Consider the following 459359-nt stretch of genomic DNA (forward strand, 5'->3'; position numbering starts at 1 on the left):
CGTGAGGCCTTATCGCACAATTTGTTTTACGAAACGGAAATTATCGAACCTCAATTGACCGACAGGTCCCGCTCCGGCACATTCCGCCCGCACCCTATAACCGACCGGGACGTCAACGTGGAACAAGCCCAGGCCGAATCGATCGCCATCGCCGCCCTCGGCTTCATCGCCGGCGATGAAAAACTCCTGCCGCGCTTTCTGTCGATGACCGGCATCGAGGCCGCGCAGGTCCGCGACGCCGCGCGGGAGCCGGGCTTCATGGCGGGCGTCCTCCAGTTCATCCTGGCCCACGAGCCGACCCTGCTGGCGTTTTCGCAGCAAAGCGGCATCGCCCCGCAGGATGTCGCGCGCGCCCGCGCAGCCCTGCCCCTTGGCGACGACGGCTACGAAGGCTCCGCCTGACAGGCTGCTTGGGAGCCTCACAGAAGGAAGCGCATCAGCGGCCGCCCCGCCTTGCGCTCCGCGACGACCTCGAAACCGGCCTTTGCGAAAACGCGGGCCGAGCCGACGAACAGCCCGATCGAGCGGGAGCTCTTCGATTCGGTCATCGGACAGGCCTCGATCAGCCGCGCGCCGTTCTCGCGCGCGAAGGTCTTTCCGGCCTCCACCAGCCTGTGCGTCATGCCGTTTCCGCGCGCATTGGCCCGCACGAAGAAGCATGAGACCGCCCAGACCGCCGGATCGTCCGCCGGCGCATCCTCCAGCGGTGCCGTCACGCGGCCCTTGTTGTTCCACTCGGGCACGTCCGCGCGCGGGCCGATCTGCATCCAGCCATCGGCGCGTCGATCGTTGAAAATCAGCAGTCCCGGCGGCGGCCCGGCTTCCACGCGGGCGCGCATATGGTCCTTGTTGCGTTGCCTGTCGTTTTCCCGGCGCAAGGCCGGCGGCAGGCGAAAATGCGTACACCAGCAGCCATAGCAGGCTCCTTGTTTGCCGAACAGATCCTCGAATTCCGGCCAGCGCTCTGGCGTAAGCGGAAGCACGGTCCCATACACTCCTGACACCTTCGTATTGTGCCGCCAAGCGGCTTGATCTATGATGAATGTTCTATTTATGTTCTCATGAAGGATCATGGCTGTCAACGCCTCCGCCCACGGCATCTGCCGGGACTGCCTTGCCCCTGCGGCGGGCACGGGAAAGCGTTGCCATAGCTGCGGCAGCCCCCGCGTCCTGCGCCATCCGGAGCTTGAGGCGCTGCCGCTCGCCCATATCGATTGCGACGCCTTTTACGCCGCCGTCGAAAAGCGCGACAACCCGGACCTGCGCGACAAGCCGGTGATCATCGGCGGCGGCAAGCGCGGGGTCGTCTCCACCGCCTGCTACATCGCCCGCATTCACGGCGTACGCTCCGCCATGCCGATGTTCAAGGCGCTGGAGGCCTGCCCCGAGGCCATCGTCGTCAAGCCGGACATGGAAAAATATGTCAGGGTCGGGCGCCAGGTCCGCGCCATGATGGAGGCGCTCACGCCCATGGTCGAGCCGATCTCGATCGACGAGGCCTTTCTCGACCTGGCCGGCACGCAGAAGCTGCACGGCGCCCCGCCTGCCCATGTGCTGGCGGCATTTGCAAGGCGCATCGAAGAGGAGATCGGCATCACCGTCTCCGTCGGCCTTTCCTACTGCAAGTTCCTCGCCAAGGTCGCCTCGGACCTGAACAAGCCGCGCGGCTTTTCCGTCATCGGCCGGGCCGAGGCGCTGGACTTTCTGGCGGGTCAGCCGGTCACCACCATCTGGGGCGTGGGCAAGGCCTTCGCCGCCACGCTGGAGCGCGACGGCGTGCGCATGATCGGGCAACTGCAGAGGATGGAAAAGAACGATCTCATGCGCCGCTACGGCACGATAGGCAGCCGCCTCTATCATCTTTCGCGCGGCGAGGACGAGCGCACGGTCAAGCCGCGCGGCGAGGCGAAAAGCGTCTCTTCCGAAACCACCTTCAACCACGACATATCGGCCGCATCCGACCTCGTCCCCGTGCTGCGCGCCCTGTCGGAGCGGGTTTCGGCACGGCTCAAGAAGGCCGACATCGCCGGCCGGACGGTGGTGCTGAAACTGAAGACCGCCGACTTCCGCATCCGTACGAGAAACCGTCAGCTCGCCGACCCGACGCGGCTTGCCGACCGCATCTTCCACACCGGCCTCGACATGCTGATGCGCGAGCTCGACGGCACGCGCTTCCGCCTGCTGGGCGTCGGGGTGAGCGACCTGACCGATGCCGCCAAGGCGGACCCGCCGGACCTCGTGGACACGCTGTCCCACAAGCGCGCGCTGGCCGAAGGCGCCATCGACAGCCTGCGCGAGAAATTCGGCAGGGAAGCGGTGGAGACGGGCTACACGTTCGGCCGTCGCCGCGCGGGGCAGCCGCAGCGCGAGGAGTGATGTCTGGTGCGCCGGCTTGCGGGACGAGCGCCAAGGCCCTTTCTACCGGTTTGCGGCCATGACGTTCACACGCCTTGCCCGGAAGAGGTCTGAACGGTAACCAGGATGCAGCTTGCGGGACCGCCGCGCCGTTCCCCCTCGCCGTCTCGCGCGATCCACCTGTCCCCCACCGTGGGGACGAAGAGCGGCGTGCGCCTTCACGGCCTGCACTTCAGAGCCGGCGGCGTTGGAGCACGTCATTCCGTTCCCGCGCTTCCGCCGAAGCCGGGGCCTGTCAAAGAACGCACCCCCATGCCAGGGGTTGGGAAGACGGGCGGCCAAAGCATCGCGCGTCTAACAATAATATGCGACCCTCGGGCCGCCCGTCCGGCCGCTGTCCTGCATGACCGGTCAAAGGAGGTTCCCATTGCCCTTTTGGGGCGCCCAGGCTCGTCACTGAGACGCCTGGACCGAACCTCCCGCGGCTTCTCCGCGCCCTGCGTCCTTCGACACGCTCAGGACACAGGACTCCGGCCTGCTGCAGGCCCTCACATGCCTCCGGGTACCGAACCCGGAGGGGGAGGCTGCCGCCGCCCTCCCTGATCCCCGGTCCGGACCCGGTTCCCGTGAGGGCGATGGACACAGGATAAGGGAGGCCGGGCAAGTGGGGATAGACAAGCCGGATATTTTATCGGGAGAATCTCAATATCCAGCGATAACAGTGGGTTGAATGGACATTCTAAAGTCGATGGGTGCGGATCTATCCACGGGCCGGGATGAAGCTGCAGTTGCGAAGGGCGCGGCGGCAAACCGCCAGGAAACGGCCCTATACCAGCTCGACATCCACCACGCCCGGCACCGCGCGCATTGCCGCGGCGATCTGCGGGGAGACGCGGTAGCGGTCGGGCAGGCCGACCTCGATCTCGCCCTGGCCACCTTCCTTGATGACCACGAAGCTCACTTCGGCGTCGCCTTTCTGGGTGAGCCGCGAGGCAACGGTATCGAGGGGCCTGGGGTCGCGCAGATAGACGCGCAGCGCCTTCTGCATGCGGCTCGCCTCGTCCTCCAGCGACTGCACGCCCTGGATACGCAGGCTGACGCCCTCCGGGCGGTCTTCCGCCGAGACCATGATAACGACGGATTTTCCCGGCTCCAGCAGGTCGCGATACTGATGCAGCGTTTCGGAGAACATCACCGCCTCGAACTGGCCGGTGGCGTCGGAGAACTGAACGATGCCCATCTTGTTGCCGGTGCGCGTCTTGCGCTCCTGCTTGGCGGTCACCGTTCCGGCCAGCCGCCCGGCCGAAGCGCCCTTCTTCACCGCCGCCTGGAACTCGGCCCAGTTCTGCACCCGCATCTTGTCCAGCGTGGCGGCGTAGTCGTCGAGCGGGTGCGCCGACAGGTAGCAGCCGACCACCTGGAATTCCCGGTGCAGCTTTTCCGACGGCAGCCACGGGGCGACGGACGGCAGGTGCAGCTTTTGCGGCTCCAGCGCGGCCGAGCCGAATATGTCGCCCTGCCCCATCGCCGCGTCCTCCGAGGTGCGCGCCGCCAGCCCCATCAGCCGGTCGATGCCGGCGAACAGCGCCGCCCGGTCGTGGCCGAAACAGTCGAAGGCGCCGGCCTGGATCAGGCATTCCAGCACGCGCTTGCCGACGATCTTGGGATCGACGCGCGCGCAGAAATCCTCAAGGCTCTCGAAGGGTTTGTCCTCGCGCATGCGGACGATGTGCTCCACCGCCGCGTCGCCCACGCCCTTGATGGCCGCAAGCGCGTAGAAGATCTTGTTCTCGCCGACCTCGAACGGCCGGTAGGAGGTCATCACCGAGGGCAGCACGACCTCGATGCCGAGCCGCATGGCGTCGCGCCGGAAGTCGTTCAGCTTGTCGGTGTTGGCCATGTCGTAGGTCATGGACGCGGCCAGGAACTCGACCGGATAATGCGCCTTCAGATAGGCGGTCTGGTAGGAGACGATGGCATAGGCGGCGGCGTGCGACTTGTTGAAGCCGTAATCGGCGAACTTCGCCAGAAGGTCGAAGATGAAGTCGGCCTGCTGCTTGGAAACGCCCCGCTCCGTCGCGCCCTCGACGAAGATGCCGCGCTGCTTTTCCATCTCGGCGCGGATCTTCTTGCCCATGGCGCGGCGCAGAAGATCGGCCTGTCCGAGCGTGTAGCCGGCCAGCTCCTGCGCGATCTGCATCACCTGCTCCTGGTAGACGATGACGCCCTGCGTCTCCTTAACCAGGTGATCAATCTTCGGATGGATGGAGGCGATCTCCTCCTCGCCGTGCTTGCGGGCGTTGTAGGTGGGGATGTTCTCCATCGGGCCGGGACGGTAGAGCGCCACCAGCGCGATGATGTCCTCGATGCGGTCGGGCTTCATGCCGATCAGCGCCTTGCGCATGCCCGCGCTTTCCACCTGGAACACGCCGACCGTCTCGCCGCGCGAGAGCATTTCGTATGTCTTGCGGTCGTCGAGCGGGATTTTCGACAGGTCGATCTCGATGCCGCGGCGGGCGATCAGCTTCACCGCCCTTTCAAGGACGGTCAGCGTCTTCAGACCCAGAAAGTCGAACTTGACGAGACCCGCGTCCTCGACCTTCTTCATGTTGAACTGGGTCACCGGCATGTCCGAGCGCGGGTCCCGGTACATCGGTACGAGTTCGGACAAGGGCCGGTCGCCGATCACGATGCCGGCGGCGTGGGTGGAGGCGTGGCGGTAGAGCCCCTCCAGCTTCTGGGCGATCTCCAGGAGCGTGCCGACGATGGGCTCCTTGTCCACCTCCTCCTGAAAACGCGGCTCGTCCTCGATGGCCTTGTTGAGCGGGGTGGGATTGGCCGGGTTCGACGGCACCATCTTGCACAGCCGGTCGACCTGGCCGTAGGGCATCTGTAATACGCGACCGACGTCGCGGAGCACGGCGCGGGCCTGCAGCGTGCCGAAGGTGATGATCTGCGCCACCTGCTCGCGGCCGTATTTCTCCTGCACGTAGCGGATGACCTCGTCGCGCCGGTCCTGGCAGAAATCGATGTCGAAATCGGGCATCGACACGCGGTCGGGATTGAGGAAGCGCTCGAAAAGAAGCGAAAAGCGCAAGGGATCGACATCGGTGATGGTCAGCGCGTAGGCGACCAGAGAGCCCGCGCCGGAGCCGCGCCCCGGCCCGACCGGGATATCATGCGCCTTGGCCCATTTGATGAAGTCGGCAACGATGAGAAAGTAGCCGGGAAACTTCATGCGCTCGATGATCTCGAGCTCGTATTCCAGCCGCTCCGAATAGGTTTCCGGCGCGTAGCCCTCGGCCAGTCCCTGCGTTTTCAGCCGGTTCTCCAGGCCCTCGCGCGCCTGCCGCCGCAACTCGTCGGCCTCCGCCTTGAGCGCGGTTTCCTCGTCGGCCGCCTCGCCGCCGGTAAAGCGCGGCAGGATGGGGTCGCGATTCTTCGGATAATAGGCGCAGCGCTGGGCGATCTCGACCGTGTTGTCGACGGCCTCGGGAAGATCGGCGAAGAGCTCGACCATCTCCTTCTGGCTTTTCAGGTAGTTGTCGGGCGTCAGCCGGCGCCGGTCGTCCATGGCGATCACGGCGCCCTCGGCAATGGCGATCAGCGCATCATGAGCGTCGAAATCCTCCCGCGCCGGAAAGAAGGCCTCGTTGGTGGCGACGAGCGGCAGGTCGTGGGCATAGGCGAGCTTCACGGTCGCCGCTTCCAGCGCCCGGTCGTAGCCGCCCAGCCTTTCCAGCTCGACGTAGAGCCGGTCCTCGAAGGTCTCCATCAGGAAGCGAAGGCGGCTTTTGGCCACTTCCGTGCGCTCTTCCCTCAGCGCCGCGCCTATGGGGCCGCGCGGCCCGCCGGTGAGGCAGATCAGGCCCTCGCGATGAGCCTCCAGCCATTCCTTCGTGACATGCACGGCCGCGCCCGGCTCGTTTTCGAGATAGGCGCGGCTTACCAGCCGGACGAGGTTGCGATAGCCCGTTTCGCTCGCCGCCAGGAGCACCAGCGGGTCATAGTGCTCGGCCTGCCGGTTGCGGCTCACCCGGCGCGCTTCCGACAGAGCGTCCTCGAAGGCGACGTCCAGCTGGCAGCCGATGATCGGCTGAACGCCGTCCTTGGCCGCCTTCTGCGCGAACTCCAGCGCACCGAACAGATTATTGGTGTCGGTGACGGCGATGGCCGGCGCTTCATCCCGGACCGCATGGCCGACGACCTTGCCGAGGGGCAGCGCGCCCTCCAGCAGCGAGAAGGCCGAATGGACCCGCAGATGCACGAAAGGCCGCTCCGGCCGCGAGGCCAGCCATTCGGCCTGTTTTCTGGCGGCATCTGCCGCCGCCATGATCGGATCGCGCGTTCGCCTGTCGCTGGCCATGAATTGTTGCCGGTCGCCTCGATGGACTCAGGAAGGCTTCCATTCTCGACAATCTGCGGCCACGGGTAAAGGCCGCCGTGGCGTTGCGCACGACAATCGTCCCTCGGGCGCTGAAAGCACCTCGTCCTGGAGCAGCCTGTCCACCGCTGCCGCCAAGTCCGACGGACGCTCCACGATCTCGTCCGCTCCGGCGTCGGCAAGTTCCTTGCGGTCTCCGAACCCCCAGAGCACGCCGAGGGACATGATGCCGTTGGCCCTGGCGCCGGCGATGTCGTGCGAACGGTCGCCGATCGTGACGGTTCGCACCGGGTCGAGGGGCTCGGCCTGCAATATGTGCGCGATCAGGTCCGGCTTGTCTGCATTCGTCCCGTCATGGGCCGAGCCGTGCACCGTGTGAAAGAACCGGGCAAGGCCGAAATGCTCGACGATGTGGACCGAATAGGTCTCCAGCTTAGACAAACTCCATGATGACCGCGTCCACGGCCAAGCTGTCGCCGGGCTTGGCATTGAGCTTTGCGACCGTGCAGTCCCGGTCGGCCCGCAGCACGTTTTCCATCTTCATCGCCTCGACGACGGCCAGCGTCTCGCCGGCCTTGACCTCCTGTCCCTCCTCGACCGCGATCGACACGACGAGGCCCGGCATCGGGCAAAGCAGCAGTTTCGACGTATCCGGCGCGCGCCGCACGGGCATCAGCCGGTCGAGCTCGGCGATGCGCGGCAGATAGACCCGCGCCTGCGCGCTCATGCCCCGCCAGGAGAGCTTGACCCCGTTGAGGACCGGACGCACCTGGACCGCCACCTGGCGCGATCCCACCTTGCCCTTCCACACGGCATCGCCCGGCCGCCACTCCGAGACCAGCGTCAGCGCATCGCCGTCGATGGTCACGTCCAGCTCGGTCGGGATGGAAACCATGCCCTCCACGATGGTAGCCGGCACATAGTCGTCGCCCAGCCGCACCACCCAGTCGCGCTTGATGTCGCCGCTGTGCGGGGCAAGGCGGCCGGGCAGCCGGTCGAGCCGGTCGCGGCGCAACAGCTCCACCGCCAGCGCCACGGCCGAAAGCACCTGCCTGCCCTCCGCGTCCGGCGCCGGCAGCGAAAAGCCGTCGGGAAACTCCTCGGCGATGAAGCCCGTCGACAGCCTGCCTTCCTGCCAGCGTTCGTGCCGCATCAGCGCGGTCAGGAAAGGGATATTGTGCTCGATGCCGTCGATCACGAAACAGTCGAGCGCTTCGGCCATGGCCTCCACCGCCCCTGCCCGGTCCGGCGCCCAGGTGCAAAGCTTGGCGATCATCGGGTCGTAGAACATGGAGATTTCCGAGCCCTCGGCCACGCCCGTGTCGTTGCGCACGACAAAGCCGTTCCTGCGCCCTTCTTCCGGCGGGCGGTAGCGTGTCAGCCGGCCGATGGAGGGCAGGAAATTGCGCACCGGGTCCTCGGCATAGATACGGCTTTCGATGGCCCAGCCTTCGAGCTTTATGTCGCTCTGCCTGAGCGCCAGCTTCTCGCCGGCGGCGACGCGGATCATCTGTTCGACCAGATCGATGCCGGTCACGAGCTCGCTCACCGGATGCTCGACCTGCAGCCGCGTGTTCATCTCGAGGAAGAAGAAATTGCGGTGCCGGTCGACGATGAATTCCACCGTGCCGGCGCTCTGGTAGTCCACCGCCCGCGCCAGCGCCAGCGCCTGCTCGCCCATCGCCGCGCGCGTGGCCTCGTCGATGAAGGGCGAAGGCGCTTCCTCGACGATCTTCTGGTTGCGGCGCTGGATCGAGCATTCGCGCTCGCCCAGATGGACGCCGTTGCCGTGTCCATCCACCAGGATCTGGATCTCGATGTGCCGCGGCTCCTCGATGAATTTCTCGATGAAGATGCGGTCGTCGCCGAAGGAGGATGCGGCTTCCGATTTCGACCGGTCGAAGCCTTCGCGCGCTTGCGCCTCGTTCCAGGCGACGCGCATGCCCTTGCCGCCGCCGCCCGCCGATGCCTTGATCATGACGGGAAAGCCGATCTCGCCGGCGATCTTCACCGCGTGGTCGGCGTCGTCTATCAGCCCCATGAAGCCGGGCACCGTGGAGACATTTGCCTCGGCAGCGATCTTCTTGGAGGTGATCTTGTCGCCCATGGCGCGGATCGCCTTCGGCTTCGGCCCGATGAAGACGATGCCTTCCGCCTCCAGCCTTTCGCAGAAGGCGGCGTTCTCCGACAGGAAGCCGTAGCCCGGATGGACCGCTTCGGCGCCCGTCTCCTTGCAGGCGGCGATGATCCTGTCGGCCGAAAGATAGGACTGGCTCGCCGCCGCCGGCCCGATCAGCACCGCCTCGTCGGCCATCTCGACATGCACCGCGTCGCCGTCGGCCTCGGAATAGACCGCCACCGTGGAAATTCCCATCTTCCGCGCCGTCTTCATGACCCGGCAAGCGATCTCGCCGCGATTGGCGATGAGAATTTTCCTGAACATGGACGGCATTTCCCCGGAGAGCTTTTCATCTGCTTTTATGGGTTCCGCGCGATCGGCTCAAGGGAAGCCTGATGATACTTTCTGCTGTAGATGCGCGCCGGCCGCTTGCGGCGCGGCGAGTTTCCTGAAATTTTCTCCTCGAACGTCAGACAATCCGGAGAACGCCCCATGAAGACACGCGCCGCCGTCGCCACCGCCGCCGGAAAGCCGCTCGAGATCATGGAGGTCGATCTGGAAGGGCCCCGCGCGGGGGAGGTCCTGGTGGAGATAAAGGCCACCGGCATCTGCCATACGGACGAGTTCACCCTTTCCGGCGCCGATCCCGAGGGCCTTTTCCCGGCCATCCTCGGCCATGAGGGCGCCGGAATCGTGGTCGATGTCGGCGCCGGCGTGACCAGCGTCAAGAAGGGCGACCACGTCATCCCGCTCTATACGCCCGAATGCCGCGCCTGCCCCTCGTGCCTGTCGCAGAAAACCAATCTGTGCACCGCCATCCGCGCCACCCAGGGCCAGGGCCTGATGCCCGACGGCACGTCGCGCTTTTCCATCGGCGGCGAAAAGCTGCACCATTACATGGGCTGTTCCACCTTCGCCAATTTCACGGTGCTGCCCGAGATCGCGGTGGCCAAGGTCAATCCGGACGCCCCCTTCGACAAGATCTGCTACATCGGCTGCGGCGTGACGACCGGCATCGGCGCCGTCATCAACACGGCCAAGGTGGAGATCGGCGCGACGGCGGCCGTGTTCGGCCTCGGCGGCATCGGCCTCAACGTCATCCAGGGCCTGCGGCTGGCGGGCGCCGACATGATCATCGGCGTCGACATCAACAACGACAAGAAGGCGTGGGGCGAAAAGTTCGGGATGACGCATTTCGTCAACCCGAAGGAATGCGACGACGTCGTGGCCGAGATCGTCAACATGACCAAGCGCGGGGCCGACCAGATCGGCGGCGCGGACTACACCTTCGACTGCACGGGCAATGTCAAGGTCATGCGCCAGGCGCTGGAATGCGCCCATCGCGGCTGGGGCGAATCGATCGTCATCGGCGTCGCCGGCGCCGGCCAGGAGATCGCCACCCGCCCCTTCCAGCTCGTCACCGGGCGCGTGTGGAAAGGCACGGCCTTCGGCGGCGCGCGCGGCCGCACCGACGTGCCGAAGATCGTCGACTGGTACATGGCCGGCAAGATCGACATCGACCCGATGATCACCCACACCTTGAAGCTCGACGAGATCAACAAGGGCTTCGACCTGATGCATGCGGGCGAATCGATCCGCTCCGTGGTGGTCTATTGACCGACGAGCCGACCATCTATGTCGATGCCGACGCCTGCCCCGTGAAGGCGGAAGTGCTCAAGGTCGCCGAACGTCTCCAAGTCCCCGTGGTCTTCGTCTCGAACGGCGGGCTGCGGCCTTCGCGCGACCCGATGGTCCGCCATGTCGTGGTGCCGGGCACCGCGGATGCGGCGGACGACTGGATCGCCGAGCACGGGCAAGCCGGCGACATCGGCATCACCGCCGACATTCCGCTCGCCTCCCGCCTGGTGGAGAAGGGCCTGCACGTGCTGGGCCCGACCGGCCGCCCATTCACCCCGGAAACCATCGGCATGGCCGTTGCCATGCGCAATCTGAAGCAGGATCTGCGCGAATCGGGCGAGATCAAGGGCTACAATCCCGGCTTCACCGGCGCCGACCGCTCGGCCTTCCTGCAGGCGCTGGACCGCACCCTGCGCCGGGCGCTGCGGGAAAAGCGGGGGTGAACAACGTCCCCGGACGTGCTATATGGGATACACATATCCCAATCGGACAGTTGACGAAGATGAGCAAGCAGACGGCGATCCGCCTTTCCGACGAAACCTATGCGCGGCTGCAAGCCCTGGCCAAGCGCACCGGCCGCACCGCATCCTACTATATCCGCGAGGCCATCGAGGAACGGCTCGAGGATCTGGAGGACATCTATCTTGCGGAGCGCGTTTTAGAGCGCCGTGAACGCGGCGAGAGCAGGACCTATACGCTCGAGGAGATGGAGCGTGAACTTGGCCTGGACGATTGAGATCGACGATGCGGCTTTCAAGCAGTTGGCAAAAATGGGGAGGCAGGATGCCAAACGTGTCCGAAACTACCTACGCAACCGTATAGAACCACTGGATAATCCCCGCCAGTTGGGCAAAGCCCTGGAGGGATCGAAACGCGGCCATCTGTGGCGCTACCGGGTCGGCGATTATCGCATCATCTGTGATATCCAGGATCACAAGGTCGTTGTCCTGGTCCTCGAAATCGGCCATCGGCGCGAAATCTATCGGTGAACCGGATGCCCATGAAAACAATCTCCACCACGAAATCCCATGGCGGCATCCAGGGCGTCTATTCCCATCATTCGACCGCCTGCGACTGCGAGATGACCTTCGCCGTCTTCGTTCCTCCCCAAGCCACGCAGGGCCCCTGCCCGGTCCTGTGGTACCTGTCCGGCCTCACCTGCACCCATGCCAATGTCATGGAAAAAGGCGAATACCGGAGGATGGCGGCCGAATTGGGCATCGTGATCGTGTGCCCCGACACCAGCCCGCGCGGCAAGGCTATTCCCGACGAGCCCGACAACTGGCAGTTCGGCAAGGGCGCCGGCTTCTATCTGGACGCCACCGAGGAGCCGTTCGACAAGAATTACCGGATGTATTCCTACATCGTGGACGAGCTGCCGGCCCTGATCGCCCAAAACTTTCCTGCGGATATGGAGCGGCAGGGCATATTCGGCCATTCGATGGGCGGGCACGGCGCGCTTACCATCGCGCTGAGGAACCCGCAGCGCTTCGCAAGCTGCTCGGCCTTCGCCCCCATCGTCCAGCCATCCACCGCGGACTGGTCCGTCCCCGCCTATGAAAGATATCTGGGCGAGGACCGCGATTCCTGGCGGCCGTACGACGCCTGTGCGCTGGTGGAGGACGGCGCGCGCTTTTCCGGCTTCCTGATCGACCAGGGCAAGAGCGACCCGTTTCTCGACAACGGCCTGCGCCCATGGCTGTTCGAGGAGATCTGCCGCAAGACCGGCGTTCCGCTGTCGCTCAACATGCACGAGGGCTATGATCACTCGTATTTTTTCATATCGAGTTTCATGGAAGTCCATCTCAACTGGCACGCCGAGCGGATGATGGCAAAGCAATAGCCGGAATCATCACATCGGAAACTCCAGATAAGCGACTGGTTCAAAAAAAGAAATCCTTGACGCAATTGCTTCTCTCATCGAAATACTTGTGCTTCCTGTCTCTATCCCCCATGCTTTAGGCCTCTCACCGCGCCACGCGGCAACCAAATCTTGCATGGAGGAATGACCGGGTGCACGACACCGCACATATCTATTCCGACGTACCGGACCGCGACACGATGGGGGGCAGGCTCTCGCGTGCTCGCGACGCGGCGGGCATGACCGTCGCGGAACTCGCACGGCGCCTCGGCGTCAAGACGTCGACCATCCAGGCATGGGAGAGCGACCGGTCGCAGCCGCGCGCCAACCGGCTGACCATGCTGGCCGGCGTCCTCAACGTCTCGCTGTCATGGCTGTTGCACGGCATCGGCGCCTCGCCCGCCGACGAAAGCCGCTCGGAACTGGTCCAGGCTGTCTCGGCCAATCTCATCCGCCTGCGCCGGCTTCACGACGAGACCGGCCGCATGATCGCCCAGATCGAACAGGATCTTGCGCGCGCCGCCGGCGCGGAAGGCTGAAGCTGCGACAATGCCGCTACGGCGCGGGGCGGGCCGGGAAACTTTGCTGCCGCTGGACATGGGCTTCGACGAAGGCCAGCATCCGCTCCAGCGCCTCCCGCCCGGCGGCGATATCCAGGTTGAACTGATATTCATGCGGCAGTGACGGGCTGTAGTCCTCGGGAAAGAAGAGGGCTTGCACCTCGACGCCCCGTTCTTCGAGCGCTCGCGCCAGGGCCATCGCCTGGGGCGCAAGCGGATCGCCATTGCCGCTGGAGATGAAGGCGGGCGGAAACGCGCCGGTGACGTGCTCGGTCACCGAAGCCAGCAAGAAACGCTCGTCGGCCATGAAATTCCTGGTTCCCGAATAGGCCCACAGCACCGTCCTGACGAGCCAGCCGAACTTGCCGTCGACATTGGCCTGTTCGATGTCATAGGCACCCGAGAACAATACGGTGCCGGCAAGCCGCTCCGGCTCCAGCTCCGGCGCGATGCCGATCCGCCGGGCATAAGACGGGTCCGTCGCGATGATGGCGACCTGCGCGGCGATCTGCGCCCCGGCCGAGTCCCCGGCCAGCACAATCCTGTCTGGATCGATGTTGAGGTCCGCCGCGTTCCGCACGAGATGACCGAGCGCCGCATTCACCTGCTCGACGGGGGTGGGATAGGTGACGCCGAAACCATGCGAATATTCAAGACCGACGGTCGTATAGCCGCGGCCGGCCAGAACCTTCAGATAGTTGGCGACACCGGCCTTGCTGCCCGCGATCCAGCCACCGCCATGCACCCAGACGATAGCCGGCAGCGGGCCGCGCGCGCCCTTGGGATGATAAAGGTCGAACGTCTCGTCCGCCCCGTCTCCATAGGCAAGGTCCTGCCGCGCGACCACGTTCCCGGGAACGTGCTTCTCAAGGGCGGCTTCGGAGGCACGATCGCCACTGGCGAATATCTGCTGGATGATCGCGACCGACGGCCAGGGCGAGAGCCGGAAGGCCAGCACAGTCGTCACGACAAGCACGGCGGCAACGGCCACGAACCAGAGAAGGATGCGTTTGATCATCGCCCGCCACTCGTTCCGATCACGGCGCGGCGCACTTGCAACGCCGCAGCTTGCCTCACGCCGTCACCATACGGCGCGGCCTCATGCCGTAGCGTGGATCCCCGATTCGCGAAAGGCGGGGATAGGCCCATCGTTGCCCTGGCGGGCAGGCGCGGCGGGATTGCCGGCCGGCGGCCGTCGAAGACAGGTGACAATCGTCCGTGCCTGCGCTAGGTTCCGGGAGTCGAGGGCCGCAGCCCTGCCTGTCTGTGGGAGAGAGCCACACCGGTTCGCCGGTGCAGCCGCCGAAGGGGAAATCGCCCGAAATCTCTCAGGCAAATAGAACCGTAGACAGGTTACGACACTCTGGAAAGTCGGGGCAAGATTGTTAAAGGCGCAATATTGCCCCGCGCCGAAGGTGTAAGTGCTGCCGACAGGGTTCCGGCGGCGCGAGTCTCTCAGGCTTCCGACAGAGGGGCACGAACAACATGCCGCGCAATCGGCATGCGTGCAACTTTGGGGAAAACATGGGCGACGACAAGACACTGAAACACCTGCCGCTTGAGGCCATGCACGAGGAAGCGGGCGCACGCTTCGGCGCGTTCGCCGGCTGGCGCATGCCGCTGACCTATCCCGCCGGCGTCATGAAGGAACATCTTCATACGAGGCAGCAGGCCGGCCTCTTCGACATTTCGCACATGCAGCTCTTCGCCGTCGAAGGCGACGGCGCGGCCGCGTTCCTTTCCCGCGCCTGCCCGCTGGACGCGGCGGCGCTGGGCGAAGGCAAGTCGAAATACACCCTGCTTCTGGGCGAGAATGCCGGCATCATCGACGACCTCATCGTCACGAGGCTCGGCCCTTCCCGCTTCGTCATCGTGGCCAATGCCGGCAATGCCGCCAGGGACGAGGCGCATTTGCGCAAGGTGGCCGAGGGGTTCGAGGTGAGGCTGGAGGCGCTCGACCGCGTGCTCCTGGCGCTCCAGGGGCCGGCCGCCGAGGACGTGCTGGTCAATGCCGGGCTCGACCTCAGCGACCTCACCTTCCTGACGGCGGTGGAGCCGCGCGAGGGCTGGTTCGCCGCCCGTTCGGGCTATACCGGCGAAGACGGCTTCGAGATCGCCCTGCCGCCCGACGCGGCCCCGCGCCTTGTGGAGGAGATATTGGCCGACGAGCGCGCGAAATGGATCGGGCTTGCCGCCCGGGACAGCCTGCGGCTGGAGGCGGGCCTGTGCCTGCACGGCCAGGACCTGAGCGAGGAGACCGACCCGGCCAGCGCCGCCCTGCTCTGGGCCATCCCGAAGAACGTCCGCGAGGACGGCGGCTTCATCGGCGCGGAGGCGCTGGCCCGCATTCGCGCCGACGGCATAAAGGAAAAGCGCGTCGGCCTGAAGCCCGAGGGCCGCCAGCCCGTGCGCTCCGGCGCCACGATCGTGGACGGGGACGGCCGCGCCATCGGCCGCGTGACCTCCGGCGGCTTCGGCCCCTCGGTGGAGCACCCGGTGGCCATGGGCTATGTCGAAAAAGCCCATGCCGATGCCGGTACGCGCCTTTACGCCGAAGTGCGCGGCAGCCGCATCGCCATGGATGTCCATCCCCTTCCCTTCACGCCGCACAATTACCGCAAAGGATAATGCGATGAGCAAAACCTATTTCACACAGGACCATGAATGGCTCCGCGTCGAGGGCGGCGTGGCGACGGTCGGCATCACCGACTATGCGCAGGAGCAACTGGGCGACCTCGTCTTTGTCGAGCTTCCGGAAGCAGGAAAATCCCTCGCCAAGGGCGACACCGCCGTCGTGGTGGAATCCGTCAAGGCAGCATCCGACGTCTATGCCCCGGTGGAGGGAGAGGTGACCGAGGTCAATTCGGAACTCGAATCCGATCCTTCCCTGGTCAATTCCGCGCCCCAGGGCGACGGCTGGCTGTGGAAGATGAAGCTGGCCGACGAAAGCCAGCTCGAAGGACTGCTGGACGAGAAGGCCTACAAGGAAACCATCGCGTAGCCATGCCCAGCGGCGCAAAACAGCAATACCAGGAACACCCGATGCCCGATAAGACCGCCTCTTTCGCCGCCCGCCACATCGGCCCGCGCGGGGACGAAACCAAAACCATGCTGGCAGCGCTCGGCGTTCCCTCGCTGGAAACGCTGATCACGCAGGCCGTGCCGAAATCCATCCGCCTCGACCGCCCGCTCGATCTGCCGCCCGCCGCCGGCGAGGCGGAGGCGCTCGACGAGCTCTCCGCCGTCATGCGCCAGAACCATGGGCTCAAGAGCTTCATCGGGGCGGGCTACCATGGCGTTCATGTGCCGCCGGTGATCCAGCGCAACCTGTTCGAAAATCCCGCCTGGTACACGGCCTACACGCCCTATCAGTCGGAGATCAGCCAGGGCCGGCTGGAGATGCTGTTCCATTTCCAGACGCTGGTGACGGAGCTGACCGGCCTGCCGGTGGCCTCCGCCTCGCTGCTGGACGAGGGCTCGGCGGTGGCGGAAGCGGTGGGCATCGCCTGGCGCCACCATCGCGGCAAGCGCGCCAAACTGGCGATCGCCGGCCCACTGCACCCGCAGAGCCTTGATGTCGTGCGCACGCGCGCGACGCCGCTGGGCATCGACATCGACGGCGATGAGATCGACGAGCAGACCTTCGCGCTGATCGTTCCCTGGGCCGATACCTACGGCGTCTACGGGAACCACGATGCGATCATCGCAAAGGCGCGCGACAGCGGCGCGATCATCATCTTCGTGGCCGACCCGCTGGGCCTCGTCCTGTCGAAGACGCCGGCCGACCTCGGCGCGGACATCGCCGTCGGCTCCATGCAGCGCTTCGGCGTGCCGATGGGCTTCGGCGGCCCGCACGCAGCCTATTGCGCGGTCGCCGACAAGCTGACCCGGCTGATGCCCGGCCGCCTCGTCGGCCAGTCGACCGACGCCCACGGCCGCCCCGGCTACCGCCTAGCGCTGCAGACGCGCGAACAGCATATCCGCCGCGACAAGGCCACCTCCAACATCTGCACCGCGCAGGCGCTGCTCGCCAACATGGCGGCGGCCTATGCCGTCTGGCACGGGCCGGAAGGGCTGAAGGCCATTGCCGGGCGCATCCACGATCTCGCCGCGCGCTTCCATGCCGGCCTGAAGGCGGCGGGGCTGGCGCTCGCCGGCGATACGATCTTCGACACGGTGACCGTCAGCGTGCCCGGCAAGGCGAAGGAGATCGCCGCCGCGGCCGAGAAAGACGGGCGCCTGCTGCGCGTCATCGACGAGGACCGCCTCGGCGTCACCTTCGACGAGACCTCGGCGGAGGCCGACCTTGAAGCGCTCGCCGCCCTGTTCGGCGCTTCCGCTCCGGCGAAGGCCAAGCCACTTGCCCCGGCGGCCCCGCGCGGCGCCGGTTTCCTCACCCAGCCCGATTTCCACGCCCACCGCTCGGAAACCGAAATGATGCGCTTCCTGCGCCGGCTGGCCGACAAGGACCTGGCGCTCGACCGCGCGATGATCCCGCTCGGCTCCTGCACCATGAAGCTCAACGCGGCGGCCGAGATGATGCCGGTGAGCTGGAACGATGTCGGCGGCCTTCACCCCTTCACGCCCGAACGCCACACACAAGGCTATGCCCGCATGATCGGCGATCTCGACCGCTGGCTGTCGGAGATCACCGGCTTCGACCGCACCTCGCTGCAGCCCAACGCCGGCAGCCAGGGCGAATATGCGGGCCTGCTGGCCATCCGCCGCTATCATGAAAGCCGTGGAGAGGCCGGGCGCGACGTCTGCCTCATCCCCTCTTCCGCCCATGGCACCAATCCGGCTTCGGCCTCCATGGCCGGCATGCGCGTCGTCGTCGTCCGCTGCACGGACAATGGCGACATCGATGTCGAGGATCTCAAGGCCAAGGCCGGCGAGCATGCGGAAAGCCTCGCCGCGCTGATGCTCACCTACCCGTCGACCCACGGCGTGTTCGAGGAGGGCGTGCGCGACATGTGCGCGCTGATCCACGAGCATGGCGGCCAGGTCTATTTCGACGGCGCCAACCTCAATGCCATGGTCGGCCTTTCCCGCCCCGGCGACCTGGGCGCCGATGTCTGCCACATGAATCTGCACAAGACGTTCTGCATCCCCCATGGCGGCGGCGGGCCGGGCGTCGGCCCGATCGGCGTCAAGGCGCATCTCGTCCCCTTCCTGCCGGGCCATGTGGAACTGGGAACGGACCATGCGGTGGCCGCCGCCCCCTTCGGCAGCGCCTCGATCCTGCCCATCACATGGATGTATATCCGCATGATGGGCGCGGACGGCCTCAAGCGGGCGACGGAAACGGCCATCCTCAACGCCAATTACATCGCCCACCGGCTCAAGGCGCATTATCCCGTGCTCTACAAGGGCCGCAACGACCGCGTGGCGCATGAATGCATCCTCGACACGAGGGTGTGGAAGGACCGCGCGGGCATCACCGTGGAGGATATCGCCAAGCGGCTCATCGACTACGGCTTCCACGCCCCCACCATGTCCTGGCCGGTGGCCGGAACGCTGATGGTGGAGCCGACCGAATCGGAGCCGAAAAGCGAGCTCGACCGCTTCTGCGACGCGATGATCTCCATCGCCGAGGAAGCGGCGAGAGTGGAGAAAGGCGACTGGCCGAAGGAGGACAACCCCCTGGTCAATGCGCCGCATACGGCGAGCGAGCTGATGGCCGACGAATGGGCGCATCCCTATACCCGCGCCGAGGCCGCCTTTCCCTCCGGTTCCATGGAAGCCGCGTCGAAATACTGGCCGCCCGTCTCCCGCGTCGACAATGTCGCTGGCGACCGCAACCTCGTCTGCGCCTGCCCGCCGATGGAGGCGCTGGCGAGCTGACGTCTCCCGCGTCAGGAGAAATGGCAGGAACCTTCGCAGCCGGCCGGCCGCGCCCTATGCAAACCCCGGCCGGCCGTGAGACGCTCTATCCGTGAGCTTTCAGGAGGTTGTCCATGGCCCATGACGAATTGCTTGCCGCACGCATGCGCGACGCGCTGGAGGGTCTGGCGGGAATCTCGGAAAAGCGCATGATGGGCGGCGTCTGCTTCCTGCTCGACGGCAATATGCTGTGCGGGGCAGACCGCCCGAAGACGGGCGCAGGCCGGTTCATGTTCCGCGTCGGCAAGGACAATCAGGCCGACGCCCTCGCCCGCCCGGGCGCGCGGCCCATGGAGATGGGCGGGCGGCGCATGAACGGCTTCGTTTTCGTCGAGGCGGAGGCCTGCGACGACGCGGCGATGAAAGGGTGGATTTCGCTGGCGCTCGGTTTCGTCGGCGGCCTGCCGCCGAAATGAAGCGGGATGGGCGGCATCATGAAAGCGGATGAGTTCTCGCAATTCCCAACGCGAACGCTGGATTTCCTGACAGATCTGAGCGCCAACAACGACCGCGACCGGTTCGCGCAAAACGACGCCTTCTGCCGGCTGAAGCCACTTTTCGATTGGCTGACCGCTCCTTCGCGTTGAAGGCGGCGGCGTCTTCCCCTATGACACGATCCGCGTGGAATTCGACATTCCCGCCGACGCAGCTTGAATCCGCCACGATCGCGGCTTTGCACGGACGCTGAACACAACCGGAACAGCCTTCGCTTTGCCTTGGAAACCATGGCAAAGTGCACTGGTGATTCGCGGCGATGGAACCAGAAAGCGACATGGACGACAACAACGACCTCTTTGCCGGCCTGACAACGAACCCTGAGCGCGCGCGCCAGCCCGAGCCCGCAGCAGCCACCGAGCCCGCGCAGCGCGGCGCGCCGGCCCGCCCGGCGCCGAAGCCTTCCGCACTGCCGAAGGACAGCGGCGAAGGCTACAGCGCGGCCGATATCGAGGTTCTCGAAGGGCTGGAGCCGGTGCGCCGCCGGCCGGGCATGTATATCGGCGGCACCGACGACAAGGCGCTGCATCACCTTTTCGCCGAGGTCATCGACAACGCGATGGACGAAGCGGTGGCCGGCCATGCCTCCTTCATCGAGGTCGAGCTCGGCGCGGACGGCTTCCTCACCGTCAACGACAACGGCCGCGGCATTCCCGTCGACCCGCATCCCAAATTCAAGGACAAATCCGCCCTCGAGGTCATCATGACCACGCTGCACTCGGGCGGAAAGTTCGACTCCAAGGTCTATGAGACGTCGGGCGGGCTGCACGGCGTCGGCGTTTCGGTGGTCAACGCGCTTTCCGAAATGCTCGAGGTCGAGGTTGCCCGCAACAAGCAGCTCTACCGGCAGGTCTTCTCGCGCGGCCTGCCCCAGAGCCGGCTGGAAAGCCTCGGCGACGTCCATAACCGCCGGGGTACGAAGGTGCGTTTCAAGCCCGACGAGCAGATTTTCGGCAAGGGCGCCAGGTTCGATCCGGCCCGGCTCTGCCGCATGGCCCGCTCCAAGGCCTATCTCTTCGGCGGCGTCGAGATCCGCTGGTCCTGCGACCCGGCCCTGATCGGGGAAAAGGACCAGACGCCGGAAAAGGCCGTCTTCCATTTTCCCGGCGGACTGAAGGACTTCCTGGCCGCATCGCTCGACGGGGAGTTCCAGGTCACCAAGGAAGTGTTCGCCGGACGCAGCGAAAAGCGCGGCGGCCACGGCGCGGTGGAATGGGCCGTCACCTGGTATGGCGGCGACGCCATGCTCAACTCCTATTGCAACACGGTGCCCACGCCCGAAGGCGGCACCCATGAGCAGGGTTTCCGCAACGCGCTGCTCAAGGGCTTGCGCGCCTATGCCGACCTCACCAGCAACAAGCGGGCCGCCATCATCACCTCCGAGGACGTGATGATCTCCGCCGCCGGCATGCTGTCCGTGTTCGTGCGCGAGCCCGAATTCGTGGGCCAGACCAAGGACAAGCTCGCCACCGCCGCCGCCATGCGCATCGTCGAGAACGCCATCCGCGACCCCTTCGACCACTGGCTGGCCGACAATCCGCAGGAAGCCTCGAAACTGCTCGAATGGGTCGTGGCGCGCGCCGACGAGCGCCTGCGCCGCCGGCAGGAGCGCGAGGTGACCCGCAAGAGCGCGGTGCGCAAGCTGCGCCTGCCCGGCAAGCTGGCCGACTGCACCATGGGCGCCGCCGCCGGCGCCGAGATCTTCATCGTCGAGGGCGATTCGGCCGGTGGCTCCGCCAAGCAGGCGCGCAACCGCGCCAGCCAGGCCGTGCTGCCGCTGCGCGGCAAGATCCTCAACGTGGCAAGCGCCGGCACGGGCAAACTCGCCGCCAACCAGCAGATTTCCGATCTCGTCCAGGCGCTGGGCTGCGGCACGCGGTCCAAATACCGCGAGGACGATCTGCGCTACGACCGCATCATCATCATGACCGATGCCGACGTCGACGGCGCCCATATCGCCTCGCTGCTCATCACCTTCTTCTATCAGGAGATGCCGCAGCTCATCGCCGGCGGGCATTTGTACCTTGCCGTGCCGCCGCTCTACCGCCTCACCCAGGGCGGCAAGACCATGTATGCGCGCGACGACGCCCACAAGGACGAATTGCTGGCGACGGAGTTCACCGGACGCGGCAAGGTCGATATCGGCCGCTTCAAGGGCCTCGGCGAAATGCTGCCCAAGCAGCTCAAGGAAACGACCATGGACCCGGACAAGCGCCTGCTCCTGCGCGTCGATGTCGTCGAGAGCGAGGACGACACCCGCTCCGCCGTCGACGCGCTGATGGGCACCAAGCCGGAAGCCCGCTTCAAGTTCATTCAGGAACGGGCTGAATTCGTGGATGAATTGGACATCTGAGGTGGCGCGAAGCAGTCGCGCCCGCGCCAATAGATCGTAGTTGTAAAACCTACAGCATCGGCCTGAAAATCGGAATCGATTTTCGGAAAGCACGATGCGTAGATTCAAAGTGTTAGAGCGTCCTTTGTGCGTCCGAATGGACGCACGGCGCTCTAAGCAGCCGCCAGCGCCAACGCCTGCTGCCGTGCGTTCTGGCGCAGCGCGTCGAGGTGGATTTTCTTGAGCAGTGCGGCCAGCGGCGCATCCTGCTCGCTGGGTCCCGCTCCGCCTTCCGTGGCGCCCAGCACCTTCAGCATCAGCCAGGAAACTTCCTGCGCGCCGGCGATGCGCTTGCCATTGGCCACCTCGCGCCACACAAGCAGCGCCTGAAGCAGCGGCGGATGATAGTTGCGCTTCAGCCCGGCCTTGGTGAACAGCGCGGCAAGCGCACCGTCGCGCCCGCCCGCCAGGAGCGCCGTTATCCGCTCTTCGCCCTGCCCCGACAGGACGCCAAGCGCGGCGGCGAAGAAATCGATCTTGCCCTGCGCCACAACGCGGACGAGGAAGCCGGGGGTAAGGTCGCCGCGCAGCCGCAGATGTTCCACCAGCGCCGGCAATTCGTCCTGACCGATGCTGTCGATCAGCGCGATGGAGGCCTTGATGCAGGCATCCCGCGCGATCTTTTCGGCGCGCTCGCCCCCCATCAGCGCACGCACCAGGGGCGCGGCCGACAAGGCTTCGCCGACCTGCGTCAAAAGCATGTGCCGGCAGTCCGCCGGGAGCCGCCCGTCGGGCATGAGCGCGGCGCGCAGCCCGGCCTCCCGTCCGTGCCGTTCCAGCATGCGCCGAAACGACAAAGCCGCGATCCGGGCGCCGGGATTTCCGGCCAGACGAATGCAGGCGGCGAGCGAGCCCACCTCGGCGATGGCCGCAGCAACGGCGAACGAGACCTGCGGCCGCGACGCCACGAGGCATTGTATGGCCGAGTTGCCCATCGCGACCCGGTCCACCAGATCGCTGTCGCTCATCAGCGGCGAGCGCGCGATGATCGGGGCGGCGACGTCCGGCTGGTCGGCCGCCAGCGCGGCGATGACCTGCGGCGGCGCGCGGTGGCTGAGGGAGAGCGTTTCGGACAGCGCCGCCCGGACCTTCGCCGACGCATCGTCCAGGAGCAGCGTCAGCGCCGCTTCCGTGGCAAGCCTGTCGTCGAAGGACATGTCCTTCTGGATATAGGCGCGCGCAAGCGCCGATGCCGCCGCTGCCCGTTCCGCCACTTTCGCGGTCTCGACCCACTTCAGGAAGTGTTGAACTACGATCACTGTGCACTGACCCCCGCCTGTTCCAGAAGGCTAGCAACAATTCCTATACGAAACGTTTACCATAATACCCTTCCATCCGCAGCTTGCGGGCGACCCCGCGCCCGCCTATCAATTCCTCCAGGCTTAACGAGGAGGAACGGATGGCGGGTTTGTATCTCGAAGACTTCGAGCCTGGGACGGTCATCCGCCATCAGCTCACCAAATCGGTCACCGAGAGCGACAATATGCTGTTCTCGGTCATGACGCTGAACCCGCAGCCTCTGCACATCGACTTCGATTTCGCCGCCAAGTCCGAATGGGGCAAGCCGCTGGTCAACTCGCTCTTCACGCTGGGCCTGATGATCGGCATATCCGTTCACGACACGACGCTGGGCACGACGATCGGCAATCTCGGTATGACCGAAACCCAGTTCCCCCACCCGGTCTTCCACGGCGACACGATCCGCGTGGAAACCGAGGTGAAGGGCGTGCGCGCGTCGAAGTCGAAGCCCGATCGCGGCATCGTGGAGATGGAGCACCGCGCGTTCAACCAGGACGGCGTGCTGGTGGCGCGCTGCCTGCGCCAGGCGATGATCCTGAAACGCCCCCTCTGAAAGACTGTCTGAGGCCCCTCATGCGCTCGCTGCTTTTCGTCCCCGGCGATTCGGAAAGGAAGATGGAAAAGGCGCTCGCCTCCGGCGCCGACGTCCTGATTCTGGATCTGGAGGATTCAGTCGCCCCCTCGCGCAAGGAGGAGGCCCGGCGGCTGACGCGTGATTTCCTTCGCGCGCGGAACCCGGCCGGCGGCCCCGGCCTTTATGTCCGCATCAACGCGCTGGACACGGGGCTGGCCGAGGCCGATCTTGCCGCCATAATGCCGGGCCGGCCGGCCGGCATCATGCTGCCGAAGTCCGAAAGCGGCGAGGATGTCGCGCGCCTGGCGGTGAAGCTGCGGGTGAGCGAGGCCGAAAACGACATAAGGGACGGCGCGACGGCGATCCTGCCCATCATCACCGAGACGGCGCGGGCGGTGCTTGCCGCCGCCACCTATCGCGGCGCGACTTCCCGCCTTTCCGGCCTTACCTGGGGCGCCGAGGACCTTTCCGCCGATCTCGGCGCACGGCTCACGCGCGGCGCCGACAGCCGCTATACGGAGGTTTTCCGGCTGGCCCGGTCCCTGACCCTTCTGGCCGCCAACGCGGCCGGCGTCGCGGCGATCGACACCGTCTTTCCCGATTTCCGCAACGAGGAAGCCTTCCGCGCCGACTGTCTGGAAGCCGAGCGCGACGGCTTCACCGGCCGCATGGCGATCCATCCGGCCCAGGTCCCGATCATCAACGAGACCTTCACCCCCGCACCGGAGGCCGTCGCCCAGTCACAGCGGATCGTTGCGGCCTTTGCCGGCTCCGACGAAACGGGCGTGATCGCCATCGACGGCCAGATGATCGACCGGCCTCATGTCCGCCGGGCCGAGCGCATCCTGGCCCGCGCCCGCCTCGCCGGCATGATTTGACGCGCCGGTTTTTTGTCCCTCAAACGCCGGGCGTTCGGCGGGCGAAACGTCCACTGGACCTTTCGCTATTCCACCTCACCATCCGCACCCTTGGCCTGCGGCGCAAGAGCGCCGGCCGGCCTTGCCATTGTCGCTAAGCAAAATGGAGCACCGCCAAAGCCGCTTCAAAGCAGCAGACCTTTGTTTCACCCCGTTTCCTAGGCATCACCCCAGCGGGGCCGGCGCATGGCGAACGTCTCCGTCACCGCCGCATAGTCCATATAGCCGAGCCGCGACAGCGTCTGCGCGCGGGTGATGTCGAACAGCCCGTCCTTCAGCATCGCGTCGTCTATATGGACGCCGACCACCTGCCCCATCACGACGATGACGCCGGCCGGGTTTCCTTCAAGATCGTCGGGCTCCAGCACCTGCACCACCTTGCATTCCAGCACCGCCGCCGCCTCGGCCACCCGCGGACAGGACACCTGCCTGCACGGCGCCTCGGTCAGCCCGGCCAGTTCGAACTCGTTCACGCCGCGCGGCGCGTCGATGGCGGTTTCGTTCATCCTTTCCGCCAGTGCCCGCCCGACGAGATTGGCGCAGAACTCGCCGCTTTGCCTGGCGATGGTCGCGCTGTCCTTCGCGCCTTCCGATGAGAACCACACCAGATGGGGATCGCTCGAAATCGCGTTGAAGAACGAATAGGGCGCCAGATTGACCGCACCGTCCTCGCGGCGCGTCGATATCCACCCGATCGGCCGGGGCGCCACGATGGCCTTGAACGGATCGTGCGGCAGGCCGTGCCCTTCGCGCGGATCGTAGAACATGATCACCCCTCCCCGGCATCATAAGGCCCGGCATAGTCGCTCGTCAGCGCCAAGACGTCCGGCCGGGGCCTGTCGGGCGTGCCGCCCTTGTGCCGGCCGATATGAACGAAGCCGATCACCTTCTCGTCCGGCGCGAGCCCAAGGATGCGCCGGCCCTCCTCGACGTCGGAGTACCAGTTCGTGATCAGGTTCGAGCCGAAGCCCAGCGCGTCGGCTGCCAGGATGAGGTTCATCGCCGCCATTCCGCCGGACAGGAACATCTCCCATTGGGGGATCTTGGCGCTTTCCCTGGGGACGGACACCACGCCGACCACCAATGGCGCCCGCGAAAACCGCGTCAGCTCCTGCTCCCGGCGCGCCTCGGACAACGGTCCCTCGCGCTCCTCGGCAAGGGCGGCCAGCTTTTCGCCGACGCTCCGCCGCGCATCGCCGCGGTAAAGGATGAAGCGCCACGGCGCCAGCATGCCGTGGTCGGGCACCCGCGTCGCCGCCCGCAGCATCGTCTCGATTTCCTCACGGGTGGGTTCGGGCCCCTCCAGCTCGGGAATGGGCGCCGAACGGCGGGCAAGCAGAAAGTCGATCACGTTCTGGTTCAAAACAAGCTCCTGTCGGGGGGAACGGCTGGCGCGGGGGCTGGCTGGTTCTTATGCGATGACGATGGACGATGAGGCCTTGAAATTGCCACCGCTCTGGGCTTCAAAGCAAGCCATGAGGGTGAAGCTTCTTCCGATTGCCGCTGTCCTGGCGCCGCTGTTTGTGGCGATGTGCATCCCATCCGTCAACGCCCAGCAGGGCAACAGCGAGCCGCTGGACGTGAAGGTGCCGGGATTGAGCGAATATGCTGCCCCGCAGCAAAGCGGTCCGCTGGCCCTCGGAGACGCCGGAAAGGTGACGCTTTCGGCCAGGCTCACGGAGGAATCGGACGAGATTCCCCGCGGCCTTGTCTGGCGCGTCTTCACGCCGGAGCCCGGCCCCGACGGCACGCTGCCCCTGGTCGCCAGTTCGGAGGGCGGCACGAGCGTCTTCGCCCTTTCGCCCGGCAGCTATCTCGTCCATGCCGCCTATGGCCGGGCCGGCGCGACCAAACGAATCACTGTCGGCCGGGACACCAAGCAGGAAAGCCTGGTGCTCGACGCCGGGGGGCTCAAGCTGGACGCGGTCCTGTCCGGCGGCATTCGCATACCGCCGAAGCGCCTGCGATTCTCGATCTACGAGGAACACCCGGACGCAACCGGCGAACGTCCGCTCATCGTGCCGGACGTGCGGGCGGGCTCCGTGGTGCGGCTCAATGCCGGAACCTATCACGTCGTCTCGACCTATGGCTCGGTCAACGCCGTCATCCGCTCCGATATCCGGGTGGAAGCCGGCGAACTCACCGAAGCCACCGTCGAGCACCGCGCCGCCCAGCTCACCATGAAGCTGGTGCGCGAGCCCGGCGGCGAAGCCATCGCCGACACCGCCTGGTCGATCTTCACCGAAACCGGCGAGATCGTCCGGGAAACGGTCGGCGCCTACGCCTCCATGGTGCTGGCGGAAGGCCAGTACACGGTCGTCGCCAAGAACCGCGACCGCATCTACCAGCGCGACTTCATCGTCGCCCCTGGCCGCAATCGCGATGTGGAGCTCCTTCCCGACGATCTCGTCGAGGCGCCGCAGGACTTCGTGGAATAAGGCCCACGGAAAACCGGCTTCCACTTTTCCTGGAATTGCTGTTAGAGCGGTTCAGGTTGTATCTGAATCGGAGGGGATTCCGATTTCGGACGTTTTGTGATTCAAGATGCTGGCTGGAGTGGAGGCCAGCATCGGATGACGCGACCTCTTTCGAATGATTTGCGTGAACGTGTTGTCAGGGCGGTCGAGGCCGGCGAGAGCTGCCGGTCGGTGGCGGCTCGTTTCGGCGTTGCCGTCTCGTCGGCGGTGAAGTGGTCTCAGCGCTACCGTGCGAGCGGGTCTGTGGCGCCGGGCAAGATGGGCGGGCACCGCAAGCGCGTGTTGGAGCCGCACCGTGCCTTCATCGCCGAGCGGATCAGCCAGACGCCGCATCTGTCGCTGCACAAGCTGAAGGAAGAGCTGGCGGCGCGCGGCGTGAAGGTGTCGCACGATACGGTGTGGCGCTTCCTGCGCCGCGAGGGGCTTCGGTTTAAAAAAAACACTGTTCGCCCTTGAGCAGGCCCGTGCCGATATTGCCCGCCGGCGGCAACGCTGGCGTTCTTGGCAGTCCGGTCTCGATCCGACACGGCTGGTGTTCATCGACGAGACCTGGATCAAGACCAACATGGCGCCGCTGCGGGGCTGGGGGCCGAGAGGCAAGCGCCTGCGCGGCTTTGCCCCGCACGGCCACTGGCGCACGCTGACCTTCCTCGGCGCTTTGCGCCACGACCGGCTGACGGCGCCTTGCGTCTTCGACGGACCGATCAACGGCCCGTGCTTCCGCGCCTATGTCGAGCAGCAGCTCGTGCCGGTGCTCAAACCGGGCGACATCGTCGTCATGGACATGTGTGGACGCCCCCGTTGGTGCAAGAAGAATCTTTTCGAAGAGCGCGGAGCGTGGTCAGGTGCTGACATGTGTCCGGCCTCTGATGCGGCGTTCTACATGCCGCGGGCCCGTATGGGAGTTCGCGGAGCGGGTCCAATTCAATCTCGCGTGCTCAAGGCACGTATCCATGATCTGGTTTTCCCGATCCCGTCTCGTTGACCGTTGCGCCATACTCTCCGTTCGACCTTCTCACACCATGGCAGCCCGCTCGAGGAGCGGTATAGAGCGGACTATCCTGCTATGGCCGGCGTTCGATAGGTTCCGCCTCTGGCCATCAATGCCCACACGATGCGCGCCGTCTTGTTGGCCAAGGCGACGATGACCAGCATGGGTGGCTTGCGCTCAAGCATCCGCGAAAGCCACGGATCCCCGGTCGATCCCTTCCGCATGGCCCAGCGCACGGCGGCGCTGGCCCCAATGATCAGCAGCCGTCGCAGGGTTCGCTCGCCCATTCGAGACGTCTCGCCGAGCTTCTGCTTGCCGCCCGAAGAACGTTGCAGCGGCGTTAGTCCGAGCCATGCCGCGAAGTCCCGGCCTCTCTTGAAGGTCTGAGCGGACGGGGCCAACGCGGCAAGCGCCGTCGCGGTGACCGGTCCTATACCGGGAATGGTCATCAAGCGCCTGGCTTCCGCATCCTCTCTGGCGCGCCGAGCGACCTCTCGGTCGAGCTCGGCCACTCTCGTATCCAGCGCCCGCAACTGCTCAACGAGTAGAGACAGGATCGGGCGGGCGGCTTCGGGGATGGCGGAACCCTTATCCTCAATCGTCGCGATGAGCTTGGCCACGTGGAAGAGGCCTTGCGCAGCCACAAGTCCAAATTCCGCAAGATGGCCGCGTATTGCATTGATCGTCTGGGTCCGCTGGCGAACGACAAGATCGCGGACGCGGAACACCATTGCCGCAGCCTGCTGCTCTTCGCTCTTCACCGCCACGAACCGCATGGTCGGCCGTTGCGCAGCTTCACAGATTGCTTCGGCGTCAGCCGCATCGTTCTTCTGACGCTTCACAAATGGCTTGACGTATCCCGGAGCGATCAGCCGGACTTCGTGCCCGAGCTTCGCGATCTCCCGCGCCCAGTAATGGCTGCCGGCGCACGCTTCCATGGCAACCGTGCAGGCCGGCTGATCGACAAGAAAGCGAAGTACCTGATCGCGGCGAAGCTTCTTCCGGAACAGCACAGCTCCCGACCCATCTGCGCCGTGCGCCTGGAACACGTTCTTCGCCAGGTCCAATCCGATTGTGTTAACTTCCAACATGGACGCCTCCGTTCAAGTGATGATCAACGACACCACTTTGGCACAGCGATGCCGTGAGGGGGCGTCCACCCCATCAATCTCGGCTCGCACAAGTCGGCCGCCGTCCGGCAGATGATCAAAGCCGCCGGCGCAAGGCTCTGGTATCTGCCCCCATACTCGCCCGACCTCAATCCGATCGAGCAGGCCTTCGCCAAGATCAAGCACTGGATGCGCACGGCCCAAAAGCGAACCATCGAGGAGACATGGCGGCACATCGGCGGCCTCGTCTCCTCAATCCAGCCCAGCGAATGCAGCAACTACTTCCTCAATGCAGGATATGCTTCCGTCAAAACCTGAAAGGCTCTAGGCGTGGACGAGGATGTTCACCAGCCGGCCGAACGGGTCGCGGACGAAGAAGCGCCGCACGCCCCAGGGCTCCTCGGCCGGCCCGTAAGCGATGGCGATTCCGGCCTCCCGCACGCGCCTGAGCGCCTCGTCCAGATCGTCGACTTCGACCGAAAGGTCGGGAACGGCGGTGCCCGAGCCGCCTTCGGAGGCGACGCTGACCTGCACCGACATCGCCTCGTCATTGCCGTAGGTCACGATCCAGCCGTGATCCATCTTCACGTTCAGGCCGAGCAACTCGCCGTAGAAGCGCCGGGCGGCGGCGACATCCGCCACCGCGATATTGGCCACGATCCGCTTTACCTTCATCAATCTCCTCCTTCCTTTCAGCCGCGCCGAAGATCTGGCGGCGTCGCCTCCCTGGAAAGGCTGGAAATGGCGTCCTCCAGGGACATGGACGTCTGATCCCTCGAACCCAGCCGGCGGATGTTGACCGTGCCTTCCTCGGCCTCGCGCTTGCCGCAGACGAGGATGACCGGGACCTTGGCATGGCTATGCTCGCGGACCTTGTAGTTGATCTTTTCGTTGCGCAGGTCGGTCTGGGCGGACAGGCCCGCCCGCTTCAGCCTCTCGGCGACGCCGGCGGCGTAGTCGTCGGCCTCCGACGTGATGGTGGCCACCACCACCTGCACCGGCGCGAACCATAGCGGGAAATGCCCGGCAAAGTTCTCGATGAGAATTCCCAGAAAGCGCTCCATCGAGCCGCAGATGGCGCGATGGATCATCACCGGCTGCTTCTTCTCCGAATCCTTGTCGATGTAGAAGGCGCCGAAGCGCTCCGGCAGGTTGAAGTCGATCTGCGTCGTGCCGCACTGCCATTCGCGGCCGATGGCATCGCGCAGCACATAGTCGAATTTCGGCCCGTAGAAGGCGCCGTCGCCGGGATTGATCGCCGTCCTGATCCGGTTGTCTGACCGCTGGATCTGCTCCAGAACGCCCGCCATGATCTCTTCGGCATGATCCCACAGCGCGTCGGAGCCGACACGTTTTTCCGGCCGCGTGGAGAAGAACACCGTGATCTCCTCGAAGCCGAAATCGGCATAGGTGGACAGGATCAGATCGTTGATCTTCAGGCACTCCGCCGCCAGCTGGTCTTCCGTGCAGAAGATGTGCGCGTCGTCCTGCGTGAAGCCGCGCACGCGCATCAGCCCGTGCAGCGCGCCCGAGGGCTCGTAGCGATGCACATTGCCGAACTCGGCCAGCCGGATCGGCAGGTCGCGATAGGATTTCAGCCCGTGCTTGAAAATCTGCACATGCCCGGGACAATTCATCGGCTTCAGCGCGAAGACGCGCTTGTCCTCGGCGTCCTCGTCGGCGCACTGCACGGAGAACATGTTCTCCTTGTACCAGCCCCAGTGGCCGGAGGTTTGCCAGAGCGAGGAGTCGAGCACCTGCGGCGCATTCACCTCTTCATACTCACCTTCAAGACGCCGACGCATATAGCTGACAAGATTCTGGAAAAGCCGCCAGCCCTTGGAGTGCCAGAACACGACGCCCGGCCCTTCCTCCTGGAAGTGGAACAGGTCCATCTCGCGGCCCAGCCGGCGATGGTCGCGCTTCTCGGCCTCCTCCAGCATGTGCAGATAGGCGTCGAGCTGCTCCTGGCTGGCCCAGGCCGTGCCATAGATGCGCGTCAGCATCGGATTGCTGGAATCGCCGCGCCAATAGGCGCCGGCGACCTTCATCAGCTTGAACGCCTTCCCCACCAGCCCGGTCGAGGGCATATGCGGACCCCGGCAAAGGTCGAACCATTCGCCCTGGGAGTAGATCTTGACGTCCTGGTCTTCCGGAATGGCGTCGATGAGCTCGACCTTGTAGCTCTCACCCTTGTCGGCGAAGACCTTCTTGGCCTTCTCGCGCGGCCACACTTCCTTGGTGAAAGGCCGGTTGCGCGCGATTATCTCCGCCATCTTCTTCTCGATGACCGGGAAATCCTCGGGCGTGAAGGGCTCCTCGCGCGCGAAGTCGTAATAGAAGCCGTTCTCGATCACCGGTCCGATGGTGACTTGCGTGTCCGGCCACAATTCCTGCACGGCCTCGGCCAGCACATGGGCGCAATCGTGGCGGATGAGCTCCAGCGCGCGCGGATCCTCCCGCGTGACGATTTCGACGGCGCCGGACCTGCCGAAGGGATCGGAAAGGTCGCGCAGCTCGCCGTCCAGCGTATAGGCCACCGCCTTCTTGGCGAGCGACTTCGAAATGGAGGCGGCAAGCTCCGCGCCGCTCATGCCGGCATCGACGTCGCGCTTGTTGCCATCGGGAAATATCAGGGAAACGGCTTCCGCCATGGTGGTTCTCCTTATCCAGTCCCGCCAACGAGCGCGGGTGGTGACGCGTGAAACGAATTGCACGCGGCATGTAGCCTCATCGGGCGAAAGGGTAAAGGCCCCGCCGGACGACGAATGCGAATGATGAACGACTGCGGTGAGAGAAGGCGCGGCCGACAAGACGCCGCCGCAAACAGGCACCGTTCACCAATGCCGCCACGGCGCCCACCAGCGCGTTCGCGGCGGCAGGGTTTCCGGCACGGGGTCCAGCCCATGGGTGCCGCCGGGCCCGCAGCGGGCAACCCGGAAGAGCGCCATCCAGCCCCCGGCCCACAGGCCATGGCGGGCGATCGCCTCATAGGCGAATTCCGAACATGTGGGCAGGTGGCGGCAACTGTTGCCGATGAAGCCTGAAAGGGTGAGCTGATAGAGCCGCACCAGGCCGGCGCCAGCCAGCCTGCCGGGCGTCTTCGGCCACGCGCCCTGCCAGTTCCGCGAATAGGGTCTTGTCATCTTCGTTCCGGCAAGACCGTCAAGCCGCCTGCCCGGCCTTGTTCTTCTCGATCTGCTCGATGCAGTCGACGACCGCGTCGAAGGTCAGCATGGTCGAGGCGTGGCGCGCCTTGTAGTCGCGCACCGGCTCCAGATATTTCAGATCGGAAAAGCGCCCTTCCGGCACCGGCCCGTTTTCCTTCAGCATCCTGCGCATGGATTCGCGCACGGCCTTGAGCTCGGCGGCATCCGCGCCCACCACGTTCGCCGCCATGATGGCGGAAGAAGCCTGTCCCAGCGCGCAGGCGCGCACCTCATGCGCGAAATCGGTCACGATGCCCTCGTCCATCTTCAGGTCGACCGTTACCGTGGAGCCGCAGAGCTTGGAATGCGCGGTCGCCGTGGCGTCCGGCCGATCGAGCCGGCCCAGCCGGCCGATATTGCCCGCAAAGCCAAGAATTTTCGCGTTATAGACGTCGTCAATCATGAATTTCCCGGCTGCGGCGCATTCTTGGCAAGCCATGTCGCGCACGCATCTTTCATTTCGCCATGCGACGTTTATATAATAATGGTATCCGGTAGAGGGCAAGAACAGGCACCAACATTGTCCGCCGGATACCGCATGCCGCTTTCGGGACGGACTGTCCGCAGTTCATGAAGACCCGCAAAAGGCAGTGATCCGTTTAACTCGTCGCTGCATAGACAGCGACTACGGGAGACGCCTTCCATGGACGCAGTCATCAAGAGCTTTCCGCCCCGCACCGAAGAGGAAAAGGCGGCCACCACCGCCCCCATAGAGAAGCCGGCAGCCAAGCGCCCGAGCCAGAAGGAGGCGGAGGCCGCCGTCCGCACATTGCTGCGCTGGACCGGCGACGATGTCGAGCGCGAGGGCCTGATCGAAACCCCGGCCCGCGTGGCCAAGGCCTTCCGCGAGATGTTTTCGGGCTACGACCAGGATCCGGTCGCAGAGCTCGGACGCACCTTCGAGGAGGTGGCCGGCTACGACGATCTCGTGCTGGTCAAGGACATCTCCTTCCATTCCCATTGCGAGCACCACATGGTGCCGATCATCGGCAAGGTCCATGTCGGCTATCTGCCCGACGGCAAGGTTGTCGGCCTGTCCAAGATCGCCCGCGTGGTGGATATCTTCGCCCGCCGCCTGCAGACCCAGGAAGCCATGACGGCGCAGATCGCCAACGTGATCCAGGATGTGCTGAAGCCGCGCGGCGTGGCCGTCATGGTCGAGGCCGAGCACATGTGCATGGCCATGCGCGGCATCCGCAAGCAGGGCTCGACGACGCTCACCTCCACCTTCACCGGCGCCTTCAAGACCGAACCGGCCGAGCAGGTGCGCTTCATCACCCTGGTGCGGGACAGCCGTACCGCATGAGCGCCCGCGATTTTTCCCCCGCACCCACGGACAAGAAGACCCTGGAGGAAGGCGTCGCCTTCACCCCGCGCTTCGACGACCGCGGGCTGCTGACGGCGGTCGTCACCGATGCGTCGGACGGGCGCCTGCTCATGGTCGCCCATATGAACGCGGAGGCCCTGTCGAAGACGCTGGAAACGGGCATTGCGCATTATTGGTCCCGTTCCCGCCGCACGCTCTGGAAAAAGGGCGAGACCTCCGGCAATCTTCAGCATGTCGTGGCGGTGGAAACCGACTGCGACCAGGACGCGGTGCATCTGCAGGTGCGGGTGTCGGGCGACAATGCCACCTGCCATACCGGCCGCCGCTCCTGCTTCTACCGGCGCGTGGAAGCCGGCGGCGGCGAGCTCCGCCTGATCGACGGGGGCTGATTTGCGCCTGACCCGTGCTTCCGGAAAAGCTTTTGCCGGTCCCCATGCAACTGGCAAAGCCGCTGCCACGTTCACACTTCATATACTATACTGCACGAGTATGGGGGACGGACGAGGAGACACGGATGCTCGATTGGGCGTCGCTACGCGCTAAGCCGGAAAACCGGGAGAAGGTCACGCTTCCGCCGGATGCTCCATTGCTTTCCCCGAAACCTGAAAGATCGAGCGGCATCGCGCTGGCGCTCGGCGGCGGCGCGGCGCGCGGCTGGGCCCATATCGGCGTGCTGCGCGCTCTCGACGAGGCGGGCGTGCCCGTCGACATGATCGCCGGCACGTCCATCGGCGCACTGGTCGGCGGCTGCTACCTGGCCGGCAAGCTGGACGAACTGGAGGAATTCGCCCGCTCCCTCACCCGCAGGCGCATCTTCGGCCTTCTCGACCTCAATTTCGGCGGCAGCGGCCTGTTCGGAGGCATGAAGCTGGACAGCCGCATGCAGGAGCATCTCGAGAACGTCACCTTCGACGATCTGTCGAAGCCGTTCGTGTGCGTTGCGGCCGAAATCCGCACCGGCCACGAAATATGGCTGTCGAGCGGATCGCTCATCACCGCGATGCGCGCGTCCTACGCGCTGCCCGGCGTCTTCGAGCCCGTGGTCTGCAACCGCCGCGTCCTCATCGACGGGGCGCTGGTCAACCCGGTCCCGGTCTCCGTTTGCCGCGCCCATGAGCAGGCGCTCGTCGTCGCCGTCAATCTTCACTATGATCTTTTCGGGCGTGCCGCGGTGATCAAGCATTCCGCCGACCTGCCCGATAAGGAGAAGAATCCCGTCGACGGCACCCGGACGCCGCTGGTGGTCGACAGGGGGCCACGCCACCGCAACGCGCGGCTGGGCATCACCGGCGTCATGGTCGAAGCCTTCAACATCATCCAGGACCGCATATCGCGCGCGCGCATGGCAGGCGACCCGCCCGACATCTCGCTGCAGCCCAAGCTGGGCCATATCGGCCTGACCGAGTTCTACCGCGCCGACGAGGCGATCAAGCTCGGCTATGATTCGGCCAAGGCGCAGCTTCCCGAGATCGACCGGCTTCTGACGGTCCTGGGTTAATCCTTCGCCGCGTCCGAGATGCGGAATTGGACTGAGCGGGTGCCGTTCCAGTAATTGGCCGAAAGGGAGCCGGCCAGGTGGATGGAAGCGCCGCGATGGTCGAACAGGAACCTGCCGAGATCGGTTTCGGCCGCGCGAAAGGCGATGGCCTGGAGCCTGCCGCCCGACTGGGAGCGGAGCTCGGCCCGCACATGGCCGTTGCCGACCACCCTGGCATCCGCCAGCCGGTGCCTCGGCAGCACCAGCATGGGAGCCGGATGACCGGCGCCGAAGGGCCCCGCCGCCTCCAGCCGGTCGAGCAGGTCGAAATTCGCGCCCTCGGCCGATAGCGCCGCATCGATCTTCAGGCTTTCCGCATCCCGCAGGCTGGCGACCACGCTTGCCGCCCTTTCCTCGAAAAAGGCACGCAGCCGCCCCAGCTTTTCCCGCTCGACGGTAATTCCCGCCGCCATGGCATGGCCGCCGCCCTTCACGAGCAGGCCCTCGCCCACGGCATCGCGGACCAATCTGCCAAGGTCGAAACCGGGAATCGACCGGCCGGAACCCATGCCGATCCCGCTGCCGTTGAAGGCGATGGCGAAGGTGGGCCGGCGCGCATGGTCCTTGAGCCGCGATGCGATCAGCCCGACGATCCCCGGATGCCAGTCCCGCGAGGCCGTCACCAGCACGGCCGGCCCACCGCCGGCGAGTTCGGCATCGGCTTCGGCGCGCGCCTCCGCCAGCATGGCGGCCTCCATTTCCTGGCGCTCCCGGTTGAGCCGGTCGAGCGTCGCCGCGATCTCCTCGGCCTCGCCCGCCTCCGTGCAGGCAAGAAGATTGCTGCCGAGCGCGGCATTGCCGATGCGCCCGCCGGCATTGATGCGCGGGCCGATCAGGAAGCCGAGATGATAGGGATTGAGCGGCTCGCCGATGCGCGATATCCGTGCCAGCGCCGAAAGGCCGGGCGAGTTCATCTGGCGCGCCGCCAGCATGCCCTTGACGACGAAGGCGCGGTTGACGCCGATCAGCGGCACGACATCGCATACCGTTGCCAACGCAACGAGATCGAGCATGCCGAGAAGATCGAAAGGCGCGGTGGCCGGCATCTTCTCGCGCAGCAGCCGGCTCGTGCGCACCAGCGTCAGGAACACGACGCCGGCGGCGCACAGATGCCCCTGCCCCGAAAGGTCGTCCTCGCGGTTGGGATTGACCACCGCCACGCCCTCCGGCAGCGCGCCGCCCACCTGGTGATGGTCGAGAACCACCACGTCCGCGCCCGCCGCGCGGCCCGCCGCGATCGCTTCCGCGCTGTTCGTCCCGCAATCGACGGTGACGATCAGCGAGGCCCTGCCGGCCAGCTCCCGCATCGCATCCGGATTGGGTCCGTAGCCTTCGAAAATGCGGTCGGGAATATAGATTTCGCTGGCGACGCCGTAATGGGCGAGGAAGCGCTTCAACATGGCAGAGGAGACCGCCCCGTCAACGTCGTAATCGCCGAAGATGGCGACGCGCTCGCCGCTCGCCGCCGCCGCGGCGATCCGTTCCGATGCCGGTCCCATGTCGGTCAGGGTCATCGGGTCGGGCAGGAGATCGCGAATGGCGGGCAGCAGGAAGCGCTGCGCATCGTCGGGCGCGACGCCGCGCCCGGCCAGAACGCGGCATACGATGTCCGGCAGGCCGTGGCTCTGCGCCATGGCAAGGGCCATGTTCTCGCCGCGCGCATCCAGCCGGTGCACCCAGCCGATGCCGCGCGCGGACTGCCGCACGTCGAGGAAATACCGCTTGTCGCCCGTCACATCATGCATGCAGGCGGGTTTGGTCGTTATTTGCAGTCAACGCAAGCCCGATGGTCAGAACTTGTCGAGATCCTGATGCCGCGCCTTGATCTCGCGCACCGTGCCGGACGACGAACGCATGACGATCGTATGGGTCTGGATCGAATCGCGTCCGAACTTCACGCCTGAGAGCAGGTTTCCGTCGGTCACGCCGGTGGCGGCGAACAGCACGTCGCCCTTGGCCATCTCGTCCATGCGGTAGACCTTGGCGGGATCGGAAATGCCCATCTTGGCCGCGCGCGCGACCTTCTCCTCCGTGTTGAGCTGCAGGCGGCCCTGCATCTGGCCGCCAATGCACCGCAGCGCGGCCGCCGCCAGCACGCCCTCGGGCGCGCCGCCGATGCCGAGATAGATATCGATGCCGGTCTCGTCCGGGTCGGTGGTGTGGATCACGCCCGCCACGTCGCCGTCGCCGATCAGCCGGATGGCGGCTCCCGTCGCACGCACCTCCTCGATCAGGCGCGCATGGCGCGGCCGGTCTAGAATGCAGGCGGTGATCTCGGAAACGGGAACGCCCTTGGCCTTGGCCAGGTTCTCGATGTTTTCCACCGCCGGGGCATCCAGGTCGACGATGCCTTCGGGATAGCCCGGCCCGACGGCGATCTTCTCCATATAGACGTCCGGCGCGTAAAGCAGGCTGCCGCGCTCGGCAATCGCGATGACCGCCAGCGAATTGGGCAGGTTCTTGGCGCAGATCGTGGTGCCTTCCAGCGGGTCGAGCGCGATGTCCACCTCCGGCCCCTCGCCCGCGCCCACTTCCTCGCCGATATAGAGCATCGGCGCCTCGTCGCGCTCACCCTCGCCGATCACCACCGTGCCCTTGATGGGCAGCCGGTTGAGCTCGGAGCGCATGGCATCGACGGCGACCTGGTCCGCCGCCTTCTCGTCGCCGCGGCCCCGAAGCCGCGCCGCCGCCACGGCGGCCCTTTCGGTCACGCGCACCAGTTCGAGGGTCAGGATGCGGTCGAGGCCGGCTTGCGGGTTTTTCGGCATGAAGGTCATTCCTGTTCTCCAGATCGGGCCGCTTCTCCCGAAGGGCCGGGTGCGCGCCGCGCACGGATTTCGAAGGTCCTTGTGGCAAACGGACGAATGCGCCGCAAGAGCCCTGCCCCTCCACCTACCAACATGAATCGATTGAATAATTGTGACAGCGCGACCGATTGCGCTACAGCATCGGCCCGAAAACCGGAATCGATTTCCGGAAAACATGACGCGTCGATCCAATGTGCTGGAGCGTCCTTGGGCAGCGTTCATTCGGAGGCACGGCGCTCCAGGGACGGTGCGGTACCGTGCGGGTTCAACCCCGCATCGCCTTCTCGAGCACCTCGAACATGCGTTGATCGCCGGATTGGGCAGCGTTGAAGCGCATGTAGCTGTTGGCCGTCCTCGAAAGGCTGAACGCATTGCCTGGCGCAAGCACGACATTGGCCGCCAGGGCGCGGCGGGCGATTTCGGCCGCATCGATGCCCTCGGGCAGCCTGCACCAGACGAACATGCCCGCCTGCGGCTCGATCCACGGCGCGATCCCGATCGCCGCCAGCCGGCCGATCACATCGCTCATCGCGCGCGACAGTCGCAGCCGCAGCGCTTCCATGTGCTTGCGGTAGCTGCCGTCACTGAGCAGCGCCAGCACCAGCTCCGCCGAAAGCCGCCCGCCGCCGAAAGACGTGGCGATCTTCAGGTCGATGAGGCCCTCGACCCAATCGCGCGGCGCGGCAATGAAGCCGCAGCGCACCGAGGCGGAAAGCGTCTTGGAAAAGCTTCCGATATGGACGACCCGGTCGAGGCCGTCGAACGCCGCCAGGCGCGGCGCGGGCGTATGCTCGAAATCGGCGAAGATGTCGTCCTCGACGATTGTCAGCCCCGACTGGTCGGCAAGCTTCAGCAGGCGATGGGCGACGACGGGGGAAAGGGTGGCGCCCGTGGGATTTTGCAGCGCCGCATTGGTGATGTAGAGACGCGGCCGGTGTTCGCTCAGCGCCCGCGCGAACAGGTCGATGTCCGGCCCCGACGGCGTATAGGGAACGCCGACGATGTTCGCCCGGTGCGCGCGCAGCAGCGCATGGAAATTGAAGTAGCAGGGGTCGTCGACCAGAACCGTGTCTCCGGGCTCGAGCAGGAACCGGCAGAGAAGGTCGATGGCCTGCGTGCCCGATTCGGTCAGGACGATCTGGTCGGGCGAGGCCTCGATGCCATGCTCGCCCATGCGCCGCGCCAGAAGCCGGCGCAGTGGGGCGAGCCCCAGCGGCGTGGCGTAATCCGTCAGCGCCGCATCGTCGGCGCGCGCCAGCGCCCGCAGCGCGCGGCGCATGGCTGCCTCCGGCATCCATGAGGCCGGCAGCCAGCCACAGCCCGGTTTCAACACTTCATCGCAGGCATCCAGAGACTGGCGCGACACCCAAAGCGGATCGATCTCCCGGTCGAGCCTGGGGCCGACATCGGCCAGCGACAACGGCGCCAGCGGGCTGGAAACATAAAAGCCGGAGCCCGGCCGCGACCGGATCGCGCCCTCCGCCACCAGTCTTTCATAGGCTTCGACGACGGTCGATGTGGAAACCTGCATGGTTCTGGCAAAGGACCGGATGGACGGCAGCTTGGCGCCCGGCGTCAGGCTGCGCGCCGCGATGCGCCGGCGGATTCTCGCCATGACCGCGCCGACCAGCGTTGCCTCGTTCCCGTCGATGCCGGTGCGATCGTCCATCTGTAATGCTTCAGTATCCATAACAGTTTTGACGAACTGTACTGGATTGTATCTGGCAACGCCATCCGCCGCAGCCGATAACGGCCGAAAACGACACGGGATTCACGAATTGGACAAGACGGCGAGCGGCTGGATCAACGGGTTCCTGGGCATATTGATATTCAGCGGGTCGCTGCCGGCCACGCGGGTGGCCGTGATGGAGTTCGATCCCGTCTTCCTGACGGCCGCGCGCGCGACCATCGCCGGACTGCTGGGTCTCGCGCTCCTGACAGCGTTCCGCGAGAAGCGCCCGGAGCGCGGCGACCTGCTGTCGCTGGCCATCGTTGCGCTCGGCGTCGTGGTGGGCTTTCCGCTGCTTACGGCGCTGGCGCTCGAACATATCACCTCGGCTCATTCCATCGTCTTCATCGGCCTGCTGCCGCTTGCGACGGCGATTTTCGGCGTGCTGCGCGGCGGCGAGCGTCCTCGGCCGGCCTTCTGGCTGTTCTCGTGCCTTGGCAGCGCACTCGTTGCCAGCTTCGCGGCGACGCAGGGCCTTTCCGTCTCGCCCATCGGAGACCTCCTGATGCTGGCCGCGATCATCGTATGCGGGCTGGGCTACGCGGAAGGCGCGAAACTGTCGCGCAAGCTCGGCGGCTGGCAGGTGATTTCCTGGGCGCTCGTCCTGTCCCTGCCGATCATGCTGGCGCTGACCTTCATCACCCTGCCGCTATCGCTGAGGGGCATCGGCGACGCCGCCTGGGCGGGGTTCGCCTATGTCTCCACCTTCAGCATGCTGATCGGCTTCGTGTTCTGGTATCGCGGGCTGGCGCAGGGCGGCATCGCCGCCGTCGGGCAGCTGCAGCTCCTTCAGCCCTTCTTCGGCCTGGCGCTGGCCGCCGGCCTGCTGCGCGAGCAGGTGAGCGCGGGCATGCTCGTGGTGACGATTGCCGTCGTGCTGTGCGTGGCGGGGGCCAAGAAGTTCGCGAGATAGCGGGCGCCCCTACGCCGCCCGCTCGATGCGGATCACCTGCGCCTTGTCCACCAGATGCCCGTCCTTGACGATGCCGTCGACGGCCTTGCGAACGGCCGCCTCGGTCGTCTCGTGGGTGACGAGGATCACGGTCTTGTGGGCGTCTTCGGTGGCGTCGCCGTGCTGGACGATGGACTCCAGCGAGATGTCGTTGTCGGCCATGCGCTTGGCGATTGCGGCGAAAACGCCGGCGCGGTCGTGCACCGTCAGGCGGATGAAGTAACCGCCCTCGTGGGAGCGCATGCGGGCGCGCCTATAGGGCAGAAGCTGCTTGGCCGGCCAGCCGAAGACCGGCCCGTGCTGGAAGCCGGGGCGGCTCTTGGCGATGTCGGCCACGTCGCCGATGACTGCCGAAGCGGTCGCGTTGCCGCCGGCGCCGGGACCGGTCAGAAGCAACTCGCCCAGATAGTCGGTCTCGACAGCCACCGCATTGGTGACGCCGTGCACCTGCGCGATCACCGAGCCTATCGGCACCATGGTCGGATGCACCCGCTGCTCGATGCCGCTCTCCGTCTTCTGCGCCACGCCCAGCAGCTTGATGCGGTAGCCGAGTTCGGCGGCGGCGCGGATATCGGCCTGGGTGATGTTGGAGATGCCTTCGAGATAGATGTCGTCGGCCGAGATGCGGCAACCGAAAGCCAGGCTGGTGAGGATCGAAAGCTTGTGCGCGGTGTCATGGCCTTCGATGTCGAAGGTGGGATCGGCTTCCGCGTAGCCCAAAAGCTGCGCGTCCTTCAGGCAGTCCTCGAAGCTGATGCCCTCGGCCTCCATGCGGGTGAGGATATAGTTGCAGGTGCCGTTCATGATGCCGAAGACGCGGGTGACGCTGTTGCCGGCCATGGCCTCGCGCATCGTCTTGATGATCGGGATGCCGCCGGCCACCGCCGCCTCATAGTTGAGGAGCACGCCCTTCTTCTCGGCGATCGTGGCGAGATGGACGCCATGCCGGGAAAGCAGCGCCTTGTTGGCGGTCACCACATGGCGGCCGGTCTCGAGCGCCGCCTTGACCGAAGAAAGCGCCGGGCCGTCCTCCCCGCCGATCAGCTCGACGAAGACGTCGATGCCGTCGGCCCTGGCCAGGGCCACCGGGTCGTCGAACCATTGCGCATTGCCCAGATCGATGCCGCGGTCGCGGTTGCGCTCGCGCGCGGAAACGCCGACGACCGCGATCTCGCGCCCGCATTGCCGCGTGAGCTCGGCCGCCTTGTCCTGCAACATGCGCACCATGCTGGCGCCCACGGTGCCCAATCCGGCAATTCCTATGCGCAAGGCTTCGGCCATAACGGGATAACCCCTCCGATCATTCCTGAAAGTGACTGTTGAAATTCTAGCTTCGTCCTGATGCACGATGTCCGAAAAGTCTGCAACTTTCCGGCATCGTGCTATCTGCGCGCGCTCAGCGGCACGACGTTGTCGGCGTTCTGCCCGGCGGATGCAAGAAAACGCTTGATGCTGCGCGCGGCCTGGCGGATGCGATGCTCGTTTTCCACAAGCGCGATGCGCACATAATCGTCGCCATGCTCGCCGAAGCCGATGCCGGGCGCCACCGCCACGTCCGCCCGCTCGACCAGGAGCTTGGAGAATTCCAGCGATCCCATGGCCTTGAACGGATCGGGGATCGGCGCCCAGGCGAACATGGTCGCCGGCGGCGGCGGCACATGCCAGCCGGCCCTGCCGAAGGCGTCCACCAGCACGTCGCGGCGGCGGCGATAGACCGAGCGCACCTCCTCGATCTCGGCGCCGTCGGAGTTGAGCCCCGCCGTTGCGGCGACCTGGATCGGCGTGAACGCGCCGTAGTCGAGATAGGATTTCACCCGCGACAGCGCGGAGATGAGCCTCTCATTGCCGACGGCGAAGCCCATGCGCCAGCCGGGCATGGAAAAGGTCTTCGACATGGAGGTGAACTCGACCGTCACGTCCATCGCGCCCGGCACCTGGAGCACGGAAGGCGGCGGCGCGCCGTCGAAATAGATCTCCGCATAGGCAAGATCGGAAAGGATGATGACGTCGTGCTTGCGCGCGAAGGCCACGACGTCCTTGTAGAAATCGAGCGTCGCCACACAGGCTGTCGGGTTCGACGGGTAATTGAGGATCAGCGCCAGCGGCTTGGGGATCGAATGGCGAACCGCCCGCTCCAGCGCCGGGATGAAGCCGTCGTCGGGCTCGGCCTGGATGGAGCGGATGACGCCGCCCGACATGATGAAGCCGAAGGCGTGGATCGGATAGGTGGGGTTGGGGCACAGCACCACGTCGCCCGGCGCGGTGATCGCCTGCGCCATATTGGCGAAGCCCTCCTTCGAGCCCAGCGTGGCCACCACCTGGCTCTCGGGATCGAGCTTCACGCCGAAGCGCCGCGCGTAATAGGCGGCCTGGGCGCGGCGCAGGCCGGGGATGCCCCTGGACGAGGAATAGCGGTGCGTGCGCGGGTCGCGCACGACCTCGCACAGCTTGTCGACGATGGATTGCGGCGTCGGAAGGTCGGGATTGCCCATGCCGAGATCGATGATGTCGGCGCCGCGCGACCGGGCGCTGGCCTTGAGCCGGTTCACCTGCTCGAAGACGTAGGGCGGCAGCCTGCGGACCTTGTGAAACTCTTCCATAGCCGTGTTCCGTTGTGAGAGATCGCCGCTCTATATACCCGTTCGCGATACCGGTCGATAGAAGAAGGCGGCGAACGATCTGCCCTATTCCGTCGCCTCGATCGCGCCCAGCGCCTCATCGCCGTGCCGGAGGGCGAGCCGCCGCAGCCTCTCGCGCTCGGAAGCAGCCTGCCCGGCAGAAGCAGCGGCACCCTGGCGCGCCCGCGCCGCCGCCAGGTCGCCTGTGAGCGCGGCCCGGTCTTCGTCGCTGAGTTGCGCGGAGGCCGGCTCCGACCGCACATTGAGATTGGGATAGCCGTCGGGCTGACGCGGCTGGGCTATGGCGGGCGGCCGAACCGCCGCGGCCGATTGCGGGGCGATCTCCTCGAGCGCCGTGGTCGAACAGGATGCGAGCGCGAGCGCGAACCCGGCGCCGGAGGCGGCACGAACGGCGATCATGCAATAATTCCGGCGCGAATTCGCGATTTTCATATTGTTTTCCTGATCGACGCTTTAGGCTTTTATAGGAAAGGAAGGAGAGACTCTTTCCCTCGCATGATGTCAATATAGCGCAATCGGGAGGCAGCGCGACCTATGGTCGACAAGAAGAGCGGCAATCGCCGCACCGACGGCCCGCCGGATGTCGAACCCTATCTGGTGAAGAACCCGGAGCAGTTCGCGCGCAATATGGCAAGAGCGTTGGAGGAAGCCGGCAAGGCCGCCGCCCAATGGACCCGCGCCCGCGAAAGCGGCGAAGCGGAGGATCCCGCCGCCGAACCGGCGACCGACATGATCCGCACCTTCTCCAAGCTCACCGAATACTGGCTTTCCGACCCCGGCCGCGCGCTGGAAGCGCAGACCCGGCTCTTCGGCGCCTATATGGGCATCTGGGCCAATGCCATCCGCAAGCTGAGCGGCGAGGAAGCCGTTTCGAGCGAGATCGAGCCTGAAAAGGGCGACAAGCGCTTCGAAGACCCCGATTGGGCGCGCCACGCCTTTTTCGACTTCCTGAAGCAGGCCTATCTGGTGACCACCCGCTGGGCCGCCGATCTTGTGGACAATGCGGAAGGGCTCGACGAGCAGTCGCGCCACAAGGCCCGCTTCTACGTGCGGCAGATCACCGACGCCCTGTCGCCCAGCAATTTCCTCATGACCAATCCGCAGCTCCTGCGCGAGACCATGGAGACCGATGGCGAAAACCTGGTGCGCGGCATGCGCATGCTGGCCGAGGACATCGCCGCCGGCAAGGGACAGCTGCGCCTGCGCCAGGCCGACTATTCGAAATTCGAGGTGGGCCGCAACCTGGCCACCACCCCCGGCAAGGTGGTCGCCAGGAGCGAGCTGGCCGAGATCATCCAATATGCGCCCGCAACGGAACAGGTCCTGCGCCGGCCGCTGCTGATCGTGCCGCCCTGGATCAACAAGTTCTACATTCTCGACCTCAACGAGAAGCGCTCCTTCATCCGCTGGGCCATCGAGCAGGGCCACACGGTCTTCGTCATCTCCTGGGTCAACCCCGACGAAAGGCATGGCGACAAGGATTGGGACGATTATACCGGCGAAGGCATCGAGCTTGCCCTCGACACGATCGCCGAGCGCACCGGCGAGCGCCAGGTCAACGCAATCGGCTATTGCGTCGGCGGCACGCTGCTGGCCGCAGCGCTGGCCCTGATGGCGCAGGAGAACGACGACCGCATCGCCACCGCCACCTTCTTCACGACGCAGGTGGATTTCACCCATGCCGGCGATCTCAAGGTCTTCGTCGACGAGGAGCAGGTCAAGGCGGTCGACGAGGCGATGAAGCAGAAGGGCTATCTTGAAGGCAGCCGCATGGCGACCGCCTTCAACATGCTGCGCGCCCGCGATCTGATCTGGCCCTATGTCGTCAACAACTACCTGCGCGGCCGCGACCCCCTGCCCTTCGACCTGCTCTACTGGAACGCCGATTCGACGCGCATGCCGGCCGCCAACCATTCCTACTATCTGCGCAACTGCTACCTGGACAACAATCTGGCGCAGGGCCGGGCCAAGCTGCGCGGAAAGCGCATCCGCCTCCAGGACATCAAGATCCCGATCTACAACCTTGCCACCATCGAGGACCATATCGCGCCGGCCAGATCCGTCTATGCCGGGTCCAGCCTGTTCGGAGGACCGGTCGAATTCACCCTCGCCGGCTCCGGCCATATCGCCGGCGTGGTGAACCCGCCGGAGCTGAACAAGTACCAGTACTGGACCGGGAAGGTGGGGCCACCGTCGCTGGAAGCGTGGCTTGAAAAGGCGACCCCGAAGCCCGGCTCCTGGTGGCCTCACTGGCAGGCGTGGATCGAAAAGCAGAACGACGAGCGCGTTGCCGCCCGCAGGTTCGACGTCACGGAAAACTTCCTGGGCGAGGCCCCCGGCGACTATGTGCGCGTGCGCATCTAGCGCCCGGTCATGGCCGTTCATCAAGACGGATGGTTTCTGAGGGTAACTGTTTTTTACCGGTTGCGTGTTGCAGCCGGCGCACATTTTGGCTACCAGTCTTGCCAGCGTTCACGTTGCTTCGGGGACTGCCAGCCGTTCTGTGCATCTTGAAATTGCGCAGAATCCGGCCGGCAAAAACAGGCAAACGGGCGCTGCCGAGGGGCGGAAAGCCGCGCCAAGGTGCACTGGCATTGCGACGATTGCGGATATTTCCCGCAGAACCGGCTGCCGAGAAGGACTGCTTTTGGCTTTTGACACCGTTGTTGGAACCCGAAAACGCCGGGCTGAAACGCTGGTGAGCGCGCGCGCCGTGGGAGCGGCTCTTGCCGCCATCATGCTCGCGTCCTGCTCCGTTTCGTCCGACCCGGTGGCACAGCTCGGCCTTGCCCCTGCCGAATATCAGACGGCGGCGGACGACACGAACGCAGGCGGCACGGCGCTTTTCCAATCAAGCCCTGCAGGACAGGAAGCCGCCGCACGGCCCGCGCCGGACGCGGGATCACAGGCTGAGCCCGAGGGCGGCGGCCAGGCGCGGACCGCCGCAGCCGCCGAGGCGCCCGCACCGGTGGAGACGGCGCAGGCCGAAGCCGCTCCGCAGCAGACAGCGGCCGAAGAGCAGACCGAAACCGCCGCAGCCGAAGAGCCGGCCAAGCCGGAAGCAGGACAAGCGGAGCAAGCGGCGGCGATAGACGCGAGCGCGCAGGAACAGGTCCAAACGGCCGCGGCCGATGCCTCGGGCGATTCGCTCGAAGAAAAGCGCGGTTTCCTTTCCGCCTTCTTCTCCCCGCGCCAACCGGCCGACGCCGGACGGCCGACGCCGCTGATCGAGGAGAAGGCCGCCGCAGCCGCCGAGGAAAAGCAGAAACCCGCCGAAACCAAGCCGCTCATCACGCTCGCATCGGCAAGCGGCAACTCGTCTCCCCTGCTCGCGGTCGCCGGCGCGGACGCTCTGCCGGGCGTGCGCCAGGGCGACAATCTTTTCGAAATCAAGCGCAAGTCCAGCATCGACGACGACAGCGATCTGGATCTGTACGAGCAAGAAGGCAGCTACCAGGTTGCCTCCGCCGCCGGCCTCGCGCGGCTTGCGCCGAACGGCCTCCTGACCCAGCGCGACAGCGTCGATGTCGGCTGCCTAAAGCCGGCGCTGCTGCGCACCGTCAAGACCATCGAGCGGCACTTCGGCAGGAAGGCGGTCGTCACCTCCGGCTATCGCAGCCCCAGCCACAACAAGCGCGTTCGCGGCGCCCGCAACTCGCTGCACATGTACTGCGCGGCGGTCGATATACAGGTACCGGGCGTATCCAAATGGGACCTGGCGAAATTCGCCCGCTCCATGCCGGGACGCGGCGGCGTCGGCACCTATTGCCATACCGCATCCGTGCATGTCGACATCGGCCCCGAGCGCGACTGGAACTGGCGCTGCCGCCGCAAACGCTGACTATCCAACGCATCCAAAAAAACTCTCACGCGCAAAGAAGACGGGTTGCCGGAACGATCGAAGCTATCTATAACCCGCCTCGTCTTGAGCGCGCCCATCGTCTAGCGGTCTAGGACGCCGCCCTTTCACGGCGGAAACACGGGTTCGAGTCCCGTTGGGCGTACCATTTCGTTTGTCAATTTTTCAATCTGTTATCTTTTTTTGCGTAACTGTTCATCGACCGAAGTCGACATACGCTCGCCTCATACTGCACGCGTATCCGCCAGCCCGCCGCGGCAGGTTTACCCCATGCTCTGCTTACCGTCCTGTGCGAAGGACTGCACCGTGCGGACCGCTCCGTCGAGGGCAACGCCATCCGCATCGGCAAGGGCAGCCTCACGCAAACGTCTGATCCAATCGGCGGCGTCGCTGCGCCCGGCGAGCATGGGCAGGCAGCCGAGCACCCGGTCGAATTTCGAATGTCCCCGCGCGTGTGTGTCGGAATACCCCTTGATAAGCCGCCGGCACTTCAGCACCTCGACGCCGAGATCGTAGTCCTCAGCCATCTTGCGCAGCGCCAGATCGAGCCACCGTTCGCGATGCTCCGTCTCCACCCTGTGGCGGAGCAGGCTGCGCCGGAAGCGCCGCAGACCGCCGATGACCCAGAGCATGCTGAAGCCGATGATTCCGTCGGTGCGGATACGGCGGCCGCGATCGACGAAGCGGTTGAGCCGCGTCATCAGTTTCGGCCGCGCCTCAATGCCTGCGCCGAGGCGCGCGGGAAGCAGGCCGACCACCTCCTGCATGCGCGGATGGAAATACTCGGTCGTCAGGAGCGTCTGATCGCCGCCCAGATGCACATCCCGGCGAACCCGCTCTGCCCGCGCGGAGCGGGTTTTCAAGTCGGCGACGCGAATGATGTCGTCATAGACCATCGCGTTGGCGAGGTATTTCGCGGCCTCAAGGGTAAAAGCGAACGCCTTGTCCTGCCTGTCGGCTGCAGCGATTTCCTCCAGCTTGTCCAGATATTCCGCAGCATAGCGGTGATCCAGGAAGTCGACCACCTTGCGCAGGCCCGCCTCGGCCATCTCCTGTACGGGCGACGGCAGAGCCGCCACCCGGAGAGTGAGTGCCTTCCACTCCTGGAGGAGCCTCGCGGGACCTGCCGCAAGAGCCCGCGCGCCGGCGGTCCTTTCCGCCGGCCCAGCCTCTTCTTGCGCACCGGAAGCCCGCTGGAAGGCGCGCGCAAAGGCCGCGAGACTTGCCTGCGCGCCGCGGCCGCCAGCGCGGATCGTCTCCTCGAACGCGGTGCGTTCAAATGGCAATTCGCCCGAGCCGGCAAGCGCGCCTAAGAGGCTGGCTGAAATCACGGTTCCAGCCTCCTGCGCGATCGCCTCCATGTCGAAATGGATGAATCGGCGCGAGGCCTCCCCCGCCTTTTGCAGCACCGTCTGGCCGTCGGCACGCCCGTCGCCGGGCACGATCTTCTCCGACACGGCGAGCGTGCGGTGGCTGGAGGCGATGAGAGCGGTGCGCTCGGGCGTGACGAAGCCGCGCAGGATGGCCCTGCCCGCTTCCGCAAGCTCCGCTGCGATGACGATGTCCACGTCGCCAGGCGCCGGGCTCAGTGCGAAGACGGGCTGTGCCTCGGGCCGGTCCGGGTCCTTCGGCAGCATCTCCACATAATAGATGGTAGCGCCGGTGCGCTGCGCCACGCCCGCAACCGAGGTCGACTGCACGTGCCAGTCCGCGCGCTGGGCAAGCTCGGTGATCCAGTTGGTGAGCACGCCGCCGCCCTGCCCGCCAACGGCAAGGATTGCGAGCTTTATAATTCTGTGCGTCGAATCCGCGCCTTCCGGCAGTCCGAGCTTCACACCGCATTCTCCGCGAAGACCAGCCGTCGGCGCTCGCGCCGCGCCTGCAACCAGGCGATGACGCGCTGACTGAGGTTGAAGCGGAAGCGCTCCCAGCGGGTGGGGTTGTTGACCACATCGGCCTGATAGAATGAGGGGCAAAGCACCGCCGCATCCGCCACCTCGCCGCAATTGCCGCAGCCGACGCAATTCTCGTCGATGGCTGCCACCGGATCGTCGCGGAGTGGGTCGTCGAGATGCTTGATCGTAAGCGACGGGCAGCCCGAAAGCCGCATGCAGGCGTGATCACCCGTGCAGACGTCCTCGTCCACGCCGAACTTCGTCTTGACCACGCGTTTGCCGTCGGTGAGCGCCTTCTTGAGCAGGGGCTTCTCGCGACGCTGCCGGTTGAGCATGCATTCCGACGAGGCGACGATGACCTTCGGCCCCTTCTCCTGCGTCGTCAGCGCCTCCTTCAGCGTGTCGCGCATCTTACCGACATCATAGGTGCGGTCGATATGGCGCACCCACTTCACGCCCATGCCTTTGACGGCATCCGTGATGGGATGCTTGGTCGCCTTCGTGGGATTGCTGGCGCGAGAGGAAAGGATGTCCTGCCCGCCGGTTGCGGCCGAATAGTAGTTGTCGACCACGACGATCACGCCGTCATTCTTATTGAAGACGGCGTTGCCGATCGAGGAGGTCAGGCCATTGTGCCAGAAGCCGCCATCGCCGACGAAGGAGATCGAACGCCGCTTGGCGTCCGGTGAATTGAAGGCCGACGCCGAGGCCGGCCCCAGCCCGTAGCCCATCGTGGTGGCGCCGAGTTCGAAGGGCGGCATGATGGAGAACAGGTGGCAGCCGATATCGGAGGCGATGTGGTGCTTTCCGAGATCCTGCTCCACCAGCTTGGTCGCCGCGAAGATCGGCCGTTCCGGGCAGCCGATGCAGAAGCCCGGCGGGCGCATCGGCACCGCCTTGACGAGGTCATCGAAAATGGGCGGAGCCGGCACATTGGGCGCGCGCACTTCCGGCGCCAGCATCTCTCCTGCATGCTGACGCAGGAAACTGCCGATGCCGGACAGCATGACGTCGCCCGTATACTCGCCTGCCATGGGGAGCATCCCCTTGCCCACCAGCCGCACCGTCGCGTCGGCCTTGTAGAGCATCGAACCTAGCGCCTGCTCGATATAATCGGGCTGACCCTCTTCCACGACGAGCACCGCGTCCTTGGTGGCGCAGAACTCCAGGAGATCGTCCTCCACCAGCGGATAGGTGACGTTGAGGACATGCAGCGGCACGTCGGTCTCGCCATAGACGTCGGCAAGACCCAGCCGCTGCAGGGCGCGGATAACGCCATTATACATGCCGCCCTGCATGATGATGCCCACACGGCCGGAACCGCCGAAGGTCTCGTTCAACTGGTGGCGCTTGATATAATCGATGGCCGCCGGCAGCCGCTTGCTGATCTTCTCCTTCTCATGAAGGAAGGAGGCGGGTGGCAGCACGATGCGCTGCGTGTCGCGCCGGGGGTTTTCCAGCGCGTCGGCGACGGTCATGGGCGGCCGGCGGTTATCCTTGGCGGTGAAGGCGCCGTGCACGTGGCAGCAGCGGATGCGCACCTGCAGCATCACCGGCGTGTTCGACGCCTCCGACAGCTCGAAGCCGTGCTCAACGGCCGAAACGATGGAAGGCAGGTTGGGGCGCGGGTCGAGCAGCCAGACCTGGCTCTTCATGGCGAAGGCGTGGCTGCGCTCCTGCATGATGGAGGAACCCTCGCCGTAATCCTCGCCCACGATAATGAGCGCGCCGCCCGTCACCCCGCCCGAGGCCAGATTGGCGAGCGCATCCGAGGCCACATTCGTGCCGACAGTGGACTTGAAGGTAGCAGCTCCCCTTATCGGATAGTGCACGGAGGCCGCCAGCATGGCGGTGGCGGTGGCTTCCGAAGCGCTCGCCTCGAAATGCACGCCGAGTTCGCCGAGGATCTCCTGCGCGTCGGAAAGCACATCCATGAGATGGCTGATGGGCGCCCCCTGATAGCCGCCCACATAGCCCACCCCGCACTGAAGCAGCGCCTTGGTGATGGCGAGAATGCCTTCGCCCGCGAACTCTTCCCCCGCACCGAGCCTGAGCTTCTGGACCTCCTTCGCGAATGATCGTTCGGCCATGGGATTCTCCTCAGAAGTCGTGCTTGCGGATATTGATGAGGATCTTCTGCAGCGTGGACACGAAGGCACTCCGCTCATCGGCACCGATGCCGGCAAACATGCGCTCGTAGCTGCTGCGCATCGTCGGCCACAGTTTCTCGAACGTGGCCCGACCCGACACGGTGATGCTGACCCGGGTGGAGCGGCTGTCGACCGGGTCCGGGACGCGGCGTACGAGCCCTTCAGCCTCGAGCGAATCGAGGGCGCGGCTAAGAGTCGACACATCCACCACGGCATAGACGGCCAGTTGGCCGATCGTCAGGCTGTCGATGACGGAAAGGACGGCAAGCGTGCGCATCTTGGGCGTCGTAAGACCCATTTTGGCGAGGTCATCGCGAAGGGACGCGTTGTAGCGCCCCATAATGCGATTCATGAGATAGGGCGCGAAATGCTGCAGGCCGATCTCCCCCAGGGTCGGACCTTCTTGCTTCTCGCTCAAGACGGGCTGATCGTTCATCCAAGCTCCTTTGCAAGCATGTAGCCCGATCCGCCGCCAAGGCCAGGACCGGGATGGGTCGAGGCTCCGATGTGGTAGAGACCCTTGACAGGCGTGCGATGATTGACGGAGCCGGGAAACGGTCGCCAAAGGAAGAACTGGTCGATGGTGCAGGCGCCGCCATAGGGATCGCCGCCCACCAGGTTGGCGTTGATCGCTTCCAGATCGGCGGGCGAATAGGCGCGCCGGCCGAGGATCGTTTCGGAAAAGCCGCCGATGTGCTTGGCGAGGATCGCCTCGATCCGGTCGGCGAAGGCTTCACGGGTCCTTTCGTCCCACAGGCCGGTGCCGGCTATCGTGCCGGCCGCATCGCCTTTGATCTCCCGCGGCGCGTCCGGCACCTGGATCCACAGGATCGCGTTGCCGGGCGGGCATCGGGAAGGATCGAGCGCAGCCGGCTGGCCCACGCAGAGCGTCGGCGTTTCAGGCAGAAGGCCGCGTGTCGCCTCGTTATGCGACTTGGAGACGGCGTCGATGCCGTCGGTCAGATGAATGAGGGCAACCTGCTCCAGCCCCTCCGCCTTCCACTGCGGCGGCCGGTCGAGCGCGTAGTGGAGCTGAAAATTGCCGCGCCCGTGGCGGTACCTTCGAGCCGCCTCGCGCTCGGCCGGCGGCGCTTCTTCGGACAGAAGCGGCCCGTAGAGCTGCCCCGGCGCCACGGAGGCGATGACGGATTTCGCGGCTCGGACAACCTCGCCGCCTTGAAGGTGGACGCCCGTGGCGCGGCCGCTTTCCACCAGGATGCGCTCCACATGTGCGCCTGTGCGCACCGTGCCGCCGCGCTCCTCGATGAGGACGCGGAAGGCGGAGGCCGCCCTGCCCGCGCCTCCCTTGGCGATCGGTGCGCCGGCCGCCTCGAGCGCGAAGGCTACAACCTTGCCCATCTGGGCGGAATAGGCGTCCTCGGGCGAAAGGCCGCAATGCAGCGTCCACGGCGCATAGAGCGCCTGGAGCGTGGGTGAGGAATAGGCGCTTTCCAACCAGGCACGCGCCGGCTTCAGTGCCTCGCCCAGATAGGCGGCGAGGCTGCGCGGCCCCCTTTGCCACGCCTCCTTCGCGAGAAGCTTGGCCGTTCCGCCGCTCCACAACCCTTCGCCCAGAAGGCCGAAGAGCAGCGATGCGTTGGCTTCGATGCCGCCGATATCGGCCGCATGGGCTTCACCGTCGCCGGGCGCGAGCCTGTTGAAGGCGGCGACATTGGCGGCGCGGTCCGTAGTCAGCACCGCGCTCGACCCGTCTGGCCGCAAGACCGCGGTCGGATGCGGCGTGTTGCAGAATTCGAGCCCGTGGCGGGCGAGATCCTCGCCCAAGTCCACATGGGCCGGGCCGGTGAGGAAGAGCACGAAGGTGGCCGCCATCACATCATGGGTGAAGCCGGGCGCCGTCACTTCGTCGCTGAAGAGACAGCCGCCCAGATGCGCCGCGCGATCGAGGAGGACTACCTTGCCGCCCTGCCCCGCGAGCATGGCGGCGGCCACCAACCCGTTGATGCCGCCGCCGATGATGACGTGGTCGGCCTGCACCTGGACCTCTAAGTCCTTGGCACGAGTGCCAGCGCGCGCACCGGGCTTCCCGTGCCTTTGGCGATCTTGAGCGGCGCGGCGATCAGAATCGCGCCCTTGGGCGGCAGCTTGTCGAGGCTGCAGAGGCTCGCAAGTCCGTACTTGTTGGCCTTGTGCAACAGATTGTGCGCCGGGAAAGGCGGCTCCATGCCGCCGGCCGAGCCCGCATCGGTGCCGATGCACTGCGTGCCCCAGCCGATGGCGCCGCGCTCCAGGATGTATTCGATGCAATCGACCGTCGGCCCCGGCGAATGGGGACCGTTTTCGTCCATGTTCAGGAAGTCTGATTCCGAGCCATTGCGCCGGTCCCAGTCGGTGCGCATCAGCACCCATTCGCCCTCGCTGATCGCCCCGTATTTTGCCTCCCAGGCGCGTACGCCTTCCGCCGTGAGCAGAAAATCCGGGTTCTTGGCACTCTCGGCCGAGCAGTCGATTACATTCACCGGCGCCACGAAATTCTGCACGGGAATCGAGTCGGTATAGCCATCGGCATAGTCCTTGCCGGTGATCCAGTGGTGCGGCGCGTCGAAATGGGTGCCTGAATGCTCACCGATCTTGAGCCAGTTCCAGGCCCAGAACGGCCCGTTGTCGTCATATTCGGAAATGGTGTGGATCTCGATCTTCGGCGTGTCCACGGCCAGTTCCGGCGGCAGCTTGAGGAGCGGGGTGTCCGGCCCCAGCGGTGCGGACAGGTCGACGACCTCCACTCGGCCGTTCAGTAGCAATTCGGTCAGTTTCCCCAGTGCGGCAGCTGCTGACATGACGGTTACCTCCTCCTCTTGTTCGTTCGCCCCATGCCTGGAAGCGTCACGCACATACAGTTAAAGACTAGACGTATTTATTTGCATATGCAAACATACTTTCCGTGGGGTGAGAGAATGAACACCTTCGATGCCGTCATCATCGGCGCCGGGCACAATGGCCTGGCCTGCGCAGCGCATCTGGCGAAGCGTGGGTGGAGCGTAGGCGTGTTCGAGCAGTCGGAGCTGCCCGGCGGTGCCGTCAAGACGCTGGAGCTGACGCTGCCCGGCTACCGGCACGACTTTGCCGCCATGAACCTCAGCCTTTTCGCCGGGTCCGCATTTAATAAGGCTTACGGCGCCGATCTGCAGCGCCACGGGCTCGAATTCGCGCCAGTGTCCGACTGTTTCGCGTCCGCCTTCCCGGACGGCAAATGGGTCGGCGTTTCCACCGATCTTGCCGCCACCCAAGCGCGCATCCGCGCCTTCTCGAGCCGTGACGCCGAAACCTGGGGCGAGCTTGTGGCCGGCTTCCCGGATCGTGCCGCCGCACTTTTCGGGCTGCTCGGCAGTCCAATGAAAAAGCGTGCACTTGCAAGCATCGCCTTCTCCACGTTACGCGGCCAGGGCTTTGCCGGCACACGCGACCTGATGCGGTTTCTCATCTCCACGCCCCGCGCCTGGCTCGACGAGACCTTCGAGAGCGATGCCGTTAAGGCGATGCTCGGCGCCTGGGGCATGCACCTCGACTTCGCGCCGGACATCGCCGGCGGGGCGCTTTTCCCGTATCTCGAGGGCATGGCCAGCCAGAGTTTTGGGATGGTGCTCGGCAAGGGCGGCGCGGACACCATGATCAACGCGCTCACCTCGATGATCGAGGCTGGAGGTGGCAAGGTCGAATGCGGCGCTCGCGTGGAGCGTGTCGAGACGGCAAGCCGAACGGCGACCGGTGTGACCCTTGCCGACGGCCGCAGGATCGAGGCACGCCGCGCCGTGGTCGGCTGTATCGCGCCGCGCGCGTTGGAAGACCTGCTGCCGGGCGGCTCGGGCGATGCCCGCTTCGACAGGCAGATGAAGAGCTTCCGCCACGCGCCGGGCACGATGATGATCCACCTGGCGCTGGACGATCTTCCGGCCTGGCCCGACCCGGCATTGCGCCGCTTCGCCTATGTCCACCTAGCCCCCAGCCTCGACATGATGGCGCTCGCCTATGCGCAGGCGCAGGCGGGGCTTTTGCCGGCCGAGCCGGTGATCGTGGTTGGCCAGCCGACGGCGGTCGACCCGAGCCGCGCGCCGGAAGGCAAGCACGTGCTGTGGCTGCAGGTGCGCATGGTGCCGGCGGAAATCGCCGGCGACGCGGCAGGCCTGATTGCACAACGCGACTGGCCGGCGGTGGCCGATGCCTATGCGGACCGCGTGATCGGGATTGTCGAGCGCTACGCGCCAGGCCTTTCCGGCCACATCCTCGCCCGCCGCGTTGTCTCCCCGCTCGATCTCGAGCGCGAGGACCCGAACCTGGTGGGCGGCGACCAGATCTGCGGCAGCCATCACCTTTCCCAGCATTTCCTCTTCAGGCCCGCGGCGGGTGCGGCCGACTGGAGCACGCCGGTCGCGAACTTCCACCTTGCCGGAGCCGCCACCTGGCCGGGTGCCGGCGTTGGGGCCGGCTCCGGCTATATGCTCGCTCGAAAGCTTGCGGGCGGATGATCATCGAGACAACAATAAGGGGAACGGAAACATGCTCTCTCATCGAACCGACCGACGCACATTGTTGAAATTCGCAGGCGCCGGCGCCGCGGCACTTTCGCTGCCGCGCATCGCTCTTGCGCAGGACCAGAACGAGCTGGTCATCGCCTATAACGTCAACCTCCCCTCCTGGGACCCGACCGTCGGCCCCTCGGCGGTGAACCCGACGATCCAGGGCTTTTACCAATCCGTCTTCGACATGTTCATTCACCAGAACCCGGACCTGAGCTTTGCGCCGGGGCTGATTACCGAGTGGGGCTGGAACGAGGACCGCAGCAAGATCTTCCTCGTCGTGCGCGAGGGCGTGACCTGGCACGACGGCAGTCCATTTTCGGCGGAGGACGTCGCCTGGTCGCTGGAGCGCGCCGGCAAGGCGGAGACCGGCAATCCTATCCAGTTCGTCTGGGCCAAGATCGGCAATTTCACGGTGGACGGCAACCGCGTCGAGGCGGACGTGATCGAATTCGAGCCGACGCTCTTCAAGTGGATGTCGTTCCTGACCGGCTATGTGCTGCCCAAGGCCTATTACGAGAAGGTGGGCGCGGAGGGTTTCGAGCAGGCGCCTATCGGCACCGGCCCCTATATGGTGGAGCGCTACGAGCGCAACGCCTTCGTGCGCCTCAAGGCCAACCCGGACTACTGGAACGGCAAGCCGGAATTCGAGAACGTCACCATCAAGTTCGTCACCGACGCGGCAAGCCGCGTGGCGGAGCTGGAATCCGGCAACTCGGATGTGACGCTCGAGATCCCGTATGAAGAATATGACCGCCTGCTCGCCAAGGGTTTTGCCGGCACGGCAAAGCCGATCTCCGACATCGCCATGATCTTTCTGAACGATGTCGAGCCGATGCTGGACCGCAATGTGCGGCTTGCGGCCAACCATGCCATCGACAAGCAGTTGCTCATCGACCGACTTCTCAGCGGATACGGCGTGCCACTCGACACGCTGGAGACGCCGGAATATGTTGCATACGATCCGGAGATAAAGGTGGCCTACGATCCGGAGCTGGCGAAGAAGCTTCTGGCGGATTCCGGTCATTCGCCTGAAAACCCGGTGCGCTTCAAGATCCAGACGACCCGCGGCTTCAAGCCCAAAGATTACGAGATGATCCAGGCTATCGTGGGTATGTGGCGCCGCGTCGGGATCGAGGCGGAGATCGAGGTCTACGAGATCGCCCAGCATTTCGAATTGCGCGCAGCCGACAAGCTGGCGCCCGCCGCCTTCTACAATTGGGGCAACGCCGTGGGCGATCCGACAACCTCGACAGGCTTTGCCATGTTCGGCCCGAGCCCACATTCAGTGTGGGACGGGCAGGAGCTGATAGACAAGATCATCCCGCTCTGGGGCGAGGCCGACGAGGAAAAGCGCATCCAGGGCTGGAAGGGCGTCTCGCGCTACGTCGCCGAGGAAGGGCTGGTGATCCCGCTTATCCAGTATGTGCAGCCGATCGTCTCGCGCGACGGCCTGAAAGTCACGGCCCACGCCTCGGGCGCCCTGCTGCCGCACCTGATCAGCCGGGGATGACGATGCCATTGGCCCGCCGCGTGGCGGGCCGTTTCCCATGCTGATCGCCCGCATCGCCGCATTGCGCCTGCTCACCACGCTGATCACCCTCATCGGCGTGGCCGTCATCGTTTTCGTTGTCGTCCGGGTCGTGCCCGGAAACCCCATCGCCATGATGTTGCCGCCGGGAGCGAGCGAGGCGGACATAGAGCGCCTGCGCGCGCTCTATGGGCTCGACAAATCTATCCCCCAGCAATTCGTCATCTGGTTCGGCAACGTTCTCCAGGGCGATTTCGGCACCTCCATCTCCACGCGCCAGCCTGTCTTGAGGCTGGTTCTGGAGCGCCTGCCCGCGACGCTGGAATTAAGCCTGCTGGCGCTCTTCATGGCGGTCCTCATCGGCGGCTCGCTCGCCATCCTTGGCACGCGGCTGCGCGGGCGGCGGGCCGAAGCCGGCGTCGACGTTGCCAACGGAGTCGGCCTTTCCGTGCCGGACTTCCTGTGGGGGCTGCTCCTGATCCTTCTGTTCGGCGTGCTGTGGCCCGTGTTCCAGATTTCCGGCCGCGTCTCGCCGAGGCTCGACATTCCTTTCTCGACGCAATTCTACCTGATCGAGAGCCTGCTCACCCTGCGCTTCGACATCACCGCGAACCTGATGAACCACATGTTCATGCCGGCGCTGGCACTTGCATTGCCGCTCGCTGCCATCATATCCCAGCTCCTGAAGCAATCGCTGAAGGAGACGCTCGACCTCGACTACACGGTGCTTGCCCGCACCAAGGGCTATGGCGAGACGCGGGTGATCCTTTCCGAGGCGCTGCGCAACGCCGTGCTGCCTACACTGACCCTCATCGGCGTGCAGTTCACCTTCCTGATGGGCGGGACGGTGATCATCGAGCGGCTCTTTTCCTACGAAGGTCTCGGCAACATGGCCATCGATGCGGTGATCAACCGCGACCTGCCGCTCATCCAGGGCATCGTCATCCTCTTCGCCCTCATCTTCACCATCGTCAATCTGATGGTCGACATGAGCTATGCCCTGCTCAACCCGAGGCTGCGCCATGCTTGACGGACGAGGCGCAATTCGCAGGCGGGCCGGCGCGCGGCTGTGGCTTGCCGGGATATGGCTCGCGGTTGTGGCATTCTCGGCCATCTTCGCGCCGCTCATCAGCCCGCACGATCCGCTTGCGCAGGATCTTCTTCTCGGCCGTCTGCCGCCCTTTTGGATGGCAGGCTCGGAACCGGAATTCCCGCTCGGCACGGACAGTCTCGGCCGCGACGTGCTCTCGCGCATGATCCATGGCACGCGCGTGGCGGTGATCGTGGCGTTGGCGGCCGGTGTCGTCACGTGCCTGATCGGCTCGTTCCTCGGTCTCGTCGCCGGCTTCTACCGCGGCTGGCCCGACAGGATCATCAGCCGGCTGGTCGACATCTGGATGGCCTTTCCGCCGGTGCTCTTCGCCATCCTGCTGATCGCCGTTCTCGGCACCGGTGTCTTCTCCGTCGTAATCGCCATCATCGTGATCGACTGGACGCGCTTTTGCCGCGTGGTGCGGGCGGAGGCCATGAACCAGTCGAAGATGGACTATGTCCAGAGCGCCCAAGTTGCAGGCTTCACCCGCATGCGCACACTCGCGGCGGAGATCCTGCCCAACGTCCTTCCCACCATCGTGGCGCTGCTCACGTTGGAAATGGGGATCGCCGTCATCGTCGAGGCGATCCTGTCCTTCGTGAACCTCTCCGTCTCCACCGACGCCCCCACCTGGGGCGGCATGATCGCGGAGGGAAGGCTTTCGGTCCACCAGGCCTGGTGGGTACTGGTCTTCCCGCTTGCCGCCCTCTTTCTCACCGTGCTCTCCTTCGCCCAGCTCGGCGAAGCCCTGCGCGACCGTTTCGACCCGGTGCTCCGATGAGCGCGTTCCTTAAGATCTGCAACCTCTCCGCCAGGCTGCGCGGCACGGACGAACGCCTGCTGCGCGCGGTCTCGATCGACGTGCCGACTGGCACGGTGCGCGGCCTCGTAGGCGAGAGCGGGGCCGGCAAGAGCATGATCGGCAAGGCTGTGCTCGGCGTGCTGCCGCGCGCGGTGGAGGTGATCGAGGGCGAAATCCTGCTTGACGGCGAGGACCTTCTCGCCATGCCGCCCGCCCGGCGCAGACAGGTGATCGGCGCCAGGACCGCGCTCATCCCGCAGGACCCGCTCACCGCCCTCAACCCCTCGCGCCGCATCGGGTCGCAGATCACCGACCGGCTGATCGACATACTGGGCTGGCCGAAGGAGCGCGCCCGCGGCCGCGCGTTGGAGGCTCTCCAGGAAGTGCATATCGGCGAGCCGGAGCGTGTGCTGCGGCTCTACCCGCACGAGCTCTCCGGCGGCATGCGGCAGCGGGTCCTCATCGCCGCGGCCTTCGCCGCCGAGCCGAAGCTGATCGTCGCCGACGAGCCCACCACGGCGCTCGACGTGACCGTGCAGAAGCAGGTCCTCCAGCTCATCTCCGAGCTTCAGGCGCGCCACAGCACCGCCCTGCTCTTCGTCACCCACGATCTCGGCGTGGTGGCCAAGATCTGCGACAGCCTCTCCGTGCTCTATGCCGGCAAGGTGGTGGAAGACACCACGGTTGAGGCCTTCTTCGCCGGCCCCTCCCACCCGTATAGCGCCGCGCTTCTGGCGGCCACGCCGCGCCACACCGACCCTGCCTCATCGCTCAAGCCCGTGCCGCGCGAAGTGATCGAGACCGCGCGCGCCGAGATCGCGGCGGCAGACGCCGCCTGGAGGATGCATGGCTGAGGCGCTCTTCAGCATCCGCGACCTGCGCGTCGAAGTCGCCGACATGACGCGCAAGCCGCTCCTCGGCGCCGCCCCGCCGCTGGAGATCCTCAAGGGGATCAGCCTCGACATCGCCCGCGGCACCGTGCTCGGCATCGTCGGTGGCTCGGGCTCGGGCAAGACGACGCTCGGCCGCACGCTGGTGCGGCTGATGGAGCCGACCGGCGGCACGATCGTGTTCGACAGCCGCGACATCACCCACATCTCGGAAGCGCGGATGCGGCCCCTGCGCCCGCGCATCCAGATGATCTTCCAGGACCCCATGTCCTCGCTCAACCCGCGCCTCACCATCGGCCGCATCATCGCCGCCCCGCTGGGCGCGCGAACGGGCGACCCGCGCGTGGCCGAGGCGCTCGACCATGTCGGGCTGCCGCCGGAGATGGCGCGGCGCTACCCGCACGAGCTTTCCGGCGGCCAGCGTCAGCGCGTCGGCATCGCCCGCGCCATCGCCAGGCGGCCGGACTTCATCCTCGCCGACGAGATCGTGTCCGGCCTCGACGTCTCGTCCCAGGCCCAGATCCTGAACCTGCTCGGCCAGCTGGTCGAGGAACTGGGTCTCACGCTTGCCTTCATCAGCCACGACCTCTCCGTCATCCGCAGGCTGTGCAGCCGCGTCATGGTGATGCAGGGGGGCGTGATCGTGGAGGACGGGCCGACGGCCAACCTCTTCGAGGCCCCAAGTCATCCCTATACGCGCGAGCTCCTCGATTCCATTCCCGTGCCCGACCCCTCGGTGCGCTGGTGAGAGGCACCCGCGGAAAGAAAAGAAGGTGGAAATTTCATGCTTGAAGGATTTTCGTTGATTGCCGCCCATTCTCGTGATCATTTGAGCACGGCGGCAATAAAACCGGCGGAAGCCCGCGTCCAGCAGACGAGGGCGGCCGCCAGACGCGAGGGAACACCGCCTGCGGGACGACAGAACGTCCGCGGATGAAGCAAAAGGAGGACTGGCATGAAACTTGGTTTTTCGATCGCTGCGATCGCCACGGCGGTCGCCCTGTCCATGACGGTGCCGGCATCGGCCCAGGAGAAGATCGTCGTCGGCGCCTATCCGGCCAACCCGCCCTGGGAGTACAAGACCGAGACCGGCGCTTTCGAGGGATTCGAGGTCGAGGTGGCGCGGGAAGTCGCCGAGCGGCTCGGAAGGGAGGTGGAGTTCCAGGACATGGGCTTTCAGGCGCTGTTCGCCGCCACCAGCTCCGGCCGCATCGACTTCGCCATCTCCTCGATCTCGATCACCAATGATCGGCTGCAGAACCAGTCCTTCACCCAGCCCTATTACGACAGTGACGGCACTGTGGTGGGGCGCGAGGATTCCACCGTCGACTCGCTCGACGATCTCGAAGGCAAGGTAATCGGCGTCGTGGCGGGCACCACCGGCGAGAAGTGGGCCAACGAGAACAAGGACGAGCTCGGTATCGCCGAAATTCGCAGCTACAACGCTCAGCAGGACCTGCTTCTGGATGTGCAGAACGGCCGCGTGGAAGGCGGCGCAGGCGAGATCGCCGGCTTCCAGTACGCCATGACGCAGATGCCGGGCCTGAAGATCCTGGTGCGCATCCCCACCGGCGAGCGCTTCGCCATGATGGCAGGCAAGAACCATCCGCTCATCGAGGAGGCGAACGAGGCCATCTCCGCCATGAAGGAGGACGGCACGCTCGCCGCCATTCACGAGAAGTGGTTCGGCGTCGCGCCCGAGCCGGGAACCAGTACCGTCGAGGCAATGCCGCTTCCAAAGGCCGAATAGCCCGGCGATCTCTCAGGATGCCGCCGTTGCGGCATCCTGAGCGCAAACCCGCACCGGCCGTGCATCGGCCGGTGCACCTTGATTGCATCTGCCGGATCGCGCGATGGACCTGATCAGCACCTTCTTCAACTGGGACGTTCTCGTCCGCTCCTTCCCGATGCTGATGCGGGGCATCGGCAACACCATCATGCTCGGGGTCGCCAGCACCATACTCGGCGGCGCGGGCGGTCTCATCGTCTGCCTGATGCGCCTTTACGGTCCCAAGCCCGCACGCATCTTCGCCATCGGCTATATTGACCTCTTCAGGGCGCTTCCCATCCTGGTGCTCCTGATCCTCATCTACTACGCCCTGCCCTTCGTCGGCATACGGTTTTCCTCCTTCACCTCAGCCACGCTCGCCCTGTCGCTCGTCTTTTCCGCCTTCACCGCAGAGGTCTGCCGCGCCGGCATCGAGAGTATCCCGCGCGGGCAGTTCGAGGCGGCCCAGGCGCTCGGCCTCAACTTCTGGATCACCATGCGCAAGGTGATCCTGCCGCAGGCCCTGCGCGTGGTCATACCGCCGCTCACCAGCAATTGCGTAACCATCTACAAGGACACGGCGCTGGCATCGGTGGTGGCCATGCCGGACCTTCTGAAGCAGGCGACGGACGCCCAGGCGCTTATGGCCAATCCCACCCCGCTCATCGGTGCGGCGGCGATCTATCTGGCCTTCCTGTGGCCGCTGGTGCGGCTGGTGAACCATCTGGAGGAGCGCGGCAGGCGGCAAATGGAAGCGCGCTAGACCTGTCCCAGGCCCGCGAGCGATAGGGGCACCGCGGGCGAAGGCCAATATTCAGAAAGCGGCCGGTCGGCGACAATCGCTGCGGCCCCAACATATGGAGGAACGTTCATGCTGAAGTCACTTGCAATCCTGCTGATGGCCGGCGCCGTCATTTCGGCGGCGCCGGGTCCCGCATCCGCCCAGGAGATAAAGGTGGGGCTGTCGCTGCCGGAGGACATCGTCGGCTTCGACTTCGTCAACGGTATGTACGAGACGTTCAAACAGGAGGTGGAAGCCAACTCCGATATGACCGTCGACCTCGTCTATGCCGGCGCGCTTGGCGCACCCAACGAGCGTCTCAACCAGATGCGGCGAGGGGTCATACAGATGACGGATGCCGCCGACGGCAACTACGCGACCATCTACAGCGACATCCAGGTTCTCAACATGCCCTATCTCTTCCCCACCGAAGAGAGCGCCTGGGCGCTGTTCGACGGGCCGCTGGGAGACAGGCTGGCGCAGGACATCCGCGCCAAGACCGGCATCCGCGTGCTCGGCTGGTGGGAGTCGGGCGGCTTCAAGCATTTCAGCGCCAACAAGCCGATCAGCACGCCCGAGGACATGGCCGGCCTGAAGATGCGCGTCCTGGGGCCGCTCGCCACCATCCCGGTCGAGGCGCTGGGCGCATCGGCAGCACCGATCGCATTCGGCGAGCTCTATACGTCGCTGCGCACCGGTGTTGTCGACGGACAGGACAACTCCGTCGCCACCTTCAACCTCGTCAAGCTCTATGAGGTGCAGTCGCACCTCGCGCTGACGGGGCATACCTACGCCTTCGGCCCGCTCGGCATCAACGATGCCTTCTTCTCCGGCCTGCCGGAGGACAAGCAGCAGATCATCTTCGACGCGGCCGCAAAGGCGATCGAGTTCAACCGCGAGAAATCGCGCGAGATCGAGAGCGGCGCCATCGCTTTTGCCAAGGAGAACGGTGTCGAGGTGATCGAGCTCGACCAGGAGGCCCGCGACGCCTTCCGCGCCGTCATGCAGCCGCCGGCAATCGAGTGGCTCAGGCAGAACGTGGATACCCCGAGCCTCATCGACGAGGCCATCGCCGCGGTAGAAGCCAATCGGTAGAATGATGCGGTTGATCCTTCTCATTGAGAAAGCGCTGCGGCTCGCCGCAGCGCTTTGCCTGCTCACGCTCACGGTTCTGGTCGTCGCCCAGGTGGTCCTGCGCTACGGTTTCGGCGGCGTTCCCTTCTTCACCGAGGAAGTGGCGCGCTACGCGATGATCTGGATGGCGCTGCTGGCGGCCGCCGTGGCCGTGCGCGAGGCGAGCCACATCCGCATCGATTTCGTTCCCGACGCCCTGCGCGCCGTTTCGCCCCGTGCGCGGCTCGTACTTGATGCCGTGCTCGACGTGATCTCGCTCACAGTCTTTCTCGTCCTCCTCTGGTATGGCATCGACATGACCATGTTCGCCGCCGGGCAAACCAGCGAAGGGCTGCGCATCTCGCTCTCCTACCCCTACGCGGCGGTGCCGGTTTCCTTCTTCTTTGCCACCCTCTTTGCGCTGCTGCGCCTTGGCAAAAAAACGGGTGCGCTATGAGCGCTTCCCTGACCCTTCTGAGCACAAGCTTCATCGGCCTGATCGTCGCCGGCTTGCCGATTGCCTGGGCGATGATCGCCGCCGTACTTTTGTGGATGGTCTATACGGGAAGCTGGAGCTTCCTGCCGATCGTCGCCGAACGGCTCTACCAGGGCATGGATTCCTTCGTGCTGATGGCGGTGCCGCTTTTCATCCTAGCCGGTGAACTGGTGAACGAGGGACGGATCACCGACCGGCTGATCGCCTTTGCCAACGCATTATTCGGCTGGATGCGCGGCGGGCTGGCCCAGGTCAATATCGGCGCGTCGATCCTTTTTTCCGGCATCACCGGCGTCGCGTTGGGTGACATCGCCTCCCTCGGCCGGGTCTTTATCCCCGGCATGGTCAAGCAGGGCTACAGTTCGGCCTATGCGGCGGCCGTCACCGCATCCTCCTCCATCATCGGGCCGATGGTGCCCCCTTCCCTCGTCGCCGTCATCTACGGCTCCATGACCAATGTCTCCATCGGCGCGCTGATGGCCGCCACGCTGGTGCCCGGCCTTCTCATCGGCCTCGTCCAGATGATCCTCGTCGCGGTGCAAGCGCGCATCCACGGCTTCCCGGCCGTCGAGATGGACCGCTCCCCTCGAGCGCTGGCGAAAGTCACCGGTCACGCGCTGGTACCGCTTATGATCCCCGTCATCATCCTCGCCGGCATGCTTGGCGGGCTCATGACGCCCACCGAGGCCGGCGGCGTGGCAGCCGCCTATGCCCTCCTCGTCTCTGTCTTCCTCTTCCGTTCCATCCGCTTTGACGCCCTCGCCGGCGTCTTCAACCGCTCGGCCATCTTTTCCGGGCAGTTGCTCATCATCGTCGGCTGCGGCACGGCGTTTTCTTGGGTGATGGGGATGGAGAACGTGCCGAGAATGGTTGGGGCAGCCGTGTCGGGCTGGGAACTCGGCTATTTCGGCACCATGCTGGTTTTCAACGTGATCCTGCTTGCGCTTGGCATGTTCATCGATCCGACGACCGTGATCATCCTCTTCGGGCCGCTACTTTCGGCCGCCGCCGCGCATGCCGGCATCGATCCGCTCCATTTCGGCGTGGTGGCGATCCTCAACCTCAACATCGGCCTGCTGACGCCGCCGCTCGGCGTCTGCCTTTTCGCTGCCGAGCGCATCGCCAATTGCGGCTTCGTGCCGTTGCTGCGGGCGGCCGCACCCTTCATCCTCGTCAACATCATCGCACTGATGATCGTCGTGGCGGTTCCCGAATTAAGCTTGATATTGCCGAGGCTCCTCGGCTTCTAGAAACGGACAGGAACATGAGTAAAAATCGCGACCGGGCCGACGGCTCCGCATATTTCCTCTACCACTCGATCGGCATGTATCCGGGCAAGGCCGAGGCGATGGCCGAGGCCTTCGCCGACTTCTCCCGGAGCTGGGGGGCGCTCGACGACGGACAGTGGGTGCGCGCGCTCGGCCTGCGGCAGGACTTTGTCGAGCTCTGGAGCCGTCTCATCGGCGCGCCGAAGGGGACGCTGACGACAGCGGAGAATGTCACCACGGCGCTCTACAGCCTGATCGGCGCGCTGCCCGAGGAGCATCTCAAGGGCAAGCGCCTGCTGGTGGCGGCGGACTGCTTTCCAAGCCTGCACTTCCTGCTTGCGGGCCTTGCGCCACGGCTGGGCTTTACGCTCGACACCGTGCCGCTGCGCGACGGTGAAAGCTGGGTGCGCGACGAGGATTTCATCGACCGGTGGGACGAAGGCGTCGGGGTCGCGCTCGTGACCTTCGTCACCTCGACCGCCTCGCATCGTCCGGACCTTGCCGTGCTGGTCGAGCATGGGCGGCGCATGGGAAGCCTCATCGGCGTGGACATCACCCAGGGCGTGGGGCTCCTGCCCTTCCACGTCGACCAGCCGGCCGTCGATTTCACCGTCTCCACCACGCTCAAATGGCTGTGTGGCACGCCGGGTGCCGGCATCCTCCACGTCGCCGACCCGCTGCTGAAAACTTGCCGGCCGGAACTGCGCGGCTGGTTCAGTCAGGAAAACATCTTTTCCTGGGATCTGGGCGCCTTCGCCTACGCTTCCGACGCGCGCCGCTTCGACCACGGCACACCGTCGGTGCTGGCCTGTGCAGGTTCCGTGCCGGCGCTGAAGTGGCATGCCGTGCAGGACCACGCCGCCATGCTCGCCCACAACCGGGCGCTCACTGCAATGATCATCGAGGAGGCCGATCGCTTGGGCCTGGCGCTCGCGAGCCCTGCGGAGGAGGAGCGTCGCGGCGGCAGCCTCATGCTGCGCCTGCCGGAAGGCTCCGAGCCAGCGGCAATCGTGGACGGCTTGCGCGAACGGGCTGTCTTCGCCGACTGCCGCGGCCGCATCCTGCGCCTTTCCCCCGGCACGGTCACCACGGAAGATGGCGTCTCCCGCCTCTTTGCCGCCCTGTACGGGATACTGGAGTGAAGCCATGAACCTTTCGGACAGCTACGCCCACAGCGTCACAGCACTTCTGGAAGTGCCGGCCGGGACGGCCTTCGACTTCATGTGCGATCCGATGGCGCTAGGGCGCTGGTCCCTCGGCTGCTGGGACACGCGTCCGACGGGAAGCGACGGCATCTATCAAGGCCGCTCCCTCTTCGACGGCGGCGAGGGCACCTTCCGCATCGCCGCCGATGCGCAACGCATGCTCGTCGACTATCTGCTGGGACCGCCCGACCGCATGGTGCCGCGCATTTCCGCCCGCATCGTCGCAGCCGAGACCTGCGACCTCAAGTCCGGCCAATGCTACCTCACCTTAACGGCTTGGCGGACAAGCGGCATGGACGAGGCGCGCTGGCACAGGCTATGCGCTTCTCACGAGGCGGAAATCCTGCTCATCAAGGCGCAATGCGAGAGCGCTGCGAATGCGCGGCCGGAGAGCTGAGATGAATGGCGCGACACCTGCCGAGATCAGGCACGCAGCGCGCCACGGCCGGCTCGCCGGACCCACGGCGGGGCTCGCGCTCGGCTGCCAGCAGGCCAACATCGCGATCGTGCCGCAGGCGGCGGCGGATGACTTCCTCGCCTATGTGCGTGCCAACCCCGCGGCGTGCCCCCTGCTGGCGGTCGGCGCGCCGGGCGACCCCCGCCTCTCCGCGCTGGGCGCCGGCATCGACATACGCACGGACCTGCCGCGCTACCGCATCTTTCGCGACGGAGAGGCCGTGGAAGACGTAGCCGAAATAAGCGCCCTTTGGCGCGATGATCTCGTCACCTTCGCGCTCGGTTGCTCGTTGGGCTTTGAGGTGGCCCTGGCTGGCACCGGAATCCATCTTCGCTGCCACGCGCCAGGCGCGAACTGTTCGGCCTTCGACAGCGCGATGGAGACCGTCGCCGCCGGCCCCTTTTGCGGCCCGCTGGTCGTTACCATGCGTGCGGTGCCTGAGGATCAGGTGGATCGCGTCCGCGAACTCACGGCCGCACACCCCGAGACGCACGGCGCCCCGGTGCACGTGGGCGACCCTGCCGCAATCGGCGTCGATCTCGGCCGGCCGATCGACGGCATCGGGCTTACCGACATCCGGCCCGGCGAGGTGCCTGTCTTCTGGGCCTGCGGCGTGACGCCCCAAAGGGCACTGGAACGCACGAAGCTGTCGCTCGCGATCAGCCATGCGCCTGGACATATGCTGGTGACGGACCTGCCGCTCGGGCCGCCGCCCTACGGACGATCCGCCTAGATAGCCTCGGCCTGGCAGAGCTCGCGCAGAAGCATCTGCGTGCCGGTGATGTCGGCGACCATGTGCTCGCGCGCGGCCGCGCCGTCGCGCCGGCGCAGCGCGTCGACGATGGCGTGGTGGTGATTGGCGAAGGGCTCGTGCAGGCCCGTGCCCAGCCGCGGCGCGATGTGGGAGGAGAGCATGCGCATATAAGGGCCGTAGCGCAGCCACAGGGAATCGATGAGCTGCACCAGCACCTCAGAGCGGGAGGCGCGATAGATGGCGAAGTGGAAGTCGCGGTTCTTCAGGAGCATGTCGTAGACATTGCCGCCGGCGCTGGTGGCCTCGTGCTCGGCCATGAAGGCCTCCACAGCGGGGATCTCTTCGGGCCGGATCGTGCCGGCGGCGATCTCCGTTGCCAGCCCCTCCAGCGCCACGCGGGCACGGCAGATGTCGTCGAGGCGCTCCACCGAGACCTTGGGTACGCAGGCCGAACCGTTGGAGGCGATCTCCAGCGCGTTCTCCGCGGCCAGCCGCCGCAGCGCCTCGCGCACCGGCATGTGGCTGGTCTGAAATGATTTGGCCAAGGCCGAAATGGTGAGTACCTGGCCTGGATCGAAGCGGCCGGTGATCAGCGCGTTGCGCAGCTGGAAATAGACACCGTCGCCGATGGTGACGCGCGAGGAGACAGGGCCAAGTGGTTCGTCAAGCATTCTCCTCGCTTCCCATTTTCCGTTCGCCCTCATGCTACGTGACTGGTTAGAGGACACGGCCCGCCAGCGCCAGCCCCGCCTCTCCTTATAGCGAATTAAAGAATCTGCTGAGCCTGTCCATAGCTTCTTCGAGACGTTCGTAGCTCTGCGAGCCGAAGCAGATGCGCAGGTGGTGCTCGCCGAGCCCTCCATAGAAGCTTCCCGCCTCCACCACAACGTCGACCTTTTCCAGAATGGCGTCGGCGGCAGCTTGTGCCGTCAGCCCCGTGCGGCTGATGTCGGGGAAGGCGTAGATCGTGCCCTCCGGACGCGGGCAGACCACACCTGGCATTTGGTTCAGGCGGCTCACCACCAGGTCGCGCTTGCGGCAGTCGTCGTCGACCATCTCGTCGAGCACGGAGGCCGGTCCGGTGACCGCCGCGAGCGCCCCATATTGGATGAAGGTGTTGACGTGGGTGACCTCCGTCGTGGTGATCTTCATGAGCGCAGGCATCATCGACTTGTCGGCCGCCAGATAGCCGAGCCGCCACCCGTCCATCGCATAGGCCTTGGTGAAGGCGAACATGGTGACGGTGCGCTCCTTCATGCCCGGAAGCGAGGCGATGCTGGTGTGCCGGCCGTCGTCGAAGACGATCTGCTCGTAGACCTCGTCGGAGACGACTGCCAGATCGTGCTCGATGGCAAGATCGGCGAGCGCCTGAAGCTCCTCGCGCGAATAGACGCGGCCCGTCGGGTTTGACGGGTTCACGAGCACGATCATTCGCGTGCGCGGGGTGATCAGCGGCTCGATCAGATCCTTGCGGATGGCGAAGCCCGCCGCCTTGTCGAGCGGCGCCAGAACCGGCTTGGCTCCCGCCATCTCCACCTTTCCGAGATGCTGGGGATAGTAGGGCTCGAGCAGGACGGCCTCCTCCCCCTCGTCGAGCAGCGCCATGAAAGCGGCGAAGGAGGCCTGGGTGAGACCATTGGTGACCATGATCTCCGATGCCGAAACCTCGATGCGGTTATAGTCCCGCACCTTGGCGGCGAGCGCCTCGCGAAGCGGCAGGATGCCCTGCAGGTCGCTGTAGTGTACGTGGCCGCCCCGCAGCGCGTCGATCGCCGCCTGCTTGATGTGCTCCGGCGTATCGTGCACGGGCTGGCCCAACTCGAGATGGATGATGTCGCGGCCCTCCTTCGCCATGCCTGCCGCCTTGGCGAACATGCCGTAGCTCTTCTTGGAGGTCTGGGTGATTCTTCGCGCGAATTTCGGCATGGGTACGTCCATCTCATCCGTTCATTGCACCGGCAGCCGCCGGGAGGAGTGGCGGCGGCCGCAACCGCCGCCTTGCCGCCCTTCACTCGCTGACGGCGGCGATCGCTTCGGAAACCCTGGCGTTGTCCCACTTGTCCAGGGTGACAAGTTCGCCGTCCTTCACGCCCCAGATGAGATAGGGGCCGGTGACATCGCCGTTCTCGTCGAACTCGATGGGGCCGGTGGCGCCGACATAGCGGATGGGCTTTCCTTCCGCGATGAGCTCCTTAGCCTTCTTGAAGCCCTCGGCCCCCGGATAGACGGGCTCGCCGTCGCCGCCCGTGATTTTGCGGATATTGTCGCGGATTGCGGTGCCGTCCGCCTCGCCCGCCTGTTCCATGGCAAGCAGGGCGACGGCCGCGGCATCGTACATGGTGTGGAGACCGGGGCCGTTCGGCGCGCTGCCGAAGGCGGCTTCCCAAGCCTTGTTGAAGGCATCGACGGATTCGCCTTCCACCTGGGCATTGTCGATGCCCAAGGCTTCGGTCAGGTACTCGGCGCCCACCGCGTCTACGAACTCGTCGGCGCGCAATGCATTCGAGAAGACAAACTTCTGTGGACCGCCGAAGGAGATCCATTCGCGCGTCACCGTCGCCCCGTCGGCGGGGAAGGCTACGAGGAAGAGTGCCTCGGGCTCGCCCTGGAACGCGGCGTTCACCTCGGCACGATAGGAGGCCTGCTCCTGATTATAGGCGGTCATGCTGGTGACCGTGCCTCCCAGCTTCTCAATATCCCTTTTGAAGCTTCTGGCGAGGCTCACGCCGTAATCGGAGTTCACGTAGACGACGGCGATCTTCTTATAGCCGCGCTCGGCGGCGATGTTTGCAAGCACCGCCGCCTGTGGCCGGTCAGTGGGCAGGGTGCGGAACCAGTAGCCGTCAGTGCCGCCCTCGGCGGCGAGCGCTGTAAAAGACGGAGCGCTGGAGCAGCAGGATATCTGGGTGACCTTGGCCGGCACCGTGACGGAAGTGAGTATGGGCATGGAGACGCCCGACTGGATGGCGCCGAGCAGGACCGGCACTTCCTCGATCTCCACCAGCGTCTTGGCCGCGTCGACGCCGACATTGGGCGAGCCCTGATCGTCGCGCAGGATGTAGCGCACGGTGCAGTCGTTGACGCCGCCCGCCTCGTTGATGTGGTCGACGGCGAGCTTGCCGGCGTCGCCGATGGCCGAGCCGATCGCCGCCATGGACCCCGTGATCGACAGCACCGAGCCGACCGTGATCTCGCAGGACTGGGCGCTGGCCGTTGCGGCCGAGCCGATGAAGAGACCAACGCCGACGGCGCCGGACAGAAGCAGGTGTCTCATGGAATTTCCCCTTTCAAGGTTGAGGTGTTCGTCGCCTTTGCGGCTGTTCTTCTTGTTGTCCGCCAGTCGTCCAGAATGCCGCGCACGAGAAAGGCCGAGGGCGCGGCGCGGGCGATCGGACGGAAGGGTATCGAGGCAGGCTCGGAAACGGGAACCGGCAGCGCATCGGGCGGGGCTCCGGTGACGGCATCGGCAAGCACGTCGCCGAACATCGTCGTCATGGCGATGCCGCGGCCGTTGCAGCCGGTAGCGCCGAAGAAGCCGTCGCCGAAGCGAACGATGCGCGGCAGGAAATCGGGCGTGACCGCGGCCGTGCCCCGCCAGACATGGGTGACGCGCGGGACATCGGACAGGCCGAGTTCCCTTGCAAGCCGGCGCACGATGCGCGCTCCCATGCGCCGTTCGGCGGCCAGGGGCACGATGGCCATCCCGCCCGAGATCAGCCGGTTGTCGGCGTCGAGCCTGAAGGTGAAGATATTGGCGCGCGTGTCGGAAACCGGCTCGCGATGCGGCGAAAAGCGGTTGGCGGCCTCCTTCGTCAGCGGCTCGGTGGCGATCTGGTAGACGTTGAGCGGAATGACCTGCCACGCCAGCCGTGCCGCCACGCCCGCTTCTTCCGCATTGGTGCACAAGAGCACCTTCCCGGCGCGCACGGCGCCTTGTGTCGTCGCCAGGTGCCAGCCGTCTCCGTCGGCCGGCCGCACATCCGTCACGGTCGCATCCTCGACGATGCGCGCACCGGCGGCAGCCGCGGCGCGAGCGAGCGCCCGGGCATAGGCGAGCGGATTGATGACGCCGCCCGACCGGTCGGCCAAAGCGCCGTGGTAGATGTCCATGCCCGTGCGGCGGGCAGTCTCGGCCGCATCGATCCACTCGACGGGCCGCCCGAGCGCCCGCCATGCCTCGACCCGTTTCCGCAGCATGTCTGCCGCGGCGGCCGAATGGGCCGGCTGCAGCCATCCGTTCTGTTCTGCTTGCCAGCCGAGTCCTGCCGCCCGAGCGAACGCGAAGACGCGGTCGGCGCCCTGGCCTACGAGCTCAAGCAAGCGTTCGCCCGTTTCCTTCCCAAGCCGCGCGACGACAGCCGCTGGATCTGCCTTGGAGAAGTTGGGCACAACGAAACCCGCGTTGCGGCCGCTTGCACCCCAGCCGACGGCATGTGCTTCCAGAAGCAGCACCTCCACGCCGCGCTGCGCCAGGGCAAGGGCACTGCTGAGCCCCGCGAAGCCGCCGCCGATGACGGCAACCTCCGCCGTGGCGCCGGGATCCAGACGTCCGAAGGCCGGGGCCGGGCCGGTCACGGCATGCCAGAGTGTGTCGGGCGCGCGCTCCATCCCTACCTCGTGTGCCTGGAGACGGCTTCCGTCTCGCCGATCAGCCCGCGGGGGCGGAAGAGAAGCGTAAGCACGATCAGGAGACCGATCAGGATCACTTGGATCGCGCCGCCTTGGGACTGGTAGGTGACCGGCAGGAGGCGGCTGATCGCCAACCCGCTCATGGCCCAGAGCGCCCACACGCCGACCGCGCCGACGATCGCGCCGCGATTGTTGCCGCTGCCGCCGACGATCAGCATCGCCCAGATCTGGAAGGTGAGGATCGGCAGGAAGTCGAGCGGGCTCACATAGCCGATGAAGCCGACATAGAGGCCGCCGGCGAGCCCCATCAGCGTGCAGCCCAGCACGAAGACCTGCAGGCGGATGGCGGCCGGGTTCTTGCCGAGCGAGCGGGCGGCGGTCTCGTCTTCGCGCACGGCCTTGAGCACCCGCCCCCAGGGCGAGCGGACGGCAACCTCGAGCGCCACATAGACGATCGCCGCCATGGCCACCACGACAAGGAGATAGAAGAGGTTGTAGGCGCCCGGAGAGCCGAAGAAGGAAAAGAGCGGCCGCGGCAGGCCGGCGAGCCCCTGCGCGCCGCCCGTCAGCGCCTCGAAATTGAGCGCCACGAGCTGGATCGAGATGGCAATGCCGAAGGTGGCGATGGCCAGATATTCCTCGCGCAGCCGCAAGGTGGCGAGGCCGACGATGAATGCCGCGAGCGCCGAAAGCGCCATGCCGCCGGCGACCCCCAGCGGAAACGGCAGGCCGAAGCCGCCGATGAGATGAGCCCGGTCGGGGCCCACCAGCACCGCCGTGCCGTAGGCGCCGATGGCGAAGAAGCCCACCACGCCGGCATTGAAGAGACCCGTATAGCCCCATTGCAGGTTGAGCCCCATGGTCACGATGGAATAGGTGAGCGCGACGATGAGGAAGAAGACGAGATAGGCCGCGAACCCGCTCATTTGACGCCTCCCACGGTACCGGCGAAGATGCCGGTGGGACGCAGGTAGAGCACGGCCAGCAGGATGATGAAGGGCACCGCCATCTTGTAGCCCGCCGGAACCACCAGCACGGCGAAGGATTCGGCAAGGCCGATGACGAGCCCGCCAAGGACCGCGCCGAAGACATTGCCCACGCCCCCCAGGATGACGGCGGCAAAGAGCGGCAGGAGGAGATGAAAGCCGATCTCCGGGCGCAGCTGCACGGAAAGCCCGTAGAGCACGCCCGAGACGGCGGCGAGCGAAGCACCGATGACCCAGGTCCAGCGCACCACGGCGCGCGTGTCGAGGCCGTTGACGCGCGCAAGCTCCGGGTTTTCCGCAAGCGCTCGCATGGAAAGCCCCAGCCGCGTGTTCTGAAGGAAGAAGTGGAGCCCCACCACGATTACCACCGTGAGCGCCAGTGTGAAAATCTGGTCGGGCAGAATGCGCATGCCGGGTGCCACCGGAATGGCGATCTGAAGCGTGCGCGAATAGTACTGGGCGGCCCCGCCGAAGATGAGCAGCACCACCATGCGCACGAGCAGCGAGACGCCGAAGGAGCTGAAGACCAGCGTGAGATGGCTGGTGTTGCGGCGCAGCGGGCGGTAGACGAGCCAGTCGATCGCAAGCGCCAGTGCAGCGGTGAGCGCTGCCGCGACGATAGTGGCGAAAATCAGGGGCAAGCCGAAGGAAAAGGGTGCGATCGGCCCCATGAAAGGACCCGTGAGCGTCACGACAGCGAGCGCCATATAGGCGCCCCAGGTGACGAGCTCGGCATGGGCGAAATTCGCAAAACGCAGGATGCCCATCGTCAGCGTCAGACCGATGGCGCCCAGCGCGATGATGGAGCCTGTAAGAATCCCGTCGGCAAGAGCCTGCAGCATCAGCGTTTGCGCCCCCCGGCGCCCAGATAGATGGAGGTGACCTCCGGATTATCGGCAAGGCCCGCTGACGGACCGTCGATGCGGTTGCACCCGTCCGCCAGCACATAGGTGCGGTGCGAGATGGCAAGTGCCGCCTTGACGTTCTGCTCCACCATCAGGATCGCCACGCCCGACTCCACCAGCCCCTTCAAGCGCTGGAAAACTTCCACGACCATGAGCGGCGAGAGACCGGCCGAAGGTTCGTCGAGCATGATCAGCCGCGGATCGGTCAGCAGTGCGCGGGCGACCGCCAGCATCTGCCGCTGGCCGCCCGAAAGCACCCGTGCCTTCTTGTGGCGATAGTCCTTGAGCGCCGGAAACGTCTCGTAGCCGCGCTCGATGCGGCGCCGCGCTTCGCTCTTGGGAAGGACGGAGGCGCCGACCAGCAGGTTCTCGTTGATGGTGAGCGTGGTGAAGACGTTCGCCGTCTGCGGCACATAGGCGATCGATGCCTGTGCGAGCTTGTGCGTCGCGAGCCGGGTAATGTCGCGGCCGTCCAGAAGCACACGGCCGGAAGAGACCGGCACGATGCCCGCGACGGCCTTGACGAGCGTCGACTTGCCGGCGCCGTTGGGGCCGATGATGGTCACCATCTCCGTCTCGGCCACCTCGAGCGAGATGCCGTGCACGATGGGCAGGTCCGGCCGGTAGCCGGCCACCACCTTCTCGACCTGAAGCAGCGGAGTGCTCATGCGACGGCCCCGCCGAGATAGGCTTCGATCACCTGCGGTGCGGCGACAACGCTGTCAGGCGGGCCCTCCGCGATAACCTTTCCTGTCGCCATCACCACGATCGCGTCGCACAGCGACATGATGAAATCCATGTTGTGCTCGATGATGAGAAAGGTCAGCCCGCGCCGGTTCAACTCGACGATGCGCTCGACGATCGTGTCCAAAAGCGCGGGATTGACGCCCGCCCCCGGCTCGTCGAGGAGCAGGATTCTGGGGTCAGCCATCAATGCGCGGGCAAGCTCCACCAGCTTCTGCTGCCCGCCGGAAATGGCGCCGGCCAATTGACGCTCAACTGGAGAAAGCCCGCAGAAATTTATGATGGAGCGTGCTCTTTCCAGGATCTCCCTCTCTTGGCGCGCTACCAGGCCGGGACGCAGCCACGTATTCCAGAAGCGCTCGCCATGCTGTCCCTGCGGCACCAGCATCACGTTCTCCAGAACGGTCATGCCGGGAAAAGGGCGTGGGATCTGGAAGGTGCGCGCAAGGCCACGCGAGAAGACCTTGTAGGGCGGCAGCCCGTCGATGCGGGCGCCGTCGAGTCGCACCTTGCCGCCATCGACAGAGAGCTCGCCTGCGATGGCGTTGAAGAGCGTGGTCTTGCCGGCGCCGTTGGGGCCGATGAGCCCGGTGATCCGCCCGGCCTCGGCGACGAAGCTCACGCCGTCGACGGCGCGGTTGGCTCCGAAGCACTTGGAGACGTTACTTACCTCCAGCCTTCCCATCGTGCCCGTGCGCACTCCCCCGCCGGGCAAGGAGCCTGCGCCCATCGCTGTTCCCCCTGCTTTCTTGACCGGCAACGGTATGCGTGATCATATGATCACGTCAAGATATTTTGAGGTTAAAGTTTATGGCTCGACAGGAACGGTGGACGATCAAGTCCGGCTCGAAGTTTGAGGAGATGGCGGGCTATTCGCGCGCCGTGGTCGACGGCGAATGGATCTTCGTGTCGGGTACGGCCGGCTACAATTTCGAGGACGGTACGATCTCGGACGATGCGGCCGAGCAGGCGCGCCAGGCGCTGCGCACCATTGCGCAAGCGTTGGAGAAGGCCGGCGCCGCGCTTTCGGACATCGTGCGCGTGCGCGTCTTCCTCTCTGACCGCGCCGACGTCGTGGGGGTCTCGCGCGTGCTGGGCGAGACATTCTCCGACCCGCGCCCCACCAACACGACGATCATCTGCGGCTTTGCCGAGGAAGCGATGAAGGTGGAGATCGAGATTACGGCCTTGAAGCGCGGTTGAGGCACGTAGGACTTCGTGCGCACCGGAGGGCTACTATGGTTACTCGCCAAGCCGGCGAAATTCGCTGATCGACCACGATGGGGCGTGCTGCCGGATTTGCGGTCCTACCTAAATCATTGCATTCCATCATATTCCATGAGCAACCTTTGCGTTTTCTCAGGACTCTCGAAGAGAATATGTCGCGTACCACCAGAATAACTTCGGGCCGCTAAGGAACCGAGATCACGTTGCAGATCAGTTTACTCTGGCAAATTGTGAACTTCTCGAAAACTCCGCGACCCTGTGCAGATGCCGACGTAATCCGCTGGTTCAAACGCGGGCAGGTTTTGAGCCTCAAGCCGCAGCCTAGTGGACTTTCCGCTCACCCGGAACGGTTAGGCGATTTCCGAATTTTCTCATGTAGATCAACGGCACGGTGGTTAGACAACGGCTCGCCTAAGCCAGTGTCTTCCCTTGCTGCGCCGATTTCCGTTGGGCGTACCATTTTTGCCTGCTCGGATGTTTTCAAGATTCTGCCAGCGCTTCCGACCTCTTAGTCGCCATCTCACGGCAGCAAAACAGCGTCCGAGTGAACGCGATGCTCGTTTGGCAGCCATTTCCTCCGCCGGTTTCTCGCCGAGGTGCTTGCAGGCCTCTGCGATGAAATCCACCGGGTGCTCGTCGCGGACAGCGGGACAAGCCTTGGCGAGGCTACAGGGCGAGATGCCGACCAGATATTGGAGCCGAAGCCAAAGCCAGAGGAGCAGCGTACGGGTTTCCCGACCGCAGGAGGATATCCTCGGATGGGTGCGCCGCCTCATCATCAGGGCCCCGACCGACTGCCGGCGCCGCCCTCACCAGAATGCCGATGAACGAGCCGCTTCTGTGTGAAAGGAGCTTCGTGCTTCCGTGCCGGGAAACATGGGCTCAGGTTACGGCAAGGTCGACATCGTTGAAGCGTGTCATTTCTCTCTTGTCCGACACCTATGGGGTCTGCCGGTCTCCGGTTCCTGCTTTTGCGATCGCGGGAAAGACGGCAGCAGCGTTGACGGTCCGGATCCGCCGCCTGCTTTCCGGCGCAAGATGCCCGAGATCATGGTCTGCATCTGGCGCGCCCATGGGAAACGGCCAGTCGCTGCCGAGCAAGAGATGGTCGGTGCCGATGGTCCGGACGAGAAGATCGAGCACGGCCGGCTCGTGAACGATCGTATCGAAATAGAACCAGCGGCCGGCATCCTTCGCCGATATTCCAACCGGCCCGAGGCCGGGGCGCGACGTGTCGATGCCCCGCTGCCAGCGCCCGAGCAGGGCCGCCGTCGCCCCGCCACCATGGGAGAGGATGATCTTCAGGTTGGGAAACAGCGACGGCAGGTCGCCGAAGATCATCTGGGCGGCGGCGCGCGTGGTCTCCATCGGATTGCCGAGGAGGTTGGAGAGATAAAACTCCGAAAGCCGCGGATCCTTCGATTCGGAGGGATGAAGCAGTGCCGGCAGCCCGCGGTCGGAAAGAAGCTGCCACAGCGGATGATAGGCTGGGTCTGCGTAGCTCCGCGCGCCGAGATCCGTGCCGACGATGACGCCGGCCCATGCGCCTTCGAGGCTGCCGGCGATCTCGATCGCAAGCTCCGGCAGGTCGGTCGGCAGGTAAGCCATGGCCAGCAGGCGCTCGTGCGGAGCGACCGCGCGCAACAGGCCCTCGTTCATCTGCTGCACATAGGCGCGGCGCTCGGCCGCCGGCAGATCAGGCCGGAAGAGCGGCGGCGGGATCGCCACGATTGCACCGTCCAGCCGGTCGCTGTCGAGGCGCGCGAGCAGCGCCCGGGGGCGCCCCATCGATTCGAGCGACAGCTTGAAGCCGTGAACCTCGACGGTCTTGTCGCCGAGATTCATGCCATAGGAGCGGTCCCGCGCGAGTTCGACGATCCCGTCAGGCAGGAGATGTGCGTGGACGTCCCAGCCGCCCATTATATCAGGTCGCATCCTTCGGATCCGTGTACCATGGCGGCTGTACCGGGTAATGCGGCCCGTCATAGATCTCCAGGAAGACCGTCGTTTCGTCGGCAATGGTAGGACCGTGCACGCTGCCGACCGGGTTGCAATAGAAGGAGCCTGCCACCAGGGTGGTGCCCGTCGGGATGTAGCGGTACTTGCCCGACAGACAGTACATGAACTGGTTTGAGGCGTGGGCGTGGGCGTTGGGTATGCCGACCCCCTTGTCGAACTTGATGAGGGCGATGGAGGCGCCGGTCTCCTCGTTGCGCCACAGCATCTTCTGGTAGAGCCCCTTGAGTGATTTCGGCTCCCAGGGCAGATCGCCCGTATGGGTGAGGATTTCGTTGAATGCGGCCTCGAAGCCTTCCGGAGTTGCGTCGCCGGGCTCCGGCTTCGATTCGCTCGGATCGCCCTCATAGGTCCAGCGGACCGCCTTGAACTCGATCAGCCGGGACAGATAGGTGCGGTCGGAGCGGTTGGTCAGCTTGTGGATTGCCCGCTTCTGATCGATGTAGACCGTGTGCCCGACCGGTTCATGCGTGGCGATCGTATCGCCGAAGATGGTCTCTATCTCGTTGTCGCCGCCGCCGAGGGAGACCACGTAGTAGGGATGGTAGTGGATGTGGAAGCCGAGTTCCTCTCCCGGTTCCAGCTTCACTTCCCAGACACGGGTCAGGTCGTTGTCCTCGACAATGCGGTGACCGACCGGGCCGAGCTTGATCCCGCGCTGGCGCGCGAGGTCGAATCCGTAGTCGTTATCCATTGCTGTTGCCTCCACATGCGTCGGACCAGATTATGCTGCGGCTCCGTTGAATGGCCAGCATGCTCCGGTCTGCTGTTTTCAGAACCGTTTCCAAAGCCGGTGCTCAAGTCCTGCCGTCAGAGGGAGAATGCAGGTCCGCTGCCGTCAGCTTGTTGCGCAACTCGCCCAGCAGCGGGCTGCGGCAGACGACCTCGTCCCCCTCCTTGAGAAAGAGCTGCGGCGTGCGCGCATTGCCGACGCCGGCGGGCGTCCCCGTCAGAAGCACGTCGCCGGCGCGCAGCGTCATGCCGAAGGACAGCTCGGCGATCAGCGTGGCTATGGGAAAGGCCATGAGCTTCGTCGACGCGCTCTGCACGACCGTTCCGTTCAGCACGCATTCGATATCGATGGCGGACGGATCGACCCCATCGGCAAGCGTCACATAGGGGCCGAACGGCATGGTGCCGTCGATGCTTTTCCCCTTCAGCCACTGCCCCCCATGGGCCCGCTGCAGGTCGCGCTGCGAGATGTCGTTCGCCAGGCAATAGCCGAACACGTGGTCGAGCGCGTCCGCCTCGGCGATGCTGCGGCCCTCCTTGCCGATGATGATCGCCACCTCCACCTCGTAGTCCCATTTGGCTGAGATAGCGGGATCGTAGGCGATCGGGTCGAATGGCCCGATCATCGTGTCCGGCCCCTTGGTGAAGAAGGTCGGATGCTCCGGACGATCGACCTCCTGGCCATCGCGCCGTCCCTTTCCCTCCTCGAAATGGTCCCAATAGTTCCACCCGGCACAGAGGATATCGCGCCTGGTGTCGGTGCGCGGGGCGCGAAGCAGCGCCTCCTCGTAGCCGATCCGTTGCAGGTCGGCGCGCGCGGCAAGCGCGCGAAGCGCCGGCCTGCCCGCTGCGATGGCATCCTGGATCTGGACCAGGTCCTCGGGCAGGAGCCGAAGGCTCCCGTCGTCGACAAATGCCAGGCGGCCGCTGCCGCCGAATTTTATTGCGGCCAGTTTCAGCATGCCGGTCATGCCTCCGGGAGGACCGCGATGGCGCTGATTTCGATCAGGTATTCGGGAAACACCATCTTGCTCACCTCGACCATGGTCGAGGCCGGCAGCGGTGACTTGAAGTACTCCCGCCGGACCGCGTGGATCTTGTCGAAATCCTCGATGTTGCGGACGTAAACGTCGACGCGGCAGACGTCGTCGAGCGTACCGCCGGCGTGTTCGACCGCGGCCTTGATATTCTCGCAGACCTGACGCGTCTGCTCAGACACGTCGCCGATCCCGGCGATGGTGCCGTCGGGGCGCCGGGCCGTCATGCCCGAGATGAACACCAGCTTGCCCTTGGCCTCGATGGTGGTGGCCTGCGAGAAGTGGCCGTTGGGCGTGCGCAGGTTCGACGTGCTGATCTCCTGTTTGGGCATTTCTTCCTCTTTCTATGCGAGCGGAACAGTGGTGAGCTGGACGTCGAGCGACCTGGCGAGGTCCGACAGCATCGCTGCCACGCCTTCATCGACGGAAACCTGGTCTTCCGCCTCCTGTCTTTTGCACCACTCCGGCTCTCCGGGAGTGTAGAGGCGCGTGACGCCAGGCGCGCGGGCGCCGCAGCGGATTCGCTGCGCGGCCGCCTGCACGCGCCGCCCGGCCTCGCCCGCATCGGTGAAATGACCGATGTCGATGGCCATCAGAAGATGCGAGCAATCGTAGGGAACGGACATGTCTCCATAGAGCGGTTTCACGTCGGGACCGAAGGCACCGCCCGACAGCACGCCGCACAGAAGGTCGATCATCAGGGCGAGGCCGAACCCTTTGGGGCCGGCCGTCGGCAGCAGCATGCCCTCGATGGCTTCCAGGGGATCGGTGGTCGGCGAACCGTCGGCCTTGACCGCCCAGCTCTCGGGGATGGCGGCGCCGTTCTTCGCCGCCATGCGGATCTTGCCCATCGCCGCCTCGCTGGTCGCCATGTCGAGGACAAAGGGTATGGCATCGGCGGTGGGAAAGGCGATCGACAGCGGATTGTTGCCCACAATGCGCTCGGCCCCTCCAGGGGCGGGCATCAGCGGGCGGGTGTTGCACAGGGCGATGCCGACGCAGCCGGCCGCGGCCGCGGCTTCGGTAAAACGGCGTGCGGCGCCGAAATGAAAGGCATGGCGGACGGCGACGATGCCGGCACCATAGGCACGCGCCTTGGCAACCGCCTTCTGCATTGCGTTGTCGGCCGTCAGCACGCCGAAGGCGTTGCGGCCGTCGAGGACCATGGTAACGCCCCGATCGGAAATCACGGCCGGCTCGCGCTCGGTCGAAACGGAACCGGCCTTGAGCCGATGCACATACATGTCCGTCAGCATCACGCCGTGCGAGGCAAGCCCCAGCCGGTCCGCCTCGACAAGGCTTTCGGCCACCGTGTCGGCGGCGTCGGCGCCGAGGCCGGCCCCGACGAATATGCCGGCAATGTCGGCACGCAGGCCGTCCACGTTCAATAACAAGGCCATTCCGGGCCCTCCACGCAGTCTCAGTCGATCCGAGGGGTAGCGGAGTTTGTTACGACAATCAATATGATTATCGAAAATCATTTGACTAATCGAACATTGTGCGTTTTTCTGCCAAGCACACCCTGGTTGGTGTTGGATGGGGAATCTGGGCATGGTCCCAGAAGCGAAGGAGACAATAATGAGCATGCTGAAGGGAACGCGCCTGGCACTCGCTCTCGGCCTGAGCACGCTAGCTGCGGCGCCGATGGCCGCCGAGGCGGCGGATGAATTGAAACCGGTCGTCTTCTCACTCGATTTCATCCCGCTCGGTCGCCATGCGCCCTGGTATGCGGCGGTCGAGGAGGGTTTCTTCGCCGAGGAAGGGCTCGACGTCACCATCATCCCCTCGCAGGGCACGGCACAGGTGATGCAGGCGATCGCCAGCGGCACGGCGCAGTTCGGCTTTGTCGATCTGCCCGGCGTGGTCCTGGCGCAGGCGGGCGGCACCGATATCGAGATGATCTCGGTCAACTACCAGAAATCGCCCTACGCCATCTTCTCGCTCGCCAATGGCGGCGATGTCCAGGACATCGCGCAGATCGAAGGCCTGTCGCTGGGCAGCGGCGCCGGCAGCATAACGCCGAAGGTCATAGGCGGCTTCATGAGCCAGAACGGGCTGTCCGCCTCGTCGCTTGAAATCGTCAACGTCGCGCCGCCGGCCCGTGCCAGCGCGCTGCTCTCCGGCCAGGTTCCGGCGATCGAGTTCTTCGTCATGGCCAAGCCGGGACTGGAGAAAGCGGCAAAGGAGGCAGGCACCGAGCTGCGCACCTTCCTGCTTGCCGACAACGGGCTCGAGCTCTACTCGAACGGCATCGGCGCGCTCGGCTCCTATCTCGACGAAAACCCGGACGTTGCTGAAGGCTTCGTGCGGGCTGCGATGCGCGGCTGGAAGTTCACGCTTGATAATCCGGAGAAGGCGGCTGACCACATCGTCAAGAATGTCGACGGGCTCGACCACGACGTGGTCCTCGCCGAGATCGAGGTCGTGCGCAATCTCGCCGTCACCGACGATGTGAAGGAACATGGGCTCGGCTGGTTCAGCCCGGAAAAGATGAAGACCGGTGTCGAATTCGTCATCGACAATGTCGGCGTCGACGGCACGGCGCCCGAGGCTGGTTCAATCTATCGAAGCGAGTTCCTGCCCGAACCCGCGATCCTGCCGTAAGCGGGGGCAAGGTGACCCAGATGGCAATTTCCAAGGAGCGGGCCCGGTGCGGGCCTGTTTCCAATGTCGAGCCCTTCGGCGATTTCAAGAACATTGAAAAGCGCTTCGATCTCGGCGGCGGCGAGTATCTGACCGCCATCGAGCAACTGTCGCTGAAGCTCGAAAAGGGGCAGTTGATCAGCCTCCTGGGGCCAAGCGGATGCGGCAAGACGACGTTCCTGCGCATCGTCGCCGGCCTTGAACGGGCGAGCGCTGGCGAGGTTCGGATTGAAGGGCGGGCGATCTCCGGACCGCATCCCGATTTCGCCTTCGTCTTCCAGCAGCCGAACCTGATGCCTTGGCGCACCGTTCTGGAAAACATCCTTTTCCCGCTCGAAATCCGCCGCCAAAGAACGCAGGCAGGCATCGAGAGGGCGAAGGAACTGCTCGATCTCGTCGGCCTCGACGGCTTCGAGAGCCGCTATCCGTCGGAGCTTTCCGGCGGCATGCAGCAGCGTGTGGCGTTGTGCCGGGCGCTGGTCCACGATGCCAGGCTCCTGCTGATGGACGAGCCGTTCGGCGCGCTCGACGAACTGAAGCGGATGGAGATGCATGACCTGCTCCTGTCCATCCGCGCGCGAACCAATGTCAGCGTCCTTTTCGTGACGCACTCCATTTCAGAGGCGGTCTATCTGTCTGATGTCGTGGCCGTTTTCTCGCGGCGGCCGGCGACGATCAGCAAGCTGATCCCGATCGATCTGCCTTATCCTCGGCAGCACGAGATGCGCTACGAAGCCCAGTTCACCGAACACGAACGCGAGGCGAGCAGGTTGCTGGGGATCGTGCGATGACGAGCAATATCTACTACCGGTCGATCTTCCCGCTGGTCGGGATCCTCGTCATCCTTATCGCCTGGCAGATCTATACGGACGTCTTCAACGTCAGCAGGGTCGTGCTGCCGAGCCCCACCGACATCTTCTTCGCGACGACCGAGAATTTCAGTCAGCTCGCCAGACACGCCTGGCCGACCTTCCTCGAATGCGTGCTCGGTTTCGCGCTCGCCGTCGGCATCGGCATCCCGATCGCCGTCGCCCTGTCCAGTTCGGTCATCCTCAACCTGACGCTCTATCCGATCCTGATCGCCATGCAGTCGGTGCCGAAAGTGGCCGTGGCGCCGATCATCCTCGTCTGGTTCGGGCTCGGCATGGAATCCAAGCTCGCTATCGCCTTCCTGGTGGCGTTCTTCCCGATCGTCGTCGACACGGCGACCGGACTGAACGCGACGCCGACCGGACTGCTGGAACTTGCGAAGTCGTTGCGCGCCACGCGCTGGCAGATCTTCAGCAAGGTGCAACTGCCGGCCGCGCTGCCGTTCGTTTTCGCCGGCGCCAAGGTGGCCGTCACGCTGACGGTGATCGGCGCCGTCATCGGCGAGTTCGTCGGCTCGAACGAGGGACTGGGCAACCTGCTTTTGACCGCCAACTCGCAGCTCAACGGGCCGCTGGCCTGGGCGGCGCTGGTCTGGCTCAGCGTGCTCGGCATGGTGCTGTTCGGCGCGGTCGCCCTTGCCGAACGCTTCTTCATGCCGTGGGCCAAAACGGCAAGCCATTGAGCCCGTTGCGCGCTCGCGCGCTGGAAGATCGGGAAGACGCCGGACGGCGGCGTCTCCCGCCCTATTTGAAGCCGCCGAACTGCTTCAGCTTTTCGGTGGTCCGCTCGATATGTTCGGTGTTGAGGCGAACCGCCCCGTCGACGTCGCGTTCGAGCGCAGCCGTCATCAACGCCTTGTGTTCGGCCTCGTGGTCGCGCGAGTCGCCCTTGGTCGAGATCGACAGGGCGACATAGCGTTCGGCGAGGTCGAACAGGCGCTCGCGGATGTCGAGCAGCATTGGCGATCTGCAGCCGGCGACGAGGGCGCGGTGGAACTCGCGGTGATAGGCCAGCCAGTTGGCGTTGCGCTCGGGCGGCGCATCGTTCGGCTCGCGCGAGACGCTGGCAAGGAAATGCATGGCGCTCACCAGGTTCGCCTCCCACTCCACGCCGCCGATCTCGATCGACTTGCGCAGCGCGATTGCCTCGATCTCGATGCGTGTCGCCGTCAGGTCGTCGAGCTGCTCGCGCGAGACTTCCGCGACGCGGAATCCCTTGTTTTCCTCGAGCACGACCAGGCCTTCGGCCTCGAGCCGCATCAAGGCCTCGCGCACCGGACTTCCGCCGACGTCATAACGCTGGCGCAGCGTTTCCGTCCGCAGCCTCTCTCCGGGCCTCAGACGCCCCGTCACGATGTCTTCGCGCAGCCGCATGAACACCGTTCTGTTTCGCGTGATCTGTATATTCATCGTGTTTTCCAACGAAGTGCGTCTGTCTTCATGGGGCATGCCCGGCGCAAATCATGGGCATCTCCCTTCAGGTTCTTTGTCACATGCCAAGCCTATATGCCAGAGCCAGCGAGAATAATCCATATAATCGGTATAAATCGTTATATTCGAAAATCTATTGACATATCGATAGAATGCACCGAGGGTTCTGAAAAAGGCATCTTGAACGGAGGATGATGCGATGACGAAGGGGAATATTCGACGGCTCCTGGCCACTACGCTGCTGACGGCGGTCGTCGCCGGGCCGCTCCATGCGGCCGAAACGAAGGCGGTTTTCGGTTTCTCGGGCTGGTCAGTCGGCTACCTGCCGACGGCGGTCGCGCTCGACCGGCTGAAGGACATGGGCTATGAGATCGAGGCCGTCGAACTCGGCGGCAACAGCAACCAGCTGCAGGCGGCCGCTACGGGCGCCATCGACATTTCGGCCATCGCCCAGATTCTCGATGCCATGGATCAGGGGCTCGACAGCAAGTTCTTCCTGGCCGGCAATTCCAACGAGTTCCTGCTTGTCGCCCGCACGGGAATCAGCACCTGCGAGGATCTGGACGGCAAGAGCCTCGGCATCCACTCCGTCGGCTCCTTCGTCGGCCAGCTCGCGCTTCAGCACCTGGCGGCGAACTGCCCCGATGCCGAGCCCAAGATCACCGTGATCGAGGGCTCGGAGAACCGTCTGGCGGCGCTGATCGCCGGGCAGCTCGATTCGAGCGTCGTCGATCTGCAGGACTGGACGCTCCTCAACGAGAAGCTGCCCGGTCAATTCCAGGTCACGCAGGACTTCACCAGCACCATGCCGATCATGCGCGCCGCATTTGCCGCAAAGACGGAATTCCTGTCCTCGCATCCCGAACTTGTGCGCGACTGGATCGAGGTCCATCTCGACGTGTACAACGAGCTCTACGAGAACCCGCAGCTGCTCATCGACAAGGGCGAGGCTCTTCTGGACGAAATCGACCCCGAGGTGCTGCCCAAGCTGGTGCAGGCCTTTGTCGATGCCCGAATCTGGCCGGTCGACGGGGGGCTGTCCGCGGCGTCGGTCCAGAAGACGATCGACTTCTTCAACAATGACGGCGAGCCGTTCGAAACGATCTCCAAGCCTGCCGACGTGGTTGACAGAAGCGTTCTCGATCAGGTGCTCGCGGACCGATGATCCAACGCGGACCTGAAATGCAGGCCGGCGCCCCGCAGCGCCGGCTTGCCGGTAACCTGACAGAGACCTTCTGGGGGCGGGCGGCGCTGCGCCTCGTCGCGCTGGTGCTGTTTGTCGGCGCTTGGCAGCTTGCCGGCGACGACAGCATCGACCTGCTCTTCCCCACCGCCACGCGCACCCTCGACGCCTTCGTTGAGCTCGTCAGGGACGGCCGGCTGCCGCTTGGCCTGCTGATCACCGGCCAGGCGCTGGCCGTCGGCTTCGCCATCATCGTCAGCATCGGCGTGCCGACCGGGGTCCTGGTCGCCCGCTTTCCGCTGGCCGACCGCGTGGTCACGCCCTACTTCACCTTTCTGGTCGCCATCCCGATCATCGCCCTCGTCCCGGTGGTTCAGGCCCTTCTCGGGCTGACCTTCGCCGCCCGCGTCACCGTGATCGTCCTGTTCGGCATTTCCTACGTTGTCATCAACAGCGCCATCGCCGTGCGCCGCGTGCGGACCGACCTGACGGAGATGGCGAGAAGCTTTGGCGCCGGACGCCTCGCGATGATGACCGAGGTCGTCCTGCCGGCCGCGCTTCCCGGCATCATGACCGGCGTGCGCCTCGCCCTCGGCCAGGCCCTGATCGGCATGGTGGTGGCGGAGCTCACCATCGTCGGCGCCGGGGTCGGCAGCCTGATCGCCGAGTTGCAGGGCCGCTTCAAGGTCGCTGGCGTGCTCGCGGTCGCCATGACCATCGTGCTGGTCGGCCTTTGTCTTCTGAGCCTTGTGGAAATGATGGAGCGCCGCGTGAACCGTTGGAGTGTCCAAAAATGACCGATTCCGCCGCACCCGCCATCGAGGTGCAGGACGTTTGCAAGTTTTACTTGTCGGCTGACGGCCGCAAAACCCTGGCGCTGGATCGCGTCAACCTGACGGTGAAACGGGGCGAGTTCGTCTCCATCATCGGGCCGAGCGGTTGCGGCAAGACCACCCTGCTGAAAATGGTGGCGGGCATTCTCGGCTGGGACGAGGGGCGCATCAGCGTGCTCGGCGCTCCCGTGACCGGCCCCGGCGCCGAACGCGCGACTGTCTTCCAGTCCTTCGCCCTGCTGCCTTGGATGACGGTGCTCGACAACGCCGCCTTCGGCCTAAAGATGCGCGGCGAGGCCAAGGTCGCGCGGCGCCGGACGGCGCAGACCCTGCTCGACAAGGTCGGGCTGGGCGACTTTGCCAGCGCCTATCCGGGAGAACTGTCGGGCGGCATGCAGCAGCGCGTCGGGCTTGCGCGCGCGCTTGCGGTTTCGCCCGACATACTGTTGATGGACGAGCCCTTCTCGGCAATCGACGCGCAGACGCGGCTGATCCTGCAAACGGAGCTGTTGAACATCTGGTCCGGCAGCGACCTTTCCGTCCTCTTCATCACGCACGCGATGGATGAGGCGGTGTTCCTGTCCGACCGCGTCGTCATCATGGGCGCCCGGCCCGGCCATGTGACCGATATCATCGAGATCGATCTGCCGCGGCCGCGCACGGAGGAAACGCGCAAGGAGCCGCGTTTCGTCGAGCTCACCGCCATGGTCTGGGACCGGCTGCGCGGAATGATCGCGGACGAACACACCGGCGAGGCCGCATGACGACCTGGATGCGGCGAATCCTCAAGGCGCTCAATATCCCGCTGCTCGTCTCGCTGGCGGTGTTCGCGTGCATCTGGGAGATCGTGGGACGAACGGCGGACATCCTCACCCTGCCGCCGCTCAGCGCCGTTCTCACGGCCTTCGCGCGTCTGTGGACGAACGGCGTGCTGACCGCGCCGCTGCTCGACAGCACCATCGCGCTCATGACCGGCCTCGGCATCTCGCTCGCCGCAGGCAGCATCGTTGGCATAGGCATTGGCCTGTCGCGGGTGGCGGAGGTCGCGTTGGGTCCCTTCGTAAAGGCCGGGCTGTCGGCACCGATGATTGCCTTCGTGCCTGTGTTCATGATGGTATTCGGGATCGGCCCGGAAACGCGCATCGCCACAGTGATCGCCTTCTCGGTGTTCGTGGTCGCCACCAACGCGACGACGGCGGTGCGATCGGCCGATCCGATCACGATCGAGATGGCGCATTCCTTCGGAGCCAGCCGCTGGCGTCAATTGATCGAGATCCAGTTGCCAGCCGGCGCCCCTTATTTCCTTGCCGGCCTGCGCCTGGGCGTCGCCCGCGGCATCAAGGGCCTGATCAACGGCGAGGTGCTTATCGCCATCATGGGCATGGGCGGGCTGGTGAAAAAATACGGGACGGTCTTTTCGATGGATCAGCTTTACGCCGTGATCCTGCTGATCGTCCTCTACGCAGCCGTGGCCGTCGGCAGCGTGACGCTGCTCGGACGGCTGCTTTTGACGGAGCATCGAAAATGAGAAAACCCGATATCGCAGTGTTCGTCGGCAGCCTCAGCGCCCGGTCTATCAACCAGCGCCTCAGCCTCGCCTTGCAGGCTGCGGGCGACGATCTCTTCACCTTCACGCCCGTCGCGATCGACGCGCTGCCGCTCTACAACCGCGATCTTGACGGCGACCTGCCGTCCACCGTCGTCGAACTCAAGCGCAAGGTGCTGGCGGCCGACGGCCTTCTTTTCGTGTCGCCCGAATACAACCGGTCGATTCCCTCGGCTCTCAAGAATGCGCTCGACTGGGGATCCAGACCGTATGGTGCGAGCGCTTGGCAAGGCAAGGCAGCGGCCGTAGCCGGCGGGTCGTCCGGCGCGCTGGGCACAGCTATCGGCCAGTCGCATCTGCGCATGATCCTGACCCATCTCGACGTGCTGACGCTGCCCCAGCCCGAGCTCTACGTGAAGGTAACCGACGAGCTGATCACGGAGTGGGGCGAGGTACTGTCGGAGGATTTTGAGAAGCTGTTGTGCCGGTTCATGGAACGGTTCGCCAGATTGGTGCAAGCTAGGGTCAGGACCTATTAATGTTACTTGATTGGCGGACGATGGACACGGAAATGCAAGGAGAGATGCGCCGGGCGGGCTCATGCCCGTCCAAGCGGCTCGACGCGGCAGTTCAAAGTCCATTCGTCCGTCCCTTTGGGATATGGCCAATTTGCCTGGAGAGAGCGTTGCAAGCCTTTGAAAACCGGATGGTTTCCTGCAGGCTTGCGCCTCCTCTCCAGGCAAATTGACTCATACCAATCAAGCAACACTAATAGGTCCTGACCCTAACCGTTGCGGCCGTTTCCAGGATCGTCGACGTCGAAGTCGTAGCGGTCCGGCAGGCTCAATCCCGCCTCGACATGATGTGTGACCGCGCGCAGGGATATGCCGTCGCGGTAGAGCCAGGGATCGCCGGTGTCGCGCTGCCAGTCCTCCATCAGGCTGCGCATTTCGGCAAGAAGCCGCGCGTGGGAGGGGTCGGTCGCGAGGTTTTCGACTTCCTCCGGGTCGCTCTCGAGGTCGTAAAGCTCCTCGGGCGGCCGTTCGATGTAGGCCTTCAGCGGCCGCCGCCCGATCATGACCGGCTCGCGGTTGCGCATCCCCTCCCAGGACAGCGAGCCGTAGAGATCGCCGGAGAAGGGAAAGTCGAGCTTCCAGGCGACGTTGCGGTGATATTTGTATCGCGGCGTGCGGATGAAGCGCGTCGGATAGTAGTTCGTGATCTCGTGAAATGTGTGGGAGCCGAAGACGAGTTGCCGGTCGGGCAGCAGCTCCGTCTCCTCCAGGATCGGCAGAAGCGACCTGCCCCTGCGCGGCCCGGACACGCCACGGTGTCCGGCCCAGTCGAGAAAGCTCGGCAGGATATCGGTGAAGGAGACGAGGTTGGGACTGGCGATGCCGGCCTTTCTCCCCGGCGCGCGGACGATCAGCGGCAGATGGATGCCGGCGTCATAAAGCGTAGTCTTCGAATTGAGGAAGGGCGCGCCGTTGTCGCTCAGGAAACAGACGAGCGTTTCGTCCCCAAGTCCCGCCTTCGCGAGTTCCTGGAGGACCAGGCCGACCCCTTGGTCGAGCCGGTCCACGGATTCGTAGTAGGAGGCAAGCTCCGCGCGCACTTCCGGGATATCCGGCAGGAACGAGGGCACGGCGACGTCCCGCGGCGCGAAACGGCGGCGCTCCACGCGCGGGTCGAACTCCTGATCGTTACCGAAGCCGCCGCGCGTCCAATCGCGATGGGGATCGGTGAAGCCGATCGTCAGGAAGAACGGGCGCGTATCGTCTGCCGCTCGATCGAAGAAGGCCTTTGCGCGGTCGGCCACCCAGGCGACGTCGCGGGTGGCGCTCTCCTCCCGGCTCTCCCATGGATAGACGGCATCCGGGCCGACATGCACCTTGCCGATGATGCCCGTGCGGTAGCCGGCGGCGCCAAGCAGCGTGGGCGCCGTCTCGACATGTGCAAAGGTGATGAAGTGATGATGGTCGTGATTAAGGCCGTATTGCCCGTTCTCATGGGTATGGAGCCCCGAATAGACGACCGAGCGGCTGGCGCTGCAGGAGGCGGTGGAGGTGAAGGCCATGTCGAAGCGCGTGCCGCTTGCCGCCAGCGCGTCGATATTGGGGGTGCGGATGGCCGTCTCGCCGTAGCAGCCCGTCATCCGCCCCAGATCGTCGGCGATGAGAAGCAGAATGTTGCGGGCCATGCTCATCCCTCCCCGGCTTCGAGGGCGATGGGCAGGCTCGTGCGCGGGAACTCCGCGATCACCCTCCCCGCCACGGCCACGCCTGCTTTCAGCGCGGGCACGAGCGCGAGGCCCCGCGCGACCGCTTCCAGATATCCCGCATTGAAGGCATCGCCCGCGCCGACGGTATCGAAAACTGTCAGCGGGCGCGCGGACGCCGACACGGCAGTGCCGCCGGAAAGGGCGAGCGCGCCGTTCTTCCCGCATTTGATCACCAGCCGCCGGCCGGCGGCGAGCTCCGCATCGAAGAAGGCGCACGCCGCATCGAGATCGCCCGCCCGGGCAAGGCCGAGCGCTTCCTTGTCGTTCATCAGAACATGATCGGCCAGGGCGATCCATTCCAACGCCTGCTCGCGCACATCTTCTGCCCAGTCTGTGCCTGGCCAGCCTGGGTCGATGGCAACTTCTGCACCGGCTTCCTTGAGGACGGACAGAAGCTCCATGTGGTCCTTGAGCAGCCCCGGCATGGCGAAGGCGCCGCTGACGAGGACCAGCGCCCCCTCCACCGACCAGTCTTCAAGCTGCGAAAGGAAAAACCCGAGATCGAGCAGGTCCAGATGGCCGTCGGTCGAAAGAAACGTCCGTTCCGCGTCGGGATGAAGCAGGCCGACAGTGACGCTTGTCGGCGCTTCGATCACAGCTACACGATCAAGTGTGCCCTGGAAACGGGCCGCGAGCATCCGTCCGGCGGCATCGGCACCAGCCGCCGAGACCAAGCCGCCTCGCGCGCCCAGACGCTGCAGCACCAGGGCGGTATTCGCTGCCGAGCCGCCGATGCGCAGGTCCGACCGCGGCAGAAACGTCTCGGTGCCGCGTTCCGGCCAGTCATCGAGAGGTCCGCACACGAGGTCCAGATTGGCGTTGCCGATGATGCAGATCGGGCGGTGGCTCATGCGGCGATCCGACGTTCAAGCGGGTGGCCCTCGGCATCGAAGAGGAGCGCCCGCTCGGCATCCGGCGTGACATAGGCCGTCTCGCCCGAGGAGAAGGCGTGGCTGCCGACCGCCCGCGCGTTGATGAGGCCCGCCTCTTCGGTGGCGACATGGACGAAGGTGTCGCTGCCCAATTGCTCGACCAGCACCACCTGCCCGCGCCATTGCCCGTCCTGGCGCGACAGGCGCACATGCTCGGGCCGGATGCCGTAGCAATGGGCGCCGTGACTAGCGGCGACGGGCCCTTCGACGAAATTCATGCGCGGCGAGCCGATGAAGCCGGCGACGAAGCGGCTCGCCGGCCGCTCGTAGAGGTCGAGCGGCGTGCCGACCTGTTCCACGCGGCCGGCATTGAGCACGACGATGCGATCGGCCAGCGTCATCGCCTCCACCTGGTCGTGCGTGACATAGATCACCGTGGTGCCGGAAAGCCGCTTGTGCAGGCGGGCGATTTCGATGCGGGTGTCGACGCGCAGGGCGGCATCGAGGTTGGACAAGGGCTCGTCGAAGAGAAAGACCTTCGGGTTGCGCGTGATCGCGCGGCCGATCGCAACGCGCTGGCGCTGCCCGCCGGAAAGCTGTTTCGGCTTGCGGTCGAGATAGGCCTCGATCTGCAGCATGGCCGCAGCATCGTTTACGCGCCGGCGGACCTCATCCTTGCCGAGCCGCGCCTGCTCCAGCCCGAAGGCCATGTTTTCGTAGACGCTCATATGCGGATAGAGCGCATAGGACTGGAAGACCATGGAGATGCCGCGCTTGGCCGGCAGGACGGCGTTGACCCGCTCGCCGTCGATGAAAAGATCGCCGCTGGTGATGTCCTCCAGCCCGGCGATCAGCCGGAGCAGCGTGGACTTGCCGCAGCCCGACGGCCCGACGAAGACGACGAACTCGCCCTTTTCCAGAGTGAGGTCGACGTCGCGCAGCACCTTCACGCTGCCGAACGCCTTGCAGATGGATTTCAGTTCGACCGAGGCCATGGCTTCACCCTTTCACGGCGCCGGCAGTGAGGCCGGACACGATCTTGCGTTGGAAGACGAGGACGAGGATCACCAGCGGCAGGGTGACGATCACCGAAGCGGCCATGATGTTGCCCCAGGGGATCTCGAACTCGCTCACGCCCGAGATCATCGCAATCGCCACCGGCACGGTGCGCTGGCTGTCGGTGGAAAGAAAGGTGAGCGCGAACAGGAACTCGTTCCACGCATGGATGAAGGCGAGCAGCCCCGTCGTCACCATTGCCGGCCACATGAGCGGCAGGAAGATGCGGCGGATGATGGTCACCGGCGAAGCACCGTCCATCACCGCCGCCTCCTCGATTTCCACCGGCAGCTTGCGCATGAAGGTGGTCAGCACCCAGACGGTGAAGGGCAGCGTGAAGATCATGTAGGAGAACACCAGCGACCACAGCGAGTTGAAGAGGCCGAGCGTGCGGATCACCTCGAACAGGCCGGACAGCACCGCAATCTGCGGGAACATGGAGACCGACAGGATGGTGAGAAGCAGAAGCCCCCTGCCGCGGAAGCGGATGCGGCTGAAGGCATAGGCCGCCGTGACCGCCAGCGAGAGAGAGATGATCACGACCACGGTCGCCACGAAAACGGAGTTCAGGATCTGCTTGCCGAAGACGCCGTCGGAGATCATGCGCCAGTAGTTGTCGAGCGACAGGCTGTAGGGAAGGTAGTTGACCTCGAAGATCGCCTGGCCCGATTCCAGCGAGGTGAGGATGGCATAGTAGAAGGGGAAGACCGCCTGGAAGACGATCACGGCGACCAGCGCGTAAAAGGCTGTGCGTTTCAACAGATATGGCACGGCCATCATCATTCCTCCCGTTCCACGTTCATCCGCGTCGCCCATATGAAGGAGATGGTGAGCATGGCGATGATCAGGAAAAGCAGCGTCGAGGCCGCCGACCCGTAGGCGAACTGGTCGAAATCGAACAGGTTCTCGCGCGCGAAGATCGACATGGTGCGCGTGGCGTCGTTGTTGGGGGTGAGCACATAGATGATGTCGAACACCCGCAGCGCGTCGAGCGCGCGGAAGACGACGGCGACAAGCACGGCCGGCAGGACGAGCGGCCAGGTGACGCGCCAGAACACGCGGACGGGACTGATGCCGTCGAGCTTGGCCGCCTCATAAATGTCAGCCGGGATCATCTGCAGCCCTGCCAGGATCAGGAGCGCCATGAAGGGCGTGGTCTTCCAGACGTCGACGATGAGGACGGCGAGCATCGCCGTCTGGTCCGAGGCGGTCCAGGCGACGGGCTCGGCGATCACGTGAAGTCGCATGAGCATGTCGTTCAGGATGCCGAACTGGTCGTGCATCATCCAGGCCCACATCTTGGCCGAGACGATGGTGGGGATCGCCCAGGGAATGAGGACGGCGGCGCGCACGAGGGCACGTCCCCTGAAGTTCGTATTCAAGACCAGCGCGACGACGAGGCCGAAGGCGGTCTCGAAGGTCACCGAGAGGAAGGTGAAGCGCAACGTGTTCCACACCGCGCGCCACCAGCGCTCGTCGACCAGCAGGCCGAAATACTCCCCCTCCCCTTCGCCGTAGTCGACATATTCCAGATAGTTGCGGAAGCCCACCCATTGCGCCTCGTCGATCAAGTCGATCGAGGCGTCGGTGAAGCTGAAATAGAACGTGCGGATCAGGGGATAGGCGGCAACCGCCGCGAGCACCGCCAGCATCGGCGACAGGAACAACCATGCCGAGGCGATGCGTTGCCGGGAAAGCGCCGAGGGATCGGTCCGGCGCACCCGGACCTCCCCCTTCTCGCCATGCGCAGGGCGAGCGCCGCCCCTGTCGCTCGCTACCGGAACGGCGCCCACGTCCATCACCAGGCGGAGCCGCGCAGGCGCTTCAGCTTGGCCTCAAGCTTGCGCAGGTTCTCTTCGGCCGTGCCGTCGCCCGATAGCGTGTCGTGCACCGCAGTCCAAAACTCCGAGGATACCTCATTGTATTTGCGCTTGGTCGCAGCCGAGGGGCGCGGCAGGGCGTTGTCCACCACCGGCTTCCAAAGCGGGATGAACTCCTGCTTCTCGGCCACGTCCGGATCGTCATAGACAGCGGTCAGCGTCGGCGGGCGCGAGGTCTCGATGGCGCGCTCCTTCTGGTTCTCGTAATTGTTGAGGAAGCGCACCAATTCGATCGCCTCCTCCTGGTGCTTGGAATATTTGGCCACCCCCAGGTGCCAGCCGCCCAGCGTGGCGGCGGATCTCTCGCCTTCGGCCCCCACCGGCAGCGTGGTGACGGCGAACTTGCCCTTCACCGGCGAATCCTCGCCCGCCGCCAGCGCATAGGCATAGTTCCAGTTGCGCATGAAGACGGCATTGCCGGACTGGAAGACGCCACGCGAATCCTCCTCCTGGTAGTTGAGCACGCCTTCGGGCGCGATGGTGCCCACCCAGGAGGCCGCGAGATCAAGCGCCTCTGCCGCCTTCTCGTTGTTGATGCCGATGGAACCGTCGGTCTCCACGATGCGGCCGCCGCCGAAGCTGGCGATCCACTCCTGCGCGTTGCAGGTGAGCCCCTCATAGGGCGCGCCCTGGAAGACGAAGCCCCACATGGCCTCGTTGCCTTCCGCGCGCTCGGCTTCCATAATGCGCTTTGCCGTCTCCGTCATGTCCTGCCAGGTCGTCGGCACCGGCTCGCCGTATTTCTCCAGAAGGTCCTTGCGGTAATAGAGCGCCGGCGCGCCGAGGAACATGGGCAGCGCCACCAGCTTGCCGTCGACGGTCTGCGATTCCACCGCCGCCGGCACGAAGTCGCCGATGATGTCCTTTGTGTGCTCCGTCAGGTCGACGAAGTGCTCGGCGATCTGCGGCGCGCCGATGACGTCAATGCGGTAGACATCGATGTCGCTGCTCTGCGCGGCAAGCCAAAGCTTGTACTGGCCGAACTGGTCGGTGGTCGATTCCGGCATGGAGACGATGTTGACGGTGTGGCCCGTCTTCTCCTCGAACCGGTCGAGTTCCTTGCGCAGGACCTCGTTGTCCTTGCCGATCGCCCCATGGACGATGTTGAGCTCCACCGCCTGTGCCGACAGCGCGAGCATGGATGACCCGGCAAGGGCCATCAACAGCGTGCGTAACGAATTCATGTGATCTCTCCCATTCAGTTCCAGCCTCTGTTCTTCTCCGTTCCCCCGGTTCTCTCCCTCATGCGGCGGCTTCCCGCCGGCAGAAGATGGGCGAGGCCCAGGCCATTTGCCCGCCCTGCTGGCGCAGACGGACATAGAGGTTTTCGCCGTGTTCGATACGGCCAAGCGCGACAACGCCGCCCCATTGCCATTCTTGCGGTCGGGGCAGGCTGTGGAAGCGGTAGGCGGGGCTGTCGATGGGGCCGAGATTGCCGCTCACGGCCCCTTCGAAAAGGCGGCGCGCGGGAAGCATGACCGGCTTGCCGCACAACTCGGCGCGAACGGTGCTCGCCTCATCGAGCCTGAGACGCAGTGCGAGTCCCTGGGTAGCGGCGGTGACGTTGTTGGGGTTGGCGTCGGCGGTGACGGCGAAGCGAACGGTCTTTCCGTCGAAAGAAAGTTCAGGCAGCGGATGGCCGGCCTCCTCGCCCTCCAGCGGCGAGACGATCTCGGCCCCGCGAAAGCGCGGCTCGACCGCCAGGATCTCGCCACCCTGGAGGCTCAATTCCCCTTCCCATAGATGCGACCTGCCGCGCGCACCCCAGCCGAGTTCAACGTATAGAACAGTCTCCAGCCAGCCATCCGCCCGAACGGCAACCGGCGCGGGCGAAAGCTGCGGCGTGATGCGCTGGAAAAGGGCACTGTTGCGAATGACGTCGATGCAATCGATGAAGCCGCCCGCCACCGCCTCGATCGACAGCACCGCATGCTCCTGTGGTGCAAGCACACCGCCCTGAACCGTATCGCCGACGGCGGTGAGCAGGTGAACATTGTCGCCGGTCAGCGCATTGGTGCGCCGTGACTGCATGGCCTGCCAGATGTCCTCGCGGCTGTTCGAGCGGGCGTAAAGGCCCATGCGCCCATGGCCGTAGGAGCCGGGATAACCGCTGTGGTGGTCGGTGTTGCCGACGACGCCGAAGACATGGCCGGCGGCAAGCCCCGCCCGCATGGTCGAGGCGCCGTCGACCGGTCCCATGGAATGCAGGTAGCTGCGCTCGCTCTCGGAAGTCTCGGCGCAGCCATGCATCGAGTTCATTTCCACAAAGGGCGAGAGAGCGGTATCGAAGGTCGCCCAGTTGATCCCGCGCGCGCCCTGGCGGTAGCCGATGTGGTGCGGAAAGGCGAAGGCGCGCCTGCCCATTGCCGCATGCAGTTTCCGGCGCAACTCGCCCGGGCTTTCGGCCAGCACGATGTCGGCCGCTTCCAGATCGGCATAGACCGTGGTGAGATCGCCATGGGCGCAGGAATGGATCTCATAGCCGGGAAAGACCGTGAACCGGCCTTCCTCATTGTAGCGCGCAAGCGTCGCGAAATGGCGCGGCCAGCTTTCTCTGAGCCGGGCGAAGCCTTTCACGTGGAAATCGACAATATGCGCGACTTCGGGCTCGTCCACAGGCATGTCGGGCCAGTCGGCGTGTCCGGTGACGGACACGAAGTCGAGTTGCAGGCGCGCACGTGCCAACGCGTTGTCGAGGCTGCCATGGCCGTAGGAGAGCGCACAATGGTTGTGGATGTCGCCGTAAAGCGGCCGCAGGCCGAGCGACGCCGCCAGCGGCGTGAGATGATCCGGCAGGCGCGGCGCACTCATTCCCCCACCTCCAGCCCATGCGGATCGACCGGCGCACCGCCCTCGCGCAGGGATTTCTGCGCGGCCAGCACCATGCGCAGGGATTCGATCCCCTCGGCCACACCCACCGGCGGCCTCTCGCCGTCGTGAAAGCGGCGGATGGTGCGCACCAGCTCAAGATCGGCGCCGAAATGGGTCGAAGAGCGGTCGGGATCCCGGAAGGAGACGGTTTCGTGCTTGCGGCCGTAGTCGGACACGAGGTCGATAGCGCCGGAATGCCGCTCCATGCGCAGCCGCCCGCTGGAGCCGACCACCTCCAGCGTCTCCTGGTCCTCCGCCCACGGTCCGAAGATGGTGAAGAACAGGCAGGCGGAGATGCCGTTCTCATAGCGCACGGTGACGATGGCATGGTCGTCGATGTCGGATCCGGGCAGATAGACGCAGTTGTCGTTGCGGTCTTCCACACGCGCGGCGCGCGTCCAGCTCGGGTTGGCGGCGCCCCCAACGCCCTCGAATTGGTCGACAAGCGTCTGGTGACGGCGGTAAGGACAGGCGCGATCGCATTCGCTGCATCGTGCCGGCGCGTCCGGATCCGGCGCGAAAATGCCGCTGCGGCCGCCGATGGCCGATACCGACGCCACGCGGCTTTGCGCGATCCAGTTCAGCACGTCGAAATGGTGCGAGCACTTGTCGTTGAGCGCCCCACCCGAGCGCGCGCTGTCGCGATGCCAGAGCTGGAGGTAGCGCGTGTAGGGAATGACCGAGCGCAGAAGCAGCATGTGCGGATCGCCGATCGTACCGTTGCGTGCAAGTCGGACCGATTCGATCCATGGCCGCTCATAGCGGCGGGTGAAACCCATCATCACCGGCTTGCCGCCGGCTTCCTCCGCCCTGCCGATGGCCAGGGCGTCGTCAAGCGTCACCGAGATCGGCTTGTCGAGATACACGCGCTTGCCGGCGGCGATCGCCTTTTCCACGGGCCCGCGATGGGCGTTGGTGTGGGTGGTGACGATGACGAGATCGACCGAACCGGCGCTTGCCGCCTCGTCCAGTTCGTCGAAAACCGCAACCTCATGGGCAATGCCAAGGCGCGCGTAGATTCCGTTGAGATGATCTGCCGCGAAGCGAGCCCGATCCGTCAGCAGGTCATGAACGCCAACAATGCGCAAGCCGGTCTCGGCCGCCAGCTCCGCCATGCGCGTGCCGACAAAGTAGACGCCGCGCTCACCCGCGCCGATGATGGAAACACCCACTGTTGCCTGCGGGCCACCGAAATCCATGACACACCGCCCTCCCCTGAAGACAAGGAGGCTAAGTGAGTATAATCCGTGATACAACCACGATTGAACTCAATCACCGGGAGGAAGAATACTCCCGTGGGACGCATGGGAGATATGGAAGTAGTGGCTTTCCGGCGGTCGCTCGCGCATGGCGATGCGGTCGCTCAAAATGGTCTCGAAGACCGCAAACTTCTCGTGATTGCTGTTGCCGACCACGTCGAACCGCTTGAGGTGCTCGGAAGGAAAATCGATTGTCCCGAGCAGCACGACGCTCAGATCATCTATCACACCCAGCTCGCTCAGCGCACGCTCCAGCATGAAGCCCTCGGTTACGCCCCACACCACGAGCGCCGTAAAGGGAAGGTTTCCGTCCTCATCGAGGTGTCGGGCAAGTGCGTCGCGTATGTCGGCGATCTGATAGCTTCCCGGAAGCTTGTCGAGTTCAATGAGCCAGCGGCCGCCGGACGCGCCGTGGGATTCGCAAAGGACGAGATATTCGCGCCGGGCCATGGCGATCTGCCTTGCGCGGTGGGCCGAGGTAAGGAAAGCGATACGGTCGTGCCCCTTGTCGTTGAGGGTGCGATAGGCCATGGCGAGCGCCTCTCGCCAGTTGGTGCCGATGGAATCGGCGTCGATCCCGGTGGCCGAGACGCCATCGATGACGACGCTCTCGACATGCTTGCGCAGGGCCGCCAGAAATTCGATGGACAGCACCTCGAAATGGATCTGCAGGAGACAGGTCTTGAAGCGCCCCATCTTGCTGAGCACCGACAGCGCCTGCTCCTCCGTCGAGTAACCGATCTGCAGGATGCTGATCCCCTTGCGCTTGAGGCGCACCTCCACCTCCTGCAGGAGATTGCGCGCCAGGCGGCTATCCGAAATCCGGTAGAGCACGAGAAGATCGCCTTCCCACGATTGGGAGTCCGATTCCGCTTCCGGGTCGCAGACGACGATGCCGGCGCCGGGCCTCGCCTTGAGACGACCGGCGGCAAGATGGGGCTTCAGGGCGCGCTCCACCATGCGTTGGGCTGTCGAGAAACGGCGCATCATTTCGCGCACAGTCGGAAGGTGCTCACCCGGCTCTGCTTGGCTGATCCGCTCGTCAAGCCACCTGGTGAGCGTGTCGAGCCGCTCTCGCGTGTCATTGCGCATAGAGGGTCTATTAAACCCTAATTGAACTCATTGCCAGTGCCATCCCCCCACATATCCGGAACGCAAGCCGTTCAATATCCTCGAAAGGCGGGAGCACGTTTTTCGTGAACGGTGAAAACGCCTTTGTGGAATCCAACCGATTGCCGCAGCCGTGAATAGGCCGCTTACAGCTCGGCGCGCCTCATTCACCTGGCGAATCTCAGCGTTATCTTTTAACCTCCCCCTGCGGCCGTATTCCCGGGCGCCATGCAGCCACCCAGACGGTCCGCGCGGCAGCGTCTTGAAGAGGCTCGAGCTGTTCAGACGCAAAGGGAGCGGAGCGCCTCCGGCTTGACGAGTTCCACGGTGCGCACGCCTTGCAGGCGGATGTAGCCCTTCTCGCGGAACTTTGAGAAAACGCGAGAGACGGTCTCGATCGTCAGGCCGAGATAATCGCCGATATCGGTCCTCGACATGACGAGCTCGACCTGCGGCAGGCAGTCCTGGCGCTCGAACATGTCGAGCAGGAAGGCGGCGACGCGTTCGGCGGCGTTCTGGCGCCCGGTCACCAGCAGATGCTCCTGCGCGCGGATCAACAGGAACCGGCAGCTCAGCCTTCAACTGTTTTTCAGTCGAGCATAGCTGGCCCATCTGAGCGCTTCTCGACTGAAATCAACTCAGTTGCGCCATGAACCTGTTGAACCGGAGCGAAAAGCAACGACCCCTTGGCAGAATGCGCTGAAGCGCCATAGCTCCTCATGAATCGGAATGCTCAGTCCACGCCGATCTCAATGGCAAGGATTCTGGATCCGGTCATCGGCAAGATGCCGCCAGCCGATTCCCCGCCGATGCCCCTTGCCGTTTCGGAACTCTCCCGGCGCTTGCCGAGTTTGCTCACAGACAGAGATGAGGAGAGAAATCCCATGGCGTTTGCTCTATCGAGCCCGGCCTTCGGCAATAGGGAGAGAATTCCTGATAAGTACACCCGCCAGGGCGAAAACATCTCGCCTCCGCTCGTCTGGGAGGACGCGCCGCCGGAGGCGAAGAGCTTCGTTCTGGTCGTGGAGGATCCCGATGCCCCTTCGGGCACCTTCCGCCACTGGGGCGTCTACGACATCGCCGCCGAGCGCGACCGCTTGCCGGAGGGTACGACGGCCGGTGCCAAGACAGAGAGCCTCGGCCACGGGGTGAACGATTTCGGCAATCCGCACTACGATGGGCCGCAGCCGCCCAAGGGTCACGGCGTCCATCACTATCATTTCCGCCTCTTCGCCCTCGATGTCGAGACGCTGCATTGCGACGGCAAGGCCAAGGTCGATGACATGCTCGAGCAGGCGAAGCCGCACATCATTGCCGAGGCGGAGCTCGTCGGCACCTACGAGAACAAGTAGTCCGATGCCGGCACTCACCGGAAAGCCCGGAAGCTGCTGGGTCGCGACTGCCGAAGCGACGGACTATCCGCCGCTCGAAGGCTCGATCCATGCCGAGACCGTGGTCGTCGGCGCCGGCATCGTCGGGCTCACCGTCGCCCTGCGTCTCGCGGAGGCTGGGCGTTCGGTCATCGTTCTGGAAGGCTTGCGGGTCGGGCAACAGGTGACCGGGCGGTCGAGCGCCAAGATCACCACGCAGCACCGGCTGATCTACCGCCGGCTGATCGACACCCTTGGAACCGAGCAGGCACGCGCCTATGCGGATGCCAACAAGGCGGGAGTGGACCGGATCGGGAGCTGGATCAGGGAGTACGATATCGCCTGCGACCTGGAGCGGAAGCCCGCCTACACCTATACGCAGGATCCCGGCTTGAAGTCCGCCATCGAGGCGGAGGCCGAGGCCGCCCGCACCCTGGGCCTTTCCGCCGAGGTCGTGGACCGGGCGCCGCTCCCCTTCGACAATGCGGGCGCGCTCGTCTTTCCCGACCAGGCGCAGTTCAACCCCGCCATGTACCTGACCGCGCTCGCCCGCGCAGTGGCGGATCGCGGCGGGCGCATCTTCGAAGAAAGCCGCGCGCGGTTCATCGGCGAAGCAAGCCGGTGGCGCGTCGTCACCGATGGCGGGACGGTGCATGCGGAGAATGTGGTGGTGGCCACCAACATGACCGTGAAAAGCCCGGTCGGCATGGCGAACCGCACGCAGCCGCGCAGCCACACCGTGATGGCCTTCCGCATCGACGATTCGGCACCGATCGACGGCATGTTCATCACCGTGGAGGAGGAGCAGTCGCGCTCCCTGCGCACCGGGCGGGACGCGGAAGGCCCGCTGCTTCTTGCCCTCGGGCCGCGCTTCAACACGGGGCAGGAAGGCGACGTCGCCAGCCGTTTCGCGGAGCTCGAGGACTGGGCGCGCGGGAACCTGCCGGTGGGCGAGACGGTCTGGCGCTGGTGCAACGAGGACTACGACACCGCCGACCGGGTGCCCTATGCCGGCGAACCGGACCCGGAGAAGGCACCTGGCTTCCACATCGCCACCGGTTTCAACGCCTGGGGCATCAGCAACGGCGCCGCCGTCGGTATGATGATCGCTGACGCGATCATGGAGCGCCCGACGCCCTGGAAGGCGCTCTACGATCCCACGCGGCCCTACCCCGAGGATTTCCACAAGAGCGGCGAAAGCCAGTCGGTGGTGGAGAGCGTGGACGACATCGCCCCCGGCCATGGCGGCGTGCTCGTGAAAGACAAGAAGCACATCGCCGCCTGGCGGGACGAAGCGGGCAAGTTGCACACCATGTCCGCCCACTGCACGCACAAGGGCTGCCCCCTCACCTGGAACAATGCCGACCGGACATGGGATTGCCCCTGCCACGGCTCGATCTTCGCCGCCGACGGCACGGTGCTCCACGGCCCGGCGCGGGTCCCGCTGCCGCCGGAGCGCTTGTAGCGCCCCGCGCAGCCGGGCCGAGCCTTTATGGAACAAGGCGCGACCGCAGGGGTTGGTGCGTAGGAAGGGTTTCCGACGTACCAAGGGCGATCCATGGAAGCGTTCTGGTTCTGGCTGCTGTTCGTTTTGATCGTACTCGCGGTGCTTGCCTGGCCGGACTGGGTCTATACGCGCGAGCGGTGGGTCTACTCGCGCGGCGGCAGGTGGCCCTACGTGCCGACCGCCACGGCGGTGCTCGTCGCCTTTTTGATCCTGCTGCTGTTCTGGTTCGGCATCATCGCCATTTCCTGGCCATGGTACGCCGCGTGACCTGGGAGATCGCGGAACCGACAACACGAGGGAGCGAGCGATGAACCCGCAGACATTCCGCCAGTGGCTCACCGAGAAGGGCTGCACCTTTGAGGAGACGAAGCGCGAACGCGGAGAAGGCGTGGCGAGCGTCGTCATACGCTGCCAGGGACGCCGCAGCGAGATGCCCTACGCCGCCTCCAAGATGGACCTACAGGAAGAGGAGGTGCGGCGGATCCTGCGCGAGCTCGACCTGCCGTTCGAGGAACTGCCCGGCCCGCAGAGCCGCGTCTGAACGGGCCGGACGAAACACCCGCCCGAGACAGAGGAGAGACCAGCCATGCACGTCACCGATTTTCGTCAGATGTATCTGACCGAGTTGCAGGAAACCCGATCGCTTGAGGAAATGCTGTCCGACGCCCTGCCGCGGATCGCCGACAAGGCCGCCGACGCCGAGCTGAAGAACGGCCTTGAGGAGCACGCGTCGCAGACACGCTCTCAACTGGAACGGGTCAGGCGCATGCTGGAGCGGCACGGGGTGGCCCCGCGCGAGCACAAGGATCAATCCATGGCGGCGATGGTCGAGGAGGCCGAGAAGTGGGCCGGCATGATCGACGAACCGAACCTGCGCGACGCCGGGCTGATCGCGTCGGCCCAGCGCATCGAGCACTACGAGATCGCGATCTACGGCACGCTCGCCGCCTGGGCCAAGCAGCTCGGCCTGAACGAGGATCTCGACGAGCTCCTGTCGATCCTTGACGAGGAGAAGGCGGAAGACGAGCGGCTCACCACGCTCGCCAAGCGCCAGATCAATCCGCATGCCGTCCAATAGATGTTTGGTCCCGGCATTTTCTGGAGCGGATCGAGGGTGAGCAAGACTGCGCACAACATCGCTTTTTCGATGCACCGGCCAACAGCCCTTTCAGGCGTAGTTGCGCCATCCGCCTTGGCCGTGATCGAGAAGGCCGATGCGAAGGGCAGCAGAAGGACTGCCTCGGATGAATAGCGGCAATCGGCGGAGAAAGGGGCTCGCTCCAGGGCGGCCCCCTTAACGCAAGCGCAAAGGGAGGAACAAATGCCGAAAGCAAGAATGAACCGGGCGCTCCGTCTGGCGGGCATCATGGCCGCGCTCGGTGTTGCGACACCGGCTCTGGGTCAGGACCAAAGGCCGCCATTCGGCGGCCCTGAGGAAGTAGACTTTGCCGAAGAGCTTTGGCAGGCGCTGGAGCAGAGGGGAATTGTCGGCGAGGAAGCCATCCAGACGCATCCCTATGCCGGAACCTCAATGCACGGTCCGGTGATCCAGTACATCTCGGGGACGGTCAGCGTAGGCGGCCGGACCGGTACCTTTATCCTCAAGCGCAACTATCGCGGGGAAGATCTCTCGGTGGAGGAGACCTTCAAGAATCCGCTGCGCAATTTTGATTCCATGGGAGTGATGTTCCGCCGCGAGGAGGGATATGCGCCCGAAAGCCGCGACTGGTTCTGGGTGAAGTACATGCCGGACGGGATGGTGGCCAATACACCCGACGGCGCCAAGATGGCAGGCAAGGTCGGCGCCTGCATCGGTTGCCATCAGCCGGCGGAAGGCGCCGACTTCGTCTTCAGCCACGACCGCTTCGCCCGGTAGGGCCAAAGCCCGCCAGGACGAGCCGGGTCGCAAGCCGTTCCCGTCCGGCCCCGTACGCCCGCACTGTCGCAGGCGTTTGCGTCGCGCCATTGCCAAATCACCGGCGTTGGGCGAAGTTCCGGCGATGTGGCTCCTGAAACTGACGCTGGCGCTCGCGGGACTATACGCGCTCGTCGCCGCTGTCGCCTATATCCTTCAGACCTGGCTGATCTTTCCGGCCGGCCTTGCCGCTTTCGGACCCGAACTGCCTGACGAAGCGCGCCGTGTCGAACTGGCAACGAAGGACGGCGCGCAGATCGTCCTGGTGCGCCTGCCGGCGGAGCGTCCGGCAGCCGGACGACGGCCGGTCCTGCTGGGCTTCGGCGGCAATGCCTGGAACGCCGACGCGCTTGTCCTGATGCTGCGCCGGATATTTCCCGAGCACGAGGTCGCCGCGCTGCACTACCGCGGATATGGGCCGAGCGGCGGGCGCCCCTCGGCGGCCGCCTTGTTCGACGATGCCCGGCGTGCGTATGATCACCTGGCCGGCGAGGCCGAAGCCGACGTCGTCGCAATCGGCCTCAGCCTCGGCGCTGCGGTTGCAGTGGATCTGGCAGCCGCCCGGCCTTTGCAGGGCATCGTCATGGTGACCCCATTCGATTCGCTCAAGAACCTTGCCGCTCACCACTATCCGTGGCTGCCAGTGCGCCTCTTGCTGCGGCATCGCATGGAGACGGCACGAACCTTGCGCGATCTCGACGTGCCGGTGGCGGTGATCACGGCGGAAAACGACAGCATCGTTCCCGCGGCACGCTCGGCGCCCGTTCGCCGGGCGGCCGGCGACCTGCGCGAGAACATCACGATCGCCTCCGGACACAACGACCTTTATGACCATCCCGACTTTGCCGCGGCGCTTCGCAGCTCCGTGGCGGCGGTCAGCGTCGATTAATGTCTATCAGGCTCATTTCCTCGATCGAACGAGCATCAGGCAGTTCCTGGAGCCGCCTTGCATCGACCAATGAGCGGGAGCTGGCTACCGGGCAAAGGACAGCAGGTGCGACGTGCGCTTGCTGAAGCCCAGCTTGCTGTAGAACGGCACGACCTGCTCGGGGCAGTACAGCTCGAAGCTGCGAACGTTGGCAAGCGCCTCGTGGCCTATGATGCGGCTGACGATCGCCTGGCCCACGCCACGCCCCCGAAACCCCTCGTGAACGATCACGTCGAATATCAGCGCCTTGAACGTGAAGTCGGTCAAAACCCTGGCAAAACCGACCAGCCTCCCATCCTCGGCGCAGCATCCAACGGCAAGGTCGGAATGCTCGATCATGCGCATGACGTCGTCGAATTGCCGGCCCTGGGTCCACCATTCCTTGCGGTAGATTTCGTACAGTTCCTGCTGCCGGAAACCCTTGAACGTATCGATCCAATCATATTGCATTGAATTCTTCCGGCTCTGTTTTTCCAACTGGCCCGCCTCTCCCGTCGACGCCGATTGCGTCCCAACCTTCCCCGTACAATGACGACGGGAGAATCCGCCCGCCTCCGCCCCCCAATCGGGCAATGTTAAAGCATGGCCGCGCGCCATGGAAAGCCGCTTGCGCCGTGCGATTGCGCAAGATCGGCTTCGCGGATGCGCCTCTGGCACGGTCAGCGCGGGCCACTGGCCGTTTGACGCCCGCGAGGCGGCGGCGGTAAGAACCGGGTCCAACTTGTTCGAGGACATCATGGCCGGCCTGGCGGCAGCACCTCTTTCCATGCTCGGCCATGCGGCGCGACACGCTCCCTGGCTGCTGATCGGCGGGCTGATCCTCGGTATCGCCTCGCCGGAGCTCGCCCGGCTGCTCAAACCGTGGATCGCCGAGATGATCGCGGCGATGCTGTTTCTGGCGGCGTTCCGCGTCGGCCCCCGCCAATTGGTGGGCGCGGGGCGCGACCTGCGGCATTCGCTGAGCGCCGTGCTGACGCTTCAACTGGCCCTGCCCGTCATCGTCGCGGTCGTTCTCAACGCGATGGGCATCGACGGGGCGCTCGCCATGGCGCTGCTGCTGATGACGGCGGCGGCACCGATTTCCGGCAGCCCCAATCTCGCGATCATCATGGGCGGCGATCCCGCGCCCTCGCTCAGGCTTTTGAGCGTGGCGACGGCGATCCTGCCGCTGACGGTCATTCCCGTCTTCTGGCTGAGTCCGGCGCTGGGCTCGCCCGGCGAGATATTGGCCGCCGCCGGAAAGCTACTCGCCGTCATAGCCGCCTCCGTCGCCGCCGCGGTCGTCTTGCGCCGCCTGGTCATGCCCGATCCGCGTGTCGAGCAGATCAAGGCGATCGACGGACTGTCCGCGATCGTCATGGCGGCGGTGGTCGTCGGGCTCATGTCGGCGGTGGGCGATGCGGTTTTTGAGAGGCCCGCTCTTCTCGTCTTCAACCTGGCCGTGGCCTTTGCCGCCAATCTGGCGCTGCAGGTCGCCGCCTTGCTGACAAGCGGGCGCTTCCTGAGCGCCGAGGGCAGCGTTTCCGTGGCGATTGCCGCCGGCAACCGGAACATTGCGCTTTTCCTCACGGCGCTGCCGGCCGCGATAACCGATCCGCTGCTCCTGTTCATCGGCTGCTATCAGATACCGATGTATCTGACGCCGATGATGCTGGGACGGCTCTACCGCCGGCGCATCGCCCACGGCCGGCAGCCGACCGAAGCGGGAGCGGCCGAGTGAAGTTTCCCACTCCCCTGATCGAGGCCCGGCTCATCCGGCGCTACAAGCGGTTCCTTGCCGATGTGGAGATGGCGGACGGATCGATGATCACCGCCGCCGTTCCCAATACCGGCTCCATGCTCGGCCTCACCGCGCCGGGCTCGCGCGTGTTCTTGTCGCAGTCGGCCAATCCGAAGCGCAAATACGCCCACACGCTGGAGGTGGTGGAGGCCGACGGCACGCTTGTCGGCGTCAACACGGGACTGCCCAACAGGCTGGCCGCAGAAGCCATCCGCGCCGGCATCGTCGACGATCTTGGAGAGTACCCCACCCTGCGCCCCGAGCAGCGTTACGGCGAACGCTCCCGCATCGACTTCCTGCTCGAGCACCCCGCCCGCCCGCCGGCCTATGTGGAGGTCAAGAACGTCCACTTCATGCGCGAGCGCGGACTTGCCGAATTCCCCGACACGGTGACCGCCCGCGGCGCGCGGCACCTCGACGAACTGGCGTCGATGCGCCGGAACGGGGCGCGTGCGATCATGATTTATGTCGTGCAGCGCGGCGACTGCGACCGCTTCCGCCTGTGCAGCGATCTCGACCCGCAATATTGCACCGCATATGCGCGGGCGCACGCTGCCGGGGTTGAAGCTTTCGTGCTACGATGCCAAATCAATGAGCTTGAGATCGCGCCCGAGCGCTTGATTGAAATGGACATGTTACGCTGATGGTCACCTATCTCGACGCCGACACCGCGCCTTTGCGCAATACGGGCCAGATCAGGCTTTACGGGGAAGATGGGTTCGCCGGCATGCGCAAGGCATCGCAGCTCACCGCGCGCTGCCTGGACGAACTCGTCTCCATCGTGCAGCCCGGCGTGACCACCGCGACCATCGACCGGTTCGTCTTCGAGTTCGGCATGGACCACGGGGCCCTGCCGGCGACGCTGAACTATCGCGGCTACACCAAATCCTCCTGCACGTCGATAAACCACGTCGTGTGCCACGGCATACCGGACCAGAAGCCGCTGAGGGAAGGCGACATCGTCAATATCGACGTGACCTATATCCTCGACGGCTGGCACGGCGATTCCAGCCGCATGTACCCGGTCGGCAAGATCAAGCGCGCCGCCGAGCGCCTGCTGGAAGTCACCCATGAATGCCTGATGCGCGGCATCGACGCGGTGAAGCCCGGTACGCGCACCGGCGCCATCGGCGCGGCGATCCAGACCTATGCCGAGGCGGAGCGCTGCTCGGTCGTGCGCGATTTCTGCGGCCATGGGTTGGGGCTTCTCTTCCACGACGCACCCAATATCCTGCACTATGGCAGCCCCAATGAGGGGGTGGAGATGAAACCGGGCATGATCTTCACCATCGAGCCGATGATCAATCTGGGCCGGCCCCATGTGAAGGTTCTTTCCGACGGCTGGACCGCGGTCACCCGCGACCGTTCCCTGTCGGCCCAATACGAGCACAGCGTCGGCGTCACCGAAAACGGCTGCGAAGTGTTCACTCTCTCCCCCGGCGGGCTGGACCGTCCGGGGCTCGCCGCCTAAGATGCCGGCGTGACCCTGAGGCGGGAGTGGCAATGAGCGGCGGCGACGAGCGATTGTTTTTCAGCGAAGGCGCGCCTTCCGCGCCGGAGATCGACCTTGCGAAGGTCGAGGCCGCCCCCTCCTCCAGCAGGAAGCATTTCGAAGGCCACCGCGACCGGCTGCGGCAGCGCTTCGAGGAAGCCGGCGCCGATGCGCTCGCCGATTACGAGCTTCTGGAAATGCTGCTGTTCCGCTCCATTCCCCGCGCCGACACCAAGGCGCCGGCGAAGGCCCTGCTCGAGCGCTTCGGCTCCATCGGCGAGGTGCTGGGCGCGCCGGCCAGCCGCCTGCGCGAGGTCAAGGGCATCGGCCATGCCGCGGCGCTCGATATCAGGCTCGCCGCCGCCCTCACCCAGCGCATGCTGAAGAACGAGCTGCGCGGCAAGCAGGTGCTTTCCTCCTGGTCGAAGGTCCTCGAATATTGCCGGGCGACCATGGCCTTCGAGGACCGCGAACAGCTCCGCATTCTCTTTCTCGACAAGAAGAACGCGCTCATCCGCGACGAGCGCCAGCAGACGGGCACGGTCGACCACACGCCCGTCTATCCGCGCGAGGTGGTGAGGCGCGCGCTGGAACTATCGGCAACCGCCATCATCCTGGTCCACAACCACCCGTCCGGCGATCCGACGCCCTCGCGGGCGGATATCGAGATGACCAAGACGCTCATCGAGACGGCAAAGCCGCTGGGCATCGCGATCCACGACCACATCATCATCGGCAAGGACGGCCACGCCTCCCTGAAGGGGATGCAGCTTATCTGAGACGCGCGGCCTACTCGGCCGCGATGATCCGGGCGGCGTCGATGATCCCCTTGATCTCGGCGCGGCATGAGCCGCAATTGGTGCCGGCGGAAGTGGCCTTCCCGACAGCCTCGACGGAACCGCAGCCGGCGCGGATGGCGGCGGCGATGTCGTTGACCCCGACGCCGAAGCAGGAGCACACGATTGCGCCGGGATCCGGCCGGTCCGCCCCCGCCCTGCCCGCGATCACGCGGAAGCGGCTGCGCGGATCGTCATGGCAGGCGGCGAGCTGTTCCACCGCAAATCCGCGCGAGACGGCCACCGGCTCGCGCGATAGATGGAGCGCGCCCACCAGTCGCGCCCCGTCGAAGGCGGCCAGCCGGTGATCGCCCCTGCGCGCATCGTGATAGGCAATCGTTTCGACCGCGCTGTCTTCGGACAGTCCCAGGACACGGCGGAAGAAGGCGTCGGGCGCTTCGATCTTCGCGGCGAACGCCATCTCCGTGCGCCAGCCCTCCTTTGCCCGCGCCATCGCCCAATAATCGGCGTCCCGCATGTCGGGCCTGCGCGCGCTAACAGCAAATCCGTAGAGGGCAGCGGCGAAACGGCTGATCCTGACGGCGACGTTCTTCAGCGCCGGCTGGCCGGAAAACGGGTCGGTGACCGGGGCCGCTACGGCGCCGATGCGGCCGCTGGCGGCATACCGGTCGGTCCAGTGCATCGGCACGAAGACGGAACCGCGCCGCTGTCGGTCGGTCAAAAGTGCGCGGACGACGACCGATCCGTGAGGACTTTCAATCCGGACAAGCTCCGCCTCGGCGATGCCGAGGCGGGCGGCGTCCGCGGGGTGAAGCTCGCCATAGGGTTCGGCCATGTGGGCGGAAAGGCGGGCGCTCTTGCCCGTGCGGGTGAGCGTGTGCCAGTGATCGCGGACACGGCCGGTGTTGAGCGTCCAGGGATAGTCCTTGCCTGTGACGTCTCGCGGCTGTGGATGCACCGGGACGAAGCGCGCCTTACGGTCGGCGTGGAAAAAGCCGCCTTCACTGAAGAACCGCGTCCGGCGGCGGTCTTCGCCGGCCCGCTGCGGCCACTGGAAAGGCGCCATCCCGTCATATTCGCTCTGCGATATGCCCGAATAGGCGCCGATGTCGAAATCGCGCGCGCCCGCATTCTCCAATGCCGAAAGAGCGGCATGCTCGCGGAAGATCTCGGCCGCATTGCGAAAGCCGAACGCCCTGGCAAAACCCATGCGCTTGCCGACTTCCGCCAATTGCCACCAATCGGGCCTGGCCTCGCCGGGCAACGGCAGGAAAGCGCGCTGACGCGAAATGCGGCGCTCCGAATTGGTCACCGTGCCGTCCTTCTCGCCCCAGGCCGCCGAAGGCAGCTTCACATGGGCATGGGCCAGTGTATCGGTATCGGCCACGACATCGGAAACCACCACCAGCGGGCAGGCCTTCAGCGCCGCCGCCACGGCATCGGCATCCGGCATGCTGTCGACGGGATTGGTCGCCATGATCCAGATCGCCCTGATGCGCCCCTCCGCCACGGCCTGGAACATCTCCACTGCCTTGAGGCCCGGCTTGTCGGCGATGCGCGGCGCGTTCCAGAAGCGCTGGACGAGATCGCGGTGCGAAGCGTTCTCGATGTCCATATGGGCGGCGAGCATGTTGGCAAGCCCGCCCACCTCGCGGCCGCCCATGGCGTTGGGCTGTCCGGTGACCGAGAAAGGGCCCATGCCCGGCCGTCCGATCCGGCCCGTCGCCAAATGGCAATTGATGATGGCGTTGACCTTAACTGTGCCGGAGACGGCCTGGTTGACCCCCTGGCTGTAGACCGTCACCACACGCTCGGTAGCCGCAAAGAGCTGGAAGAACGCCTCGACCTCGCCGACGACGAGCCCGGATTCGCTTGCGACGCGGTCGGGGCTGAATTCGGACGCCGCTTCCAGAGCCGTGTTGAATCCCTGCGTGTACTTTTCGATATAGGTCTTTGAAACGATGCCGTTTTCCCAGATGTGCCGGAGCAGGCCGGCGAACAAAGCGGTATCGCCGTCCGGTGCGATCGCGAGATGCTGGTCGGCGATATCGGCCGTCATCGTGCGGCGCGGATCGATTAGCACGACCTTCATCGAAGGCCGCTTCTCCTTGGCGGCCGCGAGGCGCTGGTAGAGAACTGGGTGGCACCAAGCGAGATTGGAGCCGGTGATGACGACGAGGTCGGCCTGCTCCAGGTCCTCATAGGTTCCCGGCACCGTGTCCGAACCGAAGGCGCGGCGGTGACCGGCAACGGAAGACGCCATGCACAGCCGCGAATTGGTGTCGATATTGGCCGCACCGACGAAACCCTTCATCAGCTTGTTTGCGACGTAGTAGTCTTCGGTGAGGATTTGCCCGGAGACGTAGAAGGCGACCGAACCGGGACCGTACGCGGCGATGGTCTCGCGAAAGCCCCGCGCCACATGGTCCAGCGCCGCGTCCCAGCTTGCCCGCTTTCCGTCGATCTCGGGATAGAGCAGCCGGTCATCCAGGCTCATCGTCTCCCCCAGCGCCGACCCCTTGGAGCAGAGCCGGCCGAAATTGGCCGGATGCTCCGGATCGCCGGCGACTTCCAGCGAGCCGTCGGGCTGGGGCTTGGCGAGCACGCCGCAGCCAACGCCGCAGTAGGGACACGTTGTGCGAACCGGCTCAGGCATGGGAGATACTCTTCCCCGCATGGACCACCGTCATCCCGGCCGACCGCAGGAAGAGCCGGGACCCATTGAGAGACATGGCCGGGTTCCGCAGGAAGCGCGGGAGGTGCCAATATGCGCTGGGATGAGGACCGGGCCGTGCTCTACGACGCTCTTCCAATAGGTCCCGGATAGCCCTTCGGGCTTCCGGGATGACGGTGCTGGTTGCATGTTCTCGCAAAGCTTTCACGCCGCCTTTTCCGCCGCGGGGGTCAGGGCGAGCAGAACCTGGCTGCCGTCGATCCGCACCGGGAATGCGGCAGTCGCGCCCTCGTCGGCGCCTTGTGCCTGGCCGGTTTCGAGCGAGATCACCCAATTGTGCAGCGGGCAGGTCACGCAGCCGTCGTGGACGATGCCCTGGCTCAGCGGGCCGTTGCGATGGGGGCATTTGTCTTCCAGCGCGAAGATGCGGTCGTCAGCGGTGCGGAAGATGGCGATGGTCATGTCGCCGTTCTTCACGCAGCGCGCGCCCCGGCGCGGAATGTCGTCCACGGTGCCCACGGCCACCCAGTTTCCTGCTATCGCGCTCATTCAGCGGCCTCCAGCGAAAGCGTCGCCATCGGCTTGAACTCGTGCTTGTCCTTGCCGGAGACGCGCTCCGACCACGGGTCCACCTGGGCGAATTTCTGCGAAAAGACGAAGCGGTCGTAGTAGCTCTTGCGCTTTTCGGCGTCGTCCATGATCTGCCGGCGCACTTCGTCATAGCCGATGCGCCTGGCCCATTTGTAGATTCGCTCCAGATAGCGCCCCTGCTCGCGATACATCTGCACCAGCGCCACGATATGCTCCAGCGCCTCGTCCTCGGTCTTCACATGGCCCAGCACCTCGGTGCCCTTGATGTCGAGTCCGGCCGCGCCCGCGAAGTGGATCTCGAAGCCCGAATCCACGCAGATGATGCCGACATCCTTGCAGGTGGCCTCCGCGCAATTGCGCGGGCAGCCCGACACCGCCATCTTGACCTTGGCCGGTGTCCACGAGCCCCACATGAACTTCTCGATGCGGATACCCAGCCCCGTGGAATCCTGCGTGCCGAAGCGGCACCAGTCGGAGCCGACGCAGGTCTTCACCGTTCTGAGGCCCTTGGCATAGGCATGGCCCGAGACGAAACCGGCCTCGCCAAGATCGGCCCAGACGGCAGGCAGGTCCTCCTTCCGGATGCCCAGCATGTCGATGCGCTGGCCGCCGGTGACCTTCACCGTCGGAATGCCGAACTTGTCGACCACATCGGCGATGGCCCGCAGCTCCTTCGAACTCGTCACGCCGCCCCACATGCGCGGCACGACGGAATAGGTGCCGTCCTTCTGGATATTGGCGTGGACGCGCTCATTGATGAAGCGCGACTGATAGTCGTCGGCGTATTCGTCCGGCCAGTCGGCCACGAGATAGTAGTTGAGCGCCGGCCGGCACTTGGCGCAGCCGCAGGAGGTCTTCCATTCCAGTTCCTGCATGACGGCGGGGATGGTCTTGAGACCCTTCGCCTTGATGAGCCGGCGCACATCGTCATGGCCGAGATCCGTGCAGCCGCACATGGGCGTGACGGCGGCCGGATTGTAGGCATCGCCCAGCGTCAGCGACAGCAACTGCTCGACGAGCCCGGTGCAGGTGCCGCAGGAGGCGGACGCCTTGGTGTGGGCCCGCACGCCGTCGAGCGTGGTCAGGCCGTTGGCCGCGATCGCGCCGGTGATCTTGCCCTTGCACACGCCGTTGCAGCCGCAGATTTCCGCATCATCCGGCAAGGCTGCAACGGCCGCCATAGGGTCCAGCTGACCCCCTCCCTGATAGGCCTGACCGAAGATGAGCGTCTCGCGCATCTCCGAAATGTCCGTCTGTTTCTTTTTCAGGTCGTTGAACCAAGCACCATCCGCCGTTTCACCGTAGAGCACGGTGCCGACGATGCGGTTGTCCTTCAGCACGAGGCGCTTGTAGACGCCCGCGGCAGCGTCGCGCAGCACGATCTCCTCGCGGTCGTCGCCCTCGGCGAAATCGCCCAGCGAATAGAGATCGATACCGGTGACCTTCAGCTTGGTCGGCGTATCCATGTGCTCGAAACGCGCGGTCTCGTCGCCGCTGAGGCGGCTCGCCGCCACCTCGGCCATCTTGTAGAGCGGCGCCACGAGCCCGTAGACCTGACCGTCGACCTCGGCGCACTCGCCCAGCGAGAAGATATCGGCATCGCTGGTGCGCATGCCGGCATCGACCACGATGCCGCGATTGACCGTCAGCCCCGCATCGCTGGCAAGCTGCGCGTTGGGGCGGATGCCCACGGCCATGACGACAAGCGAGGCCGGGATCACCGTGCCGTCAGCCAGCTCGACGCCCTCCACTTTGCCGTCCCCGAGGATCGCCTTCGTGTTGGCCTTGCACATCACATTGATGCCGCGCTCTTCCAGCGCGCGCTGGAGGAGGTAACCGGCCGCCGGGTCGAGCTGGCGCTCCATCAGCGTCGGCATGATGTGCAGCACGGTGACCGCCATCCCGCGCTCGCTCAGCCCCGCCGCGGCCTCCAGCCCCAGGAGACCGCCGCCGATGACCACCGCCTTGTCGCGCGACTGGGCGGCCAGCAGCATGGCGTTGACGTCGTCGAGATCGCGATAGGTCAGAACGCCGGGCATGTCGTGGCCGGGAACGGGAATGATAAACGGGTTGGAGCCCGTCGCGATCACCAGCTTGTCATAGGACGCGATCTCGCCCTTGTCGGAGGTGACGGTCTTCGCCGCCCGGTCGATCCCGGTGATCTTGTGGCCCTTGTAGAGCGTGATGCCGTTGTCGATGTACCAGCCGTCGCCGTGGATGACGATCTCCTCGAACGATTTCTCGCCCGAAAGAACCGGCGAAAGCATGATCCGGTCGTAGTTCACGCGCGGTTCGGCGTTGAAGATGGTGACGTCGTAGCGGCCCGGCGCGGCCTCGAACAGGCGTTCGAGCATGCGGCCGGGCGCCATGCCGTTTCCGATGATAACGAGTTTTTCCTTCATGGGTCTCACTCCGCTGCCGCCAGGCGGGCGTCTTTTTGCCGCGCGATGCGGTGGGCCCGCTTGGTCTTGATGGATTCGAGCTGCTCTTCGCTCGGGTCCGCCCCGCCCTCATAGGCTTCCAGAAACTCCAGAAGCTCCTCGCGATAGGCGTAGTAGTCCGGATGGGCGAGAAGCTCGGCGCGCGAACGCGGGCGCGGCAGGTCCACTTCCATGATATTGCCGATCCTGGCATTGGGCCCGTTCGACATCATCACCACCCGGTCGGCCAGAAGGATCGCCTCGTCCACGTCGTGGGTCACGCAGACGGCGGTGACCTGGGTGCGCTTCCACACCTCCATGAGCACATCCTGCAATTCCCAGCGCGTAAGGCTGTCGAGCATGCCGAATGGCTCGTCGAGCAGCAGCAGCTTGGGCGACAGCGCGAAGGCGCGCGCGATGCCGACACGCTGCTTCATGCCGTTGGAAAGATCCTGCGCGAGTTGGTGCATGGAGGCGCCCAGACCGACACGCGTCAGGTAGTATTCGATCACGTCGCGCTTTTCGGCCTTGCTGGCGTCGGGGTACACCTTGTCGACGCCGAGCTCGACATTCTGGTACGCCGTAAGCCATGGCATGAGCGAAGGCGACTGGAACACCACCGCGCGCTCCGGCCCGGCGCCCACGACCTCCGTGCCATCGAGAATGATGCCGCCTTCGGAAATATTGTTAAGTCCGGCCGCCATGGTCAGGACCGTCGACTTACCGCAGCCCGAATGGCCGATGAGGGTGATGAACTCCCCTTTCCTCACCTTGAGATCGAAGCCGTCGACGACCGTCAGGGGACCCTTGGGGGTCGGATAGACCTTCTTCAACTGGCTGAACTCGAGATAGCGCTCCTTCACCGGGCTTTGCGCGGCGCGGCGATAGGCGGCGGGCAGGCGCTCGCGCTGGGTGATGGGCACGATATCCGGCAAAACGATATCGCGCTCCGCATCCGCGCCGCGCTCCGCGCCGATATCCATCAGATACTGCGTGACCTCGGCCCGCAGCTTGATGAAGGCGGGATCCGAATTCATCTCGGCCCGGTCGCGCGGGCGCGCCAGGTCGACCTTGAATTCGGGCCCGAAATGCGCGTCCGGTCCGGGCGTCAGCGGCACGATGCGGTCGGCCAGGAGGATGGCCTCGTCCACGTCATTGGTGACGAGGATGATCGTCTTTTTCTCCTTCTGCGAGATCGCCGCGAACTCGTCCTGGAGCTTCGCGCGCGTCAGGGCGTCGAGCGCGGAGAGCGGCTCGTCCATCAGCAGCACTTCCGGCCGCATGGCAAGCGCGCGGGCGACCGCCACGCGCTGGCGCATGCCGCCCGAAAGCTCCGCCGGCTTGCGGTCGCGGGCATGCGACAGCCCCACCATCTCGATATAGGTGTCGACAACGGCGCTGCGCTCCGCCCGCTTCTTCTTCTTGAACACCGTGTCGACGGCCAGCGCCACATTGCCCTCGACCGAAAGCCATGGCATCAGCGAATAGGACTGGAACACGACCCCGCGCTCGGGCCCCGGCCCGTCCACCTCCCTGCCCTTGAAGATGACGCCGCCCTGGTCCGGTTTGACGAGCCCGGCAAGGGCGGAAATCAGCGTCGTCTTCCCCGAGCCCGAGAAGCCGACGATGGCGATGAACTCGCCCTCCTCCACTTTCAGATTGATGTCGGTGAGGACGCGGTTGCGCTTGGCGCCCTCGCCGAAATGCTTGGTCAGTCCGGATATTTCAAGAAATGCCACATCCGCCTCCTACCGGTTGGCCGAGAAGGTGAACGCGCGCTGCAGCGCATACATCAGCCGGTCGAGCATGAAACCGATGATGCCGATGGTCAGCACGGCAACCATGATCTTGGCGAGCGACTGCGAGGAGCCGTTCTGGAACTCGTCCCATACGAACTTTCCGAGGCCAGGGTTCTGCGCCAGCATTTCCGCCGCGATCAGCACCATCCAGCCGACGCCGAGCGATAGGCGCAGGCCGGTGAAGATCAGCGGCAGGGCCGAGGGCAGCACCAGCTTGGTGATGGTCTTGGCGGTTGGGAGTTGCAACACGCGGCCGACATTCATCAGGTCCTTGTCGACCGAGGCCACGCCCAGCGCCGTGTTGATCAGCGTCGGCCACAGAGAGCATAGCGTGACCGTGACGGCCGAGATCAGCAGCGATTTCGGCAGCCAGTCGACCGTATCCACGTAGAGCGCCGAAACGATCATTGTCACGATCGGCAGCCAGGCGAGCGGCGACACCGGCTTGAAGATCTGGATCAGCGGGTTGATCGCCCCGTTCACCGTCTTTGAAAGACCCGAGGCGATGCCCAGCGGAACGGCGACAAGCGTGGCGATCAGGAAGCCGAAGCCGACAGTGACCAGCGATGTGGCGATCTGGTCGAGATAGGTCGGGCGGCCGGTGTAGTCGCGCCATTTGACCCGGTCCGCCCGGCCGTCCGCGACGAGCTGATCGTTGCGGGCCTTCTGGCGCTCGTGGAACTCCACCGCCTTCTGGCGCTCGGCCTTGTGGTCCTCCCACAGATTGACCGCTTGGTCCCACACCGCGACGGGGCCGGGTATGGCACCGAGTGAAGTCTGCACCTGTGGCGCCAGAACGGCCCAGGCGGCGATGAAAAGGCCGATGCCGATCAGCGGAATGACCAGCACGCGCTTGAGCTCTCCGGCCTGTTCACGCGGGTTGTCGCCGGCCGCGATCTTGAGGATCGGCGTCAGCCAGGAGAGTCCCAGCGCGTCGAGCCAGCCGGCCGCCTTGTTGATCCGCGTGAACAGGCGCTCCTTCCTGGCTTCGCGCTCGGCGCTTCTCGTGTCGATTGCGTGGCTGGTGTCGGTCATCTCGCGTCCTTGTGCGTTGGTTGGTCGGGCGGGAGGCTAGCCCCCCACGACCTCGGTGCCCTCCACCGTCTGGCCGGACTTCAGGCCGATCGGCAGGGAATCGATGTAGGCGTTGGGTTTCCGGCCGTCATAGGCGACGCCGTCGATGATGTCGGCGGCGGGCGTCGGCGCGCGGTAGCCGTCGGAATCCCAGGGAAAGTCGGCCTCGTCCACATGGCCTTCCTCGACCAGCATGCGCGCCGCTTCCAGATAGAGGTCCGGGCGGTAGACGGACTTCGCCACCTCGTCGTACCAGTTATCCGGCTTGGCTTCCGGAATCTGGCCCCAGCGGCGCATCTGTGTGAGGTACCAGACGGCGTCCGAGTAGAAGGGGTAGGTCGCGAAATAACGGTAGAACACGTTGAAATCGGGCACCGCGCGCTTGTCGCCCTTCTCGTATTCGAAAGTCCCTGTCATCGAATTGGCGATCACTTCGGCGTCGGCGCCCACATATTCGGGCTTGGAGAGGATCTCGACCGCCTCCATCCGGTTGGCGTTGTCGTTCTCGTCAAGCCACTTGGCCGCGCGGATCAGCGCCTTGGTAATGGCAAGCGTGGTGTTGGGGTTTTCCTCGACGAACTCCGCGGTCAGGCCGAACACTTTTTCGGGATTGTTTTTCCAGATCTCGTAGTCGGTGATGACGGGAACGCCTATGCCCTTGAAGACGGCCTGCTGGTTCCACGGTTCGCCCACGCAATAGCCATGGATCGTGCCGGCCTCCAGCGTCGCCGGCATTTGCGGCGGCGGCGTCACCGAAAGCAGCGCCTCGGCCTTGATCTGGCCCGATGCGTCGGTCGGCGAATAAAAGCCCGGATGAATGCCGCCGGAGGCCAGCCAGTAGCGCAGCTCGTAATTGTGTGTGGAAACGGGGAAGACCATTCCCATGTTGAAGGATCTGCCTTCCGCCCTGAACCGGTCGACCACCGGCTTCAGCGCATCCGCCTTGATGGGATGCACGGGCTTTCCGCCCTCGACCGGGATATGCTCCTTCATCATCTCCCAGACCTCGGTCGACACGGTGATGCCGTTGCCGTTGAGGTCCATGGAAAACGGCGTGACGATATGCGCTTCCGTGCCGAAGCCGATCGTCGCGGCCAGCGGCTGGCCCGCCAGCATGTGCGCGCCGTCGAGTTCGCCGGTGATCACCCGGTCGAGCAACACCTTCCAGTTGGCCTGGGGCTCGAGCGTGACATAGAGCCCTTCATCCTCGAAATAATGAAGCTCCTTGGCGACCGCTAGCGGCGCCATGTCGGTCAGCTTGATGAAACCGAAGGTCAGCTCGTCCTTCTCGACGTCGAGCATGTCGGCCTGAACGGACGATACGGCCATCCCCAGCAACGCGGTGGCGCCGATCGTCTTTCGCATCCTGGCCGAGGCCTTGAAAATTCCTGTCATCGCGGTCTCCCTGGAGGCTGCGCCGCTTGGGATCGGCGGTCCTCTCGGTTGATGTTGAGCCATGAAAAAAGGCTGCCGAAGATTTGCCGCGCCCCGCATGGAAGCGCACAAACCCGTCCGGCAGCCTTGCCTGTGCGCCCTTCATTGGACGCATCTTGTTGGTGTCCCCTCTGGACCCGCAGAATACTATGCAGAAACCGTGCCAGTTTTTTCCAAGAAGAAGTTTTGCCTAATTATCAATATGTTGAGTTTTTGGGCGGGAAAGCGCGGCGCAGCGGCGGCGATGAGCGCCTGACCAAACGGGCATCGCAATGCATAAATATTGTGCGATGCACTATAGAGGGCAAAACTTGTGCAGCGGCCGAACGGTTCGGCGCCTTACCCTTCCTGTGCGACGGCTTCCGCCTGGGCGCCGATATAGGCATCGAGCGTGGCCGGGTCGAAAACGGCCCCATCGAAAAAGCCGTCCGGCCCCAGCACGAGCTTGCCCGCAGTCGCCCCCACCGGCGTCGGCACGCTCAGCGCGCCCTCCACCTTCATGCTCGCCGAGGGCATGGCAACGCCCAGAGGCGCTAACGCTCGGCGATAGATGTCCGGGCGGTAGGAGGTTCTGGCCTTCTCGGCATTGTCGGCGCCGTGCGGCACCTGCCCCCAGCGCACCATCTGGGAGTAGAACCACAAGGCGTGGCTTTGCCAGGGAAAGGTCGCAGCCTTTCCGGCCGGCAAGAAGAAATCGGCTATTTCCGCAATGCCGCCGCCCGTCTCTATCCGTCCTTCCAGGGCCCGCAGGAGGAGCCCGGAAGGTTTATTGAGATAGGCTTCGCCGGCGAGGAGCCCGGCGAGGTCTTCCCGGTTCTCCGGCAACGCGCACCATTGGCCGGCGCGATGGAGCGCGCGGATGAGCGCCGCCAGCCGGTCTTCGTGCGTCTCGGCCCAGTCGAGCCGCACGCCGAGCACCTTTTCCGGGCTGTTCTTCCAGATGGCCGCCTTGACGGTGACGATACGGCCGTGTCCGCCCGCGACGGCCACACTGTTCCACGGCTCGCCGACGCAGAACCCGTCGATCCGCCCGGCAGCCAGGGCATCGGCCATCAGGGGTGGCGGCACGACCGTGATATCGACATCGCGTTCGGGAACGATGCCGCACGCGGCAAGCCAGTAACGGAGCTCGAAATTGTGCCCGGAGTGCGGATGGACGACGCCGAAGCATAGCCGCTCTTCGCCCCGCCCTGCCCGCTGCGCGACGACGTCGCGCAAGGCCGCGCCCGCAGAGGCCGGATCGTCAATACCGCGCGCGCCCGCTTCCGCCATCGCCGCCCACAGCGCGTTGCCGACCGTCACCGCGTTGCCGCCCAGCCCCAGGGACATGGGCGCGACGAGCGACAGCCGCACGGGCGTCAGGCCGAGATTGGCGGCAACGGGCATGGGAGCCAGCATATGTGCCACGTCGAAATGCCCGACCGCGACGCGATCACGGATATTGGCCCAGGAGGTCTCACGCATCAGCGCGAGTTCTATGCCCTCCTCCGCGGCAAAGCCCCTCTCCCGCGCCGCAACCAGGATGGCGCTGTCGAGCAGCGGCAGAAAGCCGGCAGTAATGTGGTGGACGGCGCTCATGGCAGGCCTCCTCCGTCGAGCAGGCCCGAAGCCACCACGAGGCTTTGGGCGATTTCGGATATCTTGCGGTTCTGGTTCATCGCCGTGCGGCGCAAAAGCGCATAGGCCTCTTCCTCCGAAAGGCCCCGCGAACGCATCAGGATGCCCTTGGCCTTGTCGATGATCTTGCGGGATTCCAGCGCGCTGCGGGCCTCGTCGAGTTCGCGGGACATGCGCGAGAAAGCGTTGAACCGGCTGATCGCCATGTCGAGGATGGGCTTCACCCGCTCCTGGCGCAAACCGTCCACCACATAGGCGGAAACGCCGGCCTCCACGGCCGCCTCGATCGACGCCTGGTCGGAGCGGTCGACGAACATGGCGATCGGCCGTTTGACCGCCCGCGACAGGTTGAACATGTTCTCCAGCATGTCGCGGTTGGGATTTTCAAGATCGATGACGATGACGTCCGGTTCGACCTCGGCGATGCGCCGGGCAATGGCGTTGACATCATGGACAATCGTGACGCGCTCATGCCCCGCCTCACGCAGGCCGGCCTCTATGATGGAGGCGCGCGGGCGGTTTTCGTCGATGACCAGGATGGAGAGCGAGCGCGAGGACATGCCCTTATTTTGCGCATGCACAATGATTGTGCAATGCGAAAAACGCGGCTGGCGGGAAACTGTGGCGGATCGCGCTCAGTTAAACTGGGCGCGGCTGTCGCAGCCGGGACTTGCCTCCGCCCGCTCGACCGCGGTGTGGCTCGACGATTCGCCCAGCTCCTGCAGCAGACGCAGGCGCGCGCGGTTGAGCCGGCTTTTGATCGTACCCACGGCGCATCCGCATATTTCAGCCGCTTCCTCGTAGCTTGCGCCCAGCACGCCGATCAGCATCATCACTTCGCGCTGGTTTTCGGGCAGGCGTTGTATTGCGTTGTGGATCTCGAGCCCGCGCGCGGACCACTCCTGCGTGGCACCGATGGACGGATTGCCCGATACGCAGTCGGCCGAACCCGGCGCTTCCCGCTTGGCGACCTTGATACGGGTGTAGAACGTGTTGCGCATGATGGTGAAGAGCCATGATTTCATGCTCGTTCCCGGCTGGAACTGGTGAAGGTTGGCCAGCCCTTTGGTCAGCGTCTCCTGCACCAGATCATCGGCGTCGGTCACATCACGATAGAACGTGCGGGCAAAAGCCCGCAACGCGGGTATCAACTCCACGATTTCGGCTTTTGTTGTGGTTCGCACGCTATGATTTGAATGGCGGGGTGGTGCCATTTCGCGGTCCCTTGCTTGCAATGCGACATGTGCCGGATTTACAGGCTTAATGCGCGATGGCTTCGCCCGGTTCCACACGGGGAAGCCGCGCCTTCATTTAGCCGCTTCATCTTCTTCCGGTCTTCGCGCATCGGGGCCGGCGCCGGGCCGCTGCACCGACCGCGCATTCCGCCGCCGCCTCTGCTGTCGGACCTGCACCTATAGCGAAACGCGCCGCAGCCTGAGCGCGTTGGCGATCACGCTCACCGACGACAGGCTCATCGCCGCCGCCGCGATCATCGGCGAAAGCAGCATGCCGAAGACGGGATAGAGGATGCCGGCGGCGATCGGCACGCCGAGCCCGTTATAGACAAAGGCGAAGAACAGGTTCTGCTTGATGTTGCCGATGGTGGCCAGCGCCAGCTTGCGCGCCCGCACGATGCCGTTCAGGTCGCCCTTCACCAGGGTGAGGCCGGCGCTTTCCAATGCGACATCGGCGCCCGTGCCCATGGCGATGCCAACCTCGGCAGCCGCCAGCGCCGGCGCATCGTTGACCCCGTCCCCGGCCATGGCGACGCGCGCTCCCTGCGCCCGCAGATCGTCGACGATCTGCTTCTTGTCCTCGGGCAGGACGTCGGTGCGCACCTCGTCAATGCCCAGCTTGGCCGCCACCGCCCTTGCCGTGCGCGCATTGTCGCCGGTCGCCATGATGATCCTGAGCCCCAGATCGTGCAGCGCACGGACGGCCTCGGCGGCCGTCTCCTTGATCGGGTCGGCGACGGCGATGAGGCCACCCGCCTTGCCGTCTACGGCGACGTACATGGCGGTCTTGCCTTCGGCCTGGAGCGCTTCGGCCCGTGCCATCAGCCGGGAAACGTCGATGCCAAGATCCGCCATCATGCTACGATTGCCGAGCGCCACGCGCTTGCCCGAAATCCGGCCCGAAACGCCCTTGCCGGTAACCGCCTCGAAATCCTGGCTCGGGGAGGTCTTCAGCCCCTCGGCTTGCGCGCCGGCGACGATGGCCTCGGCCAGCGGATGTTCGGAGCCGCGTTCAAGGCTCGCCGCCAGTTGCAGGAGATCCTGCCGATCCACGCCTTCCACCGTCACCACGTCCGACAGTTCCGGCCTGCCCTCGGTCAAGGTTCCGGTCTTGTCCACGATCAGCGTGTCGACGCGCGAGAAGCGCTCCAGCGCCTCTGCGTCCCGGATGAGAACTCCGGCCTGCGCGCCCCTGCCCGTCGCCGTCATGACCGACATCGGCGTCGCCAGCCCCAGTGCGCACGGGCAGGCGATGATGAGCACCGAGACCGCCGCCACGATGGCATGGATCATGGCCGGCTGCGGCCCCACCAGCGCCCATATGACGAACGCAATGACGGCAACCAGCACGACCGCCGGGACGAAATAGGCGGCAACCCGGTCGGCCATGCCCTGGATCGGCGCGCGCGAGCGCTGGGCGGAGGCCACCATCTCCACGATGCGCGAAAGCATGGTATCGGCGCCCACCTTCTCGGCACGCACGATCAGCGAGCCGTTCTTGTTGAGCGTGCCGCCGGTGACATTGTCGCCAGCCTGCTTTTCCACCGGAATGGGCTCGCCGCTGATCATGGACTCGTCGAGCGAGGACCGTCCCTCTTCGACGATGCCGTCGACCGGCACGCTTTCGCCGGGCCGCACGCGGATGCGGTCGCCGACGACGAGTTCTTCGACCGGCACGTCCTGCTCACTGCCGTCGTCCGATATGCGTCGGGCGGTCTTGGGCGACAGATCGAGCAGCGCGCGGATGGCCGAGCCCGTGCGCTCGCGCGCCTTGAGCTCCAGAACCTGGCCGAGGAACACCAGCGTGACAATGACGGAGGCCGCTTCGAAATAGACCGGGACCGTGCCGCCATGCGTGCGGAAGGAAGGCGGGAATACCTGCGGGAAGAGCGTGGCCACGACGCTGTAGCCATAGGCCGCCCCGACACCGATCGCGATCAGCGTCCACATGTTGGGGCTGCGGTTGACGATGGACTGCCAGCCGCGCTTGAAGAACGGCCTGGCCGCCCACAGCACCACCGGCGTGGCAAGCACGAGCTCGGCCCACGCCGCAACCTGATCTCCCAGCCACTGGCGGACAGGCAGGCCCACCATCGGCCCCATGGCGATGACGAGCAGCGGCAGGGAAAGCGCGGCGCTGACCCAGAAGCGGCGGGTGAAGTCGACCAGTTCGGGGTTCGGCCCCTCCTCGCCCGTGGGCACGCCCATCGGCTCCAGCGCCATGCCGCATTTGGGGCAGTCGCCCGGCTTGTCGCTCACCACTTCGGGATGCATGGGACAGGTGTATTTGGTGCCTTCCGGCATCGGTTCGCGCGCTGCTCTCTCGCCCAGATAGCTTGCCGGGTCGGCCTTGAACTTTTCCAGGCAACGCGCCGAGCAGAAGTAGAATCCCTCGCCTTCATGGCGGCAAAAATGCCTGGCGGCGGCGCGGTCGACGCTCATGCCGCAGACCGGATCCTTCGCTTTAAGATATGCCTCGGGCTCGCTGACGAACCGGTCGCGGCAGGACTGGCAGCAGAAATGGAAGAGGCGGCCGCCATGCTCGTGCGACGGCTTTGCGCCATCCGGATCGACCGTCATGCCGCAGACGGGATCGCGCGTCATGTGGCTTTCCCCCTCGGTGCTCTCATGCCCATGCGTTTGGCAACAATGCGCGTGCGCCATCCGGCTTCTCCTTGCAAAAGGCGGCTCGATCCGCCCGGCAGCAAGGAGATAGGGGTTCCAGTAGCTGGAAGGTCAAGAGGTCAATCCGTCTCCGTGCCGAAATCGTCCCGCGTTTCGGCGAGGAGTCTTGAAAAGCTCATCGTCACATGGGCACGCCGCACGTGGCCGACAGCGGAAAGGTCGCCGCTTTCGATGGCCAGCGCCACGTCGCGCATCTCGCGCCTGAACGATTCCACCTCCAGGCGCAGCATGTCGCGGTAATGGCCGAGCCGCGATGCCGTCTTCAACCATATACGCGTCGTCTGGAAGTAGAGCCGCTCGGAGATGTCGCGCAGCGGCTCGTTCGCCGTGAGACGCAGCACGAGCTGGAAGAAATCCATGTTCAAGCGGGCAAATTCGCGCGCGTCGAGCCTGGCGGAAAGCTCGGCGCACCGTGCCTCCATCTCCGCCAACTCGTTGAGCATCGCGTGGTCCGGGGGGACCGGCATTAATTTACCGATCAGTTCGGCCAGTTCGATGCGCAGCCGGTAGACCTGCGACAGCCCCTCGATGTCGATATCGGTGACGATGGTGCCGACGCCATGCACCGACCGCAGCAGGCCTTCGTCCTCCAGCCGCGCCAGAACGCGGCGGATGGGCGTGCGGCTGGTGTGGAACTCCTCCGCCAGATCCTCCTCGCGCAGCCGTCTTCCCGGCGGATAATCGAGAAGGCAGATGCGCTTGCGCAGCGTCCCGTAGATGCGCTCGTAGCGGGCGCGGGCGTCGCTGGCGGGGATATCGTTCATCGAACCAGCTGGTCCGACAGCCGGTCGAGCATGCCGAGGCACGCTTCAAGCTGCTCGAGGGAAATGAACTCGTCCGGCTTGTGCGCCTGCTCGATGGAGCCCGGACCGCAGATGACGGCGGATATGCCGGCGGTCTGGAACAGACCCGCCTCCGTGCCGAACGCGACGACTTCCGCTTCGCTGAGTCCGGTCAACTCGGACACGATGCGCCGTGCCTCCGACTGGGCGGCAGGCTCAAGCCCCTCCACCTCGCCGATGACATGGGTGACGATGTCGGCATCGGCATGGACGGCCTGCATCGCCGGGCGCAGAACCTCGTCCACATAGGCCTTGATATTGTTCTTGACGAAAGCGGCGTCGGCATCGGCCACCGGCCGCATTTCCCATTCCACGCTAGCATGGCTGGCGATCACGTTGCGGGCCGACCCGCCGTCGAAGCGGCCGACCTGCAGCGTCGTCCAGGGCGGGCTGAAGCGGTTGGACTTCGGCGCCCGCTCCTTCAGTTCCTCGGACAGCGCCATCAGGCGCGAGATGTAGCGCACGGCATATTCGATCGCGTTGACGCCGCGGTCGGGATCGGAGGCGTGCCCCGCGCGACCGCGAAATTCCGTCGTGTATTCGTAGCAGCCCTTGTGCCCCTCGATGATGCGCATCAGGGTCGGCTCGCCGATAATGGCGGCGGACGGGCGCAGATCCATCCGCTCCAGTTCGCTCACCAGCGTGCGCGCTCCAAGGCACCCCACCTCCTCGTCATAAGTGAAGGCAAAATGCAGCGGGCGCTTCAGGTCGAGCGCCGTGAAATCCGGCGCCTTGGCGAGGCAGCAGGCGATGAAGCCCTTCATGTCGCAGGTTCCGCGGCCATAAAGCCGGCCGTCGGCCTCGCGCAGCACGAAAGGGTCGCTGGACCAGTTCTGGCCCACCACCGGCACCACGTCCGAATGGCCCGAAAGAACGATGCCGCCGTCGCCCTCGGGCCCCAGCGTGGCGAAGAGATTGGCCTTGGTGCCGCTCTCGTCGCGCATGATGGAGATGCGCGCACCCACTTCCGACATCAGCGCGGAGGCATAGGCGATCAGCTCGAGATTGCTGTCGGCCGATATGGTCGGGAAGCCGACCAGCTCGGCCAGGATGTCGCGGGCGCGCGCAAGCGTGGCCATGTCAGTCCTTCACGATCAGTTCGCGAGGCCGGCGGCAGAGGGCCTCGGCCGGCCCTTCGTCCTTAATGAGGATGCTTTCGGTGATTTCCAGGCCCCAATCGGCCATCCACAGACCCGGCATGAAGTGGAAGGTCATGCCCGCCTCCAGCACGGTCTCGTCCTCGCGGCGCAGCGAGATCGTGCGCTCGCCCCAGTCGGGCGGATAGGAAATGCCGATGGCATAGCCGCAGCGCCCGTCGCGCTTGATGCCGGCCCGCTCCAGCGCGCCGTAGAGCGCATCGGCCACCTGCCCCGCACGGTTGCCCGCTTTCGCGATCTCGAGTCCGGCTTCGATGCCTTCCACCAGCGCCTTTTCCGCATCCAGCATGTATTGCGGCGGCTTGCCGAGGAACACGGTGCGGCAGAGCGGCGCGTGGTAGCGGCGGTAGCAGCCGGCGATTTCGAAGAACGTCGCCGAACCCTGCTCGAAACGCCGGCTGTCCCAGGTCAGGTGCGGCGCGGCGGCATCCGAGCCCGTCGGCAGCAGCGGCACGATGGCCGGGTACTCGCCCCAATCGTCGTCGACGCCGCGAATGGCGTCGCCGTAGATCTCGGCCACCAGATCGTTTTTCTTCAGCCCCGGCTCGATGCGTTCGACGATGCCGTCAATCATCTTCTCGGAAATGCGCGCCGCGCGGCGCATGAAGCTGATTTCCTCGTCAGACTTGACCGCCCGCTGCCAGTTCACGAGCGCGGTGGCGTCCACGAACTTGGCGTCCGGGAGTTCCTCCTTCAGAACCAGATAGGCCTTGGCGGAGAAGTAATAGTTCTCCAGTTCCACGCCGACGCGCTGATTGCCATAACCATAGGCGCGGATGATCTCGGCCAGGTGCTGCATGGGATGCAGCGTGGTGGCCTGTATGTAGTGATCGGGATAGCGCAGCACGCGCTCGTCGTCCATGTAGACCGTGCGCACGGCGCCGTTGCCGTCCATTGCCCGACCCCACCAGATCGGGTCCTGATCCTTGAAGACGAGCACGCCCTGGTGAACGTAGAAGGACCAGCCGTCATAGCCCGTCAGCCAGGCCATGTTGGACGGATCTTCGACGAACAGGATATCGATTCCTTTCGCCTCCATGGCCTGGCGGGTTTTGTCGAGGCGCTGGGCGTATTCCAGAGCGGAAAAGGGCAATGCGGCTGCTGGCATCTAGGATCTCCAAAAGGCCGGCGAGACGTCATTCCGCCGGGTACCGCCGCAGTTGTATACAAGTTACGCTGTATTGCCCATAACGAAAGCGTCATGCCCTGTCGTAAAAGCGATTGCGTCGACATCCCAATCGACCCTATCCTTAGATGTGTACAAATCAGCATCGCCTGAAACTGTCATAGGAATGAAGGAACCTGGCGCGTGACGCTTGCCCTTGCCGACATCATAGCCGCGCGGCGCGCCATTGCCGGCATCGCCAGCCTGAACACGCCGCTGATTCCCTCGCCCCATCTGAGCGAGAAGATGGGCATCGGCATCCATCTGAAGCTGGAAATCGGCCAGGCCACCGGTGCGTTCAAGCTGCGCGGCGCCGCCAATGCCGCGGAGAGCCTGCCGGAGGATGCGCCGGGCGTGACCTGCTGCTCGACCGGCAATCACGGCCGCGCCGTCGCCTATGCCGCGCGCGCCCGGGGGCTGCGCGCCGTCATCTGCATGTCCGAACTCGTGCCCAGGGCCAAGGTGCGCGGGATCGAGGCGCTGGGTGCGGAGGCGCGCATCGTCGGCCGCAGCCAGGACGAGGCGCAGGTCGAGGCGACGCGCCTCGTCGAGGAGGAAGGATTTGCCCAAATCCCGCCCTTCGACGCCCTGCCCGTCATAGCCGGCCAAGGCACCATCGGCATTGAACTGATCGAGCAGTGCCCCGAGTTGGCGACCGTTCTCATCCCGCTATCGGGCGGTGGCTTGGCCGGCGGCGTCGCCTTCGCGCTGAAGAACATCAAGCCGACCATCCGCGTCATCGGCGTCAGCATGGAAAGGGGCGCCGCCATGCACGCAGCGCTGGCGGCGGGCCGGCCGGTGCCGGTCGAGGAAATGCCCAGTCTTGCCGATTCGCTCGGCGGCGGCATCGGCATCGCCAATGCCCATACTTTCGCCCTGTGCCGGGACTATCTGGACGAGATCGTGCTGGTTTCCGAAAGCGACATCTACCGCGCGATGCAGATGCATTATTTCGAGGACCGGATCGTCTGCGAAGGCGCAAGCGCCGTCGGGGCGGCGGCGCTTCTGAGCGGCAAGGTCCGTGGCCTCGACGGGCCGGCGGCGACGCTGATCACCGGCCGCAATGTCGACATGTCCGTATTCACCGACATCATCAACGGCCGCGACGTGGCGCTCGGCGACACGACACTTGAAGGACAAGCCTATGCCGCGTGATATCTTCATCCTCACCGAGGCGGAGCTGCGCAAGACCGTCGGGCTAGATGTCCAGGCGGTCGATGTGGTGGAAAAAGCCTTCGCGGCGCTCGGCACCGGCAAGGTGGTCATGCCGCCGATCCTGTCCATGGCCATTCCCGATGCCCATGGCGAGGTCGACGTCAAGACAGCCTATATTCCGGGTTTCGAGGGCTTCGCCATCAAGGTCAGCCCCGGCTTCTTCGACAATCCGAAGCTCGGCCTGCCAAGCCTCAACGGGCTGATGATCCTGTTTTCCGCCAGGACAGGGCTGGTGGAAGCGCTGCTGCTCGACAATGGCTACCTCACCGATATACGCACCGCCGCAGCCGGCGCCGTCGCCGCCAGGCACCTGGCTCCGCAGAAGGTGGAAACCGCCGGCGTTTTCGGCACCGGCGTGCAGGCGCGCCTGCAGATGGAGGCGGCGCATCTCGCGCGGCCCTTCCGCAAGGCGCTGGTCTGGGGCCGCGATCGGGCGAAGGCGCAAGTCTGCGCCCGCGATATCGCCGAAAGGCTGGGGATAGATGTGGTCGCCGAAACGGACCCGGAAAAAGTGGTCGCCGAAAGCCAGCTCGTCGTCACCACCACTCCGGCCGAGGAACCGATCTTCAAGGCCGACTGGCTGCATCCGGGCCTTCACATCACCGCCATGGGCTCCGACCAGGAAGGCAAGAACGAGATCGATCCGGCCGCGCTTGCCAAGGCCGATATCTTCGCCTGCGACCGCGTCAGCCAGTGTGAAAAGTTGGGCGAGCTGCGCTCGGCGATCGCCGCCGGCCTTTGGAACAGGCAAGCCCCGCCGGAATTGGGCGAAATCGTCAACGGCGTGAAGAAGGGGCGCGAAAGCGACGACCAGGTGAGCATCTGCGACCTGACAGGCACCGGCGCGCAGGATACGGCCATCGCAACCTACGCGCTGGAGATGGCGCGCAGGGTGGGCACGGGCAGCGTTATCCAAAGCTGATAGATCCGGCCCACGCCACGGCGTCGACCGCGGCGGCCGATTGTGCCAGTTTGCTTATACCCTTGGCATGATCCCGAACAGACGGACCCGCGAATGCTGAAACTCGACGACCGCGACCTCAAGATCCTGGCCATCCTGCAGAAGGAAGGCCGCATATCCAAGGCCGCGCTCGCCGAACGGGTGAACCTGACGCCGGCTCCCTGCTGGGAACGCCTCCAACGGCTGGAAAAGGCAGGCGTGATTACCGGCTACCGGGCGGAAGTGGCGCTGAACAAGCTGGCCCCGCATATCATGGTCTTCATGGCGGCGGAGCTGGAAGGCCACCGGGCCGAGAACTTCCAGCTCTTCGAGCGCGCCGTCCGCGATATCGACGAGATCATGGGGTGCTGGGCGGTGGGCGGCGGGTTCGACTACATCCTCCAGATCGTCGCCCGCGACATCGACACCTATCAGCGCCTCGTCGACCATCTGCTGGAGGCGCATCTGGGGCTGGTGCGCTATTTCACCTATATCGTCACCAAGCCGGTGAAGCGGCCAGGCGCACTACCGCTGGACATGCTTCTGTCGGAGCCGGAATAGCGTCCAAATAAACGTCTGCGCACACGGGTCTTTTCCAAGTTTCTTTCGGCGCCTCCTCCCGATTTCTGCCGAAAATTTGCCGGCGCCCGCGCCATTCTTCACCGCAGTAGCCCTCTGACTGCGATGGAGAATGCACCATGTCAGCTTTTGCAGCCCTTCAGAAAACCTCCCTTGCAGCGCTCAACGATCCGCGGCTCTTCCGCGAATACGCCTATGTCGACGGCCATTGGGTCGCCGGGGACCACGATCTGCAGATCGACGTGACCAATCCGGCCGATGGCGCGCGGCTTGGTTCCGTTCCGATGCTCAGCGCCGCGCAGGCCGAAGCCGCGATCGAGGCGGCGCGCGGGGCCTTTCCGGCATGGGCCGCCCTTGCCCCGCAGAAGCGGACCGAAATCCTCAAACGCTGGCACGGCCTGATCATGGACGCGCGCGAGGACCTCGCCCACCTCATGGTGCTGGAGCAGGGCAAACCGCTTTCGGAAGCGCGCGGCGAGATAGACTATGCCGCGTCCTTCGTCGAGTTCTACGCCGAGGAAGCCAAGCGCGTGAACGTGGAAGGCATAACCTCCCATCTGCCCGACGCCGACATGCAGGTGAGCCGCGAGCCCGCCGGCGTCGCCGGTCTCGTCACGCCGTGGAACTTCCCCTCCGCCATGCTCACCCGCAAGGCGGCGGCAGCGCTCGCCGCCGGCTGCACGGTGGTCGCCCATCCCTCCTCGGAGACGCCGTTCTCTGCGCTGGCGCTGGCCGAACTGGCCGAGCGTGCCGGCTTCCCCGCCGGCGTGTTCAACATCCTGACGGGCAAGGCCACGGAAGTGGTCGGCGCCATGACGGCCTCCCGCCATGTCCGCGTCCTGTCCTTCACCGGATCCACCGAAATCGGCCGGCTGCTCTATGGACAGTCGGCGCCGACGGTGAAGAAGCTTGTGATGGAACTGGGCGGACATGCGCCTTTCATCGTCTTTGCCGATTGCGACCTGGAGCGTGCGGTGGAAAGCGCGATGACGGCGAAATTCGCGACTTCCGGCCAGGATTGCCTCGCCGCCAACCGGCTGTATGTCGAGCGGCCCGTCTATGACGCCTTCGTGGCGGCGTTCGCGCGCAAGGTGCGTGCGTTAAAGGTCGGCAACGGGCTGACCGATCCCGATATTGGCGCGCTCATCCATGGCCGCGCCGTGGCCAAGCAGGAAGAGCATGTCGCCGACGCACTGGAAAAGGGTGCCCATCTCGTCACCGGAGGCAAGCGCCACAAGGCGGGCGAGAACTTCTTTGAGCCGACCGTGCTGGCCGACGTGCCGGCGGATGCGCTGATCTTCCACGAGGAAACCTTCGGTCCCGTCGCCGCCATCGCCGCCTTCGACAGCGAGGACGAGGTCGTCGCTCGCGCCAACGACACCGAAACGGGGCTGGTGGCCTACCTTCACACCCAGGACCCCTCGCGCATCGCCCGCGTCTCGCGGGCGCTCGAATTCGGCATGGTGGCCGTCAACCGCACCAAGATCACCGGCGCCCCGGTCCCCTTCGGCGGCGTGAAGCAGGCCGGGCTCGGGCGCGAAGGCTCGCGCCACGGGCTGGAGGCCTACACCAATATCAAATATGTCTGCCGCGACATCGCGCGGGACTGAAATCGACCGGAGCATGCGGGATGGCCAAACGCCATCCCGATCTTGCCGCTGATACAAGGAGAACAAAAATGCTTTTGAAAAACGACCAGCTGGATCAGTGGGACCGGGACAATTTCTTCCACCCCTCGACCCATCTCGCCCAGCATGCGCGCGGCGAGAGCGCCAGCCGCATCGTCACCGGCGGTTCCGGCGTCTATATCGAGGACCGCGACGGCAACCGCCTGCTCGACGCCTTTGCCGGCCTTTACTGCGTCAATGTCGGCTACGGCCGCAGCGAGATCGCCGATGCCATCGCAAGTCAGGCCAAGGAACTGGCCTATTACCATGCCTATGTGGGCCATGGCACGGAAGCCTCGATCACCCTTGCCAAGATGATCCTCGACCGGGCGCCGAAGAACATGTCGAAGGTCTATTTCGGCCTTGGCGGATCGGATGCCAACGAGACCAATGTCAAGCTGATCTGGTATTACAACAACATCCTGGGCCGGCCGGAGAAGAAGAAGATCATCTCGCGCTGGCGCGGCTATCACGGGTCGGGCCTTGTGACCGGATCGCTGACGGGGCTCGAGCTCTTCCACAAGAAGTTCGACCTGCCGCTGGCGCAGATCCTGCACACGGAAGCGCCCTATTACTACCGCCGTCCCAAGGACGACATGAGCGAGGAAGAGTTCTCCGACCATTGCGCGGCCGAGCTCGAGGCGCTGATCGAGCGCGAAGGTGCCGACACCATCGCCGCCTTCATCGGCGAGCCGGTGCTTGGCACCGGCGGCATCGTGCCGCCGCCCGCCGGCTACTGGGCGGCCATCCAGAACGTGCTGAGGAAGCACGACATCCTGCTGGTCGCCGACGAGGTCGTCACCGGCTTCGGCCGCCTCGGCTCCATGTTCGGTTCGCTGCACTACGACATCGAGCCCGACCTGATCACCATCGCCAAGGGCCTGACTTCGGCCTATGCGCCACTGTCCGGCTCCATCGTCGGCAAGAAGATGTGGGAGATTCTGGAAAAAGGCACCGACGAGAACGGTCCCATCGGCCATGGCTGGACCTATTCGGCCCATCCGATCGGTGCCGCCGCCGGCATCGCCAATCTGAAGCTGGTGGACAGCATGGGCCTCGTCGAGAACGCCGGCGAGACCGGCAGCTATTTCGTTAACGCCATGCGTGACGCCATTGGCGGCCATGCCAATGTCGGCGATGTGCGCGGCGAAGGCATGCTGTGCGCCATTGAGTTCGTCGAGGACAAGGAAAAGCGCAAGTTCTTCGACGCTTCGCGGAAGATCGGCCCCCAGATGGCGGCCGCCACGCTCGAGAACGGCGTCATCGGCCGGGCCATGCCGCAGGGCGACATCCTCGGCTTCGCTCCGCCGCTCTGCCTGACGCGCGAGGAAGCCGACAAGGTGGTGGACGCGACGGCCAAGGCCGTGAAGAAAGTGCTGGCATAAAGGACAGCGCCGGGGAAGGCTTGTCCTTCCCCGGCAAGCGGGGGTAGGACACAGGCATGAACAAACCCGTCCTGCACAATTATTTCCGCTCCTCGACATCGTACCGCGTGCGCATCGCGCTGGAGATGAAGGGCATCGACTACGACTACGAGGCGCTTCACCTGCGCCATGGCGAGCATCGCGGACAGGCCTACCTGTCGATCAACCCGCAGGGCCTCGTTCCGGCGCTCGTGTGGACCGACGGGACGATGGTGGCGCAGTCGCTGGCGATCATGGAATTTCTGGAAGAAATGGTGCCGGACCCCGGCCTGCTGCCGCCCGACCCGGCCGGCCGCGCCCGCGTGCGCATGCTGTCCCAGATGATCGGCTGCGACATCCACCCGCTCAACAATCTGCGTGTGCTGGGCGCACTGCGCGAGCGCTTCGGCGCCGACGACGCGGCGGTTGGCGACTGGTTCCGCCATTGGGTGGCCGAGACGTTCCGGCCGATGGAGGCGATGCTGGCGGGCAGCCCCCAGACCGGCACCTTCTGCCATGGCGAGAGGCCGGGAATGGCCGATATCTGTCTCGTTGCGCAGGTCACCAACAACAAGCGCTTCGACGTCGACATGGCGCCCTACCCGACGATGCGCCGCATCCACGAGGCCTGCATGGCGCTGGAGCCTTTCGGCAAAGCCGCCCCGCCGAACCAGCCCGACGCCGAGTGATCAGGCCATCGGCTTTATCCCACGGCGGCCGTTGAAAGGTCCGGCTCGGCGTCGTCGACGAAAGGCACGTCGTCCAGCACGATATGGCCGACTGTTTCGCCTTCCTCGAACGAAAGACGCGCCTTGAACTTGCGTGCCAGCCGCCGCATCGCATCGTTCTGCGGGTGGGTGGTGACGCGAAGCTGCGTGTAGCCCAGCGCGCGGGCGTGGGCGATCAGCCGTTTGAACAGGAGGCTGCCGATCCCGCAATGCTGCAGTTTCTTCTCGACGCTGAAGGCGATCTCGCCGGTTGGCGGGTCGAGTTCGGGGCGCTCGTGGAGCTCTGCCGCGCCCAGGACGCGCATTCCCTCCACATAGCCGACGACCGTCGCGCCTTCACGGAAGCACCGCTCGGCGTAGCGCTCCAGGAACGCGTCGCTGGCCGCGCCATTGAACCGGTCGCGCCGGCTTTCAGGGTCGAGCCGCATCAAATGGTCGCGGAAAAGCGGAAGTTCTGAAGGCCGCAGCCGGCGGACAATGCCTGAGGCCTGAATATTGGGTGACGCCAGCCGGGACATAAGCCGCACTCCACACGGGTTTTCCTCCCCGAGCCGTTCGACTCACCGCCTATATTGTGCAGCGCAACATGGTTTGCAAGAAGCCCTGCGATCACTTTTCGCCGGTTTCGCCGGACGCCGACGAGGCCCTCCCAGCTCATCCACAGGGCAGGACCATGATAAGTTGAGGGTCCATATCATATTTAAGCCATTAGGAACTGGAATTATTCTAAACTATACGCCATATTGGATGTGACCTGCATTGAAAGGGATTCCATGCGCCTCACCCGTCAGACCAATTACGCCATACGCATACTGATGTATTGCGCCGCCAATGACGGGCGCCTGAGCCGCATCCCGGATATCGCGCAGGCCTACTCGCTGTCGGACCTCTTCCTGTTCAAGATCCTGCAGCCGCTGGTGGAGCACGGCCTCGTCCAGACGGTGCGGGGCCGCAACGGCGGCGTCCGCCTGGCAAAGCCGGCCGAAGACATCACCCTGTTCGACGTGGTGCGCGTGACGGAAGAGAATTTCGCCATGGCCGAGTGCTTCGAAAACGACAGCGCCGACTGCCCGCTGATCGACGGATGCGGGCTCAACGAGGCGCTGCGCAAGGCGCTGAACGCGTTCTTCGAGGTGCTGGGATCCTATACGATCCAGGATCTGGTCGACGCCCGCCCGAATATGCGCGGCCTGCTCGGCATCGACCTGCCGGAAGCGACTGCGACCGCCAGCTAGGTTCAGCCCGAAGCGACAGCCTGCGGCAGCACGAAGGGGATGGTGGCGGGCGGCAGCGCCCCCACGTCGAGCGGGCACTCGAACACGTCCGACAAGAGCCGGCTCTCCATGATCCGCGCCGGCGTCCCGGCGGCGGCGATCTTTCCCCTGCGCATGACGATCATCTGATCGGCATAGGCGGCGGAAAGGTTGAGATCGTGCAGCACCGCGACGACCCCGCCCCCGCGCGCGGCGAATTCCCGGGCGATCTTCATCACGATGAGCTGGTGCTTGATGTCGAGGCTGGAGACGGGCTCGTCGAGCAGCAAATAGCGTGGCCTGCCCTCCAGCACCGGCGCCCATACCTGGCAAAGAACCCGCGCAAGCTGCACCCGTTGCTGCTCGCCGCCCGACAACTCCTGGTAAAGCCGGCCGGAAAAGCCGCTCAGGTCCACCTTGTCGAGCGCGCGCGCCGGCAGATCTTCCTGCGCTCCCAGGAGTGCTCCCGACCGTCCGCCGGTCATGCCAAGCCGCACCACCTCGCCCACCGTGAACGGGAACGACATGGTGGTGGACTGCGGCAGAACCGCGCGCCAGAGCGCGGCCTGCGCGGGTCTCATGGAAGCAAGGTCGTCGCCATTGATGGTGATCTGCCCGTCATAGGCAAGATCGCCCGACAGGGCCTTCACCAGTGTCGACTTGCCCGATCCGTTCGGTCCGACGATCGCCGTCAGCTGTCCCGGAAGAGCCTGGATATCCACGGTCCGGAGGATGGGCTTGCGGTTGATGGCCACGCTGACCTGTCTTGCTTCGATCATATCCTATGCCTCAAAGGTCCAGCAGCCCGCGCCGCCGCAGCAGCACCCACAGGAAGAAGGGCGCGCCGAAGATCGCCGTGACGATGCCGATGGGCAGCTCCGCCGGCGCGACGATGGTCCGGCTCACCGCATCCGCCAGAAGCAGAAGACTGGCGCCGAGCAGCGCCGATGCCGGCAAAAGATACCGATGGTCCGGCCCAATGATGAGCCGCAGCAGATGCGGCACGACGATGCCGACAAAACCGATGCCGCCTGAGACGGCGACGGCAGCGCCAGTGGCGGCGGCGACCGCGACGATGGCCACGTTCTTGACCGCCTGGACGGAGATGCCGAGATGCCGGGCCGATGCCTCGCCGAGCGCCAGCGCGTTAAGCCCGCGCGACAGGAACGGTGTGGCGGCAACCGCGACGATTATGATCGGTCCGGCGGCGGCGATCTTGCTCCATGTCGACCCGCCGAGCGACCCCAGACCCCAGAATGTGAGGTCCCGCAGCTGGCGATCATCGGCATGATAGACGAGGACGCCGGATATTGCCCCGGCAAGCGCGCCCAGCGCGATGCCAGCCAGCAGCATCGTGGCAATCGAGGTCTGCCCCCGCCGCGTGGCGATGCGGTAAAGGGCAAGCGTGCTTGCCAGCCCGCCGACAAATGCGGCCATCGGCAGGGCATAGATGCCGAACAGGGCCGCGACCGGGGCCAGAACGGTGCCGCCGAGCACGATGAAGGTGATGGCGCCGAGCCCTGCCCCGGCGGAGACGCCGACAATGCCGGGGTCGGCAAGCGGATTGCGGAAGAGCCCCTGCATCAAGGCACCCGAAACCGCGAGCGCCGCGCCCACCAGCGCTCCCAGCACGATCCGAGGCGCCCTGATTTCCAGGACGATGAGACGGTCCCGTGCCGAAAGGGCATTTGGTTCCGACAGGCCCGCAAGCGCCTTCAGGACGCCCACGACAGAAGCGTCGGATGCCCCGGTCGCCACGCTTACGGCGGCGACCGCCACGAGCAGGACCGAAAGGGCCAGGATCGCCAGCCGCGCCCGCGCCGACCGGTCGCCCTCGCGCGCGGCGACAGGGTCGGGCAGGATCATCGCCAGCGCCGACATCGGTCAGTTGGCCGCCAGCGAACCATAGAGCGCGGTGGCCAGTTCACGAACGGCGCCTGCGGTGCGCGGGCCGAAACCAAGGAGATAAGCCCCGTCCATGCGCACGATCGCCTTGTCGCGGGCAGCTTTCGTCGGCGCGATCGCCGGATGCGCGAACAGTTCCCGATCGGCTATGCCGTGATCACCGCCGCGGTCCATCATCAGGATGACCTCGGGATCAGCTTCCGCGACGGCCTCTTCCGACAATTGCTTATAGCCGGAGAAGGAGGCTATCGCGTTCTGCCCGCCGGCCATTTTTATGATGCCGTCGGCGGCAGTGCCGGTGCCCGAGGCCATGATGCGGCCGCCCTGCAGGCTGAGGATGAACAGCACGCGCTTGCGGTCCTCGATGGCCGCCGTCAGCGACTGCGCCGCCGCAAGCTCCCGCTCCACCTCGGCGGCAAGGGCGGCTGCCTTTTCTTGAACGTTCAGCGCGGCGCCGACGATCGCGATCTTTTCCCTGATGCCGTCGGCGTCGAAACGCTCCGGCACCAGCACGATCGGCACGCTGCTTTTTTGCAGAACCTCGACCGTCTCGGCCGGGCCGCTGCCTTCAAGCGCCAGGATGGCATCCGGATTGACCGACAGCACGCCCTCCGGCGAGAGCGCGCGCATGTAGCCTACATCCGGCAGCGCCTGCGCCTCCGGCGGATAGGTGCTCGTGGAATCGCGGGCGACCAGCCGGTCTTCCTCGCCGAGCGCATAGGCGATCTCGGTCAGCGAGCCGCCGATGGAGACCACGCGCGCCGTCTCATCGAAAACCTTCGCTCCGCTTCCGGCCGCTGCCTGGCCGGACAGGCCGGCGACCAGCCCTGCCAGCAGGAAGCCCGCGAATCGGTTGAGATGGGTGTGAAACATTCGCATATCCCTCACGCCGCCGTCGCGCGCGGCACGCGCGGCAGATGCTCGATCAGGAACCGCCAGTCCTCGCGCTCGCCCTCGCCCTCGTGGCGCTTGCCGAAGAACTGGATGATGAGACTGCCCTTGGCGTCATAGGCTTCGAGCGAGGTGACATGCCCGTCCTTCGTCGGCTTGCGCACCGCCCAGAGCTCCGCCACGTGATCGGTGCGAAGATGCAGATGGAAGGTCGGGTCCATCACGTTGAGCCATGGGCCCATCGGCTTGACGTTCATCACCGGCCCCGAGTGGATCTGTATGCAGCCGCGGCTTCCCACGAAGCACATGATCGGTATTTCCTGCGCCACCGCATGGCTCATCATTGCGCCGAGCGCGCTGCCGTCGAGCCGCCAGGCGAAGTCGTCGCCGATCATGTGGACCGCCTGATAGCGCGAAAGCTTGAGCGTGCGCAGAATGGACACGAACTGATGCACATCCTTCATGTCCGCCCAGCGCTGGCGCAGCGTGTCGAACAACTCGGCATCGCCCTCGGCCGCCGTCTCCACCGGTTTTGGCGCGGGAGGGCTGGTGACGACCTGCTGGCTCTGGTCGCCCACTGCCAGCGTCTCGACGAGCTGCTGATAGGCATAAAGGTTCGAATCGCCCCGCAGATGCACCTTGTGCACGGCATCGCCCGCCGCGTCGAAGAACTGGAGGCTGTAGCGCTTGTCCGCGCCACTTCCCTTTTCGACGGCGAAACCGTGCGCCCAATGGCTGGGGAATATGCGCAGGTCAATATCGCTCCCCAGCACGATCGCATGCTGCCGTGATGCCGTCACCTTTTCATAGACGCCAATCTTTTCGTGGACCGCGCTTTCATTGCGCGTGAGCGCCATCACGGGGCCGAGCGCTTCGAGCCCCTTGAGCAGACGTTCGACGTCGGGCGCAATGCGCGTGACGCCATGGCCGCAATGGGCCGCGACAAGCTCGGCTTCCGAGACTGAAAGCTTCTGCGCCAGATCGCGCTCCCGCATTTTCGGAAACTCGGCGCGCGCGCGCCGGATCGCCTCCGGTTCAACAGTCTGCTGGCTCATGAATATCCCCGAGCATGTGTTACTTGTTCAAAATGAGCTTGCCCTGACGGGTGATCTTGAGCCGATAGAACGCGCCGCCGTGCTCGATCGCGATCTCGCGCCGCCCGCAAAACAGATCCGCGCTCGAAAGGGTGCGGTCGCTGAACGGATAGGTATGGCCAGAGCCTTCCGTCGCGGGCAGAATCCTGCGGTTGTCGGTCGTCATGTTGCCGCGCAAAATCTGGTTCATCGCTCAAATTCTCCTTCTTTCGAACGCGCCGTCCTCGTCGAAGGACAGCTTCACAGAAGCCTCAAAAAGTGCCAACAGCATTTGTTGACATAAATGATCATGTTTTATAGACACTGCATTAGCGGAGTAATCGAGTCAAGATTAATTGCTCCGGCAAATTGCACCTTTCGCCGCCGGCCGAGGCCGGGAGGAAGTTGAACAAATTTGGTCAAAAGGAGCATGCGGCAAGCCGCGTGCTCCCTATTGGCCGTCAGGCCAGCAATTCCCATCCCGGGAAGAGCCAGCGACCGACAACATAAGGGATGTGTCAGATGACGGGGCTGCTGGCTCGTAACAGGTTGATTGCGCTCGGTGGGGCGGGCGCGCTTTCATTTCTTCTTCTGCCGACGGCATCGGCGCAGCAGGCGGCCGACAACACCGTCGGCGTCACTGCGCTGCAACGGCTGATCGTCGGCGCCGGCGTCGATAAGGTGGCGATCGATACGCCGCAATCGGTTACCGTGGTGGATCAGGAGGATCTCGATCGGGAACAGCCCGCAACGGTGGGCGAAGCGCTGGAACAGGTTCCCGGCGTCAACGTTTCGGGCTCCGACAGGCTGCTTGGCCAGAGCATCAATATACGCGGTATAGGCGGACCGGAGACCGGCGGCGAGGAAGGCCGGATCATCATCAACATCGATGGCGCCACCAAATATTTCGAGCAGTACCGCATGGGCGGCCTTTTCACCGATCCCGAACTCTTCAAGCGGGTGGAAGTTCTCCGCGGCCCCGCCTCCTCGACGCTTTACGGTCCGGGCGCGCTGGGCGGCGTCGTCAATTTCACCACCAAGGACGCGTCCGATTTCCTGGACGAAGGTGAGACCGCCGCCCTCAAGCTGAAGTCGACCTATGATTCGAACACCGATGGCTGGCTCGGTTCCGCCATCCTGGCATGGCGGCCCGTCGACAATTTCGAGTTCCTGGCGGCCGGCAATTACCGAAAGGCCGACGCCTATGAGGCCGGCAGCGGGGCGGTCATCCCAGGCTCCGAGATCGACGCGCCTTCAGGCCTCGTCAAGGGCACATGGCGCTTCGGCGAGATGAGCGAGCAGACATTGCGCGCGTCATACATGCATTGGACCACAAGCGCCGACGACCAGTACTACAACCAGACGGGAATCGACGATCCGGCCACTGGCGGCTTCGGCACGGTCGACCGCGAAGTGACGGACAAGACCGCCATCATCTCCTACGAAAACGCCGCCAGCGACAATCCCTGGATAGACCTGCGGATCAACGCGTCCTTCTCCGACATCGTCAACGACCAGACCAACGCCACTGTCCCGTCGCTCAATCGCGTCTTCGGTTACCGGACATACGAGTTCGAGGCCGAAAACACGTTCGACTACACCGGCGACAGGTTTGAGAACTACCTGACTTTCGGCTCCCAGACCGCCTATCAGGAGCGCACCACGCTTCGTTCGACCGCCGGCACGCACCCCCAGGGCACGGATTTCCAGACCGGCGTCTTCGTCCAGAACGAGTTCATCTGGGACGAGCGCCTGACATTGATCGGCGGGCTGAGGTTCGACTACCAGAAACTGGAGCCGACGGATATCGCCGGCGCCGAGGCGAAGGAGCACACGGCCTTCTCGCCGAAGATCGCCGCCCATTACAGGTTCAACGAAACCTTCGCGGTCTTCGGCTCGATCGCGCATACCGAGCGCCTGCCGACCATCGACGAGGTCTTCGACAGCGGCGCGCTGGGGCTCGATCTCGACAAGGAGAAGTCGAACAATTTCGAGGGCGGTTTCGCCGTCTCGCTCTACAATCTGGCCCAGCCGTCCGACGCGCTCGAATTCAAGGCGACCGGCTTCTACAACCGGATCGAGGACCTGATCCTCGATCACGGCCGCTCGGCCTTCCCCCGCTACAGCAACACGGGGCGGGCGCGCATCTACGGCGTGGAGCTGGAGGCCGCTTATGAATCGGACCATTTGTTCGCCAGCGCCGCCTACACCTACACGATCGGCGACGACCTGACCGCAGGCGTCCCGCTCGGAACGGTGGCTCCGCACGAATTCTCGGCAACGCTCGGCGGCAGGCTGCCGCAGTACGACGTCTCCTTCGGCTGGACCGGCCGCTTCGTCGCCGAACAGGATCGCGTGCGCGGCGGCAGGTTCGACCGGCAGCCGACCGAGGCGTTCCATGTGCATGACCTGTTCGTGGACTGGAAGCCGGACGAGGGAAGATTCCGCAATCTGGAGGCGAGCTTCCGCGTCGACAACGTCTTCAACGAAGACTATCGGGAATATCTTTCCGGCACGCCGGCCAAGGGCAGGACTTTCAAGATCACCCTGGCCAAGAAGTTCGGCGTTTGATCCATCTGCCGGAAGGCACAACACAACCGCGCGTCCCAGAGTTTGGGACGCGCAACAGCAAGACAGGACACGAACAACTATGAGACCATTTCCCGTTCTGGCCCTATCCAGCCTGTTGACAATCGCCGCCGGCCCCGCCGCCGCGCAGGGCAATGAAACCGCTGACCGGACAATCCGCATAGAGCTCAATGGCCTGGAGCCTTCCCAGCAGGGCTGCCGCTTCACCTTCGTCGCCGAAAACGGTCTCGAGGTTGCCATAGAGCGCGCAGCCTATGAGGTGGCGCTGTTCGGCAAGGACGGGCTCGTCCAGCGCCTGACGGTGCTCGATTTCAAGGACCTGCCAGCCGGCAAGACCAAGGTTCGCCAGTTCGATCTGCCCGAGGTGGACTGTGCCGATATCGGCCGCGTCCTCATCAATGATGCGGCAGCCTGCGAAGGCGGCGAAGGCCTCGGCGAGAAAAGCTGCATCGCCAGCCTCAAGACCAAATCGCGCGGCGAAGTAGGCTTCGGCCTCTAGGGAGAGCGCGACACGAGGGCCTGGCGAGTACGGACGAACGACACGCCAAGGCTCTGCCGCCAGCAATTTTACAACTGCCAGCCCGAGGAAGCATGGAATGACCGCTGAACTTGTCGACGCAATCGCCTCTTTTGTGAAACTGGGCGGGCCGGTGGTGGCCATCCTGATCGTGCTGTCGGTCTTCGCCCTGGCACTGATCCTGCTGAAATTCGCCCAGTTCTGGCGTGAAAGGGTGGGTCGGCACCGGAGGGCGGAGCGTGCGCTGCACGCCTGGTTCCACGACGGCTATGGCGATGCACGGGCCATCGCGGAGACCGACCGTTCGCCGGTCGGAACGGCGCTTGCCACCGCCATGCGCCTGGCGGCCATGCGCCAGGCCTCCCGGCAAGCCATTGAGGACGACGTTTCGCGGCTTTCGCTGACGCGGCTGCACGATCTCCAGCGCGGCTTCCGCGCCCTTGACGCGATCGCGCAGATCGCCCCGCTGCTGGGCCTGTTCGGCACCGTGATCGGCATGATCGACGCGTTCCGGCAGTTGCAGACCGCCGGCAGTGCGGTCGACCCGTCGCTGCTGGCCGGCGGCATCTGGGTGGCGCTGCTGACGACGGCGACGGGCCTTGCCGTGGCGATGCCGGTGCAACTGATCCTCACCTGGTTCGAGACGCAGCTGGAGAACGAGCGCGTCGCCATCGAGACGATGACAGGCGCGGTGTTGTCGCACCGGCCGCCGGAGGCGGCGGCTGAGCAGGCGGCTCCGGCGGGAGCGGTCCATGCGCATTGAACTTGCCGGCGTCAGGAAACGCCCGCTGTCGCTGACCCCGCTCATCGACGTCATCTTCCTGTTGCTCCTGTTCTTCATGCTGTCCTCGACCTTTACCCGTTTCGCGGAGGTGGAGATCTCCGGCGGCCGGGCAGGCAACGGGGCGTCGGCGCAAAGGCCGGACATCCTGATCGGCATCGATGGTGAAGCCTGGCGCGTGAATGGTCTTTCCCTCGACGCCGACGCCGCCATCGAGGAACTGACCCGGCTGTCGGAAAACGGTGCCGCCAAGGCCGTCCTTCTGGTGCGCGACGGCATGAACTCCCAGACGCTGGTCGGCGCCGTGGAGCGCATCGGCCGCGAAACCCGGCTCGACCTGACCGTTGCAAGGTGACCGCTATGCTGCGTCTTTCCCGCCCCCTGCCCGCCCGGCGCCGCGAAACCACCATCGCGCTGATCAATGTCGTCTTCCTGATGCTGATCTTCTTCCTGATCGCCGGGACGCTCACGCCGCCGCTCGACAAGGATGTAGACCTGATCGAAACGGCGACTGCCGACCCTTCAGATCCGCCCAACGCCCTCTTCGTGACGCAGGACGGGGAATTGCGTTCGCAGGGTCGGGCCACCGATGTCGCGGCGTTCGTCTCGACGCTGAGCGCGCAAACCGGCGAGGAGGAACCGCTCAGTGTCAAGCTGGCCGCCGACCGGGAACTGCCGGCGACCCGGCTGATCGAGATCGTCGGTGAATTGCGGCAGGCCGGCGTCACCAAGGTCAGCATCGTGACCGAACGGGCCACGCAATGAGGCGCGGCGCGTCCTGGAAATGGACGGCGGCCCTGGTGCTCTCGGGCATATTGCATGCCGGCGCGGTCGCCTATGTGCTGCCCTCGGCCGATGAAGCGAAGATTGCCGGCGGCTCAGCCTCCGAGATCGCCGTCGAGGGAACCGCCTTTGCCGACATGACGGCGGCCGGTGCGCCGGCGGAGACCGTCGAGCCCGAAGCGCAGCCGGACACGACGGTGATGCCTGTGGAGCCGGCTGCGACCGCCGTCGAGCCGGTCGAGCAAAGCGTGGTCCAGACGGCCGAGGTCACACCCGAACCGGTGCTGACGCCCGAAGTCGAGCAGGCCCAACCCGTTACCCAGGAAGTGCAGCCTGTCGAGCAGATGCCGGAGACCGCGGATGCCGCGCCAGTCGAAGGTGTCGAGCCGGAGCCGGCCCAAGAGACGGTCGCCGCGCTTGCCAACGTGCCGAGGCCGACGCCCCGCCCCGACTATACGCCGCCGCCCAAGCCGGTCAGGCAGGCCGCCGCGCCGGCGAGGAAGGCCGCCAGCCCCTCGCCCGCCAAGAAGGCCGCCGGCGCCGGCGGCAATGACGAGAGGAACGCCAGGCGCGGCTCTGCCGGCCAAGCCCGCAGCGGCGCCAGCGGCGGCGAGCAGACAGCCCGCGCCACCCGGCAGGGCAATGCCGCGGTCTCCAACTATCCGGGCAAGGTGGTGAGCAAGCTGCGCCGCGCCTTGCGTTATCCCCGACAGGCCAAACGCGATGGCTTGCGCGGCGAGGTGCACGTCGCCTTTACGATCAGCAGCGGCGGCGGCGTGACCGGTATCCGGATCGTGCGCAGTTCCGGCTCGCCCGTCCTCGACCAGGCCGCTGTCGAAACCGTACGCCGCGCCGCCCCTTTTCCCGCCATACCCAGCGCCGCCGGCCGCACCAACTGGCCTTTCACGGTGCCGTTGGCTTTCGTTCGCTAGAGCGCCGTGCGTCTTTCAAGACGCACAAAGGACGCTCTAAACCATTGAATCTACGCATCGTGCTTCCCGAAAATCGATTCCGATTTTCGGGCCGATGCTGTACTGTAGACTGTGTTGGAAGGCGCAGCGTGTCCATACGTTCATCAGAGGGAGCTGGGATGGCGAACTCTGTCCCCCATCCCTTCATTCAGACCGAAGCCGATGGCGCATTTGCCCCGATTGACTGCCTTGCGTCCTACGACGCAGCCAGCAGGCTAGCGTTGCCGCCGGCGGCCGTGGTGTCCACGCAGACCGCGCGCTCATGAACATAGGCGGCAGGATAGACGAGCTCGGTGACGAGCGGCACTATCGGGCCGTCGCGGGCGGCCAGGGCTCTGCGCAACGCAGACAGCCACCCAGCCTCCCCGCTCGCCGCCACGACGTCGACGGAAAGGCCGGTCAACGCCGTTTCGGGGCATGATCCGGCCAGCGCGGCCAGCGGGAATTCCGGCTTCAAAAGCAGCTTCAGCAGGTCAGGCGCGTCGGGGTGGACGGCGAGGACGGCATTGCCGGCCGCCAAAGCCTGGACGACCTGGGCGGCGAGCGCTTCCTCCCCGGAGCCGAGGCACAGCACCCGGCCGCGCGGCGCGAGTTGCAGGGCGTTGGCTTCGCCTGTCGGGCCCGGCAGGTCGACCGGCCCGTGATCGAGCGCGGCTGCTGCGGCCAGAATGTCGGCATGCCGCCCCCGAAGGGCGCGCCGCAGCATGGCGATGCGGTCGGCCCGGCGCGGCCAGTCCGTTTTGGCCGGATCAGGCATGGCGCGGCGCAGAGCGCCCGCATCAAGCTCTTCGCCGGCCGGGCGCGGGCCGGATCCAGTGCCGTTCCTGCGGAAGCGGCGCAGATAAAGCGGCCCGCCTGCCTTCGGACCGGTTCCCGAAAGCCCTTCCCCGCCGAAGGGCTGCGAGCCGACGACCGCGCCGATCTGGTTGCGGTTCACGTAGATGTTGCCGGCATGAACTTGATCGACGATCTCCTGCACGCGCGCGTCGATGCGCGTATGAAGCCCGAAGGTCAGGCCATAGCCCCTTGCGTTTATGGTCGAAATCACTTTCTCTAGGTTCTCCGCCTCGAAGGTTGCCACATGCAGGATGGGGCCGAAGATTTCGCGCTCCATCTCCTCGATGCCGCTCACCTTGAACGCTGCCGGCGCCACGAAGCGCCCATTGTCCGGCGCGTCGAGCTTGGCGATGAGCCGTCCCTCGTCGGCCATCTTATGGCTGTAGCCATCGATGGTCTGCCGCGCCTCGTCGTCGATCACCGGGCCGACATCGGTGGCAATGTCCCACGGATCGCCGATGTGGAGCGCCTTCATGGCGCCCTCCAGCATGGTCACCAGCCGCTTTTCCACGTCCTTCTGCACATAAAGCACCCGCAGCGCCGAGCAGCGCTGGCCAGCGCTCTGGAACGCCGAGGCGACGATATCGCGCACGGCCTGCTCGGGCAGAGCGGTGGAATCGACGATCATGGCGTTGAGCCCGCCGGTCTCGGCGATCAGCATGGCATCGGGCGATGCCGTCTCGGCAAGCTGCCGTTCGATCAGGCGCGCGACGTCGGTGGAGCCAGTGAAGCAGACGCCGGCAATGCGGCTGTCGGCGGTCATCGGAGCGCCGACCGAAGGGCCGTCGCCCGGCAGGAATTGCAGCACGCTGCGCGGGATGCCCGCGTCATGCATCAGCGCCACCGCGCGCGCCGCGATGAGCGGCGTCTGCTCGGCCGGCTTGGCGGCGACGGCATTGCCGGTGACAAGCGCGGCCGCGATCTGGCCGGTGAAGATGGCGAGCGGAAAATTCCACGGCGAAATGCACACAATCACGCCGCGCGCGCCGGTCTCGCGCTCCGCCGCCACCGCCTCATTGGCGTAATAGCGCAGGAAGTCGACCGCCTCGCGCACTTCGGCCACGCCGTCGGCCAGCGATTTGCCCGCCTCCCGCGTGGCGAGCGCGAAGAACTCCGCCGCGTTCTCCTCGTAGAGATCAGCGATCCGGCGCAAAATGTCGGCGCGCTCGGCAACCGGGCGCGCAGCCCAGGCAGGCTGGGCCTCGGCGGCGATGCCGATGGCCTCGCTCACCTGTTCCGGCGTCGCCTCCACGACGCTGCCCACCACCTCGTCGAGTCTTGCGGGATTGAGCAGTCGGCGCGGGACGGCGCCGCCCCTGGCGCGCGTTGACGGTCCTGCCGTCCATTGATGCGGAGGCGCGAAGACGGCGCGCCCGGCCTCGATGCGGTCCAGTGTCGTCGGGTCGGTGAGATCCCAGCCGCTGGAGTTGCGGCGGCCGGGGCCGAAAATTGCCGCCGGCATGGGGATCGCGGGGTTGGAGGCTCGATTGTTGGCCGCCACGGCCGCGAAGGGATCGCGCGCGATCTCCTCGGCGCTCACCTCCTCGTCCACGATCTGGTGGACGAAGGAGGAATTGGCGCCGTTTTCCAGAAGCCTGCGCACCAGATAAGCCAGCAGATCCCGATGCGCGCCCACCGGCGCATAGATGCGGCACCGCGTGCCCTGGCGCTTGCGCACCACCTCGTGCAGCGCTTCGCCCATGCCGTGGAGCCGCTGGAACTCGAAGGCCTGCTTGTCTTCGGCCATGGAAAGGATGGCGGCGACCGTATGGGCGTTGTGCGTGGCGAATTGGGGGTAGATGCGGTCCGTCATCGACAGGAGCTTGCGCGCGCAGGCGATGTAGGAGACGTCCGTGTTCACCTTGCGCGTGAAGACGGGATAGCCGTCAAGGCCCATCACCTGGGCGCGCTTGATCTCGGTGTCCCAATAGGCGCCTTTGACCAGCCGCACCATGATCCTTCGGCCGAGCTTCCCGGCCAGCGCATGCAGCCAATCGATGACGAAGGGCGCGCGCTGCCCATAGGCCTGCACGACGACGCCGAACCCATCCCAGCCTTCCAGCGACGGATCGGCCAGAACCTGTTCGATCACGTCGAGCGAAACGTCCAGCCGGTCGGCTTCCTCGGCATCGATATTGAGTCCCATGCGCGCCGCCCTGGCCGCTTGCGCCAGTTCCAGAAGCCGCGCCGTCATCAGCGGCATCATCTGCGCCTTGTGCGTCGCCTCGTAGCGCGGATGCAGCGCCGAAAGCTTGACCGATATGCCCGGATTGACACGGATGTCGCCGCTCTTGGCTTCGGCCTGGAGCGCTGCGATCGCGTCCGCATACGCCTTGTGATAACGCTGCGCATCCGCCTCGGTGCGCGCGGCCTCGCCCAGCATGTCATAGGAATAGGTGTAGCCTTTCGCGGTCATCGAGCGGCCGCGCTTGATCGCCTCGGAGATGGTGCGCCCGAGCACGAACTGCTCGCCCATCTCGCGCATGGCAGCGGCCACCGCGGTGCGGATCACCGGCTCGCCCAGCCGCCGCACCATGCCGCGCAGCAGCGATTCCACGCCGTCGCCGCTTTCGTCCAGCACCCGACCCGTGAGCATCAGCGCCCAGGTGGAGGCATTGACGAAAATGGAGGCCGATTCGCCGGAATGGGCAGACCAGTCATGCGGGGCGATCTTGTCGCGGATCAGATCGTCGACCGTCTCGGCATCCGGCACGCGCAGCAGCGCCTCGGCAAGGCACATCAGCGCCACGCCCTCACTGGTCGAAAGGCCGTACTCGGAAAGGAAGGCCTCCATCAGATGGAGGTCGGAATCCGACCTTACCGCCCGCACCAGCTGCGCCGCCTCGGCCGATATCGCCGCCCGCCGCGCCTCCGAGAGACCGGCCATGGCCACCAGCGCGGACACGGCCTGTTCCTCATCGGCCAAATAGTGCTCACGGATCGCCCGGCGGATGGCATCCAGATCTGGCAACGGCATCGTGGCGCACTCCTCATGTCTACGACCAGCTTAGCATCGCAATCGCCGTTCCTGAAAAGACCGGACGCAGCCGATGGAACCCTGGCCTCGATGCCATCCGGCTTCTCTAGCATGCCGCAAAACGCGCACACGGACTGAATCATTGCTATATGCAGAGCATTCAGACTAAAATTGCTCTTCAAACAGATCAAATGAGATTGTTGTTCCATGTCTGCAGGACAACTGGACCGCATCGACAGGAATATCGTCGACGCCCTTTCCCGCAACGCGCGCCTTTCGCTCAGCGCGCTCGCCCAGGAGGTCGGCCTTTCCAAGACGCCGGTCCAGGCCCGGCTCCGGCGCCTGGAAGAGCAAGGATATATCCGCGGCTATGCCGCGCTCGTGGACCGCGAGCGCATGGGCGAAGGGCACATCGCCTTCGTCCAGGTGACGCTCTCCGACACCCGGTCATCGGCTCTGGAAGCTTTCAACAAGGCAGCGCTCGCCGTGCCCGAAATCGAGCAGTGCCACATGATAGCGGCCAGCTTCGATTACCTCCTCAAGATCCGCACCCGCGATATCAAGGCGTATCGCCGGGTGCTGGGCGAGCGCATCTCCGCCCTGCCCCACGTCTCGCACACCTCGACCTTTGTCGCCATGGAGACGGTGAAGGACCGTTAGGCGTTTGAACGCCGGTTCCGATTTTCGGACCGATGCCGCTGCAAGATTTGCCAGACCGCCCGAACGTGCTATGCGCCCATGGCTTTGTCACGGAGAGGAATGCGCATGGTCAACCATGGGGTGGCGTCGATCGGCGAATGCATGCTGGAGCTTTCCGGCGGCAGCGTGGGCGGCAATTGGAAGCTGGGCTATGCCGGCGACACCTTCAACACGCTCTGGGCCCTGCGCGCGCTGACCCCCGCCGAGATGCCGGCCGACTATGTCAGCGCCTTCGGCGACGATCCGTTCTCGCAACAGCAGATCGCCTTCTTCCGCGAACATGGCATCGGCACGGCGGCAAGCCCGGTGATTGCCGGCGCCCGGCCCGGACTATACGCCATCACATTGACCGGCGCCGAACGCTCCTTCACCTATTGGCGCTCCGATTCCGCCGCGAGAAGGCTGGCGGACGATGCCGACGCATTGGCGAAAAGCCTTGAAAACCGGCAGCTTATATATTTTTCCGGAATCACTCTGGCAATTCTGTCGGAGGCCGGGCGCAACACGCTTCTGAACGCCCTGAAACAGGCCAGGGCCGGCGGCAGCCTCGTCGCCTTCGATCCCAACTATCGGCCACGCCTATGGCCGTCTCCCGATGCCGCCCGCGGCGCGATCGCAAAGGCGCTCGAAGTGACCGACATCGCGCTGCCGACATTCCCGGATGAGGCAGAGCTTTTCGGCGAAGCGACGCCCGCCGACACGGCGCGGCGCTTGGCAGAAGCCGGCGTCGGCGAGATCGCCGTCAAGGACGGGCAGCGGCCGACGGTCCTCCTGCTCGACGGCAGGCCGGTCGAAATTCCGGTCGAACCGGTGCCGGCGCCGGTTGACACGACCGGCGCCGGCGATTCCTTCAATGGCGGCTATCTGGCTGCCCGCCTGGCCGGAGATGCGCCTGACGAGGCGGCACGCCGGGCACACCGCGTTGCGGCGGCCTGCATCAAGGTGCACGGCGCGCTGGCGCCCTTCGAGGTGCTGCAAGCCGCCTTCAGATAGCAGCCCTAAAGGCCCAACCCGCCGATGCAGACATATTTGGTGTCGAGATAGTCTTCGATGCCCTGGTGCCCGCCTTCCCTGCCGAGCCCGGATTCCTTCACGCCGCCGAACGGTGCCTCCACGGCAGTGATGACGCCTTCATTGACGCCGACCAACCCGTATCTCAGACCTTCCATCACCCGGAATGCGCGGCCGAGATCGGACGTGTAGAAATAGCAGGCCAGGCCGAAGACCGTATCGTTGGCCAGCGCCACGCCGTCCTCCTCCTTCTCGAAACGGAAGATGGGCGCGACCGGGCCGAAGATTTCTTCCTGCATGAAGCGCATCTGCGGCGTCGCTTCGGTGATGATGGTGGGCTCGAAAAAGGTGCCGCCGAGCGCATGCCGGCTGCCGCCGGCGACGACCTTGCCGCCTTTGGAGGTGGCATCGGCGATGAATTCCTCGACCTTCTCCACGGCATCGGCATCGATCAGCGGCCCCTGCTGGGTGCCGTCGTCGAGGCCGGAGCCGACCTTCAGCCGCTTCGTCTCCTCGACCATCTTCTCCACGAAGCGGTCGTAGATGCCCGCCTGCACGAAAAACCGGTTCGTGCACACGCAGGTCTGCCCGGAATTGCGGTACTTGGCGGCGATGGCGCCCTGCACGGCCCGATCAAGGTCGGCGTCGTCGAAAACGACGAAGGGAGCATTGCCCCCGAGCTCCATCGACACCTTCTTCACCGTATCGGCCGACTTCTTCAACAACAGCTTGCCGATCTCCGTGGAACCGGTGAACGTGATCTTGCGCACCAGCGGGTTGGAGCAAAGCTCGTCGCCGATTTGCGAGGCAGAGCCGGTCACGATGTTGACGACGCCCCTGGGAATGCCGGCTTCCTCGCACAGAACGCCCCATGCAAGGCCCGAATAGGGTGTCTGCGAGGCCGGCTTGGCGACTGCCGTGCAGCCGGCCGCGATCGCCGGGCCGAGCTTGCGCGCCAGCATGGAGGAGGGAAAGTTCCACGGGGTGATCGCGCCGATGACGCCGACGGGCTCTTTCGTCACCATGATACGCCGGTCCGCCCATGGCGAAGGTACCGTGTCGCCATAGATGCGGCGCCCTTCTTCGGCATACCACAGCACGTAGGAAGCCGACATGCCGACCTCGCCCTTGGCCTCTGCGAATGGCTTGCCCTGTTCCATGACCAGGAGTTCGGCGAGAGCATCCTGATTGTCCATGATCACGTCGTGAAGCTTGCGCAGCATCCGCGCGCGCTCGGCGGCGGAGGTTTTCCTGAAACTGCCGAATGCTTCCTGCGCGGCCTCGATGGCGCGCCGCGTCTCCGCTCCGCCGGCCTTCGGTACGCCGCCGATGCGCTGGCCGTTGGCCGGATTGACGACATCGATCGTCTCGCCCGAATCGGCACCGACCCAGGCGCCGCCGATATAGTTCGCCTCCTTCAGGAAATGGCTCGTCTTCTGCAGCATGGATACCTCCTCGGCGGCTCTGCGCACCGCTTCCGCTAAATCGACTACCGGTCAAGGCAAAGTGGGGCATAACAGGGCCGGCAGCAAGCATAGTCCTCGCACCAGTCCGTCTCAAACCTAGTGCCAGCCGCGATCGGGGCAAGGCCGATCCAGGGCCTATCCGAACACCCATTGCGCGACGGAAAGCCAGAAGGCGGTGGTCAGCACCGCCAGTGCCGTTCCGATGGTCATCGTGTTGGAGGCAAGCGCCTGGCCGGTGCCGAACTGCGAGGCGATCAGATAGGGGTTGACGCCGGTGGGCAGCGAGGCCGCGGCCACCACGACCTTGGCGCTCATCGGCGGAAGACCGATGAGCTTGGCGAGAAGCAGCGCGGCCGCGGGCATCAGAAACAGCTTGAGGGCGGCCACCGCGATGGCCGGCCGCACATTGCCTGAAATTCCGTAGCGCCGAAGCCCGAGCCCCATGGCGAACAACGCGACGGGACCGGCGACATTGGCAAGCGAATCGACGAGCCGCGACATCAGCGACGGCATTTCCAGGCCGATGAAACGCCACAGGAGCCCGCAGACAATGCCGACGATGAGCGGATTGGTGAACATCTTGCGGACGAAATCCACCAGCAGCGCGCGGGGGGCCACTTTCGGCCCAGCCGCCGGCCCGACAAGCCCGAACAGGAGAATCGACATGCCGATCATGATGGGCAGGTGGATCGACACGATCAGAGACAGCGTCTCGAAACCGCGCTCGCCATAGACGCCGAGCATGAACGGAATGCCCAGCAGGACCAGGTTCGAGAACCCGGCGGCAAGCCCGCCCACCACGCCGGCCTGACTCTCGCGCTTGAAGACATGCACGACCATGAGCTGCGAGACCGCCCAGGTGGCGGCGATCGCGGGGAAATATGCCGCCCAGAGTCCCCACGGCAGGCCATCGCCGAAATCGGCATTGGCCATGGTCCGGAACAGAAGCAGCGGAACGGCCACCGATACGGCAAAGGCCGTGAGCGCCTCGCCCGTTGCTTCGTTCAGGAAGCCGCGCCACCCGCTGGCATAGCCAAGCGCGACAAGACCGAATACGAAGGCAATGGTTTCGACAAGGGGAGACATCTCCCACTGCCATAAGCTGAGTCCAGGCTGTGGTAAAGCTGGGGCAAGAGCGGCGGGTTTCCCTCAAACGCGCATCGATCCTATATGTAGGGCTGCTTTTCAGACACAGGACTACCGAATGCTACGTTGGCTGCCTCTTCTTCTCGCTCTCCTCATAGTGCCGGCCCAGGCCACCGAAGCGGGATGGGCGCTGCTTCGCAATGGCGGCCAGGTCGTCCTGCTCAACCATGCGGACGCGCCTGGAACCGGCGATCCGGCCGCGTTCGAGATCGGCAATTGCGCCACCCAGCGCAATCTTTCGGCGCGCGGACGGCAGCAGGCAAAGCGCATCGGCGCGCTGTTCTTCGCCCGTGCGGCACCCGTCGACCAGGTGCTGACAAGCCGCTACTGCCGGGCGCGCGACACGGCCGAACTCGCCTTCGGCGACACCGTGGTTGAGGAATTCGAACCGCTGGACCAGCTTCCGGCCGAACCGGAAGCCGCGGCGGCGCAGGTCGACGCCATGCTGGAGCGGATACTGGAGTACACGGGCTCCGGGAATCTCGTCATGGTGACGCACCCTTCCAACATCGAGGCGCTGACCGGGGTACGCCCGCGCGACGGCGAGGCCGTGATCCTGGCACGCGGCGAGGACAGCGTCAGCGCGGCAGCGCGCATCGCCTTCAACTGAGGGCAACGGCCGGTTGCCGCCCATCGGCCCTTTTCCTGCCGCAAAAAACCGATTACAGAGCCGCTCATCCGCAAGCTGAAACGAATCTCCCCACACTGAGGGACCTGCCGTGACCACGACATTCGACAAAGTAGCCGACATTATCTCCGAGACCAGCGAGATCGACCGCGAAAAGATCACGCCGGAAAGCCACACGATCGACGATCTGGGTATCGACAGCCTCGACTTTCTGGACATCGTTTTCGCCATCGACAAGGAATTCGGCATCAAGGTGCCCCTGGAAAAATGGACCCAGGAGGTCAACGACGGAAAGGTTTCCACCGAGGAATATTTCGTCATGAAGAACCTTTGCTCGAAGATCGACGACCTGGTCGCCGCGAAGGCCGCCTGATCGCCGCCTGACGTCCCGTGGGGCCGCGCTGCGCAACCGCCAGAAAATGAGGCCGACATGAAACCGAACGACGTCGTCATCACCGGCATCGGCATCGTGTCCTCGCTCGGCCTTGGCGTTGACGAGCACTGGCGCGCGCTGGCCGACCCGAGACCGGTCCTCGATGGCGAGCGCTTCGCGCCCTATGTCGTCCATCCCCTGCCCGAGATCGACTGGAGCACACAGATCCCCAAGCGCGGCGATCAGCGGCAGATGGAGACCTGGCAGCGGCTGGGCACCTACACGGCCGGCCTCGCGCTGGCCGATGCGGGCATGAAGGAAGACGAGGCGCTGTGCGCCTCGATGGACATGGTGGTGGCCGCCGGCGGCGGCGAGCGCGACATCGACGTCGACCAGGGCATCCTCGATGCCTCGCTGACCCGCAACGACCATGACGTGCTGCTCAACGAGAAACTGACGACGGAATTGCGCCCGACCCTCTTCCTGGCGCAGCTTTCCAATCTGCTGGCCGGCAACATCTCCATCGTTCACAAGGTCACCGGCTCCTCACGCACCTTCATGGGCGAGGAAGGCGCCGGCGTCTCCGCTGTCGAAACCGCCGCCGCCCGCATCCGCTCCGGCCAGTCGAGCCACCTTCTGGTGGGCGCCGCCTTCCAGACCGAGCATCCCGACATGCTGCTCGCCTATGAGTTGGCCGGCTTCCTGCAGCGCGGCGACTGGTCGCCGGTGTGGGCGCGGCGCGAACAGGACGGCGGCGGCGTGATCACCGGTTCCGGCGCGGCCTTCCTGGTCCTTGAATCGCGCGAGCACGCGCAAAAGCGCGGCAGGCAGGCTTACGCCGCGATCGGACCCGTCGTATCGGGCCGCGCGCCGCGCGAGGACGCCGCGCTGGAGACAGCGCTGCGCGCCATGGCCGAAACGCTCGGCGGCGCGCCGACGCTGGCCCTCTCCGGCGCATCCGGGGCGCACAAGGTCACCGCCCTCGAACGGCGCGTGTTGGAGGGACAGGAAGATATGGCCGTGCGCGGCTTCTCTTCCCTGACCGGTCACCTGAAGGAGGCCCAGTTCCCGTTCGCCGTGGCGCTGGCGGCGATGGCCATCCAAAAGCAGGCGGCCTATCCCGCTTTCGACCCCGACCGCGAGCGATCGACCGACGCCGCGCCTTCCGCCATACTGGCCACCGCCATCGGCTATAATTGCTTCGAAGGCATGGGCCTCGTGGTCAAGGCCTGACAGAAAGGGCGCGCCCCATGAAGACAACCGACAAGTTTGGCAGGCCCCTCGTCGCAGTGACCGGCATGGGCGTGGTCACATCGCTCGGCCAGGGCAAGAAGGACAATTGGGAGGCGCTGACCAGCGGCCGCTCCGGCATCCACGCCATTACCCGTTTTCCGGTTGACCACCTGGCGACGAAAATCTCCGGCATGGTCGACTTTCTCGAAGAGAGCGACAAGGGGGCAAGCCGCCTCACCTACGCGCTGGCGGATCTCGCCGCGAGCGAGGCGCTGGCCGAGTCCGAATTGCCGGCTACCGATTTCGCGGGCCCGCTGTTCCTGGCCGCGCCGCCCGTGGAGATCGACTGGCATCACCGGCTGAGCCTTTACGCCCGTTCCGACAAGGGCGGCAACTGGCGCAGCCTGATCGAGGCGGCGCGCAAGCTGCGCGACAGCGAACTTTTCGACGAAACGCAATTCGCCACCATTGCCGATCGGCTGGCCGACAAATACGGCACGCGCGGCCTGCCCATCACGCTGTCCACCGCGTGCGCCTCCGGCGCCACCGCCATCCAGCTCGGCACCGAGGCCATCCGCCGGGGCGAGTGCGACCGGGCATTGGCCATCGGAGCGGACGGTTCGGCGACGGCCGAAGCGCTCATCCGCTTCTCGTTGCTTTCGGCGCTCACCACCCAGAACGACCCGCCGGAGAAGGCCTCGAAACCTTTTTCCAAGGATCGCAGCGGCTTCGTGCTCGCCGAAGGTTCGGGTGCGCTGGTGCTGGAATCCCTAGAAAGCGCTCTGGCGCGCGGGGCCGAGGTGCTGGGCATCATGCGCGGCTGCGGAGAGAAGGCGGACGACTTCCACCGCACCCGCTCGAAGCCCGACGGCTCGCCCGCCATTGCCGCCGTGCGCGCCGCCCTCGACGATGCCGGCATGAGCACCGAGGAGATCGAGTATATCAACGCCCACGGCACGTCGACCCAGGAAAACGAGAAGATGGAGCATCTCTCGCTCTCGACCGTTTTCGGCGAGCGCATCGGCTCGATCCCGATTTCGTCCAACAAATCCATGATCGGCCACACGCTGTCGGCCGCCGGCGCGATCGAGGCCGTGTTTTCCTTCATGACCATGCGCGAAGGCGTGATCCCGCCCACCATCAATTACGAGGTCCCGGACCCGGCGATCGAGCTCGACGTGGTGCCCAATGTCAAGCGCGCGGCCGATGTCGCGGCCGTCCTGTCGAACTCGTTCGGCTTCGGCGGCCAGAATGCCTGCCTTGTCATGGCGCGTGAAGCCGGATAAGCCGGCAGCCTTTCGCCCGCAGTCTTCCAGGGGAACGGACATTTCATGCGCGCACTGCAACTCGTCGCCGATCGCAAGCTCGAACTGAGCGAGGTCCCGCCCCCGCCCCCGCCGGGCCAGGGCGAGGTGACGGTCAATATCCGCGCCGTCGCGCTCAATCATATCGACGTGTGGGGCTGGCGCGGAATGGCCTTCGCCAAGCGCAAGCTGCCGCTGACCGTGGGCGCCGAGGCCTCGGGCGTGGTCGACGCCGTAGGGGCTGGCGTGAGCGGCCTCCTGCCCGGCCAACTGGTCTCGATCTACGGCGCGCGCACCTGCGGGCTTTGCCGCCCCTGTCGCGAAGGCCGCGACAATCTTTGCGAACATGTGGGCGGCGTGCACGGCTTCCATCTCGACGGCTTCGCCCAGGAGAAGATCAACCTGCCGGCGCGCCTGCTGGTCCCCGCCCCGCCCGGCGTCGACGAGATCGGCGCGGCGGTGGCGCCCGTGACCTTCGGCACGGTCGAACACATGCTCTTCGACAATGCGAGGCTCGAGCCCGGCGAGACGATCCTGGTCCACGCCGGCGGCTCCGGCATCGGATCGGCGGCGATCCAGCTCGCCAAGCGCATGGGCTGCACCGTCATCACCACCGTGGGCTCCGACGCCAAGATCGACAGGGCGAAGGCGCTGGGCGCCGACCACGTCATCAACTACCGCGAAGACCGCTTCGAAGGCGCTGTGCGCAAGATCACCCGGAAGCGTGGCGTCGATGTGGTGTTCGAGCATGTGGGCGCCGACACCTGGGCGGGATCGATGCTCTGCCTGAAGCGCGGCGGCCGGCTTGTCACCTGCGGCTCCACCTCCGGCGTGTCGACCAGCATGAACCTTATGCAGCTCTTCCAGCAGCAGTTGAAGCTGTTCGGCTCCTTCGGCTGCCGCATGGAGAACATGGCCGACGCGATGCAGAAGATGGCGGCCGGCCTCGTTGCCCCCGTCATCGACACCGAAGTCGGCATCAGTGAGATCGACAAGGCGCTCGCGCGCATGGAAGGGCGCGACGTCTTCGGCAAGATCATCCTGCGCCTCGAATAGAATGAAACCGTTTCCGGTCAAGCTCGGCCGCATGCTCAAGACGGCTGAACACTGGGCGAGCGCCCGGCTCATGCTGGCCGTTCTGGCACTGCTGCGCCGGTTGCCTCCGGACAAGGCGCTGGATTTTGCGGAGAGTGCGGCCCGCAGGGTCGGCCCCAAACTCGGGCGTCATCGCGTGGCGATGGATAATCTGCGCCAGGCCTATCCCGACAGAAGACCCGAGGAACTGGAAGCGATCGCCTCGGATATGTGGGCCAACATGGCGCGCCTGGCGGTCGAATACGTTTTTCTCGACAAGCTGTTCGACTACGACCCGGACACCGCCGAGCCCGGACGCGTCGAGGTCAAAGGCCGCGAGATCTTCGAGCGCGTGCGCGATGAGGCCGGGCCGCACATCTTCTTCACCGGCCATCTCGGCAATTTCGAGTTTCTGCCGATCGCCGCCTCGACATTCGGCCTGCGCGTCACGTCACTCTTCCGCGCGCCCAACAATCCCTATGTCGCCGACTATATCCACAGGACCCGCAGTTCATCGATGGGCAGCCTGCTCGCCTCGCGCTCCGGCGCCGCACTGCATCTGGCCAGGGTGTTGGAGGACGGCGGCAATATCGGCGTGCTGGTCGACCAGAAGTTCATGCGCGGCGTCATGACCCGCTTTTTCGGCCGCCCCTGCCAGACGAGTCCGCTGGTGCCGAAACTTGCCCGGCAATATGAGTGCGACGTCTATCCGGCCCGCTGCATCCGCCTGCCCGGCGGCCGCTTCCGGCTGGAGGTCGAAGACAAGATCACGCCGCCGCGCGACGATAAGGGCGCCGTCGACGTCGATCGCATGGCCCAGCAGCTCAACGATATCGTCGAGCGCTGGGTGCGCGAGGATCCCGGCCAGTGGATGTGGTTCCACAAGCGCTGGGACATACGTTGATGCGTTCGGGATGACTTCGGCACCCCCGCTCTGCCGCTACAGCCGTCAATCGACCACCACGACCCGCGTATTGCCCGGCCCCACCTGCTTGACCAGCGAATAAAGCCGCGCCGCGTTGGAGGTGTGTAGCCGCACGCAGCCGTGCGAAGCGGGGCTTCCGAGCCTGCTGACCGCGTTGGTCCCGTGGATCGCGTAGCCGCGGTGATAGAAGATCGAATACGGCATCGGCGACATGTCGTATTTGCGCGAATGCCACATGCGATGCATGCGCTTCGGCCGCCACTGGCCGCGCGGTGTGACATAGCCGCGCCGTGCCGTCGACACCTTCCAGCGGTGGATCACCCGGCCGCGATGCACCACCGTCATCGTCTGGCTGGAAACGTCCACCTTCGCCACAAGCGTGGCGGCAACGCTTGTCCCGCCGAATCCAAGCATGATCGCGGCCGCGACCACGGCTCCTCCGATAAGATTCCGCATATCAACCCCCTGCGCCCTTGTTGCGCAGGCCAGTATAGTCAAGCCCGGCAACGCAAGAATTAAGCACCAAAAGAAAATTTTGTGCAATAATCGGCCTCTCCCTGCCCGATGCTGGAGCAAGGAAAAGTCTCTGGTGCGATCGGTTGAGCTCTCTGGCCCCTTGTCAGCACCGGGGGCAACCGGCCCAATTCGGCCATGATCGAGAATCTCTACCGAGCCATAGAAGACCGCACCGAAGAACTCGTTGCGCTGACTTCCGACCTCATCCGCTTTCCCACGGTCAATCCGCCGGGCGAAGCCTACACGCCATGTGCCGAATTCATCGCGCGCCGCCTTTCGGCCGGGGGGTTCCAGACGCTGTTCATGCGCGGCGAAGGCACGCCCGGCGACAGCGACCGCTATCCGCGGACCAATGTCGTCGCCCGCAAGGAAGGAAGGGGGCCGGGTCCGACCGTTCATTTCAACTCGCATATCGACGTGGTGGAAGCCGGCGAAGGCTGGACGATGGACCCCTATGCGGGGCTGGTTCGCGACGGCAAGGTCTATGGGCGCGGCGCCTGTGACATGAAGGGCGGGCTGGCCGCCTCGATCATCGCGGCCGAAGCCTATATCGCCGTCAATCCGGGTTTCTCCGGCGCTATAGAGATTTCGGGCACGGTGGACGAGGAATCCGGCGGCTATGGCGGCGTAGCCTATCTGGCCTCCAAGGGCCTGTTCTCAAAGCCGCGCGTTGACCACGTCATCATTCCCGAGCCGCTGAACAAGGACCGCATCTGCCTCGGTCACCGCGGCGTCTGGTGGGCCGAGATCGAAACCCACGGCTCCATCGCCCATGGCGCCATGCCCTTCCTGGGCGATTCGGCGATCCGCCATATGGGGGCCGTGCTGCACGCCTTCGAGAAAGAGCTTTATCCGGCCCTCGACCGTAAGCAGACCCAGATGCCCGTGGTGCCGGAAGGCGCTCGCCGCTCGACCATGAACATCAACTCCGTCCATGGCGGCCAGACGGAGGACTTCTTCCCCGGCCTGCCCTCGCCCAATGTCGCCGATTCCTGCCGCCTCGTAGTCGACCGTCGCTTCCTGATCGAGGAGGACATCGCCGAGGTGAAGGGCGAGATCGTCGCCATCCTCGAAGGGCTGAAGAAGAAGCGCCCGCGCTTCGACTACGCCATCCGCGACCTGATGGAAGTGCTGCCGACCATGACCGATCGCGATGCGCCCGTGCCGGAAGCGCTGGCCGGGGCCATCCGCCAGGTGTTCGGCCGCGAGCCGGATTATGTGATTTCACCCGGTACCTATGATCAAAAGCACGTCGCCCGCCTTGGCCATCTGCACGATTGCGTGGCCTATGGACCCGGCATCCTCGACCTTGCCCACCGCCCGGACGAATGGGTGGGCATCGATGACATGGTGGAATCGGCCAAGGTCATGGCCATCGGCATCGGCGCCTTGTTGAACGGGGCGGCCAGGCCGGCCACATAAGCCGATTTACTCGGCAGCCAATTCGCGCTTTCATGCGCGAGGGCATTCTGCGGCCAGGTGGAATCACCTGGCGTCCGCATAAATGCGGGAAAACAAGAAGATGGAGCGTCCTTTATGCGTCCGCATGGACGCACGGCGCTCCAGAGCCGGCCGCAACCGGGCGGCTCGCAATTTGGGAGATGGGAACGATGAACAAACTGGCTGCATTCCTCGGCGCGACCGCCATCGTCGCCGCGACGAGCAGCGCGGCCTATGCCGCGCGCACGGACCTCGTCCTGGGCGTCGTCCTGGAGCCGCCGCATCTCGATCCCACGGCCGGCGCCGCCGCAGCCATCGACGAGATCGTTTACGCCAATGTCTTCGAGGGCCTGACACGCATCGGCCCGAACGGCGAGGTGCAGCCGGCGCTGGCGGAAAGCTGGGAAATCTCCGACGACGGCAGGACATACACATTCAAGCTGCGCGAAGGCGCGACCTTCCACGACGGCACCAGCTTCGAGGCCGAGGATGTGAAATTCACCCTGGAGCGGGCCATGGCGGACGATTCGACCAATGCGCAGAAGGTCCTGTTCTCGGCCATCGAAAGCGTGGAGGCGGTCGGCCCAGTGACCCTCAAGGTGACACTCGAGCATCCGCAGGGCTCATTCCTCTACAATATGGGCTGGGGCGATGCCGTCGTGGTGGCGCCGGAAACGGCGGACGGCAACAAGGAAAACCCCGTCGGCACCGGCCCCTTCAAATTCGAGAACTGGGCCAAGGGTTCCTCAGTCACCATCGTGAAGAACCCCGACTATTGGGGCGAGCCGGTGGCGCTCGACAAGGCGGAATTCCGCTTCATTCCCGACGCGGCGGCCGCCATTCCGGCCCTCCTGTCGGGCGATGTGCATGCTTTTCCCATGTTTCCGCCCGATGCCGTCACACAGGTCCAGGGCGACCCCCGTTTCGAGGTCGTGATCGGCGCCACCGAAGGCGAAACGATCCTTGCCACCAACAATGGCAAGGAGCCCTTCAGCAATCTGAAGGTGCGCCAGGCCATCGCCCACGCGCTCGACCGCGACGAAATCATCATGGGCGCCTCGAACGGCTTCGGCGTCCCGATCGGCTCCCATTTCTCGCCGGCCAACGAGGCCTATGTCGACCTCACCGGCACCTACCCTTACGATGTCGAAAAGGCAAAAGCCCTGCTTTCAGAGGCCGGTTATCCAGATGGCTTTTCCGGGACGCTCAAGCTTCCGCCACCGGCTTATGCGCGCCAGGGCGGCGAAGTCGTGGCCTCGCAACTGCGGGAAATCGGCATCGATCTGGAGATCGTTCCCGTCGAATGGGCGCAATGGCTGGAACAGGTCTTCACCAACAAGGACTACGACCTGACGATCGTCTCCCATACCGAGCCCAACGACATCAACATCTACGCCCGCGACGACTACTACTTCAACTACGACAACGATGTGTTCGACGCGGTGATCGAGGAGCTCGACCGCGTCTCCGATCCGGAAAAGCGCAACGAGCTATACGCCAAGGCCCAGCGGATAATTGCCGAGGATGCGGTGAACGGCTTCCTCTTCCAGCTTCCGAAAACCGGCGTATGGGATGCCAAGCTGGAAGGCATGTGGGAAAACATGCCGATCCAGGCGAACGACCTGACCGGGGTGCGCTGGGCGGAATGAGCATAACGGGCACGGGTTTGGAGCCGCGCAGGCTGCATAGCAAGACATGATCCCATACCTTGCCAAGCGGCTCCTCACCGGGCTCCTGACGCTGCTTGCTGCTTCCATCATCGTCTTTTCGGTGCTGGAAGTGCTGCCGGGCGATCCGGCGCGCATCATGCTGGGCATGAATGCCAGTCCAGAGGCGCTGGCGGCGCTGCGCACGGAAATGGGCATCGACCAGCCCGTCCTGGCCCGCTACCTTGATTGGGTAGCCGGGCTGGCAACCGGCGATTTCGGGCGGTCCTACACCTATTCGACGCCCGTCATCGACCTGATCGCCGAGCGCGTCGCCGTCTCGCTGCCGCTGGCGCTGCTGGCGCTTGCGCTGTCGACGCTGATCGCCCTGCCGGTGGGCGTCTACGCGGCCTCGCGCCGGGGCACGCTCTCCGACACGCTGACGATGGGGCTGGCGCAGGTGGGCGTGGCCATCCCCAACTTCTGGTTCGCGATGCTGCTCGTCTATGTCTTCGCGGTCGGTTTGCGGCTGGTGCCCGCCGGCGGTTTTCCGGGCTGGGACCAGGGCATCCTGCAAGGGCTGGCGGCCCTCCTGCTGCCCGCCGTGTCTCTGGCGCTGCCGCAGGCTGCCATTCTCGCCCGCGTCACCCGTTCGGCAATGCTGGAGGTGCTGGGCGAAGACTATATCCGCACCGCCCGCGCCAAGGGCCTGCCGCGGCGGGCGGTTCTGTGGCGGCATGCGCTGCGGAACGCGCTCATCCCGGTGCTGACCATACTGGGCCTGCAGTTCGCTTTCCTGCTTGCCGGCACGATCATCATCGAGAACGTGTTCTACCTGCCGGGGCTGGGCCGCCTCGTCTTTCAGGCCATCAGCCAGCGCGATCTCATCGTCGTGGAAGGCGTGGTCATGCTGCTGGTCGCAACCGTCATTGCGGTGAACATGCTGGTCGACGTGTGCTACGCCATCGCCGATCCAAGACTGAGGACGGCGCGATGAGCCTTGATCCCGTTTTCATCGCGGGGCCTGAACGCCACATTCTGCGCCAGGCGCTCTCCAATCGCTCGTTCCTCATCGGCCTTGCCATCGTCGCGCTTGTGGCGGCCATGGCCATCGTCTCCTTCGCATGGACGCCCCAAGACATCACGCGCCTTCAGGTTTCCGACCGCATGCAGGGCCTGTCGCTGGCCCACCCGTTCGGCACCGACCATCTCGGCCGCGACATCCTCTCCATGATCATGATCGGGGCGCGCAATTCCATCGCCGTGGCCATCCTTGCCGTCGGCATCGGCATCGGCCTCGGCGTGCCGCTGGGCTGCTGGGCCGCCGCGCGCGGCGGCTGGCTGGACGAGGCGGTGATGCGCGTCAACGACCTCGTCTTCGCATTTCCCGCCCTTCTGTCGGCTGTGATGATCACCGCGATCTTCGGCCCCAGCGCGATCAATGCGATCATCGCCATCGGCATCTTCAACGTGCCGGTCTTTGCCCGCGTGGCCCGGGCCGGCGCGCTGGCCATCTGGCCGCGCGAATATGTCCTTGCCGCCCGCGCATCCGGCAAGGGCCGCTTCCTGATCACCGTCGAACACATACTGCCGAACATCGCCAGCGTGCTTCTGGTGCAGGGCACGATCCAGTTCGCCCTGGGCATATTGGCCGAGGCGGGCCTGTCCTATCTCGGCCTCGGCACACAGCCGCCCATGCCTTCCTGGGGCCGCATGCTGTTCGACGCCCAGACCCGCATGGTCGTGGCCCCTCACCTGGCGCTCTTCCCCGGCCTTGCCATCGTCGTCACCGTGCTCGGGCTCAACCTGCTCGGCGACGGCCTCCGCGACGTGCTCGACCCCCGCGTGAGGCGCCAGCGATGAGCCTGCTCGAGATCGAGAACCTGTCGCTGGACATAGGCGGCACGCCCATCCTGAAGGATATCAGCCTGTCCATCGGGCGGGGTGAGGTCATGGGTCTGGTGGGGGAATCGGGTTCCGGCAAGTCGATGACGGCGCTTGCCGTCATGGGGCTTCTGCCACACGCCGCCCGTGCCAGGGGTAGCATCATGTTCGACGGAATAGACCTTGTGGCCGCGCCCGAGGCGGCCATGTGCCGGCTGCGCGGCGACGATCTGGGCATGGTGTTCCAGGAGCCTATGACGGCGCTCAACCCGGTCAAGACCATAGGCGAGCAGGTGGCGGAGGGCATTCGCTGGCATACCGGCGCCAACAGGGCCGACGCCGAGACGCGCGCCCGCGCCATGCTCCATCGCGTCGGCCTGCCCGAAGCGCAATTTCCGCTGACCCGCTATCCGCACGAGCTTTCCGGCGGCCAGCGCCAGCGCGTGGTGATCGCCATCGCCTGCGCGCTGAAGCCCAAGCTGCTGATCGCCGATGAACCCACCACCGCGCTTGACGTCGTGTTGCAGGCGCAGATCCTCGAGCTCTTGAAGAGCCTGGTGGCCGAAGGCGGGATGAGCCTGCTTCTCATCTCCCACGATCTTGCCGTGGTGGCGGATATGGCAGAGCGCATCACCATCATGCGCCATGGCGAAGTGATGGAGGCCGGCAACACCAGACAGACGCTGTCGCAGCGTGCCCACCCCTATACGAGGCAGCTTGCCGAAGCCTCCACCCATGTTCCCCATCGCCCGCAATCACCCGGCCAATCCAAGCCCGCGCCGTTGCTACAAGTAAAGGAGGTCGTGCGCGATTATCCGGTGCGTGCGCGTCGGCTTTTCACGCGCCCCGCGCCCTTCCGCGCGGTCGACCATGTCTCGTTCGAACTGCCCGCCGGGCGTTCGATGGCGCTGGTCGGGCGGTCGGGCTGCGGAAAATCGACCCTCGCCCGCATGATCCTGGCGCTGGATCGCCCGACGGCGGGCTCCATTCGTTTTCAGGGCGAAGCGCTGGAGGACAAGAGCGAGGATGCGCTCAGGCCGCACCGCCGCAACATGCAGGTGGTGTTCCAGGACCCCTACGGCTCCTTCAACCCGCGCCACAAGGTGGAACGGCTGGTCGCCGAGCCCCTGCACCTTTTGGACCGCAGGCCGTCGCCGGCGGAGCGCCGCGAGAGCGTGGCCGAGGCCCTGTCGCAGGTTGGGCTTTCGCCTGCCGACATGGAGAAATACCCGCATGAGTTCTCGGGCGGCCAGCGCCAGCGCATCTCCATCGCCCGCGCCATCATCACAAGGCCAAAGCTGATCGTGGCCGACGAGCCTGTCTCCGCCCTCGACGTTTCCATACGCGCCCAGGTGCTCGACCTCTTCGCCGACCTCAACGCCAGGCTCGGCGTCGCCTATCTCTTCATCACCCACGACCTGACCGTGGCGCGCGCCATTACCGACGAGGTGATGGTGATGCATGCCGGCAGGATCGTCGAGCGCGGGCCGACGGCGCGTGTGCTCCATCACCCCGAGACCGAGCCCGCGCGCGCCCTCATCGATGCCGCCCCCGACCTCGAGCGCGCCCTGCAGAGGCAAGGCGCCGCCTGAGGCGCAAGGGCGCTGCGCTAAAGCATTTGCAGGCAGATGGAATCATCCGACGTCCGCATAAATGCGGAAAAACAAGAAGATGGAGTGTCCTTTATGCGTCCGAACGAGCGCATGGCGCTCTAGATTCCGTCTTCCTCGATGTCCAAGAGCACGGCAACGCGGCTGCGGACCCGCCCGATATGCGGCTTCAGCGCCTCGTCGTGTCGGCAGATGGCCATGATCGTGCGGCCGAGAGCCACCTTTTCGGGCCGGGGCTTTTCCTGAAAATGCGCCGCCGCGCCGGCCGCGCCCGCCTCGCCGAGGGCGCGCAAGGAGACGTAGATTTCCAGGAAATCCGCCTCGTTGAGACCGAAGGCGCGCCGGGCAACCCGTTGCAGCACCGTCGCGACCTTCTTGTCCGGCGCGCCGTCCGACAGGACCAGCCGCAGGAGCAGCAACACTTCCGCGGCATCTGCCGCCGGGTCAGCAGCAGGTGCGGAGGGAACCTCGTGGTCCGGTTCTTTTGCGGAAACCATGCCGTTCCCTCCCAACTCCGGTACTGGCACAAGCGAAATCGCCTTGCACCTGCCGCCGGTCTGTGATGCAAGTCCGCTTCTTGCCTTTGCAGGTTAATATTGCCAAATGTTTGACATATTCGGCGAAACGCTCGTTCTCCTTGCTTTCGCCGCCTTTTTTGCCGGCTTCATCGACGCGATTGCAGGCGGCGGCGGTCTGGTGACCATCCCCGCCCTGCTTCTGGCCGGCTTCAGCCCCATCGAAGCACTCGGCACCAACAAGCTGCAGGGCCTTTTCGGCTCCGGCTCTTCGGTGATCGCCTACGCCGCCAAGGGCCATGTCGACCTCAGGGCCCAATTGCCGTGGGCGCTGCTTTCGTTCCTCGCCTCCATCGGCGGGGCGGCGCTCGCGACCATCCTGCCCGGCGCGGTTCTTGAAACGATACTGCCGCTGCTTCTGATCGGCATCGCCGTCTATTTCGCGCTGAAGCCCGATATGGACGATCTCGACCGGATACGCCGCATTTCACCCGCCCTGTTCGGCTTCACGGTCGTGCCTCTGATCGGCTTTTACGACGGCGCGTTCGGGCCGGGAACCGGCTCCTTTTTCATGATCGCCTTCGTCGCCTTTGCCGGCTTCGGCGTCTTGAAGGCGACCGCACACACCAAGCTTTTGAACTTCTCGTCGAATGTCGGCGGCTTTCTCGCCTTCGCGCTGGCGGGAGCAGTGGTCTGGAAGGCCGGGCTGGTGATGGGCGCGGCGCAATTCGCCGGCGCGCGGCTCGGCGCCTCGCTTGCCATGAAGAACGGCGCAAAGCTCATCAAGCCACTGCTGGTGATCACCTGCATCGCGCTCGCCATCAAGCTCCTGACCGAGGACGGGAACCCGATCGGCGCCTATATTGGCCTATAACCGTCCGGTCGGTCTAGGAATCCACGCAGGCACAACTTTGTCGCGAGGATCCCATGACACTCAATGCACCGACCAAGCTCGTATTCCTGATCTCCCTTCTGATCGCCATCATCGCGCTCGTCGGCGCCTTCGGCTTCCTGGCGATGATTCCGATCTCGGCGGTCTGGATCATGACAGTCGCCTATGCGCTGCTGGCCCTGGCCTGCGTCTTGAGGGGAATCTAGCCCACGCGAATACGCCAAAGGCTTCTGAGCTCAAACGAAGTGCGCTATCCTGCCCCGCATGGAACGCACTCCCGCCTTGAGCGAGCCGGCGCCGCCTTCGACCGGCGACTGCCATTTTCTGCGCCGCCGGCCGCCACCGGCACTGGCTGGCGACGTCGTCGACATCTGCGACTATCGCGAGACCCGCCGGGCGCATTTCAGACAGCGCGAGGCAGCATCCCTGGTCGTTCCGCTGATCGTCAGCTTCGGCGATCCCTTCGTCATCGGCCTCGGCCGAACGGCGGAGACGCATGAGCGGTATGGCACCTTTGCCGCCGGGCTTTTCGCGGGCCCCGTCTATATCGACAGCTTCGGCGCATCGGCATGTGTCCAGGTGAATTTTACCCCAAGGGGCGCACGGCGCTTTTTCGGGATGCCCTTGAGCGAGTTGACCGCCCGCATGATCCCGCTCGACACGCTTTTGGGTGCCGACGCCGAACGCCTGCGCGAAAGGCTGGCGCTCGAAAGAGCGCCCGTGCGCAGGCTGGACATCGTCGCCCGGTTCGTCGCCGGCCGGCTTGCCGCCGCTCCCCCGCCCTGCGCTGCCGTCGGGCGGGCTATGGCCATGGTGGAATTCAGCCGTGGAAGGCTGCCTGTCGGCAGGATCGCGGCAGAAATCGGCTGGAGCCGCAAGCATCTCAACGAGCGCTTCAAGGCCGAGATTGGCCTTGGCCCGAAAGCGGTGGCCCGCATTGTCCGGCTGGACGCTACCATGCACGCCATCGACGAGGCGCCGGTCCGCTGGGCGGAGATCGCCGACCAGGGCGGCTATTCGGATCAGGCACATTTCATTCGTGAATGCCGGACGCTGACTGGCATCTCCCCGGCCGCCCTCCAGCATGTGGGCGCCCTCGGCTGAACGCCGGACACGCGCAGGTAACATTTCTTCAAGACCGCAGGGGCGCGGCAGGCCTATCTTCCCACAATCGACATCGGGAGAAACCTCATGAATGAAAGCACCGGCCGAGCCCCTTGCATCTATCCGACATTCCGCTACCGCAACGCCTCCGCCATGATCGAGTGGCTGGAAAGGGCACTGGGTTTGACGGTCCGGGAAAAGCATATGGACGGGACCCGCGTGGCCCATGCGGAGATGGCGTTGGGCTCCTCCATCATCATGCTGGGCGATGCGGCCGACGACGCCTTCGGCGCGATGGTCGGCACATCGGGAGCGACCGGCGGAAAATCGACCTATATCGCCGTCGAAGACGCCGCCGCGGCTTACGAGAAGGCCAAGGATGCGGGGGCGGAAATGCTCCAGAACCTGGTGGAGCGGACCTATGGCAGCACCGAATTCATCTGCCGCGACCCCGAAGGCAATGTGTGGTGCGTCGGCACCTATTGGCCCCAGGCCGGCGAGGCATCCTGATCGGCTCCTATCGGGCGAGCGCGAAAAGGCCGGTGCAATCCAGATGCTGTTCCAGCGCATCGGCGATCCCGTCGAGGGCCGTCTCCAGGCGCTCACGATAACCGGCGCTGGCCGCCTGGACGCCATAACCGGCAAGGAAGGCGCGGCGATAGGCATCGGCGGTAAAGATGCCATGCAGATAGGTGCCCCAGACGCGCCCGTCCGCTGACGTCGCACCCTCCGGCCGCCCCTCGACCAGCGCCACGGGTCGGGCGCAGTCGGGCCCGCTCGTCCGCCCCATATGTATCTCATAGGCGGAAATGGGCAGTTCGCCGGCCACGGAAAGGGCCATGACGCCCCGGACCTGCTTTTCGGCGGCCATCACGGTATCGACATCGAGGAGGCCCAGGCCCTTTTCCTCGCCGCCGGCCCCGTCGTGGCCCTCGGGATCGCGCACCAGCCGGCCCAGCATCTGGAAGCCGCCGCACAGGCCGATCACCGACCCGCCGCGCCCGTGATGACGCAGGATATCCTCGTCCCAGCCCTGGGCGCGCAGGAAGCCCATATCGGCGACCGTCGACTTGGTGCCCGGCAGCACGATCAGATCCGCATCGCGCGGCAGCGCGCGTCCCGGCGGCACGAACACCACCTCTACCCCGGGCTCGGAGCCGAGCGGGTCGAGATCGTCGAAATTGGCGATGCGCGACAGCATCGGAACCGCGATCCGCAGCCGGACATCCGTACCCGCCGCCGCGCGCCGGTCGAGCGCGACCGCATCCTCTGGCGGCAGATGCGCCACCTGCGGAAGCCAGGGTACGACGCCGAACGAGCGCCAGCCGGTGAAGCGGGTGATGGCTGACAGCCCGGCGTCGAACAATGAAACATCGCCGCGGAACTTGTTGATGATGAAACCCTCGATCGCCGCGCGGTCGCCTTCCGGCAGGATCAAATGGGTTCCGGCCAGCGCCGCGATCACGCCGCCCCGGTCTATGTCTCCCACCAGGATGACGGGCACGCCGGCCCTGGTGGCAAAGCCCATATTGGCGATATCGCGGTCGCGCAGATTGATTTCGGCCGGCGACCCGGCGCCTTCGACGATGACGAGGTCGGCCCCCTCGCCCAGCTTGCGCCAGGAATCCATCACCGCCGCCAATAGTTGCTCCTTCAGCGCGCCATAGGCCGAGGCCTTCGCCTCGCCGAAGACGCGGCCCTGCACGACGACCTGAGCGCCGAGATCGCTTTGCGGCTTGAGCAGGACGGGGTTCATGTGAACGGTTGGCCTGACGCCGCAGGCCAGCGCCTGGAGCCACTGCGCCCGCCCGATTTCCCCTTCCATATTTGCCCCGGGAATCCCGGCAATCGCCGCGTTGTTCGACATGTTCTGCGGCTTGAAGGGACGCACCGTCAGCCCGCGATTGCGCGCCGCGCGGCAAAGGCCGGCCACCAACACGGATTTGCCGACGTCCGAGCCCGTTCCCTGCAGCATGATGGCACGCGCCATGGAATCTCCTTCTGCACACCGACTGTGTACGCCTTCGGATTGCGCGCCCGACCCAATGCACTAGACTGCCGGATAAGAAAAGATGCCGGCAACCCGCATTTTGGAGTCAGGTGGAATCACCCGACCTACGCATAAATGCGGAAAAGAAGGAAGAGCGTCCCTATGCGTCCAAATGGACGCACAGCGCTCCGGGAGGACGAGATGGATGCCAAAGTCGAGAGCGGCAGCGAAGCTTTTTCGCTGAACGCCGATCAGCGCGCAATCCAGGAAATGAGCCAGGCCTTTGCGGCGGACCGCGTCGCCCCCCACGCCCTGGAATGGGACGAGAGGCGGCATTTTCCCGCCGATGTCATCCGCGAGACCGGCCCGCTCGGCTTCGGCGGCATCTATGTGCGCGACGATGTCGGCGGCTCGGCGCTTGGCCGGCTGGACGCCGTGCTGATCTTCGAGGCGCTCGCGGCCGCCTGCCCCGGCTTTTCCTCCTTCATCTCCATCCACAACATGGCGGCCTGGATGATCGACGTCTTCGGCAATGAGGAACAGCGCCAGCGCTTCCTGCCGAAGCTCACCGCCATGGATTGGCTGGCCAGCTATTGCCTGACGGAACCGGGTGCCGGTTCCGACGCGGCGGCGCTCAAAACCAGGGCCGTCAAGTCGGGCGATCACTATGTGATCAACGGCTCGAAACAATTCATCTCGGGCGCCGGCGTCAGCGACATCTATGTGACCATGGTGCGCACCGGCGAGGACGGGCCGAAAGGCGTCTCCACCCTTGTCATACCGAAAGACGCTCCCGGCCTTTCCTTCGGGCCCGCGGAAAAGAAGATGGGCTGGCACATGCAGCCCACGCGGCAGGTCGTTTTCGAGGATTGCCGGGTCCCGGCAGAAAACCTTCTCTCCGACGAGGGACAGGGTTTCCGGATCGCCATGGCCGGGCTCGACGGCGGCCGGCTCAACATCGCCGCCTGCTCGCTCGGCGGCGCGCAATCGGCCATCGACAAGGCGGTCGCCTATACGGGAGAGCGGGAGGCCTTCGGCCAGAAGATCAACCGCTTCCAGGGGCTGCAGTTCAAGCTCGCCGACATGGAGACCAACCTCAACGCATCGCGCATGTTGCTCTATACGGCGGCCGCAAGGCTGGACGCCAAGGCGCCCGATGCCTCGAAATGGTCGGCCATGGCCAAACGCTTCGTCACCGACACCTGTTTCGACATTGCCAACGACGCGCTGCAACTCCACGGCGGCTACGGCTATCTGCACGAATACGGCCTGGAAAAGCTGGTGCGCGACCTGCGTGTCCACCAGATCCTGGAAGGCACCAACGAGATCATGCGCGTCATCGTCGCGCGGCAGTTGCTGGGGCGATAGGATATAGCGGAATGGGGCAACAAGGTAGCAAGGCAGTAGGAGAATTGCCGGCCCGATGCTTCATTGCCCTACTCCCTTACTGCCCAAATCCACCGGAGGAACCTCAAATGGCCACCATCGCATTCATCGGCCTCGGCAATATGGGAAATCCCATGGCGGCCAATCTGGTCAAGGCCGGCCACGCGGTCACCGGCTACGATCTTGTCGCCGACAATCTGAGAAAGGCCGAAAGCAGCGGCGTTTCCGTTGCCGGCAGCGCCCATGAGGCCATTGCCGGCACGGAGATCGTCGTCACCATGCTGCCGGCTGGAGCGCATGTGATCTCGGTCTATGAAGACCTCGCGCCGCGCGCGCCGAAGGGAACGCTCTTTATCGATTCGTCCACCATCGACGTGGCATCCGCCCGCCGCGCCCACGAGATCGCCGCGGCGAACGGTCACCTTTCGGTCGACGCCCCCGTCTCGGGCGGCGTCGGCGGCGCGGAAGCCGGCACGCTGACCTTCATGGCGGGCGGCGGCGAGGAAGCCTTCGCAAGGGCCCGGCCGGTGCTCGACGCCATGGCCGGCAAGATCGTGCATTGCGGCGACGCCGGGGCCGGCCAGGCCGCCAAGATCTGCAACAATATGATCCTCGGCATTTCGATGATCGGGGTGTGCGAGGCCTTCGTGCTCGCAGAGAAGCTCGGCCTGTCGCACCAGGCGCTGTTCGACGTCGCGTCGACGTCGTCCGGGCAGTGCTGGTCGCTCACCACCTATTGCCCGGTTCCCGGCCCCGTGCCCGCCTCGCCCGCCAATCGCGACTACAAGCCCGGCTTTGCCGCCGGCCTGATGCTCAAGGATTTGCGCCTGGCACAGGAGGCCGCGGGCAGCACGGGTGCCGCCACGCCGCTCGGCGCCGAGGCCGCTCAGCTCTACGCCCTCTTCGAAGCCATGGGCAATGGAGGCGCGGATTTCTCGGGCATCATCAACTTCCTGCGCGGGAAAGCTGCACCGTCGCCGTAATGCACGAGCATGGCGCGAAACCTTACCCAATCGTAAAACTGCAGAAAAAACAGCAAATTAAGATTTGCGAAAGCACTTGCTAACCTCCCGGTAACGATGTCCGGCTAAAACGGTCTTCGAGGCGGACATCAAGGCCTCCAAGTGCTCCGGAAAAGGTCTCGCGTACCGGAGACAAGGGCCTGCCAGCGTATCGTATCAGGCAAGGTTTCCGCTTACGTGTATGCGTAACGCCGCGTCTCTCCCCGCCCGGAGAGCGCGGCTTTCGCATATCGGTGGCCCCACATGCCGTCGTCAGGCCGGAAGGAATGCCTCGTCCACCGGCGGCCGCAGCCCGTTGGCCAGCCTGTTGGTCTCGTTGGCCATGCCGACGACGGCCATCACCTCCATGAGCTGGGCATCGCTCATGCCCTTGGCGCGCGCCGAGGCGGTGTGGGAATAGGTACAATAGGTGCATCCGTTGGTGGCCGACACGGCGACATAGATCATCTCCTTCACCAGGGGATCGAGCGCGCCGGGGGCCATCACCTCTCTGACGCTTTGCCAGGTCCGCTTGAGCAGCGCCGGATCGTGCGCCAGCACCTTCCAGAAATTGTTCACCCAATCCGTCCCGCGCGTCTGCATGATGTCGTCATACACCGCGCGTACTTCGTCATTCGCCACTTCATATTCCACCAGCGGCACCACGGGCCCATCCATCGTCGCCTCCTCGATTGCGCGGCGGGAGGCAAGGCTCCCCGGCCGCTATTGCTGGGTCACGTCTTACGCAAGTCGATCTCCGCCTTGTCCAGCGCCCTGACGATACGATCGCAGGCCATGTCGATGGTCTCCCTCGTCCAGATCAGCGGCGGCGACAGGATCATGGTATTGCCGACGGCGCGCATCATCATGCCTTCCGCGATCGCGTGGTCGCGCACGGCCACGGCCGCCGCGCCGCCGCCGTCGAAGCGCTTCCGCGTGTCCTTGTGGCTGACGATCTCGATGGCGCCCATCAGGCCGAAGCTGCGCGTCTCGCCCACGATGCCATGGCCGGCCAGGCGCTCTTCCAGCGCCTCGGCGAAATAGGGGCCGGTATCCTCGCGCACGCGCTCGATCAGGCCTTCGCGCTCGATGATCTCGAGGTTCCTCAGCGCCACGGCGCAGGCCACCGGATGCCCCGAATAGGTGTAGCCGTGATAGAACTCGCCGCCCTTTTCCACCAGCGTGGCGGCGATGCGGTCGCCCACCAGAAGCGCCGAGAGCGGCTGATAGCCGGATGTGAGCGCCTTGGCCGTGGTGATCGTATCGGGCTCCAGCCCCAGCCTCTGGGCGGCAAACCATTCTCCGGTGCGGCCGTAGCCGGTGATCACCTCGTCGAGCATCAGGAGCACATCGTGCTTCTTGCAGATGCGGTCTATCTCCGGCCAATAGCTTTCCGGCGGGACCTTCACGCCGCCCGCCCCCATAGCCGGTTCGCCGATAAAGGCGGCGACGTTCTCTGGGCCGGCCTCCAAGATGGCGTCCTCGACCGCCCTTGCCGCGCGCAGCCCGAAATCATGGTCGCTCTCGCCCTTCTCCTTCAGCTCGAAAGCATAGGGCGGCATGACATGAGCGATATTGGGCACCGCGCCGTGGAGCTGGCCGTGCATGGCCTCCATGCCGCCGAGCGAGGTGCCGGCGATGGTCGAGCCGTGATAGGCCCATTTGCGCGATATGATGCGGTTCTTCTGCGGCTTCCCCTCCAGCGCCCAATAGTGCCGCACCAGCCGCAGCGCCGTATCGTTGGCCTCCGACCCCGACGAGCCGTAAAATACCTGGTTGACGTTCTTCGGCGCGATCTCCGCCAGCTTTTGCGCAAGCAGCACCGGCGAAGGCGTGGAGCAGCGAAAGAAGGAGTTGTAGTAGGGCAACTCCTTCATCTGTGCATAGGCGACGTCGGCAAGCTCGTCGCGGCCATAGCCGATATTCACGCACCAAAGGCCGGCCATGCCGTCGAGGATCTCGTTGCCTTCGGTATCGTAGACGAAGGGGCCTTGGGCGTGGGTGATGATGCGCGCGCCCGCATCACGCAGATCCTTATGATCGGTGAAAGGATGCAGATGGTGCGCGGCATCGATATCCTGAAGCTGCTTCAGGGAAAAATTCTGATACGTCATAGGATTGGCGTCTCCGTTTGAATCGTTCCGGCAAGGGCCGGGCGGCGTTTTAAACGGAACGCGGCGGCGAGTATCCGATGCGGGCGCACAGGCGCAGAAGCTCCGCATGCCGCGTGCGCGGCGACGGCTTTGCGGCTGGCGCGATGTGCCCGAGCTTTTCCATGCGGCCAATGTAGCGGGTGCCGGCACCGGCAATCAAGCCGAACCGGCATCTGCCTCAAAAGGCCTTTTCGCGTCGCGCGATGTCGCATCTGTTGCCCTTTCCGTCGCCGCTCCCGTGTTCTGCGACCGAGGACGGGTCCATCATTCCGCTGTTCCAGGAGGATGAGGCGCTTGATGACCGAATTCAGCACGCCGAACGAAACCGCGCCGGAGCCGGGCCGCACCCGCCGCGGCGGGCGCACGGGAAAGCGGAATGGCGCTTCCGGCTTCTCCCAGCCGGCTTTCCAGCAGATCAGATCGCCCTTCCCCTGCACCCCGATCGTTTCCGATGATGAGCTGGAATCCATTCACCTCGCCTCGCTGCGCGTGCTTTCGGAGATCGGCCTGGAGGTGCTCCACGATGAAGCGCGTGCGATCATGAAGGAGCACGGCGCGGACGTGCGGCCGGACACCCATCGCGTCCATTTCGACGCCGAGCTGATCACCGAGCTGATCGCCCATTGCCCGTCCGAATACACGCTCCACGCCCGCAACCCCGCCCACAACCTGCACATGGGCGGCAGCAGCATGATCTTTTCGCAGATCGGCTCGGCGCCCAATTGCTCCGACACGGACCGGGGCCGCCGGCCCGGGAACCAGGCGGACTTCCGGAATTTCATCAAGCTCGCCCAAATGCATAACATCATCCACTGCATCGGCGGCTATCCGGTCGAGCCGATCGACGTGCATCCTTCGGTCCGCCATCTGGAGTGCCTGCGCGATATCGTGACGCTGACGGACAAGGTCTTTCACGTCTATTCGCTGGGCAAGGAGCGCAACCAGGACGGCATCGAGATCGCGCGCATTGCGCGCGGCCTCAGCCGCGAGCAGTTGCAGGACCAGCCTTCCTGCATGACCGTCATCAACACCAATTCGCCGCTCAAGCTGGATGTTCCGATGATGGAAGGCATCATCCAGATGTCCTCCATGGGGCAGGCCGTCATCATCACACCCTTCACCCTGGCCGGCGCCATGGCCCCCGTCACCATCGCCGGCGCGGTCGTGCAGCAGAACGCCGAGGCGCTGGCGGGGCTTGCCTTCAGCCAGATGGTCAGGAAAGGCGCGCCCGCCGCCTATGGCGGCTTCACCTCCAATGTCGACATGCGCTCCGGTGCCCCGGCCTTCGGCACGCCGGAATACATGAAGGCGCAATTATTGGGCGGCCAGCTCGCCCGCCGCTACGACATACCCTATCGCAGCTCCAATGCCTGCGCGGCAAACACGGTGGACGCCCAGGCCGCCTATGAAAGCGTGTTCTCGCTGTGGGGCTGCGTCCAGTCCGGAACGAACTTCGTCAAGCATGCCGCCGGCTGGCTGGAGGGCGGGCTGTGCTGCTCCTACGAAAAGATGATGCTCGACATCGACCTGTTGCAGATGGTGGCCGAGTTCCTCACCCCGCTCGACCTTTCGCCGGACGCGCTGGCGGTCGATGCGATCCGCGACGTCGGCCCCGGCGGCCACTTCTTCGGCTCGCCGCACACCCAGGCCCGCTACAAGACCGCCTTCTACGCCCCCATCATCTCCGATTGGCGCAATTACGAAAGCTGGGCGCAGGCCGGCGCGCCGACAGCCATCGAGCACGCCAACCGGCTGTGGAAAGAGCGCCTCGCCATCTATGAGGAGCCGCCCATGGACCCGGCGATCCGCGAGGAACTTGGCGATTTCGTCGCCCGGCGCATCCGCGAAGGCGGCGCGCCGACGGATTTTTGAGATGATGCGGCACGGTCGACCCCCACTCCGATCCGCTTCGCGGACCACCTCTCCCCCGCTCGACGGGGGAGAGGAAGAGCCGGCCGCAACCTCAGGCACCCTTCCTCTCCCCCCAGCGGGGGGAGAGGTGGCCCGCAGGGACGGAGTGGGGGAAGACGCCGCTGACACGCGAAGCCGCCGGAAAGCGGGCGTCACCAAACGCGCTCGTCAGCTCCGCCAGACCGATAATGAAGCGGAAGCCCTGCTCTGGCTGGAGTTGAAGCGGCGCAGGTTGGGCGGTTTCAAATTTACGCGCCAGTTCCCCATCGGCCCCTTCTTCGCTGACTTCGCTTGCCGGGAACGATGGCTCGTCGTCGAGGTCGACGGCAGTCAACATATCGAAAGTGCACATGACCGCAGGCGCGATGAGTTCATGCGTTCCCACGGCTACTCCGTGCTGCGCTTTGGGAATGTCGACGTTCTGCAGCAGCGAAGCACGGTCTGCGAAACAATCCTTGCAGCCCTGGAGGGCCGCATTGCCGAGGACGTCAGCGCTCCCGACCTGCGCTTTATACACGCCCCAACATCAATTTCAGGTACGGACATAAGCAAATGAATTCTCACGCAAAAGCGGTTGTCATCGGTGGCGGCGTCGTTGGCTGCTCGGTCCTCTACCACCTCGCCCGCGCCGGTTGGCGGGACGTCATGCTCATCGAGCGCTCGGAGCTCACCTCCGGTTCGTCCTGGCACGCCGCCGGCGGTTTCCATACGCTGAATGGCGATCCGAACGTCGCCAGGCTGCAGGCCTACACCGTGCAGCTCTACAAGGAGATCGAGGAGCTTTCCGGGCAATCCTGCGGCCTGCATCTGACCGGCGGCGTGATGCTGGCCGACAGCCCGGAGCGCATGGATTTCCTGCGGCTGGCCCATGCCAAGGGCCGCTATCTCGGCATGGAGACGGAGCTGATCACGCCATCGGAAGCCAAGGCGATGTTCCCGCTGATGGACGAAACGCATTTCGTCGGCGCCATGTGGGATCCGGTGGAAGGGCATCTCGACCCCTCGGGCACAACCCACGCCTATGCCAGGGCCGCGCGCAAGCTCGGCGCCGAGATCGTGCTTCGGAACCGCGTGACCGAGCTTACCCAGGAGCCGGACGGCACATGGAACGTCGTCACCGAGCAGGGCACGGTAAAGGCCGAGAATGTGGTCAATTGTGGCGGCCTATGGGCGCGCGAGGTGGGACGCATGGTCGGGCTGGAACTGCCGCTTCTGGCCATGGAGCACATGTATCTGCTCACCGAGCCCATGCCGGAGGTGGAAGAATTCAACCGCTCCACCGGCCGCGAGATGATCGGCGTCATCGATTTCAAGGGCGAAATCTATACGCGGCAGGAGCGCAACGGCATCCTGCTCGGCACCTATGAGAAGGCGGCGAAACCCTGGTCGCCGCGCCAGACGCCTTGGGATTTCGGCCACGAGCTTCTGGAGCCCGACATCGATCGCATCGCGCCATCGCTGGAAGTCGGCTTCCGCCATTTCCCGGCGCTGCAGAATGCTGGCATCAAGCAGATTATCAACGGCCCCTTCACCTTCGCCCCCGACGGCAACCCGCTGGTCGGGCCCGTGCAGGGGCTGACCAATTTCTGGTGCGCCTGCGCCGTTATGGCCGGGTTCAGCCAGGGCGGCGGCGTCGGGCTGGCGCTTGCCAACTGGATGGTCGACGGCGATCCCGGCTTCGACGTCTGGGGCATGGATGTCGCCCGCTTCGGCGAGTGGGCAACCCTGCGCTACACCAACGCCAAAGTGCGCGAGAACTATTCCCGCCGCTTCTCCATCCGCTTCCCCAACGAGGAACTGCCCGCCGCCCGTCCCGCGCAGACGACGCCCCTCTACGACATCATGACCCGCGACAACAATGCGGTGATGGGCGATTCCTGGGGGCTGGAAACGGCGCTCTGGTTCGCGCCCAAGGGCACGGCGCCGAAGGATATCGTCTCCTTCCACCGCTCCAACGACTTCGAGCATGTGGGAGAAGAGGTGCGCGCCGTGCGCGAGCGCGTCGGTGTCACGGAGATCGCCAATTTCGCCAAATACGAGGTCACCGGCCCCGGCGCGGAAGACTTCCTCAACCGGCTGATGACCAACAGCATGCCGAAGACGGGCCGCATCGTGCTTTCGCCCATGCTCAACGAGTTCGGCAAGCTCATCGGCGATTTCACCATCGCCAAGGCGCAAGAAGGGCGGTTCATGATCTGGGGCTCGTCGGCGGCGCAGGTCTATCACATGCGCTGGTTTGAAAAGCACCTGCCGGAGGACGGCTCGGTCCGCATCCACCGTTTCGACCAGACGCTGGTGGGTCTTTCCATTGCCGGACCGCAATCGCGCGCAGTACTGGAAAAGCTCGCCGACATCGACGTATCGAAAGATGCCTTCCGTTTCATGGAATTTCGGGAGATGGCGGTGGCCGGGTGCCCCTGCATGGTCAACCGGCTGACCTATACCGGCGATCTGGGCTACGAGATCTGGATGCCGCCCGCCTATCAGCGCCGGGTCTATCTGGCGATCAAGGAGGCAGGCGCGCCGTTCGGCATCGTCGATTTCGGCATGCGCGCCCTGCTGTGCATGCGGCTGGAAAAGAACTTTCCGACATGGTTCCGCGAGCTGCGCCCGATCTACGGCCCCTGCGAAGGGGGCATGGACCGGTTCGTCAAGCTCGAGAAGAACGATTTCGTCGGACGGGAGGCTGCCGCCAGGGAGCAGGCCGACGGCCCGAAGCTTCGGCGGGTCTCGTTCATTGTCGAGGCCGCGGACGCCGACGTGATGGGCGACGAGCCTGTATGGGCCCGCGTGAACGGGCGCGAATTCGGCACCGTCGCAAAATCCCATGGCTTCGGCGCACAGCGCTTCGGCGCGGATGGTGGTGAGATCAAGGGCCGCGCCGTGCCGGCCGGATCGGGCGATGCGTCCTCAATCAGGGGCACCGAGGATGGCGATTGGCGCGTGGTCGGCTGGGTCACTTCGGGCGGATATGCGCATTATGTGCGCAAATCCATGGCGCAGGGCTACGTGCCGGCCGAACTCGCGTCGGACCAAAGCGAAGGCCTGTTCGAAATCGAAATCCTCGGCCACCGCCGCCCGGCCCGCATCAATATCGATCCCCCCTTCGATCCGGCGGGCGAGCGGATGCGAGGGTGACGTAGGGCAGATCAATCCGCCAGCGCCAGCACGCGCCGCAGGACGCGTATATCGTTGGGCGCGGTATATCTCGAGGTGATGTAGGGCAGACCCTTGCGCCGGGCCGTCCAGCCGACGGCGACAAGCTCTGCCGCATAGGGCTCGAAACGCTGAATGAGGGCCCAGCTCCGGCAATCGACGGCGCACAGATCCGCCCTGCCCTCCGCCACCGCCCGCGCCGAAGCCCGATGCGAACCCGTCGCGACGGTCTCGGCGAACAGGTCGGCATCGCTGCCGATGTCCTGCAAGAGCGCGAAATAGCCCGACATCGAAACCGGCTCGTTGTAGGCCAACCGCAGGCCTTGCATCCGGTCCAGCGGCAATACGGCACCCCCATCCGGGGGAGCGGCGACGCTGGTGCCCTCGCCCCGCCGCATCAGGACGGCGCTGGAATAGCAGGCGCCGGCGCCGCCCTCGCAGGACGAATAGTCGGGTTGGCCCACCAGTTGCACATGCTCATGCAGGCCCGCATTCATCGGGCCCCAGCAGGTCTGCGCCAAAAGCAGATGCGGGTGATGCCACAATGCCTGCAGGTCCAGTCCGTCGGGCGGCAGGTCCGCCGGATCGGCGGCGATGACGGTCCCGGCCTCGTCGCGGATGCCGCCCGGCACCGGCGGCAGAGCGGCATTGTTGCGGGCAAGCCGCTCCGGAGCCTCGACACCGCAAGACCGCAGCGCCTTGGCGAGCTGGCTCCACAGCGCATCCGTGTCGGCCCGGATTTCGGGCCAGTCATACATCGGCAGCGCGGCGACCTGGCTCATGGCCGAATGTGTACGCAAACGGGCGCAAGGTTCAAGCTTTTAGAAAGCCCCTTTTCACGGACTGTCTTAATCGTCCGTAGGCTTGGCAGGGACCGGCATCACGCCGCTCCGTGCCTTGGCGCCCGCCACCCGTGGACGGAAGGCGCGCGGCTGGTGCGGCTCGCGGCGCAGGACCGGATGAGGCACCGGCTCCTTGCCCTTGAAGGCAAAATCCCTGAAGAGCGCCAGGTAGTTCGGATAGGCGTAGCCGCCGTTCAGCCGAAGCCATTCCTCGCGCTTCTGCCGGTAGTGCTCGGGCAGCCGGTACCAGGGGACGGTCGGCATCTTATGGTGAACGAGGTGCAGGTTGTTGTTCAGGAACAGGAAGGACAGCGGCGAGCGCTCGACGATGATCGTCCGCCCGTCCGGCCGCTCGGACCATTGATGCTCGGCAAAGGTCCTGATCGAGATCAGCGATTGGCCGAGCCATGCGGGCACCAGCACATAGAGCCACAGGGGCATTGAGAAGGCATAGCCAACGACCGGCAGCACGACGGCAAGCCCCGCACCATGCAGGAGCCAAGCACCGCGCACCGCGCGATCGCCCTGGCGGATCAGGCGCAATTCGGAGGCGATGAAGCCGAAATTCATGATTGCCGGACCGAGGATGAAGCGCCCGAGCATAGTGTTGTTGATGTCGAGCAGCCGGCGCGCCCATGCCGGCATGGCCTGATATTCCCACAGGGCCCGGTAATAGCTTTCCGGATCTTCGAACGGGTCGGTCAGCCTTTCGTCCGCATGATGGCGCAGATGGAGCGCCTTGAAGCGGCGGTAGGGATAGACGAGGCCGATGGGCAGGAAGACGAGCGCCTCGTTCACCCGGGCATTCCGCGTGGGATGGCCGTGCAGACACTCGTGCATCAGCGAGGACTGCAGCGCGACGGTGAGTGTCAGGATCACCAGCGCCGCGACGGGCCAATCGGGCCACAGGAAAACGCCCGCGCCGCCCCAGGCGGCGTAGCACGCCAGAATCAAGGCAAATGTCGGCCATTCAATCGCCGGACGACCGTCCCGGCTCTTGCTCTCGAGTCTCATTCATTTCCCTGGTTGGCGCCACCCTGCATCGAATCGCCGGGCGCAGCCTTCACTTGACTGACAGGAAGATGTCAGCAGCCGCGCGGCGCTTCAACGAGAGAATGCGCATAATCCGTTGCGGATGCGCAGCAAACAGCGCATGTGTTTACTAAAGTGACGAAGAATTCTTAAAAAGCATCATTCGAGGAAAAGCTCATGGACCGCATGATCGACAAGCGCGACCTTTCCGGCACGTTTCGCGAGCGCATGAAACTCTTGATGCAGCGCACCGGGCTCAACCAGTCGGCCTTTGCCGGCGCCGTCGGCATCGACCGGTCGGCCCTGTCGCAGCTTCTCTCGGGAGGCTCGACCCGCCTGCCCCGCGCCGAGACGCTGCTGAATATCGCCGCCGAGCATCAGGTCTCGCTCGATTGGCTGCTTGGCCTCAGCCAGGATGAAGGCATCACCGGGGAACTGCGGCAGAGCCTGGAGATCGCCGAGGCGGAAGCAGGCTTCGGCAGCACCATGCTGGCCAAGTGGCATGCCGAGGCGGCGGGCACCAAGATCCGCTACGTGCCCTCCGGCATCCCCGACCTGCTGCGCACCGAGGCGGTGATCGATTTCGAGGCCGACGCAGCCCATATCAGCCGCGACGCCCAGCGCGAGGAAGCCCGATACCGCGTGGACTACAACCGCCGCCCCGAGACCGACATGGAGGTCTGCATGCCGCGCCAGACGCTGGAGCTGTTCGCCCTCGGCAAAGGCCGGTGGGACGGGCTGCCGGCGGCGGTGCGCGCGGCGCAGCTTGCCCATATGGCCGAGCTAGTCGAGGACCTCTACCCCACCTTCCGGCTGTTTCTTTTCGACTGGCGGCAGCGCTTTTCCGCGCCCTACACGGTTTTCGGTCCCTATCGGGCGGCGGTCTACATGGGCGGCATGTATCTGGTGCTGAACGCCCGGCAGACCGTGACGACGCTGGCCCGCCATTTCGACGGCCTCATCCGTGCCGCCGAAATCAATGCGCACGAGAGCGCCGGCTTCATCCGAGGGCTGAGGGTGGAATAGCGGGCTAGAATGTGAGCTTTCAGGAAAAGTGGAAGCCGGTTTCCCGTCCGCAATCGCGAGATCCAATAGTTGGATCAGGGGAGCGCCACGCACATTGACGCCATATAAAGATTTCTTTATATGTTTATCTTGATCTCGGATCGACAATTCCAGAGAAGGCAGCATTTCATGCAGAACCCAATCGATGCGCTGATTGCGGAAAAGGGCGTGCTTCTCGCCGACGGCGCGACCGGCACCAACCTCTTCGCCATGGGGCTGCAGTCCGGCGAGGCGCCGGAGCTTTGGAACGAGGAAGCACCGGAAAAGATCGAGGCACTGCATCAGGGCTTCATCGACGCGGGCGCCGATATCATCCTGACCAATTCCTTTGGCGGAACCCGCCACAGGCTCAAGCTGCACGACGCCCAGGACCGCGTCTTCGAGCTCAACAAGAAGGCTGCCGAGATCGCCTGCCGCGTGGCCGCCAAGGCCGGCCGCCGCGTCGTCGTCGCCGGTTCCGTCGGCCCCACCGGCGAACTGCTGGTGCCGTTGGGCGCGCTCACCTACGAGGCCGCCGTCGAGGCCTTCGTGGAACAGATCGAGGGCCTCAAGGCCGGCGGCGCGCAAGTCGCGTGGATCGAGACCATGTCGGCGCCCGACGAAATCAAGGCCGCGGCCGAAGCCGCCATCAAGGTGGGCCTGCCCTATACCTATACCGGCTCGTTCGACACCGCCGGCCGCACCATGATGGGGCTTGCCCCCAAGAACATCCACGATGTCGGCGAAACGATGCCGCAGAAGCCGGTCGCCGTGGGCGCCAATTGCGGCGTCGGCGCGCCCGACATCCTTGCCGCCCTGCTGGACATGTCCGAAGCCCGCCCCGAGGCCACCATCGTCGTCAAGGGCAATTGTGGCATCCCGGAGTTTCGCGGCACCGAGATTCATTATTCGGGGACGCCCGAGCTCATGAGCGAGTATGTGCGGCTTGCCGTCGACGGCGGCGCAAGGATCATCGGCGGCTGCTGCGGCACCTCGTTCGAGCACCTGGCCGCCATGCGCAGGGCGCTCGATGAGCACCGGAAGAACGGCAGGCCCGACATCGCCGCCATCGAAGCCCGCGTCGGCCCGATGCGCAACAAGGGCGCGGCCCAGAGCGGCGCCGACAGCGCGCCCGGCGGCCGCCGCGAAAGGCGCCGTGCACGGGGCTAGATCGTGTTGCCATTTCCCAGAATGGCTGGATGACCTAGGTCGAGATCGGATTGCGGCTGTCGGCGAGGATGCGTCCGCCGATCCCGACGAAACAGACGCCGGCCACCCGCTCGATCCAGTGCCGCGCATGGCCGAAGGAGCGGATCACCGGCGCCGAAGACATGCACAGGCTGACAAAGGAATACCACACAAGCGCGCTTGCCATGACCAGCCCGACCATGAGCGCCATCAGCACGCCGGGCGTGTCGGCCGTCACGGCGGTGGCGAAAACGCTGGCGAACAGGACGATCGCCTTGGGATTGGTCAGCGTGACGGCGAAGCCGAAGAGAAACGCGTTGGCACTCGACTTGTGATCGTCGACGGGGACGCCGATCTGCTCCGGCCGGGCAAGGATCAGGCGAATGCCGAGATAAATCAGGTATAGCCCGCCCGCGATGCGGATCGCCCAGGCAAGCCACTGGTACTGGACCAGGATCGCGGAGAGCCCGAGCAGGCTGAGCGCAGCATAAAGGCCGAGCCCCAGCGACACGCCGGCCGTCGTCAACAGCCCTGCAACCGTTCCCCGGCTCATCGAAGACCGGACCACGGCCACGAAATCGGGACCGGGCAGGATCAGGGCCGGTATGAAAACGGCGAAGACACTGATCAACAGGACGGTCGGTTCCATGCGCACGCTCCTCCGGCAGGCCGTTGTCGGTGGAAGTAGACCACTGTGCGAGCCGCCTTGCAACGGCAAGGCGCGCAAGAACAAGTGCGCGCCCCGGACGCGGTAAGGTCGCACCATCAGGTGAAAGCGTCGGGCATTGCCTCCTTGCGCTTTGCCACGAAGTCCTTCAGCGCCTCGTCGATGCCTTCGTCGAGCGGCGGCGGCTGATAGGCCTCCAGCCAGCTTCGCGCCAGTTGATTGGCACGCTGGTTCGCCGTCTTTTCACCTTCCGCCGACCATTGTTCATAGGAATTGTTGTCGGCAATCGATGAACGGTAGAAGGCCGTCTGGAAGTTCGCCTGCGTATGCGCGCAGCCGAGATAATGGCTGCCCGGGCCCACTTCGCGGATGGCGTCCATCGCCTGGCCGTTCTCCGAAAGATCCAGCGGCTCGCACAGGCGCTGCTGCATGCCGAGCTGGTCGATGTCCATCATGAATTTCTCGTAGGACGACACCAGCCCGCCCTCCAGCCAGCCGGCCGCATGCAGCACGAAATTCGTTCCCGCCAGCACCGTCGAATTGAGCGTGTTGGCGCTTTCATAGGCCGCCTGCGCATCGGCAACCTTGGAAGCCGTCAGCGAGCCGCCCGTACGGAACGGCAGGCCGAGCCGCCGCGCGAGCTGTGCCGCCCCGTAGGAGACGAGCGAAGGTTCCGGCGTTCCGAAGGTGGGCGCGCCCGACTGCATGGAAATGGACGAAGCGAAGGTGCCGAAGAGCACCGGCGCACCGGGCCGCACAAGCTGGGTGAAGGCGGCGCCCGCCAGCACTTCGGCCAGCACCTGCGTGAGCGTGCCGGCCACCGTCACCGGGCTCATGGCCCCTGCCAGGATGAAAGGCGTGATGATGCAGGCCTGGTTGGCCCTCGCATACACCTTGGCCGCGCCCAGCATCGTCTCGTCGAAGACCATGGGCGAGTTGGCGTTGATGAGATTGATGACGACGGTGTTGTTGTCGACGAATTCCTCGCCGAAGAGGATCCTCGCCATCGCCACCGTGTCCTCGGCACGGTCCGGCGCCGTCACCGACCCCATGAAGGGTTTGTCGGACAGGCGCATATGGGCATAAACCATGTCCAGATGGCGCTTGTTGACGGGCACGTCCACTGGCTCGCAAACGGTGCCGCCCGAATGGTGGATCGACGGCGCCATATAGGCCAGCTTCACGAAATTGCGGAAGTCCTCGATCGTGGCATAGCGGCGGGTGCCATCCAGGTCGCGCACGAAAGGCGGGCCGTATACGGGCGCGAAAACCGTGGCATTGCCGCCGATCTCGACCGAACGCTCCGGGTTGCGGGCGTGCTGCGTGAAGACGGGGGGCGCAGTCTTCAGAAGCTCTCGGCACAGGCCCTTGGGGAAATGCACCCGCTCGCCCTGAACGTCGGCGCCTGCAGCCTTCCAGAGCGCCAACGCCTCGGCGTCGTCGCGGAACTCAATGCCGATCTCCTCGAGCACCGTATCGGCGTTGGCCTCGATAAGCGCCAGGCCTTCCTCGTCCAGGATCCCGTAGGGCGACAGGCTGCGGCGGATATAGGCGAGCTGGGTTCCCGGCCCGCCGCCCGTGCGCGCCGCGCGCCGCGCGGCGGCGCCGCCGCGCTCCCCTCGCCCGCCCCTGCCGCGGCGCCCTTCGGCTGCGACGTCGGGGGTGGCTGAAAACTCGTCCGGCGAATTCTGGTTCATGACGCTGGCCTTCAATGTCCGCTGCCCGCGCAGTCGGCACGGGGATTCTCCATGACATCGTATTCAGCCAGGCAGCGGTGAACGGTCAGCGAGCGTCGAAGCGTGTCGCAGAAAGAGCGATGGCGGCGGGCTATTTCCGATCGCCCGTCGTCCAACCGCTGCCGCTGGCCCAACTGGCATCGTTTGAAACGGCCTGGCTTGTGCGCGGGTCGAGGCCGCGCTTGAGCAGTTGCACCTCCAGTTGAAGCCGCTCCAGCTCGAGCTGATACAGCCTGTCGCAATTCAGCCGCCTGGGCTTCTCGCCGAGGGGCATCACGATGCGGCCATAGGCGGACAAGGGGCGGGAATCACCGTTGAGCCCGCCGCCGATCACGCCCGTATCCAGATAGGCGCCCGCGCCTCCCATGGCCGAGCGGCAGGTCGTTCCGTCGGCGGCCCTCACCTCGTCGAAGCCATGTGGCGACGATATCCCCGGCAGTGTCATGCCGGCATGGTTCTGGTTGACGATGTATTGATCCTGAGCAATGGCGGCCGAATGCATCATGCCTGACGATGCCAACACGGCGGCTATTGCAAGCGTCGTCCTAGAAATCGACCACATATCTGTGCCTTGATCCTGGTTGCCTGATTGGGAAACGGAACGCTTTCGGTACAAATGCGCACGCGCCGCGATCCGGCCCCCTCGAAGGGCAGGACCACCAGAACGGGCCGGGAACTGTCGCTGCCCAGCATCATCGTCGACGGTGTCACGCGAGCCCTCACCGGACGGAAGTTTTCGTCATAGACCTTCACCTCCACCAGAATGCGCTGGCGATAGGGATTGTACGGGCGAACCCGGATGGCGAATTCGTCGGTGAAGCTGGAGACCTCGCCGCGCATCGGCGTCATCGATTGGGCGGCCGCCGCGACCGGCAGACCGAGCGCGAACACGGCAACCGCCGCGAACCATACGGAGGGGCTCATGGCTGGTCCTACTCGCAGGTCACGGTCACTTCGGCGGTATAGGAACCGGCCGGGAATATGCCGGCCGGCTTGGTGGCGGCCAAGTCGACCTCGACATTGGTGATGCCGAGGCCGAGCGGCGATGTCACCGAACCGACGACATCGAGCAACGAAGTGACGCCGCTGGCGCTGTAGGAGGAGGAGAAGGTGACATTGGCATCGCCGTCGGCAGGCGCGGAGGTGAAAGACGCCGGCGCGCTGGTCGAAAGCGAATAGCCAAGCCCCGTCGTGACGACGGTAGCCGTTCCCGACAATCCTCCGCCGTTCTGCGAGCTGAGTTCCGTGAAGTCCGCGCTTGCCACGAGCGTGCCAGGTGTGCCGATGGTGATGAGACAGGTGGCAAGGATGGTGCCATTGAAGATCACGGTGCCATTGACGGCGTTGGCGGCCGGAATACCGATCGTGCTGAATGCAACGGCGAAAGGGAGAAGCTTTTTCATAGGCAACAATCCAGGCTACGCCCCGGTAGGTGCCCCCGCTCGCAGTGTACCCAAGGTTGTTGCATGGAACATGTTAACTTGACCTTAAATTGCAAATGCCATTTCCAATATCGGACGCCGTTTGCTCCCGGCGCTTCGTCGCAACGCCCCCGTCAGCCGCGCTTCCCGCCGGCTCCAGTCGCTTTCCTTTTGCATCTCGTCGCAATTCGGCTATGGAAGCCGGCCACGAGCGGCTTATGTAGAGTTGCCATCAGCGCCCCGCATCACCGGCAGGAGACGGACATGTCCGACGACGAAATCATCCTTTCGGACCTTTCTGACGAAGAACTCGTGCAGCAGATGCACGACGACCTTTATGACGGTCTGAAAGAAGAGATCGAGGAAGGCACGCGGATTCTTCTGGAGCGCGGCTGGACACCCTACGACCTGCTCACCAAGGCCCTGGTGGAAGGCATGCGCATCGTCGGCGAGGATTTCCGCGACGGCATCCTGTTCGTGCCGGAGGTGCTGTTGTCTGCCAACGCCATGAAAGCGGGAATGACCATCCTGCGCCCTCTTCTGGTGGAAACCGGCGCGCCCAAGCAGGGCAAGATGGTCATCGGCACCGTCAAGGGCGATATCCACGACATCGGCAAGAACCTCGTCGGCATGATGATGGAGGGCGCCGGTTTCGACGTGATCGACCTCGGCATCAACAACCCGGTGGAGAACTACCTCGCGGCCATCGAGGAGCACCAGCCCGACATCGTCGGCATGTCGGCGCTTTTGACCACGACCATGCCCTATATGAAGGTCGTGATAGACACGCTTAAGGAAAGGGGCATCCGCGACGACCTTATCGTGCTGGTGGGCGGCGCGCCCCTCAACGAGGAATTCGGCAAGGCGGTCGGCGCGGACGCCTATTGCCGCGATGCGGCCGTCGCCGTCGAAACGGCGAAGGCCTTCATGAAGCGGAAGCACAATGTCGGCGCTTCAGCGTAGCGCTTTGGATATCTGAGTCATATCTGCGCAGGCGAACCAGACCGACCGTAAAAGCGTTATGGCGGCGCTTAGTGCAGTTCCAGAAAGGTGGTCTGTTTTCCCTCTGGAACCGCATGGGACCAAACAGGTGGATCGGATCGGCGCTTCTGTGAAACGGCGAGCTGATCTAGTCGACGGCTTCAGCGACGTTCTCACCGGCGCCCTGCGTCGCGTCGACGACATTGGCCGTATCCTGCCCCACGCCGCGAATGGTGTTGGCGCAGCCGGCGGCCAGCCCGAGGACGGCAATGACCAAGATGATGCGCGAAAAAACCGAACGTGTCATGATTGTCCCTCCTGGAACGGCCTGAGAGTTTGAATTGGCACAGCTACAACGCGGCAATGCGGAAAAGGTTCTGGTGATCGCCTGCGGGATGATCGCCCGCGAGGTGCTGGCCGTGCGCCAGCGCCTGGGCTTTGACCATATCGAGCTGACCTGTCTGCCCGCGCAATATCACTACCGCCCGGACAGGATCGCGCCGGAGATCGACAAGGCCGTCGAGAAAGCCAGGTCCGAAGGCTATCGGCATATCTTCATCGGCTATGCCGACTGCGGAACCGGCGGCGCCCTTGACCGCGTGTGCGAAAAACATGGCGTGGAGCGTATAGCCGGACCGCACTGCTTCGCCTTTTATCAGGGGCTCGAGGCTTTCGAGAAGGTGATGGAGGATGATATGATGTCCTTCTACATGACGGACTTCCTGTGCCGCCATTTCGACGCGTTCTTCATGCGCCCCCTGGCCCTCGACCGCCACCCGGAACTCATCCAGGACTTCTTCGGCAACTATGAGAAAGTGATCTATCTGGCCCAGACGGAAGATCCGGTGCTCGAGAAGGTGGCGCGCGCGGCCGCCCGCCTGCTCGGGCTTGAATATGAGCGGCGCTTCACCGGCTATGGCGACCTTTCGCAGGCCATGGCGCAGGCAGCCGGCGCGTCCGTTCAGGACCATAAAAAGGCTTCAATCGGCTGATTGGTTCACGCTTGGCTTGGAGATGTCCATGTTGATGCGGTTGTGCTCGCTTTCCCTTTTCCTGTTCGCTTCATCCCTTCCCGCGCTCGCCACCGGCGAATTGCCCGATCTTCTGACCGAGGCCGACAAGAGCCGGCTCGCCCGCTACGAAGAAAGCCGGCAGGAAGCAATCGACGAGGCCGTGGCCGGCGGCGCTGAAGAAGATGTGGCTGTCTTTCGCCAGATCGTCGAGCACCGGCCGCGCTCCTTCGACGGATTCGACATGACCGGCGCCTGGCAATGCCGCACGATAAAGGCCGGCGGGCTGGCAAGCCTCGTCATCTATGACTGGTTTTCCTGCCGCGTGAGCGACGACGGCAGCGGCTGGCGCCTGGAAAAGCTATCCGGCTCGCAAAGAACGGTCGGGCGGTTCTTCACCGAAAGCGACACCCGCCTCGTCTATCTCGGCGCCTATTTCGTTGCCGGGGACACCCCACCTGAATATGGCGCGGGGCCCGACACCGATCAGGTCGGTTATGCCTATCGCAGCGGCGATCAGCATTGGCGAATCGAGTTCCCGGCACCGGCGCGCGAATCCAAGCTGGACATCCTGGAATTCAGACGTCCGTGACGGCCGTGGAACCCTCGGCATGGCTGTCATGAAGGCTTAACCGCTCGAGGGCATGATGCATTCAACACAACGAGCATGAAGAAAGACATCCGGTGAAAGCGGAGGGAACGGGTTCGGGCATGGCCATGCGCGCGCCGACGGCTGACGCGCCGCGCAGGCTGTCGCGCGTATTCGAGGAGCTTGCCGGCAACGCCCACGGCTCGGTGACGGTGGAACAGCTCCGTCAGGCGCTGGGTGACCGCAGCTTCGCAACGCTTCTCGTCTTTTTCTCTTGCCTTAACATGCTGCCCCTGCCGCCGGGCAGCACGCTGGTCCTCGGCATTCCCCTGATTCTGCTGTCGATCCAGATGGTCCTGGGCAGCCGAACGGTCTGGCTGCCCCGGTTCGTCTTGAGAAAATCGCTGACCGCCGACAGTTTCCGCCACATGAGCGGCCGGCTGGTGCCGCGAATCAAATGGGTGGAGAAGCTCATCCGCCCCCGCTATTGGCCTTTCGCCCGTGACCACGCCGACCGCATCATCGGCCTGATCGCGCTGATACTGTCGATAGCGGTCACCCTGCCGATCCCGCTCGGCAACTGGTTTCCCGCCTTTTCCTGCGCCCTTGTAGGCCTTGCTCTTTCCGAGCGCGACGGTGTGCTTCTGGGCGTCGCCGTCGTTAGCGGCACCCTTTCGCTGCTTGTCATCGCGGTCGTTATCGGGGCCGCGAGCATGGTGGCGGGCACGGTCCTCGGCTGAACCCGCCGGTTGACGGCATCTCCCGCGTCGCATTTGAAAGAACCAGCGTCGTCGCGCAGCAAGCGGGCGTGCGCGCAACGGCGCAATCCTCAATCCCAATGGAGACATATCGGACATGGCCGATCTGATCGTAGTTTACTGGCGCGACATCCCCGCCCAGGTCATCGTCAAGAAGGGCCGCAAGACGGCCCGGCGCGAGCTTTCCCTGCGCTTTACCGAAGCGATCGACATGTGCGCGATGCGCGTCGGCGCCCGCGATACCGATTCCTATCTCGCCGAATGGCGGCGCGCCGACCCGATTGCTGTCAGCGACGACCTCGAAACGGAGGCCGAAAAGGCCAGATCCGACCTCGAAGAAACCTATACGGACGAGCGCCTGAAGGCGCTTGTAAAGGCAGGCGGACATGACCGCGAATGAAAAGCCGACGCGCCTGCGTCAGCGCGTGACGCAGGCAACCATCGTGCGCAAGGCGCGGGAGCTTATCGCCTACAAGCCGGCGGATGTTTCGCCGCAGCGGCGCGTGCAGCGCCGTTACACGATGCGGCGGTGGTCGGTGCGCCATTCGCGCGGCCTGGAATGGTTCTACGCCCATTTCGCCGACGCTTTCCTGGCGCTGCATCCCCTGTGGCGCGCCATCGGATACCGGCGGGCCGAGGCTCCGGTGAAGTTCGTCGAGAAACGGGTCAAGGGCCTCTTGTTCGACTGCCGCATGTGCGGCCAGTGCATCCTTTCCTCCACCGGCATGTCCTGCCCCATGAACTGCCCGAAGCAATTGCGCAACGGCCCCTGCGGCGGCGTGCGCGCCAACGGCAATTGCGAAGTCGAGCCCGACATGCCTTGCGTGTGGGTGAAGGCATGGGAAGGCTCGCAGCGGATGCGCGGCAAGGAAAATATTCTTGCGGTGCAGGAACCGGTCGACCAGTCCCTGCGCGAGACGTCCTCGTGGCTGCGCGTCACCGCGCTCGCCGCCGCCGAGCGCGACCGGAAAACGGAGGACGCCGCCGGATGATCCACCGACCTCCCCAGATCGATGAAAACCCGCATGGCGTGGACCTGCCGCTCGAGCCCCTGCCAGGCCATTCCTCGCGCGGCAGACTGGAGCGCGTGCTGCGCCGCGGCGAGTTCGCCGTCACCGCCGAATTGAACCCGCCCGACAGCGCCAATGCGCAGGACGTCTATGAGCGCGCCGCCGTCTTCGACGGCTGGGTGGACGGCATCAACGCCGTCGACGCCTCCGGCGCCAACTGCCACATGTCGTCGCTCGGCATCTGCGCGCTGCTTACCCGCATGGGCTATGCCACGATCATGCAGATCGCCTGCCGCGACCGCAACCGCATCGCCATTCAGGGCGACGTGCTGGGCGCGGCGGCCATGGGCGTGGCCAACATATTGTGTCTGACCGGCGATGGCGTGCAGGCCGGCGACCAGCCGGGCGCCAAGCCGGTTTTCGACCTCGACAGCATGTCGCTCCTTGAGACGATACGCATCATGCGCGACGAGGAACGGTTTCTGTCCGGCCGCAAACTTTCGACGCCGCCCGCCGTTTTCATGGGCGCGGCCATCAATCCCTTCGCCCCGCCTTATGATTTCCGCCCGCTGCGCCTCGCCAAGAAGATCGCCGCCGGCGCGCAGTTCGTGCAGAGCCAATATTGCTTCGACGTGCCGATGCTGCAGGAATATATGAAGCGGGCGCGCGACCTCGGGCTGATCGAAAAATGCTACATACTGGTCGGCGTCGGCCCCCTCGCCTCGGCCAGGACCGCCCGCTGGATTCGCGCCAACGTGCCCGGCGTCCATATCCCCGACGACGTGGTGCGCCGCCTGGAAGGCGCGCAGAACCAGAAGGAAGAAGGCAAGCGCCTGTGCATCGACATCATCAACGAGGTGAAGGAGATCGAAGGCGTGTCGGGCATCCATGTCATGGCATACAGGCAGGAGGAGTATGTCGCCGAAATCGTCCACGAATCGGGCGTTCTGAAGGGCCGCCGCCCCTGGAAACGCGAACCCGGTCCCGACGACGCCATGGTGGCCGACCGCCTGGATCACCTTCTGGAAACGCCAAGCCAGCGGCCGGTGGACATGGTGAAGGATGCCGCGGGGGAGAGTCCATTAGGGCAATAGGGGAATAGGACGGTAAGGCAGCGGGAGAATTACGAGGCTTCATCAACCATTCCGGCCCCCACTGCCGTCCTGCCTTACATCCCTGCCCCCGCTTGAAACCTGTCAAATAACGATATAAACAAGTCTTTATATCTTCTGGAGGATTGTGAATGACCCGCACCATCGTCGCCTCGGCGACAAAGGAAGTTATCATCGGCTTCGATCAGCCGTTCTGCGTCATCGGCGAGCGCATCAACCCGACCGGCCGCAAGAAACTCGCCGCCGAGATGGTCGAGGGCAATTTCGAGACCGTGATCAACGATGCGCTTGCCCAGGTAGCCGCCGGGGCCACCATGCTGGACGTCAATGCCGGCGTGACCGCCGTCGATCCCAACGCGACCGAGCCGGCGCTGCTGGTTCAGACGCTGGAGATCGTCCAGGGCCTCGTCGACGTGCCCCTGTCGATCGACTCCTCGGTCTCGGCCGCCATCGAGGCAGCGCTGAAGGTGGCCAAGGGCCGGCCGCTGGTCAATTCGGTGACCGGCGAGGAAGAAAAGCTCGAAGCGATCCTGCCGCTCATCAAGAAGTACGACGTGCCCGTCGTCGCCATCTCGAACGATGAGACAGGGATCTCGGAAGATCCCGACGTGCGCTTCGAAGTGGCCAGGAAGATAGTGCGGCGGGCCGCCGATTTCGGCATCCCGGCGCACGACATCGTGGTCGATCCGCTGGTCATGCCCATCGGCGCCATGGGCACGGCGGGCAAGCAGGTCTTCGCGCTCCTGCGCCGGCTGCGGGAGGAACTGAAGGTCAACACGACCTGCGGCCTGTCCAACATATCCTTCGGCCTGCCGCACCGCCACGGCATCAATGCCGGCTTCATTCCCATGGTCATCGGCGCCGGCATGACCAGCGCCATCATGAACCCCTGCCGCCCGCAGGAAATGGAGGCGGTGCGCGCCGCCAACGTTCTCAACGGCACCGACGCGAACTGCCACACCTGGATCATGACCTACCGCGACCATCAGCCGGCGGCCGGCGGCACAGCGCAGGCAGCGCACGTCGATTCCTCGTCCGGCGGACGCCGCCGCGGCGGGCGCGAGGCGCGGCGGGCGCGGGCCTGAGACGATCTTGAAGGACAGCACGCTACATACCCCATCGCCACAAGGCTGCAGGTCATGACCGACCACCTCGTCCTCTTCATGCCGTCCGGCAAGCGCGGGCGCTTCGAGAAGGGGACGACCGTGCTCGACGCTGCGCGGAAGCTGGGCGTCTATGTCGAGAGCGTGTGCGGCGGTCGCGCGACCTGCGGGCGCTGCCAGATCGAGGTGCAGGAAGGCCACTTCGCCAAGCACAAGATATCCTCGTCCAAGGAGAGCATTTCCGGCGTCGGACCCAACGAGGCGCGCTATCTGGAAAAGCGGTCCCTGCCGGCCGGGCGCCGCCTTTCCTGCGCCGCGACCATCGAAGGCGATCTTGTCGTCGACGTCCCGCAGGACGCGGTGGTCAACGCGCAGGTGGTGCGCAAGGACGCCGACGACCGCCAGATCGCGCGCCGCCCCGCCGTTGGGCTTTGCTATGTCGAGGTGGAAGAGCCCGACATGCACAAGCCGCTGGGCGATCTCGACCGGGTAAAGGCCGCGCTTCAGAAGGATTGGGGCTATGAGCGGCTGGAGGCCGATTATCATCTGCTGCCGCAGGCGCAGAAGATCCTGCGCGAGGGGCAATGGGCCGTCACCGCCGCCGTCCACCAGGACGAGGACGACGAGACCGCGCGCATCATCGCACTATGGCCGGGACTGAAGAACGAGGCCTATGGCATCGCCTGCGATATCGGCTCGACCACCATCGCCATGCATCTGGTCTCGCTTCTGTCGGGCCGTGTCGCTGCTTCCGCCGGAACGTCGAACCCGCAGATCCGTTTCGGCGAAGATCTGATGAGCCGCGTTTCCTATGTGATGATGAATCCGGAAGGCCGCGACGCCATGACCAAGGCGGTGCGGCTGGAAATATCCAAGCTCGTTCAGCAGGTCGTGGACGAGGCCGGCTGCGCCCGCGAGGATGTGCTGGACGCCGTCTTTGTCGCCAACCCCATCATGCACCACCTGTTCCTGGGCATCGACCCGACGGAGCTCGGCGGCGCGCCCTTTGCGCTGGCCGTATCGGGCGCTGTGAAATTGAGGGCCGACGATCTGCGCCTGAAGCTCAATCCGGGCGCACGCACCTATCTGTTGCCCTGCATCGCCGGCCATGTCGGCGCCGATGCCGCCGCCGTGACGCTGTCGGAGGGACCGCATCGGCAGGACGAGATGATGCTGATCGTCGATGTCGGCACCAATGCCGAAATCGTGCTCGGCAACCGGAGCCGCGTCGTCGCCGCCTCCTCGCCCACCGGCCCCGCTTTCGAAGGCGCCGAAATCTCCGGGGGCCAGCGTGCCGCCCCCGGCGCCATCGAGCGCGTGCGCATCGACCGCGACACGCTTGAGCCGCGCTACCGCGTGATCGGCGCCGATATCTGGTCGGACGAGCCCGGTTTCCTTGAGGCGATCGGCCCGACCGGAGTGACCGGCATTTGCGGCTCCGGCATCATCGAAGTGATCGCCGAGATGTACCTGTCGGGCATCATCTCCGAAGACGGCGTCATCGACGGCGCGCTTGCCGCGAAAAGCCGCCGTATCGTCGGCGATGGGCGCACCTTCTCCTATGTCCTGGTCGAGTCCGAGCCGCGCCTGACGATCACGCAGAACGACGTGCGCGCCATCCAGCTCGCCAAGTCGGCGCTCTATGCCGGGACGAAGCTTCTCATGGAAAAACAGGGCGCTGAGACGGTTGATTCCATCCGCTTCGCAGGCGCCTTCGGCTCGTTCATCGACCCGACCTACGCGATGGTCCTCGGCCTCATTCCCGACTGCGAACTGGAAAAGGTCTCAGCCGTGGGCAACGCCGCCGGCACCGGCGCGCGCATGGCGCTGCTCAACCGCGACCACCGCCGCGAGATCGAGGAGACGGTGCGCCGGATCGAGAAGATCGAAACCGCCCTGGAGCCGAAGTTCCAGGAGCATTTCGTCTACGCCATGGCGCTGCCCAACAAGGTCGATCCGTTCCCCAAGCTCGCGGCCCAGATCCAGCTTCCACCGCGCAAGGTGCTCGGCGGCGACAGTGGCGATCCCAGCCGCCCCCGCCGCCGCTCCCGCGAAGAGCGTGACGCGAGGCGGCAGCGCGGATAGAGCGCCGTGCGTCTTTCAAGACGCACAAAGGACGCTCTAAACCATTGAATCTACGCATCGTGCCTCCCGAAAATCGATTCCGATTTTCGGGCCGATGCCGTAGAGCGGCTTGCCCCGGGACGGCGCGGCGGGCTACATCGTTGCGCCGACCTGCCAGGGCACGAACTCGTTGTCGCCATAGCCGAGCTCTTCGGATTTGGAACGCTTGCCGGAGGCCACCGCAAGCACTTCCTCGAAGATCTGCCGGCCCTTCTCCTCCAAGCTGACGCCGTCGAGGATGTCGCCGCAATTGATGTCCATGTCCTCCTCCATCCGCTCATACATGGCGGTGTTGGTGGCCAGCTTGATGGACGGGGAAGGCTTGCAGCCATAGGCGGAGCCGCGGCCCGTGGTGAAACACACGACATTGGAGCCGCCCGCCACCTGCCCGGTCACCGATACGGGATCGTAGCCGGGCGTATCCATGAAGACGAAACCCTTTTCGCGGATGAGCTCGGCATATTCGTAGACGGCGTTGAGCGGCGTCGAGCCGCCCTTGGCGGCCGCGCCCAGCGACTTTTCGAGGATGGTCGTCAGCCCGCCGGCCTTGTTGCCCGGCGAGGGATTGTTGTTCATCTCGCCCATGTTGCGGGCGGTATAGTCCTCCCACCAGTGGATGCGCTCGATGAGCTTTTCGCCGACGGCGCGGTTGATGGCGCGCGCCGTCAGCAGGTGCTCCGCACCGTAGATCTCCGGCGTTTCGGCCAGCACCGCCGTGCCGCCATTGCGCACGAGCATGTCGGCGGCGACGCCCAGCGCGGGATTGGCGGTGATGCCGGAATAGCCGTCCGAGCCGCCGCATTGGAGAGCCAGCGTGATCTCGGAAGCAGGCAGGGTCTCGCGCTTGTGGGCGCCGACGGCGGGCAGCATCTCGCGGATGCGCTCCAACCCCGCCTCAATGGTGCGCCTCGTGCCGCCGGTGTCCTGGATGGTCATGGTGCGGAAGGTTTCGCTTTCCCCCAGGCCGTAAAGTTCCTTCAGCCGGGCAATTTGGAAGACCTCGCAGCCAAGCCCGACCATCAGCGCGCCGCCGAGATTGGGATGGGCGGCATAGCCCCACTGGGTGCGCTTGAGCATGTCGAAGCCCTCGCCCGAGCCGGCGATGCCGCAGCCCGTGCCGTGGGTGAAGGAGACGACGCCATCGATCTCCGGCCAGTCGTCGAGCATGCCGGATCTGTTGGCCGCCTCGGCGATGAAGCGCGCGACCGAAGCCGAGCAGTTCACGCTCGTCAGGATGCCGATATAGTTGCGGGTGCCCACCCGGCCATTGGCCCGGCGGTAGCCTTCGAAAGTCGCCTGCTCCTCGACGGGCAGCACGTTGACCGGCCGGGCTTCCTGCGAAAAGCGGTAGTCGCGCTCGAAGTCACCCATGGCCAGATTGTGCTCATGCACCCATTCGCCGGGCGCGATTGCCGTCTTGGCAAAGCCTATGATCTGGCCGAACTTGCGCACGGGAGCGCCCTCGGCGATCGCCTCCAGCGCCACCTTGTGGCCGAAGGGGATGCGGGCTTTGGCGGTGGCTCCGCCAGGCAGCGCCGTGCCTTCGTCGGCCTTGCGGGCGGCCACGGCGATGTTATCGGTTTCGGCAAGCCGCAGGAAAGGCGACTGCCCGTTTTCTTGGTTCATTCAAGACCTCCGGCGGCCGCTTGCCGCCTTGTTCAGTTCGATCAGCGATAGATGAGCGTTGGCAGCCACATGGTGAGCGCCGGCACGAATGTCACGGCCATGAGCACCAGGAAAAGCGGGACCAGGAAGGGGAGCGTTGCCTGCATGCAGCGCTCGAAGGGAACCTTCGACACGCGCGAGAGCACGTAGAGCACCATACCTACGGGCGGTGTCAGCAGTCCCAGCATCAGGTTGAGAACCAGGATCACGCCGAAATGCACCGGGTCCACGCCCATCTGCACCGCGATCGGCAACAGCACGGGGACGAGGATGGTAATCGCGGCGACCGTTTCCATGAAGCAGCCGACGATGAGCAGGATCAGATTGATCAGCAGCAGGACGATGATCGGGTTTTCCGAGACGGTGAGGATCAGCGACGCGAAATGCTCAGGCACCCGGTTCGAGGTGAGGATCCAGGCGAAGATCGATGCCGCCGCGACGATGAACAGCACCACGGCGGTCGTCTCGATCGTATCGAAGGAAACGCGCAGGAACCGTTTCAACGGAAGCGTGCGATAGACGAAGAGGCCGAGGAACAGCGCCCAGGCACAGGCCGCAATCGCTGCCTCGGTGGGCGTGAAGGCGCCGGTGAGGATGCCGCCGACGATGATGACCGGGGTCATCAGCGACAGGAAAGCCTGCTTGAACGTGCTCCACAGGATGGAGACACGGAACGCCTGATCGCGCGGATAGCCGCGCCGATGGGCATACCAGGCCACCATCGCCATCAGCGCCAGCGCCATCAGCAGACCGGGAACCAGGCCCGCCGCGAAAAGCTGCCCGATGGAGGCCCCGGCGACCACGCCATAGATGACCATGGGCAAGGATGGCGGGATGATGGGGCCGATGGTGGAGGAGGCCGCCGTTATGCCGACCGAGAAGCCCGGGTCGTACTTGGCGTCGCGCATGGCCTTGATCTCGATGGCGCCGAGGCCGCCGGCATCGGCGACGGCCGCGCCCGACATTCCGGCGAAGATGACCGAGGCGCCGATATTCACATGGCCCAGCCCGCCGCGCATCCACCCGACAAGCGCCTTGGCGAAGTTGAAGATGCGTTCGGTGATGCCGGCCGTGTTCATGAGATTGCCGGCCAGGATGAAGAAGGGAACGGCCAGCAGCGGAAAGGAATCCACGCCGTTGATCATCCGGTGGATGACCACGACGTCCGGGATGCGCCCGTCCAGGAAGATGAACACGGCCGACGAGGCGGCGAGCGCGATGCCGACGGGAACGCCGAGGCAGATCATCGCGAAGAGTAGAACGAAAAGCAGCGTGAGCAGCATGGAGCAGCCTAGATGTTCTTGCCTGTTACGGCGAAGGTTTCCGGATCGATGAGGCGGCTGCTGCCGGTCCGCAGGTGCCTTATCAGCACCAGCACGGCATAGACGGCCATCGCGAAAAAGCAGGCGGCGACGATCCAGTAGACGACCGATTTCGGCACGTCGATGGACACCATCATCTGCTGCGTCTTCTGAGCCATCTGGGTGCACAGCCAGGCGGTGACTCCGTAAAACAGGAGCGAGATCACATCGACCGCGACCTGGAGCACGAAGCGGCCGCGGCGCGGCAGGTAGCGGTAAAAAAGTTCCACCGCGATGTGGCTTTCCTTGCGCACCGCCATGATGGCGCCGATGAAGGTGACCCCGATCAGCAGGAAGCGCGCGATCTCCTCCGTCCAGCCCAGCGAATTGTTGAGCACGTAACGGGTGAAGAACTGCAGAAAGACCACGAAGGCCAGAGCCCAGAAGACGCCGAGAACCAGGTAGTCGTCCACCCGGACGTCGGACAGGTCTTCTTCCTCGGGCGTGACGGCAATGCCGCTATTGTCGGTTGGCTGTGACATGAACCTGTTCCGGATATGAGGCGCGCCGCGGCCTCGATGCCGCAGCGCGCACGTCCCGTTTCACTGTGTCAGGGCGACCGGACCCAAGCCTATTCGATCGACTGAAGCCGGTCGTAGGTCTCCTGGTCCCAGGTCGCGTCCTCGCTATTGTGAAGCTTCATCGTCGCCTCGCGGAACGGCGTACGGTCCGGTTCGTTGACCGTAACACCCTCGTCACGGAACCACTGAACCAGTTCCTTTTCCTGGTCGATGATCTGCTGTGTGGCGCAGGCAGCGGTCTCGTCCAGCACCGTCTCGAGCGCCTCGCGGTCCGCTTCGTCCATGGAGCTCCACGTCGGCCCGCCGACGATGGTCAACAGCGCATCCGTGATGTGGCCGGTCAGCGTGATGTAGTCCTGGACCTCGTAGAACTTCTTGGCCTGGATGGTGGGCAGCGGGTTTTCCTGTGCGTCCACCGTGCCCTGCTGCAGGGCCAGATAGACTTCGGCGAAGGCGATCGGCGTGGGATTGGCGCCAACGGCCTTCGGGAACATCATGTAGAGCGGCGCGTTCGGCACGCGGATCTTCAAGCCTTCCATGTCGCTCGGCTGCTGGATCTCCTTGTTGGAGGTCACATGGCGCTCGCCGTAATAGGTCAGCGAGGTGATGTGATTGCCCGTGGCCTCTTCATAGCCGGCAGACAATTCGGCGAAGAGATCGGAATTGCGGTACTTGTCCCAGTGATCATAGTCGCGGAACATGTAGGGCGCGCCGCCGATGGCGATGGGACCATAGGCGCGACCGGCAAAGAGCTGGCCCGTATAGATGATGTCGACGGTGCCCAGGCCCAGCCCTTCATTGATGTCGACTTCCTTGCCGAGTGAGGAAGCCGGGAAGACCTCTATGGCATAGCGATCTTCGGTAGCCGCCTTCAGCCTGTCCGAAGCTTCCACGGCGCAGGTGTGATAGGGCTCGCTCGATTCATAGACATGGGCCCACTTCAGTACCGTCTGGGCCGATGCGGGCATGGCAAGCATGGACACGCCGGCCAGAGCGGCGGCGGCCAATGAGTAGGTTACGTTCTTTCTCAACTTCAACTCCTCCCTTTTGTACAAGATCACTCGAAACCCGTCACAGCGGACGCCCGTTCTTCCTCCGCGCCGGCGCAGGCGGAAATGCCCCTTTTCGCCAGCGCACCGTTGCCCGTGGACGATTGCTGCAGACCATGATTTTCAAGCCATCAAAACTGTACTAACATGTTAGCATGACATCAAGCACCAATATCGCGAGCAAGGGCGTGGCCGAGCGCGTCGGCGCCACCGACAGGGTAGCCGATGCGTTGCGCCAGGCAATCGTCACCCTCGAAGTTGCGCCGGGCACGCCGCTCGACAAAGCCGAGCTGACGACGCGATTCGGCGTCTCCCGCTTCCCCATTTCCGAGGCGCTCAACCGGTTGAAAAGCGAAGGCCTCGTCGACATCCGTCCGCAAAGCGGCTCCAGCGTGTCGCTCATCCGGCTTGCCGACGTAATGGAGAACCTGTTCATCCGCCGCGCGCTCGAGGCCGATGTCGCAGAAGCGCTCGCCCGCGCGCCGGACGACCGGATGATGGAGGACCTGCGGCGCAACATGCGCTACCAGAAGGCCGCGGTGGAAGCGGACGACCGCGAGGGCTTCCATTCCCTCGACATCGCCTTTCACGACCGCATGGTGCGTGCGCTTGACTATCCCAAGCTCCGCGCCATCGTCGAGAGCGTGCGGCTCGGCCTCGACCGGGTACGCCGGCTCCTGGGCACGCCGCGCCGCCACGCCGTCACCTATGCCGAACATCTGGCGATCATCGGCGCACTGGAGCGGGCCGACCCACCAGCCGCGCGCGCGGCCATGGCGGCACATATCGATGCCGTCATCGCGGAACTTCAAACCTTTTCCGGGGAACATCCCGAAGTCTTCGCCGACCGGGCGGCCAGCGCGAACCCTGAGAGATAAACAGACATGAACCGCGGGAGGCGGCGCCGAAAGCCGCCTCCCGGTCATCGTCAGGGTCAGCTTTTGATCGCGATGCGCTTGACCTGCGACTGCGCCTTCTCCGTCTTCGGCAGCGTTACGGTAAGCACGCCGTTCTTGTAGCGGGCGTCGACCTTGTCCTCGTCGACCTCATAGCCGATCGGGATGCGACGCTCGAAGCGGCCATAGTAGCGTTCGGAGAACTGTTTCTCCTGGTCTTCGTCCTCCACCCGCTTCTCGCCGCGCAACGTCAGGACGCCATTGTCCAAAAGGAGCTCGACATCCTTCTCCTCCATGCCGGGCACTTCGGCGGTAATCTTGACGTGCTTTTCGGTCTCGGAGACCTCGACATTCGGCCAGCCGACATCGAATGACGGGAACCTGGCCGACGCCGGAAGGCGGCTGTCGAAACCGCGAAAGGCATCGTCGAACAACCGATTCACCTCGCGATGCAGCGACAGGAACGGATTGCGGTCGTCATCGCGATAGACGGTGGGGGTCTGTCCGTTGCGACCCCACGGGATCAGTTCACGCATATTCATTGCTACCTCCTTGCTGTTCCAACATGCGCCCGCGGCGCCAGACCTGCCGCGCGATGCGCTCCCCATCTCGCGATGCGCGAGATGGGCAGGACCCGCGCCGGGGCTTCAGATGAGCCGGACAGGCGTCAGGCGGCCTGCTTTTCGGCCTCTATCTGACGCGTTCGGCTCTTCGGCAGGGCCTTGCCGCTGGCGATATCGATCCGGCGCGGCTTCATTTCCTCGGGAAGTTCACGCTTGAGATCGATGATCAGCAGACCGTTTTCCAGGGTCGCTCCGCAGACCTTTACGTGGTCTGCCAATTCGAAGCGGCGCTGGAAGGCCCGTCCGGCGATGCCGCGATGCAGATACCGGCCGTTGTCCTCGTCCGCCTTCTGGCCGGAGACCATGAGCATGTTCGGCTCATAGGTGACGGTCAGCTCGTCCTGCGAGAAGCCAGCTACCGCCATCGTGATGCGGTAGTCGTCCTCGCCGACCTTGGCGATGTCGTAGGGAGGCCAGTTGTCGATGGTCTCGACGCGGCTCGCGTTCTCGATCATGTCGAACACCCGGTCGAAGCCGATGCTGGACCGGAACAGAGGTGACAGATCGAAGGCGGTCCTCATAGCCATATCCTCCTTTTGAGCAACATGGATACGAAAGGCACCGCAGAGGCCGAGCCGGCCTCTGTGCCTCGGACTGCGCCGGCCCCGTCTTTGGCGACCGGCAACAAATTATTTGGTTTGGCCCCTTAAGGATTCAAGAGATGATGGTCGCGGTCCATCACGCGCAGGAAGACCTTCACGCGCATTTTTGGCACGCGCATGCAAGGCAAGCAACGGCACCCGGATCCACGGCATGGGAAGCCCCTGCAACATGGGAAGCGCAAAGACCGGCTGTTGAGGAGAACTCTGCGTCTTCCCACTTTCTGGTTCGCACCCCATAGGGCCAGTTAGCCGCAATGTCTGTTCCGCAGATGCCTTGTTTTTAACAACAACGGCCACCATGTGTGCGAAATCGATCTTGCTACTTGAACTTTGTACTGCGCCGAAGGCGCCTCAACGATTTTCCTGCACAAAGTCGAACTGAATGGCCACCGTCCCGGCTGCCCGGCACCTGCCTGGTTTTGCCTGTGCGGTGGACAAAGCTGATGCGCCAAAGCGCCGTTTTCCACGTTAAGCGTGCGCCGAAGCAGAAGTGGTGGGCTGCGCTTGAAACGTCTCGTCCCATTTAGATGTGTTTTGCCTGGGCGATGCGTCCAGGCCCGGAGGTCCCGTGAATCCTGATGTAAATGGCGATGCCGCCATCAATGCCGATGCCCGCGCCTGGTTGGCCGCCCTTGCTCCCTACCGCAAACCCAGTACGTTCCGCAGCGCAATCGAGATCGTCATAACCGCCGTTCCCTTCGCGGCGTTATGGACGCTGGCCGCCCTGGCCGCCATCAATGGCTGGTGGTGGGGGCTGCTGTTGACCATTCCAGCGGCCGGTTTCTTGATCCGCTTGTTCATATTGCAGCACGATTGCGGCCACGGCTCGCTCTTCGGGCGGCGCAGCACCAATGACTGGACCGGCCGGACCATCGGCGTCCTGACGCTGACCCCCTATGATTACTGGCGCCGCAGCCACGCCATCCATCACGCGACCGCAGGCAATCTGGACCAACGCGGCATCGGCGATATCGAGACGTTGACTGTCGGCGAGTACCGGGCACTTTCTCGGTGGGGCCGCACACGGTACTGGCTCTACCGCCATCCCGTGGTGATGTTCGGCCTCGGCCCGGCTTGGTTGTTCATCTGCCAATACAGGCTGCCCATCGGTTTCATGCGTGCGGGTGCCCTGCCCTGGGTCTCCACCATCGCGACGAATCTCGGCATCGCGGTCCCGGTGGCGTGCCTGATCTGGCTGATGGGTCTTGGTCCGTTTCTCATGGTGCAGCTGCCGATCACGCTGATGGCGGCCACGGGCGGTGTCTGGCTCTTCTATGTTCAGCACCAGTTCGAGGAGACGCACTGGTCGGAAGGCGAGGAATGGAACTTCCAGCGCGCGGCACTCCACGGCAGCTCGCACTACGACCTTCCGGCGGTGCTGCACTGGTTCACCGGCAATATCGGCATCCACCATGTGCATCACCTGTCGAGCAAGGTTCCCTTCTACCGCCTGCCGCAGGTTCTGCGCGACCACCCCAAATTGCGCGACATCGGCCGCATCACCTTTTGGGAGAGCCTGCGCTGCGTGAAGCTGGTGCTATGGGACGAGAAGGCCAGGCGCCTCGTGTCGTTTCGCGAAGCGCGGGCGGCCGCTTAAGGCATGATCCCGAAAAGGGGCGTCGCTAAGATCAAGCTCCAGAATGGGAATAGATCACGATGACGAAGCGTCATCGTGATCTGCGCCACAATCGCCGATATCCCGTCACTCGGCGCACCGCACGCATGCGATGACGCCGGGGTCGACGTTCAGGCGCCCGAGGGCAATTTCCTCGCCGCATTCGCTGCAATAGCCAAATTCGCCTTCATCCATCCGCTTCAACGCCTGCAGGAGCAACTGACGCCGCCCTGCCCGCCGCCGCTGAACCGCCTGCGACATGGCCTGCATCTGCATCGCATCGATGCGGGAGACGCGGCCGACGCTTTGCTGGTCGAGCTCGACCGGCGCGCTCCACGCCGCGTTTTCCTCGCTCAGCCTGTCGATTTCCGCCAGCTCTTCTTCGATCCGTGGCCGAAACCGCCGCAATAGTTCTGAATATGCCTTGTCATCCATGAGGCATAGAAGAACCCGGGGCCGGCGAAACATCAAGTGCGGCGTGCCGCCGGCGCTCTCGCTCTCCAGCGTCGGACCGAGCCGTCATAGAGCAGGCACGTCTGCATCCGCCCCGACGGCAGCAAGCATCTTGCGCGTGATCGATTGCCGCCACTCAGCCATTTCCGCCCATGGATCGGGCTGTTCCAGCCGATCCGCCATGTCCTCTAGGTGAAAGGCGTTGGCCGCCTGGAGCGTCTCCAACTCGTCCCATGAAACCGGCGTCGCCACGGGGCAGCCGGGCTTTGCGCGCGTCGAATAGGGAGCGATCGCTGTCGACCCGCGCTCATTGCGCAGCCAATCGAGGAATATCCGCCCTTCCCTTTTTGCCTTCGAAGCCTGCGCCAGATAGCGGTCACTCTCTTCCGAGGCCATCCGTTTCGCGAAACCCCGCGCGAAGGCCTTGACCAGCGGCCACTTAACGCGCCGTTCCAGCGGGGCGATCACGTGGATGCCCTTGCCGCCGGTCAGAAGGGCCACTGTTTCCATACCCATGGCGCCGAGCCGTTCCTTCACATCGACGGCCGCCTGCCGGACATCCGCAAAATCAAGCCCCTCGTCGGGATCGAGATCGAACACCAGCCGGTCGGGCCGCTCCAGCTTGTCGATGCGCGAGCCCCAGATGTGGAACTCCAGGGTGCCCATCTGCACGCCGGCAACGAGCCCGGCAAGATTATCGACATAAAGATATTCGGCGCGCCCGCCGTCCTTTTCGACGATCGTCTCGCGCTTCACCTCGTCGCGGAACCCCTTGCCGCCGTGCTTCTGGAAAAAGCATTGCCCCGTCTGCCCTTCCGGACAGCGCACGAGGCTCAGCAGCCGGTTTTCGATAAACGGCAGTGCGCGCGTGGCCACGCGCTCATAATGGGCGGCAAGGTCTGCCTTGGTCACGCCCTGCTGGTCGAACAGCACCTTTGTCGGGCTCGACAGCTTTACGCCGGCGAACCGATCCCGCGTTTCATGCTTCATGCCGCCCTCTTCCACTCTTCACCCCAACCCCGACGACCGGGGGTCGTCAAGGCTTATAAGCGGCGCCAGGGGCGGGAAGTTCCCTCCCCGATCAGAACCTGCCGGTCTCGGCGAACATTTCGAAGGTGGCACGGATGTGGTCGGCTGCGGCCCTTACCGGGGCCGAAGCATCCGGGCCGACGATCATGCCCAGGCGGTAATTGCCCATTTTCGGCATCCCGTCCTTCTCGGTTAGTTCCACGAGATCGCCGCCGAGGAAGGTCTTGGGAAGCGGCGCGACGGCGAGCCCGGCCAGGATCGCTGCGCGTTGCCCTGCCGTGTGGGCGCTCATATAGGCGATGCGATAGTCGCGCCCCTGTTCGTTCAGCGCCTTGACGGCGGCCGCGCGCCATGCGCAGCCATCCTCCCATAGCGACACCGGCAAGGGCTCGCGCAGATGGGCGCAGCCGCCCTTGGTCCCGGCCCACACGATCGGCTCCGTCATGAGAACCTCGACGTCGCTCGTGTCGGCGCAGTCCGAGCAGGTCAAAAGGGTAATGTCGAGCTGGCGCGCGGCCATCCGCTTGCGCAGATTGGCGCTCTGGTCGATCGTCACATCCACGGCGATTGCCGGATGGGTCTCGGCAAAGCGCTTGAGCACGCTCGGCAGGACGCGCTCGCCATAATCGTCGGGCGAGCCCAGCCGCACGATGCCGCTGATATCCGGCATCACGAATTTCGACACCGCCTCCCGGTTGAGCGCCAGAAGCCGGCGCGCATAGCCGAGCAGCATCTCACCGTCCGCCGTCAGCGAGACGGACCGCGCGTCGCGCAGGAAAACGGACCGGCCCAGCAACTCCTCCAGCTTCTTGATCTGCATGGAAACGGCCGAGGGGGTCCGGAAAACGGCATTCGCCGCCGCGGTGAAGCTGCCCGTTTCGGCAATGGCGACAAAGGTGCGCAGCACATCGAGTTCCAGCAGCGGCATGGGGTGGTTGAGTGGGGCGTTCATGGCATCGCTTTCAATTTCGTTGATGCAAAACATCATTTCATTGCGTTTGATTGAACATCATCTCCGCGCCATAGTCAATCCCGAGGCCGACGATCCGGCGTACTTGAAGGAGAAGGACCATGACCATTCACACACGCATCACCAGCTATCTGCGCCGCAGGGCCGCTCTGTGGGAACGTCGGCGCACCGAGCGCTTTATCCAGAACCTGCCGGCCGAAGTGCAGAAGGATATCGGCTGGCCGGGCAGCGACAACGGCCGGTCGTCGAACCAGCAGGCGTCGCTGTCGCACTGGGAACACCGCTGGTAGAAATGAAAGGAGCATCGGTATGCCGGTACACACCCTCTGGAAAAGCATGAGCGAGTTCCTGCGCGAATTCTCGGCGATCATGGACCACGCCCGCACCGGCAGGCCCTCCCCGCATCGTGGGGCCGGCAACCGGCCTCCCGCTGCGGGGCGCAGGTGACGTGAGGCGTGTCGCATTTTCTAACGGCCGCTTCGCATTTGCAGCGGCGACGGTAGCCGGCTGGCACTAAAAGGCGCGCAACGAGACGCTCCACTCCATGGCTAACCAGGTAAGGCGCTCGGTGTAAGCCGGACAACCGTTCATGGAGACTGAAATGAAGCTGTTGAGAATGTTCCGAAAGACGAACCGCCGCCGCGCCCGATTGGCGCATGGTGACCGCAGTCGCCTTGCAGCAAGCATGCCTGGCGAAACCGGCGCGCTCGCCGGCCTTCGGCTCGGGATGCTGGTCAACTAGCCGCTGCGTAACGAGACCGTCCCATCAAAAGCCGCTTCCTCGCACGAAGCGGCTTTTCCGTGACCGGACTGTTGCCCGCCGGGCACAAAAGTCGTGTGAGCGTCAGGACAAGCCATTGACAGCAACCATCAATCAGGCGCAGGCTTTCTTGTTAGCGACATTGTATGGCGGCTTATATAGGGGCTGTGGCATGCGGGAAGACAAACCGATAAAGCGCTCCCTCGTTTTCTTTCTCGTGCCCGATTTCACGCTGGTGGCGTTCGCCACCGCGCTGGAGCCGTTGCGCGCTGCCAATCGCATGGCCGGTTACGAGGCCTATACCTGGCGGCTTGCCAGTTTCGACGGCCAGCCCGTTCGCGCCTCCAACGGCGTGGAGATCGCTGTCGACTTCTCGCTGGCCGAGGAGCGGCAGAAGATGGGCGGACGCGAACGGCCGACGATGGTGGTCATATGCGGCGGCCTCAATATCGAGAACTATGCCAACAAGTCCGTCTTCGCCTGGCTGCGCGAGGAGTACAACCGCGGTGTGGCCGTGGGCGGACTTTGCACCGGCGCCCATATCCTGGCTGCCGCCGGGCTGCTGGCCAACAAGCGCTGCGCCATCCATTGGGAAAACCTGCCCGGTTTCGCCGAAAAATACCCCAAGGCCAATGTCTTCGCCGACCTGTTCGAGATCGACTCCAACATCTACACCTGCGCCGGCGGCACGGCCTCCATGGACATGATGTTCCAGCTCATCGGCGAGGATTTCGACGACAATCTGGTCAACCGGGTCTGCGAGCAGATGCTGACCGACCGCGTGCGCAGCCCCTCGGACCGGCAGCGCCTGCCGCTTCGCGCCCGCCTGGGCGTGCAGAACTCGAAGGTGCTGACGATCATAGAGTTGATGGAAGCCAATCTGAGCGAACCGCTCTCGCTGGTCGAGATCGCCGCCGCCGTCGGGCTTTCCCGGCGCCAGATCGAGCGGCTGTTCCGCCAGGAGATGGGCCGCTCGCCCGCCCGCTACTACCTGGAAATCCGTCTCGACCGCGCCCGCCACCTGCTGGTGCAGTCGACGCTGCCCGTGGTCGAGGTGGCGGTCGCCTGCGGTTTCGTCTCCGCCTCGCATTTCTCCAAATGCTATCGCGAGCTCTACGCCCGCTCGCCCCAGCAGGAACGCGCCGACCGGAAGCAGCTCATGGCCGCTTGAGCAGGCGGTTCCTGCACAAAGCGAGTAGAGCATGTCGGTTTAGCCGTTGCCAGGCCGTCCTAGGGGTCTTCGACGGATCATTAGGAGTGGGCCATGGCCACCAAAATCGACATCGAACCGGCATCAGAGCACGAACTCGTGCTGGCGCGCATCATCGATGCGCCGCGCGCAAACATCTTCCGTGCGTGGACGGACCCGGACGTCCTGAAGCGATGGTTCACCCCCGCGCCGTGGACGACGTCGAGGGCGGAACTCGACGTGCGCCCGGGCGGCTCCAGCCTTGTCGTCATGAAAGACCCCGACGGCAACGAGTACCCGAACAAGGGCGTCTATCTCGAAGTCGTGGAGAACGAGAAGATCGTGCTCACCGACGCCTATACGGAGGCCTGGGTGCCTTCCGGCAAGCCCTTCTTCACCCTCGTCCTGACCCTGGAAGACGAAGGCGACGGCAAGACCCGCTACATCGCCCGCGCACGCCATTGGACGGCCGAAGACCGCGAGGCCCACGAGAAGATGGGTTTCCACGAAGGATGGGGCCAGTGCGCCGGGCAACTCGAGGCGGTGGCCGCGAAGCTCTGAGGGCCTGCCTGTAACGATGGCGTGACCCGCTCACGAGTCGCGGTACATCCAGGAGCGGTTCTGCCACATCTTTTCGCCGATGAGACAATCGACGGCGCTGGCCTGGGCGAGGACGAAGTGCACGCCTCCCTCGCCTTCCGGCGGCTCCATCGGTTTGCCGGCCAGTTCGATGACGAGCTTGCGGCGGACGGCCTCCGGAAACTGCGACCAGTCGTTGACCGGTATCATGAAGGCGCCGGGCCCCCCGATCACGCAGTCGCGGTAATAGATGTCGAGATCTTCCACATCGAACGACGTCGCCAGGCCGCCACTGGTCATCAGCGGCAGCCCGTTGATGGTGACGCCCTGCTCCGTCAGCCGGTCTCGGGCGGGTGTCACGGGCGGCCCCTGATTGTTGGGTCCGTCGCCGGAAACATCGACCACCCGGCGCAGGCCGCGATAGCCGCTTTCGGCCAGCAGATCGGCCGCAAAGCCCAGCGCTCCCGAAATCGACGTGCGCCGCGCGCTGCTGGGCGGGTTCGCCGAAAGGCGCTCCGCCAGACGAACCGCATCCTCGCGGGATGCGATCGTCGTCCAAGGCACCACCACGGACTGTGTAAACTCGCCAGCCCATTCGAAATAGGTCACCGCGATCCTGCCATGGGCTCCTTCGAGAACGGCATTGACGACATCCTCATGGGCAAGCGCGGCCGCATAGCCCCGGCGCTGGATCTCGAGCTCGTCCTGCGACATCGACAGCGATACGTCCACCGCCAGGACGAGTTCCACGTCCACGACTTCCTGCGAGCCGCCGGATTGGGGCTGGAGAACCAGGCCCGACAGAACACCCAACGCGGCAAGCGCGCTCTTTCTCAGCCGGCGCCAGGGTTCCCTGTCATGGTCCATCCGATGGATTTTAGCGCGGGCGCCGTCCACGGCAAGCAGCCGCAGCGCAGCGCCCGATCAATCTTCCGCAGCCGGTGTCCTAGCCGTCGGCCCGCAGCGCCGCATTTTCCGGGTCGAACGGGCTCTCGGCGATCACGGTCGCTTCGTGCAGCTTGCCGAGAATCTTGATCTCCAGCCTCGTCCCCTCGCCCGCCGCCTCCGGGCGCACCATGGCAAGCGCCAGGCTCTTGCCGACGCGCCAGCCATAGCCGCCATGGGTCGCCCGGCCGATCAGCTTGCCGTCGCGGTAAATGGCTTCATTGCCGCGCGCGTCCGCATCGGTGATTCCGTGCACCTCGAGCGTGACATAGTTCCAGTTGAGACCCTCCTCCCGCTGCCTGACGAGAGCGTCACGGCCGATGAAATCGCCTTTCTCCAGACGCACGAAACGGTCCAGCCCGCTTTCCCAGGCGGTATATTCGATGGAAAGCTCGCGCGGAATGAGGCGGTAGCTCTTCTCGATGGCCATGGCGGTCATGGCGCGAATGCCGAATGGCTTTATGCCGAACTCGGCGCCGGCCTCCATCAGCATGTCGAAAATGGCGTTCTGCATCTCGATCGGGTGATGCAGCTCCCAGCCGAGCTCGCCGACGAAATTGACCCGCAGGGCGTGCGCCGTGGCATGGCCGAGCGATACCTTGCGACCCGACAGCCATGGAAAATCTGCATTGGCAAGCCTCGTGCGCGTGAGTTTCCTCAGAACTTCCCGGCTTTTCGGCCCAGCCAGCACCAATACGCCCCACTCCTGCGTTATCGGGAACATGCGTACGCTGCCGTCCGCCGGCAGGAGCTTCATCAGCACATCGTGGTCATGCGCCTCGTAGGCACCGGCGGAGACGAGGTAGAAGCCCTGCGGCTGGCGGTAGACGGTAAATTCAGAGCGCACGCCTCCCTGCTTCGTCAGGATGTGGCACAGGGCTATGCGGCCGACCTTCTTCGGGATGCGGTTGGCGAAGATGTGCTCCAGCCACGCCTCCGCGCCTGGCCCGCCGATCCAGCACTTGGCGAAGGCCGACATGTCGAGCAGGCCGACATTCTCATGAACGTTCCGCACCTCGTTGCCCACATGCTCGAAATAGTTCGAACGGCGGAACGACCACTTTTCGACGATGCGGCCGTCTTCCAGGGGCGGCGCGTGATTGTGCTTCATCAGCACGTCCGCGCCGACGCCGAGTTCTTCGGCGGGCACTTCATAGCCTTCCGGAGCAAACCAGTTGGGCCGCTCCCACCCATAGACCGAGCCGAACACCGCGCCGAGCGACTTCATGCGGTCATGGCAGGGGGTCGTCTTCAGCGGCCGGGCGGCGGCACGCTCCTCGTCCGGGTAATGGACGGTGAAGACATTGGCGTAAGCCTCCTCGTTCTTCTCGACGAGATAGCCTTCCGTCGCATAGGGGCCGAAGCGGCGCGGGTCGACGCCCATCATGTCGATTGAGGGCTCGCCCTCGACGATCCATTCGGCAAGCTGCCAGCCGGCGCCGCCTGCCGCCGTAACGCCGAAGGAATGGCCCTCGTTAAGCCAGAAATTCTTGAGCCCCGGAGCCGGCCCTATGATGGGCGAGCCGTCGGGCGTATAGGCGATGGCGCCATTGTAGATCTTCTTGATGCCCACCTCGCCGAAGGCCGGCACACGCTCGATCGCCGTCTCCACATGCGGCATGAGACGTTCCAGGTCCTCCTGGAACAGTTCGTACTCGCTATCTTCGGACGGTCCGTCGACATAGCAGCATGGCGCGCCCTTCTCATACGGCCCGAGCAGCAGGCCGCCATTTTCCTCGCGCATGTACCAGGAAGAATCGCTCTCGCGCAGAACGCCCATTTCCGGCAGACCCTGCTTCTTGCGGGCGACGATGTCTGGATGCGGCTCGGTGACGATATATTGGTGCTCGACCGGGATCACCGGCACGTCGAGGCCGACCATCGCTCCGGTCTTGCGCGCGAAATTGCCGGTGCAGGAGACGACGTGCTCGCAGGCGATGTCGCCCTTGTCCGTCTTCACCACCCAGCCCCCGTCCGCCTGCTGCTCGATGCCCGTCACAGCCGTGTTCCGGTAGATGGTTGCGCCGAGGTCGCGCGCGCCCTTGGCCAATGCCTGGGTCAGGTCGGCAGGCTGGATGTAGCCGTCGTCCGGGTGCTGGATGGCTCCAAGAAGTCCGTCCGTCTCGCAAAGCGGCCAGACCTCCTTCACCTGCTCGGGCGTCAGCGTCTTTACCGGAATGCCGATCGTCTCGGCGATGCCGGCATAATACATGTACTCGTCCCACCGGTCCTTCGTGCGCGCGAGCCGGATGTTGGAGCACTGGGTGAAACCGACATTCATGCCGGTCTCCTGCTCGAGCTCCCGGTAAAATCTCACCGAATATTTGTGTATCTGGCCTACCGAGTAGCTCATGTTGAAGAGCGGCAGTAGTCCGGCGGCATGCCAGGTCGAGCCGGAGGTCAGTTCCTTGCGCTCGACCAGGACGACATCCGACCATCCCTTCTTCGCCAGGTGGTAGAGCGTCGATACACCGACCACGCCTCCCCCGATGACGACCGCGCGCGCCTGGTTTTTCATGCAGCCTGCTCCCTCAACACCGTTGCGGCCCGCATTTTTGGGCCGACATTCATGCGGGAGATTAGGCGGGCGGCGGCATCCCGCCCCCGCCTGTTTGCGACACCCGAAAAGCGGCGCGCGACCTCAGAGACCGCGGTTGGCCGGCACCAGATCGAAACGCGGCCGCCAGGACGCTATCAGCACCACCGCCATGCCGGCGATGAAGACGAAATAGAAGCGGTCGTCGGGAAGCGGAAAGCTGGCGAATTTGCCCAGCGTGCCGATGGCCAGCGCGAAGACCAGCCCATTGGCCCGGCGGCCCCCGATGCGGCCGAATTTCGCCAGCAGCGCCCAGGCCGCCGTCAGCGCCGCCAGAATCGCCGGCCAATCATTGGCTTGCAGGGCCACGACAACGCCGCGCACATAGCCCTTGATCATCAGAAGGACCGAGAAATCCGGCGAAAAGCCCGCCATCGAATTCTGCATCTCGACGCAGGAGAAATAGAAATGGGCCCACCAGCCGGGATGCCCGCCGAATTTCGAGATGGCCATGCAGGCGGCGAAGGCGGCGACGAAGGTGACGGCGATGGGCAATTTTCGCCCGTTGAACAGGATGGCGGCAATCAGCAGGGCGAAGATGAGGATAAGGTTGTCGGGCCGCACGAAGACCGAAACGAAGAGGCAAAGGCAGCCCACGACGTCCCGCCCGCGCCAGAAGGCGTAAAGCGCCGCCATCGACACCAGCGCCAGAAGCATGTCCGGCGCGACGGCGGCAGTCATGCGCGAATAGTCGGCCACGAGCAGAAGCGGCACCAGGAAGAAGGCGCCCTGCAACGCCTCGGCCCGCCACAGCCAGTAAAGGCACAGCATGCCCACGAGGAATGATGGAACGACGCTGAGGAGGATGGAGGCGTCGATCAGTCCCGTCACGGGCTCCAGAAGCCGCATCAGGCCGATATAGGCGGCCTTGACGCGGTACATGGACAATTGGGACTGAAAATCGTCCGGCTGTTCCCACTGGTTCAGATTGTAGGGGTTTGAGAACTTCAGGTGGTATTGCTGCTTCTCGCTGGCCCCTTCGTCGATCAACTGCCAGGTGGCGGCGTGCAGCTCCCGCGGGTCCTCGAACCGGTTTTCAAGGGCGGTCGCCACATAGGCGACCATGTCCCAGTTGTAGTCGGGCCGCAGCAGCCCGTAGGCGGCGACCGCGAGAACGGAAAGCACCAGGAAGAGGGCCGCCAGCCGGTCGAGCGCCGACCGGACAAGGAGCGCCTTCAGGATGCCCGCTCCCGGCCTGCTGGCGAATGCGCGCCCGATCGGCGTTTCGTCGACTGTACTCATGCCTGCCCCGCTCCGGACGTGCCCAACCGTCCGCCCCTGTTCAACTCGACTGCGTTCAGCCCATCTGGCTCTTCACGAAATCCTTGACGATCGAGACCACGCCCCGGCCCAGAAGCTGGTCCAGTGCATCGACGAAGGTGTCGACGTGGCTCCGCTCGACGATGAGCGGCGGCTCGAGCCGTATGACGTTGCGATTATACTCGGTGAAGGCGACCAGCACATCATGATCGCGCAGAAGCAGCGCACCGATGAAGCCGGACAGCGATCCCTTCAGCTTGTCGTCGAGCATGCCGACCATCGGCCGCATCACCGCCGGCAGCGTCTGTGAAAAGTCCTGAAACTCCAGTCCGACCATGCAGCCCTTCCCGCGCACGTCCTTGATGATCCGCGGATATTTTTCCTTGAGGCCGTTGAGGCGCTCGATGAGGTAGCCGCCGACGGCTTCCGCGTTCTCCATCAAGCCTTCATCGTAAAGGACGTTGAGCCCCTCGATCGAAGTGGCGCAGGCTTCGCCGATGCCGCCGAACGTCGCCATGGCATGGATCATCGCGGTTTTCGGCGTGCCGTAGGCCTTCATGTAGACGTCGCGCTTGGCTATCATTGCGCCCACCGCCGCCTTGCCCGCACCGAGTGACTTGGCGAGCGCGGTGATGTCCGGCACCACGTCATAGTGTTCGAAGGCATAGAAGCGCCCTGTCCGGCCGAAGCCGCACTGCACCTCGTCGGCCACCCATATCACGCCATGCCGGTCGCAAAGCTGGCGCAGTTTCTGCCAGTATTCCGCTTCGGCCTGAATGATGCCGCCGCCGCCCTGAACCGTCTCCAGGACGATGGCGCCAATCTCGGGGTCGGACTTGAAGGCATTCTCCACGGCATCGATGTCGCCGAAAGGCACCCGCACCGTATTGTCGGTCAGGCGGAACTCGCCGCGATAGAGCTGCCCGTCGGTCAGCGTCAGAACGCCCTTCGTCTTGCCGTGGAAGGAGTTCTCGGCATAGACGATCTTCGGCCGCTTCGGCCCCGCCGCGCGCTCGGCCAGCTTCACCGCCGCTTCCATTGCCTCGGAGCCGGATGAGCCCAGAAACACCATGTCGAGGTCGCCCGGCGAGCAGGCGGCGAGGTTCGCAGCCAGCGCCGTCGCATATTGCGACATGAAGGCGATGGCGATCTCATGACGCTTTTCTTCCTGGAACTTCCGTCGCGCCTCCAGGATGCGCGGGTGGTTGTGGCCGAAGGCCAGCGAGCCGAAGCCGCCGAAGAAATCGAGAATTTTCCGGCCGTTCTGGTCGATGTAGTACATGCCCTCCGCGCTCTCGACCTTCACCTTGTGGAAGCCGAGAAGCTTCATGAAGTGGAACTGGCCGGGATTGAGGTGAGCCTTGAAGAGCTCGGTCATCCGCTCGGTGGGAAGCGCCTTGGCATCCTCGACGGAGTAAAGGTCCGGCTTGGTGATCGTGCGCGGCGCCAGTTCCGGTGCATTCATGACGGGCATGGCTCCCTCGGCCTCGGTCTTCGTAAGTACGGTCATTTCGGCAAACTCCTATTCGGCCGGCACATGATGCGCGCCGACATTGTCGCCGGCTTTCTTGGCCCGATATTCGTCGTAGGCGGCGATCAGCATGTCCTCGTCGCGGTATTGCGGCACCCACCCCAGCTCTCGCCCGCCCTTGGAGACGTCGAGAACGCACATCTCGTCGGCGATCAGGTACTGCTCGGGGTCCATCAGCGGCATGTTCAGGAGATCGAGCAGATCGAGCGTGCGCTTGACCGCCCAGCCCGGCGTCGGAACGAGCAGTGATCTGGAACCGGCATGCTTCACCAGATTGCCCAGAAGCGTGCGCACCGGAGGCGGATTGAGCGAACCCAGATTATATGCCTCGTTGGGCACGCCAGCCTTCCACGCGAGCCGCGCTGCCTGCGCGCAGTCGAACACGGAAATGAACTGGTAGGGGTTCTTGCCCGAACCGATCATGGGCACCGGCAGGTTCATGTCGACCAGCTTGAAAAGCTTTTCGAGGATGCCGAGCCGCCCCGGGCCGATGATGAGGCGCGGGCGGAACAGCGAGATGTTCATGCCGCGCTTGCGCCACTCGGCGGCAAGCATCTCCGTGTCGAGCTTCGACTGGCCATATTCGCCCAACGGCGAGACTGGGTGGTCCTCCGTCATCGGATAGGTGACCGTATGGCCGTAGATCATGTCGGTGGTGAAATGGACGAGATTCTTCGCGCCCGCCTTGTCCATGGCCCCGATGATGTTCACCGTGCCGTGGTAGTTCACGGGATAGAAGAAGTCGTGGCGTTTGGCCCGCACCTGGATCGGCGACAGCATCTTGGCCGACAAATTGTAGACCATGTCGTCCGGCGCGATTGCGACCGCCGCAACCGCGGCAGGATCGGTCACGTCGCACTGCACGAATTTCGCCTTGCCATAGTGTGGCAGGTCGCTCTTCACGATATCGGCGACGACGACCGTCTCGCCGTCGGCCAAAAGCTTGGGTGCAAGATGACGGCCGACAAAGCCGTCACCGCCGAAGATGATGTGTTTCATTGGACGACAGACCCTTTGGACTGAGATGAACCCTGCGCGACCTCGGTCTCCGGCGTATCGCGGCCGCTCTGGGCGATCAGCACCGTGCCGAGACAGATCAGCGCGATGCCGGCAATGCGGTAGGCGTTGAGATCCTCGCGGAAGATGAAGTAGGCAAACACCGCCACCGCGACATAAGCGAGGCTGAGGAAGGGATAGGCGAAGGACAGCTCGACCTTCGAGAGGACGTAGAGATGCGAGGCCATCGACACCACGAACACCGTCAGACCCGCGAAAATCCACGGGCTGAACACGATCTGCAGGATCTTGAACAGCGGATTGACGCCGGCGAAGGTGAGCGGGCCCAATGTCATCATGCCATGCTTCAGCATGAGTTGCGCCGCGGCGTTGGTCATCACCGTGAACAGGATGAATGGAATGTACTTCATTTCGGATTGCCCCGCTTGTCCCGCTGTCCTGCATAGACGGCGGAAGAAAAAATCGCGTGAAGCGGTCCGCTCGAATGCCGCCTCCTGCAGTTACCTTCCGGAAAGAACTTCACGGCCCTACTCCGCCGCCGGCTGAAGGTAGGCTGGACCCAGCCGCACCGCCGTCCTGCGCCAGAAGTCCGACATGAAGGCGGGATCGCGGAAGCGCTCGAGTTCCTCCCAGCCGGGAAACGATGCCGCGAAGACGTCGGCGCCCATGCGCGCATCCTTGTACGGATTGACCGCTCCGCCCGCGTCCACCGTGATGGCATCCAGCCTTGCCAGAAGATCGAGCGTGGCCCTGCCCCGGTTGGGAAGATCGAGCGTCAGCGTGTATCCCGGCCGGGGGAAGGACAGGATTCCCGGCGAAGCCGTCCCGCCGAACCGCTTGAGCACGGTGAGGAACGAGGCCTGCCCCGCATCGCGCGCGGCCTGAAGCATGGCGGGAACGGCTTTGCGGGCCGCCTCCTCCGGCACCACACTCTGGTGCTGATAAAGCCCCCCGGGCCCGTAGAGCCGGTTCCACCCACGCACGCCGTCGAGCGGAAAGAAATAGCCGCGATAGGGGGCGCGATTGACCCCCGTCCTGCGGCCCTTGGCCCAGCGATAGGCGGCGTTGAACAGCCTTATCGAGGCGCTGTTGAGCATGTTGAACGGCGGCTGGAAGGGAACGCCCAGCCTTGGCTTGCGCGCCGGCGAAAAGCTCCCGCCATGGCGGGCATGGTTGGCCGTCATCAGCAGCCCTCTGCCCGCCTTGCGCCCGCCGGCAAGCTGGTCGATCCAGGCTACCGCATATTCGTTTTCGGCGTCGGCCTCGACGGCGCGGTCGAAATATTCGTCGAGCGTGGCAAACGGCGTGATGTGCTCGTCGACATCGGCGCTGCCAACCTTCAAGAGCCGGATGCTGGCCCCCAGGATCAGGCCCGTCAGGCCCATTCCGCCGATGGTCGCGCGGAAATAGTCCTCGTTCTTGCGCGGCCCGCATTCCAGGATCGTTCCGTCGGAACGCATCAGCGTGAACGAATGCACATGGCAGCCGAAGGTGCCGCGGCGATGGTGGTTCTTGCCGTGAATGTCGTTGGCGATGGCACCGCCGAGCGTGACGAGCTGCGTTCCTGGCACGACGGCGGGGAAGAAGCCGCTTGGCGCGGCAAGGGCGATGATGTCGCGCAGCAGAACGCCGGCCTCCGCCTGCAACAGGCCGGAGCCGGCATCGAAGGAAAGGATGCGGGCCCGTCCGCGCATATCCGCGAGCCTGCCGCGGGAGTTCTGGCAGCTGTCGCCATAGGAGCGGCCATTGCCGTAGGCGAGCAGACCGCCGGCCGCCGGTGTGCCGCTTTGGAGAAGCTCTATCGCCGCGTCCGCCGTAATTGCATTGCGGCCCGCAGGCGTCGCCATGCCGAAACTGGGATAGCTGTCTCGCATCGTCAAAGGCCCGCGGCGAAAAGCAGGAGCGCGCCCAGGCCCGCCACGGCCTGGCTGCGCCAGTCGCGGATGATGAAGACGATCGGATCGTCATGCATCTCGTCGCGCCGCGCCAATATCCAGATGCGCATGGTGATGTAGAGCACGATCGGACCCAGCGGCCAGATGAGCCAGGGATGAGTGTAGAGCGCGTCGATCGTGTCGCTCTGGATATAGAGCGCCAGCACCAGCGCCGAGGAAAAGGCGGACGCCATGCCGGCCTGAGCGATGATCTCCTGATCCTCGAGCCGGTAGCCGCGCCCTGCCAGGCGCTCGCCGACGGGCACCTCGGTCGAACGCAGCTCCACATAGCGTTTGACCAGCGCCAGCGAGAGGAAGAAGAACACCGAGAACGCCAGCAGCCAGAACGATACTTCTATGCCCGTCGCCGCGCAGCCGGCCAGGATACGCAGGGTGTAGAGGCCCGCCAGCATGAGCACGTCCACCAGAAGCATGCGCTTGACCGCTATCGAATAGGCGGTCGTCGTGACGAGATAGAGCGCCAGCACGGCGGCAAAAACAGGGGGCAGGAAAGCCGCTGTGCCTGCAGCCACGAGCAGCAGCACCGCCATGGCGCCCAGCCCGAACGGGATCGACAGGACGCCGCTGGCCAAAGGCCGGTTGCGCTTGGTGGCATGGCGCCTGTCGAGCGCCAGATCGAAGAAGTCGTTCAGGATGTAGATGGCCGACGCCGCGGCGCTGAAGGCGATGAAGGCAAGCGTCGCGTCCAGCAAGACCGGTGGGTTGCCATATTGATGCGCCAGTACGAGCGGCACGAAGATCAGCGCGTTCTTGAGCCACTGATGCACGCGAAGCATCTTCGCGATCGTGCGCATCGACACCTTCGGCGCCGCGATCAGCTCGCCGCCATGGGCCGCCTGCCACACGGAGGCTGCCCGGTCCGGCGCCACGACCACCGCCTGGCGGGCCGCCTCGAACACCTTCAGATCCGCCTTGCTGTTGCCGGCATAGTCGAACCCGCCATCGCCGAAGGCCGCAACCAGCGCATCGCGTTTGGTGACGGATGCCATGTTGCAATGGGGGTCGGTGCACAGCACCTGGTCGAAAACGCCCAGATGAGCGGCCACCTTCTCGGCGAGCAGGCGCGGCGAAGCGGTGGCCAGCACGATATATCGCCCCGCTGCCTTTTCTTCCTGCAGCTTTGCCAGCAATTCCGCGCGATAGGGCAGTGCGGCAGGATCGAAATCGATGCGCTCGGCGATGCGGCATTTGAGATGCGCCCGCCCCTTCATCAGCCACAATGGCAGAAGAAACAGGCACAGCGGCCGCTTGCGGATCAGCAGAAACAGACTTTCCCAAAGAAGATCGGCCGCGATCAGCGTGCCGTCGAGATCGACGGCAAGCGGTACCGCAATGCGCTCGGATCGCGCGTCCATGGTGAAGCCCCCGTTTCAGCCATTCGTCACGGGAAATATCCCGCCCGGCGGCAATCTTTAGCTTTCAACGGCTTCCGAACTCTAAATCCTCGCGCCAATACCGGCCGGCGCACGTGGCATTTCTAGCGACAGCGTTAACAACTGGAGAATCAACAAAATAAAAAGCCGGGCAAAACTGCCCGGCTCCGGTGAATGCTTGAAATGACTTCCGGTTCTAGCGGATCCGGCCGCGGCCGCCGGTGATCTCTATGGTCTCGGTCCCGGTCAGGACCTCACGGTCGCCATTCGGCATGGTGACGAAGCAGCCGGCCGGGCAGAACTCGATGGTTTCGCCGGGGCCGATCGTAATATCGGCCTGGCTGCCGCCTTCGGTCACGGTGATCGTGCGGGGATCGCCGTCCCGGTTGACGGCGCTGGCGGCCAAAGCAGCCGCGGCGCTGGCCAGAACGGCCGCGAATGCAAGAAGAGTCCGCTTCATGTTGTTCCCTCGGTGTCTCCACCGCCTCTGTCGTTCCGCCACGTCACGATGCGCGACGGATACCTCTGTCATTCACGACCCTTATAGGCATAGCCATGTGAACGGCAACTGAACGGTGCGCTTCACTCGTTTTGCGCCTGCGCTTCCTCGTTTTCGATCTCTTTGCCGTCCGATCCGGACGCCCCGGCTCCAGACGGGACCGGGCCGGAGCGGACATGGATATCGCGCTGCGGGAAGGGAATCTCGATGCCTTCCCTTTCGAAGGCCTCGACGATGGCAAAGCGGATTTCGTTCTGCACTTCGAGCTGCGCCAGGATGTCAGCGAGGTAGACGCGGATCTCGAAATCCAGCGAAGAATCGCCGAACCCGGCAAACAACACGAAGGGCTCGGGGTTTTTGAGGACGAGCCGATTGTTCTGGGCGATCTCCAGGAGGATCGCATGCACCTTCTTCACATCGGTCCCGTAGGCCACGCCGACAGGTATCTCCACGCGGCCAAGGCTGTTCTTGTGGGTCCAGTTGCCCACCGCCGCGTTGATGAGCTCCGAGTTCGGCAGGATCACCGTCTGGCGCTGGAAGGTCTCGATCTCCGTCGCCCGCACGGAAATCTTCTTGACCGTTCCCGACACCGTGCCCGCCACGATCCAGTCGCCCGCCTTGAACGGCCGCTCGACCAGCAGGATAAGGCCGGAAACGAAATTCTCCAGGATGTTGCGCAGGCCGAAGCCGATGCCCACGGACAGCGCGCTGGCCACCAGCGCCAGGCTCGACAGGTCGATGCCCGCCGTGGCAACGCCGAACAGGGCCGCAACCACCACGCCGGCATAGCCCACCGCGGTGCGCACCGAATTGCGCACGCCCGTGTCGAGCCGGCTGCGCGCCATCACCCGACCGTCAAGCCAGCCCTGGAACCAGCGCGCGACGAAATAGCCGACGATGAACACCAGAAGCCCGGTCAGGATGCCGACGAGGGAAAAGGAGATGTTGCCGATGCTGACCCTGTTTGCGATGCCGTAGGTCCAGGCGGTCAATTCGGCCCAGTGGAAGCCCCACTGAAAAAGGATCAGCGGCGCTCCGACCAGCACCACCGCCACGTTCGTGGCCAGTCCCGCCACCAGCCCGAGCTGATCGAGTGTCGTGCTGTCCAGGCTGAAGCGCCGGGACAACAGCCGCCCCACCGCCGATCCGGCGAAGATCCCGTCGCCTGCCATGGCGCCCCCGGCCAGGAAACCGATATACATGGTCGTCAGGATGGCCCCGGTGACGACGACCTGCTGCGACAGGAACCTCGAAAAGCCGATGTAGCCGAACAGCGCCGCGATGATCGTGGCCGCCGCAAACCCATATATCGCCACCCGAAAAGAGATCGGCCAGGGACGCGGCGGCGCGCCCTCCTTCCCGGCGAACGGCCTTACCGACCCGATCAGGATCAGCAGCACGCCGACGATTATGGTGGCGAGAAAGCTCGTCGCCACCGTCAGCGACAATTGCGAGCCGAACAGCTCGTAGAGCCTGTTCATGAAGAAGTCGAAGGCGGTAACCGCCGCCGTCGCCCCCACCAGCAGGCACAGTTTGCCGGCCGCGCCCGTTTGGACCGGCAAAAGCCGCCAGTTCTCCCGCGTCGGCGCGAGGATGCCGTGGGCGAGCCGATAGACGAAGAAGACCACGACCGCCACGGAAAACAGCGTCCAAAGCAGCTCGGAAATATCGCCGCGAAGGATCCCGAACGTGTCGAGGAAGAAATAGGCCGAACCCAGGAAGATGGCGAAGGCAGCCGAAGGCAGCAGTGTCGACCACAGGGCGAGCGAAAGGCGGCTTAGATAAGTCGGCTCGGCATCATGAAGGTCCGGATCGATCAGATTGCCGAAGAGCCTGCGCCCGGCCAGATGCAGCACCAGGGCTGCCGCCAGCGAGAAGAACACCGCCAGCAGAAAGCCCCGCAGCTTGAACGTGGTCGCAAAGCGCAGCCAGGAGGAGACTGTCGTGTAGACCTTTCCCATATCCGTATGGAATTCGTGGGCGACGTCGCTGCTCAATGCGGCGGTTATGTCGTAGCGCCTGGAAAGCGCGCTGGTGAACAGGTCGCGGCGCATTTGCGCGATCTGCTCTATCGTCCGGTTGATCTGCAGTGAAAGCGCTTCGGCTTCGCCGATCAGCGCGTTGATCTCCGCCTTCTCGTCGAGCAGTCTCTGGCGCTCGCGCTGGACCAGTTCCGGCTCAGCCGGCTCGCCCTCCGCCCGCTCGGGTCCCAGCTGTTCAAGCCTGTCGTTGATCTCTGAAATGCGCGGACGAAACGCGACGCCGCTGGCAAGGAGCTCCCGCACCAGCCTCTCCAGTTCCACGCGAATCTGGACCAGGCCGGTGTCGTCGCTCGCCTTCTCCCGAAGCTGGGCGACAAGCTTCTCGGTCTGCCGGGAGATCTCATCGATCTTCTCGTCCTGGCTGGCGATAAAGCCGTTGCTGACCTCGGACTGAGCCAGGGCCGGCGCACAGAAGATGACGGTCAACAGGAGCAGACAGCCTGAGAATGCTTTGACGAAATCCGACAGGCTGGCCACGCGGGTGTGATTCCCTTCAATTCCGGCACCATTGATAGTCGCCGCGCGAAAACCGGGCAACCACGCCGTTCAGGGCACCGGTTCAGCCGAAAGGTCGGTCAACTGAAAAGGCAGGGCGTATTATTTGCGTCCGCCCGCGCTCGTGCCCTATAGCTTCAGGTCGAATGGGGACGACCGATCAAGACAATGGCTGAATATTCGGCACTTTCTCTCCTGAAAAACGCCTTCTCCGGCAATCGCGGCTGGAAACCGGCCTGGCGCAAGGCAAGCCCGAAGCCGGCCTATGACGTGATCGTCGTGGGCGGCGGCGGACACGGCCTTGCCACGGCCTACTACCTTGCCGCCGAGCACGGCATCCGCAAGGTCGCCGTACTGGAGAAGGGCTGGCTCGGCTCCGGCAATATCGGCCGCAACACCACCATCGTCCGGTCAAACTATCTCCTGCCCGAATCCATCCGCTTCTACGATCATTCGGTGAGGCTGTGGGAAAACCTTTCCCACGAGTTGAACTACAACGTCATGTTCTCCCAGCGCGGCGTGCTCAACCTTGCCCATTCGCCGGCTCAGGCCGACGATTATATCCGCCGTGGCAACGCGATGCGCCACGAGGGCGGCGACGGGGTGTGGTTGTCGCCGGCGCAGATCGCCCGATATGCGCCTGGCGTCGACATCTCGCCGTCGGCACGCTTTCCCGTTGTCGGCGGCCTGCTTCAACCGCGCGCCGGCACGGCCCGGCATGACGCCGTGGCTTGGGGTTATGCGCGCGCTGCCGACCGGCTGGGCGTCGACATCATCGAGAACTGCGAGGTGACCGGGTTCCTGCGCGATGGCGATCAGATCGCCGGTGTCTCCACCTCGCGCGGCGACATACGGGGAAAGAAGGTGGCGGTGGCGGTCGCCGGCAGCACCGGCCGCGTGATGAAGCTCGCCGGCATTGAGAACCTGCCCATCGAAAGCCATGTGCTTCAAGCTTTTGTCTCCGAATCCATCAAGCCGTTTGTCGATTGCGTCGTCACCTTCGGCGCCGGCCACCTCTACATGTCCCAGTCCGACAAGGGCGGTCTCGTCTTCGGCGGCAGCCTCGACCTTTACAACTCCTATGCCCAGCGCGGAAATCTGCCCTTGGTCGAGGAAGTCATGAGCGAAATGACGGCCATGTTCCCCGCTGTCGCAAGGCTGCGCCTGCTGCGTTCGTGGGGCGGCGTCATGGACATGTCGATGGACGGCTCGCCGATCATCACAAAGGGACCGCTGCCGGGCATGTATCTCAATTGCGGCTGGTGCTATGGCGGCTTCAAGGCCACACCGGCCTCAGGCTATTCCTTCGCCTGGACCATTGCCAAGGACGAGCCGCACCCGATCAACGCGCCCTTCACCCTCAGCCGGTTCGAGCGCGGCGTCATCATCGACGAAAAGGGCCAGGGGCCCACGCCGAAGCTGCATTGAGGATCGAAAGATGCTGATTTCCTGCCCCCATTGCGGCCCGCGCGACCTTGCCGAGTTCACCTATCAGGGCGATGCCGCCCGAACCCGGCCGGACCCCGCCTCCACCGACACCGCCGCCTGGCACGCATATGTCTACGAACGGCCCAACCCGGCGGGACTGCATCGCGAGTACTGGCAGCATTCGGGCGGCTGCCGCTCTCATCTGCTGGTTGTCCGCGATACGGTCAGCCACGAGATCGTCTCGGCCGAATTTGCCCGAAAAGCGCGGGAGAAGACCGGATGAGCCCGCGCCGCGCCGCCGCCGGCGGCATTATCGACCGTTCGCGGCCCGTCGGGTTCACCTTCGACGGGGTGAAGATGAGCGGCCATGAAGGCGATACGCTTGCCTCGGCGCTGCTCGCCAACGGGATCCTTCTCGTCGGCCGCTCATTCAAATACCACCGCCCGCGCGGCATTCTCGCGGCAGGAGCGGACGAACCAAACGCCCTGGTGACCGTGCTGCGCGACGGTATTCGCGAGCCCAACATTCCGGCCACGCAGATCGAGCTCCACGAAGGGCTGCGCGTGGAAAGCCAGAACCGCTTTCCCTCGCTCGACTATGATTTCGGCGCACTCGCCCAGCTTGCCGGGCCGCTGCTGTCGGCCGGCTTCTACTACAAAACCTTCATGGGCCCTGTCGCGGGACCGCTGAAGGGCACCCGGCTGTGGATGTTCTGCGAGCGCTTCATTCGCAGGGCCGCAGGTCTCGGCAGAGCCGATCACAAGCCCGACCCCGCCCGCTACGAGCGCATGAATGCCTTCTGCGACGTGCTGGTGGTGGGCGGCGGCGTGGCCGGCCTGACGGCGGCGGAGGCCGCCGCCAAATCCGGCAAGCGCGTCATCCTGGCCGAGCAGGACCCCCCCTCGGCGGCATGGCCCGCTGGTCCGGCGAAGAGATCGGCGGCAGGCCCGCGCGCGAATGGGCGGAGGGGCTTGCCGTCCGCCTCGCCCGCATGGACAACGTGCAGGTGCTGAGCCGCACGACCGTGTGGGGCTGTTATGACGGCAACACCCTTGCCGCCCTCGAGCGCGTCGGCGACCATCTCCCCCGGCGCCCGGCCGACATGCCCCGCCACCGCCACTGGACCATACGCGCGGCAAAGGTGATCCTGGCCACCGGCAGCATCGAGCGCCCCATCGTGTTCCCCGGCAACGACCGGCCCGGCATCATGCTGGCCGGCGCGGCGATGCGCTATGCCGTAGAATACGGCGTGCTGCCCGGCGAGAAGATCGCGATCTTCACCAACAACGACAGCGCCTACCGCGCCGCGCCAGTGCTCAAGGCCGCCGGCGCGTCGATCGCCGCGATAATCGATGTCCGCAAGGAAATTTCCGCCGCCGCGCGGGCGCTGGCCAGCGAGGCCGGAGTGGTGCCGCTGCTCGGCCATGCGGTCGTTGGAACCAGCGGAAAGCGCCTGCAACGGGTGATTCTCCGCCGGTTTGACGCCGAAACTGGGCTGGTTTCGGGTGATTCTCGGCCCATTTCAGCCGATTTTCTGGCCGTTTCGGGCGGCTGGTCGCCCGCGATCCACCTTGCCAGCCAAGCCGGCGGCAAGCCCCGATGGGACGATTTCCTGCAAGCCTTCCTGCCCCCGGAACCCCAACAGGACTGGTCGGGCGCGGGCGCACTGACCGGCGGGACGACGACAGCCGACGCGCTGAGGACCGGCCGCAGTGCCGGGCGCGCCGCCAGCGGGCAAAAGCCTTCACGCGCCAGGCTCCCGCAGACCGAAGATCAGGGCCTCGACCCCTCACCCGCTCCGGTGCTGGAGATCAGGGCTGGCGGCAAGGCCTTTGTCGATTTCCAGCATGATGTGACGGCCGAGGACGTGCGCCTTGCCCACCGCGAGGGCTTCGTCTCGGTCGAGCATCTCAAGCGCTATACGACGCTGGGCATGGCGACCGACCAGGGCAGGACGTCGAACGTGCCGGGCCTGGCCATCCTGGCCGAGGCGCGCGGCATTTCCATTCCCGAGGCCGGGACCACGCGGTTCCGCCCGCCCTACAGCCCCGTCCCCATCGGCGCACTGGCCGCCGAGCGGCACCGCCACTTCAAGCCCGACCGCCTGACGCCGATGCATGATTGGCATCTTGAGCATGGCGCCCGCATGATGGAGGCGGGCCTGTGGCACCGCCCGCAGATCTACGGCCAGGCCGGCGAGACGGTTGAACAGGCCTATGTCCGCGAAGCCAAAGCCGTGCGCGATGCCGTCGGAATCGTCGACGTGTCGACGCTCGGCAAGATCGCGGTCAAGGGCCCTGACGCCGCCGAGTTCCTCGACCGCGTCTACACTAACATGTTCTCGACCCTGAAGGTCGGAAGGGCGCGCTACGGCCTGATGCTGCGCGAGGACGGCATCGTGCTGGACGACGGCACCACCTGGCGGCTCGGCGAGCAGGATTTCCTGATGACGACGACCACCGCCAATGCCGGCAAGGTCATGCAGCATCTGGAATACTATCTTGATGTGGTCTGGCCGGAGCTCAGGGTGCATCTCACCTCGGTGACCGACCAGTGGGCGGGCGCCGCGGTCGCGGGACCTCGGTCGCGCGACGTGCTGGAGGCGTGCGTTTCCGGCACGGGGGTCGATGACGAGACGCTGCCGTTCATGGCGATCGTCCATGGCGAGATCGACGGGGCTCCCGTCATGATCTGCCGCCTCTCCTTCTCCGGCGAGCTTGCCTTTGAGGTCTATTGCGGGGCCGGCCACGGCACCCATGTGTGGGAAGCGCTGATCACGGCCGGCGAGCGCTTCGGCATCGTGCCCTACGGCATGGAGGCGCTTGGCGCGCTGCGGATCGAAAAAGGACATGTGACCGGCACGGAGATCGACGGGCGCACCACTGCCCGCGACCTCTATCTCGACTGGATGCTGTCCAAGAAGAAGCCGTTCATCGGCTCGGCCCTGATGGACCGCGAAGGGCTGATCGATAAAAGCCGCATACGTCTCGTCGGCGTCGTCGCGCTCGACGACCGGCCGCTCGGCGGCGGGGCCCACATCGTCGAGGATTCAACTTCTGAAGGTCTTGGCACAAGCATCGGCCACATAACGGCTTTCTGTTATTCGCCACAGCTCGAACGCTATATCGGCCTGGCCTTGGTCAAGGACGGCAAGGCACGCCACGGCACGCGCGCCCGCATCTCCGACCCGCTGCGCGGCCGTTTCGGCCCGGTCGAGATCGTCAGCCACCACTTCTTCGACCCCGAAGGGAAGCGCATGCATGGTTGAACGCGAATCCCCCCTTGGGCCGGCCTTCGAGCCGGGCGCTTTTCCCAATCATGCCGGCGATACCGGCATCCGCCTGAGCGAAGCGACGCCCGCCCGCATCGTGGAGGCCTGCGCGTGGCCCGGCAAGGAGCAGGCGCTCCGCGATGCCATCGCCAGGGCGACCGGGCTCCGCCTTGAAGGAACGGCGGCCAACAGCGCCGCTTCCAGCAAGGATGCCGCGGCTTTGTGCATCGGACCCGGCCGCTATCTCGTCAGTTCGGCCCGGCAGGGCCTGTTCGAGACGATGCGGGCCGAGATCGACGCTGAAACCGGGACCGTCACGGACCTCTCCCACGGGCGGACATGCATAAGGCTGGAAGGCAGCGCCTGCGAATGGGTGCTGTCGAAGCTCTTTGCCGTGGATTTCCACCTGACCACATTCCCGCCCGGCACCGGCCTGGCGACGGCTCACCACGACATATTCGCCCAGATTCATCGATCCGGCGAAAACCGCTTCGAGATATTCGTCTTTCGCTCCTTCGCGCGCGCCTTTTGGGCTGCCCTGCAGGAGGCGGCGGCTGAAACCGGCTATGAAGTCAGATAGATCAAAGCCATGAATGCGGTTGACGACAAGCTACCCTATTCATACCGAACCGACCCGGATGTACCTCTTTTCGAGGACAGCAGCCCGATTGTTTTCATGGATGGAGAATGCGCGCTCTGTTCCAGGGGCGCGCGGCTTATCGCGCGTTTCGACAAGGCGGGCGAATTCCGGATATGCCCCGTGCAGTCGCCTACGGGAAAAGCGGTGCTGCGGCATTTCGGCCTGAACCCCTCCGAGCCCGACAGCTGGCTCTACCTGGTGGATGGTCGCCCCTTCACGTCCCTCGATGCCATCATGCGCGTAGGCAATCGTATCGGCGGGGCGGGCCGCCTGCTGCAGGTTTTTCGCTTTCTGCCGCGCGGCGCCCAGGACTGGCTCTATGGCAAACTGGCAAGAAGCCGTTATCGGCTTTTTGGCAAAACGGATATGTGCGCCCTGCCCGATCCTGAACTGCGCGCCCGGTTGATGCACTGAGCCCGGTTGATGCACTGAGATAGTCGAATTTGAGGTCCGTCCGCCATGCCGGAGCCCGGCACCAGGCCGGGCTCTCTTTTCATCTCGCCGTCGAAACGGTTACTCGGCCTGCTCACCCGCCGGCTCGCCCATCGCAGCAGGCATCTGCGCGCCAAAGGAGCTGCGCTCAAGCTTGCCGCCATGCCGCAGCCCTTCGTCCCCACCGCGCCAGCCATGGTGGTCGCGGCCGCCGCGCCCCTTGAAGCGCGGGCCCATCATACCGTGCATTTCGGCACGCGCCCGGCGAAGCTCTTCCTGGTCGAGCACACCGTCATCGTTGCGATCCAGCAGCGCGAAACGCTTGGCCTGCCGGCCTTCGATCTCAGCGATGGTCACTTCGCCGTCACCATCGACATCGAGCATCTGCGCGGCGCGGCGCGCCTTGCGCTCATAATCGCGCTGGATGAGGAAGTCGACGATCTCGGCCTCGGTGAGCTTGCCGTCCGCGTCGGCATCGGCGTCCTGCAGCCTTCCCATGCGCATCGAGCCGAACTCGTCCGATGACAGCTTGCCGTCGCCGTCGGCATCGAGATGCCGGAACATGCCCCCCGTGCCCCCGTCGCGCTTCATCGCGGTTTCTGGTTTGCCAGCATCATCGCGGTTCTGCGCCACGGCGGCGGTGCCGGCGGCGAAGGACAGGGCGAGGGCTGCAAGGATCGCTTTGCGCATCATGCGTAATCTCCATGGTTGTCGCCGCGTCGGGCGGCGCCGGGTTACGCATGATGTGTGGCACGTCCAACATTACGGCGTGCTTGCCGGCCGATTACAAATCGGTAAGCCGGCGCCGGGATCGGCTCTACCTGACGAAAGTCACGAACTCGTCGAGCGGCGCGCGTTCGCTGCGCAAATTGTTCTCCGGCTTGGACTTGTCCTCATATCCCAGCGCCATGCCGCAAACGACGATCTCTTCGTCCGGGATATTCAGGAGCGGGCGGATGATGCGGTGATAGGGCGCGAAGGCCGCCTGCGGGCAGGTGTGCAGCCCCCGCGAGCGCGCGGCGATCATGACCGACTGCAAGAACATGCCATGATCGACCCAGGAGCCCTTGTTGAGCCGGCGGTCAATGGTGAAGATCATTCCGACGGGCGCATCGAAGAAGAGGAAATTCCTGTCGTGCTGCGCCCGCATGCGCTCGACCTCGCGCCGCCCGATGCCCAGCAAATTGTAGAGCGCGAAGCCGACCGCGCGCCGCCGCGAGAGATAGGGCTCGAAAAACTTGTCCGGATAATATTTGTAGTCGTCCCATTCGATCTTTTCGGGCCGGATGCCGGATGAAAGAATCGCATCGGAGAGCTTCTGCTTGGCCTCTCCGCTCGTCACATAGACTTTCCACGGCTGCATGTTTGTGCCGGAGGGCGCGCGCGCGGCCAGCGCCAGGATCTCCCGGACGGTTTCCTCCGGCACTGCGTCCGGCAGGAACGCACGGACGGAGCGACGTGTCAGGAGAGCCTCATCGACAGTCCGTGCAACGTCTTCCGTGCGCAAGTTCTGTCTGCTATTCGAAACCAGCATATCCGCCGCGTCTGTTTACTTCTTGAAGCGGGCGTATAGCTGGACCAACAGGGTCGCCGCAACCCGTCAACAGGAAACTGTTATAATGCCCACGCCTTCAAAACGCATCACCGGCATCACGCCTTCGGGAAAAGACGGCTGGGAAGTGCACTTTGCCGCCATGCGCAAGAAGCTGGCGGGCGAGCCGATATTGATGCTGTCGGTTGGCGACCACGACTTCGATACGCCCGCAGGAACCGTCGAAGCCTGCGTGGCAGCCATACGCGGCGGCTACCACCACTATATCCAGCTGCCGGGCCTGCCCCGCCTGCGCGAGGGCATGGCGCGGCTTTCCACCGAATGCACGGGCGTAGACACGACGCCCGATGAAATAATCGTCACCCAGGGCGGCCAGGGCGCGCTGTTCGCCGTCTGCCAGGGCGTGCTTGACCCCGGCGACCACGCCATCATGATCTCGCCCTACTATGCCACCTATCCGGGCACCGTGCGCGCGGCCGGAGCAAGCTTCACCGAGGTCGACGCAAAAGCCGAGAGCGGTTTCGAGCCGGACATCGCCGCCATCGAGGCAGCCGTGCGCCCAGAGACCCGCCTCCTGATGATCAATTCGCCGAACAACCCGACCGGCGCCGTCTATAGCCGCCAAACGCTGGAAGGCATCGCCGAAATCTGCCGCAGGCACGACCTCTGGCTGCTGTCGGACGAGGTCTACTGGACCATCCGCGCCGATGCCGAACATGTCTCGCCGCGGGCGCTCGCGGGGATGAAGGAGCGAACGCTGGTTGTCAATTCACTGTCCAAGAGCCACGGCATGACGGGCTGGCGCGTCGGCTGGCTCACGGGGCCGGCCGAGATGGTGCGGCATCTGATCAACCTGAATCTCGTCTCCAGCTACGGCCTTGCCGACTTCGTCTCCCGCGCGGCGATAGAAGCCGTGGAGAACGGCCATGGCGTGAGGGAGATCGCAGAGCGATACGGTCGCCGGCGCGCAGCATTCCTGGAGTCCATCACCGGCCTCGGCGATCTCAAGATACGCGGCTCGGAAGGCGGCATGTATGTCATGCTCGACATTTCGGCGGTCGACCCCGATTGCGAGGCGTTTGCCTGGCGGCTGCTCGAGGACGAAAAGGTCGCGGTCATGCCGGGCACCAGCTTCGGACCGTCGGCCGCAGGCCACATTCGCGTTTCCATGTGCCAGACGGAAGAGACCTTGCGCGAGGCTGCGCAGCGCCTTCGCCGCTTCGTCGCCCGTGCGGCCGGCGCGCGCCCTACGGCCGTCGCTTGAGCCACCACCAGCGATCGTCGCGGTCGCGATCGATGACGCAGCGATAGCCGACGAAGCACTGCGCGGCGTCGCGTGTCGGCACATAGGCCCTTTCGGCGACCTCGTATACCGGGCAGTGGCGCTCATTGGCCACGAACCGGTCATATGTGACGCGGCCGGTGCTGAGAACGATGGCTCCACTCTGGCGCACCAGAGCGGCTGCCTGTCCGCAGGTCATCGCCCGCGTGTCGGGCCGTGCCTCAGCTGTCTTCACGCCGGACAGGCTCATCAAGACCAGCGCAAGCCCCATGGCGAGCGCCGTCGGCGGGAGCTTCTCGATCATGGAGCCTGCCTCCTTTGTTCACGCATTTCTCGCACGATTGAACGCCTCTTCCTTCACTTTTGCCACCCTATGACCTAGCCTTCGCCCGGCCACTCTCAAGGCCTGTATGATTCCATGTTAATTTGCTCGACGATATGGCTGGCACACCAGAACCTTTGACCTCCCTCGACCGTTCCAGGCTGCGGCCGGACCGGATCGGGATCTTTCTCGATTTCGACGGGACCTTGGCGGAAATCGCCGAACACCCGGAGGCCGTATCCGTGCCGCAGGCCACCCGCGAGGTGCTGGGACGGCTGGCGCGAAGCCTGAACGGCGCAGTTGCCATCGTCACGGGACGGCCAATCTCGGAGATCGACCGCTTCCTTCGGCCGCTGAACCTGCCTGTGGCGGGCATCCATGGCCTGGAAAGGCGCGGCGCCGGCGGCGAGCGCAGCGCTGCCACGATCGATACGAGCCGGCTCGATGAAATCGAAGCCAGCCTGAAACGCTTCCAGAATGAGCATGAGGGCATCGTCATCGAGCGCAAATCCGCTTCCGTTGCGCTTCACTACCGCCAGCGGCCGGAACTGGCCGAAGCCGCCATGACCTGGGCCCATGAGGCGGTGGACGGCAGCCAGGGCCTGCAGATCCTGCAAGGCAAGATGGTCATCGAAATCAAGGCCGGAAAGGAGAACAAGGCGGACGCGGTGACGGCGTTCATGACGGAGGAGCCCTTTGCCGGCCGCCTGGCCCTTTTTGCAGGCGACGATGTGACCGACGAAGATGCATTCAACGAGGTCGCCCGAAGGGGCGGTATTTCCATTAAGATCGGGGGAGGAGAAACGGCCGCCGCATTCCGTATTGACGGCGTCGGCGCGTTTCGGCAGTGGCTCAGCCAACTGGCAGACGATTTTGAAACCCCACAATTGACAGAATAGGCAGATTTCAGTGAGCACACTCAACTTAGGCGCAGTAGGCAACTGCAGCTTTTCCGCGTTGATCGACCCCAGGGGCCGGTATCTTTGGTCCTGTCTGCCGCGTTTCGACGGAGATCCCGTTTTCAACGCGCTTTTGACCGGCGAGGACGAACCGGCCGAGGGCATCTTTTCCATCGATCTGGAGGATCTTGCCGAGACCGAACAGTTCTACGAGCAGAACACCGCCATTCTGGTGACCCGGCTGCATGGCGCATCCGGATCCCTGGAGATCCGTGATCTTGCCCCGCGCTTCTTCTGGCGCGACCGCATTTTCCGCCCGCAGACCCTTGTACGGCGGGTGAAGCCGATTTCCGGCACGCCGCGCATCTCCATCCGCTGCCGTCCGACCTTCTCCTACGGGAATTCGAGGCCGCAGATCACGCGCGGCTCCAACCATGTGTGCTATGTCGGACCGGAGATGACGCTCCGGCTGACCACCGATGCGCCGATCGACTACGTGCTCGGCGAGACCCGCTTCAACCTTTCCGCGCCGCTCGACCTCATCCTGGGTCCGGATGAGACGCTGACCGGCAGCGTGGCCGACACGGCGCGTGACTTCGACGAGCGCACGTGCTCCTACTGGCGCAATTGGGTGAGCAGCCTGGCCCTGCCCTTCGAATGGCAGGAAGCCGTCATTCGCGCCGCCATCACCCTCAAACTGTGCACCTACGAGCCGACAGGCGCGATCATCGCGGCCATGACGACCAGCATACCCGAGGCACCCAATAGCGGGCGAAACTGGGACTATCGCTTCTGCTGGCTGCGCGACGCCTTCTTCGTCGTGCGCGCCCTCAACAGCCTCGGCACCGTGCAGACGATGGAAAACTACTTCCGCTACCTCATGGACCTGGTCGCCGATGCCGGCGGCGGCCATTTGCAACCGGTGTTCGGTGTCGGCCGCGAACGCGACCTTATCGAGAACATCCTGGAGAATTTCGCAGGCTATCGCGGCATGGGCCCCGTCCGCCGCGGCAACCAGGCCTACGAGCACTACCAGCACGACGTATACGGCAACGTCATCCTGGGCGCGGCGCAGATCTTTTTCGACCGCCGCATCCAGATGAAGCCGACCATCACAGACTTTCACCTGCTCGAACAGGCCGGTGAACAGGCCTACAAGGTTTACAACATGCCCGACGCCGGCATGTGGGAACTGCGGTCGCGCTCGCGCGTTCACACATCATCGAGCCTGATGTGCTGGGCGGCCTGTGACCGGCTCGCCGGCATAGCGGGCCGGATCGGCGAAACGGCACGGGTCCGGTACTGGAGAGAACGTGCGGAAGAGATCAAGGAAACGATACTGGCTCAGTCCTGGTCGGAAAAGCGCCAGGCCTTCGTCGAGAGCTTCGGAGGTGAGACGCTCGATGCGAGCGTGCTTCTGATGGCCGAGGTGGGCTTCCTTGATCCGCGCGATCCACGTTTCGTCAGCACCGTGGACCAACTTGAAAAAACGCTCGCCAGCGGCCCCTATATGATGCGCTACGAGGCGGCGGACGATTTCGGCAAGCCGGAGGTCTCGTTCAACATCTGCGCATTCTGGCGGCTCGACGCGCTGACCCGCATCGGGCGGCAGGAAGAGGCGCGGGAAATTTTCGAGGCGCTTCTGAAGACGCGGAACCCGCTCGGCATGCTGTCGGAGGACACCCATCCCGTCACCGGCGAAATGTGGGGCAACTATCCGCAGACCTATTCGATGGTCGGCATCATCAATGGCGCACGGCGCCTGTCGAAACCCTGGGAGTCGGTTGTGTGAGAAGACTGGTCGTCGTTTCCAATCGTGTTGCGGACCTGACAAGGACCACCCAGTCTGGCGGCCTTGCCGTCGGACTGGCGGATTCCCTGCGCCGCCGCGGGGGCGTGTGGATGGGCTGGGACGGCCAGACCGTGCGCGCCGACGAACAGCCCGAGCCGCGCATCCGCAAGATCGGCGACGTGACGCAGGTAACGATCCCGCTCACCGACGAGGACTATACCCAGTATTATCTGGGCTTTTCCAACAGCGTCCTGTGGCCGCTGTTCCACTATCGCCTGGACCTGGTCGACTACAAGACGGCCTATCTGGAGGGGTATCGGCGCGTCACCTCGAAATTTGCGGATGCGCTGCTGCCCGTGCTCGAGCCGGACGATTTGATCTGGATCCACGACTATCACCTGATACCGCTCGCCGCGGAGTTGCGGCAGCGCGGCTGCAAACAGCGCATCGGCTATTTCCTGCACATTCCGTTTCCGCCGCCGGAAGTGCTGGCCGCCGTCCCCGCCACCGCTGGCTGGTCGAGAGCCTGCTGGAGTTCGACGTTCTGGGCTTTCAGACCAACACCGATCTCGGCAATCTGCAGCACTATGTGGAGGAAAATCTCGGCTGCAAGATGGAGCGCGACGGACGCATCGCCGTCGGCAACCGCAGCGTCCATGCCGGCTGCTTCCCGATCGGCATCGATGTCGACGCCTTCGTTGCAATGGCGGAGCAGGCGAACGAGGAGGTCCAGATCGAAACGAAGCGCCGCGAGATCCTCGGCCGCAAGCAGATCATCGGCGTCGACCGCCTCGATTACACCAAGGGCCTGCCCGACCGCCTGCGCGCGTTTGCCCGGCTGTTGGAGCTCTATCCCGAGATGCGCAAATCGGTGGCGCTCATGCAGATCGCCACGCCGACCCGCGAGGAGGTCGAGGCCTATGTCGAGATCCGCACGGAACTGGAAGCGCTCTCCGGCGCCATCAACGGGCGCTTTGCCGACTTCAACTGGACGCCCGTCCGCTACATACACGGCACCGTCCCGCGCGACGCGCTCGCGGCGCTGTTCCGCGCAAGCCAAGTCGGCTTCATAACGCCCCTGCGGGACGGCATGAACCTGGTCGCCAAGGAGTATATCGCTGCCCAGTCGATCGATAATCCGGGCGTGCTGGTGCTTTCGAAATTCGCCGGCGCTGCCGAGGACCTGCGCGAGGCGCTGATCGTGAATCCCTTCGACGTGGACGACATGGCCCGCAACCTGTGCCGGGCGCTCACAATGCCTCTTGAAGAGCGGCAGCAACGCCAGCGGGCACTGATGAAGCGCATTCGCGAGCACGACAATGCCCACTGGCTGAAGTCGTTTCTATCCGTTCTGGAAGACGGCTGATCCTCGACCGTCAGTCCTTCTTGGGCGGCAGATCCTTGCGCTTGGTTTCGGCCAGGTCTTCGAGTTCTTTCTCCGTCATCGATTCGACCATGTCCTTGGAAGCACCCTTCAATTCGGACTTCTTCATCTCGCCGCGCTTGGCCGCAAGTGCGGCGCCCGCGGCTTTTTGCTGCGCTTTCGAGCGTGCCGGCATTTTCGCCTCCTTTGTTTCACTGCCCGGATAAGCGCCTGCGGGCCCGATGGTTCCTGCATCGGGCAAGGATGGACTTCTGCCGTCGCCGCCGAAACGGACCCGGATTGCCCGGCCTCACTTGAGATCGTTCCAGCCCGCATCCGGCGCGAAACGCTCGCCGTGCTTGTCTTGCAGGCGTTCCAGCGCCGCCCTCACATCGTCGATGCCGCGCTGGCGGGCATAATGCAGCGGGCCGCCCCGGAAGGGAGCAAACCCGGTCCCGAAGATCATCGCTGCGTCCGCGGTCTCCTCGTCCCGGACGACCCCTTCCCGCAGGCAGCGCACCAGCGTGTTCAGGATGGGCAGCACCAGCCGGTCGGCCATCCGGTCCAGCCGCGCCTCGTCGTTCTCGCCTTTGGGAGACTGTTTCCTGGGCTTGCCCTTGTCGTCATAGGCGTAAAGCCCCTTGCCGGCCTTGCGCCCCGTTTCGCCGGCTTCCACGTGACGCGCCAGCCAGGCAGGCACCGGCGGCACCTGGCCCTCCAGCCGCTCGCCCAGCATTCGCGCCACCTCGAGGCAGATGTCGAGCCCGACCGTGTCGGCCAGCTCCACCGGCCCCATGGGCATTCCGAACCGCTCCGCCGCGCGGTCGATATCCTCTTTCGCCGTTCCCTCCTCGATCATCAGGAAGGCTTCGACCAGATACGGCATCAGGGCGCGGTTGACGAGAAAGCCGGGCGCGCTTTTCACCGGCGCTGGCAGGCGCGAGATTTTGCCGCAGAAAGCGCTGGCCCGCTTGAGCGTTTTCGCTGCCGCCTTGTCGTGCGAAACGATCTCGACGAGCTCCATACGCGTGACCGGGTTGAAGAAGTGCAGTCCGACCAGGCGGTCGGCGGCAGATAGCCCCTCCCGCAAGGCCTCCAGCGGAATGCTGGAGGTATTGGTCGCCAGGATCGCATCCTTCTTCATCCGTGGAAGGATGGATTGATAGACTTTCTTCTTCACGTCGGCACGCTCCGCCACGGCCTCGATCACCAGATCGGCCGCCGCCACGCCGGCTCCGTCGAAATCGGGCATCAGACGGTCCAGCGCATCACGGCGCTCGATGGAGGAGTGCACCTTCTTGTCGAAGAAGGCCGAAGCACGCCCGATGGCCTTGGCCAGTGCCTTGGGATCGAGATCGGTAAGGCTAACCTTGAGCCCGCGCGCCGCGCACCAGGCAGCGATGTCGCCGCCCATGGTGCCGGCGCCGATGACATGCACCCGCTCAATGCCGCTGTCACCCTTTGCATTGGCGCGCAATCCTTCCCGCAGGAAGAACACGCGGATGAGGTTCTGCGCCGTCTCTCCCGCCAGAAGCTTCGAGAAGGATCTGATCTCGCCCTTCTGCATCTGGTCGCGGTCGCCGCCATGCTCCTCCCACAGGTCGATGAGCTGATAAGGGGCGGGATAATGGCGTCTCGGCGCTCGCTTTTCGGCCTCCGACCGCATGCGGCGCGCCGCCATCCGGCGCGCCGGGGCAAGGCCCAGCGCGCGCGCCTTCCAGCCGGGCCGGTCCTGGTCCAGCCTGCCGGCAACAGCGGCCTCGACCGCGTTTGCAACATGCCTTTCCTCGATAACCGCGTCCACCAGCCCCAGCGCCTTGGCCTTCCTGGCATGGACGTTCTTGCCGGTCAGCATCATCGTCATGGCTTCGACCGGGTCGATCAGTTCGGTCAGCCGGAACGTGCCGCCGAGGCCGGGATGAAGTCCGAGGAGGATTTCCGGAAAGCCGAAGCTGGTGCCGCTTATCGCGAGCCGATAGCGGCAGGCCAGCGCAAGCTCCAGCCCCCCGCCGAGACAATGGCCGTGAATAACGGCGACCGTCGGCATCTTCAAGCGCGCCAGCCGGTCGATCACCGCGTGGGCCTGCCGCATACGCGGCTCGATCTGCCCGGCATCGTCGGCGCCACGGAAGTCGCGGATATCGGCACCGGCCGCAAAGCCGCCGGGCTTGGCCGACCGGATCACGAGCCCTCTGGCTCCCGATCCCTCGATCTCGCCCAGCACCGTGTCGAGTTCGCTAATCACCGCCTCGGACAGCGTGTTCGCGCTTTCCCCGGAACGGTCGAGAATGAGCCAGACGACCTCGTTCCCATCCCTGGCATAACGCCAGTGCTCCAGGTTTTTAGCTTTCTGGCCCTCGGGACCGAGTTCCCGGTTCCGCGGCTCGAGGACTTGCCAGACGGGTGCTTTTGCTACCGGCATCAGACCACCTCCAGAAGCATTGCGCCGCCCTGCCCTCCACCGATGCATTCGGTGGCGAGGCCGCGATTGAGACCCAGTCTGCGCATGGCGTTCACCAGATGCAAAACGATGCGGTTTCCGCTGCTGCCGACGGGATGGCCGAGGCTTATCGCCCCGCCGTCAACATTGAGCCGATCATGCGGGACCCGGCCGAAGGGCTCGTCCAGCCCGAGCACCTTGGCGCAATATTCCTCATCCTCCCAGGCGGCCAGACAGGCCAGAACCTGGGCGGCAAAGGCTTCGTTGAGTTCCCACAGATCGACGTCTTCGCGCGCGAGCCCCTGCCGCTCGAGAAGCGCAACGGAGCAGATCGTCGGCCCCAGTCCCATGATCGAGGGGTCCAGCGCGGACCACTCGCTGTCGACGATGCGCGCCAACGGCTTCAGCCCGTGCCTTTTAACCGCCTCCTCCGACGCCAGCACCACCCAGCTCGCGCCGTCGGTGATCTGTGAAGAGTTGCCGGGAGTGACCTCCCCGTACGGCTTTTCGAAAACCGGCTTGAGCTTGGCGAGCTTCTCCATGGTCGTGTCCGGGCGCACGCCGTCATCATAGTCGTAGAGCGTCCCGTCGCGCGAGACAGCGGGGATGAGCTCGCCCTTGAGATGGCCTTCCGCATGGGCCCGCGCCAGCCTTTGATGGCTCTCCAGCGCATAGGCATCCGCCGCCTCACGCGAGATGCCGAACAGATGCCCGAGGATTTCCGCGGTCTGCCCCATGTTGAGTTCTGTGATGGGATCGGTCAGCCCGCGCTCCAGGCCGATGACCGGCTTGGCCATATCGGGCCTGAAGGCCGCCAGCGCCGAAGCGCGCTCCATCGCACTTTTCGCGGTGGCGAACCGGCTGAACCAGCCCGTGGCGGCCTGAGAAAGAACGAGCGGCGAATGCGACAGCGCCTCCGCGCCGCCGGCGAGGATGAGATCGGCCTTGCCAGCCTCGATCGTGCGGAAGGCCGTATCGATCGACTGCATGCCTGAACCGCAATTGATCTGTACCGTGAACGCCGGCATCGCAGCGCCCATGCCCAGCCGCAGCGCTGCGACGCGGGCGGGGTTCATCTCATCGGCTATGACGTTGACGCATCCCAGAATGACGGTATCGAAGCTTTCGGGGGCGAAGGGCTGCCGCGCCAGCAGCGGCCGGCCGCACTGGACGGCAAGATCCACAGGGGTGAACGGACCCGGTCGGCCCCGAGCCCGCAGGAATGGCGTTCTCGCACCGTCGACGACGTAAACCGGCTTCCTTCCCTCCGCCTGCCCGCGCACCGGCATCGGCCGCGCCGCAATGCTGCGGGGCTGCGCCCTGCCCGCGGCCGTCCGCCTTGTGGCTGGCTTCTTCGCGCTTGGTGTTTTCGCCATTCGCTCTCCGTTCCAAGAATGCCGTTTCGGATATCGGGCGTTCAGGGGAAGATAGGGGCTTTCATTCGCCTTGCCCACCGCCTCGATGGTCTTACATCGATCCGCTTTCCCCAATCAGGTCCGCTTCCGGTGGATTCATGATGTTCTCCAGCAACAGGTCTCCAAAATGCCTCAATGGGCCGGTTGTGCTGGCCCGGCATATTGAGCTACCTCTTGTCGGACAGGCCGCGTGAAGCCAATGCTTTCAGTGCATTTTTGGTTGCATCTGGCTGAAGCCCAGCTCGGCTTCGACTGTACATGTGTTCCGGGAGGCAGGTTCGGTGAGTAGCGGAAGGGCAGAGCGCGCGATACTGGACAGCCTGCGTCTACTGCTCGCGACGGGCGCGCTGGTGATGGCGGCGCCCGCGCCGGCTTCGGCTCTGGAGCTTTTCGGCCTCAAGCTCTTCGGCGGGGACGAGGAAGCCGAAGCCGAGGTGATCGGCACCCCCCATTTTTATTCCGTGGATTTTATCGTCGGGGGCGCGGACGAGGAACTCGAGCGCGCGCTGAAAGCGGCTTCGAGCCTGTGGAACGACCGCGAGGAACCCGCTTCCGGCAGCGGCGGGCTCATTGCCAAGGCGCGCAACGACTATAGGCGCATTCTCGACGCGCTTTATGCCGAAGCCCGCTATGGCGGCGCCATCAGCATCGCGATCAATGGACGGGAAGCCGCCGACCTGCCGCTGATCGTCGACTTGCCCAGCCCGTCGCAAGTCACGGTCAGGATCGAGCCCGGACCGCTGTTCCGCTTTTCCGAAGCGCGCATCGTGAACGCCCCGCCCCCCGCGGCCAATCCCGAGGACGCGGTTGAAGACCCGGCCGATGAAGGCTTCCGCGAGGGCGCGATCGCCGGCTCGCAGACGATCATCAAGGCCGGCCGGCTGTCGGTGGCGGCGTGGCAACAGCAGGGTCATGCCAAGGCCGAGATTGCGGAAAGCCGCGTCACCGCCGCCCATACCAGCGACACGATCGCCGCCACGATAGTGCTCGCGCCCGGCCGCAGGGCCGTCTACGGCCATGTGGGCGTGCAGGGCACCGAACGCATGAACGATGCCTTCATAGCGTGGATGACGGGGCTCGAGCCCGGCGAGGAGTACGACCCGGACGACCTTGAAGAGGCGCGGGAGCGACTGATCGACCTTGGCGTTTTCCGCGCCGCCCGCATAGTGGAAGCGGACGAGATCGGGCCCGATGGCCGTCTGCCGCTGAACATCGTCGTGCAGGAGCGTCCTCCGCGCCGCTTCGGCGTGGGCGGCTCGTTCTCCACGGTGGACGGCCTGGGCCTTGAGGCCTACTGGCTGCACCGCAACCTGTTCGGCCGCGCCGAAAGCCTGCGCGTCGAGGGCAAGGTGTCCGGTATCGGCAAGAGCATAGATCCGCAGGACTTCACCTATCGCCTTGGCGCCACCTTCACCCGTCCCGGGGTCTACACGCCGCTTACCAGTTTCGTTGCCTCTCTCTATGGCGAGCGCGAAGTGCTCGAAACCTATACCCGGACGGGCGTCAGCGCCGAGACAGGCTTCAGGCATGAGTTCACCGACGAGCTGTCCGGCCGTATCTTCGTCAATGGCGGCTTTGCCCGCTTCGAGGACGATTTCGGCACCCGCGAATTCATCACGGCCGGCTTCCTCGGCGGCATCGCCTATGACAGTCGCGACAACCCGGCCGACGCCACCGAAGGCATCTTCGCCGAATTGTCGGTTGAACCCTATTACGAGTTCAACTACGGCAACGCCGCAGCCCGCATCATCGCCGAGGCGCGCGTTTATCAGTCACTCGACGCCGACGATCGGCTGATCCTGGCAGGCCGCGCCAAGATCGGCACGCTGCTTGATCCGCCGATCGCCGAGAGCCCGCCCGACAAGCTGTTCTTTGCCGGCGGCGGCGGCTCGGTGCGCGGCTACGCCTATCGCAACATCGGCGTCGAAACGCCCGGCGGCGTATCCGGCGGGCGCTCCCTCGTCGAACTTTCCGCCGAAGTCCGTGCCCGGGTGACCCAGTCCATCGGCATCGTCGGCTTCGTCGACGCCGGCTATGTGGGTGCGGAAGCTTTTCCCGATTTTTCGGAGGATCTGAAGATCGGCGTTGGCGCGGGAGTTCGTTACCAGACCGGCCTCGGCCCCATCAGGCTCGACGTCGCCGTCCCGCTCGATCGGGGCCGGGACGACCCCAGCGTCGCCTTCTATGTCGGAATAGGACAAGCGTTTTGAGACGGTTCTTCCTCGCTCTCTGCCTGATCCTGACGGCCGCGCCCGCCCTGGCGCAGGATCCGGCCGAGGAGGCATCGTTCTTCACCCAGCTCCTGGAGAACCGGCTTTCCACGCCCAACCGCCAAATCCGCATACGCGGCATTCAGGGGGCGTTATCCTCGGAAGCAACGATAGACGAAATCACGGTCGCCGACCGGGAGGGCGTGTGGCTGCGGATCAGCAATGCCCAGATCGACTGGAGCCGCTCGACCCTGCTCCTGCGCCAGCGGCTGGAGGTGGAAAGGCTTGCCGCAGGGGAAATCCAGGTGCTGCGCCAGCCACTGCCCGACGAGGACCTTCCTGCCCCCGAAGCCACCCCCTGCAGGTGCCCGAGCTTCCCATCGCGGTCAATCTGGAGAACCTGGAGATCGAGCGGCTTGCTTTCGACGAAGATGTCTTCGGCCTCCAATCCGTGCTCACCGTCGAGGGCAGTCTGGCGATCGAGGGCGGTTCGCTCGACACCTCGCTCAGCATCGTCCGGCTGGACGGGCCCGGCGGCCGCCTCACCCTCGACGCGCAATATGCCAATGAAACGCAGCAGCTTGATATCGACGTCGCGCTGCGCGAGCCGGAAAACGGCGTTCTTGCGAACCTTCTCGACATCGAAGGCCGCCCCCCGCTTGCCCTGACCCTGGCCGGGTCAGGACCGATCGACCAGCTTGACCTCAACATGACGCTCGCCGCCGATGGGGCGCCGGTGCTGGAGGGCACGGGCCGGTTCCGCCAGCGCGCCGGAGGGCTTGGCTTCAATGTCGATGTCGGCGGCCCGATCGCGCGCATCGTGCCCGAGCGCTTCCGCCCCTTCTTCGGCGAGGACACCCGCCTCCAGGCCTCGGGCATGGCCAAGGAGGCCGGAGGCGTCCTGCTCGAAAACCTGACGCTTTCCAGCGCCGCCCTCTCCCTGGAAGCGGCGGCGGAAACGGCCAGCGACGGCTTCCTGACCTCGCTTTCGGTCGATGCCGAAATAGGCGACGACGACGCTGAGGCCGTGCTGCTGCCGGTGGCCGGCGGCGAGACGTCGGTGCGTCGCGCCACGCTCTCCGCCACCTATGGCGAAGCCGGAAACCAGCGCTGGCAAGCCGCACTGAACCTGTACGATCTCCAAACGGGGGCATTCGCCGCAGAAACCGCGACGCTCGACATGAGCGGCATCGCCGAGAATCTCCAAACCCCGGCCGAGCGCCACATCACCTACGAGATCGACGGTACGGTGGCCGGCATCACCGCCGAGCGCGCCGACATCGCCGAGGCCCTGGGCGATACGGTCCGCCTTCGCGCCGATGGCGGCTGGACGGCGGGACAGCCATTCACGATCGCCGACGCCCAGCTTTCGGGAAACGACCTTGGGATATCGCTTGCCGGCGACGTGGCGGATTTCGCCTTTCGCGGCGACATAGGCGTGGAAGCCGCCAGCATCGCCCCCTTCTCGGGCTTTGCCGGCCGCGAGCTTGCCGGCGGTCTCGATCTGCAGGCGACCGGCGAGGTCAGGCCGATCAGCGGCGCTTTCGACCTGGTGCTCGACGGCGTCGGCGAGGATCTTCGTCTCGGCATCGAGCAGATCGCGCCCCTGCTTGAGGGCGAAACGCGCATCTCGGGACGTATCGCCCGCGGTCCCGAAGGTATCGTGGCTGACGGCTTCACCATCGCCAACGACCAGCTGACGCTTCGCGCCGACGGGACCTATGCGAGCGATGCGGCCGATATCAGGCTCAACGGCGGCGTTGCAGATCTCTCGCTGATCGACGAGCGGCTCTCGGGACGGCTCCTGGTCGAGGGCAGCGCCATGGGCGGAGCCGAGGGCCTGAGCCTCAATCTGATTTCCCGCATCGAGGACGGCAGCCTGCTCGGCAAGCCCCTTACCGACGCAAGCCTGGAGTTCGACGGGATGCGCCAGGACAGCGCGCTCACCGGGCGACTGACCGGCGATGCCTTCCTCGATGGCGCCCGCGTCGAGCTGCAGACAGATATCGTGCTCGCCGCCGGCGAAAAACGCCTGAACGGCATCGATTTCAGGGCTGGAGGCGCCCGGCTGCGCGGCGACATCGCGCAGGATCGGGAAGGCATGCTGACGGGGGAGCTGGAACTCGACGCCCCAAATATATCGACCGCCGCAGCCCTCGCTCTCGTGGAGGCGACCGGCTCGGCAAATGCGCGCATCACCTTGCAGCCGCGCGGCGAAACCCAGCACGCGACGATAAACGGGATCATCCGCGATCTCGAAAGCGACCGGCTGTCCGTGGGGGTGGCCGACATAGAGGCCGAAATCGGCAACCTTTTCGGCGTGCCGCGGGTGGAAGGCGCCCTCCACGCCGAAGACCTTACGGCAGCAGGCGTGGAGGTGGCCGTGCTGAATGCCACCGCCGACACCCAGGCCAGCCAGACCGAGTTCGACCTCGACGCCCGCCTCGCCCATGGCACACAGATCGACGTCGCCGGACTTCTGGCGCCGCAGGATGGCGGCTACAGGCTCCGGCTGGACCAGGCGCAGTTGCAGGAAGGGGGCGCGACCGCGCGGCTTCTGGAACCGGCGACGGTCCTCGTTCAGGGCAGTGAAATCTCCTTCGACGAAATCCGGCTCGACATTGCCGGCGGAACCGTGACGGCGCGCGGAGAAGCTGCCGACACGCTCGACATCGCGGTCTCCCTGGACAGCGTGCCGCTGTCCATCGCAAACGCCATACGTCCCGACCTGTCCCTCGGCGGCACCGTCAGCGGAACCGCTGAGATCGGCGGCAGCCGGGATGCGCCGCAGATATCCTTCGACGTGACGGGCACAGGCATCACGGCCGAGGCTCTGCGCGAGGCGGGCGTGGCGTCCCTCGACGTGGATGCGCAGGGCCGGACGGCCGACAACATGCTCTCGCTTCGCGCGGATGTGACCAGCCCCGGCGGCCTCTCCGCCCGCGTGGAAGGCAGCGTGCCGCTGGATCAAGACGGCCAGCTCGCGCTCGACGTTGCGCTGCAAGCCTTTCCCCTGTCCCTGTTGAACCAGCAGATGCCGGACCTGGATCTATCGGGAACGCTGACGGGCAATGCCGCCATTACGGGGACGCTGGCCGATCCGCGTGCCCGGTTCAGCCTCGAAGCTTCGGGCCTCAGCGCCCGACCTCTGAATGAATTCGGCGCGGGGCCGATCGAGCTCAGCGCGACCGGAAGCTTTGCCGACGGGACCGTGACGCTGAGCACTCTCGAAGCGTCCGGGCCCTCCGGGCTTTCCGTGTCAGCCAGCGGCCGTGTGCCGCTTGGCGGTGGCGGCCTTGCTGTCGACCTGCGCGGCAGCGTGCCGCTCGCGCTGGGTAACCGTCTCCTGGCCGACCGCGGCACCCAGCTTGCCGGGACGCTGCTTGCCGACATCAGGATTGGCGGCAGCCTTGAAAACCCATCGCTAAGCGGCTCGATCTCGACCCGGGATGGCGCCGCCGTCGACCCCATGACCAATCTGCGTCTCAACGACATCACGCTGGATGCTGCGTTGCAGGGCGACACCGTCACCATCCGCTCCGCAACGGCTGCCCTGGCTGCCGGCGGCACCGTCACTCTTTCCGGAACGATCTCGACCAACGCGGCTGCAGGGTTCCCCGCCGACCTCACCATTAGGCTCGATGAGGCGCGCTACGTGGATGGCGAGATGGTCAGCGCGACGATAAGCGGCACGCTGGCGCTCAGAGGACCGCTCGCCCGCGATCCCCTGCTTTCGGGCGAACTAACCGTCGACCGTGCTGAAATCCTGGTGCCCGAAAACCTGGGAGGCGGCGTAGAGCATATCGATGTCCGCCATATCTCGCCGCCGCCGGACGTGGCCGCAACGCTGCGGCGCGCCCGTGCCGACGACGGAACGCCTGTGCCCGGCGGACGGCCGAGCGTGCTGCGCCTGGACGTCCAGCTGAACGCGCCGGCGCGGATATTCGTCCGCGGGCGTGGCCTGGATGCCGAACTCGGCGGCTCTGTCCGGCTGACCGGTCCCGTTACCTCCATCCGGCCCGTCGGCGGCTTCCGGCTGATACGCGGACGCCTTTCCATTCTCGGCCAGCGCATCGTTTTCGACGAGGGAACGGTGACGCTGGTGGGCGATCTCGACCCCTATCTCAACTTTGTCGCGCGTTCGACCAGCGGCGAAATCACGGTCTTCATCACGGTAACGGGCCGGGTCTCGGATCTCAATATCGATTTCTCCTCGCAGCCCGAGCTTCCGGAAGACGAGGTGCTGGCGCAACTGATCTTCAAGCGCGGCATTGGCGAGCTGTCGCCCCTGCAACTGGCCCAACTTGCAGCGGCCGCCGCCGAACTCGCGGGCGGCGGCGACACATCGCTTCTGGGCTCCCTGCGTGACGCGGTCGGCCTCGACGACCTGGACGTGGTGACCGACACCGAGGGCAACACTGCCGTCCGTGCGGGGCGTTACATTCAGGAAAACATCTATCTCGGGGTGGAAGCCGGTGCGAAAGGAAGCACTCGCGGCACGATCAATCTCGACATCACCGAGAACTTGAAGGCACGCGGCGCCGTCGGCGCGGACGGTGAATCCAGCCTCGGCCTCTTTTACGAAAAAGATTATTGAGCGCAAAAAAGAAGCCGGCTCAAGGGCCGGCAAACAGCACGCAATGTGGGGCTTTGGGGGGCGGGGGTCGCGTGCTGTCTCCCATTGAACCGTCAACCCGGCAAAAGGTTCCGCCCGCTCCCGAGAAAATTGTAAGAAAACTGAATGAAGAATTTCCGGCATGGAACAGCCGGCGGCCTTTGCCGTTGAGGGACATCCGACGCGCGAACTTGAAGGAGTGGGTATGAGCACCGGTCCCGACGATGCCGAGCGGCTAAGACTGTTTCGACTTGTGCCCGATGCGCCGGCTACCGATCCGAATTGGGACTTGGCGGCGCCGCAAGGCGAACTCGTCGTGCGCGCCCGCTCCATCGCCGATGCGCGCATCGTCGCAGCGGAGGCGGAGGCGGACTTCCTCGACCTTCCAGCCAAGCCGGGTGACGGCGTATCCACCGACTTCGCCAGCGCCTTTCGCGACGAGAAGCTTTACCGGGTCGAAGAGATCGAGCCGGGCGAGCATGCCGCGCGGGGGCCGCGCGGCGTGGTCGCGCGCAAGCCATACGCTCCATAGGAGAAGCGAAAGTGCAGGCGCGCCTGCGGAAGCTTCCGGCAGGCTGAGCTGCGTTCCGGGCTCCCTCCCGCCCCTCTCCTTGGAACCTCCCGCATCCAGCAACCGTTCCCTCACCGCATCTTGGAAGGAGATTCGATGAGCGAACCGCTCTTCTATGAGAGCTGGACGGGAATCGCGCGGACGCTGGTGGTCGGCTCGGCTGCCTATGTGCTGCTGATCCTGCTGCTTCGGGCTTCAGGCAAAAGAACCCTGAGCAAGATGAATGCGTTCGACCTCGTCGTTACCGTTGCCCTCGGCTCAACGCTCGCGACGGTGCTGCTCGACAAGAACGTTCCCCTTGCCGACGGCGTTACGGCTCTGGCGCTCCTCATCTACCTCCAATGGGCGATCACCTGGAGCTCTGTCCGTTTCGGAAAGGTCCAGGCAGTCGTGAAGGCGGAGCCAACGCTTCTGGTCAAGGACGGCCAATATCTTCCACAAGCGATGCAGCGACAGCGGGTGACGGAAGAAGAGATCGTCGCGGCCATCCGGCAGAGCGGCAAGTCCGATATCTCTGCGGTCGATATGGTGGTGCTTGAGACAGACGGAAGCCTCAGTGTCGTGCCGCGATGAGCGTTTACTTGTGCGGTGACATCGTCTGCGTCAGAGCGCCGCGTCCATTCGAACGCTAGAGGACGCTCCAGCATCTTCAATCCAGCGATGGCAAGCGATTGATTTTGGTGGGTGATGTAGGGATCGAACCTACGACCCGCTGATTAAGAGTCAGCTGCTCTACCAACTGAGCTAATCACCCGACCGTTGCGCCGCAATCGGTGGCGCCTCTTGTCCGCCGGTTGGTCCGGCGAACGTCGCGCTCATTAACGTGTCTCCGGCGCACATGCAAGCCCCACGGGGGCACTTTTGCGCCGCGCGCGGCTTTTGTCGCAGGCCGCCGCGATCTAGGCGGCCGGCGTCACAAATGCAGCGTTCCCTCCGCAATCTTGACCGCGCCGCCGCCGATCCGCGCAGCCTCCAGTCCGCGGCCGGCGACATCGATTTCCAACCTGATCCTGGACGGCCTTCCCATTTCGATGCCCTGCTCGATCCAGAAGCCATGTGCCCCGTCCACCGGCTCGTCATGCATCAGGATCGCGCCGGCGAAAGCGGCCACCGCAGAGCCCGTTGCAGGGTCTTCCATGATACCTGCGTCGGGTGCGAACATGCGGGCGTGGAAGGCGCAATCGTGGTTCACCGTCTCTCGGCAGTAGACATAGGGATCGGCCATGATGCCGCCGTCCGACTGCACCAGATCGCGCCACAGCGACGCGTCCAGACGCGCCTGGGCCGCCGCCCGAAGGTCGGCTACGGGAACGCATATATATGGAACGCCGGCGGACCAGCCGGTAATGACATGGTTCTCAAAACCGATCCGGTTGTAGGCGAGCCCCAGGGCGGCGGCCACCGATTCGGCCGGAACGTCGAAGGCGAGGCGCTCGGGCATGCGGGGAAGGTCGAATTCGGCGAAGACCGCGTCCCCGCCGGTCGTCACCGCGCAGCGCACCGGACCGACCTTCTCCTCCAGCACGATGATCGAGGTACGCCCGCTCCCGTCCCCGCCGGCATGGCGCTGTGCCAGCGCGACGGCCGTGCCCACGGTGGGGTGGCCGGCGAAGGGCAGCTCCGCCCGAGGCGTGAAGATGCGGACGCTTGCCGTGTGGACCGGGTTTTCCGGCGGGCGGACGAAAACCGTCTCCGACAGGTTGAACTCGCCGGCGATCTTCTGCATCTGCGCGTCGTCCAGACCGTCGGCGTCGAGCACGATGGCCAGCGGATTACCCGAAAGAGCGGACTGGGTGAAAACGTCATAGACCATGTATCGACGAGGACGCATATTCCCTCCCGGCCGGCGCCCGGCCCTGCTGTGTTGCACTTCGGCCCGGCCGTCCGGTGCGGCTCAGGCGATTTCTAGCGTTATCGCCACCGGACAGTGATCCGAGGCTTTCGGACGGTCCCACCCGATGCGGGGGAAGCGCTCGACCTCCTGCCCCGGCGGAAACACGGTCCGGAACGGCTGCCCCGCCCGCACGATGTCGGGCACGGCTTTCGCGTTGCGGCGGGCGAGCGACGGCGAGATCAGTAGATAATCCAGTTGGCAAAGGTGCCGCTCCTCGGGTCCGCGGCTGTGATAAAGGGTCCAGCGGTCCATCTCCGGGCGGCGCTCGACGACGTTTTCGCAGAACCCGCCTTCCGTCAGGATGTTGAGGCTGGATTGCGTCTCCTGCACGACTTCGAACCGGTAGCCACAATAAGCATCCCCGCCCACGACGACGCGCTCGCGGTAATCGTTCAGGTCACCGCAGACGACCCAGCGCCTTTCGGCGGTGCGACCGACCCCGAAACGCTCCTCAATGATGCGCCGCACGGCGGCGGCCTCGGCAATCCGGATCGGCATCGAGGCATGGCGCCCGTCGAGGTCGCCGCGCGGCGGGCTCATCGCCTTGAAATGCACGCCGTAGATCGTGAAGGGCCGCCCGCCGATGCGCAGATCAATCTCAAGGCAGTCGCGCCGGAAGATGCGCTCGCTGCCGGCGATCCCCATGGCCGCCAATTGCTCATTATGCAGATCCAGCGCCTCGAATGTCAGATGCGCGTGGCTGGTCATGCGCTCAAATTCGATCGGCTGGCCATCCGCGGTTTCCCGGCGCATCATCACGGCCAGGTCGATACCCCGCCCGTCGTTTCCCGCAGTTGAGTATTTTTCGCGATACCCGCTGCCGATCATCTTGAACAGGTAGCCGTGTTCGAAGGCTTTCAGCGCTGCCAGATTGTCGACTTCCTGCAGGCACAGAATATCGGCGCGGGTGGCGGCTATGGCCAGCGCCGTCAACTGCCGCGCATCGTCGGTATGGGCGATGGTGCGCGCCCGCTCTAATTCGCGATACTCGTCCTCGTCGGCAATATCGAACAAGGCGAGAGCCCGGTCCTGCCGCAAATCGTTGCGGTACCCGGAGAAATCGAACCGGTTCATCAGATTTTCAACGTTGAAGGTGGCGATCCGGACCGACATGCTCAAAGGTTCTGCCTTCGGCACGGCCAAAAGGCAAGCACCGTTCGGCCGCCTCCTGCAACCTTTGCATTCATGCCGCATTCATGAGGCATCTGGAATCATTATGCTCGTGTAGAATTGGCGATGAAACGGCTTGGGCATCGCCCGAAGGAAATGGAGCAATCTCATGAGATATCGGCTTTCGACCCTGGCGTTCTCCAGCCTGGTCGCGCTCGGACTCATGGCCGGTTCCGGTGCCGCCAATGCTTCGGCGCTGTCGGCGGCCGGCACGAGCGTCGATCCGGTGCGCACCCTCTCCGAGACGGCAAACCCGTCGGCCTCGGTCCAGAAGGTTCACGAGCGGCGGTATCGCCACGGGCGCAAGCGGCATTTCAAGCGGCACCACGTCAGACCGCGCGCGGGCATATATTTCGAGTTCGGAACCGGTGGCTACCGCTATGACCCGCCCTACTACGTGCGGCCACACTATGTGCGGCCTCGCTATGTGCGCCCGCGTCCGGCGCGACCCTACCGCCTGAACAGACACCATGTGAGCTGGTGCTACGACCGTTACCGCTCCTATCGGGCCTACGACAACACGTTCCAGCCCTATCACGGCCCGCGCAGGCAGTGCCGTTCGCCTTACATGTACTGATACCAAGCATCTACTAAGAATCGTTGGCGGCGCTATGCCGCCAACGATGCTTAGAGGAATGTCACGCCAATCTCCGTCAATGTCCGCCAGCGGATGACCGCTGGCCGCAGCCGCGGCTCCCGGCCGAGCTGGAGCATGAAACGGGGTGGAATGGCGCAAAGGTCGCAGAACCCTATCCGCGCGCCCGAACCGCTGAGATTGCGTACCGTGCCGGACAGGGTGGAACGGCCGTCATTGAAGACCAAACGCGCCGGCAGCAGCGCCTTGCGGCGAAGCTCCTCCCTCCTTTCGACGAAAGTGTCGCCGTCCAGCCCAATCGATTTTTCAATTATCGGTGTCATCCGAGCCTCCTGATGCTTCAATAGCCAGGAGAAGCGAAAAACGTGCCAATGGGCCCGTGTCGAAACGGCACAGCGTTTCAGAACCCGTGCCGGCACATCCCGGCCGCGCCACGGAAACCGCTCAAGCTTTAATTGGTAAAGTTCGACTTTTCATGCGCTGGTTTAGATATACAGTACACGTATACTGAACGATATTTCAGGCAGTCATACCGTGTTCCTGTTTCCGAAAGTCATTGTTTCCCTTCTGCTGGCCTGCATGACGGGAACCGGCGTCCGTGCGGAGGTTTTCTCCATACGGGCGCCGGTGACCGTTCCGCACGAGGCGGCGGTTGCCCGGATTTCCGACCATGGGCCGCGAATGCGCCACAGCGGCGGCGGCTTCAGCATCGAGCTCAGAAGCGGCACGCACCCGCATCTGCAACGCTGGAGATGGCAACGCTATCGGCCCTACTGGGATACGCCCCACTACCGAAGCTACAAAACGCACAGGTTCGACCTGTCGGACAGCCTCTACAACGACTTCAAAGACTGGCAACGCCCAGGTTACCGCTACCACCGGCAGCGCGGCTGGCCCGACCGCGCGCCCTACTATAACGGCCGCCGCTTTCTCTTCGAGGTCGTGCCGGAAAGGCCAGCCGCCAGGCCCGGCCACGGGCAAAGGGCAGCGCATTTGGCCTGGTGCCGCGACCGCTACCGGTCCTACCGCGCGGCGGACAACACCTTCCAGCCCTACAAGGGACCGCGCAGGAAATGCCGGTCGCCCTACGGGCGATGACGATGCCCCATGACAGGACCGGCCGCGGATCGCTCCGCGGCCGGCACCATGTCGAGAGGGTGCCGCCTTAGTTCTTCTCTTTGTCCACCAGCTTGTTCTTGGCGATCCAGGGCATCATGCCGCGCAGCTTCTCGCCCACTTCCTCGATCTGGTGGGTGTCGTTGAGACGGCGCGTCGCCTTGAAGCGGGCTGCGCCCGAATGCCATTCCTGCATCCATTCCGACGTGAAACGGCCGGACTGGATGTCTTTCAGAACGCGCTTCATTTCCGCCTTGGTCTCGTCGGTGATGATGCGCGGGCCGGTGACATACTCGCCCCACTCGGCCGTGTTGGAGATCGAGTAGTTCATGTTGGCGATGCCGCCCTCATAGATCAGGTCGACGATCAGCTTCACCTCGTGCAGGCACTCGAAATAGGCCATTTCCGGGGCATAGCCGCCCTCGACGAGGGTCTCGAAACCGGCGCGGATAAGCTCGACCAGGCCGCCGCACAGGACCACCTGCTCGCCGAAAAGGTCGGTCTCGCATTCCTCGCGGAACGTGGTCTCGATGATGCCCGAGCGACCGCCCCCGACGCCGCAGGCATAGGAAAGGCCAAGATCTAGCGCATTGCCCGAGGCGTCCTGGTGAACCGCCACAAGGCAGGGCACGCCGCCGCCCTTCTGGTATTCGCTGCGCACCGTGTGGCCCGGCCCCTTGGGCGCGACCATCAGCACATCGACGGTCTTCTTCGGCTCGATCAGGCCGAAATGAACATTGAGGCCGTGGGCGAACGCGATCGCGGCGCCGTCACGGATATTCGGCGCGATTTCCGAGGAATAGATGCCGGCCTGCAGCTCGTCCGGCGTAGCCATCATCATCAGATCGGCCCAGCCGGCCGCTTCGGCCACGGTCATCACCTTGAAGCCGTCGGCCTCGGCCTTCCTGGCCGTCGAGGAGCCGGCGCGCAGCGCAACAGCCACGTCCTTGGCGCCCGAATCCTTCAGGTTCAATGCATGCGCCCTGCCCTGGCTGCCATAGCCGATAATGGCGACTTTCTTTGATTTGATCAGGTTGAGATCGGCATCGCGATCGTAATAGACACGCATTATTCGTTTCCTTTCGTAAGGCTCTCGATATTCGGCATGGCGCGCGTCAGATGCCGCCAGCCCTCTCCTCTTCCCGCGCCGCGAACAGCGCCAGAAACCTTTCCACAGCGCGCTCGGCCTGGCCGGCAAACTGCACGGGCCGGCGCGCCGCCTCCTCGCCCAGCAGCATCCGCACATGCAGATCGCGCACGATCAGCCCGTAAAGCGTATGATAGGCCTCGTCACGGTCCTCGTAGCGGATGAGGCCGCGCCGCATGCCCGCTTCCAAAAGGGCGCAGGCCCGGCTGTCGATGCGGCGGCGGCCGCGCTCGATGAGCAGCCGCGCCAGCCGGTTTCCGTCCCGGCTTGCCTGTCCGATGGCCAGGCGATTGAGCGCCAGCGAGACGTCGCCAGCCAGAACCTGCAGGAGATCATGGGCAAAATCCACCAGATGTGCGCGAAAGCGCGCCGCATCCATCGTGCCGCCATCATCGGAAAAGGCGCGCACCTTGCTCGCCTGATAGGCGATCATCGCCGCCAGCAAACCGTCGCGGTCACCGAACCATTTGTAGAGGCTTTCCTTGGAGCAGCTCGCCGCGCGTGCCACGCCGGCCGTGGTCAACGCCTTCTCGCCGCCTGCCACCAGCAGTTCGAGCGCGCACTCAAGCACCGCGCTCTGGCGCGGTGTAAACTCGTCGTCGCTGCTTTTGGCGGTCATGCCCACCGGCGCCTCGCAAAAATCGTACCGTACGGTACGGTTCTGTCACACGCCGGCCGGGATTTCAAGCCTGTATCGCGAACGCCTGCTGTTCCGCCGACAGGTCCAGGACAGGCCTTGACCGTCCAAGGATGACGGAGGCCGGCATTCGCCGCTATCAACGCGGGCCGGGAGATATCCCGGTTTTTAGCGTTGATGACGGCGGTGGCAAGGCTTTCAAGGAGGCGAACCAGCAAGGCTACCGATCGGCATCGAACCGCTCCCGCGCTTGCCTCACCTTCCCGTGATTGCGTTCGGCCCACTGCACCAGCGCGTGAAGCGGCTCGAACAGCGAGCGGCCGAGATCGGTAAGGCTGTATTCCACGCTCGGCGGCGTGGTGGGAAAGACCTCGCGATGCACATAGCCGTCGCGCTGCAGATCGCGGAGCGTCTGGGTGAGCATGCGCTGGGAGATGTCCGGCACCAGCCGCCGCAGCGCGCCGAAGCGATAGGGCTGCTCGGCCAGCGCGAGCATGATCAGCGAGTTCCACTTGCCCCCGATATTGTTGATGACGTCACGCACGGGGCAATCCCCGAGGTTCTGTTCGTTGCCGGCGGCCCTGTACGCTTCCAGCTTGGCACCCAGATTGATGGGCTTGGCATCCATATGTCGCCTCCAGTCGGGACAGATCGGAGGTGGTTCCCATTCGGTAACCACCGGGGCGAAAACTGCCTTCTTTACGGCAGTTCGGTTATACCTATTTTAGCCCTGCTCTCAAAAAGAGACAACCGAATTGATATTGGGATTGGAACATGAACAAGATACTTATCACCGGCGCTTCGGGACAATTGGGCGGTCTCGTCGTGAAACATCTGCTCGAAACGGAAAACGTATCCCCGACCCGGCTCATCGCCGGCTCCCGCGATCCGTCGAAGTTGAGCGCTCTGGCCGCAAGGGGCGTGGAGACGGCCAAGGTGGATTTCGACGATCCAGAGAGCCTGATGGAAGCATTCGGCCAGGCCGACACGGCGCTGATCATCTCGACGGATGCGCTCGACGAACCCGGCAAGCGCCTGCGCCAGCACAAGGCGGCGGTGGAAGCGGCGGCAAAGGCCGGCGTCAAGCATCTGGCCTACACGTCGATGCCCCGGCCGGAGCCTGGCAACCCCGTCCTGTTCGCGCCCGATCACCACGGCACCGAGCAGACGCTGAAAGCGTCCGGTATTCCCTATACGATCTTCCGCAACAGCTGGTACCAGGAAAATCTGCTGATGAGCCTGCCCAAGGCGATCCAGTCGGGCACCTGGTATACATCCGCCGGGGACGGAAAGACCGCCCATATCGCCCGGGACGACGCGGCACGCGCCATCGCCGCCTCCCTGGCCAAGGGACCGGTCGCCAACACGACCTATACGCTGACCGGCGCGAAGGCATACACGAATGCCGAAATCGCGGCACTGGCGGCCGAAGCCACCGGCAAGCCCGTCAATGTGGTGAATTTGAGCGACGAGGCTCTTGCCGACGGCATGAAGGCGGCCGGCGTACCGGAGGCCTTCGTCCCGCTGCTCGTCTCCTTCGAGGCCAATACCCGCGCTGGGGGGCTGGCTGAAGTTACCGGGGACTTCGAACAGCTGACGGGCAGGCAGCCGAAGCCGCTCACGGCTTTCCTGGAGGAAAGCAAGGCGCTTCTTTCCGGCGCCGCCGGGTAAACCAGCCCCGCCGTGAGCGTTATCCTGCCGCTCGCGGCGGCCAAGGGCCGCTATAGCATTTTGCAGTCAGGTGGTTCCACCTGACGTCCGCATAAATGCGGAAAACAAAGAGATAGAGCGTCCTTGTGTAGCGTCCGAATGGACGCACGGCGCTCTGGATCAGCTCACCGTTTCCCAGAAGCGCCGAGCTGATCTAGCCCTTGCACGCTCGCAGGAACCGCCGCACCGTCTCGGCCATGCCATGCTCCAGCGCGTCGGCGGTCAGCCCGTGGCCAATGGAGACCTCCGCCAGTGCAGGTATCCGCTTCGCGATCGCCGGCAGATTGTCAACGGTAAGGTCATGGCCTGCATTGACGCCAAGGCCGAAACCGGCGGCAAGCCGGGCCGTTTCCGCGAGCTTTTCCAGCTCGATAGCGGCTTTTGCGGAATCATCGAAGCAAGCGCCGTAGGGGCCCGTGTAAAGCTCGACGCGATCCGCTCCCGTCTCGCGCGCGGCAGCAAGCTCATCCTCCGGCGCATCGGGATCGCAGAACAAGGACACGCGAAAACCTTGCCTTTTCAGGCGCTGGACCACGGGCTTCAGAAATCCGAGCCGCTCGCGGAAAGGCCAGCCATGATCGGAGGTCGCCTGGGAGGGATCGTCTGGCACCAGCGTCACCTGGTCGGGTTGATGCTCTTCCACCAGCGCCAGGAAGGCCTCGCTCGGATAGCCCTCGATGTTGAATTCGGCCTGGTGGAAGGCATCATCGATGAGCGCCCTGAGTACCGGCAGGTCCGAAAAGCGGATATGGCGCTCGTCCGGCCGCGGGTGTACCGTCAGACCATGCGCGCCGGCCTCGAGCGCGATACGTCCGAGACCCGCCACGCTGGGCCAAGGCAGATCGCGGCGGTTGCGCAGCATGGCTATGGCATTGAGATTCACGGAAAGCTTGGCCGGCATGGAGATTCCTGACTTGGCAGTTGCCGCACCCTATACAGGGTTTCACGGAACTGACAGGTCCACATCACGTTGAACAGGATGACAGGAGGGAGCGCGGAGACGAGCCATGCTGATCAACGAGACACCACCCAGCATCCGCCGCATCGACACCAGCCGCGACGACGCCTATGCCTTCGAGGTGACGGGCCACATCACCGCATCCGACATCGAGAACATGTATGGGCTCCTGGAGGGAGCCTACCTGCTGCACGAGAAGATCGATCTCATCGTCATCATACACGACTATGAAGGCTTCGACTGGAGCGCGGCCCTGAGGGAAAAGTCCATGCTTGGCAAAACCCACGCTCTCAAGCACATCCGGAAATATGCGGTCGTGGGCGGGCCATCCTGGATGGGGCCTACCATGGCTGTCTTGAGGCCGTTCTTCTCCATGGAGATGAGGCATTTCGATCTGGAGCAGCAGAACGAGGCCTGGGACTGGCTGCAAGCCGAGCCCGCACCGCCCGAAGTCTAGGCCGGCCAAGCGGCTCGACGCGGCAGCTCCAAGTCCGTCGTCCGCCGATCCAGCAAGATTGATAGATCCTGACTCCAGGCGCAGGACCGATCAACGCACGATCGTCAGCCGCTCGGCAGCGCGTGTGATCCCCGTATAGAGCCAGCGCTGGCGCGTGTCGCGAAAGGCAAAGCTTTCGTCGAACAGAACCACATTGTTCCACTGGGAGCCCTGCGCCTTGTGCACCGTCAGTGCATAGCCGAAGTCGAAATCGTCGTAGCGCTTCTTGGTCTGCCACGGAATATCGCCCTCCGGGTTCTCGAACACGGCCTTCAGGAGCTTGATCTTGGCCACGCCCCGGTCCGGATCGTCCTCCTCCGGCGCGACCAGAAGGTTGATGCCGGGTTTCACGGTCTCCTTCGACGAGGTCATCACCTTCCACAGTGATCCGTTGAGAAGCCCTTTCGCCGGATCGTTGCGCAGGCACACGAGCTTGTCGCCCGCCTGGGGATACATCGCATCGAAGCCTTTCAGTTCGCGCAGGCGCTGGTTGTAGCGCCGCCGCGTCCTGTTCGTGCCGACCAAGACCTGATCGGCCGCCAGCACCAAGTCGCGGTCAACGTCCGCCTTGGCGATGACCTGCGCCGTTCCGTAGTCGCCAAGCATGAACTCCCGCCCCTCGCGCACATCGAGCGCGAGCTGGATGATGGGATTGTCGCGGGCCTGGCGGTGGATTTCGGTCAACAGGTGATCCGGCTCATGCTCGGTGAAGAAGCCGCCGCCCGAGATCGGCGGAAGCTGCCCCGGATCGCCCAGCACGAGGATCGGCGTGCCGAAGGACAGGAGATCCCGCCCCAGCGCCTCGTCGACCATCGAACACTCGTCGATGATCACCAGCTTGGCCTTCGATATGGGGCTCTGGCGGTTGAGCGAGAAGGTCGGCGACATGGAGGTCTTGCCGGTGATCTCATCCTCGACCTGCTCCTCGCCGCGCGGCCGGTAGATCAGCGAGTGAATGGTGCGGGCATTGCTCGCGCCCTTCGAGCGCAGCACCTGGGCGGCCTTGCCCGTGAAGGCGGCAAACTGCACGTCGCCGTCGACATGTTCGGCAAAGTAGCGCGCCAGCGTGGTCTTGCCGGTCCCCGCATAGCCGAACAGGCGGAAGACCTGGGTGCTCCCGTCCCTCAGCCAGCGCGACACGGCCTTCAGGGCCTCATCCTGTTGCGGCGAAAAATCCATGAATGGTGAAGAACAGGATTCGACAGCCGTATGCAAGGCGTGTTCGGGGCGGCGGGCGCCGGCTTGGCATGAACGGGTATCTTTACGGGATGTAAGGCGGCAACGGTGTATCAGAGGCAGGCAACCATCGGGAGCACGGATATGAGGCGACTGACCTTGATCGTCGGGCTTATGACCGCCGCGGCGGCGGGGCTCCTGCTGCTGATGGCGGCCAATCGCCCGGAGGAAGCAGCCGCGTCACGGCCCCGTCTGCAGGTCAACCAGCTCGGCTACCTGCCCGACGGCCCCAAGCGCGCAACCCTGATCACGCAGGAGCAAAACCCGGTGGAATGGTGGCTGACTGCCGCCGACGGAACCATGGTGTCCCGCGGCTGGACGCGGGCGGCGGGCATCGATCCAACATCACGACGCAACGTCCACATTGTCGATTTTTCCGAGGTCGACGCCGAGGGCAAGGGCTTTCGCCTGCACGGCAGCGGCGAAAAGAGCCGGACGTTCGCCATCGCGCCCGGCATCTACAGGCCGCTCGCCCTCGACGCCGTCAACTATTTCTATCCGGTCCGCTCCGGCGTCGCCGTCGACGGCGCGATCGCCGGTGAAGCCTATGCACGCCCTGCCGGCCACACCGCCAGCCCGGCTGAAGGCCGGATCAACAAGGGCGACCGCGATGTCTCCTGCATGCCGGCGGAGCTGGCCGCCGAGGCCTATGGAGAACCCTGGACCTGCAGCTACCGGCTCGACGTCGCCGGCGGCTGGTACGACGCCGGCGACCACGGCAAATATGTCGTCACTGGCGGCATCTCGGCGGCCCAGCTCATGCAGGCCTACGAGCGCAGCCTCCATGTCGAGGGCGCGGCAAAGGATCTCTACGCCGACGGCTCGCTGACGCTGCCGGAGACGGCAAACGGCGTTCCGGACATTCTCGACGAAGCCCGATGGGAGCTGGAGTTTCTGCTGAGGATGCAGGTTCCCGAAGGACATCCGCTCGCCGGCATGGCGCATCACAAAATCCACGACGACGCATGGACCGGGCTGCCCCTCTTGCCGCACGAGGACCCGCGCCCGCGCTACCTCCATCGCCCCTCCACCGCCGCGACCTTGAACCTTGCCGCCGCGGCAGCCCAGGGCGCGCGCCTGTTCAAGCCGTACGACCGGGCCTTCTCCAAGACCTTGCTGGATGCGGCCGAGCGTGCATGGCAGGCGGCGGGCGAAAACCCGGAGCTGCTGGCTCCGCCATCGGACAATCAAGGCGGCGGCGCCTATGACGATGCCGGTGTCGACGACGAGTTCTTCTGGGCGGCCGCAGAACTCTTCATCACCACCGGCAAGCAGGAATATCGCGAGGCCGTCACGGCATCGCGCTTCTTCGAGAACGCGGGACTAGGTGACGCCGGATTCGACTGGGCGAACGTCGCCGCGCTCGGCACGCTCTCGCTGAGCCTGGTGCCGAACGGGCTGGCCACCGGCGAGACCGCCCGCCAGCGCGACGCGGTGATCGAGGCGGCGGAGACCTATCTGGCGCGTTGGAAAGATCGCGCCTTCGGCCAGCTCTATGCGCCGGAGGACGGCAAATATGGCTGGGGCTCCAATCATCTGATGGCGCAGATCGGAACCGTTCTGGCCCGTGCCTACGATTATACCGGCGATGCCCGTTTCCGGGATGCGGCGATCGAAGGCGCCGACTATCTTCTGGGCCGCAATGCCCTCGGCCAGTCCTATGTCACCGGATACGGCACCGATTATTCCAGGAACCAGCATTCACGATGGTTCGCCCGGCAGCTCGACCCTGCCCTGCCCGAACCGCCCGACGGGGCGCTAGCGGGCGGGCCGAACGCCTATCTGCAGGACGAGATGGCGAGGCAAGCGCGTTCAGGTTGCGCGCCGCAGGAATGCTATCTGGACGACATCCACAGTTGGTCCACCAACGAGATCACCATCAACTGGAATGCGGCCCTTGCCCAATATGCCGCCTTCCTTGCCGAGCAGTAGGCTACCTCGCCGCCGCGTCAGCGAAGCATCGGCCAGAGCGTGGCCGCCAGGGCCAGGCCCATGGCGATGTTGAACCATTTGAGCCGGACCGGATCGGACAGGTAGCCGCGCAAAGCCGTGCCGAAACCGGCCCATACCGAGACGCTGGGAAAATTGACGATCACGAAGGCGGCCGCCACCAGAACGACCGAGAGGAAAGGGGCGTCCGGGCTGGTGTAGAGTGCCATCGCCGTCACCGCCATCACCCATGCTTTGGGATTGACCCACTGGAATGCGGCCGCCTCGACAAACCGCATCGGCCGTGCGCCGCCGCCGGCGGACTGGCCGAGCGTTCGCGACGCGGCGATGCGCCAGGCGAGGTAGAGCAGATATGCGCCGCCCGCAATCTTCAGAGCCAGATGCAGTTCCGGATAGGCTTTGAGCACGGCACCCAGGCCGAAACCCACCGCCAGAAGCAGCGAGCAGAACCCGCCGGCGATGCCGAACATGTGCGGAACCGTCCGGCGAAACCCGAAATTGACGCCCGACGCCAGCAGCATGAAGTTGTTCGGCCCGGGCGTCACCGACGAGACGAAGGCGAATATCACCACCGCAATGAACACTTCGAGTGACATGGGATATCTCCCGTTGGAGCGCCTGCGTCGCGCGGGCCGAAAGCGGCGGGCAGCCCGCGGCTACATCCCCTCCGGCCCCCGGTTCATCGCCGCCACTCCGGTGCGACAGACCTCGACCAGGCCGAGCGGCTTCATGATCGCGATGAACTGCTCGATCTTAGAGACCCGCCCGGTGATCTCAAAGATGAAATGCTCCGTATTTGCATCGATGACCTGGGCGCGGAAGGCATCGGCAAGGCGCAGCGTTTCCACCCGGTCCTCGCCCTTGCCGCTCACCTTCACCAACGCCAGCTCGCGCTCCAGCGGCCTGTCGTGACCGCGCTCCCTCGCGACGACGGACAGGTCGACCACGCGGTGCACCGGCACGATGCGCTCGAGCTGGTGCTTGATCTGCATGAGCGTGTGCGGCGTGCCTCGCGTAACGATGGTGATGCGCGACAGATGTCGTTCGTGCTCGGTCTCCGAGACGGTGAGGCTGTCGATATTATATCCCCGCCCGGAAAACAGCCCGATGACCCGCGCGAGCACCCCCGGCTCGTTGTCGACAAGCACCGACAGGGTCCGCGTCTCGTTGCGTTCGGTTTCCTGGGTGATGAAATAGGCGGAGCCTGTGGGCTGGTGCTGGGCGTTCATTCTTGATTCTCTTTATCGGCTTCAGCTTGTAATCGTTTAAAGGAAAAGGAGAATCGCTCAAACGAGCGATCTGCCCTTCGCATCGATGGCGTTGGCGACAGCCTCATCCGTCGCCTCGTCGGGCAGCAGCATCTCGTTATGCGCCTTGCCTGAGGGGATCATCGGAAAGCAGTTGGCAAGGTTGGCCACGCGGCAGTCGAAGATGACCGGCAAATCCACCTCGATCATTTCGCGGATGGCGTCGTCCAGCTCCGCCGGCTTCTCGCATCGGATGCCGTGACCGCCATAGGCTTCGGCCAGCTTCACGAAGTCCGGCAGCGCTTCCGTGTAAGAATGGGAAAGCCGGTTGCCGTGAAGGAGCTGCTGCCACTGGCGCACCATGCCCATATACTGGTTGTTGAGGATGAATATCTTGATCGGCGCCCGGTGCTGCACCGCCGCGCTCATCTCCTGCATCGTCATCAGCACCGAAGCGTCGCCAGCAATGTCGATGACGAGCGCGTTGGGATGGGCGATCTGCACGCCGAGCGCGGCCGGCAGACCATAGCCCATCGTGCCGAGCCCGCCGGAGGTCATCCAGCGGTTGGGCGCTTCGAAGCCGAAATGCTGGGCCGCCCACATCTGGTGCTGGCCGACCTCGGTGGTGATGTAGACGTCGTGCTCCTTCGTCAGCTCATAGAGCCGCTGCACCGCATATTGAGGCATGATGACGTCGTCGCTCGGCTTATAGGCCAGCGAGTCGCGCGCGCGCCATTTCTCGATCTGCTCCCACCAGGGCCGCAGCCCGGTCTTGTCGGCCTTGGCGCCAGCGCGCCACAGCCGCACGAGATCTTCCAGGACGCGCCCGCAATCGCCGAGGATCGGCACTTCCACGGGCACGTTCTTGTTGATCGAAGAGGGATCGATGTCGATGTGGATCTTACGTGAATCGGGCGAGAACGCATCGAGCCGACCGGTAATGCGGTCGTCGAAGCGCGCGCCGATACAAAGCATCACATCGCAGTCATGCATGGCCATGTTGGCCTCGTACGTGCCGTGCATGCCGAGCATGCCCAGCCAGTTCTTGCCGGAGGCGGGGTATGCGCCAAGGCCCATCAGGGTCGAGGTGATGGGAAATCCCGTCAATTCCACCAGCTCCCGCAACAGATGGCTCGCCTCGGGCCCGGCGCTGATCACGCCGCCGCCCGAATAGATGACCGGCTTCTTGGCGCCGGCCATGAGCTCGATCGCCCGTTTGATCTGCTCCTGGTCGCCCTGGAGTCGGGGCTGATAGCTGGTGCGCGGCGCGGTCTGCGGAGAGGTATAGGCGCCCCTGGCAAACTGGACGTCCTTGGGAATATCCACGACGACCGGCCCCGGCCGGCCCGTCTGCGCCACATGGAAGGCTTCATGCAGAACGCCCGCCAGCTGGTTGACGTCCCGCACCAGCCAATTGTGCTTGGTGCAAGGCCGCGTGATGCCGACCGTGTCGCACTCCTGGAACGCGTCGGAGCCGATGAGCGAGGTCGGAACCTGCCCGGTGATGCACACCAGGGGAATGGAGTCCATCAAGGCGTCCTGCAGGGCCGTCACGGCATTGGTGGCGCCGGGCCCGGACGTTACCAGCATAACGCCGGCCTTGCCCGTTGAGCGGGCATAGCCCTCGGCCGCGTGGCCGGCCCCCTGCTCGTGGCGCACCAAAATGTGCTGGACGTCCTCCTGCTGGAAAAGCTCGTCATAGATCGGGAGCACCGCGCCGCCGGGATAACCGAAGACGTGCTCGACGCCGTTGTCCCTCAAGGCCTGCACCACCATCTCGGCGCCCGTCATCTGATTGATTGTGGCTTCATGGCTTTGTCGCTCAAGCGCTTGCCCGGTCATTGTCTTGGTTCCGTCTCTTTCGGTGCGTCGGTCGGTTTTCGGTCAATAAAAAAGGCCCCCGGAGGAGCCTGTCTTTCGCACATGGTTGGCTGTCGCCCGGCGGCTACGCCGCCTTGCCCATGTGCGATCTTACTACGATAAGAACATTCTTTATCATGGCGCGGACTTTAAGACCGAAAATTGCACGGTGTCAACCGGTAACGCGGGGCAATTGGGCACTTCCCGAACCGCCCGGTCCAGCTCTTTTTAACCATGCGGCCTCACCCCGCCTTAACCTCGAACGCGTAGCTTGGCCGATCAAGGGTGAGAGGGGACATCATGTTTGTCGATGGCAAGGTCGAAGGCGAGACGACGGCGCAGGAACGCCGAGGGCTGAACCAGCCTGCTTCACGGCTTCTGGGTCACGTCGTGCAATGCGACGGCGCGCGCGCCATCATCGCGGCAGACATAGAAACCGGCGGCCAGGACATCGCCAATGTCTGGACCGTCGGCAAGATGATCTCAATCAATCTAGGCGCCACGCGCACGGTTGGCCTCGTCTATGCCATCGAGCGGCCGCAGCGCCGCTGGGACGACACCGGCAACAATCCGATCATGATCTGCGTCGAGCTTATCGGCGAGGTGCGCGACAGCGACGGCACCCCGTGCTTTGATCGCGGCATCACCGAGTACCCTTATATCGGTGCGCTCGCCCACCGCATCCGTTCGCGCGACCTGAAGGCGATCTACGACCTCGGTGGGCGGCGCTCCATCTCGATCGGCCAGCTCTCGCAGGACAATGAGATAGACGCATGCCTGGCGGTCGACGAGACGCTTAACCGGCATTTTGCGGTTGTCGGCACGACCGGTGTCGGCAAATCGACTGCCGTTTCGCTGCTTCTGCGCAAGATGATCGAGTCGCGCCCCGATCTGCGGGTCCTGCTTCTCGACCCCCACAACGAGTTTGCCGCCGCCCTGCCCGACTATTGCGTACGGCTCGACACCAATTCCCTCGAATTGCCGTTCTGGCTGTTTCGGCTGGAAGAGTTCGTCGAAGTCCTGTTTCGCGGGCGCGAGGCGGTTGACGAGGAAGTCGAGCTTTTGCGCGACCTCATCGTGGACGCCAAGAACAGCTATTATGGCTCCGACACCGGATCCGCCCTCCGCCGGCCTTCCCTCAAGAGCGATATCACGGCGGACACGCCCGTGCCCTATCGCATGGCCGATCTGCTGCGCCTAATCGACGAGCGCATGGGCCAGTTGGATACCAAGGTGGAGCGCCCATTCCACCGGCAGATCAAATCCCGTCTCCAGTCGGCTCTGAACGACCCGCGCTATCGCTTCATGTTCGCCTCGCATGTCATCGAGGACTCCATCCATACGGTCATCGGCCGCATCTTCCGCGTCCCAGCGCAGGGGCGTCCCGTCACCTGTTTCGAAATGGCCGGCCTGCCCTCGGAGATCGTCAACTCCGTCTGCTCGGTGCTTGCGCGTCTGGCCTTCGACCTGGCGCTGTGGAGCGAGGGAAAGCTGAAGCTGCTCGTCATGTGCGAGGAAGCGCACCGCTATATGCCGGCCGATCCGCGCCTTGGCTTCGCGCCGACCCGCCATGCGCTGTCGCGCATCGCCAAGGAAGGCCGCAAATATGGCTGCTATCTCGGCGTCGTCACCCAGCGCCCCGGCGACCTCGACCCGACCGTGCTCTCGCAATGCTCGACGGTTTTCGCGATGCGGCTGGCAAACGAGCAGGACCAGTCGATCATCCGTTCGGCCATCGCCGATTCATCCGCGTCCACCCTCACCTTTCTTTCGGCCATGGGCCAGCGTGAGGCAATCGCCTTCGGCGACGGCGTGGCGACAACAATGCGCATGAAGTTTCAGCAACTGCCGGCGCACCTTTTGCCGGGCGCCAAGGATGACGCCGAAGCGCCGGCCGACCCCACCCAGGATGACATCAGCGAAGCGGGACTGGCTCTCATCGTCGACCGCCTGCGCAACTCCGGCAAGCCTCCGCGGCAAACCGCCAGCGCCTTTTCCAACAATCTTGGCGTGGACAGGGCGACCGCGGGCGAGCGCTGGCACCATTCCGGAGCGCTCGGCTCCGTCTACGACCTGAGCGAGGCCGAAAAGGCCGGCCTGGCGACGAGGAGCCGCTTCTCCCGCTGAACGGCAAACGGCGCGGCGCCGCGAAATCGAGCCGTAGCGGGAATCCCGGGACCTTCCATTCGTGAACGGCCTATGCCTGACGGCCGCCAGTCGGTTGGAGCATGATCCCGAAAAGCGGGCACCGGTTTTCGGAAAAGACCAGGCTCCAGCAAGGCGATAGATCACGATGATAGTTCAGAGGTCTCATCATCGCCTAAGCGCAGACCCTGTTACGGCCCAGCCGTTTTGCCTGATACAGCATCTTGTCCGCACGCCGGTAGAATTCGTCGGCGGTTTCCCGCCCGTCCCAGACGGCAAGGCCGACGCTGGCCGTGATCTTCAGCCGGATATTGCCGGCCTCCACCCCGAGCACCGAAATGGCGCCTCGAATCCGCTCTGCGAGCTTTACCAGCGCATCCTGGTTCATGTTGGGCGCAACGATGGCGAACTCCTCGCCGCCCAGACGGGCAACCACGTCATGATAGCGTGTCATGTCTTTAAGGCACCTTGCGACCTGGCGCAGCACCTCGTCGCCCACGCCGTGGCCATGGGTATCGTTGACCAGCTTGAAGTGATCGAGGTCGAGGACCATGAGGCCCACGGGCTTCTCGATCCTTCTGAACTCCAGCAGATATTCGCGCAGCGCGTCATCGAAGAAACGGCGGTTCTGGGTGCCTGTCAGCCCGTCGGTCAACGCCGCATGCTCCAGCGATTGCGAACGTGCGCTGAGGGACTCGGTCATCGCCCGAAGCTTGCCCTCCTCGCGCACCTGGATGCGGATCAGCGGGTAGATGAAGAAAATGCCGAAGACGATCGCCGTGGCCAGCAACACGCCGGTGGTAAACAGAAGCTGGGCGAATTCGCTCACCGCCTCCAGTTCGTAAAGAGGCAGGATCGTATTGGCGTCGGTGCGCAGGATTCCATAGGCGAAAAACAGCAGGACGCCTGCACCGAGAACGAGCGCAATGAAGACAAAAAAAGCCGATTCCGCCTTGTGGAAACGCATGCCCGCCCCGATTGAAAGCCTGCCTACGCTTCTCCCACACCCGACCTTACACGAGGTTAACCGGAACCGGCGGAATCGGTCGATCTGATCATTTTCAGCCAGTTTCTTCCCCCGGCGAAGCGGTGGCCCGCACTAGATCCTGACCCGCTTCCACCGCTCATCGAGTTGATGGCGGAACCACGTGGACTGCCGCTTGGCATATTGTCGTGTCGCGGCAATGGCTTGCTCGACGGCAACGGAAAGTTGCTGCTCGCCGGCCAGATATGATCCAAGCTCGCGTACGCCGATGGCCTTCATCGACGGCATCGCCGGCGAGAGCCCGAGCGACAGCAGCGCCCGCACTTCCTGAAGGGCGCCGCGGCGGATCATCTGGTCGAACCGGAACGCGATGCGGCCGTGGAGCACCTTCCGGTCCGGCTCCAGAACCGTCAGCTGCGCCGAGGCCAGATCCACCAGAGGCTGCCCTTTCCGGGCCTGCCATGCGCCGATCGGTTCGCCCGACGATTCCAGCACTTCAAGGGCGCGGACGATGCGCTGCCCGTCACCCGGCTCGATCCGCGAAGCCGATTGCGGATCGCGCTCGGCAAGGAGCCGATGGAGCGTTTCGGCCCCTTCCATCTCCAGGCGCTTGCGCCACGCCTTGCGGACAGGATCGGGTATATCGGGCATCGGCGCCAGTCCCTGCGTCAGCGCCCTGAAGTAGAGGCCGGTGCCACCGACGAAGATTGCCGGTTTTCCCGCCAGATCCCCCGAACGCACGAGATCCGCGACGTCGCGGAGCCAGGCGCCGGTCGAATAGGGAGCGGAAGGGTGCACATGGCCGTAGAGCCGGTGAGGCGCGGCAGCCAATTCCTCCGCCTGCGGCCGGGCCGTGATCACGGAAAGCACGGAATAGACCTGCATGGAATCGGCGTTGATGATGACCCCGCCCGTCTGTTGCGCCAGATTGAGCGCATAGCCCGACTTGCCGCTGGCAGTCGGCCCGGCTATCAGAAAGGCGTTCTTCAGCAATGCCGCCTGCCCCGCCCGAATGGACGCGCCCATGTCTCTTGTCGCAACGCTCATCTCCCATCCGCGCCAGCGCGCGTTGAAACCTCAATTGGCGAATATGGCGAGCAAGACCCTTGGCGCAAGCCGCATCGACTGGCTGGCGGCCGATATTGCCTGCGACATCGAAATACCTGAAGATCGCTCGCCGGGCGAAGCCGATGCCTTGCTGCGCACGGCGCTTACCGGCCAACCGGTCGACATCGCCGTGCAGCCGGCTGCCGGAAGGCGCAAGAAAATGCTGATCGCCGACATGGACTCGACCATGATCGACCAGGAATGCATAGACGAACTGGCCGATGAAATCGGCATCAAGGAAAAGGTGGCTACGATAACCGCGCGCGCCATGAACGGCGAAATCGAGTTCGAACCTGCCTTGCGCGAGCGTGTGGCGCTCCTGAAGGGTTTGGAATTGGCTGTCGTCGGCAAGGTGATCGAGGGGCGCATCAGCCTGGCATCCGGTGGCCGCGAACTGGTCGCCACAATGAAGGCTGCGGGCGCCTATACGGCGCTCGTCTCCGGCGGCTTCGACGTCTTTACCGGCCGTATCGCCGAGATGCTCGGCTTTCACGAACACCGGGCCAACAGGCTGATCGAGGAGCGCGGCGTGCTCACCGGTCTGGTTACCGAGCCCATTTTGGGGATGCAGGCCAAGATCGATGCGCTGACCGGGATTGCCGCGCGGCTCGGCATAGGCCACGACGAGGTGATCGCGGTGGGAGACGGCGCGAACGACCTCGGCATGCTGCGCTTGGCAGGCACCGGCGTGGCGCTCCACGCCAAGCCTTCGGTTGCCGCGGCGGCAGGCATCCGTATCGACCATGGAGACCTGACCGCTCTTCTATACCTGCAAGGCTATCGACAATCGCAGTTTGCCCAATGATCCCGTTACGTACCGAACGGCTCGTGATCCGCAACTGGGAAGATCGCGACCGGCCGCTCTTCCACCGCATCAACTCCGACCCGCAGGTGATGGAGTTCTTTCCCTTCCGGCGCGACCGCGAAGCATCCGACAGGCTGCTCGACCGGCTGCACGAGGGCATCGCCGAGCGCGGGTTCGGCTTTTGCGCGCTGGAACGGCTGGAGGACGGCGCTTGCATGGGCTTTGCAGGGCTGAGCCTGGTTTCCGGCATTCCGGGCCTGCCGGCCGATAGCGTCGAAATCGGCTGGCGCCTGGCGCCTGAATTCTGGGGCAAAGGCTACGTGACCGAGGCCTCGAATGCCTGGCTCGACTATGGTTTCTCGGAACTGGGGCTGAAAGAGATCGTCTCCTTCGCCGTGCGCACCAACAAGCGCTCCACCTCGGTGATGGAACGCATCGGTATGACCCACTATCCGGACGAAGACTTCGATCACCCCGCCGTGCCCGACAGCCATCCGGCGCTCAAGCCCCACGTGCTTTACCGCATCTCGTACGAGACGTGGCAGCGCCTACGCAGCGACCACAGCGTCAGTCCATCCTGAGCGTCGCGAACCGCAGCTCACCGGTTTTGTTAGCGAGCATCAACAGTGCATTCTTCCGGCCCTGCGCCTTCAGATCCTCGATCTGGTCGAGCACTTCCTTGGGTGTGGAAACCGATGTCAGCGCGATCTCGACGATGACATCGCCCGGCCGTATGCCTTGCTGGTCGGCCACCGAACCTTCCTCGACCTCGGAGATCAGCACGCCGCTAACGTCCTCGGGCAGTTCGAATGTCGCGCGCGCCTCATCGTCCAGCTCGACAATGGACATGCCCAGCACCTTCGCCTCGGCGACGGGCGGCTCGTCCACGCCCTCTTCGTCCTCGGCGGAAGCGACCTCCTCGTCTTCCTCCAGACGCCCGAGCTTGACCGTCACCGTCTTCCGCTCGCCCTTGCGCAAAACCTCTACCTGGACCTCGCTCCCCACCGGGGCTTCCGCCACGATGCGGCGCAGTTCGCGCTGGTCCACGACCTCGACGCCGTCGAAGCCGATGATGATGTCGCCGGCCTCCAGGACGCCCTCGGCCGGTCCGCCCTTCTCGATGCCGCTCAGGAGCACGCCGCGGGCCTCTTCCAGACCGAGGCTTTCGGCGATCTCGCCGGTAACCGGCTGAATGCGCACGCCGAGCCAGCCCCGCCTTGTTTCGCCGAACTCGCGAAGCTGATCGACCACGTTGCGCGCCAGGTTCGACGGGATGGCAAAGCCGATGCCGATCGACCCGCCGGACGGCGAGATGATGGCCGTGTTGATGCCGATGACCTCGCCATCCATGTTGAACAGCGGACCGCCGGAATTGCCGCGGTTTATGGCAGCGTCCGTCTGGATGTAGTCGTCATAGGGTCCCGACCCGATCTGCCGGTTGCGCGCCGACACGATGCCCACAGTAACGGAGCCGCCGAAGCCGAACGGATTGCCGATGGCCATGACCCAGTCGCCAATGCGCATCGCTTCGGAATCGCCGAAAGACACGGCACGCAAGCTGCGGCCGGTGGTATCGATCTTGAGAACCGCAATGTCCGTCTTCGTGTCGATGCCCACGAGTTCGGCGTCCACCTTGGAGCCGTCGGAGAAATTGACGATGATCTCGGCGGCGCCGGTGATCACGTGGTTGTTGGTGACGACGATGCCCTCGTCGGCGTCCACCACGAAGCCCGATCCCAGCGAAGCCCCCTGCCCGGGCGGGCGGGGCCGGCTCTCCTGGTCGCGGAAGAACTCACCAAAGAACTCTTCGAAAGGAGAGCCTTCCGGCAGTTGCGGCATAGGCACGCGGCCGGGACCGCGCGGCGCGACGTTCTGCGTCGTCGAGATATTGACGACAGCGGAGAGCAATCCGTCCGCCAGATCGGCCACCGAAGCCGGCCCCCGCGACTGCGACCACCCATCGACCGGCACAGCGACGAGACCCACGGCAACAATCACGGCCAGCAACGGACCGCTGGTGACGCGTAGCGGGTTGGCAAAGCGCATATCGGAAACCTTTCGCCCGGTTGTAATCGTGCCCGGCAGTCATGCTCGTAGGTGAATGCGGCGCGTTTTGGGCTCAGCCGCCTCGAACCATATTAGTACAGGCTCGTCATCCGCGAACAAGCCAGACGATGATGACACCGCACACCATCACGGCGAGCCCGGCTGCACGCATTAGCCCCTCGGGCATGTTGATGACGTCGGCCGCCATCCGCTTGGCCAAGCCGGGCAATCCGCCGTAAAGGAGCCCTTCAAAGACGAGGACCAGGCCCAGCGCGGCAAGAAAGTCGGTCACGTGGAGGCTCCGATGAAAAGCCCCGCGCGGCTGCAACACCGCGCGGGGCTCTCGCAAAATTTACTGGGCCGCATCGTTCTGCTGTTGCGGAACAGGAAGCGCAGCCGTGGGACCACCGCCGCCCGGGCTCTGCCCGCCGGGGGCACTGCCGCCGGCGCTGCCGAAGTAACGGAAGAACTCCGAATCGGGCGTGAGAAGCATCGTCGTCCCGGACGGATCGAGCGCCTGCCTGTAGGCAGCCATCGAGCGATAGAACTCGAAGAAGTCCTCGTCACGCTGGAAGGCATCGGCGAAGATAGCATTGCGCTCGCCTTCACCCTCACCTCGGAGAATTTCCGCCTCACGCTGTGCTGCGGCGAGAATTTCGACCACTTCGCGGTCGGCGCGTGCCCGGATGCGGGCCGCCGCCTCGCGGCCTCGGGCACGAAGCCTTTCGGCCTCCGCCAGACGCTCCGCTTTCATGCGGTCGTAGGTCTGCTGCGAGACTTCGGCAGTGAGGTCGGTCCGCCGGATGCGCACATCCTCGATCTGCAGACCGAGGGTGGTGGCCGCCGTCGCCAACTGAGCGGCGACTTCACGCATCATCGAGCTGCGCTCCTCCGAAAGGGCTGCTTCGAAGCCACGCAAACCGTAAACGCGGCGCAAAGCGGCATCGAGACGGGTCCGCAGCCTCTGCTCGGCCAGCGCGATGCTGCCCGAAACCTCCCGGCGGAAGACACGCGGGTCTTCGATCGAATAGGCGACGAAGGCATCCACCTCGTAGAACTTGCCGCCCGACACCTGCACACGGATATCGTCGAGATCGAACCGCATTATACGGTCCTCAATGTGCTGGACGTTGTCGGCTTCGAGAAAGCCGAAGGGCAGCTTGAAATAGAGACCCGGCTCGCGCTCCACATCGACGATCTCGCCGAAGCGCAGGACGATCGCCTGCTGGCGTTCATTGACCACGAAGATCGAGGAATAGAGAAGGAACAGCACGATCGCCGCGATGACGACGATAATTGGAAGACGATTATTCATCAGTTGCTGCCCCCTTGGGTCTGAGCTTCTACCGGCTGCCTTTGCCTGAGTTCAGGCAGTGGCAGATAGGGGAGCACGCCCTGCCCCGAGCCGCCTTCGACGATCACCTTGTTGGAGCCGCGCAAAACGTTCTCCATCGTTTCCAGGAACAGGCGCTTGCGCGTCACTTCCGGCGCCTTCGCGTACTCGTTGTAAACGGAGATAAAGCGCTGCGCCTCACCTTCGGCCTCCAGCACCACGCGGTTTTTGTAGGCCGCGGCCTCCTCGCGGATTTCCGCAGCCTCACCGCGGGCCTGGCCGAGCCGCTGGTTGGAATACTGGTTGGATTCTTCAACGAACCGGTCTTCGTCCTGCTCGGCGCGCTGCACTTCATCGAAGGCGTCGGCCACTTCACGCGGAGGTGCAGCGTCCTCGATCGACAGTGCGTTCACGATCAGGCCCGTACCGTACTCCTCCAGGGTCGACTGGATGATGCCGCGCACATCCTCGGCGATCCCCTGGCGATCATCACGGAAAATGTCCTGCGCGGGACGCCGTCCGACAACTTCGCGCATGGCGCTCTCGGCGATCTGACGGACCATCTCGTCGGGGTTCTGGACATTGAAGAGATAGGCGCCTGGATCTGCGACCTGATACGCCACGGAGAACTTCACATCCACGATGTTCTGATCGCCCGACAGCATCAGTCCCGACGAACCGCCGGCGCGGACTTCACCGATATCGACCAGGCGTTCGGCCACGGAAGCCGTCTCAACCGTTTCGACCGGCCACCAATGGAAGTGCAGACCCGGCTCCGAGAGCTCGGCCTTGGGCTTTCCGAAGCGCAGTTCGACGGCCAATTCGTCCGGCTGCACCGTGTAAACGGACTTGAAGAGCCACAGGCCGACAAGCGCCACCGCGATCAGAATGAACATGCCGGGTCCGGCGCTTCCGCCGCCCGGCAGCGCGCGCTTGAGCCTGTCCTGTCCGCGCCGGATGATCTCTTCGAGGTCGGGCGGCGATCCCTGCGGACCGCTCGGGCCTCGCGGTCCCTGCCCCCAGGGCCCCCCACCATTACCGCCGCCGCCGCCCCAAGGACCGCCGCTGCCACTTTGATTGTTCCAGGGCATTATTGTTCCTTTTCCTTCAGCCGGCGTTTGGCCGGCACTCCCTTGCGCTTGTTATAGGTAGGCGGAGCTTCCCTTTCAACGAGAAGGCTTGGCCGACCGGCGCGACCTGACGCCGCTGCGCTGTTTGTACGATCTGCTATCGGCACCGTTGGTAGACGACATAGCGGGTCGGGTAAACGTCCTTCTCGCCCGCAGGCACGTCTTCGGTGGACACCGCCTCCCAATGCGTGCTGTCGATCGGGGGGAAATGAGCATCTCCGGTCACGTCCGCAAGGACATGCGTCACGTAAAGGCGGTCGCTGTGCTCGAGCGCCTCGCGGAATATCTCCCCGCCGCCGATAACGCAGATTTCGTCTGCGCCGGCGGCCCTTTCCTCGGCCAGCGCCAGCCCGGCATCGAGCGACGGCACGACCTCGGCGCCCTCGGCGACATAGGCCGGATCGCGTGAGATCACGATGTTGAGGCGGCCCGGAAGAGGCCTGCCGATGCTCTCCCACGTCTTGCGTCCCATGATGACGGGCTTGCCCATAGTCACGGCCTTGAACCGCTTGAGATCGGTCGACAATCGCCAGGGTAGCCCGCCTTCCCGTCCGATCACCCCGTTCTCAGCCATGGCCACGACAAGTGCGATGTCCATATGTCACTCCGTTACTGGCGGGTCCGGTGGATATCCGGCTCTCAAACCGCAATCGGCGCGCGGATGGTCGGGGCGGCATGGTAGTCGTCCAGCCGGAAATCCTCGAACCGGAAAGCGAAAAGGTCATCCACCTCCGGATTGATCCACATCGTCGGCAGCGCCCCCGGCTTCCGCGTCAGCTGTTCACGTGCCTGGTCGAAATGGTTGGCATAAAGATGTGCGTCGCCCAGCGTATGGACGAAGTGTCCGGGCTTCAGCCCCGTCACCTGTGCGATCATCATGGTCAAAAGCGCATAGGAGGCGATATTGAAGGGAACGCCCAGGAAAATGTCCGCCGAGCGCTGATAGAGCTGGCACGAAAGCCGGCCCTCGGCCACGTGAAACTGGAAAAGGCAATGGCAGGGCGGCAATGCCATCTCGTCGACCTCGGCCGGGTTCCAGGCGGTCACCACATGCCGTCGCGAGTGAGGATTTTCGCGCAACCCCTTTACCAGATTCGCGATCTGATCGATGCGCCGGCCGTCCGGCGCCGGCCACGAGCGCCATTGCGCTCCATAGACCGGTCCGAGATCGCCGTTCTCGTCCGCCCACTCGTCCCATATCCTCACACCGTGTTCCTTGAGATAGGCAATATTGGTATCGCCGCTCAGGAACCAGAGGAGCTCATGGATAATGGATTTAAGGTGCAGCTTCTTGGTGGTCAGCGCCGGAAAGCCCGCCGCCAGGTCGAACCGCATCTGGTAGCCGAATATGCCGCGCGTTCCCGTTCCGGTGCGGTCGTCGCGGTCGACGCCGTGTTCGAGAACGTCGGCGAGAAGGTCGAGATATTGGCGCATCGTGTGGCAGAACCGATTCGGGATTTTCTTCGCCACAATGTAGTGCATCGGACCGGAAAGTGGGTACCCCGCTTTCCGGTCAGCCCATCATTTGCCTGTGCAGAAGCTTTTGCCCGCGCAGTATCCGGCCATCAGGCCAGGGCAGACAATTTTCCCAGATGCTTGGCGACCAGGTAATAGAAGGTCACCCGGCTCTTCGAATTGTCGCCGGACATGGTCTCGCAGACCTTTTCGATCACGGAATCGCACTTGGCGTCGTCGGTCTCGCCGAACTTCTTCTTGCACCACTTTTCGCGCACGCGCTCGAGTTCGCTGGGGTCGCTGCACGAAACCAGCGATGAATCGCGGTTGCGGAGCGCAATGCCCAGATGCTTGACGATCTTGTCGACAACGGCGGCGTCCGCGGTTGCATCGTACTTCTTCACGTCTGCGAGATAGTCGGCCATGGATCTTCCCTCGTGTCCTCTCCTGCGGTGGCTCTCCTTCGGCGACCGGGACCGTACAACCTGGACGTTTCGCCATCCGGAACTACACCGATTAGGACATTCCGCAAAGCGCGCGGCCAAGTCAATCCCCGGCAGCGCCGAGGAATGGGCAGACTTACGCGCTTTCCCCCTTTTATTACGGCAACCGGCCGCCTATATTGGGGTCGTCAGCCTTGAGCTGACTATGGCGATAAACGGCCGATGCAATAAGCCATTCGGACCCGGGGGCGGTACCCGGCGCCTCCACCAGAAACCGCCGGCCCTTCAAGGAAGGACGGCTTCTGATGGGGGCGAAATAGGATCGACGAGGGTGTAAAGATCGGACTTTCGCTCGGCATGGTACCACCGTTATCGGGCTAAACTCTATAGTTGCCAACGACAACTATGCGGAAGCACGTCTCGCCGCGTAAGCGGTGCGATAGCTTCAAATCAAGCCTCAGGCCGTCGCAGGTCTGAGCGGGGTTCGGAGGCACCTGGCAACAGAAGCCTCCACTTCTCTCCCCTTTCATCATCTCCCATCCATGTCCGCGCGGTGCACGACAGGCTCGTCGCGACCATCCGCGACGCTTTGCCCGGCATTGCGCCCACGCGATCATCCATGCATTGCGGAAGGAACCGACGTGAACTCGACAAAGCAGAACCTCTTCGTCCTGACCGGAGGACCCGGGTCGGGAAAGACGACCCTCCTGGACGCGCTGGACGCAGCCGGCTTTGCGACCGCGCCCGAAGCCGGGCGCAGCATTATCCGGCAGCAAAAGGCGATGGGCGGCAGCGGCCTGCCGTCGGCTGACCGGTTGCTCTATGCCGAACTCATGCTGAGCTGGGATATCAGGTCATTCCAGGCGGCACCGGACGAGACCGCGTTCTTCGACCGTGGCATTCCGGACACGATAGGCTACCTGTCTCTTTGCGGGATCGCGGTACCCGCCCATTTTCACCGCGCGGCCGAGATGTTCCGGTACAACCGGACAGTCTTCATCCTGCCCCCATGGCCGGACATCTTCCGCAACGACACCGAGCGCACGCAGTCTCCAGAGGAAGCCGAGGCGACCTTTCGGGCCATGCAAGAGACGTACACGGCGCTCGGCTACCGGCTCGTCGAAGTGCCCCGCACGCGTTTGCGGGAACGGCTCGCCTTCGTGCTGGCCGCCGCAGGCGTCGGCGATCACCCCTGTCCGGACAAGAAAAAGGGCGCGGACAATCGCGGCCCGCGCCCTTGAACAATGGCTTTGCCGGCCGGTTTTACTCGGCGGGAGCCGGCGCTTCCTCCCGGCCCCGCCCCACCGTCAGATAGGTAAGCCCCAGCGCTGTTACGGCGCACCCTGCGATGGCCGCTACCATGGGATAGGGCGTGCCGTCGAAGAACAGGCCGGCAATGGCCATCGCCACCGCGCCGGTCGCGAAGTGCAGCGTCCCCATCAGCGCCGAGGCCGTGCCGGCGATCTCGCCGTGATCGTCCATCGCCAGCACCGATGTGCTGGGGATGACAAGGCCGAGAAAACTGTAGCCGACGAAGAGGAAGCCCGCCAGAACCCACAGCGACTGGGCACCCGCCGTCATCACGGCCAAAAGCAGCACCATGACGGAGGCATGTGCCATTGCCGCCACGCGCACGACACGCCGCAAGCCATAGCGCTCGGCCAACACGCCCGTAAGCTGGGACATGGTGAAGAAGGCGATGGCGTTGATGGAGAAGAACACGCTGTACAGCATCGGCGACAGGCCAAAATGATCGATCAGTACGAAGGGCGAGCTCGCCAGATAAACGAAAAAGCTCGAAATGCCCGCGCCGCCTATAAGCGTCAGCCCCATGAACTTGCCGTGCCCCAGAAGATAGCGGTAACCGATGAGCGCACTTCCCAGGGAACTGCCGGTCCGCAATTCGGGCGGGCGGGTTTCCCTGAGCGAGGTTGCCAGCAGGACCACCCCGAAAATGCCGATGGCGCCGACGGTCCAGAACACGGCGCGCCAGCCGAGCGTCTCGATGATAACGCTGCCGGACAAGGGTGCCAGGATCGGCGAAATCGAGAACACAAGCATCAGCATGGACATGAGTTTGGCCGCCTCAACGCCGGTGTGCAGGTCGCGCACCACGGCGCGCGGCACGACCATGCCGGGCGAGGCGCCGAAGCCCTGCAGAATGCGAAAGGCGATCAACCACTCGACGGTCGGCGCCAGCGCGGAGCCGATGCTGCCGGCGATGAACAGAGCGAGGCCACCATAGAGCGGCAGCTTCCGTCCCGTCATGTCCGAGATCGGCCCGACGACGATCTGGCCAAGCCCCATGGAAAGGAAGAAGACGAGAAGGCTGAGCTGAACGGAAGCCGTTCCGGCATTCAGGTCGCTGCCGATGGAAGGAAGCGCCGGAAGATACATGTCGATGGCGAAGGGGCCGATGGCGGTCAAAAGCCCAAGGACGAGTGCTATGCGGAAATATGAGACCGTCATGAGAATGCTCCTGAAAGCAACGGCCACCGCCTCGAAAGAGGCCGCAGCCGCAGAGGACGGCCACCGCAACTGAACCCGACAAATGTCGCTTGGGAGAGGTTCGTTGGGGACTGTCTTTGATAGTTTGCTAAATGGTATCTAATTTTTAGACTGAGTTGTCCAACACGTCAATCGTTGCTATATATGTTTTCATGGAACAGCGTAACGATCCTGACATCATCCCGACACGCGGCCACGCCGCCAAGCGGGACTCCATCATCGAGGCGGCGGCGAGCGTGTTTTGTCGCGAAGGCTTTGCTGGCGCCAATATCGACCTGATCGCCGCCGAGGCCTGCGTTTCGCGCCAGACGGTGTATAATCATCACGGCTGCAAGGAGAAGCTCTTCTCCGTAGTTCTGAGCGAACTGACGGCACGTTGCAATGCGCGTTCCTTCTCCGTCCTCGGAACATTTCCCGACCGTCCCAAGGACCTCGAGGCCGATCTGGTCGAGTTTGCGGTCCGGCTCAACAAGAACTTCCTTTATGATCGCGACGCGAAGTTTCTGCGCAAGCTGATACAGTCGGAAGGCGAGCGCTATCCGGAAATCTTCGACCAGTGGTACGAAGAGGGGCCGGGGAAGGTGGCGTCGGCGCTGGCAGCGCATTTTGCACGCATGGCCTTTGCCGGTCATCTCGACATCGACGATCCCGACGTGGCGGCGCAACAGTTCCTGGCCCTCATCGGCGCGGACATAAAGCTGCGCTCGCTTTTCGGGCAGCCCGTGCCTGACGAAAAGCTGCGCGCCAGTGCCAAAGCGGCGGTGCACACTTTCCTGCGCGCCTATGGCAAGGAACGTGTCCCGCGCGGCGGCTGACGGGCACCGGACGAGCCCGCCCCAATCTTCCCGCCGACTCTGGCCGGAATAGCCATTTACCTCGGCCAAGACCTTGAGTAGAGGTAGGGCTTCGATTCAATCGCTGAACGGGCCCATGGCTGAAGACCGCATTCGCTACGACATTCTTGCTCAGGAAGCCTTGCGCGGCGTCATGCGCAAGGTGCTGCAGGAGGTTGCTCAGACCGGTCTTCCCGGCAACCACCACTTCTTCATCACCTTTCTGACCGGCGCGCCGGGCGTGCGCATCTCAAGCCGCCTCAAGGAGCGCTATCCCGACCAGATGACGATCGTCATCCAGTATCAGTACTGGGATCTGAAGGTGACGGAGAAAGGTTTCGAGGTCGTCCTGTCCTTCGCCGATACGCCGGAGAAGCTGGAAATACCCTTCGCCGCCGTGCGCGGCTTTTACGATCCCTCGGTCAATTTCGAGCTGGAGTTCGAGGTCAAGGCCGAGCCTGGCGCGGAAGTTGCCCCCGAACCCGCTCAAAAGCCCGCGGCGGCGGCGAAAACTAAATCTGCTTCCAAAAAAGCGGATGAAAAGCCCGCCGACGAAGCGGCAAAGCCGGACGATGGCGACGGCAAGAGCGCCGAAGTCGTCTCGCTCGACGCCTTCCGCAAGAAGTAGGGCCAGGGCCGCCGGCCATGGGCGATATCGTCAATCTCCGCCGAAAGCGCAAGGAAAAGGCTCAAGCCGACAAGCGCGTCACTGCGGAAGAAAACCGGGCCAGGTTCGGCCGCACGCGCGCGGCGCGCAACAAGGAGCGCATGAAGGCCCTCATCGAGACAGCCAGGCTTGACGCCCATCGCCGCGAACCTGAGGAATGAAGCCGCCGCGCAAGCGCTCGATTACCATCCGCGGCCACCGCACCAGCTTTTCCGTCGAGGATGCCTTCTACGAAAAGCTCGAGGCAGCCGCCGAAGCCAAGGCAATCCCCCTCGCCCGGCTGATAGCCCAGATCGATGCCGCCCGCCCGCGCGAGGTCAATCTGTCGTCGGCGATCCGGCTTTTCGTGCTCGACTGGGTCCAGTCGCACAAATCCGATTAAGTTGTTTCCAGTAGAGCGCGCCGGGTCCATCCGCGCGGATCGCGGACATGGCCAGACCCACCGCACCGCCCCAACTCGGGCAGGCTATAGATGATCCCGAAAACTGGACGCGCTTTTCGGGAAGATCGCACGCCAGCAAGGGGATAAGGCACGATGACATTCAACGAGGCGTCACCGTGATCTAAGGGCGCTGGTCGAGCAGGTCGAGAAGGCCCCTCACCGTCAGCCCTTCCGTGCGCAGCACCGGTTCGGCATCCTGCTGAAGGCGCGACTGCGGCTCATCCGGCTGCCGTTGGGCTGGTGGCAGTGGCCTGCGTATGATGTTTTCGCCGTCGCCCACGTCGAGGCCCGCCGGCGGTTCGGCGGCTTCCTCGGTTTGCTGCTGGCGGACTTCCGCCTCCTGGCGCTCCCGCTCGGCTCTTTCCTCCGCTTGCCGCCGTCGACGATCTTCTTCCGCCTTGCGCAGCCGTTCTGCCTCCCGCTCAAGGCGCACCTGCTCGGCCTCGGCGGCTTGGCGGGCGGCCTCGCGCGCTTCATAGAGACGCGCCTCCCGGCGCAGGCGCTGCTTTTCGAGGAGAACCGCCTGCATGTGCTCGACGCGTGCCTGCTCCCGCTCCAATGCCCGCTGGGTCAGATATTGCGACAGCGGCTCAAGGTCGAGCCAGATGTCGGCTTCCCCGACAGGTCCCTGCGCAGCGAAGCGGACCATGGGTTCCGAGCCCGCCGTCGCCTCTTTTCCGGCATCGTAGACCACCGCGCCGGAGGCGCTGACGCTACGGTCGCGAAAGTCCGCCGAAGCCTCCGCGCTCATCTGAGCAGGCCCCGACTCGAGTTGCACGGGCGGCGTGCGCGCAACACCGTTGGCGATCGAAAATGCCAATTCGGCTTGTCCGGCCTCGAACACGCCGTCCCGGACGATCTCCGGCGCAAAGGCCTCCACCGCCGCCGTATCGATTTCCGGGCCGACCCGGTCAGCCTCGCGCAAGAGGGCCGGAAGCGCATTCGGATTGAAACCGGCGATGCGCAGGCCTTCCACCGCGGCAGAGCCCGACCCGGCAAGCGCCGAGACAAGGCCGCCGACCGACTTGCCGTTCGCTGTCAGCGTGACACTGAGATCGGCGCTGCCGGACAGGCCGGAGCGAGGCACCAGTTGCGCCATGGCGGCCCCGCCGAGCTGGAACTGAGCGCTCAGGAGAACTGTCCCCTGATTGTTCTTGAGCTCGGCAAGGCCCGAAATCCTTCCGCCGAGAAGATCGGCCGTGAGTTCGGAAACGGCGATGCCTTCCTCGTTCAGCCGCAACTGCATTGCGGCTTCGCTGCCGCTCAGTCCACCCGCCGACAATACGCCCGTAAGCAGTTCCACATCGGTGGTGAACGGCGGATTGGCCGACTGGCGGAAGGGCGCCCGAGGCCACTCGCCCTGCCCGGCTTCCATCGCCTCGGTGCCCAGCACCATCTCCCCCAGAAGCTGCAGATCAAGTGCGTCGAGGCGCAGCGCGCCGCTGAGATGAGGCAGTCCGTTCTTTATTTCCGCGTTGAGGTCGCCGGCCACGGTGTTGTCGGCGATCGTGCCGGACAGGCCAGAAATGACGGCTACCCCGCTGCCATAGTCGATCTGGCCCGTCAGCGACCCCGGCAGCCCCAGGCCGAAGCCCGGCAGCGAAATGCCGGCGGTCGCAAGCCAGGGTTCAAAGTCGTCGCTGCGGACCTGCGCGACCCCGCTGGCGTTGTAGCGGCCGGCAGTCCGCTCCACCGACCCGTCGAACGTGGCCAGCAGATCGTCGCCGGCGAAGCGGAAGGACGTCTCCACCGTGTCTGCAAGCCGGCCTTCCGCACTCACTTCAGCCTCCGCCTCGCCAGCCAGCCCCCATGGCATCGCCGGCAGGCCGAACAGGGCGTAAAGTGGCGCGGCATCCTCGTTCCGCACCGTGAGCCCGGCAGCGAACTGCGCATCCGCAAGCGCCGACAGGCGACCGTTGCCCGACAGGGTGAAACTGAAATCCGAGCCCCCTGCCGTCCCGCTGGCGCTGACAGCAAGGCCGGAGGTGCTGTTTCCATTGTCGGCGGCGCTTGCAAACAGGTTGACCTCGCCGTCTTCGAGCAGATCGGGGAACGCGGCCGCCCGCTCGGCAAGCGCCGTGGCCAGATCGTTCTCGGGAAAGCGGCGCGCCAGCACCATGGCGAGCGGAGCAAGGTCGACCGCGACGATGGACGCATCGATTTTGCCGGTGGGATTATCGGCAAAGCCGCTGACCTGCCCCGTCGCACTGATGCGAGCATCGGCAAGGCCCGTTATGGCCAGCCGGTCGATCTCCAGGAGGCCCTCGCGCAGGCGCAGCGCAGTGTCCAGATGATCGGCGGTCAAGCCTTCCGCACTCACCGGGCCGGCGGCTATCTCCAGGTCCACATCATGATTGGCCAGGCGGTTGTGTCCCTGGTCGTCGACGAACAGCGAGGCAAAGGCCTGCATGTCAGCGAGATCGAGCCGGCCGCCATCGAGTGTCAGCTTCAGCGACGGCCGGGCTTCGCCGTCAGTGCGACGCTCGACACTTCCGCCAAACCGCGCGTCGCCGAGGATGAGTTCTAGATTTTCGAAGCTCTGCCGTCCCTCCGAGAGCGCAACTTCGGCGCTGAAGCCGGCGGAGGGCAGCCGGCGGATGGCCTCGTCCACGTCCCGCGCAAGCCATGCCGCAAAACCCGACGGCTGACCGATCGCAAGCAGGATGTCGCCGTTGAACGAAACTTCCTCGCCGGTGCCGAGCAGGCCCTTGCCCTCGAAGCGGGTGCGGCCTGGCAGAGTGGCTGCCAGCGAATTCATCTGCCATCCGGCCTCCACGGGCTCAGCCTCGACCCGGATCTCACGAATGGTGGTGTCGCCCGCCACGATCGCGGGGAGATTGACGGCAATCCGGCCCGGCATGTCGGGTTTGGGCAGTTGGGCCAGAAAGCTAAGCAGCGCCGAAAGGCGCTCTTCCGCCGACTGGCCGGCGATGGCGCTCTCCGCCTCGCCGCCAACCCGAATCTGCGCTCCGTCGGCGGTGATTGAAAAGGACGGCTGGGCGCCCAATTCGACGGTTGCCTGCCCTTCGGCCGTATAAGGATCCGCCAAGGGGCCTGTCTCGAAACGAAACTGCTCCACCTCGAGCCGGCGATGACCGAGGGTGAAGCTGCCCGAAAGACGGTTGCCCGCCTCGGCCTCGGCCGCATCTGCCGCATCGGGCTGCGGCGGAACCGTTCGCAGGCGGAAGGTGCCGGCATAGCGCGCGGCGCCCTCCTCCATCCGCGCCTGACCGTCCGTTTCCAGCTCGATCGGATAGCCTTCCGGTTCGGCAACGACGCGCACCCGCATCGCCTGGTCGGGGCCGACAGCGCCGGTTGCAGCGTAGATCTTCAGCGGCAGCCCGTCGGCCCGCAACGACCCTTCGACGCGCCACGGGCCGGTCAACGCACGGGCGCTCAGATTCACGTCGATATCGTCGAGCATCACGGTGCGATCGGCCGATTCCTGCCGCACGACGATATTGCCGTCAGTGATCGTCACCTTCTCCAGCGTCACCTGCCGCGGATCGAAAGGCGACGACGGCCGGACAGCCCAGTCGATACGGCCGTTCTCGTCCATGTGGAGTTTGGCGCTCGGCCGCACGAGCCGCATGTCGAATATAAGGAGTTCGCCGCTGAGGAACGGCGCCAGTTCCGCATCCATGGAGAATTCCTCCACGGTCATCGACGGCTCGCCGCCCTGCCCGCCAGCAACCGTCACATCGGTGAAGGTGACAGACGGAAACGGCAGAAGCCGCGCCCGCGCCTCGCCTTCCACCGTGACCTCCCGTCCCAGCACCCGGCCCGCCTCGCGCTCAAAGGCCGACCGGTACGATGTCCAGTCGATGAAATAGGGCGCAATCAGCGCCGCCGTAAGCGCCAGCACCACAAGTCCACCGATGATGACGAATAAGCGCGCCAGTTCTTCAGCTCCGGTCTGTCAGATCAGAATGTCTTTGCCGCATGATCTTTGCGAAAACCGGCATCCGCTTTCCGGGATCATGCCCTGGCCCCATCATCGGCGGCTGGAATGTTCATTTGGTGGCCGCGCTCAAGATTTCGCCTGCATTGCAAAGATTTTGCCGGGATTCATGATGTTCAGCGGATCGATCGCCTGCTTGATCGCCCGCATATAGTCGACGCCGGCCCCGTGTTCTAGTTCCATATACTTCATCTTGCCCTGGCCGATGCCGTGCTCGCCGGTGCAGGTGCCCTCCATCGCCAGCGCCCGCATGTTGAGCCTCGACACGAAGCCCTCGCTGCGCTCGATCTCGCTCTCGTCATCCATGTCCATCAGCACCGTGACATGAAAATTGCCGTCGCCGACATGACCTACGATGGGCGCGACCAGGCCGGTTTCGGCGATATCGCGCTCCGTCTCGACAATGCACTCGGCCAGCCGCGAGATGGGCACGCAGACATCGGTGGCGAGCGCCTTCGCCCCCGGCCGCAGCGCCAGGCCTGCCCAATAGGCGTCGTGTCTTGCCTTCCACAATTTCTGACGCTTTTCCGCCTCGCGCGCCCAGTCGAACGGCCCTCCGCCAAATTCACCGGCGATCTCGCCGAACATCTCCGCCTGCTCCACCACGCCCGCATCCGTGCCATGGAACTCCAGAAAGAGGCAGGGGCTTTCGGGATAGTCGAGCTGTGAATAAGCATTGAGCGAGCGCATGCCGAGCGCGTTGACGAGCTCCATGCGGGCGACGGGAATGCCCATCTGGATTGTCATGATGACGGCCTGGCAGGCGGCTTCGACCGACGGGAAGGGACAGACACCGCCGGAAATGGCCTGGGGAATGCCGTAAAGCCGCAAGGTCAGCCCGGTGATGACCCCCAGCGTGCCCTCCGATCCCACCATGAGCCGCGTGAGATCGTAGCCGGCCGAGGATTTGCGCGCCCGCCGCGCGGTGGTGACGGCGCGCCCGTCGGGCATGACGGCCGTGACCGACAGAACATTTTCCCGCATCGTGCCATAGCGCACGGCGTTGGTGCCCGAAGCCCGCGTCGCCGCCATGCCGCCGAGGCTTGCATTCGCGCCGGGATCGATCGGGAAGAACAGCCCCGTGTCGCGCAGGTAATGGTTCAGGTCCTCGCGGGTCACCCCAGGCTCGACCGTGCAGTCGAGATCGTCCTGGTTGACCTGCAGCACCCGGTTCATCCGCGACGTATCGATGGATATGCCGCCAGAAGGGGCGTTCACATGTCCTTCCAGGGAAGACCCGACGCCGAACGGGATGATCGGCACGCGGTGCTCCGCGGAAAGCCGCACCACCTCCTGCACCTCCAAGGTCGTCTCGGCGAAGAAGACGCCATCGGGAGCCTGATTGGGGATATAGGTGGTGGTGTGGCCGTGCTGCTCGCGGATCGCCTGGCCCGTTTGAAAGCGCTCGCCAAAGAGCGTGGCGAGCCGGGCGGTCACCGCTTCCACGCCGCTTTCATTGCGCTGTGTCTCAGCCGACGCCGCGACAGCCATGTTTTTCCTCCAAAATTCGTCGTCCCGCCCTTGTCGAACGGGCTGCTTTCCTTTTGTATCCGAGTCTCCAGCAATTGCACCAATTGTCCAGTGGTCATTACGGTGCCGCGCGTCCTTTCGGACGCACAAGAGACGCCGTAGGGTATGAGTTCCGGCCTTGTGCTTTCCGAAATCTCTTCGATTTCGGGCCGACGCAATCGCCGAAGGAAAACGGAAGGCGCGCCGTGGGGGTACCGCATATTTCCCGACCGTTCCAGATCGAGACCGACTGGATCGACTATAACGGCCATATGAACATGGCTTATTACAACGTCCTGTTCGACCGTGCCGCCGACGAAGTCTTCGAAACGTTGGGCATGGGACCGGCCTATGCGCGCGACCGCAGGCTGACCGTCTACACGGCCGAAATCCATGTGTGCTACGTGCGAGAACTCCATCTCGGCGATAGCGTCAACGTCTCCTACCGCCTCATCGACCACGACGAAAAGCGGCTGCACTCCTATCAGGAGATCATCCACGCCGATGGCTGGCTGGCCGCGACCGGCGAATGCCTCACCTTGCATATCGACATGGCAGGCCCGAAGGTCGCCCCCTTTCCGCCCGACATTCGCGCCAATGTCGAAGCGCTCTTCGCCACCTACGCCGGCCTGCCCCGTCCCGAACGTGCGGGCCGCTCGATCGGCATCCGGCGGAAATGATACCGGAGCTCATCACCAACCTGCCCCGCATCCTGGTTTCATGGGTGCAGCCGAACCTCGAAACCTTCTGGAAGACCCGCCAGCCCATGGTCTGGCTGCTCGCGCTTGTGTTGGGCGCGGCCATCGCCGTCGCCGCCATCATCTTCCGCGAACTGATCGGCCTGTTCCAGATCCCGTGGCTCGGAACCCGCTCCGAACGTGTCTATTCGGCAGCGCTCCAGACACCCTGGTACCTGATCATGGCGGGTCCGGTGGCCGGCGGGCTTCTCGTCGGCCTGCTGCTCACCTTCCTCAAGAACAAGCGCACCGGCGCGGTGGCCGACGTCATCGAGGCGCGCGCGCTGACCGGCCGCAAGCTCGGCCTGCGCGACGGCCTCCTGTCGGCGCTCGTCACCGCGCTTTCGCTGGGCTCGGGCGCCAGCGCCGGCCGCGAAGGCCCGGTGGTCCATTTGGGCGCGGTCCTTGCCACGGCGGTGGCATGGCGGGCGAATTTGCCGGAATGGTGCCGCCGTACCCTGCTCGGGGCGGGCGTGGCCAGCGCCATCTCCGCCTCGTTCAACGCGCCCATCGCCGGCGTTCTCTTTGCCCATGAAGTCATTCTCGGCCACTACGCGATGCGCTCCTTCGTGCCCATCGTCATTGCCTCGACAGCAGGCGCGGTGGCCTCGCGGCTATGGTTCGGCGATGCGGCCGCCTTCCTCATCCCCAACCACCAGATAACGTCCTTCTGGGAGTTCCCGGCCTTCGCGCTGCTGGGCGTCACGGCCGCGATGGTCGCGATCCTGTTCCAGTTCGCGCTCTACATGGCCGATTTCATGGCGCGCGGCTCGCGCATTCCCTACTATCTCCTGCCGGCAGTCGGCGGCGCGCTGGTCGGGGCCATCGCGCTCGTCTTCCCACAGATCCTCGGCGTCGGCTATGAGGTGACCGACATGGCGCTGTGGCGCAAGCTGCCGCTGATGACCATGCTCGCCCTGATCGTCGTCAAGACCGTCGCCACCGCAATAACGTTGGGCGCGCGCTTCGGCGGCGGCATCTTTTCGCCGGCGCTCTATCTGGGCGCCATGACCGGCGGGTCCTTCGGCCTCATCGCCGCGGCGGCCTTTCCCGATATGGCATCCAGCGAAGGGCTCTACGCGATCCTCGGCATGGGCGCGGTCGCCGGAGCCGTGCTCGGTGCGCCCATCTCCACCACGGTCATCGTCTTCGAACTCACCGGCGGCTACACCCTGTCCATCGCCCTGCTGCTGACGGTGGCGGTGGCGCACGGCATAACCCAAGCCATCCACGGGCACTCGTGGTTCCACTGGCAGTTGGAGATGCGCGGGCTCTTCATCCAAGAGGGTCCGCACCGGGCGCTGGGCCAGATCACCCGCGTCATGGATTTCATGGAGCCGCTGGCCGGCGACGCCGAGCCGGAGCGTTACGATCCCGAGTCGGGGCAACCGGCACTGCGGCCGACGGATACGCTGGAATCGGCGCTGCGCGCCTTCGACAAGGGCGGCCATACGCGCCTGCCTGTCGTCGACCCGAAGGACGAGAGGCGGATCATCGCCTGGGCCAGCCATGTCCGCGCCCTGCGCTCCTTCAACCGCGCGCTGGTGCAGCTCAGCGAGGAAGAGCATCGCTGACCGGGCCGTTCACGCGCGGTTAACCAAACCGCCCTTTGCACAACTTAAGCAGGGCCGCTTCCTTGCGGCGCGCGCAGATGCAGCCAAGATTTCCTGCGGGGCGGTTAACGATTCGTATGTGAGGACGCGCAGTCCGGGAGACTGAGAGTGAAGGTCGATGTGAAGGAAATGTCGGAGCGGCTGGCCTACGACCCCGCCTTCAGCGATTACGATTTCTGGCGGGCCCTGAAATCGTTGGACGACGAGCTTTTCCGCATAGAATACGAGCGCCGACCTGTGCCCATGGAACTGGTTTTTGCCCGAGCCATCCTCCGCCGCGCCCGCAACGCGCGCGGCGAGGGATAGGCCCGGCCGCAATTCATGACCGAAGCTCAGGAAGCAAGCTTCTCCTTCAGGAAAGCGACCGTGCGCTGCCAGGCCAGTTCCGCGGCCTCCTGGTCGTAACGTGCTTCCGAGGTGTCGTTGTTGAAGGCGTGGTTCACGCCCTCGTATATATGAACCGTGTACTCTTTCCCTGCCGCGTCGAGCGCATCGGTGAACTCCTCGATCCCGGCATTGATGCGCTCGTCCAGCCCCGCATAGTGCAGAAGCAGCGGCGCGCTGATGTTTTCGACCTCGTCCGCGTCCGGCTGGCGGCCATAATAGGCGACGCCGGCATCGAGCTCGGGGTCATGGACAGCGAGGCTGTTGACCGTGCCACCGCCCCAGCAGAAGCCGATGGCGCCGACATTGCCGTTGGTCGCTTCGTGCTCTTGCAGAAAGGCGATGGTCGCCGACCCATTGGCCACGGTCTGCGCAGGATCGAGCTGTCCGAACATGCCGCGCGCTTCATCCTCATCCGCCGGGGTGCCGCCGAGCGGCGACAGGAAATCGGGAGCCAGCGCAACGAAACCCTCCAGCGCCATGCGGCGGGCGACATCACGAATGTGCTCGTTCAGCCCCCGGTTCTCATGAATGACGATCACGGCCGGCAGTGGCCCCGAAGCCTCGCGCGGACGCACGAGATAGCCGCGCATCTCGCCTTCAGCGCCGGGATAGGCGATCTCCTCCGCTACAAGCCTTTCATCATCCGGCGCGACGATGGCCGCCCGCGCCGAATTCGCCGCCAGCATCGGCACGATGGCCGCCGCAGCGGCACTCGAACCGGCGAGCTTGGTGAGCTTCGCCATGAAGCCACGGCGATCCAGCGTGAGATGCGTGTACTCGTCATAAGCGTTGATCATGGCCTGGGTGATCTTCGTTTCGGACATCGGCTGGCTCCCATGATTGTGTCGATATCCCCCGCGCCGCCCCAGCATCCCCGAGACGGCAGCACAGGTCCAATCACGCCCTTGTGAGCCACCGTGGATGCAGGCCGGGCCTGCATCCACGGTGGTTCGGTCCGCATGCATCACTTGATTTTGGAATGCCGCTCGAGGAAGCGGATGCGATTATTGAAGGGGTCCGTCACCACCATTTCCAGCCCCCACTCCTCCTGTGAGATGCCGGGCTTCAGGTAGCGGTAGTCCCTGGCGGAAAGTTCCTCATGGAATGCCCGCAGGCCGGCCGTATGAACGATCATGTTGCAGCCCGGCGAGGCATCGCCCGCATGCTCGCTCAGATGCAGCTTGAGGCCACTGCGCGACACTTGCTGATAGAGCGGGAAATTGTCCCCGAACCGATGCTCCCAGTCGACCGAGAAGCCGAGGAAGGCCTGATAGAATTCGCGCGCCTTGGCGACATCGAAGATGCGGATAATGGGAATGGCCTGCTGAAACTGATCCGCCTTACCGGCAAGCGTCGCCTGGTCGATCTTCGCCGAGAGTATGTTCCAGTTCGCGAAGCCGAATTGTCGGGCGACGACCTCCAGGGCGGCGCTGTGCGGCAGGTCGATGGAATGATCGGAAAGAGCCTCGCGCATGGCTTTCGCCATCGCCTTGGCGTCGAGATATGTGCGCATGATACGGTCCTTGCAACGGCGAAAGCCCCATCAGCGCCCGCATTGCCGACGTCTTCGCCGCCCTGCATCGGGACCGTTGAAAACGTGATGGATGCATTCGCCATCCCCTTTAGGGGCGCGAGCTGCCGGCCGCATCCTGCCTCGATGAAAGTTATGCGCGACTTCTCCCGCCGTCAACATACGTCTGCGTTGTATTCCCCATTCCTTTGGCTTCCCGGCCTTGGCCCGACGCCACCAAACCGGTACAAAAGGAAAACGCTTGGCCCCTGGGGGTCGAATCACCATATGCAGGCTCAATGTCAGGAAATCCCGACGATCTGCCGTTTTTCGGCGACGACGATATGCCGTCCCCGGCCCAGCCCGGCGGCGGCATTGCCGCGCGCGCCATGGCCGCGCGCCGGGGCCCGTCCACGCCTTATCTGGAAGGGTTGAACCCCGAGCAACGGCTCGCTGTGGAGACGACCGAAGGGCCCGTGCTCGTGCTGGCCGGCGCAGGCACCGGCAAGACGCGCGTGCTGACGACCCGCATCGCGCATATCCTGGCCACCGGCCGCGCCTACCCTTCCCAGATCCTCGCCGTCACCTTCACCAACAAGGCCGCGCGGGAAATGAAGATGCGCGTCGGCGTTCTGGTCGGAGAGGCTGTCGAGGGTATGCCATGGCTCGGCACGTTCCACTCGATCGGCGTGAAGCTCCTGCGCCGCCATTCCGAGCTCGCAGGCCTGAAGTCCTCCTTCACCATTCTCGACACCGACGATCAGATCCGGCTCCTGAAGCAGCTTATCCAGGCAGAAGGCCTTGACGACAAGCGCTGGCCGGCCCGTCAGTTCGCCCAGATGATCGACGGCTGGAAGAACAAGGGCCTGGCGCCCGGCGACATTCCCGAGGGCGACGCGCGCGCCTTCGCCAACGGCAAGGGCCGGCAGCTCTATGCGGCCTATCAGGCGCGGTTGAAGACGCTGAATGCCGTGGATTTCGGCGACCTCCTGCTACACCCCATCCGCGTCTTCCGCGAATATCCGGACGTGCTGCGCGAATACCACGCCAAATTCAAGTACATATTGGTGGACGAGTATCAGGACACCAACACGGCGCAGTATATGTGGCTGCGGCTTTTGGCCCAGCGCCAGGCCGGCAGCGTCAACGTGTGCTGTGTCGGCGACGACGACCAGTCGATCTATGGCTGGCGCGGCGCCGAGGTCGACAACATCCTGCGCTTCGAAAAGGACTTTCCCGGCGCCACCGTCATCCGGCTCGAACGAAACTATCGCTCGACCGCCCATATCCTGGGTGCCGCCTCGCACCTGATCGCCCACAACGAAGGGCGTCTCGGCAAGACGCTGTTCACCGAACAGTCGGACCCAGACGATCCCAAGGTCAAGGTCCACGCCGCCTGGGATTCGGAAGAGGAAGCCCGCGGCGTCGGCGAAGAGATCGAGGCGCTGCAGACAAAGGGACACGCGCTCAACGACATGGCCATCCTCGTCCGCGCCTCCTTCCAGATGCGCGAGTTCGAGGACCGTTTCGTCACGCTGGGCCTCAACTACCGGGTCATTGGCGGTCCACGCTTTTACGAGCGGCAGGAAATCCGCGACGCCATGGCGTATTTCCGGGTCGTGGCGCAGCCGGCCGACGATCTGGCGTTCGAGCGTATCGTCAATGTGCCCAAGCGCGGCCTTGGCGAAGCCGCGGTACGGCAGATCCACGATGTGGCGCGCATGCGTGGCGTTCCGCTCCTGCAGGCCGCCCGCGATCTCGTCGGCACGGAGGAAATGAAGCCCAAGCCGCGCGCGGCCCTGCGCACGCTGGCCGAGAGCTTCGAGCGCTGGCAGAGCCAGATCGACCGGGTCTCCCATACCGAACTTGCCGAACAGATCCTGGAAGAATCCGGCTATACGGACATGTGGAAGAACGACCGGTCGGCCGAAGCGCCCGGCCGGCTGGAAAACCTCAAGGAGCTGATCCGCTCGATGGAGGAATATGAAAGCCTGCGTGGCTTTCTTGAGCATGTCGCCCTGGTGATGGATGCCGAGCGCGACGAGGGCCTGGATGCGGTCAGCCTGATGACGCTTCACTCCGCCAAGGGGCTGGAGTTCGACACGGTCTTCCTGCCCGGCTGGGAGGAAGGGCTGTTCCCCCACCAGCGTGCGCTGGACGAAGGCGGGCGGACGGGCCTGGAGGAGGAGCGCCGCCTCGCCTATGTCGGACTGACGCGGGCCAAGCGCAACCTGCATCTGTGGTTTACCTCCAACCGGCGTATCCATGGCTTATGGCAGTCGACCCTGCCCTCGCGTTTTCTGGATGAACTGCCGGAAGCCCATGTCGACGTAGCCGAGGACGGCGGCGGCTATGGCGGCTACGGAAGGTCGGCCGGCCAACCCGGCCGCCCCAACCCCTACGGCCGATCCCGCTTCGACGATACCTCGTTTTCGAACAGCTACGCCACCCCCGGCTGGCAGCGCGCCCAGCGGAACCGGACCGACGCAACGGACCGCAACTGGGGCACGCGGTCAGGCCATCAGGCGGAACGGATCGGCTATGGCGAAACCGACTCCGGCTACGGCGCGGGTCGAGGATCCGTCAAGGGCCGGACGATCGAGGGGGAACTCGTCGCCAAATCGGTGTCCGACAGCCCATCAGCCTTCAAGATCGGCGACCGCGTCTTTCATATGAAGTTCGGGAATGGCAACGTTGCCGCTATCGAGGGCAACAAGCTCACCATCAATTTCGACAAAGCGGGCCAGAAGCGTGTTCTGGATGGCTTCGTGAAGGCCCTGTGAACCTTCGGCGGGCGCGGGCGTAGAGCGCCGTGCGTCCATTCGGACGCATGAAGGACGCCATACGCCGTCATGGAAACTGTACGTCGCGCTTTTCCGAAAATCGGCTCCGGTTTTCAAACCGGTGCCGTGGCGCCTACTTGTAGTACTCGAACTTGCCGTCGGCATTCTTGTCGCGCTTGAGAATGCCGCTGGCTGCGTAGCGTGACAGCGGGCCGGAAAAGGCGTTGGATTTGTATCTCACGCCGGCATCTTGCTCGCATTTCTTGACGATATCGCCGATCGTCCTGCGCTCCTGGAAGAAGTCGCTATCGATCAGCTTGGCAAGTGCCGCTACGGCCCCGCTGGCGCTCGGTGCCGTCTTGCGCGGCCGCCCCGGTCTTCCGCCCGAAGATGTGGCGGCCGGCCAATCGGCATATCCTGACGTCGGCCCCGGCCGGTAGTCCGGCGACTGTTTTTCCGAGAAGCCGGGCTCATCCCGCGCCTGATCGAACAGAAGCTCCACGATGCGCAGCTGAACCGCTTCGGATTCGAATTTGTTGACCGTTTCGGAAAGCTCCGCGAGCTGGCGCTTGAGTTCATGGAATTGCTTGTGCATTGAATTCGCCCCTATTGATCGCCGGTTCGCACTACTGCGCCTAAGCTAAATGCATATGGGGATATAAGCAGACCGAAAGTCAATACACGCAGCACGCGAGTATACTTCAGCAAAAGGTTGCGCTCCCAGAGGGCCAAGGGAACGGTCAGCGACTGGCTGAAAAACATAAGCTTTCCAGCAGTGGCTGAAGGATCGTTCTTCCGCCGACGCCAAATGCGCACCGATCCTTCCGACTCATCTATACGGAGAGAGCAAACGAAAGCGAAGAGAGGTATAGCCAGTCGAGTGCCGTTTAAGGGGCTATACACGGAGCACCCGATTGCAGAATATCCGCCGCACCCGAAGATGCAGCGGATATCCCGGCAGAACTGGAATGCTGGCGAACCGGCAGTATCAGCGGACGTACACGACCAGATCGCCCTCGGCATTGGTTTCGGCGGCGACGACATTCTCGACCTGGACCTGTTCCTCCTCGAGCTTGTCGGCAACCGTGCTGTTGGCCTCGACCGCGTTGCGCAGCGCGTCGACGTCCTCCTGGTTCTGGGACAGCGCATTGTCGAGCGCGTTCATGCTCTCGCCCTGCGCCAGTTCACCGATGCGGATGATCTCGACATCCGACGCGTCGGTAACGGCCTCGACATCCGCCGCCGCAGTGCCGCTGGCCTGGATGGCGGAGATCACCGAACCGAAGTTGGCTTCAGCCCCGGTGCTGGCGGTGACACCGGTGTCGACGCCGACGTCGGCTCCGGTATCGGTGCCCGCACCCGCATCCATCTCGGTATCTATTTGTGCGCTCGTACCGGAGTTCGTCTTGATTTCGCTGCCATCGGCCGCGGCCATACCGGCAAACGCAACGGAAGCGAAAAGGGGTGCGATGGTCAGTGCAAGAATGCGCTTCATGTTTCATGCTCCTGTGGTGGATCGTCCCTCCAAGCAGCCAAACGCCAATGATTCGCCGGTGTTCCTCTCGCAAATTGGGAGTTTTGGTGGCAACGGGCCTGTTTTTGGCCTTGTTTCTCCTGGGCGGCGCGAGACCGATGGCGGGGGCGTGCCGTCAGTCCTTTATTAACGGCCAAGTCGTTAAGTGGTGAGGCAGGCGACGGCTTCACCGCCGCTTTGCTCTCGCCTCCAGGCGCTGACCTCCAGCCCTTCCGCCACCCTTCCGGTGACGGAAGGGCGCAGCAGCCTGATGATCGGCGGCTGTCAGCACCGCTCCCATTTTTCTAGAAATGCTGCGATATCCAGCACCTGCATGTCGGGGACGGCCTCGAACAGGCGCTCCAGCGGCCAGTCCCACCACGCCAGCGCCTGCAGCCGGGCCGCAATGTCGGGCGCGAAGCGCGGCCGCAGCACGACCGCCGGCACACCCGCGACGATCGCATAGGGAGCCACGTTTTTCGTGACCACGGCGTTGGCGCCGACCACCGCCCCGTCCCCTATGGCGATGCCTGGCATAATGACGGCACCATGGCCGATCCAAACGTCGTGCCCGATGGTCACCGTGCTGCCCCGCCGGCGCTCGCGGAGGACCTGGTCCACGCCCAGATAGCGGAAATATTCGTTGGGACGATAGCTGAGCTTGTGCGTGGTCGGCCTCTCGACCGGATGCTCCAGGGCGTTCACGCGCGTATTGGCAGCTACCGAGCAGAACTTGCCGAACGTCGCATAGATGGCTTCTGCGTTGCGCTCGAAATAGGTGAAGTTTCCCACTTCGACCTCGCGCAGCACCACCCGCGCGCCGATGGACGCGTATCGACCGAGCCGGCAGCCCTTGAGTTCAGCCGTCGGATGAACGCGCGGCTCCGGTTCGGTAAAGCGAGGATCCTTCTCCATACACTTGCTCTACAGCATTTTGCAGGGAGTGGAATACCGCCGCGCTTGCGACAGTTTGCGTCTTTGCTTCCCGGCGGCAAGGCATTATCCTCATTCCATGAAGCTGGTGATCGATCCTCGTCTCGCCGAATACGCAAAGATCGCCGCCGCGGTGACCTCACTGGCGGCGCTGGGCGGGCTCGGACTGGCCATGTGGCTTAACAACGGGCCGGCCATGGTTATTTCGCTGGCACAGGCCGGCCTTGCCTGGTGTTTCTAGATCAATCCATTCAATACGGTGATTTTTGATGATGCGCGCAATACTCATCGGCATATTCGTCCTGCTCGCTTTCGCGGCGGGCCTGCTAACCTTCCAGTGGTACCGCAGCCAGAACACGGTGGTCGCCTTTGGCGAGCCGTTCGAGTTGGTCACGCATGAAGGCGAACCCATCACCGAGGCCGCGTTCAAGGGTGCCCCCACGGCAGTCTTCTTCGGCTTCACCCATTGCCCCGACGTGTGCCCCACCACGCTTTTCGAGATGCAGGCATGGCTGGATGAACTCGGAGAGGACGGCACCGAGCTTGAAGCCTATTTCGTCACCGTCGATCCGGAGCGCGACACGCCCGAAGTGATGAAAACCTATCTGGAAAACTTCTCCGAGCGCATCACCGGCATCACCGGCGAACCGGACAAGGTGGCCGAAATGGTCAAATCCTTCCGCATCTATTCGCGCAAGGTCGAGCTTGAGGATGGCGGCTACACCATGGATCACACCGCCTCGGTCATGCTTCTCGACCGGGACGGCGATTTCTTCGGCACCATCTCCTATGAGGAGAACACCGAGACAGCGATGGCCAAGCTGCGCCGGCTCATCGAGGAAGGTTGATGGGCCAGAGCCGTATTCATTTTCAGGCGCGGCAACCCCGCGCCGGCAAAGCCTTCAGCTTGCTTGAAGCTGCCCTTGAAGATGAGGGCCTGCCCGTCGCAATCAGCGAGATCGATGAGGACGAGCAGATATACGAGATCTCCGTCTATGCGACGGATGATCTTGAGGGTACGCGCGAACGCGTGGCAGAAATTCTGGCTCCGCTGGCCCCGGACATTGATCTCCACACCGAGGAATTGCCCGACATCGACTGGGTTTCCCATTCTCTCAAGGGGCTGCACGCCGTACGCGTCGGCCGCTTCTTCGTCCACGGCGCCCACGAGCGCGGTCAGCAAAGACCAGGCGAGATCGCCATCCAGATCGATGCCGGACTTGCCTTCGGCACCGGCCATCACGGTACCACTTCGGCTTGCCTTGAGATGATCGAGCGGGTGGTGACGGCAGAGCGGCCGTGCAACGCGCTGGACCTTGGCGCGGGCAGCGCGGTACTGGCCATTGCCGTCGCGCGCCTGGCCCGCATCCCCGTCCTGGCGACCGACATCGACACCATCGCCACCCGGGTTGCCCGGGACAATGTGCGGCTGAACCAGGTGGCGGCCTGGATCAAGGCCGAGACCGCGCCGGGTTTCCATCACCCGGTATTCGCACAGGCCAGGCCCTTCGATCTCGTCGTCGCCAATATCCTGGCGCGGCCGCTGATGGCGCTGGCGCCGCAGATGGCACGGCACGTCGCTCCCGGCGGCTCGATCATCCTTTCAGGGATTCTGGAACGCCAGAGGCAGCCGGTCATGGCCGCCTATGTCGGCCAGAATTTCCGGCACGTGAAGACGCTTCACCGGGAGGGCTGGGTCGCTATTCACATGAAGCGGTAACACCTACCGGCGCAAAAGAAAGGCGGCCGTTTGCGGGCCGCCGTAATCTTCGATGCTGCCGGAAGAGCAGTGTCAGTACATAAAGCCGCTGCCGTTACGACGCAGCTCTTCACGGGTATAGCCGTGGGACTTCAGCGTCTCGTCATCGAGCATGAGAAGCGCCCCATTGACATAGCGGCTGACCTGCTTCTGGCGGGCTGCCACGAGTGCATCCATCGCACCACGGAAAAAATTGCGCTTGGCCATTTGCAGTCTCCTGTCTGGCAAGGGTTTCAATCCTCCACATCCCAATAGGTAAGCGATCCTGACCTGGTAACCAGCGCCGATTGCGCATGTGAGCCATTCCTTTTTGCATATGCGAACACAAATGCTGCGTCGCAACATCAAGATGAATCAGGAAGCGGAAGAGGTCGCCCTACTCTGTTGTTCTTCCACATCAAGCCGGCTGCCTCTGATTTCCCTGGCCGGCCGAATACGGTAGGCTCCGCTCAGCTTCTCCCTACATGGTGCTCCCGATGTTCCAGACATTCGACGTTTCGTCCGATCCGAGCCAGGCCGCGCCTAGAGTGGCGCGCCTGCGCGAAGAAATGGCAGCCCTCGGGCTGGACGGCCTCCTGGTGCCCCGCAGCGACGAGCATCAGGGCGAATATGTGCCGGCCTGCGCGGAGCGCCTGCGCTGGCTGACCGGCTTCACCGGCTCGGCGGGCGCAGCGCTGATTCTGGCATCCCGTGCCGTGCTCTTCGTCGACAGCCGCTATACGCTGCAGGCCCGCGAGCAGACCGATCCGGGCATCTTCGAGATCGCCCATGTTCCCGAAACGCCGCCGCGCGAATGGATCAGAGAGAATCTTGCCGAGGGAGCGCGTATAGGGCTCGATCCCTGGCTCCACACGATCGGCGATGTGCGGTCCCTGCGCGAAACCGTCGAGAAGGCGGGCATGGAAATCGTCGCCCTGGAGGAGAACCTGGTCGACAGGGTATGGGAAGACCGCCCGGCGCCACCGCTGGCGCCGGTGCGAATTCACCCGCTGGACTTTGCCGGAGAGAAAGCTGCCGACAAGATCGAGCGGCTTTCCGAGGCACTGCGCAAGGAGGGCGTAGGCAGGACGGTCCTTACCGATCCATCCTCGCTCGCGTGGCTGTTCAACATTCGCGGCAGCGACGTGCCGCATACGCCCCTGCCGCTCGGTTTCGCCATCCTGTCGGCCGACGGACGGCCTGATCTCTTCCTCGCCCGTGAAAAGCTGTCGCGCGAAGTGGAAGCCTACCTGACCCAGCTTGCCGAACTCCGTGCACCGGACGAACTGGAGGCACGGCTTGCGCAGTATGCCTCGCAGGACGGCATTATCGGGCTGGACGAGGGACTGGCAGCGGAAAAGCTCCGGCTGCTGGCGAAGGAGGCCGGCGGTGAGACGATTGCCTTCGCCGACCCGGCTTCCCTGCCCCGGGCCACCAAGAACGCAACGGAGCTGCGCGGCGCCCGCGCGGCCCATCTGCGCGATGGCGCCGCGCTCGCCGATTTTCTGGCCTGGCTCGACGGGCAGGAGCCAGAGACCCTGGATGAAATCGGCGTGGTCGAGCGCCTTGAAGCGGCGCGCATACGCGCGGGCGAAGAGGCACAGATGCCGCTGCGCGATATTTCCTTCGACACGATCAGCGGATCCGGTCCAAACGGCGCAATCGTCCACTACCGGGTGACGGAGAAGACGACGCGTAAACTCGCGCGCGACGAGCTCCTATTGCTCGATTCCGGCGGCCAGTATGAGGACGGAACGACGGACGTCACCCGGACCGTTGTCCTTGGAACGCCCACCGAAGCCATGCGCAAGCATTTCACGCTGGTGCTCAAGGGCATGATCGCCATAAGCGCCCTGCGCTTTCCGGCCGGCACACGCGGCATGGACATCGATGCCATGGCCCGCGCCGCCCTCTGGAAATCGGGCTACGACTATGGACATGGCACCGGCCATGGCGTCGGCTCCTTTCTCTCCGTCCATGAGGGACCGCAGCGCATCGCGAAGACCGGCAAGCAGAAACTGCTGACGGGCATGATCCTGTCCAACGAGCCCGGCTACTACAAGCCCGGTAGCTACGGCATCCGCATCGAGAACCTGATCGCGATTACCGAGCCCGAGCCGGTTCCCGGTGGCGACATCGCCATGCACGGTTTCGAAACGCTGACGCTCACCCCCATCGACAAGCGGCTTGTCGAGCCAGAGCTCCTGACCGAAGAAGAACGCACCTGGTTCGACGCATATCACCGACGCGTCTTCGACGAGATATCGCCGCTTGTCGACGGCCGCACGCGAACCTGGCTGCGCTCCTCGACCGCGCCCCTGGTCAACCGAGCAGATGCCTGAGCAGGATCAGCACCGCGGCCGACGTCAGGAACATGGGCATCATCCCGCCTACCGCAAACGAAACCACGACGCCCGTGGCCAACGCGGCGATCTCGGGGATGCCGCCCTCCATTGCCGCGGGCGCTACCAGCGTGGTGAGAACGGCAGCAGGCACGGCATTCAGTCCCGCCTCGACGCGCGGATGGATATGCTCGAAGCGCGACAGGACCAGATGCCCGCCAATACGGGTCAGATAGGTCATCACGGCGCCGGCGACGATGATCCAGAAGGTGGTGCTCATCGCGGAGCGTCCTTCTTCACGGTCGGCACCATGAGCGCGCCCAGCAAGATGCCGGCGAGCGCCCCAAGGGAGACATGCCAGGGCGAGCCGACAAAGCGATAGGCGACAATGGAGGCAATGGCGCTGACGACGACAACCGGCAGCCAGAGAGACCGCTTCCGGAAGCCCATGACAAGACCTGTGAAATATATCGGCAGGAGAAAGTCCAGTCCGATGGCATGAGGGTCGGGGATCAGACGGCCGAACAGCGCGCCGAGCCACGCCTCGACGACCCAGAAGAGATAGATGGGCAGGCCCATCCCCATATACCAGGCGAAGGAAAGAGTTCCGTATTCCCGGCGCCGTTCGGCCTCGGCGAACTGCGGATCGACGAGAAAGAAGAAACCGATCGCCTGCTGCATCGGTCCCCAATGGGAGATATGACGGCCGATCGTAGCCGAATAGAGCACGTGCCGGAAATTGACGGCAAAGATCGACAGCACGATAAGCCACGGCGCGACCCTGGTGCCGAAGAGGTCGACCCCCACCATCTGGCTGGCGCCGGCATAGATCGTGGCACTCATGAAGATCGCCTCGAAAACGGTGAAGCCGTTGTCGATGGCCAGCGCGCCGAAAAGAAGACCGAAAGGCATTGCCGCGACCACGACCGGGAGGCTGGCCCTGGCGCCGGACCAGAACTCGCTCGCCGTGCTGTCGTCGGCATAACTGTCCGCGCTCATGATTCCTCCAAGCCCCGGAAAATAGGTCAGAATAGCTGACCAGTCATGTCAATTCCGTTGAGCCACGCTTCAGGGCAATTGATGAGACAGGCGCATTATTCCTGGCCGATGCGTTCGAACCAGGCGTCTTCGTCGATCACTTCGATGCCGAACTCCGCCGCCTTCTTGAGCTTGGAACCCGCTCCCGGCCCCGCCACCACGAGGTCGGTCTTGCGCGAGACGGAGCCTGCCACCTTGGCGCCGAGACGCTCGGCCATGGCCTTGGCCTCGTCGCGCGACATGCGCTCCAACGCGCCGGTGAAGACGATCGTCTGGCCGGCTACAGGCGACTCCGTGACAGGCCGCTCGGCATCCTCGACGTTCACTTCCTCGGCCAGCCGCTCGACGAGGGCGCGGTTATGCTCTTCGGCAAAGTAGGCCGCCACCGCGTCGATCACGGCATCGCCGATGTCATCCAGCGCGTCCATCTCCTCGCGCGCATGGAGGTCGCCCTCCGCCACCGCCAGGGCGGCGTCGTGGAAATCGACCCATGAGCCGTAGGCGCGCGCCAGCGTGGTCGCCGTGCGTTCGCCCACATGACGAATGCCAAGGCCGTAGATCATGCGGTCGAGCGGGATCGTGCGCCGCGCTTCGATGGCGTCGAACAGGTTTTGCGCGGAGGTCGCGCCCCAACCATCCTTGTCCTTGAGCTTCTTCATGTTCTGCCGGTCGCGGGCCGCCAGCGTGAAGATGTCGGCCGGGCTCCTGACCGGCAGGTCCGGATCAAGGAAGAAGAACTCGATCTGCTTTTCCCCGAGACCCTCGATGTCGAAGGCCCGACGCGAAACGAAATGGCGTAGATGCTCGATCCGCTGGAACGGGCAGGCGAACTCGCCGGAGCAGCGCCGCACGACCCCTTCGCCGCCTGCCGCCGTGCCCTCGCGGATGACGGGCGTCTTCAGATCGCAGGGGCAGACGGTGGGAAACTGGAACTTGCGCGCGTCGGCCGGCCGCCTTTCCGGCACATAGTTCAGGATTTGCGGGATCACGTCGCCGGCGCGCTGCACCGTGACCGTGTCGCCTATCATGATCCCCAGCCGCTCGATCTCCTCCGCATTGTGCAAGGTGGCATTGGTGACCACCACCCCGCCGACCGTGACAGGCTCCAGCCTGGCGACGGGCGTCAAGGCTCCCGTGCGCCCAACCTGGATATCTATTTCCTTCAGAACCGTGGTGGCGCGCTCGGCAGGGAATTTGTGCGCGATCGCCCAGCGCGGATTGCGCGAGACAAAACCCAACCGCTGTTGCAGCATCAGGTCGTCGACCTTGTACACGACACCATCGATGTCGTAGCTGAGGCTCCCGCGCTGCGCTTCTATCCTGTGGTAGTGCTCGAGCAGTTCCGTCGCGGTGCGGCAAAGCAGCATCAGCGGATTTGTGGCGAACCCGTAGCGCCTTAGTGCATCCACCATGCCCATTTGCGTATCGGCCGGCATCCGGCTCACCTCGCCCCAGGCATAGGCGAAGAATTTCAACGGCCGCGCCGCCGTGATCGACGGATCGAGCTGGCGCAGCGACCCCGCGGCCGTGTTGCGCGGATTGACATAGGTCTGCTTGCCCTCCGCCGCCTGGCGCTCGTTGAGCGCCAGGAAATCGCGATGGGTCATATAGACCTCGCCGCGCACTTCCAGAATGTCAGGAGGATCGTCGGCAAGCACGTTTGGAATATCCGAAACCACCCTGGCATTGGCCGTGACGTTCTCGCCCACCTGCCCGTCCCCCCGCGTGGCGGCCGAAACGAGGCGCCCGGCTTCATAGCGCAAAGACAGGGACAACCCGTCGATCTTGGGCTCGGCCGTCATGGCGATGGGCGCGTCTGCATCGAGCTTGAGATAGCGCCGGATGCGGGCGACGAAATCTATGACGTCTTCGTCGGAAAAGGCGTTGTCGAGGGAGAGCATCGGCACCTTGTGCCGCACCTTCTCGAACTTGCCCGAAACCGGAGCGCCGACCCGGCGCGACGGCGAATCCTCCCGCACGAGAGCCGGAAACCGCTGCTCGATGGCCAGGTTGCGGCGACGCAGCGAATCATATTCCGCGTCGGTGATCGTCGGCGCGTCCTCGGTGTGATAGCGCCGGTCGTGCTCCGCGATCTCGGCGGCAAGCCGGGCGAGTTCGTCCCTGGCTTGGGATTCCGTCAATTCGTCGACGGGGATCTTGGCTGTGCTCATGATTGGCGAATCCGGTGTGGAACGGGCCGCCAACATATGGTCAATTCCGGCCTTGCCTCAACACCTTCAGCTTGCCGCCAGCGCATTCTCCTGCAAAAGCCGCTCGGCCGCCGCGCGCGCTTCCTCCGTCACCGTGGCGCCCGCGAGCATGCGCGCGATCTCTTCCTGGCGCGCATCCCGGTCCATCACGGCGATCCCCGTTGCCACGCGGTCATGGCCGCCCGTCTTGGCAATCAGGTAATGGGTGCCGGCCCGCGCGGCCACCTGAGGCGCATGGGTGACCGACAGCACCTGGATGCGGCTTGCCAGCCGCGCAAGGCGCTGACCGATGGCATCGGCCACCGCCCCGCCCACGCCGGTGTCTATTTCGTCGAAGACCAGCGTCGGCGCCGACCCCCTGTCGGCAAGCGCCACCTTCAGTGCCAGCAGAAAGCGCGAAAGCTCACCGCCCGATGCCACTTTCATGATCGGCCCCGGACGTGTGCCCGGATTAGTCTGCACCCAGAACTCAACCCGATCGATGCCCTCTTCCATCCGGTCCTCGGGCGCACTGTCGATCTGCACCAAGAACCGGGCGCGCTCCAGTTTCAGCGCCGGCAGCTCCGCCATCACCGCAGCGGCAAGCGTCTCCGCGGTGGCCTGGCGCGCCTCGGAAAGCCGGCCAGCAGCAGCATCGAAGGCATCGCGCCGTTCTGCCGCGCCCTTCTCCAGCAAGCCCAGCCGCTCCTCGCCCGCATCGAGATCGGCCAGATCGTTGTCCATCCGGTCGCGCAGCGCCGCCAGTTCGTCGACCATCACATTGTGCTTGCGCGCCACCGCACGCAGCGCGAAGAGGCGCTCTTCGGCCTGGTCCAGACGCTGGGGATCGAACTCGCTCGCCCGCATGGCCTCGTCCACAGCGCTCTGCGCCGCGTCTAGTGAGATCAACGCCTCGTCAAGCGACGTGATGATTTCCTCCAGAAGTCCCGGCGCTTCCTGCGCCTTACGCTGAAGCCGGCGCAACAGGCTGGCCAGCGCCGGCAGGGGTGAGGCCTGCCCGGACAGCACTTCCTGCGCATCGGCGATATCGGCGGCGGTTTTCTCTGCCCGCATCATCCGCGCGCGTTCGTCGGCAAGTTCCGTTTCTTCGCCTGGGCGCGGGTCGAGCTTTGACAATTCCTCGACGGAAGCGCGCAGAAAATCGGCCTCACGTGCGGCCGCTTCGACCTTGGCCCTGTGGCGGGCAAGCTCCTGCTCGGCCTGCCGCCACGCGCGCCAGGCAGCACGAACCTCGCCCGTCAGTGGAAGCAGCCCGCCAAAGGCGTCGATCAGATCGCGATGCGCGGAGGTATCGACAAGCGCCCGCTCGTCGTGTTGGCCGTGTATCTCCACCAGCGCGCGCCCGACCTGCCGCATGAGCGCGACGCTGGAAGGCTGGTCGTTGATGAAAACGCGGGTGCGCCCGTCCGCCGACTGCACACGCCGCAGGATGATGTCGCCGCTATCGTCGACGGCATTCTCACGCAGCACATCGCGGGCTGGGTGGACCGCCGGCACGTCGAAAACGGCGATCACCTGCCCCTGATCGGCGCCATGGCGCACCAGTGAAGCATCGCCGCGCGCGCCCAGCGCAAGCGAAAGCGAATCAAGCAGAATGGACTTGCCCGCCCCAGTCTCTCCCGTCAGCACCGACAGCCCGGCCGAGAAATCAATATCGAGCCGTTCGATCAGGACAATATCGCGGATCGAAAGGTGTGCGAGCATGAAGCGCCTAGGAGCCTGCCCCCACAATCAAGCCAGCGGCTTTGGAAATCCAGGAGCCCGTATTCTCTCTCGGCTCCAGCCCGCCCGATTGCAGGAGTGCGTAGGAATCCTTGTACCATTCGCTTTCCGGGAAATTGTGCCCCAGAACCGCGGCGGCCGTCTGCGCTTCCGATGCGATACCCATGGCGAAATACGCTTCCGTCAGCCGCGCAAGCGCCTCCTCGACGTGCCGCGTGTTTGCGTAGTTCTCTACCACGCCCCGGAAACGGCGGATGGCCGCAATGTACTCCCGGCGCTCCAGATAATAGCGGCCGATCTGCATTTCCTTGCCGGCGAGCTGGTCACGCGCGAAACGCACTTTGGCCTGAGCATCGGGCACATACTCCGAATCCGGCCAGCGCTGGGCGACCTGCTCCATCGCCTCGATCGTCTGACGCGCTTCCTTCTGGTCCTGGGTCACTTCCTTGATCTGCCGGAAGTAGCTCAGCCCGACCAGATATTGCGCATAGGCCGCGTCGTCGCTGGTCGGATAGAGCGCCACATAGCGCTTGCCGCTGTTGATCGCCTCGGCATAGTTGCCCTGGCGGTAGTTCGCAAAGGTGGCCATCAGAAGCGCCTTGCGCGCGAACTCCGAATAGGGATGCTGCCGGTCGACGGCCTCGAACTTGGCGACCGCTTCCTTGAGCCGCCCCGATTCGAGATTGGCCAAGCCCTGATTGTAGAGCGCATCGGCCGGCTCCGTCTGCTCCACATAGGTGGACAGGTCGAGATCCTTCTCCGCATTGCAGCCGGCCGCCAGGAGCGGCAAGGCCACTGCCGCAAAGGCTGTACGGACCGGAGCCCTCAAGCTCATCCGATCGGCGAGGCGTCTAAAATTCATGCGGGCTCGGCCCCTCTGGCGCATTCAGACAAAAGATGTGCACGCAGTCATAGTGCATAATCCCGGCGCGCGGCAACGCTATCGACGGCCAATGGCACATTTTTGTGGCAGCATGCATCCGGGGCCGGCATCGCCCCAAGAATCAAGTCGTCACAGAACCCAAGGCGCGTAGACGGGTGCGTTGACGGCGATCATTTCGGCGCCCCTGCCCCGCTCGCGGCGCGTGGTCTCGACGATCTCGAATGCGGAAGGGTCGGTGAGCAGATGCCGCAGGGCGGCAGCGTTCAGCCGGTGCCCGCCGCGATAGGAACGGAAACAGCCGATGAACCTTGCTCCGGCCAAAGCCAGGTCGCCAACCGCGTCCAGCATCTTGTGGCGAACGAACTCGTCCTCGTAGCGCAGACCTTCCATGTTGATCACACGGTGGTCCTCGCCGATAACGACGGAGTTTTCGAGCGACGAGCCGAGCGCAAAGCCGGCGGCCCAGAGCCGCTCGACATCCTTGATGAAGCCGAAAGTGCGCGCCCGCGCGATCTCTCGGGCAAAAACTTCGGCGTTCATGTCGACCGCAAAGGCCTGCCGGCCGATGGCCGGGCTCTCGAAATCGATCTCGACCTCGAACCTCGTGCCGTCATGGGGCAGAAATTCGGCCCAGGAGTTGCCCATGCCTATGCGAACCGGCTTCTTGATCCGGATGTAACGGCGCTTCACATCGAGCTGCCTGATACCGGCCTGCCGAAAAGCTTCGACAAAGACCGCGGCGCTGCCGTCCATGATCGGCACTTCACCGCCATCGATCTCGATCGCGGCATTGTCTATGCCCATCGCCGACAGCGCGGCCATGAGATGCTCGACCGTCGCGACGTGATCGCCGGAAGTATCGCCAAGGCCGGTGCAAAAATCCGTCTCGCCGACCTCCGCCGCAAGCGCTCGTATCACCTTGCCCTCGGCATTCTCGTCTATCCGTTGAAAGACAATACCTGTGTCTGCATCCGCCGGATTGAAGTGGATGGAAACGGATTCGCCGGAATGAACGCCAATGCCCGAGAGCGAGAAGCGCGCGTCTAGTGTCGTCTGATATTCGAGCAAATCGATCCCCATCAGCTCGCCCGTACCGCTCCGCTCCATTCGGTGGTGCGGACGGCTTCTAGCGGAAGCACGCGACTAGCCCCAAAAACGCCCCATGCTCCGGTCTCGTTTGGGTCGCAAGATAATGTTCCCGCTCCACGACTCCAAATCACGCTTTCTTACCCGGTGTTACCATGATGCGGAAATTGCTAAACAGATATAAAAGTTTGTTTTAGTTTAACATTTCCTAACCAAAACGGGCGCCGGCGCGCCCGTTTTGTTACTGCATGTTACAGCCGCGTTACCGCCTAGTTTGCCTGCCTGCGCAGGAAGGCGGGAATCTCGAGCTGATCGTCCTCCTGCGTGGCCCGCGGCTGCTGGCTGATTCTGCCATGGTCGTCGAGCTGACCCCGGCGCGGAGCATAGAGCTGGCTTTCGCTGGAAGGCTGACGGCGCGCCTCCGGGGCCGGCTGGCGCAGGCGCGGCTCGGGCGGCGGAGCCGAATGGCCATCGTCTTCGCGGCGCGAAAGGCCGTTGGTCAGGCGCTTGAGCAGGCCCATCGGACCGCGCTCCTCGTGGTCCGGCGCATGCTCGGCGCGACCGCTGGACTGTATCTCGGCCTGCACCACCGGCGGAAAGTCCTCCACGCGGGGCATGCGCACCGGCTGCGGCGCAGGCTGCTGCGGCTGCATCGCCTGCTCGGGCGCCGGCTGCGGCGCTGCCGGGCGCGGCGTGTAGCCGGCCGCCGGAGCGGCTGCCTGAGGTGCTGCGGGGGCGGGCTTGAAGAGCTTGCTCTGCGGCTGAAACGCGCTCGTCATCTGCTGCGCGTCCTGTTCGGCGCTGCGGATTGCTTCAGCCACGGGGTCGTTTCCCACCGCGACGCCTCCTTCAGGAGCGACATCGCGGGCCACGGGCTGGGGCCGGGCTTCCGCTCCCGCCGTCCGCGGCGCCTGCTGGGACGGCTGCGCGGTCGGCCGCATCGGCTGGCGAATCGCCGACGGTGGCGAGGAGATCTCTGCCGCCGTCTTGTCGATGCCGGTAGCCACCACGGAGACGCGGATAACGCCTTCGAGTTCCTCGTCGAAAGTCGCGCCCAGAATGATGTTGGCTTCCGGATCCACCTCCTCGCGGATGCGGGTCGCAGCCTCGTCCACCTCGAACAGCGTCATGTCGCGGCCGCCGGTGATGGAGATCAGAAGGCCGCGCGCACCCTTCATGGAGGTTTCGTCGAGCAGAGGATTGGCGATCGCGGCCTCGGCGGCCGCCATGGCTCGTCCCTCGCCGGAAGCCTCGCCCGTGCCCATCATAGCCTTGCCCATCTCGCGCATGACGGAGCGGACGTCGGCAAAGTCAAGATTGATGAGGCCTTCCTTGACCATCAGGTCGGTGATGCAGGCCACGCCCGAATAAAGAACCTGATCCGCCATGGCGAAAGCATCGGCAAAGGTCGTCTTGTCGTTGGCGATGCGGAAGAGGTTCTGGTTCGGAATGACGATGAGCGTATCGACGCACTTCTGCAGTTCCTCGATACCCGCCTCGGCCGTTTTCATCCGACGCTGGCCTTCGAAATGGAACGGCTTGGTCACCACGCCGACGGTGAGGATTCCCTTCTCCCGTGCCGCCCGCGCCACGACGGGCGCCGCACCCGTGCCCGTGCCGCCGCCCATGCCGGCGGTGACGAAGCACATATGCGTGTTCGACAGGTGGTCCAGGATCTCGTCGATGCATTCCTCGGCGGCCGCCTGGCCCACTTCGGGCTGCGAACCGGCACCCAGCCCCTCGGTCACCGATGCGCCAAGCTGGATCAGACGATCCGACTTCGACTGGGTGAGTGCCTGGGCATCGGTATTGGCCACCACGAATTCGACGCCGCGAAGCCCCGCCGTGATCATGTTGTTGACGGCGTTGCCGCCGCCTCCGCCAACGCCGAACACCGTTATCTTCGGCTTGAGCTCGGTGATGTCCGGTTTTTGCAAGTTGATCGTCATTGTCCTCGTCCTTTCCGCCTTCATGCCGCCTCGCCGCTGCGGCCGCCATCGGGAATTGTTGTTCTAAAAACTGTCCCGCAACCATTGACCTACGCGCTGGAACCGCCCCCCGGTGCCCGTTGCGCGCGTGAATATGCCGCCTTTTGTTCCACGGCTTTCGTAATCCGCAACCTGCGGATAAATCAGCAGCCCGATCGGGGCCGAGAACGCCGCGCCCTTCGCGGCCTCGGGAAGCCCGGCCACGCCAAGCGGCCGTCCAAGACGCACGTTGCGCCCAAGAAGCCGGCGCGCCGCCTCCGGCAGACCGCCAAGCTGGCTCGCGCCGCCGGTCAAGACAACCCTGCGCCCCACCAGGTTACCGTAACCTGACCGGTTCAGCCGGTCGCGCACCAGTTCCAGCGTCTCTTCGACCCTCGCCCGCACGATGCGCGTCATGACTGCCCGCGGCACCTGCAAAGGCTGCTCCGTCTCATCACTGCCGATAGGCTGGATCGCCACGATGTCGCGATCGTCGGCGCTGGCCGGCAGGGCCGAACCGTGCATGACCTTCAACCGTTCGGCGTCTTCCAGCCGCGTCGAAAGCCCGCGCGCCAGGTCCATCGTCACATGGTTGCCGCCGACCGGCAGCGCATCCGCATGCACGAATTTGCCATCGACGAAAACCGAGATCGTCGTGGTGCCTCCGCCCATATCGATGCAGGCCGCACCCATCTCCGTCTCGTCATCCACCAGCGCCGCGAGCCCGCTGGCATAGGGCGTCGCCACCAGCCGCTCGACGGACAGATGCGAACGGTTTACGCAAAGCTCCAGATTGCGCAGCGGCACCGCGTCTGCGGTCACCACATGCATGTCGACGCCCAGCGTGTCGCCCACCATCCCGCGCGGATCACGGATGCCGCGCTCCGAATCGAGCGAGAACCCGACCGCCAGCGAATGCACGACCTCACGCTCGGCCCGCATGGCCTGGCGCGCGCCCGCCGTAAGCACCCGGTTCACATCGGCCCTGGCCGCTTCGTGCCCGCCGAGATTGATCGTGGCACTGGCGGTCTCGCTCTTCAGCCTGCCAGCCGACACGTTGACGATAAGGGAATCAACCGTCAGCCCCGCCATGCGCTCGGCCGCGTCCACCGCAAGGCGGATGGCCTGCTCGGCACGGTCGAGGTCCACGACGACGCCGGATTTGACCCCTTCGGATTTCTGATGGCCGATGCCGATGACCTTGATGCGGTGCGTGCGGTGACGCAGCGCTCGGCTGCTTTCAGCCGGCAGAAGCCTGGCGATGATGCAGCATACCTTGCTCGATCCAACATCGAGAACGGTAATGACGCCGGAGCGCCGCTCGGTGTTCCCGCCCGACCCGGGGAGCCAGCTCATATCCGGGCTCCCTTCTTTCGCGCCGCCAGATGCTGTTCGATCACCGCATTGCGTTTTTCGGCGGCATCCTCGGTCAGCCCCACGGTGACCCGGTCGTCCAGACGCAGGTCCACCGCTTTGATATCCCGATCGAAAAGCTGATACTGCGCGTTCAGCCGCACCACGGCAGCAAGCGCCTCGTCAGGCTCGCGCTCGGGCAGCTTAATGGTGATACCGTTGTCGAGACGCAGGTCCCAGCGGCGGTCAGCGACGCGGATATAGGCGCGTACGCGGTCGCCAAGTTCGCCGACACCGCCAACCTTTCGAATGAAACCCAACGCAGCCTCGTTGGCGCCGACGCCGAGGACGAGCGGCAACGAGGCATGGCGCGGATTCGTGAAGGGCGCGATGATCGACCCGTCACGCTCGATGACCGACAATTGGCTCCCCTGCTGCCATATGGCGAAAGGCTTGCGCTCCCGAAGAATGACTTCGAGCGTATCCGGATAGACCTTGCGGACGGTGGCGCTTTCGACCCACGGGAGTTCGGCGATCCGCTGCCGAGCCTCGCTCACGTCGAAGCCGACCATCGAGGTCCAGCCGTCGAGCCCGATCTGCTGCAGCACGTCGATTTCGGAGGTCTCCACATTGCCGGCGATCTTCACGTCGCCTATGGCAAAGCCGATGCGCGCCGTCGTCGCCTGCACGACCTCGTCCATATGGCCGCCCTGCAGCCCGCCATAAAGCCCGGTTGCGGCGAACAGGAAGGCCGTCGCCATGGTCGCGGCAAAGGGCGGCGCTTCGAAATCGCCGATGCGGACGCGCTGGACAAGGCGCGCCGGCCGACGAAGCCAGCGCGGCAGCACGAAGCCAGCTTCGCCTGCGCGTGAACCCCTACCTGACGTCAGCGCGAACAAGACGCATCCTCCACCATCCAACTCAACAATTCACCAAATCCCAGCCCGGCATGGGCAGCAATGTCCGGCACAAGAGAGGTTGGCGTCATGCCCGGCTGGGTGTTGATCTCCAGCCAGACCAGATCGCCTTCACCACTACGATCATCGAAACGAAAGTCCGATCGACTCACGCCCCGGCAGCCGATGGCCTTGTGCGCCTTGAGGGACAGTGTCTGTATTTTTTGGTAAATATTCGGTGAAATTTTTGCCGGGCATTCGTGTTTTGAGCCGCCCGGAACATATTTTGAATCATAATCGTAGAAGGCATGACCGACCGGCACGATCTCGCAGACGCCTAGCACCTCCTCGCCCATCACGGCACAGGTCAGCTCCCGCCCGTGGACATAACGCTCGACCATCACACGGTCGCCATAGCGCCAGTCCGAAGATCCCAGAATCTGCGGCGGATGCGACTGCCCCTCGCGTACGATCACCACCCCGAAGCTGGAACCCTCGGCGACCGGCTTGACCACGTAGGGCGGCTCCATCGGATGCTCGCCCAGGATATCGAAGCGGCTCGCCACCATAGACTTGGCGACCGGAATCCCGGCGGCCGAACCCACGATCTTGGCGAGATCCTTGTCCATGGCGAGTGCGGAGGCGAGCACCCCGGAATGGGTGTAGGGAATGGCCAGATACTCGAGGATGCCCTGGATAGTGCCGTCCTCTCCGAACGGGCCATGCAACGCATTGAAGACCACGTCCGGCTTCAAGGCGGCAAGGACATCCGACACCTCACGCGTGACGTCGACGCGGGTCACGCGATATCCCTCCGCCTCCAGGGCATCGGCGCAGGCTGCACCGGAAGCAAGACTCACCGGCCGTTCGGACGAGAATCCGCCCATTAAAACGGCCACGTGCTTCTTCGCCATCCGATGCCCCCTTCCTGACATTCCCTGTCTTGACGCTTTCACGGCTTGAGTCTCTCCGTTCCAAGGGAAGCCCCCGGCCGAAAACGCGCCGACTCAAATCAGGAAACGCTTGTACCCACAGAATCAGAGAGTTGATTCCGTGACAAGGCCTTGAGATTCCGATGGATTCAAATTTTGCTAAAATCGGTGTTTTTTAGCCGTCCGACCGGCGATAAGCGATCGCGGATACGTTTATCGCCTAAAGCAATTGCCCCAGAAACGGTTCAATCTCCTGGCCGGGCCTGAAGGCGCCGATGCGCTTGATCTCCCACTGGAGGCGCAGGCCGGAATTCTCCAGAACGCGGGCGCGGACCGTTTCGCCCAGCAATTCCAGGTCATGGCCGGTTGCAGTGCCCGTATTGATCATGAAGTTGCAGTGCATCGGCGACATCTGCGCACCGCCGATCATCATGCCGCGGCAACCGGCTTTGTCGATTTCCTTCCACGCCGAAGTGCCCTCGGGGTTCTTGAAGGTTGAGCCCCCGGTTTTCTCGCGGATGGGCTGCACGGTCTCGCGGTGGCGCTGCACCTCGTCCATCGCCGCGCGGATTTCACCGGCATCGGCAGGGTATCCTTCCATAATAGCGGAGATGAAGATGAGATCGGCGGGGGCCGTCGACTTACGGTAGGAATAACCCATATCCGCGCGGCCCAGCACGTGAAGGTTACCCTGCCGGTCGAGTGCGTGAACCTCGACCACGCGCTCCGCAGTTTCCACGCCGTTGGCGCCGGCATTCATCCGCAGCGCTCCGCCCAGCCCACCGGGAATGCCGTGGTAAAAGTGGAACCCGCCGATCCCCGCTTCGAGCGCCGCCGCCGCCAATCGCTTGTCGGGCAGCGCCGCGCCGGCGCGCAGCCGATTGTCCGAAAGCACTTCCGCCTGCCCGAAACCCTTGGCTGAAAGCCTGATGACGAACCCCTTCAGCCCGCCGTCTCGCACCAGAAGGTTTGAGCCGATACCGACCACCGTCAGCGGCACGTCCTCGGGCACGGCGCGCAGGAATGCGGCGAGGTCCTCGGCATCTGCCGGCTGGAACATGGCTTCCGCCTCGCCGCCGGCCCGAAACCAGGTGATCTTGTCCATGCCGGTGCGCGGCACCAGCTTGCCCCGCAGTCCCGACAGCCTGCCGTCCAGCCGTTCGATTAGCCCCTTATCGTTCATCCGCCGAGCTCGCCAGGCAACGCATAGGCCCATTGGGTGATGTTGCCGGCCCCCAGGAAGACGACGAAGTCCCCCGGCCTGGCCACCTCGCGAACGAGCGGCGCAACGGCTTCCGGCCCGCTTATATGGCGGGCGTCGCGATGCCCGCCGGCGCGCATGCTGGCGACCAGGGCCTCCGATGTCGCGCCGTCTATCGGTTCCTCTCCCGCCGTATAGACGGGAGCGACCAGCACCGTGTCGGCCTCGTTGAAGCAGGATGCGAAATCGTCGAACAGATCGTGGAGGCGGGTATAGCGATGCGGCTGCGCCACCGCGATCACGCGTCCCCGCGTAGCCTCCCGCGCCGCCTTCAGCACCGCGCGGATCTCCACCGGGTGGTGGCCATAGTCGTCGAAGATATGGATGTCGTTCCACACGCCGGTCAGCGTGAAACGCCGCTTGACCCCGCTGAAGGCGGCGAGCCCCTTGCGGATATCCTCCGCGCCGATGCCGAGTTCGTGCGCCACCGCGATCGCGGCCACGGCGTTCGAGACATTGTGACGGCCCGGCATGGGCAGGCGCAGCCCCTCGATGATTTCCAACCGGCCGGATTTGCGCTCCCGCAAGGTCACGTCGAACACCGACGTCGCCCCGTCCATCCTGTGATTGGAAAAGCGCACATCGGCCTGCAGGTTTTCGCCGTAAGTGACGAGACGGCGGTCCTCGATGCGGCTGACCAGCGCCTGCACCTCCGGATGATCGATACACATCACCCCGAAGCCGTAGAACGGAACGTTCTCCACGAACTGGCGGAAGGCCTGCCGCACCTTGTCGAACGAGCCGTAATGATCGAGGTGCTCGGGGTCGATATTGGTCACTACCGCTATTTCCGCCGGCAGTTTGAGGAAGGTGCCGTCGCTTTCGTCGGCCTCCACCACCATCCAGTCGCCCTTGCCCATGCGCGCATTGGTTCCATAGGCATTGATGATGCCGCCATTGATGACGGTCGGATCCAGCCCGCCCGCATCGAGAAGTGCGGCAACCATCGATGTCGTCGTCGTCTTGCCGTGGGTTCCACCGATGGCGACCGCCTGGCGGAAGCGCATCAGCTCTGCAAGCATTTCGGCGCGTCGCACGATCGGCAGCAAGCGCTCGCGCGATGCCTGATACTCCGGGTTGGCCGGTTTGATCGCCGTCGACACCACGACCACCTCGGCCTCGCCCAGATTGCCCGCGTCGTGGCCGACGAAAACCTTGATGCCCTTTTCCCGCAGCCGCGCCACATTGGCGTTCTCGGCCTGATCTGACCCCTGCACCTGATAGCCCAGCGTATGCAGCGCCTCGGCGATGCCGCTCATGCCGATGCCGCCAATGCCGATGAAATGGATGACCCCGATGGTTTGCGGCATCTTCATGCGCCAGCTCCCCGTTTGAATTCCTCGATCGATCGGCCCGACGCAATAGCCTCTGTGAAATCGGCGAGCAACTTCGTCGCGCCCGGCCGGCCAACCGTCTTGGCCGCCAGCGCCATCCCCTTCAGCCGCTCACCGTCCGCCAGGAGTTCGCTGAGATCGCCGGCAAGATCTTCCGCCGTCATCTCCGCCTGGCGCCTGATGAGCGCCGCGCCCGCATCCACCAGAAGCTGCGCATTGCGGCCTTGATCGTCGTCAAGTGCATGCGGCAGTGGCACAAGGATCGATGGCCGCCCGATGATGGAGAGCTCCAAGACAGTCGACGCGCCCGAGCGCGAGACCACGAGATGGGCCGCGGCCATCCGCGCAGGCAGATCGGAGAAGAAGGGCGAAACCTCCGCCTCTACGCCAAGGTCCCGATAGCGCTCCCTTGTGCGCGCCTCGTCTTCGGGCCGTGCCTGCTGAACGATGTCGAGCCGGGAGCGCAACAGCACAGGCAGCAGGGCCACGGCCTCGGGAAACACATCGGAGAAGAACCGCGCGCCCTGGCTTCCGCCGAAGACGAGCAAGCGCAGTCTTCCGTCCGCCACGGGCGCTTCATAGGCCGTATCGGCAACATCGAGCACGGCTTGGCGGACCGGGTTTCCGGTCTCCGCAATCTTCGCGGCGTGCGGCCCCTGCGCCTTCAGGAAGCCACCGGCGATCGCCTCGACCCGCGGCGCCAGGGCCCGGTTCGCCCGCCCCATCACCGCGTTCTGCTCGTGGATGATGGAGGGCACGCCGCGCCGGGTGGCCGCATAGAGCGGCGGCAAGGTCGGATAGCCGCCGAAACCCACGACCACCGAGGGCTTCAGCCGTCCCATGAGCGCAGACGCCTGGCGGAAACCGCGCCAGATGGTGAGGAGGCTGCGCAACAGCGCAACCGGATTGCGTGACCCGAACGTCGCCGCGTCGATGGCATGCACGCCCGCTGCCGGAAAATCGCCGGCGAACCGCCCGGCCCGCCTGTCGGTCGCCAGATGAACCGTCCAGCCGCGCGCCTTCAATTCATGGGCCAGCGCCTCGGCCGGAAACAGATGCCCGCCGGTGCCGCCGGCGCACACGATTGCGATCTTCTCGGTCATGTCAGCCGGCCGTCGCCGCCCGGCCGGAAACCCGCGACACCCCTATCGGCCGCCGCTTCTCCGGCCTGCGCCGCGAAAGCGCCAGCACGAACCCCATCGAAATCGCCATGGCGATCAGCGAGGACCCGCCATAGGAGATGAAGGGAAGCGTCATGCCCTTGGCCGGCATCATCCGCACATTCACCGCCATGTTGATGATCGACTGGAAGCCGAGCAGGACGACAAGCCCGCTCAGCGCGTAGCGCGTGAAGTCGTCCTCCTCGCGCCGCGCCAGATCCAGTCCCCTGAGCACCACAAAGGCGAACAGCATGAGAATGAGCAGGCACGTGATCAGGCCGAATTCCTCGCCCGCCACCGCAAAGACGAAGTCGGTATGGCTGTCCGGCAGGATGCGCTTCACCGACCCCTCGCCCGGTCCTTGCCCGAACCAGCCGCCGCGCGTCATGGCCTCCAGGCTCATATCCACCTGATAGGTATCGCCCTCGCCTGTCAGGAAGCGGTCGATGCGGTCGGCCACATGGGGAAAGATCGAATAGGCTGCAACCGCGCCGCCCACCCCCAGCGCGCCCAGTGCCGCGATCCAGAGCCAGGGCATGCCAGCGATGAAGAACATCGCTCCCCATGTGCTAAGCACGAGCATCGTCTGGCCCAGGTCCGGTTGCGCAACGAGCAGCGCCACCACCAGCCCGAGCAGGATCATGGCGAACAGATTGCCCGGGATCTCCGGCTGACGGGCGTGTTCGGCGAACAGCCAGGCGCAGATCACCACGAATGCGGGCTTGAGATATTCGGACGGCTGGATCGAAACGCCAAAGAGATAGATCCAGCGCCGCGACCCCTTCACCTCCAGCCCGACGAACAAGGTTGCGACCATGAAAATGAGCGATACGGCCAGCATGACAAGCGCCAGCCGCCGCACATGGCGCGGATCGAGGAACGAAACCCCGATGAGGCAGGCCACCGCCGGGATCATATACATGATCTGTCGGGTGACGAAGTGGAAGCTGTCGAGCCCGATGCGCTCGGCCACGGCGGGGCTTGCCGCGAAAGACAACACGACCCCCAGACCCATCAGCGAAAGAAAGGCCGCCAGGAACCAGCGGTCCACAGTCCACCACCAATTCGCGACATGGCTTCGGTCCGTACGGCTGATCATGTGTCTTTCCCTCTGATCGCTTCCACGCCGGGCAGCGCAAGCACAGCCTTTCGGAAGGCCTCGCCCCGGACCTCGAAATTCCTGAACTGGTCGAAACTCGCACAAGCCGGCGACAACAGAACCACCGCCTCGCTCCCGGCATCTTGCGCCGCATCCCGCGAAGCATGCTCGACGGCGGCTTCGATGGTACCTGAAATTTCATACGCCGTCGCCTCCCCAAGCGTGGCGGCGAAGGCAGGAGCGGCTTCGCCCACAAGATAAGCCTTGGCGATGCGTGGGAAGAGAGGCCGCAGGCTTTCGATGCCGCCCTGCTTCGGCAGGCCGCCGGCAATCCAGTAGATGCGGCCGAAGCTTGAAAGCGCCGGCGCGGCGGCGTCGGCATTCGTCGCCTTGGAATCGTTGATGAAGAGCACGTGGGCCTTCCGCCCGACCTGCTCCATGCGGTGTTCGAGCCCAGGGAAGCCGGCAAATCCGGCCTGGATTTCGGTCGCTGAAAGCCCGCAATCCAGCGCGGCGGCCAGCCCCGCCAGGGCGTTCTGCGCATTGTGCCTGCCGCGCAGCGAACCAATGCCTTCAATCGAGACGACTGGTTCCGCCTGCCCGTCGATCGCCCGCATCAGTATCGTGCTGTCGGCGAAGAAGCCATTGTCCAGCGGTCCGGCCGCCGAAATACGCTCCACTTTCACGCCGTCCCGTTCCAGCCGGTCGGCAATCCCTGCGCAATATTCGTCGTCGACGCCGATGATCGCCGTCCGGCTGCCGGCGACGAGCCGGGCCTTGATCGCCGCGTAGCGGTCGATGTCGCCATGCCGGTCGAGATGGTCGGGCGACAGGTTCAACAGGATACCCGCAGAGGGGTCGAGCGTCGGCGCCAGATCGATCTGGTAGGACGAGCACTCGACCACATAGTGACGCTCCGACAGCGGCGGATCGAGGGTCAGCACAGCCCGCCCGATATTGCCGCCCATCTGTGTGTCGCGCCCGGCCGAGACCAGCACATGAGCGATCAGCGCAGTCGTCGTCGATTTGCCATTGGTCCCGGTGACGGCGATGAAGGGGGCATCCGACGCGTGCGCGCGCCTTTCGCGCACGAACAATTCGATATCGCCGATGATCTCCGCGCCCGCCGCCTGCGCCAGTTCCACGCTCCAGTGCGGCCGGGGATGAGTGAGCGGCACGCCTGGCGCCAGCACAAGCGTGCCGACCCCATTCCAGTCCGCGTCCCGCAAGTCGCCCGTCGCGATCCCCTCGGCCTTTGCACGCGCCACGCTTTCCGGGTTGTCGTCCCAGGCGAGCACCGTCGCGCCGCCCTCGACCAACGCCTGCGCGGTGGCGATGCCCGAACCGCCAAGGCCGAAGACGTGGACTTTCTTTCCCGAAAATGCGGAGGCAGGGATCATGCGCCCTTACCTCAGCTTCAGCGTCGAAAGCCCAATCAGCGCCAGCACGACGGCTATGATCCAAAAGCGGATCACCACCTGGCTTTCCGTCCAGCCGAGCTTTTCGAAATGATGGTGGATGGGCGCCATCAGGAACACCCGCTTGCCGGTCAACTTGAAGACGGCCACCTGAATGATGACCGAGAATATCTCGATGACGAACAGCCCGCCGATGATGGCCAGCACGATCTCGTGCTTGGTCGCTACCGCAACGGTGCCGATGAGCCCGCCCAGCGCCAGCGAGCCGGTATCGCCCATGAAGATGGCCGCCGGCGGCGCGTTGAACCACAGGAAGCCGAGCCCGGCGCCGATCACCGCGCCCAGGATGACGGACAGTTCGCCCGTTCCCGGCACGAAGTGGATTTGCAGGTAATCGGCGAAGATGGCGTTGCCCGAAAGATAGGCGATCACGCCGAAGGAGGCCGCCGCCACCATCACCGGCACGGTTGCCAGTCCGTCGAGCCCGTCGGTCAGGTTCACCGCATTGCCCGCGCCGACGATGACGAAGGCCGCGAACGGGATGAAGAAGATGCCGAGATTGAGCAGGAGCTCCTTGAAGAACGGAAAAGTGAGCGATGAGGAGAATGGCGCCTGTCCGGCCCGCATGATCAGCCATGCTGCAAAGCCGGCGATCAGGAATTCGAGGATCAGCCGCACCCTTCCTGAAAATCCGAGATGGGACTGCTTGGTCACCTTCAGGTAATCGTCGTAAAAACCGATGGCGCCGAATCCCACCGTGACCATGAGCACCACCCACACATAGACGCTGGAAAGGTTCGCCCACAACACGGAGGCGCCCAATATGCCACTCAGCATCATCAGCCCGCCCATGGTCGGCGTTCCGGCTTTCTTGAAATGCGTCTGGGGACCATCGGCCCGGATCGGCTGGCCGCGTCCCTGCCGCACGCGCAGCGAATTGATGATGGCCGGCCCGAACAGGAAGACGATGAAAGCCGAAGTCATCAGCGCCCCGCCGGTGCGAAACGTTATGTAGCGGAAAACGTTGAATGCAGAAAACTCGTCGGCAAACTGGACAAGCAGCATGAGCATGATGAAAACCCCCGCGTGGCGTCAGCCCCGCGCCGGTTTATCAACCGCCGCCGGAAAATGTTTGGTGAGAGCCTCGACCAGCTTGGAAAAGCCGATGCTCTTGGATGATTTGATCATGACAGTATCCCCCGCCCTCACCGCATTCAGGAGAAGCGGCTGAAGCTCGTCCGCATTGGCGCGGTATTCCACCTGGATGTCCTTCGGCGGATTGTCCGCCAACGCCTTCATTTCGGCGCCCGCCAGAAGCAGTATGTCGGCGCGCGCGTCGGCGATGACCGGCGCCAGCCCCGCATGCAGTTTTTGCGAATGGCTGCCCAGTTCCAACATGTCGCCCAAAACGGCGATGCGCCGCCCGCCATCGGCCACCGGCGCCGTCGCCAGTACCCGCAAGGCCGCCTGCATGGATGCCGGATTGGCATTGTAGCTTTCATCGATCAGCGTGAAAGTGCCCTGCCCCCGGCGCAGGACGTGACGGCGGCCGCGTCCTTCCTCGGCCGCAAAATCGTCGAACGCCGGCACGATGCGCGGCAGGTCGGCTCCGGCCAGATGCGCCGCTCCCAGGGCGGCCAGCGCGTTCTGCACCATATGTCGTCCTGTAGCACCCAGACGGAAAGAAAGTTCCTGGCCCGCGGCCTTGACGTCTATCTGCGCACCCTGCGCGTCGGGCTCGTATCTCATCAGCTTGAATTGGGCGCGGGCATGCTCGCCAAAGCCCCATATATGCTCGATGCCGGCCTCGGCCGCCATCTTGGACAACAGTTTCCAGCGCTCATCGTCGCGGTTGATGAGCGCATGACCGCCCTTGAGAACGCCGGAAAAGATCTCGCCTTTGGCGCGCGCGATCTCGTCGAGGCTCTTGAAGAAGCCGAGATGCGCTGCGGCCACCGCGGTGACGACCGCGATATGCGGGAGCACCATGCCCACCAGAGAGGTGATCTCTCCGGGATGGTTCATGCCGATCTCGAAGACCGCGTAATCGCAATCCTCCGGCATGCGCGCCAACGACAGCGGCACGCCCCAATGGTTGTTGAACGACTTGTCGGCCGCGTGCACCGTGCCCGCGCGCGACAGAATGCGGCTCAGCATGGCCTTGGTCGTCGTCTTGCCGACCGAGCCGGTCACGGCGATGATCTTGGCCCTGGAGCGCGAGCGCGCCGCTTGGCCGACCTTCTCCAGTGCCTGCAGGACATCGGGAACGACGATCTTCGGCGCGGCCAGCCGGCCGAGCGCCGGCAGCTTCTCCTCCGCGACGACCAGCACGCCGGCCCCGGCCGCGATCGCCGCCGTGCCGAAATCATGGCCGTCGAAATTTTCGCCCTTGATGGCAAAGAACGCCTCACCGCGCTTCAGCGTGCGCGTATCGATGGAGATGCCGCTCACACCTTCGGGCATGTTACCCTGCGGGCGCCCTCCGGTCGCGGCGACCAGGGCCTGGCTGTCCCAGAGGATGTTCAAGCTGTCTGCTCCCCGAGCGCTTTCCGCACTTCTTCATGATCGGAGAAATGGTGCTTGCGCCCGGCGATTTCCTGCCCGTGCTCATGCCCTTTGCCGGCCACGATGAGCGTGTCACCGGCCTTCAGCATGGATATGGCGGAGCGGATGGCTTCGCGGCGGTCGCCGATTTCCCGGGCGTTCGGCGCCGCCTGGAGAATGGCCCTGCGGATCGTCGCCGGCTCTTCCGAGCGCGGATTGTCGTCGGTCACGATGGCGATGTCGGCGAGCTCGGCCGCTATGCTGCCCATGATCGCCCGCTTACCGCGGTCGCGATCCCCCCCGCAGCCGAAAACGACGACGACGCGGCCGGTGGTGAAGGGTCGCACCGCCAGGAGCACATTCTTCAAGGCGTCGGGTTTATGGGCGTAATCGACATAGACCTGCGCGCCCTCGGCCGTCGTCCCCACCAGTTCGAGCCGCCCCGAAGCGCCTTTCAATTGCTCCAGCGCTGCGAGTGCCTGGTCGGCGGCAAGTCCTGTCGCTATGGCGAGGCCAGCCGCCACCAGCGCATTTGCGATCTGGAAGTCGCCCGCCAGCGGAAGGCCGATCTCGTAGATCCGACCGCGGTGCTCCACCTCGGCCCGCTGCCGGTGGCGCTCATGCTCCACCCGCTTCAGCGTCAGAAAGGCGCCCTTGCGGCCGACCGTGCGAAGCTCCCGCCCCGCCGCCTTCACCGCGTTCATCGTTGCTTCCGACCACTCGTCATCGGCGAAGACGACCGCCGGTGCGCCAGCGGGCAGCAGCGTGTCGAACAGGCGCATCTTCGACTGATGGTAGTGCTCTACCGTCGGGTGATAATCCATATGGTCGCGCCCCAGATTGGTAAAGCCGGCTGCGGCAAGCCTTACTCCGTCCACCCGCCGCTGCGAAAGGCCGTGACTGGAGGCTTCCATGGCGCCGTGGGTCACGCCGTCCTCGGCAAGCTCCTTCAGGAGCTTATGCAGTGCTATCGGATCGGGAGTGGTCAGTTCCCCGTATTCGTCGCGGTTCGGCGCCACGACACCGGTCGTGCCGATGCTTGCCGCCGAAAGCCCCGCCTGTTCCCAAATCTGGCGCGCGAAGGAGGCGACCGACGTCTTGCCGCTGGTTCCCGTCACGGCCACCATCGTTTCGGGCTGTCCTGGATGGAAACGGGCGGCGCAAAGCGCCAACGCCCTGCGCGGGTCGCTGCTTTCGATGACCGGGATCGCAAGCGCCCCGCCTATCGAACCGGGTTCTGCCACGACCGCCGCCGCACCACGCGCCGCGGCATCCTCGGCAAAACGCGCGCCGTCCGTCTTCACGCCAGGCAACGCAAAGAATATGTCGCCGGTTGTCACATGCCGGGAATCGGACTGCACGCCGGAGAACGTCATGTCGTCGGACAATACGCCATCATGTGGCAGGATATCGGCAAGTTCGCCCAGCTTCATTGCTTTCCAGTATTCTTTTTGTGGCCGTCCCGCACGACCAAGGCGGGAATCACTGGTAGGAGACCAGCAAAGCCTCACTTTCATGGCCGAAATCCGGCTTCACGCCAAGTAGCGGCGCCGCTCGGCGAATGATATTGCCGGCCAGCGGCGCATTCGTCACACCGGACGTTGCCGAAGTGCCCGGCTTTTCCGGCTTCGGCTCGTCCAGAACCACGAACACAATATAATCGGGATTGTTCGCCGGAAAGCTGGCGATGAACGTATTGAAGCGCGTATCGTTCGAATAACGGCCGTTGACCACTTTTTCCGCGGTCCCGGTCTTTGTGCCGACATAGTAGCCCGGTACTTCCGCGCGTCGCCCAGAACCTTTTTCCGTATTGTAGCGGAACAGGTAACGGACCTGCGCGCTCGTTTCCTCGGAAATCACCTGCTCGGCAATCGCATTCGCCTCTTCCTCGGTGCGCGGCAGGAAGGTTGGGGGAATGAGCTTTCCGCCGTTCAGCATTGCCGCCGCCGCCGTCGCGGTCTGCAGTGGGGTGGTGGCGACGCCATGGCCGAAGGAAATGGTAACGGAGTTGATCTTCTTCCATGTGGAAGGTTCGGTCGGGTGCGCCACTTCAGGCAGTTCCGTGGACATCCGATCGAGGAGGCCGATCCGCTTCAGGAACTCCCGGTGCCCCTCGATTCCCACCACATCGGCCATCTTGGCCGTTCCGATATTAGACGAGTAGATGAAGATTTCCGGCACGCTCAAAACGCGTCCCTTGCCGTGGAAATCCCTGATGGTGAACCCGCCCATGCGCAACGGCCGCGACGCGTCGAACTTGTCATTGATGTCCACCAGGCCGGAATCGAGCGCCATCGACGTGGTGAAAAGCTTGAAGGTCGACCCCATCTCGAAGACGCCCGCCGACATGCGGTTGAGCCGGTCTTTCTCAAGCGCGTTGTAGGGATTGTTCGGATCGTAGTCGGGCAGCGAGACCATCGCGACGACCTCGCCGGTGCGTGCGTTGAGCACGACACCGCCAGCGGCAATCGCCTTGAACCGTTCCATCGCCTGGGTGAGTTCGTCCTGCAGGATATATTGCACCCTGAGGTCGAGCGATAACTGGACCGGCTCGAGCGTTCCCGGCGCGGCAAGCCCCAGCGCCTGCAGATCGGCGAGGCCCTGGTTGTCGACATATTTCTCGATACCTGCGATCCCCTTGTTGTCGACGTCGACCAGACCGAGGACATGGGAGACCGTCGAGCCGCCCGGATAGAAGCGGCGCTTTTCGGTGCGGAAGCCGAGGCCGGGCACGCCGAGCGCCAGGATTTCGCTCTGCTGGCGCGGCGAAAGCTGGCGCCGCAGCCACACGAAACCCGCATCGCTGCTCAGTCGGCGGTAGGTCTGCTCATATTCGAGATCGGGCAACACGGTGAGCAGTTTTTCGATCGCCTCGTCAACATCGACGATGCGGCGCGGCTCGGCAAAGAGCGAGGCAGTCTTGATGTCCGTCGCCAGCACCTCCCCGTTGCGGTCGACGAGGTCGGGGCGCGAGGCGGTCGGTCGGCTTTCCGGCAGGTTGACGACTTCGTCCTCGGCAAGTCCCAGCTGCACGAGACGCCCGCCGATTGCCGCGTAGATGCCGAACAGCACGGCCATGGCCATGAATACCCGGCTCTGCCCCCGCCCGCCGACGGCCTTTCGCGAGCCCTCCACCACGATTCCGCCGTTTCCAGCCCCGACGGCGGCTGCTCGCCGCATCTTCCACAGGCCCGGCAACGTCATTGCGCCACTCCCCCAGTGATCGTTTCGTCCCGGAGCAGTTCCCCGATCTCGTCTCCCACCGGCGCATCAGCCGGCCTGAACGGCAGTTCGCGCAGCGCGTCGAACTCGGCTACCTGCCTGGGTTCGAGCGGCTTTAGCGCCAGTTCCGGCTCGTAGATGTCGGCCAGCTTCTGCAGGCGGCTCGGCTGCGTGAGCAGGCTCCAGTCGGCCTTCAGCAGATCAATGGCGTCTTTTTCGAGCTGGATTCGCGTTTCCAGCGCGCCGACCTCCTCCTGCAGAGCTTCGGATTCATGCTTCGTCATGTAAGTAAAGCCGGCCGCCGATATCATCGCCGCGATCAGGATAATGTCTGTGGTGCGAAACACGTCTTCCTACCTCGCCTTGCCGCCGGGTTGTCCGGCCACGCCGTCAGCCCCGATCACATTAAGTGCGGGGACCTCGAATATCCCGAAATCGGCTTCACCCGCGGGCGCATCTAGGCGCACCGCGGAGCGCAGCGTCGCCGACCGAGCTCTCGGGTTGCCGGCGATCTCTGCCTCCCCCGCCGAAACCGGCTTGGCCGGCTTGCCGAAACGAGCCGCAGGGCCGGCCACTTCCGGAAGGTGGCGTGAGCCGGTCGCGGCGCCTGATCGGGCGGCGAGAAAACGCTTCACGATCCGGTCCTCCAGCGAGTGGAAGGTGACCACCGCCAGAACGCCGCCCGGACGCAGGATACGCTCGGCCGCGAAAAGCCCGCGGGCGAGTTCTCCAAGCTCGTCGTTCACGAAGATCCGCAACCCCTGGAAGACACGGGTCGCCGGATGAATCTTGTCGGTCGGCTTGCGGCCGATCGTCCGCTCGACCAGCCGGGCCAGATCACCCGTGGTCGCGAAAGGCCGCTCAGCGCGTCTTTTCTCGATGGCGCGTGCGATGCGGCCGGCATGCCGCTCTTCGCCCAGCAGCCCGAATATGCGCGTGAGATCGCCCACCTTCAGGCGGTTGACCACATCGGCAGCGCTCGGCCCCTCCTGTCCCATGCGCATGTCCAGGGGACCGTCCTGCCGGAAGGAGAAGCCGCGCTCGGCCTGGTCGAGTTGCATCGACGAGACCCCGATATCCAGCACGACGCCGTCGACGGCCTCGCCGGCGATGGCGTCCACCTCCGAAAAGCGTCCACGCACCAGCACCAGCCGCCCGGCGGATTCGCGGACCAGATCCTGCCCGCTGGCGATCGCATCCGGATCGCGATCGATGGCCAGCACATCGGCACCCGCCGTCAGCAGGGCCCGCGTATAACCGCCCGCGCCGAAGGTGCCGTCGACGATGCGCTTGCCGGGCGCCGGGTCGAGCACCGCCAGCACCGCATCGAGAAGGACCGGAATGTGGCGGGCCGGTCCGCCACCGGACGTGCTTTCGCCGCCGGGGCCCGCCATCATTCCGTGCTTCCGGCAGCAGCCCCGGAGGCCCGTTGCCGCAATTTCAGAAGCCGTTCGCGCACCTGCGCGCCATGCGCCTTGAGACGCTCCGGCTCCCACATCTGAAAGAAAAGACCACGACCGACAAAGGCTACTTCCGTCGTAATGCCTGTATGCTCGCGGATGAAGTCGCTTACCGTAATGCGACCGTCCTGGTCGAGTTTCATGAACGCTCCGTCGCCATGCACGAAAAAGGACATGTCGTCCGCCGTCTGCAGGAACGGATCCTCGTTCGCCATCCGGCTTTCGTAACGCTCCAGGAGATCGGTCCCGCCTACATCCATCGCAGGAACGTCCAGCGCGCGCAGCCCATAGAGCTCGCCGAAGCCCCGTTTCTGCACGACCGATCGGAAGTGTCCGGGCACCGAGACCCGCCCCTTCGCATCGATCCTGTTGATCGCACTGGATAAGAACCGATCCATCGTTCGATGTGGCCACGACTGGCGTTCGCCTCTTTCTGAATGGCTCGACCGGCATGCGGCTCAGCTCCATGTCGGCTTCCCGACCCCTCGAAAATAGACGCAATACGCCTTGGCACCCCGCCCCGAAGGACCGGCTGCGCGACCCGCAAACTCCTTGCTGAAACTATAACCTGATTGATTTGATGGGATAACATGGGGCATCATGGGCGTCAACGGGAATGATAGACACAAACGCCTGCGAAACCCGCGTTCCGGGCACCGCCGCACCCCGTTTATCGGTCATTAAGGCTAATGAAGGGTTGACGCGCCCAACGGGCTCGCGCGTGCAGGCGACGGCATGATTGCCGGCGTCGTATATCCGACGCCGGACTACATCTCATCGTTCCGGAAAATTGCCAGCCGGTCTGTAAGCCGGGTTCTGTATGGCTGCAGCGGCAAGCGCTGCAACGTGGCGACCATTCCTCTGGGACCGGTGTCGCCACCGGCCTCAAGCGACCTACCCGAACGGCAGGGCCGAAAACAGCCCTCGAAGGTTGCCCTTCGCACCGTTCCTATTCGGTCTTGCTCCCGGTGGGGTTTACCGTGCCGCCCCTGTTGCCAGGCGCGCGGTGGGCTTTTACCCCACCCTTTCACCCTTACCCCGCGGTATTTCGGTCCGGCCCCTTGCATCCAGGGTAGCGCCGGACATGTCCGGTGGACCGAAATACAGGCGGGGCGGTTTGCTTTCTGTGGCACTTTCCCTGGGGTTGCCCCCGCCGGGTGTTACCCGGCACCGTGTTTTCGTGGAGCCCGGACTTTCCTCACGCACCGCCTTTCGGCATTGGAGCGTGCGGCCGCCCGACCGGCTGGAGCTCCGTATAAAGGGATTCCGGGTGCAAAATGCAAACCCTTTCGTGCTTATCCGCGCCCGAGAATCCGCTGCACCTTGGCGCAATAGGCCGAAGAGACGGGATTCATGCGCTTGGCGCCGTGTCCGGCATTGTACCGCAGGATCGCCCCGCAGGTATTGCCGCCGCCGAGCTGATAGGCCTTCGCCAGATATTTCATGCCGTACCGGATGTTGACCTCCGGATCGTAAAGGCCCTTGGCCGATCCGCTATAACCCATGCCGCGGGCCGTGGAAGGCTTGATTTGCATCAGGCCAATCTCGCCGGCCCGGCCGCGCGCGGAGGGACGGTAGTTGCTTTCGACGCTGATAACGGCGTGAGCAAGCGATACCGGCACGCCATATTGCGCTGCATAGCGCGAAATGATCGAGTGGTAAGGGCGGAAGCCGGACTTGGAGGAGGATTTGCCTGACAGCTTGGCCTGGGAAGGCGCGCGAACAGAGGAGGTGGTGGTAGGATCGATACCGGCGGCCTCGGCCTTGGCTTCGGCTGATGCTTTCGCCGCCTGCGGCCCCGTTTCGCTGGGACGGCCGCGCAGCACCTTCTTCAGAAGGTCACCGAATGTCTCTTCGGAACCATCGGCCGCAATCTTCGTTGTTGCGGCGGCGCCGGCCGCTTCGCCGTCCTTCGCATATGCATGAGATCCAATAGTCACGGTCCCGGCAGCAAGCGCTGCCGCGATTAATAGCTTGATGTTCATCGTTACCTGTCTTCGTTTCGCCTGCGCAGCGCACAGGGATTGCACTGTGAAGCGGGAAAACTCCCACCTCTGCCCGGAGCCGCGTGTTGCAGGGCAAAGTGCGCAAAGAACGGCCACGCCGTTCAAAAATCATAACCTATTGAAACACTTGCTCGGGAAAGTTCACGAGACTTCATTATCGGCCGGCAGCAGGGCCAGCAGTTGCAACAACGTATCGCGGGTCGACCGGTCGGCGATCCCGTCGATGCGGGCCGGCCGGAAATGGCGCTGGAACGCAGCCACGACAACCTCGGTTTGCGCGTCGTAAACTCCGGTTATTTCAATGCCGTAGCCGTAGTAGGCCAGCATTGATTGCAGCTTCTCGACGCTCTCGCCCTTTACGCCTACGTCAAGTACCGTCCCATCCGCCAGCGGCGCCGGTTCCACATAGAGCCCGACATCCTTTTCGGCCAAATCCCGCCAGGGGAATTTCTCGCCCGGATCGATCTTGCGGCCTGGTGCCACATCGGAATGCGCCAGCACCCGCTCGGGCCGGATGCCCCGGCGGCCGCCGATATCCCGACACAATTCGATCACCGCCTCGATCTGCCGCGCGGGAAAGTCCGGATAGCCGAATCCATGGCCGCCATTGGCTATCTCGATGCCAATGGAAAAGGAATTGACGTCGGCGGCCCCGTTCCAGGAGCCCTTGCCCGCATGCCAGGCGCGGGCATCCTCGCGCACCATCTGGACCACCCGCCCGTCCTCGTGGACGAGATAATGGGAAGAGACCTGGCTGGCGGGGTCGCAAAGCCAGCGTTCGGCCGCCTCCCCGCTTTCCATGCCCGTGTAATGAAGGACGATCGCATCGGGAATGAGGCCGTCGCGCCGTTGGCCGAAATTCGGCGAAACCCGCACCTCCGCCGCCGGATAGTCGGCCACAAAGCCGCTCATACGGCCCGCCGGCTCATCTCGATCTGCTCATAGGCCGTGTTGAGGGCGGCCAGGCGGCTGTTGGCGATGGCGATGAACTCTTCGGGAACGCCTCTTGCGATCAGCCGGTCCGGATGACTGTCCGCCACCAGCCGGCGGTACTGGCGCTTGATGTCGCTGAAAGGCGCGTCAGGGCCCACCCCCAGAAGAATGTAGGGATCGGCATCGCCGCCGACGACATGCCGCGCCTTGATACGGGCGAAGTGCGCTTCGCTGATGGCGAATATCTCTGCAACGCGCTGCAGGAACGACAGCTCACGCTCGTGGACGACACCGTCGGCCTTGGCGATATGAAACAGCCCGTCGAGAATGTCCTCAAGCATCGCGCAATTGGGCTTTCCAGATCCGCACAGGCCGGCCATCTGCCGGGCGTAGGCCTCGAAGCCCGCAACATCCCGCTGGGCCAGGTCGTAGAGGCGAGCGACGTTGCGCATCTCCTCGCTGGGCACCGCGAATATCTCGTGAAAGGCGCGCACTTCGTCCACCGTTACGACGCCGTCGGCCTTGGCCATTTTTGCCGATAGCGCGATCAGCGCGATGGAGAAAGCAACCTTGCGCCGCAATACGGGGTCGCCCTCGAAAGCCGACCGAACAGCCTCGACGATCGCACTCAGCACGCTGCCGGAAGCGCGAGCGACGAAGTCGGAGATTCGCACAAAAATTGTCATAGTGCGAAGTTCTTAAAGCGATTTGGCCGAGATTTCGAGGTCGCTTTTTCACTTCATCCGCAGTTCGGCGAAATTCGCTGCTCCCGGGGCGCTCCAAAAAGGTGGGAGAAGCCTGGTTCCATAGCTTCTCCCATCGGGCACCGTCTACTCTGCGGGCTGCACCGGTTCAGCCGCATTGGGGTCATCAGGTTCGATGCCTTGGGTCGTCTCGTCGTCCAACGGCTGTTCCTCGGTTGCCGGCTCGACGCCCTGCGTCGTGGTATCGTCGGTGTCGCTGCAGGCGGCCAGGCCGAGCAGCGCCGTGGCAGATACGAGACTGGTGAGAACCTTTTTCATTTCCTGCCTCCGTTGAGTAAAACCGCCCCACTGGGCAGCCGATGCGGAAATGCACTCACCCGGCGCCAGGTTTCCTCACATTGGATGACGAAAGGTTACATGGCCAGAGCGGCTATAGCGAGGTTGCGCTGCGGGCCGCCTGATCGTACTGGCCGGAGATCGTCCGCATCATCGCGGCGATGCCCGACAGCGCGTCCTCGTCGAGGTTGAGCCGCTTCATGGAATCGACCAGCAGCGTCTCGCGTACCTGGTGATAGCGGTGGCAGGCGTCGAGCCCCTTGCGGGTAGCCTTCACCGTCTTTTCCTTGCCCCGCTTGGACGATGCGACCAGTCCCAGCGCATCGAGCTTCTTGATCGCATAGGTGACCACATGCGTGTCCTCGATGTTGAACAGCATGCAAAGTTCCGACAGCGTCTTTTCGCGGTTGCGATGGGCTACGGCATGAAGGAGATGGACGGCGATCGGCTGCAGCCCCGGCACGCCGGCCGCCGCCATGCAGCGCACCATCCAGCGCTCGAAGGAGTGGTGCATGAGCGTCATTGCGAACTCGATCTCCGAAAGCGCCGGCATGGCGCCGGCCGCCAGATGCGATGCGGTGACCACCGGGCCGATGCCATGGTCGGTCTTTTGCGCCCTGTCGCTCATTCTCACCTCGCCAGCATCGTTTGCGGCAGCCACAGCGCCAGTTGAGGAAACGCCACGATCAGCCCCACGGCCACGATCATCAGGCAAAAGAACGGCAGCGTCATCTGGGCCACCCTGAGGATGTTGTGGCCGGTCAGTCCCTGCAGGACAAAGAGGTTGAAGCCCACGGGGGGCGTGATCTGGCTCATCTCCACCACCAGGACGAGATAGATGCCGAACCATATGATGTCGAGACCCGCCGCCTCGATCATCGGCAGGATCACGGAGGTGGTCAAAACGACGATGGAGATGCCGTCGAGAAAACAGCCTAGAACGGCGAAGAACAATGTCAACGCAGCCAGCAGCGCGAAGGGCGAAAGCTCGAGGCTGCCGATATAGGCCGCCAGTTCGCGCGGGATGCCCGTATATCCCATGGCCACGGTCAGCACCGCGGCGCCCGCGAGTATCAGAACGATCATGCAGGACGTGCGCGTTGCCTGCCGCAGCGCGTCGACGAAGCTCGCGCGGTTGAGGGTGCCGGTGAAGCCGGACAGCGCGAGGGAGAGCACCACGCCCACCACGGCCGCCTCGGTCGGCGAAGCGAACCCGCCATAGATGGACCCGATAACCCCGGCGATCAGCGCGATGATCGGAAAGAGCCGCCGCGTCTGCCAGAGGCGCTGAAGGTAGGGCACGCGTGGGTCGGGCTCCGGCATGCGGCCGCGGTTGAGCAGCGACCAGATTACCGTATAGCCCATGAACAGAAAGGCCAGCATCACACCCGGCACCACGCCCGCAATGAACAGCCGGGCGATCGACTGCTCGGTGGCTGCGCCATAGACGATCAGGATGATGGACGGTGGGATCAGCAGCCCGAGCGTGCCGGAGCCCGCCAGCGTGCCGATCGCCATCTTCTCGTCATAGCCGCGCCGCCTCAGTTCCGGCAGCGACATGCGCCCGATGGTGGCCGTCGTGGCCGCCGAAGAGCCGGAAACAGCCGCGAAGATGGCGCAGCCGAGAATGTTCACATGCAGGAGCCGGCCGGGCATGTGCCGCATCCATGGCGCCAGCCCTGTGAACATGTCCTCGGCCAGCCGCGTGCGAAACAGTATCTCGCCCATCCAGATGAACATGGGGAGTGCCGCCAGATCCCAGGAATTGACCGCGCCCCAGACCGTCGTCGCCATGACCGCGCCGGGCGGCGCGGAGACCATGAGGAAAATCGTCGCCAGCCCCACCGCGGTAAGGGCCAGAGCCACCCACAGCCCCGCCGCCAGCAGCAGGAGAACGAAAACGCCGAGCAGAAGGGAAGACGTCGCCAGGTCCATCAGACCACCTCCCTCTCGTCGCCACGGTCCGAAGCGAGATAGGACGGCGTTCCGCCGGTGACCGCCGCGGCGAAGTCATCGACCAGTGAAAGCGTGAAAATAGCCGCGCCCACCGCCATCGCGCCCTGCGGTATCCATAGCGGAATGGCAATGATGCCGTAGGAGAGCTCATTATAGCGAACGCTGTCGAGCGCCAGAAGCGCGACATACCAGGCGAACAGACCGGCAATCGCCGTCGCCACCGCCAGCACCGCCACTTCCACGACATGGCGCAAGCCCGGAGGCAGCGGAGAGATCGCCAGCGTCACCCTGATATGGGTGCCCGCCCGAAACGAGCCAGCGAGCGCCAGGAACGAAGCGGCTACCAGCAGGAAACCCGCGATTTCTGCCAGCGAGGGAACCAGGAATCCGTACGGCCTGTTGCCTGCCATCACCAGCAGCGTGTCGAACACACGGCCCGCCACCTGGGCGAATACGAGGATAGCGGTGGCCGCAAGCGCCGTCATGGCAAGCCATTCGGACGCGGCATAAAGGCCGTTCAGGAAAGATCGCATGTCGAACCACCTTGTTGAAGCCGGCAAAGCCGCGATGAGGCGGCGTCGACGCCGCCCGATTGAACCCGGCCGATTGCCGGCCGGGTCGCGAACAAGGGTGGGGGCTAGTTCCTGTAGGCCTCAAGAATGGCCTGACCTTCCGCGCCGGCCTTTTCCGCCCACTCCTCGGACATGGTCTCGCCGATCTCGGCAAGCCCTGCCTTGAGCTCGTCGCTGGGGGGCGCAACGATGATGCCGTTCTCCTTCAGGATCTGCGTCTTTTCCTCGGTTTCCTGCTTGGAGGCTTCCCAGCCGCGCGTTTCCGCCTCTGCCGAAGCCTTCATCACTGCCTCCTGCTGCTCGGGCGCCAAGGCATCGAAGGCCTGCTGATTGACGAAAACCATGTTGCGCGGCAGCCACGCCTGTGTGTCGTAATAATGGGTCAGGAAGTCCCAAACCTGGGTATTGGCGCCGGTCGAAGGCGAGGTGATCATCGCCTCGACCCGGCCGGTGGCGAAAGCCGTCGGCAGATCCGGCACCTCAACCTGTGTCGGCAGCGCGCCGGCAAGCTGCGCCAGCCTTTCGGTCGAAGCGTTATAGGCGCGCATCTTCAGGCCCTTGAGGTCGTCGATAGAATCGACCTCCTTGTTCGTATATAGCCCCTGCGGCGGCCACGGCACCGAAAACAGCAGCTTCAGCCCCTGCTCTTCCAGCTTCGTCGACAACGCGTCCTTTGAGGCATCATAAAGCTTCTTCGCGTCCTCATAGCTGGTCGCGAGGAACGGCACGGAATCGATCTCGTAGATGGGATCCTCGTTGGAAAGGCGCGAAACCAGCACCTCGCCTATCGGCGCCAGGCCCTGGCGCACTGCGTTCTTGATGTCGGGATGCTTGAAAAGCGAGCCGTTGGCGTGGACCGTGATCTGCAGAGCGCCTCCCGTCGCTTCCTTCACGTCGTCGGCAAATTCGGTGATGTTCACCGTGTGGAAGTTCGTGTCGCCATAAGGAACCGGCATGTCCCATTTCGTCTGGGAATACGCGGATGTCGCAAAGCCGATGGCGGTGGCGAGCAGCGCGGTCTTCGCTAGATATTTCATATCAGTCTCCCATTTCTTCGTTCGGCGACGGTCGTTCCTTATTCTCGTCGCGATGGTCAAGATTTGCACACTCGGATAAAATGTCAACAAATTATTGACGTTTTGTCGAAGTCGTGATTTTGGTTCGGCAGCAACAATTCTTCGGGAGCAGGTTCATGACCAGGGGCAGATGGGATTTCTGGATTGATCGCGGCGGCACGTTCACGGACGTGATCGGGCGCGATTCGCGGAATGTCCTGCATGCCCGCAAGTTGCTCTCCGACAACCCCGAAGCCTATCGCGATGCCGGCATTCAGGGAATACGTGATCTGCTCGGCGTGAAAGCCGGCGATCCGGTGCCCTCCGAACGCATCGGCGAGGTGAAGATGGGCACGACGGTGGCCACCAACGCCCTTCTGGAGCGCAAGGGCGACCGCGTCCTGCTGCTCATCACGAAGGGCTTTCGCGATGCGCTGAGGATCGCGTATCAGGCACGGCCCGACATCTTCGCCAAGGAGATCATCCTTCCCGAACAGCTCTATGAGCGCGTTGTCGAGGTGCCGGAGCGCGTGCGGGTTGATGGGACGATCGAAACCGAACTCGACCTCGACGCCGTCCGCGGCGACATCGAGGCGGCGAAGAAGGCGGGTATCGACGCCGTTGCGATCGTCTTCATGCACTCCTGGAAACATCCCCGTCATGAGACGAAAACCGCCGAGCTTTGCCGCGAAATCGGCTTCACCCAAGTGTCGGCCAGCCACGCGACCTCGCCCCTGATCAAGCTCGTCGGCCGCGGCGACACGGCGGTGGTGGATGCCTATCTGTCGCCCATCCTCGCCCGCTATGTCCAGCGGATTTCGGACGAACTTGGCATGAAGAAGACGGATCAAGGCACCGACCACGCCGCTCAGCCCCGCCTCAAATTCATGATGTCGTCGGGCGGCCTGACCGCCGCCGACATGTTCCAGGGCAAGGACGCCATCCTTTCCGGTCCCGCCGGCGGCGTCGTCGGCATGGTCGAGACGGCGCGGCTTGCCGGTTTTGAGAAGGTGATCGGCTTCGACATGGGCGGCACGTCCACCGACGTCGCCCACTATGAAAGCGAATATGAGCGCGCGTTCGATACGGAGGTGGCCGGCGTGCGCATCCGAGCGCCCATGATGCGTATCCACACCGTGGCCGCCGGCGGCGGCTCCATCCTGCACTACGAGGACGGCCGGCTGAAGGTGGGCCCGGATTCGGCCGGCGCCAACCCCGGCCCCGCCTGCTATCGCCGCGGCGGGCCGCTGGCCGTCACCGATGCCAATGTCATGCTCGGCAAGCTCCAGCCCGACTTCTTCCCGGCCATCTTCGGCCCGGATCAGAACCAGTCGCTGGATGTCGAGGTCGTTCGCGCCCGCTTTGCCGAACTTGCCGCAAAGGTCGGCGACGGCCGCAGCGCGGAAGACGTGGCGGAAGGCTTCGTCACCATCGCCGTGGAGAACATGGCCAACGCCATCAAGAAAATCTCGGTGCAGCGTGGCTACGACGTCACCCGCTACCTGCTCAATTGCTTCGGCGGCGCCGGCGGCCAGCATGCCTGCCTGGTGGCCGATGCGCTCGGTATGGAATCGGTCCTCATACACCCGCTCTCCGGCCTCCTGTCGGCCTATGGCATCGGCCTTGCCACCGTGTCCGCCTCGCGCCAGAAAGCGCTGATCAAGCCGCTGGCCGAGGAAGCTGTCACGGCCATCGAAGCCCAGATCGCCGAACTCCGCGCAGAAGTCATGAAGGAGCTCTTCGAGCAGGGCATCGCGGAAAAGGCGACCGAGTGGCGCGTGCGTCTCGAAGTGCGTTATGACGGCACCGACACCACGCTCTCCGTGCCTTTCGACGACAAATCCGTGGCCGCCACGAAGAAGGCTTTCGAGGCCGCGCACAAGGCCCAGTTCGGCTTCGTCTACGATGACAAGCCCATGGTCGTGGAGGCCGTCGGCGTCGAGGGCGTGGACGCCCGCAAAGCCGGACCGGAAGAGCCCGAGCTTGCCGTCAACGACAACGAGCCCGAACCGCGCGAGACCCGCCGGATGTTCTGCGATGGCAAATGGCGCAAGGCCGGCAGCTTCCGCCGCGAAGACCTAGCGCCCGGTGACCGCGTGCGCGGTCCGGCCCTGGTTATCGAGGACAATCAGACGATCGTGGTCGAGCCCGGCTGGCAGGCCGAGATCACCGCCCGCGACCACATTCTTCTGCGGCGCATCGAGAAGAAGCCGCGCCAGGCCGCACTCGGCACGGAGGCCGATCCGGTGATGCTGGAGGTCTTCAATAACCTCTTCATGTCGATCGCCGAGCAGATGGGCGTGACGCTCCAGAACACCGCCTATTCGGTCAACATCAAGGAGCGGCTGGACTTCTCCTGCGCCGTCTTCGACCGCAACGGCGCACTTGTCGCCAACGCCCCGCACATGCCGGTGCATCTGGGCTCCATGGACCGCTCGGTGGAGACGATCATCCGCCTCAACGAGGGCGACATTCATCCCGGCGACGTGTTTGCGCTGAACGCGCCCTATAACGGCGGCACGCACCTGCCGGACATAACGGTCGTGACCCCCGTATTTGACGCGGAAGGCAAGAATATCCTGTTCTACACCGCCTCGCGCGGCCACCACGCCGATGTCGGCGGCACGGCGCCCGGCTCCATGACGCCGCTCGCCACCAACGTGGACGAGGAAGGTGTGCTGTTCGACAATTTCCGCCTCGTCGAGCGCGGCCGCTTCCGCGAGAAGGAACTGCACGAACTCCTGACCGATCACCCCTACCCGGCCCGCAACCCTCACCAGAACATCGCAGACCTCAAGGCTCAGATCGCGGCCAACGAGAAAGGCGTGGCCGAACTCAGGAAGATGGTCGAGAATTTCGGTCTCGACGTGGTCGAGGCCTATATGGGCCACGTGCAGGACAACGCCGCCGAGAGCGTGCGCCGCGTGCTCCAGCGCCTGCCCGATCATTCCGAATACGAGTATCCGACCGACACGGGCCAGATCATCAAGGTCAAGATCACGGTCGACCGGGAAAAGGGAGAGGCCACAGTCGATTTCACCGGCACCTCTCCCGTCATGAAGAACAATTTCAATGCGCCCGAACCGGTCGCCCGCGCCGCCGTGCTTTACGCCTTCCGCGTGATGGTCGAGGGGTCTATTCCGATGAACGCAGGCTGCCTGCGGCCCATCAACATCATCATCCCGGAAGGCTGCATGCTGCGCCCTTCCTACCCGGCTGCGGTCGTCGCCGGCAATGTGGAGACCTCCCAGCACGTGACCAACGCGCTATTCGGCGCCATGAAGGCGCTCGCCAACAGCCAGGGCACGATGAACAACCTCACCTTCGGCAACGAAACCTACCAGTATTACGAAACGCTGTGCTCCGGCTCGCCCGCCGGCCGCATGAACGACGGCCGCGGTTTCCACGGCACCTCCGGCGTGCATGTCCACATGACCAATTCACGCCTCACCGACCCGGAAATCCTGGAACTGCGTTTCCCGGTACTGCTGGAGGACTTCCATATCCGGCAAGGCTCCGGCGGCAAGGGCAAGTGGAACGCCGGCGACGGCACCAGGCGCACCCTGCGCTTCCTCGAGACCATGGAGTGCGCGATCCTGTCTTCCCACCGCACGGTGCCGCCGCGCGGCCTGGAAGGCGGCGGCGACGGCCAGCTCGGCAAGACGCAGGTGCGCCGCAAGGACGGCACGGTTGAAACGCTGAAAGGTTGCGACCAGACCGTCGTCGAAGCGGGCGAAGCCGTCATTGTCACGACGCCGACGGCAGGAGGATTTGAGCGGCTGTGATCGGACGCGAGAAGTCCTTCATCAGCTCTGAGATGCAGAGCTGATGACAGGCGGTGCGTTCGGTCCCGTCGCCTTCTCCACATCGCCGTCACAGACCGTCACATCGCCTTCAACCGCCTGTCATGGATTTCCGCTAGCCCCTTGGAAAGCGTCCACGGGGAAATCTCCCATGACTGACCTTTCCGCCGATATCGGCCTTTCCTCCCGCCGCCGCATCGGCAGCGCCGTCTACCAGAACGGCGTATTGACGAAAGCCGGGCTGTCGGAACGTCTCTTCGCGCTGCTCTTTTCCGGCCTGGTCTATCCGCAGATATGGGAAGATCCGGACGTCGACATGGAGGCGATGGCGCTTGGCGAAGGCCATCGCGTCGTCACCATCGCCTCGGGCGGCTGTAACGTGTTGGCCTATCTCACGCGAACGCCGGCAAGGATCGACGTGGTCGACCTCAACGGCGCCCATATCGCCCTCAATAGGCTCAAGCTCGCCGCCTTCCGCGCCCTTCCCTCGCCCGCCGACCTGCGGCGCTTCTTCGGCGAGCCGGGCAATCGGGCCAACACGGAAGCCTACGACCGCTTCATCGCGCCGACGCTCGACGCGCGGTCCCGCCGCTACTGGGAGAAGCGCGATCTCCTCGGCCGCCGGCGGATCGAGGCATTTGGCCGCAATTTCTATCATTCCGGCCTGCTCGGCTTCTTCATCGCGGCGGGCCACCGCGTCGCCAGGCTGCACGGCGTCGATCCCGCCGGCATCATGGAGGCCGGCAATCTGCGCGAGCAGCGCCGCTTCTTCGAGGACCGGCTGAGGCCGCTTTTCGACAAGCCCTTCGTCCGCTGGGCGACATCCCGAAAGGCCTCCCTCTTCGGGCTCGGCATACCGCCAGCGCAGTACGACGCCCTCATCACTTCGGGCAACGGCACCATGGCGGAGGTCCTGTGCGCAAGACTCGAAAAGCTCGCCTGCCATTTCCCGCTAAAGAACAATTATTTCGCGTGGCAGGCTTTCGCCAGGCGCTATCCCCGCGAGGGAGAAGCGACCCTGCCGGCTTATCTGCAGCGCGAGAATTTCAACACCATTCGCGCCAATGCCGGCCGTGCGGTCGTGCACCATGCAAATCTCATCGAACTTCTGGCCGCCAAACCAGCCGGCAGCGTCGACCGCTTCGTGCTGCTGGACGCACAGGACTGGATGAGCGACGATCAGCTCAACGCCCTCTGGTCGGAAATCACCCGCACCGCAGCACCCGGTGCCCGCGTCATCTTCCGCACCGCCGCCCAGCCCACGCTCCTGCCCGGCCGCGTTTCCGAAGGGCTGCTCGCCCAATGGGGCTATGATTTCGTGCGTTCCCGCGAACTCTCGGCCCGCGACCGCTCCGCGATCTATGGCGGCTTCCATCTTTACGTGAAGAAGAGCGCATGAGCTTCACCGCCGAAACGGATTCCCATGCGCGCCTGATGGATGGCGTCTATCGGCATCAACGTCACATCTATGACATCACGCGGAAATTCTACCTTCTTGGCCGGGACCGCCTGATCGCCGACCTTGCCTTGCGGAACGAGGACACGGTGCTGGAACTGGGCTGCGGCACCGGCCGCAATCTCTCGCTCGCCGCCGCACGTTACCCGGGAGCCCGGTTCTTCGGCATCGACATATCGGGTGAAATGCTCGCGACCGCGCGCAAGCGGATGCAGCGCGAACACATCGATGGCATCGTCACCCTGGCCGAGGGGGACGCGGCCGGTTTCGACGCCCAAGTCCTGTTCGGCGGCTCCCGTTTCGACCGCGTGTTCCTGTCCTACGCCGTCTCGATGATTCCGCCGTGGCGCGAGGCAATCCACGCAGGTCTCGACGCCGTCGCACCGGGCGGCACGCTCCACATCGTCGACTTCGGACGGCAGGAGCATCTTCCATCCGCGTTCCGCTGGGTCCTGCGACGCTGGCTTGCCGCATTCCATGTCGAGCCACGCGACGCGCTGCGCGGGTTTCTTGAATCGGAATGCCAACGCCGCGGCGCAAGCCTCCGTTTTGAATCGCTTTTCGGCGGCTATGCCGTCATGGCGAGAATCGCGGTTTCATGACACCCTGAACGCCGCACCGCGTTTTCCAAATGTTCATCAACTGTGCCTAGCCTTGTGCCGGCAATAAAGGGGCAGTGCATGGTGGAAGCCGGTCTTGCAATCAATCTCGGCCTGCCGGCCGCGCTCTTCATTATCATGCTGGGGCTCGGCCTCTCGTTGCGGCTCGACGATTTCGTCCGCATCCTGGCCAGGCCCCGGCCCGTGATCGTCGGGCTTGCCTGCCAGGCCGTCGTCCTGCCGCTAATCTGCCTTGCCATGGTCACGGCCTCCGATCTGCCGCCGGCGGTCGCGGTCGGCATGATGCTGCTGGCGGCAAGCCCGGGCGGCACGTCCAGTTCGCTTTTCACCCATCTTGCCGGCGGAGACGTCGCGCTCAGCATCACTCTGGCGGCGATCAATTCGGTTCTTGCGATGGCGACCGTGCCGATCATAGCAAATGGATCGCTGCTCCTGTTCTACGGGCGCACCGAAGCGGTGACGCTGGACCTCTTCCAGGTCCTGCAGTTCTTTCTGATCGCCATCGTTCCGGCCATGATCGGCGTATTCATCCGCAGCCGCCATCCTGGCCTGGCCCGTCGCCTCGAGCGGCCCGTCCGGCTGCTGGCGACCTTGTTCCTGCTCGCGGTGGTGGGCTTCGCCCTGGTCAGCCACTGGGACGTCGTTCTGGAGTGGGGTCCGGTCGTCGGCGGCACCGCGCTTGCCTTCAACCTCGTCAGCCTCGCTGTCGGCTACTACGTGCCGCTCCTGTTTGGCATCGAACAGCGCCAGGCGATTGCCATCGCCATGGCCATCGCCATCCATAATGCCGCGCTGGTGATCACCCTGGCGGTCAGCGAGACGATGCTGAACAATTCCGAAATGGCCATTCCGCCCGCCCTGTACGGATTGATCGCCTACGGGACAGGGGCGCTCGCCATCTGGCTTTACAATACGCGGCTGCGCCTGGCGCAGTAATTGGCCCGCCCGCCACCTCCAGCGCCGTTGCAGAGCGCACCGTCCTATTCGCCCTCGCGGCTGGCTCGGCCGAGCGCCTTGACAACGGCCTCCACCAGCACCTGCGGCTTATAGCCGAGTTTCATCGGAGTCAGCCCCATGCGCAGGACCACGAGGCGGCGCGAAGGAATGACCGTCATCGTCTGCCCGTCATGACCGAGCAGCCAGTAGGCATCCTCCGGCAGTTCATAGCCCGCGTCCGGTTCCTCGTCCCGCGGCCGGTCGATACGCGGGCCGTGCAGCCAGAGGTGCCGGCCGTATTCGCCGCCGGAAGCCCTTGTTGGTGTGCGCATCCAGTCGACCCAACCGGCCGGCAGGATGCGCGTGCCCTGCCATACCCCATCATCGAGCAGGAACTGCCCGAACCGCGCCCAGTCCCTTGCAGAGGCATAGAGATAGGACGAGCCGACAAAGGTTCCCCTGGCATCCGTCTCCAGCACGGCGCTCGACATGCCGAGCGGACCAAAAAGCGCCTTGGCCGGCCAATCGAGTGCCTCCCGGGGATCCTCGAAAGCGTTCTGCCATATCCGCGACAACAAAAGGCTGGTGCCACTCGAATAGCTGAAGGCCTCGCCCGGCGCCGCCACCAGGGGCTTGCCGACCGGCACCGAGACCGAATCCGGCTCCAGATAGAGCATGCGCGTCACGTCGGTGACGTTGCCGTAGCTCTCGTTGAACTGCAGGCCGCTTTCCATTCCCAGAAGGTTGGCAATTGTGATTTTCGACCTGTCATCGCCTTCCCACTGCGGCAGCAGACTGTCCTGCTCCACGGAAAGCCGGCCCTCGCGCACCAGTGTGCCGACGATCGCCGCCGTAACCGTCTTGGTCATCGACCAGCCCAGCAGCGGCTGATCGAAACGGGCCACATCGTCTCCATAGCGCTCGCCGATGATGCGGCCGTCGCGGACGACCACGACCGCGCGCATCCCCGGCCCGGTGATTTCGGGATCATCCAGCGCCGCCGCCAGCGCCGCATTGTCTGAAGCGCTTATTGCCAGCCCGTCGGGCCATGGTTCCGTGCCGCTTACCCGCTCGGCTCCACTTGCCGCCGAATGCGCCGCGGCCGCCAGGTCGCCATCGGGCACCGCAGCGCATCCCGTTCCCCGGCGGAACACGGCAAGCCCATCGCCGAAGAGGCTGAAAAGCCCAGCCCGCACGGTGGCGTCGGACGCATCGATACGAACCCTCATCAGACGCAGCAAGGGATGGCCCGGCGCCTGAACGTCTTTCGCCAGCACCGATTCAGGGTCTCGCCCGGCAATGAAGACATTGGAGCAGACGATCTTGGCCGCATAGCCGGAACCCACACGTATGAGATCGGGCGGTGCGAGATAGAGCCAGAGCAAAACGGCAACCAATAACGCCGCGACAATGCCGGCAGCCCATTTCAAGCCGATCCAGATTTTCCGCAAGCCGGCTTCTCCTATCTGGCGGGAGCGATCGCGATCCGCGCCATGGCCTCGCCCATCTCCCATGGTGTAGGAATATGCGTTGATTCGCACCGGGGAGCTTGGCGCATCATGCGGATTCTCGCAGTCATCCTTATGACGCTCGCGCTTGGCGCCTGCACGAGCGGCAGCTACGATCTGGCGGACCTTGTGCCGGTGTCTGCCTCACCCTCCAAGGGTCCGCGCTTCGGCGACAACGACCCCCACGAATGGGCCGGTCGTGCACCGTGGACCTACGCCATCCACGGCACCGATGTTTCCAAGTACCAGCGCGACGTCGACTGGGCCAAAGTGGGCCGATCCGGCATCTCCTTCGCCTTCATCAAGGCCACCGAAGGCGGCGACCGGGTGGACGAGGCCTTCCGCCGCAACTGGAACGGCGCGAAGGCGGCAGGCATACCCCGCGCCGCCTATCATTTCTACTATTTCTGCCGGCCGGCCATCGAGCAGGCCCGCTGGTTCATCGCCAACGTGCCGCGCGATCCCAGCGCGCTGCCGCCGGTCCTGGACATGGAATGGAACCCCTTCTCGCCGACCTGCACGATCCGCCCGCCGGCGGAAAAAGTGCGCGCGGAAATGCAGGTCTTCCTCGACGCCATCGAGCGCCACTACGGCAAGCGCCCGATCATCTACACCTCGATAGACTTCTTCGATGACAATGGCCTGTGGCGCTTCAAGGGAAATCCCTTCTGGCTTCGTTCGGTCGCCGGTCATCCTGATGACAAATATGGCGGGCACCCCTGGGTCTTCTGGCAGTACACCGGAACGGGCGTCATTCCCGGCATCGAGGGCAACGCGGACATCAACGTCTTCAACGGTGATGCAAGCGCCTGGCAAAAGTGGCTCAAGGCCCAGGCCGGCTAATGGGCAAGAAGGAGTGAAAAATGGATTTGCGAACACCGCTTTTCGGTCTGGCGCTGGCTTTCGGCATGCCTGCCGCGGCATCAGCCCAGCAGTGCGGCGGCGATTTCGGCGCGTGGCGGGCTGGAGTCGAGGCTGAAGCAGCCAGCCAGGGCGTCGGCCAGCGCGGCCTTTCCGCGCTCAGCCAAGCCCGCCTCGACCAGAACGTGCTCAGCCGCGACCGCGCCCAAGGCGTCTTCACCCAGAATTTCCGCGAGTTCGCAGGCCGCATGATCAACGACTACCGCCTGACGCACGGCCGGGCCAACCTCCAAAAATATTCCGACACCTTTGCCCGCGCTGAAAGCGAGTTCGGCGTACCGGGTCCCGTCATCGCCTCTTTCTGGGCGCTCGAAACCGATTTCGGCGCCGTCCAAGGCGACTTCAGCACGCTCAACGCACTGGCGACGCTGGCCCATGATTGCCGCCGCCCCGAACTTTTCCGCCCGGAACTGATCGCGCTCCTGAAGCTGATCGACCAGAGCGTCGTCGACGCCGGCGTCACCGGCGCGTGGGCCGGAGAAATCGGCCAGCTTCAGATGCTGCCAACGGACTATCTGGAAAAGGGGATGGACGGCGACGGCGACGGCCGCGTCGACCTTAAAGGCAGCGCTCCCGACGCCATCCTGACCGCCGCCAGGGCCATCGGCGAACTCGGTTGGAAGCCGGGCCAGCCTTGGCTCGACGAAGTGCGCGTTCCGGCAAACCTGCCCTGGGCCGAAACGGGACTCATCTCCAGCCTTCCGCGCTCGGCGTGGTCCCGTCTCGGGGTGACCTCGCGCAGCGGCGAACCGCTTCCCGCCGACGAACTTCCGGCCCGTCTAATCCTGCCCATGGGCCACAAGGGACCGGCATTCCTGGCCTATGACAATTTCGACATCTATCTGGAATGGAACCAGTCGCTCATCTACACGCTCACCGCCGCCCACCTTGCCGCCCGGCTGGCAGGCGCGCCCGCCTTCGATCCGAGACAGCCCGAGCCCGGCCTTGAGCCGGAGGCCATGAAGCTTTTGCAGCAAAAGCTGGCCGACAGGGGATATGACGTCGGCGGCATCGACGGCATTCTGGGCCTCAACACCCGCCTTGCGGTACGCCAGGAGCAGCTTCGCCTCGGCCTGCCCGCCGATGGCTGGCCGACACCGACGCTTTTGGCGAACCTTTAGATAGAGTAGCGGCAGCTCGTGCGCCCGCTCGGGCGCACGGCAGTTACTCCCCCGCCTCCGTATCGGCCTCACGCCCCCTGGCCCTTTCCTCGGCCCGGCGCGTGCGCCATTTGCGCCACGCTTTACGCCCGGCGCGGTAGCGCGCGCGCACCCACCACAGGCCCTCTCCCACATTCTCGATCTCACCGGCATAAGCTTCCGACAGCGCCTCGCGGTAGGACGAGAAGCCGTGGACGGCGGCGCCCTCGATCCGATGCATGACGGACATCCAGGCCGGTGAGAACAGGAGTGAGATCGCAGTCACCGCGATGGCCAGCCGGTATGCGTCGGGGCTAAGGGCGCCCGCGGAAAAACCGGCTGCTGCCAGAACGAAGGAGAACTCCCCGATCTGAGCCATCGAGAGGCCGGCGACCAGCGCGGTATCGCGTTCTTGGCCGGTCAAGCGCAGCAGGAAGATGTTGAGCAGCGTCTTGGCCGCGATGACGATGACCGAGGCCACCGCCACAGTCCAGATGTTCTGCCAGATGAAGGCCAGGTCGAACAACAGGCCGATGGACAGGAAGAACACCACAACGAGCACGCTCTGTATCGGTTCGATGACGGGGATCGCCCTGCTGCGCAAAGTCGAGCCGCCCACCAGCAGGCCGGCGACGAACGCGCCATAGGCGGGCGACAGGCCGGCGAAACCGGAAATCGCGGCAGCGCCGAAGCAGGCTGCCATTGCCCCCAACGCCAGCATTTCCACATTGTCGGCAAGGAAGCCGGTGAATGGGATGCGGATCTTGCCGCGCCGCCCGAGCCACCACAGCAGTCCCGCCAGAAGCGTCACGGCAAGCACCACCTTGAGGACGATGGCCACGGGGCTTACCGCTTCTCCGCCGAGTGCTGCCACGATGATGAGCATCGGCACGACGGCGATGTCCTGCGCAATGAGAACGGCAACCGCGATCCGTCCCGCATCGCCCCGCAATTCTCCCATGTCGTCGAGCATTTTCATGGCGACGACCGTGCTGGAAAGTCCGATGATGAAACCGAGGATCACGCCTTCGGCAAGGCCGGCGCCGCCGATCCAGGCAATCGAGAGGCCGATCGCCAACGCTACCCCGAGTTGGCCCGCGGCAACGATGATCGCCGGTCTCAAGCTCAGAATGAAGGCCTTGAGCGACAGCTCGGTGCCGATGAAGAACAGGAGCATGAGAACGCCCATCTCCGCCAGCACGGAAACGCTCTCCCCGTCGCCGACAAGCCCGAGGCCGGTCGGCCCCATCACCACGCCCGCCAGTATGAAGCCCACGAGCGGCGGCTGTTTCAGGCGCATCAGCAACAGCCCGAGCCCCGCCGCCACGAGAATGACAAACGCCGTCTCCGTCAGCGGGAATGCGTTATGTGCCTGCTCCAAACCGCGCTCCCCGACAATCGCCTCAATCGGCCATCGTCTCTAGGCTGGCGAAACTTTCAGGCGCCGTGCCTTCGTCAAACGGCTTCATCACCTCCACGAATGTGTCGGGGTAAAAGCCGTTGAAATGCGTTCGCAACGAGAGCGAATAAGCTCCGATATGGCCGATCTCGATCCAGTCGCCCGTATCCACGGTTTCCGGCAGCCAAAAAGGGCGGGAGAGAATATCCACCGAATCGCAAGTCGCCCCGCACACGCGAAATGGGACAAGCTTGCCGGCATCTCCGTTGCGGCTGCGGATCGCCGGATCGGGAATGAAGCGCGCCGGCAGCGTGATTTTGCCAGTCCAGGAATCCGACAGGGAGGCCCAGATTCCGTCATTGATGTAGAGCCGCTTGCCCTTTCGCAGAAGCACCCGCACGATAAGCGAAAAGGCCCGCGCCACGATCACCCGGCCGGGCTCGGCGACCAGCGGCATTTCGTCGAAGCCCCATTCGGCGATGTCGCCTCGAAACTGGGTCATCAGCGCTTCCAGCGAAGGCATTTCCGGTTTCTTCCGATTGGGATCGTGGCCGTATTCGGCTGGAAATCCGCCGCCGACATCGAGCCCAGCCAATTCAACGCCAGCCCTACCCCGCACCCAGTCCGCCGAGACCAGCGCCCGCTCATAAGTGTCGGGATCCTCGATCTGGCTACCCACATGGAAGCAGATGCCCACTTTGAAGCCGTAGCGATTGAGCCGCTGGAGCAGTTCCACCGCGTGCGCCGGCCCTGCACCGAACTTCTTGGAAAGCTCGTAAGCGGCATGCCCCTTGGTCTGGATGCGCACGAAGACGGTGATGGAGCCGGGATCGATGTCGAGCGCACGCACCACGCGCGTCAGCTTGGTCACCTCGGCCTCGTGGTCGACGGCGATGACGCGGATGCCGTATTCCTCCAGCGCCAGCCTGATATCCGACTGCGCCTTGACCGGGTGCATGTAGAGCATCTCGGCATCCGGTGCGACAGCACGCACCGCGGCGAACTCCGCCGGGGAAGCGACGTCGAAAGCGTTGATGCCTGCCTCCGCGAGCGTTCTCAACACCAGTTCCTCGCCGTTCGTCTTGACTGCGTAGGCGACCTTGCCTGGAAACATATCCACGAATTGCCGTGCATCCGCTTTCAATACGTCGGGACGAAAGCAGTAGACCGGCACATCGGGGCGCATCTGGAGCGCTGCTTGCCTGGCCGTTTCGAATCGCTGCATGGGCTACCTCCGCTATCGGCGCAGCCTAGGGCGGGAACAGCGGGAATGGAACGCCTGAACCGGCCTGCGCGCCACAAGTCGTGCGTTTTTAGGCCAGAACCGCTTTCGGGTGGTGGCGGGGCATCCGGCGGCGTAGTCAGGTTCGACAGAAACAGGACGCCGCCATGAGCACCGAAGCACCCAGATCGTCGGCAGACCAGCTATCGCTCCAGGCATGGTCTCTGCTCATTCTGCTGGGCGTCATCTGGGGCGGCTCGTTCTTCTTCGGCCGTATCGCCGTGAGCGAGATGCCGCCGCTCGTCCTGGTCATGTTCCGCGTGACCATCGCAGCCCTGGTCCTGCAACTGTGGCTCCTGGCAAGAGGCCCCAGCTTCCGCCTTGCGCTGCCGATGGCGGCACAGTTCTTCGCGTTGGCCGTGCTCAACAACATTATCCCGTTCTCGCTGATCTTTCTCGGCCAGACGGAACTCGGCGCAGGCATCGCCGCGGTGCTCAATGCCACCACGCCATTCTGGACGGTTGTCCTCGCCAACATGCTGACCAGTGACGAAAAGCTGTCCTGGGCCAAGGTTCTGGGAATCGGATTCGGCATTGCCGGAACCTGCGTGATGATCGGTCCAGGCCTGGTAGCCGGCCTTGGCGGCCCGATCTGGGCCAAGTTGGCGCTGGTGGGCGCGGCTGTCTCCTACGCTTTCGCCTTCATATTCGCGCGGCGTTTTCGCGGCGTGCCGCCGCCGGTGATCGCAACCGGGCAATTGACGGCCTCGTCGATCATCATGGTTCCCCTCATCCTCATGACTTACAGCCCGCACGGGCTCTTTGCCGCAAGCGCCGGCGTTTGGGCCGCCGTGCTCGCGCTGGCGGTTCTCGCGACCTCATTCGCCTACATTCTGTACTTCCGGATCATAGCCCTTGCCGGCGCCACCAACGCTTCCCTGGTCACGCTGATCGTGCCCGTCACGGCTGTCCTGCTCGGAGCGCTCTTTTTAGGTGAACGGCTGCATGTCTTCGAGATCGCAGGAATGGCGTTGATCGCGCTCGGGCTCATCACCATCGACGGACGGTTTTTCCGCCTGTTGCGCGGACACCCGCCGACACTTGTTAACACAAAGTGAATCGCCGCCGATTGCCAAGCAAATTCAACCGCAAGCTGATCGAAGCCGAAACAGTTTTCCATAAGCTTGCTGCGCCGCAGCATAGAAAGCTCTTGGCAATTGTTCGCCAAAGCCTAGAATCCGGTTTCCAGTCTGCAGAGGAGGCTCAGCGCATGGGATTGACACGGCCACTGAACGCGCTCGTCATATGCGTCGCGTTCGCCTTTATCGGCGCCCTCATCATGGGCGTACTTCCCTAAGCGGCGAAAAATTCAGAACCAAGCAGAGCTGCTACAGACGACAGGAGGCCGGGGCGACCCGGCCTTTTTCACGCCGTCCGCGAGGAGGCTGTTCAGGCTGCCGCGGAGCTCAGATCGGCTGTTCCGGTCGATGGCCTGATGCCGATCATATGGGAGATGGCAAAGGGCAGCTCAGCGCGGTTCATCGTATAGAAGTGGAAATCCTCCACGCCGCGCTCCACGAGATCCAGCACCTGTTCGGCCGCCACCGCCGCGGCGACAAGCTGATGCGTGACCGGATCCTTGTCGAGGCCGCTGAAGCGCTCGGCCAGCCAGGACGGCACATTCGCGCCGCACTGGGCGGCAAAGCGCGTCATCTGCAGGAAGTTGTGGATCGGCAGGATGCCCGGCACGATCGGAATATTGATGCCGGCCCGCCGGGCGCGCTCCACGTAGCGCTCATAGACGTCATTGTCGAAGAAGAACTGGGTGATCGCCCGCTTGGCGCCATTGTCCACCTTGCGCTTCAGCATGTCGATATCGGTCGCCAAATCCGGGCTCTCCGGATGCTTCTCGGGATAGGCCGAAACCGAGACATCGAAATCGCCCTGCCGCGACAGCGCACCGACAAGATCAGCTCCGTTGGCATAGCCATTGGGATGCGGCTGGTATTTGGCACCCACGCCCTCGGCCGGATCGCCGCGCAGGGCGACGAACCGAGAAACCCCCATCCGTGCGAACTCGCCGATGACCGCGTCCACCGCCTCCCGGTCCGCATCCACGCACGTCAGATGCGCCGCCGGCGTCAGCGAGGTCTCGTCGAGAATGCGCTTGATCGTGCGTGCGGTGCGCTCGCGCGTCGAACCGCCCGCCCCGTAGGTCACCGAAACGAAAGCCGGCGCCAATGGCTCAAGGCGCTTGACCGTCTCCCACAGCTTGCGCTCCATCTCGTCCGTCTTCGGCGGGAAGAATTCGAAGGATACGCGTATGCGGCCTTCAGCCCCGGGACGGCGGGAGAAACGATACTGCGACATCAAACCAACTCCTTGACCGCGCCCGCGCGGTTTTGATCGTCCGCGATGAGAATCCGCCGGTCCTGCGCGAGCCAGAGTTTGACCGTCAGTCCGTCGGCGGCATCGCCTTCCGGCGCGAAACTGCGGGTTTCGAGGAGTTCCAGCTCCGCCTCTTGCAGCCACTCGCCGATCTGGCGGTCACCAAAGCCGAGCCGCACATGGGCATGTTCCTCGCGCAGGAATTCCAACGCATGCGGAGCGAAATCAACGATGACGAGCCTGCCCGCCGGACGCAGCAGCCTAGCCGCCTCGCGGATTGCCATTCCGGGCTCTTCCAGATAGTGCAGCACCTGATGAAGCGTCACCAGGTCGTGCGCATCCCGGTCCACCGGCGGCGCATAGACATTGCCGAGACGCACCTGTGCATGGGTGATGCCGGCACGCTCCAGCTTGGCGCGGGCGACCGCGAGCATTTCCCGCGAACGGTCGACGCCGACGCCACGCCGGTAAAGCGGCGCAAACAGCTCCAGCAGACGGCCGGTGCCGGTACCCAGATCAGCCATCGACTGAAACGGGCTCTCGCCGACCAGCGCCTTGAGCCCGGCTTCCACGGCCGCGTCGGGAACGTGGAGGGAGCGGATCTGGTCCCAGCTGTCCGCGTTGGCCGCGAAATACTCCGCCGCCTTTTCCTGCCGCCGCTGCTTGATCGCCTCCAGCCGTTCGAGATCACGATCGGTGACGGGATCCGTGCGGTCGATGCGGGCCACGACGCCATCGACGAACTCGCGGGCCGAATCGGACTCGGAGAGCCGGAAATAGGCCCACGAGCCCTCCTGGTACCGCACGATCAGATCCGCCTCCAGAAGCAGCTTGAGGTGACGCGAGACCCGCGGCTGCGACTGGTTGAGGATCTCCGTCAGATCCGAAACCGTCAGATCGCCGTGCGAAAGCAGCACGAGAATACGCAACCGGCTCGGCTCGGCCGCCGCCTTGAGGATGTCGACCATCAGGTCGAGCTGGACTGTCGGGCGGGTAAGCATCCGCTTCTCCAAAAGATATAAAGATATGTTTATATGAGAAGCGCACCCTTGGCAAGGCCGCCCCGAAGGCCAACCTCCGGGATATTGGGAATGTCGGAATGGAATTTCTGGAATCGCTGTTTTGGCTTCACCGGAACAAAAGCTGTATCGGGGATGGCAGTTCAACGCGTGCTATTACGATTCGATCGGCAACAAGGGACGAGCCGGATGCCTGCTTCTACAAACCGTCAGCGCGCCGTGGGCAAAGCCCTGACCATGCTGCTTCCGCGGGCGCCTTACGCCGACACCGAGAAAATCCGCGCCGCCGCCAATGATCGCAAGTTGCGCAATCTGCCGGCATCCATAGCGGTCTGGATCGCCACGGTCGCCCATGTGCGCCACGAGCATACCAACTACGACACGCTTTTGGCGGAGGGCTACGACCGCGACGCAGCCCGCTTCTTCGTGCTCGATGAAATCAACGAAACCCTCACGCGCTGGCGCGCCACGCGCCTGCTGGACCCGGACGACGAGGAGGCAGAATAGCGGCGGTCGCTGGCCGATCACCTTGCAACGGTCCGGGATCACCAGCCCGAGCGGTCATCCGCTACATCATGCGCAGCAGCGCGCCGCCGATGGAATAACCCGCGCCGAAGGCGCATAGCAGGCCGAAATCACCTTCATGCATGTCTTCGTGATTCTCATGGAGGGCGATGACGGCGCCTGCGGCGGCGGTATTGCCGAGCCGCTCCAGCACCGTCGGCGCACGATCCTGCCCGACATCCTTGCCGAAGGCCAGCTTCAGGATCATCGCATTCATGCGCGCATTCGCCTGGTGCAGCCAAAAGCGGCGCATCGTGTTGGGCGTATGCCCGTGCTCGGCCAGGAAATCGACGATGAACTGATGGCCAGCGACGGTCACTTCCTTGAAGACCTTGTTGCCGACCTGCTTGATCATGTTGCCTTCCATCTCGAGAAAGGAAGGATCGTCCTGGGACAGCCTGCTCAGAAAGCCGAAATTGGTGCGGATATTGTTGGAGAACTGCGTCCAGCCCCGCGTGTCGACGATCTCGAAGCGGCCCGGCCGGCTTTCCCCCTCGTCCAGCGCCTCGACCAGCATCGCCACGGAAGCATCGCCGAAGATGAAATGCGTCTGACGGTCCCGGAAGTTGAGATGACCGGTAATGAGTTCCGGCGTCACCACCAGCACCTTTCGATGCGCCCCCGCGCGCACCAGATTTGCCGCCACATGCAACGCGGCCACCGCCGACGAGCAGCCAAGGCCCATGTCGAAGGCCGCTCCGCCGGCGCCCAGGGCCTGCTGGATCTCGACGGCCAGCGCAGGATATGGCCGCTGATGGTGCGAGGCCGCGCAGATCACCAGGTCGACGTCGCCCGCATCCGCCCCGGCATGGGCCAGCGCCTTGCGCGCCGCCTTCAGCCCGAACTCCGCCATGACCGACAATTCCTCGTCGGCGCGCGCCGGGATGTTGGGCGCCATTCGTTCGGGGTCGAGGATACCCTCGCGCTCATAGACGTGCCGCCTTCTGATGCCGGAGGCGTTCACGATGAAATCGGCGTCCGAACGCGCAAGCGGCGGCTCGCCGCGCACCGCACGCGCAGCATTCTCCCGGTCAACCCAGAGGTTGAACGTCTCGACCAGTTCTTCATTCGAGATGGAGGGCTGCGGAATTTCGACGCCGATACCGCCGACACAGACATGCTGGGCACGCTGCCTGGAAGGGGTCGTCAGCGCGAAATCATGCGCACCGCGCTCGCTCGTACGCCGTAACATATTGTTTGGCCTGTTCTACACTCGTCCGGAATCATGCGCCATGGCGCAGACGTCAAGCGACCGGTTACCAGCCCCTAAAACCCGATACTATGCCGCAACGCCTAATGGAATGCGAACAAGGCGATTTCCAGTCAACTTTTGTCTGGCGAGAACACGAACACGTGTAGCCGGCAAGGCCATTGACGGCCTCGCCCGCAGCTTGCCATTGCGCCGATTGGCGCCGCCCCTGCCACGTCACCGCGTCAAAGGCTTGTAGGTCACCCGCTTCGGATTGACGCTTTCCGGCCCCAGCCGGCGCACCTTGTCGGCCTCGTAGTCTTCGAAGTTGCCCTCGAACCATTCTACATGGCTGTCGCCCTCGAAGGCCAGGATATGGGTGGCCAGGCGGTCGAGGAACATGCGGTCATGCGAGATGATGACGGCGCAGCCGGCGAAATTCTCCAGCGCGTCTTCCAGCGCGGCCAGCGTCTCCGTGTCGAGGTCGTTGGTCGGCTCGTCGAGCAGCAGCACGTTGCCGCCCTCCTTCAACAGCTTTGCCATGTGCACGCGATTGCGCTGACCACCCGAAAGGGTGCCCACCTTCTGCTGCTGATCGCCGCCCTTGAAATTGAAGGATGAGCAATAGGCCCGGCTGTTGATCTCGTATTTGCCCAGCTTGAGGATGTCATTACCGCCCGAAATCTCTTCCCACACGGTCTTGTCCGGATTGAGGGAGTCGCGGCTCTGGTCGACATAGCCGAGCTTGACCGTTTCGCCGATGCGGATTTTGCCGTCATCGGGCTCTTCCTGACCTGTCAGCATGCGGAACAGCGTCGTCTTGCCGGCACCGTTGGGCCCGATCACGCCGACGATGCCGCCGGGCGGCAGCTTGAAGGAAAGGTCGTCTATCAGCAGATGGTCGCCATAGGCCTTGGTCAGCCCCTCTGCCTCGATCACCACATCGCCGAGCCGCTCGCCGGCGGGAATGATGATCTGCGCATCGCCGGGGCGCCGATCGGCGGCCGACCGGACCAACTCGTCGTAAGCCCGGATGCGCGCCTTCGATTTGGCCTGGCGCGCCTTCGGGCTGGCGGCCATCCACTCACGCTCGCGCTCCAGCGCCTTCTGCCGCGAGGCCTCCTCGCGACCTTCCTGCTTCATCCGCTTGGCCTTGGCTTCCAGATAGGCCGTATAGTTGCCCTCGTAGGGGATACCCCGCCCGCGGTCGAGTTCCAGAATCCAGCCCGTCACATTGTCGAGGAAGTAGCGATCATGGGTGATGATCATCACCGCGCCGGGATATTCGCGCAGGTGCCGTTCGAGCCACGCGGTCGTTTCAGCATCCAGATGGTTCGTCGGCTCGTCGAGCAGCAGAAGATCCGGCTGCCGCAGGAGAAGCTGGCAAAGCGCCACCCGACGCTTCTCGCCGCCCGAAAGATTGACGACATTGGCATCGGCCGGCGGGCAACGCAGGGCCTCCATGGCCATTTCCACCTGGGAATCCAGATCCCACAGGTTCTGGCTGTCGATCTTATCCTGTAGCGCGGAAGCTTCCTCGGCCGTTTCATCCGAGTAGTTCATCATCAGTTCGTTGTAGCGGTCGAGGATCGCCTTCTTGTGCGCGACGCCTTCCATCACGTTCCCCATCACGTCAAGCGCCGGATCGAGTTGTGGCTCCTGGGGCAGGTAGCCGCAAGTCGCCCCCTCGGCGAGCCAGGCTTCGCCGGTGAACTCCTTGTCGATCCCGGCCATGACGCGCAGAACGGTCGACTTGCCCGCGCCATTGGGTCCAAGGATGCCGATCTTGGCGTCTGGGTAGAAAGAAAGATGAATGTTCTCCAGCACCTTCTTGGCGCCGTAGGCTTTGTTCAGCCCGGACATGTGGTAGATGAATTGGCGTGCCATGAGGCTCGTCGCGCTCCGTGGATGAGGGGTGAATAGTCAATGGTGTATAGTCGGTGCGCTGCGAAGGGCGGAAGGTAAGCCGCCGCGCATGATCATCAACTATTCAGCATCCACCATTCACCATATGGATTTCGCCCGCGTATGTAGGCGAAAGGCAAGCTCGGAGCAATGCGCCTCGGCACCTTCAACAGGAGACGTCCCCCCTTGCCCTTCGGCGCCCCCAAAACCTTGTCCACATCAGACGGCGCGCGGATCGCGCTTTATGTACAGCCCGCCCAGGGCAGGCCGCGCGCCGTCGTGCAGATCAATCACGGCCTCGCCGAGCATGCACGCCGCTACGCGCGCTTTGCCGACTTTCTCGCTGGGAAAGGCTTCTACGTCTACGCGCACGATCACCGTGGCCACGGGGCGACCCGCGCGCCGGGCGCGCCCAGAGGTTCGTTCGGGCCGAGCCCGGCCGCCGAAACGATCGTTGCCGATGTCCTTGCCGTCCACGGGGCCATCACGGCCGACCATCCTGGCCTTCCGGTCATCCTCTTCGGCCATTCGATGGGCGCACAGATCGCGCTCAACTTCCTTTCCGCCCATCCCGAGCGCTGCGCCGGGGCGGCCATCTGGAACGCTCCGCTCGCCACCGCGCTGGAAGCCAGGGCCGGAAAGCTGGTACTCGCCTGGGAGCGTTTCAGGCTGGGGTCCGACGTCCCCTCGCGCATCATGCCCCATTTCACCTTCTCCGCCTGGGCCAGGGCCATACCCAACGCCGCCACCCCCTTCGACTGGCTGTCACGCGATCCGGAGGAGGTGCGTAAATGTGTCGAGGACCCCGATTGCGGATGGCTGCCCACGGTCGGCATGTGGCGAGACGTCTTCGACTTCAATCTCAAGATCGCAGCCGCCGACGCCTTCGCGCAGGTGCCTCGAACCATGCCGATCCAGCTTGTGGGCGGCGGCGCGGACCCTTCCACCAAGGGTGGCGCCATCATGCGCCGCCTCGAAAAGCGCCTGCGCCGGGAGGGCTTTTCGAATCTGGAAACAAGGATTTACGAGCAGGCCCGCCACGAAACTCTCAACGAGATCAACCGCGAGGAGGCAATGGCCGATTTCGCCGGTTGGGCCAAGAAAATCGCAGGCTGAGGCTCAATTCGCGCTTTCGTCCGCCGCTGGCCGGGCGCCCCGGCATTTGATAGGCACTCACTGACCGTTTCACCAAAGGCATATCCGCAATGTCGCATCCACCGCTAAAGGGCATTCGCGTCGTCGAACTGGCCCGCATTCTCGCCGGCCCCTGGGCCGGCCAGGCGCTGGCCGACCTGGGCGCCGACGTCATAAAGGTGGAGAACCCGGATGGCGGCGACGACACCCGCAAATGGGGGCCGCCTTTCGTCGAGGGGGCTGCAGGCGAAAACCTTTCCGCCGCCTATTACCATTCAACAAACCGCGGCAAGCGCTCCATCGCATTGGACTTCCGCCAGGAGGAAGGGCGGCAATCCCTGCTGAAGCTGATCGCCACGGCCGACGTGCTGATCGAGAATTTCAAGGTCGGCGGGCTCAGGAAATACGGCCTCGACTACGAGACCCTGAGGAAAACCAATCCGCGCCTCGTCTATTGCTCGATCACCGGCTTCGGGCAGACGGGGCCTTACGCCTCGCGCGCGGGCTATGATTTCATCATCCAGGGCATGTCCGGCCTCATGTCGATAACAGGCGCGCCGGGCGGCGAGCCGCAGAAGGTCGGGGTGGCCGTCAGTGACCTCTTCACCGGCCTCTACTCGGTCATCGCGATCCAGGCGGCGCTGCGCCATGCCGAAGCCACGGGCGAAGGCCAGCATATCGACATGGCGCTGTTCGACAGCCAGATATCGGTTCTCGCCAACCAGGCGCTGAATTATCTCGTCTCGGGCCAGCCGCCGGTGCAGATGGGCAACGCCCATATGAACATCGCTCCCTACGAGGTGCTGCCGGTCAAGAACGGCCACATCATCCTCGCGGTCGGCAATGACGGGCAGTTCCAGCGCTTTTGCCGCATCGTCGGGCTCGACGGCCTGCCGGACGACGAACGCTTCGCCACAAATCCGGCCCGCGTCGCAAACCGCCAGGCGCTGCGGGAAAGTCTGGTCGCCTGCCTGGCCGATTGGGAAAAGGCCGAGCTTCTCGGCCTGCTCGACGCCAATGCGGTGCCGGCGAGCCCCATCAACAATATCGCGGAAACGTTCAACGATCCCCAGACGCTTGCGCGCGGCATGAAACTGGAGCTCGACGACGGCCACGGCACGGCGCTCCCGTCTGTACGCGCGCCCATGGTCTTTTCCGGCACGCCGCTCGCCTACGGACGACCGAGCCCGCGGCTGGGCGAACACACGAACGAGATCCTGGCGGAACTGGAAGAGGACTAGTCATGAAAACGGGCGGGCAACTGATCGTCGAAGCGCTGGAAGTCAACGGTGTCGACCGCATCTACAGCGTGCCGGGCGAAAGCTATCTGGCCGTGCTCGACGCCCTGCACGATTCGGGAATCCGCAACATCGTCTGCCGCCAGGAAGGCGGTGCTGCGATGATGGCCGATTGTCACGGAAGGCTGACCGGCAGGCCCGGCATCTGCTTCGTCACACGCGGCCCCGGCGCCACCAACGCCTCGCCCGGCGTCCACATCGCCGCGCAAGACTCCAACCCGATGATCCTGTTCATCGGCCAGGTGGCACGCGGCATAAAGGAACGCGAGGCCTTCCAGGAAGTCGACTACAAGGCGTTTTATGGCTCCATCGCCAAATGGGTGGTCGAGATCGACGATGCAGGCCGCATCCCCGAACTGGTCACCCGCGCCTTTGCCGTCGCCACCTCCGGCCGGCCTGGGCCCGTGGTCGTTTCGCTGCCGGAAGACATGCTGACCGACATGGTGCAAGCCCCGGCTCCCCTGCCCTTCACCCCGGTCGAGACCGCGCCCGGCGAAGAGGAGATCGCCGCCCTGCGCGATCTTCTGGGAAACGCCCGGCGGCCCTTTGTGATCCTGGGCGGCACGCGCTGGACGGAGGCGGCGGTGAAGCAGACATGCGCAGCGCTGGAACGCTGGGCGCTGCCAGCCGGATGCTCCTTCCGCCGCCAAGCGCTCTGCGACCAGTTGCACCCTTCCTATGCCGGGGATATCGGCATCGGCGTCAACCCGAAGATCAGCCAATACATCAAGGACGCCGACGTCGTGCTCCTCATCGGATGCCGCTTCGGCGAAATGCCGTCCTCCGACTACACGCTGCTCAAAAGCCCCTACCCCGACCAGAAGCTGGTTCACGTCTATCCCGATCCGCACGAGCTTGGCCGCGTCTACCGTCCGACGCTTGCCATCAATGCGACGCCGGCGGCCTTTGCTGGCGCCTTCTCCCGCCTTGCGCCGTCCGCCGCTCCTGCCTGGGCTGACCGGACCGCGGAACTGCATCAAGCCTATCTCGATTGGTCCACGCCGCCCGAAAAAGGCATCGGCAATGTGCATATGGGCCGCATCATGGCCTGGCTCGAGGAGAAGCTGCCGGAAGACGCCGTCGTCTGTAACGGCGCGGGCAATTACGCGACCTGGGTCCACCGTTATCACCGCTTCCGCCGCTACAATACCCAGGCCGCCCCCACCTCCGGCTCCATGGGCTACGGAACGCCCGCGGCCGTGGCCGCCAAGGATCTTTTTCCCGAGCGCGAAGTCATAGCCTTTGCCGGCGACGGCTGCTTCATGATGAACGGCCAGGAATTCGCCACCGCCATGCAATACAGCCTGCCCATCATCGTCATCGTCGTCAACAACGGCACCTTCGGCACGATCCGCATGCACCAGGAGCGCGAATATCCCGGCCGCGTCTCAGGCACGGACCTGAAGAACCCGGATTTCGCAGCCCTCGCCCGCGCCTATGGCGGCCATGGCGAGACAGTCGAGGAAACCGCCGATTTCGCCCCCGCCTTCGAGCGCGCTCGCGCCAGCGGCAAGCCGGCCCTTATCGAGATCAAGCTGGACGCGGAAGCGATAACGCCGACCAAGACGCTGACGGAGATCAGGGAGAAGCGGTAGAAGGGCCGGCAGAGCCGGCGGAGCAATTCCAGGAAAAGTGGAAGCCGGTTTTCCGTCCGCAACTGCGTAAGACCAAGACGGCTGGATCCGTTCAGCGCTTCTGTGAAACGACGAACTGATTTAGCTGCTGGAACGCGCCCCAAGCGCAGCACCAATCCCGGCGCCGACGGCAATGCCGACACCAAGGCCCGCCGCGAGATCGTCGAACGCTGCTCCCAGAGCGGCCCCGATGCCTATGCCTGTGGCGATCCACACGCCTATGGAAGAGAAACGCCTGTCCATGATCTGAAAACATGGCAGCCAACCTCCAAATTACAAGGCGGTTCGCCGCTGCGGTGCTGCGTCGATGCTCACACTTGCGCATCGTCTTCCCATTCGCTAACGCACTTGAAAATCATTTGCAAAAAGCGATTTCATCGTGCTCAAGCGCATTGCATCCGAAGTACCTTTAGACACAGAACAAAACAGCGGCTGGCGGAACGCCCGCGGCGAAGCCTCGCTCGCCGACGTTCATCGCAGCATCGCAGTGCGGCCAATGGCAGGCCGCATGCGCCGCTTCGCAGCTTTCGTCGGTCCGGGCTACCTGGTCGCCGTCGGCTATATGGATCCCGGCAACTGGGCGACCTCCATCGCCGGCGGATCACGGTTCGGCTATACGCTTCTGGCCGTCGCCCTTGTCTCCAACATCATGGCGATCGTCCTGCAGAGCCTCTGCGCTCGATTGGCCATCGCCAGCGGGCGCGACCTCGCCCAGGCCTGCCGCGACGCCTATCCACGCTGGACCTCCTATCCATTGTGGCTGCTCGCAGAGATCGCCATCATCGCCACCGATATCGCCGAGGTGGTGGGCACGGCCATCGGCTTCAATCTCATCTTCGGCCTGCCGCTTGAGATAGGCGTTGCGGTCACCGCGCTTGATGTATTCCTGATCCTCTACCTGCAGCGCATCGGTTTTCGCTATCTGGAAGCGCTGGTGATGGCCTTGCTGGCGGTCATCACACTCTGCTTTGCCGTTCAGATCGGCTTGGCCGATCCCGAATGGGGTGCGGTCATCCGAGGTTTTGCGCCGACCACCGAGATCGTCGCCAACCCGGAAATGCTTTATCTAGCCCTCGGCATTCTCGGTGCCACCGTCATGCCGCACAATCTCTACCTGCACTCGGCCATCGTGCAGACCCGCGCCTGGGGCTCGAGCGAAGCGGAAAAGCGCGAGGCGCTGCGTTTCGCCACCATCGACTCCACCGCCGCGCTCATGTTCGCGCTTTTCATCAACGCGGCGATCCTGATCCTCGCCGCAGCGGTTTTCCATAGCTCCGGACGCACGGAAATCGCCGAGATCGGCGAGGCGCACACGCTGCTTGTCCCGCTCCTCGGCTCCGCCCTCGCCCCCGTGCTGTTCGGCATAGCGCTGTTATGCAGCGGCCTCAATTCCACGGTTACGGCGACCCTTGCCGGCCAGGCAGTCATGGAAGGCTTCATAAACATGCGGGTGCGCCCGTGGCTCAGGCGGCTGGTCACGCGCGCCATCGCCATCGTGCCTGCGGTGATCGCTACCGTCTACTACGGTGAAGGCGGAACGGGAAAGCTGCTGATCCTGACGCAGGTCGCCTTGAGCCTTCAGCTTTCCTTCGCCGTGGTCCCGCTCGTGCAATTCACCGCCGACCGGCGCAAGATGGGCGCCCTGACCGCGCCCGCCTGGCTGGCCGCCACGGCAAGCCTCATCGCCCTCATCATCATTGTCCTGAATGCCAAGCTGGTGATGGACTTCGCAGCGTCCGGTTTCGACACAAGCGTGCTTTGATCACGCCGCGTCGAAGTCGAGAACCAGCTTCTTTGCCGTCGGGCGAGTCTGGCAGGCGAGCGTGAAACCCGCCTCGACCTCCCACGGTTCGAGGGAGAAGTTCACGGCCATCTCCGACGCCCCTTCCACCACGCGGCAGCGGCAAGTGCAGCACATGCCCCCCGCGCAGGAATAGGGCAGTTCGATGCCCGCCTTGTGCGCCGCGTCCAGCACCGTGCCATCGGCATCCCGCATGGCAAAGCTGCGCCTGACGCCGTCGAGCACCACTTCGATGGCCACGCCTTCCTCGACAGCCGCACGCGCGGCCTTCGATGCCTTGCGCGGCATCGGCGCGTCGCCCGAAGGCGTGAAGCGCTCGAAGCGGATGCGGTCGCGTTCGACGCCCATCTCCGCAAGAACGCCCGACACCGCGTCGATCATCTCGCCCGGTCCGCACAGGAATACGCCGTCAGCCTGAAGCGGCTCTATCAGCCCGCCCGCGGCCAGCGCCCGCACCTTGGCGGCATCGATGCGTCCGTTGAGAAGCTCCACGTCCTGCGTCTCCCGCGACAGGAGATGGACCAGCGTGAAACGCTGCAGATAGCGGTCCTTCAGGTCGTTCAGCTCTTCCAGAAACATGATGGTCTCGGTCGAGCGGTTGCCATAGACCAGCGTGATCGTGCTGTCCTTCTCATGCGAAAGCACGGTGCGGGCGATGGAAAGCATCGGCGTGATGCCGGAACCGGCCGCGAACAGCAGGTAATCGTGCCGCTCCCCCTTCAGCGCCGTGAACCGCCCCTGCGGCGGCATCACCCGGATCGTGTCGCCTACCGATAGCTCTTCATTGACGAAGGTGGAAAAGCGTCCGTCCGCGACCTTTTTCACGCCGACGCGCAAATGCGGATCGCCCGGCGCCGAGCAGATCGAATAGGAGCGCCGCGCCTCATGGCCATCTATGTCGGTGGAAAGTGTCAGATATTGCCCCGGCGTGAAAGCAAACTCCTTGGCGCAGTCTTCCGGCACTTCGAACGCGATCGCCACCGCATCGGGCGTCTGGCGCTCTATCTCGGCCACCTTCAACTCGTGAAAACGCGGGACCATCGCCACCTCAGATGCATTTGAAATAGTCGAACGGCTCATGGCAGGCCTCGCAGCGGTAAAGCGCCTTGCAGGCCGTCGAGCCGAACTCGGAGATACGTGCGGTCTCGCCGGAGCCGCAGCGCGGACATGCGACCTCGGTTTCTCCGAACAGGGCACGGATGGAGTTAGATGCCTTGGCGGGCGGCGCGATGCCATAGTCCCGCAGCTTCTCACGCCCCTCCGGAGTGATCCAATCCGTCGTCCAGGCGGGCGAGACGACGCGCTCCACGCGCGGCTCGAAACCCGCGTCGCGCAGCGCCGCCTCCACCGCCAGTTCGATGGCCAGCACAGCCGGGCAGCCGGTATAGGTGGGCGTGAGCCTGGCAATCGCCGTGTCGCCGTCGACCTCCACCGAGCGCAATATGCCAAGATCTTCGATGGTAACGACCGGGATTTCCGGATCGACGACGGAAGCTGCGGCACGATAGGCACGCTGCCCCTCTTCCACCGGGCGGCACCAACCAGGGTCGGGCCGCGGGTCTCGACCCGTCCTGCGTACCCCCGTGGACGGGGAGAAGGAGGTCATTGTCCCCGTCTCGCCCATCACCAAGCCGCTCCCGGGTAGCTGCGCTGCATGAACTGCAACTCCGCCAGCAAAAATCCCACCGCCTCGCCATGCAGACCGCGCCGGCCTCCGGTCTGCGTGAAGGGCGCTTCCACCCATTCAAGCCCGGCTTCCGCAAAGATCGGCCCCACGATAGCGTCGAAGCGGGGACGCAGGCTTGCAGGCTCCGGCGCAATGCCTGCCTCGGCCACCGCCTTCGTCACGTCGTCGCTCTCGAAAAGCTCGCCCACGTAAGGCGCCAGTGCCTCCACCGCCGCCTTCATGCGCCGCGTGCTTTCTTCCGTGCCGTCGCCCAACCGCACAACCCATTCGCCCGCATGACGGATATGGTAGGCCACCTCCTTCACCGCCTTGCCGGCGATGCCGCGCAGCGTCTCATCGGTCGAGTTCAGCATGGTTTCCCACATGGGTTCCATGAACGCTGCGAAATAGAGCTGGCGCAGCATGGTGTGGGCGAAGTCGCCATTCTCGCGCTCCGCCATCAGGCAATTCGTATATTCCCGTTCGCGGCGCAGATAGGCCAGAGCGTCCTCGTCGCGTCCCCTGCCTTCCACCGCGCCCGCATACTGATACAGCACCCGCGCCTGCCCGATCAGGTCGAGCGCCATGTTCGGCATCGCGAGGTCTTCCTCCAGCATCGGCGCATGGCCGCACCATTCAGAAAGCCGGTGGCCGAGAATCAGATGATCGTCGGCAAGCCGCAGAACGAATGCGGCAAGCTCTTCCCGCGAGATCGTACCGGCGCCCGCCATCACATGTGCCCCACATCGTCGGGAATGTCGTAGAAGGTCGGGTGGCGGTAGACCTTGGAAAGCGCCGGCTCGAAATTCTCGTCCTTGTTTTCCGGGTCCGACGCCGTGATGGCCGAAGACGGCACGACCCATATGGAGGTGCCCTCGCCGCGCCGCGTATAGACGTCGCGGGCCGCCTGCAGCGCCATCACCTCGTCGGCCGCGTGCACCGAACCGCAATGCTTGTGCGCCAGCCCGTTACGCGGGCGGATGAAGACTTCCCAAAGGGGGATCTGGTTCTTAGGCATGTCGTTCACTCCGCCGCCATTTTCGCGGCCGCGCGTCGCGCCTTGCGTTTCTCGGCATGGGCCAGGGCCGCCTCGCGCACCCATGCGCCCTCGTCCCAGGCCTTCCTGCGCGCCTCGATACGCTGCCGGTTCATCGGTCCGCCGCCCTTGACCACACGCCAGAACTCGTCCCAGTCGATGGTGCCGAAATCGTAGCCGCCCTTCTCTTCGTTCCATTTTAGTTCGGGATCGGGAATCTTGAGCCCGATGAACTCGGCCTGCGGCACCGTCGCATCGACGAATTTCTGGCGCAGTTCATCGTTAGTGAAGCGCTTGATCTTCCACTTCATCGACTGGTCGCCGTGCTGGCTTTCCGAATCGTGCGGCCCGAACATCATCAAGGAAGGCCACCACCAGCGGTCCAGCGCGTCCTGCGCCATTTCCTTCTGGTCGTCGCTGCCCCGCGCAAGCGTCATCATGATCTCGTAGCCCTGGCGCTGGTGGAAGCTCTCCTCCTTGCATACGCGGATCATCGCCCGCGCATAGGGTCCGTAAGAGCAGCGGCACAGCGGGATCTGGTTCATGATCGCCGCCCCGTCGACCAGCCAGCCGATGGCCCCGATATCGGCCCAGGTGGGCGTGGGATAGTTGAAGATGGAGGAATACTTGGCCTTGCCGGACAAAAGCTCCTCGGTCATCTGCTCGCGCGAAACGCCCAGCGTCTCGGCGGCGGAATAAAGATAGAGCCCGTGCCCGCCCTCATCCTGCACCTTGGCCAGCAGCGCGGCCTTGCGGCGCAGCGACGGCGCGCGCGTGATCCAGTTGCCCTCCGGCAGCATGCCGACGATTTCCGAATGCGCGTGCTGGCCGATCTGGCGCACGAGCGTCTTGCGATAGCCGTCCGGCATCGGGTCGTTGGGCTCGATCTTCTCCTCGGCGTCGATGCGCGCCTGGAAGGCGGCGAGAAAGGCCTCGTCCTCGCCCGTATCGGTCTTCGCCCCGATAAGCCCTTGGCTATACATGGCTTCTCCTCCATCCTCGCGCCACGCCGTTGGCGCACATCAAATATGTAACAAAAAAACATGAAACATGCAATATTTCGTAACGCATTTTAGGGCGAGGACCAATATGAGCAACACGACGACACCACTGGAAACCGCGAATGAGACACTCGCCGCCGTCTTTGCCCCATGGATCAAGGCAATGCGGCTGGAGGCGGTGGCGATGGACGCCACGGGCGGCGATTTCCGCCTGCCGGAAAACGGCGATCTCGTCCACGCCGGCGGCATCATCTGCGGCCAGGCGACCGCGTCCGCCGCCGACACCTGCGCCGTTGCGGCCCTTTCAGCCGCCAACGGCCGCTTCCGCCCCGTCACCACGGTCGACCTGACCACCCATTTCATCCGCCCGCTGAAACCCGGCCCGGTGGACATCCGCGTGGAAGTCCTGTCGAATGGCAGGCGCATGGCCTATGTGCGGGTGGAAATGCGGGCGGAAGGGGATGAGCGCGTCGCCTTCACGGCGACGGGGGCTTACGCGTATCTGGAGTGAGGTGCCGCTACTTCGACGATCATCACTCTCAATCCTCACCTTTCGGCGGCAGATGCGCGTCTATGACGGTAATGCCCTCATCCATCGCCCACAGCGACATGCCAGCGTCTCCGGCTTGCGGACCCCACTTCGACGCGGCAATCTGCTCCAGCAAAGCACGTGCCTGCCGCATATCGATGGCCCGCGTCGACTTCGCCGCATTGAGTCGAACCTGCATGTTCGGGTGGTCGTAAAGCGTCATCAACAACCGTCTTTGATCACCCGGGCGAGATCGGAGTTCGACTTCAACCGCCACTTTGTCCTTGTAGAGCGCATTATATCTGCTGATCTCGTTTCCAAGCAGCGCATCGTCCTGTGCAACGCCAATATCGGCGAAGCGCTCGACCAGTTGCTCGCTTGTCAATGTCGCTAAGTTCACGTGCCTGTTCATGGGTTCCGCACTCCGTGTCCAACAGCATCTCGATGCCGTGCCGCGCGACGAACAACATGAGAACCGTGTCGACCAGGATGAGAATGCACGCCCAGGGCGGCAATGCGCTCGTCCAACGCCGTTGCTCTCATTCGGGCACATAACTTCTATCATGCAGGGCGCGGAGCATTCCACGCGCATCGCCGGATTGGGGATAGCCCGACCGGGCGGCAACCTCCTCGAGCACCTCCCGCGCCTCTTCAGGATGGACGGCAAGCGTGTGGACCGCCGCTTTCAGGCGCACCTGAATGTTTGGATGCCCATAGAGTTCCGAAAGGTGGCTGCGCTCGTCTCCGGGACGCCGTTTCAATTCCTGCGAGACCAGCGTCATCTGGTCATAAAGCCGATTGTAGCGACGCGTATCGAGGTCCAACTCCGCCTCGTACTGAGCGGCACCGATTTCCGCAAACCTCGAAATCAGTTGCGCCGTAGACAGCAGTTCAAGGCTCGTCTTTGTCATTGCTTCAACACCCCTTTTTCAACCAGCATCTCGATGCCGATACGGTACCTTTCCTCCCAACTCCGTCCGCGAAGGTACTCGCGCGGAGTGAGCCCGCCAAATTTGTCACTACGCGTCCCATACCACGCCGTAATTTCCCAATGTTTGTAACGCGGGATCAAAATCTTGTTGTCCGCGCTCTCGATCATCCCCCGCGTATACCCAGCCTGATAGGCCGGCGTCTTCTCCACGATATGATGGACATCGTAACCAGATCTCGACTCTTTCGCCCGCTCTCTGAGTTCCTCCAGCGAGCGCGGCTCGTCGAAATAGGATCGGATGGTGTGTCCTGCTTCATTTGCCAGCCAGCCGACACGCGCCAGAAAGAGGGCCTGTCTGAATGAAGGGAGTTGTTTCAGATATCTGGCGACTGAACGCCCGATCCGGTTGCGCTCGCGCGCCGTTTCCGGCCGCCTCTCGGGCACCTCCGGTTCTTCTGGCTCGTGGCTCGCCAGAATGATTCTCGGGCGCCCGGAATCGGTGCGTTGGGCCGGCTCGCGCCAGCCGCCTGTTCGGGTCCAGCGCCCGCCGTGGCGATGGCCGCGCGGCACGCGTGGCTGGTTGGGATCGAAGTTCGCGCGGCGTTCGAGAAGCAGTTCCAAATGCGCCGCCCGAATCCGGAACGTCGCTTCGCTGATCCGTGCGATAAGCGCCAGCCGCCTCTGCCTGTCGGTTTGAATTCCATACACGCCCTTCCCCTTTCCGCATCATTGCCACGCGACAATGATGAGGCCGTCATGGCCAACGGGGATAAACAGGCAGGGGAAACTGCTGACGGCAACGATGCGAACTTGTGTCAGGGCATAAGAATCAATGAGTTGGCGGCCTTAAAGATCTTGTTTCGACCATTTGCGCGAGCATCTGGGTCCACGGGTCCCGCTCAAACGCCGGGCGCAGCAACCGCTCACCCCAGAAACAGCCCCTCCAGAAAGCGGGCCGCGTCCTCAAAGCGCCCTTCGCCGTCCTTGCCTGGTCCCAGCACCGCGCGCACTTGCACGTCGAAATCGGCATAGTGCTGGGTGGTCGCCCAGATGGCGAAGATGAAGTGATGGGGGTCGGTCTTTTTCAACCTGCCGGCGCGCATCCAGCCGCGGATGACCGCGGCCTTTTCGTCGACCAGTTCCTTCAGCTCACCTTCGAGAAGGTGATGGATGCGCGGCGCGCCCTGCAGGATCTCGTTGGCGAAAAGCCGGCTCTCACGCGGGAAGTCGCGCGCCATCTCGATCTTCCGGCGGATATAGGAGCGGATTTCGGTGGCCGGATCGCCCGCCTCGTCCATCTCGCGCAGCGGCGCCAGCCAGGCCTCCATCAGCCGCTGAATCAATGTGGTGAAGATCTCTTCCTTCGTATTGAAATAATACAGAAGATTAGGTTTCGACATCCCCGCCGCCTCGGCGATCTGGTCGACTGTCGAGCCGCGAAATCCATGGCTGGAAAAAACCTCCAGCCCCGCTTCCAGGATCAGCTCGCGCTTTTCCTTCTGGATGCGCGTACGCGGTTTCTTCACCGGCGTGTCCATTCGCTCTTCCTTGCTCCCTCGCCACGCCGGCTGGCCCAAGCCACAGGGCCACGGTGGTGCGCGAATGCGCCGTGGGCTTTGCCTACAATCTCCTTGACCGCCTGTCTGGCGGTGTTAACGTTTGTCCAAACGGTCAAAAAATTGCGTAGCACAATCGCCTGACGAAATCCAAGGCGGCGCTCAGCAAGGCCCGGACAAGACGGCCATGGGGAACATTTTGGAGGTTTTGTCATGTCAAACCGGCTCAATCTGAAGCCGAACGATCTGAGCGCGTTCTGGATGCCGTTCACGGCAAACAGGCAGTTCAAGCAGACGCCGCGCATGCTCGTATCCGCACGGGACATGCACTACACGACCGACGACGGCCGAAAGGTGCTGGACGGCACGGCCGGGCTCTGGTGCGTCAATGCGGGTCATTGCAGGGCGAAGATCACCGAGGCGATCCAGACGCAGGCGGCCGAGCTCGACTATGCCCCCGCCTTCCAGATGGGGCATCCGATCGTCTTCGATTTCGCCAACCGGCTGGTCTCCATGGCCCCGCAGGGCATGGACCACGTTTTCTTCACCAATTCCGGTTCGGAATCGGTGGAGACGGCGCTGAAGATCGCGCTCGCCTATCACCGGGCCAAGGGCAATGGCTCCCGTTTCCGCCTCATCGGCCGCGAGCGCGGCTATCACGGCGTCAATTTCGGCGGCATTTCGGTGGGCGGCATCGTCGCCAACCGCAAGATGTTCGGCACGCTTCTGACCGGCGTCGATCATATGCCCCACACCCACCTGCCCGGAAAGAACGCGTTTACCCGCGGCGAACCCGAGCATGGCGGCGACCTCGCCGACCAGTTGGAGCGCATCGTCACGCTGCACGACGCCTCGACCGTCGCCGCGGTCATCGTCGAGCCCGTCGCTGGCTCCACGGGCGTGCTCATCCCGCCCAAGGGCTATTTGAAGCGCCTGCGCGAGATCTGCGACAAGCATGACATCCTCCTGATCTTCGACGAGGTCATCACCGGTTTCGGCCGCCTCGGCACGCCGTTCGGCGCCGATTATTTCGACGTCGTTCCGGACATCATGACCACGGCCAAGGGCATCACCAACGGCGTCATCCCTATGGGCGCGGTGTTCGTAAAGGAGGAGATCCACGACGCCTTTATGAACGGGCCGGAGCACCTGATCGAGTTCTTCCACGGCTATACCTATTCGGGCAATCCGATCGCGTGCGCCGCCGGCATAGCGACGCTGGAGACCTATCAGGAGGAAGGGCTTCTGACCCGCGGCGCCGAACTCGGCAACTATTGGGAAGACGCGCTCCATTCGCTCAAGGATGCGCCTTATGTGATCGATATACGCAGTATCGGCCTTGTCGGCGCGATCGAGCTGGAGCCGATGGCGGGCCAACCGACGAAGCGTGCATTCTCGGCTTTTCTCAAGGCGTTCGAAAAAGGCGTGCTCATCCGCACCACCGGCGACATCATCGCCCTTTCGCCGCCTCTCATCATCGAAAAGGGCCAGATCGACGAGATCGTCGACTGCCTGAGGACCGTGCTGACGGAGGTCGAGTGATGGCGCGCGCCCAGGCCGCCCACGAAGTCCAGGTCGACGACACGCGGGTGCGTGTCACCCGCTGGGATTTTCCGCCGGGCGCTGAAACCGGCTGGCACCGGCACGGCATGGATTACGTCATCACCACGGTGACGCCCTGCTCCTTCCTGCTGGAGGAACCGGGCGGCGAAAGCCGCCGTGTCGACATGCCGGCCGGCATCAGCTATCGCCGGTCGGAGGGCGTGGAGCATAACGTCGTCAATGCCGGCGATCAGCCCATGAGTTTTGTGGAAGTCGAATTGAAATAAGGGGGAATTTCCAACATGGCCGCACCGGGCGAAAATTTGAGGATCAACGCCGACCGTCTCTGGGACACGATTATGGAAATGGCGAAGATCGGCCCCGGTGTGGCCGGCGGCAACAACCGCCAGACGCTCACCGACGAGGATGGCGAAGGCCGCCATCTCTTCAAGAAGTGGTGCGAGGAAGCGGGCCTTGAAATGGGGCTTGACGAGATGGGCACCATGTTCGCCTATCGTGAGGGCGCCGATCCGGACGCCCTTCCCGTCTATGTCGGGTCGCATCTCGATACCCAGCCCACCGGCGGCAAATATGACGGCGTGCTGGGCGTGCTGGGCGGGCTCGAGATCGTCCGCACGCTGAACGACCTCGGCATCAGGACGAAGCACCCCATCGTCGTCACCAACTGGACCAATGAGGAAGGCACGCGCTTCGCCCCCGCCATGCTGGCCTCCGGCGTTTTCGCCGGCGTGCACGACCTCGAATGGGCCTACGACCGCAAGGACGCCGCGGGCAAGCGCTTCGGCGACGAGTTGGAGCGCATTGGCTGGAAGGGCGACGAAACGGTCGGCCAGCGCAAGATGAAGGCCTTTTTCGAGCTGCATATCGAGCAGGGACCGATCCTCGAGGACGAGGACATCGACATCGGCGTGGTCACCCATGGCCAGGGCCTGTGGTGGCTGCAGGTAACCCTCACCGGCAAGGAAAGCCACACCGGTTCCACGCCGATGCCCAAGCGTCGCAATGCCGGGCTCGGCATGGCGCGCGTCACCGAACTGGTGCACGAGGTGGCGATGGACTATCAGCCCGAGGCGGTCGGCGCCATCGGCCATGTCGAAATCCATCCCAATTCGCGCAACGTCATCCCCGGCAAGGCCGTCTTCACCATCGACATCCGCTCGCCCCATGAAAAGGTGCTCGACGAAATGCGCGCCCGCATCGAGGCCGGCATCGCCACCATCTGCGAGGCGCTGGACATATCCTTCGAGGTCGAGCCGGTGGGCCATTTCGCTCCCGTGACCTTCGACAAGGACTGCGTGAAGGCCGTCCGCGACGCGGCCGAGCGTCTCGGTTACAGCCACCGCGACCTCGTCTCGGGCGCCGGCCACGACGCCTGCTGGATCAACCGCGTCGCCCCCACCGCAATGGTCATGTGCCCCTGCGTCGACGGGCTAAGCCACAACGAGGCGGAGGAAATCTCCAAGGAATGGGCACAGGCCGGCGCCGACGTGCTGTTTCATGCGGTGGTCGAGACGGCGGAGATTGTGGAGTGATCTGATCTCAGGCAAGACACGAACGGCGGACAAATCAATAAAGGGGAACCCATGTCCAAGGTCATCAAGAACGGAACCATCGTGACCGCCGACCGCACCTGGAAGGCGGATGTCCTGATCAAGGACGAAAAGATATTCGCCATCGGGCCGGACCTTCATGCCGACCATGAGATCGATGCGACCGGCTGTTACGTCATGCCGGGCGGAATCGACCCGCATACGCATCTGGAGATGCCCTTCATGGGCACCTATTCCACTGACGATTTCGAAAGCGGCGCGCGCGCGGCCGTCTCCGGCGGGACCACCATGGTCGTGGATTTCTGTCTGCCCTCGCCCGGCCAGTCTCTGCTGGAAGCCATCCAGATGTGGGACAACAAGTCCACCCGTGCCACCTGCGACTACTCTTTCCACATGGCGATCACCTGGTGGAGCGAGCAGGTCTTCAACGAGATGCCGCAGGTGGTGGAGAAGGGTATCACCTCGTTCAAGCATTTCATGGCCTACAAGGGCGCGCTGATGGTGGATGACGACGAGATGTACGCGTCCTTCCAGCGCTGCGCCGAACTCGGCGCGCTGCCCCTCGTGCATGCCGAAAACGGAGACGTGGTGGCAGGGCTCCAGGCCAGGCTTCTGGAAGAAGGCAATAACGGGCCGGAGGCGCATGCCTATTCCCGCCCGCCCGAGGTGGAGGGCGAGGCCACCAACCGCGCCATCATGATCGCCGACATGGCCGGCACGCCCCTCTATGTCGTTCACACCTCCTGCGAGCAGGCGCACGAAGCCATTCGCCGGGCCCGACAGAAGGGGATGCGCGTCTTCGGCGAGCCGCTGATACAGCATTTGGTGCTCGACGAGAGCGAATATGCGCATCCCGACTGGGACCATGCCGCCCGCCGCGTCATGAGCCCGCCCTTCCGCAACAAGCAGCATCAGGATTCGCTGTGGGCCGGCCTGCAGGCGGGCTCGCTCCAGGTGGTGGCCACCGACCACTGCGCCTTCACCACCGAGCAGAAGCGCTTCGGCGTCGGCGATTTCACGAAGATCCCCAACGGAACCGGCGGGCTCGAAGACCGCATGCCCTTGCTGTGGACCTATGGCGTCAAGACCGGCCGGCTGACGATGAACGAGTTCGTCGCCGTCACCTCCACCAACATCGCTAAGATCCTCAATATGTATCCGCAAAAAGGCGCCATCGTCGAAGGCGCGGATGCCGACATCGTCGTCTGGGACCCGGAAGCGGAAAAGACCATTTCCGCCAAAGACCAGCAATCGGCCATCGACTACAATGTGTTCGAGGGCATCAAGGTGAAGGGCCTGCCGAAGACGGTCCTGTCGCGCGGCGAGATCGTGGTCGATAACGGCAAGGTCCAGCCGAAGCCCGGCCACGGCCAATTCGTCGCCCGTGAGCCGCACATGGCGGTCAACAAGGCATTGTCGCAATGGAAACAGGTGACCGCCCCACGCAAAGTGGAGCGCACGGGCATTCCGGCAAGCGGCGTATGATCGGAGAAGCGATACAGTGAATGCCGAGCCCGCCATCCGCCAGCACGCAATCTCTCCGCAGCCTGGGCAGAAAGTCGTCGAGGCGCGCGGCCTCGGCCTCACCTTCCATACCAATGACGGCCCGGTTCAGGCCCTTTCCAATGTCGACCTTTCCGTCGCCAGAGGCGAGTTCGTCTCCTTCATCGGCCCCTCGGGCTGCGGCAAGACCACGTTCCTGCGCGTCATCGCAGATCTGGAGCAACCGACCGAAGGCGCGATCAGCGTCAACGGCATGAGCCCCGAGGAAACTCGCCGCGCCCGCGCCTATGGCTATGTCTTCCAGGCCGCCGGCCTCTTTCCCTGGCGGACGATCGAAAAGAACGTCGCGCTGCCGCTGGAGATCATGGGCTACTCGCGGGCCGAGCGGAGAGAACGTGTCGCCCGCACGCTCGACCTCGTCAACCTGACCGGCTTCGAGCGCAAGTTCCCCTGGCAGCTTTCCGGCGGTATGCAGCAGCGCGCATCGATCGCCCGCGCGCTTGCCTTCGATGCCGATCTACTCCTTATGGACGAGCCCTTCGGCGCGCTGGACGAGATCGTGCGCGACCATCTGAACGAACAGCTCCTGCAGCTTTGGGCGCGCACGACCAAGACCATCTGCTTCGTCACCCACTCCATTCCCGAAGCCGTCTATCTGTCGACCCGCATCGTCGTCATGTCGCCGAGGCCCGGCCGCGTTACCGATGTCATCGAGTCGCCTCTGCCTAAGGAACGCCCGCTCGACATACGCGAGACGCCGGAGTTCCTGGAGGTGGCGCACCGGGTGCGAGAGGGACTGCGGGCGGGGCATGCCGATGATTGAGATGAGAAGAGCACAACTGGCTGTCGAAGGACATCAGCGCCGGAGGTCCGCGCCATGACCGCGATTGCCGGCACGATCCCCTCAACGGCCGCCTCTCCTCTCCACCGCCGCCTCGCCCAAGGCAAGACGCTGCCCATCCTTATCGTTCTCGCGGCCCTTCTGGCCATCTGGTACGCCTTCACCGTCTATCTGAACGCGCCATGGCAGATCGACGCCTATGAACGCGCCGGCACCGAGTGGACCGCGACCGACCTTGTCCGCGATACGATGGCGCAGGAACGCCCCGTCCTGCCCTCGCCGCATCAGGTCGTCGCGGAAATCTGGCAGACCACCGTGGGCACGCGCCTCACCTCGAAGCGCAATCTCTTCTATCATGCATGGATCACGCTCTCTTCGACGCTTCTGGGTTTTGCGCTGGGCACGGCCCTCGGCATTCTCCTTGCGGTCGGCATCGTCCATAACCGGGCGATGGACAAGTCGGTGATGCCCTGGGTCATCGCCAGCCAGACGATCCCCATCCTGGCCATCGCCCCCATGATCATCGTGGTGCTGAATGCCATCGGCCTCTCCGGCCTGCTGCCCAAGGCGCTGATCTCGACCTATCTGTCCTTCTTTCCTATAGTCGTGGGCATGGTGAAGGGCTTCCGCAGTCCTGAAGCGATCCAGCTCGATCTCATGCGCACCTATAATGCCAGCGGAAGGCAGACCTTTTTCAAGCTGCGCTGGCCAGCCGCCCTGCCCTATCTCTTCACCTCGATGAAGGTCGCTGTCGCCATCAGCCTCGTCGGCGCCATCGTCGGCGAATTGCCGACCGGCGCGGTATCGGGCCTCGGTGCCCGGTTGCTGGCGGGATCCTATTACGGGCAGACGGTCCAGATATGGTCGGCCCTGTTCATGGCCGCCGCGCTTGCCGCCGTACTCGTCGGTATCGTGGGCCTCGCGCAGCGCCTGGCGCTCGCAAGGATGGGAGGACGCTCGTGAACTGGACGATTGCAGGCGCACTCGCCTTCTGGGCCGGCGCCTGGGCGCTCAACGAGAGGCTTTCCCGGCTGGAGCCACGCTCGCCCGCGGCAAAACGAGCGCTGGGCCTGCTGGTTCCGGCCATCTTCGGCATCACATTGCTGGTCGTATGGGAAGGCGCGGTTCGGGGCTTCGACATTTCACCGGTGCTCCTGCCGCCGCCCTCGGCGATCTGGGCGCGGCTTGTCAGCGCCGTCCCCATCCTGTGGGCCGACTTCCAACAGACATTCCTGAAGGCCGTGCTCATCGGCTACGCGATCGGCTGCGGGTCTGGTTTCCTGGTGGCCATCGCCATTGACCGCTCTCCGTTCCTGCAGCGCGGCCTGCTGCCGCTCGGCAATTTCGTCTCCGCTCTACCCATCATCGGCGTCGCCCCCATCATGGTCATGTGGTTCGGTTTCGACTGGCCTTCCAAGGCGGCGGTCGTCATCATCATGACCTTCTTTCCCATGCTGGTGAACACGGTGCAGGGCTTGGCCTCGTCCAGCGCCATCGACAGGGATCTGATGCGGACCTATGCCGCCAGCTACAGGCAGACGCTGTTCAAGCTGCGCTTGCCAGCCGCCGCGCCCTTCATATTCAACGCGCTGAAAATCAACTCCACTCTGGCGCTGATCGGGGCTATCGTGGCGGAGTTTTTCGGCACACCCATCACCGGCATGGGTTTCCGGATTTCCACCGAGGTCGGACGGATGAACCTCGACATGGTTTGGGCGGAGATCGCTGTCGCCGCCCTGGCCGGCTCGCTGTTCTACGGGCTGGTCGCGCTGACCGAGCGCGCCGTGACATTCTGGCATCCGTCCATCCGCGGTGGATAACAAGGCCGCGCAAAGCGGCCCAACTTCAGAGGGAAGCAGGAAATGAAACGACTGATGATGAGTTTGACGGCCGGCGCGACGGCGCTCGGCCTGTCGCAGGCAATGGCCGCCGACGACGTGACCCTGCAGCTTAAATGGGTCACCCAGGCACAGTTCGCCGGCTACTACGTCGCAGCAGACAAGGGTTTCTATGAAGAAGAAGACCTGAATGTCGAGATCAAGCCGGGCGGCCCCGACATCGCGCCGGTTCAGGTTCTGGCCGGCGGCGGCGCGGATGTGATGGTCGACTGGATGCCGTCCGCGCTGGCGGCCCGCGAAAAGGGCGTGCCGGTGGTCAACATCGCCCAGCCCTTCGCCCGCTCGGGCCTGACAATGGTGTGCCGTAAGGAGACCGGCATAGAAAAGCCGGGGGATTTCAAGGGCAAGACCCTCGGCACATGGTTCTTCGGCAACGAATACCCGCTCTATAGCTGGCTGTCCAAGCTCGGGCTTCCGCGCGACGGCTCCGAAAACGGCGTGACGGTGCAGAAGATCGGCTTCAACGTCGACCCGCTGCTGCAGAAGCAAGCCGACTGCATCACCGCCATGACCTACAACGAATACTGGCAGATCATCGATGCCGGTCTGACCACCGACGATCTGGTCGTCTTCAGCTATACTGAACAGGGCGTCGACACGTTGGAAGACGGCCTCTACGTTCTGGAGGACAAGCTCGACGATCCCGAGTTCGTCGACAAGATGACCCGTTTCGTCAAAGCCTCCATGAAGGGCTGGCAGTGGGCCAGGGACAATCCCGACGAAGCCGCCATGATCGTGCTCGACAACGACGCCACCGGCGCCCAGACCGAGAAGCACCAGAAGCGCATGATGGGCGAGATCGCAAAGCTTTTGGGTGACGACGCCACGCTCGACGGAGCTGCGTACAAGCGCACTGTCGAAACCCTGCTCCAGGGCGGCTCCGATCCGGTCATCACCAAGGAGCCCGAGGGCGCCTTCACCCACATGATAACCGAAAAGGCGATGTGACCGAGCGCCATCAGGGGGCGGGCCACCGCCCCCTGCATTCCCGTCACAACCGGATCCGCCCTACCCCGCCAGCCGTTCGCGCTCCATCGCCCGAAACGTCCCCGGTGTCTGACCCATATGCCGCTTGAAGAAGCGATTGAAATAGGCTGGATCCTGGAACCCCAGTGAATAGGCGATCGCCTGAACCGGAGTGGGCGTGAAAACGAGGTCGCGGCAGGCCGCCCGCAGCAGATGGCGCGCGGCCAGTTCCTGAACGCTGGAGCCCGCCGCCTTGCGGCACAACCTGTTCAGATGGGCCGGCGAAACGCCCAGCTTCTGCGCATAGAACGATACGGGAAGGTGCTGACGGCAGTTCGCCGCAACCATGTCCTGCAACGCCGCGATGCGGCCCCGCCCGCCGACCGCGCCCGCCGGTTCGCCGCGCAAGGCGTTCTGCGCGCCGGCTCTCGCCACCCGCAGCAGCACTTCCGTCACCAGCACATCGAGCAGAAGCTGCCCCCCAGCCTCGGCGCGGCTTTGAAGTTCCCCATGGATCGCCTCCACCAGCGACGCCGCTCTTCGCCCCTCATCGGTTTCGATCGTAAGGACTCGGCTGGCAGACAGATAATCGGCCATGGCGGCGTCGGCGGCCATCACCGGCTTGAGCCGGTCGGCCACCCCTGTGACGACAAAGCCGTCGGCGCTCTGCGAGAAGCGGAAACCATGCGCCCGGCCCGGCGCAATGTACAGGATCGACGGTGCCTGGAAGGCCTCCGCTTCGCCGCCCCGCCCCAGGAGCTCGCCCTCGCCCGCCTGCACCAGGAAGAGCTGGAACAGCCCCTCATGCCGATGCAGCGCAATCTCCCAATTGTGCAGGCGGCTACGAGCAGGGAGTGTTTCGCTATGCAGCCAGAAGTCCTGCCTTTCCCCGGTCTCCGGCTCATAGAGCCGGAAATTGGGCACGGATTTCAGACGGTGTTTCCTTTTCATCATGATCGGATAGTGCAACTGAACGCCGCTTTTGTCCATTGTGTCGCCACGCGGTCGAAGACACTGTTGAAAGGCAGATCGCCCGGGAGGAGACAGACCGCGTGCGCACGAAAATTGCCATCATCGGCTCGGGTCCGGCCGGCCTTCTGCTGGGCCAGTTGCTGACCAATGCGGGCATAGACAACGTCATTGTGGAGCGCGCCAGCAAAGAGCATGTGCTGAGCCGCATCCGGGCCGGCGTGCTGGAGGAAGGCATGGCCGGCCTCCTGGACGAGGCAGGCGCGGGAGATCGTATGCGCGCCGAAGGCCTGCCTCACGAAGGTATAGACCTTGCCTTCGACAACCGCCGCCACCGCGTGGATCTTTTCGGGCTGACCGGCGGGAAAAGGGTTATCGTCTACGGCCAGACCGAAGTCACCCGCGACCTGATGGACAAGCGCGCGGCTACCGGCGGTGTCTCGATCTATCAGGCGGCCAATGTGCTGCCGCATGATTTCAACCGCGACCGCCCCTATCTCACCTTCGAAAAGGACGGCCGGGAAATGCGCATCGATTGCGATTTCATCGCCGGCTGCGACGGCTATCACGGCATCGCCCGCAAATCCGTTCCCGAAGATGCCATCGAGACGTTCGAGCGAATCTATCCTTTCGGCTGGCTCGGCATCATCGCCGACGTGCCTCCGGTCAATCACGAACTCATCTACGCCAATCACGAGCGCGGCTTCGCGCTCTGCTCCATGCGCTCCACCACCCGCAGCCGCTATTACGTGCAGGTGGAAGCGGACGAGCGTGTGGAGGACTGGCCCGACCAGCGCTTCTGGGACGAACTGCGCCGCCGCCTGCCGCAAGGCACGGCGGAGGCCGTCATAGCGGGCCCGTCGCTTGAAAAATCCATCGCTCCGTTACGCTCTTTCGTCGCCGAGCCCATGCGTTTCGGCCGCTTATTCCTTGCCGGAGACGCCGCCCATATCGTGCCGCCCACCGGCGCCAAGGGCTTGAACCTTGCTGCCAGTGACGTGCGCTATCTGTTTGACGGGATTCGCGAATACTATCTGGAGAAATCGACTGCCGGCATCGATGACTACTCGCAAAAGGCGCTGTCCCGCGTGTGGAAGGCGGAGCGCTTTTCCTGGTGGATGACCAACACCATGCACCGCTTCCCCGAGCAGGGTCCCTTCGGCCAGAAGATCCAGCACGCCGAGCTCGACTATCTGTTCCACTCGCAGGCCGCCCTCACCGTACTTGCCGAAAACTATGTGGGCTTGCCCTATTGATGATACCGGAGGAGAAATGACGAGCGACAAGCCATCACGGCACAGCCCCTCACGACACAGCGAAGGCATGGCCACGCGCCGTGCGGTGCTGGGCGACGAATGGGTGGACCGCGCCGAGGCCAACAAGACCGCTTTCGACGAACCCTTTCAGGATCTCATCACCGAAGCTGCCTGGGGGCATCTGTGGTCGCGGCCGCATTGGACGAAGCGTGAGCGCTCGATGGTCACCATCGCCCTCCTGGCCGCCCTCGGCCATCATGAGGAACTGGAGATGCATCTGCGCGCCACGGCCAACACGGGCGCGAGCGAGGACGACATACGCGAGGCACTTATGCATGTGGCGATCTACGCCGGCGTGCCGGCGGCCAATCATGCCATCAAGATCGCCAAGCGCGTGCTCAAGGAAATGCGAGAGGAACAAAGTTGAAGACCACACCCCTAGCCAACCGGGCTCCCGAAACCGGCGCCTTTTTCACGCGCGACCGCAACTGGCACCCCCCGGCCTTTGCGCCGGGCTACAAATCCACCGTCTTCCGCGCTCCGCAAAAGCCGCTGATCGCCTTCCCCAACACGCTGTCGGAGACGACAGGCCCTGCCTTCGGCCACGATATGCTGGGTCCCCTCGACCACGATCTGATCCACAATTTCGCGCGCGCCGGCGAAAGCGCCATCGGCGAGCGCATCATCGTGCACGGCAAGGTGCTGGACGAGCGCGGCAAGCCCGTGCCGGGCGTCCTGGTCGAGGTATGGCAGGCCAACGCGGGCGGACGGTACCGCCACAAGAAGGAAGGCTATATCGCGCCTCTCGACCCCAATTTCGGCGGCTGCGGCCGTGTCATCACCGATGCCGAGGGCCATTATGCGTTCCGCTCCATAAGGCCCGGCCCCTATCCCTGGCCGAACGGTCCCAACGACTGGCGGCCCGCCCACATCCACCTTTCCATATTCGGTGTCGGCTTCGTGCAGCGTCTGATAACGCAGCTTTATTTCGAGGGCGATCCGTTGATCCCGCACTGCCCGATCCTCAACACGATTGCCGATGAAAAGGCCGTCGCACAACTCGTGGCCCATCTCGACATGCAAAATTCTGAGCCGATGGATTCGCTGGCCTACCGCTTCGATATCGTGGTGCGTGGCCGCCGCTCCACGCCGTTCGAGAACCGCATGGAGGGAAATTGATGCTGAAAGAAACCCCGTCCCAGACCGCCGGCCCCTATGTGCATATCGGCCTGACGCCCAACTTCGCCGATATCACCGGCATCTTCCCCGAAGACGCAGGAAAGAGCCTCGTCAACGATAAGACGCTCGGCGAGCGTATCACCGTCAAGGGCCGCATCATCGACGGCCAGGGCACCGCGATCAAGGACGCCGTCGTGGAGATATGGCAGGCCGACCACCAGGGTCTCTACAATTCACCCTCCGAACCCCGCGGCCAAGCCGACACGAATTTCGCCGGTTGGGGCCGCTGCGCGACCGACATGCAAACAGGCGAATACCGCTTCGAGACGATCAAGCCTGGCCGCGTGCCTTTTGCCGATGGACGCCTCCAGGCTCCGCATGCGAGCCTCTGGATCGTCGCGCGCGGCATCAATATCGGCCTGCAGACACGGCTTTATTTCGAAGACGAAGTCGAAGCGAACGGGCAAGACCCGGTCCTGTCCCGGATCGAGCACAAGGCCCGTGCCGACACGCTGATCGCCCGGAAAGAGGGCGATTCCTATATCTTCGACGTCTGTCTGCAAGGCGAGAACGAGACGGTGTTCTTCGACATCTGATCGTGCAAACATGTCGATGAACGTTTTGCAGGAACGCGTATGAGCGCTTCGCCTTTCGACCATCCCTTTCTCGGCGGCCTCTTCGGCGGCTCGTACACCGGGCCGCTCTTCACCGCCCAGGAAGACTTCGCCGCCATGCTGCGCTTCGAGGCTGCTCTGGCGGAAGCGGAAGCGGCAGAGGGACTGATCCCGCGGGAGGCGGCCAATGCCATCAAGCGGGCCACGGTGGAGTATGTTCCCGACGCGGAAAAGCTGCGCGCCGGCACCGCTCGCGATGGTGTCGTTGTTCCGTCCCTGCTCGACGGGCTGCGGGATCTGCTACCGGCCGACCAGCGCCCGCACCTTCACTATGGCGCGACGAGCCAGGACGCCATAGACACGAGCCTTGCGCTGAGGCTCAAGAAGACGTCCGACCATCTCGTCTACGGCATCAATGAACTCGTCGGTCGGCTCGCTGCGCTGGAGACGCGCGACGGCACCCTGGAGGTGATGGCGCATACAAGGATGCAGGCTGCCATTCCTGTTCCCGCCGCGCGCAAAATTCACTCCTGGCGCGACCCGCTCGAGCGCCACTGTGCCCGCCTCGAAAGGCTGCGGCCGGAGATCGAAATCCTGCATCTGGGCGGCGCCGCCGGCACACGCGATAAACTCGGGAGCAAGGGGCCGGCGATCGCCGCCCGAATGGCCAAGGCCCTCGACCTCAATCTCGTTCCCCATGCGCGGCATTCAGAGCGCGACGGCATCGCTGAATTCGCCGCCCTTTTGTCACTAGTAACCGGAAGCCTCGGCAAATTCGGGCAGGACGTTGCGCTCATGGCGCAAACCGAGATGGCGGAAATCAGCCTCGCCACCGGCGGCGGCTCGTCCGCCATGCCGCACAAGAAGAACCCGGTCCAGGCCGAGATACTCGTCTCGCTCGCCCGCTTCAACGCGACGCTTCTGCCCGGGATGCACCATGCGCTCGTTCACGAGAACGAACGCTCCGGCGCCGCCTGGACGCTGGAATGGATGCTGCTGCCGCAAATGGTGATGGCGACGGACGCCGCATTGCGAACAGGTACGGAGCTTGCCTCCAGCATCACCTTTGCACCCCGGAAGCGGTGAAGATCACATTGCATTCATCGTCAGCAGTTCGTAGGCCGCCACCTGCTCGCCCTCCTGGTCGTAGACGCCCACGTCCCAGCGCACTTCGCCATATTCCTCGTTGCGGCGCGTCTTCTGCTTGACCGTCAGGCGGACCTTCAGGCTCGCACCCGGCTCCACAGGCTTCAGGAAGCGCAGATTGTCCAGCCCGTAATTAGCCAGCACCGGCCCCGGCGCAGGATCGACGAACATGCCGGCGGCAAAAGACAGGATCAGATAGCCATGTGCCACGCGCCCAGGGAAAAACGGGTTGGCGGCAGCGGCTTCCTCGTCCATGTGGGCATAGAAATTGTCGCCGGTGAAAGCGGCGAAGTGCTCGATGTCCTCGAGCGTGACCGGGCGCGGGCCGGCCCACAGGGTGCGACCGGGCTCCAGTTCCCCGAAGCGGAGGCGGAAGGGATGCAGCTCTTCCTCTGCCGTTGAAGCGCCCGCGACATAGCGCCCCGTCACACCCGCGATGATATCTGGGCCGCCCTGGACCGCCGTGCGCTGCATATAGTGCATCACGCCGCGGATGCCGCCCATTTCCTCGCCGCCGCCGGCCCGCCCCGGTCCGCCATGCACGAGATGGGGAAGCGGAGAGCCGTGGCCCGTCGCTTCCTTGCCCGTGTCGCGATTGGCGAAATAAAGCCTGCCATGGAACGCGCCCGAGCCGAGCACGACCTGCCGCGCCACCTGCGCGTCATGGGTAAAGACCGACGCCACCAGCGAGCCCTCCCCGCGATTGGCCAGCGCCAGTGCATGGTCGAGGTCGCGATAAGGCATGACCGTCGATACCGGACCGAATGCTTCGACCGTATGCAGCCGGCTCGCGCCGTCCGGATCGTCGCAGGCAAAGAGCACGGGAGGCACGAAGGCGCCGGCCTGCGCATCCGCTCCGTGCACCTCGAAACTGCGGACATCGCCGAAGACGCGCCGGGCCTCGGACGACAAGAGCTCGACCTTCTCCAGCACATCCGTTCTTTGCGCCAGGCTAGCCAGCGCTCCCATCCGTGTCTCGGCCAGCCGCGGATCGCCGACGACCGTCGTTTCCAGCTTCGCGGACAAGGCGTCGACCGTCGCCTCATGCCAGTCCGCCGGCACCAGAATGCGGCGAATGGCGGTGCATTTCTGCCCCGCCTTGGCGGTGATTTCGCGGTAAACCTCGCGAATGAACGCATCGAACTCCGGCGAGCCCGGCTCCGCGTCCGGTCCCAGGATCGAAGCATTGAGCGAATCCTGCTCGGCGATGAAGCGCACCGAATTGGCAAGGATGTTGGTATTCGACCGCAGCATGGACGCCGTCGATGCCGACCCGGTGAACGACACAACGTCCTGCCCCCCGAGCCTGTCGAGCAGATCGCCGGTCGAGCCGGCAATGAACTGCACCGAGCCTTCCGGCAGCAATCCAGATTCCACGATCATCCGGAAACAGGCTTCTGCCAGGAAGGCGGTCGCCGAGGCCGGTTTTATGATGCTGGGCACGCCGGCGAGGAATGTCGGCGCAAGCTTTTCGAGCATGCCCCATACCGGGAAGTTAAAAGCATTGATGTGCACCGCCACGCCCCGCAGCGGCGTCGCCACATGCTGGCCGATAAAACCGCCGGAGCGAGAAAGCTGCTCGACCGCCCCATCCACGAACAGGCGGTCGTCCGGCAGTTCGCGCCGACCCTTGGAGGAGAAGACAAACAGCGTGCCGATGCCGCCATCGATGTCGATCAGCGAATCAGCCTTGGTAGCGCCGGTGTCGTAGGACAGCTCGTACAGCGCCTCGCGCCGCTCGTTGAGATACTGGGCCAGCGCCTTGAGAATATGCGCGCGGTCGTGGAAGGTCGCCGCCCTCAGCGCCGGCCCGCCCACATTGCGGGCGTGATCGGCCATGGCCGCATAGTCGAGCCGCCCGCCGATCCTGGCGACCACACGGCCATCGACTGCGCTTTTCAGATCGCTCGTATCGCCGGAAGGCGCAACCCATTCGTCGCGCGCAAAGCTGTTCAAAGGGATAATGGACACGTCGGATTCCTTTCGAAGAATATCTGCACCGCCGCTACGCCACCTGCGCCGGAAGATGCGCGAAGCCCCTGAAGCGCACCCGCCCCGTGCGTTTCGGCGCGCCTGTCAGCCGATAGTTCGGGAAGCGCTCGAGAAAGCGCGAGATGCCGATGCGCCCCTCCATCCGCGCCAGCGAAAATCCGGCGCACAGATGAGGGCCGCCGGCGAATGCCAGGTGCTTGTTCGGTTTGCGCCCGATATCCAGGCGATCGGGGTTATCGAACTGCCGGGGGTCGCGGTTCGCCGCGCCGATGCACAAATGGATCGGCGTGCCGGGCTCGATCATCTGTCCATGGAACTGGACGGGTTCCACCGCCATCCGGTTGCCGAGCTGGTTGGGGCTCTGGAAGCGCAGGAACTCATCGACCGCGCTGCTGATAAGCTCCGGCTCTGCTTCCAGCCGCCGCTTTTCCTCCGGCCAGTCCAAAAGGGCATTGAGGCCATTACCGATAAGGTTGGTGGTGGTCTCGTGTCCGGCGTTGAGGATGAAGATGCAGTTTTGCAGCAGTTCCACCTCGCTCAGCCCCTCCCCCTCATTGCCATTGATAAGCCGCGTCAGGACGTCGGTCGCCGGATCGCCGGGGCGCCGCCGCCGGCCGTCGGCGATGCCCTTGAGAAACGCCTTGAACTCCGTCACGGAGGTGTTGCCGCGCCTGTGCTGCTCCTCGCTCAACACCGGTTCCAGCGCGCCGAGAATGGCCAGCGACCAGTCGCGCAGCGGCCCGCGTTCCTCATGCGGTATGGCAAACATGTTGCCGATCACCTCGACCGGTATGGCCGCGGCGAAATCCTCGATCAGATCGACCTCGCCTTTGTCTTCCATCCGGTCGAGAAGACTGTCGACCAGCGCCACCAGTCCCGGCTCCAGCGCGGCCAGCGCGCGCGGCGTCAGCGCCCCCATCATGATCTTGCGCACGCGGGTATGCAGTGGCGGATCGTTGAAGACGAGGCTCGTCGTGTGATGTTCGTAAAGCGGCGTATCGCCGAACTTCGGCAGGAATTCCTTTTTCTTGTCGGACGAGAAGGTCTTGGTGTCGCGATAGATGCGATCCAGATCCTCATGACGCGAAAGCATAACCGATCCATCGCCGAAACGCTTCACCGGCGCGTGCTCCAGCAAGGCGTGATACCATGGAAACGGGTCGTCCACGAAACCGGCCGGCAGCCGCGTCAGTTCGAAGCTTTCTGCCATCGCCGCGCTGTCCCGCGCGGCGTTTTCAGCCATCTGAGCCATTCTTTTCCTCCCGGGCAGCTATTTCTTTGGAAATGGCCGCCCCCATCCAAGCAGGAGTTCGAACAAAGTTCGAGCGGGCGTGCCTGCGCCCAACACTCAAAGCATTATTGACCGACCGGCCGGTTTATGCAACTCTTTCTGCATAGAAGCGGCCTGGGAGGAGCGTAAATGGAGGGTTTGCAACTGTCTCCACAGGAGATCGCCGAAAGAAGCTCCGCAGCCATGTGGGCTCGTGACGACGCCTCGAAATGGCTCGGCGCCACGCTCGATGCGGTCGGACCGGGCACCGCCACGGTGTCTATGACGGTGCAGGAACATCATACCAACGGCCACGACATCTGCCACGGCGGCTTTATATTCACCCTTGCCGACTCGGCCTTCGCCTTTGCCTGCAACTCCTACAACCAGATCGTGGTCGCCCAGCAGAACTCCATCACCTATGTCGCTCCCGGACGTCTCGGCGACCGGTTGACGGCTGGAGCCCGCGAAATCGCCCGCTTCGGGCGCTCCGGTATCTATGATGTGAGTGTGACCGATCAGGACGGAAGACTGATCGCCGAGTTCCGCGGCAATTCACGGCAGATCGCCGGGCAGCATTTTCAGGATAGCTAGGCCCTGCGCTTGTTGGGAGGAACCATGAAAGATCTGGCACCCAAAAGGGAAGAACTCGACCCGATCGAGATCGCCTCGCGCGACGAGATCGCCGCCCTGCAGCTCGCGCGGCTTAAATGGTCGGTCAAGCACGCCTATGAGAATGTCCCGCACTATCGCAGGCGTTTCGATGACGCCGGCGTCCATCCTGACGATCTCAAGCAGCTATCTGACCTTTCCAAATTCCCCTTCACGGTCAAGACGGACCTGCGCGACAATTATCCTTTTGGCATGTTCGCCGTGCCGCGCGAAAAGGTGGTTCGCTTGCATGCCTCCTCCGGCACCACCGGAAAGCCCACTGTCGTCGGCTACACGGCCAACGACATCGACGTGTGGGCCGACTGCGTGGGGCGCTCCATGCGCGCTTCCGGCACACGGCCGGGCGACATCGTCCATATCGCCTATGGCTACGGCCTCTTCACCGGCGGCCTTGGCGCGCATTACGGTGCCGAGCGCCTCGGCTGCACGGTGGTGCCCGTCTCCGGCGGCATGACGGCGCGCCAGGTCACGCTGATCGAGGATTTCGGCGCCAGCACGATCATGGTCACGCCCTCCTATATGCTTTCGATCCTGGACGAGTACCGCTCGCAGGGACGCGATCCCCGCCAGAGCCCGCTCCAGATCGGCATCTTCGGAGCCGAACCATGGACGAACGCCATGCGCCAGGAGATCGAGCAGGCCTTCGACATGCATGCCGTGGATATTTACGGCCTTTCGGAAGTCATGGGGCCCGGCGTGGCCAATGAATGCGTGGAAACCAAGGACGGATTGCACATCTGGGAGGATCATTTCTATCCCGAGATCATCGACCCGGAGACGGGAGAGCCGCTGCCTGACGGCGAAAAGGGCGAACTCGTCTTCACCTCGCTCACCAAGGAAGCCTTCCCTATCATCCGCTATCGCACGCGCGACCTGACACGCCTTCTTCCGGGCACCGCCCGCTCCATGCGCCGCATGGAAAAGATCACCGGCCGCTCCGACGACATGATGATCCTGCGCGGCGTCAACGTATTCCCCACACAGATCGAGGAACAGATCCTGACCGTCGACGGCCTGGCGCCCCATTTCCAGATCGAGCTGACCCAGGAAGGCCGCATGGACGCCATGACCGTTCATGTGGAGACGCTTTCGGCTGAGGTTGCGGAAGAGCTCCGCGCCGCCGCCTGCCGCCAGCTCTGCGACCGCATCAAGGACGTCATCGGCGTCACCGTGCGCGTCAACGCAACACCGCCAGGGGGCGTCGCCCGCAGCCAGGGCAAGGCAGTGCGCATCGTCGACAACCGGCGGAAAGGGTGAAGCGGATGTTTCCAAAGTCGGCGCGGCCCCTCGAATGCAGTGCATTCTGATGGCCCGCACGCGCGCCAAGGACTACGACGACAAGCGCGGCGCCATCCTGCACGGGGCGGCCAGCGTCTTCGCGCGCGACGGCTACGACCGCGCCTCGATGGCCCAGCTCGCCGGCGAGCTGGGCGTCTCGAAGGCCCTGCTCTACCACTACTACAATTCCAAGGAAGCGCTGCTCTACGACATCATCGCCAATCATCTGGAAGCGCTGGTGGAGGCCGTCGAGGCAGCCGACGATGAGGAGCTCGCGCCCGACGAGCGGCTGGAAGCGCTGGTCACAGCCCTTCTGGAAGCCTATCGCGACGCCGACGACGAACATCGCGTGCAGCTTTCGGGCCTGCGCCTCCTGCCGGAGGCCGAGCAGGATGAGCTCAAGGCGATGGAACGCCGTCTGGTGGAGATATTCGCCCACGCCGTGCACAAGTTGAATCCCGCCGCGTTCGACAGGTCGGCACTTCTCAAACCCGTTACCATGAGCCTGTTCGGCATGCTGAACTGGTTCTACATGTGGTTCCGCGAGGGAGGCGGCATATCGCGGCGGGACTATGCCCGCCTGGCCACCCACATGCTGGTCAGCGGCGTCACCACGCTTGATCGGGCGCGGCTCGTCAAGCACGATTGACAAAGGCGGCGGCACTCGACGAACGCCTTGCCCACCCCTCTCCGCCGTGGCATGAGCATGGCATGGATGCATCCAGCGATCGCGCAGCCGCAGCCCTCGAAGCACTCATCGCACGTCTGCATGGCCGTGGCCGCCTGCGGGTCTGGTCGCTCGTCATCACGCTGTTCGGCGATGCCATCCTGCCGCGCGGCGGCGAAGCGCCGCTGGCGCTGATCCAGGATGTCATGGCCCGGCTCGGCATCGAAGCCGGCGCCGTGCGCACCGCCATGTCGCGCCTCGCCGCCGACCACTGGGTCGAGCGGGAGCGGCGGGGCCGCAATTCCTATTTTCGGCTCGATGCGCGCGGCCGCCACGCCTTCGACCTCGCCACCCGGCGCATCTACGCCGCAGGCCCGCCGGTCTGGGACGGCTCCTGGACCGTCGCCATAGCCACCGCCAGTGCGGCCGCGAACGCCGCCGCAGAACTCACCGAGAACGGCTTTCTGAAACTGGCCGACAACATCTTTCTCTGCCCTCGTACACTGCCCGAACAGAACGGCCTGCGAGAAGTCCTTTCGGACATGCTCGTCATCCGCGGTTCGAGCGCCGAGCATCCCGAGCAGTTGCGCAACCTGTGGCCGTCACAGGACATCGCCAATGCCTATCGCGATCTTCTGAAATCATGGATGCCTTACGCCTTCGAGCTGGAACAATGCTCCCCGCCGGCTGCGTTGGACGCAATGGCTGCCCGCACCTTGCTCATTCACGACTGGCGCCGCATCGTGCTGCGCGATCCCGGCCTGCCTGCCGCGCTCCTGCCCCGCGACTGGCCCGGCGAGGAAGCCCGTGCAATGGTCGCCGGCATCTATGGTAAGCTGGTTGCAAACAGCGAGCGCTGGCTGGACGAGGCGGGCCTGCCCGCCCAAACGAAGCGGGCAGCCTTCGCCGCCCGCTTCTGCGATGTCAAACCGTAGCCGCAAAACCCAGCAGCAGCCCGCCCGTTATCATGCTGTTTCCGATGAAGGCGTTGACGTGCTCGACGCGCTCCGGCCCCTGGAACGACCAGAAATTGTGAAACAGCACAGTGGCCAATACCATGAAGACGCAGAGCGCAAGGACGGCGGGGCCGAGCCCGATGCCCGCCGCAAAGGCCGCCCCGCCCGCAATTTGCGTGGCAATGGCGACTGCGAGACACAAGGTAGGCACGGGCAATCCCGTCTTTCGAACCATCTCCGTCAGAAACGCGAACGCCCTGATATTGCGCACACCCGCAACCACGAAGGCGCCGCCTATCAGCAACCGCCCCAGCGCTGCGATCGTTTCAGTGTTTTCCAGCACGTCGTATCTCCTGTCGCCAATGTTCCGCATTCGGCCCGTCGGGCCCGGTTGCTCTACGATGACTGCTTGTCAGATGCCGGCATGAGGTCATGCCGCAACTCGCTCAACGGGATGGATCGTGCGGAAGGAGACGCAGAGCCTGTTCCAGATGTTGATCATCGACACGGCGACCGTCAGCTTGACCAGTTCCTCCTCCGAGAAATGCTCGCGCGCATGCGCGAACAGCGCATCCTCCACCGGTCCGTTCGAAAGCTTCGTCACCGCCTCCGTCCATTCGAAGCCGGCGCGCTCCCGGTCGGTGAAAAGCGGCGATTCGCGCCAGGCGGCGACAAGGTTGATCCGCCGTTCGCTCTCCCCGTCGCGCCGGGCCTCCCGGCTGTGCATGTCCACGCAGAAAGAGCAGCCATTGATCTGCGATGCCCGCAGCTTGATAAGGTGCAAAAGGCCCTTCTCCAACCCCGATTGCTCCACGGCTTCGTTTAGCGCGACGACGGGCTTGAGAATCTCGGGCGCGGCTTTCCAGTAGTTGAGACGCGGTTGCATCGTCATTCCTTTCCGTTGGTTTGTGAAAATTCAGGGTCTTTGATGGCGCGCGACAAAGGCGCAGCCGAACTCGATGGCGCGCGGATCGGCATCCGCCTGATAGCCGGCGATCACGTCTGAAAGGCGTGTCCTGGCGAGTTCGTCGCGCCACGCCTTCTCGGCCCGCAGCATCGCAGCATTGATGCCGCAGGGCTTTCGATAAGCCGAAGGCTCCAGCGCACCAGGCCCGCGCTGCCTGATTTCGGCGCAACGAAATGCCGGCCGCGGACCCTCGATGGCGATCACGATGTCCAGCAGGCTGATGCGCTCCGGCGATTTCGCCAGCCGGTAGCCGCCATGCGGACCGGAAACCGACTCGAATACCCCCGCCGCCGCCAGCAGCTTCAGGTGCTTGAGCAGATAGCTCGGCGAAAGCCCATGATATTCGGCCAGAGCCGAAGCCGGCAGCGTGCGACCCTCCTCGAGCCCCGCCAGCAGCGCCGCACAGTGAATGGCCGCTTCCACGCCCTCGCTAAGCTTCATCCCAATCTCCTATCCTGGATAATAATTATCATGGATATTCTTTATCTTCAATAGGCCGGATCAACCCACGATGAAGCACCCACCGCTCGGCCCATTCCGCCTATTGAAGCTTTTTCAGCAGCACGGCCAGCGTTTCCGCGTCCTCCACTGTCAGCCGCTCGCCGATGGCCTCTTCGATAGCCGCACCGTAGACCGCCCACATATCCTGCCTCAGCACCCGCCCTTCGGCGGTGATCCGCAGCCTGAAGCCGCGCCGATCCTCAGGGCAGGCGCCGCGCTCGACGAGCCCCGCCCCCACCAGCCGGTCGGCAAGCCGCGAAAGATTGTACTGCTCGAAAAGCAGCGCCTTTTCCAACTCGAACGGGCGGAGCCCGCAGTCTCCCGCCTTCTCCAGCTCCCACAGCGCGTCATACCAGGAGAGCGGCGGCAGCTCCTCCTCCTTCAGCCGTTGCTCGATGCGCGCGGTGACGAGGCGCCCCGCCCGCGCCAGGGCGATCCATGCGGCAACGGTTGTTTCATGGGGTTTGATGGGCATGGGTTCACCGATGGTTTATTAGATGTAATTGCATTGAGATTGACATGTGCGCCACATCTCCAATATAAATGCATCTGCATGGATCTTCCATGCAGCGCGATCATAGGAGAAATCTGCATGGCGCAGAAGCTTACCCTGATATCCCACGATCTTTGCCCCTTCGTACAGCGCGCAGCAATCGTCCTGAAGGAGAAGGACGTCCCCTTCGAGCGCATCGACATCGATCTTGAGAACAAGCCCGATTGGTTTTTGACGATATCGCCGCACGGCAAGGTCCCGCTTCTCAAGGTGGACGAGCAGGTTCTTTTCGAAAGCGCGCCTATAGTCGAGTATCTCGACGAGACAGAAGCGCCGCGTCTGCACCCGGAAGACCCAGTTGCCCGCGCGCGCCATCGCGCGTGGATCGAGTTCGGTTCGGCAGCGCTCGGGGATATCTGGGCGCTGGAGACGACCGGCGACCAAGCGGCCTTCGACGCAGCCGTGAAGGGACTCAAGCAAAAATTCGCCCGCATTGAGACCGAGTTGAGCGATGGGCCTTATTTCGCCGGTGAGAAATTCGCGGTGGTCGACGCGGTCTTCGCGCCCGTCTTCCGCTATTTCGACCTGATCGACACCATCACCGATCTCGGCGTCTTTGACCGGCTGCCCAAGGTCGAGGCATGGCGCAAGGCGCTCGCAGCACGCCCTTCCGTACGCGAGGCGGTGCTGCCCGACTATAGCGACCGCCTGCGCCGCTTCGTGCACAAGAAGGGTGGTGTTCTGGCGGGACTGGACAAGCTCGCCGCCTGAGGGCGCAACCGCAGGGCGACAGGGCAGTAGGCAAGAGGGAGCGCCGCGGACGGCCGCGACGGAAACATATTGCCCTGCTGCCTTGTTCCCTTATTCCGCCGCCACCTTGGCCGCCGGATTGTTCGGGTGCGTCGTCCAGTTGGCGTATTCGCCCGCCACAGTCTGCCCCGTCCGCTTGTCCAGGCTGCCGGCCGTGAGCGGCACCATCTCGATGCAGCCCTCCACCGGACATACATTGACGCAGAGATTGCAGCCCACGCACTCCTCCTCGATCACTTCGAAGCGTCGGGCGCCGTCGACCATTGCCGTGATCGCCTGATGCGAGGTGTCCTCGCAGGCAATGTGGCAGCGCCCGCATTTGATGCACAGATCCTGGTCGATCCGCGCCTTGGTGACATAGTTGAGGTTGAGATACTGCCAGTCCGTCACGTTGGGCGTTGCGCGACCGATAATGTCGTCCAGCGTGGCATGGCCCTTCGCATCCATCCAGTTTGACAGCCCGTCGACCATCTCCTCGACGATCTTGAACCCATAGGTCATCGCCGCGGTGCACACCTGCACCGTTCCGGCTCCCAGCGCCAGGAACTCCGCCGCATCCCGCCAGGTCGTGATGCCGCCGATCGCCGAGATCGGCAGCCCCGCCGTCTCCGGATCGCGGGCGATATCGGCCACCATGTGCATGGCGATCGGCTTGACCGCCGGCCCGCAATAGCCGCCATGAGAGCCCTTGCCGTCGATGGTGGGCTCGGGCGCAAAAGTGTCGAGATTGACGGCGGTGATGGAGTTGATCGTGTTGATCAGCGACACCGCGTCCGTGCCGCCCGCATACGCCGCCCGCGCTGGTTTGCGCACATCGGTGATATTCGGGGTCAGCTTGGTGATGACAGGCATGCGCGTGTTCTGTTTGCACCAGCGCACCACCATCTCGACATATTCGGGCACCTGGCCCACGGCCGAGCCCATGCCGCGCTCGCTCATGCCGTGCGGACAGCCGAAATTCAGTTCTATGCCGTCGGCCTCCGTCTCCTCGACCAGTGGCAGGATCGCCTTCCAGGCTTCCTCCTCGCACGGCACCATCAATGAGACGACAAGCGCCCGGTCCGGCCAGTTCTTCTTGACCTGCTTGATCTCTCGCAGGTTCACATAAAGGTCCCGATCGGTGATGAGCTCGATATTGTTGAGCCCCAGAAGCCGCCTGTCCGCGCCCCAGATCGCGCCGTAGCGCGGGCCGTTGACATTGACCACGGGCGGCCCTTCCTCGCCCAGCGTCTTCCACACCACGCCGCCCCAGCCCGCCTTGAAGGCACGCTCGACGTTGTAGGCCTTGTCGGTGGGCGGCGCGGACGCCAGCCAGAAGGGGTTCGGCGATTTGATGCCTAGAAAATTGCTGCGTATATCGGCCATGGGTTTGCTCCTCAGCCCATCAATGCTTGATGGATGCTCTCCGCCGCGTCGCGCCCCTGGGCGACGGCGGATACGGTCAAATCGTCGCCGCCGGCGATGCAGTCGCCCCCGGCCCAGACCTTCGGCAGCGATGTGCGGCCTTCGCCATCGACCCTTATGCGGCCGCCCTCGATCGCGATTGCGGCACCGCTTCCATTGAGCGCCCCGGCCTCGAAGGATTGACCGATCGCCTTGAACACCTGGTCGACTCTGAGCGTCAGCGTCTCGCCGGCACCCTCAAGCCGCCCATCGACAAGCCGCGTATATTCCAACTCAATGCCGGTGACCCTGCCGTCCTCCACATTCACCCGCTTCGGCTGCAGCCAATGCCTGATGATGACGCCCTTGGACGCCGCCAGATCCTGTTCGTACACCGATGCGTTCATGTGCTCGCGCCCGCGGCGGTAGCAGATAGTTACTTCCTCGGCCCCGAGAAGCCTCGATTGTATGGCGGCATCGATGGCCGTCATGCCGCCGCCGATGACGACGACGCGGCGGCCTATCGGCAGTTCCGAAAGGTCCTTCGCCTGCCGCAGCGTAGCGATATAATCGACGGCGTTGCCGACGCCATCAGCCTCCTCGCCTTCCGCCCGCAAGGCGTTGACGCCCGCCAACCCCATGCCGAGGAAGACGGCGTCATGCTCGGCCGCGAGCTGGCTCAGCGAAAAGTCCCGCCCCAACGCCTTGCCGTTGACGATCTCGACTCCGCCGATGGCCGTCACATAATCCACCTCGTGCTGAGCGAAATCCAGCGGCGTCTTATAGGCGGCGATACCGTATTCGTTCAGCCCGCCCGCCTTGGGTCGCGCCTCGTAGATCGTGACGTCGTGGCCGTGCATAGCGAGGCGATGTGCGCATGCAAGGCCTGCCGGCCCCGCACCGACCACCGCCACGCGCTTGCCTGTAGGCGCTTGTCTTTCGTAGAACTGCTTGCCCGCCATCATCGCCGCGTCGGTGGCGAAGCGCTGCAATTGCCCGATCTTGACAGGCTTGCCCTCCGCCTCCTCGCGCACGCAGACCTCTTCGCAAAGCGTCTCTGTCGGGCACACGCGGGCGCACATACCGCCCAGAATGTTCTGGTCGAAGATGGTCTTCGCCGCGCCCAGCGCATTGCCGGTAGCTATTTCGCGGATAAACAGCGGTATATCGATGGAGGTCGGGCATGCGTGCATGCAGGGCGCGTCGTAGCAGAAGTAGCACCGGTCGGCCTCGACCAGCGCTTCATGCCGGTCGAGCGGCGGATGCATATCCGCAAAATTGTGCGAATAGTGCTCAGGCGAAAGGCGCCCGGGCACGATACCGTCAGCATATTGACGATCAGTCATTCCGTTCCCCTTGCTCTTCTTGTTGGGGAAAGGCTAGCGCAACTTTATTTTTTTATCAATCGGTCAAATTTCTCCTAAGCGGCTGAGCTACATCGGAAACTAGACTCATATCATCATGTTTTACCGTCTCATTCACGCGATTGGCTGTCGGTTTGCCACCTTCTCGATCGTCCTATGATGGCAATGTACAGTCTTCACGCGGCTATGCCGTTCGCGACAGACAGCAGAATGCAAGGAGAAAGACGATGCCATTCTCTCCCAGATCCTTCTTTTGGTATGAGTTGATGACGTCCGACATGAAGGCGGCCGAGGCCTTCTACTCGGGTGTGGTAGGCTGGCGCGCCGAACCCTGGGCCAAGCCCGGCAGCCCGCCCTACACGATCGTGAATGCAGGAGATCGCGGCGTCGGTGGGATCATGGACATGCCGGAAGAATATTGCCAGTCAGGCGGCCAGCCCGCGTGGTTTGGCTATATTCGTGCCGACGACGCCGATGCGGCGGCAGAAGGCGTGAAGAAGGCCGGCGGCACGGTGCACCGTCCGCCGACGGACATTCCCGGCGTCGGCCGCTTCTCCATCGTCGCCGATCCACAGGGCGTGACCTTCATGCTGTTGCAACCCGACGGGCCGGACCAGCCGCCTGTACCGGCCGCAACGCCCGGCCACATCGGCTGGCACGAACTCTACACGACGGACTGGCAAAAGGCCTTCGACTTCTATTCCAGCCAGTTCGGCTGGACCAAAGGAGAGACAATGGATATGGGGGAGATGGGGGTATATCAGCTATTTGCAGCCGGCGGCGAGCCGGTGGGCGGCATGATGAACAAGCCTGAGCAGATCCCCGCCCCCTTCTGGCAGTTCTATTTCAACGTAACCGCCATCGACAAGGCCGCCGAGCGCGTGAAGGCGAATGGCGGCCAAGTCCTGATGGGGCCCATGGAGGTGCCTGGCGGAGCGTGGATCGTGCAGTGCCTCGACCCCCAGGGCGCAGCCTTCGCCCTGTCCGCGCCGAAGCGGTGATAATGATGCGATCTCAAGAGGTTGAGCGAGCAATCGGAATCGGTCTGGGAATGATGCCAATAGGCTCGCCGATTGCATGTCGACATTGCCGCTGGTGAACCTTTGATGATTGAAGGTCGCGGTCCTCACTTCTTCTTCGCCAGCGCCTTGGCCTGCTTCACCCAGTCCTCGCGCTCAATGCGCCCTTTGAACCGCAGGTGCTCGTCCACCCACTGGCGCTCGGCCTTCTTCCAGGCGGCAATCTGCGCATAGGTGTAGATGCCGAGCTCGTTGAGCATGGCTTCCAGCTTCGGCCCGATGCCGGAGATCAGCTTCAGATCGTCGGGTCGACGCGGCTTGCGCATGCCGGGCGGGCGAACCCCGCCGACAGGCGCTGCGCCTATCAGCCGCCGCGCTTGCGCAGGGGACGAGGCGGCCTTCACCGGCCGGTTCTCCGCCCGCTCGCGCACGGCCTTGCCTTTGCCGCCGCCGCGTTTGTCCTTTCCGGTCGTCCCTGGATCGACGCGCATCGAAGCGGCCTGCCGCGCGCTCCCCACCTCCCCCTGCACGACCTTGGGAGACGAACTGCCGGGCGTGGCCGATAGCGACTTGCCAGAGTCCTTTGTTTCGGCTTTCTTGCTCCGGGCTATGGTTTTCGGTTCGTTGGCACCACCACTTGCGGTCGCCTCTCCAGCTGTCGCACTCGCGGCCGCACGTCCGGCGCTCTTGGGTTTGCCATCGAAGCTGATGACCGGCTCCATCCGGGCCAGGTCCTCGTCCTCCAGCCAGCAAAGGCTGCGATGCCCATTGCCCAACTCCTTCAGCGGCGGCACTTCCGTATCGCACAGATTGCCCGGCACCAGATGCTTATAGCCGCAGCGCGTCTGGAAGGGACACCCCGTCGGCGGGTTCATCGCGGACGGGATATCGCCTTCAAGAACGATGTGCTTCTTGCGCACCGACGTGTCCGCAATCGGGATCGCCGAAAGCAGCGCCTCCGTGTAGGGGTGGTAGGGAGGCGCGAAAATCTGGTCGGTTGTTCCCTGCTCGACGATGTAGCCCAGATACATCACCACGACCCGGTCGGCGAGATAGCGCACCACCGACAAGTCGTGACTGATGAACAGCATCGTCGTCTTGTTCTTGCGCTGTATGTCCATGAGCAGTTCGGTCACCGCCGCCTGCACGGAGACATCGAGCGCCGATACCGGCTCGTCGGCCACCACCACCTTGGCATTGCCTGCGAAAGCACGGGCGACGCCGATGCGCTGCTTTTGGCCGCCGGAGAGCTGACGCGGCATACGGCTTGCGAAGGCGCGGGGAAGCTTCACGAGGTCAAGCAGTTCCAGCATGCGTTGGGTGCGCTCGGCGACGCTGTTGCCCACCTTGAACTTCTCCAGCGTACGGATGATCTGTGAGCCGACCGAATGGCTGGGGTTCAGCGTGTCGAACGGGTTCTGGAACACCATCTGAATGCCCGCGACAGTCTCCGTATCGCGATCTTCCACCGGCACGTCGTGGATCGGCACATTGCCGAGCAGGACTTCGCCCTCGGTGGCCGTCTCCAGCCCCAGAAGCACCTTGGCCAGCGTCGACTTTCCGCATCCCGATTCACCGACGATCGCCACCGTCTCAGCCTCGCGCGCCTCGAAGCTAATCTGCTCATTGGCCTTGACCGTCCGCGTCTCCGAGCCTCCGAAGATCGCATTGGCGGCCACCTGATAGTACTTCTTCAGGTTTTCGATCTTCAGCATCGGCTTGCCCGGTTCGACGCACTCCTTCACCGTCGTTGCGCCCTCCGGCAGCGCGTCCCAGTCGATCTCGTCGAAACGCACGCAGCGCGAATGGTGCCCTTCATGGCCGCCGACGGTAACCATGGGTATCTCGGCCACATCGCACACACCCTCGACGAAATGCTGGCAGCGCGGAGCAAAATTGCAGCCCCTGGGCCTTTCGTGGGGCAGCGGAAGCTGGCCGGGAATGGCAATCAGCGGCCGCGAGTTCTTGTCGGCGCCGGGCAGCGGGATGGAGCGGAACAACCCCTGCGTATAGGGATGGCGCATGCGGTCAAACACATCCTCGATGCGCCCCGTCTCCACCGCTTCGCCCGAGTACATGACCGTGATGCGGTCGCAGGTCTCCAGGATCAGGCCGAGATTGTGCGACACGAAGATCATCGACGTGCCGTATTTTCTGCCGAGGCCCTTGACCAGTTCCACGATGCCGGCTTCCACCGTCACGTCGAGCGCCGTCGTCGGCTCGTCGAGCAGGAGAAGCGCCGGCTTGGAAAGCAGTGCCATGGCGATAACGATCCGCTGTTGCTGCCCGCCCGAAAGCTGGTGCGGATAGGAGCGCATGATCCGCTCCGGGTCCGGCAGGCGCACCGAGGCCACCATCTCCAGCGCCCGGTTCCAAGCCTCATCCTTCGACACCTTGTCGTGGATGAGCGGCACTTCCATCAGTTGACGGCCGATCTTCATGGCCGGGTTCAGGCTCGCCATCGGCTCCTGATAGATCATCGCGATCTGGTTGCCGCGAATGTGGCGCAACTCCTCCTCGCTCAGTTCCGCCATGTCGCGGCCCTTGAACTTGATGCGGCCGCCGACGATTTTGCCGACATTGGAGAGATCGCGCATGATGCCGAGCGACACGGTGGACTTGCCGCATCCCGATTCGCCGACGATGCCCATCGCCTCCCCCGGCATCACCTTGCAGGAAAAGTCCATCACGGCCGGAATCTCGCCGGCCCGCGTGAAAAACGAGATGGAAAGGTTCTCGATCTCCAGAATGGGCTCGCCCGCTTCCTGCGTCCGCTCGCTGCTGATGGCTTCGTTCATGGCGTAGCTCTCGTTCCGTTAAACCGTCGTCCCCGCATCAATCCTTCAGCGACTGTTCGCGCAGCGCGTCGGCGAGCAGGTTCAGGCCGAGCACGAAGGACATGAGCGCAAAGACCGGTGGCAGGGCTGGATGGATATAGGCACGAAGGAGCCGGCTCGATTCCTTGATGCCGGTGCCCCAGTCCGGGCTTTCCGGCGCCAGCCCCAGGCCGAAATAGCCGAGCGTGCCCAGAAGGATTGTCGTATAACCGATCCGCAGGCAGGCATCGACGATCAGCGGGCCCCGGGCATTGGGCAGCACCTCCCACAGCATGATGTACCAGGGGCTCTCCCCGCGCGTCTGAGCGGCGGCCACATAGTCGCGCGTCTTGATGTCCATGACCAGGCCGCGCACGATGCGGAAAACGCCGGGCGCCGAAGCGAAGACCACTGCCACGAATATGTTGAGCTGGTTGGCGCTGATCGAAATGATGCCCAGCGGGTCGGCGTCGAAGACAAGCCCGAGATATACCCAGCCGCCGATAAGCAAGGTCAGCCCAAGCTGCATGACAAGCAGTCCCGGCCTCGCTGCAAAGCGCGTGTAGAACAGCGTGCCGAAAAATATGAGCGGAAAGACGAAGAAGAAGCCCGCCAGCCACTGCGGAATGGCGGTCTCGCGGATGCCCGGCGTCACCAGCAGGTAGAACAGCAGGATGACGGGGAAAGCCAGCACGAGATTGGCCAGGAACGACAGCACGCTGTCCACCCGGCCGCCATAATAGCCGGCCGGCAGGCCCAGCGTCGTGCCCACCATGAGCGCGAACATGGTTGCCGCCGGCGCGATGATGAGCACGATCTGGCTGCCATAGACCGTACGCGAGAAAACGTCCCGCGCCAGTCGGTCGCCGCCGAACAGGAAGGGCTGGCCTGTGCCCGGCTCGATGCTGCCGGGCAGTGCGTTCTTCATGACCGCTATCTGCTGCAGCGGATCGAAAGGCGAGACCACATCCGCGAAGATGGCAGTGAACAGCCAGAAGAAGCAGATCATCACGCCCGCCACGCCCACACTGGTGTCGAACAGATGACCGTAGAGGCCGAGCCTCTTCTTGTACCGCAGGCTCAGGAAGAGCACGATGCCGAGCGCCAGCCAGACCGGCCAGAAACGGGCCAAGACGCCGAGGATGATGCCGAAGACGCCTATGGTTTCAAGCTGCATGGCCGCCTCTATTGCACGCGGATACGCGGATTGAGCAGTGCATAGCCGACATCGGATACAAGCTGCGTCGAAAGCACGACGAAAACGGACACGAGCGAACAGGCGAGCAGGAGATCGATGTCGTTATTGCCCGCCGCCTCCACCAGCGTGAAGCCGAAGCCCTGGTAGCGGAACATCACCTCAACGATCACCACGCCGGTCAAGAGCCATGGAAACTGCAACATGATCACGGTGAATGGCGCAATCAGCGCATTGCGCAGCGCGTGCTTGAGAACCACCGCGTTGAAGCCCAGGCCCTTGAGCCGGGCGGTGCGGATATACTGCTGCGTCATGACCTCGACCATGGAGGCGCGCGTCATCCGCGCGATATAGCCGATGCCGTAGATGGCCATGGTCATGACCGGCAGGGTAAAATTGTAGAAGGTTATGCCCGTATTGGTGGCCGAGGCGGCCGAGCCGTTGAGCCAGCCAAGCCAGGAGGCGAAGATGACGGTGAAGATGACGCCCGAGATGTATTCCGGCGTCGCCGTGGTGGTGATCGAAGCGACCGAGAGCGTCCTGTCGGTACGGCTGCCCTCGCGCATGCCGGCCAATACGCCGATCAGAAGGGAAACGGGCACCATCACCGCCATCACCCAGAACATCAGCAGGCCAGTGGCGCCGAGCGCGGGAACGAGCTTGTCGGCAACCGGAACCTTGAACTTGGTCGAGCAGCCGAAATTGCCCTGCAAAATCCCTGCAAAACGCGCTTCCGCCGGCTCGTTGCAATAGGAAAAGCGCGGGCTCGAAATCCCCGTCTGTGGATCGACATTCGGTTGCTTCGGCACCACGCCCAGCCACTGGCCGTAGCGCACGAAGAAGTTCTGCCGATAGCCGTTCCGCTGCAGCCAGCTTTCCAGGTCTTCCGCCGAAGAACGCATGTCGAGCTGGCTGATCGCCAGCTTCTTCAGATTCGGCTCCAGATTGACCAGAAAAAACACCACCAGCGACAGACACAGCATCGTCAGCGCCATGACACCAAGGCGGCGAAGAATGAAGCTCAGCACTGTTTCCCCTCACCCCGTTCGGAGTTGTTGTTTATTATTGATCGTTGCGGGAGGGGCCGTCGCCGGCCCCTCCCTTGCGTCCTACTCGTCGAGCCACACGTCGTGCAGGTCGATCTCGAAGGTCTGATGCATGCCGTGGTTCTTCACCGCCGGCACCGAGTGGTTGTAGAGCTTGCGCCAGTAGGGCTGGATGATGATGCCGGCATCCTGGATGTGCTGCTGGATGTCCTTCATCACCGTGCGGCGCTCGTCCGCGTCCGGCATGGTCAGCGCCTTTTCGATCAGCGCATCGAGTTCGGCGTTGGAATAGGCGGTCTCGTTCCAGGCCTCGCCCGTGCGGTACGCCAGGGCGACCACCTGGATGCCGAGCGGACGCATGTTCCAATTTGTCATGGACCATGGATATTTCGTCCAGTCGTTCCAGAAGGTAGAGCCCGGCAGCACCTCGCGCTTCACCTTGAACCCTGCCTCGCGGATCTGCGCGGCAATGGCATCGCCCGTATTCTTGTGCCAGTCCTCGTCGACCGTGATGAGCACGTGCTCATGATCCATCTGGCCGGCCTCTTCCATCAGCGCCTTGGCCCGATCGACATCACGCGTGAAGGGCGCGAGTTCGGCATATTCGGGGTGGATGGGGCAGACATGATGGTTCTCCGCCGCCTCGCCGGCATTGTCGTAGCCGAGGGCAAGAACGGTGGCGGGGTCGACGGCAAGCTGCAGCGCCTTGCGCACGCGCTGGTCTTCATACGGCGGATTGCCGACATTGGTGCGGGCGACGATGGTCGCCGCCGTCACCACTTCCGATCTCTCCAGTCCCAGCCCGTCAAGGATGTCGATATAGTCGGCGCTGGTCTCGTAGTTCGTATGCACCTCGCCGGATTCGAAGGCCGAGACCATGGTCGAAGGATCGGTGCCGTAGTCGATGAACTCGATACCGTCGAGATAAGGTTCGCCGCCCCACCACTGGCCGTTCTCGCGCCGCTTGAGCACGACCCGGTTGCCCACCTCGTAGGAAACCAGCTCGAACGGGCCGGTCCCGATTGGGTTGGCGACGAAATCGCGCCCCGTCTCGTCGAAACTCGGGTGAACGATCAGGGCCGGGTAGTCGACGAAGCCGGCGATGATGGAGATATCTGGCTCCGGCAGCACCAGCTTGACCGTGTGGTCGTCCACCTTCTGGATGGCGCCCTCGCGCGCCTTCTTCGTTTCCGGATCGATGACGCTGGCCATGCGTGCGGCCATCGAGTTGCCCTCGACGGACTGGTCGCACCAGCGGTTGAGGTTGTAGATCACGTCGTCGGCGGTGAAGGCGTCGCCATTGTTCCAAGTGACCCCCTGGCGCACGTTCAAAACATACTCGGTGGCGTCCTCATTGACTTCCCAGCCTTCCAAAAGCCGGCCTTCGAAGGTGAAGTCGCGCGTATACTTGACCAGGGGCTCCAGCGTCTGGCGCATCGCATTGGCGATTTCCGACCAGTCTGCGGTCATCGGATCCTTGTTTTCCTTGATCCACATGGCGACCTTGAGCACGCCGCCCCGCTTCGGCTCCTGTGCCACCGCCCGCGTCGGCGCCGCCATGCCCAGCATGGCGTAGGCGCCCGCCGTCGTCGCGCCGAAAGCGCTCGCCAGCGCCAGGAACTCGCGACGGTCCAATGCTCCGGATTTGGCCTCCTCGGCCAGCGCGGCAATGCGTGCCGGCACGCTTCCACTGTTGCTCTTGAAGAATCTCATCGACCCACTCCCATTTCCTGCCTGTTTCGCATGCCCGTGTGACATCTGCCTGCCGGGTTAGCATTCCGCATCGAAACGCCGATGTCAAAGAAGCTTGCCCCACTGGATATGCTGGATTGACGGCTCCAGTCTGCGGTCAGATTGCTGCATTGGATGCGGTATTGAAGGCGGAGAATGCGACAAGTTTGACGCAAAAGCGATAGCCGAAGGAGAATCTGCGATATTTTGGGCAGACCCGGTCGAAGCGCCGGTGCGAAAGGCGTATGCCAGCCGTCGCTTCGATTGACGCTGTTGGCGCGCCTTGCTAATCGTCTCGCTCTGCCTGAGGTGCCCCGTCAGCCATCTGCCGGGGTAAAAGGGAATACGGGCGACGCATCACGCGTCGGGGCCGTAGCTGCTCCCGCAACTGTAAGCGCCGAGGCTTTCCTCACATGCCACTGGGCAGTTCTGCCTGGGAAGGCGGGGAAGCCGAAGACGCGCGAGCCAGGAAACCTGCCTCGGGCCGTCACCTGCCGGATGCGGGAAGCTTCCGGGGCTGTGGTTTTCGCAGTGGTGGCGTTTCGTCATCGCTGGTGGAGACCGGGCGGGCGCCCGTTCCTTCCAGTACCTCTTGAGCCGTTGCGGAGGAACGCCCATGGCCGCAAATCAGATCAAAGCCGCACTTGCCACTGCCGCGTCGGTGCTCGCACTGGCACTCGCCGTCTCCACGCCGACCATCGCCCAGGACCTTGACCTGGGGGAGATCGTCGTCACTCCGAACAGGATGGCCACCGAACTGTCCAAAACGGGCTCCACGGTGACCCGAATGGAGATCGAAGAGCAATCGCAACCGCTGGTGGTCGACTATCTCGCCCAGGTGCCGGGCATTACCCTCAGTTCCGCGGGCGGTCCGGGCGCCGAAGGCAGCTTGTCGCTCCGGGGCGCGCCGCGACGTTATGTGAAGACGCTCTACAACGGCATCGACATCTCCGATCCAACCAGCACCCAGGTGCAGACGTCCTATCAGTACCTCCTGTCCGGCGGCATCGACTCGATTGAGGTTCTCAAGGGTTCCCAAAGCACCCTTTACGGCTCCGACGCCATCGCTGGCGTCATCAGCCTTTCGACGCTCGGCGATATCGAACCCGGCATCTCCCATCTCGTCTCCGGCGAAGGTGGGTCGCGCGGAACCGCGCGCGGCTCCTACGGCCTGCGCGCGGCAAAAGGCAACGGCCGCCTCACCTTCAATCTCCTTGGCTTTCATACCGACGGCATCTCGGCCGCAGCCGCGGGCTCCGAACGCGATTCCTACGATAACATCAGCGCCGATATCGGCGGCGAGTACAGGTTCAGCGAGAATTTCGCCGTGTTCGCCTCGGGCCTCTATATAGACGCCGAAGCCGAGTTCGACGACGCCTTCGCGGACCCGCCGCAGGACGATCCGTTCCACACCAACATCAACCGCAACCGCCAGATCGCCGGCCGCATGGGCTTTGACCTCGACCTGATGGACGGCCGACTGAAGAACACCTTTGCCATGCAGGGTTTCTCGCTCGACCGCAGCCTCCACAGCGATTCCACGTTTGGTCCCTACAACGCGGATTACGAGGGCAAGCGCCTCAAGGCGGAGTATCAGGGATCGTTCGAGGCAACCGAATGGCTGACCTTGCAATACGGGGCGGACCACGAGCGCCAGAGCGCCAGCTTCACCGACGACGCCGGCTCTCTGCCTATCGACGATTCGGTCGATATGACCGGCGTATGGACGCAAGGCATTCTCGACCCGATCGAGAACCTTACCCTCAGCCTCGGCTTGCGCCACGACGAACACAGCAGTTTCGGCGGCGAGACGACTTACCGCGTGGCGGGCGCCTATCTTTTCGCCGACACGGGCACCAGGCTGCACGCCTCCGCGGGCACCGGTTTTCGGGCGCCAAGCCTCTATGAGCTCTTCGCTCCCCCGCTTTACGTAGGCGGTGCTCCCGTCGGCAATCCGGACCTGAAGCCGGAAACCAGCACCAGCTTCGATATTGGCGTTGAACAGCGTCTCCTCGACGAGCGGCTTGTCGCCGACCTGACCTACTTCCAGATCGAGATCGACAATTTGATCGATTGCGTCGAGACAGCGCCTTTTGAGTGCCGGTATGCTCAGGTACCCGGCACCACACAGATGCGCGGCGTGGAGGCGTCCTTCGCCTATGCGGCCACCCCCTGGCTCGATCTCGGCGCGAGCTATACCTACACCCAGTCCGAAGCACCCGACGGCAGCCGCAGTGCCCGCGTGCCGCGCCACACGGTTGCGCTGACGGCGGATTATCGTCCCGCCGAAAAGTGGACGATTTCCGCTTCCGGCCTCGCTGCGCTCGATACAGTGGATACGGGAAACTACGAGCTCGACGACTATTTCTTGCTCAATGCCAAACTCGCCTACAAGCCGACCGAGAATACCGAACTTTATCTTCGTGGCGAAAACCTGCTCGACCAGGATTACCAGACGGCGCGCGGCTACGGCACACCCGGCATCTCCGTCTTCGCCGGCTTCAAAGCTAAATTCGGGCCATGACTGACCGAGGCCGGAAGCGCGTTCTGGCCTTGTCCGGCCTGGGCCTCATCGCCGGCGCCCTCTTCTTCACGCCGGCGCTTTCGCGAGCGGAAGACGCACCACCCGCCCGCGTCATGTCGCTGAATGTGTGCACAGATCAGCTCGCAATGATGCTGGCCGCGCCCGGCCAACTGGTTTCGGTCTCCTTCCTCGCCCGCGAGCCCAGCCTGTCGCCGCTGCATGCCGCGGCGCAACGATTTCCCGTCAACCGCGGACGGGCCGAAGAAGTGTTCCTGGCACGGCCGGACCTCATCGTCACCGGGACCTACTCTCTGCACAACACGACCGAGCTTCTGAAGAAACTCGGTTTTCGCGTCGAGGAATTCTCCTTCGCCCAGACCCTCGACACGATCCCCGGCGAAATCCGCCGCATGGGCGCGCTTCTGGGACAGCGGGACGAGGCGAAGGAAGTCGCCGCCCGGTTCGAGGCGGAGCTCGCCGACATTCGTTCGAGGCAATGCGCGGCAAAGCCCTCCGCCCTCGCCTATGACCAGAACGGCGTCGCCCTGGGCGCCGGCACTCTGGCCGATTCGGTCGTCGCAGCCGCCGGCTTCCGCAATCTTGCGGCGGAAAAGGGCGTCACCGGCATGGCCCCCTTCCCGATCGAGGAGATCGTGGCCGATCCTCCCGACATCATCATCACCTCCGCAGGCGGGGACGACGCTCCGTCGCTGGGCGAGCGCGTCCCCCGCCATCCGGCATTGCAAAGCCTCCCCGGAACGCGCATTGGCGCTTTCGTGCCGCAAGGCGCCTGGTCCTGCGGCAGCCTGGCCACGCTCGACGCGGTGAAAGCCCTTTTCGCATTGCGCCGGGAGATCGCGCCGTGCAGCGAAACGGAGAGCGATTCATGAGCCCGCTCCGGCTCAACGCAGCGCTTGCGCTCCTTGCTCTCGTTCTGTTTGCAGGATCCCTGGCCGTCGGGCCGGCCGACCTGGCGCTGCGCGAAAGCCTTTTTGGCCTGTTCGCCGGCGGCGGAGAGGCGGCCGGCATCATCATGCGCGAAATCCGCCTCCCCCGCGCGCTGCTCGGCCTTGCAATCGGCTTCACGCTCGGCCTGTCGGGCGCGGTGCTCCAGGGCTTTCTGCGCAATCCTCTGGCCGAGCCCGGCATCATCGGCGTCTCCGCCACCGCCGCCTTCGGCGCGGTCGCCGTCTTCTACACGGGCCTCGCCGGCTCTTCGCTCTACGCCTTGCCGGCGGGCGCATTGGCAGGCGCACTTGTCGCCGTGCTCATCCTGCTCGCGCTCGCCGCCCGCGGCGGCTCCACGCTGACTTTGATCCTGGCTGGCGTCGCGCTCTCCAGCCTTTCCGGCGCCCTCACGGCGCTCGTGCTCAACCTTTCGCCAAACCCTTTCGCCAGCTACGAGATCATCTTCTGGCTGCTCGGCTCGCTGAAGGACCGCTCGATGGCGTTCGTGGTCATGGCCGCGCCCCTGATGGTCGTCGGCTGGCTCCTGATAGCACTGTCGGCGCGCGCCATCGATGCGCTCTCACTGGGGGAGGAAGCAGGCGCAAGCCTTGGTATTCACATGGGGAAATCGCGTTTCCTGATTGTGGCCGGCGTGGCGCTTGGCGTCGGCGCGGCCACCGCCGTTGCCGGCACGATCGGCTTCGTCGGGCTCGTCGTGCCCCACCTCATACGCCCGCTGACCAGCCGCATGCCGAGCCGCCTCCTCCTGCCCGCCGGTCTCGGCGGCGCAGCGCTTCTTCTGGCCGCCGACATCGCCGTGCGTGTCATCCTGCCTGCGGGCGAGTTGAACGTCGGCGTTCTGACCGCTCTCATCGGCGCTCCCTTCTTCCTGTGGCTGGTGGTGCGCGGTCGGCGGGAGATGCTCTGATGCAGCTTCGGACGGACAAGCTTTCCGTGGTGCTATCCGGCCGCACCGTCCTGCGTGATGTATCGCTGGCATTGGCAAGCGGCCAGGTCGTCGGGCTCCTCGGCCCCAACGGCGCCGGCAAATCGACCCTCATGCGCGCCATCGCCGCGCAGACCGCCTTTTCCGGCATCATCGCGCTCGGTGATGACGATCTTGCCCGTCTTTCTCCCGCCGCGCGAGCTCGGCTGCTGGCCTACCTGCCGCAGACCCGCATCATTGGCTGGCGCCTTTCCGTGCGCGATCTTGTGGCGCTTGGCCGGCTGCCGTGGCGCGCCTTTGGCGCCCGGCCATCGCCTGAGGACGCGGCCGTCGTCGACCACGCACTCGGTCTGATGGACGTGGCACATCTTGCAGACCGTCCGGCCAACGAGCTTTCCGGCGGCGAGCAGGCCCGTGTCCTTGCCGCGCGCGCGGTCGCCCAGGCGACGCCGCTACTGCTGGCGGACGAGCCTGCCTCCGGTCTTGACCCCGCCCACCAGATGATGTTGATGCAGGCGCTGCGCCGGCTGGCTGGCGAGGGACGCGCGATCCTCGTTTCGCTGCACGACCTGACGCTCGCCGCCCGCTGGTGCGACCGCGTGATCCTCCTGAAGGACGGGCGGCTGGTCGCCGATGGGCTGCCCGAGGCGGAGCTCACGCCGCAGCGGCTTGCCGAGGTCTACGGCGTGACGGCCCATATCGCACGGGACGAAGGGGGCATCATTCTCGCGCCGACCGGCCTCACCGGCAGGCGCCTGCCATGAGCCCCTGGACCGACAGTCGTCCCGGCGGGCCCAGGGCCGAGCCGGAACCGATCACCCCACCCGGCAGCATGGTCGCATCGTCACCCCCGCCACCTGTCGAAAAGCCGTCGCGGCTTTCCGCAGGTGACACCGAAGCGCCATCCCTCCCCCGGCCCGCCTCACCACTCCTTGGACGCCCCATGCGCATGCATCGCCGATCGTTCGGCCTCGCGATAGCGCTCGGGATTTCCGCCGCATTGCATGCCGCCGTGCTTTCGTGGCTCGGCGACCGCCTGCCCAAGCCCGGGATTGAAACCGCGAGCAATGCCGCTGCCGTCGAGATCATCCTTCAAGCGCCCCCCGCCCCGCCGGTCGAGGCGGTCCAGGGCGAGCAGGCGGCATCCGACCAACGATCGGAGACGGCGATCAGTCCCGAAGCTCCGGCCTCGGTCGAGCTGCCCGAGGCGGCAGAGCCGATCGTTCCGGATTCCCCGACGCCTGCGGAACCGCCCATGCCTGACCCAGCCTCTCACCGGCTGACGCAAGCTGACGGCGAACCCGCAGCACCGCCGGAGGAGGCGTTATCGGCGTCCGTGATCCTGCCTTCCGCAGACATTCCCGTTCCCACGCCGAGGCCAGGGCCGCTAAAGGCAAAGCCCGAACCATCAACGAAGACAATGCGTGCCGAGCCGAAGCAGGCAAGTCCGCCGACCACGGGCAAAGCGCCCGCTCGCAAGGCCGAAAAGGCCATGCCGGCGAAAAACCGTCAGCCTGCCCCTTCCAAGCAGAATGCCGGGCGCAAGGGCGGCGCCACTACCGGCGAAAAAGCGGCCTATTCGCGCCGGCTGCTCTCCCACGTCCAGCGCTACAAGCGCTACCCGCGCGAGGCGGCCCGCGACGGGCTTTCAGGCGCGGCGGGTCTGAACATCGCAATTGATCGAAGGGGCAATCTCGCGGGAGCACGTCTGGTGAAGAGCAGCGGACACGCTGTCCTCGATCAAGAGGCACTGGCAGTGGCGCGCCGCGCGGCACCCTACCCCCGCCCGCCGGAAGGCATCGGTGGCAATACGATCAGCTTTTCAATCACGCTCCGCTTCAAGCGCTGACGTCAGAGGCAGCGCCGGCCCGAAGCTATTGGCCGCCCGCCGCCCGCGCGTTGAGGAGCCCGTACCCATAGTCGTCGTCGCGCCCCGGACGGCCCAGATCGGTGGCCGTCTGCGCCAGCCGTGCGGCGATCTCGTCCGCGTCCAGCCTCTCGATGCGCATCAGATTGGCGATGGCGCCCGACACGACGGCGGCCGCGAACGAGGTACCCGTTACCGCGTCCACGCCACCTCCCGGTATCGGTGCCAGCAGGTTCACGCCCGGCGCGGAGAGTTCGACGTAAGGGCCGCGATTGGCTTGTTCCATCAACGCATCCTGCGCATCCGTCGCCGTCACGGCGATGACGCCGTCATAGGCGGCGGGATAGCCGTAAGGTGCGCGCGGGCCGTTGTTTCCGGCAGCCGCCACCAGCACGACGCCGCGCTCGCGCGCCGCCCGGCATGCGGCCTCGAAAATGAGGTTCTTTGGTCCCACGAAGCTCATATTGATGATGCGCGCTTGCTGAGCCACCGCCCAGTCGAGCGCCGACAGAAGCACGTCCATGCTGGAGCGCCCGCCCTCGAAGGCGCGCGCATGGTGGATGCGGGCCCCCGGCGCCAGCCCCCGGAACGGACCGCCGCCGGCGATCAGCCCGGAAATCGATGTGCCATGGCCCCGCTCCTCGATGAAGCGGTCGGGCATGGCGTCGAAAACCCCGACAACGGCCTCCTTGAGGGCAGGATGGTTCTCGTCCAGCGCCGTGTCGATCACCGCAATATCGATATCCGCCCCGCTCGCCTGCTCGGCGTTCAGCGCGATGCGTCCGAAGGCGTAGGGGATGATCTGCGCCGCCTGCTCCAGCGTATAGATATGGTTCGGCGCCTGCCCCAGCGCCCTCCCGTCGGCGGCGAGTTGGGCCAGTACCACGCCCACCGGACGACCGTCCGGGATGCCGTAGCGTGCCACTGTCGTGCCAAGCAGCGCGGAGCCGCGCGAGGACCGCACTTCGAGCCCCAGCGCCGCGGCGACGGCTTCCGCCTCCGCCACGTCGCCGTCGATCGTCACCAGCACCTCATCGGGCACATGGTCGCCGACAACGGCCCGGAGCGGCACTGACGCCGCGGGCGCGCGCCGGCTGGGTGCAAAACCATTCGCCGGGGCAGCCCCGGCCCGCGCAGGCGAACCGCCATTCGCGCCGTCGGTGGATGAGGCTGGCGATGGGTTATCGGTCTGCCCGCCATTTGCCGGCGGCGTCGATCGTCTCTCCGGCAGATCGGCCCCCGGCCCTATGCTTCCTGGAGACCTGCCGAAGAGCTCGGCCAGGATACCTGGAAGGTAGACGACTCCCGGCTGCCGCGCATCCTCCTTCGCCTCTCGGCAACCCGGTTCGCTCTGGTCGTCGGCGCAATCCTGCGGGACCGTCCGCGTCACCGCCGGCGCATTCGTCTGTGCCTGCGCCATACCCGCCATCAGGGCAATCGCTGCTCCCAACAGAAACGCTGTCGTTTTCACTGTCATTCGGCCTCCGGCCGTGCGCCCGCGATGACACGCGCCACCAGCGGCTGAGCTTCTAGTTCGGCGGCCAGACGGTCGTAGTCGGCGGCGGTTGAGACCGGCAGGATGACGCGGTAAACGCCGCCCGGAAGCGGTCCCGCATCGATCTCAAGACGCAGCGACTGCAGCACGCCTGTCACTTCCGAGATAGGCGCCTCGTCATCGAAGCTGACCAGCACGAAAGGCAATTGCACCCGCTCCTCGCTCGTCCCGGCAACCGTATAATCGTCGGCATCCCTGGTAGAAATCCAAGCCGTTTGCGCCGCAAGCAGCGCGACGGCCAGCGCCGCCGTACCCCACGCCAGGCCGGATGACGGCGCTGCAAACCAGCCGCCCGCCCGTTTCAGCCAGGTTGTGCGGGCAAGGCGCGGCGGTCCCGATTCGCGCTCCAGCGCTGCCGAAAGCCGCGACAGCGCATCCGCGGGAGGGCGGATCGCCTCATTGCCCATGGCCGCGGCCGAATATTCGGCCTCCGCCTCTTCCAGCGCGATCGCCGCCGCCGGGTCGGAGGCCAGCCACCGCTCCACCGCTTCGCGCTCGTCGTCGCTCAGCGTACCGTTCAGATAAAACGGCAGCAGCGTTTCCAGCTCGTCGCGCCGGTCCAGCTTGTCCGTGTTCATGGCCAACCTCTGTCGTAGCCGGCGGCCTTCAACGCTTCGCCGAGCTTCTTTCGGGCGTAGAACATGCGCGTCTTCACCGTTGCCACCGGTATGGCGAGGATCTCGCCGATCTCGCTTACCGACTTGCCGTGGTAATAGGCAAGGTCGACGACCGTCCGGTGTTCTTCCGGCAGGTCGTCGATAAAGCGACGCAGCGCCGCGCTCTTGTCGTCCTTCATGGCCGTCACTTCGGGCGTGTCGGCGCCGTCCTCGACAGCTTCCGCCTGCCCCTCGTCCAGCGCCTGCTCGCGCCGGCGCCTCAGCGCCGAAAGCGCCTTGTAGCGGGCGATGCCGAGGAGCCATGTCGACACCTCCGCCCGCCCCTCGAAGCGCGGAGCCTGACGCCACACCTCCAGAAACACTTCATTTGCGACGTCGTCAGCCATGGTTTCCGATCCTGTCTGGCGCATCACGAAACGGTAGACCCGCGCGTGATGGCGCATGAATAACAGCCTGACGGCCGCGCGCTCACCGCGCGCCGCCTGCTCGACGAGTTCCCGGTCCGAAAGCTGGTTCGACTGCGCTTTCATTCCCGGCGCCGCCCGCTTGGCTCGTTCTTCTGTGTGCTGTGACAGGTCAAAAGGGTTCATCGGTTTTTCCCACCCCGGCGGACGCTAAACCATGGCTTGACGAAAAACCAGATAGTGATGTGACTGAACCTTTTTGCTCCTCCGCCGCACCCATTCTTGTGGGCCGCACTCAATGCGCGCCGCAAACACAGGAGCAAGAAAGATGAAACGAACTCATGACCGCGCATGGTCAACGGTTTCGCCTCGTCGCTCTCGTCCGCCTGCCGCAAGGCAGCCGGCATCGATGGCCGGCGAGGCGCATTCGTTGACGCCGCGTAAGCTCGGGCGTATCCTTCGTTCAACCGAGGTCGGATGCCGCCTCGTTGCGGGGGAAATTGCCAAAGCCGGAACAACCGATCGCCCTGCCACGGGCTCTTCGGCGGTTTCTGCCACCGGCATCGGGGGGAATGCCATGAGCGCGCACCGGCAATACGCAAGCAATGGCTTGGGACGGGCGTTCCGGCCCGCTGCCCGGCTTCGGAACACGGCCGCCAGCCTGGCGCTGATGATCGCCGCCAATCTCGGCTTCGCGGCCCCCGCCGCCGCCCAGGAAGGCGCGATCATTCAACCAGGCTTCATGGCACAGACAGGTTTTCCCGGCACCATCATTCCGGGCTTCGAGGAAGGGCTTCTGCCGGGTGTCGACCCGGTCGACGAGACCTTCATCGATATGGACCGTGCATCCTTGCGCATTTTCGACATGACCTTCCTCGGCGCGCCGCCGGAAGGCCAGATCGTCTACACGCCGCCGCCCTTCGAGGTGATGGCGGGCCAGATCGGCCAGGTGTTCGGCCTAGCCTATGATGACGGCAAGCGCGCCGGCACGCCCGAAATCGTGCCAAACCTCTATGCCGCCGCCACGTCCTTCCATGGCGTCCAGATTGTCACGCCCGACGAGGACGAGGATGGCAGGCCCGAGCGGCGGCGGCGCGGCGCGCCCGACGCCCGCTTCATGGACGGCCAGTTCGGCCTCGAGAATGGCGGCGGTCCCGGCTCGATCTGGAAGATCGACGGGCTGACCGGAAAGGTCGGGCTCTTCGCCGATATCGAGACCAACAGCGGCCCGGGCATCGGCAATATCGCCTTTGACCGCTCGCACAGGCAGTTCTTTGCCTCGGACCTCGATTCCGGCCTCATCCACCGCATAGACATCGACGGTAACCTGATCGACACATTCGATCACGGTATCGATGGCAGGCTCGCGCGCGGACTGGACACGATCGCTGACGATGGGGCGGTGATGGACATTCGGGGTGCCGCCTTCGATACGGAAGAAACCCGCACCTGGGGCTATACACAAGAGGAGCGCCGCATCTACGGCCTCGCCGTTCACGGCGGCCGGCTCTATTACGCCGTAGGCGAGGAAGCCGAAATCTGGTCCATCGGCATCGCCCGCGACGGAACCTTCGCCGGCGATCCGCGCTGGGAGCTGACGGTCGACGCGGAAGAAGACCTGCCCGTCACCGACATCGCCTTCGATACCAAGGGCTTCATGTATCTGGCCCAGCGCGGCGAGATCGAAAACCGTTACGATTATTCCAGCTTTGCCGACAGCGGCGAGGCCGAGGTCCTGCGCTACTGGCGCGAGAGCCCCGACGACCCTGAAACCGACAGCATCTGGGTCCCGGTTCCCCAAACCTACGCAGTGGGTTTCCCCCAGCCGCATCTGCAGGCGACCGGCGGCATCGATCTTCAGTACGGCTATGATTCGCAAGGCCTCATCAACACCAGTGCCTGCGCGGCCACGCTGGTGAAGACCGGCGACAAGCTGCGCGACGATCCGGCATTGGCCGACCGCCTTATCGAGGGCGGGCCGCTCTCCGTCCACGGCGTCCAGCTCACCGCCTCCTTCCTGGTGCGGCCGCAAAACGAGCCGCCTTTCGGCTCGTGGTTCGCCGATTTCGACGGCTTCTTCGCCGATCCGGAAGTCATGGGCCATGTCGGCGATGTGGAGGTCTGGCGTCCTTGCGAAGGCCGTGCCGGCTGGTACGAGCCGTTGCCCTATCCCGGCGATCTGCCTGTGCCCGGCTGGCCGCCCGGATGGCCGCCAACGGACGAACTGCCCCAATGTCTCGAGGTCGAGGTGGTGGAATATTTCTGCACGCCCGCCGGTCTCGAGGCCGACCTTTATGTCCATGACCGCGCCGGCATCGGCGGCGATTCGCTGGTCAGCAAATCGCTCACCCCCGGCGTTGGCGTTTCCCCGTCAAAGCAGACGGTTCCGAGCCTGGCGACGCCCTTCACGCTTGGCGTGACCGGCCATCTGCCCGGCGAGACCGTCGACCTCGGCCTTTGTTTCTACAAGGATGCCGATGCCAAGGCGGGCGGCTACTTCCCTTGCTGCAAGGTGACGCTGCCGCTTGAGACGCCCCTTGAATCCTGTGCGCCGTGAGGGAGGGAGAGATGACCACGTTCACTTTCGCCCCTTCGCGGGAACGCAATTCAAATCCGGTCATGGAGACGATCATGAACCCCCTGTACCAGGCCGCGCGCGCGCCGCGCTGGCTTTTGGCGGCAGGCATGGCGCTCTCCACAGCGCTCATGCCGCTGACCATCGCACCTGCCAATGCGCAGGTTCCCGGAGGCATGGAGCCTCGCATAGAACTCGAACCCCTGGAGCCGGTGGAGCCGGCGCCGGAACGTGAAAAGCTCGTCCCCTTCTTCGAGAAGACGGGCCGCCAGCTCGATTGCGATTATGTCCAGTACCGCCTGCGCTTCGGCGTGCGCGGTGATCCGGCCATGATCGGCCATCCGATACTGGCGACGCTGCTCGACAATGTCCGCTTCGACCTCCAGGACCAGTTGCCTGGCGACCTGGCGATCGTCGATGTCAGCATATCGGGTGACATAACAGGGCCGGGCGGCGGTGCCGCGCCCTCTCACACGGTCGGCACGACGGCCACCCCGGACGATTCCCTGTCGCTGGCCGACTTCCGCGTGTCGGCCGCCGATCTCGATGGCGACGGCAGCCTCACGGAGCGCTATGCCATTATCGAGATCAAGGCGAAGATCGACCAGGCCGCCTTCCCGGCCGTCACCAATGTCGACAATCAGGGCAACATCACCCTGCAGCGCGCCGATGTCGGCGGCGGCCTGGGCACAATGCCCTCGCACGACCCGGCCATCCCCGATGACGGCGACTGGAAGACCGGCGCGCCGACCACCATCGCCATCGACGTCACCGATTGCGAACCGCCTCCGCCTCCGCCCGGCGGTGACCCGGAAGAGGCATGCTTCGCGGTCGAGACCGGCGAGGTCGATTGCGTGCCCGGCGGCGGCGCCTACATCTACCGCATGCATGTCGGACCGGAGATGGCGGGCAATGTCGTCATGGTCTCCTCGACCACGCCTGGCATCGTCATCGATCCGGCTTCGCAGGTGGTTCCCGCCGGCGGCGGCACACTGGAATGGAAAATCATCGGGGCCCTCCCCGGCGAGACCGTCCATCTGGTGGTGACCGGCGTCGAGACCTATGCGGGTCCTGCCGAGGGCGTCGGCCTGTGTTGCTCGCAGACCGTCGATATCGAAATCCCGGAGGATCTCGATTGCCCGGACGAGGAAGGCGAGCCCGACATCAAGGTCGAAAAGCGCGCCGACGAAGCCATGTGCGAGCCGGAAGGCCCATGCGACTTCACCATCCGCGTATCGAATGCCGGCGACGCGCCCTATACCGGCAAGATCGTGCTGGGCGAAGTCACCGCCCCCGGCCACGCAGACATCATCGCCGGCCCCAACGCGCCCTGGACCTGCGTGCCCATGGCCAGCCCCGCTTCCTGCGAACATCCCGAAACCACTCTCAACCCGGGCGAGTTCGTGGACCTGAAGCTTGGCTTCCAGCCCGGCCCGGCATGGCCCGGAAGCGTCCTCCGCAACTGCGCCGAATACGACTACACGGCCAGCGGCAAGGATGCGTTCGGCGATCCGACCAACGACAAGGCCTGCGCATCGATCAAGATATGCAAACCCGGCGATCCCGAATGCACGCCTCCCGAGGGCAACACCCCCGACATCGGAATGCGCAAGCGCGCCGAGCCGGCCGTGTGCACCCCCGACGGCCTGTGCACCTACGTGGTCACGGTCTATAATGCCGGCCCCGCCAACATCGCAGCTCCCATCACGGTGGTCGATACGTTCCCGCTGGGCGACGTCGCCTCGGCGAGTTTCAGCCCGACCCCGCCCTGGGCCTGCGTGCCGCTGGCCGGCAACCAGTTCGAGTGCAAGCATCCGATGCTGGTGCTGGCTCCCGGCGCCACCACCGACATCCAGGTGACGGCGGTGGTGGCGGACTACCCGTCCAACATGGTGGAGAACTGCGCCAAGGTGGAAGCTCTCACGGGCGAAACCAATCTCGCCAACAACGAGGCCTGCGCCAAGGCGACGATCCCCGACCGCCCGGGCGGCGAGCCGCAATTGCGGATACAGAAGACCTGCGAAGCGACGGTGTCGTCGGGTTCTGTCGCATGCCGCATCACCGTGTCCAATCCCGGCACCGCCGCCCCCATGGGCCCGGTACGGGTGAACGATGCGGCAACGCTGATCGGCGGCGGTGCGCCTGTCGAGATCGGTTCTGTCTCGCCGGACGGGCCGGAATGGACTTGCGGTGCGGTTCCGGCCGCAACGCTGGCCTGCGAAATCCCCGGCGCCGTCATGATGCCGGGAACGAGCCGCCACTTCGACGTGACGGTCAACGTCTCGCCCAACGAGCGGTTCGAGAACTGCGCGCGCGGTTCCTTCGGCCCGGCGCCGGGCGACGATATCGTCTACCCGTTCGGCGAAGCCTGCGCCGAGGGCGGTACTGGAATCTCGGTCGAAAAGACCGGCGACAGCCAGTGCCTGCTGGGGCAGCCCTGCACATTCGAGATCACCATCACGAATGACGGGCCAGCCGCCATCTCCGGCCCCATGCGCATCGGCGATGCCTTGACGGTCGAGGGTTTCGGCTCCACGCCGGCGACCATCGTTTCGGTGAACCCGCCCTTCGGCTGCTCGCCGGAGCCTTCGGAACTGCCCTTCGTCTGCGAGACCACCCTCGGCCTGGCGCCCGGCGAAAGCCGTAGCCACGAGGTCACGGTCGAGCTGCCGCTGGATGCAGACCTGGCCAGTGAGGTCGGCAACGGTGCGCAAGGCCGCAACTGTGCCGCCGTCATCGGCATGGATGTAGACGTGCGTGAAGGCCCGCGCTCGCTGTCCGAGCCGGCTGGCGAAGCCTCGTCCCGCCCCTTCGACTGCCACGACTTCACGGTCCTGGCCGATGAGGAGGAGGAACAATGCTCGCCCGGTTTTGTCCTGAACAATGACGGCCGCTGTGTCTGCCCGGAAGGCACCACCTTCCGCAATGGGCAGTGCGTGGGCGACATTCAGACGACGCCCATCCCCGTGCCGACGCCGCGTCCCAACCGGCCGGACCCTCAGCCCAAGCAGCCCGAGCGTCCGCGTCCGCAGGCGGACCCGCAGTGCAAGCTGCTGCCGGGCCAGATCCGCACCCAGGACGGACGTTGCATCTGCCCCCGCGGAACGCGCCTGCAGAACGGCCGTTGCGTCAAGCCGCAGGTCCAGCGTGAATGCCCGCAAGGCACGACCGGCCGCTATCCGAACTGCCGACCGGTCGTCCAGGAACGCTGCCCGCCTGGAACCGCCTTCGTGGCCGGGCGCTGCCGCAGGCCAGAAGTACAGCGGGAGTGCCCGCCCGGCACCACGGGCCGCTACCCCAACTGTGCGCCAATCGTGCGGCCGCGCTGCCCGCAGGGCACGACGGGGACCTTCCCTAACTGCCGTCCGACCGTGCAGCGTCGTTGCCCGCAAGGCACCACGGGGCAATATCCCAACTGCCGCCCGGTCGAGCAGCGCCGCTGCCCGCCAGGGACCACGGGACAGTATCCGAACTGCCGGCAGACCACGCCGCCGACGGTTACCCGTCCTCCGCAGGTCACCCGGCCTCCGGTCCAGCGGCAGGTTCCGCAGTTGAACCGGCCCCAGTTGCAGATCCGGCCGCAACTTCTTCTGCGGCCGCGCACAGACCAGCAAGTCCAGTAGGATTTCGCCGCAACGACAAGAGCCCCGCCGGATGATCTCCGGCGGGGTTTTTCGTTCGATGCCCTATTTCACGGCGAACAATTCTCGTTCGCGCAGATGCTGAAAATGGAGAACCCGGCCGGGTGGAGGGGCATCCGGCCGGGTCTTCCCGCACGACCCGACCAGGCCAGGCCGGGCATTGGCGCAGGAAGCGCTACCGACGCTCGGCCACGGGCGAGACCAGAGGCGTGATCCGGCGAACGGCAACCCGCCGGTTTTCCCGCTCGGGCTCCTGCGTGTCTATTTTCAGGTACTGTTCACCGTAGCCCTGGGTCACCAGGTTTTCCGGCGGCAGGCCGAAAACGTCTGTGAGCGCCCGCGCGACAGCCTCGGCCCGGCGGTCCGACAGCGCCAGGTTGGCAGTCTCAGACCCCACGGCGTCAGTGTGACCTTCAATCAGGAAGGTCTCTGCCGGATTCTCATCCAGCAACCGCTCCATGGCCGTCGCCAGCGCCTCGATGTCCCTGATCTCGCTTTCCTCGATGCGCGCCGAACCGAACTCGAACTCGATGGTGTCGAGGTCGATGCGCCGCACCATGTCGCGGACCCGGGGCGAGCGCTTCACTTCTTCGAGCGAATAGAGCCGCTGCACCTGCTCCACCGGAGGCTGGTCAAGGAACTCGTAGTACCGGTCCGGATTTTCAACCCGCTGGGCCTCCAGGACATATTCGCTCAAGGGAATCGTGAGCCGGAACGGGCCGAGCTCGATTGCCGGATCCTCATAACGGGCCACCCGGTCGAAGCGGTCCTCCGGCACATACACGAGCACATGTTCCCGTCCATCCGGCGTCACCCGCACCCGGCGGAGAACATCGCCGTAGCTGTTGCGGATGGTGATGATCCGCGTTCCGTCCGGACGCTCGATGACCTCACGCACGCGACCGTTCCGCAGGTCGTCATAGTAGACCAGGTCGTCGCGACGCACGAGGCGGTCATAATCGGGGCTTTCGATATAGATGTTGTTGTTGTACTGGATGATCTTGCGGTTATCGTTGTACTCTTCGATCACCTGAGCACCCTCCGGCACGTGCCCCAGGAACGCCTGCCGGCGTACGCGGGTGTCTTCCGGCGTCTGGCCCAGTTCGATCCGCTCGCCCTCCTCTTCCACCATTTGGCGGATTTCCGTGCGTAGCGTTTCCGGGTCTACCAGATCCGCCTGGGCTTCCCCGTCGCTTTCAGGCGCGGGCGCTTCCTCTGCGGCCTGTTCTTCCTGCCCGCCCTCGACCGGCGGCTCATGGCCTTCGCCTTCAACCGTGGCGTTCGGCTCGGCCTGGTCCTTCTGGCTGTCGGGCACTGGAGCCGCATCTTCAGATGGCGCCTCCTGGCCCTCAGCAGCATCGGCCTCGACGCTGGCCTCGGCATCCGCGTCGGCATCGGCCTCCGCATCCGTCTCGCCGGGCTCTACAGCGGTGCCGCCATCGATGGGTTCGTCTTCGGCGGCCGCATCCGCCGGCGCATCTGCACCCGTCTCTTCCTCGGCGGCCTGTTCGGCTGCGACACACTCGCCGCCGTCGGGCGCGCGCACCGTGCCGGGCGGGCATTCTTCCACGGCCTCGCCCTCGTCCGGCGTGGTCTGCTCGGCCTCTCCGGCAGGCTCGATAACGGTTTCCTCCGTGGGTACGGCCTCTTCCGCAGCGGGGCTTTCCATCGGCTCATCGGCTGGCGCTTCCTCGCCGCCCTCAACCGCAGGCTCTTCCACTGCTTCTGCGGGCGCCTCCATAGTCTCGACCGGCTGGTCTGTCTCCGCACCCGCCGGCGGCGCTGCTTCCTCCTCGGCAGGAGCAGGATCGGATTCCACAGGCGCGTCGGCAGGGGCTTCCTCACCGCTCTCAGCGGCCGGTGCCTCCTCCGTTTCCGCCGGAGCCTCCTCCTCCACGGGAGGCGGCTCTTCGGTGGGAGTAGGCTCTGCGGCCGGCTCCTCGGCCTCTTCTTCTACCACTGGCGCGCAGATGCCGTCAGGTTCAGTGGGCGCCGTGCCTGGCGGGCACTCCTCACCCTCGCCTGCAGGTTCTTCTGCCTGCGCCAGGACGACCACGCTGTCGCGCGTGGCCCAGGGGCTGCCCTCGGTGCGCTCTTCAGCGGCCACCTGCCCTGCCATCAACAGGCTCAGGGCGGTTCCAGCCATAAACAATTTCGATTTCGTCATCGTCCGTCGCTCCACGGTGGGATGTCCCTACGGCGTCGATAAGCGGCAGCGAAGCCGTTGGTTCCCTTGCACCCGTCGTGCCACCCGCCGGCACAGCCCCTTGACGCCCGGCCCTGACCGCGCGACATGCCTGCCATGGAGCCGTTCTGGAAGACCAAGAGCCTTGAAGAGATGACGCCGCGCGAGTGGGAATCACTCTGCGATGGCTGCGGCAAATGCTGCCTGGCCAAGCTCGAGGACGAGGATACCGGACAAATCCACTGGACGAGCGTTGCCTGCCGCCTGTTCGACATCGGCACATGCCGTTGTTCCGATTACGAAAACCGCTTCGCCACTGTATCCGACTGCGTGCGCCTGACCCCGCAGAACGTGCGCACGATCACCTGGCTGCCCGCCACCTGCGCCTATCGGCTGCTAGCCAATGGGGAGGAACTCTACTGGTGGCACCCGTTGGTGTCCGGCAGCGGGGAAACCGTCCATGAAGCAGGCATTTCGATGAAGGGGCGCGTCAAGACCAGCGAAAGCAATCTGGCCGAGCCGGAAGATTATCTGCAATACATGCTCGAAGAAGAACCATAGCCCGACCAAGGACCGAGACGGCAATGAGCGAAACCGAAACCCGCGACCTCGTCGAAAACTACCTTGCCGCCTTCAATGCCGGCGATCACGAAGGCATGCTCGCGCTCCTTGCAGACGACGTGGTTCACGATGTCAGCCAAGGCGGCCGCGAAATCGGCAAGGAAAAATTCCGCTGGTTTCTCGGCCTTATGTCGCGCCACTACCGCGAAACCCTTTCCGACATCGCCATCATGACGGCGCCGGGCGGCGTTCGGGCGGCTGCCGAATTCACCATGCGAGGAACCTATCTGACCACGGTGGAGGGCCTTCCGGAGGCATCCGGCCAAAGCTATGCGCTGCCCGGGGGAATTTTCTTCGAGGTCGACGACGGCCTGATCTCCCGCGTTACCGCCTACTACAATCTGGACGAGTGGAAAAGGCAGATTGCCAAGGGCTGAAGCGGCAACCCTCTACATCCGCCATGCCTGCGGTCACGTGAACGGCCGGTGAATGCCCGGTTCGCGCGGCGTTCAGGCCCGCTCGGCCAGTGTCTCCTCAAGATTCACACCTACGAGGAGAACAGACATGTTCCGCAAGATCCAGATCGCCACCCTTTCCGCCATCCTCAGTCTCGGCGCCTTCGCCGCCGCCCCCACCGCCGCCAAGGCGGACGGCATCTATTTCAGCTTCGGACAGGGCAGCGGGCACGCCGGCATTCATCTGGGCGAGCGCCATCGCGACTTCCGCCCGCGCCGTCAGCACTACCGCCAAGCCTCCTGCTCGCCGCGCCGCGCCTTGCACAAGGCGGAACGAATGGGCCTCAGACATGCCCGAATTACCCGCGTCAACCACCGCGCCATTCGTGTGACCGGGCGCCAGCATCGCGACCGCGTGAGCATCGTCTTCGCCCGCTCGCCGCACTGCCCGGTGATCCGCTGGCGCTAGCTGTGGGCTTTCAGGAGGTTGTCCATTCGGACGCACGAAGGACGCTAACTTTCTGAATCTACGCATCGTGCTTTCCGAAAATCGATTCCGATTTTCGGGCCGATGCTGTAGGCTTCCCAGCCCCGCGAAAAAGGCCGCCGGGTCGCTCCGGCGGCCTTCTGGTTCGAGAGCGGGAGATGCTACTGCTCGATGCTGAAGGTCACGTTCACTTCGATCGTGTAGCTGTTTTCACCGGCTTCGATCGGTACCGCCGCATCGGCCGCCATCTCCGCGCGCATCATCTTTCCAGCCATGGGCATCGGTGGCGGGGTCGCGGCGCTTTCGGAAAGCTCGATCAGCTTGCCCAGGTTCACACCGGCAGCGTCGGCCAATGTCCTGGCCTTCGTCATTGCGTCCTCTACAGCGCGCTTGCGCGCCTCGGTCAAGGCTTCGGTCGGGTCGTCGTTGGTGAAGGCGATATGCCCGCCCTGATTGACGCCCAGCGAGACAGAGCGGTCGAGTATCGCGCCCACCTTGTCCATGTCGCGGATACGGACGGTCAGCTGGTTTGAGACCTGATACCCGACGATGCGCGGCTCCCGTTCTTCATTGCGCTCGTTGGGGTAGACGTACTGAGGCTGGATGGAAAGGCCGCTGGTCTGCAGGTCCCGCGCCTCGATCCCTTCTTCCTTGAGGGCGGCGATAACGGCCGCCATGGCGGAACTGTTATCGTCCATCGCCGCGCGCGCGGTCTCGGCCTCTCGCGTGACGGCCAGCGTGACGATGGCCATGTCAGGGCTCAACCGCGCCTCGCCCTCACCGGTCACCGTAATCTTCGGCTGCAAGATCTGCTCCTGTGCGAAAGCCTGTGGCACGACAGCCATGGAGGCGGCCAGCGCTATCGGCAGAAAGGAACGCGTCATGGAAATCTCCTGTTTGTTCGAGCAAATCATGGATAGAGCGCGATTATGAATGGATTGCGGCGCATCACGCTTGTGCATGCGCAAAAAAATCACTAACTCATGCCGCACCGGGCCTGTAGCTCAATTGGTTAGAGCCGGCGGCTCATAACCGCTTGGTTGGGGGTTCGAGTCCCTCCGGGCCCACCAGAAATCTTTTTTCAATGGGTTAACTGGTGGTTGGCCATATGTGAGCTTGGTATCGCTTCCCGTGCCGATCCGGTCCCACGCGGTTTGGTCGCTTTCGACCGTTGGCGCACGGGCAACAGATCCAGCACCGTCCCGGTGTCGCTAGGGACCCGCCAGGCAACGTATGCATAACGTTCCAGGCCGCCCTTCACGCGCTCCTGCCATCTCTGCCCAGCGAGCACGGGAAAGGCTTTCCTGAGCGTGAATTCAGCCATGAAAACGAGTGCTTTGCGGTATTCTTTTCGCCGAATGCTCCGCTGCCGCTCTGCGATGCCTTTTCCATTGCATTTTTTCTGTATACGTTGAGCACATACCAAGCAGTCGGAGATGACATGAGCAAGGAAAAAGCCAAGCCCGTTCTGCGTTCGCAGGCCTGGTTCGACAATGAGGGCAACCCGGACATGACCGCGCTCTATTTGGAGCGCTACCTGAATTTTGGTCTGTCCCAGCAGGAGCTGCAATCGGGGAAGCCCATCATCGGCATCGCCCAGACCGGCTCCGACCTGTCGCCTTGCAACCGGCATCACATCGAACTGGCCAAGCGCGTGCGCGAGGGCATCCGCGAGGCCGGCGGCATCGCCATCGAGTTCCCCGTGCACCCGATCCAGGAGACCGGCAAGCGGCCCACCGCCGCGCTCGACCGCAACCTGGCCTATCTCAGCCTTGTCGAGGTGCTCTACGGCTATCCGCTCGACGGCGTGGTGCTCACCATCGGCTGCGACAAGACCACCCCGGCCCTGCTCATGGCCGCGGCCACCGTCAACATTCCAGCCATCGCCTTGTCGGTCGGGCCCATGCTCAATGGCTGGTTCCGCGGCGAGCGCACCGGTTCCGGCACCATTGTCTGGAAGGCGCGCGAACTGATGGCCGCCGGCGAGATCGACTATGCAGGCTTCGTCAAGCTGGTCGCCTCGTCCGCCCCCTCCACCGGCTACTGCAACACGATGGGCACGGCGACCACGATGAATTCGCTGGCCGAGGTGCTCGGCATGCAGCTTCCCAGTTCCGCCGCCATCCCCGCGCCCTATCGCGACCGCCAGGAAATGGCTTATCTCACCGGCCTGCGTATCGTCGACATGGTGCATGAGGATCTCAAGCCCACCGACATCATGACGCGCGATGCCTTCATCAATGCCATTCGCGTCAATTCCGCCATCGGCGGCTCGACCAACGCGCCGATCCATCTCAATGGCCTTGCCCGCCATCTCGGCGTCGATCTCAGTCTCGACGATTGGCAGGCCTATGGGGAAGAGGTGCCGCTGCTGGTCAATCTACAGCCGGCGGGCGAATATCTGGGCGAGGACTACTACCATGCAGGCGGCGTTCCGGCCGTCGTGAACCAACTCATGGGACAGGGCCTCATCAACGAGGACGCGCTGACCGTCAACGGCCGCTCCATCGGCGACAATTGCCGCGGCGCACTGATCGAGGACGACCGGGTCATCCGCCCCTATGACAAGCCACTGAAGAACAATGCCGGCTTCCGCGTTCTCAAGGGCAATTTGTTCGACGCGGCCATCATGAAGCTCTCCGTCATCGACGAAGAATTCCGCCAACGCTACCTGTCCAATCCCAGCGATCCCATGGCCTTCGAGGGGCGGGCGATCGTTTTTGACGGACCGGAAGATTACCATGCGCGCATCGACGATCCCGCGCTCGACATCGATGAGAACTGCGTCCTCTTCATGCGCGGCGTCGGTCCCATAGGATATCCCGGCGCGGCGGAAGTGGTGAACATGCGGGCACCGGATTATCTGCTAAAGCGCGGCATCCATTCGCTGGCCTGCATCGGCGACGGCCGCCAGTCGGGCACCTCCGGCTCGCCTTCCATCCTCAACGCCTCGCCCGAGGCTGCCGCTGGCGGCGGACTCGCATTGCTGGAAACAGGCGACCGGGTTCGCATAGATCTGAAGAACGGCCGCGCCGACGTTCTGCTTCCCGACGAGGAACTGGATAGGCGGCGCAAGGAGCTTGAGGCCAAGGGCGGATACGCCTACCCGCCGCACCAGACGCCATGGCAGGAGATCCAGCGCGGCATCGTCGCCCAGCTTGACGCGGGCATGGTGCTGGAGCCGGCGGTCAAGTACCGCAAGCTTGCCCAGGGCGGGGAGAACGGCGATATGCCGGCCGTCCCGCGCGATAACCACTGACCAACCGCCACGAGGAGGACGGGCTGCAATGCGCATCCTGATCATCGGAGCCGCCGGCATGGTCGGCCGCAAGCTGGCCGAAAAGCTCATCACCGAAGGCAGCCTCGGTGGCCGCAAAATCGATACGATTCATGCCTTCGATGTGATCGAGCCGTCCTATGGTGCGTCGGACGGCCCGCAAGTGGTGTCGCAGGCCGGCAACGTCGCCGACCCCGTGGTGGTCACGGAATTGATAAAACACAAGCCCGACGTCATCTTCCACCTTGCAGCCATTGTCTCAGGCGAAGCCGAGGCCGAATTCGACAAGGGCTACGCCATCAATATGGACGGTACGCGTCATCTTTTGGAAGCGGTCCGTCATGAAGGCGAAGGCTATTGCCCACGGCTGGTCTTCACCTCGTCCATTGCCGTCTTCGGTGCGCCCTTCCCCGATCGGATCGGCGACGAATTTCTCAATGCCCCGCTCACCAGCTATGGCGTGCAAAAGGCCATCGGCGAGCTGCTTTTGGCGGATTGCACGCGCAAAGGCTTTGTCGACGGCGTTGGCATTCGTCTGCCCACGATCGTGGTGCGGCCCGGCCGGCCCAACAAGGCGGCCTCAAGCTTCTTCTCCGGCATCATCCGCGAGCCGCTGGCCGGCCAGGAAGCGATACTCCCAGTATCGGAGGAGGTGCGGCACTGGGTGGCCAGCCCGGCCGCGGCCGTGGGATTCCTGATCCATGCCGCCACCATGGATTCGGCGATGCTCGGCGCGCGGCGCTCGCTGACCATGCCCGGCCTGTCGATCACCGTCGGCGAAATGATCGAGGCGCTGAAGCGGGTGGCCGGCGAGGATGTCGCCGCCCTGATCCGGCGCGAGCCGGACGAGACGATCACCAGGATCGTCGACGGCTGGCCGCGCAATTTCGATGCGAGGCGGGCCGAGCAGGCGGGCTTCACCGCCGACGCGGATTTTGATTCCATCATACGCGCCCACATTGCCGACGAAGAGGTTCGCAGAGCAGCGCTCGGCTGAAACACCGGGGCCACGTTCAAACGGGAAGACGGGTCAGGATGTCGACGTAAACCCGATCTGGAGGAGAAGACGCAATGGCTGAACGGCAACGCGTGGGCTTTATTGGCGTAGGTCTTATGGGCCACGGCATGGCCAAGAACATTCTGGAGGCCGGGCACAAGCTCACCGTCCTCGGCCATCGTAACCGGAAGCCGGTCGACGATCTCGTCAAGCGCGGCGCCACGGAGGCATCGGACGTCGGTGAAATGGCACTTGCTTCCGACGTCATCTTCCTCTGCCTGCCCGGCAGCCCGCAAGTCGAGGCGAGCGTTGCGGACATCATCGCCGCCAAGGGCGACGTCAGGTTCATCATCGATACGAGCACCAGCAATCCGGTCTCCACCCGCATGCTTGCAGAGCGTTGCGCGAAGGCCGGCATCACCATGGTCGACGCACCCTTGTCGCGCACCCCCAAGGAAGCCTGGGAGGGCACGCTGGATGTCATGGCCGGCGCGAGCGAAGAGGTGCTCGCCGAGGTCAGGCCGTTGCTCGAGGCTTTTGCAGGCAAGATCGTCCGGGTCGGGGAATGCGGGGCCGGCCACACGATGAAGCTGCTCAACAATTTCGTGTCCATGGGCTATGGGGCGATCTATGCGGAGGCGCTGGCAATCGGCGCAAAGAACGGCATCGACGCCGCCACGTTCGAAAGCGTCATCTCCGGAGGGCGCATGGACTGCGGCTTCTTCCAGACGTTCTTCAAATATGTCGTCGGCGGGGACCGAGACGCCCACAAATTCGCGCTGCGCAACGCCCACAAGGATATGCGCTACGTCGTGTCGCTGGCCAATGAAAGCGGTATCGCCTCCCATGTCTCGTCCAGCATCAAGAACGGATACGCGACGGCAGAAGCGATCGGCCGCGGCGACGACTACGTGCCGATGATCGCGGACGTCATCGCCGAGCTCAATGGTATAAGGCCGTCGAAGGCCTGATACAGTTTGAGCGATTCCGGCGCACACAAACCAGGTGGAACAGTGCAGGACGAAGAAAAACAAGCCATCGAAACAACCGCCAGGCAAGGCGCTAGGGCCAAGTCCGCCGGAAAGGACCTGGTGTCCCGACCGCGTCCGACCCTGCAGACGGTTGCCGGCATGCCTGCTCGCGATCGGGCCTATCACGATCTGAAGTTTCGCATTCTAGAAGGTCGTCTGCCGCCGGGAACCAGCCTGCTCGAGACCGAGGTGGCGAGCCTGCTGTCGCTCAGTCGGACACCTGTCCGCGAGGCGCTTATCCGGCTGGAGGAGGAAGGGCTGGTCGAGGTGCGCCCGCGCCACGGCATCACCGTCAAGGCGCTGTCCATCGAGGAACTGGAGCAGATCTACCAAGTGTTCTCGACCCTTGAGGTGAAGGCCGCGCAGTTGACCGCCCGCCGCGGGTTGAGCGAAGCCGAGTACGCGAAGCTGGATGGCATCCTCGTCCAGATGGAGAAGGCGACCGGCAAGAAGGACATCGCCCACTGGTCGCACCTCGACGATGCATTTCATTCCGAAATCGTAGCGCTATGCGGTAATCCACGCCTGCAGGGCATGCTGCGCCAGCTTTGGGACCAGCAATACCGGGCGCGTGTAGCAATCGTTCATCTGCGCCCCCTACCCGTTCAGTCGGATGAGGAGCATCGAGCTATCCTGAAGGCCATTCACGCCCGCGACGAGGTCGCCGCCACCCGTCTGCATCAGCAGCACCGCGACCGCGCCGACGTGCTGGTGCTGTCCCTGCTGCGCCATCCAGGCGCCAGCTCGCTGATCAGCAAATGATCGCCGATGGCGCCGCAACGTATACGTTGAGCCCGAAGAAGCGCTGTGCAAAAAGAGGAACGGGAGACTTGGCCATATGAACAGGATCGATCTGGGCGGGCGCCGCGCCATCGTCACCGGCGGGGCGCGCGGCATCGGCCTGGCGACGGTGGAGCGCTTCCTGGATAGCGGTGCGCAAGTCGTCATATGGGACATCGATGCCGGAAATCTCCAGGCCGCGCTCGACCGTTTGCAAGGCCGCGCCAGCGGTCAGGTCGTGGAACTCACCGACGAGCATGCCGTCGAGGCCGCCACCCATGAAGCGGGCTCTGTCGATATCCTGGTTAACAATGCCGGCATCACCGGTGGCAACGGCAAGACCTGGGAACTCGCCCCCGACATCTGGCGCCGGACGCTCGAGGTCAACCTCGTCGCCCCCTACCTCACCAGCCGCGCGCTGGTGCCAGGCATGATCGAGCGCGGTTATGGCCGCATCGTCAATGTCGCCTCCATCGCCGGCAAGGAAGGCAACCCCAACGCATCGCATTATTCGGCTTCCAAGGCTGGATTGATCGGCCTCACCAAATCACTCGGCAAGGAGTTGGCCAAGACCGGCATCATCGTCAATTGCATCACGCCGGCCGCCGCGCGAACGCCGATCTTCGACCAGATGAGCCAGGAGCACATCGACTATATGCTCGCAAAGATACCGCTCGAACGGTTCCTGGAGCCGGCCGAGGTGGCCGCCATGATCGCCTGGCTCGCCTCGGAGGAGTGTTCGTTCTCCACGGGAGCCGTCTTCGACATATCCGGTGGCCGCGCCGTCTACTGATATTCACTAGCACACGATAAGGACCGACGATATGAAGCTTTTGCGTTATGGACCCGCGGGCAGCGAGAAGCCCGGCCTGATGGCCGATGACGGCACGATCCGCGATCTTTCCGGCATGGTCGACGACATCGGTGGCGCGGCGATCTCGCCCGAGGGCCTCGATCGCCTCCGCGCCATAGCGCCCGACAGCCTGCCCGTGGTCGACGGCAATCCCCGCCTCGGCCCGTGCGTGGCAGGCCTGCAGAAGATCATATGCATCGGCCTCAACTACTCCGACCATGCCGCCGAAACGGGTGCCGTGCCGCCCCCCGAGCCGATCATCTTCGCCAAGGCTCTCAACGCACTGTGCGGCCCCAATGACGATGTGGAGATGCCGCGCGGCTCCACGGCGCTCGACTGGGAAGTCGAGCTCGCCGTCATCATCGGCACCAGGGCCAAATACGTTTCCGAGGCCGACGCCATGGATCATGTTGCCGGCTTCGCCATCATGAACGACGTGTCCGAACGCGATTTCCAGGCCAAGCGCCAGGGCCAGTGGACCAAGGGCAAGAGCCACGATACCTTCGGCCCGCTCGGCCCCTGGCTCGTTACCCGCGACGAGATTGCCGACCCGCACAATCTGGATATGTGGCTGGACGTCAATGGCGAGCGCCGCCAGACCGGCAACACCGACACGCTGATCTTCAACGTGCCCCATGTCGTCTCTTACCTCTCGCAATTCATGACGCTGATGCCGGGCGACGTCATATCCACCGGCACGCCTCCGGGCGTCGGCATGGGTATGAAGCCGCCCCAATATCTGAAGCCCGGCGACGTGATGACCCTTTCTATCGCCGGCCTGGGCCAGCAGAGACAGACCGTGGTCGCGGCGTAGAAGCCGCCGGAGGAACAGTGGTGACCATCAGGAACGTAACCCTTATCGGTACCGGCATTATGGGCGCCCCCATGGCGCGCAATATCGCCCGCGCCGGCTTCAACGTCACGGTCTGGAACCGTACACGGGCCAAGGCCGAAGCGCTGGCCGATGTCGCCACGGTCGCCGAATATCCACGAGAAGCGGTGGGCAATGCCGACGCCATCATCACGATGGTCGACAACTCCCCGGTCGTGACCGGGATCTATTTCGGCGAGAACGGCGTGGTCGAGGCCGCGCCTGCCGGTGCGCTATTCGTGGACATGTCGTCGATCCAGCCCGCCGTCGCCCGCGACCATGCGGCCGCCATTGCCCGGACGGGTCGGCGCCACGTGGACGCGCCGGTCTCCGGCGGCGAGAAAGGCGCGACCGAGGCGACCCTTGCGATCATGGCCGGCGGCAACCGGGAGGACTTCGAGGAAGCCCGCGCCCTGCTTTCCGCGATGGGCCGCGCGACCCATGTCGGTGTCCACGGCGCGGGACAGGTCGCCAAGCTCGCCAATCAGGTAATCGTCGCCGTCACCATCGGCGCGGTGTCGGAGGCCATGCTTCTGGCTCAGGAGGGCGGGTGCGATCCGGCCGCCCTTCGCGAGGCGCTGATGGGCGGTTTCGCCACGTCGCGTATTCTCGAACTCCACGGCGAGCGCATGGTCGAGCGCAACTTCGTCCCCGGCGGGCCTCTGGCGCTTCAGCTGAAGGACATCGAGAACGCTCTGGAAGTTGCCCGCCAGGCGGGCCTGCGCCTGCCGCTGACCGAGCACGCGCGCGACGCCTTCCACGCCCTTGCCGGCGACATGCGCATGAGCCGCTACGACCACTCCGCCTATCTTTTATGGCTGGAGGCCATCAATGACGGCAAGCGGCTGGGCTCCAAGGAGACGCTGGCACCGACGAGTGACTAGTTTTCACCGCGGCGCCCTGCGCTACTCCTTCACCGCCCCGGTCATCGACGAGACGTAGTAGTCGACGAAGAACGAGTAGAGGATGACCACCGGCAGCGAGCCCAGCAGCGCACCGGACATCAGCGCGCCCCACTCATAGATGTCGCCGCGCACCAGTTCCGTCAGAACACCCACCGGAACGGTCTTGTTCTCCGAGGACGAGATGAAGGTCAGCGCGTAAATGAACTCGTTCCACGACAGCGTGAAGGCGAAGATGCCGGCCGAGATCAGCCCCGGCACGGCCAGCGGCAGGATAACCTTGGTCAGGATCTGCCACCGCGTGGCCCCGTCCACCAGCGCGCTTTCCTCGAGTTCGAACGGGATGGTGCGGAAATAGCCCATCAGCAGCCATGTGCAGAAGGGGATGAGGAAGGTCGGATAGGTGAGGATCAGCGCCAGCCGGCTGTCGAAGATGCCGACCTGGAAGACGATGAAGGCCAGCGGAATGAACAGGATCGACGGCGGCACCAGATAGGCCAGGAAGATCAGCAGCCCCGTCACCCGCGCGCCCGTGAAACGCACCCGCTCGATGGCATAGGCCGCGAAGACGGATGCAAGCAACGAGATGAAGGTCGAGGCAACCGAAACCAGCATCGTGTTCCAGAGCCAGCCCGGATAGGAGGTCTCGAACAAGAGATACTTGATATGGTCCAGGGTCGGCTGCACCACCCAGAACGGGCTGTATTCCCGGTAGTTGCTGAGTTGGTGGTCCGGTTTGATCGCTGTGATAGCCATCCAGTAAAAGGGAAACAGCAACACGAAGACGAACACCGCCAGCGGCAGGTACACGACCATAAGCCGCCGCGTCAGCGTGCTGAACTGGTCCAAGCCCTGAACATCGTCGTTCACGGCGATAGGATCGGAGATTGTCTGCCGGCTCATCGTCATTCTCCTCAATCGCTCGCGCCCTGCTGCCATTTGCGCCGCTGCAGCCCGAAGAAGGAGAACAGGATCGCCGCCAGCAGGAAGGGAATCATCGCCACGGCGATTGCCGCCCCCTCGCCCAACTGTCCGCCGGGAATGGCGCGCTGGAAGGATAAGGTGGCCATCAGATGCGTCGCATTCACCGGTCCGCCGCGCGTCAGCACATAGATGAGCTGGAAGTCGGTGAAGGTGAAGAGCACCGAAAACGTCATCACCACCGCGATGATGGGCGAAAGCAGCGGCAGGGTTATCTTGGTGAAGCGCTGCCAGGGCGTCGCCCCGTCCAGCGCCGCCGCCTCGTTCAGCGATTGCGGAATGGTCTGCAGCCCCGCCAGCAGCGAAATTGCCACAAAGGGAATGCCGCGCCACACATTGGCGGCGATCACCGAGGCGCGTGCATTGTTGGGATCGCCCAGGAAGTTGATCGGCTCGCTGATCAGCCCGAGATTCATGAGCACATAGGAAATGATCGAGAACTGGGAATCGTAAATCCACCAGAAGGCAAGCGCCGAAAGCACGGTCGGCACCACCCACGGCAGCAGGATGATCGCGCGAAAGAAGTTCTTGAAGGGCAGATGCTGGTTCAGGATCAACGCCAGCCATAGCCCCAGCCCGAACTTCAGGACCGACGCAACGGTGGTGTACAGTAGCGTGTTGTAGACCGACAGCCAGAAGATCGGGTCGTCGAACAGCCACTCATAGTTTTCCAGGCCGATGAAGATACCCGACCGGCCGATCTTGGTATCGGTGAAGCCCAGCCACACGCCGAGCCCCAGCGGATAGGTAAGAAAGCACAGCAGGAAAGCCGCGGCCGGAAGCATGAACAAGAGCCCGAGCCCGTTCTTGCTTTCCAGCAACCATCCGTAAATCGACGATAGCCTCGTGGGCGCAGCACCCGCCATGAAATCCTGCCTTTCGTCTATCCGTATTGCCGCCGCGTCTGCCGGCGCAGGAAGCGGGCGAACGCGGATGATCGCGCCCGCCCGCCATGCCGTCTTGCCTTAGCGGTAGTAACGGGCGATGCGCCGCTCCGCATTGGCGATGGCTTCCTCCGTCGAACGCTGGCCGGTCACCGCCTCGGCGAACATGTCGACGAGGACGTAGTCCGCCATGACACCGGCCGATGCGGGCCCAAGCGGTCCCGCATAGCCGTTGGGCCGAAGCGTCTCGGAAGCCTTGGCATAGGGCGCGTGGATCGGGTTGGACGTCCACACGGGGTTGTCCTCGAAGGCTCTGAGCGGCTGGCAGCAATAGGCGCTCGCCCCCTCGATCCACTTGTTCATCTGCTCGGCCTGATACATGAAGTTCAGATAGGCCTTCGCCGCTTGCGGATACTGGCAGTGGTTGAAGATCGAGATCGTCGACGTCTGGTGCAGTTCGACCGACGAGCCGACCGGCCCGACAGGAAAGTTGGTGGCGCGAAGATCCTCCGCAATCTCCTGCAGTGTCGGATCCTTGGCAGCGGCATAATAGAGCGATACGCCATTGGCGGTCAGGGAAATCTGGCCGGCGAGGAAGGCGCGGTTGTTGTTGATGTCGAGCCAGCTTTCCGTGCCGGGGATGAAGGTCGCGTAAAGCTCCTTGGCGTATTCGATGGCCGCCCTCGCCTCCGGGCTGTTGATGGCAACGCCGCCGTTCTCGTCCACCGTCTTCCCGCCATGGCTCCACAGCAGCCAGTGCGCGTAGTTGTTGCCGTCACCGACCGCCTTGCCGTGCGGGAATCCGGCCGGCGTGCCGTTGGCTTTCATGGCCTTGCACAGCTCCAGGAAACCAGCCGTATCTTTTGGAAATTCGCTGAAGCCCGCGGCTTTCATATGGCTGTCGCGATAGCACACGGCGTTGCCGATGGCGCAAAGCGGCACGGCGATGAACTTGTCGCCCTGCTTGGCATAGCCTTCGACGCCCTCGTACCAGCCGCCATGCTGCTCGCCCAGCGCGGTCGCCAAATCCGTCACGTCCACCAGTTTGTCTGGATACTGGAAGGGGTCGTCGAACCAGCTCATCACCATGTCGGGGCCGGAGCCCACATTGGCGGCAACCGCCGCCTTGGGGCGCACGTCCTCCCAGCTTTCCTGGTCGATGCGCACCTCGACCCCGGTCGCTTCCGTAAAGGCCTTGGTGTTGGCGTTCCAGGCCTCCTCCTCGCCCGTCACGAAAGGCACCCAGCGCAGAAGGCGCAGCGAGGCCCCCTCTTCCGGGGTGAACGTCGCGGCCGAAGCCTGGGCCAGCGCATGGCGCGGGCTCAACGACCCCGCCAGAATGCCGCCGGCGGCCACGCCCGCCGTTCCGGCAAGGAATCTTCTACGGTTGATTGTCCAGTTATTCGTCGTCATTGACACTTCTCCTCCTCAAATTCGCGCCCTTGAAGGGTGCGATCGGTGGTTCATTCCCACCATTGCCGGGCGCCAAGGCGCCCTCGTCCGGCACGTCCTCCCGAGACCGCGCCAGAACCCGCTCAGGGCGACAACCGGCGCCCATCATTGGCATCGAACAGATGCAGGGCAGCCGGATCGACCGTCACTTTTATTTCTTCGCCCGGGCCGGCCGAAATGCGCTCCCGGAAAACACAGGTCACTTCGGTATCGTCGAGATCGGCAATGACATGCGTCTCCGAGCCCGTCGGCTCGACCACCTTCACCTTCAGTCCGACGTCGCCGCCGAGGCGGATCGCCTCGGGCCGGATACCGCAGACCAACTCCTGGCCGGGCTGGGCTTCGCCTGGATTGTCCACCCTCAGCCGCTGACCATCGCCGCTGACGAAACAGGCGCGGTCCTCCGGGTCGAGCTTGCCGGTCACCATGTTCATGGCGGGCGAACCTATGAAGCCGGCGACGAACAGATTGTTGGGCCGGTCGTAAAGCTCCAGCGGCACCCCCACCTGCTCCACGATTCCGTCATGCATGACGACGATCTTGTCGGCCATCGTCATCGCCTCGATCTGGTCATGCGTCACATAGACGGTCGTCGTCTTGAGCCTTTGATGCAGGTTCTTGATTTCGGTGCGCATCGAGACGCGCAGCTTGGCGTCGAGGTTCGACAGCGGCTCGTCGAAGAGAAACACCTGCGGGTTGCGCACGATGGCGCGGCCCATCGCGACCCGCTGCCTCTGCCCGCCGGAAAGCTGGCGCGGGTAACGGCCGAGAAGCTGCGTAAGGCCGAGAATTTCGGCCGCCGGCCGCACCTTCGCTTCGATTTCGCTGCGCCGCGCGCCCTTCAGCTTGAGCGAGAAACCCATGTTCTCCGCCACCGTTATATGCGGATAGAGCGCGTAGTTCTGGAACACCATCGCGATATCGCGATCCTTGGGCGGCAGCTTGTTGACCACCCTGTCGCCAATCAGGATGTCGCCGGAGGTGATGTGCTCAAGGCCCGCCAGCATCCGCAGAAGAGTGGACTTGCCGCAGCCTGAGGGGCCGACGAGAACGACGAACTGTCCCTCCTCGATGTCTACCGTGACACCATGCAGAACTTCGACCTGCCCGAATGACTTCCGGACATCTCGAAACATCACCGGCGCCATTCAATCCCCCAATTAATGTATCCATTGTCGCCATACTGGCCGCAATCACAGGCGAGCGCAACACGCGAATCTGAGATATGCGTTGGTCCGGCGGGAATTCCGGGCGGCCGCCTTCGCGCAACCGCCAGAGCTGCCGGTTCCGCATAAGAACGTCAATGTACGCATTGGTGAAAGGAAAAGCCCGAAAGCCGCGGGCAGGCCCGTTTGAACGGGAGGAAAACGGAAACCGCGCCTGGCTCCGTCTGAAGTCCCGATGCTCAGCCGATCACGTTTACCTTCGTGTCGGTCTTTTCGAAAACCTCGTCGGGAACGAAGAAATCTCCGGCCAATGCGCCCTCCACACCGGGCGCATATTTCGAGAACTCCGTAACGCCCTCCTCACGCAGCACCAGCTCATCGATGAAGAAATTGCCGGTGCATTCGCGCGAAGGGCGCGTCAGGATCGCATGGGCTGCATCGGCCACGATCTCTGGCGAGCGGCTTATGCTGGCCATCGCCTCCCCGCCCAGGAGATTGCGCACCGCAGCGGTGTCGATCGCCGTCAGCGGCCACAGCGAATTGACGGCGATCCCGTCGCGGGCGAACTCGGCGCTCATGCCCAGCGTGCACATCGACATGCCGAACTTGGCCATGGTGTAGGCCACGTGGTTCTTGAACCATTTGGCTTTTATATCGAGCGGCGGCGCAAGATTGAGAATATGCGGATTATCCGCCTTCTTCAGATGCGGAATGCAGGTTTTGGAAACGAGGAAGGTGCCGCGCGTATTGACCTGATGCATCAGGTCGTAGCGCTTCATGTCGGTCGCCAGCGTGCCCGTGAGCTGAATGGCGCTGGCATTGTTGATGCAGATATCGATGCCGCCGAAGGCTTCAACGGTCGCTGCGACAGCGTCGGCCACCTCCTCCTCGTGGCGAATGTCGCACAATGCGGGAAGCGCCTTCCCACCCGCCGCCTCGATATCGGCAGCGGCCGTGTGGATTGTGCCGGGCAGTTTGGGATGCGGCTCCGCTGTCTTGGCCGCGATCGTCACATTGGCGCCGTCGCGCGCAGCACGCAGCGCGATTGCCAGACCGATGCCGCGGCTGCCGCCGGAAATGAACAGTGTTTTGCCCTTGAGCGACATGCCGCGTCCTCCCTGTCTGCGCAAGCCCTGCGGACTCGCAGAACCTCCATGCAAATTAGGCTGACTTTTACGTTAACGTCAACCGGTAGCCTTCAACTCCGAGACCCCACCATGGGCGGCCGACCAATTCAACGGATCGCTGAGAAAGCTCTCGACCTGCGCCAGCGTCTGCGCGTCGAAGCGCCCTTCCTTGCGGCAGACCGCCAATATGTCCCACCATGTCGTGAGATGGTGGAGCCGCATGCCCGCAGCTTCCAACCGCTTCGGCGTATCGGGAAAGATGTCGTAGTAGAACACCGCGAACGTGTCGGTGACGGTAGCCCCCGCCTTGCCGACTGCCTCGGCGAATTTCAGCTTGCTGCCGCCGTCGGTCGTCAAATCCTCGACCAGCAGCACCCGCGCGCCCTCCGCCAGATTGCCCTCGATCTGGGCATCACGGCCGAAGCCCTTTGGCTTCTTGCGGACATAGAGCATCGGCAGCCCCAGCCTGTCCGAAAGCCACGCCGCGAAGGGAATGCCCGCCGTCTCGCCGCCCGCCACCGCGTCGAACTGCTCGAAACCGGCTTGCCGCAGGATCACAGACGCTCCGAAATCGATCACCGCCGAACGGATACGCGGATAGGAGATCAGTTTACGGCAGTCGATATAGACCGGGCTGGCGATGCCCGAGGTAAAGGTGAACGGCTTGTCCGCCCTGAAATGCACCGCCTTGATTTCCAGAAGCATCTTGGCGACTGTCTCGGCGATCAGTGCCTCGTCGGGGAAAGTATTGGCGAACATGGGCTGGCTCTCTGCTGGGCGTCTCTAGAGCAATCCCGGGGAAAGCGGTCATCCGCACGGAATTGCGTAAAAAAGGCAAACGCCCTTCGCTACCAGCATTAGGCGCGCCTAGGAAGCATTCTCCGCCACTTTCCAGTGGATGGGAAACATGGGATCGAAGACCGTGATGGTCTCGCCGTCCGCTTCGATGCTTCTCGGCATCTCAACCGGCATGTCCTGCCGTTCCAGCGTCAAGCGCTGCTCATTGGCCGGCAGGCCGTAGAAGGAAGGCCCGTGGAGCGAGGTAAAGCCCTCCAGCCGGTCGAGTGCTTCCTCCTCCTCGAACACATGGGCAAGGCAGGCCATGGTGTTGGGCGCGGTGAATATGCCGGCGCAGCCGCAGGCGGTTTCCTTCAGCTTGTCGACATGCGGCGCCGAATCCGTGCCGAGGAAAAATCGCTTATCGCCTGAGGTCGCTGCCTGCCGCAGCGCCTGCCTGTGCGTCTCGCGCTTGGCAACCGGCAGGCAGTAATAGTGCGGCCGGATGCCGCCGGCCAGGATGGCGTTCCGGTTGATGATGAGGTGGTGGGTGGTGATCGTCGCCCCCAAGCGTTCGTCCTGCGCGCGCGCGAACTCGACGCCGTCCTTCGTCGTGATGTGCTCCATCACGATCTTCAGTTCCGGCAGCCGCTGGCGCAGCGGCGCCAGCACGCGGTCGATGAACACGGCCTCGCGGTCGAAAATGTCGATCGCCGGGTCGGTTACTTCCCCGTGCACGCACAGGGGTAGGCCGATATGCGCCATGCGCTCCAGAACGGGCATGACCTTCCCGACATCCCGCACGCCGCTCTGTGAATTGGTCGTGGCGCCGGCCGGATAAAGCTTCACCGCATGGACGAGCCCATCGGCAAAAGCCGATTCAACATCATCGGCTTGCGTGGTTTCGGTGAGGTAGAGCGTCATCAGCGGCTGAAAGCCGCTCCCGGCCGGCAGCGCCGCCAATATCCGCTCCCGATACGCCGCCGCATCGCGGGCGGTCGCCACCGGCGGCACGAGATTGGGCATGATGATGGCACGGCCAAAATGCGCGGCCGAATGCGGCGCGACGGCCTTCAGTACCGCGCCGTCGCGCAGGTGCAGGTGCCAGTCGTCCGGCTTGCGTATGGTCAGCGTCTTCATAGGTACCAGAGACATAACGGGATTCGCCTCGGGCGCAACATCTTTCCTGGGTCGAGGGCGGTGACCTTTCAAACAACTATCTCGACCAAGCCTGTCGGAATGGGGCATGTTCACCCGTCTTTCAAACGACAGGAGAGTTCCAGCAATGCTGTATGCCATTCTTTGCTACCATGATGAGGACGTTGTCGAATCCTGGACCAAGGAAGAAGACGACGCTGTTCTGGCAAAGCGCCACAAGGTCCAGCAGGCGCTCGTGGACGAGGGTCGGATGGGCCCCTCCATCCGCCTCGTGCCTACCACCGCTGCCACCACCATCCGCGCATCGGGCAACGAGCAGATCGTCATCGACGGGCCTTTTGCTGAGACCAAGGAACAGCTCCTCGGCTTCTACATCGTCGACTGCAGGAATCTGGAAGAAGTGATCGATTTCGCCAAGCGGATGAAGGAGGGCGAATCCTGCACCTTCGAAATCCGCCCCATACGCATTTTCAATACGGGCGAGTTGCCCGAAAAAGTAGAGGTTGCCGGATGAACGATGTTGCCTGGATCGAGAAAGCGCTCACGGCGGCCCGCCCCCAGGCCATGGCCGCGCTGCTGCGCTACTTCCGAGATCTCGACCGGGCCGAAGAAGCATTCCAGGAGGCCTGCCTGCGCGCCATGAAGACCTGGCCCGAAAAGGGTCCGCCGCGCGATCCGGCCGCCTGGCTCATCTTCGTCGGGCGCAATGCTGCGCTCGACGCCGTGCGCCGCGAGGCGCGCAACACGCAGCTCCCCTCCGACGACGTCCTGTCCGACCTTGACGACGCAGAGGCCGGCATGGCGGAGCGGCTGGACGATGCCCACTACCGCGACGACATTCTGCGCCTCATGTTCATCTGCTGCCATCCGGACCTTCCTGCCACCCAGCAGATCGCGCTCGCCTTGCGCATCGTCTCGGGCCTTTCCGTGCGGGAAATCGCCAGCGCTTTCCTGGCCAACGAAAAGGCGGTGGAACAGCGCATCACCCGCGCCAAACGCCGCGTGGCCGATGCCAGTATCCCCTACGCCACGCCTAGCCCCGCCGAACGCGCCGAACGCCTGGGCGCGGTTGCCGCCATGATCTATCTCGTCTTCAACGAGGGCTATTCGGCCAGCGGCGGCGAGGCGCACATCAAGACGCAGCTTTGCGACGAGGCCATCCGCCTTGCCCGCCTCCTGCTGCGGCTTTTCCCGACCGAACCGGAGATCATGGGCCTTCTGGCCCTCATGCTCCTCAACCATGCGCGCACCCCTGCGCGCCTGGACGACGACGGCCAGATCGTCCTTCTGGAGGATCAGGACCGCTCCCTGTGGAACAGCAATTTCATCGCCGAGGGCATCGCCTTGGTCGACAAGGCGATGCGCCACCGCGAGCCCGGTCCCTATCAGATCCAGGCCGCCATCGCCGCCCTCCACGCCCATGCCAAGACCGCCGCCGAGACCGACTGGCGGGAGATTGAACTCCTGTACCGCATGCTGGAGCGCCTGCAGCCCTCGCCGGTGGTGACGCTCAATCGCGCCGTTGCCGTCTTCAAGGCGCAGGGTGCCGCCCCCGCGCTCGAACTCGTCGAACCACTCGAGGAGAGGCTGTCGAACTACTTCTATTTCCACGGACTGCGCGGCGCGCTGCTCCAGGAACTCGGGCGGGACAAGGACGCCCGCATCTCGTTCGACAAGGCCATATCGCTGGCCCGTACGCCGGCCGAAGCCAGCCACATCCGGCAACATATAGACCGGCTGGCGGGCGACGGCGCGAAGCGGCAGGAGGCAGGATAGCCGCGATCGCGCCGGGTGGTGGCAGTTTTGCAAATAAGGAATGTCGGACAAGCCCGCCGCCATCCGTCCTCTGGCCGCACACGGAAACCAAGGAGGCACCCATGCGGTACGTATGTCTTGTCTACGGCGACGGAACGGCAATCGAGACCCTGCCGGAAGACGAAAAGCGGAAGCTCGATCGCGATTCCATCGCCTATGACGAGGTCCTTGAACAAGCCGGCCATTTGATCGCCGCCGACGCCCTGGAATCGGTTTCCCGGGCAACCTGCCTGCGCACGCGCGGCGGCAAGATTGTCAGTACCGATGGTCCCTTCGCCGAATCCAAGGAACAATTGCTGGGCTTCCTTTTGATCGAGGCGAAGGATCGGGAGGAAGCCATCACCCTTGCCTCGAAGGTGCCCATGGTCCGCTACGGCACGATCGAAGTCCGCGCGACCCACTATATCGAGGCCGACTGACAAGACCAAAAAGTTGGCCCGAAAAATGTAGGACCCGCACTCCCGCCGCACGTCCTCCGGCAGTCGCATCAGGCGACGCTTACAGTGAAAGGAGAAGGAGAATGCAGAACAAGACCGTTTCCCGAGAAGAATGGCTTACCGCCCGCAAAGAACTTCTGACCAGGGAGAAGCAGGCTTCGCGCCTGCGCGACGAGATAGCAGCCGAGCGCCGCGCCCTGCCCTGGGTGAAGATCGACAAGGAATACGTCTTCGACACGCCGCAAGGCCGCCAGACGCTCGCCGAACTGTTCGATGGCCGCAGCCAGCTCATCGTCCAGCATTTCATGTTTGCGCCGGACTGGAATGCCGGCTGCCCCGGCTGCTCCTTCGAGGCCGACCATGTCGACGGCCCGCGTCAGCACTTCCTGCACAAGGGCGTCACCTTTGTCGCGGTGTCCCGCGCGCCGATCGCCAGGATCGAAGCCTATCGAAAGCGCATGGGCTGGTCCTTTCCCTGGGTCTCGTCCGGCGACAGTGATTTCAACTATGACTTCAACGTTGCCTTTCGGAAGCAGGACCTGGAGCAAGGCAAAGCGATCTACAACTACGAGGTCATCAAGGATCCCGGCCTCGACGACCTTCCGGGCCTCAGCGTCTTCTACAAAGACCGCGATGGCGCCGTGTTCCATACCTATTCCACCTATGCGCGCGGCGGCGAGGAACTGCTGGGCGCATTGATGTATCTCGACCTGACGCCGATCGGCCGCGACGAGAAGACCCCGCTCGACTGGGTGCACCGTCACGACGAGTATCCGGCTCTGCAGAAGGCAGCTTCCTGACAGAGCGCTGGCAGGAGGCCTGTGCCATAAGCGGTTTGGGTCGCCGGCATGCGCTTGCTTCGCCGGCGACCCATCATCGATACTCGGCGTGTCAGCACGGCCATCACTCGCCGACGGCCATCCCTCGTCGGCAGCGTCTCTGGAAGGATCTTGTGATGAACCACGCTCATGAAGCACCGCGCGCGGGCCGGCGCGAATGGATCGGTCTGGCCGTCCTGGCCCTGCCCTGCCTGCTCTATTCGATGGACATGACAGTCCTGAATTTGGCGATACCCGCGCTCAGCGCCGATCTGAAACCAACGAGCTCTCAGCTCCTCTGGATCGTCGACATCTACGGTTTCCTCGTAGCCGGCTCCCTCATCGTCATGGGCACGCTCGGCGATCGGATAGGCCGGCGCAAGCTCTTGCTCATCGGCGCCACCGCCTTCGGCGTCGCCTCTGCCTTCGCGGCCTTCGCCACCAGCGCGGAGATGCTCATCGCAGCCCGCGCCATTCTCGGCGTAGCCGCGGCCACGCTCGCACCGTCGACCCTTTCGCTGCTGCGCAACATGTTCCACGACCCGAAGGAGCGCACCTTCGCCATCGGCATCTGGATTTCCAGCTATTCCGCAGGCGCGGCAATCGGCCCGCTGGTGGGCGGAGTTCTCCTGGCCTCCTTCTGGTGGGGGTCGGTTTTTCTGATCGCCGTGCCGGTGATGCTCCTGCTTCTGGCCGTCGCGCCCTTCCTGCTGCCGGAGTTCCGTGACGAAGAGGCGGGCAACCTCGACATTGTCAGCGCCGTCCTTTCCCTGTCGGCGGTCCTTACCGTCATCTACGGCGTCAAACATCTGGCCGAGCACGGGCCGGGGCTGGTACCGCTCGTCTTCACGCTGGCCGGTCTCTGCCTCGGCGTGGTCTTCTTCCGCCGGCAGAAGCGGCTTGCCGACCCGATGATCGACGTCAGCCTGTTCCGTAAGCCAGCCTTCAACGCTGCGCTCGCGACGAATCTCCTTAGCCTGTTCATCGCCTTCGGAGCCTTCCTCTTCATCGCCCAATATCTGCAACTGGTGCTGGGGCTCACCCCGCTTGAAGCCGGCATCTGGTCGCTGCCGTCCAGCCTCGCCTTCATCGCCGGCTCGATGATGACCTCGGCCCTGACTGCAAGAATGCAGCCGGCAACCGTGATGGTCGGAGGCCTTCTGATCGCTGCGACTGGCTTTGCGACTTTGGCCTGGGCCGCGCTTGCGGCCGATCTTGTAATGATCGTGCTGGCATTCACGGTGTTCGCGCTGGGCCTCGCCCCCGTTTTCACCCTGACCACCGATCTCATCGTCGGCAGTGCGCCGCCGGAGCGCGCGGGCGCCGCTTCGGCCATGTCGGAAACCAGCGCGGAACTGGGCGGTGCGCTGGGGATTGCCGTGCTCGGCAGCCTGGTCACGGCCGTCTACCGCAGCACGATGAACGCCGATGCACTGCCCGGCGTACCCGGCCCGCTGACCGAGGCGGCGCGCGACACGCTGGGCGGCGCGGTCGCCGTCGCGGCCGAACTGCCTGCCGGACCGGCAGCCGTGCTGATCGATACGGCGCGGGCGGCGTTCACCAGCGGCCTGGTCGCCGCCTCCGTCGCCGCCGCGCTCATCGCCATCGCAACCGCGCTCCTCATAGCGCGCATGTTTCGCCTCAAGGGAAGTCCGGACAGGAGCGCGGCCGCTGCTGCGGAATGAAAAGAAACTCCGACGCCTGTCGGATTCCTTCAAACGTGTGCGTCTTGATCAGGACCGGTGGATACGGTCGGAACCTGCCATGAAAGGAACCAGCAATGTCGGCCATGGAACAAACCCAGGAAATGCCGGAAACCAAGGGGGGCGTCGTCGCCTATCTATCCGTCGACGGCGCCGCCAAGGCGGCCGAGTTCTACGCGAAGGCGTTCGGGGCGGAGCAGGTCTTCGCCTATCCGCCCGACGAGAAGGGGCGCACCATGCATGTGCATCTCTACATCAACGGCAGTTCCGTCATGCTGTCAGACTTCTACCCCGAGCATGGCCATGCATTCGAGAAGCCGCAGGGCTTCACCATGCATCTCATCGTCGACGACATCGACGCATGGTGGGAACATGTGTCCAACACCGAGGGCATGAAAGTCGAACTGCCCTTGCAGAAAATGTTCTGGGGTGACCGCTACGCGACGCTGCGCGACCCCTTCGGCGTTCTGTGGGCGCTGGTAGGCAAGTAGGTCCCCCGCCGCCGCGCCCTTCCTCCCGGCGCGGCGGCTCCTCAAAAAAATCGGACCCGGCGGGTTTACATCGCAGCCTCATGCCCTACCCTCGATCGACATCCGCTTGCGGGCGGACGTTCGATGGCGCGCGCATGAGCCGCACGCCCGACATTCAACCCCAGGAACGATTGAGAACATCATATGAGCGAGGCAAAGAGCGGCGACGTCGTACGCGTTCACTATACGGGCAAGCTGGAAGACGGCACCGAGTTCGACTCCTCGGTGGGCCGGGATCCGCTGGAGTTCCAACTGGGCGGCGGCCAGATCATCCCGGGTCTGGAAAAGCAGGTCGAAGGTATGAATATCGGCGAGAAGTCGACGGTGACGATCCCTGCCGATCAGGCCTACGGCCCTCGCGACGAGCGCCAGATCCAGACTGTGCCGCGCGAAGCCTTCCCGACAGACCTCGACCTGAAGCTGGGTGCCAGCCTGCAGGCCACCACACCGGAAGGCCGTCAGATCCCGCTGACCGTGGTCGATATGAACGATCAGGAAGTGACCGTCGATGCCAACCACCCGCTCGCCGGGCATGATCTGGTCTTTGACGTGGAGTTGGTCGAGATCGTAGGCCGAGCCGACCAAGCCGCACCAGCACCCCAGCAGTAGCGCGGATAGCCGCGCTTCGGGGACTGGCGTTTGGCATGCCGAATCCGGCACCCTGAAAGGCGAGGGCTTGTCCTGTTGAGGACAGGGCGGAGCGCGGGGTTTGCACGCGCTTCAGCACCTTGTGCGGAGTCCCGCCGGCAACCCCTAGGTCCCGGCTCCCCATTCGGACCGGTCTGGCGCTATGATTGCGCAGGCGGGATCCACCGTCCTCTCCTGAGGCGGCCCTAAAAGATCGACGTCCCCTGCTCGTCCACCATCTGCTTGCCCTTGCGAAGGGCCTGTTCCGCCGCGAGTTCAGCGCTGGGAAAACGGTCGGCGCGGATGAAGCGATGCTCCTTCACTTCACCGTCGATCTCCTTGGTAATCACGCCGCAGGTCTGGAACTCGCTGCCCTCGCGAAACGGCGTTGCGCGGATGATGAAACCCTTGTGTTCCACAGGCTCGCCCACGGTCTGGGTGGCTGGGGTCTCGTCGCCGCCACCGCCAAACAGACGCTTTAAAAATGACATGCTGCCTCCATGAATGGTCTTGCCCGGCGCACCGTTTCGGCCTGTCCCTGACGCGCTTCAGCTCAAATGTAGCACGACTTCACGCCGATGCGGCGCATCGCGATGCTCGAACAGATAGATGCCCTGCCATGTGCCCAGCATCAAGCGCCCTTTGGCGAGGGGGATGCCGATGGATGTCTGCGTGAGCGCGGCCTTGATATGCGCCGGCATATCATCCGGGCCTTCGGCCCGATGGACCACCCAATCCATGGACGCATCGTCGGACGGCGGCACCAGCCGCCGGAAGAATACGTGGAGGTCGCGCTTCACGTCCGGATCGGCGTTCTCCTGTATGATGAGCGAACAGGATGTGTGGCGCACGAAAACCGTCAGCAATCCGTCGCCTGCTCCGGCAGCGCCGGCAAAGCGCTGCGCCTCCCGCGTAATCTCGTAGAGGCCCTGGCCCCGCGTCGTCACGGTCACAATCGTCTGCGGCATACGCCGCTGGTGCCTTGGTGAGGTCATTCTGTCAAGGCACGAGGGCTTCACGACATGTATTGCTTCATGAATTCCGCACTGGGCGCAATCGGCTTGATGACGTCGATAAGCACGCCGTTCGGGTCACTGGTTATGAAATGGCGCTGGCCAAAATCCTCATCGCGCAGGGCCTGCAGGATGGGCAGGCCCGCCTCCCTCGCCCGCTGGTACTCCACGTCCACGTCCTCCACCTCGAAGTTCAGTATGAGTCCGGATATCCGGCCTCGTGCGGCCGGCGGAATGGTCGCATGATCACCATCGAGAACGGCGAGGTTGACGCTCTCATCCTCGCTCGACTGCAGATGCACATACCAGTCGCTTTCGAACACCGGCCGGAAGCGAAAATGCGCCGCATAGAAAGCGGCGGTCCCGGATACGTCCTTGGTCATGATGACCGGATAATAGCTCGTGCTCTTCATTGCTTGCATTCCCCGATAAAAGAAACATACTGCATGTATCCTCCTGATAACATACAGGCTGCATGTATGCAACGAAAAACCAATCGCGAGAGGACGGAGACGACCCGCGCCCGCTTGCTGGAAGCCGCCCGCTCCTTGTTTGTGGAGAAGGGATATGCCGATACCGGTACACCCGAGATTGTCGCCGCGGCAGGGCTTACCCGCGGCGCGCTGTACCATCATTTTCCCGACAAGCAGGCCCTGTATGCGGCCGTCGTCGAGGCCGAGGCAGCGGCCGTCGCCGCCGAGATAGAGCAGGCCGCGCCCGCCTCTCTCGAGGTCGTAAGTGCACTCCTCGCTGGCGGCGAGGCCTACCTGGAGGCCATGCAGCAGCAAGGCCGCGCACGCCTCCTGCTTGTGGAAGGCCCTGCCGTTCTTGGCCGTGCGCGCATGGATGAGATCGACGCCGCACACGGCAACCGTACGCTGCGGGAAGGTCTGGCAACGGCGATGAAGGCCGGAGCGCTGAAGCCCCTGCCCCTCGACCCGCTCACGCAGGTGCTGGGGGCGATGTTCGACCGCGCCGCCCTCGCGCTGATCGACGGAGGCGATTTGCGGGATCAGATGGCCGTGCTGGGCGCTGTGATAAAGGGCCTGCAATAATAAAGGAGCCCCGACGATGCGGGGCTCCTTGTGATTCTGTTCCAAGACATTCTAGCTGTCCAGGAAGCTCCGTAGCTTGCGGCTGCGGCTCGGATGTTTGAGCTTCCTCAGCGCCTTGGCCTCGATCTGGCGGATGCGCTCGCGGGTGACCGAGAACTGCTGGCCCACCTCTTCGAGCGTGTGGTCGGTGTTCATGCCGATGCCGAAGCGCATGCGCAGCACGCGCTCCTCGCGCGGCGTCAACGAGGCCAGCACCCGCGTCGTCGTCTCGCGCAGATTGGCCTGGATCGCCGCATCGATCGGCAGCACCGCCATCTTGTCCTCGATGAAGTCGCCGAGATGCGAATCCTCCTCGTCGCCCACGGGCGTCTCGAGCGAGATTGGTTCCTTGGCGATCTTCAGGACCTTGCGCACCTTTTCGAGCGGCATAGCGAGCTTCTCGGCCAGTTCCTCCGGCGTCGGCTCGCGGCCGATCTCGTGCAGCATCTGGCGCGAGGTCCGCACGATCTTGTTGATCGTCTCGATCATGTGCACCGGAATACGGATCGTGCGCGCCTGGTCGGCGATCGAGCGGGTGATCGCCTGTCGAATCCACCACGTCGCATAGGTCGAGAACTTGTAGCCGCGGCGGTACTCGAACTTGTCGACCGCCTTCATCAGCCCGATATTGCCCTCCTGGATGAGATCCAGGAACTGCAGGCCGCGGTTCGTGTACTTCTTGGCGATGGAGATCACGAGGCGCAGATTGGCCTCCACCATCTCCTTCTTGGCGATCGCCGCCTCGCGCTCGCCCTTCTGCACCTGGTTCACGATCTTCCGGAACTCGCCGATGGAGATCGCGGTCTCCTGCGCCAGGTTCTGAATCTCGGTGCGCAGCGCATCGATCGTGTCGGCCTCGCTGGCAGCAAATTCCTTCCAGCCCTTGCCCGGCAGCCCGGCAACCGTTTCTGTCCAGTTCGGATCGAGCTCGTAGCCCTGGTAAGCCTTGAGGAACTCCTCGCGCTTGACGCCATAGCTTTCGGAAAGCCGCAGCAGGCGCCCTTCGTTCTGCACCAGCCTTTTATTGATGTCGTAGAGCTGCTCGACCAGCGTCTCGATACGCTGGTTGTTGAGCGACAAGGACTTCACCGAAGTGATGAGTTCGTCCTTGAGCTGCTTGTAGCGCCGCTTCTGGCTGTCCGACAGGCTGTCGCCATCGGCCAGGCTCGATTCCACCTGCTGGTCCTGCAGCTTGCGCAGCTTCTTGTAGGTGTCGGCGATGAAGTCGAGCGTTTCCATGACGCCGGGCTTGAGCTCGGCTTCCATCGCCGCCAGCGACAGATTGGCCTCGTCGTCCTCGTCGTCGTCATCCTCGGCCTGTGCCTCGCCGCCCACATTGGTGATGTCGTCGTCGCGCGAACGCTTGGGCTGCTCTTCGGCCGGCTTGGCATTCTCGTCCGGCCGCTGCACCACCGGCGCCTGCTTGGCCTCGGGCCCGGCATAGGTGGCTTCAAGGTCGATGATCTCGCGAAGGAGTATCTTGCCTTCGTTCAATTCGTCGCGCCAGATGATGAGCGCCTGGAAGGTCAGCGGGCTCTCGCACAGCCCGGCGATCATCGTCTCGCGGCCGGCCTCGATGCGCTTGGCGATGGCGATTTCGCCCTCGCGCGAAAGAAGCTCGACCGATCCCATCTCGCGCAAATACATGCGAACGGGATCGTCCGTGCGGTCCGTCGGCTCTTTCTTGGTGGTCGTCGGCTGCACGGCGGTGCCGGTCTGCTCGGCGACTTCCGTGCTGTCTTCCTCGCTGTTGTCCTGCTCGGAATCCTCGGCCGCCTCGTCATCCTCGACGACATTGATGCCCATGTCGGAAAGCATGGCCATCGTGTCCTCGATCTGCTCGGAGGACACCTCGCCGGAAGGCAGAACCGCGTTCAGCTCGTCCATGGTCACATAGCCGCGCTTCTTGGCGGCCTTGATCATTTTCTTGACTGCGTCGTCGGAAAGGTCGAGCAGCGGCCCGTCAGAGCCCTCGCGTTCGGTCTCGACCTCTTCCTTCTCTTTTGTTGCCATGCGTTGCTTTCTCCAACCGGCACGCTGACGGCATCCTGCTCGCCGAATCATGCCGATGCTTTTGCGCGATGACCGAGGCTCTATCCGCCGCTGCGTTAAAGCCCGATTAACCCTGACATCGAATGCGGGATTCCCCGCACTTCGCCGTCGCGCGTTCTACACTTACATACTGGCAGCCGGGATTCGGCCCGCACCTTGTCGAATCGATCCTGATTCCCGCAATCGCCGCCAAGGTCAAGCGCCTGTGCCATGATTCGCTTCAAAAAAGCGAATCAGCCGGCTTTTTACCCGCAATTCGGTTCGATCTTCACCACGAACGAGAAATCCCGCTCTAGGACTGACTGGCTCGGCCTGAAAGAAGCCCAAAGCCTTCAATGAGCGCTTCCGTGGCTTGTATGTTCCTGAGCTCAGCCTGTATCTCCACGAGGTGCCGATAGTTCTCTTCAGTCGGATCGTCAGCGAGCGCAAGCTCTGCCGCTTTGAGTTCCTTATGTAGAGAGCCGCTGGAAACGTGCAAGTGCAAGGCCTGCAGAAACGCCTCGCGCGCGTCTTCGAGCGCCGCATCCGCCAGCGCCGGCCATTGCCGCGCGCGCCGCACCAGCGCCTCGGCCTTTTCCAGAGCCTCGCCGAAACCGGCCGCAGCAAGCGCCTCGCGTACGGCCGTCGCCTCATGCGCCGTGCCATGGGCCATGGCGTCGAAAAGCGCGCTGCGCAGCCGGGCCATGTCGGGGCTCGTCAGGGTCAGCCGCTCCGCCTTGTCGAAGTGCTCATCCAGCAATGCCGGGTGATTGATCAAGGCGACGACGATCGTCGCCTCCCTGAGCGTGGTGCCGCCGGTTGCCGCGCGCACCATGCCCGAACGCGCCAGGCTTTCCGAAACGGCCAGGCGGCCCGGGGCCGCGCCCGGTCGTCCCCGCCCCTGCTGCCCGCCCTTGCGAAAGTCGCCGCCCCGCCCGCGCCGGCTCTGGTCCGCGCCGAAATAGCTGATCACGCGCTCACGCATATCCTGGGCGTAATGGCGGCGCACATTCTCGTCGCGAATGCGGCCGGTCAGTTCGCGCAGCGCTTTTTCGAGCTCGGCCCGCCGCTCGGGCGTGTCGAACACCTTGCCCGAGGTTTCGCGGGTCCAGATCAGATCGGCCATCGGCCGGGCCTGCGAGATCAGCGCGTCGAATGCCGCCCGCCCTTCCTCGCGCACCAGATCGTCGGGATCCTTGCCCTCGGGCAGCAGTGCAAAACGCAGCGAACGGCCCGCCTGCGCCATCGGCAGCGCCAAATCTGCCGCACGCCATGCCGCGCGCAGCCCGGCGCTGTCTCCGTCGAAGCACAGGACCGGCTCGCCATGTATCCGCCAAAGCAGCTCAAGCTGGTTTTCCGTCAACGCGGTTCCGAGCGGAGCAACGACATTCTCCACGCCCGCCTGCGCGAGCGCGATCACATCCATGTAGCCTTCGACGGCGATCACGCTTTCGCCCTTCGCCGTGGCGCGCCGCGCCCGCGCGTGATTGTAGAGCACATTGCCCTTGTGGAAGAGCTCGGTGTCCGGCGAGTTGAGATATTTGGCGGGAATATTGGCCGACAGCGCCCGTCCGCCGAAGGCGATCACCCGTCCTCGCGTATCCTCAATGGGAAACATGATGCGGCCGCGAAACCGGTCATAGGAGACGGGTATGTCCGGCCCGCTATAGACCAGACCGCAGGCCTCCATCTGTTCCTTCGTGATGCCTTTGTCGGCAAGGTGCTCCTTCAGCGCGTTGCGGCTGTCGGGCGCAAAGCCAAGGCGGAAGCTCTGCTGCGTCGTGCTGGAAAGGCCCCGTCCGCGCAGATAGGCCCGTGCCTCGGCCCCTTCCGGGCCATGCAGCCTTTCCTCAAAGAAGCGGGCTGCCATGTCCATGACGTCGGTCAGGCTGGCCCGCTGCTTCTCCCGCTTTTCCGCCTCCGGATCGCGGGCAGGCATGGGCACGCCGGCCATCTCGGCCACGCGTTCGACGGCTTCGGGGAAGCTCAGCCCGTCCAGTTCCCCAAGAAATTTGAAGTGATCGCCCGAAACACCGCAGCCGAAGCAGTGGTAGCGGCCTTTCTTGTCCTCGCAGTGAAAGCTGGGCGTATTCTCGCCATGGAACGGACAGCACGCCCAATAGTCGCCGCGGGCCGCATTGGTCTTCCGCTTGTCGAAGGTCACGCGCGTGCCCACAACCTGCGAAATCGGCACCCGGTCGCGGATTTCATCGAGGAATGAGGGTGGGAAGCGCATTTGTGTCCGGCTCTTCTGTCAATCGAGCATATAAGCACAATTCTGCCGTCCCGCGAGCGCCGGCTGGCCTTCCTCACCGCTATTCACAGGCGCAGGGATCCCGCCGTCACGGCGCAGCAGCTTCAATGAATGCAAGAAGCCGGCCCGCCCGGACCGGCTTTCGTCAATCATACCCGTTCACGGGCTTTGGCTCCGTCTTTACCGAAGCATGTTCTTGACGATGCCGCTGGCCTTGCCAATGTCCATGCGCCCGGGAAACTTCTCCTTGAGCGCGTTCATGCAGCGGCCCATGTCGCGCAGGCCACCGGCACCCACCTCGTGAACCACCTGGGCGCAGGCCTTCTTCATATCGTCCTCGCCAAGCGGCTTCGGCATGAACTCGCCGATAATGGCGATTTCCTCGCGCTCCTGCTCGGCCAGTTCGAGACGGTTCCCCTCTTCGAAGCCCTTGGCCGATTCCTTGCGCTGCTTCACCATTCGGCCAAGCACTTCCAGAATCTCGTCGTCGCTAACCGGATCCTTGCCGGCGCCGCGATTGGCTATGTCGCGGTCTTTGATGGCCGTCTGGATAAGGCGAAGCGTCGAAATCCGACGCTTGTCCTTCTTGGTCAGAGCGTCATTCAGCGCCTGAGCGATTTTCTCGCGCATGGCATTCATCTCCTGTCGCGTTTGCGAACATAGCGCCGACATCGGGCCGGTGCAAACCGTTTCTTCTTCGTTAAGGTACTGGATTTGTTTGGTAAAACTATCGCAGCCCGTCTGCGGCTGATCCATCGACCGCCAGTTTGCCTTCGTCTATTGTCCGCGACCTGCATGGACACTAAATCACGGCCTTGAGCGGGTATCGCGCGGGCCTTTCGCCATCGCCCCTTGTGATCCGCCGCGCCATATGGCGTAGGCAGGATCGGAATTCAAGTCCCCCGCTTCAGCTTCCACCCAAGGATCGAGATCGGTTTTGGGAAAGCAGGACACCTGGATTAGGAGGCCTGGATTGGGTGGTTTACAGCGTCCCTTGCGCATCTTAAATGACGCGCTACGGCAATCTGGCCGAACGATGGAGAGAAGAATGGCGACCAGCATCGCCCCCTGGAGCGAGATCAAGCCGACGGCGCTGCTCGTTCTGGCAGACGGTACCGTCATCGAAGGGCAGGGATTGGGCGCCAGCGGCGAGGCCGTTGCTGAAGTCTGCTTCAACACAGCGCTGACGGGCTACCAGGAAATCCTCACCGATCCCTCCTATGCCGGCCAGATCGTCACTTTCACATTCCCGCATATCGGCAATGTCGGCACCAATGAAGAGGACATCGAAGACCTCACTCCGGCAGCCCGCGCCGGGGCGGTGGGCGCCATCTTTCGCGCCGATGTCACCGATCCGTCCAACTACCGCGCCGCCGACCATCTGGATGCATGGCTGAAACGCCGCGGCATCATCGCCATGGCCGGCATAGACACCCGGGCCCTTACCGTCCTGTTGCGCGAAAAAGGTGCGGCCAATGCCGTCATCGCCCATGCACAGGACGGAAATTTCGATGTCGACGCGCTCAAGGAGCGGGCCGCGAACTGGACCGGCCTCCTCGGCCTCGATCTGGCTCGCGAAGTCACCTCCGGCCAAAGCAGCACCTGGACCGAAACGCCCTGGGTCTGGGAAGAGGGCTACGGCAACACTGACGAGGAAAATATCCATATCGTTGCCGTCGACTATGGCGTGAAGCGGAATATCCTGCGTCTACTGGCAAGTCTTGGCGCCAGGGTCACGGTCGTGCCCGCCACCACGCCGGCCGCCGACATCGTGGCCTTGGAGCCCGACGGCATCTTTCTGTCCAACGGCCCCGGCGACCCCGAGGCCACCGGCGAATATGCCGTACCGATGATCAAGGAACTTCTGGAGACGGATATTCCCATCTTCGGCATCTGCCTCGGCCATCAAATGCTCGCGTTGGCGCTGGGCGCCAGGACGCTCAAGATGCACCAGGGTCATCATGGCGCCAACCATCCGGTCAAGGATTTCACCACCGGCAAGGTCGAGATCGTTTCCATGAACCATGGCTTCGCGGTCGACGGCGACAGCCTGCCGGACGGCGTGGAGGAAACCCATGTCTCGCTATTCGATGGAACCAACTGCGGCATCGCGCTGACCGGCCGTCCGGTCTTTTCGGTGCAGCATCACCCCGAAGCCTCGCCTGGCCCGCAGGATTCCCACTACCTTTTCCGGCGCTTCGCCAATCTGATTCGCCGGCAGCATGGCGAGCCGGCACTGGCCGAACGCTGACCCAAGCAAAAGGGCGGCCCGATGGACCGCCCTTGCCCGCCCCCCGGGATCACCTCACCCCGGACTACGAAGAAATGCGGAGCTTCACGATACCGTCGCCAATCTTCTCGAAGACGGCGTCGAGTTGGCTGCGCGACGGCGCGTCGAAGAAGTGCCCTGGCGAGGACGCGCATTCCTGCAGCATCATGCCCGTGGCCACATCCGGTTCTTCGAGACGGATCGTGTAGACTTCCACGCCTTCATCCTTGGCGTTCTTGCATGCCTCCAGGGTCTTCTCGTTCATCGCCGTATTGGTGGCCTTTGCCCCACCGGCCGAGAAGCCGAGCCGCCCGTCCACCAGATATCCGAAGCTGGAATAGGAAGAACCGAGTTTGACACCGCGATTGCCGAACACATTCGCACCGTCCGACAGCACCACCATGATCTTCTCGATCCGCGGATCGTTCTTGTCGTCCTTGCCCTGCGAGAATGGTTCGCCCGGCGACAGTACCCGGAATCCCCAGGCCACGCCCTCCATGATGTTGGTAGTGCCGTTGGCCACGAAGGCTTTCACCTTCGACTTAATGTCTGCATAGTTGTTCGAAAGCGGTGTGATGGGCTGGGCGAAGCAGTTGTTGTTCGGGCCCTTGCCGTTCCGGAAATCGGCGTGGACACGCTTCCAGCCGGCACCGCCTGATCCACGACCATCGCGACCTTCACCGTCGTCATCATCATCGCCGCCACCCGGCGAGGCGCCGACCGACTTGCTGATCAGATGATCCGGCACGCCATACTTGTCGAGCTTTGCCGCCTCATCCCTGGCCCGCTTGCTCTGGGGGTCGACGGAGGCTCTGATATAGCTGTTCGTATAGGCTTGTTGGTCGGGCTCGTCGATGGCGAAAGCTGGCACGAAGTAGCTGTTCTTGTCGCTCTTGTCCGCCGGCGTATCGTCCACATCGTGGGCGCCCTTCTTCGAAGGATAGCGCGTTTCCACGCAGCCTTTCCACTCCTGGCCAAGATTATGGTAGACCTCGAAGCGGCTGATCCCGGGCTTAAGCTCGATCTGCGGAATGTCCGCTTCGCCGTCGAGGTCCAGCCATTCCGCCCCGGTTCCCTTGATGATCTTGCCTTTGTCGTCGAATTTCGGCCCGTATTGCGGCCCCACATTCACGAAGCTCGAGAACGGAACGAGCGCGAATTTCAGGCGCTCCGGGTCGCTCACCTGTCCGGAAAGGTCGTCGACCAGGCCGATCACCGCATCCTTCATCGACTGCAGCTTGCCGCCGCGCATGGACCCAGTCGTGTCGAGCACAAGCGCGACCTCGTAGGTCGAATAGGCGATGTCGGCGCTGGCGATAGCGTTGATGGGCTGGTTGGTGAGCCCGAACAGCCCCCCGAAGGCCAGCGACGCGTCCGTCTCGGCCTTGAGCGTCACGCGTGTTCCTTCCCGCGACACCTCGAGGTTCCGGTAGATTCCGGCCAAATTGCCGGACATATAATTCTCGGCGATCCGCCGGGCTTCGCTCTTGGATATGTCCGCCCCGCGCTGGGCGACGGCCAGCACGGCGGCATCGATCGCCTGCTGCAATTCAACGCGCGTCCGGCTCATGGTGCTGTAGTCGATCGCCAATCCGACCGCGCCGAGCAACGGCAGCGAAAGCAGTGCGGCAAGCATTCCGAAATTACCCGCCTTGTCGCGTCCGAAGGCGCAAACGGTATCCCGCAGAATTCTCGTCTTCGAAGGTTTCATGGCCCCGCCTCTCCCGTTCGATCGGGCACCATAGCGGCAGCGGCTTAAAGCGCGTTTAAGTGCAACAGTTCAATTTGCAACGATCTTTTCACCGACCCCTTACGATCGCGCGCCGTCCCCGCCGGAACGGCAGGGCGATCAGCCGCGCCGCGCCGAAACCGCCCAGGACGCCGGCGGCGGCCCAGATCAAGCCGTGCGGCGTCACCGGCACCGCGGGCTCGAAAGCGTCCCAGGCGCCCGCGGCCACCTTTGAGTCCGGCCCCGTCGCGAGGATCACCGGGCGCAGCACGGCCGGCATCGTCTCGAAGCGCCGCGCTTGCGTGCTCAACTGCTCGAACCGGTCTAGGGCGCGGCGCATGGAACGGCTTCGGTCCGTGAGGAAAGGCTGCCCCGCGGCCTCGTAGGCGGCAAGCGCTTCCTCCCGCTGCAGGCCGTTCCTGGCGGCATCCGCGTCGAAATCCGCGACCACCTGCACCATTTCATCCAGCGCCCCGCCCAGCCTCTGCCGGTATTGCTGCGCGAACTCGGGCGCCTGGGACATGGCGATGCCGCCCGCTGCCGCAACCGCCAGCGCGAAAATCGTGCCGATCCTGATCATGAGTCCGACCTTTCAACGTGGGCCGGGCAGATATCCCTGCGCATCGTTCAAACAGGTTCGTTGAACGTGTCGCAGTCGGTCAGCCGCCCGTTCTTGAGCCCCCGCATAAACCACGTGCGCCTTTGCTCGGACGTGCCGTGGTTGAAACTGTCGGGCACCACATAGCCCTGGGTGCGCCGCTGCAGCGTGTCGTCGCCGATCTGGTTGGCCGCGTTCAGCGCCTCCTCGATGTCGCCTTCCTCCAGCAGCCCTTTCTGCGCAGTATACCGCGCCCATATGCCGGCGAAGCAATCGGCCTGCAATTCGACGCGGACGGACATCTCATTGGCTTCCACCCGGCTCATCCGCTGGCGCATCTCGTTGAAGCGCGGCAGGATGCCGGTAATGTTCTGAACATGGTGCCCAACCTCGTGGGCTATGACATAGGCCTGGGCAAAATCGCCGGCAGCGCCGAACTGGCGGGCGAGCTGATCGAAGAAGCTGGTGTCGAGATAGACCTTCTTGTCGCCGGGGCAATAGAACGGCCCGCTGGCCGAGGACGCCGAGCCGCAGGCCGAGCGCACCTGGCCGCCGAACAGCACCAAGGAAGGCTCCTCATAGTTAAGGCCCTGAGCCTGAAAGATGCCGTTCCACACATCCTCCGTCTCGGCCAGAACCACGCTGACGAACTGGGTCATCTCGTCGCTGGCGGCGGAGGACGTGGGCGCCGTCTGCTGTATCGTCGGCCCGCCGGCTGGCCCGCCCGCCAGCATCTCGAGCGGATCGATGCCGCAGGCCCGCAGCACGAAGAAGAGAACCACGAGAAGGATGATCCCCGACAATCCGCCGCCGCCGGCGCGTCCGGCCCGGCCTGCGGGAAGGCGTATGCGCGGCCCGCCCCCGCGCCCGAATCCGCCGGGAAACATCCCGCCGCCCTGCCCGCGCCGATCCTCGATGTTGCTGCTTTGACGACGACCCTTCCAGCGCATGCTTCCTCGCATCCTCTCGACCGGTGCTGAACGGCAACAACGCGGCCGGGGCCCCGTTGCGGCAGATTAGAACATCGCCCCGCCATTTGAAATCAATTCTGTCGCGCGGCCAGTTTGCGGGGAGTCTTGACTGCGGACGAGGCGAAGGTTCCGCCAAAGTGCATCACACTGCAATGCAGGGTGGAAGCCTCAATGCGGCCTGTTGGCTAGCCCAGTGGCGTGCTGCGTCATCAGCCACAGAATGCTCGCAGCAGCAGCGAGGCCCAGGCAGAAACCTGTCCAAATGCCGGAGGCACCGAGGCCGAATGGCTCAGCCAGCAGGAGCCCGCCGCCGAGACCTATCGCCCAATAACAACTTGCGCTTGCGATCATCGGCACCACCGTCCTTCTGAGACCACGGAGCGCGTGGACGAAAAGGAGTTGCCAAGCATCGAGGACGAACAAGGGTGCTGTCCAGCGCAAAAGTGATCGCATCAGGGAAACGGTTGCGGGTGCGATCTCCTGTGTGGCGAAGATCGCGACGGCACCGTCTGCGAAGATGGCGACAAGCAGCGCGAAAGCTGCAGCCGACCCGCCGCTTAAAACGACGGCAATGCGAAAGAGACGCCGTGCTTCGCATCGGCGTTCCAGCGCCCGCAGCCGTGCGAGGCGTGCGGCGAGCACCTCTCCAAGCGCGCTGTTCAACGCAAAGTTGAGCTCCATTACAGCGAAAACAACCGTGCCGGCAGCAAGCCAGTCTGCCGAGTATATGCCAAGAGCGAAGAGAACCGCGACGAACAGCACGCTCTCCAGCCCCTGCTGGCCGCCCGCCGCCCATCCGAGCCTGAGCACCGCACCGGCCCACTGCAAGACAGCCATGGTGCGCAACCGCACAAAAGTGAGCAAGCCCCGGCTGAAACAATGAATTGCAAGAATACCGGCAGCCCCGAGATTGACGACCACCGTCGCCCAAGCTGCCCCGGCAACGCCGAGGCCCGGCCATGTGCCGAAGCCGTGAACGAGGACGATGCTGCCTGCAAGATTGCCGAGAACGATACCTGCCGAGAGCCAGAAGATAACTTGAGTGCGTTCTACGGCATTCAGCACGTTTTTCAGTGCAGCGAAGATCATGGCGGGCGCAATCGCCCAAGCGAGGATTCCGGTATAGGCGTCGTAGAGCGTTGCGAGATCCGGTTCATAGCCGCCCCATGCAAGCACCCGCCCACTTTCCACCCCGATGGCAAGCGCGACCGCCGCAAACGGCAGCGTGACCAGCAGACAGGCGGCGAACACTTCTCCGCAGCGTCGTGGCGAGGGGCCTTCGGCCATGAAAACCGTTCCCGCCGACAGCACCGCGAAGCCAATGGTCAGGAAGGAAAGCAGAACGGTCTTGCCCAGACCGACGGCCGCGAGCGGCGCAGTGCCGAGTGCGCCCACCACCGCAAGGTCGGTGAGGCCGACGAGAATCTCGGTGAGGTAGAAGCTCGCTATCGGGAGGGCCGGACGCAAAATGGACTGGACAATTGTCCAGCCGGCGAGCGATGGTTTGGTCTTGCCAGTCATAGGATCACCGTGCATCGCACGGTCACCCTGAGAGCTGGTGACCACAGACCGCGAACCCCTCAGGATAAGGAGCCGCGGGGCAGCTTACCGAGGATATGGATAGCAAGACCGCGGGTTCCGCTCAAGATCGGCAGATGTGGGAATACCAATGCCGGAGCGAGATCGTCCCTTCGTCAGTCTGTTCACGAAACTCCACCGTCTGGTAATGACAGGAGCGCCACATCCCCTCATTGTATTGCCCCAGATGTTCTCTTATTGTTCTCCCGCACGGATTTTGAATCTAGAGGAACCACATGCGGCTTTATTCGGGACCCCTCAGCCTTTTCTCGCGCAAGGTGGAGATCGCGCTTTGTGAGAAGGACATCGATTTTGAGCGCGTGGAGGTCGCCTTCACGCAAGACGAAGGCTACAGGCCAAAGCACCCTGCCGTCGCCGCCGCCAATCCCAAGGGCCAAGTGCCGGTGCTGGTCGACGGAGACCTGACGATCTTCGATTCGACCGTCATCCTCGAGTATCTAGAGGATGCCTATCCGGCTCCTCCCCTTTATCCCGCCGATCCCCGGGGAAAGGCCCGCTGCCGCCTGGTCGAGCTCGATGCCGACGAAATCCTGTTCGCCGACGTTCGCCGCCTGCTTTATCGCACCGAGCCGCCGCTTGCCGATGCCGGGCACCAGAAGGCGCGGCAGGAGGAAGGCCAGCGCGGCGAGAAGGGCATACTCGCCCACTACCGCCGGCTTGAAGAACAGCTCGGCACGCGGGACTATTTCTGCGGCGTCTTCACCGTGGCCGACATCGGCATGTTCATGACGATCCACTACGCCGTCAGGACGAACGGCCCGCCTCTCGACGCCTTTCCCGCTCTCGCCGCCTGGTACCGGCGCATCGCTACGCGCCCGAGCGTTGCCCGCGTTGTGGAGGAAATCGCCGAGGCCGACCGCAGGCTGTCCTCGCCGCTCAGCCCCTGAGCAGGAAGCGCCGCGCCGGCCCGGCAGCCCCCGGATACTGCCGTCCCTTCCGCCGATTGGCCGTGGAGCCCTGCATTTTCGGGGTTCCGTCCGCCCTTTCCATTGCCTATAAGGCCCGCCTAGCCTCACAATTTCCGCTTGGCCCGCCCGCTCATGCGCGAGGCGGCCTGCGGCAGCACGAACGGAACTCCCATGCCCAAGCGTACGGACATCAAGTCGATCCTGATCATCGGGGCCGGCCCTATCGTCATCGGTCAGGCTTGCGAGTTCGACTATTCGGGCACCCAGGCGGTCAAGGCACTGAAGGAGGAGGGCTACCGGGTCATCCTGGTCAATTCCAACCCCGCCACCATCATGACCGATCCGGAACTGGCCGACGCCACCTATATCGAGCCAATCACCCCGGAAGTCGTCGCCAAGATCATCGCCAAGGAGCGGCCGGATGCGCTGTTGCCGACTATGGGCGGCCAGACGGCCCTCAACACCGCCCTTTCGCTGCGCCGCATGGGCGTTTTGGAGCGCTACAATGTTGAGATGATCGGCGCCCAGCCGGACGCCATCGACAAGGCCGAGGACCGCTCGCTGTTCCGCGAGGCGATGGCGGCGATCGGGCTTGAAACCCCGCGCTCCATGCTGGCCAACGCCTCGGAAGTCAAAAATGCCGATCGGAAGCATCACGAGGCCCGGCGCAACGAGCTCAAGGCGCAGTTGTCGGGCGACGCGCTAGACGAGGCGCTGGACGCGCTGGAAAATGACTGGAATCTCGGCGAGGGCGACCGCAAGCAGCGCTACATGAACCACGCCATGGCCATTGCCGCCCAGGCACTCGATTTCGTCGGTCTGCCGGCCATCATCCGCCCCTCCTTCACCCTCGGCGGCACCGGCGGCGGCATCGCCTACAACCGCACCGAATTCTTCGACATCGTGCAGTCCGGCCTCGACGCCTCTCCCACCACCGAGGTGCTGATTGAGGAATCGGTCCTTGGCTGGAAGGAGTACGAGATGGAGGTGGTCCGCGACCGCGCGGACAATTGCATCATCATCTGCTCCATCGAGAATGTCGACCCGATGGGCGTGCACACGGGCGATTCGATTACGGTGGCCCCTGCCCTCACGCTCACCGACAAGGAATACCAGATCATGCGCAACGCCTCAATTCGCGTGCTGCGCGAGATCGGGGTGGAGACCGGCGGCTCAAACGTGCAGTTCGCCGTCAATCCCGACACGGGCCGGTTGGTCGTCATCGAGATGAACCCGCGCGTCTCCCGCTCCTCCGCGCTCGCCTCCAAGGCGACCGGCTTTCCGATCGCCAAGGTCGCGGCCAAGCTCGCCGTCGGCTACACGCTCGACGAATTGGAGAACGACATAACCGGCGGCGCCACGCCCGCCTCGTTCGAGCCCAGCATCGACTACGTGGTCACCAAGATCCCGCGCTTTGCCTTCGAGAAGTTCCCAGGCGCCGGCAACACGCTTTCCACCGCCATGAAATCGGTCGGCGAGGTCATGGCCATCGGCCGCACGTTCGCGGAGAGCCTGCAGAAAGCGCTGCGCGGGCTGGAAACCGGCCTCACCGGCCTCGACGAGATCGAGATCCCCGGCTTCGACGCCGACGGCGACCCGTCGGAGAACAAGAACGCTATCCGCGCCGCTCTCGGTACGCCGACGCCCGACCGGCTTCGCATGGTCGCCCAGGCCATCCGCATGGGCACCTCGCTCGCCGAAGTCCACGCCATGTGCCAGATCGACCCCTGGTTCCTGGAGCAGATCGCCGCGATAATCGCCATGGAAGCCCGCGTCCGCGAGCACGGCCTGCCGCAGGACGCGGCCAATCTGCGCATGCTGAAGGGCATGGGCTTCTCCGATTCCCGCCTCGCCTCCCTTACGAGAAAAGAGACGGAAGAGGTTGCAAGGATTCGCGAATCCCTCGGCGTCCGTCCGGTGTTCAAGCGCATCGACACATGCGCGGCCGAATTCGCGGCCCCCACCGCCTACATGTACTCCACATACGAGGCGCCCTTCGCCGGGGAGCTGGCCGACGAGGCGCGCATCTCCGACCGCAAGAAAGTCGTCATCCTGGGCGGCGGGCCGAACCGCATCGGCCAGGGCATCGAGTTCGACTATTGCTGCTGCCACGCCGCCTTCGCGCTGGCCGATGCCGGCTACGAATCCATCATGGTCAACTGCAATCCGGAGACCGTCTCCACCGACTACGACACCTCCGACCGCCTCTATTTCGAGCCGCTGACGCCGGAGGACGTGCTGGAGATCCTGCACGCCGAGCAGAAGGCGGGCACCCTCGTCGGCGTCATCGTCCAGTTCGGCGGCCAGACGCCGCTCAAGCTCGCCGACGCGCTGGAGCGGGCGGGCATACCGATCCTGGGCACCGCGCCCGACATGATCGACCTTGCCGAGGACCGCGACCGCTTCCAGAAGCTTCTGACCAAGCTCGGCCTGAAGCAGCCGAAGAACGGCATCGCCTATTCGGTCGAGCAGGCCCGCGTCATCGCCTCCGAGCTCGGCTTCCCGCTGGTCGTTCGCCCGTCTTACGTGCTGGGCGGCCGCGCCATGCAGATCGTGCATGACGAAAGCCAGCTCCAGACCTACCTTCTCGACACTGTCCCCGGCCTCGTCACCGAGGAGATCCGCCAGAAATACCCGGCCGACAAGACCGGCCAGATCAACACGCTGCTGTCAAAGAACCCGCTGCTTTTCGACACCTACCTGACCGAGGCGATCGAGGTCGATGTCGATTGCCTCTCGGACGGAAGCCAGACCTATGTTTCCGGCATAATGGAGCATATCGAGGAAGCCGGCATCCATTCCGGCGACAGCGCCTGCTCCCTGCCGGTCCACTCCCTTTCGGACACGCTCGTCTCCGAGTTGGAGCGCCAGACGGCGGCCCTTGCCCGCGCGCTCAATGTCGGCGGGCTGATGAATGTGCAATACGCCGTCAAGGACGGCGAGGTTTATGTGCTGGAGGTCAACCCGCGCGCCTCGCGCACCGTGCCATTCGTCGCCAAGACCATCGGCCGCCCCATCGCCAAGATCGCCGCCCGCATCATGGCCGGCGAGAGCCTGGAGGACGCCTTCGCCCACTACGGCACCATGCCCAATGCGCGCGACCTCGGCCACATCGCCGTCAAGGAAGCCGTCTTCCCCTTCGCCCGCTTCCCCGGCGTCGACACGCTGCTCGGCCCCGAGATGAAGTCCACCGGCGAGGTGATGGGCCTCGACTACGATTACGCCCTGGCCTTCGCCAAGGCGCAGCTCGGCGCCGGCGTCGACCTGCCCCGCTCCGGCACGCTCTTCGTCGCCGTGCGCGACGACGACAAGCCGCGCGTCCTGCCCGCCGTCAAGCGCCTGGCCGACCTCGGCTTCAAGGTGCTTGCCACCTCCGGCACCGCCCGCTTCCTGCGCGAAAACGGCGTCGAGGCCGAGAAGATCAACAAGGTCCTCGAAGGCCGCCCCCACATAGAAGACGCCATCCGCAACCGCCAGGTCCACCTCGTCTTCAACACGACGGATGGGCAGAAAGCGGTATCGGACTCCAAATCGCTACGGCGGGCGACGCTGATGCAGAAGGTGCCGTATTATACGACGATGTCGGGCGCCGCGGCGGTGGCCGAGGCGATCGCGGCGTTGAAGGCGGGGAGCCTGGAGGTACGGCCGTTGCAGGGGTATTTTTGAGCGCCAGGCGCCGCGATCCAGCCTTTCGCGCGCCATCGCGATCACCGCCCCAGCGTCGACGGAATCTCCCCTCTTCTCTTGCAATTCAAATGCTAGAGGTCGCAAGATATCTTCCTAGAGTCCCGCTCCCACTTCGACCCTGGGAACCGTCCCCCGACCCTCCGAAACATGAACTTGTCATACCAGGCAATGGCCGGCGAACCTTCACCCGCCGCCTACCCCTCAACCCGCTCCCGGAACTGCCGCCGATACGCCATTGGCGAAACCGAAAACGCCGCCGAGAAATGCTGGCGCAGCGTCACCGCGGAGCCGAAGCCAACGGCTTCGGCGACCGCTTCCATCTTGCGGTCGGTGGTCTCCAAAAGCCGCTGTGCCAGTGCCAGGCGCTGCATCAGGATCCAGTGCGACACGGTAACGCCGGTCGCCTTGCGAAAGCGGCGGGAGAAATTGCGGCGGCTCATCGCCGCGCGCTCGGCCAGAAGGTCCAGGCAGAGCGGTTCCTTCAGGTTTTCCGCCGCCCATTCCAGCGTGCTCGCCAGCCTGTCGCCGCCCTCGGCCTTCGGCAGCGGCTGCTCGATATACTGCACCTGGCCGCCGCTGCGGTGCGGCGCCACCACCATGCGGCGGGCCACCTTGTTGGCGATCTCGGCGCCGTGGTCGCGGCGTAGGAGATGCAGGCAGCAATCGATGGCCGCCGCCGTGCCGGCCGATGTCAGCATGTTCCCCTCGTCCACGTAGAGCACGTCGCGGTCCAGCCTGACGGCGGGAAACCGGGCGGCGAAATCATCGGCCCATATCCAATGAGTGGAGGCGGTGCGGCCGTCCAGAAGCCCCGCCTCCGCCAGCACGAAGGCACCGAGGCACAGGCCCACCATCCGCGCGCCCCGCGCATGCGCCGCGCAGAGGGCCTCGACCAGTTCCGGCGAAGGCGGCGTGTCGGGATCGGCCCAGGCGGGAACGATCACCGTATCCGCCTCCCGCAGCGCCGACAGATCGTTCGGCACGTCGAGCGAAAACCCCGAAAGCGTGGCGATGCTGCCTGGCCGTTCCGCGCATACCGTCAGGTCGTAGCGCGGCGCGCCGAGCCGGGCCAGATCGTCCCCGAACACCATGCAAGGCACCGACAGGTGGAACGGGCTGATCCCCTCGAACGCGACCACCGCGACGCGGTGCGCAGCTTTTTTCTGCAACATGGCCCGATCCCATCGCTTTTTGTCATTTGGGACACTTGTGAAGGGGCGCGAGGTAAACGAATTTGCCGACGATTACAAGGCGAGTAGTCCTCGGTTCGCCGTTTACGTAATATCCACTACAGCGACAAGGAAAGAGTGCTCATGAGCAACCCTACGATCAGAACCCTCGTCGGCGCCACGGCGCCGCAGAAGATCGACCGCAGGA

At 64.4% G+C, this 459359-nt stretch carries 421 protein-coding genes, 3 tRNA genes, 2 other RNA genes, 5 pseudogenes and 2 riboswitches (1 of these 433 cut by a window edge); of the genes and pseudogenes, 209 read left to right on the plus strand and 222 right to left on the minus strand.

The annotated features are described in order from the left end of the window. The first annotated feature begins 117 nt into the window (after positions 1 to 117). On the plus strand, positions 118 to 402 hold the full coding sequence (locus NTH_RS01360) for a DUF3572 domain-containing protein (RefSeq protein ID WP_338531767.1): 285 nt from the start codon (positions 118 to 120) through the stop codon (positions 400 to 402). Between the two features lie 17 nt (positions 403 to 419). On the opposite strand, the gene NTH_RS01365 is transcribed toward NTH_RS01360, so the two are convergent. Then, positions 420 to 995, minus strand: coding sequence for a GNAT family N-acetyltransferase (locus NTH_RS01365; RefSeq protein WP_338528320.1), 576 nt, complete (start codon positions 993 to 995; stop codon positions 420 to 422). 76 nt (positions 996 to 1071) lie between these two features. Between NTH_RS01365 and NTH_RS01370 the strand changes: the two genes are divergently transcribed. Further along, positions 1072 to 2376, plus strand: a complete 1305-nt coding sequence (locus tag NTH_RS01370; RefSeq protein ID WP_338528321.1) for a DNA polymerase IV — start codon at positions 1072 to 1074, stop codon at positions 2374 to 2376. Between the two features lie 805 nt (positions 2377 to 3181). Here NTH_RS01370 and dnaE read toward each other — a convergent pair. From dnaE to NTH_RS01395, 3 genes are read right to left on the minus strand one after another with little or no spacing between them, the layout of a single operon-like run. Continuing rightward, on the minus strand, positions 3182 to 6721 hold the full coding sequence (gene dnaE, locus NTH_RS01375) for a DNA polymerase III subunit alpha (protein ID WP_338528322.1): 3540 nt from the start codon (positions 6719 to 6721) through the stop codon (positions 3182 to 3184). 27 nt (positions 6722 to 6748) lie between these two features. After that, a complete protein-coding gene (locus NTH_RS01380; protein WP_338528323.1) occupies positions 6749 to 7180 on the minus strand; it encodes an HAD hydrolase-like protein in 432 nt (143 codons plus the stop codon). Next, positions 7173 to 9182 (minus strand): acetyl-CoA carboxylase biotin carboxylase subunit, encoded by a 2010-nt coding sequence (locus NTH_RS01395; protein ID WP_422392334.1) that lies wholly within the window; start codon positions 9180 to 9182, stop codon positions 7173 to 7175. Before NTH_RS01395 ends, NTH_RS01380 begins: the two co-directional genes overlap by 8 nt. A 168-nt stretch (positions 9183 to 9350) precedes the next feature. On the opposite strand from NTH_RS01395, the gene NTH_RS01400 reads away from it, so the two are divergent. The 6 genes from NTH_RS01400 to NTH_RS01425 all read left to right on the plus strand — a co-directional run bounded on the left by NTH_RS01400 (position 9351) and on the right by NTH_RS01425 (position 12896). Then, complete coding sequence (locus NTH_RS01400) at positions 9351 to 10475, plus strand: S-(hydroxymethyl)glutathione dehydrogenase/class III alcohol dehydrogenase (protein ID WP_338528324.1); 1125 nt, start codon at positions 9351 to 9353, stop codon at positions 10473 to 10475. After that, positions 10472 to 10939, plus strand: a complete 468-nt coding sequence (locus NTH_RS01405) for a YaiI/YqxD family protein (protein WP_338528325.1) — start codon at positions 10472 to 10474, stop codon at positions 10937 to 10939. Before NTH_RS01400 ends, NTH_RS01405 begins: the two co-directional genes overlap by 4 nt. A gap of 59 nt (positions 10940 to 10998) precedes the next feature. Further along, complete coding sequence (gene relB, locus NTH_RS01410; RefSeq protein WP_338528326.1) at positions 10999 to 11232, plus strand: type II toxin-antitoxin system RelB family antitoxin; 234 nt, start codon at positions 10999 to 11001, stop codon at positions 11230 to 11232. After that, positions 11216 to 11485, plus strand: coding sequence for a type II toxin-antitoxin system RelE/ParE family toxin (locus NTH_RS01415; RefSeq protein WP_338531769.1), 270 nt, complete (start codon positions 11216 to 11218; stop codon positions 11483 to 11485). Before relB ends, NTH_RS01415 begins: the two co-directional genes overlap by 17 nt. Positions 11486 to 11496: 11 nt before the next feature. Beyond that, complete coding sequence (gene fghA / locus NTH_RS01420; protein WP_338531770.1) at positions 11497 to 12339, plus strand: S-formylglutathione hydrolase; 843 nt, start codon at positions 11497 to 11499, stop codon at positions 12337 to 12339. A 170-nt stretch (positions 12340 to 12509) separates the two neighbouring features. Further along, positions 12510 to 12896 (plus strand): helix-turn-helix domain-containing protein, encoded by a 387-nt coding sequence (locus NTH_RS01425; RefSeq protein ID WP_338528327.1) that lies wholly within the window; start codon positions 12510 to 12512, stop codon positions 12894 to 12896. 16 nt (positions 12897 to 12912) lie between these two features. On the opposite strand, the gene NTH_RS01430 is transcribed toward NTH_RS01425, so the two are convergent. Then, positions 12913 to 13935 carry an alpha/beta hydrolase gene (locus NTH_RS01430; RefSeq protein WP_338528328.1) on the minus strand — a complete coding sequence of 341 codons (1023 nt, stop codon included), beginning with the start codon at positions 13933 to 13935 and terminating at the stop codon, positions 12913 to 12915. Positions 13936 to 14174: 239 nt separating this feature from the next. Then, positions 14175 to 14272: riboswitch (glycine riboswitch) on the plus strand. Between the two features lie 169 nt (positions 14273 to 14441). Between NTH_RS01430 and gcvT the strand changes: the two genes are divergently transcribed. The 6 genes from gcvT to parE all read left to right on the plus strand — a co-directional run bounded on the left by gcvT (position 14442) and on the right by parE (position 21648). Continuing rightward, the gene (gene gcvT / locus NTH_RS01435) at positions 14442 to 15545 is read left to right on the plus strand and encodes a glycine cleavage system aminomethyltransferase GcvT (RefSeq protein WP_338528329.1); all 1104 of its coding nucleotides are present in this window, start codon (positions 14442 to 14444) and stop codon (positions 15543 to 15545) included. Positions 15546 to 15549: 4 nt separating this feature from the next. After that, the gene (gene gcvH / locus NTH_RS01440) at positions 15550 to 15918 is read left to right on the plus strand and encodes a glycine cleavage system protein GcvH (protein WP_265518486.1); all 369 of its coding nucleotides are present in this window, start codon (positions 15550 to 15552) and stop codon (positions 15916 to 15918) included. Positions 15919 to 15959: 41 nt separating this feature from the next. Next, positions 15960 to 18761, plus strand: a complete 2802-nt coding sequence (gene gcvP, locus NTH_RS01445; protein WP_338528330.1) for an aminomethyl-transferring glycine dehydrogenase — start codon at positions 15960 to 15962, stop codon at positions 18759 to 18761. 113 nt (positions 18762 to 18874) lie between these two features. After that, the gene (locus tag NTH_RS01450) at positions 18875 to 19216 is read left to right on the plus strand and encodes a TfoX/Sxy family protein (protein WP_338528331.1); all 342 of its coding nucleotides are present in this window, start codon (positions 18875 to 18877) and stop codon (positions 19214 to 19216) included. A gap of 6 nt (positions 19217 to 19222) precedes the next feature. Next, entirely contained in the window at positions 19223 to 19387 is a 165-nt protein-coding gene (locus tag NTH_RS01455) for a hypothetical protein (protein WP_338528332.1), read from the plus strand. A gap of 185 nt (positions 19388 to 19572) precedes the next feature. After that, positions 19573 to 21648, plus strand: a complete 2076-nt coding sequence (gene parE, locus NTH_RS01460) for a DNA topoisomerase IV subunit B (RefSeq protein WP_338531771.1) — start codon at positions 19573 to 19575, stop codon at positions 21646 to 21648. Between the two features lie 152 nt (positions 21649 to 21800). Here the strand turns inward: parE and NTH_RS01465 are convergent, their stop codons facing one another. Continuing rightward, positions 21801 to 22946 carry a DUF2336 domain-containing protein gene (locus tag NTH_RS01465; RefSeq protein WP_338528333.1) on the minus strand — a complete coding sequence of 382 codons (1146 nt, stop codon included), beginning with the start codon at positions 22944 to 22946 and terminating at the stop codon, positions 21801 to 21803. A gap of 140 nt (positions 22947 to 23086) precedes the next feature. Here NTH_RS01465 and NTH_RS01470 point away from each other — a divergent pair, with 140 nt between their 5' ends. Beyond that, positions 23087 to 23539 carry a MaoC family dehydratase gene (locus NTH_RS01470; protein WP_338528334.1) on the plus strand — a complete coding sequence of 151 codons (453 nt, stop codon included), beginning with the start codon at positions 23087 to 23089 and terminating at the stop codon, positions 23537 to 23539. A 20-nt stretch (positions 23540 to 23559) separates the two neighbouring features. Continuing rightward, positions 23560 to 24438: an HpcH/HpaI aldolase/citrate lyase family protein gene (locus NTH_RS01475; RefSeq protein WP_338528335.1), complete on the plus strand. Its 879-nt coding sequence runs from the start codon at positions 23560 to 23562 to the stop codon at positions 24436 to 24438. Positions 24439 to 24635: 197 nt separating this feature from the next. On the opposite strand, the gene NTH_RS01480 is transcribed toward NTH_RS01475, so the two are convergent. Continuing rightward, positions 24636 to 25244 carry a flavin reductase family protein gene (locus NTH_RS01480; RefSeq protein ID WP_338528336.1) on the minus strand — a complete coding sequence of 203 codons (609 nt, stop codon included), beginning with the start codon at positions 25242 to 25244 and terminating at the stop codon, positions 24636 to 24638. Positions 25245 to 25246: 2 nt separating this feature from the next. Further along, a complete protein-coding gene (locus tag NTH_RS01485) occupies positions 25247 to 25840 on the minus strand; it encodes a nitroreductase family protein (RefSeq protein WP_338528337.1) in 594 nt (197 codons plus the stop codon). A gap of 112 nt (positions 25841 to 25952) precedes the next feature. Between NTH_RS01485 and NTH_RS01490 the strand changes: the two genes are divergently transcribed. Together NTH_RS01490 and NTH_RS01495 are read left to right on the plus strand one after the other, a co-directional pair. Then, the gene (locus NTH_RS01490; RefSeq protein ID WP_338528338.1) at positions 25953 to 26915 is read left to right on the plus strand and encodes a hypothetical protein; all 963 of its coding nucleotides are present in this window, start codon (positions 25953 to 25955) and stop codon (positions 26913 to 26915) included. A gap of 135 nt (positions 26916 to 27050) precedes the next feature. Beyond that, positions 27051 to 27747, plus strand: a pseudogene (locus NTH_RS01495) (IS630 family transposase); the annotation flags it as partial. Between the two features lie 263 nt (positions 27748 to 28010). Here NTH_RS01495 and NTH_RS01500 read toward each other — a convergent pair. Further along, positions 28011 to 29036 carry an IS110 family transposase gene (locus NTH_RS01500; RefSeq protein ID WP_338528339.1) on the minus strand — a complete coding sequence of 342 codons (1026 nt, stop codon included), beginning with the start codon at positions 29034 to 29036 and terminating at the stop codon, positions 28011 to 28013. A gap of 75 nt (positions 29037 to 29111) precedes the next feature. Between NTH_RS01500 and NTH_RS01505 the strand changes: the two are divergent. Further along, positions 29112 to 29372: pseudogene (locus NTH_RS01505) on the plus strand (transposase); the annotation flags it as partial. A gap of 6 nt (positions 29373 to 29378) precedes the next feature. Here NTH_RS01505 and NTH_RS01510 read toward each other — a convergent pair. From NTH_RS01510 to NTH_RS01525, 4 genes are all read right to left on the minus strand, one after another. Further along, positions 29379 to 29729: a VOC family protein gene (locus NTH_RS01510; RefSeq protein ID WP_338528340.1), complete on the minus strand. Its 351-nt coding sequence runs from the start codon at positions 29727 to 29729 to the stop codon at positions 29379 to 29381. A gap of 17 nt (positions 29730 to 29746) precedes the next feature. Further along, positions 29747 to 31708: a threonine--tRNA ligase gene (thrS, locus tag NTH_RS01515; protein WP_338528341.1), complete on the minus strand. Its 1962-nt coding sequence runs from the start codon at positions 31706 to 31708 to the stop codon at positions 29747 to 29749. Positions 31709 to 31891: 183 nt separating this feature from the next. After that, positions 31892 to 32200 carry a membrane protein insertion efficiency factor YidD gene (gene yidD / locus NTH_RS01520; protein WP_338528342.1) on the minus strand — a complete coding sequence of 103 codons (309 nt, stop codon included), beginning with the start codon at positions 32198 to 32200 and terminating at the stop codon, positions 31892 to 31894. Between the two features lie 19 nt (positions 32201 to 32219). Next, positions 32220 to 32666 carry an iron-sulfur cluster assembly scaffold protein gene (locus tag NTH_RS01525; protein WP_338528343.1) on the minus strand — a complete coding sequence of 149 codons (447 nt, stop codon included), beginning with the start codon at positions 32664 to 32666 and terminating at the stop codon, positions 32220 to 32222. A 240-nt stretch (positions 32667 to 32906) separates the two neighbouring features. On the opposite strand from NTH_RS01525, the gene folE reads away from it, so the two are divergent. From folE to NTH_RS01540, 3 genes are all read left to right on the plus strand, one after another. Further along, positions 32907 to 33569: a GTP cyclohydrolase I FolE gene (gene folE, locus NTH_RS01530; protein ID WP_338528344.1), complete on the plus strand. Its 663-nt coding sequence runs from the start codon at positions 32907 to 32909 to the stop codon at positions 33567 to 33569. Next, entirely contained in the window at positions 33566 to 33979 is a 414-nt protein-coding gene (gene hisI / locus NTH_RS01535) for a phosphoribosyl-AMP cyclohydrolase (protein WP_338528345.1), read from the plus strand. Before folE ends, hisI begins: the two co-directional genes overlap by 4 nt. A gap of 125 nt (positions 33980 to 34104) precedes the next feature. Continuing rightward, entirely contained in the window at positions 34105 to 35088 is a 984-nt protein-coding gene (locus tag NTH_RS01540; RefSeq protein ID WP_338528346.1) for a patatin family protein, read from the plus strand. Here NTH_RS01540 and recJ read toward each other — a convergent pair. The 3 genes from recJ to NTH_RS01555 form a co-directional block, all read right to left on the minus strand. After that, positions 35085 to 36872: a single-stranded-DNA-specific exonuclease RecJ gene (gene recJ / locus NTH_RS01545; RefSeq protein ID WP_422392335.1), complete on the minus strand. Its 1788-nt coding sequence runs from the start codon at positions 36870 to 36872 to the stop codon at positions 35085 to 35087. The two genes, NTH_RS01540 and recJ, sit on opposite strands and share 4 nt — an antisense overlap. 45 nt (positions 36873 to 36917) lie before the next feature. After that, positions 36918 to 37895, minus strand: a complete 978-nt coding sequence (gene glpX, locus NTH_RS01550; protein ID WP_338531773.1) for a class II fructose-bisphosphatase — start codon at positions 37893 to 37895, stop codon at positions 36918 to 36920. A gap of 304 nt (positions 37896 to 38199) precedes the next feature. Further along, positions 38200 to 39603 carry a PLP-dependent aminotransferase family protein gene (locus tag NTH_RS01555; RefSeq protein ID WP_338528347.1) on the minus strand — a complete coding sequence of 468 codons (1404 nt, stop codon included), beginning with the start codon at positions 39601 to 39603 and terminating at the stop codon, positions 38200 to 38202. Positions 39604 to 39712: 109 nt separating this feature from the next. Here NTH_RS01555 and NTH_RS01560 point away from each other — a divergent pair, with 109 nt between their 5' ends. Beyond that, positions 39713 to 40576, plus strand: a complete 864-nt coding sequence (locus tag NTH_RS01560) for a DMT family transporter (RefSeq protein WP_338528348.1) — start codon at positions 39713 to 39715, stop codon at positions 40574 to 40576. A gap of 9 nt (positions 40577 to 40585) precedes the next feature. Here NTH_RS01560 and NTH_RS01565 read toward each other — a convergent pair whose 3' ends face one another. The 3 genes from NTH_RS01565 to NTH_RS01575 form a co-directional block, all read right to left on the minus strand. After that, entirely contained in the window at positions 40586 to 41896 is a 1311-nt protein-coding gene (locus tag NTH_RS01565) for a homoserine dehydrogenase (protein WP_338528349.1), read from the minus strand. 101 nt (positions 41897 to 41997) lie between these two features. After that, entirely contained in the window at positions 41998 to 43215 is a 1218-nt protein-coding gene (locus tag NTH_RS01570) for an LL-diaminopimelate aminotransferase (RefSeq protein ID WP_338528350.1), read from the minus strand. An 84-nt stretch (positions 43216 to 43299) separates the two neighbouring features. After that, positions 43300 to 43686, minus strand: a complete 387-nt coding sequence (locus tag NTH_RS01575) for a hypothetical protein (protein WP_338528351.1) — start codon at positions 43684 to 43686, stop codon at positions 43300 to 43302. A 102-nt stretch (positions 43687 to 43788) separates the two neighbouring features. On the opposite strand from NTH_RS01575, the gene NTH_RS01580 reads away from it, so the two are divergent. From NTH_RS01580 to NTH_RS01590, 3 genes are all read left to right on the plus strand, one after another. Then, on the plus strand, positions 43789 to 45618 hold the full coding sequence (locus NTH_RS01580) for a PHA/PHB synthase family protein (RefSeq protein ID WP_338528352.1): 1830 nt from the start codon (positions 43789 to 43791) through the stop codon (positions 45616 to 45618). Positions 45619 to 45952: 334 nt separating this feature from the next. Beyond that, complete coding sequence (locus tag NTH_RS01585) at positions 45953 to 47095, plus strand: YcbK family protein (RefSeq protein ID WP_338528353.1); 1143 nt, start codon at positions 45953 to 45955, stop codon at positions 47093 to 47095. Between the two features lie 90 nt (positions 47096 to 47185). Next, positions 47186 to 47261 (plus strand) — tRNA-Glu (locus NTH_RS01590). Between the two features lie 115 nt (positions 47262 to 47376). On the opposite strand, the gene NTH_RS01595 is transcribed toward NTH_RS01590, so the two are convergent. Genes NTH_RS01595 through NTH_RS01615 form a run of 5 tightly spaced genes read right to left on the minus strand, consistent with a single transcriptional unit; the run spans position 47377 to position 53956 of the window. Continuing rightward, positions 47377 to 48948 carry an indolepyruvate oxidoreductase subunit beta family protein gene (locus tag NTH_RS01595; protein ID WP_338528354.1) on the minus strand — a complete coding sequence of 524 codons (1572 nt, stop codon included), beginning with the start codon at positions 48946 to 48948 and terminating at the stop codon, positions 47377 to 47379. Next, positions 48945 to 51098, minus strand: coding sequence for an indolepyruvate ferredoxin oxidoreductase subunit alpha (locus tag NTH_RS01600; RefSeq protein WP_338528355.1), 2154 nt, complete (start codon positions 51096 to 51098; stop codon positions 48945 to 48947). Before NTH_RS01600 ends, NTH_RS01595 begins: the two co-directional genes overlap by 4 nt. 10 nt (positions 51099 to 51108) lie before the next feature. Beyond that, entirely contained in the window at positions 51109 to 51594 is a 486-nt protein-coding gene (locus NTH_RS01605; RefSeq protein WP_338528356.1) for a MarR family winged helix-turn-helix transcriptional regulator, read from the minus strand. Then, positions 51591 to 53156 carry a phytoene desaturase family protein gene (locus NTH_RS01610; protein ID WP_338528357.1) on the minus strand — a complete coding sequence of 522 codons (1566 nt, stop codon included), beginning with the start codon at positions 53154 to 53156 and terminating at the stop codon, positions 51591 to 51593. Before NTH_RS01610 ends, NTH_RS01605 begins: the two co-directional genes overlap by 4 nt. Before the next feature lie 8 nt (positions 53157 to 53164). Then, complete coding sequence (locus NTH_RS01615) at positions 53165 to 53956, minus strand: cyclase family protein (RefSeq protein ID WP_338528358.1); 792 nt, start codon at positions 53954 to 53956, stop codon at positions 53165 to 53167. Between the two features lie 117 nt (positions 53957 to 54073). On the opposite strand from NTH_RS01615, the gene NTH_RS01620 reads away from it, so the two are divergent. The 14 genes from NTH_RS01620 to NTH_RS01685 all read left to right on the plus strand — a co-directional run bounded on the left by NTH_RS01620 (position 54074) and on the right by NTH_RS01685 (position 67830). Beyond that, positions 54074 to 55642, plus strand: a complete 1569-nt coding sequence (locus NTH_RS01620) for a phytoene desaturase family protein (RefSeq protein ID WP_338528359.1) — start codon at positions 54074 to 54076, stop codon at positions 55640 to 55642. 31 nt (positions 55643 to 55673) lie between these two features. After that, complete coding sequence (locus NTH_RS01625; protein ID WP_338528360.1) at positions 55674 to 57206, plus strand: ABC transporter substrate-binding protein; 1533 nt, start codon at positions 55674 to 55676, stop codon at positions 57204 to 57206. A gap of 37 nt (positions 57207 to 57243) precedes the next feature. Next, positions 57244 to 58254 (plus strand): ABC transporter permease, encoded by a 1011-nt coding sequence (locus tag NTH_RS01630; RefSeq protein WP_338528361.1) that lies wholly within the window; start codon positions 57244 to 57246, stop codon positions 58252 to 58254. Continuing rightward, on the plus strand, positions 58247 to 59098 hold the full coding sequence (locus NTH_RS01635; protein ID WP_338528362.1) for an ABC transporter permease: 852 nt from the start codon (positions 58247 to 58249) through the stop codon (positions 59096 to 59098). Before NTH_RS01630 ends, NTH_RS01635 begins: the two co-directional genes overlap by 8 nt. After that, positions 59095 to 59973: an ABC transporter ATP-binding protein gene (locus tag NTH_RS01640; RefSeq protein ID WP_338528363.1), complete on the plus strand. Its 879-nt coding sequence runs from the start codon at positions 59095 to 59097 to the stop codon at positions 59971 to 59973. The genes NTH_RS01635 and NTH_RS01640 overlap by 4 nt, the downstream gene beginning before the upstream one ends. Continuing rightward, positions 59966 to 60757 carry an ATP-binding cassette domain-containing protein gene (locus NTH_RS01645; RefSeq protein WP_338528364.1) on the plus strand — a complete coding sequence of 264 codons (792 nt, stop codon included), beginning with the start codon at positions 59966 to 59968 and terminating at the stop codon, positions 60755 to 60757. The genes NTH_RS01640 and NTH_RS01645 overlap by 8 nt, the downstream gene beginning before the upstream one ends. 207 nt (positions 60758 to 60964) lie before the next feature. Beyond that, entirely contained in the window at positions 60965 to 61759 is a 795-nt protein-coding gene (locus NTH_RS01650) for an ABC transporter substrate-binding protein (protein WP_338528365.1), read from the plus strand. A gap of 103 nt (positions 61760 to 61862) precedes the next feature. Continuing rightward, complete coding sequence (locus NTH_RS01655) at positions 61863 to 62540, plus strand: amino acid ABC transporter permease (protein WP_338528366.1); 678 nt, start codon at positions 61863 to 61865, stop codon at positions 62538 to 62540. A gap of 108 nt (positions 62541 to 62648) precedes the next feature. Continuing rightward, positions 62649 to 63653 (plus strand): TRAP transporter substrate-binding protein, encoded by a 1005-nt coding sequence (locus NTH_RS01660; RefSeq protein ID WP_338528367.1) that lies wholly within the window; start codon positions 62649 to 62651, stop codon positions 63651 to 63653. A gap of 10 nt (positions 63654 to 63663) precedes the next feature. Further along, entirely contained in the window at positions 63664 to 64128 is a 465-nt protein-coding gene (locus NTH_RS01665; RefSeq protein WP_338528368.1) for a TRAP transporter small permease, read from the plus strand. Next, positions 64125 to 65417, plus strand: a complete 1293-nt coding sequence (locus NTH_RS01670) for a TRAP transporter large permease (protein ID WP_338528369.1) — start codon at positions 64125 to 64127, stop codon at positions 65415 to 65417. The genes NTH_RS01665 and NTH_RS01670 overlap by 4 nt, the downstream gene beginning before the upstream one ends. Positions 65418 to 65431: 14 nt before the next feature. After that, complete coding sequence (locus NTH_RS01675; RefSeq protein ID WP_338528370.1) at positions 65432 to 66577, plus strand: aminotransferase class V-fold PLP-dependent enzyme; 1146 nt, start codon at positions 65432 to 65434, stop codon at positions 66575 to 66577. A 4-nt stretch (positions 66578 to 66581) separates the two neighbouring features. After that, positions 66582 to 67037: a hypothetical protein gene (locus NTH_RS01680; protein ID WP_338528371.1), complete on the plus strand. Its 456-nt coding sequence runs from the start codon at positions 66582 to 66584 to the stop codon at positions 67035 to 67037. Position 67038: 1 nt separating this feature from the next. Beyond that, positions 67039 to 67830: a D-glutamate cyclase family protein gene (locus tag NTH_RS01685; RefSeq protein WP_338528372.1), complete on the plus strand. Its 792-nt coding sequence runs from the start codon at positions 67039 to 67041 to the stop codon at positions 67828 to 67830. Here the strand turns inward: NTH_RS01685 and NTH_RS01690 are convergent. From NTH_RS01690 to NTH_RS01725, 8 genes are all read right to left on the minus strand, one after another. Continuing rightward, positions 67827 to 68522, minus strand: coding sequence for a GntR family transcriptional regulator (locus tag NTH_RS01690; RefSeq protein WP_338528373.1), 696 nt, complete (start codon positions 68520 to 68522; stop codon positions 67827 to 67829). The genes NTH_RS01685 and NTH_RS01690 overlap by 4 nt on opposite strands. 85 nt (positions 68523 to 68607) lie before the next feature. Further along, positions 68608 to 69789, minus strand: a complete 1182-nt coding sequence (locus tag NTH_RS01695) for a pyridoxal phosphate-dependent aminotransferase (protein WP_338528374.1) — start codon at positions 69787 to 69789, stop codon at positions 68608 to 68610. Positions 69790 to 69859: 70 nt separating this feature from the next. After that, positions 69860 to 71125 (minus strand): ABC transporter substrate-binding protein, encoded by a 1266-nt coding sequence (locus tag NTH_RS01700; protein WP_338528375.1) that lies wholly within the window; start codon positions 71123 to 71125, stop codon positions 69860 to 69862. Further along, positions 71122 to 72459, minus strand: coding sequence for an NAD(P)/FAD-dependent oxidoreductase (locus NTH_RS01705; protein WP_338528376.1), 1338 nt, complete (start codon positions 72457 to 72459; stop codon positions 71122 to 71124). The genes NTH_RS01700 and NTH_RS01705 overlap by 4 nt, the downstream gene beginning before the upstream one ends. Positions 72460 to 72461: 2 nt before the next feature. Then, positions 72462 to 73406 (minus strand): branched-chain amino acid ABC transporter permease, encoded by a 945-nt coding sequence (locus NTH_RS01710; protein WP_338528377.1) that lies wholly within the window; start codon positions 73404 to 73406, stop codon positions 72462 to 72464. Beyond that, positions 73403 to 74308, minus strand: a complete 906-nt coding sequence (locus NTH_RS01715) for a branched-chain amino acid ABC transporter permease (protein WP_422392336.1) — start codon at positions 74306 to 74308, stop codon at positions 73403 to 73405. Before NTH_RS01715 ends, NTH_RS01710 begins: the two co-directional genes overlap by 4 nt. After that, entirely contained in the window at positions 74308 to 75039 is a 732-nt protein-coding gene (locus NTH_RS01720) for an ABC transporter ATP-binding protein (RefSeq protein WP_338528378.1), read from the minus strand. Before NTH_RS01720 ends, NTH_RS01715 begins: the two co-directional genes overlap by 1 nt. Continuing rightward, complete coding sequence (locus NTH_RS01725; protein ID WP_338528379.1) at positions 75036 to 75845, minus strand: ABC transporter ATP-binding protein; 810 nt, start codon at positions 75843 to 75845, stop codon at positions 75036 to 75038. Before NTH_RS01725 ends, NTH_RS01720 begins: the two co-directional genes overlap by 4 nt. 80 nt (positions 75846 to 75925) lie before the next feature. Between NTH_RS01725 and NTH_RS01730 the strand changes: the two genes are divergently transcribed. Next, positions 75926 to 76318: a RidA family protein gene (locus NTH_RS01730; RefSeq protein WP_338528380.1), complete on the plus strand. Its 393-nt coding sequence runs from the start codon at positions 75926 to 75928 to the stop codon at positions 76316 to 76318. A 963-nt stretch (positions 76319 to 77281) separates the two neighbouring features. Here NTH_RS01730 and NTH_RS01735 read toward each other — a convergent pair. The 5 genes from NTH_RS01735 to NTH_RS01755 all read right to left on the minus strand — a co-directional run bounded on the left by NTH_RS01735 (position 77282) and on the right by NTH_RS01755 (position 81527). Continuing rightward, positions 77282 to 78277, minus strand: a complete 996-nt coding sequence (locus NTH_RS01735; RefSeq protein WP_338528381.1) for an amidohydrolase family protein — start codon at positions 78275 to 78277, stop codon at positions 77282 to 77284. After that, positions 78267 to 79052: a cupin domain-containing protein gene (locus NTH_RS01740; protein ID WP_338528382.1), complete on the minus strand. Its 786-nt coding sequence runs from the start codon at positions 79050 to 79052 to the stop codon at positions 78267 to 78269. Before NTH_RS01740 ends, NTH_RS01735 begins: the two co-directional genes overlap by 11 nt. Positions 79053 to 79155: 103 nt before the next feature. Beyond that, positions 79156 to 80052: a fumarylacetoacetate hydrolase family protein gene (locus NTH_RS01745; protein WP_338528383.1), complete on the minus strand. Its 897-nt coding sequence runs from the start codon at positions 80050 to 80052 to the stop codon at positions 79156 to 79158. 5 nt (positions 80053 to 80057) lie between these two features. Continuing rightward, on the minus strand, positions 80058 to 80459 hold the full coding sequence (locus NTH_RS01750; protein WP_338528384.1) for a RidA family protein: 402 nt from the start codon (positions 80457 to 80459) through the stop codon (positions 80058 to 80060). Positions 80460 to 80471: 12 nt separating this feature from the next. Then, on the minus strand, positions 80472 to 81527 hold the full coding sequence (locus NTH_RS01755) for an Ldh family oxidoreductase (protein WP_338528385.1): 1056 nt from the start codon (positions 81525 to 81527) through the stop codon (positions 80472 to 80474). Between the two features lie 178 nt (positions 81528 to 81705). Here NTH_RS01755 and NTH_RS01760 point away from each other — a divergent pair, with 178 nt between their 5' ends. The 3 genes from NTH_RS01760 to NTH_RS01770 are packed head-to-tail and all read left to right on the plus strand — an operon-like array spanning position 81706 to position 84322. Further along, positions 81706 to 82731: an ABC transporter substrate-binding protein gene (locus tag NTH_RS01760; protein ID WP_338528386.1), complete on the plus strand. Its 1026-nt coding sequence runs from the start codon at positions 81706 to 81708 to the stop codon at positions 82729 to 82731. 20 nt (positions 82732 to 82751) lie between these two features. Next, on the plus strand, positions 82752 to 83561 hold the full coding sequence (locus NTH_RS01765) for an ABC transporter ATP-binding protein (RefSeq protein ID WP_338528387.1): 810 nt from the start codon (positions 82752 to 82754) through the stop codon (positions 83559 to 83561). Further along, complete coding sequence (locus NTH_RS01770; protein ID WP_338528388.1) at positions 83558 to 84322, plus strand: ABC transporter permease; 765 nt, start codon at positions 83558 to 83560, stop codon at positions 84320 to 84322. Before NTH_RS01765 ends, NTH_RS01770 begins: the two co-directional genes overlap by 4 nt. Positions 84323 to 84383: 61 nt before the next feature. On the opposite strand, the gene NTH_RS01775 is transcribed toward NTH_RS01770, so the two are convergent. After that, positions 84384 to 85049, minus strand: coding sequence for an FCD domain-containing protein (locus NTH_RS01775; RefSeq protein ID WP_338528389.1), 666 nt, complete (start codon positions 85047 to 85049; stop codon positions 84384 to 84386). 220 nt (positions 85050 to 85269) lie between these two features. On the opposite strand from NTH_RS01775, the gene NTH_RS01780 reads away from it, so the two are divergent. From NTH_RS01780 to NTH_RS01800, 5 genes are read left to right on the plus strand one after another with little or no spacing between them, the layout of a single operon-like run. Then, complete coding sequence (locus NTH_RS01780) at positions 85270 to 86235, plus strand: ABC transporter substrate-binding protein (RefSeq protein ID WP_338528390.1); 966 nt, start codon at positions 85270 to 85272, stop codon at positions 86233 to 86235. After that, positions 86232 to 87050, plus strand: a complete 819-nt coding sequence (locus NTH_RS01785) for an ABC transporter permease (protein WP_338528391.1) — start codon at positions 86232 to 86234, stop codon at positions 87048 to 87050. The genes NTH_RS01780 and NTH_RS01785 overlap by 4 nt, the downstream gene beginning before the upstream one ends. Then, complete coding sequence (locus NTH_RS01790) at positions 87047 to 87850, plus strand: ABC transporter ATP-binding protein (protein WP_338528392.1); 804 nt, start codon at positions 87047 to 87049, stop codon at positions 87848 to 87850. The genes NTH_RS01785 and NTH_RS01790 overlap by 4 nt, the downstream gene beginning before the upstream one ends. Further along, positions 87847 to 88614, plus strand: a complete 768-nt coding sequence (locus tag NTH_RS01795) for an ABC transporter permease (RefSeq protein WP_338528393.1) — start codon at positions 87847 to 87849, stop codon at positions 88612 to 88614. Before NTH_RS01790 ends, NTH_RS01795 begins: the two co-directional genes overlap by 4 nt. After that, entirely contained in the window at positions 88611 to 89171 is a 561-nt protein-coding gene (locus NTH_RS01800; protein ID WP_338528394.1) for an NADPH-dependent FMN reductase, read from the plus strand. The genes NTH_RS01795 and NTH_RS01800 overlap by 4 nt, the downstream gene beginning before the upstream one ends. A 245-nt stretch (positions 89172 to 89416) precedes the next feature. Here NTH_RS01800 and NTH_RS01805 read toward each other — a convergent pair whose 3' ends face one another. The 10 genes and pseudogenes from NTH_RS01805 to NTH_RS01850 form a co-directional block, all read right to left on the minus strand. Next, entirely contained in the window at positions 89417 to 90832 is a 1416-nt protein-coding gene (locus NTH_RS01805; RefSeq protein WP_338528395.1) for a sulfatase family protein, read from the minus strand. Between the two features lie 2 nt (positions 90833 to 90834). Further along, positions 90835 to 91764 (minus strand): carbohydrate kinase family protein, encoded by a 930-nt coding sequence (locus NTH_RS01810; protein WP_338528396.1) that lies wholly within the window; start codon positions 91762 to 91764, stop codon positions 90835 to 90837. Further along, positions 91761 to 92780 (minus strand): ABC transporter ATP-binding protein, encoded by a 1020-nt coding sequence (locus NTH_RS01815; RefSeq protein ID WP_338528397.1) that lies wholly within the window; start codon positions 92778 to 92780, stop codon positions 91761 to 91763. Before NTH_RS01815 ends, NTH_RS01810 begins: the two co-directional genes overlap by 4 nt. Positions 92781 to 92784: 4 nt before the next feature. After that, the gene (locus tag NTH_RS01820) at positions 92785 to 93618 is read right to left on the minus strand and encodes a carbohydrate ABC transporter permease (RefSeq protein ID WP_422392337.1); all 834 of its coding nucleotides are present in this window, start codon (positions 93616 to 93618) and stop codon (positions 92785 to 92787) included. Between the two features lie 2 nt (positions 93619 to 93620). After that, entirely contained in the window at positions 93621 to 94493 is an 873-nt protein-coding gene (locus NTH_RS01825) for a carbohydrate ABC transporter permease (RefSeq protein ID WP_422392420.1), read from the minus strand. Between the two features lie 146 nt (positions 94494 to 94639). After that, positions 94640 to 95905 (minus strand): ABC transporter substrate-binding protein, encoded by a 1266-nt coding sequence (locus NTH_RS01830; RefSeq protein ID WP_338528399.1) that lies wholly within the window; start codon positions 95903 to 95905, stop codon positions 94640 to 94642. A gap of 58 nt (positions 95906 to 95963) precedes the next feature. After that, positions 95964 to 97532, minus strand: coding sequence for a hypothetical protein (locus NTH_RS01835; RefSeq protein ID WP_338528400.1), 1569 nt, complete (start codon positions 97530 to 97532; stop codon positions 95964 to 95966). Continuing rightward, positions 97529 to 98791, minus strand: a complete 1263-nt coding sequence (locus NTH_RS01840) for a Gfo/Idh/MocA family protein (RefSeq protein WP_338528401.1) — start codon at positions 98789 to 98791, stop codon at positions 97529 to 97531. The genes NTH_RS01835 and NTH_RS01840 overlap by 4 nt, the downstream gene beginning before the upstream one ends. A gap of 69 nt (positions 98792 to 98860) precedes the next feature. Next, on the minus strand, positions 98861 to 99943 hold the full coding sequence (locus NTH_RS01845; protein ID WP_338528402.1) for a hypothetical protein: 1083 nt from the start codon (positions 99941 to 99943) through the stop codon (positions 98861 to 98863). 299 nt (positions 99944 to 100242) lie between these two features. Next, positions 100243 to 100518: pseudogene (locus NTH_RS01850) on the minus strand (helix-turn-helix domain-containing protein); the annotation flags it as partial. A gap of 327 nt (positions 100519 to 100845) precedes the next feature. Between NTH_RS01850 and NTH_RS01855 the strand changes: the two are divergent. The 7 genes from NTH_RS01855 (at position 100846) to NTH_RS01885 (ending at position 105642) form a co-directional block, all read left to right on the plus strand. Further along, positions 100846 to 101313, plus strand: a complete 468-nt coding sequence (locus tag NTH_RS01855; RefSeq protein WP_338528403.1) for a YbhB/YbcL family Raf kinase inhibitor-like protein — start codon at positions 100846 to 100848, stop codon at positions 101311 to 101313. 4 nt (positions 101314 to 101317) lie between these two features. Continuing rightward, positions 101318 to 102796: an FAD-dependent oxidoreductase gene (locus NTH_RS01860; protein WP_338528404.1), complete on the plus strand. Its 1479-nt coding sequence runs from the start codon at positions 101318 to 101320 to the stop codon at positions 102794 to 102796. A gap of 93 nt (positions 102797 to 102889) precedes the next feature. After that, on the plus strand, positions 102890 to 103105 hold the full coding sequence (locus NTH_RS01865; protein ID WP_338528405.1) for a hypothetical protein: 216 nt from the start codon (positions 102890 to 102892) through the stop codon (positions 103103 to 103105). A 40-nt stretch (positions 103106 to 103145) separates the two neighbouring features. Beyond that, positions 103146 to 103379: a hypothetical protein gene (locus NTH_RS01870; RefSeq protein WP_338528406.1), complete on the plus strand. Its 234-nt coding sequence runs from the start codon at positions 103146 to 103148 to the stop codon at positions 103377 to 103379. A 45-nt stretch (positions 103380 to 103424) separates the two neighbouring features. Then, on the plus strand, positions 103425 to 103916 hold the full coding sequence (locus NTH_RS01875; RefSeq protein WP_338528407.1) for a ferritin-like domain-containing protein: 492 nt from the start codon (positions 103425 to 103427) through the stop codon (positions 103914 to 103916). A 243-nt stretch (positions 103917 to 104159) separates the two neighbouring features. After that, positions 104160 to 104714 carry a cytochrome P460 family protein gene (locus tag NTH_RS01880; RefSeq protein ID WP_338528408.1) on the plus strand — a complete coding sequence of 185 codons (555 nt, stop codon included), beginning with the start codon at positions 104160 to 104162 and terminating at the stop codon, positions 104712 to 104714. 124 nt (positions 104715 to 104838) lie between these two features. Next, positions 104839 to 105642 (plus strand): alpha/beta hydrolase, encoded by an 804-nt coding sequence (locus NTH_RS01885; RefSeq protein ID WP_338528409.1) that lies wholly within the window; start codon positions 104839 to 104841, stop codon positions 105640 to 105642. A gap of 84 nt (positions 105643 to 105726) precedes the next feature. Here NTH_RS01885 and NTH_RS01890 read toward each other — a convergent pair whose 3' ends face one another. Beyond that, complete coding sequence (locus NTH_RS01890) at positions 105727 to 106131, minus strand: GNAT family N-acetyltransferase (RefSeq protein WP_338528410.1); 405 nt, start codon at positions 106129 to 106131, stop codon at positions 105727 to 105729. A 157-nt stretch (positions 106132 to 106288) separates the two neighbouring features. Here NTH_RS01890 and NTH_RS01895 point away from each other — a divergent pair, with 157 nt between their 5' ends. From NTH_RS01895 to radC, 4 genes are read left to right on the plus strand one after another with little or no spacing between them, the layout of a single operon-like run. Next, positions 106289 to 107401, plus strand: a complete 1113-nt coding sequence (locus NTH_RS01895; RefSeq protein WP_338528411.1) for a hypothetical protein — start codon at positions 106289 to 106291, stop codon at positions 107399 to 107401. After that, a complete protein-coding gene (gene sfsA / locus NTH_RS01900) occupies positions 107398 to 108105 on the plus strand; it encodes a DNA/RNA nuclease SfsA (protein WP_338528412.1) in 708 nt (235 codons plus the stop codon). The genes NTH_RS01895 and sfsA overlap by 4 nt, the downstream gene beginning before the upstream one ends. Continuing rightward, the gene (gene map, locus NTH_RS01905; RefSeq protein ID WP_338528413.1) at positions 108105 to 108932 is read left to right on the plus strand and encodes a type I methionyl aminopeptidase; all 828 of its coding nucleotides are present in this window, start codon (positions 108105 to 108107) and stop codon (positions 108930 to 108932) included. The genes sfsA and map overlap by 1 nt, the downstream gene beginning before the upstream one ends. 32 nt (positions 108933 to 108964) lie before the next feature. Then, positions 108965 to 109732, plus strand: a complete 768-nt coding sequence (radC, locus tag NTH_RS01910; protein ID WP_338528414.1) for a RadC family protein — start codon at positions 108965 to 108967, stop codon at positions 109730 to 109732. Between the two features lie 10 nt (positions 109733 to 109742). Here radC and NTH_RS01915 read toward each other — a convergent pair whose 3' ends face one another. From NTH_RS01915 to doeA, 13 genes are all read right to left on the minus strand, one after another. Next, a complete protein-coding gene (locus tag NTH_RS01915; RefSeq protein ID WP_338528415.1) occupies positions 109743 to 112406 on the minus strand; it encodes a nitrate reductase in 2664 nt (887 codons plus the stop codon). Between the two features lie 222 nt (positions 112407 to 112628). After that, a complete protein-coding gene (gene nirD / locus NTH_RS01920; RefSeq protein ID WP_338528416.1) occupies positions 112629 to 112973 on the minus strand; it encodes a nitrite reductase small subunit NirD in 345 nt (114 codons plus the stop codon). Further along, entirely contained in the window at positions 112970 to 115417 is a 2448-nt protein-coding gene (nirB, locus tag NTH_RS01925; protein ID WP_338528417.1) for a nitrite reductase large subunit NirB, read from the minus strand. The genes nirD and nirB overlap by 4 nt, the downstream gene beginning before the upstream one ends. A gap of 5 nt (positions 115418 to 115422) precedes the next feature. After that, positions 115423 to 117174 (minus strand): ABC transporter ATP-binding protein, encoded by a 1752-nt coding sequence (locus NTH_RS01930; protein WP_338528418.1) that lies wholly within the window; start codon positions 117172 to 117174, stop codon positions 115423 to 115425. A gap of 9 nt (positions 117175 to 117183) precedes the next feature. Beyond that, the gene (locus tag NTH_RS01935) at positions 117184 to 118269 is read right to left on the minus strand and encodes an ABC transporter permease (RefSeq protein WP_338528419.1); all 1086 of its coding nucleotides are present in this window, start codon (positions 118267 to 118269) and stop codon (positions 117184 to 117186) included. A 36-nt stretch (positions 118270 to 118305) separates the two neighbouring features. Then, on the minus strand, positions 118306 to 119703 hold the full coding sequence (locus NTH_RS01940) for a CmpA/NrtA family ABC transporter substrate-binding protein (RefSeq protein WP_422392338.1): 1398 nt from the start codon (positions 119701 to 119703) through the stop codon (positions 118306 to 118308). Positions 119704 to 120081: 378 nt separating this feature from the next. After that, positions 120082 to 121320: a CmpA/NrtA family ABC transporter substrate-binding protein gene (locus NTH_RS01945; protein ID WP_338528420.1), complete on the minus strand. Its 1239-nt coding sequence runs from the start codon at positions 121318 to 121320 to the stop codon at positions 120082 to 120084. Next, positions 121317 to 121919, minus strand: coding sequence for an ANTAR domain-containing response regulator (locus tag NTH_RS01950; RefSeq protein ID WP_338528421.1), 603 nt, complete (start codon positions 121917 to 121919; stop codon positions 121317 to 121319). Before NTH_RS01950 ends, NTH_RS01945 begins: the two co-directional genes overlap by 4 nt. Before the next feature lie 75 nt (positions 121920 to 121994). Then, positions 121995 to 122573 (minus strand): sigma-70 family RNA polymerase sigma factor, encoded by a 579-nt coding sequence (locus NTH_RS01955; protein WP_338531777.1) that lies wholly within the window; start codon positions 122571 to 122573, stop codon positions 121995 to 121997. 198 nt (positions 122574 to 122771) lie between these two features. Further along, the gene (locus NTH_RS01960; RefSeq protein WP_338528422.1) at positions 122772 to 125198 is read right to left on the minus strand and encodes a heavy metal translocating P-type ATPase; all 2427 of its coding nucleotides are present in this window, start codon (positions 125196 to 125198) and stop codon (positions 122772 to 122774) included. 140 nt (positions 125199 to 125338) lie between these two features. Then, complete coding sequence (locus tag NTH_RS01965) at positions 125339 to 126043, minus strand: GntR family transcriptional regulator (protein ID WP_338528423.1); 705 nt, start codon at positions 126041 to 126043, stop codon at positions 125339 to 125341. Beyond that, positions 126040 to 127200, minus strand: a complete 1161-nt coding sequence (gene argE / locus NTH_RS01970) for an acetylornithine deacetylase (protein ID WP_338528424.1) — start codon at positions 127198 to 127200, stop codon at positions 126040 to 126042. The genes NTH_RS01965 and argE overlap by 4 nt, the downstream gene beginning before the upstream one ends. 1 nt (position 127201) lies before the next feature. Next, on the minus strand, positions 127202 to 128386 hold the full coding sequence (gene doeA, locus NTH_RS01975; RefSeq protein WP_338528425.1) for an ectoine hydrolase DoeA: 1185 nt from the start codon (positions 128384 to 128386) through the stop codon (positions 127202 to 127204). 201 nt (positions 128387 to 128587) lie between these two features. On the opposite strand from doeA, the gene eutB reads away from it, so the two are divergent. From eutB to maiA, 6 genes are all read left to right on the plus strand, one after another. After that, the gene (gene eutB, locus NTH_RS01980; RefSeq protein ID WP_338528426.1) at positions 128588 to 129598 is read left to right on the plus strand and encodes a hydroxyectoine utilization dehydratase EutB; all 1011 of its coding nucleotides are present in this window, start codon (positions 128588 to 128590) and stop codon (positions 129596 to 129598) included. Continuing rightward, the gene (locus NTH_RS01985; RefSeq protein WP_338528427.1) at positions 129588 to 130580 is read left to right on the plus strand and encodes a cyclodeaminase; all 993 of its coding nucleotides are present in this window, start codon (positions 129588 to 129590) and stop codon (positions 130578 to 130580) included. The genes eutB and NTH_RS01985 overlap by 11 nt, the downstream gene beginning before the upstream one ends. A 93-nt stretch (positions 130581 to 130673) precedes the next feature. Beyond that, positions 130674 to 131159 carry an Lrp/AsnC family transcriptional regulator gene (locus tag NTH_RS01990; protein ID WP_338528428.1) on the plus strand — a complete coding sequence of 162 codons (486 nt, stop codon included), beginning with the start codon at positions 130674 to 130676 and terminating at the stop codon, positions 131157 to 131159. A 137-nt stretch (positions 131160 to 131296) separates the two neighbouring features. Further along, entirely contained in the window at positions 131297 to 132787 is a 1491-nt protein-coding gene (locus NTH_RS01995; RefSeq protein ID WP_338528429.1) for an NAD-dependent succinate-semialdehyde dehydrogenase, read from the plus strand. Between the two features lie 68 nt (positions 132788 to 132855). Next, positions 132856 to 134229, plus strand: coding sequence for an aspartate aminotransferase family protein (locus NTH_RS02000; protein WP_338528430.1), 1374 nt, complete (start codon positions 132856 to 132858; stop codon positions 134227 to 134229). Between the two features lie 56 nt (positions 134230 to 134285). Further along, positions 134286 to 134936, plus strand: coding sequence for a maleylacetoacetate isomerase (gene maiA / locus NTH_RS02005; RefSeq protein WP_338528431.1), 651 nt, complete (start codon positions 134286 to 134288; stop codon positions 134934 to 134936). A 14-nt stretch (positions 134937 to 134950) separates the two neighbouring features. Here maiA and NTH_RS02010 read toward each other — a convergent pair whose 3' ends face one another. Next, positions 134951 to 135493 carry a GNAT family N-acetyltransferase gene (locus NTH_RS02010; RefSeq protein ID WP_338528432.1) on the minus strand — a complete coding sequence of 181 codons (543 nt, stop codon included), beginning with the start codon at positions 135491 to 135493 and terminating at the stop codon, positions 134951 to 134953. Between the two features lie 255 nt (positions 135494 to 135748). Between NTH_RS02010 and rirA the strand changes: the two genes are divergently transcribed. Beyond that, entirely contained in the window at positions 135749 to 136210 is a 462-nt protein-coding gene (gene rirA / locus NTH_RS02015; RefSeq protein WP_338528433.1) for an iron-responsive transcriptional regulator RirA, read from the plus strand. A gap of 2 nt (positions 136211 to 136212) precedes the next feature. On the opposite strand, the gene NTH_RS02020 is transcribed toward rirA, so the two are convergent. From NTH_RS02020 to hemP, 5 genes are read right to left on the minus strand one after another with little or no spacing between them, the layout of a single operon-like run. Beyond that, positions 136213 to 137007 carry a heme ABC transporter ATP-binding protein gene (locus NTH_RS02020; protein ID WP_338528434.1) on the minus strand — a complete coding sequence of 265 codons (795 nt, stop codon included), beginning with the start codon at positions 137005 to 137007 and terminating at the stop codon, positions 136213 to 136215. Between the two features lie 10 nt (positions 137008 to 137017). After that, on the minus strand, positions 137018 to 138094 hold the full coding sequence (locus tag NTH_RS02025; protein WP_338528435.1) for an iron ABC transporter permease: 1077 nt from the start codon (positions 138092 to 138094) through the stop codon (positions 137018 to 137020). An 18-nt stretch (positions 138095 to 138112) separates the two neighbouring features. Continuing rightward, on the minus strand, positions 138113 to 139006 hold the full coding sequence (locus NTH_RS02030; protein WP_338528436.1) for a heme/hemin ABC transporter substrate-binding protein: 894 nt from the start codon (positions 139004 to 139006) through the stop codon (positions 138113 to 138115). Between the two features lie 11 nt (positions 139007 to 139017). Next, complete coding sequence (locus NTH_RS02035) at positions 139018 to 140079, minus strand: hemin-degrading factor (RefSeq protein ID WP_338528437.1); 1062 nt, start codon at positions 140077 to 140079, stop codon at positions 139018 to 139020. Positions 140080 to 140098: 19 nt separating this feature from the next. After that, complete coding sequence (gene hemP, locus NTH_RS02040; RefSeq protein WP_338531778.1) at positions 140099 to 140284, minus strand: hemin uptake protein HemP; 186 nt, start codon at positions 140282 to 140284, stop codon at positions 140099 to 140101. Between the two features lie 335 nt (positions 140285 to 140619). Here hemP and NTH_RS02045 point away from each other — a divergent pair, with 335 nt between their 5' ends. From NTH_RS02045 to NTH_RS02070, 6 genes are all read left to right on the plus strand, one after another. After that, positions 140620 to 142668 carry a TonB-dependent receptor domain-containing protein gene (locus NTH_RS02045; protein ID WP_338528438.1) on the plus strand — a complete coding sequence of 683 codons (2049 nt, stop codon included), beginning with the start codon at positions 140620 to 140622 and terminating at the stop codon, positions 142666 to 142668. 79 nt (positions 142669 to 142747) lie between these two features. Then, positions 142748 to 143185, plus strand: coding sequence for a hypothetical protein (locus tag NTH_RS02050; RefSeq protein ID WP_338528439.1), 438 nt, complete (start codon positions 142748 to 142750; stop codon positions 143183 to 143185). A gap of 97 nt (positions 143186 to 143282) precedes the next feature. After that, entirely contained in the window at positions 143283 to 143966 is a 684-nt protein-coding gene (locus NTH_RS02055; protein WP_338528440.1) for a MotA/TolQ/ExbB proton channel family protein, read from the plus strand. Continuing rightward, a complete protein-coding gene (locus NTH_RS02060; protein WP_338528441.1) occupies positions 143956 to 144339 on the plus strand; it encodes a biopolymer transporter ExbD in 384 nt (127 codons plus the stop codon). The genes NTH_RS02055 and NTH_RS02060 overlap by 11 nt, the downstream gene beginning before the upstream one ends. Positions 144340 to 144344: 5 nt before the next feature. Next, positions 144345 to 144749, plus strand: coding sequence for an ExbD/TolR family protein (locus NTH_RS02065; protein ID WP_338528442.1), 405 nt, complete (start codon positions 144345 to 144347; stop codon positions 144747 to 144749). Beyond that, entirely contained in the window at positions 144746 to 145699 is a 954-nt protein-coding gene (locus NTH_RS02070) for an energy transducer TonB family protein (protein WP_338528443.1), read from the plus strand. The genes NTH_RS02065 and NTH_RS02070 overlap by 4 nt, the downstream gene beginning before the upstream one ends. A 235-nt stretch (positions 145700 to 145934) precedes the next feature. On the opposite strand, the gene putA is transcribed toward NTH_RS02070, so the two are convergent. Next, positions 145935 to 149552 (minus strand): bifunctional proline dehydrogenase/L-glutamate gamma-semialdehyde dehydrogenase PutA, encoded by a 3618-nt coding sequence (gene putA, locus NTH_RS02075; RefSeq protein WP_338528444.1) that lies wholly within the window; start codon positions 149550 to 149552, stop codon positions 145935 to 145937. A 207-nt stretch (positions 149553 to 149759) separates the two neighbouring features. Between putA and NTH_RS02080 the strand changes: the two genes are divergently transcribed. Together NTH_RS02080 and NTH_RS02085 are read left to right on the plus strand one after the other, a co-directional pair. Further along, complete coding sequence (locus NTH_RS02080) at positions 149760 to 150212, plus strand: Lrp/AsnC family transcriptional regulator (RefSeq protein ID WP_338528445.1); 453 nt, start codon at positions 149760 to 149762, stop codon at positions 150210 to 150212. 105 nt (positions 150213 to 150317) lie between these two features. Continuing rightward, on the plus strand, positions 150318 to 151244 hold the full coding sequence (locus tag NTH_RS02085) for a sugar kinase (RefSeq protein ID WP_338528446.1): 927 nt from the start codon (positions 150318 to 150320) through the stop codon (positions 151242 to 151244). A 5-nt stretch (positions 151245 to 151249) separates the two neighbouring features. Here the strand turns inward: NTH_RS02085 and NTH_RS02090 are convergent, their stop codons facing one another. Both NTH_RS02090 and NTH_RS02095 read right to left on the minus strand, forming a co-directional pair. Continuing rightward, positions 151250 to 152707, minus strand: coding sequence for an NAD-dependent succinate-semialdehyde dehydrogenase (locus NTH_RS02090; protein WP_338528447.1), 1458 nt, complete (start codon positions 152705 to 152707; stop codon positions 151250 to 151252). A gap of 156 nt (positions 152708 to 152863) precedes the next feature. Further along, complete coding sequence (locus NTH_RS02095) at positions 152864 to 153814, minus strand: AEC family transporter (RefSeq protein ID WP_338528448.1); 951 nt, start codon at positions 153812 to 153814, stop codon at positions 152864 to 152866. A 118-nt stretch (positions 153815 to 153932) separates the two neighbouring features. Here NTH_RS02095 and NTH_RS02100 point away from each other — a divergent pair, with 118 nt between their 5' ends. The 6 genes from NTH_RS02100 (at position 153933) to NTH_RS02125 (ending at position 159390) form a co-directional block, all read left to right on the plus strand. Continuing rightward, positions 153933 to 154484 carry a histidine phosphatase family protein gene (locus NTH_RS02100; RefSeq protein WP_338528449.1) on the plus strand — a complete coding sequence of 184 codons (552 nt, stop codon included), beginning with the start codon at positions 153933 to 153935 and terminating at the stop codon, positions 154482 to 154484. Positions 154485 to 154593: 109 nt separating this feature from the next. After that, positions 154594 to 154875: an acyl carrier protein gene (locus NTH_RS02105; RefSeq protein WP_338528450.1), complete on the plus strand. Its 282-nt coding sequence runs from the start codon at positions 154594 to 154596 to the stop codon at positions 154873 to 154875. A 57-nt stretch (positions 154876 to 154932) separates the two neighbouring features. Beyond that, entirely contained in the window at positions 154933 to 156108 is a 1176-nt protein-coding gene (locus NTH_RS02110; RefSeq protein WP_338528451.1) for a beta-ketoacyl-ACP synthase, read from the plus strand. Positions 156109 to 156125: 17 nt separating this feature from the next. Next, positions 156126 to 157394: a beta-ketoacyl-ACP synthase gene (locus tag NTH_RS02115; protein WP_338528452.1), complete on the plus strand. Its 1269-nt coding sequence runs from the start codon at positions 156126 to 156128 to the stop codon at positions 157392 to 157394. A gap of 45 nt (positions 157395 to 157439) precedes the next feature. Continuing rightward, a complete protein-coding gene (locus tag NTH_RS02120; protein ID WP_338528453.1) occupies positions 157440 to 158468 on the plus strand; it encodes a zinc-binding dehydrogenase in 1029 nt (342 codons plus the stop codon). Position 158469: 1 nt separating this feature from the next. Beyond that, a complete protein-coding gene (locus NTH_RS02125; protein WP_338528454.1) occupies positions 158470 to 159390 on the plus strand; it encodes a lipid A biosynthesis lauroyl acyltransferase in 921 nt (306 codons plus the stop codon). A gap of 45 nt (positions 159391 to 159435) precedes the next feature. On the opposite strand, the gene NTH_RS02130 is transcribed toward NTH_RS02125, so the two are convergent. Further along, positions 159436 to 159867 (minus strand): L,D-transpeptidase, encoded by a 432-nt coding sequence (locus tag NTH_RS02130; protein ID WP_338528455.1) that lies wholly within the window; start codon positions 159865 to 159867, stop codon positions 159436 to 159438. A 195-nt stretch (positions 159868 to 160062) separates the two neighbouring features. On the opposite strand from NTH_RS02130, the gene NTH_RS02135 reads away from it, so the two are divergent. From NTH_RS02135 to NTH_RS02155, 5 genes are all read left to right on the plus strand, one after another. Beyond that, positions 160063 to 161349: an acetylornithine deacetylase/succinyl-diaminopimelate desuccinylase family protein gene (locus NTH_RS02135; protein WP_338528456.1), complete on the plus strand. Its 1287-nt coding sequence runs from the start codon at positions 160063 to 160065 to the stop codon at positions 161347 to 161349. Positions 161350 to 161537: 188 nt separating this feature from the next. Beyond that, positions 161538 to 163016 carry an ABC transporter substrate-binding protein gene (locus NTH_RS02140; RefSeq protein ID WP_338528457.1) on the plus strand — a complete coding sequence of 493 codons (1479 nt, stop codon included), beginning with the start codon at positions 161538 to 161540 and terminating at the stop codon, positions 163014 to 163016. 46 nt (positions 163017 to 163062) lie between these two features. After that, positions 163063 to 164010, plus strand: a complete 948-nt coding sequence (locus NTH_RS02145; RefSeq protein ID WP_338528458.1) for an ABC transporter permease — start codon at positions 163063 to 163065, stop codon at positions 164008 to 164010. Beyond that, positions 164007 to 164876 (plus strand): ABC transporter permease, encoded by an 870-nt coding sequence (locus NTH_RS02150; protein WP_338528459.1) that lies wholly within the window; start codon positions 164007 to 164009, stop codon positions 164874 to 164876. Before NTH_RS02145 ends, NTH_RS02150 begins: the two co-directional genes overlap by 4 nt. Next, entirely contained in the window at positions 164873 to 166489 is a 1617-nt protein-coding gene (locus NTH_RS02155) for an ABC transporter ATP-binding protein (RefSeq protein ID WP_338528460.1), read from the plus strand. Before NTH_RS02150 ends, NTH_RS02155 begins: the two co-directional genes overlap by 4 nt. Before the next feature lie 119 nt (positions 166490 to 166608). Here the strand turns inward: NTH_RS02155 and NTH_RS02160 are convergent, their stop codons facing one another. Then, positions 166609 to 167004, minus strand: a complete 396-nt coding sequence (locus NTH_RS02160; protein WP_338528461.1) for a hypothetical protein — start codon at positions 167002 to 167004, stop codon at positions 166609 to 166611. 106 nt (positions 167005 to 167110) lie between these two features. Here NTH_RS02160 and NTH_RS02165 point away from each other — a divergent pair, with 106 nt between their 5' ends. The 4 genes from NTH_RS02165 (at position 167111) to NTH_RS02180 (ending at position 169528) form a co-directional block, all read left to right on the plus strand. Next, positions 167111 to 167896: a TSUP family transporter gene (locus NTH_RS02165; RefSeq protein WP_338528462.1), complete on the plus strand. Its 786-nt coding sequence runs from the start codon at positions 167111 to 167113 to the stop codon at positions 167894 to 167896. Between the two features lie 53 nt (positions 167897 to 167949). Beyond that, entirely contained in the window at positions 167950 to 168120 is a 171-nt protein-coding gene (locus NTH_RS02170; protein ID WP_338528463.1) for a hypothetical protein, read from the plus strand. A gap of 76 nt (positions 168121 to 168196) precedes the next feature. Then, positions 168197 to 169018, plus strand: coding sequence for a helix-turn-helix transcriptional regulator (locus tag NTH_RS02175; protein WP_338528464.1), 822 nt, complete (start codon positions 168197 to 168199; stop codon positions 169016 to 169018). 87 nt (positions 169019 to 169105) lie between these two features. After that, positions 169106 to 169528 carry a VOC family protein gene (locus NTH_RS02180; protein ID WP_338528465.1) on the plus strand — a complete coding sequence of 141 codons (423 nt, stop codon included), beginning with the start codon at positions 169106 to 169108 and terminating at the stop codon, positions 169526 to 169528. Between the two features lie 7 nt (positions 169529 to 169535). Here NTH_RS02180 and NTH_RS02185 read toward each other — a convergent pair whose 3' ends face one another. Then, the gene (locus NTH_RS02185; protein WP_338528466.1) at positions 169536 to 171008 is read right to left on the minus strand and encodes a cobyric acid synthase; all 1473 of its coding nucleotides are present in this window, start codon (positions 171006 to 171008) and stop codon (positions 169536 to 169538) included. A gap of 201 nt (positions 171009 to 171209) precedes the next feature. Here NTH_RS02185 and NTH_RS02190 point away from each other — a divergent pair, with 201 nt between their 5' ends. Both NTH_RS02190 and mmsB read left to right on the plus strand, forming a co-directional pair. Beyond that, positions 171210 to 172376, plus strand: coding sequence for an isobutyryl-CoA dehydrogenase (locus NTH_RS02190; RefSeq protein ID WP_338528467.1), 1167 nt, complete (start codon positions 171210 to 171212; stop codon positions 172374 to 172376). A 107-nt stretch (positions 172377 to 172483) separates the two neighbouring features. Next, positions 172484 to 173377 (plus strand): 3-hydroxyisobutyrate dehydrogenase, encoded by an 894-nt coding sequence (gene mmsB / locus NTH_RS02195; RefSeq protein WP_338528468.1) that lies wholly within the window; start codon positions 172484 to 172486, stop codon positions 173375 to 173377. Positions 173378 to 173668: 291 nt separating this feature from the next. On the opposite strand, the gene NTH_RS02200 is transcribed toward mmsB, so the two are convergent. Then, entirely contained in the window at positions 173669 to 174073 is a 405-nt protein-coding gene (locus NTH_RS02200) for a carboxymuconolactone decarboxylase family protein (protein ID WP_338528469.1), read from the minus strand. A gap of 56 nt (positions 174074 to 174129) precedes the next feature. Continuing rightward, a complete protein-coding gene (locus NTH_RS02205; protein WP_338528470.1) occupies positions 174130 to 175509 on the minus strand; it encodes an aspartate aminotransferase family protein in 1380 nt (459 codons plus the stop codon). Between the two features lie 336 nt (positions 175510 to 175845). On the opposite strand from NTH_RS02205, the gene NTH_RS02210 reads away from it, so the two are divergent. Genes NTH_RS02210 through NTH_RS02220 form a run of 3 tightly spaced genes read left to right on the plus strand, consistent with a single transcriptional unit; the run spans position 175846 to position 180597 of the window. After that, a complete protein-coding gene (locus NTH_RS02210; RefSeq protein ID WP_338528471.1) occupies positions 175846 to 177420 on the plus strand; it encodes a trimethylamine methyltransferase family protein in 1575 nt (524 codons plus the stop codon). Between the two features lie 4 nt (positions 177421 to 177424). Beyond that, positions 177425 to 178015: an endonuclease domain-containing protein gene (locus NTH_RS02215; RefSeq protein ID WP_338531779.1), complete on the plus strand. Its 591-nt coding sequence runs from the start codon at positions 177425 to 177427 to the stop codon at positions 178013 to 178015. After that, the gene (locus NTH_RS02220) at positions 178012 to 180597 is read left to right on the plus strand and encodes a GcvT family protein (protein ID WP_338528472.1); all 2586 of its coding nucleotides are present in this window, start codon (positions 178012 to 178014) and stop codon (positions 180595 to 180597) included. Before NTH_RS02215 ends, NTH_RS02220 begins: the two co-directional genes overlap by 4 nt. An 11-nt stretch (positions 180598 to 180608) precedes the next feature. Here the strand turns inward: NTH_RS02220 and NTH_RS02225 are convergent, their stop codons facing one another. Both NTH_RS02225 and NTH_RS02230 read right to left on the minus strand, forming a co-directional pair. Further along, on the minus strand, positions 180609 to 181397 hold the full coding sequence (locus NTH_RS02225; RefSeq protein WP_338528473.1) for a PhnD/SsuA/transferrin family substrate-binding protein: 789 nt from the start codon (positions 181395 to 181397) through the stop codon (positions 180609 to 180611). Positions 181398 to 181463: 66 nt separating this feature from the next. Then, entirely contained in the window at positions 181464 to 182471 is a 1008-nt protein-coding gene (locus NTH_RS02230) for a fatty acid desaturase (RefSeq protein ID WP_338528474.1), read from the minus strand. A 204-nt stretch (positions 182472 to 182675) separates the two neighbouring features. Here NTH_RS02230 and NTH_RS02235 point away from each other — a divergent pair, with 204 nt between their 5' ends. Next, on the plus strand, positions 182676 to 183515 hold the full coding sequence (locus NTH_RS02235; RefSeq protein ID WP_338531780.1) for a helix-turn-helix transcriptional regulator: 840 nt from the start codon (positions 182676 to 182678) through the stop codon (positions 183513 to 183515). A 168-nt stretch (positions 183516 to 183683) separates the two neighbouring features. Beyond that, positions 183684 to 184703: a betaine--homocysteine S-methyltransferase gene (bmt, locus tag NTH_RS02240; RefSeq protein ID WP_338528475.1), complete on the plus strand. Its 1020-nt coding sequence runs from the start codon at positions 183684 to 183686 to the stop codon at positions 184701 to 184703. A gap of 34 nt (positions 184704 to 184737) precedes the next feature. Here bmt and NTH_RS02245 read toward each other — a convergent pair whose 3' ends face one another. From NTH_RS02245 to NTH_RS02265, 5 genes are all read right to left on the minus strand, one after another. Further along, positions 184738 to 185370: a LysE family translocator gene (locus NTH_RS02245; protein WP_338528476.1), complete on the minus strand. Its 633-nt coding sequence runs from the start codon at positions 185368 to 185370 to the stop codon at positions 184738 to 184740. Positions 185371 to 185486: 116 nt separating this feature from the next. After that, complete coding sequence (locus tag NTH_RS02250) at positions 185487 to 187085, minus strand: trimethylamine methyltransferase family protein (protein WP_338528477.1); 1599 nt, start codon at positions 187083 to 187085, stop codon at positions 185487 to 185489. 130 nt (positions 187086 to 187215) lie between these two features. Then, positions 187216 to 187629: a hypothetical protein gene (locus NTH_RS02255; protein WP_338528478.1), complete on the minus strand. Its 414-nt coding sequence runs from the start codon at positions 187627 to 187629 to the stop codon at positions 187216 to 187218. 23 nt (positions 187630 to 187652) lie between these two features. Beyond that, positions 187653 to 188048 carry a hypothetical protein gene (locus NTH_RS02260; protein ID WP_338528479.1) on the minus strand — a complete coding sequence of 132 codons (396 nt, stop codon included), beginning with the start codon at positions 188046 to 188048 and terminating at the stop codon, positions 187653 to 187655. Positions 188049 to 188056: 8 nt separating this feature from the next. Beyond that, entirely contained in the window at positions 188057 to 188527 is a 471-nt protein-coding gene (locus NTH_RS02265) for a hypothetical protein (RefSeq protein ID WP_338528480.1), read from the minus strand. Positions 188528 to 188809: 282 nt separating this feature from the next. Here NTH_RS02265 and NTH_RS02270 point away from each other — a divergent pair, with 282 nt between their 5' ends. Further along, positions 188810 to 189508, plus strand: coding sequence for a corrinoid protein (locus tag NTH_RS02270; protein WP_338528481.1), 699 nt, complete (start codon positions 188810 to 188812; stop codon positions 189506 to 189508). A 166-nt stretch (positions 189509 to 189674) separates the two neighbouring features. On the opposite strand, the gene NTH_RS02275 is transcribed toward NTH_RS02270, so the two are convergent. Continuing rightward, on the minus strand, positions 189675 to 189833 hold the full coding sequence (locus NTH_RS02275) for an entericidin (protein WP_338528482.1): 159 nt from the start codon (positions 189831 to 189833) through the stop codon (positions 189675 to 189677). A gap of 88 nt (positions 189834 to 189921) precedes the next feature. On the opposite strand from NTH_RS02275, the gene NTH_RS02280 reads away from it, so the two are divergent. The 8 genes from NTH_RS02280 (at position 189922) to NTH_RS02315 (ending at position 197193) form a co-directional block, all read left to right on the plus strand. Next, positions 189922 to 190518 carry a DUF1638 domain-containing protein gene (locus NTH_RS02280; protein WP_338531781.1) on the plus strand — a complete coding sequence of 199 codons (597 nt, stop codon included), beginning with the start codon at positions 189922 to 189924 and terminating at the stop codon, positions 190516 to 190518. Between the two features lie 28 nt (positions 190519 to 190546). After that, entirely contained in the window at positions 190547 to 191128 is a 582-nt protein-coding gene (locus tag NTH_RS02285; RefSeq protein ID WP_338528483.1) for a DUF4893 domain-containing protein, read from the plus strand. 119 nt (positions 191129 to 191247) lie between these two features. Further along, a complete protein-coding gene (locus NTH_RS02290; protein ID WP_338528484.1) occupies positions 191248 to 191865 on the plus strand; it encodes an exopolysaccharide biosynthesis protein in 618 nt (205 codons plus the stop codon). Positions 191866 to 191980: 115 nt separating this feature from the next. Next, positions 191981 to 192283 carry a virulence factor gene (locus NTH_RS02295; RefSeq protein WP_338528485.1) on the plus strand — a complete coding sequence of 101 codons (303 nt, stop codon included), beginning with the start codon at positions 191981 to 191983 and terminating at the stop codon, positions 192281 to 192283. Then, entirely contained in the window at positions 192270 to 192875 is a 606-nt protein-coding gene (locus tag NTH_RS02300) for a methylenetetrahydrofolate reductase C-terminal domain-containing protein (RefSeq protein WP_338528486.1), read from the plus strand. Before NTH_RS02295 ends, NTH_RS02300 begins: the two co-directional genes overlap by 14 nt. Then, positions 192872 to 193987, plus strand: coding sequence for a methylenetetrahydrofolate reductase (locus tag NTH_RS02305; protein WP_338528487.1), 1116 nt, complete (start codon positions 192872 to 192874; stop codon positions 193985 to 193987). Before NTH_RS02300 ends, NTH_RS02305 begins: the two co-directional genes overlap by 4 nt. A gap of 149 nt (positions 193988 to 194136) precedes the next feature. Continuing rightward, a complete protein-coding gene (locus tag NTH_RS02310) occupies positions 194137 to 195090 on the plus strand; it encodes a methyltetrahydrofolate cobalamin methyltransferase (protein ID WP_338528488.1) in 954 nt (317 codons plus the stop codon). 54 nt (positions 195091 to 195144) lie between these two features. Next, positions 195145 to 197193 (plus strand): ASKHA domain-containing protein, encoded by a 2049-nt coding sequence (locus NTH_RS02315; protein ID WP_338528489.1) that lies wholly within the window; start codon positions 195145 to 195147, stop codon positions 197191 to 197193. Positions 197194 to 197325: 132 nt separating this feature from the next. Here NTH_RS02315 and NTH_RS02320 read toward each other — a convergent pair whose 3' ends face one another. The 4 genes from NTH_RS02320 to NTH_RS02335 form a co-directional block, all read right to left on the minus strand. Further along, positions 197326 to 198858: a UxaA family hydrolase gene (locus NTH_RS02320; RefSeq protein ID WP_338528490.1), complete on the minus strand. Its 1533-nt coding sequence runs from the start codon at positions 198856 to 198858 to the stop codon at positions 197326 to 197328. A gap of 41 nt (positions 198859 to 198899) precedes the next feature. After that, positions 198900 to 200180 (minus strand): TRAP transporter large permease, encoded by a 1281-nt coding sequence (locus NTH_RS02325; RefSeq protein WP_338528491.1) that lies wholly within the window; start codon positions 200178 to 200180, stop codon positions 198900 to 198902. Between the two features lie 8 nt (positions 200181 to 200188). Then, positions 200189 to 200740 (minus strand): TRAP transporter small permease, encoded by a 552-nt coding sequence (locus tag NTH_RS02330; protein WP_338528492.1) that lies wholly within the window; start codon positions 200738 to 200740, stop codon positions 200189 to 200191. A gap of 89 nt (positions 200741 to 200829) precedes the next feature. After that, a complete protein-coding gene (locus NTH_RS02335) occupies positions 200830 to 201756 on the minus strand; it encodes a sialic acid TRAP transporter substrate-binding protein SiaP (RefSeq protein ID WP_338531782.1) in 927 nt (308 codons plus the stop codon). A gap of 227 nt (positions 201757 to 201983) precedes the next feature. Here NTH_RS02335 and NTH_RS02340 point away from each other — a divergent pair, with 227 nt between their 5' ends. After that, the gene (locus tag NTH_RS02340; protein WP_338528493.1) at positions 201984 to 202706 is read left to right on the plus strand and encodes a GntR family transcriptional regulator; all 723 of its coding nucleotides are present in this window, start codon (positions 201984 to 201986) and stop codon (positions 202704 to 202706) included. Positions 202707 to 202762: 56 nt separating this feature from the next. Here NTH_RS02340 and NTH_RS02345 read toward each other — a convergent pair whose 3' ends face one another. Together NTH_RS02345 and NTH_RS02350 are read right to left on the minus strand one after the other, a co-directional pair. Continuing rightward, positions 202763 to 203266, minus strand: coding sequence for an Hsp20/alpha crystallin family protein (locus NTH_RS02345; RefSeq protein WP_338528494.1), 504 nt, complete (start codon positions 203264 to 203266; stop codon positions 202763 to 202765). Positions 203267 to 203391: 125 nt separating this feature from the next. Further along, complete coding sequence (locus NTH_RS02350; RefSeq protein ID WP_338531783.1) at positions 203392 to 203868, minus strand: Hsp20 family protein; 477 nt, start codon at positions 203866 to 203868, stop codon at positions 203392 to 203394. Between the two features lie 649 nt (positions 203869 to 204517). Here NTH_RS02350 and NTH_RS02355 point away from each other — a divergent pair. Continuing rightward, on the plus strand, positions 204518 to 205546 hold the full coding sequence (locus tag NTH_RS02355) for a fatty acid desaturase (protein WP_338528495.1): 1029 nt from the start codon (positions 204518 to 204520) through the stop codon (positions 205544 to 205546). A 105-nt stretch (positions 205547 to 205651) separates the two neighbouring features. On the opposite strand, the gene NTH_RS02360 is transcribed toward NTH_RS02355, so the two are convergent. From NTH_RS02360 to NTH_RS02370, 3 genes are all read right to left on the minus strand, one after another. After that, the gene (locus NTH_RS02360) at positions 205652 to 205999 is read right to left on the minus strand and encodes a TraR/DksA family transcriptional regulator (protein WP_338528496.1); all 348 of its coding nucleotides are present in this window, start codon (positions 205997 to 205999) and stop codon (positions 205652 to 205654) included. Between the two features lie 84 nt (positions 206000 to 206083). Further along, on the minus strand, positions 206084 to 207007 hold the full coding sequence (gene ligD, locus NTH_RS02365; RefSeq protein ID WP_338528497.1) for a non-homologous end-joining DNA ligase: 924 nt from the start codon (positions 207005 to 207007) through the stop codon (positions 206084 to 206086). A gap of 91 nt (positions 207008 to 207098) precedes the next feature. Then, complete coding sequence (locus NTH_RS02370; RefSeq protein WP_338528498.1) at positions 207099 to 207998, minus strand: LysR substrate-binding domain-containing protein; 900 nt, start codon at positions 207996 to 207998, stop codon at positions 207099 to 207101. A gap of 119 nt (positions 207999 to 208117) precedes the next feature. On the opposite strand from NTH_RS02370, the gene NTH_RS02375 reads away from it, so the two are divergent. From NTH_RS02375 to NTH_RS02390, 4 genes are all read left to right on the plus strand, one after another. Continuing rightward, a complete protein-coding gene (locus NTH_RS02375; RefSeq protein ID WP_338528499.1) occupies positions 208118 to 208306 on the plus strand; it encodes a hypothetical protein in 189 nt (62 codons plus the stop codon). A 19-nt stretch (positions 208307 to 208325) separates the two neighbouring features. Further along, on the plus strand, positions 208326 to 208463 hold the full coding sequence (locus NTH_RS02380; protein ID WP_338528500.1) for a hypothetical protein: 138 nt from the start codon (positions 208326 to 208328) through the stop codon (positions 208461 to 208463). 485 nt (positions 208464 to 208948) lie between these two features. Beyond that, on the plus strand, positions 208949 to 209947 hold the full coding sequence (locus tag NTH_RS02385) for a GlxA family transcriptional regulator (RefSeq protein WP_338528501.1): 999 nt from the start codon (positions 208949 to 208951) through the stop codon (positions 209945 to 209947). Between the two features lie 93 nt (positions 209948 to 210040). Continuing rightward, on the plus strand, positions 210041 to 210526 hold the full coding sequence (locus tag NTH_RS02390) for an SRPBCC family protein (protein ID WP_338528502.1): 486 nt from the start codon (positions 210041 to 210043) through the stop codon (positions 210524 to 210526). A gap of 30 nt (positions 210527 to 210556) precedes the next feature. Here the strand turns inward: NTH_RS02390 and NTH_RS02395 are convergent, their stop codons facing one another. The 10 genes from NTH_RS02395 to NTH_RS02440 all read right to left on the minus strand — a co-directional run bounded on the left by NTH_RS02395 (position 210557) and on the right by NTH_RS02440 (position 224239). Then, positions 210557 to 211411 (minus strand): DUF1194 domain-containing protein, encoded by an 855-nt coding sequence (locus NTH_RS02395; RefSeq protein ID WP_338528503.1) that lies wholly within the window; start codon positions 211409 to 211411, stop codon positions 210557 to 210559. A 79-nt stretch (positions 211412 to 211490) separates the two neighbouring features. Next, the gene (locus tag NTH_RS02400; RefSeq protein WP_338528504.1) at positions 211491 to 214007 is read right to left on the minus strand and encodes a GcvT family protein; all 2517 of its coding nucleotides are present in this window, start codon (positions 214005 to 214007) and stop codon (positions 211491 to 211493) included. Between the two features lie 123 nt (positions 214008 to 214130). After that, complete coding sequence (locus tag NTH_RS02405) at positions 214131 to 215327, minus strand: hypothetical protein (protein WP_338528505.1); 1197 nt, start codon at positions 215325 to 215327, stop codon at positions 214131 to 214133. A 55-nt stretch (positions 215328 to 215382) separates the two neighbouring features. Then, a complete protein-coding gene (locus tag NTH_RS02410) occupies positions 215383 to 216819 on the minus strand; it encodes an aspartate aminotransferase family protein (protein ID WP_338531784.1) in 1437 nt (478 codons plus the stop codon). Positions 216820 to 216867: 48 nt separating this feature from the next. Beyond that, a complete protein-coding gene (locus NTH_RS02415; protein ID WP_338528506.1) occupies positions 216868 to 217875 on the minus strand; it encodes an NAD-dependent epimerase/dehydratase family protein in 1008 nt (335 codons plus the stop codon). Next, positions 217872 to 218303: a transporter gene (locus tag NTH_RS02420; RefSeq protein ID WP_338528507.1), complete on the minus strand. Its 432-nt coding sequence runs from the start codon at positions 218301 to 218303 to the stop codon at positions 217872 to 217874. The genes NTH_RS02415 and NTH_RS02420 overlap by 4 nt, the downstream gene beginning before the upstream one ends. 117 nt (positions 218304 to 218420) lie before the next feature. Next, entirely contained in the window at positions 218421 to 219767 is a 1347-nt protein-coding gene (locus NTH_RS02425; RefSeq protein ID WP_338528508.1) for an FAD-binding oxidoreductase, read from the minus strand. A 2-nt stretch (positions 219768 to 219769) separates the two neighbouring features. After that, positions 219770 to 221203, minus strand: coding sequence for a UbiA family prenyltransferase (locus tag NTH_RS02430; protein WP_338528509.1), 1434 nt, complete (start codon positions 221201 to 221203; stop codon positions 219770 to 219772). A gap of 214 nt (positions 221204 to 221417) precedes the next feature. Continuing rightward, the gene (locus tag NTH_RS02435; protein WP_338528510.1) at positions 221418 to 221681 is read right to left on the minus strand and encodes a hypothetical protein; all 264 of its coding nucleotides are present in this window, start codon (positions 221679 to 221681) and stop codon (positions 221418 to 221420) included. 122 nt (positions 221682 to 221803) lie between these two features. Next, complete coding sequence (locus NTH_RS02440) at positions 221804 to 224239, minus strand: mechanosensitive ion channel family protein (protein WP_338528511.1); 2436 nt, start codon at positions 224237 to 224239, stop codon at positions 221804 to 221806. 186 nt (positions 224240 to 224425) lie between these two features. Here NTH_RS02440 and NTH_RS02445 point away from each other — a divergent pair, with 186 nt between their 5' ends. The 5 genes and pseudogenes from NTH_RS02445 (at position 224426) to NTH_RS02465 (ending at position 230011) form a co-directional block, all read left to right on the plus strand. Next, entirely contained in the window at positions 224426 to 225685 is a 1260-nt protein-coding gene (locus NTH_RS02445; protein WP_338528512.1) for a sarcosine oxidase subunit beta family protein, read from the plus strand. A 10-nt stretch (positions 225686 to 225695) separates the two neighbouring features. After that, positions 225696 to 225968 (plus strand): sarcosine oxidase subunit delta, encoded by a 273-nt coding sequence (locus tag NTH_RS02450; protein ID WP_338528513.1) that lies wholly within the window; start codon positions 225696 to 225698, stop codon positions 225966 to 225968. Then, a pseudogene (locus NTH_RS02455) lies at positions 225965 to 228954 on the plus strand (sarcosine oxidase subunit alpha family protein). Before NTH_RS02450 ends, NTH_RS02455 begins: the two are co-directional and overlap by 4 nt. Next, positions 228947 to 229537 (plus strand): sarcosine oxidase subunit gamma, encoded by a 591-nt coding sequence (locus NTH_RS02460; RefSeq protein ID WP_338528514.1) that lies wholly within the window; start codon positions 228947 to 228949, stop codon positions 229535 to 229537. Before NTH_RS02455 ends, NTH_RS02460 begins: the two are co-directional and overlap by 8 nt. 9 nt (positions 229538 to 229546) lie before the next feature. After that, the gene (locus NTH_RS02465) at positions 229547 to 230011 is read left to right on the plus strand and encodes a thiol-disulfide oxidoreductase DCC family protein (protein WP_338528515.1); all 465 of its coding nucleotides are present in this window, start codon (positions 229547 to 229549) and stop codon (positions 230009 to 230011) included. Positions 230012 to 230110: 99 nt separating this feature from the next. On the opposite strand, the gene NTH_RS02470 is transcribed toward NTH_RS02465, so the two are convergent. Next, a complete protein-coding gene (locus tag NTH_RS02470) occupies positions 230111 to 230722 on the minus strand; it encodes an EF-hand domain-containing protein (RefSeq protein ID WP_338528516.1) in 612 nt (203 codons plus the stop codon). A gap of 124 nt (positions 230723 to 230846) precedes the next feature. Beyond that, a complete protein-coding gene (locus tag NTH_RS02475) occupies positions 230847 to 231536 on the minus strand; it encodes a nitroreductase (protein ID WP_422392339.1) in 690 nt (229 codons plus the stop codon). Between the two features lie 112 nt (positions 231537 to 231648). Here NTH_RS02475 and NTH_RS02480 point away from each other — a divergent pair, with 112 nt between their 5' ends. After that, the gene (locus NTH_RS02480) at positions 231649 to 232845 is read left to right on the plus strand and encodes a pyridoxal phosphate-dependent aminotransferase (RefSeq protein ID WP_338528518.1); all 1197 of its coding nucleotides are present in this window, start codon (positions 231649 to 231651) and stop codon (positions 232843 to 232845) included. Here the strand turns inward: NTH_RS02480 and NTH_RS02485 are convergent. Beyond that, positions 232829 to 233167, minus strand: a complete 339-nt coding sequence (locus NTH_RS02485) for a hypothetical protein (protein WP_338528519.1) — start codon at positions 233165 to 233167, stop codon at positions 232829 to 232831. The genes NTH_RS02480 and NTH_RS02485 overlap by 17 nt on opposite strands. 134 nt (positions 233168 to 233301) lie before the next feature. Between NTH_RS02485 and otsB the strand changes: the two genes are divergently transcribed. From otsB to otsA, 3 genes and pseudogenes are all read left to right on the plus strand, one after another. Beyond that, positions 233302 to 234084, plus strand: a complete 783-nt coding sequence (gene otsB, locus NTH_RS02490) for a trehalose-phosphatase (RefSeq protein WP_338528520.1) — start codon at positions 233302 to 233304, stop codon at positions 234082 to 234084. A gap of 10 nt (positions 234085 to 234094) precedes the next feature. Continuing rightward, positions 234095 to 235876 carry a glycoside hydrolase family 15 protein gene (locus NTH_RS02495; RefSeq protein WP_338528521.1) on the plus strand — a complete coding sequence of 594 codons (1782 nt, stop codon included), beginning with the start codon at positions 234095 to 234097 and terminating at the stop codon, positions 235874 to 235876. Continuing rightward, positions 235873 to 237242, plus strand: a pseudogene (gene otsA, locus NTH_RS02500) (alpha,alpha-trehalose-phosphate synthase (UDP-forming)). The gene NTH_RS02495 and the pseudogene otsA overlap by 4 nt, the downstream one beginning before the upstream one ends. Positions 237243 to 237252: 10 nt before the next feature. On the opposite strand, the gene NTH_RS02505 reads toward otsA, so the two are convergent. The 3 genes from NTH_RS02505 to NTH_RS02515 form a co-directional block, all read right to left on the minus strand. Then, positions 237253 to 237435: a DUF3008 family protein gene (locus NTH_RS02505; RefSeq protein WP_338528522.1), complete on the minus strand. Its 183-nt coding sequence runs from the start codon at positions 237433 to 237435 to the stop codon at positions 237253 to 237255. 114 nt (positions 237436 to 237549) lie between these two features. Further along, on the minus strand, positions 237550 to 239661 hold the full coding sequence (locus NTH_RS02510) for a 3-hydroxyacyl-CoA dehydrogenase NAD-binding domain-containing protein (protein WP_338528523.1): 2112 nt from the start codon (positions 239659 to 239661) through the stop codon (positions 237550 to 237552). Further along, positions 239661 to 240968, minus strand: a complete 1308-nt coding sequence (locus NTH_RS02515; RefSeq protein WP_338531785.1) for an acetyl-CoA C-acetyltransferase — start codon at positions 240966 to 240968, stop codon at positions 239661 to 239663. The genes NTH_RS02510 and NTH_RS02515 overlap by 1 nt, the downstream gene beginning before the upstream one ends. 407 nt (positions 240969 to 241375) lie before the next feature. Between NTH_RS02515 and NTH_RS02520 the strand changes: the two genes are divergently transcribed. From NTH_RS02520 to NTH_RS02535, 4 genes are all read left to right on the plus strand, one after another. Further along, positions 241376 to 243304 carry an autotransporter assembly complex protein TamA gene (locus tag NTH_RS02520; protein ID WP_338528524.1) on the plus strand — a complete coding sequence of 643 codons (1929 nt, stop codon included), beginning with the start codon at positions 241376 to 241378 and terminating at the stop codon, positions 243302 to 243304. Positions 243305 to 243668: 364 nt separating this feature from the next. Next, complete coding sequence (locus tag NTH_RS02525; protein ID WP_338528525.1) at positions 243669 to 247901, plus strand: translocation/assembly module TamB domain-containing protein; 4233 nt, start codon at positions 243669 to 243671, stop codon at positions 247899 to 247901. 223 nt (positions 247902 to 248124) lie between these two features. Next, on the plus strand, positions 248125 to 248451 hold the full coding sequence (locus NTH_RS02530) for a hypothetical protein (RefSeq protein ID WP_338528526.1): 327 nt from the start codon (positions 248125 to 248127) through the stop codon (positions 248449 to 248451). Between the two features lie 135 nt (positions 248452 to 248586). Further along, complete coding sequence (locus tag NTH_RS02535; protein ID WP_338528527.1) at positions 248587 to 249063, plus strand: DUF421 domain-containing protein; 477 nt, start codon at positions 248587 to 248589, stop codon at positions 249061 to 249063. 105 nt (positions 249064 to 249168) lie between these two features. Here the strand turns inward: NTH_RS02535 and NTH_RS02540 are convergent. From NTH_RS02540 to NTH_RS02550, 3 genes are all read right to left on the minus strand, one after another. Then, positions 249169 to 249244 (minus strand) — tRNA-Lys (locus NTH_RS02540). Between the two features lie 159 nt (positions 249245 to 249403). Continuing rightward, on the minus strand, positions 249404 to 250321 hold the full coding sequence (locus NTH_RS02545; protein ID WP_338528528.1) for a PhzF family phenazine biosynthesis protein: 918 nt from the start codon (positions 250319 to 250321) through the stop codon (positions 249404 to 249406). 63 nt (positions 250322 to 250384) lie between these two features. Next, positions 250385 to 251497: an endonuclease/exonuclease/phosphatase family protein gene (locus NTH_RS02550; protein WP_338531786.1), complete on the minus strand. Its 1113-nt coding sequence runs from the start codon at positions 251495 to 251497 to the stop codon at positions 250385 to 250387. 166 nt (positions 251498 to 251663) lie between these two features. Here NTH_RS02550 and NTH_RS02555 point away from each other — a divergent pair, with 166 nt between their 5' ends. After that, the gene (locus NTH_RS02555; RefSeq protein ID WP_338528529.1) at positions 251664 to 252131 is read left to right on the plus strand and encodes a BA14K family protein; all 468 of its coding nucleotides are present in this window, start codon (positions 251664 to 251666) and stop codon (positions 252129 to 252131) included. A 50-nt stretch (positions 252132 to 252181) separates the two neighbouring features. On the opposite strand, the gene NTH_RS02560 is transcribed toward NTH_RS02555, so the two are convergent. After that, positions 252182 to 252472 carry a PilZ domain-containing protein gene (locus NTH_RS02560; protein ID WP_338528530.1) on the minus strand — a complete coding sequence of 97 codons (291 nt, stop codon included), beginning with the start codon at positions 252470 to 252472 and terminating at the stop codon, positions 252182 to 252184. Positions 252473 to 252683: 211 nt separating this feature from the next. On the opposite strand from NTH_RS02560, the gene NTH_RS02565 reads away from it, so the two are divergent. Then, entirely contained in the window at positions 252684 to 253247 is a 564-nt protein-coding gene (locus NTH_RS02565; protein WP_338528531.1) for a BA14K family protein, read from the plus strand. A gap of 67 nt (positions 253248 to 253314) precedes the next feature. Here NTH_RS02565 and ilvC read toward each other — a convergent pair whose 3' ends face one another. From ilvC to NTH_RS02580, 3 genes are all read right to left on the minus strand, one after another. Then, positions 253315 to 254334, minus strand: coding sequence for a ketol-acid reductoisomerase (gene ilvC, locus NTH_RS02570; protein WP_338528532.1), 1020 nt, complete (start codon positions 254332 to 254334; stop codon positions 253315 to 253317). Positions 254335 to 254380: 46 nt separating this feature from the next. Then, entirely contained in the window at positions 254381 to 255031 is a 651-nt protein-coding gene (locus NTH_RS02575; protein WP_338528533.1) for a TetR/AcrR family transcriptional regulator C-terminal domain-containing protein, read from the minus strand. 238 nt (positions 255032 to 255269) lie between these two features. Then, the gene (locus tag NTH_RS02580) at positions 255270 to 255677 is read right to left on the minus strand and encodes a winged helix-turn-helix transcriptional regulator (protein WP_338528534.1); all 408 of its coding nucleotides are present in this window, start codon (positions 255675 to 255677) and stop codon (positions 255270 to 255272) included. A 146-nt stretch (positions 255678 to 255823) separates the two neighbouring features. On the opposite strand from NTH_RS02580, the gene NTH_RS02585 reads away from it, so the two are divergent. Next, positions 255824 to 256720, plus strand: coding sequence for an SDR family oxidoreductase (locus tag NTH_RS02585; RefSeq protein ID WP_338528535.1), 897 nt, complete (start codon positions 255824 to 255826; stop codon positions 256718 to 256720). A 193-nt stretch (positions 256721 to 256913) separates the two neighbouring features. Here the strand turns inward: NTH_RS02585 and NTH_RS02590 are convergent, their stop codons facing one another. Continuing rightward, entirely contained in the window at positions 256914 to 257660 is a 747-nt protein-coding gene (locus tag NTH_RS02590; protein ID WP_338528536.1) for a pyridoxine 5'-phosphate synthase, read from the minus strand. A 106-nt stretch (positions 257661 to 257766) separates the two neighbouring features. Between NTH_RS02590 and NTH_RS02595 the strand changes: the two genes are divergently transcribed. After that, positions 257767 to 258174 carry an STAS/SEC14 domain-containing protein gene (locus tag NTH_RS02595; protein WP_338528537.1) on the plus strand — a complete coding sequence of 136 codons (408 nt, stop codon included), beginning with the start codon at positions 257767 to 257769 and terminating at the stop codon, positions 258172 to 258174. Between the two features lie 90 nt (positions 258175 to 258264). Here the strand turns inward: NTH_RS02595 and NTH_RS02600 are convergent, their stop codons facing one another. Continuing rightward, complete coding sequence (locus tag NTH_RS02600) at positions 258265 to 259392, minus strand: ATP-dependent DNA helicase (protein WP_338528538.1); 1128 nt, start codon at positions 259390 to 259392, stop codon at positions 258265 to 258267. Between the two features lie 141 nt (positions 259393 to 259533). Here NTH_RS02600 and NTH_RS02605 point away from each other — a divergent pair, with 141 nt between their 5' ends. After that, positions 259534 to 261381: a glycoside hydrolase family 9 protein gene (locus NTH_RS02605; protein ID WP_338528539.1), complete on the plus strand. Its 1848-nt coding sequence runs from the start codon at positions 259534 to 259536 to the stop codon at positions 261379 to 261381. A 17-nt stretch (positions 261382 to 261398) separates the two neighbouring features. Here NTH_RS02605 and NTH_RS02610 read toward each other — a convergent pair whose 3' ends face one another. From NTH_RS02610 to NTH_RS02620, 3 genes are read right to left on the minus strand one after another with little or no spacing between them, the layout of a single operon-like run. Next, on the minus strand, positions 261399 to 261995 hold the full coding sequence (locus NTH_RS02610) for a LysE family translocator (protein ID WP_338528540.1): 597 nt from the start codon (positions 261993 to 261995) through the stop codon (positions 261399 to 261401). A 60-nt stretch (positions 261996 to 262055) separates the two neighbouring features. Beyond that, positions 262056 to 262628 (minus strand): acetolactate synthase small subunit, encoded by a 573-nt coding sequence (gene ilvN / locus NTH_RS02615; protein WP_338528541.1) that lies wholly within the window; start codon positions 262626 to 262628, stop codon positions 262056 to 262058. A gap of 57 nt (positions 262629 to 262685) precedes the next feature. After that, positions 262686 to 264488, minus strand: coding sequence for an acetolactate synthase 3 large subunit (locus tag NTH_RS02620; protein WP_338528542.1), 1803 nt, complete (start codon positions 264486 to 264488; stop codon positions 262686 to 262688). A 318-nt stretch (positions 264489 to 264806) separates the two neighbouring features. Between NTH_RS02620 and NTH_RS02625 the strand changes: the two genes are divergently transcribed. Then, positions 264807 to 266633 (plus strand): ATP-binding protein, encoded by a 1827-nt coding sequence (locus NTH_RS02625; RefSeq protein WP_338528543.1) that lies wholly within the window; start codon positions 264807 to 264809, stop codon positions 266631 to 266633. Between the two features lie 193 nt (positions 266634 to 266826). Here NTH_RS02625 and NTH_RS02630 read toward each other — a convergent pair whose 3' ends face one another. Together NTH_RS02630 and miaA are read right to left on the minus strand one after the other, a co-directional pair. Beyond that, positions 266827 to 267618 (minus strand): GGDEF domain-containing protein, encoded by a 792-nt coding sequence (locus NTH_RS02630; RefSeq protein WP_338528544.1) that lies wholly within the window; start codon positions 267616 to 267618, stop codon positions 266827 to 266829. 132 nt (positions 267619 to 267750) lie between these two features. Then, positions 267751 to 268683 (minus strand): tRNA (adenosine(37)-N6)-dimethylallyltransferase MiaA, encoded by a 933-nt coding sequence (gene miaA / locus NTH_RS02635; protein ID WP_338528545.1) that lies wholly within the window; start codon positions 268681 to 268683, stop codon positions 267751 to 267753. Between miaA and serB the strand changes: the two genes are divergently transcribed. Continuing rightward, on the plus strand, positions 268649 to 269548 hold the full coding sequence (serB, locus tag NTH_RS02640) for a phosphoserine phosphatase SerB (protein ID WP_338528546.1): 900 nt from the start codon (positions 268649 to 268651) through the stop codon (positions 269546 to 269548). The two genes, miaA and serB, sit on opposite strands and share 35 nt — an antisense overlap. Beyond that, positions 269545 to 270129, plus strand: a complete 585-nt coding sequence (locus NTH_RS02645) for a GNAT family N-acetyltransferase (protein ID WP_338528547.1) — start codon at positions 269545 to 269547, stop codon at positions 270127 to 270129. The genes serB and NTH_RS02645 overlap by 4 nt, the downstream gene beginning before the upstream one ends. Here the strand turns inward: NTH_RS02645 and NTH_RS02650 are convergent. The 7 genes from NTH_RS02650 to NTH_RS02680 form a co-directional block, all read right to left on the minus strand. Further along, a complete protein-coding gene (locus NTH_RS02650) occupies positions 270116 to 271594 on the minus strand; it encodes a Do family serine endopeptidase (protein WP_338528548.1) in 1479 nt (492 codons plus the stop codon). The genes NTH_RS02645 and NTH_RS02650 overlap by 14 nt on opposite strands. Positions 271595 to 271700: 106 nt before the next feature. Next, positions 271701 to 271886, minus strand: a complete 186-nt coding sequence (locus tag NTH_RS02655; RefSeq protein WP_338528549.1) for a DUF2065 domain-containing protein — start codon at positions 271884 to 271886, stop codon at positions 271701 to 271703. 60 nt (positions 271887 to 271946) lie between these two features. Next, entirely contained in the window at positions 271947 to 272909 is a 963-nt protein-coding gene (hflC, locus tag NTH_RS02660; protein WP_338528550.1) for a protease modulator HflC, read from the minus strand. Beyond that, positions 272909 to 274018, minus strand: a complete 1110-nt coding sequence (gene hflK, locus NTH_RS02665; RefSeq protein ID WP_338528551.1) for an FtsH protease activity modulator HflK — start codon at positions 274016 to 274018, stop codon at positions 272909 to 272911. The genes hflC and hflK overlap by 1 nt, the downstream gene beginning before the upstream one ends. A gap of 136 nt (positions 274019 to 274154) precedes the next feature. After that, entirely contained in the window at positions 274155 to 274655 is a 501-nt protein-coding gene (locus NTH_RS02670; RefSeq protein ID WP_338528552.1) for a dihydrofolate reductase, read from the minus strand. A gap of 41 nt (positions 274656 to 274696) precedes the next feature. Further along, a complete protein-coding gene (locus NTH_RS02675) occupies positions 274697 to 275491 on the minus strand; it encodes a thymidylate synthase (RefSeq protein ID WP_338528553.1) in 795 nt (264 codons plus the stop codon). 131 nt (positions 275492 to 275622) lie between these two features. After that, positions 275623 to 275937, minus strand: coding sequence for a DUF2853 family protein (locus NTH_RS02680; protein WP_338528554.1), 315 nt, complete (start codon positions 275935 to 275937; stop codon positions 275623 to 275625). A gap of 166 nt (positions 275938 to 276103) precedes the next feature. Here NTH_RS02680 and ssrA point away from each other — a divergent pair. Further along, positions 276104 to 276470: a transfer-messenger RNA gene (gene ssrA / locus NTH_RS02685) on the plus strand. Between the two features lie 126 nt (positions 276471 to 276596). Beyond that, a complete protein-coding gene (locus NTH_RS02690) occupies positions 276597 to 277196 on the plus strand; it encodes an AAA family ATPase (RefSeq protein ID WP_338528555.1) in 600 nt (199 codons plus the stop codon). A 22-nt stretch (positions 277197 to 277218) separates the two neighbouring features. Here the strand turns inward: NTH_RS02690 and NTH_RS02695 are convergent, their stop codons facing one another. Further along, positions 277219 to 278424, minus strand: a complete 1206-nt coding sequence (locus NTH_RS02695; protein ID WP_338528556.1) for a multidrug effflux MFS transporter — start codon at positions 278422 to 278424, stop codon at positions 277219 to 277221. 191 nt (positions 278425 to 278615) lie between these two features. On the opposite strand from NTH_RS02695, the gene NTH_RS02700 reads away from it, so the two are divergent. The 4 genes from NTH_RS02700 (at position 278616) to NTH_RS02715 (ending at position 280345) form a co-directional block, all read left to right on the plus strand. Continuing rightward, positions 278616 to 279278, plus strand: a complete 663-nt coding sequence (locus NTH_RS02700) for a TetR/AcrR family transcriptional regulator (protein WP_338528557.1) — start codon at positions 278616 to 278618, stop codon at positions 279276 to 279278. 115 nt (positions 279279 to 279393) lie between these two features. Further along, positions 279394 to 279924 (plus strand): SspB family protein, encoded by a 531-nt coding sequence (locus NTH_RS02705; RefSeq protein WP_338528558.1) that lies wholly within the window; start codon positions 279394 to 279396, stop codon positions 279922 to 279924. A gap of 17 nt (positions 279925 to 279941) precedes the next feature. Further along, positions 279942 to 280124: a DUF4169 family protein gene (locus tag NTH_RS02710; RefSeq protein ID WP_338528559.1), complete on the plus strand. Its 183-nt coding sequence runs from the start codon at positions 279942 to 279944 to the stop codon at positions 280122 to 280124. Next, positions 280121 to 280345 (plus strand): ribbon-helix-helix domain-containing protein, encoded by a 225-nt coding sequence (locus NTH_RS02715; protein WP_338528560.1) that lies wholly within the window; start codon positions 280121 to 280123, stop codon positions 280343 to 280345. The genes NTH_RS02710 and NTH_RS02715 overlap by 4 nt, the downstream gene beginning before the upstream one ends. Before the next feature lie 181 nt (positions 280346 to 280526). On the opposite strand, the gene NTH_RS02720 is transcribed toward NTH_RS02715, so the two are convergent. Further along, positions 280527 to 284306, minus strand: coding sequence for an AsmA family protein (locus NTH_RS02720; protein ID WP_338531787.1), 3780 nt, complete (start codon positions 284304 to 284306; stop codon positions 280527 to 280529). Positions 284307 to 284435: 129 nt separating this feature from the next. Then, complete coding sequence (locus NTH_RS02725) at positions 284436 to 285857, minus strand: FAD-binding oxidoreductase (protein ID WP_338528561.1); 1422 nt, start codon at positions 285855 to 285857, stop codon at positions 284436 to 284438. 224 nt (positions 285858 to 286081) lie between these two features. On the opposite strand from NTH_RS02725, the gene NTH_RS02730 reads away from it, so the two are divergent. The 3 genes from NTH_RS02730 to NTH_RS02740 all read left to right on the plus strand — a co-directional run bounded on the left by NTH_RS02730 (position 286082) and on the right by NTH_RS02740 (position 288531). Next, the gene (locus NTH_RS02730) at positions 286082 to 286555 is read left to right on the plus strand and encodes a thioesterase family protein (protein WP_338528562.1); all 474 of its coding nucleotides are present in this window, start codon (positions 286082 to 286084) and stop codon (positions 286553 to 286555) included. After that, positions 286552 to 288186 (plus strand): chloride channel protein, encoded by a 1635-nt coding sequence (locus NTH_RS02735; protein ID WP_338528563.1) that lies wholly within the window; start codon positions 286552 to 286554, stop codon positions 288184 to 288186. The genes NTH_RS02730 and NTH_RS02735 overlap by 4 nt, the downstream gene beginning before the upstream one ends. A gap of 147 nt (positions 288187 to 288333) precedes the next feature. Next, complete coding sequence (locus NTH_RS02740; RefSeq protein WP_338528564.1) at positions 288334 to 288531, plus strand: hypothetical protein; 198 nt, start codon at positions 288334 to 288336, stop codon at positions 288529 to 288531. A gap of 26 nt (positions 288532 to 288557) precedes the next feature. Here the strand turns inward: NTH_RS02740 and NTH_RS02745 are convergent, their stop codons facing one another. Further along, a complete protein-coding gene (locus tag NTH_RS02745; protein ID WP_338528565.1) occupies positions 288558 to 289436 on the minus strand; it encodes a dienelactone hydrolase family protein in 879 nt (292 codons plus the stop codon). Between the two features lie 140 nt (positions 289437 to 289576). Continuing rightward, complete coding sequence (locus tag NTH_RS02750) at positions 289577 to 290125, minus strand: glyoxalase superfamily protein (RefSeq protein WP_338528566.1); 549 nt, start codon at positions 290123 to 290125, stop codon at positions 289577 to 289579. A gap of 296 nt (positions 290126 to 290421) precedes the next feature. Between NTH_RS02750 and NTH_RS02755 the strand changes: the two genes are divergently transcribed. Beyond that, the gene (locus tag NTH_RS02755; protein WP_338528567.1) at positions 290422 to 292905 is read left to right on the plus strand and encodes an ATP-dependent helicase; all 2484 of its coding nucleotides are present in this window, start codon (positions 290422 to 290424) and stop codon (positions 292903 to 292905) included. 133 nt (positions 292906 to 293038) lie between these two features. Here the strand turns inward: NTH_RS02755 and NTH_RS02760 are convergent, their stop codons facing one another. From NTH_RS02760 to NTH_RS02770, 3 genes are all read right to left on the minus strand, one after another. Then, complete coding sequence (locus NTH_RS02760; RefSeq protein WP_338528568.1) at positions 293039 to 293500, minus strand: hypothetical protein; 462 nt, start codon at positions 293498 to 293500, stop codon at positions 293039 to 293041. 393 nt (positions 293501 to 293893) lie between these two features. Beyond that, positions 293894 to 294400 carry a hypothetical protein gene (locus NTH_RS02765; RefSeq protein WP_338528569.1) on the minus strand — a complete coding sequence of 169 codons (507 nt, stop codon included), beginning with the start codon at positions 294398 to 294400 and terminating at the stop codon, positions 293894 to 293896. 303 nt (positions 294401 to 294703) lie between these two features. After that, on the minus strand, positions 294704 to 295333 hold the full coding sequence (locus NTH_RS02770; protein WP_338528570.1) for a DapH/DapD/GlmU-related protein: 630 nt from the start codon (positions 295331 to 295333) through the stop codon (positions 294704 to 294706). Positions 295334 to 295337: 4 nt separating this feature from the next. On the opposite strand from NTH_RS02770, the gene NTH_RS02775 reads away from it, so the two are divergent. Genes NTH_RS02775 through NTH_RS02785 form a run of 3 tightly spaced genes read left to right on the plus strand, consistent with a single transcriptional unit; the run spans position 295338 to position 297071 of the window. Beyond that, positions 295338 to 295592: a hypothetical protein gene (locus NTH_RS02775; RefSeq protein WP_338528571.1), complete on the plus strand. Its 255-nt coding sequence runs from the start codon at positions 295338 to 295340 to the stop codon at positions 295590 to 295592. A 28-nt stretch (positions 295593 to 295620) separates the two neighbouring features. Next, a complete protein-coding gene (locus NTH_RS02780; protein ID WP_338528572.1) occupies positions 295621 to 296199 on the plus strand; it encodes an SCO family protein in 579 nt (192 codons plus the stop codon). Further along, a complete protein-coding gene (locus NTH_RS02785) occupies positions 296199 to 297071 on the plus strand; it encodes a 50S ribosomal protein L11 methyltransferase (RefSeq protein WP_338528573.1) in 873 nt (290 codons plus the stop codon). The genes NTH_RS02780 and NTH_RS02785 overlap by 1 nt, the downstream gene beginning before the upstream one ends. Before the next feature lie 72 nt (positions 297072 to 297143). Here NTH_RS02785 and NTH_RS02790 read toward each other — a convergent pair whose 3' ends face one another. Next, positions 297144 to 297317, minus strand: coding sequence for a hypothetical protein (locus tag NTH_RS02790; protein WP_338528574.1), 174 nt, complete (start codon positions 297315 to 297317; stop codon positions 297144 to 297146). 269 nt (positions 297318 to 297586) lie between these two features. Between NTH_RS02790 and NTH_RS02795 the strand changes: the two genes are divergently transcribed. After that, positions 297587 to 299431, plus strand: coding sequence for an aminopeptidase P family protein (locus NTH_RS02795; protein WP_338528575.1), 1845 nt, complete (start codon positions 297587 to 297589; stop codon positions 299429 to 299431). Here the strand turns inward: NTH_RS02795 and NTH_RS02800 are convergent. The 31 genes from NTH_RS02800 to NTH_RS02950 all read right to left on the minus strand — a co-directional run bounded on the left by NTH_RS02800 (position 299412) and on the right by NTH_RS02950 (position 332560). Further along, complete coding sequence (locus NTH_RS02800; protein WP_338528576.1) at positions 299412 to 299711, minus strand: AzlD family protein; 300 nt, start codon at positions 299709 to 299711, stop codon at positions 299412 to 299414. The genes NTH_RS02795 and NTH_RS02800 overlap by 20 nt on opposite strands. After that, entirely contained in the window at positions 299708 to 300430 is a 723-nt protein-coding gene (locus NTH_RS02805) for an AzlC family ABC transporter permease (RefSeq protein WP_338528577.1), read from the minus strand. Before NTH_RS02805 ends, NTH_RS02800 begins: the two co-directional genes overlap by 4 nt. Positions 300431 to 300525: 95 nt before the next feature. Continuing rightward, positions 300526 to 302640, minus strand: coding sequence for an NAD-dependent DNA ligase LigA (gene ligA, locus NTH_RS02810; protein WP_338528578.1), 2115 nt, complete (start codon positions 302638 to 302640; stop codon positions 300526 to 300528). A 66-nt stretch (positions 302641 to 302706) separates the two neighbouring features. Further along, positions 302707 to 304383 carry a DNA repair protein RecN gene (gene recN, locus NTH_RS02815; RefSeq protein WP_338528579.1) on the minus strand — a complete coding sequence of 559 codons (1677 nt, stop codon included), beginning with the start codon at positions 304381 to 304383 and terminating at the stop codon, positions 302707 to 302709. Positions 304384 to 304390: 7 nt separating this feature from the next. Continuing rightward, on the minus strand, positions 304391 to 305263 hold the full coding sequence (locus NTH_RS02820; RefSeq protein WP_422392340.1) for an outer membrane protein assembly factor BamD: 873 nt from the start codon (positions 305261 to 305263) through the stop codon (positions 304391 to 304393). A gap of 150 nt (positions 305264 to 305413) precedes the next feature. Further along, entirely contained in the window at positions 305414 to 306364 is a 951-nt protein-coding gene (gene lpxC / locus NTH_RS02825) for a UDP-3-O-acyl-N-acetylglucosamine deacetylase (RefSeq protein ID WP_338528580.1), read from the minus strand. 275 nt (positions 306365 to 306639) lie between these two features. After that, entirely contained in the window at positions 306640 to 308319 is a 1680-nt protein-coding gene (ftsZ, locus tag NTH_RS02830) for a cell division protein FtsZ (RefSeq protein ID WP_338528581.1), read from the minus strand. 63 nt (positions 308320 to 308382) lie between these two features. Next, positions 308383 to 309693 carry a cell division protein FtsA gene (gene ftsA, locus NTH_RS02835; protein ID WP_338528582.1) on the minus strand — a complete coding sequence of 437 codons (1311 nt, stop codon included), beginning with the start codon at positions 309691 to 309693 and terminating at the stop codon, positions 308383 to 308385. Continuing rightward, positions 309690 to 310589 (minus strand): cell division protein FtsQ/DivIB, encoded by a 900-nt coding sequence (locus NTH_RS02840; protein WP_338528583.1) that lies wholly within the window; start codon positions 310587 to 310589, stop codon positions 309690 to 309692. The genes ftsA and NTH_RS02840 overlap by 4 nt, the downstream gene beginning before the upstream one ends. After that, positions 310577 to 311500: a D-alanine--D-alanine ligase gene (locus NTH_RS02845; protein ID WP_338528584.1), complete on the minus strand. Its 924-nt coding sequence runs from the start codon at positions 311498 to 311500 to the stop codon at positions 310577 to 310579. The genes NTH_RS02840 and NTH_RS02845 overlap by 13 nt, the downstream gene beginning before the upstream one ends. Before the next feature lie 238 nt (positions 311501 to 311738). Further along, the gene (gene murB / locus NTH_RS02850) at positions 311739 to 312701 is read right to left on the minus strand and encodes a UDP-N-acetylmuramate dehydrogenase (protein WP_338528585.1); all 963 of its coding nucleotides are present in this window, start codon (positions 312699 to 312701) and stop codon (positions 311739 to 311741) included. Then, complete coding sequence (murC, locus tag NTH_RS02855; RefSeq protein ID WP_338528586.1) at positions 312698 to 314095, minus strand: UDP-N-acetylmuramate--L-alanine ligase; 1398 nt, start codon at positions 314093 to 314095, stop codon at positions 312698 to 312700. The genes murB and murC overlap by 4 nt, the downstream gene beginning before the upstream one ends. Next, a complete protein-coding gene (gene murG / locus NTH_RS02860) occupies positions 314092 to 315216 on the minus strand; it encodes an undecaprenyldiphospho-muramoylpentapeptide beta-N-acetylglucosaminyltransferase (RefSeq protein ID WP_338528587.1) in 1125 nt (374 codons plus the stop codon). Before murG ends, murC begins: the two co-directional genes overlap by 4 nt. Before the next feature lies 1 nt (position 315217). Further along, complete coding sequence (ftsW, locus tag NTH_RS02865; RefSeq protein ID WP_338528588.1) at positions 315218 to 316372, minus strand: putative lipid II flippase FtsW; 1155 nt, start codon at positions 316370 to 316372, stop codon at positions 315218 to 315220. Beyond that, positions 316369 to 317772, minus strand: a complete 1404-nt coding sequence (murD, locus tag NTH_RS02870; protein WP_338528589.1) for a UDP-N-acetylmuramoyl-L-alanine--D-glutamate ligase — start codon at positions 317770 to 317772, stop codon at positions 316369 to 316371. Before murD ends, ftsW begins: the two co-directional genes overlap by 4 nt. Positions 317773 to 317778: 6 nt before the next feature. Beyond that, positions 317779 to 318861 carry a phospho-N-acetylmuramoyl-pentapeptide-transferase gene (gene mraY / locus NTH_RS02875; protein ID WP_338528590.1) on the minus strand — a complete coding sequence of 361 codons (1083 nt, stop codon included), beginning with the start codon at positions 318859 to 318861 and terminating at the stop codon, positions 317779 to 317781. Between the two features lie 21 nt (positions 318862 to 318882). Then, positions 318883 to 320316, minus strand: a complete 1434-nt coding sequence (locus NTH_RS02880; RefSeq protein ID WP_338528591.1) for a UDP-N-acetylmuramoyl-tripeptide--D-alanyl-D-alanine ligase — start codon at positions 320314 to 320316, stop codon at positions 318883 to 318885. After that, a complete protein-coding gene (locus NTH_RS02885; RefSeq protein WP_338528592.1) occupies positions 320313 to 321767 on the minus strand; it encodes a UDP-N-acetylmuramoyl-L-alanyl-D-glutamate--2,6-diaminopimelate ligase in 1455 nt (484 codons plus the stop codon). The genes NTH_RS02880 and NTH_RS02885 overlap by 4 nt, the downstream gene beginning before the upstream one ends. A 49-nt stretch (positions 321768 to 321816) precedes the next feature. Beyond that, positions 321817 to 323538 carry a peptidoglycan D,D-transpeptidase FtsI family protein gene (locus NTH_RS02890; RefSeq protein ID WP_422392341.1) on the minus strand — a complete coding sequence of 574 codons (1722 nt, stop codon included), beginning with the start codon at positions 323536 to 323538 and terminating at the stop codon, positions 321817 to 321819. Then, positions 323535 to 323903 (minus strand): cell division protein FtsL, encoded by a 369-nt coding sequence (gene ftsL / locus NTH_RS02895; protein WP_338528593.1) that lies wholly within the window; start codon positions 323901 to 323903, stop codon positions 323535 to 323537. Before ftsL ends, NTH_RS02890 begins: the two co-directional genes overlap by 4 nt. Positions 323904 to 323909: 6 nt before the next feature. Continuing rightward, positions 323910 to 324953, minus strand: coding sequence for a 16S rRNA (cytosine(1402)-N(4))-methyltransferase RsmH (gene rsmH / locus NTH_RS02900; protein ID WP_338528594.1), 1044 nt, complete (start codon positions 324951 to 324953; stop codon positions 323910 to 323912). After that, on the minus strand, positions 324950 to 325414 hold the full coding sequence (gene mraZ / locus NTH_RS02905; protein WP_338528595.1) for a division/cell wall cluster transcriptional repressor MraZ: 465 nt from the start codon (positions 325412 to 325414) through the stop codon (positions 324950 to 324952). Before mraZ ends, rsmH begins: the two co-directional genes overlap by 4 nt. Before the next feature lie 391 nt (positions 325415 to 325805). Continuing rightward, positions 325806 to 326263: RNase P RNA component class A (gene rnpB, locus NTH_RS02910), an RNA gene on the minus strand. A 48-nt stretch (positions 326264 to 326311) separates the two neighbouring features. Next, a complete protein-coding gene (locus NTH_RS02915; RefSeq protein WP_338528596.1) occupies positions 326312 to 327001 on the minus strand; it encodes a lytic transglycosylase domain-containing protein in 690 nt (229 codons plus the stop codon). Positions 327002 to 327163: 162 nt separating this feature from the next. After that, positions 327164 to 327934: an N-acetylmuramoyl-L-alanine amidase gene (locus NTH_RS02920; protein WP_338528597.1), complete on the minus strand. Its 771-nt coding sequence runs from the start codon at positions 327932 to 327934 to the stop codon at positions 327164 to 327166. After that, positions 327931 to 328641 carry a J domain-containing protein gene (locus tag NTH_RS02925; protein WP_338528598.1) on the minus strand — a complete coding sequence of 237 codons (711 nt, stop codon included), beginning with the start codon at positions 328639 to 328641 and terminating at the stop codon, positions 327931 to 327933. The genes NTH_RS02920 and NTH_RS02925 overlap by 4 nt, the downstream gene beginning before the upstream one ends. 144 nt (positions 328642 to 328785) lie before the next feature. Beyond that, positions 328786 to 328977, minus strand: coding sequence for a hypothetical protein (locus NTH_RS02930; protein WP_338528599.1), 192 nt, complete (start codon positions 328975 to 328977; stop codon positions 328786 to 328788). A 112-nt stretch (positions 328978 to 329089) separates the two neighbouring features. After that, a complete protein-coding gene (locus tag NTH_RS02935; protein ID WP_338528600.1) occupies positions 329090 to 329623 on the minus strand; it encodes a winged helix DNA-binding protein in 534 nt (177 codons plus the stop codon). A 2-nt stretch (positions 329624 to 329625) separates the two neighbouring features. Further along, positions 329626 to 330930: a TRAP transporter large permease gene (locus NTH_RS02940; RefSeq protein ID WP_338528601.1), complete on the minus strand. Its 1305-nt coding sequence runs from the start codon at positions 330928 to 330930 to the stop codon at positions 329626 to 329628. Continuing rightward, on the minus strand, positions 330930 to 331484 hold the full coding sequence (locus NTH_RS02945) for a TRAP transporter small permease (RefSeq protein ID WP_338528602.1): 555 nt from the start codon (positions 331482 to 331484) through the stop codon (positions 330930 to 330932). The genes NTH_RS02940 and NTH_RS02945 overlap by 1 nt, the downstream gene beginning before the upstream one ends. A 104-nt stretch (positions 331485 to 331588) precedes the next feature. Beyond that, positions 331589 to 332560: a TRAP transporter substrate-binding protein gene (locus tag NTH_RS02950; RefSeq protein ID WP_338528603.1), complete on the minus strand. Its 972-nt coding sequence runs from the start codon at positions 332558 to 332560 to the stop codon at positions 331589 to 331591. A 155-nt stretch (positions 332561 to 332715) separates the two neighbouring features. Between NTH_RS02950 and NTH_RS02955 the strand changes: the two genes are divergently transcribed. From NTH_RS02955 to NTH_RS02970, 4 genes are all read left to right on the plus strand, one after another. Beyond that, positions 332716 to 336363 (plus strand): hydantoinase B/oxoprolinase family protein, encoded by a 3648-nt coding sequence (locus NTH_RS02955; RefSeq protein WP_338528604.1) that lies wholly within the window; start codon positions 332716 to 332718, stop codon positions 336361 to 336363. Between the two features lie 169 nt (positions 336364 to 336532). Further along, positions 336533 to 337780 carry a DUF3419 family protein gene (locus tag NTH_RS02960; protein ID WP_338528605.1) on the plus strand — a complete coding sequence of 416 codons (1248 nt, stop codon included), beginning with the start codon at positions 336533 to 336535 and terminating at the stop codon, positions 337778 to 337780. After that, positions 337777 to 338439 (plus strand): class I SAM-dependent methyltransferase, encoded by a 663-nt coding sequence (locus NTH_RS02965; protein WP_338528606.1) that lies wholly within the window; start codon positions 337777 to 337779, stop codon positions 338437 to 338439. Before NTH_RS02960 ends, NTH_RS02965 begins: the two co-directional genes overlap by 4 nt. A 78-nt stretch (positions 338440 to 338517) precedes the next feature. Next, entirely contained in the window at positions 338518 to 339393 is an 876-nt protein-coding gene (locus NTH_RS02970) for a bile acid:sodium symporter family protein (RefSeq protein ID WP_338528607.1), read from the plus strand. Between the two features lie 44 nt (positions 339394 to 339437). On the opposite strand, the gene NTH_RS02975 is transcribed toward NTH_RS02970, so the two are convergent. Next, entirely contained in the window at positions 339438 to 340844 is a 1407-nt protein-coding gene (locus NTH_RS02975; protein ID WP_422392342.1) for a serine hydrolase domain-containing protein, read from the minus strand. Between the two features lie 108 nt (positions 340845 to 340952). Here NTH_RS02975 and NTH_RS02980 point away from each other — a divergent pair, with 108 nt between their 5' ends. Both NTH_RS02980 and NTH_RS02985 read left to right on the plus strand, forming a co-directional pair. Continuing rightward, entirely contained in the window at positions 340953 to 341744 is a 792-nt protein-coding gene (locus NTH_RS02980; protein ID WP_338528608.1) for a GH25 family lysozyme, read from the plus strand. A gap of 20 nt (positions 341745 to 341764) precedes the next feature. Then, positions 341765 to 342943, plus strand: a complete 1179-nt coding sequence (locus NTH_RS02985; RefSeq protein WP_338528609.1) for a lytic murein transglycosylase — start codon at positions 341765 to 341767, stop codon at positions 342941 to 342943. 43 nt (positions 342944 to 342986) lie between these two features. Here NTH_RS02985 and NTH_RS02990 read toward each other — a convergent pair whose 3' ends face one another. Both NTH_RS02990 and NTH_RS02995 read right to left on the minus strand, forming a co-directional pair. Beyond that, positions 342987 to 344342 carry a cation:proton antiporter gene (locus tag NTH_RS02990; RefSeq protein WP_338528610.1) on the minus strand — a complete coding sequence of 452 codons (1356 nt, stop codon included), beginning with the start codon at positions 344340 to 344342 and terminating at the stop codon, positions 342987 to 342989. Positions 344343 to 344364: 22 nt separating this feature from the next. Further along, the gene (locus NTH_RS02995) at positions 344365 to 345585 is read right to left on the minus strand and encodes an alanine racemase (RefSeq protein ID WP_338528611.1); all 1221 of its coding nucleotides are present in this window, start codon (positions 345583 to 345585) and stop codon (positions 344365 to 344367) included. A 164-nt stretch (positions 345586 to 345749) separates the two neighbouring features. Between NTH_RS02995 and NTH_RS03000 the strand changes: the two genes are divergently transcribed. Continuing rightward, positions 345750 to 346700: a DMT family transporter gene (locus tag NTH_RS03000; protein WP_338528612.1), complete on the plus strand. Its 951-nt coding sequence runs from the start codon at positions 345750 to 345752 to the stop codon at positions 346698 to 346700. A 331-nt stretch (positions 346701 to 347031) separates the two neighbouring features. Here NTH_RS03000 and metF read toward each other — a convergent pair whose 3' ends face one another. Both metF and NTH_RS03010 read right to left on the minus strand, forming a co-directional pair. Further along, positions 347032 to 347952, minus strand: a complete 921-nt coding sequence (gene metF, locus NTH_RS03005) for a methylenetetrahydrofolate reductase [NAD(P)H] (RefSeq protein ID WP_338528613.1) — start codon at positions 347950 to 347952, stop codon at positions 347032 to 347034. Continuing rightward, entirely contained in the window at positions 347952 to 348971 is a 1020-nt protein-coding gene (locus NTH_RS03010) for an ArsR/SmtB family transcription factor (RefSeq protein WP_338528614.1), read from the minus strand. Before NTH_RS03010 ends, metF begins: the two co-directional genes overlap by 1 nt. Positions 348972 to 349178: 207 nt before the next feature. Between NTH_RS03010 and NTH_RS03015 the strand changes: the two genes are divergently transcribed. Beyond that, the gene (locus NTH_RS03015; protein ID WP_338531791.1) at positions 349179 to 349496 is read left to right on the plus strand and encodes a DUF2293 domain-containing protein; all 318 of its coding nucleotides are present in this window, start codon (positions 349179 to 349181) and stop codon (positions 349494 to 349496) included. Positions 349497 to 349557: 61 nt separating this feature from the next. Here the strand turns inward: NTH_RS03015 and NTH_RS03020 are convergent, their stop codons facing one another. Both NTH_RS03020 and ettA read right to left on the minus strand, forming a co-directional pair. Beyond that, positions 349558 to 350745: a beta-ketoacyl-ACP synthase III gene (locus NTH_RS03020; protein WP_338528615.1), complete on the minus strand. Its 1188-nt coding sequence runs from the start codon at positions 350743 to 350745 to the stop codon at positions 349558 to 349560. Positions 350746 to 350979: 234 nt separating this feature from the next. Next, positions 350980 to 352629: an energy-dependent translational throttle protein EttA gene (gene ettA / locus NTH_RS03025; RefSeq protein WP_338528616.1), complete on the minus strand. Its 1650-nt coding sequence runs from the start codon at positions 352627 to 352629 to the stop codon at positions 350980 to 350982. A gap of 228 nt (positions 352630 to 352857) precedes the next feature. On the opposite strand from ettA, the gene NTH_RS03030 reads away from it, so the two are divergent. The 4 genes from NTH_RS03030 (at position 352858) to NTH_RS03045 (ending at position 358475) form a co-directional block, all read left to right on the plus strand. Further along, complete coding sequence (locus NTH_RS03030; protein ID WP_338528617.1) at positions 352858 to 353763, plus strand: alpha/beta hydrolase; 906 nt, start codon at positions 352858 to 352860, stop codon at positions 353761 to 353763. 89 nt (positions 353764 to 353852) lie between these two features. Then, entirely contained in the window at positions 353853 to 355022 is a 1170-nt protein-coding gene (locus tag NTH_RS03035; protein ID WP_338528618.1) for a CaiB/BaiF CoA transferase family protein, read from the plus strand. A gap of 2 nt (positions 355023 to 355024) precedes the next feature. Then, positions 355025 to 356674 (plus strand): thiamine pyrophosphate-binding protein, encoded by a 1650-nt coding sequence (locus NTH_RS03040; protein ID WP_338528619.1) that lies wholly within the window; start codon positions 355025 to 355027, stop codon positions 356672 to 356674. A 430-nt stretch (positions 356675 to 357104) separates the two neighbouring features. Beyond that, positions 357105 to 358475: an Nramp family divalent metal transporter gene (locus NTH_RS03045; RefSeq protein WP_338531792.1), complete on the plus strand. Its 1371-nt coding sequence runs from the start codon at positions 357105 to 357107 to the stop codon at positions 358473 to 358475. Here NTH_RS03045 and paaE read toward each other — a convergent pair whose 3' ends face one another. The 5 genes from paaE to paaA form a co-directional block, all read right to left on the minus strand. Then, complete coding sequence (paaE, locus tag NTH_RS03050; protein ID WP_338528620.1) at positions 358476 to 359555, minus strand: 1,2-phenylacetyl-CoA epoxidase subunit PaaE; 1080 nt, start codon at positions 359553 to 359555, stop codon at positions 358476 to 358478. It abuts the gene before it with no gap. A gap of 7 nt (positions 359556 to 359562) precedes the next feature. Then, positions 359563 to 360042 carry a 1,2-phenylacetyl-CoA epoxidase subunit PaaD gene (gene paaD, locus NTH_RS03055; RefSeq protein WP_338528621.1) on the minus strand — a complete coding sequence of 160 codons (480 nt, stop codon included), beginning with the start codon at positions 360040 to 360042 and terminating at the stop codon, positions 359563 to 359565. A 95-nt stretch (positions 360043 to 360137) separates the two neighbouring features. Next, positions 360138 to 360911: a 1,2-phenylacetyl-CoA epoxidase subunit PaaC gene (gene paaC, locus NTH_RS03060; RefSeq protein WP_338528622.1), complete on the minus strand. Its 774-nt coding sequence runs from the start codon at positions 360909 to 360911 to the stop codon at positions 360138 to 360140. Next, complete coding sequence (gene paaB, locus NTH_RS03065) at positions 360911 to 361198, minus strand: 1,2-phenylacetyl-CoA epoxidase subunit PaaB (RefSeq protein ID WP_265518159.1); 288 nt, start codon at positions 361196 to 361198, stop codon at positions 360911 to 360913. The genes paaC and paaB overlap by 1 nt, the downstream gene beginning before the upstream one ends. A gap of 5 nt (positions 361199 to 361203) precedes the next feature. Next, a complete protein-coding gene (paaA, locus tag NTH_RS03070) occupies positions 361204 to 362199 on the minus strand; it encodes a 1,2-phenylacetyl-CoA epoxidase subunit PaaA (RefSeq protein WP_338528623.1) in 996 nt (331 codons plus the stop codon). A gap of 106 nt (positions 362200 to 362305) precedes the next feature. Here paaA and NTH_RS03075 point away from each other — a divergent pair, with 106 nt between their 5' ends. After that, positions 362306 to 362728: a PaaI family thioesterase gene (locus NTH_RS03075; protein WP_338528624.1), complete on the plus strand. Its 423-nt coding sequence runs from the start codon at positions 362306 to 362308 to the stop codon at positions 362726 to 362728. A gap of 28 nt (positions 362729 to 362756) precedes the next feature. On the opposite strand, the gene NTH_RS03080 is transcribed toward NTH_RS03075, so the two are convergent. From NTH_RS03080 to NTH_RS03095, 4 genes are all read right to left on the minus strand, one after another. Further along, positions 362757 to 363158 carry a DUF2019 domain-containing protein gene (locus NTH_RS03080; protein WP_338528625.1) on the minus strand — a complete coding sequence of 134 codons (402 nt, stop codon included), beginning with the start codon at positions 363156 to 363158 and terminating at the stop codon, positions 362757 to 362759. Positions 363159 to 363285: 127 nt separating this feature from the next. Beyond that, complete coding sequence (locus NTH_RS03085) at positions 363286 to 363657, minus strand: DUF2019 domain-containing protein (RefSeq protein WP_338528626.1); 372 nt, start codon at positions 363655 to 363657, stop codon at positions 363286 to 363288. Beyond that, positions 363654 to 364385: a hypothetical protein gene (locus tag NTH_RS03090; protein ID WP_338528627.1), complete on the minus strand. Its 732-nt coding sequence runs from the start codon at positions 364383 to 364385 to the stop codon at positions 363654 to 363656. Before NTH_RS03090 ends, NTH_RS03085 begins: the two co-directional genes overlap by 4 nt. Before the next feature lie 215 nt (positions 364386 to 364600). After that, the gene (locus NTH_RS03095) at positions 364601 to 365215 is read right to left on the minus strand and encodes a TetR family transcriptional regulator C-terminal domain-containing protein (RefSeq protein ID WP_338528628.1); all 615 of its coding nucleotides are present in this window, start codon (positions 365213 to 365215) and stop codon (positions 364601 to 364603) included. A 231-nt stretch (positions 365216 to 365446) separates the two neighbouring features. On the opposite strand from NTH_RS03095, the gene NTH_RS03100 reads away from it, so the two are divergent. Genes NTH_RS03100 through NTH_RS03135 form a run of 8 tightly spaced genes read left to right on the plus strand, consistent with a single transcriptional unit; the run spans position 365447 to position 373536 of the window. Then, the gene (locus NTH_RS03100) at positions 365447 to 366775 is read left to right on the plus strand and encodes an aspartate aminotransferase family protein (protein WP_338528629.1); all 1329 of its coding nucleotides are present in this window, start codon (positions 365447 to 365449) and stop codon (positions 366773 to 366775) included. Continuing rightward, complete coding sequence (locus NTH_RS03105) at positions 366775 to 367062, plus strand: cupin domain-containing protein (protein ID WP_338528630.1); 288 nt, start codon at positions 366775 to 366777, stop codon at positions 367060 to 367062. Before NTH_RS03100 ends, NTH_RS03105 begins: the two co-directional genes overlap by 1 nt. Positions 367063 to 367077: 15 nt before the next feature. Then, positions 367078 to 368328: a Zn-dependent hydrolase gene (locus tag NTH_RS03110; RefSeq protein WP_338528631.1), complete on the plus strand. Its 1251-nt coding sequence runs from the start codon at positions 367078 to 367080 to the stop codon at positions 368326 to 368328. Between the two features lie 51 nt (positions 368329 to 368379). Next, a complete protein-coding gene (gene hydA / locus NTH_RS03115) occupies positions 368380 to 369831 on the plus strand; it encodes a dihydropyrimidinase (RefSeq protein WP_338528632.1) in 1452 nt (483 codons plus the stop codon). 16 nt (positions 369832 to 369847) lie between these two features. After that, entirely contained in the window at positions 369848 to 370672 is an 825-nt protein-coding gene (locus tag NTH_RS03120) for an ABC transporter ATP-binding protein (protein ID WP_422392343.1), read from the plus strand. Between the two features lie 54 nt (positions 370673 to 370726). After that, positions 370727 to 371653: an ABC transporter permease gene (locus NTH_RS03125; protein WP_338528633.1), complete on the plus strand. Its 927-nt coding sequence runs from the start codon at positions 370727 to 370729 to the stop codon at positions 371651 to 371653. Continuing rightward, the gene (locus NTH_RS03130; protein WP_338528634.1) at positions 371650 to 372510 is read left to right on the plus strand and encodes an ABC transporter permease; all 861 of its coding nucleotides are present in this window, start codon (positions 371650 to 371652) and stop codon (positions 372508 to 372510) included. Before NTH_RS03125 ends, NTH_RS03130 begins: the two co-directional genes overlap by 4 nt. Before the next feature lie 42 nt (positions 372511 to 372552). Next, entirely contained in the window at positions 372553 to 373536 is a 984-nt protein-coding gene (locus NTH_RS03135; RefSeq protein WP_338528635.1) for an ABC transporter substrate-binding protein, read from the plus strand. A 60-nt stretch (positions 373537 to 373596) separates the two neighbouring features. Here the strand turns inward: NTH_RS03135 and NTH_RS03140 are convergent, their stop codons facing one another. Next, positions 373597 to 374544 (minus strand): helix-turn-helix domain-containing protein, encoded by a 948-nt coding sequence (locus NTH_RS03140; protein ID WP_338528636.1) that lies wholly within the window; start codon positions 374542 to 374544, stop codon positions 373597 to 373599. Positions 374545 to 374606: 62 nt separating this feature from the next. On the opposite strand from NTH_RS03140, the gene pobA reads away from it, so the two are divergent. Genes pobA through NTH_RS03165 form a run of 5 tightly spaced genes read left to right on the plus strand, consistent with a single transcriptional unit; the run spans position 374607 to position 378658 of the window. Beyond that, positions 374607 to 375779, plus strand: a complete 1173-nt coding sequence (gene pobA / locus NTH_RS03145) for a 4-hydroxybenzoate 3-monooxygenase (RefSeq protein WP_338528637.1) — start codon at positions 374607 to 374609, stop codon at positions 375777 to 375779. A gap of 16 nt (positions 375780 to 375795) precedes the next feature. Further along, the gene (pcaC, locus tag NTH_RS03150; protein ID WP_338528638.1) at positions 375796 to 376206 is read left to right on the plus strand and encodes a 4-carboxymuconolactone decarboxylase; all 411 of its coding nucleotides are present in this window, start codon (positions 375796 to 375798) and stop codon (positions 376204 to 376206) included. Beyond that, positions 376203 to 376958, plus strand: coding sequence for a protocatechuate 3,4-dioxygenase subunit beta (gene pcaH / locus NTH_RS03155; RefSeq protein ID WP_338528639.1), 756 nt, complete (start codon positions 376203 to 376205; stop codon positions 376956 to 376958). The genes pcaC and pcaH overlap by 4 nt, the downstream gene beginning before the upstream one ends. Further along, positions 376958 to 377554: a protocatechuate 3,4-dioxygenase subunit alpha gene (gene pcaG / locus NTH_RS03160; RefSeq protein WP_338528640.1), complete on the plus strand. Its 597-nt coding sequence runs from the start codon at positions 376958 to 376960 to the stop codon at positions 377552 to 377554. The genes pcaH and pcaG overlap by 1 nt, the downstream gene beginning before the upstream one ends. Positions 377555 to 377593: 39 nt before the next feature. Next, positions 377594 to 378658 carry a 3-carboxy-cis,cis-muconate cycloisomerase gene (locus NTH_RS03165; protein WP_338528641.1) on the plus strand — a complete coding sequence of 355 codons (1065 nt, stop codon included), beginning with the start codon at positions 377594 to 377596 and terminating at the stop codon, positions 378656 to 378658. Positions 378659 to 378661: 3 nt separating this feature from the next. Here NTH_RS03165 and paaZ read toward each other — a convergent pair whose 3' ends face one another. Together paaZ and NTH_RS03175 are read right to left on the minus strand one after the other, a co-directional pair. Continuing rightward, entirely contained in the window at positions 378662 to 380689 is a 2028-nt protein-coding gene (gene paaZ / locus NTH_RS03170) for a phenylacetic acid degradation bifunctional protein PaaZ (protein ID WP_338528642.1), read from the minus strand. 34 nt (positions 380690 to 380723) lie between these two features. After that, positions 380724 to 381962: a cytochrome P450 gene (locus NTH_RS03175; protein ID WP_338528643.1), complete on the minus strand. Its 1239-nt coding sequence runs from the start codon at positions 381960 to 381962 to the stop codon at positions 380724 to 380726. Between the two features lie 168 nt (positions 381963 to 382130). Here NTH_RS03175 and paaI point away from each other — a divergent pair, with 168 nt between their 5' ends. The 4 genes from paaI to NTH_RS03195 all read left to right on the plus strand — a co-directional run bounded on the left by paaI (position 382131) and on the right by NTH_RS03195 (position 385532). Next, entirely contained in the window at positions 382131 to 382574 is a 444-nt protein-coding gene (gene paaI, locus NTH_RS03180) for a hydroxyphenylacetyl-CoA thioesterase PaaI (protein WP_338528644.1), read from the plus strand. Between the two features lie 24 nt (positions 382575 to 382598). Further along, positions 382599 to 383909 carry a phenylacetate--CoA ligase PaaK gene (gene paaK / locus NTH_RS03185; RefSeq protein WP_338528645.1) on the plus strand — a complete coding sequence of 437 codons (1311 nt, stop codon included), beginning with the start codon at positions 382599 to 382601 and terminating at the stop codon, positions 383907 to 383909. 49 nt (positions 383910 to 383958) lie between these two features. Next, the gene (locus NTH_RS03190) at positions 383959 to 384579 is read left to right on the plus strand and encodes a TetR/AcrR family transcriptional regulator (protein ID WP_338528646.1); all 621 of its coding nucleotides are present in this window, start codon (positions 383959 to 383961) and stop codon (positions 384577 to 384579) included. 62 nt (positions 384580 to 384641) lie between these two features. Continuing rightward, on the plus strand, positions 384642 to 385532 hold the full coding sequence (locus NTH_RS03195; RefSeq protein ID WP_338528647.1) for a PaaX family transcriptional regulator C-terminal domain-containing protein: 891 nt from the start codon (positions 384642 to 384644) through the stop codon (positions 385530 to 385532). On the opposite strand, the gene NTH_RS03200 is transcribed toward NTH_RS03195, so the two are convergent. The 4 genes from NTH_RS03200 to NTH_RS03215 all read right to left on the minus strand — a co-directional run bounded on the left by NTH_RS03200 (position 385522) and on the right by NTH_RS03215 (position 387496). Further along, on the minus strand, positions 385522 to 385896 hold the full coding sequence (locus tag NTH_RS03200) for a DoxX family protein (protein ID WP_338528648.1): 375 nt from the start codon (positions 385894 to 385896) through the stop codon (positions 385522 to 385524). The genes NTH_RS03195 and NTH_RS03200 overlap by 11 nt on opposite strands. 87 nt (positions 385897 to 385983) lie before the next feature. Further along, positions 385984 to 386439, minus strand: coding sequence for a carboxymuconolactone decarboxylase family protein (locus NTH_RS03205; RefSeq protein WP_338528649.1), 456 nt, complete (start codon positions 386437 to 386439; stop codon positions 385984 to 385986). Between the two features lie 30 nt (positions 386440 to 386469). Beyond that, positions 386470 to 386961 (minus strand): RrF2 family transcriptional regulator, encoded by a 492-nt coding sequence (locus tag NTH_RS03210; RefSeq protein ID WP_338528650.1) that lies wholly within the window; start codon positions 386959 to 386961, stop codon positions 386470 to 386472. 100 nt (positions 386962 to 387061) lie between these two features. After that, positions 387062 to 387496: a MarR family winged helix-turn-helix transcriptional regulator gene (locus NTH_RS03215; RefSeq protein ID WP_338528651.1), complete on the minus strand. Its 435-nt coding sequence runs from the start codon at positions 387494 to 387496 to the stop codon at positions 387062 to 387064. A gap of 117 nt (positions 387497 to 387613) precedes the next feature. On the opposite strand from NTH_RS03215, the gene NTH_RS03220 reads away from it, so the two are divergent. Beyond that, positions 387614 to 388285, plus strand: a complete 672-nt coding sequence (locus NTH_RS03220; RefSeq protein ID WP_338528652.1) for a glutathione S-transferase family protein — start codon at positions 387614 to 387616, stop codon at positions 388283 to 388285. A 90-nt stretch (positions 388286 to 388375) separates the two neighbouring features. Here the strand turns inward: NTH_RS03220 and preA are convergent, their stop codons facing one another. Beyond that, positions 388376 to 389689: an NAD-dependent dihydropyrimidine dehydrogenase subunit PreA gene (gene preA / locus NTH_RS03225; protein ID WP_338528653.1), complete on the minus strand. Its 1314-nt coding sequence runs from the start codon at positions 389687 to 389689 to the stop codon at positions 388376 to 388378. A gap of 11 nt (positions 389690 to 389700) precedes the next feature. Then, entirely contained in the window at positions 389701 to 391053 is a 1353-nt protein-coding gene (locus NTH_RS03230; protein ID WP_338528654.1) for an NAD(P)-dependent oxidoreductase, read from the minus strand. Between the two features lie 245 nt (positions 391054 to 391298). Here NTH_RS03230 and NTH_RS03235 point away from each other — a divergent pair, with 245 nt between their 5' ends. Next, positions 391299 to 392072, plus strand: coding sequence for a VOC family protein (locus tag NTH_RS03235; protein ID WP_338528655.1), 774 nt, complete (start codon positions 391299 to 391301; stop codon positions 392070 to 392072). Between the two features lie 125 nt (positions 392073 to 392197). Here the strand turns inward: NTH_RS03235 and NTH_RS03240 are convergent, their stop codons facing one another. The 4 genes from NTH_RS03240 to NTH_RS03255 all read right to left on the minus strand — a co-directional run bounded on the left by NTH_RS03240 (position 392198) and on the right by NTH_RS03255 (position 398860). After that, a complete protein-coding gene (locus tag NTH_RS03240; RefSeq protein ID WP_338528656.1) occupies positions 392198 to 394888 on the minus strand; it encodes a dipeptide ABC transporter ATP-binding protein in 2691 nt (896 codons plus the stop codon). Between the two features lie 37 nt (positions 394889 to 394925). After that, positions 394926 to 396083: an ABC transporter permease gene (locus NTH_RS03245; protein WP_338528657.1), complete on the minus strand. Its 1158-nt coding sequence runs from the start codon at positions 396081 to 396083 to the stop codon at positions 394926 to 394928. 8 nt (positions 396084 to 396091) lie between these two features. Then, on the minus strand, positions 396092 to 397129 hold the full coding sequence (locus NTH_RS03250; protein ID WP_338528658.1) for an ABC transporter permease: 1038 nt from the start codon (positions 397127 to 397129) through the stop codon (positions 396092 to 396094). Positions 397130 to 397210: 81 nt separating this feature from the next. Next, on the minus strand, positions 397211 to 398860 hold the full coding sequence (locus NTH_RS03255) for an ABC transporter substrate-binding protein (protein ID WP_338528659.1): 1650 nt from the start codon (positions 398858 to 398860) through the stop codon (positions 397211 to 397213). 308 nt (positions 398861 to 399168) lie between these two features. Then, positions 399169 to 399374: riboswitch (cobalamin riboswitch) on the plus strand. Between the two features lie 120 nt (positions 399375 to 399494). Between NTH_RS03255 and NTH_RS03260 the strand changes: the two genes are divergently transcribed. From NTH_RS03260 to NTH_RS03280, 5 genes are all read left to right on the plus strand, one after another. Further along, entirely contained in the window at positions 399495 to 401402 is a 1908-nt protein-coding gene (locus tag NTH_RS03260) for a TonB-dependent receptor plug domain-containing protein (RefSeq protein WP_338528660.1), read from the plus strand. Beyond that, positions 401399 to 402292 carry an ABC transporter substrate-binding protein gene (locus NTH_RS03265; protein WP_338528661.1) on the plus strand — a complete coding sequence of 298 codons (894 nt, stop codon included), beginning with the start codon at positions 401399 to 401401 and terminating at the stop codon, positions 402290 to 402292. The genes NTH_RS03260 and NTH_RS03265 overlap by 4 nt, the downstream gene beginning before the upstream one ends. Next, positions 402289 to 403278, plus strand: a complete 990-nt coding sequence (locus NTH_RS03270; RefSeq protein WP_338528662.1) for a FecCD family ABC transporter permease — start codon at positions 402289 to 402291, stop codon at positions 403276 to 403278. Before NTH_RS03265 ends, NTH_RS03270 begins: the two co-directional genes overlap by 4 nt. Beyond that, positions 403278 to 404060: an ABC transporter ATP-binding protein gene (locus tag NTH_RS03275; RefSeq protein WP_338528663.1), complete on the plus strand. Its 783-nt coding sequence runs from the start codon at positions 403278 to 403280 to the stop codon at positions 404058 to 404060. The genes NTH_RS03270 and NTH_RS03275 overlap by 1 nt, the downstream gene beginning before the upstream one ends. Positions 404061 to 404239: 179 nt before the next feature. Beyond that, positions 404240 to 405145, plus strand: coding sequence for a TonB family protein (locus tag NTH_RS03280; protein ID WP_338528664.1), 906 nt, complete (start codon positions 404240 to 404242; stop codon positions 405143 to 405145). A 25-nt stretch (positions 405146 to 405170) separates the two neighbouring features. Here the strand turns inward: NTH_RS03280 and NTH_RS03285 are convergent, their stop codons facing one another. From NTH_RS03285 to NTH_RS03295, 3 genes are read right to left on the minus strand one after another with little or no spacing between them, the layout of a single operon-like run. Continuing rightward, entirely contained in the window at positions 405171 to 406640 is a 1470-nt protein-coding gene (locus NTH_RS03285) for a S8 family serine peptidase (RefSeq protein ID WP_338528665.1), read from the minus strand. Further along, complete coding sequence (locus NTH_RS03290; protein ID WP_338528666.1) at positions 406637 to 407296, minus strand: hypothetical protein; 660 nt, start codon at positions 407294 to 407296, stop codon at positions 406637 to 406639. Before NTH_RS03290 ends, NTH_RS03285 begins: the two co-directional genes overlap by 4 nt. Further along, positions 407293 to 407865 carry a sigma-70 family RNA polymerase sigma factor gene (locus NTH_RS03295; protein WP_338531794.1) on the minus strand — a complete coding sequence of 191 codons (573 nt, stop codon included), beginning with the start codon at positions 407863 to 407865 and terminating at the stop codon, positions 407293 to 407295. The genes NTH_RS03290 and NTH_RS03295 overlap by 4 nt, the downstream gene beginning before the upstream one ends. Positions 407866 to 408409: 544 nt before the next feature. Between NTH_RS03295 and NTH_RS03300 the strand changes: the two genes are divergently transcribed. Both NTH_RS03300 and NTH_RS03305 read left to right on the plus strand, forming a co-directional pair. Then, positions 408410 to 410296, plus strand: a complete 1887-nt coding sequence (locus tag NTH_RS03300; protein ID WP_422392421.1) for a hypothetical protein — start codon at positions 408410 to 408412, stop codon at positions 410294 to 410296. Between the two features lie 11 nt (positions 410297 to 410307). Further along, a complete protein-coding gene (locus NTH_RS03305; protein ID WP_338528668.1) occupies positions 410308 to 413937 on the plus strand; it encodes a hypothetical protein in 3630 nt (1209 codons plus the stop codon). Positions 413938 to 414130: 193 nt separating this feature from the next. On the opposite strand, the gene NTH_RS03310 is transcribed toward NTH_RS03305, so the two are convergent. After that, positions 414131 to 416101: an OmpA family protein gene (locus NTH_RS03310; RefSeq protein WP_338528669.1), complete on the minus strand. Its 1971-nt coding sequence runs from the start codon at positions 416099 to 416101 to the stop codon at positions 414131 to 414133. Positions 416102 to 416248: 147 nt separating this feature from the next. Between NTH_RS03310 and NTH_RS03315 the strand changes: the two genes are divergently transcribed. From NTH_RS03315 to NTH_RS03325, 3 genes are all read left to right on the plus strand, one after another. Then, positions 416249 to 416701 carry a YcgN family cysteine cluster protein gene (locus NTH_RS03315; RefSeq protein ID WP_422392344.1) on the plus strand — a complete coding sequence of 151 codons (453 nt, stop codon included), beginning with the start codon at positions 416249 to 416251 and terminating at the stop codon, positions 416699 to 416701. Positions 416702 to 416724: 23 nt separating this feature from the next. Further along, positions 416725 to 417138: a ketosteroid isomerase-related protein gene (locus NTH_RS03320; protein WP_338528670.1), complete on the plus strand. Its 414-nt coding sequence runs from the start codon at positions 416725 to 416727 to the stop codon at positions 417136 to 417138. 127 nt (positions 417139 to 417265) lie between these two features. Further along, positions 417266 to 417625 carry a hypothetical protein gene (locus NTH_RS03325; RefSeq protein WP_338528671.1) on the plus strand — a complete coding sequence of 120 codons (360 nt, stop codon included), beginning with the start codon at positions 417266 to 417268 and terminating at the stop codon, positions 417623 to 417625. Between the two features lie 179 nt (positions 417626 to 417804). On the opposite strand, the gene NTH_RS03330 is transcribed toward NTH_RS03325, so the two are convergent. Then, complete coding sequence (locus tag NTH_RS03330) at positions 417805 to 418527, minus strand: SIMPL domain-containing protein (RefSeq protein ID WP_338528672.1); 723 nt, start codon at positions 418525 to 418527, stop codon at positions 417805 to 417807. A gap of 109 nt (positions 418528 to 418636) precedes the next feature. Between NTH_RS03330 and NTH_RS03335 the strand changes: the two genes are divergently transcribed. The 8 genes from NTH_RS03335 to NTH_RS03370 all read left to right on the plus strand — a co-directional run bounded on the left by NTH_RS03335 (position 418637) and on the right by NTH_RS03370 (position 426336). Next, a tRNA-Ile gene (locus NTH_RS03335) sits at positions 418637 to 418713 on the plus strand. A gap of 371 nt (positions 418714 to 419084) precedes the next feature. After that, entirely contained in the window at positions 419085 to 420902 is a 1818-nt protein-coding gene (locus tag NTH_RS03340) for an IlvD/Edd family dehydratase (protein ID WP_338528673.1), read from the plus strand. A gap of 28 nt (positions 420903 to 420930) precedes the next feature. Next, positions 420931 to 421917, plus strand: a complete 987-nt coding sequence (denD, locus tag NTH_RS03345; protein ID WP_338528674.1) for a D-erythronate dehydrogenase — start codon at positions 420931 to 420933, stop codon at positions 421915 to 421917. Positions 421918 to 421991: 74 nt separating this feature from the next. Next, complete coding sequence (locus tag NTH_RS03350) at positions 421992 to 422888, plus strand: NAD(P)-dependent oxidoreductase (RefSeq protein ID WP_338528675.1); 897 nt, start codon at positions 421992 to 421994, stop codon at positions 422886 to 422888. Between the two features lie 42 nt (positions 422889 to 422930). Next, positions 422931 to 423710 carry a GntR family transcriptional regulator gene (locus NTH_RS03355; protein ID WP_338528676.1) on the plus strand — a complete coding sequence of 260 codons (780 nt, stop codon included), beginning with the start codon at positions 422931 to 422933 and terminating at the stop codon, positions 423708 to 423710. 76 nt (positions 423711 to 423786) lie between these two features. Continuing rightward, positions 423787 to 424521, plus strand: coding sequence for an SDR family NAD(P)-dependent oxidoreductase (locus tag NTH_RS03360; RefSeq protein ID WP_338528677.1), 735 nt, complete (start codon positions 423787 to 423789; stop codon positions 424519 to 424521). A 31-nt stretch (positions 424522 to 424552) separates the two neighbouring features. Continuing rightward, positions 424553 to 425395, plus strand: coding sequence for a fumarylacetoacetate hydrolase family protein (locus tag NTH_RS03365; RefSeq protein ID WP_338528678.1), 843 nt, complete (start codon positions 424553 to 424555; stop codon positions 425393 to 425395). A 20-nt stretch (positions 425396 to 425415) separates the two neighbouring features. Next, positions 425416 to 426336 (plus strand): NAD(P)-dependent oxidoreductase, encoded by a 921-nt coding sequence (locus NTH_RS03370; RefSeq protein ID WP_338528679.1) that lies wholly within the window; start codon positions 425416 to 425418, stop codon positions 426334 to 426336. A 21-nt stretch (positions 426337 to 426357) separates the two neighbouring features. Here NTH_RS03370 and NTH_RS03375 read toward each other — a convergent pair whose 3' ends face one another. The 7 genes from NTH_RS03375 to pyrC form a co-directional block, all read right to left on the minus strand. Beyond that, a complete protein-coding gene (locus NTH_RS03375; RefSeq protein ID WP_338528680.1) occupies positions 426358 to 427257 on the minus strand; it encodes a carbohydrate ABC transporter permease in 900 nt (299 codons plus the stop codon). A gap of 11 nt (positions 427258 to 427268) precedes the next feature. Then, positions 427269 to 428201 (minus strand): carbohydrate ABC transporter permease, encoded by a 933-nt coding sequence (locus tag NTH_RS03380; protein WP_338528681.1) that lies wholly within the window; start codon positions 428199 to 428201, stop codon positions 427269 to 427271. Between the two features lie 99 nt (positions 428202 to 428300). Then, entirely contained in the window at positions 428301 to 429632 is a 1332-nt protein-coding gene (locus tag NTH_RS03385; RefSeq protein WP_338528682.1) for an ABC transporter substrate-binding protein, read from the minus strand. A 122-nt stretch (positions 429633 to 429754) separates the two neighbouring features. Next, entirely contained in the window at positions 429755 to 430819 is a 1065-nt protein-coding gene (locus NTH_RS03390) for an ABC transporter ATP-binding protein (RefSeq protein ID WP_338528683.1), read from the minus strand. Between the two features lie 257 nt (positions 430820 to 431076). Continuing rightward, on the minus strand, positions 431077 to 431943 hold the full coding sequence (locus NTH_RS03395; RefSeq protein ID WP_338528684.1) for an SDR family oxidoreductase: 867 nt from the start codon (positions 431941 to 431943) through the stop codon (positions 431077 to 431079). A gap of 78 nt (positions 431944 to 432021) precedes the next feature. Then, positions 432022 to 432723 carry an orotate phosphoribosyltransferase gene (locus tag NTH_RS03400; RefSeq protein ID WP_338528685.1) on the minus strand — a complete coding sequence of 234 codons (702 nt, stop codon included), beginning with the start codon at positions 432721 to 432723 and terminating at the stop codon, positions 432022 to 432024. 108 nt (positions 432724 to 432831) lie between these two features. Continuing rightward, positions 432832 to 433881, minus strand: a complete 1050-nt coding sequence (gene pyrC / locus NTH_RS03405) for a dihydroorotase (protein WP_338531796.1) — start codon at positions 433879 to 433881, stop codon at positions 432832 to 432834. 145 nt (positions 433882 to 434026) lie between these two features. Here pyrC and NTH_RS03410 point away from each other — a divergent pair, with 145 nt between their 5' ends. The 7 genes from NTH_RS03410 to NTH_RS03440 all read left to right on the plus strand — a co-directional run bounded on the left by NTH_RS03410 (position 434027) and on the right by NTH_RS03440 (position 439811). After that, positions 434027 to 434413, plus strand: a complete 387-nt coding sequence (locus tag NTH_RS03410) for a YciI family protein (protein WP_338528686.1) — start codon at positions 434027 to 434029, stop codon at positions 434411 to 434413. Further along, the gene (locus NTH_RS03415) at positions 434410 to 435675 is read left to right on the plus strand and encodes an RNA polymerase sigma factor (RefSeq protein WP_338528687.1); all 1266 of its coding nucleotides are present in this window, start codon (positions 434410 to 434412) and stop codon (positions 435673 to 435675) included. The genes NTH_RS03410 and NTH_RS03415 overlap by 4 nt, the downstream gene beginning before the upstream one ends. Positions 435676 to 435776: 101 nt before the next feature. Further along, positions 435777 to 436133: a YciI family protein gene (locus NTH_RS03420; RefSeq protein ID WP_338528688.1), complete on the plus strand. Its 357-nt coding sequence runs from the start codon at positions 435777 to 435779 to the stop codon at positions 436131 to 436133. Positions 436134 to 436234: 101 nt separating this feature from the next. Continuing rightward, on the plus strand, positions 436235 to 436951 hold the full coding sequence (locus tag NTH_RS03425) for a DUF899 domain-containing protein (RefSeq protein ID WP_338528689.1): 717 nt from the start codon (positions 436235 to 436237) through the stop codon (positions 436949 to 436951). Between the two features lie 155 nt (positions 436952 to 437106). Beyond that, the gene (locus tag NTH_RS03430) at positions 437107 to 438654 is read left to right on the plus strand and encodes an MFS transporter (protein WP_338528690.1); all 1548 of its coding nucleotides are present in this window, start codon (positions 437107 to 437109) and stop codon (positions 438652 to 438654) included. A gap of 95 nt (positions 438655 to 438749) precedes the next feature. Continuing rightward, positions 438750 to 439163, plus strand: a complete 414-nt coding sequence (locus tag NTH_RS03435) for a VOC family protein (protein ID WP_338528691.1) — start codon at positions 438750 to 438752, stop codon at positions 439161 to 439163. Positions 439164 to 439346: 183 nt separating this feature from the next. Then, entirely contained in the window at positions 439347 to 439811 is a 465-nt protein-coding gene (locus NTH_RS03440) for an FKBP-type peptidyl-prolyl cis-trans isomerase (RefSeq protein WP_338528692.1), read from the plus strand. 224 nt (positions 439812 to 440035) lie between these two features. On the opposite strand, the gene NTH_RS03445 is transcribed toward NTH_RS03440, so the two are convergent. From NTH_RS03445 to NTH_RS03455, 3 genes are read right to left on the minus strand one after another with little or no spacing between them, the layout of a single operon-like run. Next, the gene (locus NTH_RS03445) at positions 440036 to 440320 is read right to left on the minus strand and encodes an HlyU family transcriptional regulator (protein ID WP_338528693.1); all 285 of its coding nucleotides are present in this window, start codon (positions 440318 to 440320) and stop codon (positions 440036 to 440038) included. Between the two features lie 57 nt (positions 440321 to 440377). After that, positions 440378 to 440797: a secondary thiamine-phosphate synthase enzyme YjbQ gene (locus NTH_RS03450; RefSeq protein ID WP_338528694.1), complete on the minus strand. Its 420-nt coding sequence runs from the start codon at positions 440795 to 440797 to the stop codon at positions 440378 to 440380. A 47-nt stretch (positions 440798 to 440844) separates the two neighbouring features. Beyond that, positions 440845 to 441255 carry a VOC family protein gene (locus tag NTH_RS03455; protein WP_338528695.1) on the minus strand — a complete coding sequence of 137 codons (411 nt, stop codon included), beginning with the start codon at positions 441253 to 441255 and terminating at the stop codon, positions 440845 to 440847. A 66-nt stretch (positions 441256 to 441321) separates the two neighbouring features. Between NTH_RS03455 and NTH_RS03460 the strand changes: the two genes are divergently transcribed. After that, positions 441322 to 441897 carry a TetR/AcrR family transcriptional regulator gene (locus NTH_RS03460; RefSeq protein ID WP_338528696.1) on the plus strand — a complete coding sequence of 192 codons (576 nt, stop codon included), beginning with the start codon at positions 441322 to 441324 and terminating at the stop codon, positions 441895 to 441897. Positions 441898 to 441948: 51 nt separating this feature from the next. Here NTH_RS03460 and rpoD read toward each other — a convergent pair whose 3' ends face one another. The 3 genes from rpoD to NTH_RS03475 form a co-directional block, all read right to left on the minus strand. Continuing rightward, entirely contained in the window at positions 441949 to 443949 is a 2001-nt protein-coding gene (rpoD, locus tag NTH_RS03465) for an RNA polymerase sigma factor RpoD (protein ID WP_338528697.1), read from the minus strand. A gap of 331 nt (positions 443950 to 444280) precedes the next feature. After that, positions 444281 to 446203 (minus strand): DNA primase, encoded by a 1923-nt coding sequence (gene dnaG, locus NTH_RS03470; RefSeq protein WP_338528698.1) that lies wholly within the window; start codon positions 446201 to 446203, stop codon positions 444281 to 444283. A 198-nt stretch (positions 446204 to 446401) separates the two neighbouring features. Continuing rightward, complete coding sequence (locus NTH_RS03475; protein WP_338531797.1) at positions 446402 to 446851, minus strand: GatB/YqeY domain-containing protein; 450 nt, start codon at positions 446849 to 446851, stop codon at positions 446402 to 446404. 418 nt (positions 446852 to 447269) lie between these two features. On the opposite strand from NTH_RS03475, the gene carA reads away from it, so the two are divergent. Continuing rightward, positions 447270 to 448472, plus strand: a complete 1203-nt coding sequence (carA, locus tag NTH_RS03480; protein ID WP_338528699.1) for a glutamine-hydrolyzing carbamoyl-phosphate synthase small subunit — start codon at positions 447270 to 447272, stop codon at positions 448470 to 448472. A 64-nt stretch (positions 448473 to 448536) separates the two neighbouring features. Here the strand turns inward: carA and NTH_RS03485 are convergent, their stop codons facing one another. From NTH_RS03485 to NTH_RS03500, 4 genes are all read right to left on the minus strand, one after another. Next, a complete protein-coding gene (locus NTH_RS03485; protein WP_338528700.1) occupies positions 448537 to 450201 on the minus strand; it encodes a TadE/TadG family type IV pilus assembly protein in 1665 nt (554 codons plus the stop codon). An 88-nt stretch (positions 450202 to 450289) separates the two neighbouring features. After that, the gene (locus NTH_RS03490; protein WP_338528701.1) at positions 450290 to 450799 is read right to left on the minus strand and encodes a DUF2937 family protein; all 510 of its coding nucleotides are present in this window, start codon (positions 450797 to 450799) and stop codon (positions 450290 to 450292) included. 47 nt (positions 450800 to 450846) lie between these two features. Next, positions 450847 to 451767, minus strand: a complete 921-nt coding sequence (locus NTH_RS03495; RefSeq protein WP_338528702.1) for a KPN_02809 family neutral zinc metallopeptidase — start codon at positions 451765 to 451767, stop codon at positions 450847 to 450849. Between the two features lie 189 nt (positions 451768 to 451956). Next, positions 451957 to 453309, minus strand: a complete 1353-nt coding sequence (locus NTH_RS03500) for an MATE family efflux transporter (RefSeq protein WP_338528703.1) — start codon at positions 453307 to 453309, stop codon at positions 451957 to 451959. A 293-nt stretch (positions 453310 to 453602) separates the two neighbouring features. On the opposite strand from NTH_RS03500, the gene NTH_RS03505 reads away from it, so the two are divergent. Together NTH_RS03505 and carB are read left to right on the plus strand one after the other, a co-directional pair. After that, on the plus strand, positions 453603 to 454274 hold the full coding sequence (locus tag NTH_RS03505; protein WP_338528704.1) for a glutathione S-transferase family protein: 672 nt from the start codon (positions 453603 to 453605) through the stop codon (positions 454272 to 454274). 192 nt (positions 454275 to 454466) lie between these two features. Beyond that, positions 454467 to 457961 (plus strand): carbamoyl-phosphate synthase large subunit, encoded by a 3495-nt coding sequence (gene carB, locus NTH_RS03510; protein ID WP_338528705.1) that lies wholly within the window; start codon positions 454467 to 454469, stop codon positions 457959 to 457961. Between the two features lie 215 nt (positions 457962 to 458176). On the opposite strand, the gene NTH_RS03515 is transcribed toward carB, so the two are convergent. Then, positions 458177 to 459154, minus strand: a complete 978-nt coding sequence (locus NTH_RS03515; RefSeq protein WP_338528706.1) for a GlxA family transcriptional regulator — start codon at positions 459152 to 459154, stop codon at positions 458177 to 458179. 141 nt (positions 459155 to 459295) lie between these two features. Here NTH_RS03515 and NTH_RS03520 point away from each other — a divergent pair, with 141 nt between their 5' ends. Then, positions 459296 to 459359 carry the beginning of a cysteine hydrolase family protein gene (locus tag NTH_RS03520; protein ID WP_338528707.1) on the plus strand. It continues 548 nt past the right edge of the window, so the window shows 64 of its 612 coding nt (coding positions 1-64); the start codon lies at positions 459296 to 459298; the stop codon falls past the right edge of the window.

It is taken from the genome of Nitratireductor thuwali (genome assembly GCF_036621415.1).
GTDB lineage: Bacteria > Pseudomonadota > Alphaproteobacteria > Rhizobiales > Rhizobiaceae > Chelativorans > Chelativorans thuwali.

Bases quoted from the DNA above. Each gene is read 5' to 3' on its own strand.
- NTH_RS01500 (WP_338528339.1), bottom strand. From the start codon at position 29,036: ATGTTGGAAGTTAACACAATCGGATTGGACCTGGCGAAGAACGTGTTC.
- serB (WP_338528546.1), top strand. From the start codon at position 268,649: ATGGACGCGCCCATGTCTCTTGTCGCAACGCTCATCTCCCATCCGCGC.
- NTH_RS02155 (WP_338528460.1), top strand. From the start codon at position 164,873: ATGAGCCTGCTCGAGATCGAGAACCTGTCGCTGGACATAGGCGGCACG.
- NTH_RS03340 (WP_338528673.1), top strand. From the start codon at position 419,085: ATGAGCAAGGAAAAAGCCAAGCCCGTTCTGCGTTCGCAGGCCTGGTTC.
- NTH_RS02350 (WP_338531783.1), bottom strand. From the start codon at position 203,868: ATGAGGACCGCCTTCGATCTGTCACCTCTGTTCCGGTCCAGCATCGGC.
- NTH_RS02065 (WP_338528442.1), top strand. From the start codon at position 144,345: ATGCTGCGTCTTTCCCGCCCCCTGCCCGCCCGGCGCCGCGAAACCACC.
- NTH_RS03460 (WP_338528696.1), top strand. From the start codon at position 441,322: ATGCAACGAAAAACCAATCGCGAGAGGACGGAGACGACCCGCGCCCGC.
- NTH_RS02915 (WP_338528596.1), bottom strand. From the start codon at position 327,001: ATGAACATCAAGCTATTAATCGCGGCAGCGCTTGCTGCCGGGACCGTG.
- NTH_RS02305 (WP_338528487.1), top strand. From the start codon at position 192,872: ATGATCCACCGACCTCCCCAGATCGATGAAAACCCGCATGGCGTGGAC.
- NTH_RS02320 (WP_338528490.1), bottom strand. From the start codon at position 198,858: ATGAACCAAGAAAACGGGCAGTCGCCTTTCCTGCGGCTTGCCGAAACC.
- NTH_RS01645 (WP_338528364.1), top strand. From the start codon at position 59,966: ATGGCTGAGGCGCTCTTCAGCATCCGCGACCTGCGCGTCGAAGTCGCC.
- recN (WP_338528579.1), bottom strand. From the start codon at position 304,383: ATGCTCGCACACCTTTCGATCCGCGATATTGTCCTGATCGAACGGCTC.
- NTH_RS01865 (WP_338528405.1), top strand. From the start codon at position 102,890: ATGGAAGCGTTCTGGTTCTGGCTGCTGTTCGTTTTGATCGTACTCGCG.
- radC (WP_338528414.1), top strand. From the start codon at position 108,965: ATGAGCGGCGGCGACGAGCGATTGTTTTTCAGCGAAGGCGCGCCTTCC.
- NTH_RS02800 (WP_338528576.1), bottom strand. From the start codon at position 299,711: ATGAGCACCACCTTCTGGATCATCGTCGCCGGCGCCGTGATGACCTAT.
- metF (WP_338528613.1), bottom strand. From the start codon at position 347,952: ATGTCGCAGTATCGTTTCTCCCGCCGTCCCGGGGCTGAAGGCCGCATA.
- NTH_RS03015 (WP_338531791.1), top strand. From the start codon at position 349,179: ATGCCTGCTTCTACAAACCGTCAGCGCGCCGTGGGCAAAGCCCTGACC.
- NTH_RS03440 (WP_338528692.1), top strand. From the start codon at position 439,347: ATGAGCGAGGCAAAGAGCGGCGACGTCGTACGCGTTCACTATACGGGC.
- NTH_RS01695 (WP_338528374.1), bottom strand. From the start codon at position 69,789: ATGGACGTACCCATGCCGAAATTCGCGCGAAGAATCACCCAGACCTCC.
- NTH_RS02090 (WP_338528447.1), bottom strand. From the start codon at position 152,707: ATGCTGCAGAAGACGAGCCATTTCCTGAAGGAGGCGAACTATATCGGC.
- ilvC (WP_338528532.1), bottom strand. From the start codon at position 254,334: ATGCGTGTCTATTACGATCGCGATGCCGATCTCAACCTGATCAAATCA.
- NTH_RS02055 (WP_338528440.1), top strand. From the start codon at position 143,283: ATGACCGCTGAACTTGTCGACGCAATCGCCTCTTTTGTGAAACTGGGC.
- NTH_RS03395 (WP_338528684.1), bottom strand. From the start codon at position 431,943: ATGTCGCTCAAGGGCAAAACACTGTTCATTTCCGGCGGCAGCCGCGGC.
- NTH_RS02030 (WP_338528436.1), bottom strand. From the start codon at position 139,006: ATGTTTCACACCCATCTCAACCGATTCGCGGGCTTCCTGCTGGCAGGG.
- NTH_RS03040 (WP_338528619.1), top strand. From the start codon at position 355,025: ATGAAAACGGGCGGGCAACTGATCGTCGAAGCGCTGGAAGTCAACGGT.
- NTH_RS03420 (WP_338528688.1), top strand. From the start codon at position 435,777: ATGCGGTACGTATGTCTTGTCTACGGCGACGGAACGGCAATCGAGACC.
- NTH_RS02160 (WP_338528461.1), bottom strand. From the start codon at position 167,004: ATGGTTTCCGCAAAAGAACCGGACCACGAGGTTCCCTCCGCACCTGCT.
- NTH_RS03495 (WP_338528702.1), bottom strand. From the start codon at position 451,767: ATGCGCTGGAAGGGTCGTCGTCAAAGCAGCAACATCGAGGATCGGCGC.
- otsB (WP_338528520.1), top strand. From the start codon at position 233,302: ATGGCTGGCACACCAGAACCTTTGACCTCCCTCGACCGTTCCAGGCTG.
- NTH_RS02995 (WP_338528611.1), bottom strand. From the start codon at position 345,585: ATGCAGCGATTCGAAACGGCCAGGCAAGCAGCGCTCCAGATGCGCCCC.
- murG (WP_338528587.1), bottom strand. From the start codon at position 315,216: ATGACCGAGAAGATCGCAATCGTGTGCGCCGGCGGCACCGGCGGGCAT.
- NTH_RS01650 (WP_338528365.1), top strand. From the start codon at position 60,965: ATGAAACTTGGTTTTTCGATCGCTGCGATCGCCACGGCGGTCGCCCTG.
- NTH_RS02785 (WP_338528573.1), top strand. From the start codon at position 296,199: ATGGGCCAGAGCCGTATTCATTTTCAGGCGCGGCAACCCCGCGCCGGC.
- NTH_RS02095 (WP_338528448.1), bottom strand. From the start codon at position 153,814: ATGTCTCCCCTTGTCGAAACCATTGCCTTCGTATTCGGTCTTGTCGCG.
- NTH_RS01790 (WP_338528392.1), top strand. From the start codon at position 87,047: ATGACCGATTCCGCCGCACCCGCCATCGAGGTGCAGGACGTTTGCAAG.
- NTH_RS01965 (WP_338528423.1), bottom strand. From the start codon at position 126,043: ATGAACGATATCCCCGCCAGCGACGCCCGCGCCCGCTACGAGCGCATC.
- NTH_RS03235 (WP_338528655.1), top strand. From the start codon at position 391,299: ATGCCATTCTCTCCCAGATCCTTCTTTTGGTATGAGTTGATGACGTCC.
- NTH_RS01615 (WP_338528358.1), bottom strand. From the start codon at position 53,956: ATGTCAGCAGCTGCCGCACTGGGGAAACTGACCGAATTGCTACTGAAC.
- ettA (WP_338528616.1), bottom strand. From the start codon at position 352,629: ATGGCACGCCAATTCATCTACCACATGTCCGGGCTGAACAAAGCCTAC.
- dnaE (WP_338528322.1), bottom strand. From the start codon at position 6,721: ATGGCCAGCGACAGGCGAACGCGCGATCCGATCATGGCGGCGGCAGAT.
- NTH_RS02325 (WP_338528491.1), bottom strand. From the start codon at position 200,180: ATGCTGCTCACGCTGCTTTTCGTTCTACTCTTCGCGATGATCTGCCTC.
- hemP (WP_338531778.1), bottom strand. From the start codon at position 140,284: ATGACGACCGACAACCGCAGGATTCTGCCCGCGACGGAAGGCTCTGGC.
- mraZ (WP_338528595.1), bottom strand. From the start codon at position 325,414: ATGGATCGGTTCTTATCCAGTGCGATCAACAGGATCGATGCGAAGGGG.
- nirD (WP_338528416.1), bottom strand. From the start codon at position 112,973: ATGAGCGCGATAGCAGGAAACTGGGTGGCCGTGGGCACCGTGGACGAC.
- hflK (WP_338528551.1), bottom strand. From the start codon at position 274,018: ATGCCCTGGAACAATCAAAGTGGCAGCGGCGGTCCTTGGGGCGGCGGC.
- NTH_RS02430 (WP_338528509.1), bottom strand. From the start codon at position 221,203: ATGGACGCGCGATCCGAGCGCATTGCGGTACCGCTTGCCGTCGATCTC.
- NTH_RS02680 (WP_338528554.1), bottom strand. From the start codon at position 275,937: ATGGCCGACTATCTCGCAGACGTGAAGAAGTACGATGCAACCGCGGAC.
- mraY (WP_338528590.1), bottom strand. From the start codon at position 318,861: ATGCTCATGCTGCTTGTCCAGTTTGCCGACGAGTTTTCTGCATTCAAC.
- hydA (WP_338528632.1), top strand. From the start codon at position 368,380: ATGTCCAAGGTCATCAAGAACGGAACCATCGTGACCGCCGACCGCACC.
- NTH_RS02395 (WP_338528503.1), bottom strand. From the start codon at position 211,411: ATGGACCATGACAGGGAACCCTGGCGCCGGCTGAGAAAGAGCGCGCTT.
- NTH_RS02925 (WP_338528598.1), bottom strand. From the start codon at position 328,641: ATGACAATTTTTGTGCGAATCTCCGACTTCGTCGCTCGCGCTTCCGGC.
- NTH_RS02610 (WP_338528540.1), bottom strand. From the start codon at position 261,995: ATGTCACTCGAAGTGTTCATTGCGGTGGTGATATTCGCCTTCGTCTCG.
- NTH_RS02370 (WP_338528498.1), bottom strand. From the start codon at position 207,998: ATGAACGCCCCACTCAACCACCCCATGCCGCTGCTGGAACTCGATGTG.
- NTH_RS02125 (WP_338528454.1), top strand. From the start codon at position 158,470: ATGAAACCGTTTCCGGTCAAGCTCGGCCGCATGCTCAAGACGGCTGAA.
- NTH_RS02940 (WP_338528601.1), bottom strand. From the start codon at position 330,930: ATGGACCTGGCGACGTCTTCCCTTCTGCTCGGCGTTTTCGTTCTCCTG.
- NTH_RS03140 (WP_338528636.1), bottom strand. From the start codon at position 374,544: ATGGACAAAAGCGGCGTTCAGTTGCACTATCCGATCATGATGAAAAGG.
- NTH_RS01540 (WP_338528346.1), top strand. From the start codon at position 34,105: ATGCTCGATTGGGCGTCGCTACGCGCTAAGCCGGAAAACCGGGAGAAG.
- NTH_RS03290 (WP_338528666.1), bottom strand. From the start codon at position 407,296: ATGAACACGGACAAGCTGGACCGGCGCGACGAGCTGGAAACGCTGCTG.
- NTH_RS02725 (WP_338528561.1), bottom strand. From the start codon at position 285,857: ATGGCTGTCGCGGCGTCGGCTGAGACACAGCGCAATGAAAGCGGCGTG.
- folE (WP_338528344.1), top strand. From the start codon at position 32,907: ATGGACGCAGTCATCAAGAGCTTTCCGCCCCGCACCGAAGAGGAAAAG.
- NTH_RS02645 (WP_338528547.1), top strand. From the start codon at position 269,545: ATGATCCCGTTACGTACCGAACGGCTCGTGATCCGCAACTGGGAAGAT.
- NTH_RS03080 (WP_338528625.1), bottom strand. From the start codon at position 363,158: ATGAACAGGCACGTGAACTTAGCGACATTGACAAGCGAGCAACTGGTC.
- NTH_RS01985 (WP_338528427.1), top strand. From the start codon at position 129,588: ATGCCGCGTGATATCTTCATCCTCACCGAGGCGGAGCTGCGCAAGACC.
- parE (WP_338531771.1), top strand. From the start codon at position 19,573: ATGGACGACAACAACGACCTCTTTGCCGGCCTGACAACGAACCCTGAG.
- NTH_RS02045 (WP_338528438.1), top strand. From the start codon at position 140,620: ATGACGGGGCTGCTGGCTCGTAACAGGTTGATTGCGCTCGGTGGGGCG.
- NTH_RS02255 (WP_338528478.1), bottom strand. From the start codon at position 187,629: ATGATGCATTCGGCCGCCATTGCTCAGGATCAATACATCGTCAACCAG.
- ilvN (WP_338528541.1), bottom strand. From the start codon at position 262,628: ATGAACGCCCAGCACCAGCCCACAGGCTCCGCCTATTTCATCACCCAG.
- NTH_RS01750 (WP_338528384.1), bottom strand. From the start codon at position 80,459: ATGCCCAAACAGGAGATCAGCACGTCGAACCTGCGCACGCCCAACGGC.
- maiA (WP_338528431.1), top strand. From the start codon at position 134,286: ATGAACAAACCCGTCCTGCACAATTATTTCCGCTCCTCGACATCGTAC.
- NTH_RS01630 (WP_338528361.1), top strand. From the start codon at position 57,244: ATGCTGATCGCCCGCATCGCCGCATTGCGCCTGCTCACCACGCTGATC.
- NTH_RS01735 (WP_338528381.1), bottom strand. From the start codon at position 78,277: ATGCGACCTGATATAATGGGCGGCTGGGACGTCCACGCACATCTCCTG.
- NTH_RS03020 (WP_338528615.1), bottom strand. From the start codon at position 350,745: ATGTTACGGCGTACGAGCGAGCGCGGTGCGCATGATTTCGCGCTGACG.
- NTH_RS01575 (WP_338528351.1), bottom strand. From the start codon at position 43,686: ATGAAAATCGCGAATTCGCGCCGGAATTATTGCATGATCGCCGTTCGT.
- NTH_RS02950 (WP_338528603.1), bottom strand. From the start codon at position 332,560: ATGAAATATCTAGCGAAGACCGCGCTGCTCGCCACCGCCATCGGCTTT.
- NTH_RS02450 (WP_338528513.1), top strand. From the start codon at position 225,696: ATGCTGATTTCCTGCCCCCATTGCGGCCCGCGCGACCTTGCCGAGTTC.
- NTH_RS02600 (WP_338528538.1), bottom strand. From the start codon at position 259,392: ATGGATTTTTCGCCGCAACAGGATGAGGCCCTGAAGGCCGTGTCGCGC.
- NTH_RS03125 (WP_338528633.1), top strand. From the start codon at position 370,727: ATGACCGCGATTGCCGGCACGATCCCCTCAACGGCCGCCTCTCCTCTC.
- NTH_RS02795 (WP_338528575.1), top strand. From the start codon at position 297,587: ATGTTCCAGACATTCGACGTTTCGTCCGATCCGAGCCAGGCCGCGCCT.
- NTH_RS03175 (WP_338528643.1), bottom strand. From the start codon at position 381,962: ATGGCTCAGATGGCTGAAAACGCCGCGCGGGACAGCGCGGCGATGGCA.
- NTH_RS02405 (WP_338528505.1), bottom strand. From the start codon at position 215,327: ATGAGTACAGTCGACGAAACGCCGATCGGGCGCGCATTCGCCAGCAGG.
- NTH_RS02970 (WP_338528607.1), top strand. From the start codon at position 338,518: ATGGTGGAAGCCGGTCTTGCAATCAATCTCGGCCTGCCGGCCGCGCTC.
- NTH_RS02340 (WP_338528493.1), top strand. From the start codon at position 201,984: ATGACATCAAGCACCAATATCGCGAGCAAGGGCGTGGCCGAGCGCGTC.
- NTH_RS02705 (WP_338528558.1), top strand. From the start codon at position 279,394: ATGGCTGAAGACCGCATTCGCTACGACATTCTTGCTCAGGAAGCCTTG.
- NTH_RS03220 (WP_338528652.1), top strand. From the start codon at position 387,614: ATGGCGCAGAAGCTTACCCTGATATCCCACGATCTTTGCCCCTTCGTA.
- NTH_RS02980 (WP_338528608.1), top strand. From the start codon at position 340,953: ATGCGGATTCTCGCAGTCATCCTTATGACGCTCGCGCTTGGCGCCTGC.
- NTH_RS02650 (WP_338528548.1), bottom strand. From the start codon at position 271,594: ATGCGCTTTGCCAACCCGCTACGCGTCACCAGCGGTCCGTTGCTGGCC.
- NTH_RS02710 (WP_338528559.1), top strand. From the start codon at position 279,942: ATGGGCGATATCGTCAATCTCCGCCGAAAGCGCAAGGAAAAGGCTCAA.
- NTH_RS03190 (WP_338528646.1), top strand. From the start codon at position 383,959: ATGGCCCGCACGCGCGCCAAGGACTACGACGACAAGCGCGGCGCCATC.
- NTH_RS03315 (WP_422392344.1), top strand. From the start codon at position 416,249: ATGCCTGCCATGGAGCCGTTCTGGAAGACCAAGAGCCTTGAAGAGATG.
- NTH_RS02220 (WP_338528472.1), top strand. From the start codon at position 178,012: ATGAATTCTCACGCAAAAGCGGTTGTCATCGGTGGCGGCGTCGTTGGC.
- NTH_RS01700 (WP_338528375.1), bottom strand. From the start codon at position 71,125: ATGAGACACCTGCTTCTGTCCGGCGCCGTCGGCGTTGGTCTCTTCATC.
- NTH_RS02145 (WP_338528458.1), top strand. From the start codon at position 163,063: ATGATCCCATACCTTGCCAAGCGGCTCCTCACCGGGCTCCTGACGCTG.
- NTH_RS03215 (WP_338528651.1), bottom strand. From the start codon at position 387,496: ATGCCCATCAAACCCCATGAAACAACCGTTGCCGCATGGATCGCCCTG.
- NTH_RS01875 (WP_338528407.1), top strand. From the start codon at position 103,425: ATGCACGTCACCGATTTTCGTCAGATGTATCTGACCGAGTTGCAGGAA.
- NTH_RS02780 (WP_338528572.1), top strand. From the start codon at position 295,621: ATGATGCGCGCAATACTCATCGGCATATTCGTCCTGCTCGCTTTCGCG.
- carB (WP_338528705.1), top strand. From the start codon at position 454,467: ATGCCCAAGCGTACGGACATCAAGTCGATCCTGATCATCGGGGCCGGC.
- recJ (WP_422392335.1), bottom strand. From the start codon at position 36,872: ATGCATGATGTGACGGGCGACAAGCGGTATTTCCTCGACGTGCGGCAG.
- NTH_RS02735 (WP_338528563.1), top strand. From the start codon at position 286,552: ATGATACCGGAGCTCATCACCAACCTGCCCCGCATCCTGGTTTCATGG.
- NTH_RS02020 (WP_338528434.1), bottom strand. From the start codon at position 137,007: ATGATCGAAGCAAGACAGGTCAGCGTGGCCATCAACCGCAAGCCCATC.
- NTH_RS03210 (WP_338528650.1), bottom strand. From the start codon at position 386,961: ATGAAGCTTAGCGAGGGCGTGGAAGCGGCCATTCACTGTGCGGCGCTG.
- NTH_RS02245 (WP_338528476.1), bottom strand. From the start codon at position 185,370: ATGGAACCGACCGTCCTGTTGATCAGTGTCTTCGCCGTTTTCATACCG.
- NTH_RS02135 (WP_338528456.1), top strand. From the start codon at position 160,063: ATGATCGAGAATCTCTACCGAGCCATAGAAGACCGCACCGAAGAACTC.
- NTH_RS02985 (WP_338528609.1), top strand. From the start codon at position 341,765: ATGGATTTGCGAACACCGCTTTTCGGTCTGGCGCTGGCTTTCGGCATG.
- NTH_RS01370 (WP_338528321.1), top strand. From the start codon at position 1,072: ATGGCTGTCAACGCCTCCGCCCACGGCATCTGCCGGGACTGCCTTGCC.
- NTH_RS02590 (WP_338528536.1), bottom strand. From the start codon at position 257,660: ATGCCGGCCAAGCTTTCCGTGAATCTCAATGCCATAGCCATGCTGCGC.
- NTH_RS01525 (WP_338528343.1), bottom strand. From the start codon at position 32,666: ATGATTGACGACGTCTATAACGCGAAAATTCTTGGCTTTGCGGGCAAT.
- NTH_RS01995 (WP_338528429.1), top strand. From the start codon at position 131,297: ATGTCAGCTTTTGCAGCCCTTCAGAAAACCTCCCTTGCAGCGCTCAAC.
- NTH_RS01745 (WP_338528383.1), bottom strand. From the start codon at position 80,052: ATGCTGAAACTGGCCGCAATAAAATTCGGCGGCAGCGGCCGCCTGGCA.
- NTH_RS02965 (WP_338528606.1), top strand. From the start codon at position 337,777: ATGAGCTTCACCGCCGAAACGGATTCCCATGCGCGCCTGATGGATGGC.
- NTH_RS03455 (WP_338528695.1), bottom strand. From the start codon at position 441,255: ATGAAGAGCACGAGCTATTATCCGGTCATCATGACCAAGGACGTATCC.
- NTH_RS02375 (WP_338528499.1), top strand. From the start codon at position 208,118: ATGACCATTCACACACGCATCACCAGCTATCTGCGCCGCAGGGCCGCT.
- NTH_RS01605 (WP_338528356.1), bottom strand. From the start codon at position 51,594: ATGAACGATCAGCCCGTCTTGAGCGAGAAGCAAGAAGGTCCGACCCTG.
- gcvH (WP_265518486.1), top strand. From the start codon at position 15,550: ATGAGCAAAACCTATTTCACACAGGACCATGAATGGCTCCGCGTCGAG.
- NTH_RS01785 (WP_338528391.1), top strand. From the start codon at position 86,232: ATGATCCAACGCGGACCTGAAATGCAGGCCGGCGCCCCGCAGCGCCGG.
- pcaC (WP_338528638.1), top strand. From the start codon at position 375,796: ATGACGAGCGACAAGCCATCACGGCACAGCCCCTCACGACACAGCGAA.
- ftsZ (WP_338528581.1), bottom strand. From the start codon at position 308,319: ATGACGATCAACTTGCAAAAACCGGACATCACCGAGCTCAAGCCGAAG.
- NTH_RS01830 (WP_338528399.1), bottom strand. From the start codon at position 95,905: ATGAATTCGTTACGCACGCTGTTGATGGCCCTTGCCGGGTCATCCATG.
- NTH_RS02270 (WP_338528481.1), top strand. From the start codon at position 188,810: ATGTCCGACGACGAAATCATCCTTTCGGACCTTTCTGACGAAGAACTC.
- NTH_RS02120 (WP_338528453.1), top strand. From the start codon at position 157,440: ATGCGCGCACTGCAACTCGTCGCCGATCGCAAGCTCGAACTGAGCGAG.
- NTH_RS03435 (WP_338528691.1), top strand. From the start codon at position 438,750: ATGTCGGCCATGGAACAAACCCAGGAAATGCCGGAAACCAAGGGGGGC.
- NTH_RS02555 (WP_338528529.1), top strand. From the start codon at position 251,664: ATGAGATATCGGCTTTCGACCCTGGCGTTCTCCAGCCTGGTCGCGCTC.
- NTH_RS02580 (WP_338528534.1), bottom strand. From the start codon at position 255,677: ATGGATGCCAAGCCCATCAATCTGGGTGCCAAGCTGGAAGCGTACAGG.
- murB (WP_338528585.1), bottom strand. From the start codon at position 312,701: ATGAACGATAAGGGGCTAATCGAACGGCTGGACGGCAGGCTGTCGGGA.
- NTH_RS02050 (WP_338528439.1), top strand. From the start codon at position 142,748: ATGAGACCATTTCCCGTTCTGGCCCTATCCAGCCTGTTGACAATCGCC.
- NTH_RS02585 (WP_338528535.1), top strand. From the start codon at position 255,824: ATGAACAAGATACTTATCACCGGCGCTTCGGGACAATTGGGCGGTCTC.
- NTH_RS01755 (WP_338528385.1), bottom strand. From the start codon at position 81,527: ATGGCCTTGTTATTGAACGTGGACGGCCTGCGTGCCGACATTGCCGGC.
- NTH_RS02745 (WP_338528565.1), bottom strand. From the start codon at position 289,436: ATGTCCGAAACGAAGATCACCCAGGCCATGATCAACGCTTATGACGAG.
- fghA (WP_338531770.1), top strand. From the start codon at position 11,497: ATGAAAACAATCTCCACCACGAAATCCCATGGCGGCATCCAGGGCGTC.
- NTH_RS02535 (WP_338528527.1), top strand. From the start codon at position 248,587: ATGAGCGAACCGCTCTTCTATGAGAGCTGGACGGGAATCGCGCGGACG.
- ligD (WP_338528497.1), bottom strand. From the start codon at position 207,007: ATGAAGCATGAAACGCGGGATCGGTTCGCCGGCGTAAAGCTGTCGAGC.
- NTH_RS01620 (WP_338528359.1), top strand. From the start codon at position 54,074: ATGAACACCTTCGATGCCGTCATCATCGGCGCCGGGCACAATGGCCTG.
- NTH_RS01810 (WP_338528396.1), bottom strand. From the start codon at position 91,764: ATGAGCCACCGCCCGATCTGCATCATCGGCAACGCCAATCTGGACCTC.
- NTH_RS03330 (WP_338528672.1), bottom strand. From the start codon at position 418,527: ATGACGCGTTCCTTTCTGCCGATAGCGCTGGCCGCCTCCATGGCTGTC.
- NTH_RS01800 (WP_338528394.1), top strand. From the start codon at position 88,611: ATGAGAAAACCCGATATCGCAGTGTTCGTCGGCAGCCTCAGCGCCCGG.
- NTH_RS02390 (WP_338528502.1), top strand. From the start codon at position 210,041: ATGGCCACCAAAATCGACATCGAACCGGCATCAGAGCACGAACTCGTG.
- NTH_RS03085 (WP_338528626.1), bottom strand. From the start codon at position 363,657: ATGACAAAGACGAGCCTTGAACTGCTGTCTACGGCGCAACTGATTTCG.
- NTH_RS02820 (WP_422392340.1), bottom strand. From the start codon at position 305,263: ATGAATTTTAGACGCCTCGCCGATCGGATGAGCTTGAGGGCTCCGGTC.
- NTH_RS03500 (WP_338528703.1), bottom strand. From the start codon at position 453,309: ATGACTGGCAAGACCAAACCATCGCTCGCCGGCTGGACAATTGTCCAG.
- NTH_RS03410 (WP_338528686.1), top strand. From the start codon at position 434,027: ATGCTGTATGCCATTCTTTGCTACCATGATGAGGACGTTGTCGAATCC.
- NTH_RS03400 (WP_338528685.1), bottom strand. From the start codon at position 432,723: ATGTTCGCCAATACTTTCCCCGACGAGGCACTGATCGCCGAGACAGTC.
- NTH_RS02345 (WP_338528494.1), bottom strand. From the start codon at position 203,266: ATGAATATGCGTGAACTGATCCCGTGGGGTCGCAACGGACAGACCCCC.
- NTH_RS01635 (WP_338528362.1), top strand. From the start codon at position 58,247: ATGCTTGACGGACGAGGCGCAATTCGCAGGCGGGCCGGCGCGCGGCTG.
- NTH_RS02215 (WP_338531779.1), top strand. From the start codon at position 177,425: ATGCGGCACGGTCGACCCCCACTCCGATCCGCTTCGCGGACCACCTCT.
- NTH_RS02625 (WP_338528543.1), top strand. From the start codon at position 264,807: ATGTTTGTCGATGGCAAGGTCGAAGGCGAGACGACGGCGCAGGAACGC.
- NTH_RS01760 (WP_338528386.1), top strand. From the start codon at position 81,706: ATGAGCATGCTGAAGGGAACGCGCCTGGCACTCGCTCTCGGCCTGAGC.
- NTH_RS03095 (WP_338528628.1), bottom strand. From the start codon at position 365,215: ATGGACACGCCGGTGAAGAAACCGCGTACGCGCATCCAGAAGGAAAAG.
- NTH_RS02150 (WP_338528459.1), top strand. From the start codon at position 164,007: ATGAGCCTTGATCCCGTTTTCATCGCGGGGCCTGAACGCCACATTCTG.
- NTH_RS02845 (WP_338528584.1), bottom strand. From the start codon at position 311,500: ATGGCGAAGAAGCACGTGGCCGTTTTAATGGGCGGATTCTCGTCCGAA.
- mmsB (WP_338528468.1), top strand. From the start codon at position 172,484: ATGGCCACCATCGCATTCATCGGCCTCGGCAATATGGGAAATCCCATG.
- NTH_RS02460 (WP_338528514.1), top strand. From the start codon at position 228,947: ATGGTTGAACGCGAATCCCCCCTTGGGCCGGCCTTCGAGCCGGGCGCT.
- NTH_RS03110 (WP_338528631.1), top strand. From the start codon at position 367,078: ATGGCCGCACCGGGCGAAAATTTGAGGATCAACGCCGACCGTCTCTGG.
- NTH_RS02200 (WP_338528469.1), bottom strand. From the start codon at position 174,073: ATGGATGGGCCCGTGGTGCCGCTGGTGGAATATGAAGTGGCGAATGAC.
- NTH_RS01555 (WP_338528347.1), bottom strand. From the start codon at position 39,603: ATGGACGATCGCACCGGCATCGACGGGAACGAGGCAACGCTGGTCGGC.
- hisI (WP_338528345.1), top strand. From the start codon at position 33,566: ATGAGCGCCCGCGATTTTTCCCCCGCACCCACGGACAAGAAGACCCTG.
- NTH_RS01840 (WP_338528401.1), bottom strand. From the start codon at position 98,791: ATGGATTTCGGTGGCCCGCAGGCAACAGTGGGTGTTTCCATCATCGGC.
- NTH_RS02110 (WP_338528451.1), top strand. From the start codon at position 154,933: ATGAAACCGAACGACGTCGTCATCACCGGCATCGGCATCGTGTCCTCG.
- NTH_RS02505 (WP_338528522.1), bottom strand. From the start codon at position 237,435: ATGCCGGCACGCTCGAAAGCGCAGCAAAAAGCCGCGGGCGCCGCACTT.
- paaE (WP_338528620.1), bottom strand. From the start codon at position 359,555: ATGGTCCCGCGTTTTCACGAGTTGAAGGTGGCCGAGATAGAGCGCCAG.
- NTH_RS02885 (WP_338528592.1), bottom strand. From the start codon at position 321,767: ATGAAGCTGGGCGAACTTGCCGATATCCTGCCACATGATGGCGTATTG.
- NTH_RS01765 (WP_338528387.1), top strand. From the start codon at position 82,752: ATGGCAATTTCCAAGGAGCGGGCCCGGTGCGGGCCTGTTTCCAATGTC.
- ftsA (WP_338528582.1), bottom strand. From the start codon at position 309,693: ATGAGCTGGCTCCCCGGGTCGGGCGGGAACACCGAGCGGCGCTCCGGC.
- NTH_RS02210 (WP_338528471.1), top strand. From the start codon at position 175,846: ATGACCGAATTCAGCACGCCGAACGAAACCGCGCCGGAGCCGGGCCGC.
- dnaG (WP_338528698.1), bottom strand. From the start codon at position 446,203: ATGCGCTTCCCACCCTCATTCCTCGATGAAATCCGCGACCGGGTGCCG.
- paaK (WP_338528645.1), top strand. From the start codon at position 382,599: ATGAAAGATCTGGCACCCAAAAGGGAAGAACTCGACCCGATCGAGATC.
- NTH_RS02675 (WP_338528553.1), bottom strand. From the start codon at position 275,491: ATGCGCCAATATCTCGACCTTCTCGCCGACGTTCTCGAACACGGCGTC.
- NTH_RS03035 (WP_338528618.1), top strand. From the start codon at position 353,853: ATGTCGCATCCACCGCTAAAGGGCATTCGCGTCGTCGAACTGGCCCGC.
- rirA (WP_338528433.1), top strand. From the start codon at position 135,749: ATGCGCCTCACCCGTCAGACCAATTACGCCATACGCATACTGATGTAT.
- carA (WP_338528699.1), top strand. From the start codon at position 447,270: ATGGCGACCAGCATCGCCCCCTGGAGCGAGATCAAGCCGACGGCGCTG.
- NTH_RS02010 (WP_338528432.1), bottom strand. From the start codon at position 135,493: ATGTCCCGGCTGGCGTCACCCAATATTCAGGCCTCAGGCATTGTCCGC.
- NTH_RS01640 (WP_338528363.1), top strand. From the start codon at position 59,095: ATGAGCGCGTTCCTTAAGATCTGCAACCTCTCCGCCAGGCTGCGCGGC.
- gcvT (WP_338528329.1), top strand. From the start codon at position 14,442: ATGGGCGACGACAAGACACTGAAACACCTGCCGCTTGAGGCCATGCAC.
- NTH_RS03450 (WP_338528694.1), bottom strand. From the start codon at position 440,797: ATGCCGCAGACGATTGTGACCGTGACGACGCGGGGCCAGGGCCTCTAC.
- NTH_RS02435 (WP_338528510.1), bottom strand. From the start codon at position 221,681: ATGAAGCGGACTCTTCTTGCATTCGCGGCCGTTCTGGCCAGCGCCGCG.
- NTH_RS02140 (WP_338528457.1), top strand. From the start codon at position 161,538: ATGAACAAACTGGCTGCATTCCTCGGCGCGACCGCCATCGTCGCCGCG.
- NTH_RS02060 (WP_338528441.1), top strand. From the start codon at position 143,956: ATGCGCATTGAACTTGCCGGCGTCAGGAAACGCCCGCTGTCGCTGACC.
- NTH_RS01775 (WP_338528389.1), bottom strand. From the start codon at position 85,049: ATGAATATACAGATCACGCGAAACAGAACGGTGTTCATGCGGCTGCGC.
- NTH_RS01675 (WP_338528370.1), top strand. From the start codon at position 65,432: ATGAGTAAAAATCGCGACCGGGCCGACGGCTCCGCATATTTCCTCTAC.
- NTH_RS02890 (WP_422392341.1), bottom strand. From the start codon at position 323,538: ATGACGTTGCCGGGCCTGTGGAAGATGCGGCGAGCAGCCGCCGTCGGG.
- NTH_RS02300 (WP_338528486.1), top strand. From the start codon at position 192,270: ATGACCGCGAATGAAAAGCCGACGCGCCTGCGTCAGCGCGTGACGCAG.
- NTH_RS03350 (WP_338528675.1), top strand. From the start codon at position 421,992: ATGGCTGAACGGCAACGCGTGGGCTTTATTGGCGTAGGTCTTATGGGC.
- NTH_RS01955 (WP_338531777.1), bottom strand. From the start codon at position 122,573: ATGGCACCACCCCGCCATTCAAATCATAGCGTGCGAACCACAACAAAA.
- NTH_RS03240 (WP_338528656.1), bottom strand. From the start codon at position 394,888: ATGAACGAAGCCATCAGCAGCGAGCGGACGCAGGAAGCGGGCGAGCCC.
- NTH_RS03260 (WP_338528660.1), top strand. From the start codon at position 399,495: ATGGCCGCAAATCAGATCAAAGCCGCACTTGCCACTGCCGCGTCGGTG.
- murC (WP_338528586.1), bottom strand. From the start codon at position 314,095: ATGAAGATGCCGCAAACCATCGGGGTCATCCATTTCATCGGCATTGGC.
- NTH_RS03230 (WP_338528654.1), bottom strand. From the start codon at position 391,053: ATGACTGATCGTCAATATGCTGACGGTATCGTGCCCGGGCGCCTTTCG.
- NTH_RS01720 (WP_338528378.1), bottom strand. From the start codon at position 75,039: ATGAGCACTCCGCTGCTTCAGGTCGAGAAGGTGGTGGCCGGCTACCGG.
- NTH_RS01815 (WP_338528397.1), bottom strand. From the start codon at position 92,780: ATGGCCTCGGTCGAACTGAAATCCATCTGCAAGGCGTTCGGCAGCGTG.
- NTH_RS01870 (WP_338528406.1), top strand. From the start codon at position 103,146: ATGAACCCGCAGACATTCCGCCAGTGGCTCACCGAGAAGGGCTGCACC.
- NTH_RS02410 (WP_338531784.1), bottom strand. From the start codon at position 216,819: ATGCCCGTCATGAATGCACCGGAACTGGCGCCGCGCACGATCACCAAG.
- NTH_RS01455 (WP_338528332.1), top strand. From the start codon at position 19,223: ATGGGCGGCATCATGAAAGCGGATGAGTTCTCGCAATTCCCAACGCGA.
- NTH_RS02230 (WP_338528474.1), bottom strand. From the start codon at position 182,471: ATGAGACTCGAGAGCAAGAGCCGGGACGGTCGTCCGGCGATTGAATGG.
- NTH_RS03445 (WP_338528693.1), bottom strand. From the start codon at position 440,320: ATGTCATTTTTAAAGCGTCTGTTTGGCGGTGGCGGCGACGAGACCCCA.
- NTH_RS02445 (WP_338528512.1), top strand. From the start codon at position 224,426: ATGGCTGAATATTCGGCACTTTCTCTCCTGAAAAACGCCTTCTCCGGC.
- NTH_RS02180 (WP_338528465.1), top strand. From the start codon at position 169,106: ATGAATGAAAGCACCGGCCGAGCCCCTTGCATCTATCCGACATTCCGC.
- putA (WP_338528444.1), bottom strand. From the start codon at position 149,552: ATGCCGTTGCCAGATCTGGATGCCATCCGCCGGGCGATCCGTGAGCAC.
- NTH_RS03265 (WP_338528661.1), top strand. From the start codon at position 401,399: ATGACTGACCGAGGCCGGAAGCGCGTTCTGGCCTTGTCCGGCCTGGGC.
- NTH_RS01510 (WP_338528340.1), bottom strand. From the start codon at position 29,729: ATGAAGGTAAAGCGGATCGTGGCCAATATCGCGGTGGCGGATGTCGCC.
- NTH_RS01710 (WP_338528377.1), bottom strand. From the start codon at position 73,406: ATGAGCGGGTTCGCGGCCTATCTCGTCTTCTTCCTCATCGTCGCGCTC.
- NTH_RS02695 (WP_338528556.1), bottom strand. From the start codon at position 278,424: ATGACGGTCTCATATTTCCGCATAGCACTCGTCCTTGGGCTTTTGACC.
- NTH_RS02265 (WP_338528480.1), bottom strand. From the start codon at position 188,527: ATGAAAAAGCTTCTCCCTTTCGCCGTTGCATTCAGCACGATCGGTATT.
- ftsW (WP_338528588.1), bottom strand. From the start codon at position 316,372: ATGATCAGCCGTACGGACCGAAGCCATGTCGCGAATTGGTGGTGGACT.
- NTH_RS01990 (WP_338528428.1), top strand. From the start codon at position 130,674: ATGCTGAAACTCGACGACCGCGACCTCAAGATCCTGGCCATCCTGCAG.
- NTH_RS03505 (WP_338528704.1), top strand. From the start codon at position 453,603: ATGCGGCTTTATTCGGGACCCCTCAGCCTTTTCTCGCGCAAGGTGGAG.
- NTH_RS01730 (WP_338528380.1), top strand. From the start codon at position 75,926: ATGGCTCGACAGGAACGGTGGACGATCAAGTCCGGCTCGAAGTTTGAG.
- NTH_RS01450 (WP_338528331.1), top strand. From the start codon at position 18,875: ATGGCCCATGACGAATTGCTTGCCGCACGCATGCGCGACGCGCTGGAG.
- NTH_RS03325 (WP_338528671.1), top strand. From the start codon at position 417,266: ATGTTCCGCAAGATCCAGATCGCCACCCTTTCCGCCATCCTCAGTCTC.
- NTH_RS03385 (WP_338528682.1), bottom strand. From the start codon at position 429,632: ATGACGACGAATAACTGGACAATCAACCGTAGAAGATTCCTTGCCGGA.
- doeA (WP_338528425.1), bottom strand. From the start codon at position 128,386: ATGCCAGCAGCCGCATTGCCCTTTTCCGCTCTGGAATACGCCCAGCGC.
- NTH_RS02700 (WP_338528557.1), top strand. From the start codon at position 278,616: ATGGAACAGCGTAACGATCCTGACATCATCCCGACACGCGGCCACGCC.
- NTH_RS03375 (WP_338528680.1), bottom strand. From the start codon at position 427,257: ATGAGCCGGCAGACAATCTCCGATCCTATCGCCGTGAACGACGATGTT.
- NTH_RS02955 (WP_338528604.1), top strand. From the start codon at position 332,716: ATGACCAGGGGCAGATGGGATTTCTGGATTGATCGCGGCGGCACGTTC.
- NTH_RS02280 (WP_338531781.1), top strand. From the start codon at position 189,922: ATGATCGCCCGCGAGGTGCTGGCCGTGCGCCAGCGCCTGGGCTTTGAC.
- lpxC (WP_338528580.1), bottom strand. From the start codon at position 306,364: ATGGGGATCGATTTGCTCGAATATCAGACGACACTAGACGCGCGCTTC.
- NTH_RS03165 (WP_338528641.1), top strand. From the start codon at position 377,594: ATGAGCGCTTCGCCTTTCGACCATCCCTTTCTCGGCGGCCTCTTCGGC.
- NTH_RS03195 (WP_338528647.1), top strand. From the start codon at position 384,642: ATGGATGCATCCAGCGATCGCGCAGCCGCAGCCCTCGAAGCACTCATC.
- NTH_RS01715 (WP_422392336.1), bottom strand. From the start codon at position 74,308: ATGCTGCAGGCTCTTGCCGACGGGATTCTTACAGGCTCCATCATCGCG.
- NTH_RS02315 (WP_338528489.1), top strand. From the start codon at position 195,145: ATGACCGACCACCTCGTCCTCTTCATGCCGTCCGGCAAGCGCGGGCGC.
- NTH_RS01935 (WP_338528419.1), bottom strand. From the start codon at position 118,269: ATGACCGACACCAGCCACGCAATCGACACGAGAAGCGCCGAGCGCGAA.
- NTH_RS02310 (WP_338528488.1), top strand. From the start codon at position 194,137: ATGACCCGCACCATCGTCGCCTCGGCGACAAAGGAAGTTATCATCGGC.
- NTH_RS03075 (WP_338528624.1), top strand. From the start codon at position 362,306: ATGAGCAACACGACGACACCACTGGAAACCGCGAATGAGACACTCGCC.
- paaA (WP_338528623.1), bottom strand. From the start codon at position 362,199: ATGTATAGCCAAGGGCTTATCGGGGCGAAGACCGATACGGGCGAGGAC.
- NTH_RS03515 (WP_338528706.1), bottom strand. From the start codon at position 459,154: ATGTTGCAGAAAAAAGCTGCGCACCGCGTCGCGGTGGTCGCGTTCGAG.
- bmt (WP_338528475.1), top strand. From the start codon at position 183,684: ATGCAGAACCCAATCGATGCGCTGATTGCGGAAAAGGGCGTGCTTCTC.
- NTH_RS02485 (WP_338528519.1), bottom strand. From the start codon at position 233,167: ATGATCGAGAAGCTCCCGCCGACGGCGCTCGCCATGGGGCTTGCGCTG.
- NTH_RS02770 (WP_338528570.1), bottom strand. From the start codon at position 295,333: ATGGAGAAGGATCCTCGCTTTACCGAACCGGAGCCGCGCGTTCATCCG.
- NTH_RS02480 (WP_338528518.1), top strand. From the start codon at position 231,649: ATGCCCACGCCTTCAAAACGCATCACCGGCATCACGCCTTCGGGAAAA.
- NTH_RS03100 (WP_338528629.1), top strand. From the start codon at position 365,447: ATGTCAAACCGGCTCAATCTGAAGCCGAACGATCTGAGCGCGTTCTGG.
- NTH_RS02070 (WP_338528443.1), top strand. From the start codon at position 144,746: ATGAGGCGCGGCGCGTCCTGGAAATGGACGGCGGCCCTGGTGCTCTCG.
- NTH_RS01400 (WP_338528324.1), top strand. From the start codon at position 9,351: ATGAAGACACGCGCCGCCGTCGCCACCGCCGCCGGAAAGCCGCTCGAG.
- NTH_RS03010 (WP_338528614.1), bottom strand. From the start codon at position 348,971: ATGCTTACCCGCCCGACAGTCCAGCTCGACCTGATGGTCGACATCCTC.
- glpX (WP_338531773.1), bottom strand. From the start codon at position 37,895: ATGCCGAAAAACCCGCAAGCCGGCCTCGACCGCATCCTGACCCTCGAA.
- NTH_RS02080 (WP_338528445.1), top strand. From the start codon at position 149,760: ATGTCTGCAGGACAACTGGACCGCATCGACAGGAATATCGTCGACGCC.
- NTH_RS03270 (WP_338528662.1), top strand. From the start codon at position 402,289: ATGAGCCCGCTCCGGCTCAACGCAGCGCTTGCGCTCCTTGCTCTCGTT.
- NTH_RS03425 (WP_338528689.1), top strand. From the start codon at position 436,235: ATGCAGAACAAGACCGTTTCCCGAGAAGAATGGCTTACCGCCCGCAAA.
- NTH_RS02165 (WP_338528462.1), top strand. From the start codon at position 167,111: ATGTTTGACATATTCGGCGAAACGCTCGTTCTCCTTGCTTTCGCCGCC.
- rpoD (WP_338528697.1), bottom strand. From the start codon at position 443,949: ATGGCAACAAAAGAGAAGGAAGAGGTCGAGACCGAACGCGAGGGCTCT.
- murD (WP_338528589.1), bottom strand. From the start codon at position 317,772: ATGATCCCTGCCTCCGCATTTTCGGGAAAGAAAGTCCACGTCTTCGGC.
- NTH_RS03390 (WP_338528683.1), bottom strand. From the start codon at position 430,819: ATGGCGCCGGTGATGTTTCGAGATGTCCGGAAGTCATTCGGGCAGGTC.
- NTH_RS02805 (WP_338528577.1), bottom strand. From the start codon at position 300,430: ATGAGCGCGGACAGTTATGCCGACGACAGCACGGCGAGCGAGTTCTGG.
- NTH_RS01430 (WP_338528328.1), bottom strand. From the start codon at position 13,935: ATGATCAAACGCATCCTTCTCTGGTTCGTGGCCGTTGCCGCCGTGCTT.
- NTH_RS02260 (WP_338528479.1), bottom strand. From the start codon at position 188,048: ATGAGCCCCTCCGTATGGTTCGCGGCGGTTGCCGTGTTCGCGCTCGGT.
- NTH_RS02190 (WP_338528467.1), top strand. From the start codon at position 171,210: ATGGATGCCAAAGTCGAGAGCGGCAGCGAAGCTTTTTCGCTGAACGCC.
- NTH_RS01670 (WP_338528369.1), top strand. From the start codon at position 64,125: ATGAGCGCTTCCCTGACCCTTCTGAGCACAAGCTTCATCGGCCTGATC.
- NTH_RS03285 (WP_338528665.1), bottom strand. From the start codon at position 406,640: ATGACAGTGAAAACGACAGCGTTTCTGTTGGGAGCAGCGATTGCCCTG.
- thrS (WP_338528341.1), bottom strand. From the start codon at position 31,708: ATGGCGGAAGCCGTTTCCCTGATATTTCCCGATGGCAACAAGCGCGAC.
- NTH_RS01845 (WP_338528402.1), bottom strand. From the start codon at position 99,943: ATGCGCAATGACACGCGAGAGCGGCTCGACACGCTCACCAGGTGGCTT.
- NTH_RS02295 (WP_338528485.1), top strand. From the start codon at position 191,981: ATGGCCGATCTGATCGTAGTTTACTGGCGCGACATCCCCGCCCAGGTC.
- NTH_RS02290 (WP_338528484.1), top strand. From the start codon at position 191,248: ATGGCCATGCGCGCGCCGACGGCTGACGCGCCGCGCAGGCTGTCGCGC.
- yidD (WP_338528342.1), bottom strand. From the start codon at position 32,200: ATGACAAGACCCTATTCGCGGAACTGGCAGGGCGCGTGGCCGAAGACG.
- NTH_RS02595 (WP_338528537.1), top strand. From the start codon at position 257,767: ATGCTGATCAACGAGACACCACCCAGCATCCGCCGCATCGACACCAGC.
- NTH_RS01860 (WP_338528404.1), top strand. From the start codon at position 101,318: ATGCCGGCACTCACCGGAAAGCCCGGAAGCTGCTGGGTCGCGACTGCC.
- NTH_RS02335 (WP_338531782.1), bottom strand. From the start codon at position 201,756: ATGCTTGCCATGCCCGCATCGGCCCAGACGGTACTGAAGTGGGCCCAT.
- NTH_RS01705 (WP_338528376.1), bottom strand. From the start codon at position 72,459: ATGGAGCGCGCGCCCGACACACTCTGGCATGCCGTGACCGGCCCGGCC.
- NTH_RS02205 (WP_338528470.1), bottom strand. From the start codon at position 175,509: ATGACGTATCAGAATTTTTCCCTGAAGCAGCTTCAGGATATCGATGCC.
- nirB (WP_338528417.1), bottom strand. From the start codon at position 115,417: ATGAAGGAAAAACTCGTTATCATCGGAAACGGCATGGCGCCCGGCCGC.
- NTH_RS02530 (WP_338528526.1), top strand. From the start codon at position 248,125: ATGAGCACCGGTCCCGACGATGCCGAGCGGCTAAGACTGTTTCGACTT.
- NTH_RS02035 (WP_338528437.1), bottom strand. From the start codon at position 140,079: ATGAGCCAGCAGACTGTTGAACCGGAGGCGATCCGGCGCGCGCGCGCC.
- NTH_RS02400 (WP_338528504.1), bottom strand. From the start codon at position 214,007: ATGAAAAACCAGGCGCGCGCGGTCGTCATCGGGGGAGGCGTGGTCGGT.
- NTH_RS02670 (WP_338528552.1), bottom strand. From the start codon at position 274,655: ATGGACATCGCACTTGTCGTGGCCATGGCTGAGAACGGGGTGATCGGA.
- NTH_RS02550 (WP_338531786.1), bottom strand. From the start codon at position 251,497: ATGTCGGTCCGGATCGCCACCTTCAACGTTGAAAATCTGATGAACCGG.
- NTH_RS02225 (WP_338528473.1), bottom strand. From the start codon at position 181,397: ATGAGCCAGGTCGCCGCGCTGCCGATGTATGACTGGCCCGAAATCCGG.
- NTH_RS02330 (WP_338528492.1), bottom strand. From the start codon at position 200,740: ATGTCACAGCCAACCGACAATAGCGGCATTGCCGTCACGCCCGAGGAA.
- NTH_RS03135 (WP_338528635.1), top strand. From the start codon at position 372,553: ATGAAACGACTGATGATGAGTTTGACGGCCGGCGCGACGGCGCTCGGC.
- NTH_RS02285 (WP_338528483.1), top strand. From the start codon at position 190,547: ATGTTGATGCGGTTGTGCTCGCTTTCCCTTTTCCTGTTCGCTTCATCC.
- NTH_RS01945 (WP_338528420.1), bottom strand. From the start codon at position 121,320: ATGAGCGCCGTCCACCACATTACTGCCGGCTTTCTGCCGCTGCTCGAC.
- NTH_RS01470 (WP_338528334.1), top strand. From the start codon at position 23,087: ATGGCGGGTTTGTATCTCGAAGACTTCGAGCCTGGGACGGTCATCCGC.
- NTH_RS03305 (WP_338528668.1), top strand. From the start codon at position 410,308: ATGACCACGTTCACTTTCGCCCCTTCGCGGGAACGCAATTCAAATCCG.
- NTH_RS03245 (WP_338528657.1), bottom strand. From the start codon at position 396,083: ATGCAGCTTGAAACCATAGGCGTCTTCGGCATCATCCTCGGCGTCTTG.
- NTH_RS02935 (WP_338528600.1), bottom strand. From the start codon at position 329,623: ATGAGCGACAGGGCGCAAAAGACCGACCATGGCATCGGCCCGGTGGTC.
- NTH_RS02275 (WP_338528482.1), bottom strand. From the start codon at position 189,833: ATGACACGTTCGGTTTTTTCGCGCATCATCTTGGTCATTGCCGTCCTC.
- NTH_RS01820 (WP_422392337.1), bottom strand. From the start codon at position 93,618: ATGGCCGTGCCATATCTGTTGAAACGCACAGCCTTTTACGCGCTGGTC.
- NTH_RS02760 (WP_338528568.1), bottom strand. From the start codon at position 293,500: ATGCACAAGCAATTCCATGAACTCAAGCGCCAGCTCGCGGAGCTTTCC.
- NTH_RS02515 (WP_338531785.1), bottom strand. From the start codon at position 240,968: ATGCCGGTGCGCGGGCAGGCGGAGGGAAGGAAGCCGGTTTACGTCGTC.
- NTH_RS03415 (WP_338528687.1), top strand. From the start codon at position 434,410: ATGAACGATGTTGCCTGGATCGAGAAAGCGCTCACGGCGGCCCGCCCC.
- NTH_RS01835 (WP_338528400.1), bottom strand. From the start codon at position 97,532: ATGAGTGCGCCGCGCCTGCCGGATCATCTCACGCCGCTGGCGGCGTCG.
- NTH_RS02575 (WP_338528533.1), bottom strand. From the start codon at position 255,031: ATGACCGCCAAAAGCAGCGACGACGAGTTTACACCGCGCCAGAGCGCG.
- NTH_RS01685 (WP_338528372.1), top strand. From the start codon at position 67,039: ATGAATGGCGCGACACCTGCCGAGATCAGGCACGCAGCGCGCCACGGC.
- NTH_RS03000 (WP_338528612.1), top strand. From the start codon at position 345,750: ATGAGCACCGAAGCACCCAGATCGTCGGCAGACCAGCTATCGCTCCAG.
- relB (WP_338528326.1), top strand. From the start codon at position 10,999: ATGAGCAAGCAGACGGCGATCCGCCTTTCCGACGAAACCTATGCGCGG.
- NTH_RS02380 (WP_338528500.1), top strand. From the start codon at position 208,326: ATGCCGGTACACACCCTCTGGAAAAGCATGAGCGAGTTCCTGCGCGAA.
- NTH_RS01660 (WP_338528367.1), top strand. From the start codon at position 62,649: ATGCTGAAGTCACTTGCAATCCTGCTGATGGCCGGCGCCGTCATTTCG.
- NTH_RS02115 (WP_338528452.1), top strand. From the start codon at position 156,126: ATGAAGACAACCGACAAGTTTGGCAGGCCCCTCGTCGCAGTGACCGGC.
- miaA (WP_338528545.1), bottom strand. From the start codon at position 268,683: ATGAGCGTTGCGACAAGAGACATGGGCGCGTCCATTCGGGCGGGGCAG.
- NTH_RS02545 (WP_338528528.1), bottom strand. From the start codon at position 250,321: ATGCGTCCTCGTCGATACATGGTCTATGACGTTTTCACCCAGTCCGCT.
- NTH_RS03310 (WP_338528669.1), bottom strand. From the start codon at position 416,101: ATGGCTGGAACCGCCCTGAGCCTGTTGATGGCAGGGCAGGTGGCCGCT.
- NTH_RS03380 (WP_338528681.1), bottom strand. From the start codon at position 428,201: ATGGCGGGTGCTGCGCCCACGAGGCTATCGTCGATTTACGGATGGTTG.
- NTH_RS03365 (WP_338528678.1), top strand. From the start codon at position 424,553: ATGAAGCTTTTGCGTTATGGACCCGCGGGCAGCGAGAAGCCCGGCCTG.
- argE (WP_338528424.1), bottom strand. From the start codon at position 127,200: ATGGCCACGCTTGCGCGCGCCCGCGACATCCTGGCCGAGCTGGTCGGC.
- NTH_RS03255 (WP_338528659.1), bottom strand. From the start codon at position 398,860: ATGAGATTCTTCAAGAGCAACAGTGGAAGCGTGCCGGCACGCATTGCC.
- NTH_RS02755 (WP_338528567.1), top strand. From the start codon at position 290,422: ATGTCAGGAAATCCCGACGATCTGCCGTTTTTCGGCGACGACGATATG.
- NTH_RS03320 (WP_338528670.1), top strand. From the start codon at position 416,725: ATGAGCGAAACCGAAACCCGCGACCTCGTCGAAAACTACCTTGCCGCC.
- NTH_RS03490 (WP_338528701.1), bottom strand. From the start codon at position 450,799: ATGATCAGGATCGGCACGATTTTCGCGCTGGCGGTTGCGGCAGCGGGC.
- ligA (WP_338528578.1), bottom strand. From the start codon at position 302,640: ATGAGCACAGCCAAGATCCCCGTCGACGAATTGACGGAATCCCAAGCC.
- NTH_RS01490 (WP_338528338.1), top strand. From the start codon at position 25,953: ATGAGGGTGAAGCTTCTTCCGATTGCCGCTGTCCTGGCGCCGCTGTTT.
- paaI (WP_338528644.1), top strand. From the start codon at position 382,131: ATGGAGGGTTTGCAACTGTCTCCACAGGAGATCGCCGAAAGAAGCTCC.
- NTH_RS03430 (WP_338528690.1), top strand. From the start codon at position 437,107: ATGAACCACGCTCATGAAGCACCGCGCGCGGGCCGGCGCGAATGGATC.
- NTH_RS02100 (WP_338528449.1), top strand. From the start codon at position 153,933: ATGCTACGTTGGCTGCCTCTTCTTCTCGCTCTCCTCATAGTGCCGGCC.
- NTH_RS01395 (WP_422392334.1), bottom strand. From the start codon at position 9,182: ATGTTCAGGAAAATTCTCATCGCCAATCGCGGCGAGATCGCTTGCCGG.
- NTH_RS02750 (WP_338528566.1), bottom strand. From the start codon at position 290,125: ATGCGCACATATCTCGACGCCAAGGCGATGGCGAAAGCCATGCGCGAG.
- paaB (WP_265518159.1), bottom strand. From the start codon at position 361,198: ATGCCTAAGAACCAGATCCCCCTTTGGGAAGTCTTCATCCGCCCGCGT.
- NTH_RS01690 (WP_338528373.1), bottom strand. From the start codon at position 68,522: ATGCTTGACGAACCACTTGGCCCTGTCTCCTCGCGCGTCACCATCGGC.
- NTH_RS01570 (WP_338528350.1), bottom strand. From the start codon at position 43,215: ATGGAAGAGTTTCACAAGGTCCGCAGGCTGCCGCCCTACGTCTTCGAG.
- hflC (WP_338528550.1), bottom strand. From the start codon at position 272,909: ATGAATAATCGTCTTCCAATTATCGTCGTCATCGCGGCGATCGTGCTG.
- NTH_RS02560 (WP_338528530.1), bottom strand. From the start codon at position 252,472: ATGACACCGATAATTGAAAAATCGATTGGGCTGGACGGCGACACTTTC.
- NTH_RS01625 (WP_338528360.1), top strand. From the start codon at position 55,674: ATGCTCTCTCATCGAACCGACCGACGCACATTGTTGAAATTCGCAGGC.
- NTH_RS02385 (WP_338528501.1), top strand. From the start codon at position 208,949: ATGCGGGAAGACAAACCGATAAAGCGCTCCCTCGTTTTCTTTCTCGTG.
- NTH_RS01950 (WP_338528421.1), bottom strand. From the start codon at position 121,919: ATGTCCTCGCGCTCGCTCTCCATCCTGGTCATCGACGAAAACCGCCCG.
- NTH_RS01740 (WP_338528382.1), bottom strand. From the start codon at position 79,052: ATGGATAACGACTACGGATTCGACCTCGCGCGCCAGCGCGGGATCAAG.
- NTH_RS01880 (WP_338528408.1), top strand. From the start codon at position 104,160: ATGCCGAAAGCAAGAATGAACCGGGCGCTCCGTCTGGCGGGCATCATG.
- NTH_RS01475 (WP_338528335.1), top strand. From the start codon at position 23,560: ATGCGCTCGCTGCTTTTCGTCCCCGGCGATTCGGAAAGGAAGATGGAA.
- NTH_RS01580 (WP_338528352.1), top strand. From the start codon at position 43,789: ATGGTCGACAAGAAGAGCGGCAATCGCCGCACCGACGGCCCGCCGGAT.
- NTH_RS02130 (WP_338528455.1), bottom strand. From the start codon at position 159,867: ATGCGGAATCTTATCGGAGGAGCCGTGGTCGCGGCCGCGATCATGCTT.
- NTH_RS02630 (WP_338528544.1), bottom strand. From the start codon at position 267,618: ATGCGTTTCCACAAGGCGGAATCGGCTTTTTTTGTCTTCATTGCGCTC.
- NTH_RS01680 (WP_338528371.1), top strand. From the start codon at position 66,582: ATGAACCTTTCGGACAGCTACGCCCACAGCGTCACAGCACTTCTGGAA.
- pcaG (WP_338528640.1), top strand. From the start codon at position 376,958: ATGCTGAAAGAAACCCCGTCCCAGACCGCCGGCCCCTATGTGCATATC.
- NTH_RS03475 (WP_338531797.1), bottom strand. From the start codon at position 446,851: ATGCGCGAGAAAATCGCTCAGGCGCTGAATGACGCTCTGACCAAGAAG.
- NTH_RS02920 (WP_338528597.1), bottom strand. From the start codon at position 327,934: ATGAGCGGCTTTGTGGCCGACTATCCGGCGGCGGAGGTGCGGGTTTCG.
- NTH_RS03205 (WP_338528649.1), bottom strand. From the start codon at position 386,439: ATGCAACCGCGTCTCAACTACTGGAAAGCCGCGCCCGAGATTCTCAAG.
- NTH_RS01600 (WP_338528355.1), bottom strand. From the start codon at position 51,098: ATGGCCGAACGATCATTCGCGAAGGAGGTCCAGAAGCTCAGGCTCGGT.
- NTH_RS02765 (WP_338528569.1), bottom strand. From the start codon at position 294,400: ATGAAGCGCATTCTTGCACTGACCATCGCACCCCTTTTCGCTTCCGTT.
- NTH_RS02510 (WP_338528523.1), bottom strand. From the start codon at position 239,661: ATGCCGGTAGCAAAAGCACCCGTCTGGCAAGTCCTCGAGCCGCGGAAC.
- NTH_RS02025 (WP_338528435.1), bottom strand. From the start codon at position 138,094: ATGATCCTGCCCGACCCTGTCGCCGCGCGCGAGGGCGACCGGTCGGCG.
- NTH_RS01825 (WP_422392420.1), bottom strand. From the start codon at position 94,493: ATGCTGGCGGTGCTCGCGGCGGTTGCCGCCTATCCCCTGATCCGCACG.
- NTH_RS02945 (WP_338528602.1), bottom strand. From the start codon at position 331,484: ATGCGATCTTTCCTGAACGGCCTTTATGCCGCGTCCGAATGGCTTGCC.
- NTH_RS02960 (WP_338528605.1), top strand. From the start codon at position 336,533: ATGACTGACCTTTCCGCCGATATCGGCCTTTCCTCCCGCCGCCGCATC.
- NTH_RS02790 (WP_338528574.1), bottom strand. From the start codon at position 297,317: ATGGCCAAGCGCAATTTTTTCCGTGGTGCGATGGATGCACTCGTGGCA.
- NTH_RS01890 (WP_338528410.1), bottom strand. From the start codon at position 106,131: ATGCAATATGATTGGATCGATACGTTCAAGGGTTTCCGGCAGCAGGAA.
- map (WP_338528413.1), top strand. From the start codon at position 108,105: ATGGTCACCTATCTCGACGCCGACACCGCGCCTTTGCGCAATACGGGC.
- NTH_RS01940 (WP_422392338.1), bottom strand. From the start codon at position 119,703: ATGACAGGAATTTTCAAGGCCTCGGCCAGGATGCGAAAGACGATCGGC.
- NTH_RS03360 (WP_338528677.1), top strand. From the start codon at position 423,787: ATGAACAGGATCGATCTGGGCGGGCGCCGCGCCATCGTCACCGGCGGG.
- paaC (WP_338528622.1), bottom strand. From the start codon at position 360,911: ATGGCGGGCGCCGGTACGATCTCGCGGGAAGAGCTTGCCGCATTCGTT.
- NTH_RS01565 (WP_338528349.1), bottom strand. From the start codon at position 41,896: ATGGCCGAAGCCTTGCGCATAGGAATTGCCGGATTGGGCACCGTGGGC.
- NTH_RS02185 (WP_338528466.1), bottom strand. From the start codon at position 171,008: ATGGCGCGTGCCATCATGCTGCAGGGAACGGGCTCGGACGTCGGCAAA.
- NTH_RS02465 (WP_338528515.1), top strand. From the start codon at position 229,547: ATGAATGCGGTTGACGACAAGCTACCCTATTCATACCGAACCGACCCG.
- NTH_RS02170 (WP_338528463.1), top strand. From the start codon at position 167,950: ATGACACTCAATGCACCGACCAAGCTCGTATTCCTGATCTCCCTTCTG.
- NTH_RS02930 (WP_338528599.1), bottom strand. From the start codon at position 328,977: ATGAAAAAGGTTCTCACCAGTCTCGTATCTGCCACGGCGCTGCTCGGC.
- pyrC (WP_338531796.1), bottom strand. From the start codon at position 433,881: ATGAAGACGCTGACCATACGCAAGCCGGACGACTGGCACCTGCACCTG.
- NTH_RS03300 (WP_422392421.1), top strand. From the start codon at position 408,410: ATGATCGCCGCCAATCTCGGCTTCGCGGCCCCCGCCGCCGCCCAGGAA.
- denD (WP_338528674.1), top strand. From the start codon at position 420,931: ATGCGCATCCTGATCATCGGAGCCGCCGGCATGGTCGGCCGCAAGCTG.
- NTH_RS02420 (WP_338528507.1), bottom strand. From the start codon at position 218,303: ATGAAGTACATTCCATTCATCCTGTTCACGGTGATGACCAACGCCGCG.
- NTH_RS01770 (WP_338528388.1), top strand. From the start codon at position 83,558: ATGACGAGCAATATCTACTACCGGTCGATCTTCCCGCTGGTCGGGATC.
- NTH_RS02620 (WP_338528542.1), bottom strand. From the start codon at position 264,488: ATGACCGGGCAAGCGCTTGAGCGACAAAGCCATGAAGCCACAATCAAT.
- NTH_RS01480 (WP_338528336.1), bottom strand. From the start codon at position 25,244: ATGTTCTACGATCCGCGCGAAGGGCACGGCCTGCCGCACGATCCGTTC.
- NTH_RS02415 (WP_338528506.1), bottom strand. From the start codon at position 217,875: ATGAAACACATCATCTTCGGCGGTGACGGCTTTGTCGGCCGTCATCTT.
- NTH_RS02235 (WP_338531780.1), top strand. From the start codon at position 182,676: ATGATCGACAAGCGCGACCTTTCCGGCACGTTTCGCGAGCGCATGAAA.
- NTH_RS01655 (WP_338528366.1), top strand. From the start codon at position 61,863: ATGGACCTGATCAGCACCTTCTTCAACTGGGACGTTCTCGTCCGCTCC.
- NTH_RS01855 (WP_338528403.1), top strand. From the start codon at position 100,846: ATGGCGTTTGCTCTATCGAGCCCGGCCTTCGGCAATAGGGAGAGAATT.
- gcvP (WP_338528330.1), top strand. From the start codon at position 15,960: ATGCCCGATAAGACCGCCTCTTTCGCCGCCCGCCACATCGGCCCGCGC.
- preA (WP_338528653.1), bottom strand. From the start codon at position 389,689: ATGGCCGATATACGCAGCAATTTTCTAGGCATCAAATCGCCGAACCCC.
- NTH_RS02250 (WP_338528477.1), bottom strand. From the start codon at position 187,085: ATGAACCAGAATTCGCCGGACGAGTTTTCAGCCACCCCCGACGTCGCA.
- NTH_RS01885 (WP_338528409.1), top strand. From the start codon at position 104,839: ATGTGGCTCCTGAAACTGACGCTGGCGCTCGCGGGACTATACGCGCTC.
- NTH_RS02425 (WP_338528508.1), bottom strand. From the start codon at position 219,767: ATGCGAGACAGCTATCCCAGTTTCGGCATGGCGACGCCTGCGGGCCGC.
- rsmH (WP_338528594.1), bottom strand. From the start codon at position 324,953: ATGATGGCGGGCCCCGGCGGCGAAAGCACGTCCGGTGGCGGACCGGCC.
- NTH_RS01725 (WP_338528379.1), bottom strand. From the start codon at position 75,845: ATGGGCGCAGGCTCCTTGCCCGGCGGGGGAGTGCGCACGGGCACGATG.
- NTH_RS02360 (WP_338528496.1), bottom strand. From the start codon at position 205,999: ATGGATGACAAGGCATATTCAGAACTATTGCGGCGGTTTCGGCCACGG.
- NTH_RS03275 (WP_338528663.1), top strand. From the start codon at position 403,278: ATGCAGCTTCGGACGGACAAGCTTTCCGTGGTGCTATCCGGCCGCACC.
- NTH_RS03485 (WP_338528700.1), bottom strand. From the start codon at position 450,201: ATGAAACCTTCGAAGACGAGAATTCTGCGGGATACCGTTTGCGCCTTC.
- NTH_RS03280 (WP_338528664.1), top strand. From the start codon at position 404,240: ATGCGCATGCATCGCCGATCGTTCGGCCTCGCGATAGCGCTCGGGATT.
- NTH_RS02715 (WP_338528560.1), top strand. From the start codon at position 280,121: ATGAAGCCGCCGCGCAAGCGCTCGATTACCATCCGCGGCCACCGCACC.
- NTH_RS03105 (WP_338528630.1), top strand. From the start codon at position 366,775: ATGGCGCGCGCCCAGGCCGCCCACGAAGTCCAGGTCGACGACACGCGG.
- NTH_RS01780 (WP_338528390.1), top strand. From the start codon at position 85,270: ATGACGAAGGGGAATATTCGACGGCTCCTGGCCACTACGCTGCTGACG.
- NTH_RS01915 (WP_338528415.1), bottom strand. From the start codon at position 112,406: ATGCCTGAGCCGGTTCGCACAACGTGTCCCTACTGCGGCGTTGGCTGC.
- NTH_RS02470 (WP_338528516.1), bottom strand. From the start codon at position 230,722: ATGATGCGCAAAGCGATCCTTGCAGCCCTCGCCCTGTCCTTCGCCGCC.
- NTH_RS02085 (WP_338528446.1), top strand. From the start codon at position 150,318: ATGGTCAACCATGGGGTGGCGTCGATCGGCGAATGCATGCTGGAGCTT.
- NTH_RS01960 (WP_338528422.1), bottom strand. From the start codon at position 125,198: ATGACGCGCGATCCCGTCTGCGGCATGACGGTCGATCCGGATGGCGCA.
- NTH_RS02000 (WP_338528430.1), top strand. From the start codon at position 132,856: ATGCTTTTGAAAAACGACCAGCTGGATCAGTGGGACCGGGACAATTTC.
- NTH_RS01805 (WP_338528395.1), bottom strand. From the start codon at position 90,832: ATGGCCCGCAACATTCTGCTTCTCATCGCCGACGATCTGGGGCGGATG.
- NTH_RS01795 (WP_338528393.1), top strand. From the start codon at position 87,847: ATGACGACCTGGATGCGGCGAATCCTCAAGGCGCTCAATATCCCGCTG.
- NTH_RS02605 (WP_338528539.1), top strand. From the start codon at position 259,534: ATGAGGCGACTGACCTTGATCGTCGGGCTTATGACCGCCGCGGCGGCG.
- NTH_RS03295 (WP_338531794.1), bottom strand. From the start codon at position 407,865: ATGAAAGCGCAGTCGAACCAGCTTTCGGACCGGGAACTCGTCGAGCAG.